Source organism: Rhizobium sp. CB3090, from assembly GCF_029714285.1.
Classification (GTDB): Bacteria; Pseudomonadota; Alphaproteobacteria; order Rhizobiales; family Rhizobiaceae; genus Rhizobium.
Window position 1 is genome coordinate 57,672 of record NZ_CP121662.1, and the last position, 452,044, is coordinate 509,715.

Genomic DNA, 452,044 nt, shown 5'->3' on the forward strand with positions numbered 1-452,044 from the left:
TGCGCGAGCGCTGCGCCTTCTGCACAATCGCTTCGAAATTCTCGTGGATTTCGGCAAAGATCGATTCGGAGGGAACGAAGAGGAAGGCCGTATCCTGGGTCTCCCCTTGAATGAGATATTTCTCGGCGACATCGCGAATATGCACTTCGAGGTCCCGGCGGAATTGCTGCGCGGCAATCCTGCCCTGTTCAGGGCTTGTTGCGGCCGCGTTGCGGATGGCGTTCCATGCCTCCAGCGGAAATTTGGCATCGATCACCAGCGGCGGCGAGCCGTTCGGCATGCGCACGGTGCAGTCCGGCCGCGATCCGTTGGAGAGCGTTGGCTGGAAGGCATAGGCGCCCATCGGCAATCCGTCGGCGATGATCGTCTCCATCCGGGCCTGGCCGAAGGCGCCCCGCGTCTGCTTGTTGGAGAGGATTGCCTGTAAGCCGACGACATCCTTGGCAAGGGACTGAATATTGCTCTGCGCGGCGTCGATAACGGCAAGCCGCTCCTGCAAGCGGCGCAGGTTCTCATGCGTCGAGCGAGTCTGCTCGCCAATCGTCGCAGTCACCCGCTGCGACATGCCGTCGAGTCGTTGATTGATGGCGTGGTTGAACTCCGCCTGCCGCGAGCCGAATACTTCGGCCATGGTCGCAAGCCGTCCTTGCATTTCCGCCTGGGCTCTCAGCAGCGCCGCCATATTGTGCTCGGCATCCTCGGCCCGCAGCATATCTTCTTCGGTCAGTCGCCCTCTATTGTTGATGACAAGGACGATGACGGCGATCAGCAGCAGGATGACCAGGCCGATGAGTAACGGCACTGCGGGAATGTCTTGGCCGAAAAATGAAAAGGACATGATATCGAATACTCGTGGAACTCGTGCCGGCACCATAACAAAATCGTGGAGAATATCCAGATCAAAACGTGAACAAAATTTTAGAGAGCTATGATCGACCTGACGTCGCAAACGTTGAAAAAACACCCGTCAACCGCCATCTAAATAATTCCATCGCACAGCAAGATGCGTTATGGGAAACTTCATGACGATCAAGCCACTCATCATTTTGCCCGACCCGTTGCTCCGCCAGGCCTCTGCGCCCATTGAGCGCGTCGATACCGAAGTTCAACGCCTTGCCGACGATATGCTGGCAACCATGTATGACGCGCCAGGCATCGGCCTTGCGGCCATCCAGGTCGGCGTTCCCCGCCGCATGCTGGTAATCGACGTGTCGCGTGAAGGGGAGGATAAGCAGCCGCTGGTCTTCATCAATCCCGAAATCGTCAGCTCTTCCGACGAACGCTCGGTTTATGAGGAAGGCTGTCTCTCCATTCCGGATTATTACGCCGAAGTCGAGCGTCCGGCCCGCGTCACCGTCAAGCATCTCGACCGCGACGGCAAGGAACAGATCGTCGAAGCCGACGGCCTGCTCGCCACCTGTCTCCAACACGAGATCGACCATCTGAACGGCGTGCTGTTCATCGACTACATCTCGCGCCTGAAGCGCGACATGGTGATCAAGAAGTTCACCAAGGCAGCGAAGTCGAAGGCGCTCTGAGCAGCGACTGTTGAAAGATGAGCTTGAAGCGCCTATGATATCATTGATATCAATTTGGAGGCGCGAATGGGCGATCTTTTGCTGCGTGGCGTGGACGAAGCGTTAAAGAAGCAATTGCAAGCGAATGCCAGCCGGCATGGCCGAAGCCTTTCAGAAGAGGCGATCGCTCTGCTGCGTCAGTCGCTTGGACGGCAGCAGGATTTGAACAGTTCAGCAGGTCTGCGGTTAAGAGCGGTTCTTGGTGCAGAGAAGCTGAGCGAAGAAGAAATCGAGGCAATCAATGCTTTTCGGCATGCGCCGGACCGCGAGCCGCCGCATTTCGAATAGTTTGTGCCGGTATAATCCCAGATGATTGTTCTGGACACAAATGTCATCTCCGAGCTGCAAGGGCGACTGCACAGCGATCGCATATTGTCTTGGCTTGATGGCTTTGCCGTCGAATCGGTTTTCGTAACCGCCATCACCATTGGAGAGATTCGCTTCGGACTGGAGCTCCTGGCTGATGGCAAGCGCAAAGCGACACTGATCGCGGAGCTGGATGCGATAGAGGCAGAGTTTTCCGGCCGCGTTCTGGGCTTTTCAAGCAATGCGGCCCATCAATATGGAATAATTTCTGCTCGACGCCACAAGATAGGCCGAAGAATGGAAACCAAGGACGCTATGATCGCAGCCATCTGCCTGGCCAATGGTGCGACATTGGCGACGCGGAACACAAAAGATTTCGAGGGGCTTGATCTGAAGCTCGTAAACCCGTTTGAAGGCGGCTGATGCATGATCTCAAAAAGTGCGAAGCGGTTTTTGGGCACGATCATGCCAAACTAGATATCTCTTAGTCGGACGGATCGAATGTCGCTCAGCATCATCTTTATGGGTACGCCCGAATTTTCCGTGCCGACTTTGCGGCTGCTGGTCGATGTGGGGCACCGCGTTCGTGCCGTTTATACACAGCCGCCACGTCCGGGCGGGCGTCGTGGGCTCGACCTGCAGAAGTCGCCGGTGCATCAGGCGGCGGAATTGCTGGGCCTGCCGGTGTTCACACCCGTCAATTTCAAGGACCCGGAAGAGCGCCAGCGTTTCCGCGAACTCGATGCCCAAGTCGCCGTGGTTGTCGCCTATGGCCTGCTGCTGCCGGAGGCGATCCTCACGGGCACGCGGTTTGGCTGCTATAACGGCCACGCCTCGCTGCTGCCGCGCTGGCGCGGTGCCGCACCCATCCAGCGGGCGATCATGGCCGGTGACAAGAAGACCGGCATGATGGTGATGAAGATGGACAAGGGCCTCGATACCGGTCCGGTCGCTCTCACGCGCGAAGTCGAGATTGGCGACACGATGACTGCGGGCGAGCTGCACGACAAGCTGATGTTGGTCGGCGCCAAGGCCATGGTCGTGGCGATGAACAAGCTCGAGCACGATGAACTGCCGCTGACCGACCAGCCCGCCGAGGGCGTCGTCTACGCTGCCAAGATCGATAAGGGTGAGACGCGCATCGATTTCAGTAAGCCGGCTGCGGATGTTCACAATCACATTCGCGGCCTCTCGCCCTTTCCGGGCGCCTGGTTCGAGGCCGAAATCGCCGGCCGGGCAGAGCGCATCAAGGTTCTTGGTTCCGAACTTGCCGAAGGTGAGGGCGCAGCCGGTGAAGTGCTGACCGGTGATCTCGTCATTGCCTGTGGTTCCGGCGCCGTCCGGCTGACGAAGCTGCAGAAGGCCGGCGGCAAGCTTCTGACTGCAGCCGATTTCCTGCGCGGCACGCCGATTGCGCCGGGCACGATATTGGCGACGGGATCAGCCTGATGCCGCGCTACCGCATGACCGTCGAATATGACGGCCTCCCCTATGTTGGCTGGCAGCGCCAGGATAACGGTCCTTCCGTGCAGGGCGCGATAGAAGGCGCCATCCTGTCTTTGACGGGCGAGACGGTTTCGATCCGCGGCGCGGGACGCACCGATTCCGGTGTGCATGCCATGGGTCAGGTCATGCATGCCGACCTCTCCAAGGAATGGAAGACCTATACGCTCCGCAACGCACTCAATGCGCATCTGAGGCTCGCCAAAGAGCGGGTCGCCATTCTCGACATCGTCGAAGTTGATGCGCATTTCGACGCCCGCTTTTCGGCCATCCGCCGCCATTATCTCTATCGCATCATCGCCCGCCGCGCGCCCTTGGCACTGGAGGCAGGGCGTGCCTGGTGGGTGCCGAAGGATATGGATCATGAGGTCATGCACGCAGCAGCGCAGACGCTGGTCGGCCGGCATGATTTCACCACCTTCCGTTCGGCACATTGCCAGGCGAACAGCCCGGTGCGCACGCTCGACCGGCTGGATGTGACCCGCAATGGCGAGCTGATCGAAATCCGCGCCACGGCGCAAAGCTTTCTGCACAATCAAATCCGCTCCTTCGCCGGCACGCTGAAGCTTGCGGGCGAGGGAAAGTGGACTGTGGACGACGTGCGCGCTGCGCTCAACGCGCGAGACCGCAAGGCCTGCGGTCCGGTCGCTCCGCCGGACGGGCTCTATTTCATGCAGGTGGATTATCGCGACAGCGTTGGGCCTGTTGATGCCGATGACGAACAGGACGATTCCTAGAGCCGGATGATTTCAGGTCGAATCGACCTGAAATCATCCGGCTCTAAATCAAAAAGTTAGAGCGGGATGTCGCCCGAAAACCGCACACACTTTTCGGCACCCCGCTCTAGCCGCCGTTGAACGGCTCGGGATGCCTGTCAGCGACACTATCTTTCGACAACATTTCCGCGTCGGTTCCACCCTCTACAATAGCAATGCCCTCGGGACGAATGCCGTAACAGCCCCAGCCCCGAGAGCGGCATCCAGCCCATCAGGCATCGACACACGCAGCGTCGGGGCTGCGCCACCGAAATTGAACATGAACGCGCCATTGCCACGAATTGCGTCAACATAAAAAGTGTAGCCGCACGCGTCGCGGTCTGGCGAAGCGCCATGCCAATATTTGGGAGGGACTCGATTGGGTAGCAGACTGCTGAGAGCAGGTTATCGCGGTACTGAGATCCTCAGGTGCAACTGATTGTCACCTGTTCATGTCCTCAACCACCCACCGGAAAAATAAGATAATCAAAGCTGCAAACAATAGTAATTGCATCATCTTTGTCAGATCAAGCATATCATAGCTCTCTAATTTATTGCTGCATCATGCAGGCCAGCTATGATAAACAGGAATGTGTTAATGCCCATCTATTGTAGAAATACATTAATATTGCGGTTAATATATGGTTTATATTTTAGATATTCATCGTGACTGAAAATATTGGGCTGTAGCCTATCAATTTCTTACCGCGAAGAGAGGTAAATGACCCTTGCACCCAGCAGGCTACCGGTTCAGAAGACCTTGCGAAAAAAGATGCGCGCCCGCCCTTTCGGATAGTCTTCCAAAGTCCCAAACCGCTCATAACCGTTCTTTTCGTAAAACCCGGGAGCTTGGAAGCTGAATGTGTCCAGCCAGATACCGACGCAGGTCTTTTGTCGCGCGATCTGCTCTGCCTGCGCGAGAAGCCTTGTCAGAGGTGCCTGACCGCTCAACCCGGCGGATAGATGCCAAGGAAACGCTGCAGGAAATCCGTCAAAAGCATGGTCGGGATCAGTAGTATCAGCGTCAGCGCGCCGACGAAAAGCGGATGCGTGCCGCAGATCATCCGGAGGATACGTGCCAGCGAAAAGATGATCGCCATCATCAGCGCCAGCCACAGGATGGCCGCCAGTCCGCTGGAGCCCGGCACGTAGGCGAGCAGCGCAATCAGCAGGGAGTTGAGATAGGAGGTCGGCAAGCCGAGCCAATTGACCACCACGACGATGGGCGCGAATTTGTCGCCGAAACGAAAGATCATCAGCAGCACGCCGGCGAATATCAACGGTGCCAGCCAGCTTGCCGCCTCGACCAGCGCCAGGCGGAAGAAGAAGGCCATGCCGGTCGAGGTTTCCGGCGGCATGGCGGTGAGATAGGCCTGTTGCCACCAGAGCCATGAAATGCCGATGGACGGCAGGCTCCAGAGGATCGCCCAGAACGACCGCAACATGCCGCGGTCTGATATGTCGAGATATTGGAAGCCGCGCGCGTCCATGCGGATCAATAGCCACAGGCCCGCCAGGTAGTATTGGACTTCCCTAAAGGTCGGCATTCGCAAACCAGCGTTGAAGGAAGGTCTCATAGATCTCGGTGAGTGTTTCGAGATCCGATAGCGCGACCCGTTCATCGACCATGTGCATGGTCTGGCCGACGAGGCCGAATTCCACAACAGGGCAGTAGTCCTTGATGAAGCGGGCATCGGAAGTGCCGCCTGTGGTCGAAAGCGCCGGCCTTAGACCGGTAATGTTTTCGACGGCGGAAGAAAGCGAGGCGATCAGCGCATTGTTGCGCGTCAGGAACACATGGCTCGGACGCTCCGACCAGGTGATGTCGTATTTCGCCGGCGAGCGTCCGGGACGCAGCGTCTCGTCGGCCGCCGCGGCGTCCAGGCGTGCAAGGATCTCGGCCTTCAGCGTCTCGACCGTCCAGGTGTCGTTGAAGCGGATGTTGAAGGCGGCGGTCGCCTTGGCGGGTATGACATTGGTGGCGGCATTGCCGACATCGATCGTCGTCACTTCGAGGTTGGACGGCTGGAAATTGTCCGTGCCGGCATCGAAAGGCGGGTCGAGCAGCGCTTCCGTCAACTTGATGATGCTGCGCACGGGATTGTCGGCAAGGTGCGGATAGGCGGCATGGCCCTGAACGCCGTGGACGGTGATGAAGCCGGAGATCGAGCCGCGGCGGCCGATCTTGATCATATCGCCAAGCTGGTCGGGATTGGTCGGCTCGCCGACGAGCGACGCATCCCATGTCTCGCCGCGCTCCGCTGCCCATTGCAGCAGCTTGACCGTACCATTGATGGACGGACCTTCTTCGTCGCCGGTGATCAGGAAGGAGACGGAGCCGGCCGGCTTGCCATGCTTCGCGATATGACGCGCCACAGCGGCCACGAAGCAGGCAATGCCGCCCTTCATGTCCACCGCGCCGCGGCCGAAAAGCTCGCCATCGGCGATTTCGGCGGCAAAGGGCGGATGGCTCCACGAAGCAGCGTCGCCGACCGGCACGACATCCGTATGGCCGGCAAACATCAGATGCGGACCCTCCGTTCCGAGGCGGGCATAGAGATTCTCGATATCGGGCGTTCCCGGCTCGCTCGCCGTCATGCGCTCGACCTTGAAGCCGAGCGGCAGCAGCATATCGGTGAGCGCAGTCAGCGCACCGCCTTCGGCAGGCGTGACGGAGGCACAGCGAATGAGAGTTTGCAGGTTTGTGACGGGATCGGTAACGGTCATCGGAGGCAACTTATCCGGCGAGAAATGGCAAAGCGATGGCAAAGGATCGGCGATAGGCCGAAAATCTTTGCCGCGATTCCAGCAATCGCACAGGCATGCCCACCCGGCAAGCATGAGGGAAGCGCGATATGACGACCGCGCTTCCAAAAAATTGCGTAATCAGTCGCGCAGCAGCTCGTTGATGCCGGTCTTCGAGCGGGTCTTTTCATCGACGCGCTTCACGATCACGGCGCAGTAGAGGCTGGGAGCCGGCTGGCCGTTCGCCATGGTGTTGCCGCTCGGCAGTGCGCCGGCGACGACGACGGAGTAGGGCGGGACTTCGCCATATGTGATCTCGCCGGTAGCGCGATCGACAATCTTGGTCGATTTGCCAATGAAGACACCCATGCCGAGCACCGAGCCTTCACGAACGATGCAGCCTTCGACCACTTCCGAGCGCGCGCCGATAAAGCAATTATCTTCGATGATCGTCGGGCCGGCTTGCATCGGCTCCAGCACGCCGCCGATGCCGACGCCACCCGAGAGATGCACATGCTTGCCGATCTGTGCGCAGGAACCGACGGTCGCCCAGGTGTCGACCATGGTGCCTTCGCCGACATAGGCGCCGAGATTGACGAAGGAGGGCATCAGGATGGCATTCGGCGCGATATAGGCGGAGCGGCGGACGACTGCGTTCGGCACGGCGCGGAAGCCAGCTTCACGGAAGCGGTTCTCACCCCAGCCTTCGAACTTCGAGGGCACCTTGTCCCACCAGGTCGAACCACCTGGGCCGCCTTCGACGATCTGCATGTCGTTCAGACGGAAGGAAAGCAGCACGGCTTTCTTGAGCCACTGATTAACTGTCCAATTTCCGTCCGAGCCACGCTCGGCCACGCGGACCTTGCCGCTGTCGAGGAGATTGAGCGCCGTCTCGACGGCGTCGCGGATTTCGCCGCGTGTCGACGCGTTCACATTGTCGCGATTGTCGAAGGCAGCCTCGATGGAGTTCTCGAGGGAGGCGAGATCGTTAGCGCTCATGGGAATTCCTTAAAACGTCAGTGCCTATCGTAATTTCCGGAAATGGTCCGGAAGCGGTCGATTGGTCCTATAGCATGGACATCGAGAATGGAATGTCTTTTCCGCGCCGATTGAGCTTGGATTCGAGGCGTTGTAGGGCATATGCAAGAGCTTGGCCATTCCTCTCTGTGAGCGGGAGCGGCCCGTGATGATCGGTTTGAAAGGCATGAGTATATGAGCAAGGCGAAGAACGGCAGACTGAGGCGCAAGGATGGGGTATGGGACCCCCTGAAGTCGAGCTCGACCGACAAGAAGCGCGCCGAATCCGTGCCGAAGACGCCGCAATCCATGTCGCCGTCCTACCGGCTCGCCTATGACGACGAAGATTTCCTCTGCCGCGAGGAACTGCGACCGATCCGGCTGCAGCTCGAACTGTTGAAGACCGAGATGTATCTCACCGAACGCGGCATCAAATCGACGGTGGTCATGTTCGGCGGCGCACGTATTCCCGCGCCCGGCACCAGCGCCTGGGCAGCGCGCAACGACGTGCAGCGGGCCAATCTTGAGGCGGCATCGGTTTATTACGAGGAAGCCCGCAAATTTGCGAGGCTTTGCGCGCGCTATTCCGCCGGTTTCGATTTCCATGAATATGTGGTGGTCACAGGCGGCGGCCCCGGCGTCATGGAGGCCGGCAATCGCGGTGCTTCGGAAGAGGGCGCGCCTTCCATCGGTCTCAACATCGTGCTGCCGCACGAACAGGCGCCGAATGTCTATGTGACGCCGGAACTCAGCTTCAACTTCCATTATTTCGCAATCCGCAAGATGCATTTCATGGTGCGCGCCAAGGCGATTGCGGTGTTTCCGGGCGGTTTCGGCACGCTGGACGAGCTGTTCGAATGCCTGACGCTCATTCAGACCGGCCGCATGGAGCGCCTGCCGCTGATCCTCTTCGGTGAAAAATTCTGGCGCGACATCATCAACTTCGATGCGCTCGCCGAATTCGGCACGATCGCGCCTGACGACGTCAAGCTGATCAGCTTCGTCGACACGGCCGATGAGGCTTGGAAGATCGTCGCGGATTTCTACGAGCACGATAACGGACATTGAAACGAAAGGCCCGCCATCGCATCTGCGAGGCGGGCCTTTGTGGATGATGCCCAATTAAATATTCAGAGCAGCGGACGGTCGGGCATGTCGTCCAGCGAGATCACGCCGTCATGGTTGCGGTCCATGCGGTCGAAGAGCTTGTTGGCGGCGTCTTCTGCCTCCTGCTTGCTGATCTGACCGTTTTCATCCGTATCGATGCGTTGGAACAGCATGGTGGTGCGCATCATAGCGGCTTCGTGCATGAAGCGGCCGTGCGGGTGGTGATCACGATGCATGCCGCTATCCTGGTTGTCGCCGTTCTGGGCTTGATCGCTTTTGGTCTGATCGCTCTTGCCCTGATCGCCTCTGCCCTGATCGCTTTGAGCTTGATCGTCGCCGCTCTTGGCATGTTCAGCCTTCCACTGCTTGACGCGTTCCTTGCGATAGGCGCGCAGTTCGCCGGGGGTGATCTGGCCGTCCTTGTTGGTGTCGATCTCATCGAAGATCTTGTCGACACCGGCTTTCACCTCGTCCTTGGAAATTTTCATGTCGCCATTGGTGTCGAATTGCTTGAGCATGCGCACATAGGCAACTTCCGGCGAAAATCCCGGCCGATGCCAACGGCCGCCCATGCCGTCGTTGTCCCGCGGAGCGGCAAAACTTGCCTGAACGGCGGCGCCGACCAGAAGAGTTGCGGAAAGTCCTGCCAGAAGAAGTTTTTTCCCGTTCATCGTTTTTCCTTTCGAGCCGAGGAATGGTCAAACGATATGGCGGAGGGCAAAAAACGGCCAATTAAACATCGGTAAGGCGGATGAAACTTTCGTAACCCGATCCTAAAAAACCGTTAAACGAGTGTTTTGAGAAAAGCGGTGAGATCGTTGGTCACATAGTCGATATGATCGTCCGCGCCGCTCGTCTTCTCCCACCATTCGACCACGGTGCCTTCGAGATTCTGCGGTACGAGCAGCACGGTCTTCATGCCGAGCGCTTTCGGCACGGTGAGATTGCGGGGCAGGTCCTCGAACATGGCGGCGCGCTTCGTGTCCACCCGGTTGAGGCTCATGAACTTGTCATAGGTGCTACCGGCCGGCTTCGGCACGTAATCGGCAGCAACGATGTCGAAAATGTCGTCGAAGTTATCGAGGATGCCGAGCGCACCGGCGGTCGCCTGCGCATGCTTGACGCTACCGTTGGTGAAGATGAATTTACGCCCCGGCAGCGCCTTGATGGCGGCGGCGAGTTCCGGCTGGGGCATCAGCGCCGAGTAATCGATCGCATGCGCCTTCTCCAGGAAATCATTGGGGTCGATGCCATGATGGATCATCAGCCCCTGCAATGTCGTGCCATGGTCGCGATAATATTGCTTCTGCAGCTTTCGCGCCTCGTCTCGCTCCATCTGCAGGAGTGCCGAAACATAGGCCGTCATGTTCTTGTCGATCTGCGAGAAGAGATCGACATGGTGCGGATAGAGCGTGTTGTCGAGATCGAATACCCAGTCGCGGATATCCAAGAAATCGGCGGGTTTAGGCAGCGTTCTCGTTTGGGTCATGGCGGCCTTATGACACGCGCTGTTGCCTGAGGAAAAGGAAAATATGCGGCGTATATGAGAAATGCCGCAGACATTGCCCGCTATTCCAATGCAGGCTATGGTTTTACCGATTGATTTCTAAGCTTTTGCGCTATTTGCCGGAGGGGAGAGGAGTCTGTGCCTCTTCGGTTACGAAGGACATGATGCGCCCGGTCGGGCTTTTGAGGAGGGGGACAAGATGAGTCAGGTAGAAAAGGCAGCGGAGTTCGCCCGGCTGCATCGAAAGGGCGATCCGCTGATCCTCTTCAATATCTGGGATGCCGGCTCGGCCAAGGTGGTCACCGAGGCGGGAGCCAAGGCGCTGGCCACGGGGAGTTGGTCGGTCGCCGCCGCCAATGGATTCAGCGACGGCGAGGCGATACCGCTGTCGTTGCTCGCGGTCATCACCCGCCTGATTTCCGTGACGAGCCCGCTGCCGGTCTCCATCGATTTCGAAGGCGGCTATGCCATAGAGCCGGATGCCGTTGCCGCCAATGTGGAAAAGATCATGGATCACGGCGCAATCGGCATCAATTTCGAGGATCAGGTGGTCGGCGGCCGCGGCGTTCATCCGATAGAGATGCAGGCCGCCCGCATCCGCGCCATCCGGGAGATGGCCGATCGGCGGGAAATACCGCTGTTCATCAATGCCCGCACCGATCTTTTCCTGCAGGAAAGCGATACCGCCCATCATCAGATCCTGCTGGACGAGGCTTATAGGCGCGCCGAAGCTTTTGCCGAGGCCGGCGCCAGCGGCTTTTTCACGCCGGGGCTTGTGGACGCGGAGCTGATCGAAGCCGTCTGTGACCGCTCCCCTCTGCCCGTCAACATCATGGTGCGTCCGACAACGCCCGATAACATCACCATGGCGAGGCTCGGCGTCAGCCGTATCAGCTACGGCCCCGCGCCCTACCGGACGGTGATGGGAATGTTGAAGAGCGAGGCCGAGGCGCTTTATCAGCAGAGCTGATCACCGTGCCTGACGCGTTCGACCGATTTCGGTGGAATGCGCAATTGCCGACAATGCGGAATCCGCGCCCTTTCCTGACATGGAGAGGGCGTGTTTTTCTTAAGGGACGATCAGCGTGCCGGCGCCGTGTTCGGTGAAGATTTCGAGCAGCACGGAATGCGCGGTCTTGCCGTTGAGGATGACGACGCCCTGAACACCCGCCTTGATGGCGTCGATGCAGGTCTCGACCTTCGGGATCATGCCGCCGGAAATCGTGCCGTCGGCAATCAGCGCGTGGGCCTGCGCGACGGAGAGCTCCTTGATCAACTGTCCCTGCTTGTCGAGCACGCCCGGAACGTCCGTGAGGAAGAGCAGGCGGGTGGCGCTGAGCGCACCGGCGATGGCGCCGGCGAAGGTGTCGGCATTGATGTTATAGGTGGCGCCGTCACGGCCAGGCGCGACCGGCGCGATGACCGGGATCATTTCCGACTTTGCCAAGAGGTCGAGCAGCGTGCGATCGACTTCGACCACCTCGCCGACGAAGCCGAGATCGAGCACGCGCTCGATGTTGGAATCCGGATCCTTGATGGTCTTGTGCGCCTTCTCGGCGAAGACCATGTTGCCGTCCTTGCCGCAAAGGCCGATCGCCCATTCGCCGGTCTGGTTGATCAGCGCGACGATTTCCTTGTTGATCGAACCGGCGAGTACCATTTCGACGATCTCGACGGTCTTGGCGTCGGTCACACGCAGGCCGCCTTCGAATTTCGATTCGATGCCCATCTTCGTCAGCATGGAGCCGATCTGCGGGCCGCCGCCATGAACGACGATCGGGTTGACGCCCGATTGTTTGAGAAGCGCGATATCGGCCGCAAAAGCCTTGCCGAGCTCGGCATTGCCCATGGCATGGCCACCGTATTTCACCACGATGGTCTTGTTTTCATAGCGCTGCATGTAGGGCAGGGCCTGCGCCAGCAGGCTGGCCTGGAGTTCGCTTTGGGATTCGGACATGGGGCACCCCGTAGAATTGTTCGCGGCCTTTTATCTCAAGTTTTTGACAGAGGGAATAATGATGACGGGATTAGTTTTTCCTGCGTCATATCGCGCGTCCCGCGCGGTCTCATCCTTTGAATGAGCCTGTCGTCCTTTGAGTGAGCTTGTCGCCGGATAGTTTTCGCTTAAGTTAATATGAAGAAGCTGCGATCGGGGGCGGATGGCGAGCGAGGAGATAGAGGCGCTTATCGGGCGGGTCGCGATGCGCGACCAGAAAGCTTTTGCCGTGCTCTACAAAAAGACCAGTCCGAAACCCTATGCCGTCTGCCAGCCTATCCTCGGCAACAGGACGGATGCCGAGGAGAGTTTGCAGGAAATCTTCGTGAAAATCTGGCAGCGGGCCGAGCGTTTTGTCGCCTTGGAAGGGTCGGCGATGCCGTGGCTGACCACGATCGCGCGCAATCGATCAATCGATGTTGTCCGCGCCCGAAAACCTGTCGCAGATGAAATTGATACGGCCTATGATCTTGCCGATACCGAACCTGGCCCCGAAGAGCGGGCAATGGTGAAGGGAGAGGGAAGGCGGATTGACAGGTGCATGGAAGAGTTGGAAGCTGATCGAGCCCAGGCCGTTCGCAGCGCCTATGTGGATGGCTTGAGCTACCAGGAACTCGCCGAACAATATGCGGTGCCTTTGAATACAATGCGTACCTGGCTGCGCCGAAGCCTGATTAGACTGAGAGAGTGCATGGACAGATGAGTACGCCCGATCAAAGCAAGGGAGGCCGCTCCCGAGATGAAGTCCTGGCCGGAGAATATGTGCTCGGCGTACTGTCCTTGGAGGACCGACAGAAGGTAGAGCGGCGCATGCGCAGCGATCGGCAGTTCGCCGCCATCGTCAGCCGTTGGGAGCAGAATCTTTCGGGCTTCAACGACGATTACGATGTGATCGCACCGGCGACCTCGGTATTTCCCAAGATCGAGAGGCGCATTTTCGGAGAAGGCGCTTTTGGCGCCCATCTCTGGAATTCGCTGCTGCTCTGGCGGTCCGTCGCCTTCGGCTCGTTGTTTATCGCCGCCGGTGTCCTGGTTTTCACGGTGACCAACAATGTCTCGAAACCGACACCGGGCAGGCAGCTCACCGCATCGCTTGCAGGACAGAACAGCGCCATCAATTTGCTGGCTGATTATGATGCCGCAAGCGGGCGATTGAAGGTGACGCCGGTCGCCGCCGGCCAGCCTCAGGAAAAATCATTGGAACTCTGGCTGATCCGTGGCAGCGAGCCGGCCGAAGCGCTCGGCGTCTTGCCGCAGACCGGCGAGGGCGAGATCGTTCTGCCGCAGGAAGTCCACAGCAAGCTGACGGAAGGCGCGATCATCGCCGTCAGCGTCGAACCTTTCGGCGGTTCGCCGACGGGCAAGCCCACGGGCGATGTCATCGCCTCCGGCACGATCCATCTGCCCTGAAAACATCTTTTCGGAAAAAAGAACTGCTGCGGCCTCTTGCAGTCAGATGGCAATGCCGACGGTGAGACCGATCGCCTGACGCAGCTCCTGCAACCCCTCGCTCTTTTCCGAGGAGGTAGCGAGAATGCCGGGATAGGCGGCGGGGCGCTTGCGGATCTTTTCGGCCGTATCGGCAATCAGTTTCGGCAGACCAGCAGGCTTGATCTTGTCGGTCTTGGTCAGCACGATCTGGTAGGAAACGGCTGCCTTGTCGAGCAGCGACAGAACCTCGTCGTCGTTTTTCTTGATGCCGTGGCGGCTGTCGATCAGCACATAGACACGCTTCAGTGTCGACCTTCCGCGCAGATAGTCGAAAACCAGCTTCGTCCAGGCATCCACCTGTTCCTTCGGCGCTTCGGCATAGCCGTAGCCAGGCATATCCACCAAGGCCATCGGCGGCAGGTCGGTGCCTTCGCCGGAAAAGCCGTCGGGAACGAAATAGTTGAGTTCCTGTGTGCGGCCCGGCGTGTTCGAGGTGCGCGCCAAACCTTTCTGGCCGACCAGCGCATTGATCAGCGACGACTTGCCGACGTTCGAGCGTCCGGCAAAAGCCACTTCCAAAGGTCCCTCCGGCGGCAGGAACTTCATCGACGGCACACCGCGGATGAAGATCCACGGGCGCCCGAAAAGCGGCTTATCGTCTTTTGTCGTCTGTTCTGCCATAGGCTCGCGGTCTTCCGGTTCAATTGGCTGACTGGCTTCGGGGTTTTACCTGCGAAAGTCAAGTTTTGATCGCCAACGACTTCAAAAGTCGGCCGCGGCCTAAGGCGGTCTTCAGGACGGAATCAGCGATCTTTTTGCCACGTCGATGACGGTTTGGGTCAGTAGCGCAAGCCGGTCTGCGGCGAGGCGGCTGATCTGCCAGTAGAGGGTGACATCCAACGGCGTGTCCGGCACCAATTCGATCAACCGCCCGGCCCGAAGATGGTCTTGAACGAGATGAACCGGGTTCATTCCCCATCCCATCCCTCGCAAGCTTGCTTCCACGAAACCCTGTGTGGAGGGCAGCCAGTGTGTTGGCACGTTGCTGTCAATTCCTCCGAACACACGTTGGAGCCAATCGATTTGAAGGCGATCCTTCTGACTGAAGATCAATGAAGGTGCTGAGGCTATGGCATCCGGCGTCACGCCGTCCGGAAAGTACCGCCGAACAAAGTCGGGGCTCGCCGTTGCATGGTAGCGCATGGCGCCCAAGGAATACCGGCGGCATCCGGAAATCGGTTGCTCCATGCTGGTGACGGCAGCAATGACCCTTCCGCGCTGAAGCCATTCCGCCGTGTAATCCTGATCGTCAACCGAAACGTTGAGAAGATAGTCGGACGTTTTGGCGAAGCGAGCCGCTGCTTCCAGAAACCAGGTTCCAAGACTATCGGCATTCGTCGCGACCTGAAGCGTGACCCGCTGCTGAAGTTTTCCACGCTCGCCGAGAGAGGGGAGATGTTCGAGCAATTCGCTTTCCAGAATGCCGACGTTTTCCATGTGCCGGCAAAGCCAGTCGCCTTGTTCCGTGGCGATGCAGGGCGTTCCTCTGATGACAAGTGCGGTGCCGACCCGCTCTTCAAGTTGCTTGATCCGTTGAGAAACGGCCGAGGGCGTGACGTTCAGTACCGCTGCCGCTTTTTCGAAGCTGCCGGTTTGAACGACGGCGAAGAGAACGCGAAGAGCCGGATAGTCGATCATGAATAAGCTATGCTTAATTGGTGTTAGCAAGTTTAAGTACCCTAAATCGACGCTCCGGTCTATGGAGCCGAGAGGTTTCAGGCGGACGATTTGGGCATGGCCTTTTCGACATATTTTACCGGAATGACGATGGGGCTCAGTCTCATTGTCGCGATCGGCGCGCAGAATGCGTTCATTCTTCGCCAAGGTCTGCGCCACGAATATGTCTTCGCGGTCTGCCTTGCTTGCGCCCTGTCGGACGCCATTCTCATCGTCATAGGGGTCACAAGTTTAAAGCAGGTCGTCGAGGTGCTGCCGTGGCTCGATCCTGCCATGCGTTATGGCGGAACGGCATTCCTCGTCTGGTATGGGGCCAAAAGCCTGTTATCGGCGATACGATCCACGGGCGCTCTGTCGGTGACGAACAGCAGTTCGGCGAGCTTCCGCAGGACCATGGCCATGTGCCTCGCGCTGACCTGGCTCAATCCTCACGTCTATCTCGACACCATCGTGCTTCTCGGGACGGTCGCGACACGCTTTCCTGGGCATCAGGCGGCGTTTGCCGCAGGGGCTATGACGGGCTCGCTCCTGTTCTTCTTTTCACTGGGATACGGCGCGACCCGACTTAAACCTATCTTTTCACGGCCAGCCTCCTGGCGCATTCTCGAGGCCATCATCGCCTGCATCATGTGGCTGATCGCTTTCAAACTTCTCGGCGGAATGTGACCTCGCCGGGGTGAACAGGAATGCTATGCGGTGGGTATGAAAGCTCTTATTTCGTGGTGTTGGAAGGAAACTGGGTATGGCGCTTTTTCACGGTCTTTCGGCTTTTCCGATCACGCCAACCGACGAGCACGGCGTCATCGATACCGCTGCGCTGGCCAGGCTTTTGACACGCATCGCCGCAGCGAAGGCTGACTCGATCGGCCTGCTCGGGAGCACGGGCGGGTACATGTTTCTGTCTCGCGATCAACGACGTCGCGCCGTCGATGCGGCGATGTCGGCTGTCGGAGGAAAGATACCGGTCATCGTTGGTGTCGGGGCGATGCGTACGGATGAGGCTCAAGCCTTGGCACGCGATGCCATGCAGGCAGGAGCGGATGCGCTCCTCCTCGCACCGGTTTCATACACGCCGCTCACCGATGATGAGGTCTATGAACACTTCGCAGCCGTCGCCGACGCCGGTCAGCTTCCCTTGTGCATCTACAATAATCCCGGCACCACGAAGTTCACATTCAGCAACAAGCTGATCGCCAGGCTGGCAAAGGTCGCGAACATCGAGGCCGTGAAGATGCCATTGCCATCCGGCGGGGATCTCAGGTCAGAGCTTGAGAGCCTGAGATCGGAAACGCAATCCGGCTTCGCGATAGGCTATAGCGGCGATTGGGGCGCTGCCGACGCTCTGTTGGCAGGAGCAGACGCCTGGTACAGCGTCGTTGCCGGGCTTTTGCCCGCCGAAGCGCTCGCTTTGACGAGAGCGGCACAAAGCGGTGATATCGAGAAGGCGCGAACCATCAACGGAGCATTCGAGCCGCTGTGGTCGCTGTTCAAGGAATTCGGCAGCTTCCGCGTCATGTTCGCGATTGCAGACGCCCTCGATCTTGGCAGGTTCGAGCCGCCTCGTCCCGTTCTCAGGCTCACGGCGTCAGCACGGCAGCGCGTTACAGAGGCGTTGAATATGCTGGGTTCGGTGTCGGGCCTATAGTTCTAACAATCAACCCATCAGCCTCTTCGATGCCGGAATCTCGTTGATGCACTTACCGCCGAACAAAGAAAAGCCCCGCCGGAGCGGGGCTTGGAGGGTCATTTCGAGGGCGCCGGTTTTCGTTTGAAGAGGCCCTTGAGATTGTCGAAGAGTTCCACCTTCACACCATGGCGCTTCATGATGATCGACTGCTGGATGACCGACAGCGTGTTGTTCCAGGCCCAGTAGATCACGAGGCCCGCCGGGAAGCTGGAGAGCATGAACATGAACACCAGCGGCATCCAGTTGAAGATCATCGCCTGGGTCGGATCCGGCGGCGTCGGGTTCATGCGCATCTGCAGGAACATGGTGACGCCCATGATCAGCGGCCAGACGCCAAGATGCAGGATGGCCGGAGCGGCAAACGGCAACAGGCCGAACAGGTTGACGATCGAGGTCGGATCCGGAGCGGAAAGATCCTGGATCCAGCCGAAGAACGGGGCGTGGCGCATCTCGATGGTGATATAGATCACCTTGTAGAGCGAAAAGAAGATCGGAATCTGCAGCAGCACCGGCCAGCAGCCCGCGATCGGGTTGATCTTCTCTTCCTTGTAGAGCTGCATCGTCGCCTGCTGCAGGCCCATGCGATCGTCGCCGAACTTGGCCTTCAACTCTTCCATTTTCGGCTGCATGCGCTTCATGTTTGCCATCGAGGCATATTGCTTGCTGGCGAGCGGGAAGAACAACGCCTTGACGACGATGGTCGTGCAGAGGATGGCGACGCCGAAATTGCCGAAGAAATGGAAGAAGAAATCCATCAGCTTGAACATCGGCTTGGTGATGAAATAGAACCAGCCCCAGTCGATCAGGCGGTCGAAGCGCGGGATCGAATAGCTCGTCTCGTAGCGATCGATGACCGGCACTTCCTTGGCGCCGGCGAAGACCAGGCTCTTAAGCTCCTGCGACTGGCCGGGCGCGATGGTGACGGCGTCTTGCTTATAGTCGGCCTGGTAGCGCGGCTGGCCATCGGTAAAATGCGAGAAATGGGCGTCGTAGGCCGTCGACTGCGGCGGCACGATCGTCGCGGCCCAGTACTTGTCCGTGATGCCGAGCCAGCCGCCGGTTGCCTTCGCCGGATTGACGGCTTCCTTTTCGGCGGCGGTATATTTGGTCTCGATCAGGCCGTCGTCGCCGATGACGCCGATGAAGCCTTCATGCAGGACATAGGCCGTCGGCGTGGTCGGCTTGTTATAACGGGTCACCCGGCCATAGCTCGACAGCGACACGGGCGCCTGACCTGCATTGGCGATCTTGTCGGTGATCGTGAACATGTAATGATCGTCGACGGAAATGGTGCGGGTAAAGGTGATGCCCTTGTCGTTCGTGTAGGAGAGCGTCACCGGCGTCTTCTCGGTCAGCTTGTCGCCGCTCGCAAGGGTCCAGACGGTGGATGGGCCGGGAACCGCCCCGGTCGCATCGCTGCCGATATAACCGAGCTCAGTGAAATAGCCGTCCTTGGTGTCGGCCGGGCTGAAGAGCGTGATGATCGGGCTGCTCTTGTCGACCGTCTCGTGATAGGTCTTGAGCTGCAGATCGTCGAGGCGGGCGCCTTCCAGGTTGATGGAACCGGCAAGCGCGGGCGTGTCGATGACGACGCGCGAGGACGACGTTTTGGCAACCGATTGAGCGCGGTCGAGTGTCGTCGGTGCGGTCTGGCCGTTTGCCGGCAGCGAGCCGTTTACGGCGGTGCCTGCGGCAGTGGTCTGCGTCTGCGTTTGCGTCGTCTGAGCCTGCTGCGTCTGCTGCTGCAGCTTGGCGGCCTGTTCGGCCTGGCGCTGCGCTTCGAGGCGCGGGTTCATGTAGAAAAACTGCCAGGCGAGGACGATCAGCACAGACAGGGCAATTGCTATGAAGTAATTGCGGTTATTTTCCATCATACTTTCCTGGAGCGGTCCGTTTCCGGCCGCCGGTGTTTCGGCCTGGTTTCGATGCGGCTGACGAGCTCGCCCGTCAATTTCTCGAAAGATGCGGTCAGCACATCGCGCCGCGCGACAACCACATAGTCGTGTCCGGGCTGCATTGCAAATCCCGCATGAAGTCGCACGGCTTCTTTCAGCCTGCGCCGCATGCGGTTTCGTTCCACCGCGTTGCCATGTTTTTTGGTGACGGTAAAACCAACGCGAGGTTCGGCGTCGGGAAGCTTGCGGTCCAGCACTTCGATGAGGAAGAGGCTTCCCCTACGTTTTTCGCCTTCACGGACTGCAAGAAACTGCGGCCGGCTTTTCAGCCGCCCGACAGTCTTTTTGGGTCGTTCATTCGTCAATTCGCCCGCCATCTTATCGGGCATTCCGGCCCTTAGGCCGAAAGACGCTTGCGGCCGCGGTTACGGCGAGCGGCAAGAACCGCGCGGCCGCCCTTGGTAGCCATGCGCGCACGGAAACCGTGACGACGCTTGCGGACAAGCTTGGATGGTTGATAGGTACGCTTCATTTATTTAAACACCGCGGAGTGCGGCCCTTCTTGAGCTTTGCTTTAAAAGCAAGGAGCGTTGTTGATTATGGCGAACGGGCTTGGCCGGCAAATGCAGGCTCCATAGACCGGACGTGCGCGGGCTTATACGGATCAAGGCCCCGGAAGTCAATTATACCGGCGCAGATTCCTGGAACCCGGCTTTTCCTGCCAAAAATGCTTTGCGCAGCCGACGCGTCCCGGTGATGCAACCGCAGGCAGGCGGCTTACATACTAAGCCTCGCTTTTTATAATATTAGATACAGTCATTTTATAGTGTTAGATGCAGTCATTGCTGCAAACTCGCCAGATGATAGAAAGTGTTTCGGAAATTTATATTCGAAATATCCGCAAGATAACTTTAATGATTTTGGTCGATATCTAACAATGTGCAGGGAAACCCGGGCCTTTTGGGGGCCTCCGCATGTGGAGGGGCATGTCGTTGAAGATTCGTGGTAAAATCAATCTGCTTGTATCCGTGATGGCTGGTGCCGCGCTTTTGATCGGCGCAACAGCTCTTTACGCGGTCAATCAATATGACCGGCAGCTCCAGGCCTACGAGCTCGCATCGAGCCGTGCCTATATGGGCGAGCGCCTGAACCGCTATGTCACTGCGGTCGTGATGGAATCGCGCGGTATCTATGCGGCCAATTCCAGCAAGGACGCCAAGGGCTTCGCCGATGGATTGATGAAAGACCTTGACGAGATCGACAAGGTGCTTGCCGCCTGGTCGCCTTTGGTCCCCGAGGAGCAGAAAGCCGAATTCGCCAAATTGCAGGATGGCGCCCGGGAATTCCGTACATTCCGCACCGAGACCGTTCGGCTGGGCCTGACGGACAGTCCGGAAGCTGCCAACAAGCAGGGCAACAACGACGCTAATCGGGCCAATCGCAAGGCATTCCAGGCCGAGATCGATGCGGTCGTTCAGACCGATAAGGCGGCGCTTGCCGATGTCGATGCCGAAGTCACGGAATTCCGACAAACGGTCCTGTGGGCCGTGCTTGGCATGATGATGGCAGGAATCGGCGCCGGTGCCGGCCTCGGCATGTATATCGGCACTGCGCACCTGAGCCGGCCGATCCGCAAGGTGACCGAGACCATCAAGCAGGTGGCCGACGGAAATTTCGATATCGAGATCCCCTTTGCCGGACGCGCCGACGAAATCGGCGAGATGGCTGCCGCCGTCGATATTTTCAAGCAGAACGGCAATGCCGTGCGCCGCATGAATGCCGAGGAAACGGCAATGCGCGCCAAGAGCGACGATCTGCAATCCAGCATGTCGCTCGTCGTTTCCGCCGCTGCCGCCGGCGATTTCAGCCGCCGCATCGAAAAGGATTACGGCGACGTCAACCTCAATCGCTTTGCCGGCAACATCAACGAACTCCTGACGAGCGTCGACACCGGTGTCGGCGAGGTCCGTCGCGTCCTTGCAAGCCTTGCCGAAGGCGATCTGACCCAGACCATGCATGGCGAGTTCCACGGCGCCTTCGCCGAACTGCAGCAGAACGTCAACAGCACCTTTGCGACCCTTAAGAGCACCATGCGCGAAGTGCGCGAGACGACTGGCTCCATCAATACCAATACCAACGAACTGCGCGCCGCCAGCGATGACCTCTCGAAGCGCACCGAACAGCAGGCCGCCGCCCTGGAAGAGACCTCGGCGGCGCTCGACCAGATCACCGCCGTCGTGCAAAGCTCGACCGAGCGGGCGCAGGAGGCGAGTGTCATGGTGACGGAAGCCAAGGAGAACGCCGCTCATTCCGGCACTGTGGTTCGCAACGCTGTCGATGCCATGGGCCGCATCGAACAGGCATCCGGAGAGATCAGCCAGATCATCGGCGTCATCGACGAGATTGCCTTCCAGACCAATCTGCTGGCGTTGAATGCCGGCGTGGAGGCCGCCCGTGCCGGCGAGGCAGGCAAGGGCTTCGCCGTCGTCGCCCAGGAAGTGCGTGAACTGGCGCAGCGCTCCGCTACCGCTGCAAAGGACATCAAGGCGCTGATCAGCAAGTCCGGTGATGAGGTGCAGGTCGGCGTCAAGCTGGTGCAGGCAACCGGCGAGGCGCTGGCGGCGATCGAGGCGCGGGTTTTGAAGATCAACGATCATATCCATTCGATCGCGACAGCCGCCCGCGAACAGTCGACCGGTCTGACCGAGGTGAATAAGGCCGTTAACCAGATGGACGAGGTGACGCAGCGCAACGCCGCAATGGTCGAAGAAACCTCAGCCGCCACCCATCGCCTCTCGACCGAGGCCGATGGCCTCGTCCGCCTTGTCACCCGCTTCAAGGTCGATAGCGGCGCTGCCCCAGCACCTGTATCTGCACGCACCGAAACGCATCGTCCCGTTGCATCGCCGGCACGCCGCATGATGGGCAAGGTCGCGAGTGCCTTTACGGGCGGCGGTGCAGCGGCTCCGGCAGCGCAGGGTTGGGAAGAATTCTGATCCCGCCTGGGCTCAGACGGAAAGGCGCGCCGGCGCGCCTTTCCCGCCTTTGACATGAGCTGACAGCGGGGCTGTCACAGATGCGATTGGAAAAACTGTCACAATCTCTTATTATCTGCTTCGATATGTCGTCATCAGATCGCTTTGAAATAAAGCGGGACAGCCGAAATGGATAGTGAGCAGGACAGAAACGCCGGCGAAGGCGGCAAGGCCGAGGCTCGGAGTCGCTCTCGTTTCTACCGTCCCACCGGCATTTTCGGCGGCCTTTCCGGCAAGCTTCTGATGCTCACCGTCATTTTCATCCTGCTTGCCGAAGTGCTGATCTTCGTTCCCTCCGTTGCCAATATGCGTTTGCGCTGGCTGGAGGATAGGCTGAACACGGCTGCCGCCGCCGCCATCGTCATCGATGGTCTGCAGCCGGTCGAATTGCCCCGCGCGCTCCAGAAGGAGACGCTGATGGCAACCGGCACACGCGCCATCGTACTGCGCAAGGATGGAGCTTCGCGGCTGTTGGCGACCGCCGAGATGCCGTCTTCCGTCGATGAGCAATATGATTTGAGCGACGTCTCCCTGCCGACCGCGATGCGCGATGCCCTGGATACGCTGCTATTCGGCGGCAACCGCGTCATCCGCGTCTTCGGCCCCGTCGGCGGCGACGCCAGCACCGGCATCGAAGTGGTGTTGAAGGATACAAGGCTGCGCAACGCCATGCTCGCCTATTCCGGCAGCGTCCTTTTCGTTTCGATCCTGATTTCGCTGTTCACAGCGACCCTGATCTTCTTCGCCATCAATCGCATGATGATCCGCCCGATCCGCCGGCTGACCGACAGCATGCAGACCTTTTCGGATGATCCGGAAGACCCCGGCCGCGTTCTGGTGGCGGACGGGGGCCGCGATGAACTGGCGGTGGCCGGCCGCCATCTTGCTTCCATGCAGTCGCAGTTGCAAAAGACGTTGAAACAGCAGAAGAACCTCGCCGCTCTCGGTCTCGCCGTGTCGAAGATCAACCACGACATGCGCAACATCCTGTCGGCTGCGCAACTGATGTCCGACCGCCTGGTCGACGTCGACGACCCGATGGTCAAGCGCTTTGCACCAAAGCTCCTGCGCACCATCGACCGCGCCGTCGGCTATACGACCGAGGTGCTGTCCTTCGGCCAGACCTCCGAATCCGCCCCGCGCCGCCGCCGTGTGCACCTTCTCGAACTCATCGACGAGGTGCGCGATATCCTGGCGATCGATCCCGATAGCGGCATCGACTTCGTTGCGCAGATGAGTCCGGATCTGGAAGTCGACGCCGACAGCGAGCAACTGTTTCGAATCATCCACAATCTCTGCCGCAACGCCCACCAGGCCCTGGTCGCCTTCGCCGAGACTGCGCCCGACAGCATCCGCCGCATCACGGTATCGGCGCGCCGCATCGGCAGCGTCGTCAGCATCACCGTCGACGATACCGGTCCAGGCATGCCGCAAAAGGCGCGGGAAAATCTTTTCACCGCCTTTCGCGGCTCCGCCCGCTCCGGCGGCACTGGCCTGGGGCTGGCAATCGCCCGCGAACTGGTGCTCGCCCATGGCGGTACCATCGCGCTGGTAGAAAAACCCGTCGCCGGCACGCAGTTCCGCATCGAAATCCCCGACCGCCCCGTCTCGCTCGACGACTACCGCAGCCGCAGCCTCCACGAAAACTGAGTGTTTTCAGCCCCTTCGCGAGATCGCTTGCGAAAATCGCGATCTTTTTCACAAATCCACTTGCATTCCCCGAAAGGACCCTTTAGAGAACCGCCCACGCCAACGGTTTCTTCCGTTTCGGCCACGCACCCGTAGCTCAGCTGGATAGAGCACCAGACTACGAATCTGGGGGTCAGGAGTTCGAATCTCTTCGGGTGCGCCATTTTTCATCACTCCAAAGCAATGATGGTCACAACGAACCTACCCGGGTTCGCCGAACCAACGCGCGGCAGCCTGAATAGCTTCCTCAAGAATGGGGGCGGTGTCGGCAGCCCAAGCGACGAAGCCATCGGGGCGTACCAATACAGCGCTCAAGCCCAGCCGATCCTTGACGTCACTTGCGACATAAGCGATCCGCCCGCTCCAGCGGCGCGCAAGTCCATGAAGCGGTGCGCGAACGTCAAAGTCTAAAAGTAGGCCCCTTCCTGTCCTGAGAAGATCGCCAATCTTCGTACCGTCGACCAATTCGAAGTCGGGAACGCTGCGGCCCACGAGCGGTTGGCTGCTGCCAAGATCATAGCGGAGGGAAACGCCCCACGCACGTTCGGCGAAATAGGTCGCGCCATCGCGCGTTCCAATCAGCTCGCGGAGGATGGCTTCGAGCGCGCGCGAGCTCCGACTTGGCCGCATGATCGCGACCTGCGCGCGCGACCAGTCGAGTATCTGCGCTCCGACCGGATGTCGCTCGCTCGTATAGGTATCGAGCAGATCGACCGGCGCATCGCCGCGAAGGGTGGCGGCCAGCTTCCAGCCGAGATTCATTGCATCACCGAGCCCCAGATTGAGGCCCTGGCCGCCCAGCGGGGAGTGCACGTGTGCGGCGTCGCCGGCAAGCAGCACTCGCCCGTTGCGATAAGACACCGCTTGGTACGCGCGATCCGTCCAAGTCGTGGCGAGCCGGAGAGCCGCCAACGTAACGTCCGTGCCAGAGACGCTGCGTAACACTGCTTGTGTATGGTCGAGGGTGATTGGCTGGGTCCGGTGGAACGCGCCGCCGTCGAAGTCGACCATCGCGATCGTCCCAGGCCGCGCATAGGTGTACATGCCCGTGGAGGTGTAGCTGCGGCCCACGCGGAGGCTGTCCGGATCGGCCATCTCGACTTCGATCGAATAGCCAGTGAATTCGGGATCAGTGCCGACGAAATCGAAGCCGCCGGCCTTGCGCACCGCGCTGCGCCCGCCATCGCAACCGACGAGCCAGCGACAGCGAAAAGCCTCGCCGCCGGCACGGATGGTCACCTCGTCATCCGACTTGTCGAACGTCTCGACGCCGAGGCCGCGCCTGATCTCGGCCCCTGTGGCGGTTGCGCGAGCGGTCAGGACGGCTTCGAGGGTCTCCATGTCGACCGCCATGTTGACGCCGGCCGGACTTGGCAGGCGATACGGCCACTTGGAGCTATCGATTTTGTCGTGGAAGAATTGGATACCGGCGAAATGGCCGGCCGGGCGGCGCGGCTGCTGCAGCCAGTGCGCGGCGGCCGCGGTGCTGCCCGAGGCATCGTTTGCACGCTGCGCCGCGGCGATGTCGTCCAGCAATCCGCGACGGTAAAGGGCTTCGAGAGTGGGCGCGGAGAGGCCGCGCATTCCGAACGGAAATTGCTTCAAGGGTGAGCGCGGGTCTTCGGCTTGCTCCAGCACCAGCACCGAGAGATCGGCAAGGCGCAACTCGCAGGCGAGAAACAGGCCGACGGGACCAGCTCCAGCTATCAAGACGTCATAAAGAGCTAAGGGACGGTTGGGCATGAACGAACTCCTGTGTCGATAATGTTCGACCGGAGCGTTCCTCAGCTTTGAGAACCACACGGACGAACGATGGGGCGCTGGCGTAGCACCCGATGTTCGTCGTGGGGGTCTCATGCGCGAGGCCAAAGACCAGAGCTTTCGTTACCAAAAGGACTTGGGCTTACCAAACCAAGTCTGCCTTTTCCGACGTCGGGTAAATAGCGGTGTTGCGATTGATCTGCAAGGGTTCGGCGTTACCGCAGGCTGTGGCCGATCACATAAACCCCGGATTTCGGGGCAGATACTGCATCCAATCGCCATAGCCGGGCGATGCCATCAGCAGCATTGGAAAGGTGATTCGCATGCCTTGCTTGAGCGCAAGGCTGAGGACGCCGTCGCACGTGCCCGGCAGAAACGCCGATACGTTCTCGGCAGAACGCTCTGACGCCAGTCTCAGCGCGGTCGCAAAGGCATCCTTGAGAATGTCAGGCTCCATGACCGCGAGAGGCCCGATGTGGCCATTGGGGCCGACATAGCTGTAGCCGACGCAGTCGCTGCCGGCGTAAAGCAGCACCCCTGTCGTTGCCGGGTCATCGAGCAGGTAGCGGTGATGCTTTTCACGCGTGGCGCCTATGGCGCACAAGTCGATCTCGGCAAGCTTTCCCATGGTCGCGGCGTTGCCGTCGATCGCGATGGCGCGTAACGGCGGCTCGGGCAACGTCTGCATCACCATTTTGCGCGCGGCACTGAAAAGATAAATCGGCATCTTGGGAAAGAGGCCATGCCGCATGTAGAGGCCCTGGGAGACACGATTGAAGGTGAACGTAATAAGTGCCTTGTGAGCTGCACCTGATTTCCGGGCGTGCTCCATGGTTCGCGCCAATAGCTCATTCCCGATGCCCTGGCCTTGCCGGGCGGGATCGACGAACAACTGGGCGAGGAACCAGACATCCCCGCAAACCCAACTCCAGGCAAAGCCGAGAATCGCTCCGTCGTCCTCGGCAATCCATAGGCCGCCAGGGTCGTCCTTGAGCGAAAAGAGCTGAAAGCTGGGAGGGCTCGCTGTCGCCATCGGGCCGAAGCCATGCCGAACGGTAAGATCGTTGATGGCGGCAACCACCAGAGCATCGGTTGCAGCCAAATCGTCTGCTTGAGCGGGTCTGTAAACAAGCGACATTGGATAACTCCGGCAAAGGTTCCGAAACAGCGTGCGAGCTGCCGCCGCAATTATACCAATTCGGATGATCGTGGTCTCAGGTACCGCCATCCCGTGAGGCATCTCGCAATGCCGTGGGAGGTATCAGCCGGCCCCTCCGCCACTATTTCAGAAAGAGGCGCAACGGCGCTGTCATTTTCCTGAAGCCGGAACGCAGCATGTCGTGCTTGGTCTTCGGATGCTTGTCGGCAAACATTCCGAGGATCGATGTCTTCAGCTTGTCGCGCCATGCGGATTTTCCAGGCGCCGTCGGTTTCAGGCCGCAGCGCCGCAACAGATAGTTCATCTGGTAGACGGTCGCCTGCCGGTCGCAATCGCGCACGCAGAAATGAATGCCGAGAGCGATCGAATAGATATCGCCGTTCTTGAATGCATGCGGCGCTTTCGACGGGTGATGGACGCCGGTCCCCTGGTTCAAGGCGTAGACCGTCGCCTTGCTTTGTTTTTCGACGGTATATTTGGCGGCGTTGAGATCGCCGATGTAATATTTTTCGATTTCCTTGTCGGACAGGACGGAACGATCGTTTGCGTCCCATATGTTGGCGGTCCGGTTGCCGTGAATCTGGAACAGGAATGTTGCCTCATGGTCGATGTGATAGGGCGTTACGGCATTGGGCGAGGCGAGGAATATATAGGCATCTTCCCAGGTGACTTCGTCCCGCGAGCAGCCGGTATCGGCAAGGATTTCGGTCATGAGCTGATCGAGCAGTGCGCGATATTCGGGATCGCGCTGAACGCTGTAGAGCAGCACCCACGATCCTGATTCCGCCAGATTGGAGATCGCTTCGTTGACGCTCTCCACCTTGTCGTTCAGCGGCACGGCCCAGCCGGCATCTAGCGGTGCTCCACCCGCCTGCCAGCGCACGCTTCTCGTGCTTGTGTCCGCAAGCAGCGATTTCGCAAGTTCGGCGAGGCGCGGAAGCGAGAATAGCCGATGTCCAACCAAGTTGTGACTGAATTGAAACGACCTCTTATTGAAGTCGTCTCTGAAAGCATTCGGTCCCACCGCGATACTTTGCGTATCCAGGGAGGCTGGCTTGGTCACGGTGGCTGTAAGCATGATCGGAATCCCCCAGTTGATAGAGACGTTGGAAATCTCACGAAACTGTGATTGCCGTTCACATTTTTGTCATCTAATCCAATGGTGGAGAGACATCCTACGATTGGATCAACATACTCCCAAAAGGGGTGTAGCTGTACGCCGGCACAATCAATTCGATTTTGCTAAACAATATCAGGAAGATGGTCGGACAGGGTGGTTCCGTCGACGTGGCGAGCAGATCGGGTTGCTCTCTCCCGACGCCGCTGCCATCCGCTGGCGTGCTGGATCGTGCTGATGGAGAGGACAAGCTTCACCCGAGTTTGTCCTGAAGAAGCTTAGGTGCTCGTCTTCTCGGACGCAGACACACCCGAACTCTCCGCACTTGTGTCGGAAGCGACCGACGGCCAGGTGATGTAGTAATACTGCGAGCCGACCTGGCCGAAATAGGCCTCGTTGCCTGTGGTCTTGTCGACGAAACTGCCGTCGGAATTCTTGACGAAGGTTCCGTCGGAACCGCGTTCGAGGTGAGCCTTCAGGAAGTCGTTCCAATCGCTGGTGGGGATCGTGTCGCCGGTCTTGCTGGTCGTGCCCTGTTCGGTGTCGGCATCGACATCCCATGCCTGGATCGAAACGCCCTTGGTGGGATCGGAAACTGTCAATGTACCGTTGTCGAGCGCGTCGAGCATGGCCTGGGCCTGGCCTCCCTTGCCCTCGCTTTTGACCGCGTCCTGCAGGTTCTGTTTCAGGAGATCCATGAACGAGCTGCTGGTCATGTCCGGATCGGATTGCGATGTGCTGGAACTGTCGGTTTGATTTGCCGACAGGCCGTTCAGCATGCTGGTGAGCGATGCCTGCGACTGCGACGGCAGGCTCGAAAGATCGCTGCTGCTGCTATCGCCCAGCAGGGGCGCGCTGCTCGAATCCTGCGAAGCGTCTGGGCTCTGCAGCAACTGCAGTGCCATTTGCGATGAGAGCAATCGGGTCGTGGTCAATGCGGAGACCATAGGTCGTTCCTTCCCAATATGGCAGCCATCACGCCGGAAGCCGCCTTTGACGGTCGATCGACGCGCGCCTGCTGGGGCGGCGCATCGCAGATGCCGTCGACTGTAGGAAGATGGACTTACCCGGGGCTTGTGCGATGGTCTCAGCGCGGCGGCTGGGGACCTTCGCCGTGATGCATCTTCAGCGGTATTTCCGGCAGGAACAGCAGCGCGATCAGCGCCAGCCCCACGATGACGGTTCCGGTGGCGAAGGTCATGGCGATGGCGTGGCGGTAAAGTGCTATTGCCGCGGCATGCTCTTCCGGCGACGCAGCGGCAAGTTGCTTGAGGCCGCCTTCGGTCAGCGACGACAGGTCGAGGCTGCCGGACGAGCCCGTCGCCTGCCGCACGCGATAGGCCAGGATCGCCCCGGAACCGGTGACGCCGATCAGGCCGCCGAGCGAACGGAAGAAGGCGAGCGTTGCCGTGCCGACGCCGCGATGCGCAAGGGGCAGGGCATTCTGCACCGCGACCGTCATGGTTGGCATCACCAGCCCGAGCCCCAGGCCGAGCGCGAAGATCGGCGGCTCGATGATCGCGAACCCCTTGCTGATCGCTATAGCCCAGGCGAGCGTGGCAAAGGCGGCCGTCGCAAGGCCGAGGCCGCAAAGCTGAGCCGGCTTGTAGCGACCGGACCGCTGCAGCAGCACCCGGCCGTTGAACATGGATGAGATGACGAAGCCGATCATCAGCGGTCCCGTCAGGAAGCCGGAATGCGAGGGTGTGACGCCCATTACCATCTGAAAGAACAGCGGGAAGAACAGCGTCGCGCCAAGCATGCCCATGAAGGTCAGGGCCAGCACGAGGCAGGCGATGACGAACAGTCGGTTGCGGAAGAGATCGGGTGGCAATACCGGCTCGGGCTCATGCCTGATGTGGAGGACGAAGAAAATTCCGAGCACAAGCGCCGCGCCGGAAAGGCCGAGAATTTGCGGCGAGTTCCAGGCCCATTCATTGCCGCCGAGCGCGAGCGCCAGCAGGAAGCTGGTGGTGCAACCGGTCAGTAGCACGGCGCCGAGATAATCGATGCGGCGGCTGCGTACCTGATGTCGCCGCTTCAAGGCGCGGCCGATCATGATGAGTGCCACCGCGCCGATCGGCAGGTTGACGTAGAAGATCCAGTGCCAGGAGAGCAGATCGGTAATGACGCCGCCGAAGATCGGGCCGATGACGCTGCAGACGGCGAAGACGGCAGCGATCGAGCCTTGATTGCGGCCGCGCCTCGCCGGCGGCACCAGATCGCCGATGATGATTTGCGCGAGCGGCAGCAGCCCGCCGGCGCCGAGGCCCTGAATGGCGCGGAAGATGATGAGCTGCAGCAGCGTTTGCGCCATGCCGCTGAGCGCCGAGCCGAGAAGGAAAATCAGGATCGCCGCATAGATCATCGGCTTGCGGCCGTACTGATCGCTGAGCTTGCCGTAGAGCGGCATGGTGCTGGTCGAGGCCAGAACATAAGCGCTAACCACCCACGATAGATGCGTGACGCCCCCGAGATCGCTGACGATGCGCGGCAGGGCGGTTGCGACAATGCTCTGGTCGATGGCCCCGAGGCCGAGCACGATCATCAGGCCAAGGATGACGGCACGAATTTCGCGGCGGTCGGGCGCGTCGTCTTCGCTCGCCGCCGGCTGCAGAGCGGCCGGTCGAACTTGTGATGTCATTGTCCGATGTCTCCGAGCGGGCCGATGGCGGCGCGAATGGCCGCGCGTGCCTCGGGTGACAATTTGGCGAGTTCGAAGGCGAGCCAATCGGTCCGCCTCTGCTTTATGCCTTGAATCAGAGCCCGCCCCTTGTCCGTGGCGATCAGGCCGCTGCGTCGCCGGTCCTCCGGATCGGGAGCGGAGCGGGCAACGAGCCCCCCGCGTTCCATCGCCTTGATGTGCCCCGATATGGTCGGGCCACGCAGGTTCTCCAGCCGTGCCAGCTCCGCAACCCCCATGCCCGGCTGCTGGAGGATGGCGACGAGAAGAAGCGCCTGCAGCGGCGAGATGCCGGGCGCATCGTTTTCACGTCGCAATTGCCGATAAAGGCGATGCAGGGCGGGACGCAATGCCTCGGCGAGCGCTATCGCCTCTTCAAGTTCCTGACGATGTTCGGTTTCACCCATGGCGATCCAAAAAAGATAGATAGGCTTCCTATCTATCTTCATAAACCACGCTTCCCACTTGCACAAGCGGTCGAATCCTCCGGAACTTTTTTCAATCTGTGCGCGTTCCTCAAGCTCCCTGGGATTTGAGAGGAGATTGACCGTGAGCCGATTTTTGACGGCGGTGAGCGCCACTACCCTGAGTGCCCTGCTCGCCGTTTCATCCATCGATCCGGCCGCCGCCGGGCCGATACAGCCCATGACGCAGCCGCAGCTCTTGCAGACGACCGGCCAGGCCAATGGCGTGACCGAGGTGCAATATCGCTACCGCCATCGCCCATACTACCGCCCGTATTATCGCCATTATCGCCCCGGCCCCCGCCCTGGCTACTGGCGCGGTTATCATGGTTATCGCTATGCGCGCCCGGGCTATCGCCGCTACAGCGACGGCTGGTGGTATCCTGCAGCAGCCTTCGCGGCGGGTGCGATCATCGGTGGTGCCATCGCGCGCCCGGCCTATGGAAGCGCGCATGTCCGCTGGTGCGCCAACCGGTATCGGTCGTATCGCGTTTCCGACAACACCTACCAGCCGACCAACGGTCCGCGCCGGCAGTGCGTCGGGCCGTGATGTTGCTTTTTGCAAAGCTCTCTCCGCTTGAGGGCGGGGAGGGCGTCGATTAAGCCGTAACAGGCACCGGCATTCTCAGTCCGGTCACACCGGCGGTCCCTTCAATTCACAAAGCCATCCAGACCGTACATGAAGCCTCCTTCGGCCTCGGGAGGTGTCGCAGCGAGAAGCGTCGGCAAGGTGCGGCCGGCCTGCGAGGGAATGTCTTTCGCGGTCCAATTCAGCACGATGATCTTCAAGGGAATGGTTTCAATATTTGTATTCGGTTTATTATTGCATTAAATGCAAAAATACAACAATTTAAAAAATGCATTGCCCTGAGATCGCAATTGTGGTTTGCGTATCGGCAATATTGGCCGCGCTATTGCCTGCGGTGCCTTCGAATTGCCACGCTGCTCGGACCTTGATCGCGTCGTATTCGGTATTTCCGTTGAAGATTGGATCCGGGATGACGACAAAGACGACATGCGCTGAATTCGTGCAGTTCTTCCGCTCCTGGGTCAGCGATCCCATGCGTGTCGCAGCGATCGCGCCGTCCGGCGAGCGGTTGGCTCGTCTGATGACGCAGGAGATTGAGGCGCTCGACGGTCCGATCCTCGAACTCGGCCCCGGCACCGGTGTCTTCACGCGCGCGCTGAAGGAGCGCGGCGTTCCGGAAAGTGACTTGACGTTGATCGAGTTCGGCGAAGAATTTGCCGCTCGATTGCGCGGCCGCTTTCCCGAGGCGCGTGTGGTGCAAATGGATGCGGCGCAGCTCGCCCAATGCGGCCTGTTTGCCGATGCGCCTTTCGGCGCCGTCGTCAGCGGCCTGCCATTGCTCTCCATGTCTCCCGACAAGATCGCCGCGATCGTCGGCGGCGCCTTTGCGACAATGAGGTCCGGCGGCGCTTTCTATCAGTTCACCTACGGCCCGCGCTGCCCGGTGTCACGGTCGATTCTCAATCGTCTCGGCCTGAAAGCGGAGCGCATCGGCGGCACGATGCGCAACATTCCGCCGGCCGGCGTCTACCGGATATCGCGCAGAAAACCGTTGGAGATATCGATCGATCGCTCCAGATATCATGACAGGAAAGAGGATGCCGGGATCGCAGCCTACGCTGCCGAAACCGGCGCGGCCGATGTGAACCGGCGGGAAGCGGGCGCATAGCGGGGGCAGTTCATGGCGGATGCGAAAGAGATCGACGGCGAGGTGAAGGAAGGCCGGCGCGAACGCAAGCGCCGTCAGACGCGAGAGCGCATCGAATCGGTGGCACTCTCTCTGTTCCTCGAACGCGGCTTCGACGGGACGACGATCGAGGATATCACCGAGGCCGCCGATGTCTCCAAGCGTAGCTTCTTCGATTATTTCCCAAGTAAGGAAGAGGTAGTTTTCGCCTGGCAGGACAGTTTTTCCGACGAGCTGGCCGATGCCATCGCTGCGCAGCCCAAAGATGCGTCGATCGCCGAGGTCATTGAGGGTGCTCTGACGTCAGCACTGCTTGCGGCGTCGTCAGATCCGCAGCACCTCGCTATAGCCGTCTTGATCCGCGACACGCCGGCGCTTTGCGCCCGCAACCAGTTGAAATATGCCAAACTCGAAGAGAAGCTGACGGAAGCACTCTACGCCCGCTCCGGCAGCGGCGCCGAAGAGGAGCGGTTTCGCCTGCGTCTGTTGTCGGCAATTGTCGTCAGCACGCTGCGCATCGGTGGCGAGCGCTGGAATGAAGGCCGGGGGGAGCTGTCACTGCAGGATTTCGCCCGTCACGTGTTCGAAGAGCTCTGGGCCGCGCTCGCCGATATCGGAACGCTGTTGCGGCAACGCAATCCCAATCGCTGATTTCACGTCAAGGCGCCCGCCGTTTGCGGAGGTTCGACCTGCCGCCGATGGCGTAGGAAGTCGATCAACACCCGAAGCTTTGCCGGCACGCGACGGCGGTCGGCATAGTAGAGCGTCAGGCCGGCAAGCGCCGGGCTCCAGTCGGACAGGATACGCACCAGCCGCCCGTCGTCGAGAAACCGGTCGATATAGCCATTGATCATATAAGCGATGCCGATGCCGTCCAGTGCTGCCTGCGTCAGCGCAGCGGAATCGTTGAGGATCAGCCGGCCGTTGACGGCAAGTTCGATCTTCTCGCCGTTTTTTTCGAATTCCCAGCGCTCGACCTGCCCGTTGGAGGAATGGCGAAAGCCGATGCAATTGTGGTTGAGCAGATCGTGCGGATGTTTCGGCATGCCGTATCGGCCGAGATAGCTGGGCGCGGCAATGATATGGGCTGATATCGCCGGCCCGATCTTTACTGCCACCATGTCGCGCTGCACCAGATCACCGAAGCGGATGCCGGCGTCGAACCCTTGGCCGACGATATCGACCAAGGAACCCTCGATGCGCACCTCCAGCTCGATTTCCGGATAGGCATCGAGGAAATCGCGCAGGATCGGTTGGAGCGCAATCATATAGCCGGCGCGTGCCACATTGATGCGCAGCAGTCCGGCGGGCCTGTCTACCGACTCGCCAAGCTCTTGGGCGGCCGCCGTCAGATCGTGCACGGCGGGCACGACGCGTTCGAGATAGCGCAGACCCGCCTCAGTCAAGCTAACGCTTCGTGTGGTGCGATTGAAGAGCGCGAGCCGCATCCGGCCTTCCAGTTTGCTGATCGACTGGCTCACCGCCGAGGGTGATACGCCGAGCCGCACGGCTGCCGCTGAAAAGCTCTTTTCCTCCGCGACGATGACGAAGGTCACCAACCCGTCCAACACGTCCTGACGCATAAGCGCTCTCCGAACGATTTTAATTTTGTCTGAGATTAATCAGTTTTTCTAAAAGGGACATCTCCGATTGATGAGAGTATCGAAAATGTCGCTTTGACCTATCTTCTCCTCGTCCAACAAGGCGACACGTCTGCGATAAGATCGCCTGCGAACGCAGCGGCAAACAGCCCGGCGATCCGAAGAAGGTGGCACAAGTTATGCTGCAGCTCATTGCCTCGGAAAACCCGCCGACCCATCTTCTGTTAGGTCGCGACACCTTTAGTCTCGTTCGCGAAAAGCTCGGTCTGCTGAAGACCGAGTTCGACGCCTGGGAACAAGTCTCGGCTTCTACGGATTTCGAATAACCTCAACCAGACTATAGGGACGAAAACCATGTCAGATTTAAACGCAGCCAAGTCCGGTAAATTCAAGATCGGCGGGGACCTTACCGTCAATCGCCTCGGTTTCGGCGCCATGCGCATCACTGGCTCGGGCATCTGGGGCGAGCCTGCGGATCACGCCGAATCCGTCCGTACGCTCAAGCGCCTGCCGGAGCTTGGTATCAACTTCATCGATACGGCCGATTCCTATGGCCCCGATGTTTCCGAACGTCTGATCAAGGAGGCACTGCACCCCTATTATGATGACAAGCTTGTTGTCGCCACCAAGGGAGGTTTGACCCGCACCGGTCCCGACGTCTGGGTTCCTCTGGGCCGCCCGGAATATCTGATCCAGCAGGCGCATAAGAGCCTGCGCAATCTCGGCGTAGAACAGATCGATCTCTGGCAGCTTCATCGCATCGATCCCAAGGTGCCGGCCGCCGAACAATTCGGTGCCGTCAAATCGTTGCTCGATGCCAAGATCATCCGCCACGCAGGCCTCAGTGAAGTCTCGATCGCCGACATCGAGGCCGCCTCGAAGCATTTCAAGGTGGCGACGGTCCAGAACCGCTACAACCTTGTCGACCGCACCAGTGAGGACGTGCTCGATTATTGCGCCAAGCACAATATCGGCTTCATCCCCTGGTATCCGCTCGCTGCCGGCGACCTCGCCAAGGATGGTTCGTTACTGGACATCATCGCCAAGAAGCATGGCGCTGCTCCGAGCCAGATCGCGCTCGCCTGGGTCCTGAAACGCAGCCCCGTCATGCTGCCGATCCCCGGCACCAGTAAGGTCAAGCATCTGGAAGAAAACACGGCGGCGGTGAACATCACGCTGTCCGATGAGGAGTTCTCAGCGCTGGATGCTGAGGGCAAGAGGGCGTTTGCGGCTGCTTGACGAGCGTCTTGGACAAATAAAGACTGAATGGGCGGTCGCTGATGAAGCGGCCGCTTTTTTATGGTTTGCGCGTCCTTCCGATAACCGCGACAAACGCCTTGAACTCAGCCTGTCGGTTCGCCAGAGCGTGCTGTGAAAGGCTAGATCACGACGATGTGAATCTTCTGCCTTGGCATTTTGCGGCTGGAAAATAGGCGCAAAAATGCTTTGACTGAGCGTGCTATGCGGCTTTTCCGGTATATCCGGATAAAAGCCTTGCGTTGAGCGCATTGCTGCATTGCGAAAGCCGATCTGTTAATGCCTGCGCGGCGGTTATATCTACTCCCTCGAAGGCAGCGCACTCCTCCTCCCAGCGCTCCTTCATAGATTGGCAACACTCCTCCTCCTCCCAGTTGCCAATCCGGATCAAGAGCCCGATGCATCCTCCTCCCGCATCGGGCTCTTTTTATTTCTCCAGTTCCCAAGATTCCCGTCGACAGTTTCCTCCAACCCACCGTTGCGCGTTTGCCTCGCTCCGATGAATTAGCACTACATCACGTTGCGAAGACGACGAACGTTGCTTGCGCTGTGACCCTCCATAGGTATGTTGGCGGCGACATTGGAACTGCGATGAAGAGGGGCGCGATGCAGCGCATGGCAGATGCTGGCCGATGGGGGAAGGCCCTCTTCCAGGCTATCGCCGTTATCGCGGCGCTGTCGCTGACCGCCTGTGGCGGCCGTCCGATCGGCGTCATGCAGCCCGTCGCCGAAAATGTTCCTGGTACCTCCAACGTCGATCTGCTCGTCGCCACCACCCGCCTGCCGGATAAAGATCCGGCCGTTCTGTTCTCGGGAGAGCGCGGCCCCGGTTTGAAGGTGGATGCCGTTAGCGTCTCGATCCCACCGGAGGCCAATCGCAAGGTCGGCCAAGTGCAGTGGCCGAGCCGGCTGCCCGGCGATCCCATGAAGAATTTCGTCACCACCTCCGTCCGCCCGCTGATCGAAGTGGCCGACATTCAGGCCTGGCTGCGCACGCATCTGTCGAAGAACAAGCGCGTGCTGATTTTCGTGCACGGCTTCAACAATCGCTATGAGGATTCAGTCTATCGCTTCGCGCAGATCGTCCATGATTCCCATGCCGATGTTACGCCGGTCGTTTTCACCTGGCCGTCGCGCGCCAGCATCTTCGACTATGCCTATGACAAGGAAAGCGCCAACTATTCCCGTGATGCGCTGGAGGAAATGCTGCGCCGCGCCGCCTCCAATCCTTCCGTTGGCGATATCACCGTCATGGCTCACTCCATGGGCACCTGGCTCGCCGTCGAGGCCTTGAGGCAGATGGCAATCCGCGACGGCCGTGTTGCACCGAAGATCAAGAACGTCATCCTTGCGTCTCCCGATCTCGACGTCGATGTCTTCGGCCAGCAATTTGCAGCGCTCGGCAAGGACAAGCCGCATTTCACCCTGTTCGTCTCGCGAGACGACCGGGCGCTATCGCTGTCGCGCCGCATCTCCGGCAATGTCGACCGCCTTGGCCAGATCGATCCGAGCGCCGAGCCCTATCGCAGCGAGCTGGAAAAGCAGGGCATCACCGTGCTCGATCTGACCAAGCTCAAGACCGGCGACCGGCTGAACCACGGCAAATTCGCCGAGAGCCCGGAAGTGGTCAAGCTGATTGGCGACCGGCTGATCGAGGGACAGACCATCACCGATTCCGATGTCGGTATCGGTGACGCCGTCGGTGCGGTCGCCATTGGCGCGGCCCAGACGGTCGGCAGTGCAGCCAGTGTCGCCGTCAGTGCGCCGATCGCTATCTTCGATCCGCGCACCCGCCAGAACTATGGCGAGCAGGTCCGTCGCCTCGGCGTATCCGCCAGCAATACCGTCGGTTCCGTTGGCGACAGCGTCCAGACGACAGGCAGCAACGTCGGCGCGGCCATCGGTCAATAATTAATTTCGCTCTGCCGCAGCGAAGGATTTGCCTAGCATTTTGCTCTTCCGCAAAAACCTCATAGCCACATCTCTTGATCTGATATATCACAGCATCAAATCGAGCTGGCGCTCTGCGGGTGGACTTCAGGAATGAACGAAAATAAGCGGACGGTCATCGTTGTCGGCGCCGGCATTGTTGGTGTGGCAATCGCCTTCGAATTGCAGCGGCGTGGCCGGCAGGTGACGCTCGTGGACAAAGGCGAGCCGGGTAAGGGCGCCTCCTTCGGCAATATGGCAAGCATCGCGCTCGATTTCGCCGCCAGTTCCGGCCCGTCCACCTGGCGCAAGATTCCCGGCTGGCTGCTGGACCCGGAAGGTCCGGTTTGGCTGAGACCCTCCTATGCGCCGAAAATGCTGCCCTGGTTCCTGCGCTTCCTCGCCGCCGGCCGGCCCTCCCGATTGAGGGAGATCGAAGATGCCGGAATGGGCCTGTCCCGCCACGCACTCGGCGATTTCAGATCGATGCTCGACGCCATCGGTGCGCCGGATCTGATGACGAAAGAGGGCTGTCTTGCCATCTACGAGACTGAGACGGAGTTTACCGGCGATCGCAGCCATATCGAGTTGATGCGGCGCTATGGCTTCGAGCATAAGGTTCTTTCCGGAGCGGAAATCCGCGACTACGAGCCGGCGTTGTCCCCGAAAATTGCGAAGGCGGTGCTGCTGCCGGACAACAAGTCGATCCGCGACCCCTATCAACTCGTGCTCAGGCTGATGGACGCCGCCAAGGCTCTCGGCGCCACCTTCACCTCCGGCACGGTCCGAACCCTCGAGCGCCACGCAAACGGCGACATGGCCGTGCTTCTCGAAGGCGGAAGGCGACTGGAGGCCAATGATGTCGTGCTCGCCGCCGGCGTCCGGACGCGCTTTATAGCCTCTGCGCTCGGGGAGCCGATTCCTCTCGAGACCGAGCGCGGTTATCACACGCAGATCATGAAACCCGGCATCGCCATGCGCTATTCGATCATCTGGCCGCATCGCGCCTTCATGGTGACCCCGACGGCCGGCGGCATTCGCGTTGGTGGGAATGTCGAATTGGCAGGCCTCGATGCGCCCCCGGATTTTCGTCGCCCGCGCATCCTCGTCCGTCACGCTCAGCGGGCGCTGCCCGGCCTGAAGGTGGAGAACGCCAAGGACTGGATGGGCCATCGCCCGGCGCTGCCCGACACGATCCCGATCATCTCGCCCTCTTCACGCATTCCCGGCGTCTGGTACGCCACCGGCCATGGCCATCTGGGGCTGACGTTTTCGGCGACGACAGCAAGGTTGATGGCGGATATGATGACCGGTGCCACGCCCGAGGTCGATATGAGCCTGTTCCGCATCAATCGCTACTAGGAGGAAACGGATGTCCGAAACCGAAAAGCCTGCTCTCCGACGGCACCCGCTACATTACCGGCCAGAATATACGCGTTGATGGCGGCATCACTCGTCACGTCTGATTGGAGTTATCGACATGAGATGGAAGCGCACGATTCAGTTGCTGGATGTCCATTGCGAAGGCGAAATCGGCAAGGTCGCGATCGGCGGCGTGCCGAAAATCCCCGGCAATACGATCGCCGAGCAACTGCAATGGCTGAACACCGATCCGAAGGGGCAGGAGCTGCGCCGCCTCCTGGTGCTTGAGCCGCGCGGTGCGCCGATCGGTTCCGTCAACCTGCTGCTGCCGGCCAAGCATCCCGAAGCCGATGCCGGCTTCGTTGTCCTGCAGCCGGATCAAGCGCATGCGAGCTCCGGCTCCAATTCCATTTGCGTGACGACGGCGCTGCTCGAATGCGGCATTGTCGAGATGAAGGAGCCGGAAACGGTCGTCACGCTCGACACGGCCGCCGGCCTCGTGCGGGCGACCGCCACCTGCCGCGACGGCCGTTGCGAGAAGGTCCGGCTCACCATGGTTCCGTCCTTCGTGCATGAACTGGATGTGCAGATCGACACGCCGCATTGGGGCAAGATCAAGCTCGATCTCTGCTATGGCGGCATATTCTACGCGCTGGTCGATGTCGGCCAGATCAATCTGACGATCGAAAAGGGCAACGCCGCATCGCTCGTGCAGGCCGGCATGATCCTGAAGGAGCTGATCAATCGTGCGATCCCCGTAGTGCATCCGGAAATTCCGGCGATCTCCGGTGTCGCCTATGTGATGTTCCGGGATATCGACCCCGACGGCGCGATCCGCACTTGCACGACCATGTGGCCCGGCCGCGCCGACCGCTCGCCCTGCGGCACTGGCAATTCCGCCAACCTCGCCACCCTGCATGCCCGCGGCAAGGCCAAGGTCGGCGATGTCTTCAAATCCCGCTCGATCATCGGCTCGGAATTCGAGGTCGGTTTGCAGGCGGTGACGGAAGTTGCCGGCAAACCGGCCATCATCCCCACCATCACCGGCCGCGGCTTCACCTTCGGCTTAAGCCAGGTAGCGCTCGATCCCTTCGATCCGATGGCGGAAGGTTTTGCCATGACGGACGTCTGGGGACCTTCGGCGGGGGATATTTGAGGGGTAAGATACTGGTGATCCGAAGCGGTGCGCTTTGGATCACCTCACGCGGCCACATCGCCCACAAGCGCGCCCACTGGAATATGCCAGGCACGGCTAATCTTCTTGATCTGATCGAGGTTGATTTCCCGGCGGCCGTTCAGGAGGTCGGCAACCCTGGCCTTTGAGCCGATGATTTCGACGAGATCCGCGCGGGTGTAGTTGTTTGTCATCATTACGGATTTGATCACATCGACCGGCGAGGCGCGTGGGATTGGATAGTGCTTTGCCTCGTATTCCTCGATAAACAGCACGAGCGCATCGAAATGTGCGGCTTCAGGCGTATCGGCTTCGGGTTCATTTTCGAAATATGGCCGCACCGCCTTCAGCGCGGCTTCATATTCCTCTTCAGTCTGCAAGGTGCGCAGGGCACCGAGATCCATCATAGCGGCCTCCCTTACAGTTTTGCTACATCTATAGCGTCATATTCAGCGTGTGTTCCCACGAACAGGATGAACACGCGCTTTGTGCGAAATCCGACAAGACCAACGATCCGATACTTATTGCCGCCCACATCGAAAACGATCTTGCCATTCGCTACATAGTCGGCGGAATTGAATGTCGCCTTCAACTCGGAAAAATTGTTCCAGTCGGCATCCGATGTCGTCGTATGCCAATCCGCCATTGCCGCCTCCGCGGTCGCTTGCTGCCCTTTCGGCAGCCGAGCGCAAAATTTGATCAGGGCGGACTTGGCAATGACTCGCATTGTTCATCTATAGAACGTTCCCAAAATGGAAACAAGGGAAGTTTCAATTTTGGGAATCATGACTATTTAAGGAATTTAGTGGGGATAGATCACACCTTTGCGCAGAATGATATTTCCGTAAAGCCGCGGCTCGCTGGTTTGCACCAGCGCATGCGCTTGCTTCACCCGCTCGTAGAATTCCGTCGGCAGCAGCGGCACGACCTTGATGTCGGGGACATGCCGCGCGCAAACGTCGACCATTTCCGCATGCACTGGATCGAGGGCATCGCGGTTCTGCTTAACCGTGGCGCGGAAAATAGCCTGCGGCACGAAGTCGTCGATCGGTAATACGCTGAGCACCGCATCGAGCACCCGGACGACGCCGTGGCCATCGAGGCGGATGAGGCGGCGGGCATGTTCGAGACCCGGATAATTGCCGTCGACGAGGGCGATTTCATCGCCATGTCCCATGGCGCGCAGCGTCGCCAAGAGGTCGGGGCTCAACAGCGGGTCAATGCCCTTCAGCATGGTCTATCTCCTTGAAAAGTATGTTTTGGTCGATGAGGTAGCGCGCGAAGATCGGCAGGCTGGCGCCGCCGATGGCACGGGCCTGCGGACCTACCGCACCTTCGATGATCTCGGGCAGGACGACGCCTTGCAGGTCGAGATCCGAGGCCGCTTTGATGGTGGCGCGCACGACTCGTTCGCGCACCCAGTCGGGAAAGCCGCCGTCGATGATGGCGGCGCTGAAATCGATGATGGAGGCGGCGGCGACGATCGCCTGCGCCAGCGCCTTGGCCGTATCCTGGATCCAGGTTTCCAACGGCTCGCCGAAATCGATCCAGTTGTCTGCCGAATACCAGAGCGGCCGTGGGTCGAAGCCACGATCCCGCAGCAGGTTTTCGAGCACGAAGATCGAAGCGATGTCGAGCAACTGCCGGGTTTCACCATTGCGTCCGCGCACGGGCAGGGGGCCGAGTGCGCCTGCTGTGCCGGTCCGCCCTACGAAGATCGAGGAGTTCAGGACGATGCCGCCGCCGAGGAAGGAGCCGATGAACAGATAGACGAAGTCCGGATAGCGCGGACCGACGCCGAAAACGAGCTCGGCCCCGCAGGCACTGGTGGCGTCGTTCTGCAGATAGACGAGGTAGGGCACGCGGGCGGCGACCTCCGCCTGCAGATCAAAACCGCGCCAGGCTTCCATCGCTCCATCGGGCGCGCCGACTTCTTCCGCCCAGTTCCAGAGTTCGAAAGGGGCGGCGATTCCGACCCCGGCAAGCCGCCGCCGCTCTTCGCTGCTCAGGCGTGCTTCAAGTTCCTGAATACCGGATGTGACGAAGGACATGATGTCCTGCGGCAGCGGGTAGGGATAGATTTGATGGAGCTGCATGCGAATGCGCCCCACGAAATCCATCAGCACCAGATCGGCGCTTCGCCGGCCGATCTTGACGCCAAAGGAGAGCACCGCATCCGGATTGAGCCGCATTGGAATGGAAGGCTGCCCCACGCGCCCGCGCACGGGCTCGCCACGCGACAGCAGCCCTTCTTTCTCCAGCGCACGCATGATGACGGAGACCGTCTGCGCCGACAGCCCGCTGCGCCTTGCAATCTCTGCCTTCGACAGCGCGCCGTGACGGCGCACGAGCGACAGAACCAGCCGTTCATTATGCGCGCGCACGCGCACCTGATTCGCACCGCCGCTGGGGTCGAGAATCATGGGTGATGATGGCGTATCTGCCGGGTCGTGTAAGGGAGACATTGGCCCGCTCCTTCCATCATGGCCATGCCGCATTGTCAGCAACATGCCACATCCGATTAATAATTCAATCCGATTTATTTATTGACAGGAGGAAATCTTTAGGATCAGATATGCGCGTTGGAGGACGTGAGCATGGCCTTGGAGGCGGCCGATCCGGAAGAAATCCAAGCATACATGACACGTCTTAGATCCGGTCTCACTGCGAGCCGAGACCGCCGGAAGGTTCCGGTCTATTCAAATTTTTGGGAGGATTGAATGAAGAAATCTGTTGTTTCCGCAGCACTCGCCGCTCTGGCGATCGGTGTCGTCTTTGCCGCGCCGGCCAATGCTGCCAACGTTTCCGCCTGCCTGATCACCAAAACGGACACGAACCCCTTCTTCGTCAAGATGAAGGAAGGTGCTACCGCAAAGGCCAAGGAACTCGGTGTGACGCTGAAGTCCTATGCCGGCAAGATCGACGGCGACAGCGAAAGCCAGGTGGCTGCGGTCGAAAGCTGCATCGCCGAAGGCGCCAAGGGCATTCTGATCGCCGCTTCTGATACCAAGGGCATCGTTCCGACGATCAAGAAGGCGCGTGACGCGGGCCTCCTGGTCATCGCGCTCGACACGCCGCTGGATCCGGCTGATGCCGCCGATGCGACGTTCGCCACCGACAATCTTCTCGCCGGCAAGCTGATCGGGGAGTGGGCCAACAAGACGCTTGGCGACAAGGCCAAGACTGCCAAAATCGGCTTCCTCGATCTGACGCCGTCGCAGCCGACCGTCGACGTCCTGCGTGACCAGGGCTTCATGATTGGCTTCGGCATCGACCCGAAGGATCCGAACAAGATCGGCGACGAGACCGATCCGCGCATCGTCGGTCATGACGTCACCAACGGTAACGAGGAAGGTGGCCGCAAGGCCATGGAAAACCTTCTGCAGAAGGACTCCAGCATCAACGTCATCCACACGATCAACGAGCCGGCTGCTATCGGTGCCTATCAGGCGTTGAAGGCTGTCGGGCTGGAAAAGCAGGTCCTGATCGTCTCGGTTGACGGCGGTTGCCCCGGCGTCAAGTCGGTCAAGGACGGCGTGATCGGCGCGACCTCGCAGCAATATCCGTTGATGATGGCTGCGCTCGGCGTCGAGGCGATCAAGAAGTTCGCCGACACCGGTGAAAAGCCGAAGCCGACCGAAGGCAAGTCCTTCTTCGACACCGGTGTTTCGCTGGTGACGGACAAGCCGGTTTCCGGCCTGAAGTCGATCGATACCAAGGAAGGCACGGCGAAGTGCTGGGGTTGATCCCCATCCTGGGTTTGGCATGATCCTATCCGAAGACCGTTTCACTTATTGCTGATGCGGTTCTTCGGGTCGGGATTGCGCCGTCGTGATACAAATGCCGGCCGGATTTGAGCCCCGGCCGGCTTCAACCCCGGCGGTTCCGCGTAGTTCGGCGCGGTTGCGGAGGAAAACAATGACCGGAGCACAGGAATTCGAGCGTGTTCTCGATGGCAGCGACAAGAACGTCGCCTCGTTCGAACACCAGGATGTCACTCTTCTCAAACGCACACAGCATTTCTTGCATTCGACTCCGGCCGCGGTGCCGTTGATCGTCTTGGTGGTGGCAATCATCATCTTCGGCATTGCCATTGGCGGCCGTTTCTTTTCCGCCTATACGCTGACCCTCGTTCTGCAGCAGATCGCCATCGTCGGCATTCTCGGTGCGGCGCAGACGCTGGTCATTCTGACCGCCGGCATCGATCTTTCGATCGGCGTGATCATGGTCATTTCCGCCGTCATCATGGGCAATTGCGCCATAACCTACGGCATGCCGACGCCCATCGCCGTTCTTGCCGGAATGGTCGCGGGCGGCGCCTTCGGATTGCTCAATGGTTTCCTCGTCGCCAACATGAAGCTGCCGCCGTTCATCGTGACGCTCGGCACCTGGAACATCGTCATGGCGACGAATTTCATCTATTCCGCCAACGAGACCATTCGCGATACCGATGTCGACGAACAAGCGCCGCTCTTGCACTTCTTCGCGATCAGCTTCCGGCTTGGCGGAGCAGTGCTGACGCTCGGCGTCATCGCCATGGTGCTGCTGGTGGTCGGCCTTTGGTACGTTCTCAACCACACGGCTTGGGGCCGGCATGTCTATGCTGTCGGCGATGATCCGGAAGCGGCGAAATTGTCTGGTATCCAGACCAAAAAGGTGCTGCTCGCCGTGTACGGTGTTTCGGGTCTGATCGCGGCCTTTGCCGCATGGGTCTCGATCGGCCGCAACGGGTCGATCTCGCCATCCTCGGCCGTGACGGATTTCAATCTTCAGGCGATCACCGCGACCGTGATCGGCGGTATCTCGCTCTTTGGTGGCCGCGGCTCGATCCTCGGCACGCTGTTCGGCGCAATGATCGTCGGCGTGGTGTCCATGGGCCTCAACATGCTCGGAGCCGACCCGCAGTGGAAGGTTCTTCTGACAGGCGTGCTGATCATCGGCGCCGTCGCGATCGATCAATGGATCAGAAAGGTGTCGGCATGACCACGACTGGCGAACCCCTTCTCACAGCCCGCGGCCTCGTCAAGCGTTACGGACGTGTGACCGCCCTCGACAACGCCGATTTCGACCTCTATCCCGGCGAAATCCTCGCCGTCATCGGCGACAACGGCGCCGGAAAATCCTCGCTGATCAAGGCGATTTCCGGCGCGACCACGCCCGACGAAGGCGAGATCAAGCTGGAGGGGAAACCCGTCCACTTCCGATCGCCGATGGAAGCGCGCGAGGCTGGCATTGAGACGGTCTATCAGAACCTGGCATTGTCGCCGGCGCTCTCGATCGCTGACAATATGTTCCTTGGCCGCGAGATCCGGAAGCCCGGTATCCTCGGCTCCTTGTTCCGCATGCTGGATCGGCCGGCGATGGAAAAGCGCGCCCGCGACAAACTCAGCGAACTCGGCCTGATGACGATCCAGAACATCAACCAGGCGGTGGAAACGCTCTCGGGCGGTCAGCGCCAGGGCGTGGCGGTGGCACGTGCCGCCGCCTTCGGTTCCAAGGTCGTCATCATGGACGAGCCGACGGCCGCCCTTGGCGTCAAGGAAAGCCGTAAGGTGCTGGAGCTTATCCTGGACGTCCGCGCCCGCGGCTTGCCGATCGTGTTGATCTCGCACAACATGCCGCATGTCTTCGAGGTGGCGGATCGCATCCATATCCATCGCCTCGGGCGTCGTCTGACCGTGATCAACCCCAAGGAATATTCGATGTCGGATGCCGTTGCCTTCATGACCGGCGCCAAGACGCCGCCGGCGGAGACAGTCGCTGCATGAGTTCGGTGCTGGACGGAATCGCCGACGAGATCATCGGGCGCGCCGGTGGCGCAAAACGGTTTCTTGTCGCGATTGCCGGCCCGCCCGGCGCCGGCAAATCGACGCTGGCGGACAATATGGCCAAGGCGCTCATAGCCAAGGGCGAGAGCGCCGAGGTCCTGCCGATGGACGGCTTCCATATGGACAATGCCGTCCTGATCGAAAAGGGTCTGCTGAAGCGCAAGGGGGTTCCCGAAAGCTTCGATGTCCGTGCCTTTCTCGATATCGTCAAGGCGGTGCGCGCGGCCGATCAGGAGGTGCTGGTGCCGGTCTTCGACCGCTCGCGCGAGATCGCCATCGCGTCGGCCCGCATCGTCTCCCCCGATCACCGTTTCATCATCATCGAGGGCAACTACCTGCTCTTCAATCAGGGCAAGTGGGCGGAGCTGGAAGGCATGTTCGACTATTCGATCATGCTGGCGCCGCCGATCGAGATCTTGGAAGAGCGGCTCTGGGAGCGTTGGCGGGGCTATGACCTCGACGAGGACGCGGCCAGCGCCAAGGTCTATGGCAACGACCTGCCGAACGGCCGATTGATCCTCGACAACCGCCGCCCGGCCGATTTCACCATCGATATCGTGCAGGGCTGAGCTCAAACTGGCATTTACACGTCGCCATCGATTGTTTTGCGGTGGCGTATGGTGCTATTCGAAGCGCGACAAACCGAGACCATCTAGAGGTTCGCGCTCATGCAAAAGCTCACTATCCGCCGCCCTGACGATTGGCATCTGCATCTGCGTGACGGTGCTGTGTTGGCAGGCGTGATCGGCGACACCTCCAGGCATTTCGCCCGTGCCATCATCATGCCGAACCTGGTTCCGCCGGTCGTCACCACTGCGGATGCGGCCGCTTATCGGGAGCGCATTCTGAAGGCATTGCCGGCAGGTGATCGCTTCCAGCCGCTGATGACGCTTTATCTCACCGAGCACACCGATCCCGACGATGTCGAGGAGGGAAAAAAAAGCGGCCTCATCACCGCCGTCAAACTCTATCCGGCTGGTGCGACGACCAATTCCCATGGTGGTGTGCGGAATATGGATAGGGCGATGCCGGTGCTGGAACGCATGGCCAAGATCGGCCTACCGCTCTGCGTGCATGGCGAGGTGACGGCGCCGGATGTGGATATTTTCGACCGCGAGGCCGTCTTCATCGAAACCGTGCTTGATCCGCTGCGTCAGCGCCTGCCGGAACTGAAAGTCACCATGGAGCATGTGACGACATCGGATGGCATCGACTACATCAAGTCGGCGAAGGCCAATCTCGCCGGCTCGATCACCACGCATCACCTGATCATCAACCGCAACGCCATCCTCGTCGGCGGCATCCGGCCGCATTATTACTGCCTGCCGGTCGCCAAGCGCGAAAGCCACCGCCTGGCGCTCCGCGCGGCCGCCACGAGCGGCGACGCCAGGTTCTTCCTCGGCACCGATTCCGCCCCGCATGTCGATCCGCTGAAGGAATGCGCCTGCGGCTGCGCCGGTATCTATACATCAGTCAACACCATGAGCTGCCTGGCGCATGTTTTCGAACAGGAAGGCGCACTCGACAAACTCGAGGCCTTCGCTTCGCTGAACGGCCCCGCCTGGTATGGGCTTGCGGCGAATGAGGATCGCATCACGCTGATCCGCCGCGCGGAATCGGTGGCCTTTCCCGACAAGATCGAAACCGGGGCTGGCCCTATTACCGTGTTCGATCCGATGTTCCCCTTGCACTGGGATGTCGAGAGCAATCACTAATATTTTTGTTCAGAAACTCTTTTCGTAATACCAAAGGCATATTTCATTGAAATACATGATCTTTATCGGATCGCGTAACCAATTTGATACCCCTTGAAGGATAGCGTTATGCCGATCCCCCAACGGTGCGGAACGAAACCGTCGAAGGAAGAGCATGGAGCTTGATTATAATTCTCTTCTGCTGGCCCTTGGCGTTTCCGCGTCCTGTCTTGCCGTGACGCTGGTTGGAAGCTGGTTTTCCCGCCGGCCGGAAACATTCCTGCTGACTTGTTCCGCTGGCCTCGTACCGATCGTTGCCGGGATTTTCACCTATGGCGCTTATGTCGACAAGCCGCGACTGACACTCGCCATTCTCACCTTCGTGCTGTTTTTCATCGGATTTTCGATCATCTGGGCAGCGGGATATCAGTTCCGCATGCGCCGGTTTTCCAAGGCCCGCGCTTTGCTGGGAAGCTTGACCGGCATTGCCGCTTCCGTGCCGGCCATGCTCGCCGGTTACGATGGCCTCGCCTTCATGGGCGACAATATCGTTGTCGCAGTGCTCCTTCTACTAACGGCACGCGAATATTGGTTGAGCCGTCAGGAGGCGCCGGCGCCGCTTTACGGCATCACCGCGCTTTACATGTTGACCGCTATTTCCTTTGCGCTGTGTGCCGGGGTTCTGATCTGGGATGGCAAACTCGTCCTTGGCCATGCGCCGGACAATTGGGCCGAAGATGTCAGCCTTGCGATCTGCATTGCCGGCATGACCGGTATCGGCGCCCTGTCGCTGGCCCTGCATCAATGGCGTCTGGCGGCGCATCATCGTCTGCAGGCCATCACCGATCCTCTGACCGGACTGCTCAATCGCCGCGCTCTGTTCGATCGCTATGGCCACCGCTCTTTCGGCCCGTCCATGGCCGTGATCGTCTTCGACATCGATCGCTTCAAGTCCGTCAACGACCAGTATGGCCATGCCGCCGGCGACATAGCGCTCAAGCTTTTTGCCAAGGAATTGTCGGAGGGACTGCGGGCATCCGACACGGTCGCTCGTCTCGGCGGCGAGGAATTCGCGCTGGTCCTCGACAACGCCTTGCCGGGGCGCGCAGAGCAGATCGCCGAGCGGGTCCGCGATGCCTTTGCTGCCCGCGAGATCACCGCGGACGGCAAATCGTTTACCTGCACAGTCAGCGCCGGCGTCGCGATCGGCACCGCCGAAGGCATCGGTTTCGACAGCGTGCTCAGCACCGCCGACAAGGCGCTGTATGCTGCCAAGCGCAATGGCCGCAACCGCGTCGAGGTTGCGGTCTATCTGCACGCCGTCTCGCCGGATGTTTCCCGCACGGCGTCTTGATGATCAATCAAAACAGAGCCCGTACGAAGGCGCAGGCGGCGAGCAGCGATGCCACCGTGCGCACATGGTTCCACCTCGTCCAATCGCTGAGATAGGCGTTCCATAGCTGAGCTGCCTCCGCCGTGCGGCCATCGACTTTATCGAGAGTGTCGTTCAAAGGGACATTGAATATCATGGTCGAAAGAAGGCTGGCGACGAGGTAGAGCGTCGCGCCCCCCAGCATCAGTACGCTGGTGCCGCCCCGCCAATAGAGGATTGCCATCACGGCGATGAACATCGAGAGCGCAGCCGTCAGCAGGAACAGTACGATAAAGGGGGAGCGCACGATCGTCGTGTTGATCGATTGCATCGCGGCGACGCCCTGATCGACGGTAAGACGGGCGAAGGCCTGCATGATGAACGTCGAGAAGGCAAAATAGACGCCGGCGAGAAGGCCACTGCCGAGTGCGGCGGCGATAAGAGCGATATTCGTGATCGGATAGGTCATTATTGGGCACTCCAGATACCGGTTGCGGCGGTTTCACGGGCATGGTCGGAAAAATCCGTGGGTGGTCTGCTGAGAACCTGTTGGGCGACAGGGCGGCCGGCTTTTTCCCAATCCGCCGATGATGGCGATCCTCGAGATCTGCATGTCGCCTTCTCATTCAAAATGTGATAAATTCTCTCATTTGCGAAATGTGATAAACTCTCTTATATCGGCTGTCAAGAATGACGGGCGGGTGATGGCATGACGCAGGAACCGATTGTGAAACGCAGGCGCAGCAAGGAAGAGGCGGGGACACCACGCCGAATCCCGAGCCAGCAGCGCGGCCGAGAGCGTGTCGAGCGTATATTGTCGGTTGCGATGGAGCTGATCGAAAAGAACGGCAGCGACGCGTTGCGCATGGGTGATATCGTCGAAAAGGCCGGAGTCTCCTTCGGTTCGCTCTATCAATATTTCCCCGACAAGACCGCCATTATCCGCGTGCTGGCCGAACGCTTCAACGAACAAGGGCGGCAATGTGTGGAGAGCGAGCTGGCGCGCGTGCAAAGCGCCGCCGATCTTCAGGGTGCGCTAGGCAGCATCATCGACGGTTACTACGCGATGTTCCGCGATGAGCCGGTCATGCGGGATATCTGGCATGCGACACAGGCGGACAAGCTTCTGCAGGAGATCGATGCCCAGGATATGGAATGGCACTCCCAGGCTTTTCTGGCCGTCCTTCATCGTCTCTGGCCGGCGCGCGATCCCGAGGAGCTGGCTCGGATCGCGCGACTAACCATGCAATTGGTCGCCGCCGCCGTTCGCTATGCGATTTCGATCGAGAAAGAGGAAGGCGACAGGGCAATCGCTCTGTTCAAGGCAATGCTGCCTGCCGATATCGGCGCTGTTTCGGAAACGCCGTCGCAATCGATGTAATAGTCTCGGGAAGAGGTGCGCACAGGACCGATCCGTCTGGAAACCTCGGCCACTTGCTGCTATTGCCGCAGGAATGTCTTAAATAGCGAAGGAGGCCCGCATGACCACCCAGATGACATTTTCCGATCGCGCCGTCATGGCCGAACTGGTGGCGAAGATGCTTTGGGAGATCAAGGCGGTGCATTTCAGCGCCGAGAAGCCTTACAAGTTGGCCTCCGGCATGGCGAGCCCAGTCTATATCGATTGCCGCAAGCTGATTTCCTACCCGCGCATCCGTTCGACTGTGATGGATTTCGCCGCCAGCGTCGTCATGCGCGATGCCGGTTTCGAGCAGTTCGATTGTGTTGCCGGCGGGGAAACGGCCGGCATTCCCTTTGCCGCTTTCCTGGCCGAACGCCTCGACCTGCCGATGATCTATGTCCGCAAGCAGCCGAAGGGCCATGGCCGCAATGCGCAGATCGAGGGTCATATGCCGGAAGGTGCCCGCGTACTGGTCATCGAGGATCTAACGACGGCGGGCGGCAGCATGTTCACCTTCATCGACGCCATCCGCGCCGCCGGCGGCATCGTCGACCACGGTATGGCGCTGTTTTATTACGGCATTTTCCTGGAAGCCGAGGAGCGGTTCGCCAACGCGAAGGTTCGGCTCCACCATATCGCCACCTGGCGAGACGCGCTTGCCGTCGCCAAGGCGCAAAAGCTGTTCGACGACAGAACGCTCGATGAAGTTGAAGCATTTCTCAACGCGCCGCTTACCTGGTCCGGCCGGAATGGCGGCGTATCGGAACTGGCAACAAAGTGACGCTTTGCTTTTGTCGCAAATTTATCTAATCGATTTATGGATTAGACTGACAGACATGCTCTCGAGGAGGCCGGAATGATATTGTGCTGTGGCGAAGCTTTGATCGACATGCTGCCGCGGGATACGACGCTGGGTGAAAAGGCCTTTGCGCCCTATGCCGGCGGCGCGATCTTCAACACCGCGATTGCGCTTGGCCGTCTCGGCGTTCCGACCGGTTTCTTCACCGGCATTGCCGACGATATGATGGGCGATATCCTGCGCGAGACGCTCGCGGCGGCCAAGGTGGATTACAGCTATTGCGCCATTGCGCCGCGACCGAGCACGATCGCTTTCGTCAAGCTCGTCAACGGCCAGGCAACCTACGCCTTCTACGACGAAGGCTCCGCCGGCCGCATGATCACCGAGGCCGATCTCCCCACTTTGGGGGACGATTGCGAAGCCCTGCATTTCGGTGCCATCAGCCTGATCCCGAACCCCTGCGGTGCGACCTACGAAGCGCTGATGAAGCGCGAACATCAAAGCCGGGTGATCTCGCTCGATCCGAACATTCGCCCCGGTTTCATCAAGGACAAGCCGGCGCATATGGGCCGCATCAGCCGCATGGCCGCCATGTCCGACATCCTGAAATTCTCGGATGAAGATATGGAATGGTTCGGTATCGCCGGTAACCATGATGAACTCGCGGCCCACTGGCTGAACCAGGGCGCCAAACTGGTCGTCGTCACCAAGGGCGCCGAGGGCGCGACGGGTTATACGAAGTCGCTGAAGGTCACGGTCCCGAGCGAACGCGTTACCGTGGTCGATACGGTTGGAGCGGGCGACACGTTCGACGCCGGCATCCTGGCATCGCTGAAGATGAACAATCTGCTGACCAAGGCGCAGGTTGCTTCTCTGGATGAGAAGGGCCTCCGCGACGCGCTGGCCTTGGGCGCCAAGGCCGCGGCCGTTACGGTGTCCCGCGCAGGCGCCAATCCGCCCTGGGCGCATGAGATTGGGCTGTAAGGCCTTTTCGTCTTTCATTCGCTGAAGACCACCCCTCCCCAACCCTCCCCACAAGGGGGAGGGGGTTAACATGTTGCGACCTCTCGGCAGAGAGCATCGCTCCCACGCCTGCTGAAGCTTGGTGCTTCTGCCTCGGAATATTTGGATCGGTCTGCGGAGATGCGGCGTCCAAGCCCCTTCCCCTCGTGGGGAGGGGTTGGGGAGGGGCTTTCTGAAAGCTACTTCGCCCGGCTCGCCAGCGCGGCCACCAGACCCTGCGTCGATGAATCGTGGCCGGCAGCACTTTCCTTGCCTTCGATGACCGGCAGCAGGCCGGTTGCCAGTTCCTTGCCGAGCTCCACGCCCCACTGGTCGAAGGAGTTGATGCGGAAGAGCACGCCTTCGACGAAGACCCTATGTTCATAGAGCGCGATCAGGCGGCCGAGTGCGTAGGGCGTCAGCTTGTCGTAGACGAAGGTGATCGACGGGCGGTTGCCGGTGAAGACGCGGTGTGGCGCGATGAAATCGGCCTTTTTGTCGTCCATGCCCTTGGCGGTGAGCTGGGCCTTGGCTTCCGCGAAGGTGCGGCCCTTCATCAGAGCTTCCGACTGGGCCACGCAGTTGGCCATCAGCAGCTGGTGTTGGTGACGCAGGTCCGGTTCGAAGGCATTGGCCGCGATCATGAATTCGGCCGGGATAATGCTCGTGCCCTGGTGGATCAATTGGTAGAAGGCGTGTTGGCCGTTGGTGCCGGGCTCGCCCCAGACGACCGGGCCGGAATTACCCTCGACCGGCGTGCCGTTTATGGTGACGCCCTTGCCGTTCGATTCCATGTCTAGCTGCTGCAGGTAGGCCGGAAAGCGCGACAGGCGCTGGTCATAGGGCAGGATGGCGCGGGTCGTGTAGCCCAGTACGTTGCGATGATAGAAGCCGATAAGGCCGAGCAGCATCGGCAGGTTTTCCTTGAACGGCGCCTTGCGGAAATGGTTGTCCATGGCATGGGCACCGTCGAGGAATTTGCCGAAATTCTCAGGTCCGACAGCAATCATCAGCGGCAGACCGATGGCCGACCAGATCGAGTAGCGGCCGCCAACCCAATCCCAGAAGCCGAAGACGCGTTCGCTGTCGATGCCGAAGGCGGCGACCTTATCGAGTGCCGTTGAAACGGCGGCGAAGTGATGCTGAACAGCAGCTTCACCAAGAGCCTTGGCGATGAAGTTGCGCGCCGTCTGGGCGTTCGTCATCGTCTCGATGGTGGTGAAGGTCTTGGATGCGATGATGAAGAGCGTCGTTTCCGGCGAAACGAGCTTCAGGGTGTCGGCGATATGGGCGCCGTCGATGTTGGAAACGAAATGCGCACGCGGGCCATCATGGAAGGGGGCGAGCGCCAGCGTGGCCATGACAGGGCCGAGGTCGGAGCCGCCGATGCCGATATTGACGACGTCGGTGATGGCCTTGCCGGTCGCGCCCTTCAGCGTGCCCGAGCGGATGCCGTCGGCAAATTTGCCCATGGCCGCCAGTACGCCGTTGACATCGGGCATTACATCCTTGCCATCGACGAGGACAGGCGTGTTGGAGCGATTGCGCAGCGCGGTATGCAGGACGGCGCGATTTTCGGTGAAGTTGATGGCAACGCCCGAGAACATCTCGTCGCGCTTGGCCGCGATGCCGCCTTCGGTTGCGAGTTTTTCGAGAAGCGCAAAGATCTCGTCGTTCACCGCAGTCTTGGAATAGTCCATCAGCAGGTCGTCAACCGAGGCGCTGAAGCGGGAGAAACGTTGGGAGTCGGCGGCGAAGGCGGCGCGGATATCGGTGGCCTTGGTGGCCGCTGCAGTGCTCTTCAGTTGTTCGACGAGGGCGTTCATGGGGGGCTCCTTGCGGTTCACGTCGCTAGCCATCTGGCGAGGGCGGGGCACTCTGAGTTGGTCGCGGAAACTATTCGCTTTGTAAGGGGTAAATCAAGTTCGCGCATGGGTAAAAGCGAAAAAAGCCGCCCGCGGACAAAGGCGGGCGGCTTTCCGAATGGCAGAGAACAATGCCATTGAATTATGTCAATTACGCAATTCCTTGCGCAGGATTTTGCCGACGTTCGATTTCGGCAGTTCATTGCGGAATTCGATGAAGCGCGGCCGTTTGTAATTGGTGAGATTTGCGATGCAGTGCGCCTTGACCTCCGCCTCGGTCAGCGCCTGGTCCTTCTTGACGATGAATAACTTGACCGCTTCGCCCGAATGTTCGTCCGGCACGCCGATGGCTGCGGCTTCGAGAATGCCGGGATGCATGGCGGCGACTTCCTCGATCTCGTTCGGATAGACGTTGAAGCCCGAGACCAGGATCATGTCCTTCTTGCGGTCGACGATCTTGGTGTAGCCGCGCTCGTCCATAAAGCCCATGTCGCCACTGCGGAAGAAGCCGTCCGCTGTCATCACGCGCGCGGTTTCGGCAGGTTGTTTCCAATAGCCTGCCATGACCTGCGGTCCGCGGATGCAGATTTCGCCGACTTCGCCGAGCGGCAGCGATTTGCCGTTCTCATCGCGAATGTCGAACTCGGTGCCTGTGATCGGCAGGCCGATCGTGCCGGAGAATTGCGAACTGTCGAAGCGGTTGGCGCTTGCGACGGGCGAGGTCTCGGAAAGGCCATAGCCTTCGGTGATCCAGGCTCCCGTCATCTTCTGCCAGCGCTCGGCGACCGGCCGCTGCACCGCCATGCCGCCGGCGAGGACGGCGGTATGGGACAGATCGAGCTTGCTGAATTCGGGATTGTTCATCAGCGCATTGAATAGCGTGTTCAGGCCGGGGAACATGTCGAATTTGTACTTTCCCAGCTCCTTGATGAAGGCCGGTATGTCGCGCGGGTTGGCAATCAGGACGTTATGGCCGCCGAGCGACATGCCCATCAGCGAATTCACCGTCAGCGCGAAGATGTGATAGAGCGGCAATGCGCAGACGAAGGTCAGCTGCTCGGGACGCGGCTTGTTGATATAGGCGGCTTGCAGCCAGAGCAGCAGTTGCTGCTGGTTGGCGAGCAGATTGGAGTGGGTGAGGATCGCACCCTTGGCAATGCCGGTCGTGCCGCCGGTATATTGCAGGAAGGCAATGTCCTTGCCGGTGAGTTCGGATGGTCTCAACGGCAGGCGCGCGCCTTCGGAGATCACGCCTTTGAAGCGGCGATGGCCGGCAATGGACCATGACGGTACGAGCTTCTTCACCTTGCGGACGATGAAGTTGACGATGTGACCCTTGATGCCAAGCATGTCGCCAAGTGCGGTGACCACGACATGGCGCACATCCGTATGCGTCAGAACCTGCTCCACCGTATGGGCGAAGTTTTCAAGAACGAAGATCGCCTTGGCACCGCAATCGCGAAGCTGATGCTCCAGCTCGCGCGGCGTATAGAGCGGGTTGACGTTGACGACCACGAGGCCGGCGCGAAGGATGCCGTACACGGTCACGGGGTTCTGCAGCACGTTCGGCATCATGACGGCGACGCGATCGCCCTTCTTAAGGCCGAGGCTCTGCAGCCAGGCGGCGATTTTGCGCGTTTGCGTATCGAGATCGCGATAGGTGATGGATTTGCCCATGCTGGTGAAGGCGAGCTTGTCGGCATAGCGCGCGCAGCTTTCCTCCAAAAGTTCGACGAGTGATGCGTGCTCCAGCGGCGGCAACTCGGCCGGTACGATGTCCGGATAGGATGCAAGCCATATTTTGTTGACCTGCGGTCTATCCGAAGGAGCAGAGACTGAATTCATGCGCACTTCCTCCTTTACGCATCTTCACGCCCCACCTTTGGCGAGCCGCGGCTTTGTAGCGTGGCACTGCTTTGCCGAAAAGTCTCCCGCTTTTCACAGTGCTGCCGCTTTTGCCCTCACCTAAAGACTTGGAGCGACAATGAAAGTTATACTGACTTTGACGTAAACGTCAATAATCTTCGAGCGTTAACCATTTTTTAATAACTTTGAAAAAAGTGCTGGAACTTTCGCCGAGACAGCGCGTTAATAGGGCCGTGGGCGAAGACCCCACAGGAGCATCGTACTGCCCCTAAACGCTCAAGGCGGATCGGACGCTCCAAAAGTTTATGTGAAGCGTATCCAAGAGGAGGTGCGCACATGCATAAAGAGAGTGCCGATACGATGAGCCGTGATCTTTATATCAAGGACATGTCGATGCTGGTCGCTTGCGATCGGGTCGAGGGATCGAAGGTCTTTGGGTCCGACGGCAAACAGATCGGTCACATAGAGCGCTTGATGATGGAAAAAAGCGATGGACGTATCGCTTTCATTATCCTGAGCTTCGGCGGCTTTTTCGGCATCGGCCAGGATCACTACCGGCTGCCGTGGGAGAAGCTGCGCTATGACGCCCGCATTGACGGCTACCGTATCAATATGACCAAGAACGATGTCGAAAAGGCCTGCCGTTTCGCCAGCAAGGACGATGCCCTCGTCCATAAGGACCGTGACCATAAGAGCCATGACTACTTCGGCGTGCCGCCCTACTGGATGTAGGCATGCAAATAGTCAGGCCAAATCGGCCCCGTTCGCGGGGCCTTGCTTTGCGTAGCCTTTATTGAAATCGCCCGTTCTTTTGCATCACCTCGATCCTGTAACCATCGGGATCGGTGACGAAGAAGAAGAGCGCGAAAAGTTTTCCATCGCGATTGAGTTCAACGATCTTGCCGGGGTTCAGGCCGAGTTGCGTGAAGCGCGCATGCTCGTCCCGAAGTTCGTCGACCGAAACAGCGAGATGGCCGTAGCCTTCCCCGAGCGCATAGGGCTGGGCGCGGCCCTGATTGACGGTCAATTCCAGTTCGAAACCGGTCTCGGCATTGCGGAGATAGATCAGCGTAAAGGTTGGGAAGGCGACGCGGTCGACGACCGCAAGCCTGAAAGCCTTGTCGTAGAAATCGACCGAGCGCGCTTCATCGAGGACCCGGATCATCGAATGGATCATTTTCGCCATGCGCACCTCTTCGTCCTTAAATGCAGCGATTTTTGAGCAGGATCATGCTTCGGAAGTTGCCGGAGCGAAATCAATCCGATTGCAAGCCGATTTTACGAGTGACGGCAGTTTCGATCAGCTCCATGCCGTCGTAGATCAGCACCGCCATCAGGCCGACGATCAGGCCGCCCTGCAAGATGAAAGCCGTGTTGTCATTGATCAGACCGGCGATGATGACTTCGCCGAGCCCTTTCGCCGCGACAGTCGAGCCGATGGTTGCGGTGCCGATATTGATGACGGTGGCGATCTTCAAGCCTTCGATGATCAGCGGCAGAGCGAGCGGCAGTTCGACCCGAAACAGCCGCTGCCAGCCATTCATGCCCATACCGTCGGCGGCGTCCAGCACGGAGGCAGGCACTTGCTGCAGGCCGGCGACGGTATTTTCGAAAATCGGCAGTAATGCGTAGAGGAAAAGCGCGATCAGCGTCGGCACCGCGCCGAAACCGGTGGTTGAGATGGCGAGCGCGAGCACGGCGACCGGGGGAAAGGTCTGGCCGGCGTTGGCGATCGCCCGCGACAGCGGCAGGAAATCGGCGCCGCTCTGGCGGGTGACAAAGATGCCGCCAAGCACGGCAAGAATGCCGCTGGCGGCGATCGAGATGAGGATCAGCTCCATATGGCTGATCGCGAGACCGACCAGGCTATTCTGCGTATAGATCGGCGATGCCCCGAATTTGGTGAGCGGCACCAGGATCGGCATTAGCCATTCCGGCCGGAACAGCAGCACCAGCAGCAATGCCAGCGCCAGGAACCGGAAGATATTGGCGGTCAGAAACTTCATGCTTTGCGGCCCAGCCCGATCAAATGCCGCATGGAGATCGAGCCGACCGGCACCTTGCTGTCGTCTTCCACGGCAGCCTCGTCGGCACCCTGCCAGATCATCTCGGCGAGCGCATCGCGAAGATTGAGCGTCTGCGGCAGGCTATGGCCGAGGCCCGGTCGCGGCGGCTGCATGCTCTCCTTCAGCGGCAGCAGCGACATCAGCTTCAGCGCGCGGTCGGACGTACCGGTCAATTGCTGCACGAAAGGATCGGCCGGCTCGGTCAGGATTTTCCCTGGTTCCGAACATTGCAGCAGCTTGCCTTCGCTCATGACCGCGATCTTGTCACCGAGATGGAAGGCTTCGTCCATGTCGTGGGTGACGAGGACGATGGTCGTTCCGAACTGCTTCTGGATTGCCAGAAGATCGTCCTGCGCCTTGCCGCGGATGACCGGATCGAGCGCGCCGAAGGGTTCGTCCATAAGCAGTAGTTCCGGTTCCGCCGCAAGCGCACGAGCGACGCCGACGCGCTGTTGCTGGCCGCCGGAAAGCTGGCTCGGATATTTCCCCGCGAAGGTGCCGGGATCGAGATGGAATAGATTGAGCAGTTCCTCGACGCGCCGATTAGTGCGAGCCTGGTCCCAGCCGAGCAGTTGCGGCACGGTGGCGATGTTCTGCGCCACAGTGCGATGCGGAAACAGGCCATGGCCCTGAATGGCATAGCCAATGCGACGGCGCAGCTCGGTCGCCGGCACGCTCATGACATCCTTGCCGCCGACCGAAATCTGCCCCGCCGAGATCGGCACCAGCCGGTTGATCATGCGCACCAGCGTCGACTTGCCGGACCCCGAGGTGCCGACGACGACGGTGATCGTGCCCTTTTCCATGCTCATGCTGACATTATCGACCACGGTGGCATTGCCGTAGCGCTTGGTCACGCCCTTCAGCTCGATCATGGTGGTCATGCGTGTTGTCCCCGGATGCTGTCGATGACCGCATCGAGGATGACGGCCGATGAGAATGCGAGAAAGACCGTCGGTACGGCGCCGAGCAGCACGAGGTCATTGGCCGTCTGGCCGATGCCTTGGAAAATGAAGAGACCGAAACCGCCGCCGCCGATCAGCGCCGCGACCGTGACGAGGCCAATCGCCTGCACCAGTACGATGCGGATGCCGGTCAGGATGACAGGGAAGGCGAGTGGCAGGTCGATGCCAGTCAGGATCTGCCGCCGCGTCAGGCCCATGCCGGCGGCGGCATCGCGCACGGAAGGGTCGACACCGGCAAGCCCGACGACGGTGTTGGCGACAATCGGCAGCAGCGAATAGATCACCAGCGCCACCAGCGCCGGCGCAGTGCCGATGCCTTGAACGCCGATCGCGGCGGCGAACGGGACATGGGTGGCGATATAGCCGAGCGGCAGCATCAGAATGCCGAACAGAGCCAGGCTCGGAATGGTCTGCACCAGGCTCAGGCTGCGCAGTACGACCGCACGAAGCCTCGGCTGCCAATAGCAAAGGATGCCGAGCGGCAGTGCTAGCAGGATAGCGATGGCGACCGAACCGAGCGATAGGAATATATGGCTAAACGTCTCGGTCCAGAACTTGTCGGCGTTGTTGGCGTATTCCTTCATGATCGACAGATTGTCGAGCAGGCCGGACCTGAGAATGATGCCGAGGATCGCGGCATAGAGCGCCAGCGAGGCAACGCGAAGCCATGGCGTGAGTTGCAGCTTCACCAGCGCATCGGAGATCACTAGGCCGATGACGGCGAGTAGCACCCAGAAGGAGCCGCCCGGCGTAATGCGGGCGACCGTACTGCCGGCAGGCGTGGCTGCGGTGGAGACGAAGCCGAGCGTGACGATCAGAAGAGCGATGGCGAGCGTGGCGATCCCGAGGCGGGCGAGTGGGTTGCGCAGGAAAAGAGCGGCGAGGGCGGTGGCGATAAGGAGGGTAAGAAGGGCCAGCGCGACGGGCTGGGCGAGGAGCTGCGCCAGCAATTGCGGCTTGCCGGCGGCAATACGATTTGCCTTGACGATGATGAACGGCATCGTCACCGCAGCGAGGCAGCCACCGGCCACCAGCACCACTCCGAGACGGTCCACCCTTCGGACCGCAAGCCCATCTTCCATCAAGCAAGCTCCATCAGCGAGTAATCCCAAAACCGGAAAAGCGGTCTTGGATAGGATCATGCCTCATCAAAAATCATGCGGCCCCACTGTATCAAAGCGGAGCCGCGGGGGTGATAGGTAAAGTCTTACTTCAGGAAGCCGTTTTCCTTGAGGTAGGATTCGGCAACCGACTTGGCCGGTTCGCCGTCCACCTGGATGCGGCCGTTCAGCTTGCGGAGCACGTCGGCGGTCAGGCCCTTGAAGATCGGGGCCAGAACCGTTTCGATCTTCGGATTGGCCTTCAGTACGGCTTCGCGGATGATCGGCGTCGGCGCATAGACCGGCTGCACATTCTTGTCGTCTTCCAGAACCGTCAGTTCGGCCGCTTCGATGGCGCCGTCGGTGCCATAGACCATGGCGGTGTTGACGCCGTTGGTCTGGTCGGCGGCAGCCTTGATGGTCGCTGCGGTGTCGCCGCCGGACAAGACGACTTCCTGATCGGGCTTGATCTGGAAGCCATAGGTCGTCTGGAAGGCCGGCAGTGCCGCCGGTGAGTTCACGAACTCGGAAGAAGCCGCAAGCTTGACCGGGCCGCCGCCGGCGACCCATTTGCCGAAATCGGACATGGTCTTGAGCTTGGCCGGACCGGCGACGTCGTTGCGAACGGCAATCGCCCAGGTGTTGTTTGCCGGCGACGGCGTCAGCCAGACGATCTTGTTGGCGTCATAATCGAGCTTCTTCGCCAGATCATACCCTTGCTGCAGGTTCTTCCAGGCCGGATCGTCGGATTTGTTGAAGAAGAAGCCGGCATTGCCGGTGTATTCGGGGTAGATGTCGATTTCGCCGGCCGTGATCGCCTTACGCACAACGGGCGTCGTGCCGAGCGCGATACGGTCCTTGGCCTTGATGCCGTTGGCATTGAGCGCGGCAAAGATGATATTGCCGAGCAACGTTCCTTCCGTGTCGATCTTCGAGGAGACCACGACGTCGGCAGCGCTGGCGCCACTGGCGACAAAAGCCGTCAGCGCGGCGGCAAGTGCGAACTTCTTGAACATGATGTTTCCCTTCCCGTTGAACCGTTTGTCTGGCGTATCCGTTCGGTTCAAATCCGGTCCCCGGATATGCCACATGTGATTGCGGGCCGAAGAAACCCGCATGCGAAGTCCTGTCTGCGTCTGGGAGATAGTGCTCGCCATCGAAAAATCGATGACACGCCAGTCCGCCACCTGCAGTCGCAGCGCGATTATGACGAGGGTACCCGGCATAAGCGCGAAAATGGATTTCTTTTTTCGGGGGTAAGTGCGTTTGTTTTTGTTCCCCTCACCCGTTTCGCTGCCGTTCCGATCTCCTGAAGGCAGAGTCAGTTAGGTAACGATCGAACGATAGTCTTGGCTTTTTTCGTTTGGGATATCTTTTTTCGAGAACACATCATATCGTGCTCGCATATTGGTTCGGCTGCTTGCGGGGAGGCATGCGGCAGGCTCGGAAAGGATGGCCGGCTTGTATCTCGGGGCACTATTCATCGCCGATACGGTGTTCTCGGTCGGTTCCGTCAGGGAAACGGCCCGCAGGCTGTCCTTTTCCGCCTCGACTGTATCGAGCGCGCTGCGGCGGTTGGAGACGGAGCTGGCGATGAAGCTCGTCGAGCGAGCGTCGGGCGAGCTTGCCACCCTGCTCGCCAGCTCGAAGGTGCAGAAGGGCCTGCAGCCGATCCTGTCCGCCATGCGGCAGCTCTCGGCGCTGACGAAGGAGCCTCCTGCAACGCAAGACTATCCCCAATGGGCAGCCCGCCTGCCGTTGAAGATCGCCACCATCGAACGTTTCCTGGAAGTTGCCGATCAGGGCAGCATCAATCGCGCCGCCCGCCGTCTGCGTCTCGGTCAGCCGCAGCTTTCGCTGCAGATCGCCAATCTGGAAGAATTGTTCGGCTGCCGCCTGTTCGAACGGCAGGCGCAGGGTTCAGTGCTGACCGACGCCGGCCGCGAGGTCTATACCATTTTCGCCGGTATCGCCGAGGCGTGGGATGAAATGAAGGCGACGGCGGACGAGCGATTTCAGCGGGCGGCGCGTGCCGTGCGCATCGGGTCGATCATCCCGACCGGCTCGGAAAGCTGGGTGGCCCGCTCGCTTGCGAGCCTCGTGGCGCGCTGGAACATCAGCGGCAACCGCAACACACTGTCCCTGATGCTGATGACCGCCGACGATCTGCGCGAGGCGCTGAGGTCCGGCCGCATCGACGTCGCCATCGTCGATTCCGTCTTCGGCCTCGATGCGTTCGAGCATATGGAGCTGGTGGCGACCGACATGGTGGCGATCGCGCCGCCCGACAGCACGGAGCAGACCTTGACGGCCCTGGTCGAAAACCATCCGATCTGCGTGCCGAGCCCGCGCACCGGCATCGGCAATGCGGCCACGGCTTTCGGCTACGACAGCGGCGACCGCCGTCGGTTTCGCGGTCGCGACATCACCTCGGCCGACTCGCTGCCCGTCATCGTCGACCTCGTCGCCAATCATGGCTATGTTTCGTTTCTCGGCCGCGTCAGCGCCGCACCGATCGCGGACAAGGTCCGGATCGTCGATCCGGATCAGATTTTGCCGCTTTCCTATCACCTCGCTCATAATGGCCGCCGCGCTTCGGTCGACGCTTGTCGGCTGATCCGCGAGGCGGTGCGGGAGCTGGTGGGCGAAACGGAAACAATCCCGGCTTACGGCAACAAGCAGCATGTCTCGCAAAGCTCATAGCCTGGGCTACGCGGAACCATGCCTTCCCCTTGAGCGTTAACTTTCATGCCCCGCCTTGTGTGGGGATGATGTCCCGGGCTGGCGGGCCTTGTGGGACGCGTTCAAGGAGAAGAGAAATGAGGATCATTGCAACGGCGTTAGTAGCGCTGGGCATCCTCGCTTTGCCAGTGACCAATGCTGATGCTCACCGCCGCTACTACTACCACCACCATCATCACTACGGCCCAAGCGTGATGATTTCGCCAGGCTTCTTCGGCCTCTATGTCGGTCCAAGCTATGGCTATCATCGCTATTACTATCGTGACCGCTATTGGGGTGGTCCGTATTATGGGCCGTACCGTTATTGGCATCGCCCCTATTGGCGCGATCGCTATTACGATCCGTGGTACTGAGCAGGCGAACCGCCAACCCAGGCAGGCGGGGTAAGACAAAGCGGCGCCGGAAGGGCGCCGTTGGGAAATGACTGTGCGCCTCAGACGGGGCTCAGCACATGGACCGCATGTGTGGCCATCAGATGCTTCACCTTCTCCCCGTAGGCCGCCATATGCGGCGAAGCGGCATGTGCCTTGAGCGCCGCCATGGTTTCCCATTTTTCGACCACCACGAATGTATCGGGACCGAACGCCGGATTGGCGCCTTCGACATCGACGACGGCAGTATACTCAATGCAGCCATCCTCGGCATGCACAGCCGGAACATTCGCCTGGAAAGCTTCGAGCACGGCGGCACGCTTGCCGGGCAGGGCGGTAAGGATGGCGAGAACATGGATCATGATGTTTCCTTCGAATGGACAGGATGAGGCGGATTTCGCGGGGGTGCGCGCCCGTTTCCTACGAATATCACAAATAGACCGGGATCGAATGCTTGACTTCATACTGGTGCGGTCGCAATTTCTATCTTGGCGTGAACTACTGCGCATCGATCTATTACGGCGCGAAGGATGGTTGCGCCTGAAAATCATTTGAGAGGAAAAATGGGGCTTTCTACGCAAGAGCAGATATTGATCGAACAACGCGTGACCAACGAAGCAAAATCGGTCGGCGCAGCCTACCTGCTTTGGTTCTTTCTCGGCACTCTGGGCGCTCACCGGTTTTATCTCGGCAGAACCGGCAGCGGGGCGGCACAGTTGATACTGTTGGTACTCGGCTGGCTTACGGCATATATCGTCATCGGCGCCGTCCTTCTGATTGCGCTCGGTATCTGGTGGATCATCGATGCCTTCCTCATCCCCGCGATGATTGCCGAGCAGAAGGAAGAGGTCCGGCGGCGTCTGACCGATCAGGCGCTCTGGATGAATCAGCCGGCGGAGCAGGTGAAACGCACCGTGATTTCAGCACATCAGGAAAACTCATAGTCGTGCAAGAAGACGCTTCGGTGGCGACAAGATGGCCGCGCAGTCGCATGGCAGCAGCGGGACTCATTCGGCGACCCGCCCCCGTTCCAAGGAATGTCTGTGAGGATACGCAATCAAAGTGATTACATGACAATCGACAAACATTAGTGCTTCCCTATGTTCATAAAAAAAGCAGGAGGAAGCCAATGTCAGCCGAATGGCCAATGTTCATATTGCAGTCGATCGTGGTTTTTGGCTTGGTTGGAGCCCTGTTCATCAGGGCCTAGCTGCTCAAACGGTCCACCGCCTCACCGGCGTTTCGAAAACAAGCAGCCCGACCGAACCGGCGGCCGAGCTGCTATACGATCCGATCAGGGGTCAAATCCAATCAGATCATAAATTCATATGTTAAACTTACTATAAGTCAACTACCAATTTGGGCGCGCTTTTCGCTTGGAGAAAAAGGCGTTAACGCCGAAGCAGGTCAGCGAAGCCGTACGCCCGCCGTCAGGCTTAATCAATCGTGCCCACGCCCACGATATGTCGTTGGAACGCCAGCCGCTTCATGGCATTGGGCGAGAGTTTCCAGCCATGCCGCAAGTCCATCCGGCACTTTGGCATTCCCCACCTCCATCGCCTCCACCCAGGACAAATCGCATTGCAGCGCGCTCGCCAAATTGATCGGCGTCCAACGGATATGCAGAAGGCATTCGGAAAAGCGTTCTGGGGTCATGAATATTCTCCGCGATAGCGTTCAAGGTGTCAGAAGGTGGTGCGAAGTCAGAGAAGCTTGCCCATGCCGATATATGACGCTTGATTGAACTGGTCGCAACACGAGGCGTCAGCACAGAAAAAGCTCAAGAACTTTTAGCGGTATGACTATCTTATTTTTGCGGGAGAAAAATGGTGCCGCTTACGTGACTCGAACACGTGACCCCATCATTACGAATGATGTGCTCTACCGACTGAGCTAAAGCGGCATTCCGGGGGTTCGGTATGGCCCCGCGATTTGCATGGCGCTGATACAGTCAATGCGACGAGATTTCAAGCGCTCAAATCGTTGAATGGTAAAAAAGCGAAGTGCTTGTGAAAAAGCAGGCTCGCTTCGAGCGTTCTCAGAGTGCCAAGCGGGCTCGTGCCCGCCGGTATTCAGCCTCCAGCCGATCGATGAGCGAGGCTACCGGTTCGACGGCCTTGACGGCGCCGATTCCCTGGCCGGAGCCCCAGATATCCTTCCAGGCCTTGGCACCCGTCGTTGCCGTTTCGAAATCCATCTTTGAAGGATCGGCTTCGGGCAGGTTGTCCGGGTCCATGCCGGCGGCGCGGATCGAGGGTTTCAGGTAGTTGCCGTGTACACCGGTAAAGAAATTGGAATAAACGATATCGGCCGCCACGCCGTCGACGATCGCCCGCTTGTAGGCTTCCGCCGCGCGCGCCTCCTCGGTGGCGATGAAGGGGGAGCCGATATAGGCCATGTCCGCGCCCATCGCCTGGGCGGCCAGGATCGCGCCGCCATTGGCAATCGCGCCGGCAAGCAGCAACGGCCCATCGAACCATTCACGGATTTCCTGAACGAGCGCGAAGGGCGAGAGCTGGCCGGCATGGCCGCCGGCGCCCGCAGCCACCGCAATCAGCCCGTCCGCCCCCTTGCGAATCGCCGAATTGGCATGACGGTTGTTAATGATATCGTGCAGCACGATGCCGCCATAGGAATGCACGGCGGCATTGACCTCCGGCACGGCACCGAGCGAGGAGATGACGATCGGCACCTTGTATTTGACGCAGAGCATCAGATCATGTTCCAGCCGCTTGTTCGATGCATGGACGATCTGATTGACGGCGAAGGGAGCCGATGGGCGCTCGGGATGCGCAGCGTCGTGCGCGGCAAGATCCTCCGTGATCATCGCCAGCCATTCATCCAACTGGCTCTCGGGCCGGGCATTCAGCGCCGGAAACGCACCGACGACACCGGCCTTGCATTGGGCCAGCGTCAACGCCGGATGCGAGATGATGAAGAGGGGCGAGGCCACGACCGGCAGCCGCAGGCGCTCAGTCAGGACAGAAGGAAGGGCCATGAACATCATCCGTTTGACGTTTACGAAAACGTCAAACGGATAGCAGATGTGCGCCGGGAGGGGAAGATGGGGGAGGAAGGCAGTGGGCAATAGGCAATAGGCAATAGGCAATAGTGATTGACGACGTCCGCGACCGGCGCTTTGTCTCCTCCTGCCTCGCCTCCTGCCTCCTGCCTCCTGCCTCAACCGCCACCCCATTTGTGTCGTCTTTGCCATTTATCCCCGCCGGAGTGTTCGCGGGTCATTTGGAGAGACTTGCACATTGCCGGTCAGGGCGTTACCGAGTTTGGTTAGCGAATGGTAAAGAAAATGGTCGTCTTGCCGGTAGAGTATGCGGGCGCATCGCGAGTGAGAGTAAAGGACCTGATGTGAGCGGATTAGAAACGGCTATCAGAAGCGCGTTGGAGCGATCCGAACGCGCCAATCCGGAAATCCGGGCTCGTATCTATCAATCGGCGCGACAGGCGCTCGAAGCCGGGCTTCGCAAGCAGGACATTACCGATATCGGCATTATTTCGGCTCAGCGCCAACGCCTTGAAGCGACCATCCGGGCGATCGAGGGCGAAGAGCGCGCTCGCCCGCCGGAGGTGTCAGTGACCCCCGAGGTGGAAGCGCCTCATGTGCCTTCCGTGGAGTCGCAACAGCAGGCCCCGCAACCGATGCAGCAGCGTCAGGAGCCTGTCATGAGCGTTCGCGGCGAGACGCGCGACCGTCCCGTTGCCGCTCAAGCCTCCGCTCCCGTCGAACCCGCCGCACCGGAAAGCGATTTTGGCGACATGCGCGCCGGCCCGGCAGATCATCTCGGCGCCGATAGCGATGAACGTCAGGCTGTCGCCGCGCCGACCGCAACCCGGTCGATGAATTTCAAGCCCGAGCGCGCCGCCGTTCGCCGCAAGCCGCGCAAGTTCTTCTCGCGCCTGCTGGTCTTCTGCATCCTGCTCGCCTTCCTCGGTGTCGGTGCCTGGTGGATCAAGACCTCGGGCGTGTTCATGACAGCGGCGCAGCGCGACACCAGCGTTCCCAATCCGCCGGCGCATGTCGATTCCCAGGATTTCAACGGTAACAATACTGCTGACGATACATCTGATGACGAGGACAACAGCGGGCCGCCCGCCAATCCGGGACTGGCGACGATCGACCCGCAGAATAACTTCTCGGCGGAGTGGATCGAGATTTTCAAACCAACCGACTTGGCCAAGGTCGTAAGTGGCTCGCAGGCCAAGACCGAGAGCGTCTCGGAAAACGAAGGTCCGGCGGTGCGCCTGACCTCTCAGGCCAGCGGTCCCGACGGCAACGCGGCGGTCGAAGTGCCGGCAAACGTGCTGCAGCAATTGGCCGGCAAATCGTCGACCATCGCGCTGACACTGCAGTCCACCTCCGATGCACCGACGCAGATCACCGTGGAATGCGATTTCGGCTCGCTCGGCAGTTGCGGACGTCATCGCTTCAACGTCACCCGCCAGAAGACGGATGCGCTGTTCCAGGTTCGTTATGATCGTTCCTTGGCGCCGAACGGGCCCGGCCATCTGATCATCAACAGTGATGTCGATGGCAAGGCGCGCGGCATCAATATCTACGCAATTCGCGTCCTGCCGGGACAATAAAGGTACGGTTGCATCCTGCCTATTTGAGGACGTGCAACCCCGTGCCGAGGATCTTGTCGTCGATCTCGCCGATCGCCTTCTCGTCCTTGCCGTCATAGTCGAGCGTCAGCAGAATGTGACGGATGAGGTTGAGGCGGGCGCGGCGCTTGTCGTTGGCGTGGATCACCGTCCATGGCGCGTAGTCCATATGCGTCTCCTTCAGCATACGGTCGCGCTTTTCGCTGTAGTCCGTCCATTTGCTCAGTGCCGCGATGTCCATGGAGGAAAGTTTCCACACGGCGCGCGGATCGTGGCGGCGATCGTGGAAGCGTTTGAGTTGCATTTCGCGGCCAATATCGAGATAGAATTTGAAGAAGAAAATGCCGTCCTGGACGATAAGCTTTTCCATGTGCGGGGTCTGCTTCAGGAATAGCTCGTATTGCTCCTGCGTGCAGAAGCCCATGACCGGCTCGACGCCGGCGCGGTTATACCAGGAACGGTCGAACAGCACGAATTCGCCCGCTGTCGGGAATTGGGCGACATAACGCTGGAAATACCATTGCCCGGCTTCGCGATCGGTCGGCTTTGTCAGCGCCACAGCACGCGCTAGGCGGGGGTTCATGTGGGCCGACGTTGCGGCGATCGAACCACCCTTGCCGGCGGCGTCGCGCCCTTCGAAGAGCGCCATGACCCGCTTGCCGGTCGCCTGCAGCCAGAACTGTACCTTGATGAGTTCGATCTGCAGCTTTTCCAGCTCTTCCAGATATTCCTCTTCCTTCAGCTTCTTCTTGTAAGGATAGCCTGCGGAAGCAAGCGCCTCGTCTTCGATCCAGTCCGGCAGCACAGGGTCATCGACATCGAAAATACGCGTCTTGCCATGGATATCCAATTCCACCGCCCGGCTTTTCACGTCCTCTGCCATGTCCTCCGCTCCTCCGAAATTTACGCCGTCTTAACGATATCTGCCTGTGCGGCAAAAAAGCCTCACGGGCAAGTTGGGTCATTTACCCTTTATTTTCAAGCCCTTTGCCGGCTCCGTCTTTCGCCGGCTACATTTATTGCTGTAAGCCGCCGGCTTCTGTGGATAGAGCCGAAAACTTCTGTCATGAATCCCCGCTAAGAGGCGGAGTCTTGGATTCCGCTATGACAAGCGAAGGGACGGGTGCACTTGGAAGACGAATGGTCATTCCTCAGGAGACTGGCTGCGCGGCTGCGGCAGGAGATCGTCATCCTGATTCTTGCGACGTTGATCGCCATTTTGGCGCTCGTCGAAGGTATCAATACTGCCATCGTCTTGTGGGTCTCGCTTGTCGTTATGATCGTCGCTCTGATCCGCCGGCCGCTTACCGCGCAGGTCGCACCGCCGCCGCCCGACGAGCCGGCGCCGGTCGATCCGGAAGCCTTGCTTCGCACGGTATTTTCCGGCCTCGCCGCGCTCGACATGCCGGTGCTGATCATCGACCGCGAGGCCTCCGTCCTTATGCAGAATGCCGCCGCTGAGAAGGCGTTCGGTGCCTTTCCGCTCAATGCTCATATCTCCGCCAAGCTGCGCTCCCCCGGTGTGCTCGACATGGTGCGCGAGACGATTACCACCAACACGCCGAACCAGATCGAACATTCCGAGCGTCTGCCGTCAGAGCGCGTCTATATCGTCCGCATCGCGCCGATCGAGCTGCCGGAGCCCGACATCGAGCCCGGCACCTTCTTCGTGCTGTCTTTCCGCGATATCTCCGAGCTCCGCCATATCGACCGCATGCGCTCCGATTTCGTCGCCAATGCCAGCCATGAGCTGCGCACGCCGCTCGCCTCGCTGCGCGGTTTCATTGAAACCATCCAGGGGCCGGCGAAGGCGGATCCGAAGGCGCAGCAGCGTTTCCTCGGCATCATGTTCGACCAGACGACGCGGATGAGCCGGCTTGTCGACGATCTCCTGTCGCTGTCGCGGCTGGAGCTGAAGTCGCACATCGCGCCAGATCAGAAGGTCGATCTCGTGCCGTTGCTCGGCCATGTCCGCGATGCGCTGCTGCCGCTTGCCGACGATCTCGACGTCACCATCAATCTGCATTTGCCTCCTGGCAAGGTGGAGGTGCTGGGCGATCGCGACGAACTGGTGCAGGTCTTCGAAAACCTGATCGAGAATGCCTGCAAATACGGTCAGGAAGGCAAGGTGGTCGAGGTTTCCCTGTTGAACGACTCGAGCCAGGCCGTCGAGGTCATCATTTCCGATAGGGGCCCGGGCATTCCGGCGGAACATGTGCCGCGCCTGACCGAGCGCTTCTATCGCGTCAATGTCGAGGACAGCCGCTCGAAAAAAGGCACCGGCCTCGGGCTTGCCATCGTCAAGCACATTCTCACCCGTCACCGCGCGCGGCTGATCGTCAAGTCGGAAGTCGGAAAGGGAACGGACTTTACCGTCCGCTTCTGAACGCCTCTGTGAATCGCCAGTTTTCGGCGCAACTTAATCCATAAATTTCAAGTGGTTGAACTGTCATAATTGTTTCACTCGCCTGACATAAAAGGGCGGTGCTTTGACCGCTAAAAAAGAGATGCCGAACAGGCGGATGTTCCGTTCGCCGTCGCGCTCTTCAAAGCCTGTCAGGGAGGGTTCACCATGAACACGTTGAAACTGTCTGTCATTGCGTTGGTCGCATCCGCCGCTCTCACTGGGGTCGCGACGGCCCGCGATCAAATTCAGATTTCCGGTTCCTCCACCGTGTTCCCTTATGCCAAGATTGTTGCCGAGACGTTCGGAGAAACCTTCACCGGGTTCAAAACGCCGGTCGTCGAATCCGGCGGCTCCGGTGCCGGTCTGAAGGAATTCTGCAAGGGCGTCGGCACCGATTCCATCGACATCGCCAATTCTTCTCGCCCCATCAAGGATAGCGAAGTCCAGGCCTGCAAGGCTGCCGGCGTTGCCGATATAGAGCAGATCAAGATCGGTTATGACGGCATCGTCTTCGCTTTCGACAAAAGCAATCCCGACATGAAATTCGTGCCCGCCGATCTCTATAAGGCGCTGGCCGCCGAGGTTGTGGTGAACGGCAAGCTGGTCCCCAATCCCTATAAGAAATGGTCCGAGATCAATCCGTCCCTGCCTGGCTTTGAGATCGCTGCCTATATTCCGGGCGAAAAGCATGGCACGCGCGAGGTCTTCGAAGAGAAGGTGCTCGCTGCCGGCTGCAAGGAGGCCGGTGCGCTTGATGTCATCAAGGCGACTGTTTCCGATCCCGATCAGCAGACCAAGAAATGCATTGCGGTGCGCAAGGACGGCGCGGCGGTTGATATCGACGGCGATTATCCTGAAACGCTGGCCCGCATCGACGCCAACAAGCACGGCGTCGGCGTCTTCGGTCTCTACTTCTATCAGAACAATGCCGACAAGCTGAAGGTCGCGACCGTGAGCGGCATCGTACCGTCGGGCGAGACCATCGCCAACGGCACCTATCCGGTGTCGCGGCCGCTGTTCTTCTACGTCAAGAAGGCGCATCTCGGCGTCATTCCCGGCCTGAAGGAATATGTCGATTTCTTCACGAGCGATCAGATGATCGGACCGGATGGCCCCCTGGCCGAGTACGGCCTGGTGCCGGCGCCCGATGCCGAGCGCGACCAGATCCGCAAGGATATCGCGGACGGCAAGATCATGTGATTGCGTAAGGACTGCCCGTCGGGGAATAGGAATGAGTTTGTCACTGTTGCTGTTGTGCCTGTCGATCATCGGCGCCCTTGCCTTCGTGCTGGGGCGGACGAGAGCGGCTGCGCTGTCGGGCAACAGGTTCTCGGCCATGCATTCGCGGCTCGGCTATCACGGCGCCTATGCCGCCATCTGGGCCGTGTTGCCGGCATTGGCGCTGATCTGCGCCTGGCTGGTAATCAGCCCCGAGGTTATCGATCGTTTCGTGGTCGGATCCTTTCCGGAGGAGGTGAAATCCCTCCCGGCGGCGGAACTCAAACTCAGCTACGGCATGGTGCGCAGCCTAGCCCATGGCATGCGCCAGCTTGACGACCAGGAACTTGCCGCCGTCGCCAACGGCTCCGCCGATCTTCAATTGGCCCTGGCGCAAAAAGGCATCCCGCTCGCCGCCCGGCCGACCGGCTACATGATCGACGCCGCCAATCGATATAACGGCATGCGGCATGCGAGCCATGTCGTCATGTCCGTCGTAGCGATCATTCTTTCGTTGCTCTGCACTGCCCATGGCCTGCACGCCATCGCTCCCCGCTTTCGCGCCCGCAACCAGGTAGAACAGGTCATCCTCGGCGGTCTGATCATTGCCTCCTCCATCGCCGTTCTGACGACGGTCGGCATCGCTGCTTCGATGCTGTCGGAGGCCGCCCGCTTCTTCAACATGGTTCCTGCCGCCGAATTCTTCTTCGGCACTGTCTGGGATCCACGCTTTGCCGGCGCCGGTGCGCAGACATCGGGTACCTTCGGCCTCATCCCGTTGCTGGCCGGTACGCTCTATATCGGCTTCGTCGCCATGCTGGTCGCGGTTCCCGTCGGATTGTTTGCCGCGATCTATATGGCCGAATATGCCTCCGCCCGCGTGCGCTCCGTCGCAAAGCCGATGCTCGAGGTGCTGGCGGGCATTCCGACCATCGTCTACGGCTTTTTCGCCCTGGTGACCGTCGGGCCGTTCCTGCGCGATATTTCCGCCGACATCAACGGCTTGCTGACGGGCAGCTACACGAGCTTCATCGAGGCGCAGAGCGTCTTGACCGCCGGCTTCGTCATGGGTGTCATGCTCATCCCTTACGTCTCCTCGCTTTCCGACGACATCATCATGGCCGTGCCGCGCTCGTTGCGCGACGGTTCGCTCGGCCTCGGCGCCACGCGGTCGGAGACGGTCAAGCGCGTCCTGCTGCCGGCCGCTTTGCCGGGCATCGTCGGCGCGCTGTTGATGACTGCGTCGCGGGCGGTCGGCGAGACCATGATCGTCGTATTGGCTGCCGGGGTTGCCGCCCGCATGCAGCTCGACCCCTTCGAGCCGATGACGACGGTCACCGTAAAGATCGTCAATCAGTTGACCGGCGACCTCGAATTCACCTCCCCGCAGACATTGGTCGCTTTCGCGCTTGGCATCACGCTCTTCGGCCTGACCCTCTGCCTGAACGTCTATGCACTCTACATCGTCCGCCGATTTAGGGAGCAATACGAATGAGCGAAGTCGTATCTTCCTCCCCGTCGCCTATTCCGCGCGGGCTCACGCCAGGGGCGCCGCTGCGGCGCGATATTGGCATCAGGCGTCGCTACGCCGCCGAACGCCGGTTCCGCGCCTATGGGCTTGCCGCCGTCATCTTCGGCCTGGTCTTCCTCATCGTCCTGGTCTCCACTGTTGTGCGCCACGGCTATACCGCCTTCGTGCAGACCTCGATCACCCTGCCGATCGAGTTCACCGAGAAGGTCATCGATCCCTCAGGCAAACGCGGAAGCGATCCGAAAGTGCTGATATCAGCCAATTATCCCGTTCTCATCCGTGACGCTCTGGTGAAGGCGCTGGGCATCGATCCCTCCAATCGGACGCTCATGCGCGAGGCGACGGAAATGGTCTCGGACGGCACGCGGATTGCGTTGCGCGACAAGGTCCTGGCCGACCCTTCTGTCATCGGGAAGACGGCAAAGGTCACTTTCCTCGCCAGTGCCAATATCGACTCCGCCAATAAGGGTGAGATCGACCTGACGGCAGACGAAAAGGATCGCAAGGTCTCCGACCGGCAACTTGCCTGGATGAAACAGCTCGCTGCGACCGGCGCCCTGCACGAGGCGTTCAATACCGGCCTGTTCCTGTCGGGCAATTCCAGCCGTCCGGAGGCCGCGGGTCTCGGCGTCGCACTGATCGGCTCGTTCTATCTCATGCTGACCGTATTGGTCCTGGCGCTGCCCATCGGCGTTGCCGCCTCGATCTATCTCGAGGAATTCGCGCCGAAGAACCGGCTGACGGATCTGATTGAGGTCAATATCAACAATCTCGCCGCGGTGCCGTCGATCGTTTACGGCCTGCTCGGCCTCTCGGTCTTCATCAACTTCATGGGCTTGCCGCGTTCCGCCTCGTTGGTTGGCGGACTGGTGCTGAGCCTGATGACGCTGCCGATGATCATCATCGCCACGCGCTCGGCCTTGCGTGCCGTGCCGCCGTCGATCCGCAGTGCTGCCCTCGGTCTCGGCGCCTCGCGCATGCAGGTGGTGTTCCATCATGTCCTGCCGCTCGCCATGCCCGGCATCCTGACGGGCACGATCCTCGGTCTGGCGCACGCGCTCGGTGAAACCGCGCCGCTACTCTTGATCGGCATGGTCGCCTTCGTCGCCAATTATCCGGCGGGACCGCTCGATCCTTCGACGGCCCTGCCGGTGCAAATCTACATGTGGGCGAGTGAAGCAGAGCGCGCCTTTGTCGAAAGAACCTCCGGAGCCATTATCGTCCTGCTCTTCTTCCTCGTTGCGATGAACATCGGCGCCATCCTGCTGCGCCGTCGCTTTGAGCGGCGCTGGTGACAGGAGACGATGGAATGAACATGATGACGGAAGTCGCGAGCGAAAAAGCACTGGCCAGGAAGATGACGACGATCCCCTACAAGATGATCGGTCAGGCCGTCTCGGTCTATTATGGCGACAAGCGCGCGCTGTTCGACGTGGACCTGAACATTCGTGCCAACACGGTCACCGCGCTGATCGGTCCTTCCGGCTGCGGCAAGTCCACCTTCCTGCGTTGCCTCAATCGTATGAACGATACGATCGACACCTGCCGCGTCACCGGCAAGATCACGCTCGACGATCAGGATGTCTATGATAACGCCATTGACGTCGTTGAGCTGCGCGCTCGCGTCGGCATGGTGTTCCAGAAGCCCAATCCGTTTCCGAAGTCGATATACGAGAACGTCGCCTATGGGCCGCGTATCCATGGGCTGCATCGATCCAAGACCGACCTCGACCATATCGTCGAAACCAGCCTGCAGAAGGCCGGGCTGTGGGGCGAGGTAAAGGACCGGCTCTTCGAGGCAGGCACCAGCCTCTCCGGCGGCCAGCAGCAACGCCTTTGCATCGCGCGCGCCGTCGCCGTCAGTCCGGAGGTCATTCTCATGGACGAGCCGTGCTCGGCGCTTGATCCGATCGCCACCGCCAAAGTCGAGGAACTCATTCATGAGCTGCGAGAGAACTTCACGATCGTCATCGTGACGCATTCCATGCAGCAGGCAGCCCGCGTTTCGCAACGTACCGCAATGTTTCATCACGGCCATCTGGTCGAGGAGAACGATACCGATAAGATGTTCACCAATCCCGATGATTACCGCACGCAGGATTACATCATGGGCCGTTTTGGCTGATGATGCTCCCCGCGCGGCTCCCTTCACACCTTTCACCTAGAGGATAGAAAAATGGTCTCTACACACATTCTCTCTGCTTACGACGAAGACCTGAAGTTCCTGACGCGCCGCATTTCCGAAATGGGCGGCCTGGCGGAGCAGATGGTCAGCGACAGCGTCCGCGCGCTGGTAAACGGCGATGCTGCCCTGGCGCAGAAGGTCATCTCCGATGACGTCATTCTCGACCACGCCGAGCGCGAAGTCGGCGACAAGGCGATCGTCACCATCGCCCGCCGCCAGCCGATGGCTGCCGACCTTCGTGAAATCATGGGCTCCATCCGCATCGCCGCGGATCTGGAGCGCGTCGGCGATCTCGGGAAGAACACTGCCAAGCGCGTCATCGCCGTGCAGGGCACCGGCGTTCCGCGTCGTCTCGCCCGCGGCATCGAGCATCTCTCCGAACTGGCGCTCGTCCAGCTCAAGGAAGTGCTCGACGTCTACACGACCCGTTCGCCTGATAAGGCTGTGTCGATCCGCGAGCGCGATGAGGAAATCGACGCCATGTACACCTCGCTCTTCCGCGAGATGCTGACTTACATGATGGAAGATCCGCGCAACATCACCACCTGCACGCATCTTCTCTTCTGCGCCAAGAACATCGAGCGTATCGGCGACCATGCCACCAACATCGCCGAGACGATCTATTACATGGCAACCGGCGCCCAGCCCGAAGGCGAGCGCCCGAAGGACGATACCGCCAATACCGTCGGTGCGGTGACGGAATAAAGTAGACGCCAAGAGAAGGAGACCACAGGCGCATGGTTCCGAGAGTAGCTGTTGTAGAAGACGAGGAAGCGCTAAGCGTTTTGCTGCGCTATAATCTCGAGGCCGAGGGCTTCGAGGTCGACACCATCCTGAGAGGCGACGAAGCCGAGCTGCGCCTCCAGGAGCGCATCCCCGATCTTCTGATCCTCGATTGGATGCTCCCTGGCGTGTCCGGCATCGAGCTCTGCCGTCGGCTGCGTATGCGGCCGGAGACAGAGCGCCTGCCGATCATCATGCTCACCGCTCGCGGCGAGGAAAGCGAGCGCGTACGCGGTCTTTCCACCGGCGCGGACGACTATGTCGTCAAGCCGTTCTCGACGCCGGAGCTGATGGCCCGCGTCAAGGCGATGCTGCGCCGAGCCCGCCCGGAGGTTCTGTCCACGGTGCTGCGCTGTGGCGATATCGAACTGGACCGCGAAACACATCGCGTCCACCGCAAGAGCCGTGAAGTGCGCCTGGGGCCGACGGAATTCCGCCTGCTGGAATTCCTGATGTCATCGCCCGGCCGCGTCTTCTCGCGCTCTCAGTTGCTCGACGGCGTATGGGGACACGATATCTATGTCGACGAACGCACCGTCGATGTGCATGTCGGCCGCCTGCGCAAAGCGCTGAATTTCTCCAATATGCAAGACGTCATCCGCACCGTTCGCGGCGCGGGTTATTCCATGGAGGCCTGATCGGGCAACCGACTGGCCGCCAATATAGCGGCGGAAACAGAAAACGGGCCTTTCGGCCCGTTCAGACTGCTGACAAACCCCTGGCGATGCTGGGGATTTTGTGATTCATTGGGATATGTTGAAGAAACCCGCTGCCGAACAGACGGCGATCGAGATGGTGACGCTCGATAGCCTGGTGCCGAAGGATCACCTGCTTCGCAAGATCGATCAGGTGATCGATTTTTCCTTCATCCATGATCGTGTTGCCGGACTTTACTGCGCCGACAACGGCCGGCCGGCGCTCGATCCGACCTTGATGTTCAAGGCGCTGTTTATCGGCTATCTGTTCGGCATCCGCTCGGAGCGTCAGTTGGTGCGCGAGATCGAGGTCAACGTCGCCTATCGCTGGTTCCTGCGGCTGAGGCTGACGGACGGAGTGTTCGACGCCTCGACCTTGTCGCAGAACCGCCGCCGGCGCTTCAACGATCCCTGCGTAGCCCAGGATATCTTCGATCATATCGTCGAACAGGCGATCGCCCACAAGCTGGTCGACGGCACGGTGCTTTATACCGACTCGACGCATCTGAAGGCCAATGCCAACAAGGGCAAATACGATCTTGCCATGATCGAAAAGTCGCGTGCCGACTATTGGGCCGATCTCGACCGGGCCATTGAGGCCGAGCGTGTCGTGCACGGCCAGAAGCCGTTGAAGGAGAAGGAGCGCGAGCCGCAGGTCAAGGAGACCAAGGTCAGCCGCACCGATCCGGAGGCGGGCTATATGGTGCGCGACGGCAAGCCCAAGGGCTTCTTCTATCTCGACCACCGCACGGTGGACGGCAAGCTTGCCATCATCACCGACACCCATGTCACACCGGCCAACGTGCATGACTCGATCGTCTATCTCGATCGGCTGGACCGGCAGCGCCGCCGCTTCGGCTTCGACGTCGGTGCCGTCGGACTGGATGCCGGCTATGCCACGGCCGGTATCGCCAAGGGGCTGGAAGACCGGCAGATCCTCGGCGTCACCGGCTATCGCAATCCGACGCCGCCCAAGGCCGGCATGATGCGCAAGTCGAAGTTCGTCCATGACATGCAAGCCGATGGTTATCGCTGCCCCGAGGGTCAGCTCTTGACCTATGCCACCACCGACCGCAACGGCTACAAGCACTACACATCCGATCCGGCCATCTGCCAAACCTGTCCGCTGCTGGCCTCCTGCACATCCAACGCCAAAGCGGTCCGCTCCATCACCCGCCATGTCTGGCAAGATGCTCGTGAACGCACCGATGCCCACCGTCTCACCCCCTGGGGAAGGGCTATCTACAAGCGCCGCAAGGAGACGGTCGAACGCTCCTTTGCCGATGCCAAGCAACTGCACGGGCACCGCTATGCCCGCTTCCGAAGTCTCACCCGCGTCGCCTGCCAGTGCCTGCTGGCGGCAGCAGCGCAGAACATCAAGAAGATCGCCATGGCGCTCACCAAAGCACCCAAACCGAGCCTGGCGTGAGGGCCAGAGGCCGCCAACTTCCCCTCGCCGCACAGCCCAACTTAAAACAACCCATGGTCATAAAACAAAACCCGCCGAAAATATCGACGGGTTTGTCAGCAGTCTGAACGGGCCTTTCGGCCCGTTTTTCATATGGTTGGCACCGGTTCAGTGTGCCGCCCGGCGCCGGTCATGCACCGGCTGGTAAGCCAGGCGCTGATGATAGGTGCAATAGGGCGAAGAGTCCGGGCTGTCGTTGCCGCAGAAGTGAAAATCATCCTTCAGCGGGTCGCCGACCGGCCACTTGCAGGTGCGTTCGGTGAGCTCCGTCAGGCCGAGGCGGCGCGAGATCGGAACGACCACATTGGCGGCCGGGCGATATTCGATCTCGTGGACCGTATCGATCTCGACCTCTTCCTTGAGCATCGTCGCACCCTGCTGGCGGGTAACCGTGCGGGTTGCAACGCGCGAGGCGTAGTTCGGCGCCCGCGGGGCCGAGGTATTGCGTTTCGGGGCTCGAGCTGCAGTTGCCACGCCACCGGCTTTCGCTCGGCCCGGCAGGCTCAAGCGATGCACTTTGCCGATGACGGCATTACGACTGACACCACCGAGCTGTGCCGCGATCTGGCTGGCGCTCAAACCTTCGGACCACAGCTTTTTCAGCTTCTCGACGCGTTCGTCTGTCCAATTCATGCCCTGTCTCCGCTGTCGCGTTTCCGATGGCAGAATCCCTCACCATTGCCTCGCATTGGATCGAGGCGTGAAACGCTTTAAAATTGTGGTGACTAGTTCCGCCGCATGCAGTCTAGTAATTGGTTTTTAACCTAGTGTGAGGCTGACTCCGTGACAAGAGTCGCGGGAATCTTGAGGAATCGATTTCGAGGTTTTCCCCAACTTGCTATACGTGAGTGGCATTTATGCAATATCAGTTGTGGAAGACATGCCCTCCATCCAGAGGCGCTCTGCCGCACCTGCTAAATCGCCAGTTTTGTTGACATCGCGGTGCAAAACATCAATAGTGCCCACGCCGCCGCAAGGCGGCATTTTTGATTTTCCAGGGCCCGTTTCACGTGAAGGGAACGATTGGCCCTAAAGGTTGTGATCGAGGAGAATGCGCCATGGCTGAAACCGCGCCGCTTTATGACACCTATATGCGTGCTCCGCTGCGGTTCGAGCGAGGCGAGGGCGTATGGCTGATCACCGAGACCGGCGAGCGCTATCTCGATTTCGCCGCGGGTGTCGCGGTGAATTCGCTTGGCCATGCCCATCCCCATCTGGTTGCAGAGCTGAAATCGCAGGCCGACAAGGTCTGGCACCTGTCCAATCTCTATGAGGTGCCGGGCCAGGAGAAATTGTCGAAGCGCCTGACGGATGCCACTTTCGCCGACAAGGTGTTCTTCACAAACTCCGGAGCCGAGGCACTGGAATGCGCCATCAAGACGGCGCGTCGCTACCAGTTCTCCAAGGGGCATCCCGAGAAATATCATATCATCACCTTCGAAGGCGCCTTCCATGGCCGCACGATCGCGACGATCGCTGCCGGCGGCCAGGATAAATATCTCGAAGGTTTCGGCCCGAAGGCCCCCGGCTTCGACCAAGTGCCGTTCGGCGATCTCGATGCGGTGCGCGCCGCCATCACCGATGCGACGGCCGCGATCCTGATCGAGCCGGTGCAGGGCGAGGGCGGTATCCGCCCGGCGACCAACGAGTTCCTGCGCGGCCTGCGTCAGATCTGTGACGAGCATGGCCTGCTTCTGGTCCTCGACGAGGTTCAGAGCGGCGTCGGCCGCACCGGCAAGCTCTTCGCCCATGAATGGGCCGGCATTACGCCGGATATCATGGCTGTCGCCAAGGGTATTGGCGGCGGCTTTCCGCTCGGTGCCTGCCTTGCGACCGCGGATGCGGCCTCCGGCATGAAGGCGGGCACACATGGCTCGACCTATGGTGGCAATCCGCTCGCCATGGCGGTCGGCAACGCTGTGCTCGATGTCGTGCTGGCAGACGGTTTCCTGCAGCATGTGCGCGATGTGGCCTTGGTCTTCCGCCAGGGTCTGGCCTCGCTCAAGGATCGTTTTCCGGATATTATCGAAGACGTCCGCGGCGAGGGGCTGCTGCTCGGGATGAAGGCCGCCATTCCCCAGGCTGAACTGCTGCAGGCGATCCGCGCCGAGCATCTGCTGGGCGTGCCGGCGGGAGACAATGTCATCCGTCTGCTGCCGCCGCTGGTGGTCACGGCCGAAGAGGCGCGCGAAGGCCTTGCCCGTATCGAACGCGCTGCAGAATCTCTGCGCGCCGCCCGCGTCAAGAAGTCGGCTTGAGTTCAACGCCTGCTAATCGGGGCGTTTTGCCCCATTAGCGGGCGTTATCATTTCTGGAGTACAGGTAGGAACATGGCTTCACCAAAACACTTTCTCGATCTCTCGGCCGTCGCGGGTGCCGATCTGCGCAGCATCATCGACGATGCCATCGTGCGAAAGCAGGCGCTGAAGGCCGGTGCGGCAGACAAGCCGCTGGCCGGCAAGATGCTGGCGATGATCTTCGAGAAGCCGTCCACCCGCACCCGCGTCTCCTTCGACGTCGGCATGCGCCAGCTCGGCGGTGAGACGCTGTTCCTGTCGGGTACGGAAATGCAGCTCGGCCGCGCCGAGACGATCGGCGATACGGCCAAGGTGCTGTCGCGCTATGTCGACGCGATCATGATCCGCACGACCGATCATTCGCGGCTGCTGGAACTTGCCGAACACGCGACCGTGCCGGTCATCAACGCGCTGACCGACGATACCCATCCCTGCCAGATCATGGCTGACATCATGACCTTCGAGGAGCATCGCGGGCCGATCAAGGGCAAGACCATCGCCTGGACCGGCGACGGCAACAACGTGCTGCATTCGCTGGTCGAAGGGGCTGCCCGTTTCGGCTATCGAATGAACATGGCCGTGCCCCTTGGTTCTGAGCCAAAGGATCACTATCTGAACTGGGCCCGCAACGAGGGCGCCGAAATCATGCTCTCGCATGATGCCGACCGTGCGGTCGCTGGCGCCGATTGTGTGGTAACCGATACCTGGGTATCCATGAATCAGGAACACCGGGCCCGTGGTCACAACGTCTTCCAGCCCTATCAGGTCAACGCGGCTTTGATGGCACAGGCCGGCAAGGATGCGTTGTTCATGCATTGCTTGCCCGCCCATCGCGGGGAGGAAGTGACGGACGAGGTGATCGACGGTCCGCAATCCGTTGTTTTCGATGAGGCGGAAAACCGCCTTCATGCGCAAAAATCGATTCTTGCTTGGTGCCTGGGCGCGATCTGAAGATATGGAGCAATTCCAGGAAAAGTGTGCAGCGGTTTTCCGTCCGGAATTGCGAAAAAACAAAAAGATAGAGCGGTTCTAATATTCCGTGAGAAGCTGAACCGCTCCCGAACCGCGTTTGATGTCGCGGGCGCAGTAGGAGTAGAGCAATGGCGGAAAGTGCAGCCTCGCTGGGTCAATTCGATTTTGCCGGCGACGATCATGTCGTTCCCTTCCAGGTAGAGGGTCTTGATGTCCGCGGTCGCGCCGTGCAGCTCGGGCCGCTGTTGGACGCAATTCTCGCCCGGCACAACTATCCGGCTCCTGTCGCCCGGCTGCTGGCCGAGGCCGTGGTGCTGACCGTATTGCTCGGCACCTCGCTGAAGTTTGAGGGCAAGTTCACCGTACAGACCAAGAGCGACGGCCCGGTCGACCTTCTGGTCGCCGATTTCTCGACGCCGGAGAACGTCCGCGCCTATGCTCGCTTCGATGACGAGGCGCTGGCCGATGCCGTTGCTGCCGGCAAGACCGAACCGGAACAGTTGCTCGGCAAGGGCGTCCTCGCCTTCACCATCGATCAGGGTCGCTTCAGCCAGCCCTATCAGGGGATCGTGGCGCTCGACGGTGCGTCGCTCGAAGAGATCGCCGGCACCTATTTCCGCCAGTCGGAGCAGATCCCGACGCGTGTCCGCCTCGGCGCTGCCGAATTGTTCGACCGCGATGAGGCCGGCAAGCCGCGCCATCGCTGGCGGGCCGGCGGTCTTGTCGCACAGTTCCTGCCGGAAGCGCCGGAACGCATGCGCCAGCCGGACCTCCATGGCGGCGACGGCGACACTAGCCTGCGCGAACACGTCGAGGACGACGCCTGGGCGGAAGCCCGCACCCTGGTCGAGACCATCGATGCCGACGAGTTGACCGATCCGCAGGTCGGAACCGAGCGCCTATTGTATCGCCTCTTTCATGAGCGCGGTGTGCGCGTCTATGAGCCCAAGGCGGTCTTCGACCGCTGCACCTGTTCGCGCGACAAGCTGAAGGGCGTGTTGCGGGGTTTCTCCGCCGAAGAGATCGAAGCGAGCCAGGACAATGGCGAGATCGCCGTCACCTGCGAATTCTGTTCGACGACCTATCGCTTCGAGGTGTCCGAGGTGACGGCCGCCTGAGCGATATCAGGAAAGGGGCTGAATAGTTTTCCGTGCGCAATTGCGAAGAACAAGAACATGGAGCGGCGTTGCTTTTTCACGAAAAGCTGAACCGCTCCAACCAGCTTCAGTTCAGCGTTCGTAGCAGGTTGGGCGTATCCAGCGAAAAGGCGGGGATTTTGACGTGAAACAGCTTCCCGTCATCCGTCTCCATCTGGTAGTGGCCGAACATCATGCCCGAGGGTGTGTCGAGCGGACAGCCTGAGGAATATTCATAGGTATCGCCGGGCCGCAGCCTCGGCTGCTCGCCCACGACGCCGGGTCCGGTCACCTCGTCCACCATGCCGTTCTGATCGGTGATGTGCCAATAGCGCGTCACCAGCCGCACGGAGACGGTCGAGTGGTTGGAAATCACGATGCGATAACCCCAGACGTAACGATCGTCATCCGGATCGGATTGCTCCTCCAGATAAAAGGGTTCGACAACAACTTCGATGTCGTGTGTTAGAGCGCGATACATGCCTGACACCTTGGTCACTACTCCGAAACGTCGCGCGCCCAAACGAACGCACAAAGGACGCTCCAGCATTTTAAATCTAGGGCACCTTATCCGCTTTCTATGATCCCACGGAAAGCGGGATACTTAGGGGTATCCTATAAAGCGACCTGTTCCGTCAAGGAATGGATTGGTGGAAACGCCTTTGACGGATTAAACCCTTCGGATTTCCAGATGTTAGGACTAACTCTAAAGGTTAATCGTCCGCGGTCGAAAGTATAGCCGCAAAGTCTGTTTTCAAGATGTGTAAGCCCGCCCGAACAATATTCGGGCGGGTTTGGGTAGAAAAGTCAGGCAGAGACCTGCGCCAGTGCGCGGGCGAAATCCTCGATCAGATCCTCGCCGTCCTCGATCCCCGCGGAAAAGCGCACCGTTCCCGGCGAAATGCCGAGTTCGGCACGGGCTTCGTCGGTGAGGTTCTTGTGGGTGGTGGTGGCCGGATGGGTGATCAGGCTCTTGGAGTCGCCGAGATTGTTGGAAATCTTGACGATCTCCAGCGCATTCTGCAGCTTGAAAGCCGCTTCCTTGCCGCCCTTCAGCTCAAATGCCACCAGCGTCGAGCCGCCGGTCATCTGCTTGGCGACGATATCGGCCTGCGGATGGTCCTTCCGGCCGGGATAGATCACGCGAGCGACCTTGTTGGTCTGCTCGGCGAGGAAATCGGCAATCTTTGCCGCATTTGCCGTCTGTTGCGTGACGCGCAGCGGCAGCGTCTCGATGCCCTTCAGCAGTGTCCAGGCGGTGAACGGCGACATGGCCGGGCCAGTATGGCGGAAATAGTCCTGCAAGTTCTCGTCGATCCACTGCTTGTCGGAGAGGATGACGCCGCCGAGCGAACGGCCCTGGCCGTCGATGTGCTTGGTGGCGGAATAGACGACGATGTGTGCGCCGAGTTCCAAAGGCTTCTGGAAGAGCGGCGTCGCAAAGACGTTGTCGACCACGACCTTGGCGCCGATCTGATTGGCGAGCTTGGCGACGGCAGCGATATCGACCACTTCCAGCGTCGGATTGGTCGGGCTTTCGAGGAAGAAGACCTTGGTATTCGGCTGGATCGCCTTTTCCCAATTTTCGGTGAAGCGGCCGTCGACCAGGGTGCATTGAATGCCGTATTTCGGCGCCAGCGTCTCAACGACCCAGCGGCAGGAGCCGAAGAGCGCGCGGGCTGCAACGATATGATCGCCGGCCTTCAACTGGCAGAGGATGGCGGCCGAAACGGCGGCCATGCCGGAAGCGGTGGCGCGGGCTTCTTCGGCGCCTTCCAGAGCGCACATGCGCTTTTCGAACATGTCGTTGGTGGGGCTGCCGTAGCGGGCGTAGATGAAGCCGTCGGTCTCGCCCTTGAAACGGGCTTCCGCGGCTTCCGACGTGTCGTAGACGAAGCCTTGCGTCAGATAGATTGCTTCGGAGGTCTCGCCGAATTGCGAACGGAGCGTTCCGCCGTGAACGAGCTGGGTTGCGGGGCGCCAAGTCTTGCTCATGCCATCACCACTTTCAAAACAAAAAAACCGGCCGCGAAAAGCAGACCGGTTTAACCCCGGTCCTTTTAGCCACTTGTTTAACGTGGCTGCAAGCCGACCGGCCAAATCACCACGGGATAAGTTGCAATACTGCCGTTGACCGCTTGCGTCAATTCCCCGAGTTTGGTTTTGTCTGCGGCAAATTACTGCCCGCGCCTTCGTCAGGATGCGCAAAGGTCACAGTAACATTTTGAACGGCGCGTAACCCGGTAAGTCTGTTCTCGACTAGCCGGGTCATGCGCTGGGAAAGAGGCATGATGGCTCGCACTACTGGAATTTTGGCCGATCGCGCCATTGCGGCGCTCTTCGAAGCGGGAAGGCTGACGAGCGAAAAAGAACTGGATGTCGATCAGATCCAGCCGGCGAGCCTCGACTTGAGGCTCAGTGCGCATGCTTTCCGCGTCCGCGCCAGCTTCATGCCCGGCCCATCGCATCTCGTCGCCGACAAGCTCGACCGGCTGAAGCTGCATGTCGTCGATCTCTCGGAAGGCGCGGTGCTGGAAACCGGCTGCGTCTACATCGTGCCGCTGATGGAGCGGCTCGACCTGCCGGCCGATATGTCCGCCTCCGCCAATCCGAAGAGCTCGACCGGCCGTCTGGATATCTTCACCCGCGTCATCACGGACCGGGCGCAGGAATTCGATAAGATCCCGGCCGGCTATTCCGGTCCGCTCTATCTTGAAATCAGCCCGCGCACCTTTCCGATCGTCGTGCGCCGCGGCTCGCGCCTGTCGCAAATCCGTTTCCGCGTCGGACAGGCCACACTCTCCGAGCCGGAACTGCTGGCGCTGCACGAGAGCGAGACGCTGGTCGCCAGCAAGAAGCCGAACGTTACCGGCGGCGGCATAGCGCTGTCGATCGATCTCGCCGGCGATAAGGAAGGCCTGATCGGCTATCGCGGTAAGCACCACACGGCGGTCGTCGACGTCGACAAGAAGGCCCAGCACGATATCTTCGATTTCTGGGAGCCGCTCTACAGCCGCGGCCGCACCGAACTGATCCTCGATCCGGACGAATTCTACATTCTGGTCTCGCGCGAAGCCGTTCATGTGCCGCCACACTATGCCGCCGAAATGACGCCCTTCGATCCGCTGGTCGGCGAATTCCGGGTGCACTACGCCGGCTTTTTCGATCCCGGCTTCGGCCACGCGCCAGCCGGCGGCCGCGGCAGCCGCGCCGTGCTGGAAGTGCGCAGCCACGAAGTCCCGTTCATCCTCGAAGACGGCCAGATCGTCGGCCGCCTGGTCTACGAGCACATGCTGGAACAGCCCTCAAGCCTCTACGGCTCCGGCCTCGGCTCCAACTATCAGGCGCAGGGGCTGAAGCTTTCGAAGCATTTCCGGCTGTGATCGTCTATTTGGCGGCCTTGACAGAGACCGCCAACTGTTGGACACCTCTGAATGTCAGGCGGGTGTAGCTCAATGGTAGAGCAGCAGCTTCCCAAGCTGAATACGAGGGTTCGATTCCCTTCACCCGCTCCAGGTTTCTTTTCAGCGTTGTAGATCTCTAGGATACGCCGAAGGTGATTGATCACATAACCATTGAAGTGAGCGATCTACAGAAAAGCAGGTCATTCTACGAGAAAGCCTTCGAACCTCTGGGATATCGCCTTTCCTTCGGAAAAGAGGGCGTATTCTGGGCATTCGACGTGGGGGATGGCAGCCTGTTCGAGATCCAGCACACGGGCAGCAAACCGCCTTTGACGCATCTGCATGTCGCCTTCCGCGTTCAGAGCAGGGCTGAGGTCGACTCGTTCTATCACGCCGCTCTTCAGGCCGGTGCCAAGGAAAACGGTGTGCCCGGTCCACGACCGGAATATTCTGCGAACTACTATGCCTGCTTCGTCCTTGATCCCGATGGCTACAACATCGAAGCGATGATCAACAAGCCTGCGACATGAGAGTAGACAGTCGAGGACGCGCCGGCGTTCTCGCATGTCCTCGTAAGCCTCTTTCAGAGCGTCGCTGAAGGCAGCGATTGGGCGAGCCGGGCGGCGGGCGATGCAGGATCGTGGCACGTCTGGCCGGACTTGCGAAGGATCAGACGCGTCCCGTGGTTCGCCGTTATCACCTCTATCCATCCCCATTCAGGTTAATGCCAGACATTCGTGGCAGAAGCTCATTCCTTAACCGGAACGGATGCCGATGCTCAATGTTGGGCTGCTTTACAGATTGAGGGCGATCTTCACGCGCGGCGTGTTGAAGATTTCCCGCCGCACGAAGGTACCGCCCAGCGCGACGATCATCTGGAGGGATGGCAGCGTCCGCATTGGGCCAAAGGCCTTTCTGCGGAAGGGGATCGTCATCGATGCGCAACGCGGCAGCATCGATATGGGTCGAAGCGTCTCCCTCAACGACTATACCATTCTGCTCGGACGCGGCGGCATCACGATCGGCAATGATGTGCGGATCGCCGCCCATGCCATGGTGGTTTCGTTCGACCATAATTTCGATGATCTCACACAGCCCATTCGCATGCAGGGCGTTACCAAGAAGCCGGTTGTCATCGAAGACGATGTCTGGATCGGCGCCGGGGCGAAAATCTTGGGCGGTTCCCACATATCCAAAGGGTGCGTCATCGGTGCCAATGCCGTCGTCAAGGGGAAGACCGAACCCTATGGCATCTACGTCGGCGCTCCCGCGCGGCTGGTCAGGCGGCGGGGCGAAACGGTCAGCGTCGGACACGCGAATGTCGAACGGCTTTCTCTCTCCAAAAGAAAAACGGACTGACGGGCTCGCTTAGAGCCGGATGATTTTAGGTCGAAACGACCTAAAATCTGAATCCGCTCTAGAATCAAAGAAGTAGAGCATGATGTCGTCCGAAAACCGCTCACACTTTTCGGCATCATGCTCTAGAGCGGTTCAGCTTTTCACGGAATCTTAGAACCGCTCTATCTTTTTGTTTTTTCGCAATTCCGGACGGAAAACCGCTGCACACTTTTCCTGGAATTGCTCTAAACAAACAGGCGGAACGCGATGAAGCGTCCCGCCCTTCCGTGTCGAATTATCGCGCCGAGCGGTGCTGGCGGTCTCAGAACTCCGTCCAGTCCGCGTCCTTCGCAGGAGTCGCGACGGTCTGGTTGCTGCCGCCGAAGGCGCTCATTAGCTTTTGACCGAGCGCGCGGGCGGGCGAGGGAGCCGGGCGTGCCTTCGTCCTTTCGACGGCACGGACCGGAGCAACCGTGGGCCGCGGGGCGGGGCGGGCGGAGACGCGCGGCGCCTGGCTCGACGGAGCTGCAGAAGCAACGTAACTGCCTTCTGTTCCCGTCAGGCGGAATTGGCTGAGCAGAGCCGTCAGCGCGGCGGCTTCCGTTGCCAGGTTATAGCTGGCGGCGGTGCTTTCCTCGACCATGGCGGCGTTCTGTTGCGTGCCGTGATCCATGGCGTTGACGGCGGTATTGATCTCCTGCAGGCCGGCCGATTGTTCGCGGGACGCTTCGGCGATGGCATGCACATGCCGGTTGATGTCCTGCACTTCCGAGACGATGGCGTCGAGCGCCTTGCCGGTCTCGTCGACCAAATTGACGCCGGTCTGCACATGCGTGCTGGACGCGGTGATCAGCGATTTGATCTCCTTGGCGGCATTGGCCGAGCGCTGCGCCAGTTCGCGCACTTCCTGGGCGACGACCGCAAAGCCCTTGCCGGCCTCACCGGCACGAGCGGCTTCGACACCGGCGTTCAAGGCGAGAAGGTTGGTCTGGAAAGCGATGTCGTCGATCACGCCGATGATGTTGCCGATCTCGGAGGAGGATTTCTCGATCTGCTGCATGGCGCTGACGGCGCTGCGGACGATCTCGCCGGACCGTTCGGCGCCGGCGCGGGTGTGGGCAACGAGCTGGCTTGCCTCTTCCGCCCGCTTGGCGGCGTCCTTGACCGTGGTGGTGATCTGCTCCAGGGCCGCGGCCGTTTCTTCGACGGCGGCCGCCTGTTGTTCGGTGCGCTTGGAAAGCTCGTCGGCTGAGCCGCGGATCTCATTGGCGCCGGCATTGATGGCGCGCGCATTGGCGCCGACCGCCTGCATTGCCTCGTTCAGTCTGATCAGCGAATTGTTGAAATCCTGCCGTAGCTGGTCGAGATGGGCGACGAACTGCGTGTTGATGTGGGTGACGAGATCGCCGTCCGCCAGACGCTTGAGGCCGTCGCCGAGCGCCTGGACTGCCTGCTGCAGATGCGCATCTTCCGCCACTCTTTGCGCTTCATGTTCGGCGCGCTCGCTCTCGCTGAGATTACGGTCGGCCTCGGCTTGCGCCTCCAGTCGGGCCTGTTCGATGGCGTTGTCGCGGAAAACGGAAACTGCCGAAGCCATTTGGCCGATTTCGTCGCGGCGGTCGAGACCTTCGATGTCGCTTGTGGTGTCGCCGCTGGCAAGCGTCACCATGCGCAGATGCAGGCGCGTCAATGGCGTCGCAATGCCGGTCTGCGCGACATAGACGCCAAGGGCCATGGCCAGAAGAGTCAGTGTACTGAGAATAACGAGCGTGTAGTCGATCGCTGTGCTGACGTCGGCGGACAAGGCATCGGCGCCGCCATTCATCCGGTCGGTCAAGGCGTTGTTATTGGCCTGCATTTTGGCGTCGAGCGCGGTCAACTTGCCGACAACCGCGATCATGCTCGCCGCTGCGCCTTTCGCGTCGCCGTTTTTGCGCTGATCGATCACCTTGTTCGTCAGCGCTTCCAGCTCATCTATGCCCGCGAGGATCTCATCCATCTGCGCCTTTTGCGCAGGAACCCGGCTTTCGGCCTGCTTCAACCGATCCTTGGCGTCTGCGAAACGGCTCTTGCCCGCTGCAATCGTCTTGAAGGCGTCGCTGTCGGGATCGAAATTCAACATTATGCTTGCCTGCAGCACCGAGGTCAGAACAGATGCGCTGGAACGCGTGCCCTGGGTCGCCGCAACGGCCTCGTTGTCGAGGAAGGCGCTGTAGGCCTGGTCTGCGTTGCGGAATTCGCTCACGATGTAGAGTGTGCCGGCGAAGCAGATGATCCCGAGAAACAGGATCACGGCGAGCATCTTGGTTTTGATTTTCAGGTTCCTGAACATGACGATCCGCCCGAAGCATATCGCGCCGCACCTGCGGTAGAGCGCCATGATCCGCTTTCCCTGGAGAAGTGATGGATGTCGCGCTTGCTGCCTGGTGTACGCAAGTGAAGCCGAATTTTTATGAGATACCTTGGCAGGCAAGGTTTGGACGACCTGCGTCATGCGATCAGCTTTCGGGGCCGACGTCGTCTATGCCAAATAGAATCGACAGAGCTTAATCGACCGCTAACGCCGATATGTTTCACACCCGATTCTGCCGGGTATCCACGCATTTTCCAGGTATTGCATTCTCCCTCCGGCACGACTCTGTTACACCAGTCTCGAAATCGGAAACCACGAACCGACCGGAGGCTGGATCATCGTCATGCGTGTTTGCCCTTCGTTGTTGGGACACTTGGCAAGGTGTATGGCATGCGCAGCGCTGATCTCTACATCTTGCGCCATGCCTCTGGCTGCCCAGGAGGCGCCCCCGTCGGGCCTGCCGATCCTGTTCGATTCGCGCGAGCGGCTGCCGAAGCCGGACTTGTCTTCGCTGGTCAGGCTGCGCTTCCTGACATCCGTCGACTTCCCGCCCTTCAATTTCGCCGATCAGAACGGCAAGCTCGCCGGTTTTCACGTCGATCTTGCCCGCGCGATCTGCGACGAGCTCGGCATAGCGGACAAATGTCAGATCCAGGCGCTGCCATTCGATGAATTGCAGGGGGCGCTTGCCGCTTCGCAGGGTGATGCGGTGATCGCCGGCGTCGCGGTGACATCCGAGCTGCGCAAGAGTTTTGCTTTTTCGCGTCCCTTCCTGATGTTGCCCGCCCGCTTCGTCCGCAATCTCAAGGCATCGATCGACGGCACGACGGCCGCTGCGCTTACCGGTCATCCGGTGGGTGTGGTCAAGGGCACGGCGCATGAGGCGATGCTGGCCGCCTTTTTCCCCGCCATCAAGCAGGTGCCCTTCGACGACAAGGATGCGCTGCTGGCGGCGGTGAAAGAGGGAAAGGTCGACGCTGCCTTTGCCGATGGGCTGCAACTGTCCTTCTGGGTATCGTCGTCATCGGCCGAAAAATGCTGCGCATTGTTCGACGGCCCCTATCTCTCCCAGCAATTCCTTGGCGAGGGCATGACCATCATGCTGCGCCAGCAGGATGCCGATCTGACGGCCGCGATCAATCATGCGCTGGCAACGTTGTCACGCGACGGCCGGCTGCAGGAAATCTATCTGCGCTATTTTCCCTACGGACTCTATTGATGAAACGTCTCAGCCCTTGCGATAGCGGGCAATAGCGCTGCGCTCGATGGCAGCACAGGTGAGCTTGTCCAGACCGAGACGGTCGCGCAGCAGGCTGAGCAGGCGCAGCTCCTCGGCTTTGACTGAGAAGTCGGCGGAAGCGACTTCGACGGCAAGCGCGTAGGCGGTGTCGTAGAGCCGCACCGGCAAGGTGTCGCGCACGGTTTCCAGCACGATATCGAGCCCTTCGCTGCCGGCGAGAAGCTTGGCGCAATCGCGCGAAACGGAGATCAGCCTCTCGTCGTCGAAACCGTCGAAAACCGGCAGTGCGTGGATCAGCTCGCCGATCCGTCCCAATTCCTTGTCGTTCATGGTCCGATCGACGGCGGATGCCATCACCATGACGTAGATCAGGGCCTCATGGGCGGAAAGCGGCTTGTTCATGACAGTGCAAAATCCTTTAATTTGGCAGCAGACTAGAAAGTCGCGGCTCTCATGACAAGAGCGCTTGTCGCAAGCGTGACGTCAGATTGGATTGAGCGGATTTTCCTTGGCTGGCGGCGGGCCCAGCGTCGATTTTCCGCGCGCTCGCGGATCGTCGCCGTAGATGCCGCGTTTCTGCTGCTTTGCCTGTTCGGCAAGAGCAACCAGCGGCGATCCGGGCTCGGGCTCGGCCCAGCCGAAACGCACCAGCCATTCGCTGAGATCGACACGAACATATCGGCAGGCGCCGGTCACCGTACCTTGCCAGGTCGGGCTCGGCAGATCGCAGTCGATGGTCCGGCCGCGCAGATACATGCGGAAGGCTGTACGCGCCGCCGCCCCGCAGGGCCAGCTCTTGCCGTTCGGCCCGGTGCACATCCGGTCGACATCGGTCGGAATGATGCCGGGAAGTTGCACGCTCTTGCCGGCGATGGTCAGTATGCCGGCGCGGTCCGAAAACGGTCGCACCAGTTCCACCGGCTTTGTCTGCTCGCTCGGCTTTTGATCGTTGCCAGACGACGCCTGCTGCGATGGCGGTTCGGCAGGTGCTGTCCGGCGCGCTGCGGCCGCCTGCTCCCTGTCCGCCTCATCGGCCGGCATTTGGTTCGCCGGTGTCTGGGACGCATTGGTTCGGTTTGATGGCGCCGACTCTGTCGGCGTTGCCTGCGCCACTTGCGTCTCGCCCGGATTTGCCGGTGTCGCCTTCGGCTGTGCCAACTCGGCGGACGTCTTGCTTTCGGGCAATATGGCCCGCTGTACGGCTGCGGTGGACTGATCTTTATCGATTTGATCTGCCGTGGCGGCGATAGCAGCTTTTGCTGTAACTTCCGGGGTCGACGTCGGCGTTGCGGCCGGGATCGTGCGCTCGGCAACGGCAACAGGTTTCACCGAGGCCTTGTTCTCGGGCTTCGTCTCGGCCACGGGCGCCGTCTCCTGCTTCGTCTTGGCAGGCTGTTGGATCGAACGGGGTGTTGCCGGGACGGCCGCCTTTGCCGTTTCCGTTGATATCGGCGCGCTTCCAGTCGGTTGGCTTTCGGCTGCGGCAGTGTTCGAAACACTGAAGCCATGCTCTTCGACTTGTACGGCGACCAGCGTCAGCCACGAACCGAGGACTACACCTGCCAAACTTGCCAGCCAGAAATCACGCCGCATAACGAGAAAACTTTCCTATTGGCTGGCCCAAATGATGCGTGCCATCCATTCCACATCCGCAAGATCGAAGCTTCGATTGGGATGTTCTGGGTTGAGCGACAGCAGTTCGATCGACCGCGCGCTCTGTCGGAGCAACACCTTGGCCATGACTTCACCCTCGCGGGTCTTGACCACTACACGATCATTGCGCCTGATCTGTGCCCCTGGTTCGACGATCAGCACATCGCCGTCGCGATAGAGCGGCAGCATGCTCTCGCCCTGCACCTCCAGCGCATAGACGCCGCCCTTTTGCCCGGGCGACACGGGAAATTCCACCATGTCCCATCCCTGACCAGCGGGAAAGCCGCCGTCATCGAAAAAGCCGCCGGCGCCAGCTTGGGCGAAGCCGAGCAGCGGGATGGAGCTTGCCGGCAGATGGAAAGTGCGATCGGATATGCTGTTGGCCGCGTCCACCGAGCGCATGAAACCGAGAAATTGCTCCATGCTGGCCCCGGTTGCATCCAGCACCTTGGCGATCGATTCCGTCGAGGGCCAGCGCAGACGTCCATCCTGGCTCAGCCGTTTCGATTTGTTGAACGATGTAGGATCGAGCCCGGCGCGCCGCGCAAGACCGGACGCCGTCAGGGCGTGCCGTTCGGCAAGCCTGTCGATCGCGCTCCATATCTGCTCATGTGACAGCATTGCGGTTCAGCATACTCGGAAGCCGGAATTTTCGGCGTTTAACCCTTAAAGAAAGGTTAATCGAGGCTCTTTTGCGAGTAAAGGGCGACGTAGGAATAAGGTCCTTTGTCCCCTTGCTTTCGCTTTTGATTCCAGTGGCTTCAGGTTTTCTGCGGCTGCGCCTGATTGTCGGGCGATTCCTTCTGGAACTCCTTCGCCATGCCCATGAAGCCGCGCATGAATTTCTCCATGATACCGAGAGTTCGATCGATGTCGGCGTCGCTCGGCAAGTTCGATCCGCCGTTCGCAGCAACCGTCTTTTCCAGCTTCGAGACACGCTCGGAGAGGCGGTCAAGCTCGTTTTCATAGGCCGCACGCTCATCGGCGGCCATGCGGCAGACGAGATTGCCGTTCTGATCCTGGCAGATCGACATGGCGCCCGTCTGCTTGTCCAGACGGACGAAATGATCGCCGCTGCGCTCAAGCTGGAAGCGCGCTGGGTCCGGCTCCGCGGCGCGGCCCGGCGTGGCGAGAAGAAGAGCGGCAGGCAGGATGAGGGCCGCAAAACCTGATACCATTTCCTTCGTCATGTCATCCTCCGGAATTTCTGCTGAATTGTGCATCCATCTGCACTTTTCCCCGTGGTCCCCGTGGACATCGGCAACGGTTTTCGTGCAAAGCCCTATCAAGGACCTAAGTCATGTAAGGATGATGACTGCGATGCCAGTGGTTTACAAGATCGTGCCGGATACGCTCTGGCAGCAAGCCAGACAAACCGGCGTTTTTAATGGCGCGTCGATCGATCTGACCGATAATTTCATCCATCTGTCGACGGCGAAGCAGGCAAAGGAAACTGCAGCCCGGTATTTTGTCGGCCAGACCGGCCTGCTGCTGGTGGCGATCGACGGCGATGCGCTCGGCGATAAGCTGGTGTTCGAGCCGTCACGCGGCGGCGACCTTTTCCCGCACCTTTACGCACCGCTGCCGCTTTCGACCGTACTTTGGGAAAAGCCGCTGCCGCTTGGCCCCGATGGCGCGCATATCTTTCCGGAGATGCCCGAATGATTGGCGCCTTCCGCGATCTCGGCCGGCGTGGTCTGTTCATGTTCGATCCGGAAACGGCGCATGGAATGTCGATCGCCGCCCTGAGATCCGGCCTTGTTCCTGCCTGCCGGATCACCAACGATCAGCGACTGCGTCAGACCATTGCCGGATTGGATTTTGCCAATCCGCTCGGCATGGCCGCCGGTTATGACAAGAACGCCGAGGTGCCGGAGGCGCTGTTGAAACTCGGCTTCGGCTTTACCGAAATCGGCACGGTGACGCCGAAGCCGCAATCCGGCAATCCGCGCCCGCGCATCTTCCGCCTAGTCGAGGACGAGGGCGTCATCAATCGCCTCGGCTTCAATAATGAAGGCCACGACGCGGCCTTCCGGCGTCTGCAGCCGATCCGCGGCAACGGCATCATCGGCGTCAACATCGGCGCCAACAAGGATAGTACCGACCGTATCGCCGACTATGTCGCTGGCATCCGCGGTTTCTACTCCGTGGCGCGCTATTTTACCGCCAACATCTCCTCGCCGAACACGCCGGGTCTGCGCGATCTGCAGGCGCGGGAAAGCCTTTCAGCACTGCTTTCGGCAGTGCTTGCCGCGCGCGACGAAGAGGCTGCGAAGGCAGGCAAAAAGATCCCGGTCTTCTTGAAGATCGCACCGGATCTGACGGAAGAGGGCATGGACGACATCGCCGCCGAAGTTTTGTCGCATGCGCTGGATGGATTGATCGTCTCCAACACCACGCTTTCGCGTGATGGCTTAAAGGATCAGGTCCAGGCGAAGGAAGCCGGCGGCCTCTCCGGCAAGCCGCTCTTCGAAAAGTCCACCGTCGTCCTTGCGAAAATGCGCCGCCGCGTCGGTGCAGCCCTGCCGATCATCGGCGTCGGCGGTGTCTCATCAGCAGAGACCGCGCTGGAGAAAATCAAGGCCGGTGCCGATCTCGTGCAGCTCTATTCGTGCATGGTTTATGAAGGCCCCGGCCTCCCGGGCCGTATCGTGGCGGGCCTGTCGAAGCTGCTCGACCGCGAGCGTGTCGGCTCTATCCGCGAGCTGCGCGACAGCAGGCTCGATCATTGGGCCGGCAGAAACGTCTGATCGGCTCGCTTTTTCAATCCCATGACCAGGAAAATGCCGCGGAACAGCAGGAAGGCGTTCATGGCGAGCCAAAGGCCGTGATTGCCGAGGGTCGGCACGAAGACTGTAAGTGCCAATAGATAGCCGGCAAACGACATCAGCATGCGGTTGCGCATGTCGCGCGACCATGTGGCGCCGATGAACACGCCATCCATCAGGAAAGCGAGTGCGCCGGTAAGCCCGGTGACGGCCGCCCAGGGCAGGTAAGTTCCGGCAGCGGCGCGCACTTCCCCCGAGGTCGTCAGCAGGCAGATCAGTGCCGGGCCGAGGGTGAAGAAGAACACCGCAGCGGCAAGCGCCAGCCCAAAGGACCAAAGTCCGGTCAGCTTCAGCCCGCGCTCGAACGCTGGGCGATAGTTGGCGCCGATCGACCGGCCGGTGATCTGCTCGGCGGCATTCGCCAGTCCGTCGAGGTAATAGCCGGAAAGCAGAAAGAAGTTCATCAGCACGGCGTTGGCAGCAAGCGTCACCGCGCCGAACGTATTGCCGATGCGGGTCATCAGCGTGAAAGCGCCGATCAGCACGAAGGTGCGGATGAGAATGTCACGGTTGAGTGCGAAAAGCTGTGTGAGCTTGGCGCGGGAGAGAAGCTCGGCCCGGACAGGCCGAGGTTCACCGCCAAAGCTGCGTAGCACGATGGCAAGGCCCGTGAGCGCGCCTGCCGCTTCGCCGATCAACGTGCCCCAGGCGACACCTGCGACGCCCCAGCCCAGCCAAAGGCCGAGCAGGACGGCGAGGATGATGTTGACGCCGTTGATCAAGCTCTGCAGCAGAAGCCCGATGCGGCCCTGGCCGCGCCCGAGCACGAACCCGAGGGTGGCGTAGTTCGCAAGTGCTGCCGGGCCGGACAACATGCGGATCGAAAAATAGGTGCGTGTCGCGTCGGCAATGCCGCCTTGGGGTCCCATCAGCTTGATGCCGAGCCAGAGCAATATGGGCGATAACAGCAAAAGCAGCAGACCGCATCCGAGTGCCGATAGCAGCGCCCGCCAAAAGACCGCCTGCTGCTCATGCTTGTCGCGGCGACCAAAGGCTTGCGCTGTCAGGCCGGTCGTCGACGCCCGCAGGAAATTGAAGCTTGCGAAGATGAGATCGAAGAGCACCGCACCGATCGCCAGCCCTGCCAGCGCATCCGGCTGGCCGAGATGCCCGACCACGGCGGTATCCACGAGGCCGAGCAACGGTGTCGTCATGAAGCCGAGCGTCATAGGAACGGCAATGGACAGCACCAGCCGATGCGTCACGTCGAAAGGCAGAACCCTTCCGCTATGCTCCCGATGATCCATGTCCAATCAGCCGCTCCTCAGTTCGAAGAGAGCACCATGGACCAATAGGGCTTGTCACTGGAAGAGGGAGCATAGGCAAGAGCGACACCGAGGCCGTTATATTTGCCGAGCATGTTGTGCAAATGCTTCGGCGAATTGATCCAGGCCGTCACCGCGGCGTTCACGTCGCGCTGACCCTCGGCAATGTTTTCGGCCGCCGGCAGCTTGACGCCGCTCGCTTTGACGCGCGTGCCGAAATTGTCGCCGATACCGATCAGATGCTCCATCTTATCGGCATCGGCCATGCGCTTGGCCTGGTAAATCGCCGCCGTGCTGGCAGCCGGATCGATCTTGAGCGGCGGCAGGCCGTTCTTCGCACGCAAGGAGTTGACGAGCGGCAGCGCGGAAGCGGTCTCGTCATTGGCCGGCGTGTTGGAAACATGGGTGGGCGGTGTGGCGCAGCTTGCGACGATGGCAGCGAGCGCAAGGCCGGTGAGACGCAGCGCATGGCGCCGCGTGGAAAGCGGAATGTTTAGGATCATATCAGCGGCGGTAATTGAAAAGACGGAGGATGATAAATAGCGGAATGACAATGGTGGCGCCGAGCAGCACATAATCGCCGAACTCGCCGAGCGCGGCAAAGCCGCTGTGCCATAGATCAAGGAGGAAGCGGCGGAAACCGTAGAGGAAGTCGAGCGGCCGCCAGCCGAAGAATTTCATCACGAAACCGACGATCAGCGACACGATAATAAGCTTCACGAGTGTACGACCGGGCGAGTCGCCGAGGAACCTGTTCACCTGATCGGACATGCGGCTGTCTCCATAATGCCTGTCGAGCGGTTTTGAGATAAGGCTGCTGCCCGCGACTCGCAAGCGCTTTTGCCTGATACGTACTGAAACAGGTGTTTGCCTGAAATAGGACTTGAGTTTTTTTGTGGCCGCGTCCAAAGGCGGGCACGAAACAGGACCAAGATCATGCTGCCGAGCCAGCTTTCCTCAGGCGACGTCATCGCCGACCGTCGCGCAGACTATGCGAAGATGCTCGCCGAAAGCGGCGAGCCGGCGAGCGCTGCCGAATTGATGGAGCAGGCGCTGGAGTTGACGCCGGGCTGGGCCGCCGGTTGGTTCACGCTCGCGACCTATCGTGAAAAAACCGGGAATAGAGAAGGTGCTATCGACGCGCTGAACAAAGTTCTAGCTCTCGATGCCAGCGACGTCTTCGGCGCCCGGCTGAAGCTTTCGGCTCTGGGAGCGGCCGATCTCCCCGATCAGCCGCCGAGCCGCTATGTCGAGCGCCTCTTCGACGACTATGCCGACCGCTTCGAGACAGCGCTGGTCGAAAAACTCGGCTATAGCGTGCCGCAGAAGCTCGCGGCGCTGATCGCCGATACGGCCGGCGTGCCCGGGCATTTCCGTCTTGCCGTCGATCTCGGCTGCGGCACGGGCCTGTTCGGTCCGGAAATCCGCGCACGCGTCGATCGGCTGGAAGGGTTTGATCTGTCCAAAGGCATGCTCGCCAAGGCAGCGGAGAAGGGTGTCTACGATCACTTGGGACAGGCCGACCTGTCGCTGCGTCCGTCTCAGTCCGGCGTCTTCGACGATGGGCTCGCGCCGGCACGGGTCGATCTGATCACCGCTGCCGACGTGCTGATGTATCTCGGCAATCTCCAGAGCGTCATGGCGATCGTCGGGGAACTGGCCGCCTCCGGGGCTGTGTTTGCCTTTTCCGTCGAGGATGCGGAAGTGGAGGAGGGTTATCTTCTGCGCGACTCCCTGCGTTTCGCCCACTCGGAAGCCTATGTCAGGACATTATTGGCCGCTCATGGCTTCGCTGTGCTCGGTCTCGCGCGCAGCATCATTCGCATGGATGCCGGAAGACCGGTCCACGGCATTTTGTTCGTTACACGGAAATCCGCCTGTTGATTTTCGCGAATTCGCGATAGCTTCGCATCCCTAACAAGCGAAAACATCGTGGGAAGTCGCAGCGCGCTCAGGGAGTAGTTGCGCTCAATCTCTCCACCGCATCAACCATTTCGGTCGGATCGCCATATCGCGCTGTTGGGGAGCGGCAATCTCTATTGTTTGCGGGTCTCGTCGGACTCGGAGATGGCGGCTTCGTGATACCAGCTATCGAAAGCAGCCGTCGCGATACGTGGACCGATATCGGGATTGAGGTTCACCTGATCGCGTTGGCCGGCAGGAATGGGCCGGGTCTTGATGGGAAACTTAAAAATCTTTGCCGTTTCGTGTTGAGGGCTGATCGCCATTGCAATGTCTCTCCCTTTTGGTGCTCAAGCGGGCGCGCTTCAAGAGACAACTTATATATAGCAGAGTTGGGAACCATTTTTGAGATATTTGCACAAAAAAAATGCAAAAGGTTGAATTTATAGGCAATTTCGAGCTTTTGCGCCGCTAGAATTTGGTTTTCGGACGCCTAATTGTTGCGCTGCTTCGAATCTGCCGCACTGCGACAAGTTGGCAGCACCTTTCGGCCAAGTTGCTCACGATTTTGAGAGAATCGGACGTGGAGCGAGGCAAAATCGGCAAAAATTGACTCCGATTTATGTATTTTTCTTCGAGCGGCAGCGCATCTCGTTCAATTTGGCATGTCAAATGCATGTCACATGCCGGCCGTTGGTGGCGAAGATTTCCGGGGCGGGCGCCTTCGAATTTTCTCTGCTTCGCGTAGTTAACTCTTATGAGGTGCGTAATGACGAAATATAAGCTCGAATATATCTGGCTCGACGGGTACACCCCGGTACCGAACCTGCGCGGTAAAACGCAGATCAAGGAATTCGCTGATTTTCCGAAGCTTGAAGAGCTTCCGCTTTGGGGCTTCGACGGTTCGTCGACGATGCAGGCCGAAGGCCGCAGCTCCGATTGCGTGCTGAAGCCCGTAGCGATCTATCCGGATCCGGCCCGCACCAACGGCGCCCTGGTCATGTGCGAAGTCATGATGCCGGACGGCGTAACGCCGCATCCGTCCAACAGCCGCGCCACCATCCTCGACGACGAAGACGCATGGTTCGGCTTCGAGCAGGAATACTTCTTCTACAAGGACGGCCGCCCGCTCGGCTTCCCGGAATCCGGCTATCCGGCTCCGCAGGGCCCGTACTACACCGGCGTCGGCTATAAGAACGTCGGCGATGTGGCTCGCGAAATCGTTGAAGAGCATCTCGACCTTTGCCTCGAAGCAGGCATCAACCACGAAGGCATCAACGCCGAAGTGGCCAAGGGTCAGTGGGAGTTCCAGATTTTCGGCAAGGGCTCCAAGAAGGCTGCCGACCAGATCTGGATGGCACGCTACCTGCTGCTGCGTCTTTGCGAAAAATACGGCATCGACATCGAGTTCCATTGCAAGCCGCTCGGTGACACCGATTGGAACGGCTCGGGCATGCATTGCAACTTCTCGACCAAGTTCATGCGCGAAGTTGGCGGCAAGGCCTATTTCGAAGCCCTCATGGCTCAGTTCGACAAGAACCTGCACGACCACATTGCGGTCTACGGCCCGGACAACCACATGCGCCTGACCGGCAAGCATGAAACGGCTCCGTGGAACAAGTTCAGCTACGGTGTTGCCGACCGCGGTGCTTCCATCCGCGTTCCGCACTCCTTCATCAAGAACGACTACAAGGGCTACCTCGAAGATCGTCGTCCGAACTCTCAGGGCTGCCCCTACCAGATCGCTTCCCAGGTTCTGAAGACTATCTCGGAAGTTCCGACGGCTGGCTTCGCTTCCGAAGCTGCTTGATGAAAAGATTACCTTCTCCCCACGGGGAAGGTGGCCCAACGGGCCGGTTGAGGGGGCGTTGCAAGCGCACTCGAGACCGGCCCTTTGTTTTTGAGATGAATGGCGGTGCGTGCGAACACCTCAAATGAGAGAGGGGGCATCCCTTCCCGGTAACGCCCCTTCAACCCGCTTGCGCGACCTTCTCCCCGCTGGGGAGAAGGTGTTTTCTCAGGCCGCCTTCGCGTCCTTATCAATCGGATGCTGCGAACGGAAACCGACCGCCAGCCGGTTCCAGACATTGATCGCGCCGATTGCCACGGTGATCTTGACGATCTCTTCTTCACTGAAGTGCTGCTTCAGCGGTTCGAAGTCGGCGTCCGGTATGCCGGTTTGGGCGATCTTGGTGACGGAGTCGACCCAGCGCAGCAGGGCGCGTTCGCGGTCGTCATAAATAGGCGATTCCCACCAGACGCACATCAGATTGATCCACTGTTCGCTGAGGCCGTCATGACGGGCTTCCTTGACATGCATGTCGACGCAATAGGCGCAGCCGTTGATCTGGGAGGCCCTGAGCTTGATCAGGTGAATGAAACGGCGCTCCAGCCCGGAGGTCTGGACGAAATTCTCCAGCGCCATGATGGCCTTATAGGAGTCCGGCGAAGCCTTGGCGAAGTTGAAACGAGGTTGCATAGGTCTCTCCTTTGGTTTCGGATCTATCGGGTGGTTCTGCGTTCATTGAGGGCAAGGAAGGCACAGCCCCTTGCCGCGATGCTGCCGTCATCGCCCGCCGCAACCTCGGCGAGGATATCGGCAATCGTGGTCTTGGCGAGCTCGGCGCGGTACACCCGCTCTGCCGCCAACATGGCCGCGCTGATGCCGCACGGCTTTGCGAAATATTTTCCAGGCAGCGGGTTTGGCCCGCGCTGGCGGATTTCGGCGCAGCGAAAGGCAGGCGCCGGCCCTTCGACAGCAAGCACGATATCGAGAAGGGTGATTTCCGCCGGCAGACGCGCCAGCCGATAGCCACCCTTGGGGCCGGGTACGGTGTCGAGAATGCCGGCGCCGGAGAGCGCCTGCAGATGCTTCAAGAGATAACTCACCGACACCCCATGAAACTCGGCAATTGCCGCTGCCGAAAGCACGCTGCCCTCGGAAAGCCCAGCCAGCATCGCGACGCTGTGTATGGCCTGCTCAACGCCTTCGCCGAGTTTCATCGGTTCGTCCTTTTCATATCGTGGATATTTTTTATCCGCGATTATGGGCGGTGTCAAATTCTTTTTTGAGGCCAGAATATGCCGTGCGCCCGATACCCCTCTGTCACTGTCGTGACATCTCCCCCACAAGGGGGGAGATCGTTGGGAGAATGCCGCAGCACTTCAATATGCATCACGTTTTGATCTCTGCGGATGCGATGTTTGTCTGAGGCGAGCGGGTGCCGCGGATTACCAATCTCCCCCTTGTGGGGGATGTCACGGCAGTGACAGAGGGGGGTATGCACTCTCCACGAACACTGAAGCCGATGGGAAGTAACCAACCCCACGCTTCCTATCCTCCGCATTTCGACTACATTTGCCTCCGTGGACCAGATCGATTCCGAGCGCCGCCTTGCCTTGCCTGCCCCTTTCATCCGCTGGTTTGCGGAAAAGGGGTGGCAGCCGCGTGCCCATCAGCTTGAGTTGTTGGCCCGAGCGGAAGCCGGCGAAAGCACGTTGCTGATCGCGCCGACTGGCGCCGGCAAGACCTTGGCCGGTTTTCTTCCCTCGCTCACCGATCTGACCCGGCGCGGCAAGATCCCGCCGGGCTCGGCCTTCACCGGCATCCACACGCTCTACATCTCGCCGCTGAAGGCGCTGGCCGTCGATATCGAGCGCAATCTGATGAAGCCGGTCACGGAAATGGGCCTGCCGGTCTCCGTCGAAAACCGCACCGGCGATACGCCTGCCGGCAAGCGGCAACGCCAGAAGCTCAATCCGCCCGACATTTTGCTGACGACGCCGGAGCAAGTGGCGTTGCTGCTCGCCAACCACGAAGCCCAACGCTTCTTCAAGGATTTGAAATACATCGTCCTCGATGAGTTGCATTCCCTTGTGACGTCGAAGCGCGGTCATATGCTCTCGCTCGGTCTCGCGCGCCTGCGCAGGCTCGCGCCTGATCTGCAAACCATCGGCCTGTCGGCGACCATCGCCGAGCCGATGGACCTGCAGAAATGGCTGGTGGCGCAGGAGGAGGGGACGGAGCGGCATGCCGGCCTGGTGATGGTCGACGGCGGCGCCAAGCCCGACATTTCGATCTTGAAGACCGACGAACATATCCCCTGGTCCGGCCACTCCGCCAAATACGCCATCCCCGATATCTATCGCGAGCTGAAAGAGCACCGGACGACGCTGCTCTTCGTCAACACGCGTTCGCAGGCGGAAATGCTGTTTCAGGAGCTGTGGTCGGCAAACGACGACAATCTGCCGATCGCGCTGCATCACGGCTCGCTCGATGTCGGACAGCGTCGCAGGGTCGAAGCCGCCATGGCCGCCAATAAGCTGCGCGCCGTCGTCGCCACCTCGACGCTCGATCTCGGCATAGACTGGGGCGATGTCGATCTCGTCATCCATGTCGGCGCCCCGAAAGGCGCATCGCGCCTTGCCCAACGTATCGGCCGCGCCAATCACCGCATGGACGAGCCGTCGAAGGCGATCCTCGTGCCGGCAAATCGTTTCGAGGTGATGGAATGCCAGGCGGCGCTCGACGCCAATTATGTCGGCGCACAGGATACGCCGCCGGTCGGCGCCGGCGCGCTCGACGTCCTGGCCCAACATATTCTCGGCATGGCCTGCGCCGAACCCTTCGACATGTTGGAGCTTTATGACGAGGTCCGCAGCGCTTCGCCCTATGCCGACCTGTCCTGGGAGACGTTCGAGCGCATCGTCGATTTCGTGGCTACCGGCGGCTATGCCCTGCGCACCTACGAGCGTTATGCCCGCATCCGCAAGACACCGGAGGGCCGCTGGCGTGTTTCTAATCCGCAGGTGGCACAGCAATATCGCCTGAACCTCGGCACCATCGTCGAGGAGGCGATGCTGAACATTCGCCTGGTCAAACGCAATGCGCTGGGCTCGCTTGGTCGCGGCGGAGCTCCCCTCGGCAAGGTCGAAGAATATTTTCTGGAACAGCTTTCGCCAGGCGACACCTTTCGCTTTTCCGGCAAGGTGCTGCGTTTCGAGGGCATCCGCGAGAATGAATGCCTTGCCTCGCAGACCTTTTCCCTGGATGCGAAAATCCCCTCCTATGCCGGCGGCAAGTTTCCGCTGTCGACCTATCTTGCCGATCAGGTGCGCATGATGATCGACGATCCCGATCGCCGTCATCGCTTGCCGGATCAGGTGCGCGACTGGCTCGAGCTGCAGAAGGACAGATCGCTGCTGCCGAAGCGCGATGAGTTTCTGATAGAGACCTTTCCGCGCGGCAGCCGCGCCTACATGGTCGCCTACCCTTTCGAAGGCCGGCTGGCGCACCAGACGCTCGGCATGCTGTTGACGCGGCGGCTGGAGCGGGCCGGTGCAAAGCCGATGGGCTTCATCGCCACGGATTATTCGCTCGGTATTTGGGGGCTGGAGGACATGAGCCTGATGATTGCCAATGGCCGTCTCGGCCTTGCCGATCTCTTCGACGAGGACATGCTCGGCGACGATCTCGAAGCCTGGCTCGATGAATCGTTCTTGCTGAAACGCACCTTCCGCAATTGCGCCATCATTGCCGGTTTGATCGAGCGCCGCCATCCCGGCAAGGAAAAGACGGGCCGGCAGATGACGGTATCCGCCGATCTGATCTATGACGTGCTGCGCAGCCACGAGCCGGACCATATCCTGCTGCAGGCGACGCGGCGGGACGCCGCCACCGGCCTTTTGGAGATTGGTCGCCTTGGGGATATGCTGAAGCGAATCAAAGGCCACATCACCCATCGGGCGCTGGATCATATCTCGCCGCTTGCCGTGCCGGTGATGCTGGAAATCGGCAAGGTGCCGGTGCCGGGCGAGGCGCATGATGTGGTGCTGGCGGAAGCGGCTGACGATCTGATCCGCGAGGCCATGGAATAAAGCATGCCAAACAATGAAGGCAGACCGAGTTGATGAACCGCCTGGCGCTTGCGCGAGAGATGAACGGCCAAGTGAGAAACGGATTGACGCCCGCATCGGGTGTCGAGACCGCCGTCCACGGCGTTGCCGCCGTCTGCGATCCACTTGGGGCGCTTTATCTGCCGGATGCCGGCATCCTCGTCGTGTCCGACCTACATCTGGAAAAGGGAGCGGCCTTCGCCCGGCGCGGCATGCTGCTGCCACCTTACGATACGCTGGCGACGCTCACCGTGCTTGCCGCGGTCATCTCGCGCTACGATCCGAAGCTCGTCGTCTCGCTCGGCGATAATTTCCATGACCGCGTGGGCTCCGCGCACCTGCCGGAGGAGTTCCGCAGCCTGATCGTCACCATGGCGCGCGGCCGCGAATGGATCTGGATCAACGGCAATCACGATCCGGATGGCACGGTCGATCTGCCCGGTTGCTCTGTCGATGAGATGCATTACGGCGGACTAACCTTCCGTCATGAGCCGAGGGGTGGCCAGCAGGCCGGCGAGATCGCCGGCCATCTGCATCCCTCCGCTACCGTCCGCCGCCGCGACAAATCCGTCCGCCGCCCGTGCTTCGCCAGCGATGGCGCCCGCCTGCTGATGCCCGCGTTCGGCATCATGACTGGCGGGCTCGACCTGCGCCACAAGGCCATGGCCGACCTGTTCGACCGGGAAAGCCTCATCGCCCATGTGCTCGGTCGCGACCGCATCTATTCGGTGCGGTTCGGCAATCTCTCGGCTTAAGCCGCTTTCGCAGGCTCGTAGCGCAGGATCACTGCGCCCGACTTCAGGGGCGTAGCTTCGAGCAGCTTCATCGGAACCCGATCCGCCGCAGCCTTGAAATGCGGGTTGCCGCCGCCGAGGACGACAGGAACGAGGCACAGGCGGATTTCGTCCACCAGCCCCGCCTTGAGAAGCGTATCCGTTACTTCGGCGCTGCCGAAGACGAACATGGTCTTGCCGGGCTCTTCCTTGAGTTTCTTGACCTCGGCGACGATATCGCGAACGATGCGGGTATTGTTCCACTCGGCCTTCTCCATCGTCCGCGAGGCGGCGATCTTGGCGATGCCGTTCATATAGGCGGCGATATCGGGTGTCTCCGGCGCGGTCGGCCAGTAGGCAGCCATGCCCTCATAGGTCTTGCGGCCGAAGATCAAGAGATCGCCCTCCTTGCCGAGCTCGGTCGCGTACTGCTCCAGCTCGTCACCCCAGGCGAGCATATGGAAATCGAGGTCCCAAGGTTTCGTTCCCTCGAAATAACCGTCAAGCGTCATAAGATTCCACACAACAAGCTTTCTCATCGGTCTTCTCCTTGGCGATAACCGTATCATAATCAAAACTGGTTGCTATAAGCAAGCGGTTGAAAATTAGCGTGACTGGTGGCAAAGTGCAAGCAGTTTTTGGAGATCCTTATGGACGCGCTCAATCGCTCCGGCTGCCCGATCAATCTCACCCTGGAAATCCTGGGTGACCGCTGGAGCCTGATCATCATCAGGGACATCATGTTCGGCAATCGCCGGCATTTTCGCGAGCTTCTGCAGAACTCAGAGGAGGGGATTGCTTCAAACATCCTCGCCGATCGCTTGAAGCGGCTGGTCGAGCGTGGGCTGTTGACCCGCGACGACGATCCGACCCACAAACAGAAAGCCGTCTACAGCTTGACCGAAATGGCAATCGACCTCGTGCCGCTCTTTGCCCATATGGGGGCGTGGGGCCGCAAGCATCTGCCGGTCTCGGAGGAGCTGTCGATCCGGGCGGAGCTGTTGGAAGATGGTGGGCCGAAGCTCTGGGAGGATTTCATGGATGAGCTAAGGGCGAAGCACCTGGGCAAGGTCTTGCCGCCGGGAACGCCGTCGGTACTCGGCCGGCTGACGGAAGCCTATCTGGAGGTGGTCGAGCGGAAGAGGAGTGCCTAAAGCCTTCTCTCCGTCGGAGAGAAGGTGGACGCGAAGCGTTGAACGAAGTGAAATGCAGAGCGGCCGGATGAGAGGGTGAGGAGCGGAGCGACGAACGTCCTGAGCGATAAGCGAAGGCAATTTCCCCGGTAACGCCCCTCACCCGCGCGTGCCGCGCGGCCCTCTCCCCGCCGGGGCGAGGGGCATTTCAGCTCTTCCGGAACACGAAGCTCGCCGTCCACCCCGTAATCACCGCCAGCAGCACCGAAAACGCACCATAGGCGATGGGGCGTTCATGGGCGGCATCGGTGATCGTTTGCTCGATGCCGGTCTTGATGACGCGCAACGGCAGGGATTTTTCGGTCAGGAATTTGCCGCTCTTGAAGAGATAGGCGCGCACGGTATGCACGCCGTTCGGCACGTCCGCGGGCAATCGCAGCGTTGCCTTGAACAGGCTGGAACTGACGAAGCGCACGCCAGCCGGATCGCTTTCGTAAAGGCCGCCGATCTGCTGCAGCCGCCGGAAAGCCTGTCGGAATTCCGGTACATCCACGCCGCTGCCGACGAAGCCGATCGGGGTCAGTTGAATATGGTCCACGCCAATGCCGCGATCGTTCAGCTCGAGCGGCGCGGTGATGTTGTCGACGGGGCGCGTGCTCGACAGCGAATAGGCCTGCGGCACATGCTCGAAGGTCATCGACCGGGTATTGACCCAGATACCGAAGACACGTTCCTTCTTGCGCACGGTGGCATTTTCGCGCGGCCCTTCGAGCACGACGACGATGTCGTACTGGCCGATTGCCAGGAGCAATTGGTCGGTGTTGGAAAGCGCGCCGAAGATCGTGAGATCCGCGCCGGTGAAATCGGAGGTGATGGCGATTTCGCTGGTCGAGGTGCCGATCTCCATCGTTTCGCGTGCCGTCGTGGAGGTTGTCGGCTGGTCGAGCAGCACCTGTGCCTTCGCACTCAATGGCGCAAGCAGGAGAGCGGCTGCGAGGATCGGGCCAAAACGTCTCATCGGCCCGCTCCTTCGAGAACGACGGAGTAGATATCGGCTGGCGTGACCACCAGCGCAATCGCCAGGCGCAGGCCGACGGCAAGGACGAGCAGGCCGAGCAGGGCGCGCAATTGCTCGCCGCGCAGCTTCTGACCGACGCGCACGCCGTATTGCGCGCCGACGACGCCCGCCACCATCAGCAGGAAGGCCAGCACGATATCGACGGAATAGTTGGTCGCGGCCTGGACGACGGTCGTATAGGCGGTGACGAAGATGATCTGGAACAGCGAGGTGCCGACCACGACATTGGTCGGGATGCGCAGCAGGTAGATCATCGCCGGCACCATGATGAAACCGCCGCCGACGCCCATGACCGACGTCAGAATGCCGATGCCGAAACCAAGGCCGATCACCGGAATGACGCTCAGATAGATCTTCGATTTCTTGAAACGCATCTTCAGCGGCAGGCGATGCACCCAACTGTGATGACCGGGTTTGCGCGGCCTGGTCGGCTCGTTGCGGGCAGCGCGGCGCATCGCATTCAGGCTCTCCCACAGCATCAACCCGCCGATCGTGCCGAGAAAGACGACGTAGAGCAGCGAGATGAAGAGATCGAGCTGGCCGATGCGTCTCAGCAGCGAGAAGATCCAGATGCCGACGGTGGCGCCGGTGAGACCGCCGATCAGCAGCACCGTGCCGAGCTTCATGTCCAGCGTTCCGCGGCGGAAATGCGTGATGGCGCCCGAAATCGACGAGGCGACGACCTGGTTGGCACCGGTGGCGACGGCGACCACGGGCGGGATGTTGTAGAAGATCAGGAGAGGCGTGATCAGAAAGCCGCCGCCGACGCCGAACATGCCGGAGAGAAACCCAACGGCTGCGCCCATGCCGAGAATAATGAAGATATTCACCGACAGTTCTGCGATCGGCAGATAGATCGTCACGGTCTGATCCCAGTTGCAGGTATCCGAACGCAAATGACCGGATGCCTATGAACAATTTCCCCTTTAAACAGACGATTCTAATCTGAAATGATTGCCAGAGCCTTAGGAAAAACCATGGCGTCTTCCAGCGATCGAATTCGTCATTCCACTCTAACGTGGCATTTTCCGCGATTGTGTGACGAATTTCGCCGCAAGGCAAAGCCGGCGTGAAACCGTGGGTTATCGCCAGCAATATGCTCAAATCCAATGATGGTCTGATCTGGCCGATGGGCGCCCGCAAGAGCAAAACAGGCTTTCACCGCTGCAGCTTGATATCGTGCATTGCGGCGGCGCATGCCCGAAGGCTTCATCGATCCGAAATGAAGCCTTCGATCTATTTGTTGCGTGCCAGAAGCTCCTTGACGACCTGATCGGTCACCCGGCCGTCCTGCGGCAGGCCGACCGATTTCTGGAAGTTCTTCAGCGCGGCGACGGTCTTTGCGCCCATATTGCCGTCCGGCGGGCCGGCATCGAAGCCGTTGTTGTTGAGGATCGCCTGGATGTTGCGGATCGCCTTCTTCATGTCGATCGAGGCGGTGTTGACGCCCTTGCCGGTTGTCCATTCCTCAGGAATGGTCGTGCCGTTCGCCTTGGCATCGAGCGGCTGCGCTTTCCAAAGGTCGACCTTGGCGCGGGCGCTTTCGAGTTCGTCCTGCTTCATGGCGTTCGCTACTTCGTCACGCTTCTGCGAGGCGTCCTTGTCGCCACCCTTGGCGGCGATTGCGAACCATTTGTAGGATTCCTGCAAATCCTGCTTCACGCCATTACCACGCGCATAGAGGATGGCGAGGTTGAACTGGCTGTCGGACACGCCGAGATTGGCCGCCTTGGTGAACCAGTCCGCCGCGGTCGGATAGTCCTGCGGACCGGCTGCACCCGAAGCGTAAAGGACGGCAAGGTTGTGCATGGCGCTGGCATTGCCCTGATTGGCGGCCTGCTCGTAATATTGTTTGGCCTTGGCGAGATCGCGCTCGAGGCCATTGCCCTTCTCGTACATGCTGGCGAGCCGGTACTGCGCCGGTGCGTAACCCTTGTCTGCGGAAAGCTGATACCAGTTTGCCGCCTGCTTGAGATCGGCCGCGACACCGCGGCCATCCGTATAGCGCACGCCGATTTCGAACAGAGCGACAGGGTCGCCGGACTTGGCGGCGGCAACGAGCGTCGGCGGCTGGATGCCGTCAGGAACGGTGATAGCGGCAGCCGGCGCAGATGCCTGCGCCGCAGCGGGTGCGGGGGCCGTCGTGGCATTGGCGGGCACGAAGGCAGCGGTTTGCTGAGCGGGCGTGGCGCTGCCGGCCGGCGTCAAGGTTTCGCTGGCCGGGTTGCCGTCGAGGGGGGCAGCGGCCGTCAGGTGATCACTCGTCGGCGCCATGGCCGTATTTGCCGGCGCTGCGGAGGGTTGGGCCGCGCCTCCAGCATCGGCGGCCTGGGCCTGTGTCGCTGCCTGCGTGGCAGGCGCATTCGCCGCCGCCTGAGCTCCCGATGCCGGCATTTGAGCCGCATTGGCGGCGCCGGTCGTCGCGGCACTTTCGGCAGCCGAGGTGAGCACAGAGACTTCAGCCGGCGGCGGCGCTTTCTGGCCGCGCGTCAGCGTGTTGACCAGCGGGAAGGCCATGATGGCGAGCAGGGCCGCGCCGACGGCGAGTAGGATCGGCCGGCGGAAGCGCGAGAATGCGCCGCGCTTCTTGTCGCCGCTCTTAGAAGCAGGAACCGAGCGCTGTGTCTGATCCACTTCCATCGCGGCCGCCTGCGCGGCGCGGCGGGCAGCGGCGATATAATCGGCGCGCTCGTTTTCGCTCGGCTGCTTGACAGTGCCGTTGCGCGCGGCATTCTGGCTGGCACGCACGCGTTCCAGGATCTTCTTGATATCGGGTGCGCCGGAGCCCGGCTCAAGCAGCTCATTCGCTTCCTCGGCTGGCATCATGTCTACCGGATCGATCGACGGCGCCTGCTCGATGACAGGCCGATCGGGCAGGAAGATGGGCTCGGCCTTCTCAGGCATGAAGAAACGTCTGCCGAGGGTGGCGAGCAGGCTGGATTTCGCCCCTTCCTTCTTCGCTGCGGCCTTGATCTCCGCCTTGGTAACGGCTTCCACCGCTTGCGCGACGGCGACTTCCGGCGATGCCTCAGATTCGGCAGGGGCAACGGTGCGGATGACCGGTCCGGCCTTGTGCGGTGCGGCCAAAGGCGGTTTCACCGCCGCCGTGTCGGCCGCGGCGAAAGCGTCGCTCTCGAATTTTGCGGCAGGCATGGCGGGTGCCGGCTGGCGATGTTCCATGTGGTCCAGCCGATCGGCGATCTGCAGCAATGTGCCGTGCAGTGCCTCGAAAGTGCGGTGCGTGCGCTCATCGCTGCTGCGGCTGAGGTCTTCGAGGTGGCGAAGGTCTTCCGCAAGCGCGGTCATTGCCGACATGTCGGCGGCGGTCCCGCCATGACCGAGCATGCCTTCGCGGGAATAGGCCTCGACAACCGCTTCCGCCGCATGGCGGGCAGCCTCGATGATATATTCGTCATTGGTCGCCATATAATCTTCGATCGCACTCATGCGGCGGTCGAGATCGGCAGGAATATGGTCGGCGACGGCGCGCGGCTCGTTCATCAGCAGCGTCGAGAGATGGGCGATTTGTTCTTCGAGATTGCGCAGCGACTGCGTATCGGTCGGCGGTGCTGCGGTGCTCGCCTCCAGCCGCATGGCGATATCGGAAAGACGGCCTTCCAGCCGGCGGACGGCGCCGTCGTCGAGGTTTGCGGCCGGATGCGGCGGATGGAAATCCATTTCGTCGATGCGCCGCGCCAGATAATCCAGCCGCTCGGCGAGCGCATGGTCGATCGAGCCCTGTTCCAGCGCATCGATCTTGCGGGAGATATCGGCGAGATGGTTGACGAGTTCCGGCTGCGGAGCCGCTTTTTGTGAGCGCTCCATCAGATAGGAGAGCTGATCCAGGCGTTCTTCCAGCCGCGCGGTCGCCTTGGCATTGCCGAGTTCGTCGATACGCATCGCCAGCGCTTCGAGACGCCCGGAAAGATCGTCCGCCGGCTGACGCCGCGCCGCATCGCGGCTCATCATGTCGATCTGGTCGGCGAGGCCGCTGATGCGGCCTTCGAGCCGCTGCATCGCTTGATCCTGCGGCTGTATCATGCCGCCGAAGCTTTCCACAGCGGTAGCGATCGACAGCAGCTTGTTTTCCAGCGCATGCACGGCGGGGCTGTCGCTCATGCCGCCCAGATGCTGCTTGATATCGTCCAGGCGGTAGGCGAGGGACACCAGCTCGTCCTGCAGACCGTTCGTATCGATCGCCTGCACCTGGCGTTCGACATGGTGCAGCGAATCCTCGCGCGCGAGCCCGTCCATCAGCGAGCGCAGCTCTTCGAACTCCGCCTTCAGGCCGGCAGTCTCTGGTTGGCCGGCAAGCTGACTGATGCTGTCGGCAAGCCGCGCCATGTCCTCGCGTACGTCGGCGGCGAAATGCTTGTCCTCGGCATTGTCGCGGATGTCGCGGATTTCGGCGCGCAACGCGCTGACTTCGCGGGTGATGCTCTCGGCGATATCGCGTTTCAGGTCTTGCCGCAGGTTGACCAGCGCCTGGGCGATATCGACCGAGCTTTCCGGAGCGGAGCGCAGCGCCGAAGGCAGAGGCTGCCGCGAAGCCGGATTTTCGCCAAGCCGTCCGCCAAGCGGCAGCCGCTCGGTAACCGGAGCTTCCTCCCGACGAGCGTGCAGGCGCTCGCGGCTTGCCTCGAGCGCGCGCTGGCGCTGGCGGATTTCGGCAAGCGGGTCGGGCCGCAAGTCAGTTTCCGCACGTTCGGCGCGGAGGGGACGTTCATAGGGGCGTCCAGCATAGGCATCGCGCTCGGTGCGTGGCGTGCGGTCGGAAAGAGGAGCGCGCTCCGGCACCGGCGTCCGCTCGGGGGCCGCGGCATAACCGTTTGCCACACGCTGGCGCGTGTCCCGGGCGGCAGCCGTGCCCATCAGGCCTTCGATGCGCGCTTCCAGCCCCTCGATGGTGCGGCTTAGCGCATCCAGCGACGTCCAGTCGCCCGTGCCGGTAGGATTTGATCGCGATCCGCTCATCTTCTTGCTCGCTTCGACATATGGACCACTCAAAGGCCATCTTCGCTTGTGGGAAGGCAGCTTCGCGGGTTCGCGCAGACCGCATCCCACCGTTCGGAAAGAAATAGTTTATTAGGCTTTCCTCAGGCTGAACCGCGAAACAGCGCTCCATCAAGCTAAAGATGAAAGAAACGCGAAGCATCGCTGCTCATCCCGCACAATTCACGAAACGTAGTAAACAACCCGTTAAGTTTTGCCGAAATCTTAACCTTTTATTTTGGTCTTGTTGTTGAATATGCTTATGTTCTTATGAATTTGGTGCGGCTGCCCCTGGTGAGGTCGGTGCTATTGACGTCAATGTTCAGCCGCCAGGCCCCCACGCAAACTTTCGCCTAATCGCTCTCGCCCCTTTGCCCGCTACCCTACCTAAAAATTCGCTTCGTCGCGCAAATTTGACGTTTACGCAAACGTCAATATTTTGTAAGGCTAGTGAAAGGCCGGAATGCGAGTCCGGTGGCGAATTGGAGGAATTCGAAAGATGCCAGTCTACAAGGCCCCGGTGAACGATACGCTTTTCGTCCTGAACGATGTGCTCGGACTGGAACGCTACAACTATCTGCCGGGTTTTGCCGAGGCCAGTCCCGACATGATCGAGGCGATCGTCGGCGAGGCGGCCAAGCTGTCGGAAGAAGTGCTTTTTCCGCTGAATTATTCCGGCGATCAAGAAGGCTGCGTGCGCCACGATGACGGCACGGTCTCGACGCCGAAGGGCTTCAAGGAGGCTTACCGTGCCTATTACGAGGGCAGTTGGCTGGGACTGGCGGTGCCGGAAGAATTCGGAGGGCAGGGGCTGCCCTACACGCTGCATTGCGCTGTCGGCGAATATACTTCCGCCGCCAATATGTCGCTGATGATGTATCCGGGCCTGACGCAGGGCGCGATCGCTGCCATTGTCGTGCATGGTTCCGAGGAGCAGAAGCGGACCTATCTGCCGAAAATGGTCGAAGGCACCTGGTCGGGCACCATGAACCTCACCGAGCCGCATTGCGGCACCGATCTCGGTCTGCTGCGCACCAAGGCGGTTCCGCAGGCCGATGGCAGCTACAAAATCTCCGGTCAGAAGATCTTCATCTCCGCCGGCGAACACGACATGACGGACAATATCGTGCATCTGGTGCTCGCCCGTATCGAGGGCGCGCCTGAGGGTACCAAGGGTATTTCGCTGTTCATCGTGCCGAAATTTATGGTTGGGCCGGATGGTTCGCCAGGTTCGCGCAACGCGGTCTCCTGCGGCGCGATCGAGCGCAAGATGGGCATTCACGGCAACGCCACCTGCGTCATGAACTACGACGAGGCGACCGGCTTCCTGATCGGCGCCGAGAACAAGGGCCTCAACGCCATGTTCGTGATGATGAACGAGGCGCGCCTCGGTGTCGGCCTGCAGGGTCTGTCGGTTGCCGAAATCGCCTATCAAAATGCCGTCGCCTATGCCCGCGAACGCATTCAGGGCCGCTCGCTTTCCGGCCCGAAGGCGCCGGACAAGAGGGCGGACCCGATCATCGTTCATCCCGATATCCGCCGCTCGCTGATGACCATCCGTGCCTTTAACGAGGCCGGCCGCGCCTTCCTGCTGTGGACGGCGCTGAAGTCCGATATTGCCCATCGCTCGCCGGACGAGAAGGAGCGTCAGGCGGCCGATGATATCCTTGGCCTGGCAACGCCGATCCTGAAGGGCGTCATGACCGACAAGGGCTTCGAGCATGCCGTCATGGCGCAGCAGGTTTTCGGCGGCCACGGCTATATCGAAGAGCATGGCATGAGCCAGTATGTTCGCGATGCCCGCATCACCATGATCTACGAAGGCGCCAACGGTATTCAGGCACTCGATCTGGTCGGGCGTAAATTGGCGCTGAACGGCGGCCGTGCTGTCATGGCGTTGTTCAAGGAGATCGGTGATTTCTGCGAAGAACATCGCAACGACGATGAGATGGCCTTCTTCACCAAGCATCTGAAGAAGGGCTTGAACGACGTGCAGGCCGCGACCATGTGGTTCATGCAGAACGCCATGGCGAAGCCCGACAATGCCGGCGCCGGCTCCACGGATTACATGCATCTCTTCGGCCTCGTCGTCCTCGGCTACATGTGGACGAAGATGGCGAAGGCCGCGCAAGCCGGTCTCGCCGGCGGCGACAGCGCCCGCGCGGATTATCTGAAGAGCAAGCTTGTCACGGCGCGGTTCTACATGGAGCGCATCATGCCGGAAACGGCACTGCGCAAGGCCCGCATCGAAACCGGCGCGGATACGATGATGGAACTGGCGGCGGAAGCGTTTTGACGAAAATCCCCTTCTCCCTAGCGGGGAGAAGGTGCCCGCCCTTCGATCAACTCAGGGGGCGGATGAGGGGGGCTTGAGCGACGAGCGAAAGGCAGCCTTACGGTGCAACGCCCCTCAACCTGCGCTAACGCGCATCCTTCTCCCCGCCGGGGAGAAGGTGGGTATGAATACAACGGCGGCTTGCCGCCGCAGGGAGATGAGACATGACCAAGGTTTTCATTTACGACCATGTGCGCACGCCGCGCGGGCGTGGCAAGAAGGACGGGGCGCTGCATGAAGTGCCCTCCGTCCGCCTTGCCGCCAAGACGCTGGAGGCGATCCGCGATCGCAACGGGCTCGATACGAAGACGGTCGACGACATCATCATGGGCTGCGTCGATCCGGTGATGGATGCCGGCGCAGTCATTCCGAAGGCTGCCGCCTTCGAAGCGGGTTATTCGACCACGGCACCCGGCATGCAGATCTCGCGCTTCTGCGCCTCGGGTCTCGATGCCGTGAATTTCGGCGCGGCCAAGATCGCGCAGGGAGCCGATGACATCGTCATCGCCGGTGGCGTCGAGAGCATGTCGCGCGTCGGGCTTGGCATGTCCGGCGGTGCCTGGTTCATGGATCCCTCGGTGAACTTTCCGGCCTATTTTATGCCGCAGGGGGTGTCGGCCGATCTGATCGCCACCAAATACGGCTTCTCCCGCGATGATGTAGATGCCTATGCCGTGGAGAGCCAGAAGCGGGCGGCCAACGCCTGGGAAAAGGGCTATTTCAAGAATTCCGTCGTGCCGGTGAAGGATATCAACGGCCTGACCATCCTCGACAGGGATGAGCATATGCGTCCCGGCACTGACATGCAGGCGCTGGCTTCGCTCAATCCATCCTTCCAGATGCCTGGCGAAATGGGCGGCTTCGAAGCCGTCGCCATTCAGGCCCATCCCGAAATCGAACGCATCAACTATGTGCATCACGCCGGCAATTCCTCCGGCATCGTCGATGGCGCCGCCGCCGTTCTGCTCGGCTCCAAGGCTGGCGGCGAGAGCATGGGGCTGAAGCCGCGTGGCCGTATCAAGGCTTTTGCCAATATCGGCTCCGACCCGGCGCTGATGCTGACCGGTCCGGTCGACGTGACCGAAAAGCTCCTGAAGCGCACCGGCATGAAGCTCGCCGACATCGATCTTTTCGAGCTCAACGAAGCCTTCGCCGCCGTTGTGCTGCGCTACATGCAGGCTTTCGATATCGGCCACGACAAGATCAACGTCAACGGCGGCGCGATCGCCATGGGCCATCCGCTTGGCGCCACCGGCGCGATGATCCTCGGCACGGTGCTGGACGAGCTGGAGCGGCGCGATCTCAGTACGGCACTGGTGACACTCTGCATCGGCGCCGGCATGGGTACGGCCACGATCGTCGAACGCGTCTGAGGGGAGCGGAAACAATGACTTATACGAATTTCACCGTCGAAACCGACGCGGACGGCATCGCACTTGTCACCTGGGACATGCCCGGAAAATCGATGAACGTGTTTACTGCCGAGGTGTTGGAGGAACTGAACGCCATCATCGATGCCACCGTTGCCGACAAGGCAGTCAAGGGCGTGGTCATTACCTCGGGAAAATTCTCGTTTTCTGGTGGGGCCGATCTGTCGATGATCAAATCGCTCTTCTCCGTCTATCAGGACGAGAAGGCGAGGGATCCGGCGACGGCTGTGCAAAAGCTTTTCGATCTCGTCGGCCGCATGACCGGCCTGTTCCGTAAGCTCGAGACCTGCGGCAAGCCCTGGGTTTCCGCCATCAACGGCACCTGCATGGGCGGTGCATTGGAGATGTCGCTCGCCTGTCATGGCCGCGTCGCATCCAATGCCAAGGGCGTCAAGATGGCGCTGCCCGAGGTCAAGGTCGGCATCTTCCCCGGCGCCGGCGGCACCCAGCGCGTGGCGCGGCTGACCGATGCGCAATCGGCGCTGCAGATGATGACGACGGGTCAATCGCTGACGGCGGCGCGCGCCAAGGCGATGAACCTCGTGCATCAGGTGGTCGAACCGGATCAGCTTATTCCGGCCGCCAAGCAGATGATCAAGGATGGGCTGAAGCCCGTCGCTCCCTGGGATGAAAAGGGTTTCAAAGCGCCCGGCGGCGGTATCTGGACGCCGGCTGCCGCGCAGCTTTGGCCGGCCGCGCCGGCTATCCTTCGTCGCGAGACATCGGGTAACTATCCGGCCGCGCTCGCCATCCTCAAATGCGTCTATGAAGGCCTGCAGGTTCCTTTCGATACCGGGCTCAAGATCGAGCAGCGCTATTTCACGCAGGTGTTGCAGACGACCGAAGCCTATTCGATGATCCGCTCGCTGTTCATCTCCATGCAGGAGCTCGGCAAGGGCGCTCGCCGCCCCGAGGGGCAGCCGAAGACGGAGCTCAAGAAGGTAGGCGTCGTCGGCGCCGGCTTCATGGGCGCCTCGATCGCCTATGTCACTGCAGCAGCGGGCATCGCCGTCACCCTCATCGACCGTGACATGGAAGCGGCCGGCAAGGGCAAAGCGGTTGCGGAAGGTCTGGTCAAGGAATCAGTCGGTAAGGGACGAGTTACGCAGGATGAAGGCATGGCACTGCTTGCCCGCATCACGCCTTCGGCCGACTATGCTGATCTCAGCGATGCCGATCTCGTGATCGAGGCGGTGTTCGAGGATCGTGATGTGAAAAAGGCGGTCATCGGGGCCGTTGAAGCCGTGCTGCCCGAGGGCGCCGTCTTTGCCACCAATACCTCGACCCTGCCGATCACCGGTCTTGCGAAGAGTTCCAAGCGCCCGGCTGATTTCATCGGCATCCATTTCTTCTCGCCGGTCGAGAAGATGCTGCTGACGGAGGTCATTCGCGGCAAGGAGACCGGCGACCGTGCTGTAGCCGTCGCGCTTGATTATGTCGCCGCCATCAAGAAGACGCCGATCGTCGTCAACGACACCCGCGGCTTCTTCGTCAATCGTTGTGTACTGCGCTACATGTCGGAAGCCTATGACATGCTGATCGAAGGCGTGCCGCCGGCAATGATCGAAAATGCCGCCAAGATGGCGGGCATGCCGGTCGGGCCATTGGCACTCAACGACGAAGTCGCCATCGACCTGTCGCTGAAGATCCTCAAGGCTGCCGTCGCCGATCTCGGCGACAAGGCTGTCGATATCAGGCACATGCAATTGGTCACGCGCCTGGTGGAAGGCGAAGGCCGCTTCGGCCGCAAGAATTCGAAGGGCTTTTACGATTATCCGCCGAAGCCGGGCAAGAAGTCGCTCTGGCCGGGCCTGAAGGACCTCTACCCGCAGAAGAAGGCCGAGGAGATCGATGTCAACGTCCTGAAGCAGCGCTTCCTCGCCACCATCGCGCTGGAGGCCGCGCGGACCATGGAAGAGGGCATCGTCACCGATCCGCGCGAGGCCGATGTCGGCTCCATCCTCGGCTTCGGTTTCGCCCCCTATACCGGCGGTGCGCTCTCCTACATCGATGGCATGGGCGTCAAAGCCTTCGTGGACCTCTGCGAAACGTTGGCAAAAACTTACGGAAGACAGTTCAAGCCCACGGCGCTGCTCAAGGATATGGCGGCGAAGGGCGAGACGTTTTACGGACGGTTTGACCCGTATGGCGTGAAAACGGCGGCGTAAAACCTGCGGAAAATAATGGGCCGCTCCTGTCGGGAGCGGCCCATTCCATCCGTCCTCTGTTCAGTTCCACAATACAGAGGAGACAAAAATGGCCGAAATTATCGGAAACCGAGAAGAGGCCGACGTCATCTTTGCCATGCTTGTCGCCTGGGCGACGGCGATCGGAGAAAAGAACACTGCTGGCGTCCTGTCCCATGTGACCGACGACATCGTGGAATTCACCCTGGCGCCGCCGCTGCAATATAAGGGCAAGGATCAGCCTGGCCTGCAAGGCTGGTTCGATACCTGGCAGGGACCGATCGAAGGCGATGTCGAAGATCAGAAGCTGACGGTCGGCGGCGATATCGCTTTCTGGAGCGGCCTGACGCACATGCTGGGGACCAAGACTGACGGCACCAAGGTCGACCTCTGGTTCCGCCAGACACTTGGCCTCAGAAAGGAAGCCGGTGTCTGGAAGATCGCGCACGATCACACATCGGTCCCCTTCGCCATGGACGGCAGCGGGTTGGCGGAGCTTGGGCTGAAGCCGTAACCGCAGATCTCAGGCTGACGCCGCAATCTTCTCCCGTCCTGCTTTCAACGCCACCACGCCGCTGACGATCAGGGCCAGAATGGCGGCCGCATAGATATCCGTCGTCGCCGTAAACCCGACCGCCTTCGACAGGAATCCGGCTAAAATGGCAGGGAGGCTGAAGGCGAGATAGCTTTGGATGTAGAAGGCGGAAAGCAGTCCGGCGCGTTCGTCGGACTTGGCCAATGGCATGATGTTTCTAACTGTGCCGAGGAAGGTCGCCCCGAAGCCGGCGCCGGCAATCAGCGTTCCCAGGGCAAGGATCGACACCTGCGCCGCATGCACGCCGGCGATGACGGTCAATATGCCGAGCGTCATGCTGGATATGCCGAACGTCATTGCCGTGGCGGCGGATCTCTTGCGCAGCAGGAACACGGCCGCCGCGCCGCTGATCGTCAAGGCTGCGACCACGGAGCCCCCGACTAGCGGCGCCTTGCTGCCAGTCGTCGCGCTGACCAGCGAGGGTACCAGCGACAGATAGAAGCCGCCCAGCGCCCAGACAGCGACGTTGATCGGTGTCAGCGCCAGCAGCGTCCGGCGCGCCTGTTGGGGAACGGCGACTTCCGGTTTCAGCGATGCGAGCAGCCCGCTCCGCCGGCGTGCCGTCTCCGGCACCCGCCATAGCAGCACCGCCTGCAGGGCCAGCAGGGCGAGCATAACGATATAGACGAGCAGGGTCGGCGCCGGGGCGAATTGGACCAGCAGGCTCGTCCCGAGGGCGCCGATCGCCATGCCGGTAAGCGGCGCAAGACTGTTGGTGATCGATCCCTTGATCGGATCGAGATCGACGAGCGCGGCGCCGATCGAGCTTGCTGCCGCACCCGTGGCAAAGCCTTGCACGGTGCGCGCGGCGATCAGCCAATTCGGGCCGTCGGCCATTAAAAACAGCGCCATCGCTACCATATTGAGGATAAGCGAGGCGAAGATCACCGGCCGCCGTCCGAGATGATCGGAAATCGAGCCGACGATCAGAAGCGAGATGAGGAGCGCGAAGGCATAGACGGCGAAGATCACCGTGATCAACACCGGCGAGAAGGCGAAAACCTGCTGATAAATTCGATAAAGTGGTGTCGGCGCAGAGGACGCGGCAAAGAAGGTGGCGCTGGTGGCGGCATGAAAGAGCGGTGCTAGTCGCCGGCCAGCCGCACGTGGCGAATTGGCGGTGGAATCCATCGTGGTCATCGACTATATCCTGGCTTAAAGCAAAAATGTTGCGTTAAGCATATGTAGTGTGCCGCGGAGCTAAAAGCAAATAATTTGCGTTAGCAAAGCGCCGTCGCTTCTTATGCGATATCAGCAACAAAGGGAAAGATTGGCATAATCAATGGTTCCAAAAGAAAATCCGCGTCCCGGCGGGCGCAGTGCTCGGGTGCAGGCCGCGGTGCATCATGCGGTGCGTGAGATGTTGGCCGGAATGGAGCGCGCCGATGTGACGATCCCGCTCATTGCGCAGCGCGCCAACGTGACGCCATCGACGATCTATCGCCGCTGGGGCGATTTGCAGGAGCTTTTGGCAGATGTCGCAGCTTCCCGCCTGCAGCCGGAAACGGAGCCGCTCAAAACCGGCAGCGCCAGAGCGGACCTGCAGGCCTGGGCCGAGCAATATGCCGACGAAATGTCCTCGGGCGCCGGCCGGCAGATGATCCGCGATATCCTGGCAGTATCCGACACGACGAATGCGGAGAAGTGCTCAGGTTACACGCAGCAGCAATTGCGCGTGATCGTCGCCCGGGCAGAAGAGCAGGGCGAGGTGTTCCCGACCCTCACCGAACTGATGGACTTCGTTATATCTCCGATCATGTACCGCATTCTCTTCGATCAGGTGCCGAGCAGCGATTATATTCATGGCCTGATCTCTCGGATCATGCCGAAAGCTGCGGCAAGTCCTGAAACCTGCGGAAACAACCACTGACGTGTCCGGCGGTTGAGGCTTCCTTGAAGGGGTTCGTTTCTTCCGCCGGTTTAGGATGCGTTGTTCGCAACCAGCCAACAAGTAAACGAGTATCACTCGCGAAAAATGCTGTGGTTAGTGATTCCCGTGGGATATGCAGCATCGATGTGTCTACGCGCTATTTCGCTATTGAAGAACAGAGATAAAGATGATGCTAATGGTTGCTGAACAGATTCAACGGCAACGCAAAGGGGACCTTCGATGCTCAATGAATTCAAAGCATTCATCGCCCGTGGCAACGTCATGGATCTCGCTGTCGGCGTGATCATTGGTGGCGCCTTTGGTGGTATCGTCAAGTCGCTGGTGGACGATATCATCATGCCGATCGTCGGTGCCATTTTTGGCGGCTTCGACTTTTCGAATTATTTCCTCCCGCTCTCAGCCAACGTCAATGCGCCGACGCTGGCTGCGGCGCGTGCGCAGGGCGCGGTTTTCGCCTACGGCAATTTCATCACCGTCCTCATCAATTTCCTCATTCTCGCCTGGATCATCTTCCTGATGGTGAAAGGCGTGAACACGCTGCGCAAGCAGGTCGAGCGCAAGCAAGCGAGGGGCGAGGAAACAGCGCCGCCGCCGGCCGATGTGCAGTTGCTCACCGAAATCCGTGATCTCTTGGCCAAGCGTCCCGCCGTCTGAGGCGCGTTTTCCGTCCTTGCCTTCAGCCCCGGCCCATCAAAGGCCGAGGCCAATTCATCACGAAAATCGATTGGTTGCTCAGTCAAAGTCATGGGATTTGCCCGCCGAATTGCTCTATCTCTTTGTTTTCCCGCATTCCGGACGGAAAACCGCTACGCACTTTTCCTGGAATTGCTCTAAGAAGGCGGAAACCGGAGACTTTGCATGTCGATATTGGATAGCCTCAGCCCGCGTGCTTTGACCGCGCCCGAAAGCGGGATCGTGGAAGTCGTGAACTATGCCCGTGGGCGCGATGGCCTGTTGCCGCTCTGGGTCGGCGAGGGCGATCTGCCGACGCCGGATTTCATCAACCGCGCTACCATGGCCTCGCTCAACGCCGGCGAAACCTTCTACACCTGGCAGCGCGGCATTCCGGAGCTGCGCCAAGCGCTCTCCGACTACTATACGCGGCATTTCGGCGTGTCCCTGCCGATGGAGCATTTTTACGTCACCGGTTCGGGCATGCAGGCGATCCAGCTCTCGGTGCAGGCGATCACCTCGCCCGGCGATGAGATGGTCTATCTGTCGCCGGCCTGGCCGAACATTGCGGCTGCGCTTGAGATCGCCGGCGCCCGCTCGGTCGCCGTGCCGCTGCAGTTCGAAAACGGCAAGTGGACGCTTGATCTTGAGCGTCTGAAAGCGGCGATTACGCCGAAGACCAAGGGTCTCTTCATCAATACGCCGTCGAACCCGACTGGCTGGACAGCGACGCATCAGGACCTGAGGAATATTCTGGCGCTCGCTCGGGAGCACGGCCTCTGGATCATGGCCGACGAGATCTACGCGCTCTATTATTATGCCGGCGGCCGGGCGCCCTCCTTCCTCGACATCAAGGAGGCGGATGACAAGATCCTGTTCGTCAATTCCTTCTCCAAGAACTGGTCGATGACCGGCTGGCGCGTCGGCTGGATCGTGGCGCCCCCCGAGCTGGGTCAGGTGATCGAAAACCTCGTGCAATACTCGACGTCGGGCGTCGCGCAGTTCATGCAGAAGGGCGCAGTCGCCGCGTTGAATGAAGGTGACGATTTCGTCCGCTCCAACATCGCCAAGGCCACCCGTTCGCGCGATATCCTCTGTGACGCGCTAATCGCCACCAATCGCGTCCACACGCTGAAGCCGGATGGCGCGCTTTATTCCTTCCTGAAGATCGACGGCGTCACCGACAGCCGCAAGGCCGCCCTCGATATCGTCGACAAGACCGGCGTCGGCCTGGCTCCCGGAACAGCCTTCGGCAAGGGCGGCGAACTTTTCATGCGCGCCTGTTTCCTGCGTGATCCCGCGCAAGTGGCGGATGCTGCGGAGCGCCTGAGCCGGTATATCCTGAGTTTGTGAGCTCTTATCTTCGCCCGAACGGGGGTCCGAAGGACGAGTTGAGACCTGTGGCTCAACCGCGGTACAGGCCGCGCTCTACCTACGCGCGGGCTTAGGGGGCATTGCACCGTGAGGCGGCGGCGAACAGTCCCTGAAACACTGAAATCTCTCGGTAACGCCCCCTCAACCGCCTGTGGCGCACCTTCTCCCCGTTGGGGCGAAGGTGTTGTCCGCCATTCGATAAAATTCGACCGATCCCCGAAAATCCTGCCTAACCATAGGAACAATCTTTCCTTGGCGGCAGCCTGTTCAACCCCTGCTTTTAATCAAATCCGTAAGAAACCCGGCCTCATATGGGGCCTCTACGACTTTGCAGGGGTGCGAAGAATGACGGTGTTGGTGACAGGCGGTGCCGGGTATATCGGCAGCCATATGGTCTGGAAATTGCTGGACGCCGGCGAGGATGTGGTCGTCATCGACCGTCTTTCCACCGGCTTTCGTTGGGCGGTTGCGCCGGCGGCACGCTTCTATCTCGGCGATGTCGCCGATGAAGTGTTGCTGCAGAAGATCTTTGCGGAAAACCATATCGACGCCATCATTCATTTCGCCGGCTCCGCGGTCGTGCCGGTGTCGATCGAAGATCCGCTGGCCTGTTATGACAACAACACCGGCAAAACCCGCGTCCTGATGAGTGCGGCGATCAAAGCCGGTATTCGCCACTTCGTCTTCTCCTCCACGGCCGCCGTCTATGGTCCGCAACCCTCCAACGAACCGGTGCGGGAAAACGCGCCGCTCAGGCCGGAAACACCCTATGGGCAATCCAAGCTGATGTCGGAATTGATGTTGCGCGATGCCGCCGCCGCTTACGATTTCAGCTACGTGGCCCTACGCTATTTCAACGTCGCCGGCGCCGATCCAAAGGGCCGGGCCGGCCAATCGACTGACGGCGCCACCCATCTTGTCAAGGTTGCCTGCGAAGCGGCCCTCGGCCGCCGCCGCCAGGTGGATATCTACGGCACCGATTATCCGACGCATGACGGAACGGGCGTGCGCGATTACATCCACGTCTCCGATCTCGTCGAGGCGCATATGATGGCGCTGCAGCATCTGAGAAACGGCGGCCGGCCGCTGGTCGCCAATTGCGGTTATGGCATGGGCTATTCGGTGCTCGATGTTCTGAACATGGTCGTGCGGGTCTATGGCCGCTCGTTCCGGATACATATGGCGCCGCGCCGGCCGGGCGATGCTGCCAGCGTCATCGCCGACGCCACGCTTGCCCATCGTGAACTCGGCTGGGCGCCGAAATACAATTGCATGGAGACGATCGTGCGCTCGTCGTTGGAATGGGAAATCTATCTTGCGCACAGATCCGGTTTCGATGTCAGCGGCTTGCGCAAGGTGTTCGCGGCGCCAAGCATCTAAGGCCTCTGACATGGAGACGCATACTATATTTCGATGCTTGGGTGGAAATGCAAAATATTAAGCAATCACTGGTAATATTTCCCAATAAAAATAACCGAAAATCAAGTTTTTTGTGGCTTTCTATGCGTGGGGGAATGAAGCCATGAGGAACTTGCTTTCAGGCCTGGGCCTGCAGAAAGAGCACCCGACGTTTATGGTGGCGCAATATAAGGCGCTGTCGTCGCAGATACCGGTCCTTTATATTCTTTTGATCATCAATGCGCTAGCCGTGGCGATCACCCATATTCACACTGCGCCGATGTGGCTGGCGCTTTATGTGCCGGTCGGCCTGAGCGTCCTCTGTGTTTTCCGTATCATTTGGTGGCATATGCATGGTCAGGATCCCGTCAGTGCGGATCGGGCTTACAGCGTGATGCGCCGAACGGTCGTGCTCGCCGGGGTGCTGACCCTCGCTTTCGGCACCTGGGCCGTCGCGCTCTATCAATATGGCAATGCCTATCAGCAGGGGCAAATCTCCTATTTCCTTGTCGTGACGGGCATCTCCTGCGTCTTCTGTCTGATGCATCTGCCGGCCGCCGCCCTGCTGACGACGGCGATCACCTTTTCCTTCATGGTGGTCACCTTCATGTTCTCCGGCAATTCCGTGTTCGTGGCGACGGCGACCAGCGTCATCTTCCTCTCGTTTCCCTTCGTTCGCGTCATCAATAGCTATTTTCGGAATTTCGCCGGTCTGGTGCAGCTCACGGAGGAACTTGGTGAGAAGCAGGCGGAAGCCGAGCGGCTGAATCTCATCAACAGCCGCAACGCGCTGCAGGATCAACTGACCGGTCTTGCCAATCGCCGCAGCTTCTTTCGCGAATTGCAGGATCTGCTGCAGCAACGGCCCGAGGAGCCGCCCATCGTCGGTCTTGTCGATCTTGACGGCTTCAAGCCGGTCAACGACGTCTTCGGCCATGCCGCCGGCGATCTCGTGTTGAAGGAGACGGCTGAACGTTTCGTCGCCTTGATGGGCGGCAGGGGCACCATTGCGCGTCTCGGCGGCGATGAATTCGGCGTGATTTTTCCAAGCGACCTCAACCGCAATTGTGTCTCCAAGATGGGGCAGGCTTTCTGTGCGGCACTGCGCGAGCCCTACGACGTGCCCGGTGGCTCCATCCGCATCTCCGGTTCCTGCGGCATCGTCGTTCCGGAAGGGAGCGGCCACACGGCGGAGCAACTGTATGAAAAGGCGGACTTTGCCCTCTATCAGGTCAAGAACCGCCGCAGCGGCAGTGTCGAGTTCTTCTCCCATGATCTCGAAGAAATCCTTCAGCAACGACATCTGATCGAGCTCGAATTGCAGGGCGACAATTTCGGCAAGGAATTGTCGCTGGAATACCAGCCGATCATCGATCTCGAGGACGGCCATGTCGTCGGCTTCGAGGCCTTAGCGCGCTGGAACAGCGCCCGCCTCGGACGTATCAGCCCCAGTGCTTTCATCCCTGCTGCCGAACGCACCGCGATGATCGGCAAGATGACCCGCATCCTTTTTGCCGAGGCGCTGCAGGCCCTGTCGATCATGCCGCCGCCGCTGCGAATGTCTTTCAACCTCTCGGCCCGCGATATCTGCGACCATGAGACTTCAATGGCTTTGCTCGGCATGATCCATGCCGCCAAGATTGATCCGCGCCGTATCGAATTCGAGATCACCGAGACGGCGTTGTTGTCGGATTTCGACACGGCCTACGAGGTCATAAGCCTCCTGCGTACCGCCGGCATTACCATCGCGCTCGATGATTTCGGCACCGGTTTTTCCAGCCTCAGCCATGTCCACCGGCTGGAATTCGACAAGATCAAGATCGACAAGAGCTTCGTCATGCAGTTCGAACGTGACGTCCGCTGCATGAATATCACCCGCTCGGTTGCCAATCTCTGTCGCAATCTCGGCATCGTCTCGGTCGCCGAAGGCGTCGAGAGCGCCGCGACCGCCGAGGCGCTGCATGCTTTCGGGGTGCGGCTGGCGCAGGGCTATCATTTTTCCAGACCGCTGCGCCTACACGACGCGATCGCCTTTGCCGAAGCGAGCGAGACCGGAATTGCGGCGCGACACGTGGCAAACGCCTAGCAATTCCAAGGAAGGTGCGCGGCGGTTCCGAACAACTCTAAGTCGGCGCGTGCCCAAGAAAGGCCGGCGCGTTGCGATGCACAGCGTTCACCAGGAAATCGATGACGGTGCGCACGCGCGGCGATTGCCTGAGGTCGCGGTGGCAGGTGATCCAATAATGGCGTTTCAGATCGACTTCATCGGGGAGCACCATCTGCAGGTCCTGGTGCCGGCTCGCGATGAAGAAAGGCAGGACACAGAGCCCGAGCCCGTTCTTTGTCGCCGTCAATTGCGCAAAGATGCTGGAGCTCTGGAATTGCGGTTTTATACGCGGATGGATGTCGCCGAGATAGTCGAGGCCGGGCGCAAAGATCATGTCTTCGATGTAGCCAATGAACGCATGCTCCGGCAGATCATCGCGGCTCTCCACCGGCGGGTGCCTGGCGAGGTAATCCCGTGATCCATAGACCTGCAGATGGTAGTCGGTCAGTTTCTCAGTGAAATAAGGGCCGGCCTTCGGCGGGTCGAGCACGATGACGATATCGGCCTCCTTGCGGGATAGCGACATGATCTGCTGGATCGTCACCAATTCCAGCGAGATGTTCGGATACCGCGCGGTGAACTCCGAAAGCATGGTGGTGAAGAAGAAATTGGAAAAACCCTCCGGTGCGCTGATGCGCACCACACCGCGCTGGGCGGCCGAGCCGGCCGTCAGGTCCGACCGCAGCCGCTCGGTTTCCTGCTCCATCCGCTCGGCCGTATCCACGAAGCGCTGGCCCATGCCCGTCAGCATGTAGCCGCGCGGATTGCGCTCGAAGAGCTTGACCTGCAGCGCAAATTCCAGCCGGTCGATGCGACGCGAGACGGTGGCGTGGCTGGTGCGCAATTGCCGGGCGGCGGTCGAAAGCTGACCGGTCCGGGCCACCGCCAGGAAAAACTGCAGATCATCCCAAGTGAAATGCGGCGCGGTCTTCATGCCTCCCTCTCTGTTCAAAAATGAACAGACGCTGTTTGGAATTAATTGTAAACTTCACTTGCGTCAACGCACGATTTCAATGATCTTGAGGAATGGGAAAGTCGTTTTGAGGAGAACGGCTGGCCAATTTTGAACAGATTCATTTTTGCCAAATCTCTGGGAGGAGAGGATATGCGAAAGAGTCTCATTGCATCCCTGGCACTTCTGCTTGCAACCGGCACCTCGGCGTTCGCCGCTGGCGCGTCCGACGGTGTTGTGAAGATCGGTATCCTGAATGACCAGTCGGGCGTCTATGCCGACTTCGGCGGCAAGTCCTCGGTGGAGGCGGCGAAGATGGCCGTCGAGGATTTCGGCGGCAAGGTGCTGGGCGTGCCGATCGAGATCGTCGATGCCGACCATCAGAACAAGCCCGATATCGCCTCCAACATCGCTCGCCAATGGTATGACACCGATAAGGTCGACGCCATCATGGAGCTGACGACCTCATCGGTGGCGCTGGCTGTGCAGGCGATCGCCAAGGAAAAGAAGAAGATCGATATCGTTACCGGCGCAGCGACGACCGATCTCACCGGCAAGCAATGCTCTCCCTATGGTTTCCATTGGGCCTATGACACGCATGCCTTGGCCGTCGGTACCGGCGGCGCGCTCGTCAAGCAGGGCGGCGATACTTGGTTCTTCCTGACGGCCGATTACGCCTTCGGCTATTCGCTGGAGCAGCAGACCAGTGACTTCGTCAAGGCAAACGGCGGCAAGGTTTTAGGCTCCGTGCGCCATCCGCTGTCGACCAACGACTTCTCGTCCTTCCTGCTTCAGGCGCAATCGTCCGGCGCCAAGGTCATCGGCCTTGCCAATGCCGGTCTCGATACTTCGAACGCCATCAAGCAGGCGTCGGAATTCGGCATCACCCAGGGCGGCCAACATCTGGCGGCGCTGCTCTTCACGCTCGCCGAGGTTCATGGCCTCGGCCTGCAGGCCGCCCAAGGTCTGACATTGACCGAAGGCTATTATTGGAACCGCGACGACGAAAGCCGCAAGTTCGGCAAACGCTTCTTCGATCGCACCGGCAAGATGCCGAACATGATCCACGCCGGTACCTATTCCGCCGTGCTGCAATATCTGAAGGCCGTGCAGAAGGCCGGCACCGACGATACCGAAGCGGTCGCCAAGGAACTGCACGAAATGCCGGTCGACGACGTCTTCGGCCGCGGTGGCACGGTCGGCCCCAACGGCCGCATGATCCACGACATGTACCTGCTCCAGGTCAAGAAGCCGGAGGAGAGCAAACAGCCATGGGACTACTATAACGTGCTGGCGACGATCCCCGGCAAGGAAGCCTATATCGATCCGGCCAAGAGCGGCTGCGATCTCGTCAAGCAGTAAATTTGCGATCAGCCGATGGCGATCTCTGCGACAGAGAAACAGGAAGAGCCACGGGTGGTTTTATCCGCCCGCGGCCTTAGGCGTGATTTCGGCGGCTTCACGGCCGTCAAGAATGTCGATCTCGATGTGCATCACGCCCGCGTGCACGCGCTGATCGGCCCGAACGGCGCCGGCAAGACGACCGTGTTCAATCTCTTGACCAAGTTCCTGCAGCCGACGCATGGCACGATCACGCTGCTCGGCACCGATATTACTAGAACGAAGCCGGATAAGGTCGCGCGTATGGGGCTGGTGCGCTCGTTCCAGATTTCGGCCGTCTTTCCGCATCTCTCCGTGCTCGACAATGTCCGTGTCGCCCTGCAGCGGCCGAACAATCTGGCGCATCAGTTCTGGCGGCCGATCTCGGCGCTGGATGGCCTTAACGATCGCGCCGAGCAATTGCTGGCAGCGGTCGGCCTGACGAAGGAGCGCAATGCCATCGCCGCGGATCTTTCCTACGGCCGCAAGCGGGTGCTGGAGATCGCGACGACCTTGGCGCTCGATCCCAAGGTGCTGCTGCTCGACGAGCCGATGGCCGGCATGGGGCTGGAGGATGTCAACACCGTCTCCGCCATAATTCGCGACGTGGCTCGCGACCGGGCGGTGCTGATGGTGGAGCACAATCTCTCCGTCGTCGCAGATATCTGCCATCACGTCACCGTGCTCCAGCGCGGCGAAATCCTCGCCGAAGGCGACTATGCCACGGTCAGCCAGGACCCGCGCGTCCGCGAGGCCTATATGGGCACGGAGGAGGCTTGAGCATGGCTGCGCTGCTCGAAGTCCAGGGTCTCAATGCCTGGTATGGCGAAAGCCACATATTGCATGGCGTCGACATGACCGTCGGCGACGGCGAAACCATCACCATTCTCGGCCGCAACGGCGTCGGCAAGACGACGACGCTGCGCACCATCGTCGGCATCGTCCGGGCGCGCAAGGGCAAGATCGCCTTTGCCGGTGCCGACATGATGCAGGTGCCGCTGCACAAGACGGCGCACAGAGGCATCGGTTTCGTGCCGGAAGAGCGTGGGATATTCTCGACGCTCAACGTTCATGAAAACCTGATGCTGCCGCCCGTGGTTGCGCCGGGTGGGATGACGGTCGACGAGATTTTCGAGCTGTTTCCCAATCTGTATGAGCGTCGCAACAGCCCCGGCACGAAACTCTCCGGCGGCGAACAGCAGATGCTCGCCATGGCCCGCATTCTGCGCACCGGCGTACGCATGCTGCTGCTGGACGAGCCGACCGAGGGACTGGCACCCGTCATCGTCCAGCGCATCGGCGAGGTGCTGAAGAAGCTGAAGGAGCGCGGCATGACCATTCTGCTGGTCGAGCAGAATTTCCGCTTTGCCAGCCGCATTGCCGATCGCTTCTATCTGATGGATCATGGCCAGATGGTCGCGGAATTTCCGGTCGGCGAATTGCCGGAGCGTATGGGCATGCTGCACAAGGTTCTGGGAGTCTGACGCCATGACCATGATATTCGGCATCCCGTTGCAGGCGCTTCTCGGACAATTGCTGATCGGGCTGATCAACGGCTCCTTCTATGCGCTCCTGAGCCTCGGACTGGCGATCATCTTCGGCATGCTGCGGGTGATCAATTTCGCCCATGGCGCGCTCTATATGCTCGGCGCCTTTACCGCCTATCTGCTGCTTGCCTACGCCGGCATCGGCTACTGGCCGTCCCTGGTGCTGGCGCCGTTGATCGTCGGCTTGTTCGGCGCGGTCGTCGAGCGCCTGTGCCTGCGCCGGCTCTACAAGGTGGATCCGCTCTATGGCCTGCTCTTCACCTTCGGCATGGCGCTGACTATCGAGGGGACCTTCCGCTATCTTTATGGCTCCTCAGGTCAGCCCTATGCCGTTCCGGCGGAGCTGGTGGGCGCGAGGAATATCGGCTTCATGTTCCTGCCCGTTTATCGCGGCTGGGTGGTCATCGCTTCACTGGTCGTCTGCATTGGCACATGGCTGTTGATCGAGAAGACCAAACTCGGCGCCTATCTGCGTGCCGCAACGGAAAATTCGGTGCTGGTACAGGTTTTCGGCGTCAACGTGCCGGTGCTTCTGACGCTGACCTATGCCTTCGGCGTTGCGCTTGCCGCCCTTGCCGGCGTGCTGGCCGCGCCGATCTATCAGGTCTCGCCATTGATGGGCTCGAACATGATCATCATCGTCTTCGCCGTGGTCGTCGTAGGCGGCATGGGTTCGATCATGGGCGCCATCATCACCGGCTATGTCCTCGGCGTGGCGGAAGGCCTGACGAAGGTCTTCTATCCGGAAGCTTCCAACATCGTCATCTTCGTGATCATGGCGATCGTGCTGCTCCTCAGGCCAGCGGGCCTCTTTGGCCGGGATGCGTGACATGGCAGATATGACCGATACGCTAAAATCCGAAAGCCGCCGCCCGTCGTCGGTCCAGAAGGGCTTCCTGATCGTCGGCCTGGTCCTGCTGATCTGGGCACCGTTTTTCATCTATCCCATCTTCGTCATGAAGGTGCTCTGCTTCGCGCTGTTCGCCTGCGCCTTCAATCTGCTGCTCGGCTACACCGGCCTTCTGTCCTTCGGTCACGCCACCTTCTTCGGCGGCGCGGCCTATTTCACGGCCTATAGTGTGAAGGCGTGGGGCGTGCCGCCGGAACTCGGCATTCTGATCGGCGTTGCGGGCGCTGCGCTGCTCGGCCTGATCATGGGCTTCGTCGCCATCCGCCGGCAGGGCATCTATTTCGCCATGATCACGCTGGCGCTGTCCTACATGTTCTATTTCTTCTGCCTGCAGGCGAAGTTCACCGAGGGCGAAGACGGCATTCAGTCGGTCCCGCGCGGCTATCTTTTCGGCGTCATCGACCTGAATAATTCGTTCAACATGTATTATTTCGTGCTGGCGGTGTTCATCATCGGCGTGCTGATCATCTGGCGCTTCATCAATTCACCCTTCGGCATGATCCTGAAGTCGATCCGGGAAAACGAGCAGCGGGCGATTTCGCTCGGCTATTCCGTGGCGCATTACAAGCTCGGCGCCTTCGTCATGTCGGCCGCTCTTGCTGGGCTTGCCGGCGCGGTCAAGGCGCTGGTTTTCCAGTTCGCGACGCTGACCGATGTCGCCTGGCAGATGTCGGGCGAAGTGATCCTGATGACCTTGCTCGGCGGCATCGGCACGTTGATCGGCCCGCTTTTCGGCGCCGGTTTCGTGGCGACGTTGGAAAACTATCTCGCCACGTCGGAATTCCCGGTCACCGTCATCACCGGCATCGTCTTCATGGTCTGCGTCCTGCTCTTCCGCCGCGGCATCATCGGCGAGTTCTACGCTTCGCGGCTGGGGCGGAAGCTGGGATTTGAATATCGGCGGTGAAGACGGATTCGTTGTGAAGACCCCTCCCGACAGGGGGGAGGGGTTAACTCGCAGCGCCTTTGCCGCATTTATTCGTTCACGAGGTTGCGGCAACCTAGCCCCCTCCCCTTGTGGGGAGGGTTGGGGAGGGTCTTCGCCGCAAAAAGAAATAGCAGGGCATGCAGATGGATCGCTTCGACTACATCATCATTGGTGCCGGCAGTGCCGGCTGCGTGCTTGCCAACCGGCTGTCGGCGGATCGCAACAACAGGGTCCTGCTTTTGGAGGCGGGCGGTAGCGACAATTACCACTGGATCCACATCCCGGTCGGCTATCTCTATTGCATCAACAATCCCCGCACCGACTGGTGCTTCACCACCGCGCCGGAAGCGGGGCTGAACGGCCGGTCGCTGAACTATCCGCGCGGCAAGGTGCTCGGCGGCTGCTCTTCGATCAACGGCATGATCTATATGCGCGGCCAGGCACGGGATTACGATCTCTGGCGGCAGCTCGGCTGCACCGGCTGGGGCTGGGACGATGTGCTGCCCTATTTCGTGAAATCCGAAGATCATTACAGGGGCAAGGACGAGATGCATGGCGCCGGCGGCGAATGGCGGGTCGAAAAGGCTCGGGTGCGCTGGGCCGTGCTCGATGCCTTCCAGGCGGCCGCCCGCGAAGCCGGCATTCCCGAGACGGCGGATTTCAATCGCGGCAACAATGAAGGTTCCGGCTATTTCGATGTCAACCAGCGCGCAGGCATCCGCTGGAACACTGCCAAGGCCTTCCTGCGGCCGGCGCTGAAGCAGGGCAATCTCACCGTGCTGACCAAGGCGCAGGTCCGTCGGTTGCTGGTCGAGGATGATGCCGTTACCGGTGTCGAGTTCCAGCATGACGGCATGACCAAGCGCGCCTATGCCGACAAAGAAACGATCCTGTCCGCCGGCGCGATCGGCTCGCCGCAGATCCTCGAACTATCCGGCCTCGGTCGCGGCGAGGTGTTGAGCGAGGCCGGCATCAAGGTGGTGCGGGAGGTCAAGGCGATTGGCGAGAACCTGCAGGATCATTTGCAACTGCGCATGGCCTACAAGGTGACCGGCGTGCCGACACTGAACGAGAAGGCGACGAAGTTCTTCGGTAAAGCGGCGATCGGGCTGGAATATCTCGTGCGCCGCTCCGGACCGATGGCGATGGCGCCGAGCCAGCTTGGCATATTCACCCGCTCCGGCCCGGACAAGGAAACGCCGGACCTGCAATATCATGTGCAGCCGGTCTCGCTCGACAAGTTCGGCGATCCCGTCCATCCCTTTCCGGCGATCACCGCCAGCGTCTGCAATCTGAGGCCCGAGAGCCGGGGTTCCGTGCATATCCGCAGCCCCGAATTCACGGCTCAGCCGGTGATCAGCCCCAACTATCTCTCCGCATCGCGCGACCGCGAAATCGCCGTGCGCTCCATCCGCCTGACACGGCGGATCGTGGAGCAGCCGTCTTTCGCCAAGTTCAAGCCGGAAGAATTCAAGCCCGGCCCGTCCTATCAGACCGATGCCGATCTCGAGCGCGCCGCCGGCGATATCGGCACGACGATCTTTCATCCGGTCGGCACCTGCCGCATGGGCGGCGATCCGCAAAGCGTAGTCGATCCGCGCTTGCGGTTGCGGGCACTGGCAAGACTTCGGATCGCCGACGCCTCCGTCATGCCGTCGATTACATCGGGTAACACCAATTCCCCAACCATCATGATTGCTGAGAAAGCGGCGGAGATGATCCTTGCCGACAACCGCTGAGTGCCTATTGATGGGTAGAGGCAGGATAGGGAGTTTCGAATGGGCAGCATAGACGAGGTCATCATCGGACGTCAGGGATCGGCGGGTTTCATCCGCCTTAATCGGCCACAGGCGCTGAACAGCTTGACGCTGCCGATGATCCGGGTGATTGCGTCGGCGCTTACCGATTTCGCCGCCGATCCTTCCATCACTAGCGTCATCATCAGGGGCGAAGGGGATCGCGCCTTCTGCGCCGGCGGCGATATCCGCCTGCTGCACGAAAGCGGCAAGCGAGGCTCCGCAGACGCCGAGACCTTCTGGCGAGAGGAATTCCGCCTGAACCACGCCATTGCCCGCTATCCCAAACCCTATGTGGCGCTGATGGACGGCATCACCATGGGCGGCGGTGTCGGGCTGTCCTCCCATGGCAGCCACCGCGTCGTCACTGAGCGTACCAAACTCGCCATGCCGGAAACCGGCATCGGCTATTTTCCCGATGTCGGCGCTACCTGGCTTTTGCCAAGAGCGCCTGGCGAAGCCGGCACATGGATGGGCCTGACGGGCCTTGCCATCCATGCCGCTGACGCGATCCACGCGCAGTTGGCCGATCATTTCGTTGCCTCTTCCGATCTCTCCGCATTGATCGAGGCGATCGGCGCTCTACCCGTTGCCGCGTCGCCGGCCGATGTGCATGGGGTGATTGCGGGCATGGCGACCGCTGCCGGCGAAAGCCGCCTGGCTATCCACCGGGATATGATCGATCGGGCGCTGGCATATGATACCGTCGAGGACATTCAGGAGGCGCTGGCGCGAGAGGCGGGTGATTTCGCCGCCGAGACTCTGCAGATCATCGGGACGCGTTCGCCGACCAGCCTGAAACTGACGTTGCGGCTGCTGCGCGCCGGGCGCAACAGCGCAAACCTCGCCGAATGCCTGGATCGTGAACTCGGCGCCTGCCTGCGGATATTGTATAATCCCGATTTTTACGAAGGCGTCCGTGCTGCTGTCATCGACAAGGACCGTAATCCGAAATGGTCGCCGGCAAGCCTTGCCGGGGTCGACGATGTCGCCATCGATCGCTTCTTCGTGCCGGCGCAACCGCCACTTTTCGCGATGTAAAGAGAATGGGAGGAAAGCATCATGACACGGATCGCATTCATCGGGCTTGGTAATATGGGTGGTCCAATGGCCGCCAATCTGGTCAAGGCCGGCCATGACGTCATAGGCTTCGATCTCTCCCATGATATGCTGAAGGCCGCCGAGGCGACGGGCGTGAAGGCCGCTAATGTGCTGACGGAGGCTTTGGCCGATACGGAAGCCGTCATCACCATGTTGCCGAAGGGGCAGCATGTGCTGACGGTCTGGACCGACATCTTGCGCTCCGTACCGAAGGGCACTCTGCTGATTGACAGCTCGACTATCGATGTGGACAGCGCTCGCAAAGCCCATGCTATGGCTGGCGATGCCGGCTGCCTGTCGCTCGATGCCCCGGTCTCGGGCGGCACCGGTGGCGCTGCCGCCGGTACGCTCACCTTTATGGCCGGCGGCTCATCGGAAAGTTTTGCAGGTGCCAAACCGCTGCTGGAAGTCATGGGCCGGAAGCTCGTCCACTGCGGCGACGCAGGCGCCGGGCAGGCGGCGAAGATCTGCAACAACATGATCCTCGGCATTTCCATGATCGGCGTCTGCGAGGCCTTCGTGCTCGGCGAAAAGCTCGGCCTCTCGCACCAAGCTCTCTTCGACGTCGCCTCGACCTCCTCTGGACAATGCTGGTCGATCAATACTTATTGCCCGGTGCCAGGCCCCGTGCCGACTTCGCCGGCTAACAACGACTACAAGCCCGGCTTCATGGCGGCACTGATGCTGAAGGACCTACGGCTTGCGCAGGAGGCGGCCTTGTCGAGCGGCGCATCCACGCCTCTAGGCGCGGAAGCGGCACAGCTTTATGCGCTCTTCGAAAAGCTCGGCAACGGCGGACGGGACTTTTCGGCGATCATCGAGATGTTTCGGGAAGCTGGCTGAGGATTGCTGGATTGTTAATCGGGTACAAGGCTGCCCCTCATCCGACTCCCCCCGGCGAGTGCAGGAATTGCACATGAGATGAGGTCGTTGCCGCGCAACTCCTTCTCCCCGAGGGGAGAAGGAAATCACGGTGCTGGCGTGCCCCATACGCAATTGCGCTGCACTCAAGGGGCTTTACCGAAACAGCGGGCCCCCAACGAATGTCCCAATTCACCGCCACATGCCGCGCATGCGCGCCCCGACATCGACGCGCACCTGCCTCGCCCTAATGGCGGCGGCGCTTTCGCCTCGGGCCTGTGGCCAGCCGCAGACTTCGAAAAACTGCAGCAATGTCGCGGGGATGAAGCGCGTGCGGGAAGCGAAGACGTGTTTGTCGCCTTGCGCATGCTGACCGTGCACGAAGAAGCGTTGCGGAATGACGAGATCGAGATTGTCCTTCGCCCGTGTCATAGCGACATAGAGCAGCCGCCGTTCCTCCTCGATCTCGGAGGATGAGCCGACCGCGAGATCCGCCGGAATGCAGCCATCGACGGCGTTGAGGACAAACACCTTCGTCCATTCCTGACCCTTGGCGGAATGGATGGTCGAGAGGATGAGATAGTCCTCGTCGAGCAGCGGCACGCCGGCCTGGTCGCTGGTGGCGTCGGGTGGGTCGAGCGTGAGCTCCGTGAGGAAGCGCTCCCGCGAGCCATAGCCGCCGGCGATCTGTTCGAGTTGGATCAAGTCCGCCTGGCGCGTCGCCGCATCCTCGTGCGCTCGCTCCAGATGCGGTTCGTACCATTGCCGCACGAGGTCGATTTCCGCCGGCCATCCCGCCTTGCCGCTCTTCAGCGCCTGCATGGTCGCAACGAAAGCCGTCCAGTCCTCGCCCGAGCGTGGCGGTGCCGGAAAATCGGCAAGGGCCGCCATCGGACTGGCCTGTTCCCCGATATGATCGAGCACGCGCTGGGCAGTCGAAGGGCCGACGCCCGGCAAAAGCTGCATCAGCCGGAAGCCCGCAACGCGATCGCGCGGGTTCTGGGCAAAGCGCAAGGCGGCGAGCATGTCTTTCACATGGGCGCTGTCGAGAAACTTCAGCCCGCCGAATTTGACAAAGGGAATGTTGCGGCGAGTAAGCTCGACTTCCAATGGCCCGCTATGATGCGAGGCGCGGAAAAGCACGGCCTGCTGCTTGAGCTTCGCGCCGCTCTCCCGATTTTCCAGCACCTGGTCGGCGACATAGCGCGCCTGATCGCTTTCGTCGCGCACGGTGACCAGCCGCGGACGCTCGGCGCTCTGGCGTTCGGTGCGCAGGTTCTTGGTGAAACGCTCGGAAGCAAGATCGATCACCGCATTGGCAGCAGCCAGGATCGGCTGTGTCGAGCGGTAATTGCGATCGAGCGTGACGATGTCGGCGGCGGGGGTAAAGGAGGTCGGGAAGTCGAGGATGTTGCGCACCGTGGCCGCGCGGAAGGAATAGATCGATTGCGCATCGTCGCCGACGACGGTCAGTCCCTGGCCGTCGGGCTTCAGCGCCAGCAGGATCGACGACTGCAGTCGGTTGGTATCCTGATATTCGTCGACCAGCACATGGTCGAAGCGGCCGCCGATATCTTCGGCGATCAGTGGCTCGTGCAGCATATGCGCCCAATAGAGCAGCAGATCGTCGTAATCGAGCACATTCTGCGCCTGCTTGGCCTCGACATAGGCCGCGAAGAGATCACGTAACTGCTTGTCCCAGGCGGCGCACCAGGGGAAGAAATCGCGTAGCATCTCTTCGAGCGGCGCTTCCGAATTGACAGCACGGGAATAGATGGAGAGGCAAGTCGCCTTGGTCGGAAAGCGATTTTCCAGCTTGGAGAAGCCGAGTTCGTGGCGCACGAGGTTCATCAGGTCGGCGCTGTCTTCGCGGTCGTGGATCGTGAAGGCCGGGTCGAGGCCGATCTGTTCGGCATAATCGCGCAGGAGCCGTGCGCCGATGCCATGAAATGTGCCGGTCCAGGCGAGCGCGTCGGCCATGATGCCTGCATTGGCACCAAGCACATCGCGGCAGATGCGCTCGACGCGGCGACCCATTTCGGCCGCCGCCCGCCGGGAAAATGTCATCAGCAGGATGCGGCGGGGATCGGCGCCTTTGACGATGAGGTGTGCGACGCGATGGGCGAGCGTATTGGTCTTGCCGGAGCCTGCGCCTGCGATCACCAGCAGCGGCCCGGCGATATGGCTGCCTTCGACTGTCGTGCCGTGCTCCACCGCCAGCCGCTGCTCCGGGTTCAGCTTTTCCAGATAGGCAGCAGTCATGGGCTCTCCTGAAGGCTTCGGACGGCAGGCGTGTGAACACGGAATCGGTGACGAATCATGTGCGCAATAATATCCGAATGTTCGATGAATGTTCCGAATTGGCTAAAACTGTCAAGCTCGGCCGGATCCGCACAGAGATGTGACCCTCCGGTCATGAATTTGGTTCAGATTTAACGAACATCGGCTCGAAAAAAGCCGTTGGGGTACTTATTTACCATTGTGACACATGATTTTGGGGTTTCGGCGCGCTGCGTGAGGGTTCCCGACCATGAACGAGACGATCGCCACCGGATTGCGCCAGCCTGAAGGGCCGGTAGCCCTGACGGATGGACGTATCGCGCTTGTGGAGACCGATGAGAGCCGCCGTTGCCTGGCAATGGTCGCGGCCGGTATTCGCCGCGAAGTCTGCCGGCCCGGCGGCCGGCCGACCGGGCTGGCGATCGACGGCGATCATTGTTTCTGGGTGGCGGGGGGTCCCGAAAACTCCCTTGTTCGGGTCTCCCCGGAAGGCCGCACGCTGCAGGTGATCGAAGGCGGCAAGGACGGCCCGTTTCTTTATCCAAACGACCTCGCTTTCGGCCCGGACGGTCTGCTCTACATGACCGATTCCGGCGTTCGTATCTCCGATTTGCTCGACGGCCCCGACATCAACCCCGATTTCTTCCAGGCACCGTATAACGGCCGTATCTACCAGATCGATCCGGCGGAAGGCCGGGTGCAGCGCGTGCTGGCGACCGGCTTGCTCTATGCCAACGGCATCGCGTTCGGGCCGGACGGATTGCTCTACTACAGCGAGACGCTGACCGGAAAAATCTTTCGTCAGATCGTCGGCGGACGGCAGGAATTGTTTGCACAGGTAATGCCGGCACCCGCCGTCAAGGTGCTGCGCGGACCGGCCGGCATGGCTTTCGATAGCAATGGCACGCTCTATTGCGCGGTCTACGGACAGGGCGAGATCTGCCTCATCGATCCCACCGGAAAGATCGCCGGCCGCATCCGCACCAATGGCACGCGGCCAGGCAATATCGCTTTCACCCTCGATGGCAAATATGCGCTGATCACAGAGCAGGAAAACGGTGTTTTGGAGAGAATAACGGCACCGCGTCCAGGGCTGCCGCTGTACATGCCGTCCATCTGATCTGGAGGCAGATGGACATGCCCGAGAGCCGGGCATGTCCTCATTGATATCAGCCGCTGCTTATTCGGCGGCGGGGATCTGCTTGTTGTCCTTGTTGTCCTTGTCGGACTTGTCGTCCGGCGTGGCGTCGTTGGCGACCGCCTTGGCATGGCGGCGGCGCCAATCGCCGAGGAACAGCAGGATCGGAGCGGCGATAAAGACCGACGAGGCGCCGGCGACGAGGATGCCGAACACCATCGGGATCGCGAAGCTAGAGACGGCGCTGCCGCCCCAGATCGCCATCGGCACCAGCGCCAGGAAGGCGGTGGCGTTGGTATAGAGGCTTCGCGCCAGGGTCTCGTTGATCGACTTGTCGATAATCTCGCGCAGCGGCATCGACTTATAGAGCCGCATGTTTTCACGCATACGGTCATAGACCACGACCTTGTCGTTCACCGAGTAACCGACCAGCGTCAGGATCGCGGCGATGGCCGTCAGGTTGAAATCGAGGCCGGTGATCGCGAAGAAGCCGATCGCCTTGGTGACGTCGAGTATCAGAGTGACGATGGCGCCGACCGCGAACGGCCATTCGAACCGCACCCAGATGTAGACGAGCATCGCCAGGCTGGCGATCACGACCGACAGGATGCCGGCCCAAGCAAGCTCGCCCGAGACCTTCGGACCGATGACATCCGTGCCTTCGATGGTCGCGGTTGGGTCGATCTTGATGATTTCTGCCTTAAGCTTGGTGACCGCGGCTGTCTGGGCCTCTTCGCCGCCGTCCTGGCGCTGGGCGCGGACAAGGAGGCTGCTGTTGTCGCCGAAGGACTGCAGTGCAATTTCGCCGAGGCCGAGCGTGTTCAGGCCCGCGCGGAACGTAGACAAATCGGCCGCGTCCTTGGTCCTGACCGACATCTGGATGCCGCCGCGGAAATCGACGCCGTAGTTGAGGCCCGGATGGATGAACAGGACCACCGAGGCGATAGACAGGATCGCCGAGACGGTGACGCCAAAGAAGCGGGCCTTCATGAACTGGATGTGCTTGTCATAGGGGCTGAAGGGGATCAACGGCCTGATGTTGAGCACCTTCAGCTTGCGGCGACGGGTGATGGCGATCATCACGACGCGCACGAAGGCGACGGAGGTGAACATCGAGATGATGAGGCCGAGACCCATGGTCACGGCAAAGCCGCGAACCGGGCCGGAGCCGAAGTAGAACAGGATGGCGGCGGCGATCAGGGCCGTCATGTTGCCGTCGATAATCGTCGAATAAGCCTTCTTGAAGCCGTTATCGATGGCGGCGAAGGCGCCGCGGCCCTTGCGCGTTTCTTCGCGGATGCGCTCGTTGATGAGAACGTTGGCATCAACCGCAAGGCCGATACCGAGGACGACGCCAGCGATGCCGGGCAGCGTCAGCGTGGCGCCGACAAGCGTCAGGGCCGAGAACGTCAGGATCGTGTGGATGAGCAGTGCGAAATTCGCGAGAATCCCCCAGGCGCCGTAGAGCACGAAGATGAAGCCGGCAACCAAGACGAAGCCGACCAGGCCGCTATAGATACCCTTCTGGATCGCGTCTGCACCGAGGTCGGCGCCAACAGTGCGTTCTTCGATGACGGTGAGCTTGGCCGGCAGGGCGCCGGCGCGCAGCAGCGCTGCTAGCGTCGTCGCGCTTTCAGCCGTGAAATTGCCGGAAATCTGGCCTGAACCGCCGGTAATCGGCTCGCGAATATTCGGCGCGCTCAGCACCTTGTTGTCGAGCACGATGGCGAAAGGCTTGCCGACATTCTCGCGGGTGATTTCCGCAAAGCGGTTGGCACCGGCGCTGTCGAAGCGGAAGGTGACGAGCGGCTCGTGCGTGTTCGGATCGAAGCTGACGCGGGCGTCGGTGAGACGGTCGCCGGCGAGCTCGATGCGATCGAGAACCGGATAGCTGTTGCCCTGATCGTCCTTCAGGATGGAAACGCCGGGGCCGGGATTCTTCGGATCGACATTCTCGGCGAGCAGATGGAAGGACATCTTCGCGGTCGAGCCGAGCAGTTCGCGCAGGCGCGAGGGATCCTGTGCGCCTGGAAGCTGCACGAGGACGCGATTGGGACCGACGCGCTGGATGGTCGGCTCGGCGACGCCCACCTGGTCAACGCGCTTGCGGATGACTTCCAGGCTCTGCTGGACGGCGGAATCGACGTTGGCGGCGATGCCGGCCGGCGAGAAGGACATGGCAATCGTGCCGCCATTCGGCGTGATCGTCAGATCGGACTGGCCGGCGGAAAGGCCTGACGAGATCGTGTTGGCGAGGGTGCGCAACTGCGTCACCGCATCGTTGCTCTGCGCCGGATCGGTCAGCGTCACGACGATCTGGTCACCATTGCGGACGATCGAACGGGTCGGGATGTTCTTGTCGCGCAGGACACGGCGCGAGTCCTGCAGCAGCGATTGCAGCCGGCCATTGGTCAGGTCCTTCTCATCGACTTCGAGGACGAGGTAGGAGCCGCCACGAAGGTCGAGGCCGAGGGCGACCTGGCTGTGCGGCAGCCAGGTCGGCATTTTGCTCAAGACCGACTGCGGCAGCACGTTCGGCAGGGCGATGAAAAGGCCAAGCACGATGATCACCGTATAGGTGAACACCAGCCATGGTGAGGTGCGCATGAGTATTATCCTTGGAAATACACTGATACCAGCGGAGCCTGCCGCTGGCGAATGTGAGGTCATGTCGAAAATGCGCCGTCAGGCGCGTGAACCGGTTAGACGAAAGCGGTCGGCGGAGCGCGGGCGAGATAGGCGCGGAAAGCAAGCGAGTCATGCCGCGCGAGTTCGCCGCGGTCGTGCGACTGCCCCGGATTGCTGAGCAGTCCAAGCGACGGAAGAGGCGTAAGCGTTGCCGGTCCGATATCGTGCCAGGTGGCTTTCGGCGTGACCGTACGGTCGGCGACGACTGTGCCGCGCACGGGATCGCGCAGGGCGAGATAGAGCGGTTGCGTGTCCTTGCCGGAGGAGAAAGCTTCCGCATCCGCCCGCGCGGCAAGATTGATGCCGCCGCCGAGCGCCAGTCCGAGGTAGGCGAAGAAGGCGACGAACAGCGAGGCGATCACGCGCGCTCCGGCGCGGTGCGTCATCCTGCTATCGTTCTCTTCGCTGTCGGCGGCGCCGAATTCGAAAGGGTTCAACGGTTAAAAGGGCCTTCATTCCTTTGCCGGAGCGGATTCCAGCGGTTCGGTCATGATATCAGGACGCTGCGCGTCTTCATAGTGCGGCCTGTCATGATGCACTTGCGCCAGCCGGTCAACCATCCCCAGTGCAATTTCCCGCTCTCCCATGATCACCGTATCGGCGCCATATTGCTTGAGCACGTCGACCTCGGCATCGGAATGGGCGCGGGCGACGATCAGGATCGATGGATTGACGGCGCGCGCCTGCTCGGCGGCGCTGCACGCTTCGAAGGTATTCGGAATGGCAATGATCAGGCTGCGCGCAGCGGAAATATTGGCATATGCCAGAACTTCCGGGGAGGCAGCGTTGCCGTAGATCGCCTCGATTCCTTGCCGCGCGAGGTCGCCGATTCGCTTGTCGGAATCTTCGATGACCACAAAGGGCGTATCGGAAGATCTAAGCTTCTCCCCGACGATGCTGCCGACGCGGCCATAGCCGATCAGCACCACATGGCCGGTCAGCGTAACGGCATGCAGTTCCTCGTCGGCATCATGGGCCACTGTCTGAACGGCGGAGGCAGACGCGGCTTCGCCCGGCGTCGGTTGCTCTGCCTGGGTGGCCGGCCCCGTGCCTTCACGCACTTCGCCGTGCGGCTTGGTTTCCTGAATCTTCCGCAGCCAGTCGCAAGCAATGAAGACAAGCGGGTTGAGAATGATCGAGATGATCGCGCCGCCGAGGATCAGGTCGCGGCCCTCGGCCGGCAGCAGACCGAGATCGGAGCCGAGCGCGGCGAGGATAAAGGAGAATTCGCCGATCTGCGCCAGGCTGGCGGAGATGGTCAGCGCCGTGCTCATCGGCTTGCGGAAGGCAAGTACGATGAAGAAGGCGGCGACGGACTTGCCGATGACGATGATGAAGATAGTCGCCAGCAGCGGCAGCGGATTGTCGATCAGGATGTTCGGGTCGAACAGCATGCCGACCGAGACGAAGAACAGTACGGAGAAGGCATCGCGCAGCGGCAGGCTTTCCTGCGCGGCCCGGTGGCTGAGTTCGCTTTCCGAGAGGATCATGCCGGCGAAGAAGGCACCGAGCGCCAACGACACGCCGAAGAGCTTCGCAGCCCCGAATGCGACGCCGAGCGCAATGGCGAGGACACCAAGGCGAAAGAGCTCACGCGAGCCGGTATGGGCGATGCGGTGCAGGATCCACGGAATGATCCGCCGGCCAAAGACCAGCATCAGGCCGACGAAGGCCGCGACCTTCGGCAGCGTCATGCCGATGATCCCGGTGAGCCCGAGATCGAGGCCAAGCAGCCTGTTGAGACCGGCCGATAGAGGCTCGGCAGCACCATGACCGTCGGCGGAGATGCTGGCGGCGGCCGGAATGAGCACGAGGGCCAGTACCATGGCCAGATCCCCGACGATCAGCCAGCCGACCGCGATCTTGCCGCGCTCGCTCTCGATCAGCCGCCGCTCCTGCATGGCTTTCAAGAGAACGACCGTCGAGGCGACGGAGAGCGCGAGGCCGAAGACCAGACTGCCGCCAAGCGGCCAGCCCATCAATGTGCCGAGCCCCCAGCCGAGCAGGGTGGCGAAGGCGATCTGGACGATCGCGCCGGGAACGGCAATGCCGCGGACCGACAGCAGGTCCTTCAGCGAAAAATGCAGGCCGACCCCGAACATCAACAGGATGACGCCGATTTCGGCAAGTTCCGGTGCAAGGCTCTGGTCGGCAACGAAGCCCGGCGTGTGCGGGCCTGCGAGCACGCCGGCGATGAGATAGCCGACGAGCGGCGGCAGTTTGAAGCGATTGGCGATGGCGCCGAAGATGAATGCCAGCACAAGGCCCATGACGATGGTCGAAATCAAGGGCGTGTCGTGTGGCATCGCTGTCTCCTTCGATACTGGAAATCCTGTGCGGTTTATGACATATTTGGCTTAAGTTGACCAATATGAGCAGTTTTCAATCATGAATCAAGGCGGCAACCCAACGATTCTGACTCCCGCACTCTGTCGCGCGGCGCGCGGGCTGCTCGACTGGACACAGTTGGATGCAGCCGAGAGAGCCGGCGTTTCACGGAGCACGATCCGCGACTACGAGGGCGGGCGCCACGACATTCACCGGGCGACCGAGGCGCAACTGCGTCTGGCATTCGAAGAGGGTGGAGTCATCTTCGCGAAAATACAGGAATTTGGTTGGGGCGTCTGCCTCCGCCCGGCTTCCGACCGCGGTTAGAGCGGTCCAGCGTTTTACGGGAACGCTTTCCCGCTCTAACTATTTGTTTTACGCAATTCCGGACGGAAAACCGCGCACTTTTCCTGAAATTGCTCTAAGATTTCGGCGCCAGGCAGCTCGGCGAGAGATGATACGCGTAGAGCGTTCTGCCTTTCATGTTGCCGAAGTCCGGCGACCAGCTTTTGATGAGTTCCGATTTGCCCGCAGTGCAATCGAACCGTTCGTCGTCGATATAAAGCACATCATCGGTCACTGCCGATGGCAGCGAGAAATTCTGCTCGTAATAGCTCTTCGGGAAACCGCCGGAGTTGCGGGCATAGATATGATAGGGCTTGCCCTTCAGCGTATAGAAGAGATCGGCGAGAATATCGCGGTTATCGGCAACGATGGTTGAGACATTCGCCTGGGCGGCGATGTCGGCGATCTCCAAGCTGATGGCGCTGCGGCCGACATAGCGCTTCATGACCAGATCGCCGTTCGGCTGCTTGATGTCATAGGCAAACACGGTCAGAACCGGCAGCAGGAACGCGACCACTGAGCCGATGATCAGCGAGACGGCAAGCCCCTTCTTCGTCAGGCGATAGAGCAGCCAGACGGCAAGGATGGTGCCGGCGGAATAGGCGGTAACTGCCCAATTGGCATAGGCCTTGGCAAACAGGGCCTGCAGCGTAATCAATGCTATGACCGGGATCGAGAGCCAAACAAGCAGCTTTTCCCTGTCGTCGCTTTGACCGCGGATCATCCGCCATGCGGCCCAGAGCATGCCGTAGAAAATGACAGGACCGACAACGCCGAATTGCGCGCCGAGGAATCCGAGCGCGCCGAGCAGATGCTTCATAAAACCGCCGCCGTTTCCTTCGCCGTTCCAGTGGGCAATGCTTTCGGTATGGCGCACCGTCGCCGCATCATGGGCGAAATTCCACCAGAGATTCGGGGAAACGACGATCGCGCCGGCGATGGCGGCGATAAGCACGTCCCGCCAGGCAATGCGTGCCGAACGCAGTGTCAGCATGGCAAGGCCGACGCCCGGCAGTAGGAAAAGCACCGAATATTTCGTCAGGAAGGCGATCCCGAGGCTGACGCCGAGGATCACCGCCTCGATGATCGAGGAGCGCTTGGTAAGGCCGAGAAAAGCCCAGATGGCAATGGTGACGAACAGGATTTGGATCGTGTCTGTCGACATCAGCACGGCCGAAAGCGAGGCTGCCGGCAGGGTGACGAAGATCACGCCGACCCAAGGCTCGATCTCCCGCCCGGCTTCCCCTTCGATCAGCCGCCGCGTCGTGCGCATCAGCATCAGGGCAGTGGCGAGATGGAAGAGAGGCGCGGAAACGCGGATCCAGAAGGTCGAGTCCGACCCCGATATCGCATTGAAGAAGCGAACGACCCAGGCGATGACCGGCGGCTTGGAATAATAACCGAAGTCGAGGTTCTGGCCCCAGAACCAATATTGCGCCTCGTCGACGAAGAGATCCGTCCTATTGAAGACCAGCATCACCACGCGCCAAAGCGTGACGCCGAAGATGATTGCAAGAGCAAGCCGCAGTGAAAGTGTCTGGTGGCTCGTTTCGGAATAGGTGGTGTCGGACATCAACAGGTCGATCTCGGTGCCGGGTCGTCAGGCTTCATACGGAACTATCGAGCCCGACGCTAGCTCTGGCAGAGAGACGATGGCAAAAACGCAGGCCCATGCCGCATGTAAAGCGTCTTTAGAAGAGATTTGTGTCGCCTATAGGCGGGATTCTCAGAGCACGCGCGGAGCGCTTTTGCTGCGTGCCTCTTCGATGAGGCTTAGGAACACGAAGGCAGCAAGCGTCATACCGGCCGTCAGCGAAGCAGTCAAACCAAGAACAATCATTGCTCTCTCCGTATCGACATCGAAGGTGTCTCTACTTAGCGGTTTAGAATATGGAGCTTGCCTGTGACTTGTGGTGACTGTGGTTTTTACTCAAAACGACCGCCGACAGAAATCGAACCGCAGATAGTTTAAATCAAAACGGGATAGCTGCCTGGACTTATTAACCTTCAAGCAAGGAATTAACCATAAACATTGGACTCGCACGTCGGAATGGGAAAACTGTCACTCGTTCTCACCAGGCATGAAGCCGCCCCGTCGTACCGGGTCAGATCCGGTATCCATGTCATCAAACGGTCCGAACAGGTTTTGATGAACGAGCGAGCTTCAGCGTCCCGGTCGATAAACCGGCGGCGACGTGCACCTGTCCTCGTCTCTTCATCGCGTCTGAGCCGGATCATTCAGTGGTTTCGCCGGCATTATTTACGCCCGGCAGCTCGGTGGGGACGATTTTGGCGCAGGATTCGCCGTCAGATCAGGCAGGACGGGCGCAGGCAGGCAGCCTTCGCGACCGCTTGCGTTTTGCTGGTCTCGATGCCGAGCAATGCGAAATCGTGCGCCGTAACCGGCCGATGCTGGACGCGCATCTGAAAGCCGGCCTGCGCGATCTCTTCCATCGCCTTCAGACTTTTCCGGACGCTGCCCGCAATTTTAACAGCGAAAGCCAGCTCGAACGGCTGCAGGACCTGCAATCCTCGCACTGGGGCGTGCTGACGGACGCCCGTTTCGACAGTCTCTATGCCGAGCGCGTCAAGGTTCTCTCCGATACCGAAAGCAAGATGGGGCTCGACCCGCGCTGGCACGTCGCCGGTCATGGCGTGGTGCTGGAGCATGTTCTCGCCGGTATCGTCGAGGAGATGGGCGGCCGCGCCATCCTGCCCGGCACCAAACGCCGCGCCCGTGAAATGGGCGAGCTGATCACGGCTGCCGTCCGCCTCGTCATGGTCGACGTCGAAATCGCCGTGTCCTTGCGCTTCAACGAGCTGCGGCTCAGCCATCAGCGGGCGCTTGCCGAACAGCGGAGCTCCGATCATGCCGAAGCTGTCGGTCTCTTTGCCGATGTCATTCGCAGCCTCGCGGAGCGTGATCTGACCGTCCGTCTACCCGCGAACGGCCCGGAGGCCTATGCCGACCTGGCCCAGGCGCTGAATGCTGCTCTGGATGACATCCAACAGCAATTTGCGGCGCTGTCCGGCAGGGTGCAGGCGGCCGACGCGGCGGCGGATGCGATCGCGCGCGATTCCCGCTCCCTTGCCCAGAATTCCCTGCAGCAATCCCATGGGCTTGCTGCATCGGCAAAGCAACTCGCCGAACTGGCGGATCAGGTTCGCAGCAATGCGGCGAGCACCCGGTCGGCCGAGCGCGCCGCCGCATCCACCCGTGTTGCGGCCGAGGACAGCGGCCGGGTCGTCGGTCAGGCAATTTCCGCGATGGCCGATATCGAAACGTCGGCGGAAAAGATCGGCCAGATCATCGGCGTCATCGACGAGATCGCTTTCCAGACCAATCTGCTGGCGCTCAATGCCGGTATCGAAGCCGCGCGCGCCGGCGACAGCGGCCGCGGCTTTGCCGTCGTCGCCCAGGAAGTCCGCGCGCTTGCCCAACGCTCCGCCGATGCCGCCCGCGAGATCAAGGTGCTGGTGACGGGCACCAAGGCACAGGTCGATGCCGGCGTGCAGATGGTCGGCCGCACACAGGAGGCGATCGGCGGCATCGTTCGCCAGGTAACCGATATCAACGATGCCATTTCCGGCATTGCAGCCGCCACCGATGAGCAGGCAGCCGGCCTGCGCACGGTGACGACAGACATCGGCGGCTTCGGCGAACGCGCCGCTGCCACCGAAAGCCTTGCCCGTCGCTCGAACGAAGGCGCGGATCATCTTCATACCGTCATCCTCGACCTCGGCCAGACGATCCGCGAATTCCGCCTTGAGCGCGAGCGTCGCCATGCGGCTGTGCAGCGCCCGGTGACTGCCGTGCAACGTTTGCCGGTCGCCCAGCGCGACGAAGGGTTTGCAGGGCGTGACGAGGACAGCGCCGCCGAATTCGATTTTCCGCTTCGCAGGGCCGGGTTTGGAGGCGAACGGAATGCTTACTGACATCTCTATTTTATGCGCATGCGGGCTGTGTGACCCGATTTCAGGCAACAAGGAATAAAGCGATGCCGAGCAGGAAGGGCGAAAAGACAATCAGTCTGGCTGCGGTGCTGGACCTCAATGAAGCCTCGACGCTTCGCGGCAAGTTGATGGGGCTGCGCGGCAGCAACGTCGTGATCGATGCATCCGGCGTCGAGAGGATCGGGGCCTTGTGCGTCCAGGTCATCATGGCCGCCGCCAAGACTTGGAATGAAGACAAGCTGTCCTTCACCTTTTCGAAGGTATCGGACGCATTTCAAAAAACGATGCAGTTGATCGGCGTGGACATCGATCACCTGCTTGCCAAGGAGATCCGGCAATGAAGAAAAAAGTACTGACCGTGGATGATTCACGGACGATTCGAAACATGCTTCTCGTCACCCTCAATAACGCTGGCTTCGAGACCATCCAGGCCGAAGACGGTGTCGAGGGTCTCGAGGTTTTGGAGGAAGCCAATCCCGACGTCATCGTCACCGACATCAACATGCCTCGCCTTGATGGCTTCGGCTTCATCGAGGGCGTGCGCCGCAACGACAAGTACCGGGCCATCCCGATCCTGGTGCTGACGACCGAAAGCGACGCTGAAAAGAAGAACCGTGCCCGCCAGGCTGGGGCGACGGGCTGGATCGTCAAACCCTTCGATCCCGCCAAACTGATCGATGCCATCGAGCGTGTAACCGCTTAAACAGGATCTGTTCCTATGGATATGAACGAAATCAAAGAGATTTTCTTCCAGGAGTGCGAGGAGCAGCTCGCCGAACTGGAATCCGGTCTCCTGAAAATGAATGATGGCGACCGGGATCCGGAAACCGTCAACGCTGTCTTCCGTGCCGTTCATTCCATCAAGGGTGGGGCAGGGGCTTTCGGTCTGGATGACCTTGTCGCCTTTGCCCACGTCTTCGAGACCACGCTCGATTGTGTTCGATCCAACAAACTGGAGCCGACCCAGGATGTCCTGAAGGTCATGCTCAAGGCCGCCGACGTTCTGGCTGACCTGACCAATGCCGCCCGTGACGGCGGCAGCGTCGATCAGGCCCGCAGCAAGGGCCTGGTCAAGGAACTGGAAGCGCTGGCCCACGGCGAATTGCCGTCTGCATCGGCTGCCGCCGAAGCCGCGCCGAAGCCCGCAGCACCGGCCCCGACCGCCGTCAAAGCCGCGCCCGCCCCAACGGATGACAGCGGCTTTCAGCCGATCCCCTTCAGCTTCGACGATGATTTCGGTGGCGACGAAGCGCCTGCGGGCATGCCGGAATACGAAGTCAGCTTCAAGCCGCGCTCCGATCTCTACGCCAAGGGCAACGATGCCACGCTGTTGCTGCGCGATCTCTCGCGCGTCGGCGAGATGAGCATCCATTGCAACATGGACGCCCTGCCGGGCCTCGATCAGCTCGACCCTGAGGGCGCCTATTTCAACTGGACGATTTCGATCAAGACGGACAAGGGTGAAGACGCCATCCGCACGGTCTTCGAATTCGCCGAATGGGATTGCGAGCTCGATATCCGGCGAATCGAAGACGCCACTGCCGGCAGCGATGAAGAACTGCCGATGGTCCCTGTGCCCTTCGATCTCTCCGTTCTCGACGGCGACGAACAGGCTGTCGAAACTCCCGCGGAAGCGCCGAAGCCGAAAAGCGATGCGGCTGTCGCCGTTGCCGCCGCTGAAACGGCAAGCAATGTCACGCAGCTTGCCGCTGCCGCCGCTCGTGTCGAGAAGAAGGAAGCCGCGGCAGCCGCCGCCGCCGCCAATGCCGCTGCGCAGAACAATGCCGCCGCCGGCGCCGGCCAGACCATCCGCGTCGATCTCGACCGTGTCGACCGGCTGATCAACCTCGTCGGCGAGCTCGTCATCAACCAGGCGATGCTGTCGCAGAGCGTCATCGAGAATGACAATAACGGCGCATCGTCGATCAATATGGGCCTCGAGGAGCTGCAGCAGCTCACCCGCGAGATCCAGGACAGCGTCATGGCGATCCGCGCGCAGCCGGTGAAGCCGGTCTTCCAGCGCATGTCGCGCATCGTCCGTGAAATCGCCGATATGACCGGCAAGTCGATCCGCCTGATCACCGAAGGCGAAAACACCGAAGTCGACAAGACGGTCATCGACAAGCTGGCTGAGCCGCTGACCCACATGATCCGCAACGCCGTCGACCACGGCGTCGAAACCCCGGAAAAGCGCACGGCGCTCGGCAAGAACCCGGAGGGCACGGTTCGCCTGACGGCAAAGCACCGCTCCGGCCGTATCCTGATCGAACTCGCCGACGACGGCGCCGGCATCAATCGCGAAAAGGTGCGCCAGAAGGCGATCGACAACGATCTGATCCCCGCCGATGCCAACCTCTCGGACGAGGAGATCGACAACCTGATCTTCCTGCCGGGCTTCTCGACGGCCGATAAGATCTCCGACATTTCCGGCCGCGGCGTCGGTATGGACGTCGTCAAGCGCTCGATCCAAGCACTCGGCGGCCGCATCAATATCAGCTCGAAGCCGGGACACGGCTCTGTGTTCACCATGAGCTTGCCGCTGACGCTTGCCGTCCTCGACGGCATGGTGGTGACGGTAGCCGGCCAGACGTTGGTCGTGCCGCTCACCGCAATCGTCGAGACCCTGCAGCCGGAAGCCTCCGCGATCCATTCCTTCGGCGCCAACCACCGCCTGATCTCGATCCGCAACAGCTTCTGCCCGCTGGTCGATGTCGGCCGCATCCTGAACTTCCGCGCCACACAGGCCAATCCGGTCGAAGGCGTCGCGCTGCTGGTGGAATCGGAAGGCGGCGGACAGCGCGCTCTGATGGTCGATGCCATCCAGGGCCAGCGCCAGGTCGTCATCAAGAGCCTCGAAGCGAACTATACGCATGTTCCCGGCATTGCCGCCGCGACCATCCTGGGTGATGGGCGCGTTGCTCTGATCCTCGACGTCGATGCCGTGGTCGGCGCCTCCCGAGGGCAGTCGCTGAAGGCTGAAATGTCATACGCAGCAGCAGGTTGAGCCTATGTCCTACGCCGTCAAGAACCTGACCCAGGGTGCCCGTGAGCTGATTGCCTTCCGCATCGGCGATCAGGAGTTCTGCGTCGATATCATGTCGGTTCGTGAAATCCGCGGCTGGACGCCGGCGACGGCCATGCCGCATGCGCCGGCCCATGTCCTTGGTATTATCAACCTGCGCGGCGCCGTCTTGCCGATCGTCGATCTCTCAGCCCGTCTCGGCATGAAGCGCGCCGAGCCGACCGCGCGCCATGTGATCATCGTGGCGCAGGTCAAGCGCAAGGTCGTCGGCCTGCTGGTCGACGCCGTGTCCGATATTCTGACGGTAACCGACGACAATATTCAGCCTACGCCGGAAGTGTCTTCCGACTATGAGCGGCAGTTCGCGCGCGGCATCCTGGCGATCGACCGGCGCATGATCTGCCTTATCGAACTCGAAACCCTGTTCCCGGACAGCGAAAGCGAAGCTGCATGAGCATGATGGGAGCGACAGATTTCAGGGCATCCCCGGACGAGGTGCTGGCCAGCGGCGAATATCCGCTGACCCGGCGCGATCTTTCCGAAATTGCCGCCATGATCTACTCGGACGCCGGAATTTCTCTCAACGAGACCAAAGCCTCGCTGGTCTATTCGCGGTTGTCGAAGCATATCCGCGCGCTGGGCTTGCCGGGCTTTCGCGATTATTGCCTGCTGGTCTCCTCGCCGGCGGGGGCGGCGGCGCGGCGCGAGATGCTGTCGCATCTGACGACGAATTTCACCCGCTTTTTCCGCGAGAACCATCATTTCGATCATCTGCGCGACGAGGTTCTCCCCGGCCTTCTGGCGCGCGCCAAGGGTGGTGGCCGTGTTCGCATCTGGTCGGCAGCCTGCTCCGACGGACAGGAGCCCTATTCCATAGCGCTCACGGTTCTGTCGCTGCTGCCGAATGCCGCCGATTTCGATTTCAAGATTCTGGCGACGGATATCGATCCGAAGATCCTCGGCCTTGCGCGCGCGGGCGCCTATGACGAGACTTCGCTCGAAACGGTGTCGCCTGCCATGCGCAAGCAATGGTTCCAGGAAGTCGATATCCAGGGACGCCGCAAGTTCCAGATCGACGATCGCGTCAAACGGTTGATCACCTTCAACGAGTTGAACCTGATGGCGCAATGGCCGTTCAAGGGCATGTTCGACGTCATCTTCTGCCGCAACGTCGTCATCTATTTCGACGAGCCGACGCAGACGAAGATCTGGTCTCGCTTCGCCGGCCTGCTGCCGGAGAGCGGCCATCTCTATATCGGTCATTCCGAGCGTGTCTCCGGCGAGGCCAAGCACATCTTCGACAATATTGGCATCACTACCTATCGCCGTCTTGCCAATGCGACCGGGAGGAAAGCATGAGCGCTCCCGCCCGTGTTCTTGTCGTCGATGACTCCGCCACCATGCGCGGCCTGATCACAGCCGTCCTGCGTTCCGATCCGGAGGTCGACGTCATCGGCCAGGCCGGCGACGCCATGGAAGCGCGCGCTGCGATCAAGGCGCTCAATCCCGACGTGGTCACGCTCGATATCGAGATGCCGAACATGAACGGTCTCGATTTCCTCGAAAAGATCATGACGCTCAGGCCCATGCCGGTCATCATGGTATCGACCATGACGCATCGCGGCGCCGAGGCGACCCTGGCAGCCCTTGAAATCGGCGCTTTCGATTGCGTCGGCAAGCCTGCTCCGGGCGAGCCGCGTCCTTTCGGCGATCTGGCGGAAAAGGTGAAGGCGGCCGCCCGTTCGCAGCGGCAATATACAAAGGCTGCCGCCGAGCATGCTCCGCCGCCCGCGGTCGCGGATTTCCGTGTCGGCCGCAAGATCGTCGCGATTGGTTCGTCCACCGGCGGCGTCGAAGCATTGATCGCGGTCCTGCAGAAATTCCCGGCCAATTGCCCGCCGACCGTCATTACTCAACACATGCCGCCAAGCTTTACCCGTAGTTTTGCTGAACGGCTCAATCGCCTCTGTGCGCCCATGGTGCAGGAGGCGACCGATGGCGCACGGCTGGAAATCGGCAAAATCTACCTGGCGCCCGGCGGCGATCGGCATTTACAGGTCGCCAATGCATCAGCGCCGCATTGCCGCCTGGTCGACCGCGGGCCTGTCAACGGCCACCGTCCTTCCGTGGATGTACTCTTCGATTCGGTTGCCGAGCTCGCCGGTCGCAACGCGGTCGGCGTCATCCTGACCGGCATGGGGCGCGACGGCGCCGCCGGCCTTCTCAAGATGCGCCACGCCGGCGCACGGACCATCGGCCAGAATGAAAAGACCTGCGTGGTCTATGGGATGCCGAGGGTCGCATTCGAACTTGGTGCAGTCGAACAGCAGTTTCCGCTGAACGCCATTGGCGAGGAAATATTGAAAGTAACAGCCGCCCGCAAGGAAGGGAGCGAATAATGTCTCTAGCGGAGAAAATCAAAGTTCTGATCGTCGACGATCAGGTCACCAGCCGTCTGTTGTTGAGCGACGCGCTGACGCAACTGGGTTTCAAGCAGATCACTGCTGCCGGTGACGGTGAGCAGGGCATGAAGATCATGGAGCAGCAGCCGCATCATCTGGTGATCTCCGACTTCAACATGCCGAAGATGGATGGTCTCGGCCTGCTACAGGCCGTGCGCACCAATCCGACGACGAAGAAAGCGGCCTTTATCATTCTCACGGCGCAGGGCGACCGTGCGCTGGTGCAGAAGGCCGCCCAGCTCGGTGCCAACAACGTTCTCGCAAAGCCCTTCACCATTGAAAAGATGAAAGCGGCAATCGAGGCCGTGTTCGGAGCATTGAAATGATCGTTGAGGGTGCTGCCCGTCGCGTGCACATCATTCAGGGCGAGTACAAGGTCATCAACGACCCGGACGTGGTTCTGTCGACCATTCTCGGCTCGTGTGTGGCGGCGTGCTTGCGCGATCCGATCGCGGGCGTCGGCGGCATGAACCATTTTCTGCTGCCGGGAACGGCCGCTTCGCCGACGAGCGGTGGCGACGCGACGCGTTATGGCGTGCATCTGATGGAGCTTCTGATCAACGGTCTCCTGAAGCAGGGTGCGCGCCGTGACCGGCTGGAGGCGAAGGTCTTTGGCGGTGCGAAGACGATTGCCACCTTCTCCAATGTCGGCGAACAGAATGCTGCCTTCGCCATGCAGTTCCTGAGGGATGAAGGCATTCCGGTCGTCGGCTCCAGCACCGGCGGCGAGCATGGACGCAAGATCGAATATTGGCCGATCTCCGGCCGTGCCCGGCAATACCCGTTGACCGGCGCCGAAACGCAGAAGACCGTGGCTCTGGAACAGCGCCCCGTTGCAGCCCCGAAGCCGGTCGACAACACGATCGAATTTTTCTGATCAATGAGGACTACCTGATGACCACCATCCCGCGTGCCGAAGCATCCGCCATGCAGGAGGCGCTTCCCGCGATCCTCATGCGCATCGTCTCGGAATTGCACGATGTTGCCTACCTGATCGAGCGCATTGAGCCGCAACTGCTCGATCTCGGTGGCATCAACATACTGGAATCCCCCGACTCCATGAAGGTCATGCAAGGTATCGATCTCGCTGTGCAGAAGACGCGGGGCATTGCCGAGTTCATCGACACCATCACCGGCGGCATGCCGGAAGGCTGGATGGTCGATGTTGCCACGGCGCTGAGCCTGGTCAAGCTGGCCGAAATGCAGAAAGCTCTCGGCGGCAGCGGTCGCCATGGACATTCTCAACCCTTGGCCAAGGCCGCAGGCGATTTCGATTTCTTCTGATGGGAAGCGCCGGCGCCTGATATTGTTTTTCCTATATTATCTCGGATAATTTTTTTGACTTATTGATTTTTCCTGCCCGGACGAAACGCTCGCACAAGTTTCGATTTCTATTTTCGCTGCAGGGCACAAAGCCATCAGGTCTTTGACGAATCGTGCGAGAACAGAATGAATCTGTTAAATCAATTAGTTCCCCTGTTCAGGAATCTGCAGAACCTGGGGAGGACACGCCTGCTGATCATGGCGGGCGTCGGCGTCGTTTCGATGGCGCTGATTCTGTTTGCAGCCCTCTACGTCAATAAGCCTGCCCAGGAAACGCTCTATGTAGGCCTGGATGCAACCGATCTGAACCAGATCAGCATAGCACTTGCCGAAGCCAATATCGGATTCCAGGTGGGCACGGACGGCACCAGCCTGACCGTCCCGGCCGGCATGACCGGAAAGGCGCGCCTGCTTCTCGCCGAGCGCGGCCTGCCGAACAGCACCAATGCCGGCTACGAGCTCTTCGACAATGTCGGATCCCTCGGCTTGACCTCCTTCATGCAGGAAGTGACCCGCGTGCGTGCGCTCGAAGGCGAAATCTCTCGTACGATTACGTCGATCGCGGGTATCAGCGCCGCACGGGTCCACATCGTCATGCAGGATGTCGGCAACTTCCGAAAAGCGGACCAGAAACCCACGGCGTCGGTCATGATCCGAGCGAATGCCGAAGCGGCGCGTAAATCAGCCCAGGCCATTCGTCATCTCGTCGCCTCTGCCGTTCCCGGCCTGGAGGTCGACGACGTCACGATTCTCGATTCCACCGGCCAGTTGCTGGCCTCGGGCGACGATCCGAGCAATGGCGCGCTGAACCGCAATCTCGGCATCGTGCAGAATGTTCAGGACGAGGTCGAATCGAATATCAATAAGGCGCTCGCCCCATTCCTCGGCATGGACAATTTCCGCTCCAGCGTGACGGCGCAGCTCAACACCGACAGCCAGCAGGTGCAGGAAACCACCTACGATCCGGATTCGAAGGTCGAGCGCTCGGTGCGCACCACGAAGGAAGCGCAGAAATCCCAGCAGCGCCAGTCGGATACGGCAGCGACCGTCGAGCAGAACATCCCGCAGGCTGCCCCGCAGTCCGGTGGCAACGGACCGACATCGAACGACCAGTCCGACAAGCGCGAAGAACAGACCAACTACGAAATCAATAGCAAGACGACTGCTACGACCCGCAACAGCTACCGCATCGAGAAGCTTTCGGTGGCCGTGGTGGTCAACAAGGGTCGCATTGCCCAGATGGTTGGCCAGCCGGCCGATCAGGCGAAGATCGACGCCTATATCGCCGAGATGCAGAAGATTGTCGCGACCGCCGCCGGGCTCGATACGAGCCGTGGTGACGTGGTGACCGTCAATGCGATGGACTTCCTCGACAATCAATTGCTCGACGACACCTCTTCAGGTTTCAGCATCATGGATATGCTGAGCCGCAACATGGCCGGCATCATCAATTCGGCTGCCTTCGTCGCTGTAGCCTTCCTTATCGTCTGGATGGGCTTCCGTCCGCTGATCCGCTCGCTCGGCGGCGGTGCGGCCGGTGGTGCGGCCCTGCCGGAGGCGGCGGGCCTGGAATTGCCGGATTTCGCTCCTGCCGTTGGCGGACCGGGTGCCGCGCTGATGGACGGCTTCGGCTCGGACTTCGGCTTCGACAGCACCGACGATCTGCTGACGATGGGCGAGGATGGCGGCACCTTCAATCGCCGCGTCAAGGAAGGGCCGGAACGCCGCCTCTCGCGCATGGTGGAAATCAGCGAGGAACGCGCCGCGAAGATCCTCAGAAAATGGGCCGTAGACAACGCCGCCTGATTGAAAAGACCGGGAGATGTTCCCGGTCTTTTCATATTGTCGCAAGGAGCGCGGCTTGATCATGCCAACTCTGGGTTACCGCAAAGATTTGATTCAATTCAATCTAGCGAAATCGAATGAGAGGACATGTTGGAAGGTACAGTCCGCCGGGAAATTTCATTGCTGGGTAGAAAGAATCGACCTACAATCATCATACCTATCCGGAATTGCGTCGAAGCGGCGCGAATCAGGTCATGAAATCCGCGTTTGGTAAATTCAGAGAATTTTGAGATGCCGATGCGCGGGCAAATCAGTCTATAGTCGGTGATTGGGATTTCGGCGATTCGCGCCAATGCGATTGTCGAAATTGAATTTATGTATAGCGCGCTTACCGCCTCCTACGTCCGTAAGGAGTCGTATAGGACGGAGTAGCGAGTTGAGTTGGCGCAGGCGCCTTTTGAAGATCGATGCCATCTTCGAGGCTTATGCGTCGAGTCCAGACCGAGCAATGCTCTCGTTGGTGTTCGAGCGCCTGACAGCAGCAGGAAATGCAAAAATGGACATGCAGATATTGCAGGGGAGCAAGGGCGAGAAGGATATGCGATTGGCCGCGTCCGCCAATGGCATGTCGCGCGACCAGCTCCTTCAGCAATTGAGCGCCATTGCCGGCCCGGCCTATCTCCAATCCGGCCTGCGTGTGCTGACGGACTATGTCGGTGCCTCACACTATCTCCTGGCCCGCTGCGACCTGATCCAGGAGAGCGGTCTCGATTTTGTGGTGTCCTCCAATTGGCCTTTCGATCTCGTCCGGCGTCTTGCTTCCGAAATCACCAGCGGCTACGGCCGCACCGGCGAGTTTGAGAAATGCATGTCGCTGTTCCAGCCGAATTTCGCATATCTGCCTAATGATGTTGAGTTGCCGGAGGGCGTCAGCCGCCAATATTGTTCGCTGACCTTTAATGTTGGGCGCACGCGCTTCTCGCTGATGCTGCTTGCCCGTGACGGCCTGTTGCTACCGCCCGAGCGGCTGCGTGACGCGGGGCTGCTGTCGGGTTACTTCGCGAGCTTCACGCGCTGCGTGGAGGGCAAGTCCGAGCGCGATTTCGATCTTACCGAGCGCGAACTTGAATGTTTGTTTTGGATCGCAGAGGGCAAGACGAGCGACGAGATCGCCATGATCCTCGGCATCTCGCGCAACACCATCAACAACTACATCACCAGCGTCATGCGGAAGACCGCGACCAAGACGCGATCGGAAGCGATCGCCTTTGCTGTCAGAAACAACCTCGTTTGAAAGCCCAATGGATGCGATATCAGCCGGTTAGGACGACGGACACGCCAAGCGAAGCGAGGCTCGGCCGTTCGCATCGGATATCGAGCCGGTCTGATCTCTTCCCGAAACTGGTGTCGATGCAGAAGCTGATCGACGCGCAGAATTTTGCCGTTTATCGCCTCAGCGGCTCCGGCCTGCCGAGCAAGCAGCGCCTGGTCTGCGAGCTGGAAAACTGGGGCTCGACCAATACCGTCGTCAACAAGGCTTTCGTCGAAGCCTATGGCGAGGCGATGATCGAGCATATCGAGAAGTCGCTGCTGCCGCTGATGTGGAACGGCCGTGACAGCGACAGCACGGCTGAGACGCCCGACTTTGCCTCCTTCACCCAGCGTCTGAAACCGCATCTCCTGCCGTTTGCCGGCGTCGCCTTTCCGGTGCGCCTGGGATCGGTCGGCAACGGCTATGTCGTGTTTGCCGCGAAGTTCATGGATCTGGCGAGCGATATGATCGTCGAGCTGCATGGCCGTAGCTGCCAGATCATGATGGATCTCCTGTCGCTCGACGAACGCCGGTCGCCCGCCGCTGAAGCGCTGAGCGAACGGGAGATCGCCTGTCTGCAGCTTGCCGGCGATGGCCGGATCAGTGAAGAAATAGCCGAAAAGCTGGGATTGTCGGTGCATACCGTCAACGCCTATCTCGGTTCGGCGACGATCAAACTCGACAGCGTCAACCGCATCCAGGCAATCGCGAAAGCGATCCGCTTCGGGTATATCAGCTAAAGCGCCATACGTTCACAGGAAGGCATGAAGTCCAGCTCCCGTCTCTTGAATTGGAGCATCCCATTCGTTGTACGGATAAGACCTTCCCTGGAATTGTAGGAAAGCAAAAGGATGGTGCGGTTCTGCGCCTTCCTGAAAGGCCGGACCGCACCGACGCCGAGATCCCTCAGCGGATATTTCATCATGAAATTTGAGATGGTTTGAGCCTTTTTCAGGCTGCGCGCATCGTTCCGCCGATCGCGTAGCGGGCATCCCGCAGGCTGCGGGCGAGGAGTGCGGTGTTCTCGTCCGGATCGGCCGAGGCCTTTTCGAAGGCGATATGGTTGATCTCGATGCCGGCATGATGTTCGGCGAGCGCTAGCTTGGCATAGACCGTGACGCCACGCGGTTTGATTTCGAGGTCGATGGTGACTTCCGCCGGCCCGCCCCATTCGAGTTTGTAGTCGCCCCCCAGGCCGAAATTGACCGTGCCCGGATGGAAATAAAGCTCAGCCGCCGAAGCCACGAGGTCGGCGAGATTGCCGTAACGCTCGAAGCGCAGCAGCGAAATCAGATCGGCCGCGTCGAGAAGCCGCAATTCACTGGCGACCGGACTGATGGCCTCAGCCAGAATTTGTTCACGTTGGGCAGAGTAGGGGGATTTTTTCATTCGATTTATCGTACCCGTTTTCTATTCGACTGCGCGGCATAGATCCTATGAATCAGTTCTGCGACGGCCTTGTAAAACACTGACGGGATGACACTATCTACCGAGACTTGCGCAAACATGGAGCGCGCGAGTGGCGGATCTTCGAAGACGGGGATGCCGTTTGCTTCGGCGATCTCCCTGATTTTGAGGGCGATAAGGTCCTGCCCCTTGGCAACGACGACGGGCGCGTCGTTTTCTTCCCGGACATAGCGCAGCGCTACGGCAAAGTGGGTCGGATTGGCGATGACCAGGGTGGCGCGCGGCACCTGCTTCATCATGCGCCGGCGGGCACGATCGCGGGCAATCGAGCGCTGGCGCGATTTGACGATCGGGTCGCCCTGGGATTGCTTGTGTTCTTCCTTGACCTCCTGCTTCGTCATTTTCAACTGATCGACCCAGTGATAGCGGGTCCAGAGCACGTCGCCGATGCCGACGACAGCGGTCGCCAGGAGCACGATGGTCAGAATTTTCTGAACGATGGTCGACAGCCGCACGAAGATCGTCTGCGGATCGGAGACCAGCGAATCGATCGCATGGAAGAATTGGCCGCGCAGCACAAAGAACATGATGATGCCGACCACGAAGATCTTGGCAAGCGACTTGCCGAATTCCACAAGGCCCGACGTGCTGAAAATGCGGTTCCAGCCGGCCACCGGCGATATGCGGGAAAACTGCGGCTGGATACGATCGAGAACGGGAGTCGGCAGGTTCTGGAACAGCGAGGAACCGATGCCGAAGACGAAGAATAGCACGACGGCGGGCAGCAAGAGGTTGCCGACTTCCCAGCCGATGCGGATGAACAGGGAAATGACATCCGGCCCTGTCTCGAGTTGCCACTGATCGGGCTTTTCGAAAAGGTCGCGCAGCACCTCGCCCATGCGCCCGATGCGCGCCGGCAGGAAGAAGGTGACGTAGATGACGGTCGCAAGCATCGACGCGAAGAGCGTCGCTTCCCTGGAGTGAGGCACATTGCCTTTCTCCATCGTGTCGCGGAGTTTTTTCTCCGTCGGTTTTTCTGTTTTACTGTCCTTGTCTTCGTCAGCCAAAGCAGCCGTCCTTCATGAAACGGAAAGAGGCCGTGCATCATGCACGGCCTTGTTCTGAACAGTCTAAGACGATTTAGGTGAGTCGCGCTGAGGTCACGCGGCTTCTTCCACAGGCGTCTTGTCTTTTGCCTTGAGTTCGATCTGGCCGGAATTGGAAAGCCGGATGGCTTCCTGGGCGATGGCGCGCCGCGCGATGGCGATTTCGCGCGGATTGATGCCGGCATTGCTCATCTGCAGGTCGGATTCGATCATGCGGCGCTGACGCGGGCTGATCGAACTGAGCACGATCTCGCGAATCTCGTTGGACGAGCCGCGCAGCGCCATGGTGAGAATGTCGGACGCGATGTCGTTGAGCAGCATGACACGGCTCTGCTGCGGCATGAGCGTGAGGTCGTCGAAGAGGAAGATCTTCGGGCGGACCTTGTCGACCGATTCCTTGTTGAGCGTTTCCAGCGATGTGAGCAGCGTGTCGACCTGTGGCTTGTCCAGTTCGTTCATCAGTTCCGCCACCTTCGTCGAGCCGGCAGCATTGCGTTCGGCATCGATTTCGGCCATCAGCCCCAGCACGCGGTTTTCGATGATCTGCGCCGCCTTCGGGCTGACATCCTTGAGGTTGACGGTGCGGTTCATGATGTCGGCGCGTTGCGCTTCCGGCAGTTGCAGCAGAACCTTGGCGCCGAAGGAGGATGGCATCATCGACAGTACATAGGCGATGGTTTGCGGGTGCTCGCGCAGGAAGAACTTGGCGACGAAGGTCGGCTCCGCCTCGCCGAGGCGATCCCAGATCGAAGTTTCGTAAGCCTGGAAGGCCGTGCGCCGGCCAAGAAGGCTGTCGACCTCGTCGGGTGTCAGACCTTCCTCGAGGATGCTTTCGATCGCCTTGGCGTTGTCCATCAGACCCGCGCCTTCGGTGAAGAGATCCTCGAATTCCGCAACAAGCTGCGCCAGTTCGTCCGGCGGAATAAGCCTCAGCGATTGCGCAGAGGCGATGATGAGCTGCAATTCATGCTGCGTGAAATACTTCAGCAGCCGTCCCGCCACTTGCTTTCCCATGGCAAGAAGAACGGCTGCGGCTTTTTCAGCCTGAGTTAACGGTTTCTCGGTGAGCGCACCGCTGAAATCGTCAAAGTCCATCATGGTCTTCGTCTCCGTCCCGAACAGGGAGTGGGATTATTCTGAACTGGGTTCAGGCTTTTTTCGTATTCGATACTTCGATGAGCTTGATACCGAAGCGGGTGTCGTCATGTTCCAGCACGGTAATTTCGCCCCGGCCGATTCTGCGGCCGTTGACGGTGATTTCGACAGGCTCGCCGATCTTCTTGTCGAGGGCGATGATCGCGCCTTCGGTCAGGTTCATCAGGCCGGAGACCTGCATGCGGCTGCTGCCGAGCACGATCTGAACGTCGATCGGGATGTCCATGATCAGGTCGAGATTGGCGGTCAGCGTGCTGCCGGGAGCGGCCGGTTCGGCGAAGGAGGAGCCGCCGAAATCATCGGCGCCGAAGGCGGAGCCCGCACTGTCATCCCCGAAATCGCCACCGAAGGCGGAAAGATCCGTGCCTGGCTCGGCTCCGAACGCATCGGCACCGAAATCCGGCATGCCGCCATCATTGTCTTTCTTCAACACGCCGCGCAGACCGTCGATGGCCTCATCCAATGCGGCGTCGCTGTTTTCAACTTCCAGCGAATCCTCGCTGCTTTTCTGTGTCGTCTTCCTAGCCATGAAATCACTATTCCAGTTGAAACTTGCCTCAAGCTGCCGTGGGTGCGCCAGGCACCCGCCAGCCGGTCAATTCATCAGGTGTCGAAGAAGCTCGTCGTCGGAATTCACATTGTCCTTGACGCGCACCGTGTAATTTTCGCCTGAGCGGCCGAACTCGCAGATGTAGAGGTCCTTGCTGTTGGCGCTGACCTCGACGCGGACATCGCCCGCGTCCATGAAGGGAATGACATCGCCGACGGCGAGCCTGGAAATCGTGTTCAGCGTCAGCGATTGCAGCCGGATGCGGGCTTCCAGCGTCACCTGCGAGCGACGCACCTGTTCGCTGAGCTGCTCCGTCCATGCCTGCGATGCCGCGGATGGATTCTTGGCCCGCGGCACACTGACCACGGTGCGCAGCAGAACCCGCTGTGGGATGATGACGACGATTTCCGAGACCGTCTTGCCGAGCGCGATCGTCATCGCGACGGCAGCGGCGAATTCATCGGCATGGTCGGCAGCCGGCTTCGGGCGGTTCTCGATATTGTACGGCGCGTCCAGATTGGGTTCGAAACCACCGGACGCGTTGACGGCCGAGCGCAGCACGTTGGCGATCTTGTCGAACACCATGACAGCGAGATCGAGCTCGATGATCGAAAGCGGCCGCGGAACGGGCACTTCGATGCTCTCGGGCAGCGCGCCCAGCATGTGCTCCATCAGCGTCATGATGAAGCCCGTGCCGCAGCCGAGAACGAACTTCGGTGCCCAGTTGCGCAGGGAACCGTTCACAAGCGCACAGTTTCCGCCGAGGCCGGCGATGAGATCGTTCATCAATCCTGCCTGACAGCCGGCATAGGCGACGGACACATCGAGACCGGTTTCGCTCTTGATGAAGTCGGGGAGGAATTCGCCATAGACCTGGCCGAAGGCGGCGGCGATCTTTCCAACGGTTGCCTGGTCGCCGAGTCCGCCGGTCAGCTTGGCGAAAAGGGCGCGATCCATCGTCTGTACCTTGGCTTGTGATTGCTGGCTCATGATCGTCAGGCCGCCTTGCTCTCACCGCCGGGATTCATCATTTCCTGTTCGACGGCATCGATCGACGGCCGTTCGTAGGAGGAGATGGTCTTGCGGCCATATTCGAGCGCCACCTGCGGTACGGAGCCGTTCATATAGGCAAGCAACGTCTGCTTCACGATCACGTAGAGGCGATGCTGCTTGTTGCGCACGATCTTGATCTGCGACACGAGGGGCGCGCAGACGGAGTAGGAAAGGATAATGCCGAGGAAGGTGCCAACCAGAGCCGAGCCGATGAGATGACCGAGCACTTCGGGCGAATCGTTGATGTGGCTCATGGCCTTGATGACGCCGAGAACGGCGGCGACGATACCGATGGCCGGGAAGGAATCGCCCATGATCGTGATGGCATGGTAGGGCTTCATCTTGTCGTGCAGGATGGTGTTGATTTCCTCGTCCATCAGCGCCTCGATCTCATGCGAGCGGGCGTTTCCGATGATGATGAGGCGGACATAATCGCAGATGAAAGCCGTCAGTTCCTTGTTCTTCAACACCGTCGGGGCGGCTTGAAAGATCACCGATTCGTCCGGGTTGTCGATATGCGCTTCGATTTCGTTGCGCGACTTCGTGCGCAGGTCCCGCATCAGCGCATAGAGCACGCCGAGCGTGTCGAGGTAGTTGCGTTCCTTCGGAACCGAGTGCTTGAAGGCTTCGCCCAGCGCCTTGCCGGAATCCTTCACGACCTTCATCGGATTGGCCATAATGAAGCCGCCGATGCCGGCGCCCGCGATGATGACAAACTCGAAGGGCTGGAACAGCGCGTCCACATGCCCGCCCATCGCCATGAAGCTGCCAATGATGCAGCCGCAGGTCACTACAAATCCGATAATAATATTCATCGCCAGTCCACACCTGAACGTTGCTTCCTCCGTTGAAGTAGGAGACCTGCCTTGCGTGAGGCTGTTCGGCACGCTCCGAAAACTGCCTTTCGTCGTGTCAGCTTCGCACAAGCCAATGCAGGCAGAGTATCGGGTAAGGGCATCCACGCCCGGCTAACGAAATGTTGGAGCGCCGCACTATTTGGCGTTTCCTTTCCCGTTATTCTCCAATGTCCGGAGGGCGTTGAAAATGCAGTCTGGTATCTATGTGGCGCTGTCATCGCAGATGGCGCTCGAGCGGCGTCTGACGACGATCGCCGATAACATGGCCAACGTGAACACCACGGGTTTTCGTGGCACCGAGGTCAAGTTCAATCAAGTGCTCAGCAATACCGAAAACAAGCTCAACGCCAAGGTCGCCTTCGTCTCGCAAGGCAACGACTATCTCTCCACCGACAACGGCGAACTGGAAAACACCGGCAATCTCTTCGATTTCGCGGTCAAGGGCGATGCCTGGTTCGGCATCAACACGCCGGCGGGTCTGGTTCTGACGCGCGACGGCCGCTTTACCATGACCGAGAGCGGTGCCCTGGTCTCCACCCGAGGCTATCCGGTGCTGGATCCCGGCGGTGCGCCGATCCAGCTCGACCCCGGCGGCGGTGCGCCCAGCGTCTCCTCGGATGGCACGATCGCGCAGAACGGCAAGCAAGTCGGCAAGATCGGGCTCTACAGCGCCGATATCAGCAAGGGCTTCCTGCGCTATGACAATAGTGGCGTGCTGCCGACGGAGACGCCGCAGTCCGTCGTCGACCGCTCCAATGTCGGTATCGCCCAGGGTTATCTCGAAAACTCCAACGTCAACGGCATGCGGGAAATGACCCAGCTCATCGAAGTCAGCCGCGCCTTCGACAATATCTCGACGCTCACGAACAGCAGTGAAGGCACGCTCTCGGACGCGATCAAGACTCTCGGCGGCAGCCAGTAAGAGGGTCGGGTGATGTTCGAGGATGGGCTGCCTGAAGGCGCGATGTCGCCGAGATTTTCGCGTATGGCCGCTTTGGCGGATCAATATCTGATGGCGGAAAATACGGTTGCCGATGGCGGCCATGTGCGCACCATCGCGGCCGGGCACTATACCGTTGCCGGCCTTTCCAGGCATGTGCGCCTCGGCGAGTTCGTCGCCCACCTATCCTCGACCGGCATCCATCTCGGCGAAGTCGTCCGCGTCGAACCGGAGCTGACCTATGTCTGTCCGATCGAGCCGGGTGAGCCGATCGGCATCCACGACACGGTCATCCGCAAAGGTGCTTTCCGTATCGCTCCATCCGATAGCTGGTGCGGACGCACGATCAACTCGCTGGGTGAGCCGATCGATGGCCTTGGGCCGCTGACGGCGGGCATGGAGTCGCGCTCGATCTCCAATACCGCGCCGCCCTCGATGACCCGCAAACGCGTCGAGACCGGGTTCAAGACCGGCGTGCGCGCGATCGACATCTTCTCGCCGCTCTGCCTCGGCCAGCGTCTCGGTATCTTCGCCGGTTCCGGCGTAGGCAAGTCGACGCTGCTGTCGATGCTGGCCCGGGCCAATGCTTTCGACAAGGTGGTGATCGCGCTGGTCGGCGAACGTGGCCGCGAAGTCCGCGAATTCATCGAGGACACGCTCGGTTCTCATATGCAGAAGTCGGTCGCTGTCGTCGCGACCAGCGACGAGAGTCCGATGCTGCGCAAGATGGCGCCGCTGTCGGCTATCACCATCGCCGAGCATTTCCGCGATCAGGGCGACAATGTGCTGTTGATCGTCGACAGCGTCACCCGCTTCGCCCATGCCATCCGCGAGGTTGCGACCGCCTCCGGCGAACCGCCGATCGCGCGCGGCTATCCGGCTTCCGTCTTCACCGAACTGCCGCGCCTTTTGGAGCGCGCAGGGCCGGGGCCGGAAGGAACCGGTACGATCACCGCGATCATCTCCATCCTCGTCGACGGCGACAATCATAACGACCCGATCGCCGATTCCACCCGCGGCATTCTCGACGGCCATATCGTCCTGCAGCGCAGCCTGGCGGAAGAGGGGCGTTATCCGCCGATCGATCCGTTGGCCTCGGTATCGCGCTTGGCGCGCAAAGCCTGGACGCCGGATCAGGAAAAGCTGGTTTCCCGACTGAAGGCACTCGTGCACCGCTATGAGGAAACCCGTGACCTGCGCCTGATCGGCGGCTATCGCCAGGGCAGCGACCCGGATCTCGACATGGCCGTCCGCCAGGTGCCGATCATCTACGACATTCTGAAGCAGACACCCGGCGAACGGCCTTCGGCCGACGCCTTCACCGATCTTGCGACCGCGTTGAAAAACGGTTCGGCCGCATCCATCCAACCGCAAAGAGCGAAATGACGTTTTCGCGAAATGTCGTTCGCCATTTGAGTTCGTATAATCCGGTCCGAATTCGCTTCATGCCTTTCAGACCATGCCGAGAGAGAGGCCAGACGTGAGAGAATCCGATGCAGACGAACCGGTCGCTCCGCTGAAGGCGGCGAAAAAGCGGACCTTCACCGACAAGGCTCTGGCGGGCACCGGTCTGTTGCTGGCCGGTATCTCGGCTTTCTTTCCCTGGTATGTGTTCCTGAATCCCGACAAGTTCGGCATTCACGTCGCCGAGGGCGATCGAACGCGCGACCTGCCGAACTGGCCGGGACGCGAGATCGTCAACGTGTCGCCGCTTGCCATGGTCAACAAGAATCCGAACGAGCCGAAGGCTATCGCTCCCGATCCGCTGACGACGGCGACGATCAGCAACGTCGGACGCGAGGACGACAAGGGACAGCCGGCCGAAGATCAGCCGTTTCCCGGCAAGTCGCCGTTTCATCTGCTGCACGTCGCAAACGGCCGGGCGCTGATCGAGGATGACACTGGCATGTACGTCGTGCGGGTCGGCTCGATCCTGCCCGATAACAGTCGCCTGGCAACGATCGAGCAGCGCGACGGAAAGTGGATCATCGTCACCTCCACCGGTGATGTCTACGGCCACGAGTGAGAACCCGCAATCGCCTGCGTATCAGGCTTAGTAAAGACTTTAGCAAGAACGCATTCCCCGCAAGTCCCACGCAAGATTATCCCTCTAGGGTCCCTGCTGTAAGAACGGAGAGAAGCCCATGCAACCGATTCAGCTCTTTGACCTGGCCTCGCGGCAAGCCGAGTGGCTCCAGGTTCGCCAGGAGGTCGTTGCCGGCAATATCGCCAATGCCAATACCCCGAAGTTCCACGCGAAGGATGTGACGCCGTTTCAAGCCGTTCTCGACAACGAGAATATCGCCATGGCGAAGACCAATCCGGCGCATTTTTCGGGCAATGAATTCAGTCAGAGCGGCGACGTCAACGTCGAGGAAGCGTCGCTCAATCAGGAAATCGGCGTCCAGGAGTCGGGTAACACCGTCGGCCTGGAAGATGAGCTCGCCAAATCCGGCGAAATCCAGCGCCAGTACGGTTTGAACACCGCGCTGGTCAGCTCCTTTCATCGCATGATGTTGATGACCGTAAAACAATAGATGAAGTGAAGATGTTATGGACCCTTTATCAGCCTCGTTGAAGATTGCGGGCTCCGGCCTGGAGGCTCAATCGACCCGCCTGCGTATTGTTTCCGAAAATATCGCCAATGCCCGTTCGACGGGCGATACCCCTGGTTCCGATCCCTATCGCCGCAAGACCGTGACGTTCGGCGCCGAGCTTGATCGCGCCAACGGCGTGACCACTGTGGGCGTGAAGAAGTTGGGCGAGGACACCGGCAAGTTCGTCGAGGAATACGACCCGGACAATCCGGCGGCGGACCAGAAGGGCTATGTCAAGATGCCCAACGTCAACATTCTCGTCGAAATGGCCGACATGCGTGAAGCCAATCGCTCCTACGAGGCCAATCTGCAAACGATCAAGCAGTCGCGCGATCTCATCAACTCCACCATCGATCTCTTGAAGAATGCACAATGATTGACGCTATCAAGAATGTTTCCTCCCTTTCGGCAGTCCGCGGTCTCGGCAGCATCGCCACGGACCAGAGCTCCTCTTCGTCCAATAACCTGGCATCGACACTTGGCTCGACGATCGGGAACGTGACCGGAACCAGTTTCGCCTCGGTGATGTCCAATGTGGCGAAAGACACGGTCAATACGTTGAAGGAAGCCGAGAATGCCTCGTTTGCCGGCATCAAGGGCACGATGAGCACCCGCGAAGTGGTCGACAAGGTCATGCAGGCGGATCAGACGCTGCAGACGGCGATCGCACTGCGCGACAAGGTCGTCTCGGCCTTTCTCGATATTACGAAAATGCAGATTTAGGGCGGGTGGCCCCGCTCCCATTATTTGATTTGGCGCGATCTTGTTCAAAGCCGCTTTGCGGCCTTCGGGATCACGCTCTAGCTCGAAGGACGAAGACATGAGAGCGCTCGCTATTGCCGCGACGGGCATGGACGCCCAGCAGACCAACCTCGAAGTGATTGCGAACAACATCGCGAACATCAATACGACGGGTTACAAGCGTTCCCGCGCCGAGTTCTCGGACCTTCTGTACCAGACCGAACGCGCCAAGGGCATTTCCAACCGGCCGAACCAGGCCGTGGTGCCGGAAGGCGCCAATATCGGCCTTGGCGTGCAGACGACGGCCGTGCGCAACATCCAGATCCAGGGCGAACTGTCGCAGACGCAGAACGATCTCGACGTCGCGCTGGTCGGCCGCGGCTGGTTCCAGATTCAGATGCCCGACGGCACGACGGCCTATACGCGCGCCGGCTCGTTCAACAAGAGCGATACCGGCCAGATGGTGACCGCCGACGGCAACGTGCTGGAGCCGGGGATCACGATCCCCAGCAACGCCAGCAACATCACCATCAACGAATCCGGTCAGGTTTCGGCAACCATCGGCACCGCGACGACGCCGACTGTTCTCGGCCAATTGCAGATCGCCAACTTTGTCAATGAAGCCGGCTTGCAGCCGATGGGCAGCAACCTTTTCACGCAGACGCCCGCCTCCGGCGATCCCGTCGTTTCCGATCCCAATACGAACGGCTTCGCCTACATGAAGCAGGGCTATCTGGAATCGTCGAACGTCGATGCGGTCAAGGAAATCACCGACCTGATCTCCGCGCAGCGCGCCTATGAGATGAATTCCAAGGTCATCACCACCGCCGACGACATGGCGCAGATCGTCAGTAAAGATCTGAAGTAACGAGAGGACGGGCCGAACATGAGGTTTCGCCGGATGAAAAGCTTAGCAATGGCCTGGTTCGCCGCGGCGAGCCTCTCCGTCATGTTCGTGTCGGCCGCTCCTGCCGGCGCAACCGGCAACGACGCCACCAGCCTGGGGACCGCCGTCGTGCCGACCGAGACGATCTATCCGGGCGATGTCATCAGCAGCGGTCAGCTCGAAGAGGTCGAGGTCACCAATCCCAATCTCACAGGCGACTATGCCAAGCGGCTCAGCGATGTCACGGGGTTGGTATCGAAGCGGACGCTTCTGCCGGGCCGCACGATTTCCATTTCCGCCCTGCGCCAGCCCTTCGCCGTGACGCGTGGCTCCAATATCCGTCTGGTGATGAACATGGGCAGCATGACGATCACCGCAGCCGGAACGCCGCTCGATGACGGCGCGGTCGGCGATAGCGTACGAGCCCGCAATCTGGATTCCGGCATTATCGTCAGCGGCACGGTTCTCGAAAACGGCACGATCCGAGTGGTCGCAAAATGAGAAGGCTTCGTAACTTCCTCAGGGTTTTGCTGGCATTGCCCAGCCTGATCATCGCCGATCCGGCCCTGGCGATGCAATCGCGCATCAAGGACATAGCCTCGCTGCAGGCTGGCCGTGACAACCAGTTGATCGGTTACGGTTTGATCGTCGGTCTGCAGGGAACCGGCGACGGCTTGCGTTCCTCGCCGTTTACCGAGCAGTCCATGCGCGCGATGCTGCAGAATCTCGGTATTTCGACGCAGGGCGGCCAATCCGCTGCCAAGAATACCGCCGCCGTCATGGTGACGACCAACCTGCCGCCCTTCGCCAGTCCCGGCAGCCGCATCGACGTCACGGTCAGCTCGCTCGGCGATGCGACCTCGCTTCGCGGCGGTACGCTGATCATGACCTCGCTCAGCGGTGCAGACGGGCAGATCTATGCCGTGGCACAAGGCTCAGTCATCGTCTCGGGCTTCCAGGCTCAGGGGGCCGCCGCCAGCGTCACCGAAGGCACTACCACCGCAGGCCGCGTGCCGGGCGGCGCCATCATCGAGCGCGAACTGCCCTCGCGCTTCAAGGATTCCGTCAATCTTGTCCTGCAATTGCGCAATCCGGATTTCTCCACCTCGATCCGCATCGCCGATACGGTCAATGCCTGGGCGACCTCGCATTTCGGCGGCCCGATCGCCGAGGCTAAGGATTCCCAGGAGGTCGCGATCGAAAAGCCGAAGATGGCCGATCTCACGCGGCTGATGGCGGATATCGAAAATCTCGACGTCCAGACCGATACGCCTGCCAAGGTTGTCATCAATGAACGTACCGGAACGATCGTCATCGGTGCCGATGTCCGCGTCTCGCCGGTCGCGGTCAGCTACGGAACCTTGACGGTCCAGGTCAGCGAAAATCCGCAAATCGTCCAGCCGGAGCCCTTCTCGAATGGGCAGACGGCCGTTCAGGATCAGACGGACATCACTGCCAGCAAGAGCGGCGGCCGCGTCGCCGTGCTCGAAGGACCCGATCTGAAGACGCTGGTCTCCGGATTGAACAACATCGGCGTCAAGCCGGACGGCATCATCGCCATCCTGCAAGGCATCAAATCGGCCGGCGCACTGCAAGCGGAGCTCGTGCTGCAATGAGATCGATCACCATCGCCAGGAAATTGCTGACCCCCGGCTGCGTCGCGGCGGCGTTACTGCTGTCGGTCTCTGCGGCGGCGCAGGAAGCGCCGAAGCCGGTTATGGACCCGGCATCGAGCCAGGACGAGATCAAGCAGTTCTGCACGAACATCGCCGATCCGGCCCGCGACCAGCGCTATCTGCTGCAGAAGCAGGAGCTTGAAAAGCTGCAGGCCGATGTCGACCAGCGCATCGCCACGATGGACAAGCGCAAGGCGGAATACGAAGACTGGCTGAAGCGGCGCGACGATTTCTTGAAGACCGCCGATTCAGGCCTGGTCGACATCTACAAGAATATGAAGCCCGACGCGGCGGCGGCAAGCCTTAATGACGTTAAGGTCACCGTGGCGGCCGCGATCATCATGAAACTCTCGCCGCGCCAGTCGAGCCTCATTCTGGCGGAGATGGACGCGCAGAAGGCGGCTGTTGTCACCAACATCATCTCCAGCGCGTCCGATCCGAATACATCGAAGTCGAAGGACCCCTCATGAACATGCGTCTTACGGCCACGTGCGCAGTCGTCGTTTTCCTCGCCGGTTGTCAGTCGCAGGCTCTCAAGGAAATCGGCAGGGCGCCCGCCATGAGCCCGATCGGCAGCGGCCTGCAATATGCGCAGACGCCTCAGATGCTGCAGTATCCAAAGCGGCCGCATCAGGTGGCGCAGGGTTACTCGCTCTGGAACGATTCGCAGGCGGCCCTTTTCAAGGACGCGCGCGCCCTCAATGTCGGCGATATCCTGACGGTCAATATCTCGATCAACGATAAGGCGAACTGGGACAACGAGACCAATCGCAGTCGCACGAACAAGAGCGACATGAACTGGAACATCACCGCCAAGATCTTTGGCTGGCAGCCGAGCACCAATGCCGACGCGACCTCCGGTTCCGACACCAGCACCGACGGTAAAGGCAAGATGCAGCGTTCCGAGCAGATCACCCTGCTTGTCGCCGCGGTTGTCACCGGTGTCCTCGAAAACGGCAACCTGATGATCAGCGGTTCGCAGGAAGTACGGATGAACCAGGAGATTCGTATCCTGAACGTCGCCGGCATCGTCCGGCCGCAGGACGTCACGTCGGACAACACGATCTCCTACGACAAGATCGCCGAAGCGCGTATTTCCTACGGCGGCCGCGGCCGTCTGACGGAAGTGCAGCAGCCGCCGCGCGGCCAGCAGGCGGTCGATCTGCTGTCACCGCTCTGACGGTCGGGCAGCACACAATATTAGATAACAGGCGGATAGAGACATGGCAGCGGCAGAGGCATCGGAAAAAAGCAAGGGATCGCCGCTGATCATGATGATTGTCGGACTGGTGGTCCTGACGGTTCTCGGCGCCGGCGGCGGCTGGTTCCTTGGCAACATGGTGGCACCGAAGATCAAGACGGCGACGGCCGTGGTACAGGCCGCCGCGCAGGCTCCCGCCGGTGAAAAGCAGGCTGCGGCTGCCGCTGAAGCGAACGGCATCGTTCAGCTCGATCCGATCACGACCAATCTCGCCTATCCCTCTCAAAACTGGATCCGGCTGGAAATCGCGCTGATGTTCAAGGGCAAGCCTGACCCGCAGCTTGCGGAAGCCATTCATCAGGATATCCTCGCCTATGTCCGTACCGTTTCGCTGCAGCAGGTCGAAGGCCCGCGCGGCTTCCAATATCTTCGGGATGACATTCAGGAACGTGTTGACCTGCGCTCGGAAGGGCGGGTATCGAAAGTTATGTTCAGAACTTTCGTGATCGAATGAGTCGATTATTACTTGCTTTACTTATATTGGTTTTTGCCGCGTTTTCGCCTGAAATGGCGATGGCGCAGCAATTGTCGCAACAGCTCCCGACGGATCTCTTGAATGTCCCGGTGAGTGGGTCGGTCGCGGCCTGGATCATTCGCACCTTCGGGCTGTTGACGATCCTGTCGATCGCGCCCGGCATCCTCATCATGGTGACGAGCTTTCCGCGCTTCATCATCGCGTTCTCGATCCTGCGTTCTGGCATGGGGCTTGCGACCACGCCCTCGAACATGATCCTGCTGAGCCTCGCGCTGTTTATGACCTTCTACGTCATGTCGCCGACCTTTGATCAGGCGTGGAGGGATGGGGCGCAGCCGCTGCTTGCCAATCAGATTTCGGAGGCCGATGCTGTTCAGCGCATCGCCGAGCCTTTCCGCACCTTCATGTCGAACAACACGCGCGACAAGGACATCAAGCTCTTCGTCGATCTGGCGCAGGAGCGTGGGCAGACGCCCGTGGTCGACAACAAGATCGATTACCGCGTGCTGATCCCGGCCTTCATGATTTCGGAAATCCGCCGTGGTTTTGAAATCGGCTTCCTGGTCGTTCTGCCATTTCTGGTCATCGACCTGATCGTCTCGACCATTGTCATGGCGATGGGCATGATGATGCTGCCGCCGACCTCGATCTCGCTGCCCTTCAAGATCCTGTTCTTCGTGCTGATCGACGGCTGGAACCTCTTGGTCGGCAGCCTTGTGCGGTCTTTCCACTAGAGCGCCGTGCATTCATATGAACGCACAAAGGTCGCTCTAGTCTTTTGAATTTAGAACATCTTATCCGCTGGGCAGACCGTCATCGGGAGCAGAACTTCCGATGACGCGAGGTCCTTACTCCGCGGCGATCGCTGCAGCACTCTGATCTTCGACCAGGAACGGCTCGGTGCGAACCGGCAGTGCCGGCACGTCCATATGATCCGGACCGAGGCCCTTCCTGGCGCGTTCGACCATCATTTCGTAGGCGGTTTCGAGGTGATGGGTCAGGCGTTCGGCGTCGAAGAGCGGCTTGATATAGCGATTGGCGACCAGTGTTTCCTTGAGTGCGGCAATGCGCTCCGGCTGCCCTGCAAGCTCCACGGCCATATCTTCATAAGCTTGGACATCGGCGGCCACCAACTCCGGTACGCCGATGGCGGTAAGCAGGCTTTCGCTGACGCGCGAGGCGAAGTTCGTGCCCTTCATCGTCAACACGGGCAAACCGCCCCAGAGCTGTTCCGAGGTCGTCGTGTGGCCGTTCACCGGGAAGGTATCGAGGCCGAGATCGGCCAATTGCTGGCGGTCGATATGATCCTCATAGCGGATGCGGGTGGTGAAGACGATGCGCTTGCGGTTGACGCCGCGCGCCTCCAGGCGAGCCCAGAGATTGGCCTCGGCGCGCGGACCGTTGCAAAGCAGCCAGAGCACGCTGTTCTCCGTGCGCTTCAATATGTTGCACCAGACATCGATTATTTGAGAGGTGATCTTGCGGTTGCCGTTGAACGAGGCGAAGACGAAGGCATCTTCCGGCAGACCATGCTGCGCGCGGGTCGTCGGCCGCGCCTTCGGGCGATACATCGGGTCGTTCGGCTGATAGCATTCGGGCAGCCGGCAGAACTTCTCGTGGAAATGCGGCTTGGAATAATCCGGCAGGACGTAGGGGTCGCCGATGATGTAGTCGAGATCGATGTTGACGGCAGAGCCCGGAAAGCCGAGCCATGCCGTCTGAATCGGCGCCGCCTTATGGTTGATGATGCGGACGCGGCTATCCTTGGTATGTCCCTTGAGATCGATCAGGATGTCGATCCCTCGGGCGCGGATCGCCTCTGCCGCCGCCTGATCGGAAAGGCTGCGGATATCGACCATGGTACCCCATCTCGAATAATCGAACTCTTCCTCGCGCTGAGATGACAGAGAGGAATGGTCGAAGAGGGTAATTTCGAACCGGTTCCTATCGTGCAGTTCAAATGTCCGCTGCAAGAGCTTCATTGTCGCATGGCCGGGCCAGAAGTCCGATGAGAGATAGCCGATGCGAATCTTGTCCGCCCATGTATGCGGCGCTTTGCGTCGCGACTCTGCGTGCCCGGCCGGCAGCGGTACCGTGTCGTGCGCGGCGAACTTGTTGATCGCTTCGTCGCCGCACCAGTGCAGATGGAAGAAGGGATTGTCCGGCCTGACATAGTCGAGGCTGCCCGCAGCGATCGACGTCAGGATTGGCGCCATGTGTTTGTCCACCGTCGCGAGATCGGACAATTCACGGGCAAAGATCAAATGGAGCGTGCGGAAAATGATATTGTCCGGATGCTTCTTGAACAGGGTGGCGACGATGTGCCGGTTGCCGTCATCGTGAAGGTCATCGGTCAACAGTTTTGAGGCCATCAGCCGATGCCTGAGCTCCGGTCCTTCAACGAGGACGGTCCTGAAGCCGGCCAGCAGGTCCCTTTGCTGACGGCTCAGAAAGATGCTGGTAAGGGCATAGGCCAGGTCGGGATCCTTGAGAGCCTGAGGCAGGATCAGGCTTCCGACCGATAGCGTCGCGTCTTCGTTGCCGGTGGCAAAATGCAACAGCAAAGCTTCCCGCAGATAGTCTTCGCGATATGGCTTTTGTCTACCCGCCAGTTCGTACGATCTCGCCGCGTCCGATCTGAAGCCGAGTTTCAGCAGCGTCTTTGCCAGCAGGGCGTAGGTTTTCGGCGATGTGTCGGTATTGAGCAGCTCGTTCAGTGTTTCGAGCGCGCGCGTATATTGTCCCTTTTGATAAAGGTTGGACGCTGTCACATAGGCGTTTTTCGTATTCACGAGCGAGAACTCCGAGCGAACTTTGGACAGTCTCCGGCAAAGGCCGAAGTCCGTCATCATGGATTCGTGGGATAATCGCGCGCGTAGCTTGCCTGAAACCGAAGCAATGGTGAGCCGCCCTTTACGTATCGTTAGCTACGTTATGGTCGACCGTCCCCCCGGGGTTCCGCGTTTAAGAAATTCGCAAGTAATGCATGCGAGTTTACCTGCGACATGACGGGTTTGGTCCTCTAGGAAATGGGACCGAGGAGCATGAAGCCGCTCCGTCATCGCCGGTATTTGAAGTCCGGTATGTCCTCCTTCTCGTATTCAGTTTCCAGGGGACACACTTATGACCAGCATTGTAACCAACAATTCCGCTATGGCCGCTCTGCAGACCTTGCGCGGCATCAGCAACAACCTGCAAGACACGCAGAATGCCGTTTCGTCTGGCCTGCGTATCTCCAAGGCTTCCGATAACGCCGCCTATTGGTCGATCGCCACCTCGATGAAGTCCGACGACAGCGCTATGGGCGCCGTCTCCGACGCCCTCGGCCTCGGTGCCGCCAAGGTCGACACGGCATCTACCGCTGTCACCAGCTCGATCGACATCGTCGGCCAGATCAAGGACAAGCTTGTCACCGCCATGGAAGGCTCGGTCGACAAGGGTCAGGTCCAGGAAGAAATCGGCCAGCTGCAGCAGCAGCTTAAGAGCGTCGCACAGTCCGCTTCGTTCAACGGCGAAAACTGGGTCATGGCTGCAAGCGGCGACTCCGCTTCGGTCGTTTCCTCCTTCATCCGCGGCACCAACGGCACCGTTTCGGTCAGCACCACGTCGTATGCATTCGACACCGGTGCGACGGGCAACGTTCTGTTCGGCTCGAACAGTGGTTCGATCGACACCACGTCCGGCATCCTCGGTACCAAGACGACGATCGGCAGCAACCAGTTCTCTGTCTTCAGCCTCGACATCACCGGTATGACCGGAGGCGAAATCTCCAGCGCCCTGAACATGGTTCAGACCGCCCTGAACTCCATGACCAGCATGGGTTCGAAGCTCGGCTCGATCTCCAGCCGTATCGATCTGCAGACGTCTTTCGCTTCGTCGCTGTCGGACTCGATCGAATCGGGCGTTGGCAAGCTCGTCGATGCCAACATGGAACAGGAATCGAGCAAGCTCTCCGCTCTGCAGACGCAGCAGCAGCTGGCTATCCAGTCGCTCTCGATCGCCAACTCCTCCTCGCAGTCGATCCTCTCGCTGTTCCGTTAAGAAGAAGGACTGGCGCTCGACGCCAGCCGAAATTTCTAAACACTAAGTTAACCGCGCCTTCCTAAGGCGCGGTTTTTTTTATATTTTTGGACCCGGCCTAGTTCAGGTTTTCTTAACTATATTGCTGTTTTCTAACACCATTGAAACGGCGAGTTAACCTTAACAGATTGGGTTAACAGGCATGATGCTGAGTGCCGTTACCGGTTTTTAGGTCCGGAATGTCCCTTATTTAACTGCTGCCAAAGGGGCAAATATTATGACGAGCATCCTTACCAACAACGCTGCAATGTCCGCTTTGCAGACTCTGCGCGGCATCAACAGCGACTTGCAGTCCACTCAGAATGCTGTTTCGTCCGGCCTGCGTATCTCCAAGGCTTCCGACAACGCCGCTTATTGGTCGATCGGCACCACCATGAAGTCCGACGACAGCGCTATCGGCGCCGTCTCTGACGCCCTCGGCCTCGGTGCCGCCAAGGTCGACACGGCAACCACCGCTGTCACGAGCGCCCTCGACATCGTCAGCCAGATCAAGTCCAAGCTTGTCACCGCCATGGAAGGCTCGGTCGACAAGGGTCAGGTCCAGGAAGAAATCGGCCAGCTGCAGCAGCAGCTGGAGAGCGTCGCTCAGTCCGCCTCATTCAACGGCGAAAACTGGGTCGTGGCTGCCGCCAACGACTCCGCCTCGGTCGTTTCCTCCTTCATCCGCGGTACCAACGGCACCGTTTCGGTCAGCACAACGTCGTATGCATTCAACACCGGTGCGACGGGCAACGTTCTGTTCGGCTCGAACAGCGGCACGATCGACACCACGTCCGGCATTCTCGGCACCGTGGACAGCACGGTTGGCGCTTCGGTCTTCAGCCTGGACATCACCGGCATGACCGGCGGCCAGATCTCCAGCGCCCTGAACATGGTTCAGACGGCCCTGAACTCCATGACCAGCATGGGTTCGCGTCTCGGCTCGATCTCGACCCGTATCGACCTGCAGACGAGCTTTGCTTCGTCGCTGAAGGACTCGATCGAATCGGGCGTCGGCAAGCTCGTCGATGCCGACATGGAACAGGAATCGAGCAAGCTCTCCGCTCTGCAGACGCAGCAGCAGCTTGCTGTCCAGTCGCTCTCGATCGCCAACTCTTCTTCGCAGAACATCCTGTCGCTGTTCCGTTAATAGGAAGAACCGGCGCCTGGCGCCGGAAGTTCGAAAACAGCAAATTCACCGCGCCTTCCCAAGAGGCGCGGTTTTGTTTTTCAAGATGGCGCTACCGCATTGTTGCTTTTACGAGCGTCACGGTTTGCTCAGGACGCGTTCGCCCCCGCACCGGTCTTCCTGCCGCGCACGGCATCGATAAAACCATCAAACAACTTGCGCATGGCAATCTGCTTGTAAGGATAGACGGTGGCGCTATCCATGTTGTGGACGACCATCGCCACGTCGAGTTCGAAAACCAACAGGCGTCCATCCGGAAGTTCCGCGCAATCGATGCCGAAATAATCAAGCCCTATGTGACGATAGAGAGCCTCGAAACTCTCCTTGTGGCGGATCGCGAAATCCGTATCGAAATTCTCCATCCAGGCCTGTTCGACAGCGCGCTTCGCCGGGCTTTCCGCCATGCCAGCGCTGAGATAATGCACGATCCAATGTTCGGAGAGCGCCATATGGCTGGCGAAGGCCTTGCCCTCGATAAATACGATGCGTTGCTTGTTGTAGAGGCCGTCAGGTCCGCGGAAATCGATGAAGGGCGCGACGTAGAGCTCCGGAGCCGGCTGTGTGTCAATCCATTCGGATAATTCCAAGATATCGGCGATGCGTTCCATCCCGTTGCCCGCATGGGTGCTGATCGGACGAACGACGAGCGGAAACGAAAGCCCCGGCGCGTATTCGTCCAGAGTCTTTGTGCCCGCGCCGATGGCGACAAGGTCTTCACGCAGCACGCGATACGTGCTCGGCGACAGAATGGAAGGCTCATTGGCCAGCATGCCGCTGACACCATCGCGCGTCAGCCGGCTGATCAGTTCCGGATTGTCGTTCATGATCGGGCCGTTAAAATCGGCCAGCAGCTTCTGCATCCGTTCGAGCACAGGGGCGTTTTCCGTCGATTCGCCGATCGCCATGAACGCAACGTCGTGGTCCGGCAAATCCGCGAGCGCGGTCGTTTCCGGATCCACGTAATGCAACCAAAGAACGCAGTTGCTATCCGCCAGCAGGAAATCCAGCGGCGTGTTCGCCATGAAGTTGCCCGGGGTCACGAAGGCGAGCAGCCGAGGTCCCTGTCCATTCCCATGGACGACGCAGAAGTTGCGGCTCAGATCCACCGCGCCCCGCAGAACCTGTTGAGCCTCTTCGGAGCGGTTTAGCGTCTGCAGGATTGTCGCGAGGTCGAAAATAGCCGCCGCATCGCTGCCGTCGGCTCCGACGCGCTGCATCAGCTCGTTCCATAGCGGCGTCACATCCGCACCAGCATAGATGAGCGACACGATCCTCTGCATGCCCAGAATTCGGCTGGTGCCGCCGATTTCGTCTAAGGCGCGGTCGGCCATGAGGCCGGGTGTCATCAGCATGAGTGCGTATCCTGTCGAGAATCGAGTTTCAGAACGCCGTCGATCAGCGCATCGATATCCGCCTGCCGCGTGCGGTGGTTTACGATTGCTGCGCGGATTGCCGGTTGTCCGTTGAAGTGGGTGAGGGACGGGGCAACGCGCCCCTCGGCGTGGAGATGTTCGATGATCCGAGCATTGACCTGCGGTGGCGCGTCACCACCGGGGCCGACATAGGCAAAGCAAACGATGTTGAGCGCAACCGGCGCAAGGAGCTGCAGGGCGGGTTCCTGTTCGATCCGGCTGGCCAAGCTGCGTGCCAGGGCACAGTTGGCGGCCATCGAATCCCCCAATGCCTTGACCCCATAGGTCTTGAGGGTGAACCAGGTTTTGAGCGCGCGGAAGCCCCGGGACAGGTCTGGACCATAGTCGCAAGGCCACCAGTCACCGCCGGCCAGACCTGAGGCCGCACGGCTGAGATATGCGGCTTTCGAAACAAATGTCTGGCGCTGCCATGTGCTGTCCCGCACGAGAAGGAAACCCGCGTCATATGGCACCTGACCCCATTTGTGAAAGTCGAACGCAAGCGAATCGCAGGATTCTATACCGGTGAACAGATGCGCCAGGTCTTCGCTCAGGATGCCCAACGCCCCCAGCGCGCCGTCGACGTGAAAATGCAGGTCGTGGGCGTCGGCGATACGGCGCAAGGAGGCAAGGTCGTCGATCGCTCCGGTGTTCACCGTCCCCGCGCTTCCGATGACCAGGAACGGCCTGTATCCTTCGTTTCTGTCGCGCACGATGGCACGTTCGAGAGCTGCGATGTCGATCTGCCCGGCCGCGTTGGCCGGGATACGCCTGAGCTGATCACTGCCGATGCCCGACATCTCGAATGCGCGCGGCACGCAACCATGCACCTCGCTCGATGCGTAGGCCACCAGCCTTGGTTCGTTCGACAAGCCTTTTGCGCGGACATCTGCACCGAGCTTTCTATTGAGCGCAAGCAGGACGGCGACAAAGTTGGCCTGCGAGGCGCCTGTCAGGAACAGGCCGCCTGCGGTATCCGGAAATGAGAATATCTGCCGCGTCCATCGGATGATCTGACGCTCGACCTCGATCGGCATATGGTCGCGCCCGCCGAGATTGGCGTTCAGACCGCCGGCCAGCATCTCCGCCAACATACCTGTGACCGTTCCGCCGCCCTGCACCCAGCCCATGAATCCCGGGTGGATATTGCCGCTGCCATAGGGAAGGATGTTATCGCGGAATATTGCATGGGCATCGGCCAGATCCGTCGGTTCGACCGGCAGCGGCGCGTCGAACAGCGCGCGCGCAGGCGACGGCGCCGGCTGCCAGACGGGCTTTTCGGAGAGCGTTTCCAGGTGGTCGAGCATATCGTCCAGCATTTGGTGACCCTGCTTGCGCAGGGTCTGCCAGTCGTCGGGGTCGAGGCTTGTCTGTTGACGAGGGCTGTCCCCCGTCAATTTGCCGTCCTGTAAACTTAACATGCCGATCCCGCATTGGCTGACTATATCGACGTCGCAATCGCGCCGTTTCTGGCCGGACAATTGTCCGATCGTGATAATCTTATGCCGCCCAAGGTGGCGCGAAGCTGACTTGATGAACGGGCAGGAGATATGATTTTGTTAACTTTCCGGTTTCGCCGTTAACTTTTTATTAAGCCTAATATTGTCATCTGCGGCTAACGCAACGGTTGGTTAACTTCTCCTAAGAGCCGGTTAACAGGCATGACGCTGACTGCCGTTCCCGGCCGAAGACCGGAATGTCCCTTCCAATTTCAGCCATAAGGGGCACCTCTCCATGACCAGCATTTTGACCAACGATGCGGCAATGTCTGCTCTCCAGACTCTGCGCTCGATCAACAACAATCTGGAAAATACTCAAAACCGCGTCTCCTCCGGCTATCGTGTCGCCAAGGCCTCCGACAACGCCGCCTACTGGTCGATCGCGACCACCATGCGTTCCGACAACAGCGCGCTTTCGGCCGTCTCCGACGCACTGGGTCTCGGCGCCGCTAAGGTCGACACCGCCTATACGGCAATGGACAATTCCATCAGTGTCGTCGAGCAGATCAAGGACAAGCTTGTCGCGGCAACGGAAAACAGCGTCGACAAGGCGGATGTCCAGGAAGAGATTTCGCAGCTTCAGCAACAGCTTGAGAGCATCGCACAGTCCGCTTCGTTCTCCGGGCAGAACTGGATGATCGGAGCCGACGGCGCCTCCGCGTCGGTCGTATCCTCCTTTGTCCGCAACAACGACGGCACGGTCGAAGTCAACAGCACCAGCTACACCTTCGATACGGGATCGCAAGGCAACGTGATGTTCGGCGCCAATGCTGACGGCACGATCAACACGAGCTCTGGTATCCTTGGCACCACACAGGATATCAATGGCACCGCCTATTCCGTCTTCAGTCTCGACATTACCAGCATGACGAGCGGCGACATATCCAAGGCGATGAACCTGGTGCAGTCGGCCCTCAACACGATGACGAGCACCGCATCGCAGCTCGGCTCGCTGTCGACCCGCATCGACCTGCAGACAAGCTTCGTTTCAACACTGAGCGACACGATCGACTCCGGCGTCGGCAAACTTGTCGATGCAAACATGGAAGAGGAATCGAGCAAGCTCTCGGCGCTGCAGACACAGCAGCAGTTGGCAATCCAGTCGCTGCAGATCGCCAACAATAGCGCGCAGAATGTTTTGGCGCTCTTCAAGTGAGCCTTGACTGGAGCTTACGCTAGGAAAGCGCGGCGGCATTTCTCTCTTGCCGTCGCGCTTAAGCTTTTGTTAGCCTTCCCGGGTACTGATTTGCAGTATCTGCGCAAAGCCCCGGTGTCCGATCGATTTCGTTGGCACCGTCAGGGCTTTATCTAGCGACGGGCCGCGTTGGGATCATTCCCGCTGGCGGGCATGAAGCCGTTCGTTGCTGCCGGATCCGGTCCGGTCTGCCGTTCCCAATAGAATTACGGATTTTCCGATGAGCAATGTGACGACGAACCCCGCCTCTTTGGCCGCGCTGACCGTATTGCGTGGCGTCACCAAAGATCTTGGTGTCGTGCAGGAACAGGTTTCGTCCGGCTATCGCGTCGAGAACGCGAGCGACGATCCGACCTATTGGTCGATGTCGAAGACCATGCAGTCGGACCAGAGCAGTCTTTCCACCATCAGCGACGCGCTCGGCCTTGGCGCCTCGAAGGTCGATACCGCCTCCACCGCCATGGATTCGGTCGTCGATCTAGTGACCCAGATTCAGGCCAAACTGGTTTCCGCCAAGGAACCGGGCACCGACAAGACTGCGGTCAATGCGGACATTCAGCAGCTCAAGAATCAGTTGCAGTCCGTCACCCAATCCGCGTCCTTCTCTGGTGAGAACTGGCTCTACAACACCGCTTCACAGCCGGATACCAAGCAATCCGTCATCAGCAATTTTACGCGTAGTTCCAGCGGCCAGGTCAATCTTGTGACGATCAATTACGACAGTTCGCAAACACTGATGATCGATAGCTCGGATGCGAGCCGCGGACTGCTGACGAAGGATATCGACGCCAGCACATTCGATACATCAGGTGGAGCGTCGACGTCCCGCAACTATTATCTCCTGGCTGCCGATTCCGGTACGGCTCCCTCCGACGGTACCGAAATTTCCATTTCCGACAGCACGACGGACGATCAAATCACCGATATGATCAATGTGACGAACTCGATCCTGCAATCGGCGACATCGGCGGATTCGACGCTGGGCTTGATGAAATCCCGTATCGACGATCAGTCCGACTACATTTCCAAGCTCAGCGATTCCATCAAGACCAGCGTCGGCAATCTTGTCGATACCAACATGGAAGAGGCATCCGCGCGCCAAAGTGCGTTGCAGACGGCGCAGCAGATGGGCGTTCAGTCGCTGTCAATCGCCAACACCATGGCGAGCAAGATGTTGATCCTGCTTCAGGCAAAGTGAATTCCGGGTCGGCATGGCCGAGAGGCTCGCGCCTGCCGCATTCATCCTCGCACAAGTTTGACCACCTACGGTCCATCGCAATGGCATGGCTGGGCTATTTTCGGGTGACATTCGGCGTCACGTCCGCAAAGCATGGCCGCAGGACGGAAACCGGAAGCGTGATGATCGACGTTTTGAGCATGGGAATTCTAGGGACCTGTCGAGAAATCAGCTCGCGGTCTTCTGCGAATGAAAAGGGGAGGATGTCAGCATGAGCGCGACACTATCCCGCTATCTCAAGGATTTCAGCGCCGAGCCACCGCCATCCCCCGGCATGGCGGATGTGCCGTTCGAAGAGATTTTGGACTTCCCGGAAACTCCGGCTGCGCCGCCCGTCGACATCGAGGCAGAACGTCGCGAGGCCTATGCGCAGGGGCACGAAGCGGCAACGCAGGAATTGACACAGAAGCATCAGGCCGAGCTGGAGACGATCGCCGAAACCCACCGAGGCGAGATGGAGGCTTTGCGTGCCCGATATGAGGAGCGCGCGGCGGAGAAAATCGTCAACGGATTGACACGGGTTGCCGCGATGCTCGGACAGGCGATCAGCGCGGAGGCAGCCGCCGCACTCGCGCCGATCATGACCGAGGAGCTGGCGGCCAGAGCCGTCGCCGATCTCGCCGAACGAGTGGAGGCAGCGATTCTCGATGGTGCGGCAGGCCCGATCACGGTCAGCGGCCCCCGTCATCTCTTCGAGAGCCTGCATGCCACTCTCGGCCAAAACGGCGTATTGCTACGCCACACCGAGGCGCGCGATGTCGATCTCACCGTAACGATCGGGGAGAGCGTTCTCGTGACCCGTATGTCTGCCTGGGCCGCTAGTCTGAAAGAGATTCTGAAATGAGCGACGGCGATCACAATCAGGGCAAACACGAAATCATCATCGTCAAGCGGCATGGCGGCGGTGACCATGAAGGTGGACATGGCGGCGCGTGGAAGATCGCCTATGCCGACTTCATGACGGCAATGATGGCCTTCTTTCTGGTGATGTGGCTGGTGAATGCCGCAAACGAAGAGACGAAGGCCTCCGTCGCCTCCTATTTCAATCCCATCAAGCTTGCCGACGAAAAACCGACGGAGAAGGGGCTGAAGAAACCCGTCGATAAGGCGGACGGGCAGCAGAACCAGGCCAAGTCGAAGAACAAGGAAGACAATCCGAACGACGGCAAGTCCGCCAAGACCGGCGAAGACCAGACCTCGACGTCGGGCGACCAGACCAATTATTCCGAAGCCGATTTCTTTGAGAATCCCTATTCGGTTCTGGCCGAGATCGCCCAGCAGGTCGGTCAGCAGGCCAATGTCAGCGCCAAGGGTGAGGGGGGTGCCGCACAGTCGGGTCCCGCCACGGGCGCGGATGGCGGCCAGGCCTATCGCGATCCCTTCGACCCCGATTTCTGGACCAAGCAGGTTCAGGTCTCTAGCGCCTCGAAGAAGGCAAACGAAGAACAATCCGCAAAATCCGACCAGTCGCCGAAGGGCGAGGTGATTGCCCTTTCCAAGGCGACTTCGGCCGATTCCGGTCAGCCGGCCACCCAGCCACAGATCCCGGAGGACCAGCCGACCCTGAGCGATCAGCAGGCGCCGACGGACCTGAAGACCCCCGTCAAGGAACAACAGAACAAGCAGGCTGCAAAGCAGACGCCGAACCAGCAGATGGCCAGCGCCGCCGCCGAGCAAAGTGATGCTTCGACAGCCGAAGACAGCACTGCGACGGCGCAGAACAGGGACGTCGCGCCGACGAAAGATCAGCAGCAGGACGCCAAGGACCTGCAGCAGGCGATCCAGAAAGAGCTCAGCGGCGTCGCCGGTCAACTCGCCGAGGGTCTTCAGGTCATGCCGGCGGAGGGCGGTCTTCTCGTGACGATTTCCGATCAGACCAATGATCCGATGTTCAATATCGGTTCGGCTGTTCCGCGCCAGGAGATGGTGCTGGCGATGGCGAAGATCGGCAAGATACTCGCGGAGCGCAAGGGGTCGATCCTGATCCGCGGCCATACCGACGGGCGTCCCTACATGGTCGACGGCCACAATGACAATTGGCGCCTCTCGCTCGACCGCGCCCAGAGTGCCTATTACATGCTCACCAACGGCGGGCTGGATGAGAAGCGGATCGCGCAGGTTTCGGGTTTTGCCGACCGTCGGCTGAAGCTGCCCGACGATCCCTTCAACGACGCCAATCGCCGTATCGAGATCCTGATCCAGGGCGCTTCGAACCAGGCCGCCAAGAGCCAGACCGATGGCGGCAATCAGGACCCGGCCAAGCCGGTCCAGGGCAAGCCGAACCAAGGCAAGCAAGGTCAGGGTAAACAGGGCCAAGGCAAGCCGGGCCAAGGCAAACAGGGATAGTCCATGGCGCGCATCCAGCATCGTCATCGCCTCGCGCTCGCTCTGACCCTCGGCATGGTCATGCCTGGGATCACTCGTGCTGAGGGTCAGGACAGCCTCCCGCTCTATAAGATGCTGCGCTCGCTCGAATTCATCCAGGACTCCGTCGTGGCGGGCGATAGCTCGGCCGGCGAGATGCAGCGTTTCATGCTGTCGACCATCGACGAACGCCTGCGCACCGCCGACAAATCGGTCTTCGAAGATAGCCGCAATGTCGATGCCGCGCTGATTTACGCGATGAGCGGCGGCAATCCCGCGACGCTGGAATATCTGATGTCGCGGGACGTCAACGGCAATTTCGACAATCGCGTCGCCGACCTTCTGAGGAAATATCTGAACGGCAAAGGGTTGTTGGTGGTCAACACGCTCGCCGATATTGCTCGGGAATATAGCGACAAGAAGATCGGTCCCTACATTTCGCTGGTTGCCGCCAACGTCATGTCCGCGAAGAACCCGAAGGCCGCACTCAAGCTTTATGACTGGGCGCGCTTGACGTCGCCGGGCACTATCGTCGAGGAATCGGCGCTGCGTCGTTCCCTTGCTCTGTGCACCGATACTGGGATGGTGCGTGAGGGGCTCGACTATGCGCAGCGCTATTCGAGGCGCTTCCTGCATTCGCCCTATGCCAGCCAGTTCGCCAACCTCTTCGTACAGCTCGTCGTCGATCATGACGCCGAGGTCAAGCAACAGGATATTGTCGATATCCTGTCCTTCATGGACCCGCCGAGGCAGCGGGAAATCTATCTGCGAATGGCGCGCCGCGCCGCAATCGCCGGCAAAGCCGATCTTGCCGCACTCGCTTCCGGTCGCGCCCAGGCGATCTCCAACGACGGCGGCGATGCATTCGGCGCGCTGGCGGGCTTCTATGGCGGCATTGCCGGCGTGTCGACGCCCGACTTAGGGGCGGCGGTGCGCAACATAGATCAGATGCCGGCCGGCGAGTTGAACGCCCGAGACCGCGCTCTGCGCGATGCGGCCAAGACGGTGGCGGACGAAATCCTGCGGGAGCCGGACCCGACAAGCCTGACGCAAGTCTCACCCCTTAATCTGCCTAATCAAGAAAATACTGAACACGATGCTGCTGTGACGAATCTACCTGGGGCCCAGTCCCCTGGCATGGCGGGTGTTGAGGAGGGAGTCACCGCAAAGGCGGCTCACGCACCGGAGGAAGGGAGGCAGGAGGCCGACTCTTCATTCAACGCATTCGTCACGACGAGCCGCTCGAAGCTTGATGCCATCGACGGTCTGTTGAAGCAGGAAAGTCATTGATCATGATGGATATCGGTATTGCCAGTGCCCCACCTGGGGCCGATCTGGTTGCTGTTGCCAAGGGCGGGCGTTCGGCCAAGCAGGATGACAGTGACGGCAAAGGTTTTCTGGATGCGCTGTCCAGTTCGCGCGGCAACGAGCGGAAACCCGACACGGCCGACAAAGGCGATCCGGGTGCGGCCGATACTACGGCCGGAACCGATGGCAATACCAACGCAGATGCGGATGCCGTGAAAACAGCGTCAGGCGATCCGACGGCGATCGCCGCGGCCACGGATGATAACAGCGCCGGAGCCGGCTTGATCGATCCGTCCACCGCCAATATCGCTGCCCTCGCTGAGCTGGCCAAGGGCTCCAAGCAGCCTGGCGGAGCGAAGTTCCCGCAGGGAGCAGACGCAGCAAATCTTTCGAAATCTCTGATGGGTCTTCAAAAGCCGGCGCAGGTGGATACCGCATCTGCCGATCAGGCTCAGGCGACCGATCCGGCCGGCAATGCGGATGCGGCGCAGGTTCTGGATCAGGCGCAGACCTCGGATCAGCTCGACGATATTGCGCAGCAACTGGCGGACGCGATTGCCGGCAATCAGCCGGCGCAAGGCACTGGCGATGGTAAGACGCAGGCGCCGGGCAAGATAGGCAAGACTGCGTCAGTCGATGACGACGGTAAGGCTTCGGCGACGCAAGGCACCCAGGCAAGCGGCGCGGCATCGGACGCGCTGTCGCTTTTGAATGTGCCGCAGGCGGCCAATGCGGTCGCGGCTGCACCGCAGAGCGTGGCGAATGTGTTTACTGGCGTCGACGCAAAGACGCAGGCGGAACCGGATCAGTCTCTGCCGAAACTTGGCGATGTGACGGCGCTGAAAGATGCATCGGCAAATGCCACGGATTCCGACACAACACCTTCTGTTGCCACCGACGCCACGGCGCAGACTTTCCGACTGGTGCGCGCCGACGGTCGCGGCGGCGCGCTCGACATGTCGATCAGCAAAGGCAGCGACGATACGGCACAGGTCGATGCCAAGCCATCATCGGGCAGCGGCAATGCGGAGACCGTTACGATACTGGATTCCCGCCGCTATCTCGGCCTCGCGGCCAACTCCAACGCGACGCTCGTCACAAGCGCTCTGGCAGGAGACGGGGAGTGGTCGGGCGCGATGCAGCCGGCCTCGGCACTTTCCAACGCGGCCAGCTGGACAAGCACCGGCAAGGTCGTCAATACGCTCAAAATCCAACTGCATCCCAACGATCTCGGCCAGGTCACCGCCACCATGCGGCTCTCCGGCGATCAGTTGAGTGTCGATCTCAAGGTGCAGACCAGTGAGGCCTATCGGCAGCTCCATGCCGATCAGAGCCACATGGTCGATGCGTTGCGCGCCCAAGGATATCAAGTCGACAACATCACGGTGTCCCTGGCCTCGAACGCGGATCAGCAGCAGTCGGATAGCGGCAGGCAATCCACCTCCCAAGGGCAGTCCCAACAGCAATCCCTATTGAACCAGGGGCAGGGCGGGGACGCGCGACCAAAGGGGCAGAGCTATTCGGGGCAGCAGGCAAATGGCAATGACGGCAATCGCAACACGGGCGAACGCGGCATGGAAGACAGCGCTGCTGGCAGTGCTCAGCGCCTGCGCTCTGGCGACGTTTACCTCTGACGCCTTTGCCTCCGCGAATGGTGCTCCGCCCGACAATGGCGCCGCCGGCCTCTGCGAGCGCGAAATCCAGTCGGCTGCGGCGAAATTCGGGATACCGGAAGGGATTCTCTATTCCGTCGGTTTGACGGAGACCGGACGCAAAGGCTCGCTTTACCCCTACGCCCTCAATATCGAAGGCAAGCCGGTTTTCCCGCCTTCCGAAGGCGCCGCTTTGCAGACTTTCGTTGCGGCGAGACAGAGCGGAGCCAAGCTGATCGATATTGGTTGCATGCAGATCAACCAGTATTTTCACGGCGAAAACTTCGCCTCCGTTGCCGATATGTTCGACCCGCATCGCAATGTCGAATATGCTGCCAAGTTCCTCCGCGATCTCCACGACAGGCATGAAACCTGGACGATGGCGGTAGCAAGATACCACGCTGGACCGAACAACGACCCTGCCCAGAAGGTCTATGTCTGCCGTGTCATCGCCAATCTGGTCGCCACCGGATATGGAAAATGGACGCCCAATGCGGCAGTCTTCTGTCAGAACTAAAATAACCAAAAGTTGTATGTCGCTTTTTGTGCGTCGCCGCTAACCTATTTGGCGTGGTTGACAATATGCGGATCGCGTGAATTACATATATTCATAATATACTAACTAACCAAATTTTTATCGGTGTAAAACGAAAGGTACCCACTACATATAGTGCAAATCGGACCCTAAATCTTAATCAATTATTAATTTCCGTCACTCATTTCCTTCAGTTGTTCGTGATTCACCTGATTCGTACCCATAGTCCATCGAAACACCACACTGATTCGGAGGCGGACGAATGATCGTAGTGGTTGATGAGCGAGAGCTCGTTAAGGATGGTTACACTTCTCTCTTTGGGCGCGAAGGCATCCCGTCGACGGGGTTCGATCCCCGGGAATTCGGCGAATGGGTCACGACCGCTGCGGACGGCGATATTGCCGCCGTCGAAGCATTTCTGATCGGACAGGGACAGCATGTGCACGAATTGCCCCGGGCAATTCGCGACCGGTCGGTCGCTCCCGTCATCGCCGTCAGCGATCAGCCCTCGTTGGAATCGACGCTGGCGCTCTTTGATTGCGGCGTCGACGATGTCGTCCGCAAGCCGGTGCATCCCCGCGAGATCCTGGCCCGTGCGGCTGCGATCCGCCGGCGGCTGAAGGCGATCACCAGCTACACTGACATCGGCCCGATTCGCGTCTTCGCCGATGGCCGTGATCCGGAGATCAACGGCGATGTCTTCGCCCTGCCGCGGCGCGAACGGCGCATCCTGGAATATTTGATCTCCAACCGCGGCCGTCGCGTGACCAAGACGCAGATCTTCAACGCGATCTACGGCATCTTCGATGAGGAAGTCGAGGAGAACGTCGTCGAAAGCCACATCTCCAAGCTGCGCAAGAAGTTGCGCAAGAAGCTCGGTTTCGATCCCGTCGATTCCAAGCGCTTCCTTGGCTACTGCATCGATTGGAATTAGTCCATCGATCGGGATTTGGCGTAGCAACGCTCGAACCCCGCGTGTAATTCCCTCCCAGAATTTCTCCCAATTCCCCAGAATTATACGTGGGCCTCGAACACCGATCGCGGTGTTCGAATGCGAAGGTGCGCCATCTCTTACCTTTACTGCGACCGTTGAGCGCTCCTGATGACGCGTCGCAGCAATCTTCGAAAAGCTGCTTCATGATGACCGGCTTTTCCTCTTTTCAGACAGCTTCACGCAAGGCCCGCCCCATACTCTCAGCCTTACGAGGAAAACGAGGATTCCAGATGAGCATTTTCGGCAGCATGAAAACCGCGGTTTCAGGGATGAACGCCCAGGCGAACCGTTTGGGCACTGTTTCTGACAACATCGCCAACGCCAATACCACCGCTTACAAAGAAGCAACGACGAGCTTTTCCTCCCTCGTCCTGCCTTCCACGGCCGGCAGCTACAGTTCCGGCGGCGTGCAGACGTCGGTACACCAGGCGATCTCGCAACAGGGCACCATATCCTACACGACCTCGGGCACTGACCTCGCAATCCAGGGCAACGGCTTCTTCGTCGTTCAGAGCTCGTCCGGACAGACGTTTCTGAGCCGCTCCGGCGACTTTTCGGCTGATGCCTCGGGCAACCTCGTCAATTCCGCCGGCTTCACGCTGATGGGCTATCCCGCCAGCTCGTCCGGGACGGCTTCTGTGGTCGTCAACGGCTTCAGCGGTCTGGAGCCGATCAATGTCAGCCAGAATGGCGTGACCGCCGTCGCCACGACGACGGGCGAGATGGAAGGCAACCTCAATTCCAATGCCACTATCGCGACCAGCACTTCCACGGGTTATCTGCCGTCCGATAATCAGGCGCCGGTAACCGATGATACGAATAAGGTCTCGATCACGGGTTACGACAGCCAGGGCAACGCCACCACCTTCGACGTCTACTATACCAAGACAGCCGACAACACGTGGGATGTAACCGTCTACAATCAGGCAGACCTGATCTCCAATCCGACGTCGGGCGGTAAACTCTATAGCAGCGATCCGGTCGGTAGCACGGAGCTCGATTTTGACGATACCGGTGCTTTGACGAGCGGCGGGACCTTCGATCTCAGCTTCACCAGCGGATCGACGACGCAAACCATCTCGATGGATATGACGGGCTTCACCCAGGTCGCCACCGACTTCAACGCAACGGGCAGCATGAACGGCCAGGCTCCGAACCCGGTGACGAGCGTCACGATCAGCAAGGATGGCACGGTCAATGCGGTCTATAAGGACAGCTCCACCAAGGCCCTCTATCGTATTCCGCTCGCCACGGTGGCAAGCCCGGACAATCTGACGCTCGAGAGCGGCAACGTCTATTCGGCTAATGGTGACTCCGGTGTTACGGTGACCGGTTTCCCGCAGAGCGGCAGCTTTGGCTATATTCAGTCCGGCGCGCTGGAAGAATCCAACGTCGACCTTGCGACCGAACTGACGACGATGATCGAGGCGCAGAAAAGCTACACCGCGAACTCCAAGGTGTTCCAAGCCGGTTCCGACCTTCTGGACGTTCTCGTCAACCTGCAACGTTAATCAGTACGATAGGGTACCGAGTCAGCCATGTCGCTCACCACAGCACTCAATAACGCGCAAGCGATATTCAACAATACCGGCACGCAGAGCAGTGTCGTATCGAACAATATCGCCAATGCCGGCAACGCGGATTATACCCGTCGCCAGGCGATGTTGACGACGGACATGACTGGCGCACAGGTCGTAAAGATCGCCCGCGCCGACGAGCCCTCCTTGCAGAAAGCTTTCCTGGGCAGCACGTCCGACGATGCTGCTCAGCAGCGCCTGCTGAAGGGTTATGAGGATATTCAATCCGGAACGATCGGCGGCAACGACAACGAGATCGCGCCGTCCACCTATCTTGCCGCTTTGCAGACGGCAATGCAGACCTATGCCGGTTCGCCGGCCAGCACTACCGCGGCGCAATCCGCCGTCAACGCCGCTCAGGATCTTGCAAATTCGCTGAACAACGCCACCACGGCCGTCAACGGAATCCGCGCCGATGCCGACAAGGAAATCAGCTCGGATGTCGATTCGCTGAACAGCTTGCTCGCGCAGTTCGAGCAGGCGAACGATGCTGTCAAGACGGCGACCGCGACCGCCGGTCCCACATCCTCTGCGCTGTCGGATGCGACGGACCAACGCGACGCGGTCCTGAAGCAGATTTCCAAGATCGTCGGTGTCACCACGGTAACGCGATCGAACGGCGACATGGCGCTCTATACCAGCGGCGGCACGACGCTGTTCGAGACGATACCGCGCCAGGTCACTTTCACGCCGACGAATTCCTACACGGACGGCACCGTCGGCAACAGTGTTTATATCGATGGTGTGGCAGTCGACCCCGGTGAAGGCGCGGACACGACCGCGCAGGGCAGCCTTCAGGCAGCCCTTCAGGTTCGCGACGATGTTGCTCCGACCTACCAGAAGCAACTCGACGAAATCGCCCGCGGCCTAGTGTCGATGTTTTCGGAAAAGAACCAGGCCGACTCCACTCAAGATGCGTTGCCCGGCCTTTTCACCTGGAGCGATGGTACCGTGCCGACCGATGCCACCGCCGTCGCCGGCATGGCAGGTACGATTGCGGTCAATCCCGCATTGATCACCTCGGAAGGCGGCGATCCAACCCTTTTGCGGGATGGCGGCATCAACGGCTCCGACTATGTCGTCAACACCAGTGGCGACAGCGGCTATTCTACTCTGCTCGACTCCTACGTCACCGGCTTTGACACGAAGATGGACTTCGACGCCGATGCCGGTTCCGACACGGCGGCCAGCATCATGAATTACGCGTCCGATTCTATCGGCTGGCTGGAAGATCAGCGGAGCTCCGCAAATTCTGCGGCGGAAAATACCTCCGCGGCGCTGTCGCGGTCATCCGAAGTCTATTCGAACGAGACCGGGGTCAACCTCGACGAAGAGCTGACGCTGATGATGGACATCGAGCAATCCTACAAGGCGGGAACGAAGATATTGAACGCCGTGAACGAGATGCTTCAATCGGTACTGGATATTGCGAGCTAAGCCATGAAACTTTCCTTCATTTCAAGCGCAGCCATTCAGAACGCTATGCGCCAGACGATCCGTCAGTCGCAGAATGAGATGACGGACGCTTCGACCGAAGCGACGACCGGTGTCTATGCCGATATCGGCGTCGCGCTGGGCAGCAACACCGCGCTCAGCGTCAATCTCACGCGGGAAGTGACGCGTATCGATTCCCTGCTTGGCAGCAACTCGATCGCCGATCAGCGCATGTCGTCCTCGCAGACGGCCCTGACCGATATGTCGTCCCAGGCCCAGAAGCTGATGGACCAACTGGTGGCGCTGCGCGGCAATACCGATGGCAGCAGCGTATCGCTGACGCAGCAGACGGCGAGCGCGACGCTTTCGAGCTTCCTTTCCGATGCCAACACCATGGTTAATGGCGAATATCTCTTCGCCGGCACCAATACTGACGTGCAGCCAATGACCGACAACACCGCCGATGCAACGACGTCTATCCAGGATGCGCTGACGCAATATGCCAGCGACAACGGCACGACGGTCGATCAACTCACCGGCGACCAGATGACGGATTTCATCACCACCCAGGTCGAGCCGATGTTCACCGACGACAGCAGTTGGTCGGACTGGTCAGCTGCTTCGGATCAGAACATGTCGAGCCGCATCAGCAACTCGGAAGTGATCGATTCCTCGACCAACGCCAATGAACCCGGCATGCGCTACCTGGCGCTCGCAACCACTGTCGTCAATTCGTTGATGGACTCGAGTTTGAATCTGAGCCAGGACGCGTTGAATGCGGTCAACGATCAGGCCACCAGCTATACGCGTCAGGCGATCGACGGAATCAACGACCAGTCGAGCCAGCTCGGCCTGTCGCAATCGCGTCTCTCAGATGCGAACACATCGCTGAATGCTCAGAAAGATATCATTAACACCAACATCGGTGACCTTACCGGAGTCGATCCTTATGAGGCTTCGACCAAGGTCAACAGCCTCGAAACTCAGCTTGAGACAGCCTATACTATCGTCTCCAAGATACAGCAGCTGAGCCTTGTAAATTACCTTTGATGATCAAAGGGATGTAATGACCAGGAAGGATGCATGAATGTATCAGTTCTCATATGCGGAAGTCATGCAGGATGCGGTGGCCGACGCCAAGGAACGAGAACGACAAGTTCTGGACCGGTCGATAGCTCTTCTCTCCGCGGCCCGTGACAAGGGGAAGTACGGCCGCGAAGCGATCGAGGCGCTGTTCTACACAAGACGCGTCTGGATCAGCTTTATCGAAGATCTGAAAAGTCCGGAGAACCAGCTCAACGTCGAACTGCGTGCCAATCTGATCTCCATCGCAATCTGGATTTTGAAGGAATGCGATCGGATCCGCAGGCGCCAGTCCGAAAATTATCAAGGCATCATCGATGTCACCACCATCATCAGGGATGGACTTAAATGAAAAGTACGCTTCGCATATCGCTTAAAGCCGGGGAAAGAATTTTTATCAACGGGGCCGTGCTGCGCGTTGACCGCAAGGTCGCCCTGGAATTCCTGAATGATGTGACCTTCCTGCTCGAGAACCACGTTCTCCAGCCGGAGGATGCGACGACGCCGCTGCGCCAGCTCTATTTCATCGCGCAGATGATCCTCATCAATCCGGAAGGCAAGGAGCAATCGACGGCGATGTTCCGCAAGTCGATCGTCATGCTGCTGTCGTGCTTCCGCAACGAGGAAGTGCTGGCCGAGCTGAAGCGTATCGACGGTCTCGTCGCCACGGGCCGCGCCTTCGACGCGTTGAAGGCGATCCGGGCTCTCTACCCGGTCGAAGACAACATTCTTCATAGCCAGGAGATGCCGGCGGCAACGATCGAGCACATCCGGCGGGAGATCGCGCCGTGGCGGTAGATCCGGTCAGTGTGCTCAGCAGCAGCAGTACCAGCAGTACCAGCAGTACCAGTTCGAGTAGCGCTGCAGCGGCGTCGACAAGCGCCACTCTGAACTATAACGACTTCCTCCAGCTGCTCATCGCCCAGATGAAGACGCAGGATCCGACCGATCCGATGGATGCCAGCCAGCAGATTTCGCAGCTCGCCAGCTTCTCTCAGGTCGAACAGCAGATCCAGACGAATTCGCACTTGGAAACAGTGCTGCAGAACCAATGGATTTCGAATGCGTCCGATTATATCGGCAAGGAAATCCTGAGTGCTGACGGCACCGTGACCGGGACGATCAAGGAAGTGACCGTCTATTCGGACGGTATCATCGCAGAAACAGAGGCGGGCGATAAAGTTCTGCTGCAGGCCGGTGTTACTGTTGCTCCCTCGGGCACGACTATTGATGCTCCGACGTCGACGACTGATACTAGCAGCAGCGATTCGTCTAGCAGCACCGACTAAACCAGCGGCTCATGAGGAGCCGGCTGAACTAAAGGATGAAGATATCATGAATGAAGCCGATGCATTGGATATCTTCCAGGCGGCGATCTGGACGGTGCTCGTTTCTTCGGGCCCGGCCGTTCTCGCCGCCATGCTTGTCGGCCTCGTCATCGCCTTGATCCAGGCGCTGACCCAGGTACAGGAGTCGACATTGACCTTCGTGCCGAAAATCGTCGCCGTGATGGTGACCATCGGCATTACGGCCCCTTTCGTCGGCTCGCAGATTTCGATCTTCACCAACCTCGTCTTTTCCCGAATTCAGTCGGGGTTTTAGGACAGCGGGCAATCTGCGCGAGGCCATTCTCGCGCAAGCTTCGCCTTTTAATGATCTGACCGAATAGGGCAAACGGGTCAGCCGCTTGCCCCCTCTCATGAAGAGACGGAACCGGTCGATGGCGCAACCACCCGCAATAGCACTTCCCAAAGCCAATCCCAGCATGCGTGATATCGGGTTTGCCCTCGGTATCATGGTCATCCTCTGCGTGCTGTTCCTGCCGATCCCGCCGTTCCTCATCGATATGGGCCTGGCCTTCTCGATCGCGCTTTCCGTACTGATCCTGATGGTGGCGCTGTGGATCAAGAAGCCGCTGGAATTCTCGTCCTTCCCGACCATCCTGCTGATCGCCACCATGACGCGTCTGTCGCTGAACATCGCGACGACGCGCGTCATTCTTTCGCACGGCTATGAGGGACATGATGCGGCCGGAGGCGTGATCGCAGGTTTCTCCAGCCTGGTGATGTCCGGCGATTTCGTCATCGGTCTGATCGTCTTCATGATCCTGATCACCATCAATTTCATCGTCATTACCAAAGGCGCAACGCGTATCGCCGAAGTCGGCGCGCGTTTCACCCTCGACGCCATCCCGGGCAAGCAGATGGCGATCGACGCCGATCTGTCGGCCGGCCTGATCGATGAAAAAGAGGCTCAGCGGCGCCGCCGCGAGCTGGAAGAGGAAAGTTCCTTCTTCGGCGCCATGGACGGTGCTTCGAAATTCGTGCGCGGCGATGCCGTCGCCGGCCTGCTCATCACCTGCATCAACGTCTTCGGCGGCATCATTATCGGCTATTTCCGCCACGGCATGCAGATCGGCCAGGCGGCTGACGTCTTCGTCAAGCTTTCGGTCGGTGACGGTCTGGTGTCGCAGATGCCGGCGCTCATCGTCTCGCTCGCTGCCGGCCTTCTCGTTTCGCGCGGCGGCACTGCCGGTTCCACCGACCAGGCCGTTATCAATCAGTTGAGCGGCTATCCGCGCGCGCTCGCCGTCGCCGCGATCCTCATGGGCATCCTCGCCATCATGCCGGGCTTGCCCTTCATTCCCTTCCTCATTCTCGGCGGTCTCATGGCGACCGGCGCCTGGTTCATCCCGCGGCAGATCGAAGCCGAAAACAAGCTTCGCCGCGATGCGGAAGAAAAGAAGGTGATGCAGACGAAGGAAATGGAGAAGGATTCGGTCAAGTCGGTTCTGACGACCTCGGAAATCGAATTGGCGCTCGGCAAGATCGTCTCCACCCGACTGCTCGGCGCGCATCAGGAGCTGGCCTTCCGCGTCGGTAAGATGCGCAAGAAATTCGCGACGCAATACGGCTTCGTCGTACCGGAAATCAAGGTGACCGACGACATCGCCATTGCCGACAAATCCTATCAGATCCGCATCCACGGCACGACGGTCGCCTCCAATATGCTGCGTGTCGGCGAAGTGCTCGTCGTCACCGGTGCCGGCCGCAAGCCGACGGTTCCGGGCGACGAGATCCGCGAACCCGCCTTCGGCATGCCCGCCGTCTCCGTCCTCGAGGCCTTCACCGAGGATTTGAAGCGCGAAGGCTTCCAGCCGATCGACAATGTTTCCGTCGTGCTGACGCATATGAGCGAAGTCATCCGCAACAACCTGCCGGCACTTCTCTCCTATAAGGACGTCAAGATCCTGATCGAGCGTCTCGATCCGGAATACAAGAAGCTCGCTGACGAGATCTGCTCGTCGCATATGTCCTATTCCGGCCTGCAGGCGGTGCTCAAGCTCCTGCTTGCCGAGCGTGTCTCGATCCGCAACCTGCACCTCATTCTCGAAGCCGTTGCCGAACTCGCGCCGCATGTACGCAAAACGGAGCAGATCGTCGAGCATGTGCGCGTGCGCATGGCGCAGCAGCTCTGCGGCGACCTCGCGGACAATGGCGTGCTGCGTGTTCTCCGCCTCGGCAGCAAATGGGATCTCATCTTCCATCAGGCGCTGAAGCGCGACCAGAAGGGCGAGATCGTCGAGTTCGACATCGATCCGCGCAATCTGGAGGAATTCAGCGAGCAGGCGGGCAAAGTTATCCGTGAATACATGGACCGCGGCTTGCCCTTCGTGCTTGTCACGTCACCGGAAACGCGCTCCTATGTGCGCATGATCATCGAACGCCTGTTCGCGACTCTGCCGGTCTTATCGCATGTGGAATTGGCCAAGGGGATCGAGATCAAGATTCTAGGTTCCATTTCATGATAACAGACCCTCAGGGCACCATTCTGGCGTTGTTTCTCGCCTTCTGCCGCATTGGCGGCTGTATCATGGTGCTACCGGGGTTTTCGTCGGGCCGTGTGCCGCAGCAGGTTCGTGTGCTGCTTGCGGCGGCATTGTCGATGGCGATCCTGCCGCTGCTCTGGAACACGATCTATCCGGAAGTGTCCAAAGGCGGTGCTACCTATATCAGCCTGATCTTCACCGAAACGGTGATTGGCCTCATGTATGGCATGATAGCGCGGCTCTATACGCTCGGGCTGCAATTTGCCGGCACGGCCATTTCGATGTTGATCGGTTTCAATGCGCCGGGCGGTATGGACATCATCGAAGAGTCGAACGAGACGTCGCTGACGAGCTTGATCAGCTTTTGCGGCTTGATGATGCTGTTCATCCTGGACTTTCACCATCACGTCCTGCAGGCGCTGGTCGATTCCTATTCGGTCGTGCCTTTCGGCGGCCATGTCGATGCGCGCGCCTCGCTGGTGTCGGTCGCGGATACGCTGGAGGCTACCTTTTTCATCATGCTGCGGCTGACGAGCCCCTTCCTGCTTTACGGCCTGATGTTCCAGATTTCGATCGGCTTCATCAACAAGCTGGCGCCGCAGATACCGATCTATTTCATCTCCACGCCCTATCTTTTGATGGGCGGGCTGTTCATGCTCTATCTCAGTATCGCAGCGATCGTCAGCCAGTTCTCCGGCGCCTTCCTCAGCGTCTTCAACGGGCATTAGCGAGGGTGGGTAGAAGCGATGGCGGAAAAAAGTCGGTCCGAAAAACTGAAGCGCCTTGTCGCCGTGCAGCGTCATCTCGAACGGATAGCGGAGAACGAATTGGCGGATACCACCCGCCAGCGCAACGAAGTCAGCCAGTCGATGGAAAAGCTGATCGATGCGATCAGTTCGGCCGATCCGGTCCATATGGCTTTTTCGGTGCACTATGCCGGACGCTATGGCCGCCTGACGCTCAAGGATCAGCAGCTTGATGGCATCCAGAAGCTGATCGAGACGAAAGTTCTGCAAGAGCGCACCAAGGCGGACCGGTTGGAAGAGCATATGAAGGACGCACGCGAGTTGGAAATACGCGAGGCTGACGACAATGCCGTCTACGACATCATCGATCAGCGTTTCGCCGGCGCAACGCCAGCCTCCAGCAAGGTTCAAAAACCATAATCATCGCGATCTTAGAACAAGATGGCACATCCCCGAATCGCCGCCTTGTTCCGGATTCAAAAGATTAGACGATCTTCATGCGTTCAAATGAACCATGACGCTCTAACCGCTCGATTTCGGCATGACCTTGCTCGATGGCTGCTTCACGCGTCGCAGGATCATGCTTTAGTGAAAGGAAACGTGACGTGGCTATCTCGCCTCCGAGTGATTTGGTCCTGGATGTCGTCAAGGCCGCCAATCCGGCCGACGTTCAGGCAGCCCAGGAAAAGCTCGCGGCCAACAGGGCTGCCTTTGCTGCCACAAGCCTGGCGGAAAACGGCAATGGTTTTGCCTCGACCGTGAGTGCGCTGGACAGCGCCGCAACGAAGGCCGGCCTCAGCAACGCCAACACGCATACGGCGTCGACAAAGGTGCCGCAGGCTTATCACAAGTTCGAAGCGATGGTGCTGCAGAATTTCGTGAAGAACATGCTGCCGAACAGCGAAACGCTCTACGGCAAGGGCTCGGCCGGCGAAATCTGGAAGGGCATGATGGCCGAACAGCTCGGCAACACGCTCGCCAAGAACGGCGGCGTCGGCATTGCCGAGCAAATGTACAAGGAACAGGTCGACAAGATGCGCAACACTGGCGCTGTCAACTCGGCGACCAACGAGAACGACAAGAAGATGGCGCTGAGCGCAATTACCGATTTCCAGCGAAAAACGCTTGCCGCAGCCGAAACCAATGGTGACAGCGATACCACCGTCACCAATCAAGATTCACTGACGTCCAAGAAAGTATGAGCGGGGGAATGGATATGGAAGTGATTTCGAACGACTACCGGATCAAGTCGGTCCTTGGCCGCCTGGAGATGATCATCGATAACGAGAACAACCGGATCGGCACCGATCCGGAATTCGATCTCAAGGTATCGAATGCGCATAAGAGCCGCTGCCTCTACGAATTGTCGATGCTGTTTCGCGATACCAATCCGGCCGAGCTCGCCGTCGCGCATATCGAGCAGTTACATGGGCTGAAGAAGAAGCTGACCTTGAACGCACGTCGCGTCGAAGCCCATCTCGAAGCAGTCCGTGCCGTCGCCGATATCTTGAAGAACGCGGTGCAGAACGCCGATGCCGACGGCACCTATTCGCAGGAGCAGTTCCGCGTTCGTGAGGCCGGATGATCAAGCTTGTCCTCACCGGCCTCTGGGTCTGCGCCGTAACGCTGGCTTCGGTCTATTTTTCGGTGCAGATGGCGACGGCGCCCGCGGTCAATCCAGATGACGCCAAAAAGGCGCAGCAGGAGTTCGTCAAAGGCGAATCGATCAACGTGCCCGTTATCGCCAACGGTCAGGTGGACGGCTATTTCATCACCCGCATCTCCTTCATGATGGAGAAGGGCAAGACGAACCAGCTACAGGTGCCGCTGACGGAATTGACGACGGATGAGCTCTATTCGCTGCTGGTGGGCAATAAGGCGATCGACATCGGCCATACCGCCAGCTTCGATGTCGCCAGTTTCCGCAGCGATATCAAGAAGAATATGAACGAACGTCTCGGCGGCGACTACGTCGCCGACGTTCTTGTCGAACAGCTCGATTACCTTTCGAAGGACGAGATCAACAGCGGCGATGGCGGCGGCAAGAGAACCGTCAAGCCGGTAAAGATCGTCCAGGGCGATGCCGCGCCGGACGCGGAGCCCAAACAGGCGCACTAAATCTATTGACCACGGTGATGGCCGCTCCCCTCATGGAGCGGCCTGTTGCATTTGGCGCCCGAAACAGCATTAACAAATCCCTGCTTCCCTGCCGCAATTCCGATCGATTTTCCTAACGGAAGCTTGACATGGCCTTGCTATAAGCATCCGCAACGATGCGTCCGATGCCACCGAACGGACAGACGGTGGAGGATTTGCGTCAAGAAATTGCCGACGCCGAGCGCTAGAAGCGTTCGCGGCAGGAGGTCTAGGGTGAATCTAGTCGCGAATTTTGCCGTGCTCACGTCGCGTCGAATGATTTTCGACTTGCCGGTCTGCGACCTCGACTGGGAAGACGCGCTGAACTTCATCAACGAGCTGGCGTCCCTTCCGGTCGGCCAGACCGCCATCTCCTTCGTCAATGCCCATAACCTGCTGCTGATGCTGCGCGACGGCGAGTATCGCGATGTGCTGGCGAAAAATCTTGTTCTGCCCGACGGCGTCGGCCTGGATATCGCGTCGCGGGCGGCCCATGGCGTTTCTTTTCCGGCCAATTTGAACGGTACCGATTTCGTGCCGGCTCTGCTGACCTTCATGGAGCGGCCGAAGCGTATCGGTCTGATCGGTGGACGCCCCGATGTCGTTGAAAAAGCCGCGGAAAATTTCCGCAAGCATGCGCCATGGCATGAATTCATCGTCATTGCGGACGGTTATTTCGACAAGGAAGATAGCAGCCCCATTACCGAAGAACTTAGCCGCCAGAACATCGACGTGCTGATTGTCGGCATGGGAACCCCGCTCCAGGAAAAATGGGTCGCCGACCATATCGAACCGCAGCACGCAAGGCTGGTCCTGACGGTCGGCGCGCTGTTCGATTTCGTCTCCGGCACGGTGCCGCGCGCGCCGGCTCTGGTGCGCGCAATGCGCTTCGAATGGATTTACCGACTGATCCAGGAGCCAAGCAGGCTGTGGCGCCGCTATATTCTTGGCGTGCCGCTCTTCTTCTACCAGGTCGTTCGGCACCAGTTCGGCCGTAAGGAGCGTATCCTGCGTGCCAGCGAATCACAGTCTGCGCCTCCGCTGCGGCTTCCTTCGCCCGACAAACTCGCCGGCTGATCTGATTGCGTCCCTGGTCGCGCCGTTGTTAACCTTTTCTTTGCCATGAAAATTTAGAGTGGGTTAACCATCGGCATCGGTCACTGACCTTGCGCGCGAGACAACCCGCCATGTTCGAAAGCAAGGCCAGGACCAGACACCTTCCTGACGATGCGGAAGCCTTCGGCGCCTCCCGCGGCGGCGGGCGGCATGCCCATTTCGATCGCGGTGTAGATGGCTATCTGATCGCCGCCAATCTCCAGCCTGCCGACCGCCAAGCCGCGAGCGATGCGGAACTGCTGGCCCTCATTCAAAAGATGCTGGATGGTGATCCCTATCCGGTCTCCGGGCGAAAAGGCCTTGCTAAGACGGAGGTCGCAGAGGCTCAGCCGCTGCCCAATCGTATCCGTGGTATCCTGGGAGACCGTCTCACCGCCGGCGAAACGATCATGGATCGGCAGCCGGAGCTGATCGCAGATCAGTCGTTGGCGCCATACCACGCCGAAGCCCCCGACATCGACCTTTCGCCTCAGGTGGAACCGCCCGCGGTCGCAGAGGCTGCGCCTCCCTTAAATCGTCGCTGGGTGTTCGGGTCCGGCTCCATTGCTTTTGTCATCGTCGCGGCGCTTGCAGGCGTTGGTCTTCCGACAATGCTGGCGGCTCCGCCGCGTTATACCTCTCATACCGTGTTGCAGCTAAAAGAGCAGGGGGCTGCGCGACAGGCGCTTCTGGATGTCACCGCCAAACGCGCTGCCGCGCCCTCCTTGCTTTCCGATCTCGTCGCCCGCCTGAAGCTCGACCGCGATCCCGAATTCACCGGCGATCGGGCCGGCGCCTTCGGTGTTGCCATGGAATTGCTGTCCGGCAATGGGAATGCCTCCGACGCGCCCTCGCGTGCCCAGTCAGCCCTTCGCAAAGATATTGCCGTCACCACCGATGCACAGAGCGGCACCTTGCATCTCGCCGTGACCACAAGCGATCCGGCAAGATCGGCCGAGATTGCCAACCGTCTCGCCGATGCGACGATCTATGACGCCACCGCTGCACAAGGCGCAGGACTTGCTGGCAGAAGCAACGCGCCTGCCGACAAAAGCCTCAGAGAGCTCGATCGGGCGAAGGCTGCACTGGCCGATTTCAAGGTGCAGTATGGCGACGACAGGATCCAAGCCGCGCTCGATCTTCAGCAGCAGCGCCAGCAGTTGGATGGCGAGATCAAGGCCGCCGAGGCTGCCGTGCAAAGCGCAAGGGCGCGTCTTTCGTCCGCCAAATCCGCGACGCCCGCCAGCGTCACGAGTGGCGCGCTGTCGGGTGCTTTGTCATCTGCCAGTCTCGATGATCTGCGCAGCCGCTATAGCGCCGCCAAAGTCGTCCTATCCCAGCTTTCCACGCAGCTTGGTCCGCGCCATCCCCGCCTGTTGGCACAGCAGGCGACGATCGATGGCCTGACCGCCGATATCCGCAATCAACTGCAGCGCCTGGTCGCAAGTAGCGATGCGGCCTTGAAGGCTGCACTTGAGAACCAAGCGGCGCTTTCCGCGCGGATGACCGCCCTCAGCCAGAAAAGCATCGATGTCGATATGGCCCGCCTGGGGCAGCTTCAGGGCGATGTTGCGGCGCGGCAGAATCGCTACGATGCCGATCTGCAAAACATCGATACGGTTCCGCCGAAAGTCGAGCTTCCGATCGCCGTCATTACCCCTGCCATAGCCGCCAAGGCGCCTCTCGACGACAATCTTGCGGGTCGTCAGACGGCGGGTTTCGTCATGGGCCTCGGTGCGGCGCTTTGCCTCGTCTTCCTGCGCAAATGGATGGGCGGCGGGGTGTTTGCGGAGGATCAGGCAGCCCCGCGCTTTGTTACGCCAGAGCCGGTTTTCAGCGCTGCCGTCGAGCCGGGCGCACTGCCGCCGCGACCAATGCCCGATCTGCCGCGACCGCACTTCGATCCCACCATCCCAGCCGCCAACGATCATCCCATGGTCTCGGAGGAACTGATGCAGATCCAGCGCGAATTGGCGTTGTTGCGCGCAAAAGTCCAGATCTACGCTTCGCGCCGGCAGACGGTGCGGGGCTGATTCCGCCGCCGCTTTTTGCTTGCAATTACCGCTTTCAGACACCATAGGGCGTTGGCAGGCAAATCCGCTGCGCCGATGGCCTGTAGATTGCCGCCGAAACCAAGTCGGGAGATATTCGTGACGACTGTGATCGATGGCAAGCAGGTGGCTGCTTCGGTAATTGATGCGGTGAAGACGGCGACCGCAGCATTGGAAAAGAACACGGGTGTGAAGACCGGCCTTGCAGTGGTCATCGTCGGTGATGATCCGGCGAGCCACACCTATGTCGGCGCCAAAGGCCGTATGGCCAAGGAATGCGGCTTTACCTCCATCCAGCACACGCTGCCGGCCGAGACGACTCAAGGTGAGCTCGCAAAGCTGGTTCAGTCCCTCAACGAGGATGCGTCCATCCATGGCATCCTGGTGCAACTGCCTTTGCCGAAGCACCTGAATGCTGAAGCGATCATCCAGTCGATCCGGCCGGACAAGGATGTCGATGGCCTGCATGTCGTCAATGCCGGCAAGCTGGCGACCGGCGATTTCGCCACCGGGCTGATCTCCTGCACGCCGGCCGGCGCCATGCTGTTGGTGCGCCGCATCCATGGCGAGGATCTGTCGGGTTTGAATGCCGTCGTCATCGGCCGCTCCAACCTGTTCGGCAAGCCGATGGCGCAACTGCTGCTTGCTGCCAATGCGACGGTGACGACGGCGCATTCGCGGACGAAGGACTTGGCCACGGTGGCCCGCGGTGCCGATATCCTGGTGGCGGCCGTCGGCCGGCCGGAAATGGTGAAGGCGGATTGGGTGAAACCGGGTGCAACGGTGATCGATGTCGGCATCAACCGCATCGCCGCACCGGAACGCGGCGAGGGCAGGAGCCGCCTGGTCGGCGATGTCGCCTTTGCCGAGGCGGCGGAAGTTGCGGCCGCCATCACTCCGGTTCCGGGCGGCGTCGGACCGATGACCATTGCCATGCTGATGGCCAATACCGCCATTGCCGCCCACCGTGCCGCCGGCCAGACGCCGCCGAAATTCTGAAGCCGTCGGCGCATAGTTCCGAAACCGATCAAGCGGTTTTCGGGCAGGTTGTGCCAATCAAACCATCTTACTCGGCCGGCGCCACGCCGGTCGAGGCACGCACGATCAGTTCGGCTTTCCAAAGCTCCTGCTCGGGAAATGTCTCGAGCTGCTTGATCTCGCCGATCAACCGTTCGGCAACGCGCACGCCCGCAGCGCGCAGCGACGATCGCGTGGTCGTCAGCGGTACGGTGAAATTCTCCGGTTTCAGCAGCGTCAGCACATCGTCGTGTGCGATCAGCGAAATGTCCTCGCCGAGCTTCAGATTCGCCTGGTTGATGGCGCGCACTGCGCCGAGCGCGAGTACAGTGCTGGAACAGAGGATGGCGGTTGGCCGCTCATTGAGCTGCAGGATGCGCTCCATGGCGAACAGCCCCTGTTCATCGGTCATCGCCGTATGGCTGACATAAGCCTCGTCCAGCGTCAGGCCGCGTTCGGCAAGTGCCGTCACCACTCCCTTTTTGCGCCGGATGGCGAAATCGAGATAGATCGGACCGTTCAGTAGCGCAAAACGCTTGTGGCCAAGCTGCAGCAGCAGCTTTGTGGCATCGTAGAAGGCCGCTTCGTTGTCGATGTCGAGATAGGGGTAGTCCGGCTCCGTCCCAAAGGACCGTCCGTGCACAAGGAAGGGTATGGACAATGATTTCAGCATTTCGAGGCGCGGATCGTGGCCGCGCATATAGGTGATGAACAGGGCGTCGACATTGCCGCTGGCCGCAAGCCGCTTCAGCGCACCGACCTCGTCGTTCGGATCGGCCGGCGTCAGGACGAAATGGAAATCATGCTTCAAGGCCTCCTCGCCGAGGCCGGTCAGGAATTCACTGAAATGCAGGTCGGACGGATGCCCGGCGGCCATCGGCATGACCAGGCCAATCGAGCCGGCCTTGCCGGTCGCCAGCCGTTGCGCGGCTTTGTTCGGGCGATAGCCGGTTTCCCGAACCGCCTTGAGCACTCGCTCGCGGGTTTCGCGGTTGACCTCCGGATATCCGTTCAAAGCACGGCTGACCGTGGTCTGCGACAGGCCTAACATTTGCGATAGCTGCTTCAGATTCACGTGTCTTTGCTCCTCCCTATGCCCATTTCCAGTGGCACAAAGGCCTCCTCCTGCCATGCGCCGGCTTCCAAAGCGCTTTTAACTATGTAGCAGGCGACGCATTCGAAACAAGACAATTTGCGAAATATTGATGTTATTCCATGCTGCATCGCGAGATTTGGGTGTATATTAGCCGAACTCACAAATTCGCTTGACTTTGCTCTACCCGCAATGGAATGAGTGAGTAGCCAAAGCGCTTTGAGAAATGGGCGCGCAACACGCGCAACGTGTTCGGGCTCGTGGATTTGTATTTGGGAGGACAATCACATGAAGAAATTGTTTTTGATGACCGTTGCCGTTGCGGCCCTGGCGGCTGGTACCGCACTGGCTGCAGATTTGAAGTTCCAACCCGGTCAGGATTCCAAGTTCAACTGGAAGAGCTATGACGACTTCAAGGCCGCCCATGCGGACTTGAAGGGTGAAACGATGACGATCTTCGGCCCATGGCGCGGCGAAGACGAGGCGCTATTCACCAGCGTTCTGAATTATTTCACCGAGGCGACAGGCGTCGATGCCAAGTATTCATCCTCGGAAAACTATGAGCAGCAGATCGTTATCGACACCCAAGCCGGCTCGCCTCCGAACGTCGCGATCCTGCCGCAGCCGGGCCTCCTCGCCAACCTTGCCAGCAAGGGCTACCTGACGCCGCTCGGCGATGATCTCTCCAATTGGGTGAAAACCAACTACGGCGCCGGCGATAGCTGGGTTGGCTATGGCACCTATAAGGGCAAGGACGGCAAGGACGCCTTCTACGCCTTCCCCTACAAGGCCGACCTGAAGTCGCTCGTCTGGTACGTACCGGAAAATTTCGAAGAAGCCGGCTATAAGGTCCCCACCACCATGGAAGACCTGTTCAAGCTTTCCGATCAGATCGTCAAGGACGGCGGCACTCCCTGGTGCATCGGTCTCGGTTCGGGCGGCGCCACCGGCTGGCCGGCGACCGACTGGGTCGAAGATCTGATGCTGCGCACCGTGTCGCCGAAGGACTATGACGACTGGGTCGACAACAGCTTGAAATTCAACGACGCCAAGGTCGTTAACGCCATCAATGAATTCGGCAAGTTCGCCAAGAACCCCAAATATGTCGACGGCGGTGTCGCAGCGGTTGCCTCGACCGATTTCCGTGATAGCCCTAAGGGCCTCTTTACGGTTCCGCCCAAGTGCTACATGCACAAGCAGGCATCCTTCATCCCGTCCTTCTTCCCGGAAGGCACGAAGCTCGGCCAGGACGCCGACTTTTTCTACTTCCCGCCCTACGCATCGCATCCGGAACTCGGCAAGCCGGTTCTCGGCGCCGGCACGCTGGCAGCGATCACCAAGGACTCGAAGGCCGCCCGTGCCTTCATCGCCTTCCTGCAGACACCGATCGCCCAGGAAATCTGGATGGCGCAATCGGGCTTCCTGACCCCATATAAGGCCGTCAACACGGCTGCCTATGCCAACGACACGCTGAGGAAGGAAGGCGAAATCCTGACGACCGCCACCACCTTCCGCTTCGACGGTTCCGACCTGATGCCGGGCAAGATCGGCGCAGGTGCATTCTGGACCGGCATGGTGGACTTCGTCGGCGGCAAGTCGGCTCAGGACTCCGCCGACGCAATCCAAAAGGCGTGGGACTCCATCAAGTAATCATAACATCGCAGAAGGGCGCCGCCGGTATTTGCCGGCGCCGCCATTTTCCCCTGTCGCAGCCGACGCCTGAGGGGGGCGGCGGCGCCGGACAGGTGGCTTTATGCAAGCAATTGTTCGGGAGGCAAGGATGATTTCGCAGATACTGACGGCGATCGGAGCCATGATATTCGGCGTTGCCGTTTGCGCCGCCTACTTTCTGTTTTCCAATAAGTTGCTGGAGATAATTTTCCCGGCGAAAGAGGGTGGCGATGTTCACCGCGCCGCAGTCAACCTGCGTCGCCGCGGCCTCATCCGTCCCTGGCTTTTCCTCGGACCGGCGCTTCTCCTCCTCGCCATCTATCTCATGTATCCGGTGGTTGCGACATTCATCCTGTCCTTCTACGGTCCTGACGGCAATCATTTCGTCGGTGGTGCCAATTATGTCTGGGCGTTCAACGACACCGAATTCCGCCAATCGATCTTCAACAACATTCTCTGGCTCGCTGTCGTGCCGGCGGCCTGCACCTTCTTCGGCCTCGTTATCGCCGTCATGACCGACCGCATCTGGTGGGGTAATATCGCCAAGGCGGTGATCTTCATGCCGATGGCGATCTCCTTTGTCGGCGCATCGGTCATCTGGAAATTCATCTACGAATATCGCGGCGGCAACGATGCGCAGATCGGTTTGCTGAATGCCGTCGTGCAGCTCTTCGGGGGCACACCCGAAGTCTGGATCACCATCCCCTTCTGGAACAATTTCTTCCTGATGGTCATGCTGATCTGGATTCAGACTGGCTTCGCGATGGTCATCCTGTCGGCCGCCCTTCGCGGTATTCCGGAGGAGACCATCGAAGCCGCGGTCATCGATGGCGCCAACGGCTGGCAGATATTTTGGAAGATCATGGTGCCGCAGGTCTGGGGCACGATCGCCACGGTCTGGACGACCATCACCATCCTCGTCCTCAAAGTGTTCGATATCGTGCTCACCATGACCAACGGTCAATGGAACACGATGGTCCTTGCAAATCTGATGTTCAATTGGCTGTTCCGTGGCGGCGGCGATTCCGGCCGAAGCGCTGTCATCGCGCTGGTCATCATGGTCGCCGTCACGCCGATCATGATCTGGAATATCCGTCGTGCAAACGCAGAAATGAAGGGTCGCTGACATGATTGGAAATCTCGGTCGCATCGGCCCCGCACGCCTCTTCGTCCATTTCGCGGTTATGCTCATCGTCGTCATCTGGCTGCTGCCGACACTCGGCATCTTCATCACGGCCCTGCGCGACAGGGACCAGATCGTCGTCTCCGGCTGGTGGACGGCCTTCGCCGGCTCGACGCGGACGACGGCCGTGCGCCTTGCCGGCACCGACAAGGCAACGCAGGACGGTCCCAACTACGTGATCGCCGGTAACGTATCCGGCGACGGCAACGACGGTAACGGCAAGATTCAATCCTTCGGCCTGCGCGTGCAGGACCCCGCCGCCTATAAGGCCGGTACGCCGGCGGATATCGGCAATGGCGAGACGCTCACCGTCAATGCCGATGGCAGCTACCGCTATCAGAAGAATGCCGCCTTCGACGCGGATACACGCGGCAAGCGCATCTATCTGACCATCACCACCCCGCCGGAGTTCACTCTGCAGAATTATCGCACCGTTCTGACGGGTGAAGGCATCGGCCAGTCCTTTATCAACTCGCTGACTGTTACCATTCCGGCAACGATCATCCCGATCCTGATCGCGGCTTTCGCGGCCTATGCGCTTGCCTGGATGGACTTCCCTGGCCGCGCACTCCTGATCGCGTTGGTCGTCGGCCTCATCGTCGTGCCGCTGCAGATGTCGCTCATCCCGCTATTGCGCATCTACAATGAGATCGGCCAGATGTTCGGCGTACCGTCGAAAACCTATCCTGGCATCTGGATGGCGCATACCGCCTTCGGCCTGCCGCTCGCCATCTACCTGCTGCGCAATTACATTGCCGGCCTGCCGAAGGAAATCATCGAGTCCGCCCGCGTCGACGGCGCAAGCGACTTCGATATTTTCGTCAAGATCATCCTGCCGCTGTCTTTCCCGGCGCTCGCTTCCTTCGCGATCTTCCAGTTCCTTTGGGTCTGGAACGACCTTCTGATCGCCATGGTGTTCCTCGGCACCGACAGGGATCATCTGGTGCTGACGGCAGCGCTGAACGCCCTGCTCGGCTCGCGCGGCGGCAACTGGGAAATCCTGACGGCTTCCGCCTTCGTCACCATTATTATTCCGCTCCTCGTCTTCTTCGGTCTGCAGCGCTATCTCGTGCGCGGTCTGCTCGCCGGGTCGGTGAAGGGGGGCTGACCGAAGACCTTTCTACTCATACGGGACCTACTCAGAATGAACATTGCCCCTCAATCGATTTCGACGGTTGATAAAGACTGGTGGCGCGGAGCGGTGATCTATCAGATCTATCCGCGCTCCTATCAGGACTCCAACGGCGATGGCATCGGCGACCTGAAGGGGATCGCCGTCCGCCTGCCGCATGTCGCCTCCCTGGGTGTCGACGCGATCTGGATTTCGCCGTTCTTCACCTCGCCCATGCGTGATTTCGGCTACGACGTCTCCAACTATGAGGATGTCGATCCCATCTTCGGTACGCTGGCCGATTTCGATGTGATGGTGGCTGAAGCGCATCGCTTGGGCATCAAGGTGATGATCGATCTGGTGCTGTCGCACAGTTCCGACCGCCATCCCTGGTTCGTCGAAAGTCGTTCGAGCAAGGACAATCCCAAGGCGGATTGGTATGTCTGGGCCGACGCTAAACCGGATGGCACACCGCCCAACAATTGGTTGTCGATCTTCGGCGGTTCCGCCTGGGCCTGGGATCCGACCCGCATGCAATATTACATGCACAACTTCCTGATCTCGCAACCCGACCTGAATCTGCACAATCCCGAGGTTCAGGACCGGCTGCTGGATGTCGTGCGTTTTTGGCTCGACCGCGGCGTCGACGGCTTCCGCCTCGACACCATCAACTTCTATTTCCATGACCAGAAACTGCGTGACAATCCCGCGCTGGAGCCGTCACGCCGCAATGCTTCCACCGCGCCGGCGGTCAATCCCTATAATTTCCAGGAGCATATCTACGACAAGAACCGTCCGGAGAATCTGAAGTTCCTGCAGCGTTTCCGAGCCGTGCTCGACGAATATCCGGCGATTGCCGCAGTCGGCGAAGTCGGCGATAGCCAGCGCGGCCTCGAGATCGTCGGCGAATATACCTCCGGCGGCGACAAGATGCACATGTGCTACGCCTTCGAGTTCCTGGCACCGGACCCGCTGTCGCCGGAGCGCGTCGAAGATGTCATGAAGGATTTTGCCGCTGCCGCGCCCGAAGGCTGGGCCTGCTGGGCATTTTCAAACCATGACGTGGCGCGCCATGTCAGCCGCTGGGGAAGCCTGGTTGCCGATCGGGACGCGCTTGCCAAGCAATATGCGGCCTTGCTGCTGACACTGCGCGGCTCGGTTTGCCTCTATCAGGGCGAAGAGCTTGGTCTGACGGAAGCCGATCTCGCCTACCAGGATCTGCAGGATCCCTACGGCATTCAGTTCTGGCCGGAATTCAAGGGCCGCGACGGCTGCCGCACGCCGATGGTCTGGGAGAGCCAGGTTACCCAGGGCGGTTTCTCGACGGTGAAGCCTTGGCTTCCGGTGCCCGTAGAGCATATCCTGCGCGCTGTCAGCGTGCAGAATGGAGATGAGCATTCCGTGCTGGAGCAATATCGCCGCTTCCTCGCCTTCCGCAAGCAGCACCCGGCCTTCGCCAAGGGCGAGATTGCGTTTGCGGAGCCGCAGGGCGACGTGCTGCTTTATACGCGTCACTATGGCAGCGAAACCATTCTCTGCATGTTCAACATGAGCGCGACGGAGGCGACGGCAAGCCTGCCCGAGGGGAGTTGGCAGGCCCTTGCCGGCCACGGTTTTGCAAGCAACAATTACGGCAACAAGATCGATATTCCGGCCTGGGGCGCTTACTTCGCGCGTCTCGCCTGAGTGTTTGGGAGGAGGAGAGCATAGATGACAGGGCTTGTTCTGAAGGACATCCGAAAATCATACGGGAATGTGCATGTTCTGCATGGCATCGATCTGGATATCCAAGAGGGCGAGTTCATCGTCTTCGTCGGTCCGTCCGGATGCGGCAAATCCACATTGCTGCGCATGATCGCCGGACTTGAGAGCATCACCTCCGGCGACATGCTCATCGCCGGGCAAAAGGTCAATGAAGTGCCACCGTCGCGGCGCGGCATTGCAATGGTTTTCCAGTCCTATGCTCTCTATCCGCACATGACGGTCTTCGACAACATGGCCTTCGGCATGCGAATCGCTGGGGAAAGCAAGCAGGAGATCGACCGCCGTGTTCGCGCCGCGGCGGCGAGCCTTCAGCTTACGCAATATCTCGAGCGTCTCCCAAAGGCCCTCTCGGGTGGTCAGCGCCAGCGTGTTGCAATCGGCCGCGCCATCTGCCGTAACCCGAAGGTCTTTCTGTTCGACGAGCCGCTATCGAACCTCGACGCCGCGCTGCGCGTGGCGACGCGTATCGAGATCGCCAAGCTCAGCGACTCCATGCCCGAGACGACGATGATCTACGTCACCCACGATCAGGTGGAAGCCATGACATTGGCGGACCGCATCGTCGTATTGTCGGCTGGTCGCGTGGAGCAGGTAGGCGCGCCGCTCGAGCTTTATGAGCATCCGGCCAACCTCTTCGTGGCGAAGTTTATCGGCTCGCCGGCCATGAACATCTTCCCGGCGACGGTCACCGGAACCGGCGCGACGACGACGGTGACGCTGACGGGCGGCAAGATGGTGACGCTCGACATTGCAACGGCGGCATCCGAGCAAGGCAAGACCGCAAGCTTCGGCGTTCGTCCGGAAGATTTGCGGATCGCGACCGACGAGAACTACCTCTTCGAAGGCGAGGTCTCCATCGTGGAAGCCCTCGGCGAAGTCACTCAACTTTATATCGAGGGCCTGGTGGACGGTGAGCCGATCATCGTCAAGATACCCGGCATCGCTGATGTTAAGCGCGGGCAGAAGATGCGCTTTGCGGCCGATAGGCAGAAGCTGCATCTCTTCGATGCTGAAGGCCACACCTATCGCAAGCAATAAGGCATCCTCCCAAGGGTGCGGGAGCGCTAGTCCAAGTGTAGAAATACAACAAAATGCAACTTGATCTAGCGCTTCCAAACCTTCTGTTAAATACCCGCTGGTAGCCTGAGCTTCGTAATATACTTCAGGGATTTACGACAATGGCAGCTTCCGGCACGGCTCACCCAGGCCAACATTTCCTCAACAAGGAAGAGTCCTTCATGTATGACCGCGAGGTGCGGTACAGGATGGAGGACACGATGAACGCCGCGCGGATCGAATATACCGAAAAAGGCGTCATGAACCTGGCCTCGCGCCGCTGCGATATCATCCGCATCTCGCAGAGCAGCGCGATCCTCGCGATCCTCACCCAGTACAATCTGCCGAAGCAGTTCTATCTCGATATCCCCGATGCCCGCATCACCAAGGTCGGTTGCATGCTGATGAAGGTTTTCCCCAACAACACCATCGAGGTACGTTTCCTGCGCCTGCTATCGGAGAAGGAAATGAACAAAATCTTCGTCTACAGCACCCATCCGTCGCATCGCGACCGCGTGCTCGACATCCGCGCTTAGAGCAGAAAAGCGTTTCGCGGAATCGCTTTCCTGCTCTATCCCTTCGTTTTGACGCATTCCGGACGGAAAACCGCGGCGCACTTTTCCTGGAAGTGCTCGAATTTCGACCGAAGCAAAGAAGAGCCCCGCGCGGCAGATGCTGCACGGGGCTCTTCTTTGGGCTGTTATCGTCTCAATGATGGAACAGGACGCTGGCGCCCTGATCGGCCGGGCCGGCGCCGTGGCGGAAGGTGGCAAAGAGCTCACGGCCCATGCCGAATTCATTCTCGGACAGGTCGATGACGACCGGATCGCGTTCGGCCATGTCGGCGGCGTCGACCAGCACCTCCAGCGTGCCGGCAATCGCGTCGATGCGGATGATGTCGCCATCCTTGATGCGAGCGATCGGGCCGCCGTCGACGGCCTCCGGTGTGACGTGGATCGCGGCCGGGACCTTGCCCGACGCGCCGGACATGCGCCCGTCGGTCAGAAGTGCCACGCGGAAGCCGCGGTCCTGCAGCACGCCGAGCGCAGGCGTCAGCTTGTGCAGCTCCGGCATGCCGTTCGCCTTCGGGCCTTGGAAGCGGACGACGGCCACGAAATCGCGGTTCAGCTTGCCGTCCTTGAAGGCTTGTTGCACTTCAAGCTGATCGTGGAAGATGATGGCGGGCGCCTCGATGACATGGCGCTCCGGCTTGACGGCGGAAATCTTGATCACCGCCTTGCCGATATTGCCGCGCAGCATCTTCAGGCCACCATTGGCGTGGAATGGCGCGTCGACCCCTGCCAGCACTTTGGGATCGCCGCTCTTTTCCGGCGCCGGCTCGCGGACGACACCACCATCGGCACCGATCTTCACCTCGACCGAATAGGCCGAAAGTCCCTGGCCGGCAACGGTGCGGACATCGTCGTGCAGCAGGCCCTTCTTCAAGAGCTCCTTGATCAGAAAGCCCATGCCGCCGGCGGCGTGGAAATGGTTCACGTCGGCAAGCCCGTTCGGATAGACGCGGGCAAGCAGCGGGATGATGTCCGAAAGCTCGGAAATGTCCTGCCAGGTGAGGACGATGCCGGCTGCGCGCGCCATGGCGACGAGGTGCATCGTATGATTGGTCGAGCCGCCGGTCGCATGCAGGCCGACGACGCCGTTGACGATCGAACGTTCGTCGATCATCTCGCCGGCAGGCGTGAATTCATTGCCCAAGGCGGTAATGGCGAGCGCGCGCTTGGTGGCCTCGCGCGTCAGCGCTTCACGCAGCGGCGTGCCTGGATTGATGAAGGAGGCGCCGGGCATATGGAAGCCCATGATCTCCATCAGCATCTGGTTGGAGTTCGCCGTGCCGTAGAAGGTGCAGGTGCCGGGGCCGTGATAGGACTTCGATTCCGCTTCCAGCAGCTCGGCGCGGCCGACCTTGCCCTCGGCATAGAGCTGGCGCACGCGCGACTTCTCGTCATTCGGCAGGCCCGAGGTCATCGGCCCGGCCGGAATGAACACGGCCGGCAGATGGCCGAAGGAGAGCGCGGCGATGACAAGGCCGGGCACGATCTTGTCGCAGACGCCGAGGAAGACGGCCGCGTCGAACATATTGTGCGACAGGCCGACGCCGGCCGACATGGCGATCAGATCGCGCGAGAAGAGCGACAGCTCCATGCCGGGCTGGCCCTGCGTGACGCCGTCGCACATGGCCGGCACGCCGCCGGCAACCTGAGCGATGCCGCCTGCCTCTGCAGCCGCCTCGCGAATGATCGCAGGATAGGTCTCGAACGGCTGATGTGCCGAGAGCATGTCGTTATAGGACGTGATGATCCCGAGATTGGGCACGCGGTCGCCCGCAAGCGCATCCTTCTCGGAGGGGGAACAGACGGCAAAGCCATGCGCGAGATTGGCGCAGCCGAGCACGGAGCGTTGCGCGCCCACTGTTGCGGCATTGCGCAGGCGGTCCAGATAGCGCTCGCGTGTCGGCTTCGAGCGCTCGATGATGCGTGTGGTGATCGCGGAAATGCGGGCGTCAGCGGCCATGGTCGATCTGCCTCCGTCTGTTCTGCGCGGTGCCCGGAAGATCACTTTGATCTGTCTTGGTAGAGGGCGTAGCGCGAGGTTCAAAAGTCAATGCTTTGCCGGTGCGCCCTTGCGGGCGCATGGCGCAGCACATGTTGCTGTGTCTCTCAGGGGTTCGATGACGAGGCCTGTCGGCCGTATCAGGGAGCCCAATAAATCTCGACCAGAGAAGCGGCCCGGCGCAGAACGGCGCGGATGGGCATCTCGGTCTCTTCGCCCGGCGCTTCCGCTTTGGCGAGAACGCCTTTCTTGCCTTCTCCCTCGATATGGAGCACCAGCAATCGGGCATCCTGAAGGCTGGAGAAGGTGAAGGTCAGCCGGGCTTCGCCGGCTCCTTCGGCTTCCATCGTAATGATGCCACGCGGGCTTTTCGCATCGAGCGCCGCTGTCAGATTGCTCCCGCCCGGAAAGAACGAGGCCGTGTGGCCGTCATTGCCCATGCCGAGGATGGCGACGTCAAAGGGAAAACCGATGCACTTGGTCTTTTCCGTGGCGATGACGGCGGCCTCGTCGACGGAAGGTACGTCCTGATAGAGCGGAAAGAACTGTGCCGATGCGGCCTTGTCCTTCAGCAGGTTTTCCTGGACGAGCAGGTGGTTCGAGCGCGGATTGTCAGCCGGCACGAACCGTTCGTCGACAAGGGTGATCGTCACCTTGCTCCAATCGAGCGAACGTGATGACAGCGTCTGGAAGAAGATCTTCGGCGTCGAACCGCCGGAGACCGCGATGCTTGCAGAGCCGCGAGCGGCGATGGCAGCCGAGAGAACCTCGACCACCTTATCCGCGAGCTTGCCGGCGAGTTCGGCGCCATTGGCGAAAGCATGCATGTTCGCTGTCATCGTTGTCGCCCCGCTTTAGATATCGTCGTGCCAGGTGCGGCCGTCACGCTCGATCAGCGCGATGGCCTGGCTCGGTCCCCAAGTGCCGGCGGTATAAGCCTGTACCGGCTGACTTGTGGCTTCCCAGCCCTTGAGGATCGGATCGACCCACTCCCATGCGGCTTCCACTTCGTCGCGGCGCATGAACAGCGTCTGGTTGGAACGGACGACGTCCATCAGCAGGCGTTCGTACGCATCCGGATTGCGGACGTTGAAGGCCGAAGCGAAGCTCATATCGAGCGAGACGTTGCGCAGGCGCATGCCGCCCGGACCCGGGTCCTTGATCATCAGCGACTGCTTGACGCCTTCGTCCGGCTGCAAGCGGATGATCAACTGATTGGCGACGATGCGGCCGGCGGCCTGATCGAAAATGTTGTGCGGGATCGGTTTGAAGGTGATGACGATCTCCGACATGCGACCGGCAAGGCGCTTGCCGGTGCGGATGTAGAAGGGAACGCCGGCCCAGCGCCAGTTGCCGATTTCGGCCTTGATGGCGACGAAAGTCTCGGTGTTGGAAACGCCGCCTTCCAGCTCGTCGAGATAGCCCTTGACCGGACCGCCTGCGGAAGCGCCGGCGCGATACTGGCCGCGAACGGTCGCCTGTTCGACATTGGAAGCATCGATCGGCTTCAGGGCGCGCAGAACTTTCAGCTTTTCATCGCGAACGGCTTCGGAGTCCATCGAGGACGGAATTTCCATCGCGGTCAAGCAGAGGAGCTGCAAGATGTGGTTCTGCACCATGTCGCGCAGCGCGCCGGCCGTGTCGTAATAGCCGGCGCGGCCTTCCAGACCGACCGATTCCGCAACTGTGATCTGCACATGATCGATGTGGTTGGCGTTCCATAGCGGCTCATAAAGCGCGTTGGCAAAGCGCAGCGCCATCAGGTTCTGCACCGTTTCCTTGCCGAGATAGTGGTCGATGCGGAAGATTTGCTCTTCCTTGAAGACCCTGCCGATCGAGTCGTTGAGCTGCAGGGCGGAGGCGAGATCGCGACCGATCGGCTTTTCGACGACGATACGGGTCTGCTTGGTAATCAGCTTGTGATCGTAGATCTTCTGCGAGATATCGCCGAAAATGCCGGGAGCGACCGCAAGATAGAAAGCGCGGACGCGATCCTTGCCTTCATCCAGGAGCTTCTTGAGGTGATCCCAGCCAGCATCGCTGCGCGCATCGACCGGCACGTAGAACAGGCGCGCGCAGAATTTCTTCACTTCCGCTTCGTCGTATTCGCCCTTTTTCAGGTGCTCTTTCAGCGCGGCTTCGGCGAATTTGCGGTATTCTTCATGCGACAGCGCGCTCCGCGATGCGCCGATGATACGAGTCGGCTCGGAAAATTGACCTTCGATTTGGCGGTGATAAAGGGCGGGCAGCAGTTTGCGCTCAGCAAGATCGCCGCTGCCGCCGAAAACGACATAGTCAAATGGTTCAACGGGAATGATTTGGCTGCTCATGAGGTATCTCTCAATCGGTCTTGGTTAAGGCCCCTTTTAATCTAATCGATTTAAAAAGGCCAGTGTGCATCGCAAAATTCAGAGTCGGCTTTTAGAGCGGATTGCCGGAAGAGGAAATCCGCTCCGTATCTAAAACCTGTCGCGCAACGCAAACCACGAGAGCGCCAGGAACAGCAGAGGTGCCCGCATTCGGGCGCCGCCGGGAAAAGGCGGGATGTTCAACGCCTTGAAAAGCGCAAGGTCGTCGGCGTTCCCGAGAACCGTTTTCGCATAGAGTTTACCGCAATAATTTGACAGCATGACCCCATGTCCGGAATAGCCGCCGATCGACGTGACCCCCGGCATGACTTCGCGCACGAAAGGCTGGCGCGGCATGGTGATGCCGACAGATCCACCCCAGGCATGGGTTATGTTGATATTGCCGAGATCAGGATAGATTTCGGCGATCTGACGGCGGATGTGCTGCGTTATGTCGCGCGGGTTATCGGCGGTATAGGCCTCACGTCCGCCGAACAGCAGGCGTCCATCCTTCGACTTGCGGAAATAACGAACTACGAATCGCGAATCCGCCACCGCTTCGCCGCCGGGCAGTATATTGGGAAATGCTTCGAGCGGTTCGGTAGCGCCGATGAAAGAGCGGATCGGCATCACATGGCTCGCGGTTGCCGGCTCCAGATTGCCGATATAGCCGTTGCAGGCAATCAACACGCGGTCGGCGGTGATGGTGCCACTGTCGGTTTCGATCAGGGTCTTGCCGCCGGATTGCCGGATTGCCTTGGCCGGCGTCATTTCGAAGAGCGAAGCACCGGCCGCCTGGGCTACTCGCGCGAGACCTATCAGCAGCTTCAGCGGATGGATGTGACCCGTGCCCATATCCCTGATGCCATAGAGATAGCGCTTGGAGCCGAGCCGCTCCTGCGTTTCCGCCTGATCCATGAAGCTCACATGCGGATAGCCGTAGCGCGTCGCGGCGATTTCGGCGTTCTCCATATAGGCGCGCTTGTAGCTGCCCTTGTGCGTGACATTCATCTGGCCGGGCATGAAATCGATGTCGATGCCATGCTCGGCGGCAAAATCGAGAAGATGGCGCTTGGCGTCCTCGGCAAGATCGAACAATGCCTTTGAGCGCTCGTAGCCGATCTTCTCTTCCAGTTCCTCCGGCCAGGAGCGTTGGCCGGTGCCGAGCTGGCCGCCATTGCGGCCGGATGCACCGTCGCCGAAGCGGTTGGCATCGATCAGCACCACGTCGACGCCACCCTTGGCAAGATTATAGGCCGCCTGCAGGCCGGTATAGCCGCCGCCGATAATCGCAACGTCGGCCCGGCGGGAACCGTCGAGCTTCGGATAGGCCGGGCGAGGGCCGACGGTTGCCTGATACCAGGAAAGCCCAGGTGCTATCGGGCTCTGCCATGCTTCCTGCAATGTCATCGGCGCCCCCTCACACGTTAAGCAGAAGGAATTCCCGCTCCCAGGGGCTGATCACCTGCATGAAGGTTTCGAATTCGCCGCGCTTGACGCCGACATAGAGGTCGATGAAGTCCTTGCCCAGGACCTCTTCGAAAGCCGGTTCGTCTTCCAGCAGCGCAATGGCTTCGAGAAGCCCGCGCGGCAGGTCGATCGAACCTTCATTGGCCGAATCCTCGGTCGGCGCGGTAGGCTCCACTTTCTTCATGATGCCGAGCAGGCCGGAGGCGAGGGAGGCCGCGAGCGCCAGGTAGGGATTGGCGTCCGAGCTCGGCAACCGGTTCTCGACGCGGCGAGCCTGCGGATCGGAGACCGGCACCCGGAAGGCCGTGGTGCGGTTGTCGTAGCCCCAGGCGTTATTGACCGGGCAGGACATGTTCGGCGCCAGGCGTCGGTAGGAGTTCACGTAGGGCGCAAGCATCGCCAGCGCATTCGGCACGTAACGCTGCATGCCGCCGATGAAGTGGAAGAATTCCAGCGAAGGACTGCCGTCCGGATTGGTGAAAACATTCTTGCCGGTGACGATATTGACCACCGACTGATGGATATGCATCGCCGAGCCCGGCTGGCTCTGGATCGGCTTGGCCATGAAGGTGGCGTAGATGCCGTGCTTCATCGCCGCTTCGCGAATGGTACGCTTGAACAGGAACACCTGGTCGGCAAGCTCGATCGGATCGCCATGGCGCAGGTTGATTTCGAGCTGCGCGGGACCCTCTTCATGGATCAGCGTGTCGATCTCCAGGCCCTGCTTCTCCGAGAAATGATAGATGTCATCGATCAGTTCGTCGAATTCGTTGATGCCGGCAATCGAATACCCCTGGCCGCCCAGGATCGAGCGCCCCGAACGGCCCTTCGGCGGATGCAGCGGATAGTCCGGATCGTCGTTCTTGGCGACGAGATAGAATTCGATCTCCGGCGCCACGACCGGCTTCCAGCCGCGGTCGCGATAAAGCCCCATGATGCGCTTCAATACGTTGCGCGGTGTGTAGGAGACTTCCTCGCCATCGGAATTGACGATGTCGCAGATCACTTGCGCGGTCGGATCGCTTTCCCAAGGTACGACGGAGAGTGTCGAAAGATCGGGCACCAGCTTCAGGTCGCTGTCGCGCGGCTCGTAGCGGAAGCTTTCGGTCTCTTCCGGATACTCGCCGGAAATCGTGTGACGATAGATCGCCGAGGGCAGGGCAAGCGAGGTATTGGAGGTGAATTTCGAGGTGGGCATCATCTTGCCTCGCGGCACGCCCGCAAGGTCGGGCGTGATGCATTCTATGTCTTCGATCCCGCGCGCCCGCAGCCATTGAGCCGCTTCCTTCCAATTTGCCACCCCACGGGCCGATCGTAAGCTTGGGGGAACTGTTGCGACTTTCGAGACCGGCAAGGAAGCTTTCAGCGGGGTCTTTTTCGCGGCCATAAAACACCGTATTTGCGTTGATCGGTGATTGCATCATAACGGCAGTTTGCCAATTGGCGAGGGGGAAAACCGCTAGGACTTTCGCCATATGATGGAAAAACGACGATGCGACGCAGCAATGGGTAAAGGAATGAAACGTGGCCGGCAGATATGATGTGATCGTTCTCGGCGCAGGTGCCGCAGGCATGATGTGCGCCATCCGCGCCGGCCAGCGCGGGCGCTCCGTCGCGGTGCTCGACCATGCCGCCGCGCCCGGCGAGAAGATCCGGATTTCCGGCGGCGGCCGCTGCAATTTCACCAACATTCATGCCGGCCCGAAGAACTTTCTCTCCGCCAATCCGCATTTCGCCAAGTCGGCACTAGCGCGCTTCACGCCAAGGGATTTCCTCACCATGGTCGAAAGCCATGGCATCGCCTGGCATGAAAAGACGCTCGGTCAGCTCTTCTGCGACAACAGCGCCAAAGACATCATCCGCATGCTGACCGACGAGATGCGGGCGGCCGGCGTGGAACTGCGGCTGCGTACCGAAATCGCCGCCATCGACCCGGTTGCCGGCGGGGGCTACCGGGTCGCCACGTCGGAGGGTGCCTTGGAGACCACTTCTCTGGTCGTCGCCACTGGCGGCAAGTCGATCCCGAAAATGGGAGCCACCGGCTTTGCCTATCGCATCGCCGAGCAATTCGGCCTGCCGCTCGTCGAGACCCGCCCCGGCCTCGTGCCGCTGACTCTCGATCCCCAGCTTCTTCAGCGCCTGGCGCCACTTGCCGGCATTGCCGCACCTGCCGAAATCCGCCATGGCAAGACAGCATTTCGCGAAGCCCTACTTTTCACTCATCGCGGCTTGAGCGGTCCGGCAATCCTGCAGATTTCCTCCTACTGGCGGGAGGGCGACGAGATCACCGTCGCGATCGAGCCCGATATCGACATTTTCATCACCTTGAAAACCGCTCGGCAAGCCAATGGCCGGCAATCGGCGCAGACGGCCCTGGCAGAAATATTGCCGAAGCGGCTGGCGCAGCATTTCGCCGAGGGAGAGGGCATGTCGGGCAATATGGCCGATCAGCCCGACAAACGCCTGCAGCAACTGGCCGCCGCGGTCCAAGCCTGGCCGGTCAAGCCGTCGGGTTCCGAAGGATATCGAACGGCGGAAGTCACGCTTGGCGGCCTCGATACCGCTTGCCTCGATTCGAAGACGATGCAGGTGAAAACCATCCCCGGCCTCTTTTTCATCGGCGAATGCGTCGACGTTACCGGCTGGCTCGGAGGCTATAATTTTCAGTGGGCCTGGGCCTCGGGTCATGTCGCGGGCGAAGCGGCTTGAAGCACCGATTTGGAAGCATCTCCCACAGTGATGCTCCCGAAGTAGAGCTGCCGGGCAAAGAATCTTACGCCTTTCGGACAAGTATTCGCAGGGTGCGACAATTGCGGTTAGGCTCTGGTTCCGGCGTTTTCCTTTCCTACATCTTTATTGTCCACATTGGCAGTTGCCGGAACGACCTTTTGCCGGTTATCGTGTCAGTGCGAAAATGGGATTTAGGCTCATGAACAGAAAACAAAGTCGCGCTCGCGCCATTGCAATTGCTCAAACCCGTGACAATGCCAAGTTGGTGGCCATCCGGCTGCTGATGCTGGCGACCGGCGCCACGGCTGCCTGCATTGCTTACCTCGCGGTGCGCAGCTTCTGATATCATCGGCCTGTTCGGCTTCGGTCGCCGTCTTCCCGGCGGCCGTCATGTGTGCATACGCCCTATATCCTCTCGGCTGAAGCCTCGCATCCCTGCATTTCAAGGCTTTCTCGGGCTATCAGAAGCCCTGCGGCTCCTTGCCGCCGCGCCTTATCCGAAAATTAATTAATCGAACTCACAATCCGCAAAGATTTTCTGGGGCGTGCTTCTACAACGTAGAGCCGAAGCAATGATTGCCTCCCGACATGGTTGGGACCCCGCCTGCGAAAAATTTTAGGATTGATGATTATGTATCCGGTCAGCGCCGTGGCGGCGTCGGCAGGGTGAGTGCGGTGTATGAGAGGCCAGAGCCACCATGTTCATTGACAAGATACTGTCCCGTTTCAAGATCAAGACGAAGGTTCTGATCTTCGTTCTGCCTTTCGTCATCAGCATTTCCGCCGTCGGCCTCACCGGGCTCTACGCTTCCGGCCTGCTGCAGGGACGCATGGAAATTTCCAACAGTGTGCTGCAATCGCTGACGGGCTTCAAGAATCTCTACGGTTCGATGGATGACTTCCTGCGCATTACCAACGAACAGCAACGCGACAAGCTCTATCAGGATATCAAATCGCAACAGGGCGTTCTGAACGCGACGCTGGCCCAGCTCGGCAAGGACGCGGAAGGCCGCGACAATCTGACGGATGCGACGGCCAAGACCGCCGACACGTCGAACGTGGTTGCCAAGCTCTGGACGCTGCACGAGCAGGAAGTTGCCCTTCGCAAGGTGATCGACGACGCGCAGAGAGCGCTGATCAGCGCCCGTTTCAATGTCGATTACGATGGCCAGCAGTTGGAAGATCAGATGCGCAAGGATCAGGCTGACGCGACCTCGACCTTGCGCGCCGCCGACCGCCTGCTGAAGGGTGGCGATACGCTCGTCTCCGTTGCCGAAGATTTCAACAAGGCCGCAACGCCTGCCGACAAGGTCAAGCTGCTCAAGGACCGGTTGCCTGACCTCAACAAGGCGCTGCGGGCGATCGATCTCGCCGTGCCGCAGAATCAGAAAAGCGTCGTGCAGTCGCTGGCCGGCACCATCAAGGATCTTACCCCTTTCACCGAAAGCACCGATGTTCCGACGGACGATACCGTCACCTCGATCGGTCGGCTGCTCTCCCGCTTCCGGCAGATGTCGACCTATACGCAGCTCACGGCAACGCAGATGATGCGCCAGGCGACCACGACCTTCGTTCAACTGGACGCCCGTGTCGTCCAGACCAATTCCGTTCTGCAGGACACGCGCCGTCTCGAAAGTTCGATCTATTCGCTGCAGCTCGTGCTTGCCGACTTCAATGCCAATACCAACAAGGACAATCTCGTTCGGCTGCGCCAGGAAGTCTCCAAGCTTGGTGGCGACATGGATACGCTGAACCAGAGTGCCAAGAGCATGGATTTCGCCGGCGATATCGACAAGGCCATCCGTCCGGCCATCAAGTCGATGGATGACGCCGGTGGTAAGCTGGTCGATACGATCGCCCAGCGCATCACCGAATATGCCAGCGCCCGCCAGCAGCTCGATCAGGTCTGGGGGCAGCTCACGGCCTTTGCCGAAACCCAGAAGCAAAGCGCGGGCACCGAGCGCGACCAGGCGAACTACATCTCGATCCTCGCCACAACGCTCGGCATCATCCTCTCGGTCGCCGGCGGCATCGCCCTGGTCCTGACGCTGCAGCGCCCGATCGGTCAGATCACTGCCGCCATGCGCCGCATTGCCGACGGGATGCTGGAAACCGCGATCTCCGGCGAGCAACGCCACGACGAAATCGGCGACATGGCCCGCGCGCTCGGCATCTTCAAGGAAAATGCGCTCTCGAAGATCCGCATCGAAGAGCAGAGTGACGAGGAGCGAGCCGCCGCCGAGCATGAGCGCCACCGCAACGATGCCGAAAAGCGCGAGCTCGACCGCCAGATCGACTTCGCCGTCAGCGAGCTTGCCGCCGGCCTCGAGCGGCTGGCCCAAGGCGATATCTCTTCGAGCATCGAGACGCCCTTCATCGGCCGCCTTGAGCAGCTCCGCCAGGATTTCAACAGCTCGCTGTCGCGCCTGCAGCAGACGCTCAGCCAGGTGCGCGACAACGTCGAGATGATCCAGAGCAATGGCAGCCAGATGGCAGCCTCCGCCGAGGACCTGTCGAAGCGCACCGAACAGCAGGCGGCCGCGTTGGAAGAAACCGCCGCCGCCGTGGATGAGATCACCGTCACCGTTCGCTCGTCCGCCGAGCGCGCCAAGGAAGCGGATGCGATCGTGCGCGAAGCCAAGCGTCGCGCCGACGACAGCTCCGTTGTCGTCGGTAACGCCATTGACGCGATGGGGCGTATCGAAGATGCTTCACGCCAGATCGAGCAGATCATTGGCGTGATCGACGAGATCGCCTTCCAGACCAACCTTCTGGCGTTGAATGCCGGTATCGAAGCTGCCCGCGCCGGCGAGGCCGGCAAGGGCTTTGCCGTCGTCGCCATGGAGGTGCGCGAGCTTGCGCAACGCTCCGCCGCCGCGGCACAGGAGATCAAGGGGCTGATCAACAAATCGACCCACGAGGTCAATTCCGGCTCGCAGTTCGTGCAAGAGGCCGGCTCCGTGCTCGCCCAGATCAGCGGTCAGATCGTCACCATCAGCCAGCATGTGGAAATGATCGCGCGCGCCAGCCACGATCAGGCAAGCGCGCTGCAGGGGGTCAACTCGTCCGTCAACCAGATGGACCAGATGACACAGAAGAATGCCGCCATGGTCGAAGAAACCACCGCCGCCAGCCGCGAACTGGCTACCGAAGCGGACGAGCTGCTCCATCTCATCCAGCAGTTCAAGATCGAGGGCGGGCAGGGCGTGAGCTATATGCGAGCAGAAGCGGCCTGACCGCAGCGATCGTCACCATCACGGGCGGAGCGGCCGATATCAGGCCGGTCCGCTTTTTTCGTTTTGAACCATGCATAGCCGGCGTCGAGAGCCTTCCCCAACCAGACAAACAGTGCCGGGGAATCACGGCCATATTCCTGATAGAAAGCGTCCTCGTTGCGCCGCCATAGCGCTTGGCGGGCTTCGTTTTCCAGTTGCATAATTCTGGCTAAAGCGATGCAGTCGATCATGGGAAGTCTCCATATTGAAAGGCATCCCTTCAATTACAGAGAGAATTTTTCTTTATAAACCGCCGTTTTCGCCCTATGTCTTTCAATTATGAAAAATGCGACCTGGGATTCCTACCAACTCTTTCTCGATGTCGCCCGCGGCGGCGGGCTGACGGGCGCTGCATCTTCAAGCGGGTTGAGCCCGGCAACGATCGGCCGGCGCATGCTGGAATTGGAGAGCCGGATCGGGCGCTTGCTCTTCCAGCGAAGCCAGACGGGCTATGTGCTGACCGGCGACGGCCAGGAATTGTTCGACCAACTGCTGGAGATGGAAGCGGCCGCGCGTAAGATCGAAAGCTGGCAGCGCGATGCCCAAGGCGCGGCAATCGTCCGGATCGCGGCCGGAACCTGGGTCGGCTGGCTGCTCAGCCAGAACATGCCGTCGATCTGTTCCGAGCGCGACGGCTTTCGCATTGATCTCCACCTTGCCGAACGCCGTGCCAGCCTCGCCCATCGCGAAAGCGACATCGGCATCCGTGCTTTCGAGCCGGAAGAGATCAATTTGGCTGCCGTCAAGACCGGCGATGTTGCGTATGCCGCCTATCAGGCGCGCAACATGCGCTTCGCCGGGCCGAGGCGCTGGATCGCCGTCACGGAAGAGGATGCGATCTCCGCCTATCTGCGCTGGCCGCATCAGAACCAGCGCGAGGCGATCGCGGTGACCGTCAATCGGCCGCGCTCCCTCTACGATCTCGTCCTTGCGGGAGCCGGCATCGCCGTTCTTCCTTGCTTTGTCGGGGATCTGGAGCCTCGGCTGGAACGGGTCGGCGAGGAGGTCGCATCGCTGCGTCATGGACAGTGGATCATCATGAATGACGCCGATCGCCACCGCCGAGAAATCCGCACGGTGGTCGATCGCATGACCCGCCTGCTGAAGAGCCATGCCGATCTCTTCGCCGGCAACCGCCCGACTTACGTATGAAAACGCCTACATGGCCTGCCCATGTTCGGTAAATCCGCCAAAGCTCATACTGCCTTGCTTTTCCCCCTTGTGGCCTTTGGAATTCCTTTCTAGTCTGACGGGAAAAACAGAGGGTTGGGTATCGCGGGGATGCCCTTGAACAAAACAGGAGAGATCATGAAGTCCATGTTCGCGCGGCTCGCAGCAACGGCTTTCGCAGCCGTTTCGCTGGTGACGGCAGCCCAGGCCGAAGACAAGGTCGTCAATATCTACAACTGGTCGGATTATATCGATGATTCGATCCTGGCCGATTTCACCAAGGAAACCGGCATCAAGGTCGTCTACGACACGTTCGATTCCAACGAGACGCTGGAGACCAAGCTCCTGGCCGGCAAGACCGGCTACGACATCGTCGTGCCGACGGCGGACTTCATGCAGCGCCAGATCAAGGCCGGCGTGTTCCAGAAGCTCGACAAATCGAAGCTGCCGAATATCTCCAACATGTGGGATATGGTGATGCAGCGCATCTCCACTTACGATCCCGGCAACCAATATGCTGTCGACTATATGTGGGGCACCAACGGCATCGGCTACAATGTCGACAAGGTGAAGCAGATCCTCGGCACCGACGACAAGCCGACGCTCGATGTGATCTTCGACCCGAAGGTTGCCGCCAAGTTCAAGGATTGCGGCATCTATATGCTCGATGCGCCGAAGGATGTCATCCCGACGGCGCTGGCCTATCTCGGCCTCGATCCGAACTCGACCAAGCCTGAGGATTTCAAGAAAGCGGAGGCTCTCCTGACGTCGATCCGCCCGTTCATCCGCAAGTTCCACTCGTCCGAATATATCAATGCGCTCGCCAACGGCGATATCTGCATCGCCTTCGGCTATTCCGGCGATGTGCTGCAGGCGCGCAACCGCGCTGAAGAAGCCAAGAACGGCGTGCATGTTGACTATTCGATGCCGAAGCAGGCGCAGATGTGGTTCGATGTCATGGCGATCCCGGCCGATGCGCCGCACGTGGCCGAGGCGCATGCATTCCTGAATTACATCATGAAGCCGGAAGTCATCGCCAAGGCCAGCAACTTCGTCGCCTATGCCAATGGCAACAAGGCTTCGCAGCAATTCGTGAACAAGGAAATCCTCGAGGATCCGGCAGTTTATCCGACCGACGAGATCATGAAGCACCTGTTCACGGTGAAGCCGTGGGATCCGAAAACGCAGCGCCTGGCGACGCGCTTGTGGACCAAGGTCGTGACCGGTCAATAAGCCAGACAAAGGCCCGGACGGAAACGCCCGGGCCTTTCCTTAGTACAGCAGTGATCCAGGGCGGCGGCGGTTCTGGATGGAATAAAAGAAATCTGAAGCGCTACCGGATGGGGGAAAAGCCGGAGCGGCATTCATTTCGGGGATAGATAATGAAGTCTCTTGGTAACATCCGGCGTTCCTTCGCGCCGTGGGCCGATCCTACGGCAAGGCCTTATATTTCCTTCAAGAACGTCACCAAGAAGTTCGGCGATTTCACCGCCGTCGCCAATCTTTCCCTGGATATCTACAACCGCGAATTCTTCGCCCTGCTCGGCGCATCTGGCTGCGGCAAATCCACGTTGCTGCGCATGTTGGCAGGCTTCGAACAGCCGACGACGGGCGAGATCGTCCTCGACGGCCAGAACCTTGCGGGCACGCCGCCCTATCGCCGTCCCGTCAACATGATGTTCCAATCCTATGCGCTTTTCCCGCACATGACGGTGGAAAAAAACATCGCCTTCGGGCTGCGCCAGGACGGCATGCCGAAAGCGGAGATCGCCGAGCGCGTCGCACAGATGTTGAAGCTCGTGAAGCTGGAGCAATTTGCCAAGCGCAAGCCGAACCAGCTCTCCGGCGGCCAGCGCCAGCGTGTGGCGCTCGCCCGCTCGATCGCCAAGCGGCCGAAGGTGCTGCTGCTCGACGAACCGCTCGGCGCGCTCGACAAGAAGCTGCGCGAGGAGACCCAGTTCGAGCTGATGGACCTGCAGCAGAGCCTCGGCCTTACCTTCGTCGTTGTCACGCACGACCAGGAGGAGGCGATGACCATGGCCGACCGCATCGCCGTCATGAGCCATGGCAGGGTCGTGCAGGTGGCGACGCCGGCGGAGATCTATGAAGCTCCGAACTCCCGCTTCGTCGCCGACTTCATCGGTGACGTGAACATTCTCGACGGCAATGTGACGCGTGCAAATGGCGGCACCGTCGAGATCGCTGTCGACAATGGTTTCACCCTGCGCACGGCAACCGGCGAAATGCCCATCGAAGGCAGCCGCGCCGGCTTCGCCATTCGGCCGGAGAAGCTGCGTGTCACGCCGCGCCCGCCGGCCAACGCCTCCGTCAACGCCGCCGAGGGCGAAATCTGGGATATCGCCTATCTCGGCGACATGACGGTCTTCCACGTCAAGCTGAAAAGCGGACAGGTCGTGAAGGCCTCGTCGCTGAATGCGGTGCGCGCCGTGGAGGAACCTTTCGCCTATGATCAGGACGTCTGGGTCTCCTTCGACGAAAATGCCGGCGTGCTGTTGAAGGATTGATCATGAGGACGCTCGGTTCTGCCATCTATCAGCGCCTCGTCATCATCATTCCCTATGCCTGGCTGCTGATTTTCTTTCTCGCGCCCTTCCTGATCGTCTTCCGCATTTCGCTGTCGACGAAGGCGCTCTCGGTTCCGCCCTATGATCCGGCTTTCAACTGGTCGGACAGTTTCAGCGATTGGTGGGACAAGCTGCAGAGCATGTCCTTCGACAACTACACCTGGCTGGCCGGCGATCCGCTCTATTTCAACGCATATGTGCAGAGCCTGAAGATTTCAGGCATATCGACGATCCTGACGCTGCTCATCGCCTATCCCATCGCCTACGGCATGGCGCAGGCGGCGCGCAGCATTCGCCCAACGCTGTTGATGCTGGTCATCCTGCCGTTCTGGACGAGCTTCCTGATCCGAGTCTATTCATGGATGTCGATCCTGAGCACCACGGGTTTGCTCAATCAACTGCTGATGACACTCGGCATCATTCATGAGCCGCTGGTGATCCTCAATACCAATACGGCTGTTTATATCGGCATGGTCTATTCCTATCTGCCCTTCATGGTGCTGCCGCTCTATTCCTCTCTGGAAAAGATGGACGGCACGCTGATCGAGGCGGCGCAGGACCTTGGCTGCACGCCGATCGGCGCTTTCTGGCGCGTGACCTTCCCCTTGTCGGTCCCCGGCGTCATCGCCGGCTGCATGCTCGTTTTCATCCCCGCGGTCGGCGAATTCGTCATCCCCGATCTGCTTGGCGGCTCCGAAACGCTGATGATCGGCAAGGTGTTGTGGAGCGAGTTCTACGGCAACACCGACTGGCCGCTGGCGTCCGCGGTGGCGACCATTCTGCTGCTCGTGCTGGTGGTGCCCATCGTCTTCTTCCAACATATGCAGGCGAAAGCCGATGAGAAGGGGAGATAAGACATGAGCCGCTGGTCTCGCTTCAATATCATTTCCGTGACACTCGGCCTTGCCTTCCTGTATTTGCCGATCCTGCTGCTGGTCATCTATTCGTTCAACGCGTCGCGGCTGGTCACGGTCTGGGGTGGCTTCTCGACGCAATGGTATAGCCATCTGCTTCGAAACAATGACATGCTCAACGCCGCCTGGCTGACCGTGCGCATCGCCGTGTTTTCGGCGACGATCGCCACCGTGCTCGGCACACTGGCGGCGCTGACGCTGGTGCGTTACACGCGCTTTCGCGGTCGCATCCTGTTTTCCGGCATGATCTATGCGCCGCTGGTCATGCCCGACGTCATCACCGGCCTGTCGCTGCTGCTGCTCTTCGTCACCGCCGGCCTCGATCGCGGTTTCTGGACGATCGTCATGGCGCATACGACGCTGACCATGTGCTTCGTCGCGGTCGTGGTGCAATCCAGGCTTTTGAGCTTCGATCGCTCGATCGAGGAGGCGGCGCTCGATCTTGGTGCGCCGCCGGTGCGTACCTTTTTCGAGATCACGCTGCCGATCATCGCGCCGGCCGTATTCTCCGGCTGGGTGCTGGCGCTGACGCTGTCGCTCGACGACCTGGTGATCGCCACATTTGCTTCGGGGGCAGGCGCCAAGACATTGCCGATGCTGATCTACAGCCAGGTGAAGCTCGGCGTGACGCCTGAGATCAACGCCATCTGCACCATCCTGATCGGCGTCGTCACCGTCGGCGTCATCTGCGCCTCGCTCGTGACCAAGCGCCGCGAAGTGCAGCGCCAGAGGGACGAGCAGGCGGCGGCTGCGGCGTAGCGCAAAGCACGCCGTTGGTCGCGCTCTATCCCTTTGTTTTTACGCATTCCGGACGGAAAACCGCTTCGCACTTTTCCTGGAACTGCTCTATTGTTGCTGCGACTGCTGGCCGGGCTTATGCAGCAGTGTCGTGACCGGCGAGATCACCGGGTCCGGCCATGTGCCGCCGATGAAGAAGGGCAGCATCGGCAGTTCCGTCGCATTGGCCGGATCGCTCGCCTGCATCGTGCCCGACAGCGCCAGCCCGTTGCTGCGGAAGGGGATGACGCCGTTCAGCATCACTGTTTCGTTGCGCCCCACGATCTTGGCATCGTGAACCTCGACCGATCCCTTGGCAAAGCTTGCATCCACGTCCAGGCTGTCGAAGTCGAAGGACGTGTCGGCGATGTCGCTCATCCGGAAAAAGGCCTTGTCGGACGCAAGCGCACGGAAGGCGGAGATGTTGAACTGCCGGAAGGAACCGGTGGCCGAGGTGAAATGCATCTTGCCGGCGACATCGCTGAGATTGGCGGCCCAGATCGGCTTGGAAGTACTGAGCGAAAGGTCCAGGGATCCTGTCGTCAGCGGCAGAGGCCCTGCAAGGTTGAGGCGGGTGAAAAGCCCGCCGAAATCGGCATTGTGGATGGATATCTGCAATTTGCCGCCACCACCGAAGTCGCCCTGCGTGACCTCCAGATGGGAGGTGAGTTCTCCACCTTCGAAGCCGCTGTCGCCGATATCGAATTTTGCCTTGCCGCCCGCAACCAGCAGGCTGGCACCGATATCATCGAACTGAAAGGGACCGAGCACGGCTTTGTTCGACGACAGGCGCATATCCAAGTCCAGGCGCTGCAGCGGATTGCCGTTGAGCAATGCGTCGATGGCGGTATCGGCGGCGAGTCGCATGGAGAAGGCGGCCAGGAACGGATTGAGGTTCATCTGGTCGAAGGCGAGCGTTCCGGAAATCTTCGGCTTGCCGCCCTTCGTATAGCTCAGATCCATGACGCCGGACGCGGCGGAATCGTTGACCTTGAAGTTCAGATTGTTGAAGCGAAGGCCGTTCGGGATCGCCGCGACGTCGGCATTGAGAGAGACGTTCTGCAGCGTATCGGCCGCCGGCAGATGTTCTCCGCTCCACGCCAGGAAAGAAGGCACATTCGGCACGCTCAGATTCAGATTTCCAGCGAGCGCGGAGAGATTGGAAATGCTGGTGGCCCCGGCATAAGTCCAGTTGATCAGCGGCGAGGAGAAGCTTGTCTTCGCATCGACGCTTTTGCCGGCAAAGAGCAGAAGAGGTTGGGTGGAATTGAAATCGATCTTGACATCCTGACCGTTGAGCCGCGCCAGGATGACGGCAGTCATCGCCCCGGACAGCCGCGGCCAGGAGATGTCCGCATTCACGCTGCTCATCTTGTAAAGGTTGCCGCTGCGATCGTCCGTCATCTCGACGCTGCCGTCTTCGATCGTCAGCATGCCGATGACGGCATCCTGATCCTTTCGCATCGGCATGCCCTGGTTGGAGGATGTCTCCACCCGTTCGATTGCCTTGGACAGCAGCCCCTCGTTCGTCCAGTCGATCAGACCGGTCTCGTCGCGCCGGATATAGATGATCGGCCGCAGAAAATGGAATTCATGAAAATGCGCGTGCCCGCGTAGCGCTGCAAACAGCGAGAAGTCCGCCGAGAGGCTGTCGACATGGCCGAGCACCTTGCCATTTTTCGTCGGTTCGCGGATGGTCACCTGATTGAGTGTCACGCGTGGCGTCGGCCAGAATTCCAGCGTCGGCGTGCCCTCGATCTGGGCTTGATATCCGGTCCAGTCCGACAGCGCATCCTCGATGCCCGCACGCACCAGGCCGCTGGAAATCAGAAAAGGAGCGGTTGCTCTGAAAACGGCGAAGACGATGATGATGGTGAGAAGGACGATACCCGTGGTGCGCGCAACGGCAGGTAGCCAGCGCGATGCCGATCGCATCGTCATCAGCCACTTCTTATTCCTCGACGCTCTCATGATCCAACTCAGACTTTCATACTGATAGCGCTGATATGCCTGCGTTTGCCGGATATAGGAAATGATCGGCGGATGCAAACATTGTACAGCGGGATTACGGATAACTCAGTGACTTTATAATGCGCTGCAGCATGGTATATAGGCCGAAAACGGGAGGAGATAACATGCGAGACAGTCAGCCGCTCTGGACCCCATCGGACGAATTTCGCCGGCAAAGCCCGATGTTTGTCTTCATGGAAGACTGCAGCCGGCGCTTCGGCCTGTCGCTCTCCGATTTTTCCAGCCTGCATGCCTGGTCGATCGCCGACCGCGAAACCTTCTGGACGGCAGTGTGGGATTTCTGTGGCATCAAGGGAAAACGCGGCGAAAGGGCGCTGATTAATGGCGACCTGATGCTGGAGGCGCATTTCTTTCCCGATGCCGAGCTGAATTTCGCCGAGAACCTGCTGTCGAAAAGCGGCGCGGAAGATGCGCTGATCTTCTGGGGCGAAGACAAGGTGCGCGACCGCTGGTCCTGGGACCGGCTCTCGGCCATGGTATCGCGCCTGCAGCAGGCCTATCTTGCGCTCGGTATCGGCAAGGGCGACCGCGTCGCCGCCATGATGCCGAATATGCCGGAAACCGTCGCCTGCATGCTGGCCGCCGCCTCGATCGGCGCCATCTGGTCTTCCTGTTCCCCGGATTTCGGCGAGCAGGGCGTCTTGGATCGTTTCGGCCAGATCGAGCCGAAACTCTTCATAGCCTGCAGCGGCTATTGGTACAGCGGCAAGCTGCAGGACGTGACTGCAAAGGTCAGCGCCATCGCGCAGCGCCTCGGCGCGCCCGCCGTCATCATCCCCTATGCCGGCGATGCCGATGCGGTCGCGGCCGCGACGCCGGATGCAAGGACGTTGGATGCGTTCATTGCGCCTTTCGAGGCGAAGTCCGTCGAATTCGTGCCGCTGCCGTTTTCGCATCCGCTGTTCATCCTGTTTTCCTCTGGTACGACGGGCGTGCCGAAATGCATTGTCCATTCGACCGGCGGCGCATTGCTGCAGCTCATCAAGGAGCACCGCCTGCATTGCGGTGTCGTCCCCGGCGAGAAGGTCTTCTACTTCACCACCTGCGGCTGGATGATGTGGAACTGGCTGGTGACCGGACTTGCCGCGGGCGCTACGCTCTGCCTCTATGATGGTTCGCCCTTCGCGCCGGATGGCAATATCCTTTTCGACTATGCGCAGGCGGAGAAGTTCGCCATGTTCGGCACTTCAGCCAAATATATCGACGCTGTGCGCAAGAGCGGCCTGACGCCGAAGACGTCGCATGATCTTTCCAGCCTGCGGCTGATGACGTCCACTGGCTCGCCGCTGTCGCCGGAAGGCTTCTCCTTCGTCTACGAGGGCATCAAGGACGACATTCAGCTCGCCTCCATTTCGGGAGGCACCGACATCGTCTCCTGCTTCGTGCTCGGCAATCCCCTGCAGCCGGTTTGGCGCGGTGAAATCCAGGGACCCGGCCTCGGCCTTGCCGTCGATGTCTGGAACGAGGAGGGTCAGCCGGTGCGTGGCGAAAAGGGTGAGCTTGTCTGCGCCAAGGCCTTTCCTTCGATGCCGGTGATGTTCTGGAACGATCCCGACCGCGTCAAATATCACGCCGCCTATTTCGAACGTTTCGACAATGTCTGGTGCCATGGCGATTTTGCCGAATGGACGGAGCATGGTGGCCTGATCATCCATGGCCGCTCGGACGCGACGCTTAATCCTGGTGGCGTGCGCATCGGCACGGCGGAGATCTACAATCAAGTCGAGCAGATGCCCGAGGTCCTCGAAGCGCTCTGCATTGGCCAGGATTGGGATGACGATGTGCGTGTCGTGCTTTTCGTTCGCCTGGCGGCCGGCGCGGCGCTTACCGAAGATCTGGTCAAGGCGATCAAGACCCGTATTCGCACCGGCGCTTCGCCGCGGCACGTACCCGCCAAGATCATCGCTGTCACCGATATCCCGCGCACCAAGTCCGGCAAAATCGTCGAGCTCGCGGTCCGCGATGTCGTGCATGGCCGACCGGTGAAGAACAAGGAAGCGCTCGCCAATCCCGAGGCGTTGGACCTCTTTGCCGAGCTGGAGGAGCTCAAGAGCTGACATCCCCTTAAAACTTATGGGCAAACGCTGACCTATGGCTGGTAACCCGGCGTTAAGAGAGATTGGTCAAAGGTAAAGTCCAACTTGGGGCTGTTCGTATGAGTTAGGACGGCTTGGAGCCGTGAGGTTCCCGAGACATGACGTTGATCGACTCGAGCTCTTGTTAGGCAGCATAGACCTTAAAGGCAGCGCTATTAGCTGCCTTTTTTTCGTGGTGCGTCGCACAAATACGCGCTTGCTCTGTACAATGGCTTGCCGACCAAGTATGTGCACGCCTGAAGAAGAGGCCTGCAACGTGCGGGCCACGACGATCCGCGCCGGCTGGCGCGTGAAGAATTCCGAAAGACAAGATATGACCGAATTCGAAGGCATCGTTCCTGCGATCGCCCAGGCTTTGGCAAAGCGCGGTTACGAAGCGCTGACGCCGGTACAGAAGGCCATGCTCGATCCTGGCCTGACCGGCAAGGACGCATTGGTTTCGGCCCAGACGGGCTCCGGCAAGACGGTTGCCTTCGGCCTGGCGCTGGCGCCCAGCTTGCTGGAGGGTGCCGAGCGCTTCGGCCTCGCCGGCACGCCGCTGGCATTGGCGATCGCGCCGACCCGCGAACTGGCGCTGCAGGTGCAGCGCGAATTGGAATGGCTGTATGAGCTGACGGGCGCGACCATCGCCTCCTGCGTCGGCGGCATGGATATGCGCACCGAAAAGCGCGCGCTCGAGCGCGGCGCGCATATCGTCGTCGGCACGCCGGGCCGCCTTTGCGATCATATCCGCCGCAATTCGCTTGACATCTCCGGGCTCAAGGCCGTGGTGCTGGACGAGGCCGACGAGATGCTCGATCTCGGCTTCCGCGAGGATCTCGAATTCATCTTGGAAACTGCGCCGGCGGAGCGGCGGACACTGATGTTTTCGGCAACCGTGCCGCGTTCGATCGCCAAGCTCGCTGAAAATTACCAGCGCGACGCCATGCGCATCGCCACCGCCTCGGAAGCCAAGCAGCATGTCGATATCGATTATCGCGCCCTGGCGGTCGTCCCGAGCGACAGGGAAAACGCCATCATCAACGTTCTTCGCTATTACGAAGCACAGAACGCCATCGTCTTTTGCTCGACGCGTGCCGCGGTCAACCATCTGACCGCGCGCTTCAACAACAGGGGCTTTGCCGTCGTTGCGCTCTCGGGCGAGCTCAGCCAGAGCGAACGGACCCACGCGCTTCAGGCTATGCGCGATGGCCGCGCCCGCGTCTGTATCGCGACCGACGTCGCCGCCCGCGGCATCGATCTGCCCGGTCTGGAACTGGTGGTTCATGCCGACCTGCCGACCAATCCGGAAACCCTGCTGCACCGTAGCGGCCGCACCGGACGCGCTGGCAACAAGGGCGTCAGCGCCCTGATCGTGCCACTTAGCGCCCGCCGCCGCACCGAGCGCCTGCTGGAAGCTGCCCGCATCCGCGCCACCTGGGCAAAGCCCCCATCGGCCGACGAAGTCAGCCAGCGAGACGATGAGCGTCTTCTCGCCGACCCGGTCTTTGCCGCACCGCTTGCCGAAGACGAGCAGTCGATCGTGCAGCAATTGCTGCAGCGCCACGGCGCGGAGCAGGTTGCCGCTGCATTCCTGCGGCAGTATCGTGCCGGCCATTCCGCGCCTGAGGAACTGCAGGACGTACCGGCCGAAGGCGACCGCAGAAAGCCGCGCCGGGACGATTTCCCCGTCACTCACCACGACGGACCATCCGCGGGACGAAACGATTTCACCGACGGCGTCTGGGTGTCGCTCTCGGTTGGCCGCAAGCAGAATGCCGAGCCGCGCTGGCTGATCCCGATGCTCTGCCGCAATGGCAACCTGACCAAGCGCGACATCGGCGCCATCAAGATGCAACCCGAGGAAACCTTCGTCGAATTTTCGCAAGAAGGCGCCGAACGCTTTCTGTCGGCGATCGGCCCGGGCAAGACTTTGGAAAGAGGCATCCGCGTCAAGCCCCTTGCCGGCATACCGGATTTTTCGCAGGCCAAGCGGGAAGGAACCTACGGCAAGAAGAAGCCCTTCGCCGACAGGGATGCCCGTCCCAAGGAGAGCGGCAAGCCGAAATGGAAGTCCGACCGCAAACCGGAACGGGCGCATGCAGGCGAGGGCAGTGTCTCCGAGCGTTCGGACAAGAAGCCTTGGGCAAAGAAACCGGGCAAGCCGAGTTTTGCCAAGAACGACGGCCCCCCTAAGGGCGGTAGGCCGAATTCAAGGGCCGCGCGCAAGGCCGCGAAGGTGCGAGGGGAGTAGTCCACGTTGCCGCGCTTCATAGAGGCGCGGCCCGCTCTCTATCGCAGTTATTTTGCCGCAACAGCCATGTTACGGTCACCGTATGAGTCGGCGACGGAAGTTGAGAAAATATCTGCTTAGCACGGCAGGCGGTTATTCGGCTTGACATTGGGATCACGTCGAGCAGAAGATTGTCCCATGGGGTTGCGATCACCCCACGAGGCTACGGCTGAAGAATCGCGTCCTAGAACCCGAGCCAACGGAGGACGCGCTATGCCGTCATTTCTGGAAATCACACCCGACAAGCTGAATCGTATTATCGGCACGCCCAACTTGCCGACGATCATAGACGTCCGCAACGACGAGGATTTCGCTGCCGATCCCCGGCTTATTCCCGGCTCGATCCGTCGTGACTACCGAACCGTAACCGACTGGGCGAACGAATTGGCTCGGCCAGCCATCATTCTCTGTCAGAAGGGACAAAAGCTCGGACATGGAGTTGCTGCCTATCTTCGTGTCTTCGGAAAGGAGGCGGAGGTTCTCGAAGGCGGCTTCGAGGCATGGCGGAGCGCGAAGGGCGTGCTGGTCCCCGAGGAGAAGTTGCCTGCCCGAGATGCCAAAGGGCGGACCGTTTGGGTAACAAGAGCTCGGCCGAAGATCGACCGCATCGCTTGCCCTTGGCTGATCCGGCGTTTCATCGATCCGTCAGCGATCTTCCTTTTCGTCCCGGCAGTCGAAGTCTTAGCCGTCGCTGATCGTTTCAACGCGATGCCCTTCGACATCGAGGATGTCTTCTGGAGCCATCGGGGCGAGCTGTGCACCTTTGATGTGATGATCGAGGAGTTCGGCCTCGGCACTGAGCCTCTCCTTCATCTTGCAACCATTGTTCGAGGCGCCGATACCGCCCGACCCGACCTGGCACCTGAAGTCTCCGGACTGCTCGCGGCCTCGCTTGGGCTTTCGCGGATGTTCAACGACGATTTGGAGCAATTGGAAGCCGGCATGACGCTCTATGATGCCTTCTATCGTTGGTGTCGTGACGCGACGGAAGAGACGCACAACTGGCCCAACCCGAGGAAGGTATGAGAGACGATGACCGACCTCGTAAAGAACGCGGCTGCACGACCAAGCGCGGCTGATCGGGATGTCGTTCCCCTCCGTGAGGCCATCAAGGTCTGGACCCGCGTTGCCGCCCTGAGCTTCGGCGGACCGGCCGGGCAGATCGCCGTCATGCACCGCATCGTCGTCGATGAAAAGAAGTGGGTAGGGGAGCACAGGTTCCTTCATGCTCTGAACTACTGCATGTTGCTGCCAGGTCCGGAAGCACATCAGCTTGCCATCTATATCGGCTGGCTGCTGAACAGGACCTTGGGCGGCATGATCGCGGGCGGTCTGTTCGTCCTGCCGGGCTTCCTTGCGATCCTCGTACTCAGTTACGTCTACGTCTTGTTCGGGAACTTAACTTTCATTGAAGGGATGTTCTTCGGGCTCAAATGCGCTGTGCTGGCGGTCGTAATCCAGGCCGTCTTCCGCATCGGTAGCCGAGCTCTCAAAAGCAGAGGTATGATTGCATTGGCAGCCGCTGCCTTCGCCGCGATCTTCTTCCTGCACGTTCGGTTTCCGCTCATCATCGTTGGGGCGGGACTTATCGGCTACCTTGCCTCCCGCGGAGGGGTAGCGGCCTTCAACGCGGGCGGTGGGCACAAGTCAGGCCCTGGGACAATCTTGGAAGATAAGGATTCTGTTCTTGGCGAGGAGATTCCTTTGCACGCTCGACCGAACCTCGCCTGGTCTCTGAAGACCTCAGGTGCGCTGGCGGCGGCGTGGCTTATTCCGGTTGCGGCCCTCCTGATCACGCTCGGTCCCGACAACGTCTTTTCCAAAATCGGGATATTCTTCAGTGAGATGGCAATCGTGACCTTTGGGGGAGCGTATGCCGTGCTGGCATATGTCGCACAGGAGGCGGTGCAGCAGTTGGGCTGGCTGCGGCCGGGCGAGATGCTGGACGGTTTGGGAATGGCGGAAACGACTCCTGGGCCGTTGATCATGGTCACGCAGTTCGTTGGGTTTCTGGCGGGCTATCGTAATCCCGGGACCCTCAGCCCTCTTACAGCAGCAACTTTCGCCGCCGTGCTGACAACTTGGGTCACGTTCCTGCCGAGCTTTCTTTGGATTTTCGCAGGCGCGCCATTCATCGAGAAGATGCGCGGCAATGTCGCTCTGACTGGTGCCATGTCAGCGATAACGGCGGCGGTCGTGGGCGTCATCCTGAACCTCGCGATTTGGTTCGGGCTCCATGTGCTGTTCCGTGAGACCATAAGTTTAATCTACGGCTCCTGGACGATGGATGTGCCCGTCCTGACCTCACTTTCATTACCCTCACTAGTGCTGACCCTATTGGCTGTAACGGCCATCTTCCGCCTGAGGATGTCGGTGATGATAACCTTATTGGCATCCGCCGCTTTGGGTGTTGGCTGGACTGTCTTTGCTTCTTAACGGAAGCGGCGCCTTCCACACCACCAGCAGAGGGAAGCCGGAAAGGGTGAGAGCAGCGTTTCCGAGTGCGCAGACAAGAAGCTTTGGCGAAGAAACCTGGCAAGTTGAATTCAAGGCCGAGCGCAAGGCTGCCCGGGCTAGGATGAATAATTTGGGGGAGCTTAAGGGGGCAACACCCCCTTGTCGCTATCTCCAGAGGCCGCTACTGGAAGAAGATCAAGCTCGCCGGCGATGGCGGTAGTGTTTTTACCCTCGCGTCTTGAAAGCCGGCGCGTCTAGCCATCTCGGCAAAATCCTTCTGCGTGTAAGCCTCGCCCTTCGGCGTGCCGGCCAGCATCTCCCATGAAAAGGCGGCAGGGAAGGGAGGCGAGACGAGATCGTCATTGGGCACGAAGTCCACCGCGACCACTTTGCCGTCTTGGCTCAGGCTCGCTCGGACCTTTCTGAGCAATCCGGCGCAGGTTTCCATGTCGAAGTGATGCAGGAAGTTCGGAAGCAGGATGAGATCGTAATCCGTGCCCCAATCGACCTCGAATGCGCTGCCGGGAATGACCGTGTAGCGCTCCGCGACGCCAAATTGCCGTGCATTATATTTGGCCAATTCCAGAACGGAGCTCCAATCGACCGCGACGATTTCGGCTGACGGAAAAGTCTTCGCCATCTCTATCCCGAAACGCCCGTGTCCTGCGGCGATATCCAAAATCTTCTTCGGCGCCACGAGCAAGCTGGCCATTTCGGCGGCAAGAGCGATTGCACTGCCACCCGTAAACGAACCCATCCCGCGAGCAAACTTCACCCATACCGGATTGTCCGGCGACATATTTGCCAGCCCGATGGACCCGCCATTGCGGACATAAGAAGTCGGATCGTCCAGAACCTGCTTCAGCATCTCCGGTGCGGCGATGAACTCGATGGCCGAGCCCATGTAGGACGGCGAATGCCGATCGAGGAACGCTCGGCTGGATGGGGTCAGGGCGTATTGATTGCCCGTCTTGGTCAGAAAGCCGTTTACGACTAGATAGTCGCACAGAATGCGCACGCCGCGTTCGGCAGCATTCGTCGCGGCTGCCAAAGATGCTGCGTTGCGGCCGTCACCGATCAAGGTAAAAAGATCGAGTTCTATGGCGGCCTTGATCGCGGCCGTCTTTCGGCACGCAAACATCGCATCAACCACTAAATTGGGCGAAATCTCGCCCGTGCCTGCTTCTGCTACCGTCGATGACATTGGAGCCCCCATGCGCCCAACGACCGACCGGAATAGCCGGTCCCAACGGCGAACTATCCCACAAAAGGCAACCGAAAGTAAGTTTTGGATCGCTAAAATACTGATGGGTGGGTCACACCTTTTGGCTGAGGGGAGGCATGGGCCTAAGCCTATAGGATATGGAAAACTACGCCATTTGAGAGATAACGGCGCTGGCGGCCATCAGCACAACGACGATCCATGGCGGCGACTTCCACACTACCAGCAGAAGGAAGCCGGAAAGGGCGAGGGCGAAATCTGCCGATGTGAGGACCGCGCTGGTCCATACCGGATTATAGAGAGCGGCGGCCAACACGCCGACCACGGCTGCATTTGCGCCCCGCATGGCCGCCTGAGCCAGCGGATAGGTGCTGAGCCTGTCCCAGAAAGGCAGGGTGCCGACGAGCAGCAGAAAGCCGGGCAGAAAAATAGCTAGCAGAGAGATGGCCGCGCCGGCAAGGCCATGAGGAGACGGTATCATCGCCGCTCCGAGATAGGCTGAAAAGGTAAAGAGCGGACCGGGCACGGCCTGCGCAACGCCGTAGCCGGCAAGGAAGGCGTTTTCCGATACCCAGCCCGGCCTCACGACCTCTGCCTGGAGCAGCGGCAGCACGACATGCCCGCCGCCGAACACGAGCGCGCCGGAACGATAGAAGGCATCGAAAAGACGCAGTCCCTGTGAATCCAGAGCAGAAACAAGGAGCGGCAGCCCGAACAACAAGAGCAGAAACACCAGCAAGCAGATGAGGCCCGCAGATCTGGATATTCCGAACGAAAAACTTGGCTTGTGCTCGACCACAACTCCGCGACAAAGGGCAAGTCCCGCTACAGCGCCCAGCACGATGGCTGCGAGCTGTCCGAGCGCCCCGCCAAACGTCACCATGAAAATCGCCGCGAGCGCGATACCGGCACGCGGCCTGTCTGGCGTCAGCGACTTTGCCATGCCCCAAACGGCTTGGGCGACAACAGCCACGGCAACGAGCTTCAACCCATGCAGCAAAGCCTGCCCGAGGGTATTGTCGAGGGCAGTGGCCGCGGTGGCGAAGATGAGCAGGATCAGCGCCGACGGAAGCGTAAACGCGCTCCATGCCGCAAGCGCCCCCAGCGGGCCGGCTCGCAACAGGCCCATGGCAAACCCGACTTGGCTCGAAGCAGGTCCAGGAAGGAACTGACAGAGGGCAATAAGATCGGCATAACCCTTTTCGTCGATCCACTTCCGCCGGGCGACGAGTTCGTCGCGGAAATATCCGAGATGCGCGATCGGCCCGCCGAACGAGGTGAGGCCAAGCTTGAGGAACGCGCCGAAGACCTCCCGAGGTGTGCCTGCAGGTGGAACTGCGGGTCGGTCTTCGGCTACCTCTTTTGCATTCACGACCGCATCTCCCAATTTTGCTCGCTCCATATCATCGTCATCAATGACGGCGCGATGACAGTAGACGACTGCGATCTTTCCTTGCAATGAGCCGCTTGCCGTTGATCGGTCAGCGGACACAGCAGAAATGCTCCGCTTCCGAGCAAAAGGATATGTCAGGCCTTTTCCGCTAACGGGCTGCGCGAGGTCAACCCGACACCCACCAGCGTCACCGCCAATCCTACGAACATCGCCGTCGTCAGCGGTTCGGAGAATAGGGCCCACGCCCACAGCATGGTAACGGGTGGGCTGAGATAAATGGCCGCGCTGACCTGCGCCACCGGGAAGAGGCGCAGGCTGGTGTAATAAACCGAATAGGCGGCAAAGGTTGCGATCAGCACCAGCCAAATCATGCCGATCGCGAAGCCGCGGGTCAGCGGCGGGGCAAGATCGCCCTGCATCGTGGCGCAGATGCCGAACAGCACGGAACCCGTAAGCGTGTGGATGCAAAGGCTCTGGTGAATGGGCATATGCTTGGTCCGCCGCTTTTTGTGCAGAACCGATGCGAAGGCAAAAACGAGCATCGAGCCGACCGTCAACCCATAGGCCCATATTGGAGCCGCGCCGAAGCTTAGGCTGTCTAGCGACACGATCAGCACGCCGGCCACCGCAATCGCCGTCCCCAACCATTGGCGTCCGCTCAGCCTTTCCCCCAAGACAGGTTGCGACAAGGCAGCAATAGCTAGCGGCAGGAGATCGGAGATCAGCGCCACCAACCCCGTCGGCACACGCTGTTCGATCGCCAGCGCAAAGCCGCCGAGATAGAGGAAGACCGACATCACGCCGAACAGCATCTGATCCGCTATCGCGCGCATCCGCATCCGCGGCCCGATCGCCAATGCAAAAGGCAGCAGCACCAATCCCGACAGCAGCGTGCGCCAGAACAGGAGCAGCATAACGCCGGCCTCCTGGCTTGCGTAGCGAATGCCGACGAAGCCGGAACTCCAGCTAAAGATCAGCAGCGTCGCCATCAACGGCCAAAGGAAGCGGCGGTTGTTTAACAAGGGTTGGGAGAGAGGTTGGTCGGTCATAAGGCTCTCAATTGGATGTCACCTACCACTCAGCCATAGGCCGGGGCCAATTCGATTACACATGACAAATATCGATCGCGGCATGACATTTCAGTCTTAGAACGAATGAATATTTGCCAGATGCCGCCGGAACATGCATTCTCTCTGCAAGACTATCTGACCTGAGTTTGCCATGACCGAGTTCACCAGCCGACGTTTGGAAATCGATGCGTTGCGCGCGCTATGGGCGATTCGTCATCACGGCGGCATCACCCGCGCAGCCGAGGCCCTGGGCCTGTCGCAATCCGCCGTCAGCCATAAGATCAAGCGGCTTGAGACGAGCCTCGATTGCGATCTGCTGAGCCGCAAGCCTGGAGCGTCGATGTTCACCGCGGCCGGAGAGGATCTGCTTGATTATGCCGGGCGCATCCTCGGCCTGCATGACGAGGCCCTGTTGAGCCTGTCGAAGACGCCGCTTGCCGGACGCGTTGCCCTCGGCTTGACCGAGGATACGACCTGCACCGACCTTGCCCGCATCTTGGGACGATTTCGCCGCCTGCACCCGAATGTATCCGTCCGCACCAAGGTCCGCATGAGCCTGGTCCTGCGGGGAATGCTGGAGCGGGGCGAGCTTGACGCGGCCATCATCCAGGTTTTCGCCCATGAGGTCCGCCCGACCGATGTCGTTCTCTTTCGGGAGCAGCTTCATTGGGTCAAGCATTCGGACCTCTCCTTGCCCCAAGATGGCCCGGTTCCTTTTCTGTCTTTCGACGATGAATGCTTCTATCGCCGATGGGCGCTCGACATCGGACAGGACGGCGGCGTGGTTCTTGAAACCGTGTTCGAATGCGCGAGTGCCGCGGGAATTATCGCAGCCGTCACTTCAGGCTTGGGCGTGGCGCTTCTGAACGGCCGTCATTTGCAACCCGATATGGAAATCATTACCCATGGCCTGCCGGCACCGCCTGCCTTGGCCTATGTGGTGCGCCGCGGTCGCAAGGTGAGAAATCCGGCGCTCGATACGCTCGTGGCAGAGATCGAGAGCGAAATCAGCCGTTACGGAGGGCTGGCTCTGGCGAGTTGAGCCAAGTGGAGGCAGAATGCCGCCTTCGAACGAACACCAAAATGGAGCGGCATGCCCATGCTGATCGGCTCATGTCATTGCGGCAAGGCGGGTTGGACGCTCGAAGGCGATCCAGGCTCGATCACGGCCTGTAATTGCACGCTCTGCCGGCGCTATGGCGCATTGTGGGCCTACGGTTACGAAGGGGAGCGGATTTCCGTCACCGGGCAGACCGCGTCCTATACGCGCGCCGGCAGGGAGAAGTCCTCCCTTGAAATATTGTTCTGCCCGTCTTGCGCCTGCGTATTGAGCTGGCGCGGCCTGAGGCTTCAAAAGGATGGCCGCCGACGCATTGCCGTCAATCTTCGGCTTGCACCACCGGATCTCGTCTCCGACCTGCCTATCGATCACTTCGATGGGCTGGACACGTTTGAAGACCTTCCTTCAAAAGGACGGTGCGTGCGCGATCTCTGGTTCTGATGGCGGGCCGACGATTTCTCAGTTAGCCAGCACGCGCGGCGATGGGAAGGTGATCTCCACCAATGTCCCCTCGTTCGGCGCCGAATTGATCGAGAAAGTCGCCCTGTTGGCGTCGACCATGGCCTTGGTCAGCGGCAGCCCGAGGCCGGTGCCGTCGCCGCGTTTGCGGGCATTGGTCGACACCTGGCGGAAGGGTTTCATTGCCTGTTCCAACTCGCTGCGAGTCATGCCCACACCGGTATCGCGGATGCGCATGACGACGCTGCCATTGCCTTCGTAAGATGTAGACACGACGATCTGGCCGCCTGATGGCGTGAAGCGGATGGCGTTCGACAGGATGTTCAGCGCGATCTGCTTGATCGAGCGTAGATCGGCGACGACGTTCGGCACGGCCTGCGACAGCGCCGTGCGGATGATGACGCGCTGGCTGTTGGCCTGCGGCTGCACCAGCGACACGGCTTCGGCAATGGCTTCGTTGAGGCCGACGGAGGCAAATTCCAGGTCCATCTCACCGGCTTCGATCTTGGAGATGTCCAGGAGATCGTTGACGATGTCGAGCACATGCCGCCCCGAGCGGCCGATATCAGTCGCATATTCGATATAGCGGGAGTGACCGATCGGCCCGAAGCGCTCGCCGGCCATCATGTCGGAAAAGCCGATGATGGCGTTGAGCGGCGTGCGGATCTCATGGCTGACGCGGGCGAGGAAATCGGTCTTGTGGGCATTGGCCGTCTCCGCCGCACGCTTGGCGTTGCGCAACTCTTCTTCGGTGCGCTTCCATTGCGTGATGTCGCGGATGACGGCGCAATAGCCGTTCGAGGAGTTCAGGCGACCCATGGTCATGAACAGGGGCACGAAGCCGCCCGATGCCTCGCGACCGATGACCTCGCGGCCGTCGTTCAGTACGCTCGCCACGCCATGGCCGGAGAGGCCGCTGAGATAGTCGAGCACGGCCTTCTGGCTCTCATGCGCAAAGAGCATCACGAAGGGTTTGCCGCGGGTTTCCTGGTCATCATAGTTGAAGAGCGCGCTTGCCGAGCGGTTCATCGAGCGGATCTCGCCCTCCTGCCCGATGATGACGACCCCATCCGTTGCCGTTTCCAGCGTCGAACGCAGCTCTTCGATTTCGACCTGCAGCTTGGCGAGCTTTTCGACCATGCGTTCCGGCCGCGCTTCTTCCGGCACGGGCTCCGGCGCAGGGGCTTCGCTCTTTTCGATCGGCATCAGCGCCAGCATCAAAGCGGTGCCGTCTTCCCAACGGATCGATTGCAGCCGCGCGGTAACGGGCACGAGCGTATCGTCGGCGCGCACCACCATCATCGTTCCCGGCTGTTCGGTCTTGCCTTCGAGGTCATGACGCTGCAGCAGCGCATCCAGGCCGCCGACATGTTCCAGGTCATTGAGACTTTCATAGCCCGTCAGCCGCAGGAATTCCGGAGTGCCGTGGATCAGCCGGTCGCCGGCGTGGACCAGAATGGCGAGGGGCAGTTGATCGACAATCTCCGCCGACAGCCCATCACGCATTTTCATGCGTGGCGGAATGGCGGTGCTCAAGACCTCCAGCGGATCGATGTTTTCTTCCGGCGTTTCTGTCTCAGTCGAAGGCGCCGGCATATCCGGTTCGGATTGTGTGGTCTCGACGCTTTCTGGCTGCTCTTCGGCATGCGGCGGCTCTTCGGCAGCATGGTCGTCGGCCGGCGCTTCGATGGCATCGGACAGAACCTCATCCGCAGCATTTGGCTGCGGGGAGATGTCCACCACCTCTTCTGACTGTTCCACCGTTTCAGGCTCGCCGCTCGGCGGCTCGGCGCGTTTGCCGAAGGGGTCGAGCTGCCGGGCGATCTCGCGGAAGGCCGCCTGTTCGCTGAGCGACAAGCCGCCTGAGGTCTGCATGCGGCGCTCGTGCAACCGGATGACCTTGTCGGATTCCCGGCGGTTCGGCGTCTCGGCAATCTTCAGGGCAGGCGGCTCGTCTTCCGTGGGAACGGGTTCGCCCGTTGCCTCGGATCCTGCATCGCGAGCAGTCTCCTCTTCCGCGGCAACATTTTCCTCCGCCGCCTCCTGCAGCACTTCTTCGGCGATTGCCGGCGCAACCGTCTCCGCGGCTGGCTCTTCAGCGATGCCCGGCGTCGGTGCTTCCTGCTCGTCCTCTCCATCCAGCCTCAAGCCAAGCTTCATCGGATCTTCGATGGCATCGGACAGGCGGACGACGCCGAAGCCTCTGAAGCCGTCGAATTCGCGGCTGCGCGTGTAGGTTGGCAATGCGGCCAGATCGACCGGCACCACCAGGCTGGTATTTTCCACCGGCCAATAGATCGTCCGGCCCGACCATGTGTCGCGTCGCGCCAAAAGCTCGGCGATCTTGCCGTCCGGATCGAGATTGAAATGCTTGGCAATATCGGCGAAGGCAACGCCGGTTACTTTCGTGGCATGCGGGCCGACGGCTTCGGCGAACTCGCGCGAGACTTCGCTGAAGCGACCTTCGGCATCGATCCTCCAGACGAAACGCGTGGCGCGGCCGCTGCGTTTGAAGGTGAAACCCTCCGACTGGTCGTTTTCGGGAATATCAGCCTCGGCTGCGACAGGCTCGGCGCCTGCTTCTGCATCCTCCGCCTGCCTTTCTCCGGCGCTCGGCCGGAGATCGTCATCGGCCTCCGGTACAAGCTCGTCGGCATGTGCGGCCGCCTCGATCTGTTCGGGTGTCGCGCCGTCCATCGTCACCAGCGTATCGATATCCTGACCCACGGCATCGGTATGTGCATGTATTTCTTCATGGTCTGCGCCAGACGTTTCCGCCGTATGCTCGACCTCCTCGATATTCGCCACAGCATCGATGACCTCAGGCGAGGGCACTTCCGCGGCAGGCGCGGCGTCAGCCGGTATTTCGTCAGCCGCCGCAGTCTCGAGTTCATTCCGCGCCTCTTCCGCCTCCGGCTCTATCGCGGTGCCCGCGGCCGAAGCGGTGGATGTGTTGGCCCCGAGGCTTGCCGTCGGATCGAGATTGCCGGCTGCGGTATCGACGACGAAGAGCAGATGCAGGGCAGGGATTTCCGACAGCTTGCCGACGGCGGCGGGCAGATAGCCGTGGCCGGTTGGGATCGGTCGCTTGATAAGCCGCTCCGCCTGCGCGCCCGCCATGGTCGTCAACATCCTTGCGGTCTGCGACGTCACGCCCAACGCGTCGAAGCGGGCGGAAGCGGCGATGATTTCGCCGTCGCGGCCGATCACGGCCATATGCGTATCGGGATCGTCGAATCCGTCGATCATCCGCTTCGCACTCTCGGTCGCGGCAAGCGGTTTGGATGAGATTGGGGAGGAGAACAGGACCGCCTCTTCGCCCGCCTGGACCTGGATGATTTCGACCGCGGCGTTGACGACGGCGCGCTGGAAGCCGGAGGCCATGCGGATCAGGAAGGTGCGCTGGTCGCCGACCGCACCAAGTCCGCGCGCCGTCGCTTCGATCTGGCGGAAAGAGACATCGCCGGCCTTCGGTCCCTGGTCGAGGAAATCGTAGATGATATCGTAGCCGAAGAGATTGGCGCCGGCGCCGTTGGCCCAGAGCACGCGATCCATGCCGGTCGAAAACAGCACCATGGCTTCGCCGCGCGCAAAACGCTCCCGAACGCGGGGGTGCACGGCAATATCAATGAATGGGTACTGAATTGCGGGCATGTTCCGACCTGTTTTGCGGGCGTGATCGCCTCTCTTACTTTAACGCTTTATTAATAACGGCGCCCCGGTTTCAGGTCCAGCGACGGGCCGGGTTTTTAACTGGCAGGGTTAACGTGTTGTGCATCGCAAAAAATATGTTGCAATGCACAATAGTTTATATTATATAAGGCTCAATCAATTCACCAAGGGCGCCTCTGAGGAGGGCCCATATAGGAGCGCTATCATGGCTACTGTAAAGAAAGACGACGTTTTTTCAACGGCTGCATTCGACCCGTCCAAGCTGTCTGAATCCTTCCGCGACTTCGCCGAAAAGGGCGCTGCACAGTCCAAGGAAGCCTTCGCCAAGATGAAGACGACCGCCGAAGACGCCGGCAAGACTCTCGAAGCCACCGTGCAGACTGCCCAGGCCGGCTCCGTGGAACTTGGCCTCAAGACCATCGACGTGCTGCGCGCCAATGCTGAAAGCTCGCTGGCGCACATGGAAGCTCTGCTTCGCGTCAAGTCTGTCGCCGAACTCTTCGAACTGCAGACCTCCTTCATCCGCAAGCAGGCTGAAGTAACCGTCGAGCAGGCCAAGTCCATCCAGGAAACCACCAAGAAGGTCGCCGAAAAGCTCGCAAAGCCGGCCAAGGACGCTGCCGAAAAGGCCATGTCCTCCTTCAAGGTCGCTTAATTCTCCAAAAACTTCCCAAGACCGGAACGTCCCGTTTTCAGTTGAACACTGGAAACGGGACGTTTTAGATTCGGGCCGACAGAACGCCTTTGGCTGTTTCGTCCGAATGCGATGCGTGTTTTGAAGGCGGGTCATACCCAGCTTTTTCATATTGCAGGGAGATAGGACTTGAAATAATTTCAAAGTCCTCGTATGTGACCCCCGTCCCCGCGGCAACGCGGCATGTGCGGTTGTAGCTCAGTTGGTTAGAGCGCAGGTTTGTGGCACCTGAGGTCGGTGGTTCGAGACCACCCAACCGTACCATTTCTCCCTTATCGATCGGACAGAAGCAGGCAGCCGGGCGTTAACCTCAGGCTATTTCTTATCCTCAGGCTTCTTCGCGACATGTCCCGGCGAGATTGGGTCGCTCGCAGGAAAGGTCTCCTCCAGCGCCTCCTCGAGATAGTCGTCCTGCTCCTTGCGTTCCTTCTCGGTCAGCTTCGGTTTCTTCTTCTCGCTCATGATCTTTGCTCCCTGAGATGTTCTTAGGATTCTAGGCCATGGCCGGCTCTTGTCCAGCGCGGTCGCACCTCCATGCTGTGCCGCGCATCTCTTGCGCTCATCTGGAGATTTCTGGAACGTGATGCATGAGACGATCTTGGCGCGGCCGCGAAAGCCGGCGTCACGCGCAAATGAAATGGGAACCATGCGTCTGGCCACGGTGTTCACCGATGGCGGTGGGATTTCCTTTGGAACCGTGCCAGCGCGCCGCCGTTCTGTTCATATCAACAACGAGACGGAAGGACCTCGCCATGTCCGTGCCACGCGAGCCGATTCCCGAAACGCCACCGATGCCCGGTCCCGGCTGGACGCCGGAGCCGCCAATAGAGGAGCCGGATCCCGACAGGCTGCCGGATGAAATTCCCGTTCCCAACCCCGATGAGAACGAAGAGCCGCCGAAGCATGCCGAAATAACATGCCTGAAGGCTGACGGGGCTTCAGAAAAATATCCGCCTTTCCTCGCTCACTAGCTCCTGCAGAAAATCCGCGACGGTGCGCACTCGCACCAGATCACGGGCGCTTTCGTGATAAATGGTCCAGTAGGCGCGTTTGATCGAGATATCGGGAAGGATGCGGATCAGCTCCGGATATTGCCTGGCGATGTAATCGTGCAAGATGCCGATGCCGGCGCCGGAGCGCACCGCTTCCGTCTGGCCGATGGAGGTGGAAATTTCGAACGATGCGTCCCAACTCCGCATGATCTCGCCGGAAAAATTCAGCGAGGCGGTAAAGATCAGGTCTTCGACATAGCCGATGCGCGGGTGCAGTTTCAGCGCCTCGACGCTGTCGGGCAAGCCCGCCTGATCGAGATAGGCCTTGGAGGCGTAGAGGCCGAGCGTATAGTCCGTCAGCTTGGACGAGATCAGGCGGCCTTGTTCCGGACGTTCCAGCGTGATGGCGATATCCGCCTCGCGCTGCGATAGCGAAAAGGAGCGGGGCACCGGCACCAATTGGATACGCAGTTCCGGATAGCGCGCAATCAGCCGACCCAAGCGGGGTGCGAGGAAGGAGACGCCGAAGCCGTCGGGCGCGCCGATGCGCACCGTGCCGGTAATGGCGCTGTCGAGATGGCCGACGCTCGCCTGCGCGCGCAGCATCTCGGTTTCCATGCGCTCGGCCGCATGCAGGAAGATTTCCCCCTCGGAGGTCAGGTCGCAGCCATTGGTGCGGCGCACCAGCAGCCGCGTCTTCAGCCGCTCCTCCAGCGTCGTCACTCGCCGGGAGAGCGTCGCATGGTTGACCCCAAGCCGTTTCGAGGCCGCAAGGATCTGTCCCGTGCGGGCAACAGCAAGAAACATGCGGACGTCATCCCAATCCATATGCACATCCAGGACTTTAATTTCTGCACAACGGTTGCTTATATCAGCTCATTGATTTGTGCAAATTGAAGTGCGATCCTGTCATCATTCCAGAAAACGAGGAGGCACATCCATGCAAGAGATCGGTCATTTCATTGGCGGCAAGCGCGTTGCCGGCACCAGCGGCCGCACGAGCAACGTCTATAATCCGGCAACCGGCGAAGTGCAGGCGACAGTCGCGCTCGCCAGCGTCGAAGAAATCCGCGCAGCCGTCGAAAATGCCAAGGCCGCGCAGCCGAAGTGGGCCGCCACCAATCCGCAGCGCCGCGCCCGCGTTTTCTTCAAGTTCGTTGAACTCCTGAACCAGCATATGGACGAGCTGGCGGTGATGCTCTCCAAGGAGCACGGCAAGACGGTCGACGACTCCAAGGGCGACGTTCTCCGTGGCCTGGAAGTCTGCGAATTCGTCTGCGGCATTCCGCATCTGCAGAAGAGCGAGTTCACCGAAGGCGCCGGCCCGGCGATCGACATGTATTCCATCCGCCAGCCGGTTGGTGTCGGCGCCGGCATTACGCCGTTCAATTTCCCGGCCATGATCCCGATGTGGATGTTTGCACCGGCAATCGCCTGCGGCAACGCCTTCATCCTGAAGCCGTCCGAGCGTGATCCGTCCGTGCCGCTCCGTCTCGCCGAGCTGATGATCGAAGCCGGTCTGCCGGCAGGCATCCTGAACGTCATCAACGGCGACAAGGCTGCGGTCGACGCCATTCTGACCGATCCGGATATCGCTGCCGTTTCCTTCGTCGGTTCCACGCCGATCGCCCGCTATGTCTATGGCACGGCCGCAATGAACGGCAAGCGCGCGCAGTGCTTCGGCGGCGCCAAGAACCATATGATCATCATGCCGGACGCCGATATGGATCAGGCTGTCAACGCCCTGATGGGCGCTGGCTACGGTTCGGCGGGCGAGCGCTGCATGGCGATCTCCGTTGCCGTTCCGGTGGGCGAAGACACCGCCAATCGTCTGGTCGAAAAGCTGGTGCCGAAGATCGAATCCCTGCGCATCGGCCCCTACACCGATGACAAGGCCGATATGGGCCCGCTCGTCACCAAGGATGCCTATAACCGCGTCAACGGCCTGATCGACCGCGGCGTCGAGGAAGGCGCCAAGCTTGTTGTCGACGGCCGCGGCTTCAAGCTGCAGGGTTACGAGGACGGCTATTTCGTCGGCGGCACGCTGTTCGACCACGTCAAGCCTGAGATGGATATCTACAAGACCGAGATCTTTGGACCGGTTCTGTCGGTCGTCCGCGCCAAGAACTACGAAGAAGCGCTCGACCTGCCGATGAAGCACGAATACGGCAATGGTGTCGCGATCTACACCCGTGACGGCGATGCCGCCCGCGATTTCGCCTCGCGCATCAACATCGGCATGATCGGCGTCAACGTGCCGATCCCGGTTCCGCTGGCTTACCACTCCTTCGGCGGCTGGAAGGCCTCGAGCTTCGGCGACCTCAACCAGCACGGCACGGACTCGATCAAGTTCTGGACCCGCACCAAGACGATCACCGCCCGCTGGCCGTCCGGCATCAAGGGTGGCGCTGAATTCGTCATGCCGACGATGAAGTAACATTCTTCGGTATCGTCTGATACGACCGCCGCCCAATGCCGATTGAGGCAGATTTGGGCGGCGGTTTTTTGTTGCGGTTATTTTCTGCTGAGTCATCTTGCTGGATGGTGTATTTTGTTTTAGAACAAAACAAGAACAACCGGAGGACGGTGCGATGCCCGTAACCTATCAGATCGACTATCTCGAATTCCCATCGACCGACGGGTTGAAGACCCGGCGCTTTTTCGAGGAAGCTTTCGACTGGAGCTTCGTCAGCTACGGACCGACCTATCACGCCATCGAAGCGGCGGGCATCGACGCCGGCATCCAGGGCGATGCGGCAGCGGCCACCGACGCACCACTCCCCGTCGTGCGCACGACGGATTTGGAAGCGGCGCAGCGCGCCGTCGAACTCGCCGGCGGTGTGGTCACACGGCCCGCCTTCGACTTTCCCGGCGGCCGGCGCTTTCACTTCCGCGAGCCGGGCGGCTGCGAGATGGCGGTCTGGGTTTCGGTGAGCTGAAGGCCCGACCTTTATCTGTTCAAAAATTCGCAGATCGCCATTGATCGAAATCGACGATTATTCCGGCACCGGCGTGCCTGCCGCCCCCGAACGCAAGTGGGCGCGGCCGGGCAGGGACGTTCCATATCCCATCAGAATAACGTGAATGTAAATTTCATCTTTTGGAATTGTTCAAAACTACGAAAGGCACTATATACCAGTCGAACCGTCCTATGCGGCCTTGATTCCAGGAGATTGGCATGCGCTTGACCAAGCAGACCAACTACGCAGTGCGCATGCTGATGTATTGCGCCGCCAACGAAGGCCACTTGAGCCGCATTCCGGAAATCGCAAAAGCTTACGGTGTTTCCGAGTTGTTTTTGTTCAAGATTTTGCAGCCGCTCACTAAGGCCGGTCTCGTAGAGACCGTGCGTGGGCGCAATGGCGGCGTGCGTCTCGGCAAGCCGGCGGCCAACATCAGCCTGTTCGATGTCGTCAAGGTGACGGAAGATAGTTTCGCGATGGCGGAATGCTTCGAGGAAGGTGTCGTCGAATGCCCGTTGGTCGATAGCTGCGGCCTGAATTCGGCGCTACGCAAGGCGCTCAACGCCTTCTTCGACGTGCTGACGGAATATTCCATCGACGATCTCGTCAAGGCTCGTCCGCAGATCAATTTCTTGCTCGGTCTGACCGAGGACGATCGCCGGGCGTTCGCCAAGAAGCCCGTGATCGCGGCGCCGGCCGCCTGATCCCCTAATTTGTGCCAGTTTTTCAGTCCGCGGACGCTTTGAAGTGTCCGCGGATTTTTGTTGCCTGGCCGGCAAACCCTGTGGCCGATCATTCGTATTTTTGAACAGGCAAGCGTAAAATTATCCAGATTGCGTCGAAAAGAGGCGCGATTTCGTCAGATTGTTACCAATCCAAGATCATTTTTAGCTTAAAATTTCCAAACTCCGCAATTTGGAAAAATTTTGGGCCGGGCGTGTTGCTTTCACACATTAAATAGCGTTCCATCGGCGCGATCCGGATAGGAACCTATGGGGATCCACGGCTTCAAAAGAATAACAAACCTGGGAAACGATATCATGAAAAAGATCTCTGTCCTGCTGGCAGTGACAGCCCTGACTTCGGTTATGGCGACGTCCGCCTGGTCCAAAACGCTCGTCTATTGCTCGGAAGGTTCACCGGAAGGTTTCGATCCGGGGATTTATACCGCCGGCACCACCTTCGACGCCTCTTCGCGCACGGTTTACAGCCGCCTCGTAGAGTTCAAGCACGGCAGCACCGAAGTTGAGCCCGGCCTTGCCGAAAGCTGGACCGTTTCCCCCGATGGCAAGGAATACACCTTCAAGCTCCGCAAGGGCGTGAAGTTCCAGACCACCGATTACTTCACCCCGACCCGTGACCTCAATGCCGACGACGTCGTCTTCTCGTTCGACCGCCAGCTCAAGGAAGACAGCCCGTGGGCCAAGTATGTCGCCGGCGGTTCCTATGAATATGCTGCGGGCATGGGCTTCCCGAAGCTGATCAAGTCGGTCGACAAGGTCGATGACCTCACCGTCAAGTTCGTCCTGAACCGCCCGGAAGCACCGTTCATCGCCGACCTCGCCATGGACTTCGCTTCGATCCTGTCGAAGGAATATGCAGACAAGCTGCAGGCCGACAAGAAGATGGAGCAGATGAACCAGCAGCCGCTCGGCACTGGCCCCTTCACCTTCGTCGCCTATCAGCCTGACGCTGTCATCCGCTACAAGGCGAATGAAACCTACTTCAAGGGTAAGGAAAAGATCGACGATCTCGTCTTCGCGATCACCCCGGACGCATCGGTTCGCGCGCAGAAGCTGAAGTCCGGCGAATGCCAGATCATGCCGTACCCGAACGCCGCCGACATCAAGGATCTCCAGACCGACAAGAGCCTGAAGGTTCTCGAACAGCCGGGCCTGAACGTCTCCTATCTCGCCTACAACACGCTGGTTGCTCCCTTCGACAAGGCCGAAGTGCGCAAGGCGCTGAACATGGCTGTCGACAAGCGCGCGATCGTCGACGCCGTCTTCCAGGGCTCCGGTTCAGTCGCCACCAACCCGATCCCGCCGACCATGTGGTCCTACAACAAGGACATCAAGGACGATCCGTATAACCCCGAAGAAGCCAAGAAGATGCTTGAAAAGGCTGGGGTCAAGAACCTCAGCATGAAGATCTGGGCGATGCCGGTTTCGCGTCCGTACATGCTGAATGCGCGTCGCGCTGCCGAGCTGATGCAGGCTGACCTCGCCAAGATCGGCGTCAAGGCCGAGATCGTCACCTATGACTGGGCTCAGTACCTGAAGCTCTCCTCCGCCAAGGACCGCGATGGCGCGGCTATCCTCGGCTGGACCGGCGACAACGGCGATCCGGACAACTTCCTGGACACGCTGCTCGGCTGCGACGCAGTCGGCGGTAACAACCGCGCCCAGTGGTGCAACAAGGAATTCGACGATCTCGTGAAGAAGGCCAAGCAGACGTCCGACATCAAGGAGCGCACCAAGCTCTATGAACAGGCGCAGGTCGTCTTCAAGCGCGAAGCTCCGTGGATGACCATCGACCATTCCGAGGAGTTCATTCCGATGAGCACCAAGGTTTCCGGCTACGTGCAGGATCCGGTCGGCGTTCACCGCTTCGACGGCGTCGATATCGCCGAATAACGGACACGCTCTGAAATACCCGGTCGAAAGCCGGGTGAAGCCGGCGGTCAGGCAATTTGCCTGACCGCCGGAAAACTTTGGACATCTGCCATGTTGCGATTTCTTTTCGGCCGCCTTGCGGTGCTGATCCCGACATTCCTCGGCGTATCGATCGTCGCTTTTTCCTTCATCCGCCTGCTTCCCGGCGATCCCGTCATGCTGTTGTCGGGTGAGCGCGTCATGTCGCCAGAGCGCCACGCCCAGATCTCCCATGATCTCGGCTACGACCAGCCGCTGATCGTACAATACGGCCATTATATCTGGAACGCGCTGCATGGCGATCTCGGCACTTCGATCACCACCAAGCGCGACGTCTTGACCGACTTCCTGACCTTCTTCCCGGCAACGCTGGAACTGTCGATCTGTGCCATGATCCTGGCGATCTGTCTCGGTATCCCGGCCGGCGTTTTCGCCGCCGTCAAGCGCGGCACCTGGTTCGATCAGAGCGTGATGGGCGTGGCCCTCGTCGGCTATTCCATGCCGATCTTCTGGTGGGGCCTGCTGCTGATCATCGTCTTTAACGGCTATCTGCATTGGACGCCGGTTTCCGGTCGCATCGGGCTCATCTATTTCTTCAAGCCCATCACCGGTTTCATGCTGATCGACAGCCTGCTGTCGGGTCAGAAGGGCGCCTTCGCCTCTGCGCTGAACTCGCTGATCCTGCCGACCATCGTGCTCGGCACCATTCCGCTCGCCGTCATCGCCCGGCAGACGCGTTCGGCCATGCTGGAAGTTCTGGGCGAGGACTATGTCCGCACCGCCCGCTCCAAGGGCCTCGCGCCGCTGCGCGTCGTTTCCGTGCACGCGCTCCGCAATGCCATGATCCCCGTCGTCACCACCATCGGCCTGCAGGTCGGCGTGCTGCTCGGCGGCGCGATCCTGACGGAAAGCATCTTTTCCTGGCCGGGCATCGGCAAGTGGATGATCGACGCTGTCTTCAAGCGCGATTATCCTGTGGTGCAGGGCGGTCTGCTGCTGATCGCGGGCATCGTCATGCTCGTCAATCTCGCCGTCGACCTGCTCTACGGCTTCATCAATCCACGCATTCGTCACTAGGAGCGGCCCATGAGTACGGTAAGTCTCAAATCCGACCGCCCCTCCGCTCTCGCGGAGTTCTGGTACTATTTCTCGCGTAACAAAGGCGCCGTCATCGGGCTGGCGATCTTCGTCTTCGTCCTGTTCCTGGCGATCTTCGCAGGCCTGGTCGCTCCGCATGATCCGGATACTGCCTATGGCAGCGCCATGCAGCGCTTGTCGCCGGCGTGGGCCCCAGGCGGCAATAGCGACTTTCTCCTCGGCACCGATGCCAATGGCCGCGATCTTCTCTCGCGCCTGATCTACGGCACGCGGTTTTCGCTGTTCATCGGCCTGGTGGTTGCCTCGCTGTCGGCGCTCGCCGGCATCCTGATCGGCCTCGTCGCCGGCTATGTCCGTGGCCGCACCGATACGATCATCATGCGCATCATGGATATCATCCTTGCCATCCCCTCGCTGCTGCTCGCCCTGGTGCTGGTGGCAATCCTGGGGCCCGGCCTGACCAATGCCATGATCGCGATCTCCATCGTCAACCAGCCGCACTTCGTCCGCCTGACGCGTGCCTCGGTAATGGCCGAGCGCGACAAGGAATATGTCATCGCCTCGCGTGTCTCCGGCGCCGGTCCGCTTCGCCTGATGTTCAAGACCATCCTGCCGAACTGCCTGGGTCCGCTGATCGTGCAGGCGACGCTTGCCTTCTCGGCCGCGATTCTCGACGCCGCAGCCCTCGGCTTTCTCGGCCAGGGCGCGCAGCCGCCGACGCCGGAATGGGGCACGATGCTTGCGGATTCGCGCGAATTCTTCCAGAGCAATCCCTGGCTCGTCACTTTCCCCGGTCTCTGCATCCTCATTACGGTTCTCGCCATCAATCTGATGGGCGATGGCCTGCGCGATGCCTTCGACCCGAAGCTGAAGAGGTCGTGATGCCGCTTCTCGATATTGAAAATCTCACCGTTGAATTCCAGACCGCGTCCGGCTTGTTCCGGGCGGTCGACGGTGTCTCTCTTACCTGCGACAAGGGAGAAATCCTCTCGATCGTCGGCGAATCCGGTTCTGGTAAATCCGTATCCATGCTTGCCATGATGGGGCTTCTGCCCTGGACGGCGAAGATCACCGCCGACCGCATGACCTTCGATGGCAAGGACCTGCGTGGCATCTCCTCGCGCCAGCGCCGCAAGATCATCGGCAAGGACATGGCGATGATCTTCCAGGAGCCGATGTCGAGCCTCAATCCGTGCTTCACAGTCGGCTTTCAGCTCGGCGAGACCCTGCGCATCCATATGGGCCTCGACCGCAAGGCGCGCCGTGAGCGCTCGATCGAGCTGTTGAATCTTGTCGGCATTCCGGCACCTGCGGATCGTTTGTCGAACTTCCCGCACCAGATGTCGGGCGGCATGAGCCAGCGCGTCATGATCGCGATGGCGCTTGCCTGCAATCCGAAGCTGCTGATTGCCGACGAGCCGACCACCGCGCTTGACGTGACCATCCAGGCGCAGATCCTCGATCTGCTCGTGCGTCTGCAGAAAGAGCAGGGCATGGCGCTGGTGCTGATCACCCACGACATGGGCGTGGTGGCCGAAACCGCCGAGCGCGTACAGGTGCAATATGCCGGCCAGAAGGTCGAGGAGCAGCCGGTGAAGTCCCTGTTCCGCGATCCCCATCATCCCTATACGGCAGCACTTCTTTCGGCCTTGCCGGAACGTGCCGTGGTCGGCGAGCGCCTGCCGTCGATCGCTGGTGTCGTGCCAGGCCAGCATGATCGCCCCACGGGCTGTCTCTTCGCGCCGCGCTGTTCGTTTGCGACGCCGGCATGCGATCGCGGCGTCAAGCGCCAAGGCGTGGAGCTCGGCGTGGCACTCTGTAACTATCCACTGGAACACGGCAAGCCGCTCGGCCATCCCGGCCTTGCCGCCACGCAAGCAGCAGGAGGCCGTTGATGTCGGGTGCTGTTCTCGAAGGGCGCGATCTCGCCCGTTTCTACACCGTCAAGCGCGGCGCCTTCAAACCGGAAGCGACCGTCAAGGCATTGAACGGCGTCAGCTTCAGCCTGCAGTCCGGCCGCACGCTCGCTGTCGTTGGTGAATCCGGTTGTGGCAAGTCGACGCTCGCTCGCCTGGTGACGATGATCGAGGATCCGACGGCGGGCGAATTGCTGATCGACGGCAAGCCGGCGAAGCTCGGCGACCGCAGCCTGCGCAGCGCCGTGCAGATCGTCTTCCAGAATCCTTATGGCTCGCTCAATCCGCGCCAGAAAGTCGGCTCCATCCTCGAGGAGCCGTTGAAGATCAATACTGATGATGATGCCGCCACCCGCCGCCGCAAGGCCGAGGAGATGATGGCGCGCGTCGGCCTGCGCCCAGAACATTACGACCGCTATCCGCACATGTTCTCCGGCGGCCAGCGCCAGCGCATCGCCATCGCCCGCGCATTGATGCTGCGGCCGAAGGTGCTGGTGCTCGATGAGCCGGTCTCCGCACTCGACCTTTCGATCCAGGCTCAGGTGCTGAACCTGCTGATGGACCTGCAGAAGGAGATGGGGCTCGCCTATCTTTTCATCTCGCACGGTCTTTCGGTCGTCCATCACATCGCCGACGATGTGATGGTGATGTATCTCGGCCGCCCGGTCGAGATCGGTACGGCGGAAGAAGTCTTTACCCGCCCGCGCCATCCCTATACCGCCGCGCTATTGTCGGCGACGCCGATCGCCGATCCCGAACGCGAGAAGAACCGCATCCGCCTGCAGGGCGAACTGCCGTCTCCGCTCAACCCGCCGACCGGCTGTCACTTCAATCCGCGTTGCTGGCGTGCGCAGGATAAATGCCGCCAGGTGACGCCGGAATTGTTCGGCGAAGGAACGCAAAAATTCGCCTGTTTCTTTCCGTTGGATTGATTCGGCAATGGGGAGATGATTGCGGTTTTCACACCGGGAACAACGAATGACCAAAACATCGACCACCCCCCTCGCTATCATCATCATGGGCGTCAGCGGCAGCGGCAAGTCGTCCATCGGCGAAAAGATGGCGGCGCTGCTGGGTCTGCATTTTGTCGAGGGTGACGCACTGCATCCCGCGGCCAACGTCGAAAAGATGAGCAAGGGCATTCCGTTGACGGACGAAGATCGTTGGCCCTGGCTCGACCTCATCGGTCAGCAGATCGCCGCGAGCCTAGCGAAAGGCGAAGCGATTGCCGTGTCCTGCTCCGCTTTGAAGCGTATTTATCGCGAGCGTCTGCGAACCGCCGCCGGCGGACATCTCTATTTCGTCTATCTCAATGGCTCGAAGGAACTGCTGACCAAACGCATGGGCGAGCGCAAGGGCCACTTCATGCCGGCGTCACTGCTGGAAAGCCAACTGCAAACGCTGGAAGTGCCGACCGGCGAACCCGGCGTCGTCACGGTCGGCATCGATGACACGGTCGACGGCATCGTCGAGGCCGCACTCAAGGGCCTCGACGCAATTCGGTAAAGTCCGATGTCTCAGGGCGCGAAGCGGTCCGGTGCGTAAGCCGAGATGTCGATGAACGGCTTTTCACCGGTAATCAGCTCGGCAAGCACGCGTCCCGTCACGGGTCCTAGCGTTAGGCCATGATGTGCGTGGCCAAAGGCGAACCACAGGCCTTCGTGGCGCGGCGCCTTGCCGATGATCGGCATCATATCCGGGGTGCAGGGGCGGGCGCCCATCCAGGGCTCTGGGTCGAGTCTCTCGCCGAGCGGAAAGACGGTGCGGGCGACGGCTTCGGCACGGTCAAGCTGGATCGGTGTTTTCGGCGCATCGCGCAGTGCAAACTCCGCCCCAGTCGTCAGCCTGATGCCGCGGCTCATCGGCGCCAGAAGATAGCCGCGCTCGGCATCCAGCGTCCAATTGTTGAGGATTGCGTTGTCCTCGGTGGCGTAATGCATGTGATAGCCGCGCTTGACGCCCAGCGGAAAGGCATAGCCGAAACGCTTCGTCACGAGATCGGCCCAGGGGCCGAGAGCGACGACGGCATCCTCCGCCTCGATCGAGCCTTCCGACGTCGCCATCTTCCAATGGGAGCCGGACCGGCCAAGTGAGACGGCGTCGCCGACCGTAAAGCGCCCGCCGATGCTCTCGAAATAAGCACGGTAAGCAGCGATCAGCCCATGCGGATCGAGCACGGACCAGGGGTCGCGCCAGCGCAGGCCGCCGGAAAAGCTGCCCTTGATGTGCGGCTCCAGCGTCGCGATATCGGCACCGGTCAGTGCGTCATAAGCGATGCCGAATTCGCGGTTGAGGCGCTCGGCCTCGGCGAATTCCGCATCGCGTTTTTCGTTCGTGCGGAAAATCTCCATCCAACCATTTTTGCGGATCAATTCCTCGGCGTGGGACGCTTCTATCAAGTCATTGTGCTCGCTGATCGAATGCTCGATCAGCGGCGCATAGGCGCGCGAGATCATCTCATGCCGTTTGGTATTGGAATTCCACCAGTAGCGGGCCAGAAAGGCAATCTGCCCGGGCAGCGCGCGCAGGTGATAATGTGCATCGATGCGGTTGTTGAAGGCGTAGCGCAGCAGCAGGCCGAACTGCTGCGGAAAGCCGTAGGGCACGACGCCTTCGCGCTGGATCAGTCCGGCATTGCCGAAGGAGGTCTCTTTACCGGGAGCTTTGCGGTCGACAAGAGTGACCTGGCGCCCGCGCCGCTGGAGATGGATGGCCGTCGATATGCCGACGATGCCTGCACCGAGCACGATTGCGTCTTTTGCCATGTTCCCTGCTATCCGCGTGCTTCTTTTTATTTGAGCATGGTCCTATCCCAAAACCATGCTCCAAGCAGCGAAAATGCCTGCCAAAATGCTGCGGCGCAAATGAAAAATGCAATCAAGCCCCGACCTGTCTTAAGGCCGCATTTTCAGCGCGAATGCGAATGGTAAGAATGGCTGCGTTGAGCAGCGAGAAGATCAAGGCGTAAAGCGGCAGGCCGAACGCAAGCGGCAGCACGGCGATCTCGCCGATGACCACGGCGTAGTTCGGATGGCTGAGGAAACGATAGGGTCCGTTTGTCACCAAAGCTGCGCCGGGCAACACGATGATCCGCGTCGTCCAGCGTCCTTTCAGAGTCGCGAGCACCCAAACGCGGAGGCCCTGCAGCACCATGAAAACGATGAACCAGATCAGGCTGACTGGTCGGTCTGCGGCCAGAAGCCACAGACCGACGAGCCAGGCCGCATGCATCGCGACCATGTAGGGATAGTGTTCCGGTGCGATCTCCCGGGCGCCGCGAGCAAGGAGAGCGGCGGTGTTGCGCCGGGCGTGCAGCAGTTCGGCCAGCCTCTGCAGCGTAACAAAGGTCAAAAGTGCGATCGATGGCCAAACCATCAGGCGGCCTTCTTCAGCGTGACGCAACTCGCCGCAAAGCCGGGACCCATGGCGACCAGGGCCGAACGCCGCGGCAGGCCGGCGCTGATGGCGCGCTCCAGCACGAAGAGCACGGTCGGCGACGACATATTGCCGTAATCGCTGACCACTTCACGTTCGATATCCAGCGAGCCGGGTTCCAGACCGAAGGCGGTCTCCAGCGCCGCCAGCACCTTGGTGCCGCCGGGATGGCAGATGAAGCGGTCGACATCGGATATAGCCAGGCCGGCGCGGCCGAGAATGCCGGCGACGGCGGGTTTGATATTCGCTTCGGCAAAGGGCGGCAGCGACTGGTCCAGGATGATGCCGAAGCCCGTATCGTCGATCTTCCAGCCCATGATGCCAAGCGAATCGGGAAAGAGATGCTCGCCCGTCGATTCGATCTCTGCGAGACCATCCTTGCCGGTGCGCAGGATACAGGCGGCTGCGCCATCGCCGAACAGCGCCGTCGCGACAATGTTCGGCCGCGTCAACTCGTCCAGCCGGAAGGCGAGCGAGCAGAGCTCGAGGGCAATGAACAGCACGACAGCGCCAGGCCGGCTCTTTGCCATGCGCGAGGCGATACCAAGGCCGGAAACGCCGGCCGCGCAGCCGAGGCCGAAGACCGGCACGCGCTCGATATCGGAGCGGAAGCCCAACTCGCGCGAGAGCCGCGCCTCCAGGCTAGGTGTCGTAACGCCCGTCGACGACACCGTTACGATGCAATCGACCTCTTCCGCCTTCAGGCCGGCGCGTTCCAGCGCGTCGGTCGCGGTCTTCGTAAAGAGCTGGCTTGCGACCTCGGCATAGGCTTCCATCCGGTCCTGCCACCCATGCGATTGCTCGAACCAGGAGAGCGGCCGGGCAACATATCGTTTGCGTATGCCGGCGCTGTCGAACACGCGGGCGAGATGCTTAAAATCGCGAAACCGATCGGAAAACAGGCGGCCAGCGGTCTCGGCGGCCTCCGATTGGTAGAGGATGTTGTCGGGCGTGGCGACAGCCAGACTGACAAGCTTGACGGTATCGGTCACGTGTTTCTCCTTGCGACCCGCGGCGGGTACTGAGGTGAAACACGCCAGCAGCAGGAATTATTCAGTAGCGTCGGTCACAAAAGAGTGAGGGCAGGTCGCGATAGAAGCGCGAGAAAAATATTGGATGGCTGCGAATAAAATGAACGGATCGCGTGTTCTCCCACCGCAACATTCATTTTGCCAAGGAGCAATCCCATGACGACTACCGCTTTCCGCCTGGCTTCCGTCGGTCTCGGCGCCTGCCTCACTCTCGGCGTTCTCACGGTTCCGGTTTTCGCGGCTGGCGACAACAGCAGCACGACACCTACCTGCAAGAAAGGCGAGATCTACGACACGAAGACGAAGAAGTGCGTGAAGCAGCAGGGCGCCAATATCACCGACGAGAACCGCGCCGACTATGCTTATTCGCTCGCCAAGAAGGACCACCGCTATGAAGAAGCGCTGGCAGTTCTGGATACGATGCAAAACCCGAACACGGCCGAAGCGCTGAACTATCGCGGCTATGCCACCCGCAAGCTCGGCCGCACGGATGAAGGCATTTCCTACTACCTGAAGTCCGTCGCAATGGACCCGAAATACTCGTTGGTTCGCGAATATCTCGGCGAAGCCTACGTCATCAAAGGGCAGATCGACCTCGCCAAGGATCAGTTGAGCACGATCAAGACGCTCTGCGGCAACACCTCCTGCGAGGAATACCAGGACCTGAACAACGCCATCCAGAATCCGTCGAGCCTCTGATTTCGGGCGTCGGACCTGAGGCGACCGGCATAAGCAGTCAGTATTCAGAGGGATATCCGAGTGTCAGTCGCTCATTCCACAATTTCTGCTTATAGTCGGGTAAAATCGGAACCGCCGGCAAGGCCGGCGATTCCCAAAAACGCGAACCTCGCGGAGGGTGCCATAGCCAGCGAAGAGGATATCAGGGCGGGTCTGTCGCAGCATCTGACGCGGCTCTGGCGCTATGCGGTGGTGCTGTCTCGCCAACGCGACGTCGCGGATGATCTGGTGCAGGCGACCTGCGTCAGAGCACTGGAGCGGGCTGGGCAGTTCGCGGCCGGGACACGGCTCGATCGATGGTTGTTTTCGATCCTGCACTCGATCTGGCTGAATGAGATACGAGCGCGCCGGGTGCGCATGGGCCAGGGATTTGTCGATGCCGACGAGACATTGGTCTTCGACGGTGCGCGCGAGACGGAGACGCATATCCTCGCCGGCCAGGTGCTGAAACAGGTGCAGGCGCTGCCGGAAGCGCAACGTACCGCCGTGTTCCTCGCCTATGTTGAAGGACTTTCCTATCGCGAAGTGGGGGAGGTTTTGGATGTGCCGATCGGAACGGTGATGAGCCGGCTGGCGGCGGCGCGGGCGAAGCTCGCCGATGGTGCGGGACCCGCGGATGGCGCGGCTTTCCGGGGCCGGGCGACTGGGGAACGGGAATGAGTGAACTAGACAACAAAAAAATGCCCTCGGACGAGCTGCTGACTGCCTTCATCGACGGCGAGTTGAACGCCGCCGAGAGTGACAGAATAGAAAAGCTGATCGCCAGCGACGCCCAAGTGGCGGAGCGCTTCGACTTCTTGTCGCGCAGCGATCTGCCCTTCCGTGAGGCATTCGAACCCGTGCTTGCCGCCGCCCCGAGCGCCAAGCTTACCGCCATGCTTGCTGCCATCCCTTCCGCAAGCGAGCAAAGGAAGGCTACTTCCGGCGTCAGTCGCCGTGGCTTCCTGTCCGCGATCGCCGCCTGCCTTGTCGTGGGCGTCGCCATCGACCGCGCCGCGATCGGCATCAGCCGCAGCCTCAGAAAACCGGATGAGGCAAGCGAGTGGCGCGCCGTCGTCGCCGAATATCTTTCCCTTTATACGCCGGATACGCTGAGCGCGCCGGCTGGCAATCGGGCCCAACAGGTCGTGCAATTGAGCGAAGTCGGCTCCAAGCTCGGCCTCACGCTGACGCCCGAAGCCGTTGCCCTGCCGGGCATTGATTTCAAGCGCGCCCAGCTATTGAATTATGATAACAAGCCTCTGGCGCAGATCGCCTATCTCGATCCCGAAAGCGGTCCGATGGCACTCTGCATCACCCCATCGACCAAAGGCGCCTCCGCACCGGACATGGAAAACCGTCGCGGCATGAATGTCGTCTACTGGTCGAACGCGACCCTCGCCTTCATGCTGATCGGCCATTTGCCGATCGACCGGATGAAGGCGCTGGCGGATGGCGTTCGGGGGAGCTTGGCGGCTTGAGATTGAGCCTTTCCCCAACGCGTGAGAAGGGTTAGCTCCCGCAAATCGCACGATTCAAAAAGAATTTGGCGAAAACTCATCCTGCTGATATTCTCCGCCCAACGAAAATCGAATGAGCGCCTGCAGCATGCCCTGGGGCCTTGCGCGGCGCGGTGGAAAAGATACGTGAGTGACCCCGACAGCGGCAGAGCGCCGCAGGCAAACGGGGCGTCGGTAGCAGAGCGCAGGAAGGGTAAATCCTCCCGGCGCGGTAAGCGTAAGCGTGGCAGTCCCGCCCGTCCGAACGCTTTTTCTGCGGAGGCCAACCAGACCGGCACGTCCGGCCCGGTGGCGACACGCCCGATAGACAACGATACCGGTTCTCCGGGCAAAAAGCGCAAGCGTCGCCGCCGTTCCCGTGGCGGAGCGCAGGATGGCGCGCAACATGCTTCCACAAATCAGCAGCAGGCATCCACGGCGCCGGAACAGCGCCCTGCGGCCGGGCCATCGCATAAGAATGGCAAGAACAGGCGCAAGCATCGCAGCAAGCGCGGTTTGCAAGGCCGCCCGCTGGTGCATGAAAAGACGGCGCAGATCGTAGCTCCCGTCGCTCCCGTCACCGCTGAACAGGCGCCTGTCCGGAATGATCATCATAATGACCGGCATCCGCCGGCGCAGCGCCGTGATGGCCACGCACTGCATCAGCATGCCGATGGAGAGTACCGTCCCGTCGATCTCTACGCGGCGCTCGATCTCGGTACCAACAATTGCCGTCTGCTGATCGCGCAGCCGACGAGGCCGGGCCAGTTCCGCGTTGTCGACGCCTTTTCCCGCATCGTTCGTCTCGGCGAGGGACTTGGCGCCAGCGGCCGGCTGTCGAGCGATGCCATGGACCGGGCTGTCGAGGCGTTGCGCGTCTGCGCCGGCAAGCTGAAGACGCGTGAGATCCGCCGCATGCGGCTGATTGCCACCGAAGCCTGCCGCGCGGCGGAGAACGGCGAAACTTTCCTCACCCGCGTTACGGAAGAAACCGGCCTACGGCTGGAAATCATCGATCGCGAGACCGAGGCGCGGCTTGCCGTCTCCGGCTGCTCGTCGCTGGTCGGTCCCGAGGCGCGCTCGGTCGTGTTGTTCGATATCGGCGGCGGCTCTTCGGAAATCGCCGTCATCCGCATTGGCGAAAACCGCTCCAGCCGGCTCGCCAATCACATCACCCACTGGACTTCGCTGCCGGTCGGCGTCGTGACGCTCTCGGAACGCCACGGTGGCCGCGATGTCACGCCGGAACTGTTCGAGACCATGGTGCGCGAAGTCGAGGGCATGCTCGAACGCTTCGATTGCCCGCCGGTTCAGGGTGCTGCCCGCGACAGCGGCGATTTTCATCTGATCGGCACATCCGGCACCGTGACGACGCTTGCCGGCGTCCATCTCGATCTGCCGCGTTACGACCGGCGCCGGGTCGATGGTGTCTGGCTGTCCGATGATGAGGTGACGGCCATGCAAGCGAAGCTGCTTTCCTGGGATTTCGCCGGGCGCGCCGCCAACCCCTGCATCGGGCCGGACCGCGCCGATCTCGTTTTGGCGGGCTGCGCCATTCTCGAGGCGATCCGCCGCCGCTGGCCGAGCCCGCGCATGCGCGTTGCCGATCGCGGCCTGCGCGAAGGATTGCTGACCGATATGATGGCGGATGACGGCGTGTGGCGGCGGGGCCGTTCGCGCCGCGGCCATCGACCGAGGGATATGAAGGGGCCGCAGACGTGACCAAGCCAACCATCGCCGGCAATCGTACGGGCCGCAAACTCGGCCAGCGCGTCAAGAAAAAGAAGCTGAAGGCCTCCTCGCGGCAATGGCTGGAACGGCACATCAACGACCCCTATGTGCAGCGCGCCCAGCTTGAGGGCTACCGCGCCCGTGCCGCCTTCAAGCTGCTGGAGATCGACGAGAAGCACCACATCCTCAAAGGTGCACGTCGCATCATCGATCTTGGCGCTGCGCCGGGGAGCTGGTCGCAGATCGCCGCCAAGGTCACGGGATCGACGGAAGAGGATATCCGCGTTGCGGCGATCGACTTCCTGGAAATGGCGCCGCTTCCGGGCGTCACCATCCTGCAGCTCGACTTCCTGGATCCGGACGCACCGCAGCGGCTGATCGACGCCGTCGGCGGTACGCCCGATCTGGTGATTTCGGATATGGCCGCACCGACGACCGGCCATCACCGTACCGACCACCTGCGGACCATGCATCTCTGCGAAGTCGCGGCGCATTTCGCTGTCGAAGTCCTGGCCGAAGGCGGGCACTTCCTTGCCAAGACCTTCCAGGGCGGTACGGAACGTGACCTGCTGACCTTCCTGAAGCAGAATTTTCGCCAGGTCATTCATGTGAAGCCGGGCGCGTCGAGGTCCGAATCGGTGGAGATGTTCCTGTTGGCGAAGGGCTTCAAAGGCCGCAGCATGGACGACGAAGCAACGAGTGCTTGATTTAGCCATCGCTTTTGTCCGATGATGCATTCCCATCGGCATCGCAGGCAGCGCATTCTTACCATGCTTCTCTACGTCACTCTCGGCTCTAACGATATTCCGCGTGCACGCAGCTTCTATGACGCGGTCCTGCCGATCCTCGGCTACCGGCGCCAACGCGAATCGGATGAGGAAATCGGCTATGCCGCCGATGGTGACACGCGATGCCGGTTCTGGGTCGTGGTTCCCTATAATCACCGCAAGGCGACCATCGGCAATGGTTCGATGGTGGCTCTTCACGCGGAAAGCCGCGCTGATGTCGACGCCTTCTACGCCGCGGCCCTTGCCCATGGCGGCACCGATGAGGGCAAACCCGGCTTGCGCTCCTTCCATGCCAATTTCTATGCGGCTTACGTGCGCGATCCCGACGGCAACAAACTCAGCGCCGTCTGCGAGCGGCCCGCATAGCGTTTACCTTCGCCCCAACGGGTGAGATCGCATCATTTCACCAACGGCACCTGCGGCTGCGTCGCGGCCACACGCTTCAAGCCGGCCTTGTGGCCGGAGACCGCTGCGCCGGCGCTGCGGTCCATGCGGATGAAGGGAATGATGGCGACTACGGTCAGGATCGAGATCGAGAAGAAGGCGATATGGAAATCGTGGACCTGCAGCTCCGTGCCGCTGAAGTAGGTCGACGTTTCCAGGATCAGGGCGGCGACGGCAACGCCGAGCGCAAGACTGATCTGCTGCATGACCGAGCTCATCGATGTGGCGTGGCTTGCCTGCTTGTCGCTGATGTCGGCGAAGGCGAGTGCATTGATCCCTGTGAAGAAGAAGGAGCGTGAGAAGCCGCCGATCAGCAGCACGCCGACGATGATGAGATGCGGCGTCCACGGCTGGAACAGACCGGTGCCGATCGTCGTCACCGTCGTGATCCCCGCTGCCGACAGCAGCGCCGTCTTGAAGCCGACCGCGTTGAATACGCGGCGGGCGATGAACTTGGTGCTGATGGCACCGATAGCGCCGGCGAAGGTAATGAGGCCCGATTGGAACGGATTGAGGCCGAAGCCGAGCTGCAGCATCAGCGGCGTCAGGAAGGGCATGGCGCCGATGCAGATGCGAAACAGCGTGCCGCCCGTAACGGAAGCGCGGAAGGTGGCATTCCTTAGAAGCGACAGGTCAAGGATCGGTGCCGGATGGCGGCGGGCATGGCCGACGTAAAGGAATCCGCAGATGAAGCCGATGACGATGGCCAAGATGCCGATGAACGGCGGCAGGGCCGGCAGGCTGATGACCGACATGCCGAAGACGACGCCGGCCGCCGCGAAGGACGTCAGCAGGAAGCCGACGAAATCAAGCTTCGGCGGCATGGTCGCCTCGATATCCGGCAGGAAGATCGTCGACAAAATGACGCCAAGAATGCCGACGGGAACGTTGATCAGGAAGATCCAATGCCAGGAGGCGTAAGTGGTGATGAAGCCGCCGAGCGGCGGTCCGGCAAGCGGGCCGACGAGGGCGGGAATGGAAAGCAGCGCCATGGCCGATACCAGATCGCTCTTCTGCGTCGTGCGCACCAGCACAAGCCGCCCGATCGGCGTCATCATCGAGCCGCCGAGACCTTGCAGGAAGCGAGCGGCGACGAATTCCAGGAGGTCGCTCGAGAAGGCGCACATGATCGAACCGATGACGAAGACGCAGATCGCAAGCCGAAAGACGTTCTTTGCCCCAAAGCGATCCGCCATCCAGCCGCTGATCGGAATGAACACCGCCAGCGATACCATATAGGATGTCAGCGCCAGTTTCAGCGTGATCGGACCAACATGGAGATCCGCTGCGATGGCCGGCAGAGCGGTCGCAATCACGGTGGAATCCATCTGCTCCATGAAAAGAGCAACGGCAAGGATCAGGGGAACGATGCGATTCATAGGCATATGCCTTGGGTGAGTCGTGTCTTCGGGGAAGGGGTCCGCCTGAGACGGGCACCCGCTCTCTAATGCATGTCGCGCAAAAATGTGCGGCGGTTTTGCGAAAACGACATGCAAAAACAACGAGCTAAAGCGTGGGAGCGAATCTGAAAGATCGCGACGAGCTTTAGTCCTATGTGCGGCCTCTGCCAATCCTCGATTCTGCCCTGTGGCTTCCTGCAGATCACGTCTTGGTGATGCTGTTTGCCGCACGGCAAGGCTACCAAGTTTGACATATGCTAAACGCATAGAAATGCTAAACGCATAAAATGTCGTTCGGTGTATTAGCGGATTTGGTTGAGTATGTCATGACGAAATTATCGATCATGAAAGGTCGTATTCCAGCTTGCCTCTGCCGACGACGGTGTGACAGGCACAGCTTACGCTGCTGCCATCGGAGAAAATGCGATCATGGCTGCCGATGTTCCTGCCGGCCGAAGGCGGTCGCAAGGCGGCGCTCGCCAATGTCTTGGGGCAAGATTTAGGCCAATCTCGAAGTCCGGTTGCGCACAGGACGCTTTTCCCTATTCCCTTCCTGTCATAGACGTGTTACCAGCCCTCGCCAACTTCCAAGCAATACTTGCAAGATCGCCCGGCGGACGATTCGTTCCGGAGCCATCCTGCTTTTCACAGACGAAGGAAATTGGCCATGGCACGCATCATTGAAACGTCAACCGGGTTGGATGCTCTGACATTCGACGATGTGCTCCTGCAGCCGGGGCACTCCGAGGTCATGCCCGGCCAGACGAATATCGCCACTCGCATCGCCCAGGATATCGAACTCAACCTGCCGATCCTTTCGGCGGCCATGGACACGGTGACGGAAAGCCGTCTCGCCATCGCGATGGCACAGGCCGGCGGCATGGGCGTCATCCACCGCAATCTGACGCCGATCGAACAGGCAGAAGAGGTCCGGCAGGTCAAGAAATTCGAAAGCGGCATGGTGGTCAATCCAGTCACCATCGGTCCGGACGCAACGCTCGCCGAAGCGCTCGCTTTGATGAAGGCGCACGGCATTTCCGGCATCCCAGTCGTCGAGAAGTCGCATCGCCTCGTCGGCATCCTCACCAACCGCGACGTCCGCTTCGCCTCCGATCCCTCGCAGAAGATCTACGAGCTGATGACCCGCGAAAACCTGGTCACGGTCAAGGACGGCGTTCAGCAGCAGGAGGCCAAGCGCCTGCTGCACAAGCATCGCATCGAAAAGCTGCTGGTCATCGATGGCGATAGCCGCCTCGTCGGCCTGATCACGGTCAAGGATATCGAGAAATCGCAGCTTAATCCGAACGCCTCCAAGGATGCGCAGGGCCGTCTGCGTGCCGCCGCCGCCATCAGCGTCGGCGATGATGGCTTCGAGCGCGCCGAGCGCCTGATCGAGGCCGGCGTCGATCTTCTGGTCGTCGATACCGCCCACGGCCACTCGCAGCGCGTTCTGGATGCCGTCACCCGCGTCAAGAAGCTCTCCAATTCGGTCCGCGTCATGGCCGGCAATGTCGCCACCTATGACGGCACGCGGGCGCTGATCGATGCCGGTGCCGATGCCGTCAAGGTCGGTATCGGCCCTGGTTCCATCTGCACGACCCGTATCGTCGCCGGCGTGGGCGTGCCGCAGCTCGCTGCCATCATGTCGGCAGTCCAGGCCGCGCAGGATCAGAATATCCCCGTCATCGCCGATGGCGGTATCAAGTTCTCTGGCGATCTCGCCAAGGCGATCGCCGCCGGCGCATCGGCCGCCATGGTCGGCTCGCTTCTCGCCGGCACGGACGAAAGCCCGGGCGAGGTCTATCTCTACCAGGGTCGCTCCTTCAAGGCCTATCGCGGCATGGGCTCCGTTGGCGCCATGGCGCGCGGTTCGGCCGATCGTTATTTCCAGGCGGAGGTACGCGACACCCTGAAGCTGGTGCCGGAAGGCATCGAAGGCCAGGTGCCTTACAAGGGTTCCGTCTCGGGCGTGCTGCACCAGCTCGCCGGCGGCCTGAAGGCGGCCATGGGCTATGTCGGAGGCGCCGATCTCAAGGAATTCCAGGAGCGCGCCACCTTCGTGCGCATCTCCGGCGCGGGTCTGCGCGAAAGCCATGCCCATGACGTCACGATCACCCGCGAAAGCCCGAACTATCCGGGTGCCGGCGGCTGATCGATGGCTGATCGCGCTCAAGGCAACGTCAGGTCCTTGCAGGGCCTGACGGCGATCCTTGCGGCTCTTTCCCTGGCGCTTTTTGCCTGGATCTATGCCGGCTTCGTGAGAGCATTCAGCGATGCGGCGGCTGGCGAGCAGATGCTCGATGCGCGCATCGGCGGCTATGAGCGCGGCGACGTCATCGCCATGCTGCGCTACCTCAAGGATCATCCCGATCCGGCTGCCATCCTGCATTCCATGTATCTTGGGCCGGAGCTCATCTTTCCGCTGGTGCTGGCCGGTCTGCTCTTTTGCCTGCTGCGGCTTGTCGGTCCCGGCGGCACCTTCTTCGGCAAGCCGATCCCGCCTGCTGTAATTGCCCTGATCACTGCCGGTCTTCTACGGCGTGATGGATTATGCCGAAAATATTGCCGGCCTGTTGCTTTATCCGCCCGCCACGCCATCGGATGCCACAGTAACGCTGCTCGCGAGTCTGCTGCCGATTATCGTGCGGATAAAGTTCCTCACGCTGGTCATCACTATCATTCTACTGGCCCGTTTCGCGATTCTTCGCTACCTGTCTGCAGACGGTTCCAAGCCGTCCTGAGCCGGCGTTCTGCCGTTCAGCAATCCCTAGAGCGGTTTCAGCGTTTCACGGAATCGCTTTCCCGCTCTATCCCTTTGTTTTTACGCAATTCCGGACGGAAAGCCGCTTCGCACTTTTCCTGGAATTGCTCTAAGGAGTTGGCGGCGTGACCGGCTACGAAATGTTCTGGCCCATGGTGGCCCATGCGGTGCTTGTCTATATTCTCTATGCGCTGTTGGGCTTGCGTCGCCAAAGCGCGGTGAAGGCGGGCAAGATCAAACGATCGCAGTTTCGCGAGAACTATGCCGCCGATGAGCCGGCCGAAAGCCTGGTTGTGCGCAACAGCATCGCCAATCAGTTCGAGCTTCCAATTCTGTTTTATGCCTGCTCCATCGCGCTGTTCGTCGCCCAGGCGGATAATCTGCCTGCCGTCATCCTGGCCTGGATCTTCGTCGCCTCGCGTTATGCCCATGCCTATGTGCATGTCACCAGCAACGATCTGCGCTACCGCAGCCCGCTTTTCGCGGTCGGCTATGCCGTCCTTGCCGGCATGTGGGTCTGGCTTGCTGTCTGGATGGCGTTCTCCTGATCGAACTTGCATTCTCGCGGAAAGCAACCTGCAATAACGTATTTGTGTTCTTCCTTTACCCTCGCACCGCGCTCCACTGACCTATCTTGTCACCGGACGGCTTGGCTTTGGGATGCTGGCTGCCGGGGAAAGATAAGGAGGAACACAGTATGAGCATGGATAAGCCCGTCGTGACGCAGGCGATGATCAATGCCTATGATGAATATACGCATCTGACGCTCGATCGCCGCGGTTTCATGGAGAAGCTGACGAAGCTCGCAGGGTCGGCGGGGGCCGCGGCCGTGATCGCGCCTTTGCTGGCGGCCAACAAGGCAAGCGCCGAGATCATTGCCGCCGATGACAGTCGTCTGGAGACGAAGGACGTCCCTTATCCCGGCCGCACCGGTGAGATGAAAGCCTATCTCGCTCGGCCCAAGGGCGAGGGCGAAAAGCTCGGTGGCGTGATCGTCATTCACGAAAATCGTGGCCTCAACCCGCATATCCGCGATGTCGCCCGCCGCATCGCGCTGGAAGGTTTCATCGCCCTGGCGCCGGATTTCCTGTCGCCGCTCGGCGGCACGCCGGAAGATGAGGACAAGGCTCGCGGGATGTTCACCAAGCTCGATGCGGCACTGACGGTTGCCAATGCCGAAGCGAGCCTGACCTATCTTTCCAAGCTCGACGGGTCCAACGGCAAGATCGGCGCGGTCGGCTTCTGCTGGGGCGGCGGCGTCATCAACCGCTTCGCCACCAAATCGCTGGAGCTGAAGGCTGGCGTTGCCTACTACGGCATGCAGCCCGCCGCTGCCGATGTACCCGACATCAAAGCCGCGCTGATGCTGCACTATGCCGGCCTCGACGACCGCACCAATGCCGGTATCGATGCTTATCGGAAAGAGCTGCAGGCCGGCGGCAAGACATTCGAAATCTTCGTCTATGACGGCGCCAACCACGCCTTCAACAATGACACCTCGGCTGCCCGCTACGACAAGAAGGCGGCCGATCTCGCCTGGGGCCGGACGGTCGATTTCTTGAAAAAATATCTGGCCTAAGCGTGGGCGGTGATGGACTGAGCGACAGCGGCAGAAGCTATTTTCTGATCGCTGTCGTCTGTCGCGATCTTAAAAATACTTAACACTTAAAATTGAACTTTTCTCATTTACGCGCATTGAACATGCCTGTGGCATAAGCTGCCACACGCCCCGGCGCCGCTCCGAGTGAACAATAAAATGGGAAATGCATGAGCCCGGACAAACCCGCCCGCATCAGATTCCGCAAAGAGCCTCAGCAGGAACGCAGCATCCACCGCGTCGATGTCATCTTGTCGGCCGCCGCCCACCTGATTGCGGAAAAAGGCGTCAGCGCCATGAAGATGACGGAACTTGCCACCGTAGCTGGTGTGCCGATCGGTTCCGTGTACCAATATTTTCCCGAAAAAGCTGCGATTGTCACCGCGCTGTTCGACCGCCACGCCGTTCTCATCCAGCAAAAGACGGCGGAAGTCTTCGTCGCCGTAAAATCCCTTGATCATGCCCTCGATCTCGTCTGCGGCATGGTCGACTGGTACTATCGCGAGTTCCGCGGCGATCCGACCTATATGGGCGTGTGGCTGGGGACGGAGATGGATCAGGATCTTCTGAGGCTGAACATTCAGCACAGCAACCGTGTCGCCGAGATATTCCTGCGGGGCATCGAAGCCCACATTCCGGCCGGCAGTCAAATCGACCTGCAGGCTCGCGCTCAACTTTTCAGCCATCTCATCGGCGCCTCCGTCCGCCTCGCGATCATGAGCGAAAGGAGCCTTGCCATCCGCATGCTCAACGAGTGGAAACAGGTGATCCGCGCGACGCTGTTTGCCGAGCCGGGTGCGGGTGAGGCAATAGCAGTAGGCAAGCTATTTTGAGGAGGGGGCTTAGCCTGGTCTTGCGCCCGCCCGCATCTGCGGAATAAAATGCCTGCATGGTCAAGCAGGTCCTTTTCGTTCAAGGAGCCGGCGAAGGCGCTCATGCCCACTGGGACAGCAAACTGGTGGCGAGCCTTGAGCGCGAACTCGCCGAAGGCTATTCCGTCCGCTATCCGCAGATGCCTGGCGAGGACGATGCTAAATACTCGGCCTGGAAGGCTGCGCTGATAGGAGAGTTCGGCTCGCTGGAGGATGGGGCAATTCTCGTCGGCCACTCGATTGGCGGCACGATCTTGCTTCATGTGCTCGCCGAGCAGCCGCCGAAACCCAGGCTCGATGGCCTGTTTATCATCGCTGCCCCCTTCATAGGTGAAGGTGGGTGGCCGAGCGATGACATCAATGATCGCAAGGATTTTTCAGAATGGCTTCCGCCCGGCGTTCCTGTCCATCTCTATCATGGCGCTGATGACGATGTGGTGCCAACAGCTCATGTTCATCTCTATGCGAAAGCAATTCCGCAAGCAGTGGTCCGCGTGATCGAACGCAGGGATCACCAGTTCAACAACGACATGAGTGACGTCGCGCGAGACATCCGTTCAGTAGGTTGAGCTGAGCGCAAGGCTTGCGCCCGGCTTCTAAAATCACCAACCCGGCAGAATATGTCCTGAACGCACGCGCGGATAGTAGCGCGTAAAGGTCTTCACGTCGCCGTCGAGATCGTCGTCGACTACTGCCGGCGTGATGTTGTCGAGGCAGGCGGAGATATGGGCGGTGATGGCGTTCATCAGCGACACAGAGAGGCCCGGCCGTTTCATGATGCCGATCTGCACCGGCGGCAATGGCGGGAATCCGTCCGCCTGGCTCAGCACCTTCATGCCGGTGCGAAGCGCCGACTCCGGCATGACCGATACCGCCATGCCGGCAAGCACGGCAGCGGCAACCACCGTGCAGGACCAACTGGTGAACAGGATCTGATAGTCGCGGCCGCCGGCGTCGAGCGCTGCGCAGGCAAGCTGCCGCCATTGACAGTCGCGTCGCCCGACGGCGAGCGGAATTGGCGCATCGTCGCGCAGCGGATGGTTGGCCGAGCCGACCCAGCAGAGCGGCTCGGTGCGCACGACATCGGACATTCTCTCGCGCGGATTGTGGGTGACCAGCGCAATATCGAGCTCGCCGCGATGCATGCGCTCGGCAAGATCGACGGAAGGTTCGCAGACGATATAGAGCTCGACGTTCGGATGCGTCTTGGCGAAGCGTCCGATGATCTCGGGCATATAGCGGTCGGCATAATCATCCGGCGTGCCGATGCGCAGCGTGCCTTCCAGCCTGTTGTCGTCGAATGCGGCGATCGCCTCATTGTTCAGGCGGATGATGCGGCGCGCATAATTGAGCAGCTTTTCGCCTTCCGCCGTCAGCCGGTTGCCGCGGCCATCCTTGATGAAAAGCTGCTTGCCGACGCGTTCTTCCAGCCGGCGCATCTGCATGGAGACCGCCGACTGCGTCTTGAAGACCCGGTCGGCTGCCTTGGTGAAGCTGCCCGAATCCACGATGGCGATGAAGGTCTGCAACTGATCGATATCAAGCGGCGCGGCCATGATCTCACCTATAAAGGAGTTTGATAATTATCATTAGAAACATTCGTTGGACTGATCAATAGGGCTTTGGCATCTTCCTAATGCAAATCAGCATACCAATCGACAGACCTCCTGCCGAATTCCTCCCAAACCACGCTCCTTCTCCGGACCTCCGGGAAGGGGCTTGGCCAGCGTGTGCCTGAAAGAAAGGACCACTGAAATGCGCACGACAGATCGGACATTACATCTCGGCCACGCAAGGCCGTCGCTGCCTTTGACGGCACGTCTGACGCTTGCTTTCGATAAGATGGCATCCGTCTGGCGCGCTCTCCGCAACCGCCGCGAGATCAATTATCTGAATGAGCTGAACGACAGCCAATTGAAGGACATCGGCTTGACACGCCTTGACGTCACATCGGCGCTCAACACGTCGACCTTCTTCGAGGACCCGTCCAGCCACCTGACCAACTCCGCGCGTCGCCGTACGCGCCTCGGCCTTACCAGCTTCCATCGTTGAGGCCGATTATCCGTTTCCCCGCAGGGTGATAGCCAATAAGCCCTGCCTCTTCCCGGTGTTCGGTTTCCCGACCGACACCGGGTTTTTTCTTTTCGGAGAATGGTTTCGCCCTTTGAAAGATGATCGGGCAAATTGCCATGTCTTTCAAATGTCTTATGTTAGGCTCTGGTCGAAATGCGAGGGCTGACAATGGCGACGGTGATCCTCTTCCATTCCGTTTATGGGTTGCGCCCTCTCGAACTCGACGCCGTCGAGCGCTTGCAGGCGGCAGGTCACAGGGCGTTCGCGCCGGACCTCTATGACGGTTGGGTGGCCAGTTCAAGCGATGAAGGCTTCGAACTGAAGGATGAGATCGGCTGGCCGACCATCTGCGAGCGAGCGGAATGGGCGATGGCTGGCCTGCCGCCCTCAACGGTCCTGGGTGGATTCTCCATGGGTGCGGCGGTTGCTGCAAGTCTTTGGCCGAAGCGGCCCCAGACCGCCGGTGTGCTCTTCCTCCACAGCATCGCTCAAATTCCGGAGAGCCCTCGCGAGGGCTTGCCCGTGCAGGTCCATCTTGCCGATCCCGATCCGTTCGAGCCTGCGGAAGACGTCGCCGCATGGCGATCCGCGGCCGCACGATCAAAGATCGCAGCCGATCTCTTCACCTATCCAGGCGCCGGCCACCTCTATACCGATGCCAGCCTGCCCGATTACGATGCCAAGGCGGCCGATCTCACATGGAGCCGCATCATCCGTTTCCTCGACGCTCTCTAAGGTTGGATGCCGCATCCGAGACCTGCCTCGGAGCGCTGTCGAGATGCGGGAAGCATCAAATGCCGACGCTCATCTTCGGTTGCCATCGCGAATTCCTTTTGTTTGGGCTGGACGATGCACGGGATTGTAGAGCAGGCAAAGCCGCCACTAATCCTTTTGCTGAGGGTGACGGCAAATTTCATTCTACTTTAGGCGGAATTGTTCTGTGGGTAGTGAACCATTAGCGTGCTGCGCTAGGTCTGCGCCTCCACCTTAAATTTTCTGGCGATCGCGCCGAGACCGATCCGCAGTGTCCGCGAGGGGATGCAAGGGTGACTGCGGCTTTGCTACAGGAAAGGACATTAGCTCGAAAACCGGGGGGCGAAGATGTTTGCGAGTTCAGAGGTCTTTCAGCAAGGATTTGACGTGTGTGTTGCAGGCGCAGGACCGGTCGGTATTGCCGCTGCGCTGGAATTGAGCAGGCGCGGCATGCGAACGCTGCTTATCGAAGCCGGGCCGAAACAATCGAAGCGACCCGAACGAAACGAAACAGGCTTCGACATAGAAGACGATATCCATCACGCTGCCGACCGAGTGACTTCGGCCACCGGACTGGGCGGCACGTCCGAACGATGGGGTGGGCAATGCGTTGAGCTGGATGATATAGACTTCGAAGCAAGAGATTACGTCGCGCACTCCGGCTGGCCTATTGCTCACGACAAGATTTCGCCTTTCTATCAGCGGGCGCGCGCTCTTTTGAGCAGCGATGTCAACCGCGAGAGGTCGGAGCCGGAACCGGAGACCGATTTTCCGACATCCCGGGAAAGCTGGACACGAATACGCAACACAGCGAGAGCCAACAGGACTGAGCTCGCTACCTCGAAGAACCTGTTCGTCGTCCTGGACTCGAGGGTCAAAGCTCTGGCGTTCGACCCGGTGGAGGGACGACTACATTCCATGTCAGTTGCCTGGCGCGGTCGTTCGTTCTGGGCGCACGCTGACCATTATGTGCTGGCCTGTGGCGGTAGAGGCAATACCCGGCTGCTGCTGAACCTCCAGGTTGCGTTTCCGCAATTGTTCGGCGGAACTGACGGGCCGCTCGGGCGCTTCTACATGGGACACATCGCCGGGCAGATCGCGCAGATCGAATTCACCACCAAAGAGCATGCCGAACGGTATCTTTTTAAGCTCACATCCACCGGAACCTTCGTGTGCAACCGGTTTCAACCCGGCCCCAAGTTGCAACGAGCACTTGAACTGCCGAATATCGCTTTTTGGCCGACGAACCGGAGGGCCGCTATCGGTGAGGCCGACCCGGCGCTCTCGCTGCTCTACCTCTGGAACAGTCGGAAGGCCGTCGTCCACAAGGCGACATGGAGCGAAGCCGACCGATCCCGCTACCATAATGTGCTGCATAATGTACTGCGCAATCCGCTTGGCGCGACCTTTTCCGCGTTGGATCTGCTTCGCCAAAAATACAGCATAGCTGAACCATATCTTCTGCTGCGCAGGCCTGACATGAGATACGGCCTCCGCTACCATGGGGAGCAAATTCCAAGCAGCTCGAACCGCGCTTTCCTCAAGCCCGAGCAAGACGCGGACGGCCAGTTCAAGCTTGAGGTCTCATTCCGATATTTGGATCAGGATATCCGCGGCACGCTCCAGGCGCATCTCGCTCTCGATCGGTGGCTCAAGGAGCGCAAAATGGGTAAGCTGATATTCGACACAGCCCCCGAACATCTTGAAGAGCATATCGATGCGCAAGCCAAAGACGGCTACCATCAGATCGGGTTGACCAAGATGGGTGTGGACCGCAAGCACGCCGTCGTCAATCAAAACTGCCGCGTCTTCGACATCGCCAACCTCTATATCGCCGGTAGCTGCGTTTTCCCGACATCCGGACAAGCCAACCCCACGCTTCCCGCCGTCGCCTTCGCCGTCAGGCTCGCTGAACATCTCGTTACTGAGATCCGCCGTCAAAGCACGCTGCTGGGTTTGTCGATGAGCAGCCGCTTGGAGCCCCAAATGGCATTGCCTCTGAGTGTCCCGCGCAGCATTTGCTGATGTCTTGCAATGTTATTGCTGTGACGGACGCGCTGGAGTGTCCTGCTGGGTTGTCATCCCTGTTTCGGCGCTGGCCTATTGTCCGCCGGCATATAACTATCGAAGATCGCTTCCATGTTCTTCTGATAGTTCTTCTGCACTTCCAGGCCACTGTCGAACATGGCGTTGAACATTTCGGTATAGGCGGCCATGTCGACGCCGGGTGCGGCGGGTTTGGCTTTCGGTGCTTCCTTCGGCGGCTCGGCGGGCATAGGGAAATTGCGCATCATATCCTGGAATGCCTTGGCGAAGGGATTGTCGAGGAAAGGATTGGCGGCAGCGGGCTTTTTGTGCTCGACCGGCTGTGTGCCGAACATCAGTTCCATCGCCTGGGTGAACGGATTGTCGAAGATGCTCGCCTGTGGCGTCGGCTGCTGCTTCGGTGCGAAGCCGATGGTCTGCAGCCAGTTCTGCATCATCTCGCCCATCGCCGTGTTGAGGAAAGGATTGGCCATCTGAGGCATCTGGCCGCTGGTTTCCTTGAACAGGCCGCCCATCAGCGTATCGGCCATAATAGGCAGCATGCGCTGGTAAATCTCCTGGCCGATGCCGGTCATCTGCGCCGCCTGCGCGGCAATCGCGCGGGACACATCCTTGGAGCCGAACAGCCGCGCCAGCACTGTATTGCCGTCGGCAATGCCCTCAGGCGTGAAGGCCTTGCTCATGTCCTCGAAATATTTGGCGTAGTTGCCGGAGGTGATGTCCTGCATCACGCCCATAAAATTATAGGGGTTGGTCGCGCTGCGCTTGAATCCTGAAGAAAAGGCGGGCATCAGCGCCGCCATGGCTTTCGCCGCCTGCTCCTGCGCGAGGTTGAACTGCTTGGCCATCGCCTCCGTGGCGGCGCCGTTTTGTGCCTGCATCATCATGTCGAAGAGTGGCAGCATCGAAGTTCCTTTCCGCGCAATCATGCCGCTTCGGAATCAGAAAGCGTGCAATTCTGGTAGTATAGCGGGAAAAAAGTCGGCGCATACCGGTTTCTGCCGGTGTGCGCCGCAACAATCCAGGCTCTAGCCGACTCTCAGTATTGATATTCCTCGAAGACCGGTTCGACCGATCCGTTCCAACGGCCGTGATAGAGCATCAGCAGATCGTCGGCGAGCGTGCCCCTCTTGGCGAGCACTTCGTCGAGCGGCGCCAGGAAGACACTTTCGTCCTGGCCTTCGCCGTTCAGACGGGCGCGGTTCTTCAGGCCGTTGCGGGAAATACCGACGACCTCGCGCGCCACGTCGAGCAGCTTATGACCCTTGATGTCGGCCTTCAGGCCCTGCACCGGCACGACATCGCGTAGGGCATTGACCTCATTGAAGCTCCAATCTTTGGTCAGCTCGTCAGCGGCCGTCAGTGCAGCGTCGTCATAGAGCAGGCCGACCCAGAAGGCCGGCAACGCACAGATGCGCCGCCAGGGGCCGCCGTCTGCGCCGCGCATCTCCAGAAAGCGCTTGAGGCGCACATCGGGGAAGAGGGTGGAGAGATGGTTCGTCCAATCGCCCATCGTCGGCTCCCAATCGGCGATCTCGCCCTTCAGCGCGCCGTTCATGAACTGGCGGAAGGTGACGTGGGTGCAGTCGTGATAATGGCCGTCGCGGACGACGAAATACATGGGAACGTCGAGTGCCCACTTCACATAGTCTTCAAAGCCGAAATCGTCGCGGAAAGTAAAGTCGAGCAGGCCGCTGCGGCGGTTGTCGGTATCGCGCCAGATGTCGCCGCGCCAGGAGGAGAGGCCGTTCGGCTTGCCTTCAGTGAAGGGCGAGGAGGCAAACAATGCGGTCGCCAGCGATTGCAGCTTCATCGACACGCGCATCTTTCGGCGCATGTCCTCTTCGGAGGAGAAGTCGAGGTTCACCTGGATCGTGCAGGTGCGGTACATCATGTCGAGGCCCTTGGTGCCGACCTTCGGCATGTAGCGGCTCATGATGTCGTAACGCGATTTCGGCATGCGCGGCGTTTCAGCCAACGTCCATTTTGGGCTGCCGCCGATGCCGAGGAAGCGAATGCCCATCGGCTCGGCGATTTCGCGCAATGTCGCCAGATGCTGGTTCGATTCCTTGCAGGTCTGATGGAGGGTTTCGAGTGGCGCGCCCGACAGTTCGAACTGGCCGCCGGGTTCGATCGAGATCGCGCCCATACCGGTCGGCTCGCCCAGCCCGATGATGTTCTCGCCATCCATGATCGGCTCCCAGCCGGATCTTTCCTGCAAGCCCTTCAAAAGCGCGGAAATGCTGGCATCGCCGAAATAAGGCACAGGGCTGTTATCGGCCCGGAAGAACACGAATTTTTCGTGTTCCGTGCCGATGCGAAATTGCTCCTTCGGCTTGCTGCCGGCCGCCAGATAGGCCGTCATGTCCGAGACCGAAGAGAGCGGAGTCTGGTCGGTGGTATCGCGCGCCATGGTATTACCTTGATCTCGGAAGGAGGCCCGCGCAAGCCGCAGGCCAATAGGAAAGGGTGATTGACGCGGAATGAGGTACGGTGCAAGTGAATTTCTTTCAAGGGTCGTTCAAAAAAATAGGATTTTGTGTCTGGAAAACCGGGCTGTGGTCGCATGCTTGCACAAGCGTTCAAGACACCCAACCGACGTTCGAAATAGTCTTGCCTTTCCATTGACGACGGAGGGGCTTATCGATGTTCGAGCAGACCGGGTTCTACCCGATCCTGACGCTGCTTCTGGCCTCTCTGGTCATCATGGGCAGCCCGGGTCCGTCCACCATCAGCGCCACGGCGGTCGGCGCTGTCTTTGGTTTCCGCCGGTCGATCGGTTACGTCTGCGGTCTCATTGCCGGTACGGTCGTCGTGCTGTTGGCCGTCGCGGTCGGCGTCGTGGCAATCCTGTTGTCGGTGCCGTATGGGGCATCGGCGCTTACCGTAGTCTCCACCGTCTATATTGCTTACTTGGCCTTAAGGATCGCCACCGCTCCGCCGCTCGCACGCCGCAGTGATCAAATTGCCACGCCCGCCTTCGCCGGCGGTTTTCTGCTGGCGATCACCAATCCCAAGGCCTATCTGGCGATCGCCGCCGTTTTCGCCGGGGTCAGTCTCTTCAAGGATCAGCGCACGCTCGATGCACTGATCAAGATAACGCTGCTCAGCGGAATGATTGTCATCATTCACCTATGCTGGCTTCTGGTGGGGACCTCACTGTCCCGCTTCCTTCAGAACCCCACCATTTCGCGCATCGTAAACGTTGCCCTGGCGGTTATGTTGGTTGTTACGACCGCGCTTGCGTTAGCGGGTTGAAAAGCGTCCGGCGAGCAAGCTAATTCCAGTCCCCGATCGCCGCCTGAATGACCGCCATGGCCGCCACCGCGGCCGTATCGGCCCGCAATATCCGTGGGCCCAAGGGAATGGCGGTGACGAAATCGAGGCTGTGCAGCAGGGCGCGCTCCTCTTCCGAAAATCCACCTTCCGGGCCGACCAGCAGTGCCAGATGTTTCTCCCTGACCTCTGAGAGGATCGGCAGCGGGTTCTGTCCGGCATCGCCTTCATCGCAATAGATGATACGGCGCTCCCTGGGCCATCGTGCCAGCAGATCGGCAAGCTTTATAGGCTCTGCTACCTCGGGAACCCCGAGAATGCCGCATTGTTCGGCCGCTTCGATGACGTTGGCCTTGAGCTTGTCGAGATTGGTGATCTTGCCCTGCACATGCTGCGTCATTACCGGTTGTAACAGGCCGGCGCCCATCTCCACCGCCTTCTGTACGAGATAGTCGAGCCGTCCGACCTTCAGCGGGGCGAAAAGATAGTGCAGGTCGGAGGGGGCGGGCTGCGGCCGCGTCTCCTCGATGGGCGTCAGCAGGATGCGCTTGCGCGAGGGAAAGGAGACGCGGGCCTTCCATTCGCCGTCACGGCCGTTGAAGATCAACAGCTCGGCGCCGTCCTCCATGCGCAACACATTGGCGAGATAGTTGAATTGATCGTGATCGGCTTCGATGCCGGCATTTGCTTTGATATCCGAAATCACGAACAGCCGCTGCATGCGGAAATTGGCGCGCATGGGTAATCCCTTAAATGAAGAGCGCGACCATAGCCCAATATACCGCGGCTGCAAGCATGGCCGAGACCGGCACGGTGATGGCCCAGGCGGCGATGATGGTCATGAAATGCGAGCGGCGCACGAGGCGTCGGCGGTGGATTTCATCCGGATTGTGCTCGTCGGCTTCTTCGATCTCGCCCCATGGGATGCTCGAAGCCTCGGCTTTCATCCGCATATAGGCCAGGCGTCGCTTTGAGTGGCTGGTGTACCATTCGCGGAAGAAGCCGACGCCGAAGACCGATCCGATGGCGATATGGGTGGAGCTGACGGGGAGGCCGAACCAGGAGGCGACGATGACGGTGAGCGCCGCCGACAGGGCGACGCAATAGGCCCGCATCGGATTGAGCTTGGTGATCTGCTCGCCGACGAGGCGGATCAGGCGCGGACCGTAAAGCAGCACCCCAACGGAAATGCCGCAGCCGCCGATCAGCACGACCCAATAGGGTGCGGTATTTCCCGCTGCACTCCCAACGACACTGAGGCTGCTCCCCAGGCCGACGCTGCGTATGATCGCCGCCAGCGGCCCGATGGCGTTGGCGACGTCGTTCGCGCCGTGTGCAAAGGACATCAGCGCCGCCGAACAGATCAGCGGCAGGCGGAACAGTTTGCGCAGCGAGCTATTCTTGTTTTCGCAACCAACAGACTGCGCCGCCACCAGCGGCCTTGCGGCCAACCAGACCGCCAAACCGACAATGATCCCGATCGCCATGGTGGAGACACCCGCAACAGTATCTTTAGGCGCGAGCTGCACCACTAGATAGGCGGTGAAGGCGCCGGCCATCAGGCCGATCAGAATGGGAATCCAGTATTTGGCGGCCGCGATCTTGTCGTCGCGATAGATGATGAAGGTCTTGATGAAAAACAGGATGCCGGCGGCGATCGTGCCGCCGAGGAAAGGCGTGACCACCCAGCCGGCGGAGATGGCTCCCATCATGCGCCAATTGACCATCTCCGGCCCGACGGCCGCAGCACCTGCTCCCATGACGGCGCCGACGATCGTATGGGTAGTCGAAACCGGTGCTTTCAGCCAGGTGGCGAAGTTGATCCAGAGTGCGGCGGCCAGCAGCGCCCCCATCATCAGCCAGGCGAGCTTGCCGCTGGTGATGATGCGGTCGGTATCGATGATATGCGAGGAGATGGTCTTGATGACCGGTCCGCCCGCGATCATGGCGCCGAGAACTTCGAAGATCGCCGCCATGACCAAGGCCTGCGTCATGGTGATGGCGCGCGCGCCCACCGCCGCGCCGACGTTGTTGGCGACATCCTTGGCGCCGATATTCATGGCCATGTAGCCGGCGAGCGCCACGGCGGCGATGGCCAGCGTCGCGCCTGGTTGGTTCAGCAGGTTAATGCCGGCGAAGATCATCGCAAGGCCGAGGAAGATCAGGCCGATACTGGGAGCGACCAACCGTTTCGTGACATGATTGGCGGCATCCTCGACATAGGTGAATTTGTCGAGATCCTTGTCCAGCGTCCTTTTTGTCAATTTTGCCGGTCGGTCGGGCATGCCATTCTCTGAGTCGAAATATATAGTCTTACGCCGTCCAGCAGGCCGCGCAATGCCTGCCGGTTATTTCGGTGTGCTAAGTTGGGAGTACGATGCGGCTTATTTTGTCTCTGCCGCGGCAAATCCTGCGGTCATCCGCCGCTCGAAGGCGAGGATGATGTTGCGTAACTCCGGCTCGCGGACGCGTTTGATCGCTTCGTTGCAGGAAACCCACTCGACCGTGCGCTCGCCCTTTTCCTTGAAATTCTTGGCGAGATCGCTGACGTCGAGCGCATAGACTTGAACCCGGCAGGGCACCTGGATACCGTCCTTCAGAACTTTGTCATAGTTGAATGCGCCAAGCGGTTCGGTTTCCACCGTACCGCGTACGCCGGCCTCTTCGAAGGCTTCCCTGGCCGCGACTTCATGCGACAGCTTGCCCGGCATCGGCCAGCCCTTGGGAATGACCCAGCGGCCGGTATCGCGGCTGGTCAGCAGCAGCACTTCCAATTCGGCCGTCTTCTTTCTCGCTCGATAGCAAAGCGCGGCATATTGCTGTCGCGGCGGGCGCCGAAACATGAGCTGCACATCACTTGCGATACGGGCGAGAATGGCCAAGGGTCGGGTCACCTTTAAGAGTTCGAGTTTAGAATCAGGTGCATATTAGCATTACATGGAAAAATTGTGCATTCCATATGACTTTATATGGTATTTCCACACACTTTCGTTGAGTGCTCAATAGTTAAAAATGTGAGGACTCGGTCTTTGATATTCGCCAGCGACTATGCTGTCAGCGACATCGAATGCTATTGATATGCCGCAGATGGCGCATCGCTCTATAACTCTTCCTGTCATACCGGCAAAAAAGCTAAATCTCCGTTATATCCGAACGCTCCCTGTTGCTATGTCTCCTGCCGATGAACGCGCTACGCGTCCACGATGCCGATGCTCGTTGTGGTGGCATATTGAAGCGGCTGACGAACTCGGTATCGTGCGCGGCGCCGTATGCCGGCAACTTGCCGCATTCGAAACATTTTTCGGTATTGTTTTGTTCCAGCGCCATGGTCGCCGCCACGCCCTGACAGGGAAGGGAACTGTTGGATTTGGTGATTGAACGCTTGGCTAACTGACTAAGCCTTTGCCAGCGCCTCCGGCAGCAGCCGGTCGTAGAGGTCAGCCATTTCGTCGCCAAAGCAGCAGAAGATAACCTCATTGAAATCGCCGCCCATGCTCTCGGCAACAGCAGTGCGTGTCGCGATTTTGGCTGCGGCCTCGGCAGGAAAACGATAGACGCCGGTGGAGATGGCCGGAAAGGCGATGGTCTTGAGACCATGATCCCTGGCTAGGCCGAGGCTGTTGCGATAGCAGCTCGCGAGCAAATCGTCCTCCCCACGCCCGCCGCCATTCCAGACAGGTCCGACGGTATGGATCACATGTTTCGCCGGCAGGCGATATCCCCCGGTGATTTTGGCCTGTCCCGTCTTGCAGCCGTTGAGCGTCCGGCATTCCGCAACGAGTTCCGGTCCGGCGGCACGATGGATGGCGCCATCCACACCGCCGCCGCCGAGCAGGCTGCTGTTTGCTGCGTTGACGATGGCATCGACGCTAAGCTTGGTGATGTCGCCAAGGATGACGGTGAAGCGTGTGTTCGAGACCCCGGAGAGATTGGAACGGATGGTTTCAAAAGAGGGCATGATGACGCTCTCCAGTCTTTGAGATGTGGTGGTCGTCTATCGTTCCCAATAGGGGACCGGCCCATAAAGTTCCGCCAGGAAATCGATAAAGACGCGTACCTTTGCCGGCAGGAACTGGCGGCTGGGATAGACGGCCGAGAGCGTGACGCTGTGCGAGCCTTCATAGGCCGGCAGCACCTGCACCAGATGGCCGTCCTTGAGTTCGGGGCCGACATCCCAGGTGGAGCGCAGCGCAATGCCGAGGCCGGCAATGACGGCTTCGCGGATCACTTCGCTGGAATTGGTGATCAGCTTGCCTTCGGGCCGGAAGGTCAGCGGGCCTTTCGGTCCGTCCAGTCGCCAGGGATCGTTGTTGTGTGGCGGCAGACAGGTGTGGCAACGCAAATCATCAATATCCTCCGGCATGCCATGAGCAGCGATATAGGCTGGCGAGGCGCAGAGCACGCGGCGGACCAGCGCCAGGCGCCGGGCAACGAGACTGGAATCGGTAAGCTCCGCAATGCGGATGGCGAGATCATAGCCGCCGCCGACGATATCGGTGAATTCGTCTGTTAGCGTCAGATTGATTGCCAGATCCGGATGCGCCTGCATGAACGTCTTGAGATGCGGGGCGATGTGCAGCCGGCCGAACGATGTGGGGGCGGAAATCTTCAGCGTGCCCTGCATCTGCGCGGACCGGCCGGCAATATAGGCCTCCGCCTCCTCCAATCCCGCGAGGATGGCGAGCACCCGGTCATAAAATCCCTGGCCAGCCTCCGTAAGCGAAATCTGGCGTGTCGTGCGCTGCAAAAGTCGTGTGCCGAGCCGATCTTCCAACCGTTTGATCCGCTTGGAAATCACGGCTGGCGAAAAGCCGAGTATGCGGCCGGCGAGCGACATGCTGCCGGTCGTGACGACGCTGGCAAAGATTTCGAGATCCCCAAGATTGGTCATGCGCAATTTATTCCTATTTCGACATAAATGCTTGTCATTTACGCCAATTTCGGGAAAGTGGTAAGCATGATATGGCGTTAAAAAGAGGGGCGTCCATATTCGGGTGCAAGAGGAGAACGCCATGGCAGAGGCCATTTCATTTCTGGCGCCGCGCGCCGATGTCCTTGCCCGCCGCCGTGAGATCGTCGCAGACCTTGTTGATCTCTTGCCACCGGAATGTCTGGTTCATGAGCCGCGCGAACTCATGCCCTTCGAGACGGACGCTTTCATTTCCTATCGCCGCATGCCACTCGCCGTCGCCTTGCCGCGTTCGACGGCCGAAGTGGCGGCTGTGATGAAATATTGCCATCGCTACGGTATCCCGGTCGTGCCGCGTGGCGCCGGCACGTCGCTCTCCGGCGGCGCTATTCCGCAGGAAGATGCCGTCGTGCTCGGTCTTTCCAAGATGAACCGCATTCTCGACATCGATCTCGCCAACCGCACGGCGACCGTGCAGGCCGGCGTCACCAATCTGCATATCTCCGAAAGCGTCTCAGCGGACGGATTTTTCTACGCGCCCGACCCGAGCTCGCAGCTCGCCTGCACCATCGGCGGCAATATCGGCATGAATTCCGGCGGCGCGCACTGCCTGAAATACGGCGTCACCACCAACAATCTGTTGGGCGTCAAGCTTGTATTGATCGATGGCACGGTCATCGATCTCGGTGGCAAGGCCCTGGATGCGGCAGGTTATGATCTGTTGGGGCTCGTGTGTGGCTCGGAGGGACAACTCGGCATCGTCACCGAGGCAACGGTTCGGCTGATCGCCAAGCCGGAAGGCGCGCGGCCGGTTCTCTTCGGTTTCGACACGTCGGAGCAGGCGGGTGCCTGTGTTGCCGATGTCATCGCCGCCGGCATCATCCCCGTCGCCATCGAGTTCATGGATAAGCCGGCGATCGAAATTTGCGAGGCTTTCGCCCATGCCGGCTATCCGCTGGATGTCGGCGCGCTGCTGATCGTCGAGGTCGAGGGCTCGGAGGCGGAGATGGACGACATGCTGAAAAGCATCGTCGAGATCGCCCGTACTCACCACGTCAAGACGGTGCGCGAGTGCCAGTCGGCGACCGAGGCGGCGCTGATCTGGAAGGGGCGCAAATCCGCATTCGGCGCCACCGGCCGCATTGCCGACTATATCTGCATGGACGGCACGGTGCCGCTCAGCCAGCTCTCCTATGTCCTAAAGAAGACGTCTGAAATCGTCGACCGTTACGGCCTGCGTGTCGCTAATGTCTTCCATGCCGGTGACGGCAATATGCACCCGCTGATCCTGTTCAATGCCAATGATCCCGAGGATGCCGCCAAGGCGGAGGCGGCGGGCAACGACATTCTCCGGCTCTGCGTCGATGCCGGCGGCTGCCTGACGGGCGAACATGGCGTCGGCATCGAAAAGCGCGACCTGATGCGGCACCAATATGCGCAGACCGATCTCGCCCAGATGATGTCGGTGCGCGCCGCCTTCGATCCCGGCTGGATCCTCAATCCCTCTAAAGTCTTCCCGCTGGATGGGCGCAACGCCGTATGAGAGAATTTTTGCCGAAGACGGAAGGCGAGGCGGCAGCGATCATCCGCGATCACGCTGCGCGCGCCGCGGCATTGGCCATAGTCGGCGGTAACACCCGTGCCGGTTTTGGCAATGCCGTTGCCGCAGAGGCTACGCTATGTTCGTGTGCGCTTACCGGTATCGTTACCTATAATCCGGGCGAGATGGTGATGACCGCGCTGGCGGGGACGCCTGTTGCCGATATCGAAGCGGTGCTGGCTGAAAACGGCCAGATGATGGCCTTTGAACCGATGGACCACCGGCCGTTGATGGCGACCGATGGCGAGCCGACGATTGGCGGCGTCTTTGCTGCAAATGTCTCCGGCCCGCGGCGTTTCGTAAGCGGCGCCGCACGCGACAGCCTCCTCGGCGTCCGCTTCGTCAATGGCAAGGGCGAAATCGTCAAGGCCGGCGGGCGGGTGATGAAGAATGTCACCGGCCTTGATCTCGTCAAGCTGATGGCCGGTTCGCACGGTACGCTCGGCCTCCTGACGGAAGTCACCTTCCGGGTGCCGCCGCGACCGAAGACGGAGGAGACGATCGTCGTTTCCGGCCTCAACGATGCCGAGGCGGCAAACGTCATGGCGGCGGCCATGGCACTCCCCGTCGATGTCTCCGGCGCAGCGCATCTGCCGCTGACCGTCGCCTGGACCTTTTTGGACGGCGAGTTGCCGGAAGGAGAGGCGACGGTGCTGCGCATCGAAGGTTTACCGGGCTCAGTCTCTGTGAGGGCGGAGAAGCTGGCCTCCGCCATGCGTCGACTGGGCGCTGTGACGCGACTTGCCGAAGCCGAAAGCCACCGTCTCTGGCGTGAAATCCGCAATGTGAAGCCTTACGCCGACGGCACGATGCGTCCTGTCTGGCGCGTTTCCGTCGCCCCCAGCATCGGTCACCAGCTCGTTGCAGCGCTGCGCCTCGAAGCCGGCGTCGACGCCTATTACGATTGGCAGGGCGGCCTTGTCTGGATGCGCATGGAGGCAGAGCCGGAGGGTGAATTGGTGCGCCGCTATATCCATGTGCTCGGCGGAGGCCACGCCACTTTGCTGCGCGCGGCGCCTGCCCACCGCGCGATGACACCAGCCTTCCAGCAGCAGCCCGAGGCCGTGGCCTTGTTGTCGGCGCGCGTGAAGGAGAAGTTCGATCCTGCGGGGATTTTCAATCCGGGGAAGATGGGATGATGTGGATGGACCCTTTTGTTTGGCACCCACTCACCCTAGCCCTCTCCCCGCGGGGGAGAGGAGACGATCTCATTTGCGGCAGACCCTCGATTCTCTCCTTTCCCCTTCTCCCCCCGGGAAGAAGGTGCCCGATAGGGCGGACGAGGGGGCTCGGCGCGAAGCGACGAGCATCATTCTCCCCGCTGGGACGAAGGTAGGGAGAGCCTGATGCAAACCAACTTCACCCCCGCCCAGCTTGCCGATCCGCATGTCGCCGAATCCGAGGCGATTTTGCGCAAATGCGTCCATTGCGGCTTTTGCACCGCCACCTGTCCGACCTATGTGACGCTCGGCAATGAGCTCGACAGTCCGCGAGGCCGGATCTATCTGATCAAGGATATGCTGGAAAACGGCAGGCCTGCGGATGCCGAGGTGGTGACGCATATCGACCGCTGCCTTTCCTGTCTTGCCTGCGTGACCACCTGTCCCTCCGGCGTCGACTATATGCATCTGGTCGATCACGCCCGCATCCATATCGAAAAGACCTATAAACGACCCCTGATGAACCGGTTGACGCGCAGCCTGTTGGCTGCGGTGCTGCCTTATCCTGGCCGGTTCCGCCTTGCGCTCAACCTCGCTCGCTGGGGCCGGCCCTTCAACGGGTTGATGAAGCGCATCCCGGCGCTGAACCCCTTTGTTGCCATGCTCGATCTGGCACCACGCTCTATCCTGGCGCCGTCGCCTTTCGCCAAGCCCGGTCGGCATCAGCCGCAGGCGGAACGGCGTGGGCGGGTGGCGATCCTGACCGGTTGCGCCCAGCCGGTGCTCGATCCAGCCATCAACGAGGCAACCATCCGGCTTCTCGCCCGTCTCGGTGTCGAAGTGGTGGTGCCGGAAGGTGAGGTTTGCTGCGGTTCGCTGGTGCATCATATGGGCCGGGAAGAGCAGGCGCTGGCCAGCGCCCGCGCCAATATCGATGTCTGGATGCGCGAGATCGAACCCGGCGGGCTCGACGCGATCATCATCACGGCATCCGGTTGCGGCACGACGATCAAGGACTATGGTCATATGCTGCGGCTCGATCCGGCCTATGCGGACAAAGCGGCAAGGATCTCGGCGCTCGCGAAGGACATTACCGAATATCTCGCAGGCCTAGATCTGCCCTCGCATATGCCGCGCGGCATCACCGTCGCCTATCATTCCGCCTGTTCGATGCAGCATGGCCAAAGGATCACCATGGCGCCCAAGCTGTTGCTGAAGGCGGCAGGCTTCACCGTGCGCGATCCGGCGGAAGGCCATCTCTGCTGCGGCTCGGCCGGCACCTACAACATCATGCAGCCGGAAATCTCCGGCGAGCTCAAGGCGCGCAAGGTGAGGAATCTCGAGGCGACGAAGGCCGATATCATCGCGACCGGCAATATCGGTTGCATCACGCAGATCGCGACCGGAACCGACATGCCTATCCTGCACACAGTCGAATTGCTGGATTGGGCCTATGGCGGCGAGATGCCGGCGAAGCTTCGGCGGCTTAAGGTGGCAGCCTCTTAAAGCTATCCCGGGAAAAATGGGAAACGGTGTTTGTCGGCCGGTGAAAAGCTTGACTGTTAGAACGTCAAGCTTGCCAAAACCCCTAAATCGGACAGATTTAGGGGTTTTGGCAACAATAATGGCTGTGTCTCTTAGAGCGGCTCAGCGTTTCACGGAATCGCTTCTCCACTCTATCCCTTTGTTTTTACGCATTCCGGACGGAAAACCGCTTCGCACTTTTCCTGGAACTGCTCTAGAAGTTGAACGAGACGCCGAAATCGATGGCGTGGGTAAAGACATCGGTCTTCAGGTTGGCGCCGCTATCGATCGGGACGTTCACGAAGTTGTAGTTGCCCTTGTATTCGACGAAAGTCGACCAGTGCTGGCTGAACTGATAGCTGATGCCAGCCTGTGCCTGCAGCGATGCCCCGCCAAATTCGTAATCGAAGGTGCGGCCGGAGGCGCGGGTCACTTCGACATGCGGCACGTTGATGCCGGCGCCGAGGCCGACATAGGGTGTCCACTTGCGGCTCGGATCCTGGAAACGATAGAGCGCATTGAGCGTCAGCATGTTGAGGCCGTCGGTGAACTCGAAATGCGACCAGCCGGGAGTATTGCCAAGATCGCCATAGACCTTGGCATGGGTGTAGTCGAGCGAAATACCCCAGTTCGACTTGTCGAACTCGTCCAGCCACCAGATGCCGCGGACGCCGAAATAGGGCGGCATCTTAAAGGATTTACCTGACCAGTTGGGATCGAAGTCAGCGCCGTCAGATGTCTTGACGTTGTTGCCGGTTGCGCCCTGGAAACCGCCGTAAGCCGAAAACTGCATTTCTGCCGAAGCCGAACCGGCGGCAAAGACAAAAGCTGAGATCGCAAGCGCGGCGACGGCCGGCTGCGTGATGCGAAATGCCCGATGCATGTAAAATCCCCGAATGGCCCCAAGTGGCAAGGTGTTGCTATCTAAGCGTGCTTCTATGACAGTTCTATTGCAGCATATCCTAATCTGGGATGGATTAGGAAGGATAGCTGACACGAAACTGAATAAATGGCACTGTTTGCAGGGCGCGCGACGCGATAAGTTTGAGGATGTTACACCTGCGCCACAGTAAATATGCTGGGACGGATATGCCGCCGCTATAAAAGAGCGGCATGGATTGCCCGTCTCTCCCAGGATAGGGAAGAATCAGATGTTCGGCATGCCGAAACGTCATATTCGGGAAAGCGTGCGGCTGCTCAGCCGCCGAATATCGTCCGCAACACGTCGATACCGCGATCCTGATAGCTGACCTCGCCCTGCTTGTTGCCGGGGCCGACGACGATGACCTTGGTGCCAACGGGCACGCGATCATAGAGGTCCACCACATCCTTGTTCATCATGCGGATGCAGCCGGAAGACATGTTCAAGCCGATGCTCCACGGCTGGTTGGTGCCATGGATGCGGAAAGCCGTGTCGTTGCCGTTGCGATAGAGATACATGGCGCGTGCGCCGAGCGGATTGTCCTCGCCGCCTTCCTGATAGGCCGGAAGCTTATGACCCTTCTTGGCTTCGCGAACGATCATTTCCGGCGGCGGCGTCCAGCCCGGCCATTCCGCCTTGCGGCCGACCTTGACGACGCCGGACCAGCCGTAGCCTTCGCGGCCGACACCGATGCCGTAGCGCCGCGCCCGGTTATCGCCTTCGACGAGGTAGAGATATTTGTTGTTGGTATCGATGATGATGGTGCCCGGTGCTTCATTGGTCACCAGCCGCACGACCCGCCGCTGAAACTGCGGCTTGACCTGTCCCTGCGGCTGCATCGCCGCGCGGACCACATCGGTGCGCGTCGCTTGCGCGGCCTGAGGTGCGGAGGCGCTGAAGGCCGCCGCATCCGATGCCGCCAAAAGGCACGACATCACCATGCCCGCCGCCGCCACGACCGGTAGTATTGATTTCATCCGTCATTCCCCTCTCGAATTACCCGGCAAGAAACTAACGAAACTTGCGAGAGGATCAAGATGAAATCGCTAAAAGACAAAGATCGAGCCGGTGGAGCTGCTATCTGTTCTGGGTCCAAAGAGCGTTATTGTCGATTTATATCAATGCTTAGAACGGGGTTGCTGCGCCCGATCAGGCCGTGCGCAGCAATCTTGGTAGCAATCACATCACTATAACGCGTGTCCCGACTTTCACGCGATTGTAGAGATCGATCACGTCTTCATTGCGCAGACGGATGCAGCCGGAGGACACGGCGTTGCCGATCGTCCAGGGCGCATTGGTGCCGTGGATGCGGTAGAGCGTCGAGCCGAGATACATGGCGCGGGCGCCGAGCGGATTGCCTTCGCCGCCTTCCATATGGGCCGGCAGATAGTGCCCCTTCGCGGCTTCGCGCGCCAACATTTCCGATGGTGGCGTCCAGTCGGGCCATTCCTGCTTGCGGGTGATGGTATGGGCACCGGCCCATTCGAAGCCGGGCTTGCCGACGCCGACGCCGTAGCGCCGCGCCTTGCCGCCGTCCATCACCAGGTAGAGGAAGCGATCATTGGTGTCGATGACGATGGTGCCCGGCCGTTCCTTTGTCTGGTAGTCGACAATCTGCGGCAGGAACTGCGGATCGATTTGGCCGTGAACCGCGGGATATTGCGGCCGGACGACGGCGACTTGCTGCACGACGGGACGTGAAAACAGTCCGCGCGGCTGGATCACCCGCCGGACCTGCGGATTGACAGCCTGGCGGTCCGCCGGATCGTTCATTGGGTTGACGGCCTGGCGCGCCATGGGGCGGACGGGATAGACCGCCGGCTGTACGTCAGCGCCGCCGAGCTGCATCACCCAGGGGGCGGTCAGATCGGGACTGACGATGACAGGCGGGCGCGACTGGTAGCGATCGCCGGCGAAAGCGCTGGAAGCGAGCAGGCTCAAAGCGCCCGCAGCAAATAAAATGCATTGTTTCATCATCGGACAGACTCTCTACAAACGGGCCGAGGATGGGCGTAATTGCGCCCGGTCCGGAACATGGTGCCACTTGCGCGCCAGCGAATGGTAAACATCTATTCATCAAAATGCCGCGAAGCCGATAAACCTTTGTCAGGGTTACCACTTGGTTTGGAAAGACGGTTTGCAAGTGGTAAACCTTGAATCGGGATAACTTGCCTTCGAATCGTTCTCCCGATCTTAAGTATTTGATTGGCATGATCTTATTCGAGAGCTGCCCATCAGTTTTCGGGATCGGGTTCTAAAAACAGGGGATGAACTGCAACAATGGCCGGAACAGGCATCATCACCGGTGAGGATGGCAAGGACCGCTGCTTCTGGCACGGCAATCTGCCGGAATATCAGCGCTATCATGACCATGAATGGGGCCGGCCTGTCATCGACGATATCAGGCTTTTCGAAAAGATCTGCCTGGAGGGATTTCAATCCGGCCTGTCCTGGCTGACCATCCTACGCAAGCGCGAGAATTTCCGTGCCGCCTTTGCCGGTTTCGATTTCGAGAAAGTGGCGGAGTTCGGCGAGGCTGACATCGAGCGCTGCCTCGGCGATGCCGGCATCATCCGCCATCGCGGCAAGATCGTCTCCACCATCAACAATGCCCGCCGCGCCATCGAGCTGCGCCAGGAATTCGGCTCGCTCGCCCGTTATTTCTGGAGCCACGAGCCGTCAGCCGAGGAGCGGCCTGCCTTCGTCGATTATCCGACTCTCGTCGCCAATCCGACGACGCCGGTCTCGGTGCGGATCTCGAAGGATCTGAAGAAGCGCGGCTGGACCTTCGTCGGCCCTACCACGGTCTATGCCTTCATGCAGGCCATGGGCCTCGTCAACGATCACATCGAAGGCTGCTATTGCCGGAAAGAGGTGGAGGCGATGCGCAATGCATTGGTACGGCCATGAGGCGCCTGATGCTTGCTTTTTCGCTGCTGGCTTTCGTCGTGCTCGGCGGTCAGGCCACCCATGCCCAGGACACTCAGGACGATGACAGCGCGCAGGGTGCCCAGCAGACGCCGCTTCCGCAACTCGATCGCGGCGAGACCGTCGAAAAGCTTGGTTTTCCCGCCGTCCTGGAGAAATTGAAGGGTTGGACGAAGTTCGGCAAGGGTAAGGTCTATACGCTACCGCTCAAGAAGGGCCAGCATGTCCGGATCACCTTCAGCTCGAAGAGCAAATACGCCTATATGGCAATCTTCGATCTCTCCTCGAATGAGGACGAATCCTTCTTCGGCACCGACGAGGACGGCATGGTCGCCGATGTCACTGTCAATGAAGACACGACATGGCTGATCAAGCCCTATTACTCCCGCGTCACCCGCCGCCGCGGCCGCGGTGCGCCCTACGAAATCCTCATCGACCCCAATCCGCCGGCCACACAGCAATCGAACCAGCCAACCGATCAGGCGCCGTCCTTGTTTCCGCCGAAGGCAAAGCAGGGGCAGTGAGGGATATTTAGGATAGTTCTGCAATCACCCCTCGCAGCTCCCCCAGATGCTCGATCTTCCGAAATCTCGGTGCCTCGGTCGGTTCAGCGACATGTTCGAAAGCCCATGTGAGCTCGTGCGGCACGAAGACGCCGTAGCTGCCGGCCGCGAGCGCGGGGACAATGTCTGATTTCAGCGAGTTGCCGACCATCATCGCCCGTTCCGGCCCATCGCCGACCTTGGAGAAGATGCGGCGATAGGTGGAGGCATTCTTGTCGGAGACGATTTCGATGGCGTCGAAGAGATCGCCGAGGCCGGATTGCGCAAGCTTGCGCTCCTGGTCGAAAAGATCGCCTTTAGTGATCAGGACCAGCAGGTAGCTGCCCGTCAGAGCTTCCAATGTCTGCCGCACATTGGGAAGCGTTTCAACGGGATGGGCGAGCAGATCGCGGCCGATGTCGAGAATTTCCGCAATCACGGTGGTCGGCACTTCGCCCTTGGTGATCTCGATCGCCGTCTCGATCATTGACAACGTGAAACCTTTGATGCCGAAGCCGTAATGGTGCAAGTTACGCTTCTCGGCTTCCAGCAGCCCTCGGGAAATGGTCTCGCTCTCGGCATAGTCGGCCAGCAGTTCGATGAACTGCCGTTCCGTCAGACGATAGAATTGTTCGTTCTGCCAGAGCGTATCGTCGGCATCGAAGCCGATTGTGGTCAATGGACGTTGCGTCATGGACATTCGTGCTTTTACGGATTGCATGGATACGAGAGTCTATCGCGCGCCGAAACGGAGGCAAGGGTGAAGCTCCGGTAACTGCATCGTGATCGGTGCCGGGTATCGCGTTGAAATCGGATTCCGGTGCATTATGTCGGTGTTGTCTCGATCGCCGCGGAGCCAGAGCCGCGCCTCGACGACTGTCTCATGACCTCGCCACGGCAGCGCCGATAGCGACTGTTATGCCGAGGCCAATCTATAGCGAAAAGATATGCATTCACCGGCCGGAAGCGTCTTCCGACTGATCACAAGGGAATTTTCCTATGCATTACAATCAACTCGGCAATACCGGCATGTTCGTCTCGGAACTTTGCCTGGGCACGATGACCTTCGGCGAAGCCAATCCCAACAGCGCCTGGGGCTCGATAGCAGACGTCGACCAGGCATTGGCCGACAAGATCGTAGAAGGTTCGCTCGCTGCCGGCGTCAACTTCATCGACACCGCCGACGTTTACTCTTTCGGCAACTCCGAAACGTTGCTCGGCCAAGCCCTGAAGAACCTCGGCGTGCCACGCAAGGATGTCGTCATCGCCACCAAGGTCTATGGCGTCATGGGCGACAAGCCGAACGACCGTGGCGCCTCGCGCGGCCATATCATGGATTCGGTTCAAGCCAGCTTGGAGCGGCTGCAAACCGATCACATCGACCTTTATCAGATCCATGCCACGGACACGGTGACGCCGCTCGACGAGACGTTGCGTGCGCTTGACGATCTCGTCTCTCGCGGACTGGTGCGCTATGCCGGCGTGTCCAATTGGCAGGCCTGGCGCATCGCCAAGGCGCTTGGTATTTCCGAACGCCGCGGTTTTGCCCGCTTCGAAACGGTACAGGCTTATTATTCCATCGCCGGCCGCGATCTGGAGCGCGAAATCGTGCCGCTGATGGCGGAAGAAAAGCTCGGCCTGATGGTCTGGTCGCCGCTCGCCGGCGGTCTTCTTTCCGGCAAGTACGGCCCGGGTGCTCCCGGCAATGGCGAGGGACGCCGCGCCAGCTTCGATTTTCCGCCCGTCGACAAGGACCGCGCCTGGGCCTGCGTCGCCGCGATGCGCGAGGTGGCGGAGAAGCACGGCGCCAGCGTCGCCACGGTGGCACTTGCCTGGATCCTGGCGAAGCCTTTCGTCACCAGCATCATCATCGGCGCCAAGCGTCTCGACCAACTCGACCAGAACCTGGCCGCCGTCAAGCTGAAGCTCGATGCGGACGATCTCGCCAAACTCGACGAGGTCAGCGCGCTGGCTCCGGAATATCCCGGTTGGATGCTCACCCGTCAGGGCGCGCTGCGCGTGCCGCAGCCCTTCGAACCGAAGGCTTGAGCCTTCGGGCCAGAAATGAAGCGCGCCGTCTCGGATGGGCGAGGCGGCGCCTGCCGTTCATCCATCAGCCCAGTCCGCGGTGGCTTGATCGCGACGAGAGGCGACAGAGGTGCCGCCTCTCGCTTTGTCTGGCGAATTATTTACCGTGCTTCTTCAGCCAGGCGTTCATCTCCTTGATTTCAGCCTCCTGCGCCTTGATGACACCTTCCGCCAATTTGCGCAGTTCCGGGTCCTTGCCGTATTTGAGTTCGATCTTGGCCATGTCGATGGCACCCTGATGATGCGGGATCATACCGCGCACGAAATCCGCATCGGCATCGCCGCTATAGGTGATCGTCATATCCTTATGCATCTTAGCCATGGCATCGTTGAACGCCTTGCTGGATGCGCCCTGGTTGCCCATTGGCTTGCTCATATCCATGCCGGACATGTCGTCGGCGAGGGCGGGGAGGGCAAGAGCGAGAGCAAAAGTGCCGGCGAGAATGATGGATTTTGAAACAGGCATGAGAATTCCTTTCCGTTTTGAACGGCATCTGAAGTCTTGTGCGGAAAAGTCCGCTTCGTTGATGAATGGAAATCAGCAATGTCAGGCGAAACGGGGAGGCGGCGCGGTTGGAGCTGGACGGGAGTCGTGCAGCCGTTGGCCATGCGCGGGTGCCGGATAAGAGAATGCCAGAGCCTTGCCATCGTCCAGCATAAGCGATGGCGCCATCGCCAGGCAGGCGGCGCAGGAAAGCACATGCGCCATACCGCCGGCACAGGGATTGTCCGGTTTCTTGTCGCTGTGCATGGCCATGGAAGCGTTATCCTTCATGCCGGGCATATCAGCCATGGTGGCATGCATGCTCACGCTGGATACCGCCGGCATCGCCATCGCGGAATGGCAGATGGGGCAATTCGCCAGCGCCGGCATGGCGCCGTAGAATAGCCAGGCAATGAGCATTGTCAGGATCGCGAAGAAGCGCATGCGCAAAAATCTAAATTTGTGGTCGCAAAAGGCAAGCGGAAATCGCGTTCACCGACGGTTGGCAGCATATCGTGGCGCCAGTTTGACCTCGCTCAGGATTTCGACGGGAGGGAATCTCACGCAATCGGCGACATCGAAAGTCACGGTAAATTTTGCCGGCGTTTCCGCCGCCCAGGTCAGTGCCGATTCGGCCGATGTCATCGGGATTTTCATCGCGACCGTGCAATGAGGCTGCCAGTGGTCTGGGCGGTAATGCTCATGAGATAGGATGGGATCGATTTCCCGATGAATGGCATGGTGGGCGTGCCGCAAGGCGCTGTCGTCGACCGGACGCGCCCAAAGCACCAGCACATCGTTCCTGAAGTGTCGGATGCCCGAGAACTCCACCGAAATCGCCGGAATGTCATGAAAAGCCTTGCCGGCGGCCTCACAGAGGTACTCGGGCGATATATCCTCGTAAATGGCAAAGGTCAGATGCGGAGGGTAGCTCAGCCCTTGCATTGATGGCACGGTTTCGAAGGCGCTGGCTTGCCGCCAGAGATCGAGGACGGGGAGCGCCGTGTTGTTGGTGCATTTCAGGCTGATCGCGTAGGACATGGCTTCTACGTCCCGGTTATCTGCTTCTGTCGCTTTTGTCGGTTTTGACGGACAGCAACATACAACAATCCTTGCCGCATCCCGCGCTATCCGCTAGTTAACCGCCACTGTTCCCGTACCCGGATTATCCTGCAAATGAGCGATAAACAAAAGAAACCGCAAAAGCTCAAAGCCCGCCTGCCGCGTGGCTTTGTCGATCGTTCGGCGAGCGATATTCGCGCCGTCAACGAAATGACCGCCAAGATCCGGGCCGTGTACGAGCATTATGGTTTCGATCCCGTCGAAACGCCGCTGTTCGAATATACCGATGCGCTCGGCAAATTCCTGCCCGACAGCGACCGGCCGAACGAGGGCGTGTTTTCGCTGCAGGACGATGACGAACAGTGGATGTCGCTGCGCTACGATCTGACGGCGCCGCTTGCCCGTCATGTCGCAGAGAATTTCAACGAGATTCAGCTCCCCTACCGCACCTATCGGGCGGGCTATGTTTTCCGCAACGAGAAGCCAGGCCCGGGCCGCTTCCGCCAGTTCATGCAGTTCGATGCCGATACGGTCGGTGCGCCGGGCGTACAGGCCGATGCTGAAATGTGCATGATGATGGCCGACACGCTGGAGGCGCTCGGCATCAAGCGCGGCGATTATGTGATCCGTGTCAACAACCGCAAGGTTCTGGACGGCGTGCTGGAGGCGATCGGCCTCGGTGGCGACGACAAGGCCGCCCAGCGGCTGAACGTTCTGCGTGCCATCGACAAGCTCGACAAGTTCGGCCCGCAAGGCGTGGCGCTGCTGCTTGGGCCGGGTCGCAAGGACGAGTCCGGCGACTTCACCAAGGGCGCGGGGCTGGATGCGGATCAGATCGAAAAAGTGCTCTTCTTCGTCGGCATCAAGGATTATGCCGAAAGTGCTGTCCGGCTGGCAGAGCTTGTCGCCGGCACGTCCAAGGGCAGCGAAGGCGTCGAGGAACTTAATCTGATCGGTTCGCTGGTCACCAGTGCCGGCTATCATTCCGATCGCATCAAGATCGATCCTTCCGTCGTGCGCGGCCTCGAATATTATACCGGTCCGGTCTATGAGGCCGAGCTGCTGTTCGACGTCACCAACGAAAAGGACGAAAAGGTCGTCTTTGGTTCGGTCGGCGGTGGCGGTCGTTATGACGGGCTCGTCTCGCGCTTCATGGGCCAGCCCGTGCCGGCAACGGGCTTTTCCATCGGCGTGTCGCGCCTGATGACGGCCTTGAAGAATCTCGGCAAGCTCGGGACGGAAGAAGTGATCGAGCCCGTGCTCGTCACCGTTATGGATGGCGATATCGAGGCCATGGGCCGCTACCAGCGCTTCACGCAGCAACTGCGCGCCGCCGGCATCCGCGCCGAGATGTTCCAGGGTAATTGGAAGAAGTTCGGCAATCAGCTCAAATACGCCGATCGCCGCGGCTGCCCGATCGCCATCATCCAGGGTGGCGACGAACGCGCTCAGGGCGTGGTGCAGCTCAAGGACCTGATTGAAGGCAAGCGCCTCTCCGGCGAGATCGAGGATAATGCAAGCTGGCGCGAGGCCCGCGTTGCGCAGGAGACAGTGCCGGAGGCCGATCTGGTGGCCAAGGTGCAGGAGATTTTGGCGGCGCAGGCGGAAGATAAGAAGAGGGCACTTGGCAATGTCTGAGTGGATCGGGCAACCTCGCTTTCTCCTTCTCCCCTTGGGGAGAAGGTGGCCCGAAGGGTCGGATGAGGGGGGCTCGCGGCTCGGAAGAGCTATCCTTCGCTTACCGTTCGGGATTCTCGTCACTTCGTTCCTCGGCCCCCTCATCCGCGCCCTGAGTTCGTCGAAGGGCGGGCACCTTCTCCCCAGCGGGGAGAAGGGAGAGGCAATCCCATGCCCCTGATCAACCTTCCCGATTTTTCCAACGACCTTCTTGCTGAGTTTGCCGCCCGCCGAACGGAACGGGTCGATACGCCCATCATCCAGCCGGCCGAGCCATTCCTCGATATGGCGGGCGAAGACCTACGCCGTCGTATCTTCATGACCGAGAACGAGACCGGCGCCAGCCTCTGCCTGCGGCCGGAATTCACCATTCCCGTCTGTCTGCGCCATATCGAAACCGCGACGGGCACCCCGAAGCGCTATTCCTATCTCGGCGAGATCTTTCGCCAGCGCCGCGAAGGCGGCAATGAATTCTATCAGGCGGGGATAGAGGACCTTGGCGATCGCGATATCGCCGGCGCCGATGCCCGCCTCATTGGCGATGCCATCGGCATTCTCAAGCGGCTGGTGCCGGGCAAGTCGCTCTCCGTGACACTCGGCGATCAAGCCGTGTTCGAGGCGGTCGTGCAAGCGCTCGGACTGCCATCCGGCTGGCAGAAGCGGCTGATTCATGCTTTCGGCAATATGACGCATCTCAAAGCGCTGTTGGCGCGGCTTGCAAGTCCGCAGCCGGTGACAGGCCTTGATCCGCATGTGCTGGATTTTCTGACGCGCGGCGACGAGCAGGGGCTGGTCACGCATATCGACAGCACCATGAAGGCGACCGGCTACTCTACCAATGCCAGCCGCTCGCCATTGGAGATTTCCCGTCGTCTCCGCGAAAAGCTGGTCCTCTCGGAAACCCATCTCGACGATGCGGCTTTCCGTGTTCTGGAGGAGTTCCTGTCGCTCAGCCTGCCGCTCGCCGACGCATCTTCAGCGCTGGTCGGGTTTGCCGATGCGGCCGGGCTGAAGCTGGGCACTGCGCTTGAGCGTTTCGACGCCCGCGTTACGGCTCTTGCCAATGCCGGGGTCGATGCCGCCCGAATCGAATATCGCGCCGCCTTCGGCCGCCCGCTGGACTATTACACTGGCCTCGTCTTTGAGGTGATGGTGGAAGGATCGCCGGCGGTGCTCGCCGGTGGCGGACGCTTCGATCGATTGCTGACGCTGCTCGGCGCGAAGGACCACATCCCAGCCGTCGGCTTCGCGATCTGGCTCGACCGGATCGAAACTGCGAGGGCCGCCTGATGACGATCACCATTGCGCTTCCCTCCAAGGGCCGCATGAAGGACGACTGCTCCGATATCTTCGCGCGCGCCGGCATGCCCATCATTGCCGTCGGCAATGACCGTTCGTATCGCGGCCGTGTCGAAGGCTGGGACGATGTCGAGGTCGCTTTCCTTTCCGCTTCGGAAATCTCGCGCGAGATCGGCAATGGCAGCGTCGATTTCGGCGTCACCGGCGAAGATCTGGTGCGCGAGGGATTGGCCGATGCTGATCGGCGCGTCGAATTCTGCGCTCGCCTAGGTTTTGGTCATGCGGATGTGGTGGTTGCCGTTCCGGATATCTGGCTCGATGTCGATACCATGGCCGATCTTGGCGATGTCGCCGCCGATTTCCGCGCGCGGCGCGGCCGCAGGCTGACGATCGCCACCAAATATTGGCGGTTGACGCAGCAGTTCTTCTCCAGCCAGCACGGCATTCAGCTCTACCGCATCGTCGAAAGCCTCGGCGCCACGGAAGGAGCACCTGCCGCCGGCTCTGCAGATATCATCGTCGACATCACCTCGACCGGCTCGACGCTGAAGGCGAACCATCTGAAGGTGCTTTCCGACGGCACCATCCTGCGCTCAGAAGCCTGCCTCGTCCGCGCGCGCAAGGAGAGCCACGAGAGCGATCCTTTGGTTCAGCGCATCATCGATGCCGTGCGCTCTGCGCTCTGATATTTCCTGCACCGTGCAATGATACGAAAAAAGCCCGCCGGGAAACCGGCGAGCTTTGAATGCTTGGGAGGTCTTGGACAATCAGGCGGCTGCGTAGGCGCCGCGGCGTGCGTCGAGCGAATAGACGCCCGGGCCGTTGGTGGCGAGCATGACGTAGGCGCCGGCGAGCGTGACGTTCTTCAGGAAGTTGACGAAGTTCAGGCCGTTGATCCAGCCGTTCGCAGCGGCCGGGAAATCGGGAACGTTGACCGGCGGCAGATGGAAGACGACGCCGGTGAAGACGCAGAACAGAGCGAGCAGCCAGCCGACGATGCGGATTTGGAAGCCGACGAGAACGCAGACGCCGGTGACGAATTCGAAGGCGCCAGCGAGATAGGTGAGAAGCGTAGCCGCCGGCATGCCGGCGCCGGCGATCATGCCTGCGGTGCCAGCCGGATCGGTCAGCTTGCCGAAGCCGGCGAAGATGAACATGAAGGCGAGCAGGATGCGCGCCACGAGGATGATGATGTTATTGGTGTTGGACATGACGGTCTCCAGTAAAGGTGTCGGTGCCGGGTGACGATTTCTGGAATCCTTATTCGCGATTTCGGTGAAATTGGAAAGATAAACAAAAGCGCACGATTAGTTCACAATTATTAAACAATCTCTTCGTCGCGGCACTCTTCCCATATGCTCCATATTGGCTATGTTGACGCGAATTTATTCGTCGTTGGCGCGAATTCATTCGTCAAATCATGATCTTGCGAAGGAGGCCCGATGGCCGATCTGTCTTCATTTCCAATCACCAAGCGGTGGCCTGCCAGCAATCCGGATATCGTCCAGCTCTATTCGCTGCCGACACCGAACGGCGTCAAGGTATCGATTGCGCTCGAAGAACTCGGCCTTGCCTATGAGCCGCATCTGATTTCCTTCAGCACCAACGATCAGAAATCGCCGGAATTCATGTCGTTGAATCCGAACGGCCGTATTCCGGCAATCATCGATCCCAACGGCCCTGACGGTAAGCCGATCGGCCTCTTCGAATCCGGTGCCATCCTCGTTTATCTCGCCGAAAAGACCGGCAAGCTGATGCCCAGGGACGCTGCCGGACGTTATGAAACGCTGCAGTGGGTGTTCTTCCAGATGGCCGGAATAGGCCCGATGTTCGGACAGTTCGGCCACTTCTTCAAATTCGCCGCCGACAAGGTTGCCAACAACCCCTATCCGGTAGAGCGCTACCGCGATGAGTCCAAGCGCCTGTTGAGCGTCCTGGAAGGCCGCCTGAAGGGCCGGCAGTGGATCATGGGCGACGAATACACCATCGCCGATATTGCCACGTTCCCGTGGGTCCGGGGCGTCGACGTCTTTTATGGTGGCCGCGAGGTTCTCGAATTCGCTAGTTTCCCCACGGTCATGGATTGGCTTGAACGCGCCATCGCCCGCCCGGCGAGCCAGCGCGGATTGAATATTCCGAAGCGGGATTGATAGCGAGTGTTCGCGTTCAGGGTACTACTGCCGGGTCGCCAACTGGCTGCCCGGCTCGAGTTTGAAGCGCGGAAAAAGGAAGACGCCCACCATGCTGCCGGCGTGTTTTCCCTCGGTGCCGATCGATTCGCCGACGCAGAAGATCGGCTGCCGATGCCCGCTGACACCGAGCGCTGTGGTGGAGTAGCAGAAACTGGAGGATGTGGTCGCCGCCTGCTCGAACAGGTCGAGGATGCGGGCGCGGTCATGGGCTTCGTAGCAATACATCAGGCTCAACAGGCCGCATTCGGACGAGGTCAATCCGTGCAGCATGGTGCCCCATTGACCAAGCTTGATGATGCCGCTCGATAAATCGCCGGTCCAGCCCTCTGAGACGCAGAACTGCGCCAGAAGATCAGGGTCATGTCCATTAAACTCCAACGACCCCGGAGCGAAAGGTGCAGCAAGATTGGCTTTGGCGATCTTGAACAAGGTATTCCCCACCCTGAGGCGCGGGTTCCCCTGCGCGCGCTTCAATCGAATTTCATGCATTATGGGACGGAGCGCCGCTCCGCATATTGCACAGCTAAGGACCGGCGAAGCCCCTTCTTCGCCGAACCCATTCACGCCAGGCGTGCTTCCGGATCGTCAATTCAATTTATCAAGTCACTTCAAGTAATGATTCTACGCGCGCAATCTATATAAAAGGTTATGACTATGCTCGCCCGCGGGTAGCGCGTGTCGAAAACAAGTAAAATTTACGTGCTCTGCAACAATCCCCCGAACATCATTGCGCTGCGCTTTATAGGGGCTTTTATAAAAACGGCAATGGGGCAATTTGCACAAATTTGCATAGTTGCAAAGTCTCTTGAATCTTGCGCGGCAGCCGGTTCAACATAAATAAAAAGGGCGGCCCGAGAGCCGCCCTTCGTCAATTCCGGATGCCGGAATAGATCATGAGATGAGGCGTGAGCCTATCACATCATGTCCATGCCGCCACTTCAGGCCGCTTGTCGGCCTGAAGCATCAAAGATGCATGGGCGAAGCTTTATGGACATTCCTGTGATTGGCCGATGGCCTATCACATCATGTCCATGCCGCCACTTCAGGCCGCTTGTCGGCCTGAAGCATCAAAGATGCATGGGCGAAGCTTTATGGACATTCCTGTGATTGGCCGATGGCCTATCACATCATGTCCATGCCGCCCATGCCGCCCATGCCGCCCGGCATGCCAGCAGGGGCATCCTTCTTCGGCAGCTCGGCAATCATGGCTTCGGTGGTGATCAGCAGCGAAGCAACCGAAGCTGCATCCTGCAGAGCCGTGCGAACGACCTTGACCGGGTCGACGATGCCCATGGTGATCATGTCGCCGTAGACGCCCGTCTGAGCGTTGTAGCCGAAGTTGTCTTCGTTCTTGTCGAGGATCTTGCCGACAACGATGGAGGCTTCATCACCAGCGTTTTCAGCGATCTGGCGGCAAGGAGCCTGCAGAGCGCGACGGATGATGTTGATGCCGGCTTCCTGATCGTCGTTTTCACCCTTTGCAGAGATCTTGACGGAAGAACGCAGCAGAGCGGTGCCGCCGCCCGGTACGATGCCTTCCTGAACGGCAGCACGCGTCGCGTTGAGGGCGTCGTCGATGCGGTCCTTCTTTTCCTTCACTTCGACTTCCGTCGAGCCGCCGACGCGGATGACGGCAACGCCGCCAGCGAGCTTGGCAAGACGTTCCTGCAGCTTTTCGCGGTCGTAGTCGGAGGTGGTTTCTTCGATCTGAGCCTTGATCTGGGCAACGCGGCCTTCGATGTCGGACTTGGCGCCCGAACCGTCGACGATCGTGGTGTTTTCCTTGGAGATCGAGACCTTCTTGGCGCGGCCGAGCATGTCGAGGGTGACAGACTCAAGCTTGATGCCGAGATCTTCGGAGATGACAGTGCCGCCCGTCAGGATGGCGATGTCTTCCAGCATGGCCTTGCGGCGATCGCCGAAGCCCGGAGCCTTGACGGCAGCGATCTTGAGGCCACCGCGCAGCTTGTTGACGACGAGCGTTGCGAGAGCTTCGCCTTCGACGTCTTCAGCGATGATGAGGAGCGGCTTGCCGGTCTGAACGACAGCTTCGAGAACCGGGAGCATGGCCTGCAGGTTCGAGAGCTTCTTCTCGTGCAGGAGGATGAACGCGTCTTCGAGATCGGCGATCATCTTTTCCGGGTTGGTTACGAAGTAGGGGCTGAGGTAGCCACGGTCGAACTGCATGCCTTCGACGACTTCGAGTTCGGTTTCAGCCGTCTTGGCTTCTTCAACCGTGATGACGCCTTCGTTGCCGACCTTCTGCATGGCTTCAGCAATATCGAGACCGATCTGCTTTTCGCCGTTTGCCGAGATCGTGCCGACCTGTGCGACTTCTTCCGAGGTGTTGATCTTCTTGGCCTTGGCCTGGAGATCCTTGACGACTTCAGCAACGGCGAGATCGATGCCGCGCTTCAGGTCCATCGGGTTCATGCCGGCAGCAACGGCCTTGGCGCCTTCGCGAACGATGGCCTGGGCAAGAACGGTTGCGGTCGTGGTGCCGTCGCCGGCGATGTCGTTGGTCTTCGAAGCAACTTCGCGGACCATCTGGGCGCCCATGTTTTCGAACTTGTCTTCGAGTTCGATTTCCTTGGCGACGGTGACGCCGTCCTTGGTGATGCGCGGAGCGCCGAAGGATTTGTCGATAACGACGTTACGACCCTTCGGGCCAAGCGTTACCTTCACTGCGTCAGCGAGGATATCGACGCCACGAAGCATCTTTTCGCGGGCGCTGCGGCCGAATTTTACTTCTTTAGCTGCCATGTTTGAAACTCCTGAATTCGCGTTGTCCGGGTTTATGGCCCGTCAGCTTTATCGGAAAAGGGAAACCGGCCGGATTAGCCGATGATGCCCATGATGTCGGCTTCCTTCATGATCAGAAGGTCTTCGCCATTGAGCTTGACTTCGGTGCCGGACCACTTGCCGAACAGCACGCGATCGCCAACCTTGACGTCGAGTGCTACGACCTTGCCGGATTCATCGCGGGCGCCAGAGCCGACGGCGACGATTTCGCCTTCCTGCGGCTTTTCCTTAGCGGTGTCCGGAATGATGATGCCACCCTTGGTCTTTTCTTCCGACTCGACGCGACGAACGACGACACGGTCATGAAGGGGGCGGAAATTGGTGCTTGCCATTGTCTAATCCCTCGATCAAATGACATTCACGGATCAGCGGGGGATCCGTATGGGCTCTTGTTAGCACTCTGCTTCAGCGAGTGCTAGCGGACGGTGATTTAGGGGTGGCTTCTGGGCGAGTCAAGAACAGCACTGTGAATTTTTTGCAGCGCTGCCCGGCTTGTTTGCGGATGATTAACGGCGCAAGCCAATTCTGTTTCATATCTCATTGTGAAAACGCCGTTCTTTTTTTGGTCCGCTGAGCCGAAAATCTGCCTTTTGCCCCAGCTTGCCGTCTGGGCCGTGTGCAATGCAAAAACCTGCGCACCGCTCTTGTAATTTGCTGGCCGGTTTGCAATGTCAGCCCGTGATTTCTTTGACCACGAGGACTGCATGGGCAAGCGTATCGAAAGCTTCCGCGAGATCGGCAAACTTTATGACGTTGCGCTCTGTGACGTCTGGGGTGTGCTGCACAACGGCGTCTCCGTTTACAAGGACGCGCCGGTTGCGCTGGAAGCTGCACGCGCAGAAGGACTGACGGTCGTCCTTATCACCAATTCTCCCCGCGTGGCGCCGAAGGTTGTCCAGCAGCTCCGGGAGATCGGCGTCCCCGACAGCGCCTATGACCGCATCGTCACCTCTGGCGATGTTACCCGCCGCCTGATTGCCGAGGGCCCGAAAAAGGTATTTCTGCTCGGTCCCGAGCGCGACATCGCCATCATCGAAGGGCTGGATGTCGTGCGCGTCGAGGCCGAAGAAGCCGAAAGCATCGTCTGCACCGGCTTTTTCGATGATGAAACCGAGACACCCGACGATTACACCGACATGCTGAAGGCCTGGGCGGCCCGTAATGTGCCGCTGATCTGCGCCAATCCCGATCTCGTCGTCGAGCGTGGCCACCGTATGATCCCCTGCGCCGGCGCCATGGCCGCTTATTACGATCGGCTCGGCGGCGAGACGCGGATCGCCGGCAAGCCGCACCAGCCGATCTACGATGCCTCGATTGCTGCTGCCCGCGAAGCGCGCGGCGAATTCCCTTTGTCGCGCGTTGTCGCGATCGGTGACGGCATACCGACCGATGTGCGCGGCGCGCTCGATTACGGCCTCGATCTTCTTTATATAAGCCATGGCATTCATGCTCGCGAATATGCCGTCGACGGTCACACCGACGAGGCAGCGCTTGGCGCCTTTCTGGCGCGCGAACAGGCGTCGCCAAAGTGGTGGATGCCGCGCCTTGTCTGAGGGGAGTGGTACCGATGACCGTTTTCCATCGCAATGAAACCCGTGAACCGCTGCCGGACAATCTCAAAGGCGGCGTCATTGCCATCGGTAATTTCGACGGCGTGCATCGCGGCCATCAATCCGTGCTCGATCGCGCGCTGGAGATCGCAAGGGAGCGCGGCGTGCCGGCACTGGTGCTGACCTTCGAGCCGCATCCGCGAACCGTCTTCAAGCCCGATCAGCCGGTTTTCCGTCTGACACCGGCCCCGCTGAAGGCGCGCCTGCTGGAGGCGATCGGCTTCAATGCCGTCATCGAATATCCCTTCGACCGGGCCTTTTCGCAGCGTTCCGCCGACGAATTCGTCCATTCGATTCTGATCGACTGGCTGCATGCGTCGGAAGTCGTCACCGGCTTCAATTTCCATTTCGGTCATGATCGCCAGGGCGGTCCGGCCTTCCTGATGAATGCCGGCAGTAAAAACGGTTTCGGCGTCACGCTGATCGATGCTTACCGCGATGAAAATGCCGAGGTGGTCTCGTCAAGCCGTATCCGGGAGCTGCTTGCGGAAGGCGAGGTGGCGGAGGTCGCTGGTCTGCTCGGCTATCGCTACACGGTAGAGGCAGAAGTCATCGGTGGCGAAAAACTCGGCCGCTCGCTCGGTTTCCCGACAGCCAATATGCGCTTGCCACCTGAGGCGCAGTTAAAGGCCGGCATCTACGCCGTGCGCTTCCGCGCCGCCGACGGTGTCATTCGCGATGCCGTCGCCAGCTATGGCCGGCGCCCGACGGTGACCGACAATGGGGTGCCTCTGCTCGAAACCTTCGTTTTCGACTTCAGCGGCGACCTCTATGGCCAGATCTGCTCCGTCTCCTTCTTCGGCTATCTCCGGCCCGAACTGAAGTTCGACGGCCTGGATCCGCTGGTCGCCCAGATCAGGAAGGACGAAGAGGAGGCGAGGGCGCTGCTCGCCGGCGTCCGCCCCCTCGGGGATATCGATCGCTTCATCGCCTTTTCTTGATGTTGCTCAAAGGATTGCAGGCCGAAAACCTGCCGCACCGCAACATCTTTGTGCCTTGAGCCGACCACCGGCTGCGCTAGTTCCTATGGGGAACGAGGTGCGGATTGCCGCGCCAAATCTCCGAAAGGCGCTCAAAATGGATAAAGGTTTTGGAACAGTGGCCTGCTGGCTGCTCGTCATTCCCTATATCGGCTTGCTCTGGGTCCCCTTCTACAACAGCCATGACCCGGTCGTCCTGGGTTTTCCCTTCTTTTATTGGTATCAGCTCGCCTGGGTGCCGATCACCGCTTTCCTGACCTGGATCGCCTATCGGAGCATGCGCCATGACGACTGAGACCGACACGTCCGCACTCGCGGTCTTCATCTTCTTTTTCGCGCTCGTCACCGTCATGGGTTTTGTCGCCGCGCGCTGGCGCCGGCCGAAGACTCTAGCCCGTATCGATGAATGGGGCCTCGGAGGACGTACTTTCGGGACCTGGATCACCTGGTTCCTGGTCGGCGGCGACTTTTACACCGCCTATACGGTGATCGCCGTTCCCGCACTTGTCTACACAGTCGGCGCCTACGGCTTCTTCGCTCTTCCTTATACGATTATCGTCTATCCCTTCGTCTTCATCGTGATGCCGGTTCTCTGGAAGCGAGCCAAGGACAATGGCTATGTCACGGCGGGCGATGTCGTGCATGGTCAATATGGTTCGCGCGCACTCGAATTGGCGGTGGCGATCACCGGCGTCATTGCCACCATGCCCTATATCGCGCTGCAGCTCGTCGGTATGACCACGGTCTTCAAAGCCCTAGGGCTTCATGGCGAGGTCCCGCTCGCCGTTGCTTTCATCATCCTGGCGCTCTACACCTATTCGGCTGGCTTGCGCGCGCCAGCCTTGATCGCCTTCGTCAAGGACATCATGATCTACATCGTCGTGATTGCTGCCGTCGCCCTCATCCCAGCGAAGCTGGGTGGCTATGCCAATGTGTTCGCCGCAGCCGATGCCGCCTTCCAGGCCAAGGGGTCAGGTGGTCTGCTGCTCGCCGGCAACCAGTATGTCGCCTATGCGACCCTGGCGCTCGGCTCGGCGCTTGCCGCCTTCATGTACCCGCATACGCTGACCGGCATTTTCGCCTCCAACAGCGGCCAGACGATCCGCAAGAATGCCGTCTTGCTGCCCGCCTATACGCTGCTGCTCGGCCTTCTCGCCCTGCTCGGTTATATGGGCCATGCCGCCGGCCTGAAACTCGATAGCCCTAATGATGTCGTGCCGGCCTTGTTCAAGACGCTGTTTGCGGGCTGGTTTGCCGGCTTCGCCTATGCAGCCATCGCGATCGGCGCGCTGGTCCCCGCCGCCGTGATGAGTATCGGTGCCTCCAATCTCTTCACACGCAATTTCTGGAGGGCCTATGTCAACACTGAGGTCAGCGAAGAAGGTGAGGCCAAGGTCGCAAAGGTAACGTCGCTCATCGTCAAGATCGGCGCGTTGCTGGTTATCATCTTCCTGCCGACGCAGTTTGCACTCGACCTGCAATTGCTGGGCGGCATCTGGATTATGCAAACGCTGCCGGCTCTGGTCTTCGGTCTCTATTCCAACTGGTTCCGCACGCCGGGCCTGCTCGCCGGCTGGTTCGTCGGCTTCTTTGGCGGCACTTATCTCGTCTGGATCAACGGGCTGAAGCCGCTGCAGGCGCTCAGCCTCGGCGGAGCGCCGTTTACGGTTTACATCGGCCTTTTGGCGCTCATCGCCAACATCGTCGTGGCGGTGATCGTGAACGCCGTCACGCCGGCACGGGCAGCCACAGAGGTCTGATTGGGCCGGCGCCGATTGGCCGCAGGCGGAAACGTCGGCGGCTTTTCTATGCCTTGCGGCGGCTGATCCCTCTTTCTTTCCACACAAAAAGCGCCTATGAACCGCCAACCATGACCCAATTTCGGCTGAGCCCATCGATACGAATTATTGGCCCGGCCTTCCGCGCGCTGTAAGCTGCCGGAAGGTCCGGGTTTTGGGCGCCTGTTCCCGAGGCGCTTTCCGCCGCCGAAAAATCCCCATATGGCTGCGCCTTTCCGGCGCAAAACGCCCGAAACGCCGAGGCAATTGTCAGAACAATGACCGATACCGCTGAAAAGATCGACTATTCGAAAACCCTTTACCTGCCCGAGACCGACTTCCCGATGCGCGCCGGCTTGCCGCAGAAGGAGCCGGAGCTGGTCAAACGCTGGCAGGAAATGGACCTTTATAAGAAGCTGCGCGCTTCGGCCGCCGGGCGCGAAAAATTCGTACTGCACGACGGCCCGCCCTATGCCAACGGCAACATCCATATCGGCCACGCGCTCAACAAGATCCTGAAGGACGTCATCACCCGCTCGTTCCAGATGCGCGGCTATGACAGCAATTACGTTCCGGGCTGGGACTGCCACGGTCTGCCGATCGAGTGGAAGATCGAGGAAAAGTACCGCGAGAAGGGCAAGAACAAGGACGAGGTTCCGGTCAACGAATTCCGCCAGGAATGCCGTGACTTCGCCGCCGGCTGGATCAAGATCCAGTCCGAGGAGTTCAGGCGCCTCGGTATCACGGGCGATTTCGACAATCCCTATCTGACGATGAACTTCCATGCGGAATCTCGCATTGCCGGCGAACTCCTGAAGATCGCTCGCAGCGGCCAGCTCTATCGCGGCTCCAAGCCGATCATGTGGTCGGTGGTCGAACGCACGGCGCTCGCGGAAGCCGAAGTCGAATACGCCGATGTCGAGAGCGACACGATTTGGGTGAAGTTCCCCGTCGTCGAAGGTCCCGCTGCACTTGCCGGTGCTTTCGTCGTCATCTGGACCACGACACCCTGGACGATCCCCGGCAACCGGGCGATCTCCTATTCTTCCCGGGTGTCCTACGGCCTTTATGAAGTGACGGAAGCTGCCAATGATTTCGGCCCGCGTCCGGGCGAAAAGCTGATCTTTGCCGACAATCTTGCCGAGGAATCCTTCGCCAAGGCGAAGCTGCAGTTCAAGCGCCTGCGCGACGTCGCCGCCGACGAACTCGGCGCAAGCATCTGCGCCCATCCGTTGGCTTCGCTCGGCTACGACTTCAAAGTTCCGCTGCTCGACGGCGATCACGTGACCGACGATGCTGGCACTGGCTTCGTGCACACCGCTCCCAGCCATGGCCGTGAGGACTTTGACGCCTGGACGAGCCATGCCCGCCAGATTGAAGCGCGTGGGATCTCCACGCGCATCCCGTTCCCGGTCGATGATGCTGGCTTCTACACCGCCGATGCCCCCGGCTTCGAGGGCGGTCGCGTCATGGACGACAACGGCAAAAAGGGCAATGCCAACGAGCTGGTCACCAAGGCCCTGATTGAGACGAACACGCTTTTCGCGCGCGGACGGCTGAAGCATTCCTATCCGCATTCCTGGCGCTCGAAGAAGCCGGTCATCTTCCGCAACACGCCGCAATGGTTCGTCTATATGGACAAGGACCTTGCCGACGGCACGACGCTGCGCTCGCGCGCCCTGAAGGCGATCGACGACACGCGCTTCGTGCCATCAGCCGGCCAGAACCGCCTGCGCGCCATGATCGAGCAGCGCCCGGATTGGGTTCTGTCGCGCCAACGCGCCTGGGGCGTGCCGATCTGCATCTTCGTGGACGAGGAAGGTCAGATCCTGCAGGATGACGGCGTCGATGCCCGTATCCTCGAAGCGTTCGAACAGGAAGGTGCTGATGCCTGGTTCGCCGAAGGTGCGCGCGAGCGCTTCCTTCGTGAAAAGGCCAACGAGCCTTGGACGCAGGTCATGGACATCCTTGACGTCTGGTTCGACTCGGGCTCGACCCACACCTTCACGCTGGAAGACCGTCCGGACCTGAAATGGCCGGCTGACCTTTATCTCGAGGGCTCGGACCAGCATCGCGGCTGGTTCCATTCGTCGCTGCTCGAAAGCGCCGCAACGCGCGGCCGCGCGCCTTACGACACCGTTCTCACGCATGGTTTCACCATGGACGAGAAGGGCGAGAAGATGTCGAAGTCCAAGGGCAATGTCACCTCACCGCAGGAGGTGATGAAGGATGCAGGCGCCGACATCCTGCGCTTGTGGGTCATGACGTCGGATTATGCCGAGGACCTGCGCGTCGGCAAGACGATCATCCAGACCAACATCGATGCCTATCGCAAGCTGCGCAACACGATCCGCTGGATGCTCGGCACGCTTGCGCATGACAAGGGCGAAGTCATCGCCCCTGCCGATATGCCGGAGCTGGAGCAGCTCATGCTGCATCGTCTTGCAGAGCTCGATGAGCTGGTGCGCGAAAGCTACGACGCTTTCGACTTCAAGCGCATCGCCCGCGCCCTCATCGATTTTTCGAATGTCGAGCTTTCGGCTTTCTATTTCGATGTCCGCAAGGATGCTCTTTATTGCGACGCACCGTCGAGCCTGCGCCGCCGTGCAGCACTTGCCGTCATCCGCACGATCTTCGATTGCATGGTGACATGGCTGGCGCCAATGCTGCCGTTCACGACGGAAGAAGCGTGGCTGTCGCGCAACCCACAGGCGGTCTCGGTGCATCTCGAACAGTTCGTCACCGTTCCCGGCGAATGGAAGAACGAGGCGCTGGCTGAGAAGTGGAGAAAGATCCGCGCAGTGCGCAGCGTCGTCACCGGCGCGCTGGAAATCGAGCGCAAGGACAAGCGCATCGGATCCTCGCTGGAGGCCGCGCCCGTCGTCTATATCGCCGATCCGGAGCTGCTGAAGGTGCTGGAAGGTCAGGATTTCGCGGAGATCTGCATCACCTCCGATATCACCATCAATGGCGGCGAAGGCCCCGCGGATGCGTTCCGCCTGGATGACGCCGCCAAGGTCAGCGTCGTGCCGAAGCTGGCCGAAGGCCGCAAGTGTGCCCGCTCCTGGCGCATCACCACCGACGTTGGTTCCGACCCGGAATATCCCGATGTTTCGGCGCGCGATGCGGCCGCATTGCGCGAGTTGATGGCTGTCAACTGAAGAAAATTACCGGATGAATTGCCTTCGAGGCATTCATCCGGTAAAAGCTGCCTGAAAATGGCCCGATTTTTGCGGCAGTTGCCGTGCAATGGGGTTCTGCGATAGTTGTACCGGCTTGGCTGGGAAGGGTATTCATGAGAGCGATGCATAGGGTTCGTGTCGGCGTCAGCTTGGCGGCACTCGTGATTGGCTGCGGTCTGATGTCCGGCTGCATGAGCAGCCCGCGCTACGGCACGGACAAGACCGCCGGCGAGCAGCTCTTCGACGACATCAGCGACATCGCATCCGTTTCGGCCGCCACGCCGAAGGACAAGGGTGTGAAATATCCGAACCGCCCGGGCCTGGTGCTTCCTGCCGAAAAGGACAGGGACAACCTGACGGCACCGCAGCAGTCGCTCGCCAGCAAGGATAATCCGGCCTGGCTGGAATCGCCGGAAGATTCGCGCAAGCGCCTGGCGGAGGAAGCCGATCAGAACAAAAACAATGTCAACTATCGCTCGCCGCTCGCTCAGGCCGACAGCGGCCGTAACCGCGTGAGCGAGGCGCAGCAGACCGCCGCCTATCGCGCCGCGCGCCAGGATCAGGCCGGCACCTATGTCGATCAGCGCCGCTACCTGATCGACCCGCCGCAGCAATACCGTCAGGTCTCCGATGAGGCTGCATTGAATGATCTCGGCACGCCCGAGAGCAAGAAGGAAAAGCAGCGCAAGAAGGATGCCGAGGCCGCGCAGCAGTCCAACAGCAGTTGGTGGAAGCCCTTCCAGTAAGATTTTTCTAGAGCAGCTCCAGGAAAAGTGCGAAGCGGTTTTTCGTCCGGAATGCGTAAAAACAAAGAGATAGAGCGGCCGCAAAAACCGCCGCTTTTTAGTCTTCCACACGCTTTTGCTGGAAAAATTCCCTGAGAATGTCGGCAGCATTCCGTTCGGCCATGCCCGAATAGACGTCCGGCGCATGGTGGCAGGTTGGCTGGCGATAGAAGCGCACGCCGTTATCTACCCCGCCGCCCTTCGGATCCTCCGCGCCGTAATAAAGCCGGCGGATGCGGGCAAACGAGATGGCGGCCGCGCACATGGTACACGGCTCCAGCGTCACGTAGAGATCGGCACCCGTCAGCCGCTCCCGGCCGAGTGCCTCGCAAGCCATGCGGATTACGGCGATTTCGGCATGTGCGGTGACGTCGTTGAGTTCACGGGTGCGGTTGCCGGCCATGGCGACAACGGCATTGTCGAGCACGAGGACGGCTCCGATCGGCACTTCACCGCGCGCGCCGGCGCTTCGCGCTTCGGCAAGCGCCAGCTCCATGAAGTGATTTGTATTCACCATTTAAGATTTTCCACTTAACCGCGGAGGCGTGACCTGATAGGAACACGCCTTAAAAATTCAGGCAAACAACAAATGACAATGAATGACAAGCCCAAGCGGCCTGGGTCCAAACCCTTTACCCGCGATGCCAAGACGAAGCCGGCGAAAACACGCGACGACGCCAAGCCGATGAAGGCCGCGCCTGCCAAAGTGGCGGCAGAGGCCGAAGGCGGCGATGGAAAGGCTGAGCGCATTTCCAAGGTGATGGCGCGCGCAGGCGTGGCGTCGCGCCGCGACATCGAGCGCATGATCATGGACGGCCGCGTGACGCTGAACGGCGTTCTGCTGGATACGCCGGTCGTCAACGTGACGCTCGCCGACAAAATCGAAGTGGATGGCGTGCCGATCCGCGGCATCGAGCGCACGCGCCTGTGGCTCTACCACAAGCCGGCCGGCCTGGTGACCACCAACGCCGATCCGGAAGGCCGCCCGACCGTTTTCGATAATCTGCCGGAAGAGCTGCCGCGCGTCATGTCGATTGGTCGTCTCGACATCAACACCGAAGGCTTGCTGCTGCTGACCAATGACGGTGGTCTTGCCCGCGTGCTGGAACTGCCGACCACCGGCTGGCTGCGCCGCTATCGCGTGCGTGCCCACGGCGAGATCGATCAGGAAGCGCTCGACAAGCTGAAGGAAGGCATTGCCGTCGACGGCGTGCTCTACGGCTCGATTGAGGCGACGCTCGACCGCACGCAGGGGGCCAACGTCTGGATCACCATGGGCCTGCGCGAAGGCAAGAACCGCGAAATCAAGAACGTGCTCGGCGCGCTCGGCCTCGAAGTCAACCGCCTGATCCGTATTTCCTACGGCCCGTTCCAGCTCGGCGAACTGCCGGAGGGCCGGGTGCTGGAAGTGCGCGGCCGCACATTGCGCGATCAGCTCGGCCCCCGTCTGGTGGAGGACGCCAAGGCGAATTTCGATGCGCCGCTTTACAATATTTCGGCTGCTGCCGAGGATGAGGCAGACGCCAAGCCGGCCCGCGCTGCGAAAGAGGAACGTCCGCGCCGCGAGCGGCCTGAGGATAAGCGTGAGCGCGCTTTAAGCCGTCTCGACACCAAGCGGGAGGACCGCCGTGAAGGTGGCCGCCGTGCGGATGATCGTCGCGAAGGCTCGCGTCATGGGGAGGATGACCGTCCGAAGCGGCAGCCGCTCGCCCCGCGCCGCAGCGCCAATGTCTGGATGGCGCCCGGCGCCCGTCCGCTTGGCGAAAAGGCAGCGCTGAAGGCCGCCAAGAATGCGAAAACCGCCGCCAAACGCGGCGAGATCGAGCGCCCGCAACGCAGCGGTTTCGACCGCCCGGACGAAGGCCCGCGCGTTCGGATCAACCGCGTCGACGAGGGTGACGGCGAATGGATCCGCTCGAGCGAAGTCGCGCCGCGCAAATCGCGTGGTGATGATGAAGGTTTTGACCGCAAGCGCTCCCGTGATGATCGTCCGCGTGGCGAACGACCTTTTGGCGATAAACCCAGCGGCGACCGTCCGCGCGGCGAGCGTGGTTCGCGGTCGGAGGGCGGTGACCGTCCCCGTACGAAATCCTTCCATGGCGAAGCCCGCTCCGAGCGTCCTCGCGGTGATCGCCCCTTCGGCGATCGTCCGCCGCGTGGTGACCGGCCTTTCAGAGACAAGCCCCGTGGCGATCGTCGGCCGCGCGCCGAGGGAGACGAGCGTCCGCGCACCAGATCCTTCGATGGCGAGCAGCGTTCCGAACGCCCTCGCAATGATCGTCCGCAAGGCGAACGTTCTTACGGTGACCGTCCGGCGGGCAAGCCTTTCGGCAAGAAGTCGGGTGGAGGAAAGTCCTTTGGCGGCAAGCCAGGCGGAAAGCCCGGCGGTGCACGCGGCTTCTCAGGTAAGCCCGGTGGCGCAGGTCGTCCCTCTGGCGGCCCTGGTCGTGGCGGTCCCAGCCGAGGCGGCCCGAATCGTGGCGGCTCCGGCAGGGGCGGCCCCAAGGGCGGAAAGGGTTGACGCGCGGTGCGGATCGTCGGCGGTGAATTTCGCGGTCGGCCGCTTGCGGTGCCGAAGTCGAACGACATTCGTCCGACGGCGGACCGCACGCGCGAGAGCCTGTTCAACATATTGAGCCATGCCTATCCGGAGGCCATCGACGGCACGCGGATGATGGATGTCTTTGCCGGCACCGGCGCGGTCGGGCTCGAAGCTGCTTCGCGCGGCTGCCGCCATGTGCTTTTCGTCGAAAGCAGCGTCGAGGGCCGTGGCCTGCTCTGGGAAAACATCGATGCGCTTGGCCTGCACGGCCGCACGCGCATGCTAAGGCGCGACGCCACCGATCTCGGCAGCGTCGGCAATCTGGAGCCTTTCGATTTTCTCTTCGCCGATCCGCCCTATGGCAAGGGTCTGGGCGAGAAGGCCTTTGCGGCTGCCGCTGCCGGCGGCTGGCTGGTGCCGGGAGCCTTGGCCATCCTCGAGGAACGCGCTGACGTCACAGTTGCAGTCGCGCCGGATTTTCTCTTCCTCGAGCAGCGGACTTTCGGCGACAGCAAAATGCATTTCTTCCGTTATCAGCCGCAGCAAGCCTAGCGGCGGAGGGCGAGAGACATGGGCGACTACGCCGATTTTGTTGGGAGCGATTATCCGCTCGCGACATCCAGCACGCCGAGCGTCGCAGTCGCAGTCGCCTTCGGCTGCGGCGGTGCCCGTGGACTTGCCCATATCCATATCATCGAAGCATTGGATGAGCTCGGCATTCGGCCGGTGGCGATCGCCGGCGCTTCCATCGGCTCGATCATGGGCGCCGCGATGGCTGCCGGCATGAGCGGCGCGGAGATCCGCGACTATACGCTTGCCACGGTCGGCAACCGCCCGGCTGTGCTCAACAAGATCTGGAGCCTGCGGCCCCCGAACATGCGCAGCTTTCGGATTGGTCAGTTCAATCTCGAACGCATTCTGCGCGCTTTCTTGCCCTCCACCTTTCCGGAGGATTTCTCCGAACTGCATATTCCGTTGAAGGTGGTGACGACGGATTATTACGATCAGGCTGAGGTCGTCACCGAAAAAGGCGAGCTGTTTCCGGTGCTGGCCGCCTCCGCCGCGATCCCCGCCGTCTTTATGCCGGTCAAGGTCGGTGAACGCGTCATGATCGATGGCGGCATTATGAATCCGGTTCCCTATGAACATCTGGCCGGTCTCGCCGATATCATCATCGGTATTGATGTCGTAGGCGGACCGGAAGGCGACGGCACCCATATCCCGAACCGCATCGAGAGCCTGTTCGGAGCCGGCCAACTGACGATGCAGTCCAACATCGCGTTGAAGCTGCGGCTGCTTGCGCCGCAGATCTTCCTGCGGCCGTCAATCGGCCGCACCGGCGTACTCGATTTCCTGAAGGCTCGCGACATTCTTGCGATGTCGGCCGGCGTCAAGGACGAACTCAAATTTGCGCTCGACCGGGTGATGACCGCGAAGAATTAAACCCGCTCCGGCTCCTCCGCAGGCATGGAGAGATCATCGTCGTCGCTGAAAACATCGGCGCTGCGCTTCGGTTTGACCAGCGGTTCCGGCTTGACAGGCCGTGAATAGAGCATGTCGCGTCCAGCCTGCAATCCTTCGCTCACCTGCAGCACCAGCCGCTGCTCGTCGCGCTTGCGGATATCCTCGCCGATCTCGAAGGCTTCCGACTCGCTGACACCGAGCGCTTCCAGCGTGCGGCGGCCGAAGAGCAGGCCGGATTCCAGCGTTTCGCGCAGCTCGTAATCGACACCCTTGTTGCGCAGCGCGATCGAGTGAACACGGTCGTAGGAGCGGACGAAGATGCGGGCGTGCGGATAGTCCGTCTGTACCAGCTCGACGATCCGGTCTGTGATTTCGCGCTGATGCGTGCTGACCACGACGAGCTTGGCCCTGTCGATGCCCGCCGAACGCAATACGTCCTTGCGGGTGCCGTCGCCGAAATAGATGCGGAAGCCGAAGTTGGAGGCTTGGCGGATGCGGTCGGCGGAAAAGTCGATGACAGTGACGTCGCGGCCGCCGGCAAGCAGGATCTGTGCGGCGATCTGGCCGAAACGCGAGAAGCCGATCATCAGAACGTCGGACCCGGCGCCCTCGAAATCCTCGTCCAACTCCTCATGCGCATCGCCGGTCAGCATGCGCTTCGAAAGCGCCGCACCCAGCGGCGTCAGCGCCATGGAGAGCGTCACGATCGCGATCAGCAGCGAGGCCGTGCTGGCGGAGAAGAGCCCGCCGCCGGCGCTGGCAGCGCTGAACAGCACGAAGCCGAATTCACCGCCCTGGGGAAGCAGGCAGGCGATGCGAATGGCGTCGTTGTGCGAGGAGCCGGTCACGCGGCAAAGCGCATAGATGATGACGCCCTTGATGACCATCACAACGGGTACGGCGAGCACGATCAGCAGCCAATTGTCGGCAATGACATCCAATTTCAGCGACAGGCCGACAGCGATGAAGAAAATGGCGAGCAGCACGCCGCGGAATGGCTCGATATCCGCCTCAAGCTCATGGCGATAGGAGGATTCAGCGAGCATCACGCCGGAGAGAAAGGCGCCCATTGCCATCGAGAGGCCGGCGAGCTGCATTAGCGTTGCCGATCCCATGACGACGAACAGAGCGGCCGCAATCATCGCCTCGCGCGCGCCGGTTCGGGCGATGACTTGGAATAGCGGCGTCAACAGGTAACGTCCGGCAATGATCATCGCGGCGACCGCGCCCACTGCAATGGCAAGATCCAGGATAGGATTGGAAGCTTGCGTCGGTCCGCCAAGGACGGTGACGAGCGCAAGCAGCGGCACGATCGCCAGATCCTGCAGCAGCAGCATGGAGAAGGAACGCTGACCATATTTCGTGTTAACATCACCCTCCTGCTCGAGGATCTGCATGGCAAAGGCGGTGGAGGACAGCGCCAGGCCGAAGCCGACGATGATGCTGCCGCGCCAGCCGGTAATGTTTGCAAGATAAGCGGCAAGTGTCAGTGCCAGTCCGCTCAGGATCACCTGCGCCGTGCCGAGGCCGAAAATATCGCGTCGCATCTGCCACAGACGCGATGGTTTCAGCTCCAGGCCGATGATGAACAGCAGGAAGACGACGCCGAGTTCGGCGACGGCAAACACGGATTCACCGTCACCAATGCCGTGCAGCACAGGACCGATGACGACGCCGGCGGCAAGGTAGCCCAGCACGGTGCCGAGCCCCAGTTTCTTGAAGATCGGCGCCGTGACGACAGCGCCTCCGAGCAGCATCAGGGTTTCGGTAAAGAGGGCATTTGGCGCGGACATCGTCTGTTTCTTTCTGTGCGCAGGCGGTGTTGCAGCGCATAGTCATCGGAAACAACCATGCGTGAAGACATTCGGACAAGAATCGGCGTGGCCGCCCTTGATGCTTTATGTAGTGCACAATAAATGGAACGCGAAGGAAAGGCCAAATCATGTCTTCAGAAATCGATTCCGCCACTCTGCTTTCCCGCGCCAGCCAATTGATAGACCTCGCCCGGAAAGCCGGTGCGGATGCGGCCGATGCCGTCGTCGTGCGCTCGCGGGCGCAATCCGTCAGCGTCCGCCTCGGCAAGGTCGAAGGCACCGAATCCTCCGAAAGCGATGATTTTTCGCTGAGGGTGTTTGTCGGCAAGCGTGTCGCCAGCGTCTCGGCCAATCCCGGCTTCGACCTGCAGGCGCTGGCCGAACGCGCCGTCGCGATGGCAAGGGTTTCGCCGGAAGATCCATTCGCCTGCCTTGCAGATGAAGCGGATCTCGCCAAGACCTATCCCGATCTCGAACTCTTCGATCCGACCGAGGTCTCGTCGGTTCAACTGCGCGAGGCAGCCCTTGCGATGGAAGAGGCAGCACTCGCCGTCCCTGGTGTCAACAACTCCTCGGGCGCGGGCGCATCCGCCGGCATGGGTGGCATGGTGCTTGTGACGTCGCACGGTTTTGCCGGTCACTATATGGGCTCCCGCTTCAGCCGCTCCGTCAGCGTCATCGCCGGTGAAGGCACCGGCATGGAGCGTGATTACGATTTCGACAGCCGCCTTTATTTCGCCGATTTGGATGCCGCTGAGGATATCGGCCGCCGTGCCGGCGAGCGGGTGGTCAAGCGCGTCAATCCGCGCCAGGTTCCGACCGGCAAGGATGTGACAGTCGTTTTCGATCCGCGCGTGGCGCGTGGCTTCGTCGGTCATATTGCCGGTGCGATCAACGGCGCGTCCGTCGCGCGCAAGACCAGTTTCCTGCGCGACAAGATGGGCGAGCAGGTGCTCAAGGCCGGCCTGTCGATCACCGACGATCCCTTGATCGTGCGCGGTCCGGCCTCGCGTCCCTTTGACGGCGAAGGTGTTTCGGGCAAGCGTCTGGTGATGATCGAAGACGGTGTATTGAAGCATTGGTTCCTGTCCACGTCGACGGCGCGCGAGATCGGCGGCCTCAAGACCAACGGCCGCGGATCTCGCGGCGGCACCGCCGTTTCGCCGTCTTCCACCAATCTGGCGCTGGAGCCGGGCGACATTTCCCCGGAAGAGCTGATCCGCAATGTCGGCAACGGCTTCTACGTCACCGAGCTGATCGGCCAAGGCGTCAATATGATTACCGGCGAATACAGCCGCGGCGCTACCGGCTTCTGGATCGAAAACGGCGAACTGACGTTCCCGGTGTCGGAGGTGACGATCGCCTCCAACCTCAAGGATATGTTCATGCGTCTGACGCCGGCAAACGATATCGACCGCGATTTCGGCGTCGCGGCTCCGACGCTCGCCATCGAAGGCATGACGCTGGCCGGGCGCTGAGACGGAGATTGGAATTTCGGAAATGAGCGATAGAGACGCAGTCGGCCAATTGAGCGATCTCGATCTGATCGTTGAAGCGGCACGCCAGGCGGGCGATATCGCTCTCAGCTTTTTCCGTCAATCGCCGGAGGTCTGGTGGAAGAACGAGGGCCGTTCTCCCGTCAGCGCCGCCGATTTCGCAGCCAACGAAAAGCTCGCCTCCATTCTGCGTCCCGCACGGCCCGATTATGGGTGGCTTTCGGAAGAGACCGACGATGATGCCGAGCGGCTGTTACATCCGACCCTCTTCGTCGTCGATCCGATCGATGGCACGCGCGGGTTCCTGTCGGGACTCGAGCTTTGGTGCGTCAGCGTCGCAGTGGTGAGCAATGGGCGTCCGACCGCGGGCGTACTCTACGCGCCGGCATTGGAGGAATTGTTCGTTGCAACGGCTGACGGCCCGGCCCTGAAGAATGGCGAGCCGATCGCGGTTTCCGACAGGCTAGAGCACGCTATACACAGGCTTGCCGCCGGTGAGGATATGTTGAGCGGCTTCGATCCGGACTTCCGCAAGACGATCGAGCGGGCAAAGCACGTACCTTCGCTCGCCTATCGCCTGGCCATGGTTGCCGACGGCCGGCTGGATGGGACGATCGTCAAACGCAATTCCCATGACTGGGATGTCGCAGCCGCCGATCTCATTTTGGAGCGGGCAGGCGGAGCGCTGGTCGATCTCTTCGGCCAGCCGCTCAACTACAATCGCGCCGATGTCTCGCATGGCGAACTCTGCGGCGCGTCGGCGGTGCGGCTGCCGGAATTCCTGCGCCAGCTTTCCCACAGACGAAGCGGTTGACCTTTTGGTCAAAATCCCTCAGATGAAGAGCGGAGGGGGACGACAGCAGAAAGAGACGAAAATGACCGTTACCAGCGACAAAAAGCAGCTCTTGCACCTCGTATTCGGCGGGGAACTGGAAAACCTCGAAGAAGTACAGTTCCGCAATCTGAACGAACTCGACATTGTCGGCATGTATCCCGATTATGCGAGTGCGTTGACCGCTTGGAAGTCGAAGGCGCAACAGACTGTCGACAACGCCCACATGCGTTATTTCATCGTCCATCTGCATCGTTTGCTCGACCCGCAGGACAAAGCTTCCTCCTGAGGTCGCGTTTTGCCCAACTAATATTTGATATTCCGGTCCGGACGGGTGTTCTCGTTTTTAATCCGGCAATGGCGCAGTATTTTTGACGCAATCAGAACGAAAAATCGGCCGAACTTTCGGCCGTGGAATAATTGGGATTTGGCATTGATGACGATCAGCTTGGATCGGAGGCAATCGAGATGAGCAGCCTTAGGGCGCGCCTCGCTTTGGGTGCCTACCGCTTTGGCGGGATTGCAGTCTATCCCCTCGTCGGGACCTACCTTACCGTCCGTGCTGCCAAGGGCAAGGAAGACCGCTCCCGGCGGCTGGAGCGTTTCGGCTACGCCAGCGCCAATCGTCCTCAAGGGCCGCTCGTCTGGTTTCATGCCGCAAGCGTCGGCGAGACCTCGGCGGTCGTGCCGCTGATCCGCGAAATCCGCCGCCGCGACATCCACGTCATTCTGACCACGGGAACCATCACCTCGGCCAAGGTGACGCAGGAGCGTCTCGGCGACGAGGTCATTCACCAATATGTGCCGCTCGACCTGAAACCGGCCATCAGCCGTTTCCTCGAATATTGGCAACCCGATTGCACCATCATCGCCGAATCCGAGATCTGGCCGATGACCATCATGGAACTCGGCCGCCGGCGCATTCCACAGATCCTCGTCAATGCCCGCCTGTCGGATCGCTCTTTTGCGCGCTGGAGCGGGCATCCTGAGCTCTCGGAGGCGCTGTTCGAAAACCTTGCGCTGGTCGTCGCACAATCCGATCTCGATGCCGAGCGCTATCGCGACCTCGGTGCGCGGCAGGTGATCAAGTCCGGCAATCTCAAAGTGGATACCGACGCGCCGCCCTATGATGCGCCGACCCTTGCCCGCTACATGAAGCAGATCGGCACCCGCAAGACCTGGGCTGCCGTCTCGACCTTCGAAGGCGAGGAGGGTGCTGCCGCCATCGTCCACAAGACGCTGAAAGAGCATAACGGTCAGTTGACCATGATCGTGCCGCGCCATCCTGAGCGCTGCGACGCGATCGAAGCGATGCTCGTCGAGCAGGGACTGAAAGTGGCGCGCCGCACCCGCAACGATGTATTGTCGCCTGACGTCGATGTCTTCCTCGGTGATACGATCGGCGAAATGGGCCTCTATCTGCGCATGACCGAAGTCGCGTTCATGGGCAAATCACTATTCAACGAGGGCGGACAAAACCCCCTGGAGCCGGCCATGCTCGGCTGCGCCATCCTGACGGGCGGCCAGGTCCAGAATTTCCGCGACGCCTATCAACTGCTTGCCCGTCGCGGCAGCGCCCGCATGGTGCGCGACACCGAGATGCTGGCGAGGGGCGTGCACTACCTGCTGACCAACGATGCGGCCCGGCGCGGCATGATCGATGCCGGCTACATCGCGGTGCACGAGATGCGCGGGGCGCTGGCGGCGACCATCAAGGGATTGGAACCCTACATCAACCCGCTGACTGTGAAGGCGCGATTGCTGCCGAAGACGATGGCGCAGGGATAAGGGGCTCTATATGACATCGATCAAGCTGGGTGGGATCGCGGGTATTCTCTTCGACAAGGACGGCACGCTGCTCGACTATGATGCAAGCTGGCTGCCGGTCAATCGCGAACTTGCGAGCATAGCCGCCCAGGGTGACGCCGTGCTTGCCGATCATTTGCTTTCGGCCTGCGGCATGGACCCGGTCACCGGTCATATCGTGCCGGACAGCCTGCTCGCTGCCGGCAATACCCGCCAGATTTCCGACGGCCTTGTCGCCGCTGGCTCCATGATGGACGTGCTGGAGCTGACGGAAAAGCTCGATGCGCTATTTTCCCATGCCGCCGACTTCTCTGCACCAGTCACCGATCTCGCCGATTTCTTTCGCCGCCTGCACGAGCGTGGCTACAAGCTGGGCGTTGCCTCCAGCGACAATGAGCGCTCCATCCGCCAGACGGCGCGCCGCTTCGGCTTTCTCGATTATCTCGACTATATTGCCGGTTATGACAGCGGTTTTGGAACGAAGCCGGAGCCCGGCATGGTGCTCGGCTTCTGCGCGGCGACGGGCCTTTCCCCCGCACAAATCGCCGTCGTCGGCGACAACAATCACGATTTGCATATGGGGCACAATGCCGGCGCGGGCCTGACGGTCGGCGTGCTGACTGGTACTGGATCGCGTGAATCGCTTGCGGCCGCTGATTATTGCCTGAATGACATTACCGAGCTGGAAGGCCTGCTGCCCGTCGCCCAGCCGGTGTGACCAACCGCAAAGGCTTGCTTTTTCGTCCGATCTGCCTTTTCTTGCCGCCTTGGTGAGATGTAGGCAAGAGCGGGCGCGAGGCGGGATTAGATTATGGTATCGGAAGCACCGCCTTTCTGGTGGCGGAAGCCGGATTGGCGCGCTTGGGGGCTCTCTCCCTTTTCCTTTTTGTACGGTCGCATTGCCGGCCACCGCATGGCGCATGGTCGTCGTGCTTCCGTTCCGATGCCGGTGATTTGCATCGGCAATTTCACTGTGGGCGGCGCCGGCAAGACGCCGACGGCGCTGACGATCGCCCGTGCCGCCAAGGCGAAGGGATTGAAGCCGGGCTTCCTCAGTCGCGGTTATGGCGGTTCACTGGACGTTACGACCGTCGTCGATCCCGACCACCATCACGCTACCGCAGTCGGCGACGAGCCGCTGCTACTTGCCCGTGAGGCATTGACGGTGATCTCGCGCCGCCGTTTGGAAGGGGCGCAGCGGCTGGTGCGCGAGGGCGCCGATCTCATCATCATGGATGACGGCTTCCAGAGTGCGCAACTTTCCATCGACTATGCCTTGGTCGTCATCGATGCGACCAGAGGCATCGGCAACGGCCATCTCGTTCCTGGCGGACCGGTACGGGCGCCGCTACGCACACAATTGCGCTACGCCTCGGCTCTGCTGAAAGTCGGTGAAGGCAACGCCGCCGACCGGCTGGTGCGCATGGCGGCGCGGGCCGGAAAACCGTTCTTCGCGGCATCGGTCAAGGTGCGCGGCCAGGAGGATTTGCGAGGGTGCAATGTCCTCGCCTTCGCCGGCATTGCCGATCCCACCAAATTCTTTCGCACGGTGGAGTCATTGGGGGGCAGCATCGCCGTCAGCCGTACTTTCGGCGATCATGAACATCTGGGCGAAGACGATATAGCCGACATTCTCGATATCGCCGCACGGGATGGCCTGGAGATCGTCACTACTTCCAAGGATTATGTCCGCCTGATCGGCCATCACGGCCGGGCCGACGAGCTGTTACGGGCCTGCCGCGTCATCGAGATCGACATGGTCTTCGATGATCACCGCGCGCCGGCTTTGATCATCGACCGGGCAATCGCCGCCGCCCGCGAGCGGCGGTTACGGGAGAAGCAGAAGGCAAAATAGGGATCGTAGCGATCAGCGCTTCTGGTTCGGAAGCGCGCCGGCGCGTTTTTCGGCTTCGAGCGAGGATATCACGTCGGCATAGGGTTCCTGCCGGGCGACGCTCCAGTAGCGCAGCTCGTCGAGCGCGATGTGCTTGCCGGTCATGGCGCAGACCACATAGGAGCCGGGCATGAGGATTTGGAAATCACCGTCGAGATAGCGGATCTTCGCCTCGCGGTTTCCATGTCCCTCGAAAAGATTCATCTGATGCCGTCCCCGATCTCTGTCTTCTGTTTGCCATACCCCGGCAAGCCGGACTTTTCCAGTTCTTTCGGTGGTATCTGTTCTCAGCTCCGTCCGAACAGCCGTTCGATGTCCGAGAGCTTCAGCTCTATATAGGTCGGCCGGCCGTGATTGCACTGGCCCGAGCCGGGCGTTGCCTCCATTTGACGCAACAGCGCGTTCATTTCCTCCGGCCTCAGCCTTCGGCCGGAGCGCACCGAGCCATGGCAAGCCATGGTGGCGGCAACATATTCCAGTTTGGCGGCAAGACCCGAGGCGGTTTCCCATTCGGCGATCTCATCGGCCAACTGCCGGATCAATCCCTGCGCATCCACTTCGCCAAGCATCGCCGGCGTTTCACGCACCGCAATGGCTCCGGGGCCGAAACGCTCGATGGCAAGGCCGAGTTTGCCAAGCTCGTCGGCAAACACCATCAGCCGATCGCAATCCTCCTCGGGCAGGTCGACGATCTCCGGGATCAATAGGACCTGCGAGGACAATTGCTTCGAATGCAGCGCTTTGCGCATCTCCTCGAACACCAGCCGCTCATGTGCCGCATGCTGATCGACGATGACGAGGCCGTCGTCGGTCTGGGCGACGATGTAGTTCTCATGCAGTTGGGCGCGCGCCGCACCCAGGGGGAATCGGGCCGGCTCCTCCGTGCGTGCAAGCTCTACAGCCGGGGCCGTCTCGGCCCGGGCGGTCGGCATGGCAAGGCCATCGAAGGCGGCCTGAGGCCGTTCGCCGAAACCATATCCGTTCGTGGCCGAGGACTGATAGGGCCGCGATGGTGAAGCCTCTGGTGTCCATGGTGCTGATGGTGTCGACGGCCGCCAGGCCGGCTGGAAGCCGGAACGGCCTGGGCTGAAGGCGCGCAGCATGCCGTCGGCGCCTGTCGTCGCGGCGCGATCGCCTTCGCGCGCCAAAGCCTCGCGGATGGCGCCGACGATCAGGCCGCGCACCAGGCCCGGATCGCGGAAGCGGACATCGGACTTCGCCGGATGCACGTTGACATCGACGAGGGCCGGGTCGAGCCTGATGGAAAGAACGGCGACGGGATAGCGCCCGGAGGGTATGGTCTCGGCATAGGCACCGCGGATCGCCGACAGGATCAGCTTGTCCTGCACCGGCCTGCCGTTGACGAAGGCATATTGATGCGCCGAGTTGCCGCGATTGAAGGTGGGCACGCCGATGAAACCGGTCAGGCTCACATCCTCCCGCACGGCATCGAGCTCGATGGCATTGTCCTTGAATTCATGGCCGAGCACCTGCGCCATGCGGGCGAGGTGATCGTCGCCGGTAGCGGGAAATTCCAGTGTCGAGCGGTCGCTGCCGGAAAGCACGAAACGCACCCGCGGAAAGGCGATCGCCATACGTTTGACGACTTCGCTAATCGCCGCAGCCTCGGCCTTCTCCGTCTTCAGGAATTTCAATCGCGCCGGCGTGGCGAAGAACAGATCGCGCACCTCGACGATCGTGCCGGGATTGGCCGCTGCCGGACGCAGGTGCAGCACCCTGCCGCCGGCGACCGCAATCTCGGCGCCGCCATCGCTGCCGGGCTTCCGGCTGGCGATCGACAGCTTCGCCACCGAGCCGATCGAGGGCAGGGCCTCGCCGCGGAAACCGAGCGTGCGGATATCCTCCAGCGTGTCCGATATCTTCGAGGTACAGTGCCGCCTGACCGCCAGTTCCAGATCCGCCTGTTCCATACCGGCACCGTTGTCGCTGACCCGCAGCAGCGCCTTGCCGCCGCCGACCGTGGCGATCTCGATGCGCGTCGCGCCAGCATCCAGAGCATTTTCGATCAGCTCCTTGGCAGCGCTCGCCGGCCGCTCGATAACTTCGCCGGCGGCGATCTGGTTGATCAAGGTTTCGGAGAGTTGCTTGATGGCCATATCTGCATTTTCATGGATTCGTGGCGAGGTGGAAAGAGAAAACGCAGCCCATCCTTCGTCATCCACCCGATTCAGTGGGGAGCTTTGTTTAAAAATTTAATCAAAGCTTAAGGGAATGATGGCAGGTTGCATTCATAAGAACTTGAAATGATTGCAGGTGGCGCGCTCGCGCACGTTTCGGCTTTTGGCGGCAGGTTGGCGGCCGTCATGCAGCAGCCGGCTTCCGCCTGTTTCGAGTGTTCAGGCCAGCATGATATTTCCATAAATTTTCTCGAGAGCTGTCGTCGCTCTCAAGCCCAATATGCCGTAGTAGCGGATAGATGTAGGAATCGGACGAATGACTGCCGAGATCGACAAGGCAGCTTTTGCAGCAATGACCGAAGATGCGCCGCCTGACGGCAATCTGCAGGCGGCGCTGTTCGATGCCGTCTGCGACGGGCTCTCCAGCGCCTTCCTTATCTATGACAAGAACGATCTGCTGTTGTTCGCCAGCCGCCAGATCTTGAATTTTTTTCCGATCCCGCCGCAATTCCTGCAGCCATCGACACGGCTCCGCGATTTCCTCGGCGCCATGTTCGACAGCGGCGTCCTGCATCACGATGCTCGCACGAAATCGGCAGCCACGCGCGACGATTGGATTTCACAGCGGATTGCCTCGCATTGGCGCGAGCGTTTTGATGCGACGGAACATTTCGGCGCGGATCGTTGGGTTCGTTTCGTCAAGCGCCGGCTGCCGTCGGGTCTCGGCGTCTGCATCCTCTCGGATATTTCGGAAGTGAAGAAGCGCGAGGAGCAATGGCGCCTCGACATGGAGCGTGTGCAGCTCACCGAGGATATTCTCGACAACCTGCCGTTTCCACTCTTCGTCAAAGACCGCAACATGGCCTATGTCGCGGTCAATAAGGCGTTCTGCGACAAATACCAGACCTCCGCGGATGCGGTGCTGGGCCGCAGGGGCATCGATCTCTTCTCCACGGATATTGCCAATCGCTTCGAGGAGAGCGATCGGCATGTGATAGAAACAGGCGAAATGTCGATCTCGCGCCAACGGCAGATCGCCCGCGACGGCATCGAGCGCGACGTGGTCACCAGGAAACAGCGCATCGGCAAGCCCGGGCGCTATTTCCTGGTCGCCACCATGCAGGACCTCCCCAAGGACGGCGCGGATTTCGACGAATTCGCTCTTGCCTCTCAGATCAAGGAGAGCAGCGACCGGTCCTATCGACGCGCCTATGTGCCGATGGCAGCACTTCAGACTGCCGTGCGCCGTCCGCCGGCGATGGAGACCTTCGTTCCCGAGAACTTCTCCGGCCGCAAGATCCTCGTGGTCACCGCGGATCTTGCCGCGGAATCGGCGGCGTTGAAGATGCTCGCCAAATACGGCTTCGAGGCATGTTCGGTCCATAATGAAAACGAGGAGGCGGCATTTCTGGATGTCGCAAGCTCTCTCGGCATCAGGATCGATCTCGTCATCGTCGACAATCAGCTCGGCAATCGCGGCCTGGAATTGGCCGAGCGGCAGAGTGTGCCGGCTCTATCGCTGGACGGCTCGCAGCTTGCCACCGAACTCACCTTCCTGATCGCACGGCATTTCAACCGCAATATCCGCGGCAAGGCGGGCGAGCCTGTCGAGGGCAGGGCGGAGGATTGGCAGATCGCGGCGGGCGGCGACGATCGTGGCTTCCAGATCCTCGTTGCGGAAGACAACGATATCAATCAGATCGTCTTCTCGCAGATACTGGAAGGGCTCGGTTATCGCTACATGATCGCCGCCAGCGGCGACGAGGCGGTGCGGCTGTGGAGCGAACACCGCCCGCAACTGATCCTGATGGATATTTCCCTGCCGGGCCTCAACGGTTTCGAAGCCGCGAGATTGATCCGCCGCACGGAGAAAGGTAGCGGATCGCACACCCCCATCATCGGCGTGCTCACCCAGGCTTTCGAGCGGGACCGCAACGAATGCATCGATGCCGGTATGGACGATATCATCATGAAGCCTGTCAGCCCGGATATTCTTGAGACTGTGTTTCAGAAATACATGCGCAGCAGCCGCAAAGCTCAAATCAGATGAATTTCATAATTGTATAACAGCTAATGAATAGATTTTCCTCTCATCGAATGACTGTCGCCCCGCTATCCTTTGTTAAGACTTCGCCGTCATGCTCTTTCGCGGGTGGAGGAAAGTGTCGGGACTGAATATGAAATCGGCTGAAATACCGCTTGCGCCAGTCAGTCAGAATGAATTGCAGGCGATGGCTTATACCGATCCGCTGACCGGCTTGGGGAACCGCTATCGTATGCGTGACCGCGCGCGCGTACTTTCCGTCGAGCGCGCGAGCGATCCTGCACCCTTCACCATCGGCATCGCCAATCTGGATTCCTTCAAGCCGATCAACGATCTCTTCGGTGTCGAAGCCGGTGACGAGATCCTTTGCCAGGTCGCACATCGCTTGAAAGCCTGCATTCCCGACGGCGCCACCGTCACCCGCCATGACGGCGACGAATTTGCTTTCGTGCTGCCGCTGGTCTTCGAGCGTGTCGGCGCGGAGAAGTTCGGGCAGATGATCCGCGAGGTATTGTCGGCGCCCTATGATCTCGGCGACCGCAACGTCCGCCTTTCCGCCTCCTTCGGCTTCGCCATCTATCCTTTCGCCGGCGAGCAATTCGAAGATCTGCTGAAAAGCGCCGAGACGGCGCTTTATCGTTCCAAACGGCGCGGACGCGGCCAGATCACTGTCTATTCTAAAGAGATCGCCCAGGAGATGAAGCGCGCGACGCAGCTTGAACAGGCGCTGCGCAATGCCATCATTTCCAATGCTATCGATGTGCATTTCCAGCCGATCGTCTCGCTCGCAAACAATCTCATCGTCGGTTTCGAGGCGCTGGCTCGCTGGAACGACGCCGATCTCGGCTTCGTTTCGCCCGCCGTCTTCGTGCCGCTTGCCGAAGAGCGCGGTTTTATCGATGCTCTTTCCGAGACCTTGCTGCGTAAGGCGGCGGAGGCAGCACTTTCCTGGCCGCGCGAGCTTTTCCTCTCCTTCAATCTGTCATCCGCGCAATTGATGGATCCCGGCACGAGCAGCAGCATTCTTGCCATTCTCGGCCGCGTCGGCCTCGATCCGCATCGCCTGGAGCTGGAAATCACCGAGACCGCGGTCATGAGTTCGGCTGACACGGCACACCGCATCATCGCCGATCTCAGGGCGGCCGGCGTGCGCATCTCGCTGGATGATTTCGGCACCGGGCAATCCAGCCTCGGCCGCCTGCGCGATTTCATCTTCGACAAGGTGAAGATCGATCGCGCCTTCGTGTCGCGCATCAATTCCGACCGGGCCTCCGAACACATCATCAAGGCGATCCTGGCGATGTGCGAAGGGCTTGACCTGCAAGTGGTTGCAGAAGGGATCGAGGATTATGCCGAGGCGGCGACGCTCCGGTCGCTCGGCTGCGCCATGGGGCAGGGCTACTATTACGGCAAACCCGCCGATAGCGTCGCGACGCTGCGATATCTCCACGAGAACCACTTCGAACTGGGCGGTGAGCGCGAAAACGCCTGAACGTGAGGGCGGCGGCAGATACGAAAACGGCGGCCTGTAAAGCCGCCGTTTTCACTGGTGCCGCGACAGCCTTCGTTATTTGTTGGTCGACGAGGTCGTCGTGGTGTCGGTTCCAGGCACCGCAGCCGTTGCCGGGGTCTTTGCAGCCTTTTCGGAGGCCTGCATGGAAAGCGTCTTGAACTCCGGTGCGGCCTTCAGCGACTCAGCCGTTTCGGTGGTCGTCAGCTTGATGCTGCCGTCCTGGGCGTTCTGGGTAGCGGTGATCTTGTCGAAGGGAACAGCAACATTCTTCTGGCCGAGGCCCAAAAAGCCGCCGACGCCGACGATCGCGGCAACGATACCGCCCTGCTTCTGCAGGATAAGGTCGTCGATGCTACCGATGCTTTTGTTCTGACCATTATAGACCGATTGGCCTATATAGGTCTTGGCACTCATCTGATCTGCCGACTGCTCAGTCAGATAGCCCGCACCCTGCGCCGTGGTTGTCGTCGGCGCCGGAGCCGGAGCCTTGGCATCATTTTGCATCTTGGCAGCCGGCTTGGTGGTGTCCGGCGTTGCCGGGGCGGTTTTTGTCATCGGCGCAGTATTATTGTCGGTTGACGGCTGCTGCTGCGCCAAAGCCATCGGGGAAAGAACCGATGCTGTAGCAAAGATTGCGCCAGCAGCGGCGGAAGTGAACAATTTGCCGGTCATCGTGAACCTACCTTTCATTCAGATGGGCATGTTCACCAGCTCGGGCGGGGCCACTCCATTGGCTGACCATCACCGTGCCGGTTCGTTAAGGAAAAATGGTCGAACGAGGGTTTAGTTCCGGCAAGAGTTGCTGGAAACGGCCGCATATCGCCGCGGTCGGACCGAAATAACGCGAAAAATCAACGGACGGTGTGTCGCTTTGTACAACCGAGGCAATTGATCCTTCAGATCGGTTGCGGCGGCGAGCGGGCTGGGTTCGGCGTCCGAGACTGCTTTGTTTTATCAGCACAGGCCGGCAAAACTTTGCCGGCCGCATGTCCCCCGCGGAGCGAGAAGACGATAAAATACAATCAAAGTTTGTAAACTGGGTCAAAAACGCCCTTGACTGTGGGGCCAAGTTCGAGAAGCGCGCCGGCTTGCGGCTGCATCGAGCGAGCGTCTTCATCGAGACCTTCCCAGGCCGTGGTCACCGCGAGGCGATCAGCGTTCTGGCCGATGAAGGCCGGGCAGGAGGGCTGCATGGCGGGCACACGATAGCGCTCGATGCGCAGGCCGTCAGGGCTGTAGCGATCGACGAAACCGGAGCCCCAGCGGGCGTTCCAGATATAGCCGTCGCCATCGCAGACGGAACCGTCGAGGCCGCCGGGATCCTCCATGCTATCGACCATGACGATCGGTTCACCGACGGGAAGCCCGGTCAGCGGGTCGACCAGCACCCGCATCAACTGACTGATGCGGGTATCGGTGAAATAACCGATGGTCCCGTCAGGTGAAAAGCAGATGGAGTTTGGAATGCTGAGCTGATCGAAGATTTTCGTTACCTTGCCGGCAGCGACATGATAGATCGCGCCGGCCTGCAATTCGGCCCGCTTGCCCATGGTGCTGATCCACAGCGAACCGGAAATATGCGTGCGCCCGTCATTGGAGCGGTTCTCCGGTTTGTCCGCCTCGATCGCAGCATAAAAGGTCAATTCGCCGGATTTGATATCGCGAAGAAACAGCCCCTCTTCGGTGGCGATCAATTGCCGTTCGGCGTCGACGCGGGCAAGCACGCTCGCCATCATGGGCAGAGCATGAACTTCCTTCTTTCCCGTCGCCAAATGCAGTTCATGCAGCTCCTTGCCGAGAATGTTGAACCACCAGACTGTATCCGTATTGGGGTCATAGGTCGGTCCTTCACCCAGGACGGATGCGGTGTTGCAGAGAATATTGCCCTGGAAATCATGAATGTCGGTCATATGGATCAGGCTCCTACTGCAGCATCATAGGCTAAAATGGTCACCTTGGCGCGTTCGGCAACCTCTGCCACCGTCATTCCCGGCTTGTAGAGGCTGGTGCCGAGACCGAAGGCCAGGATCCCGGCTTTGGTGTAATCGGCGAAATTCTTATCCGAAACGCCGCCCACTGCCGCGATGACGAGCTCAGGCGGCAACACAGCGCGGATGGCGGTGATACCGGAGGCGCCAAGCACGCCTGCCGGGAAAAATTTAAGCCCCGTCGCGCCGGCGCGGGCGGCCGAAAGCGCTTCCGTCGCGGTGAACACGCCGGGCATCGTCACCATGCCCTTGTCGCGGGCGCGGCTGATGACGGCGGGCTCGACATTCGGCGTCACCAGCAGCTTGCCGCCGGCCGCGTCCAGTCGGTCGACATCGTCTACCGTCAGCACCGTGCCAGCGCCGATCAGGCAGTCTGCGGGCGCCATCTTGGCGGCGATCTCGATGGAGCGGAAGGGTTCCGGCGAGTTCAGCGGGATTTCAATCGCCGTCAAGCCGGCGTCGATCAGCGCGCCGACGATGTCAGCCGTCTCCTCGGGCTTGATGCCGCGGAGAATGGCGATGAGCGGGCGCTTCATGGCAGGGAAGGGGATGCGGGTCGTCATCAGCTTTTTCTTTCGTCAATTCGGCCAGATCGCCTTCGCAGCGGCAGAGAGCCCGCGGCGGACGGCGGCATCGGCATCAACAGTCGTATAGGTGAGAGAGAGGATGCGGAACGCATCTTCATAGAGTGCCTGCAGGCGTCCGGAGGCGACCAGAGTGATCGAAGCCCCTTGTCCGGCAGATGACAACGCGCCGGCGATTTCGGCGCCGATCAGCGTGCCCGAGATCAACGCTTGTGCGCCTGCCGCTGTCAGGCCGTGCAGAAGTTGGCCGGCGCGAGCGGTAAAGAGCAAGTTCGTTGCGAGGGCCGGTTTGTTGAAGCCGGCTTTGATCGCGGAAGCGAAGGCGTTGCTGTCCGCAGGCATCTCGGCCGCGCCGGCAACGGCGTGCGATAGGATACTGTGCTTGGTGATGACATCGAAGAGCTCGCCGGTCATGAAGGTCGAAAAGCCGGTGACCTGGCCGTCGACGACACGCACCCATTTTGAATGGGTGCCCGGCATGCAGATGAGCTGCTCGCCTTTGGCGTCGGCAGCGATCGCGCCGAGCAATTGCGTCTCCTCGCCGCGCATGACGTCTGGCACTTCCTGGGCGCGCTGCGCAAGGCCCGGCAAAATGCGGACATCGCGTGATTGAGCCGGGACGGAGACAGCGGCGGTAAGGATGGCGGAGAGCGACGTTGGCGTGTCGATATAGCCGGCTTCCACCCAGCCCTGACGTGCTCCGGCCATGCCGCAGACGATGACGGGAAGGTCTTCCGGCGCGGCAAGGGCATCGAGATTCGACTGCAGCACTTTGGCGAAACCTGTCTGTGCCGCCGAAGTCATGCCTTCGCCGCTGCGGCGCTCGCCGAGAATACTGTCATCTTCGCCGATCAGCCACAGCCGGAAACTGCTAGTGCCCCAATCGACCGCTATATATGCGGGCCGTGCCATTTAAAAATACCTCTGATTTTCCACTAGAAAATACCTCCGTCGACAATGACGGACTGCGCCGTGATACTGCCGGAGCAGTTGGACGCGAGAAAAAGCGTTGGGCCGACCAGATCGGCGGCCTTTAGAACATGTTTGAGGCACTGGCGCTCGACCGTCTTGGCTATGGCTTCTTCCGTCAGCCAAAGTTCCATCTGCCGCTCGGTGACCACCATGCCCGGCAAGACCGCGTTGACGCGGATATTTTCCGGTCCGAAGCGGCCGGCAAGGCTCTTGGTCAGGCCGATGACGCCCGCCTTTGCGGTTGCGTAGGCGGAAAGATGCGGCGGGTTCATCTTGAAGACGATCGACGAGAAATTGATGATCGCCCCGCCGCCGGCGCCACGCATGCCCGGCGCTGCCGCCTGCGAGACGAAAAAAACCTGCTTGAGGTTGATCGCCTGGTTGTTGTCCCAATACTCCTCGGTCGTCGTGTCGATCTCGTGCCGGTCGTCCCAGGCTGCATTGTTGACGAGGACGCGAATCGCGCCAAGATCGGTTTCGACGGCGGCGACGGTGCTTTTAATGGCACCGACATCGCGCAGGTCGGCATGATAGAAGGCGACGGGATGCGCCGATCGCGGAGAAAGCCGGGCGACAAGCGCCTTGCTCGGCTCCTCTGCTATGTCAATGAAGGCGACCTTGGCACCCTGTTGGGCAAAAGCTTCGACAAGTGCGGCGCCGATACCGGAACCTCCGCCGGTGATCAGAACGGTGCGATCCCTGAGATCGGGAAATTGTGCCACTGCCTCGGTCAAGTTCGTTTCCTCCCGGAATTGAAAGCACCTTCTTGTTCCATTATATGGAACTGAATTTGACTATATGGAATTATCCGATTACCCTTCCATCGTGTCAAGGACATGAGGGTATGTCAGCGGCGCGCGGAGGCAATCGTGAATTCGAAGCAGGGCGACGACATGCGGGAAAACCGTCGCGGCCGGGAAACCGGTACGCTCGGCAAGCTCATGGCGCTCGTCGATCTCGTTGCGCTGGCCGATCGCCCGATGCGTTTCACCGACATCCTGTCTCTCTCCGACCAGCCGCGGGGCACGCTGCATAGGCAATTGTCGCACCTCGTCGAAGAAGGGCTGCTGGAGACCGATCGCGACGGATGTTATCTGCCCGGCATCAGGCTCTTGAGCCTTGCCTCCCGCAGTTGGGCGCGCAATGAATTCCGCACCGTCGCCGAGCCGCATCTGCGCCTATTGCAGGCGCAGACCGGTGAAACCGTGCACCTCGGAGTCCTGCGCGGCATGGAGGTCATCTATCTCGACAAGGTCGAAGGCCGGCAGTCCGTGCGGATGTATTCGCAGATCGGCAATGCCTCGCCGGCCTATTGCACCGGCGTCGGCAAAGCCGCTTTGTCCGCGCTCGACGATATCAGCTTCGAAGCGCGTGTCGCCGGGCTCGAGTTTCACGCCTACACCGAGCATACCCATCGTAGCGTGGCGGATCTCCGGGCCGACATCAATGACATCAGGCTGCGCGGCTGCGCTTTTGATCGCGAAGAGCACGAGAACGGCATATGCTGTGTCGCCGCGCCGATTCACTCGGATGACAACGAAATGCTGGCCGGCGTCTCGGTGACTGGCCCCGCCTACCGCGTTACGTCGGAAAAATTGCAGGAATGGGCGCCTTTGGTAAGAGCAGCGGCGGCCGCGATCATGCAGGATATGCGCAGTCGGCTCGGTCCCAGGCGCTAAATTCGCCTGTTTTTCTCGGCTGTCATGTGAAATTCACCAATTTGGCCTTTCGTGCGCTGGACCTTGGCCAATTTGCACGTTTAATCTGACTTGCTTGTGAGAATCGCGGGTGAACCTGCCGTTCTCCTTAATGCCTGCTGCTGCACTCGGAGGAGGTTGGCGACCGGTTATTCGGCGCTGCAGTAAATAGTGTCGCAGCAGGAGAAATTTTTAAAAATTTATAATTGATCAAACGTCGGCTTATCGGCGTTCACGTAATGACCCGGAGGCTTGGAGGCGGCGGTTTCGCGTTTGTGCCCCTCCTTTATATACAAAGAAGACTAATGATGGCAGCATTGGTGCAGGCGGGAAAACCCCCTCGGGGCGAAGATTACATTGATGAAATTAGCGGTCTGAAAACACAGTTCGATGTTTTTCGTTTCATGAAGCGGCTGACCGAAGCCTATCGCTGCCGGGCTTTCATGGTTCTGAACCTGCCGCCGGTGACATCCTTCGATCTGCAGAGCAATTCGGTCATCAACAACTGGCCCGCCGAACTCCTGGCTACTTACGATCAGGAGGGGCTGATGGCGAATAGCCCTGTGCTGCGGCGCCTGCGCAGCTCCACACTGCCTTTCGTCCACGAGACGACGGCGAATACCGATCGCGACGATAGCAGGAGCCAACTCATCACAGCCCTGTTCGAACGTTTTCGCATGACGCGATGCCTCTATCTGCCGACTCATGATGCATCCGGTCTTCGCGGCGCGATATCGCTTGCCGGCGATCGCGAGCCATTCACCCCTGAAGAGATCAAGGATCTCTGCTATGTCGCAATCTATGTTTTCGACCGGCTCGCCGAAATCCGCAATATGGACATCCGGGTCACCGACGCGCTGACGGACCGGGAGATCGATTGCCTGAACTGGACGGCCGCCGGCAAGACCAGCGCGGAAATCGCCGAGATCCTGACCCTCTCCGAACATACGGTCAATCACTACCTGAACCGGGCCACCAAGAAGCTGGACACCGTCAATCGTACCCAGGCAGTTGCCAAGGCGCTGCGGGTTGGATTGATTAAATAATACGTCACCCGCCGGGACAGAACGACCGAAATCCTGGCAAATTTGTGCGTGAATTTTGTGCGTTGCACATTAAATTTGCCGACATAGTTGCGTCGAGTTGCGAGCTGGGTTGCCGTCGAATTTGTAATTGATTGAAAAAGCATCGCTTTTTTGATTTCGCGAAATTGGCACGCTTTCTGCATTTCAATCGTCAGAAGTCCAGAGGGGACTTTGACAACAGCGCCGACAAACGCGCGCGGATCCGGCGGCCGTTGCCGATACCACAGCTATTGCTTCCCAGAGCGGCAGGTATCGGCGGCGGCTGTTGCTTATTTGGCACGTCCTCAAAATCAACCGGATTTCCGATGCAATTTTTCGCGCTCGCACCCTACTTCTTTCAAAGCTTTGCTTTATGTCCGCCGCTGACATTTCAGTCTCCAAGGGAGCGTTGCGGCTGGTAGGGCTATATGCCCGGCGGACCTGCCGGCCGCAACGGACTGAGTTCTGTGTCGATATTCCCTTAATTTCGTTTGGCGAAGTTCCTTCACTCTACTATCTAAGGCTCAAGAGATCTGGAGCGCTTGCCACGTGGGCGTCCGTGCGACGATCCGAATGGAAATCGTGCAGTGAGGATGGAATGACCGACATCACCAAGGAACAGGTTCTGGAAACGCTGAGGACCGTTCGTGGCCCCGACCTGGAGCACAATATCGTTGAGCTCGGCATGGTCTCGGATGTCTTCATTTCCGATGCCAAAGTCTATTTCTCGATCACGGTTCCGGCAGACCGCGCCAAGGAACTGGAGCCGATGCGACTTGCCGCCGAACGCGTGATCAAGGAATTGCCCGGCGTCAAAGGCGCCTTGGTGGCGCTGACCGCGGACAAGAAGGCCAGCGCCGCTGGTGCGCCTGCCGCTCAGCCGGCTCCTGCCCAGCCGCATTCCCATCCCCATAGCCATGCGCCGCAACATCAGCCGCGCGCCGGCAAGATCGGCGTGCCCGGCATCGGCGCAATCATCGCGGTTGCCTCCGGCAAGGGTGGCGTCGGTAAATCGACCACGGCCGTCAACCTCGCGCTCGGCCTGCTCGCCAACGGCCTGCGTGTCGGCATTCTGGATGCTGATATCTACGGGCCTTCCATGCCGCGCCTCCTGAAGATTTCCGGCCGGCCCACGCAGATCGACGGCCGCATCATCAACCCGATGCAGAATTACGGCCTCAAGGTCATGTCCATGGGTTTCCTGGTCGAGGAAGAGACGGCAATGATCTGGCGCGGGCCGATGGTGCAATCGGCACTCCTGCAAATGCTGCGGGAAGTCGCCTGGGGCGAGCTCGACGTGCTCGTCGTCGACATGCCGCCAGGCACCGGCGACGCGCAGCTTACCATGGCGCAGCAGGTGCCGCTCGCAGGCGCGGTCATCGTTTCGACGCCGCAGGATCTGGCGCTGATCGACGCCCGCAAGGGCATCAACATGTTCCGGAAGGTGGAGGTGCCTGTCCTCGGCATTGTCGAGAACATGAGCTATTTCATCGCTCCGGATACAGGTGCCCGCTATGATATCTTCGGTCACGGCGGCGCGCGGAAGGAGGCCGAGCGCATCGGCATACCCTTCCTCGGCGAAGTGCCGCTGACCATGGGTATCCGCGAGACTTCCGATGCCGGAACGCCGCTGGTCGCTTCCGATCCAAACGGTACCGTCGCTGCCATCTATCGCGACATCGCCGCCAAAGTGTGGGCGCAGGTCAGCAACACGCCTCAGCGCGCCGCACCCTCCATCGTCTTCGAATAATTCACAACGGCGTGTGCTGAGCAGCGATTGCCTTGCCCGCGCCGTGTGCTATGACTTCGCACGATTTGAATCTGCGGTTAAAGCGCGCATCGAAGGGGTTGCGACTTGATTCTTTGCGAGCTTTGCTGCATATGCGCCGCCGGCGTGAATTTGGTCGGGCATATCCGATGACGGCCATCCGCCAATTGGTGACTTCGTCTCGCCTGAGCAATCGGCTTTGTCATGACGGACGAAGGATTGATACAGCGGCGCAATGGAGCATGGACACGGATTCCCAGCCGAACCGGCGGGATACGCCCGGAGTTTTATGATTTTTTCTCACTGTCCATTGGCAGAATCGCGGCGGGAGCGCACAAAGCGCCGTGGTTATAGCTTTGCCTCCGCCGTGCCGAGGACGATCCGTTGATCACGGCCTATTGCTCCGATTGCAAGCCGCTCGAATTGGCGGATCTGTCGACTATTGCCCAATTGCCGGACAACGCCATCTGGATCGATATGGTCGAGCCATCGCGTGAAGAAGAGACGAACATCGAGCGCCTGCTTGGGCTGGAGGTGCCGACGCGTGAGGATATGAAGGATATAGAGCCTTCGAGCCGGCTCTATGTCGAAGATGGCGCGGTCTTCCTGACGGCGTCGCTGCTTTGGAAGGCCGAGACCAACCTGCCGACATTGACAGATGTCGCCTTCATCCTGACGGGCCATCGCCTGATCACCATCCGCTACGCGCGACCGAAATCCTTTGCGCTGTTCATCGCAGCGCTGCAGCGCATTCCGCTGGAACGGCGCACGGGTGTCTCGCTTCTGGCGAAACTTCTGGAGACAATCGTCGACCGCACGGCTGAGATCCTTGAACAGACGGTCTCCAGCATCGATATATTGTCGGTGCATGTGTTCGGCGACCGCATGAAGAAAATCCGTCGTCCGTCGAACTATCTGGAAGAGAAACTCAAGGACGTTGCAGGCTATCACCGCACGGTCAGCAAGGTGCGCGATAGCCTGAGCTCATTGTCGCGGGTTTTGACCTTCCTTCAAACCATCCCCGCCATGCAGCAGGATCGTGAGGCCAAGGAATTGTGCCGCAATGTCTCGCGGGATGTGCAATCTTTATCTGAACATGCGTCCTTCGTCGCCGGTAACATTACCTTCCTGCTGGATGCATCGCTCGGCCTGATCAATATCGAGCAGAACGCTATCATCAAGATTTTCTCGATCGCCTCCGTGGTCTTCCTGCCGCCGACGCTTGTCGCCTCGGTCTACGGTATGAACTTCGAGTTTATACCGGAGTTGCATTTCGCCTACGGATACCCGGCATCGTTGCTTTTGATGGTGGTTTCCGCCGTTGTTCCGTTTCTCTTTTTTCGCTGGAAAGGCTGGCTCTGAGAGTCTAGTGATCCTGAATGTCTGACGAAACCCATCATTCTCCCGACGGGAAAATGAACGCTCGTAAGCTCGCATACCTCGCCCTCGGCTCGATCGGGGTCGTGTATGGCGATATCGGCACGAGCCCGCTCTATGCTTTTCGCGAGGCGCTGAAGCCGGTGGCTGCCGACGGTCTGACGCGCGGCGAGGTCATCAGCGTCGTCTCGCTGATGTTCTGGACGCTGACGATCATCGTCACCATCAAATATGTCCTTTTTCTGCTTCGGGCAGACAACGACGGCGAAGGCGGCACGCTGTCGCTGCTGGCGTTGTTGATGAAGACGGCGAACGGCCATACGGCCATCCTGATGCTCTTGGGACTGATGGGTGCCGCACTCTTCCTCGGCGACGCCATGATCACCCCGGCGCTTTCGGTTCTCTCCGCCGTCGAAGGTCTGAAGCTCGTCACACCGACACTGTCGGACTATATCGTGCCCATATCGGTCGCGATCTTGGCGCTGCTTTTCGCGATCCAGTCGCATGGCACCGGAGCGGTCGCCCGTTTCTTCGGCCCGATTACCGCACTCTGGTTCATCGTCATGGGCCTTGCCGGCATCATGCACATCTCCGATGATTTCAGCATTCTGGCCGCACTCAATCCCTGGTACGCGGTCAGCTTTCTCGTACGGGAAGGCTTCCTCGGTGTCGTCGTCCTGGGCGCGGTGTTCCTGACCGTGACGGGTGCGGAAGCGCTTTATGCCGACCTCGGCCATTTTGGCCGCCGCCCGATCCAGTGGGCCTGGTTTGTGATTGTGTTTCCGTCGCTGACGTTGAATTACTTCGGTCAGGGCGCCCTGGTGCTGCGCAACCCCATGGCAATGTCCGATCCGTTCTTCCTGATGTATCCGCATTGGGCCATCCTGCCGGTGGTCATTCTCGCCACGCTGGCGACGATCATCGCCAGTCAGGCGGTTATCACCGGCGCCTTCTCGCTCACGCGCCAGGCAATCCATCTCGGCTTCCTGCCGCGCATGGAAATCCTCTTCACCTCCGAGACCAATACCGGTCAGATTTTCCTGCCGTCGGTTAACACCGTGCTGTTCTTCGGCGTCATCTTCCTCGTGTTGAGTTTCAAGACCTCGGATGCGCTGGCAACGGCCTATGGCATCTCGGTGACCGGTGCGATGGTCGTCACGTCGATCATGGCCTTCGAATTCGTACGTGTGCGCTGGAACTGGACGCTGCCGATGGCGGTGGGCGTGCTCGCGCCGCTGCTGTTGCTGGAGTTCGTCTTCCTTGGCGCCAACCTCTTGAAGATCCACGACGGCGGCTACGTTCCGGTGCTGATCGCGACGGCTTTCACCGTGATCATGTGGACCTGGCGGCGCGGCACAGCGATCCTGATGGAGAAAACGCGGCACACCGATATTCCGTTGTCGTCCTTCGTCAGTTCGATCGAGCGCAAGAGCGACCACTCGCCGGCGCATGTCCCCGGCACGGCAATATTCCTCACCAGCGATCCGGAATCGGCACCCGCGGCGCTGTTGCACAATCTGAAGCATAATCACGTCCTGCACGACAAGAACGTCATCCTGACGATCCGCACCATCAACAAGCCGCGCGTCGTGCAGGAGGATCGCTACTCGGTCGAGAAAGTCTCCGATCGCTTCTCGCGTGTCGAGTTGCGCTTCGGCTTCATGGAATCGCAGAACGTTTCGCAGGCGTTGGCGACCTTGCGCAAGACGGGCCTGAAGTTCGACATCATGTCGACCTCCTTCTATCTCGGCCGCCGCAAGCTGGTTCCGGACGCCAAGTCGGGCATGCCGCATTGGCAGGATCGGCTCTACATCGCGCTCGCCAACGCCGCGACCGACCCTTCCGACTACTTCCGCCTGCCGGCCAACCGCGTGGTGGAACTGGGATCGCACGTCATCATCTGACGCCGATCGATCAGCTTGCTTGCATCGGAGGCCCGGTGGAAATCCGCCGGGCCTTTTGCTTGCGGCTTCCCGGATAGATGCATGGCGGCCGAAATTAACCATCCATCAAGGTTAATCAGAGATTATTCCGGCTCCTAGTCCAGAGTGCCGTTTGGAGTCCGGTAGTGCCTTGTCCGCGTCGTGTCCCTCGCAAATTTGGTCTTTTGCCGAAAAACTGGACTTCGCCAGCCGTCTTCGGGCTTTGCGCATGGCTGATCTTTCCTTCGGCGGTGGCCTATGCCGATCTTGCCGGTCTACTGGCGGGCATCGATAGGGGGAGTAGCAACTGGCGCATGGTCATCACCAATTCGCCGGCGGGTTCGACACATCAGGCCGAGCTTGCCTTCGGCGACGCGTCGACCGCTACTGCCATTGGCGACGGCGGTCTCGTCCTGCCTGATGGCCGCCGCGTTGCCTTCCTGTCGCAGCAAAAGGGCAGCGATCCCAAGCCGGACGAAGAGCGCATCAATCGCCAGGACAAGAAGGGCAGGGTGGTCGCCGTTGCGCCGATGCAGCCGCCCAAGGACTTTTCCGCCGGCTCTGTGCTGCAACGCGACAGCCTGTTGCTCCGCCCCGAACTGGATACCAAGGACAAGACGGCTTTCCTGAAGCCGAAGATCGGCGGCAAGGAAATTCAGATTGCCACGGCCTTCTATCGGAAGGAGCCGCCGAAACCCGACAACAGCGTGCCGTCTTATCTTGCGAGCCTGGTAACAAGCCAGGATGCCGATGTCCTCGCCGCCGCCTATGCATCGCCGCCGCCGGACTATGCCCGCGTCTCGCCCTTCGATTCGATCCTCGCCAAGGATCAGGACAATCAGGGCCGCTTCGTGCCGCAGATCGGTCCTGAGGATCATGCCTGGGCCGCGAATGTCCTGCCGCCTTCGGTCTTTTCCTCCGACGAACAGCAATGCCTCGCCACGGGTATCTATTTTGAAGCGCGCGGGGAATCGGTAAAGGGGCAGGCGGCCGTCGCACAGGTCATCCTCAACCGCGTTCGCAATCCGGCCTATCCGAAAACCATCTGCGGCGTCGTCTATCAGAACGACGACTGGCATAATGCATGCCAGTTTTCCTTTGCCTGCGACAACGTCAAGGATCGGGTCAACTCGCCTGAACATTGGAAGATCGCCCGCCAGGTCGCCATGGCCGTGACCGCCGGCAAGATCTGGCTGCCGGAAGTCGGTTCGGCCACGCATTATCATGCCGTCTACGTCCGGCCGAAATGGGCGGCCGAGATGGTAAAGGTCGGCCGTATCGGCATGCATATCTTCTATCGTACCTATGGCGGCGGTTGGAGCTGACGGTCTGTTGCGATCCGATTCCGCGAGCGCCGGGCGAGCGGCAAAAAGGCCACAGAAAAACCCGGCCTGAAGAGGATTCTTCGGCCCAGTTTTCCGCCCGCATCGCATATTCGCCCTAAGTTTATGATTTAATTCGGCTAATTTATGGCTGGACAGTTGGCGTCTACGCCTTGACTATGCTTTTTCCTAAAACTATGTTGCGCGCGACTTCAAAACGGGCCGAAAAGGTGGCGAAACCTGCCGTTCGTTTACGCGTTGACCGGGGTAAAGGGGTTGCGCGCAGCGAAAATGGAAGGACATCACCATGGTGGATGACCGCGACGAAGGTCTGGAAAAGCGACGGGAGCAATTGGGAGCCGATCTGGCGAGCAAGCGTTCTGCGTTGGGAGAGGATGAACGAGGGGAGGTTCGCGCCGAGGAGAGCCGCAAAGGCTATGCCGAGGCGATGAAGCTTTCTAGCGAATTCATTGCTGCCATCATCGTCGGCGCTGTTCTGGGCTATATGTTCGACCGTTTTGTCGGCACGACGCCGTGGGGCATGATTATTTTTCTGCTTCTGGGATTTTGTGCCGGCGTTCTGAATGTTCTGCGCTCTGCGGGCAAGGTGGCGACACCTATGCTCGAGAAGCACGGGCTTGATAAGAAGTGAGGCGGAAGCGGCGCTGCGGTGCTGTTTCCTGGTGAGAGGCATCCGCTCTGACGAGCGGGAAAATGAAAGAGAACAAGCGGTGGCAAACGGACCTACCCATCAGTTCCTGATCTTCAAGATTATCCCGATCGATATCGGCGGAATTGATTTTTCGTTCACCAACGCATCCTTGTTCATGGTTGCCTCTGCAGTGATCTCTGCCGGATTCCTTTATTTTGCCACCTCGCCCCGCAGCGTCATTCCGAGCCGCGCCCAATCGGTGGCGGAGATGGCTTACGAGTTCATCGCCTCGATGCTGAAAGAAGGGGCGGGAACCAAGGGGATGCAGTTCTTCCCGCTGGTCTTCTCGCTCTTCATGTTCGTGCTGACGGCCAACCTGCTCGGCTTGGTCCCCTATTTCTTCACCGTCACTGCTCAGATCATCGTTACTTTCGCGCTGGCGCTTCTGGTTATTCTGACGGTCATTATCTACGGCGCCATCAAGCATGGCTTCGGCTTCTTGAAGCTCTTCGTGCCGCAAGGTGTGCCCGGCATTCTGTTGCCGCTGGTGGTGGGGATCGAAATCATATCCTTCCTGTCCCGGCCGGTTTCACTCTCCGTTCGTCTTTTCGCCAACATGCTGGCAGGCCATATCACGCTCAAGGTGTTCGCAGGCTTCGTTGCCTCGCTCGGAGCCCTTGGCGCCCTTGGCATCGGCGGCGCTATTCTTCCCTTGGCTATGACGGTCGCCCTGACCGCTCTCGAGCTACTCGTCGCCTTCCTTCAGGCTTACGTCTTTGCGGTGCTGACTTGCATGTACATCAATGACGCAATCCACCCGGGTGGCCACTAAGGATTACCGACATTGACGTCTGCAGGGCGTCAGTCATTCGCCGCAACAACCATTTCAAAGGAGTTCAACATGGAAGCGGAAGCAGCAAAGTTCATCGGCGCAGGTCTGGCTTGCTTTGGTATGGCCGGTACGGCTCTCGGCCTCGGCAACATCTTCGGCAGCTACCTGTCCGGCGCACTTCGCAATCCGTCTGCCGCTGACAGCCAGTTCGGCCGTCTGGTATTCGGTTTCGCCGTTACGGAAGCTCTGGGCATCTTCTCGCTGCTCATCGCTCTCCTTCTGCTCTTCGCCGTCTGATATCAACGGCATGATAGATCACGGTTCGCGAGACGGCGGACCGTGATTCTTTGTATTTGCAGACCACCTGGAGGTGAGCATGTTTGTGACCCCGGCTTATGCTGAAGAAGCACCGCCGGCAGCCGGCGCGGTGCATACGGAGACGGGTGCGCCCGATCAGGGCCATCACGCAGGCGTATTCCCGCCGTTTGACCATACGACGTATCCGTCACAGCTCCTTTGGCTGGTGATCACCTTTGTCATCTTCTACGTGACCATGCAGAAGATCGTCATTCCACGTGTCGGCGGCATTCTGGAAAGCCGGCACGATCGCATCGCTCAGGATATCGATGAAGCCTCGCGTCTGAAGGCCGAAGCCGATGCTGCTGTTGCGACCTATGAAAGCGAATTGGCCGCGGCGCGCGCCAAGGCGAATTCGATCGGTGCAACCGCCCGCGATGCCGCCAAGGCAAAGGCTGAGGAAGATCGCAAGACGATTGAAGCAAGCCTTTCCGAGAAGCTGAAGGCCGCTGAGGTGCGTATCGCCGAGATCAAGGCGAAAGCCTTTGGCGATGTCGGTGCCATTGCCGAAGAAACCGCCGCTGCCGTTGTCGAGCAGCTCGTTGGCAATGTTGCGGGCCAGGCAGACGTCGTTTCGGCTGTTGCCGAAGCATCCGCCAAGCGGGAGGGTTGATCCATGGAATTCGGTCTCGACGAAACTTTCTTTGCCTTCGTCGCTCTCATCATTTTCCTCGGCCTTGTCGTCTATCTGAAGGTGCCGGGCATGATGGCCAAGTCGCTGGACGACCGCGCCGATCAGATCCGCAACGATCTGGCGGAAGCCAAGCGCCTGCGTGAAGAGGCCCAGCATCTTCTGGCCGAATACCAGCGCAAGCGGAAGGAAGCCGAAGCGGAAGCGGCCCATATCGTTGCGGCAGCCGAGCGCGAAGCAGAAATGCTGACGACGGAAGCCCGCAAGAAGACGGAGGAATTCGTCGCCAATCGTACGGCGCTTTCCGAGCAGAAGATCAAGCAGGCGGAAGCCGATGCGATGAAGGCCGTGCGTTCCGCCGCTGTCGATCTGGCTATCGCTGCCGCCGAATCCGTGCTCGCCAAGAAGGCCGACGGCCGCGTTCAATCCGAACTCTTCAGCAACGCCGTTGGCGAAGTGAAGGCACGGCTGAACTGAGCGCATAAAGAATCGATCTTTGGAAAAGCCCGGCTTCGGCTGGGCTTTTTGCATTTGAAGGCTACAACTCAACCGCGGCAACATTTGACGGCGGCTCTGGAGTCAAACTAAATTTCGGCCTCGTTTTAAGGAGGGAGATGGTGATGCCGAGTGGGGACGGGGGCGCAGGACCATTTCGCCATGATGATCTCGTCCACCGGCGCACCCGTCCTTGGACAGGAAGCGTTCACGCCCTGCTCTCTGCTCTTCAATCACATGACTTTACGAACGCGCCATTGTCCGCCGGGTATGACGCGACATGGGAGAGGGTGAGCTTTCTTCCTGGCGAGACCGGCGATCTGGATGAGAATGCGGCTATGAGGTCCATGACAGCCCTGCGGTCGGCGGCGCGACTGCTGCGGCGCTATCATGACTGCACTGCACTGTTCATGCGGCCATTGCTGGAGGACCAGACATGGCAATTGCCGCCGCGGCTACCATTCGAGGTGATCTGCCATGGCGATTTCGCGCCGTATAATGTTGTTCTCAATCGCGACGAGGTGACAGATATCATCGACTTTGAGACCGCCCATCCTGGCCCGCGTTGCTGGGATCTCGCCTACGCCATCTATCGCTGGGCGCCTCTGTCCGCCGGCGTCGCGATCAAAGATCTCGGCGAGCTCGACACACAAATTCACCGCACTCGCATCTTTCTTGATGCCTACGGCCTACCCGCAAAAGAACGAACTGCATTGCCGGGCATGATCATCGACCGTCTGAATGCTCTGGTCGGGTTTATGGAAAGCGAGGCGGCCAATGGTGTGGAACGATATCGCCGCAATATCGAAGAAGGCCACGATCACGTCTACCGGCGCGATGTCGCCTATATCGGCGAACACAGGGAAGAGATTACAGCAGGCCTTGTTAAATGAAGGATGGGAAGGCGGCTGTCAGGCCTCTTCTCTTCGAAGGGGCCGGAAGCTCATGCGATGCAGCGAGCAGGGGCCGTGCTTCTCGATGCCGGCGCGATGCTCGGGCGTAGCGTAGCCGACATGGGAGGCAAAGCCGTAAGCGGGAAAGACGAGGCCTGCGCGAGCCATCATCCGGTCGCGCGTCACTTTGGCAACGATCGAGGCCGCGGCGATGGAAAAGGAGCGGGCATCGCCTTTGACCACGGCTTTCCCCGGACAGGCAAGACCAGAAGGCACATCCAGCCCATCCGTCAGCACATAGCTTGCCGGTACGGCAAGGCTGCAGATGGCACGGCGCATGGCATCCAGGCTCGCCTTGCGGATATCGGTGATGTCGATGCGGGCCGCACTCGAAGAAGCAATGGCGACGGTGGCGGTTGCGAGGATTTCGACAAACAGCGCCTCGCGCCTTATGGCCGAAAGCTGCTTGGAATCATTCAATCCCTCGGGAATGCGCTCCGGGTCGAGAATAACAGCGGCCGCGACGACCGGACCTGCCAGAGGCCCGCGTCCCGCCTCATCGGCACCGGCAACCGGCCAGTGCCCGGCGCGACGGGCAATCAGTTCCAACTCGAAGGTCGGAACGATCGGCTCCTCTTCGAAAAGCATGGGAGAATCGGATGGTGTGCTGCGTGGCATGCGGCAAGCTCGCACACCACCCGATCTCCTGCAAGCCCCCGGTGGATCAAGGCGGCGAAACCGAGGACTTTTCCGGCGGGCAGGGAAACCCGCGGGGAAAGGGTGAAGCAATTCCAGGAAAAGTGCTTGAGCGGCTTTCCGTCCGGAATTGCAAAAAAAACAAAAGAGAGAGCGGTTCTAAGATTCCGTGAAAAGCTGAACCGCTTAGAGCAGCGAAAGCTGCACGCCGCTGCCATCCGGCGGCACAAACAGGTCATCGCGCAGCGCGATACTGCGACGGGTGAGCTCCAGCCGCTTGATCGCCATTTCGAAACGGCGGCTGATTTGCCAGGCATAGGGGCCTGCACCCTTCATGCGTTTGTCGAACTCGGCATCATAATCCTTGCCGCCGCGCATCGAGCGGATCAGCGACATGACATGGCGGTAGCGATCCGGATAATTCTGCAGCAGCCAATCGCGGAAGAGCGGGCTGACCTCCAGCGGAAGGCGCAGGATGACGTAGCTCGCCTCTATAGCGCCGGCGGCCTTGCTGGCATCGAGGATACGTTCGATTTCATGGTCGTTGAGCGCTGGAATGATCGGCGCCACCATGACGGCGGTCTGGATGCCGGCCTCGCTGAGCGCCCGGATCGCTTCCAGCCGCCGCTGTGGCGTCGCCGCGCGCGGTTCCATGGTGCGCGCCAGTTTGCGATCAAGGGTGGTCACAGAAATACCAACCCGAACCAGGTTCTTGGCGGCCATCTCCTTGAGGATGTCGATATCGCGCATGACGAGCGCCGACTTGGTGACGATCGCAACAGGATGGTTCGCCTTGTTCAGGACTTCGAGAATCTGGCGCATGATGCGCCATTCCTTCTCGATCGGCTGATAAGGATCGGTATTGGTGCCGATGGCGATGACGCGCGGCTTATAGCCCGGCTTTGCCAGTTCTCGTTCCAGAAGCCGCGCTGCGTCCGGTTTGGCGAATAGTTTCGATTCGAAATCGAGCCCCGCCGACAGGCCCATATAGGCATGCGTCGGCCGCGCGAAACAATAGATGCAGCCATGCTCGCAGCCGCGATAGGGATTGATAGAGCGATCGAAGGAGATATCGGGAGAATCGTTGCGCGTGATTGCCGTGCGCGGCTTCTCCACCTGCACTTCGGTTTTGAAGGGCGGCAGTTCTTCCAGCGTCTGCCAGCCATCATCGAATATCTCGCGCTTCAGCGGCTCGAACCGGCCGCTCGGGTTCAGTCCGGCACCACGACCGCGCCTGCGGTCGATCTCTACTCTGAGACCGGTGTCGGCGATCAAAGCATTGGCAACGTCTGCCGTATTGGCAGGCGCAAATGCGGCCTGCCCTGCAAGGGACTGCTCGTTCATCGGTAACTCCTGGGGCGGTTCATGCCATCGCATGCCGCGTCTAAGGTGATTAAATTCCTATCCGACAAATGAGAACAATGCAAGAACAAAATGCGCAATCACCCGTCGCTTCGGGCTGCATAGGCGGAAACATCCGGAGATCGGAGCGGCATTTTGACTTGCCGTGCAAGCCCTACTTTAGACCTTCCGGATTTCACTGATATGCGCTGGCAATAAATTGTGCGGCGCTCTATAAATGGGCAATGTTGACGGTAATCATTGAATGCCAGGATCAGGAATCTGAACTGGCGCAGACATTGGCGGCATTGGTGGCGGGCGCGATCGAAGGGCTCGTGTGCGACGTCGTCATACTTGATAACGGCTCGCGTGACGGCACCTCGCACGTTGCCGACGCTGCGGGCTGTCGTTTCTATTCGCAATGGGATATCAAGGACATATTGAGTTCGGCGCGCGGCGAATGGCTGCTTTTCGTCGAGCCCGGCGCCCGCCCGCAGGCCGGCTGGATCGATGAGATCGCCGAATATATCTCGCTCAACAAGGTGCCGGCGCGCTTCACCGCGTCGCGCGGCTATCGCCGGCCTTTGCTGCAGCGCATCGGCCGCAGCCTGCCGCCTCTGGAGCTGGGCTTGCTCCTCTCTAAACGACAGGCCATTGCGGCCGCCAAAACGGGTATGCGGCTTGCCGAATTCGCCAAGGGGCAGGAAAGCCGCCAACTGTCGAGCGAACTGATTCCTTCCTGGGTCGCACGCGCAGCGCGGTGACCTGGCTTTGTGATCATTCAGATTCCATTTGAAAATAAAGGAATTGCTGTCATAATTTTCATGTGGCGGCACCTATCGCGTGTCGCGTCAAGTGGCCGACCATGAAGATGCCGGTATGTGGCAGAGCAGGTCAGCGGAACTCTCCTCTTCTGCCGGATTTCCGGCGAAAGGAGGTGCGTGATGGGACGCACGATGCTCTGCCGCCTCATCGGAACGGCCCTTGTGGCAATGGCAATCCTTCATCCGAGCTCAGCAGCTTCGCAGGCGACGTTCGCATGCGCACAGCGCGTCGATATGGTCGCTTTTCTGAATGCACATTATTCCGAAAAGCTTTCCGCCGTCGGTCAGCTTGATCCGAAGAATATCATCGAGATATTCACCGCCGAAAGCGGCAGTTGGACGATGATGATCACCAGTGTTTCGGGTCGAAGCTGCGTGATCCTAACGGGCCAGAGTTGGGAATCAATTCCTGCATTGCCCGGATCGAAGGCATAGGGATTGGGAAAGCCCGGATATCCCCGGCAAAGGGGGCGCTCATTTTGAGCCGGCGCCACGCTTTAGATGTTCATCGAGCCGCGGCATGATCTCCACGAAATTGCAGGGCATATGCCGATAGTCGAGCTGCGCTTTCAAAATGCCGTCCCAGGCATCTTTGCAGGCGCCCGGAGAGCCCGGCAGCACGAAGATGAAAGTGGCGTTGGCGACGCCGCCGGTTGCCCGCGACTGGATCGTCGCCGTACCGATCTTGTCATAGGAGATACGATGGAACACCTCGGAAAAACCATCCATCCGCTTCTCGAACAAGGGCTCCAGCGCTTCAGGCGTGACATCGCGGCCGGTAAAACCGGTGCCGCCGGTGGTGATGACAACGTCGATCGTGTCGTCGCGCGTCCAGACTTCCACCTGGCTTCGGATACGCTCCTTGTCATCCGGAACAATGGCCCGGGCCGCCAATCTGTGACCGGCTTCCGCAATGCGGGCAACCAGCGTATCGCCGGATTTATCGTCGGCCAGCGTGCGTGTATCGGAAACGGTCAGCACCGCGATGCCGACGGGGATGAAGGATCGTGCATCGTTTGGACCGGCCATCATGTCCCTCCCGCTATCGTTTCCGTCGCCTGAAAATACCAATCCGGCCTCAAGCTGTGAAGCGAGACCGCCGCCACCGTCGCCTGCTCAATATTATCGAAAAGGCCGAAGCAGGTGGCGCCGGAGCCGGACATGCGCGTGGTGAGCGCGCCTTGGCTTTCGATCAACTGCGAGAGCGTGGCGATCTCGGTGCAGAGCGCGCGCGCCGGTGGCTCCAGATCGTTGCGCAATCCGTTGATGGTCTCGATCCATTGCATGCGCCCGCTTTTTGCCTGCAAGGAGAGCGTGAGCGGCGGATTGTCCTTCCGGGCGAGCGAACGAAACACCTCCGGCGTCGAAACGCCGACGAGGGGATTGCCGAGCACCATGGCGAAGGACGGAAAGTCCGGCAGCAACTCGATCGCCTCGCCGATGCCGCGTGCGATCAGCGGCCGGCTGACGAGGCACATCGGCACATCGGCTCCGAGCCTCAGCGCAATCGCCGTCACCGTGTCGGCGGGCAGGGCGAGCCCCCAGAGCCGCGCTAGCCCCCGCAGTGTCGCCGCGGCGTCCGCCGAACCGCCGCCGATACCGGAGGCGACGGGCAGGTTCTTTTCGAGATGGATGTGGACGGGTGGCGCCTCGAAACCCGCGTCATGAGCCGCCTGTCGCAGAAGATCGCGCGCCTTCAGCACCAGATTGCCGCCCGGACCCTCTTCGGCAAGAAGAGGAGAGAAGCGTCCGGACAGGCTGAATTCGTCACGCGCACTGGCGCGAAATCCGAGACGGTCGCCATGCCGCGCGAAAGTCACGAGCATGTCGAGCAAATGATACCCGTCGGCCCGCTGGCCCGTGACATGCAGGGCCAGATTGATCTTGGCGGGTGCTTCCTCCCAGACGTCGAAATCGTCAGCCGCTAAGATCACGGTCATCGAAAGTCTTAGGACTTCTTATCGGCCGGTGGCGGCGTTGTCGTATTGGGCGATGGAGTGACCGCCGGAGCCGGATCAGGCTGCTTGGTCTTGTCGACCGTCCTTGGATCGTTGTCGAGCGCCGGCAGACCGTTGGCGATCTTTTCCTTGATCTTCGGAATATCCGCGTCCTCAGGCTTGGAGGCCAGTGCGCGGTTCCACTGGTAAACGGCCTCTAGCTTGCGGTTGACACGCCAATAGGCATCGCCCAGGTGGTCGTTGATGGTGGGGTCGCCGGCCTTCAACTGTGCGGCACGCTCGAGTTCGTTCACTGCATCGTCGAAGCGGTTGAGGCGGAAATAGGCCCAGCCGAGCGAATCGACGATGTAGCCGTCATCCGGCTTCAGATCGACGGCCTTCTTGATCATGTCCAGGCCTTGGTCGAGATTCATGTTCATGTCGACCCAGGAATAGCCGAGATAGTTCAGGACCTGCGGCTGGTCGGGATTGAGTTCCAAGGCCTTCTTGAAATTCGGCTCGGCCTTGTCCCACATCTTCAGCCGCTCATAGGCGATGCCGCGCTGGAAGAACACGGCCCAATCGCCGCGGTTCGGCACGGCGCCGATAACCTGCACGGCCTTGTCGTAATTGTCCGCCATGCCCTGGAAATCCTTGGCATCCGAGAGGACGCTGCCATAGGCGAGATAGCTGCGGATATCGTTCGGGTCCGAATCGATCAGCGCCTTCAGATGCTTGCGCGCGTCATCGACCTTGCCGGACTGGGCGAGCGCAAGACCGAGCTGCAGTTCGGAGATGCGGGCCATGGGCGAGTTGTTGGGCACCTTCTTGTAGAAGGCGATGGCGCGGTCCATCTGCTCCTGCTTTTCCGCAAGTCCCCCAAGCAGAACCAGCGTGTCGGCGCTCTTGGGATCGAGCGTGTTGGCGATCTGCAGGTAAAGCGAGACGACATCTTCGGCGCCGTCGCGGTTGAGCGCCGCGCCGACGGTAAAGAGCACCGAGGCTGCCCCCTGCGTACTGTCGGTCACCTGCTGTTCCGGCGTTTCGCCCTTGTTGATGCTGTCGCGCAGCGCGTTCAGCGGCGCGTAATTATTGATCAGGTTGTCGCCGACTGAAACGGCATCCAACGCCTTCTGCTTGTCGCCGGCCTTGGATTCAAGCTCCGCAAGCGCCATGACCGCGCGCATGAATGTGTCGGGGGCCGTTGCGCCGCCCGCCTTGTCCAGGATGGCGTCGTTCAGATGCGAGCGGGCGGACTTCGTATCGCCGATCATGATGGCAATGGCGCCGGCATGGTAGTTCTTGAAGATGTTGAACCAGTCCGGCCCCTTCATCTTGTCGATCATGGCGATCGCTTCCTTGCCATGATTGGAGCCGGCGCGCGCCCAGGCGAGCAGAAGACCGGCCATCATCCGGTCGAGATCGTTCGGGCCATCATATTTCAGGATCTCCTGCGCGGCCTTGTAGTCATGCCGGCGGATGGCATCCATGCCGCGTACGATCGTGGTGACACGTTCGACCGAGGGATCGTTCTTCAGCTCGTTGGCGTATTTCACGCCCTCTTCAAGATTGCCGTTGAGAAGCAGCGAGATCATCAGGCGCTGGCGGATCTCCGGGTTGCCCGGCTCGATCATCAGCGCCTTTTTATAAAGCGAAATCGCAGTTTCATAGTCATGGTCGACATCGGCGGTACGGGCAGCAAGGAAAGCGCCTGCGAAGGTATCGACGTTTTCAGCATCGAAGGTCACCCGGGCGCTGGCCTCCGGCGCTGCCGGGGCATCCACGGCGCGCGCGCTGTTCAGCGCTGCCATCGAAAGGATCGCCGCCAGGGCTGCGCCCGAGAGGAAACGAATGGCAAGTCTCTGCCGCATTAGAAAGCCTTTCATCAAGGGATTTGCCGGTGAGAGCGCCGGCGGCATAAAGCGTTCGTGTCAATTGATTCACAACAGGATGGCTTTTTTGAAGCGCTCCTGCAAGAAATTCGGGCGGCTTTGATCAGTTCACACGTTCGATGCAGAAATCGATCACTTCCATGAGCGCGGATTTCCACGGCGTTTCCGGTAGCGGCGCCAGTGCGTCGCGGGCGATGGTGCCGTAGTGAACGGCACGGGCGATGGTGTCGGTAAGCGCACCATATTTGGTGATGAGGCCCAGTGCTTTTTCCAGGTTCTCGTCACTGTTGTTGCCTGTCTCGATGGCGTCGCGCCAGAAAGCGCGCTCCTTCTCGGTGCCGCGACGATAGGCGAGAATGACGGGAAGGGTGATCTTGCCCTCGCGGAAATCGTCGCCGACATTCTTGCCGAGATCGGCGGCCTTGCCGCCGTAATCCAGCGCATCGTCCACCAGTTGGAAGGCGAGACCGAGATTGGTGCCGTAGGACTTCAGCGCATTGCGCTCGGCCTTACCCGCATTGGCGACGATGGGGCCGACTTCGGCGGCGGCAGCAAACAGCGCTGCCGTTTTGGCGCGGATGACCGAGAGATAATCGTCTTCGGTGGTCTCCATGTTCTTGGAGACGGAAAGCTGCAGCACCTCGCCTTCTGCGATAACGCAGGCTGCCGACGACAATACGTCGAGCGCCTCCAGCGAACCGACCTCGACCATCATCCGGAAAGCCTGGCCAAGCAGGAAGTCGCCGACGAGAACGCTCGCCTGATTGCCCCAGATCATACGGGCCGTGGATTTGCCGCGGCGCAGATCGCTTTCGTCCACCACGTCATCGTGCAACAATGTCGCCGTATGCAGGAATTCGACCGAGGTCGCGAGCTTGATGTGATTGTCGCCCTGATAGCCATAGAGCGCGGCGGAGGCGATGGTCAGCATCGGTCGCAGGCGCTTGCCGCCGGAAGAGATCAGATGCTCGGCAACTTCCGGGATCATCTGCACATCGGAGCCGGCTTTCGACAGGATGAGCTGATTGACGCGTTCCATATCCGCCTTGGTCAGGTCCACCAATGGCTTGATGGAGGCCAGTTTATTCTTGCTTTCTTCAAGCGGTATCACGACGCCCAACGATCCGGACTCCTGTTCATTTTCTGCAAAGCACAATAAGAAGGGGCGAAAGAGGCGGCAAGAGGCGATTTGTCTCGTCTCGTAAATTTGACAGGAAACACAAGGCTTATGCACGAGTTGATCCGCACCAATGATCCCGTTTTACTCTCCTTCGCCGAGAGCCTGATGAAGGACGCCGGGATTCATTGCCTCGTCGCGGATCAGGCGATGAGCATTCTCGAGGGCTCGCTCGGCATGTTGCCGCGCCGCTTCTTGGTCGAGGACGAGCGTGCCGATCAGGCCCGGCGCATTCTCATCGATGCCGGCCTGGGCAACGAGCTGCGCCCGGCGCGCGGCTGAGTTCCGCCATGACCGGTACCCCTTCCGAAACCATCGACGCCTTTCATCGCGGTGCGTTCCATATCGTCCAGCCGAAGGGCAGGGGCCATCGCTCCGGCATGGACGCGATGTTGCTCGCGGCGCTGGTGGCCGATGATCGCAAGATCAGGGTGGCCGATCTCGGTGCGGGTGCGGGTGCCGCCGGCATGGCAGTGGCGTCACGACTGGAGCAGGCGGAGGTGATGTTGTTCGAGCGCTCGCCGGAAATGGCCGAGTTCGCCCGCAAGAGCCTGGCGCTTCCGGAAAATGCCCGCTTCGCCAGCCGTGTCGCAGTCGTCGAGGCCGATGTGACCCTGACTGCGAAGGCTCGCAACGATGCCGGTCTGATCGATGATAGTTTTCATCATGTCATCATGAACCCGCCTTTTAATGATGCCAGCGACAGGCTGACGCCGGATGCATTGAAAGCGCAGGCGCATGCGATGACCGATGGCCTGTTCGAAAGCTGGGTGCGAACGGCAGGCGCGATCATGATCCCCGGCGGGCAACTGTCGCTGATCGCCCGGCCGCAATCGATCGCTGAGATCATTGCCGCCTGCGGCCGCCGCTTCGGTGGCGTCGAGATCACGCCCATCCATCCGCGGGAGGGTGAAAATGCCGTTCGTATCCTTGTGACGGCGATCAAGGGCTCGCGCGCGCGGCTGGCGCTGCGGGCGCCGCTGATCATGCATGGCGAGGGGACCCACAAATTCTCCGTCTTCGTCGACGACCTCAACAATGGCCGCGCCGCCTATTCCCGAAAATAGCGCATCATCGCGAAAGCATGACGCGGTTTTCAGCCAAGATCATCCGAATTCAGGGCGTGCCTTGGAACGCATCCACGATGAGCTTGACGTTCAGAACGGCGATGGCAAAGGCGATGATATAGGCGACGGTGCTCAGCCAGCGCGGTGCGACGAGCTCGCCCATCTTGGTCTTGTCGGCGGTAAACATGACCAGCGGGAAGACGGCGAAGGAAAGTTGCAAGCTGAGCACGACCTGGGTCAGGATCAGCAGATCCGCCGTGCCGGAATCGCCGTACCATATGGTGACGATCCCGGCGGGAGTGATTGCCAGTCCGCGCGTCACGATGCGGCGCAGCCACGGTTTCACCTTGAGCCGCAGAAAACCCTCCATGACGATCTGCCCGGCAAGCGTCGCCGTCACGGTGGAGTTGAGGCCGCAACAGAGAAGCGCGATCCCGAACAATGTCGGCGCGATCGCCAGGCCGAGAAGCGGCGCCAGCAGCGATTCCGCCTGGGCGAGTTCCACGACATCGGTGTGGCCATGCGCATGAAACGCCGCGCCGGCAAGAATGAGAATGGAGGCGTTGATGAGCAGAGCAAAGGTCAGTGCGACGGTCGAATCGATCGTGGCATAGGTCAGCGCCTCCTTCTTTTCCGAGAGCGTCTGGCCGAAGGCGCGCGTCTGCACGATGCCGGAATGCAGATAGAGATTGTGCGGCATGACCGTCGCGCCGAGGATGCCAAGCGCCAGGTAGAGCATGTTCGGATCCCGGACGATCTCGCTCGTCGGGAAAAAGCCTTTGATGACCTCACCCCAATTGGGATCGGCAAGGAAGACCTGGATGCCGAAACAGAAGGCGATGACACCGAGCAGGGTGATGATCAACGCCTCTACCCAGCGAAAGCCCAGCCGTTGCAGGAAAAGAATGAGAAACACGTCGAAGGCGGTGACCAGCACGCCGAGTTCGAGCGGCAGGCCGAAAACGAGATTTAAGCCGATGGCAGTGCCGACGACTTCTGCAATATCCGTCGCTATTATGGCGATCTCCGCCATCGCCCACAGCGGTACGGAGACGAAGCCCGGAAAGGCATCCCGGCAGGCCTGGGCCAGATCGCGGCCGGTGGCGATTGCAAGGCGCGCGCAAAGCGCCTGCAACACCACAGCCATGATATTGGACAACAATGCGACGGTGAGCAGCGCATAGCCGAATTTGGATCCGCCTGCGAGCGAGGTTGCCCAATTGCCCGGGTCCATATAGCCGACCGCGACAAGATAGCCCGGACCTGCGAAGGCGGCGGCGCGACGAAGCACCGAACCGCCCTTGGCGGTTTCGACCGAGCGATAGACATCGGAAAGAGTGGCCTCTTCTCGGTCATGGCGCCAGCCGGCATCGGGCTTGGGTTTCATAAGATCCATGGGGCTTCCGCAGGCTTCGATACCGCGAGAAGTTAGCGGTTTAGAATGATAATGCAATTCATTCGCAACAAGAGATGTTATTCCCCTTCTCTTTCATTGACGAAAACGTGCTGCCCACGAGGGGAACCGTGCGCGAAATGCAATGATGGATGTTGCGTTTGCCGTTTCCATGCATACATCACCTGCAGCACACATCATGAATCAGGGACGACGAATGGCTGGATTTTTTAGGCGCATGCTTCCGAAGCGGTTTCGCAAGGAAAGGGCGGTCATTCCCGTCGTCCGGCTGAGCGGTGTCATCGCCGCCGGCGGCGGTCCTCTCCGGCAGTCGCTCAATCTTGCAGGCGCCTCGCAGGCGCTGGAAAAGGCCTTCAGCATGAAGGCTGCCCCGGCAGTCGCGATCGTCATCAATTCGCCCGGCGGATCGCCGGTGCAATCGCGGATGATCTATAACCGCATCCGCGATCTTGCCCGCGAGAAAGAGAAGAAAGTGCTGGTTTTCGTCGAGGATGTGGCGGCCTCCGGCGGCTATATGATCGCGCTCGCGGGCGATGAGATCATTGCCGACGCCACTTCCATCGTCGGCTCCATCGGCGTCGTCTCCGGCGGCTTCGGTTTTCCGGAGCTCTTGAAGAAGCTCGGGGTCGAGCGGCGAGTCTATACTGCCGGCGAAAACAAGGTGATCCTCGATCCGTTCCAGCCGGAGAAGGAAAAGGACATCGAATATCTGAAGAGCCTGCAGGTCGAGATCCACAAGGTCTTCATCGACATGGTGCGCGAGCGTCGGGCAGGTAAGCTGGCAGCGGACGAAGTCGTGTTCTCCGGCCTCTTCTGGACCGGCGGGCGCGGTCTGGAACTCGGCCTGATCGACGGGATCGGCGATATGCGCCAGGAGCTGAAGAAGCGTTTCGGCGACAAGATCAAGCTGGAGTTGGTCACCACGCCGCGTACGCTCTTCGGCCGCCGCACACCCGGCATCTCCCTTTCGGGCATGGACGGCATCGGCGCCGGCCTTGCCTCCGGGCTTGCAGAGGTGGCAGAGGAAAAGGCATTGTGGGGGCGGTACGGATTGTAATCGGGAGTGCTGCGTGATGCCGCAGATCATCTTCTTCATCGTTGCTATCGGCGGTATTTGGTTTCTTTACCGCCGCTTCCTGCGCGACGCCCGGAAACTCACCGAGAAATCACGCCGCGCCGAAAGCGAACGGCGCACAGGCGCCATCGGCACGCTGGTGAAGGACCCGAAGACAGGGGAGTATCGGGTGAAGCGGGAGGATGAGTAGTCTTCGATTGCTGTGCATTCACATGCATGATATACGTTTCTATTGTATATCCCGGAGTGTCCTATGCAAGTTGCAAAATGGGGAAACAGCTTAGCTATCCGTATTCCTTCGGCAGTCGCGGAAGCCCTCGATTTGAAAGAAGGTGATGACGTCGTCGTTCGTATCGGCGCGGATAGTGCTTTTGAGATCGAGCGGGATGACAGACGGCAGAAAGCGTTGGAAAAAGTGAAATCGTTCAAGATCACGCTTCCTACTGATTGGAAATTTGATCGCGACGAGGCCAATTCCCGTTGATGCGCGCGCTGCCTCCTTTTCTCGACACGAATGTTCTTCTCTATGCGTTTACAGACGATCAACGGGCACAAAAGGCGCAGTTGCTGTTGGCGGAGCCGTTTACGATCAGCGTGCAGGCATTGAATGAATTCGCCAACGTCGCGCGTAAAAAACTCCATCTGCCATGGAAGCGCATTCACGAAGCTATCCGGACGATAGTGGAATTGTCCACATCGGTTGTCGCGATTGATGAGAAAACAACCCTATCGGCGCTTAACTTGGCAGAGCGCTACAATTTTTCTTTTTATGATGCAGCCATGGTTGCCGCTGCTCTTCAGGCCAATTGCGAGCGATACTATTCGGAGGACCTGCATGACTGCTTAATCGTCGAAACGAGGCTGACGATTATAAATCCGTTTAGTTAAGCCGGTTACTGTTCTGAGGATTGTGCCATCCAACCGAAAGATTTTCGGCCAAGAAGTGGTCATCCAACCCATTCTAAGCTCCTTCTCTTGCGTGTAACTCGCGGCATCGGCGCATGCGTGCAAAGTACATCCGTTCTCAAGAGTCTTGACCCCTGTCTTCCATCGTGGCACCTGTCGCGCCAACGTACATCAAGCAGATAGTAGCTGATCTCCATGACCGCGACCCCGCCCGACAACATGAATCCGAAGCGCTCGTTTCAGGCGCTGATCCTGACGCTGCACAATTACTGGGCCGATAAGGGTTGTGCGGTTCTGCAGCCCTACGACATGGAAGTCGGCGCCGGCACGTTCCATCCGGCGACAACTCTGCGCGCGCTGGGACCGAAGCCGTGGAAGGCTGCCTATGTGCAGCCCTCGCGACGTCCGTCCGACGGTCGTTACGGCGAAAACCCGAACCGCATGCAGCATTATTATCAGTATCAGGTCATCCTGAAGCCCAATCCGCCGAACCTGCAGGAACTCTACCTCGGCTCGCTCGCGGCGATCGGCCTCGATCCACTGGTGCATGACATCCGCTTCGTCGAGGACGATTGGGAAAGCCCGACGCTTGGCGCCTGGGGTCTTGGCTGGGAATGCTGGTGCGACGGCATGGAAGTGTCGCAGTTCACCTATTTTCAGCAGGTTTGCGGCATCGAATGCGCGCCGGTCGCCGGCGAATTGACCTACGGTCTCGAACGTCTGGCAACCTATGTCCAGGGCGTCGACAGTGTTTACGATCTGAATTTCAACGGCCTCGAAGGCGACGAGAAGATCACCTATGGCGATGTCTTCCTGCAGGCCGAGCAGGAATATTCCCGGCATAATTTCGAATATGCCAACACGGAAATGCTGCATCGCCATTTCATCGATGCTGAACGGGAATGCCAGGCGCTGCTCGCCGCCGGTGCGCCCGGCGACAATGCCAACCAATTGCTGCACAAGTGCGTTTTCCCCGCCTACGACCAATGCATCAAGGCCAGCCACGTCTTCAATCTGCTTGATGCGCGCGGTGTGATCTCGGTCACCGAACGCCAGAGCTATATCCTGCGCGTCCGCACGCTGGCGAAGGCCTGCGGTGAGGCATTTCTGCTGACGGATGCCGGCGGTGCGAACTGGGACAAGCGGACGGCCTGAGCTACATTTCGCATCTCTAAGGTATTGGCCTGACGATGAAAAGCGGATGACAACATCCGCGAAGCCGCATAGTCTCCCCCGCGGTTACATTCGCCACGGGGGTTCGCGATGTATATTGTGCTGGCGATCATAGTTCTGGCCGCGCTTTATGCCATTTTCATCTACAACGGTCTCGTTCGCGCCAGACAAGTGGCGGAGGAGGCATGGTCCGGCATCGACGTGCAGTTGAAGCGCCGCGCCGATCTGATCCCCAATCTGATCGAAACCGTAAAGGGCTATGCCGCCCATGAGCGGCAGACTTTGGAAGAGGTCGTGGAACTGCGCAACAAGGCGCAGGCCGTGCCTTCAGGCGATGTCGCCGCTCGCGGCCAGGTGGAAGGCTTGCTTTCCCAAGCGCTCGGTCGCGTGATCGCGCTTGCCGAAGCCTACCCTGATCTGAAGGCCAACACGAATTTCCTCGAATTGCAGCGTTCTCTCGAAGGTATTGAGGGCGAAATCCAGATGTCGCGGCGCTATTACAACGGCGCCACCCGTGATCTCAACGTCAAGGTCGAGAGCTTTCCCAACAATCTGCTCGCTGGCACCTTCGGTTTCACCAAGCGCGCCTTCTTTGAAATCACCAACGAGGCCGATCGCGCCGTTCCGTCCGTCAAGTTCTAAGATTCCTTCTATCGGTTTTGCATTCCAGGCGGTAAAGGAAGCCGACCGCAGGCCATTGGCCGCTTTCTGGACTGACCAAAGAGATTGATGATGGGTAGAGCCAAACTCACGATTATCCCCCCCGGCAAGCCGCTTATCGGACGCGCCATGCCGCCGGGATCGAAGTCGATCACCAACCGCGCGCTGCTGCTCGCCGGCCTCGCCAAGGGAACCAGCAGGCTGACGGGTGCGCTGAAGAGCGACGATACGCGCTATATGGCCGAAGCGCTGCGCGCCATGGGCGTTGCGATCGACGAGCCGGACGACACCACTTTCATCGTCACCGGCGACGGCAAACTCAAGTCGCCGGCTGCACCGCTGTTTCTTGGCAATGCCGGCACCGCGACCCGCTTCCTGACCGCCGCCGCCGCTCTGGTCGACGGCAAAGTGGTTGTCGATGGCGATGCGCATATGCGCAAGCGGCCGATCGGTCCGCTGGTCGACGCCCTGCGTTCCCTGGGCATCGATGCCTCGGCCGAGACCGGTTGCCCGCCCGTGACCATCAACGGCACCGGCCGCTTTGAGGCGAGCCGGGTTGAGATCGATGGCGGCCTCTCCAGCCAATATGTTTCAGCCTTGCTGATGATGGCGGCCGGCGGCGATCGCCCGGTCGATGTCGTGCTGCTCGGCGAACATATCGGCGCTCTCGGCTATATCGATCTGACGGTTGCCGCTATGCGTGCCTTCGGCGCCAAGGTGGAGCGCGTCAGCGCCGTCGCCTGGCGGGTTCAGCCGACAGGCTATTACGCGGCTGATTTCCACATCGAGCCGGATGCGTCGGCCGCGACCTATCTCTGGGCCGCCGAGGTTTTGTCCGGCGGCAAGATCGATCTCGGCACACCGGCGAGCGAATTCTCGCAGCCGGACGCCCGCGCCTATGACATGATCTCGCAGTTTCCGCATCTCCCCGCCGTCATCGACGGATCGCAGATGCAGGACGCCATTCCGACGCTCGCAGTGCTGGCCGCCTTCAACGAAACGCCGGTGCGCTTCGTCGGTATCGCCAATCTCCGCGTCAAGGAGTGCGATCGCGTCCGCGCGCTGTCGAGCGGCCTGTCGCGCATCGCTCCCGGCCTCGGCACCGAGGAAGGCGACGACCTGATCGTCGCCTCCGACCCAAGCCTTGCCGGCAAGATGCTGCCGGCCGAGATCGACAGCTTCGCCGATCACCGCATCGCCATGAGCTTTGCGCTCGCCGGCCTGAAGATCAGCGGCATCACCATTCTCGACCCTGACTGCGTTGCCAAGACCTTCCCGGCCTATTGGGATGTCCTGGCGTCACTGGGGGTTGCCTACGGCGACTGATACCGCCGCCCCATGGGAGTCGCATAAATATTTCGCCACATGCGGCACTCTGAATGGGGTGCCGTCGGATCGCAGGAGGTGTGATGACGCGTTGGCTTTCAGGGCTCTCCATCGCCCTGCTCCTGCTGTTCTCCGTATCGGTCGCTTCGGCCGCCGAAGTCATCAACGCTTTCGATCAGGCGATTCTCCTCAGTCGCGACGGCTCCATGCAAGTCACCGAGACGATTACGGTGAATGCGGAAGGCCGCGCTATCCGTCGCGGCATATTCCGGGATTTCCCGCTGACTTTTGTCGATTCTGCAGGCCGCCAGGCGCAGGTGGATTTTGACGTCGTCTCTGTCGAACGCGATGGACAGCCGGAAGATTGGCGCAAGGAGCAGATCGAGGGCGGGGAACGCATTTATATCGGTAATGCCGATCGGATCATAAACCGTGGTCAGCATGTCTACCGCATCGTGTACACCACCGATCGCCAGATCCGCTATTTTGACGATCACGACGAACTGTATTGGAATGTCACCGGCAATGGCTGGCAATTTCCGATCCTTCGCGCCTCGGCCATCGTCACCCTGCCGGACGGCGTGAAGCCGCAACAGCTTGCTTATTATACCGGGCCGATCGGCGCGACGGGCCAGGACGCGAGCGCCAGCGCGCAAGAGAGCAAGGTTACCTTTGTCACGACACGGCCGCTGGCTCAGGCTGAGGGCCTGACGATCGCCATCAAGCTGTCGAAAGGCGCGATTGCGGCACCGAGCCGCCGCCAACAATGGCACTGGTTCATAACCGATCATCTCGACGCGATCATCGCCATTGGCGGCTTGATTTTGGTGTTCGCCTACTATCTCCGCAGTTGGGTCGCCGTCGGCCGCGATCCCCCGCGTGGCGTGATGGTCCCGCGCTGGGACCCGCCTGACGGTATTTCGCCGGCATTGGTCAACTATATCGACAATAGGGGTTTTTCCGGTGCGGGGTGGACGGCGCTGTCGGCGACTTTGATCGATCTCGCGGTGCGCGGCTATGTCATTCTCGGCGGCCTGAAGGAAAAGGTGGTCATCCGCCCGACCGGCAAGGCAGGCAGCGATCTCAGCGGCGGCGACAAGGTGCTCATGCAGGCCGTCGGGCCATTTTCCCCGCTAGTCATCGACAAGGCGAATGGCGAGGTCGTGCAGCAGCTTGGCTCGACATTCCGCCGCGCGATCGAGCGCGATCATCGCGGCGAATATTACAAGGCCAATGCGCTCTACACTATCGCTGGCATCGCCCTGTCGGTGCTCATCCTGGCAGCGATCGTCATTTTCGGTCGCTTGCACGAGAATGCGCTGCCTCTCATCATCGTGCCCGGCTTCCTGTCGATTGTAATGACGATCTTTGCCGGCACGATCGGCCGCAGGTTCCGCCGCCATGATGCCAGTCTTGGACGGCGAATTCTTTCCGTTCTGATCGCCGCTTTCTTCGGCTTTCTGTTCGTTTCGGCTGCGGTCGGCGGCTTGGCTGCCGCCGTCGTCCCATTGTGGAAGGCGGGTGAACTGCCTCTGCTCGCCGGTATCGTCGGCATTTTCGCGCTCAACGTCGTCTTCTTTTTCCTGATGGGGGCGCCGACGCCGCTCGGGCGCAAGATGATGGATGGTATCGCGGGGCTGCGGCAATATCTGACGCTCGCCGAACGCGACCGGATGAACATGCAGGGCGCCCCGCAGATGTCGCCGCAGCATTTCGAAAAGCTGCTGCCCTATGCGGTCGCACTCGGCGTCGAAAAACCCTGGTCCAGCGCCTTCGAGACTTGGCTCGCCACCGCTGCGGGTGCAGCCGCGGCGGCGGCCTATGCGCCGGCCTGGTATTCCGGCGATTTTCACCCAGGTAACATCGGCGGAACGATCGGCGACTTTTCCTCCTCCATGGCATCCACCATCGCCTCGACGATCCCAGCGCCTGAGTCCAGTTCTTCGTCAGCCTTTTCCGGCGGTGGGGATGGCGGCTCCTCCGGTGGTGGTGGAGGCGGCGGAGGCGGCGGCGGATGGTAATTTCGCCGTTTGCCTTGGTGACTTTTGCTGCCGGGCTTGCTAAGTCCGCCCGGACCCTTTTTGCCTCAACATAAAAGACAGTTCTCATGCCCGATCTCCTTCTCGAACTCCGCTCCGAGGAAATTCCCGCCCGTATGCAGCGCAAGGCTGCCGGCGACCTGAAAAAGCTCGTCACTGACGCGCTGGTCGAAGCGGGTTTGTCCTATGAGGGAGCGCGCGAATATTGGACGCCGCGGCGGCTGGCACTCGATATCCGCGGCCTGACGGCGCGATCGGCCGACGTGCGCGAGGAGCGCAAGGGGCCGCGCACCGACGCCAATGAGAAGGCGATCGAAGGTTTCTTGCGCGGCGCCGGTCTCTCTTCCATTTCCGAAGCGCAGGTAAGTAGCGATCCTAAGAAGGGTGATTTCTACGTTGCGGTCATTTCCAAGCCCGGCCGCGCCGCCGAGGAGATCATTGCCGACGTCATGCCCAGTATCATCAAGGATTTCCCCTGGCAAAAGTCGATGCGCTGGGGCAAGGCGTCAGCCAAGCCTGGCTCGCTGCGCTGGGTGCGTCCGCTGCAGTCGATTGTCTGTCTCTTCGGCACCGAGCATGAGGAGACCGCCGTCATCCCCTTCGAGATCGACGGTATCGTTGCCTCGAACGTGACGTATGGCCACCGCTTCCATGCGCCTCAGGCGATCACCGTCAAGCGCTTCGATGATTACATTTCCAGCCTGGAGAAGGCGAAGGTCATTCTCGATGCCGAGCGCCGCAAGGACGTCATCCTGCACGATGCCCGCGACGTCGCATTTGCCAATGGCCTGGAACTTGTCGAGGATGAGGGCCTGCTGGAAGAGGTTTCCGGCCTCGTGGAATGGCCGCAGGTGTTGATGGGCTCTTTCGAGGAGGATTACCTGTCGATCCCCTCGGAGATCATCCGTCTGACGATCAAGACCAACCAGAAGTGCTTCGTCACCCGCCCGCAGGTCGGCGAGACGCTCTCCAACCGTTTCATCCTCGTCTCCAATATCCAGGCGACGGATGGTGGCAAGGAGATCATCCACGGCAATGGCAAGGTCGTGCGCGCCCGCCTTTCCGACGCGCTGCATTTCTGGAAGCGCGACCAAGGTGACATGCCGGACCTCGAAACGTTGGATGCCTCCGCCCAAAAATTCGGCCTTGATCTGAAAAAGCCGCTCGACCAGCGCATGGCGAAGCTTGATGCGCTCAACGTCACCTTCCATGCCAAACTCGGTAGCCAGGGCGAACGCGTCGCCCGCATCCGCGCGTTGGCGGCTGAACTCGCCAAAATCACCGGCGCCGATCCGGCCAAGGTCGATCGCGCCGCGGTCCTCGCCAAGGCTGACTTGCGCACCGAAGCCGTCGGCGAATTCCCGGAACTTCAGGGCCTCATGGGTCGCAAATATGCTAACCTCCAGGGCGAAGATGCTTCGGTGGCCGCTGCGATCGAGGATCACTACAAGCCGCAAGGCCCATCCGACCGCGTGCCGGAGGACAAGGTGGCGATCACGGTCGCGCTCGCCGACAAGCTGGACACGCTGATCGGCTTCTGGACGATCGATGAAAAGCCGACGGGTTCGAAGGACCCGTTTGCGCTGCGCCGCGCGGCTTTGGGTGTGGTCAGGATTCTGCTGGAATGCAAAGTGCGGCTGCCACTGCTGGCGACAACAAAGGATGTCGATCTCCTCGCATTCTTCCATGACCGCCTCAAGGTCTATCTCCGCGATCAGGGCGCTCGTTACGATCTCATCGACTCAGTGCTGACGCCGGAAGCCGATGATCTCCTGATGGTCGCTCGCCGTGTCGAGGCGCTGACCGCTTTCATCACCTCGGAAGACGGCAAGAACCTGCTTGCAGGCACCAAGCGCGCCACCCAGCTCCTCGCCGCCGAGGAGAAGAAGAGCACCGTCATAGCCGATGGCGTTTCCGAAAACCTGCTGAAGCTCGATGCGGAAAAGGACCTCTTCGCCGCTATCACCGCAGCCTCCGCCGAGGCTTCCGATGCGATCGCCAAGGAAGATTTCCGCTCGGCTATGGCCGCACTTTCCAAGCTGCGCGCACCCGTTGACCGCTTCTTCGAAGATGTTCTCGTCAATGACGAGGACGCTGCCATCCGCGCCAACCGCCTGGCACTGTTGCGGCTGATCCGCGAGGCAACCGGCACGGTCGCGGACTTCTCGAAGATCGCGGGGTAAGGCGTGGAGGCGCGATGACCGGAAAAATCCTCGTCAGCGCCTGCCTCATGGGCCATGCCGTTCGCTATGACGGCCGCTCCAAGCCGCTCATCCATCCGGCCATCGGGCGTTGGCGCGAGGAGGGCAGGCTGGTGACGATCTGCCCGGAAATGTCCGCGGGCATGGTGATACCGCGACCGCCGGCCGAAATTGCCGCTGGTGCGGTCGGCGAGGACGTGCTTGCCGGCCGTGCACGCGTGATCGAGGGAACTGGCGGCGATGTCACGACAGCGTTTCGTCAGGCGGCCGAAAATGCGCTGACGCTCGCTCAGGAAACCGGCTGCCGCTATGCCCTGCTGATCGACGGAAGCCCGTCCTGCGGCTCAGGCTTCATCTATGACGGCACATTCTCCGGCGGCCGGCATGCGGGTCATGGTGTCACGGCGGCTCTGCTGAAGCAGGCGGGCATTGAGGTCTATTCCAACCGCGAGATCGACAGGTTGGTTGAGCGGCTGTCGACGGCCGACTGAGGCAACCATTCAAACCCAAAAAAAGAAAAACCGCCGGGTTTGCGCCCGGCGGTTCGTTATAGCTGTTGCGTTGCCGCTTTAGGCGGCGCGGCGGCTCTGGGCGAGCGGACGGCCGTCGTTGACGCGGAAGCCGCGGATGAGCCCGAGCAGATCCTCGGTGTCGGCGGCGAGCGTTTCGGCCGATGCCGTCGTCTCCTCGGCCATGGCGGCGTTCTGCTGCGTGGCCGCATCGAGCTGGTTCATCGAAGACGAGATCGAGCGCAGCGTCGTGTCCTGCTCGGAGGCGCTGTGGGCGATCTTCGAGACGATCTCGTTGGCCGCTTTGATCTGGTCGGAGATGCGCTTCAGCGCCTCGCCTGCCTCGCCGACCAGGCGAACACCCTCGTCAACCTGCCCGGAGGAGCGGGCGATCTGGTCCTTGATCTCCTTGGCGGCAGCGGCCGAGCGCTGCGCCAGTTCGCGCACTTCCTGGGCGACGACGGCAAAGCCCTTGCCGGATTCGCCGGCACGCGCCGCCTCGACGCCGGCATTAAGCGCCAGAAGGTTGGTCTGGAAGGCGATCTCGTCGATGACGCCGATGATCTTGCCGATCTCCTCGGACGATTTCTCGATGCCGCTCATTGCGTCGATCGCCTGGGCAACGACGGCGTCGCTGCGCGATGCCTCGGTGCTGACGGCATGCACGCGTTTGCTGGCCTCATGGGCGCCTTCGGCGGTCTGGCGCACGGCGACAGTGAGTTCGTCGAGGGCGGCTGACGTTTCCTCCAGGCTGGCGGCCTGGCGCTCGGTGCGCTGCGACAGCTCGTTGGAGGCGCGGCGGATCTCTTCCTTGCTGACGCCGATGTCGTTGCCCTTGGCATTGACCCGGCCCATGGCGGCTTCGAGATGTGACAGCGCCTCGTTGAAATTGTTGCGCAGGCCGGCATAGCCGACGCCGATATCGCCGCAGCGTACGGTCAGGTCGCCCTGGGCCAGTGCTTCGAGCGCCCTTCCGATGATGGAGACGACACGCGCCTGCTCATGCGCTTCGTCCTGCTGCTGGCGCAGGTTCTGTTCGCGCTCACTGCTGATTTCCAGCTCTTGCGCGGCCTGACGATCCGCCAGGATATGGCGTTCGCGGACCTTCTCCTGCAGCGCCAGGGTGGCCTGGGCCATAAGCCCGATCTCGTTGCGCATCTCGGCATGCGGAATGACCATCTTCACGTCATCATCGGCCACGGCCTTGAGGGCGGTATGGACGTCGGCAAGCGGCTTGGTAATGCCACGGATGAAATAGAGGGCAGAACCGATGCCGACCAGAAAGACGATGCCGCAGATCAGCAGCGCGCGCCACATTGCCGCGTGAATCTGGCCTTCGAGGTCGTCCATATAGACGCCGCAGCCAAGAACGATCTGCCATGGCGCAAAGGCGGCGGAATAGCTGCCCTTGAGGAAAAGCTCGCTGTCGGGATGACCGGGCTTGCCCCAGTAATAGACTGTACGGCCACCGCCCTTGACGCCCTTTTCGACCATTTCCTTGCTGAAATAGGTGCCGCTCTTGTCGGTCTGGCCGGACATGTCCTTGCCGACATTGGCCGGATTGGGATGAAAGCGCATAATGGCGCTGTAGTCCAAGCCGAAGAGATAGCCGGCGGGCTGGAAGCTGACATGCGAGAGGATTTTGAAGGCTTCGGCCTGGGCGGCCTCATGCGTCATCTCACCGGATTTTTCGCGCTGATAATATTGGTTCAGAACCGAAATGCCGGATTCGACCTGCGTGCGGAGCATGTCGAAACGGTCGTCATAGATGGAGTCCGCCTGCGACCGGATCTGGAAATAGGTCGCCACGGCAAAAGCGGCCATAAGCACGCCTAGAAGAGCGAAAAGTTGATGGGCGATCTTGAGATTCTTCATAATGCCTCGCAACAGGGTAGGGTAGAATACCGGCGCGGTTTTCTACCGCCTGTGCGATCGCCTGGGATAATCCCAATACGCTTGCCGCTGCTGGAAATGACATGCTGCTGTCCGGTGCAAGCAAAATCGCGCTTTATATCTAAGAAAGTTTTAATCAAAACCGCGCGATCAGATTTTAAGCGGATTTAATCAAGCGCCTTGTTGCATCGCAATAAACAATACTGAATCGCTTTCAATATTGTCTGGAATTGGCAGGGAAATTCTGTGCTTTGCTATGCAAAACGAAAGCGCCCCTGCTTCTCTTCAGGGGCGCATTGGTCTGCCTTACGGCAGACCCCGTCGACCGAAACCTTGGCCGGGCGGGGCAGGGAACGGGATCGAATGGTGTGGTTATTGGCGAAGCTGGAAGCCGGCGAGATCGAGCGGCGCGGGCGCCTTCGCCTTGGCGGCCTCGGGCAGGGCTGCGGTTTTCGCGGCGAAATCGATGCCGTCGCTCGGAGCGCGGGCCGCTGCAAGGGCTTCAGGTGTCGGCTTGGAGATGAAGACGACTGGAGAGCCGCCCATCCAGGCCTCGGTGCGAACCACCTTCCGCTGGCCATCGATGTCACGCACGACGATGGACTGTGTGCCGGGCGTGAGCTCCGGTACCACATAATCCTTCTTGACGGCTTCCGGCTTGAGCGCCGGGCAATCGGTGCAAACCTTGTCGATGATGCTGCCGCCGCCGGTTTCCGTCTTACTATCGATGGGCTGGATCGATGAAGCCATGGCCGAGCCAGCGGCCAGCACACATGCCAAAGTAAGAAAAAGGGGACGCATAACAAAACCACTCCGTCTTATATGGCGGAGAGATTAGCGCCGCTTTGTTTCCATCCCGTCAGGAGATTGGCTAAAAGTTTAGCGGAACCGCAGAAATCGGCACAAGCTGGCGTTTTTCGGTTCAAGCCTTTTCCCGTTCGATTGCGCGCCAGCCGATATCGCTTCGATTGAAACCATTCGGCCATTGCACCTCGGCGGCAAGCGCATAAGCGCGCTTTTGCGCGTCGCTGACGGTCTTGCCGGTCGCTGTGATGTTCAGTACCCGCCCGCCGGTTGCGACCAATGCACCATCCTTCACCGCTGTGCCGGCATGAAACACCTTCGCGCCGTCGCTGTCGGCGGGCAGAGCCGCTATCGGCGTGTTCTTAGCATAGGAGCCGGGATAGCCTTTCGAGGCCATGACCACAGTCAATGCCACGTCGTCGCTCCACTCGGCGCCCACTTGATCCAGCGTGCCGTTGGCGCAGGCAAGAAGCAACGGCAGCAGATCGCTCTTCAGCCGCATCATCAGCACCTGGCACTCCGGATCGCCGAAGCGGACATTGTATTCGATCAGTTCCGGCCCCTTGGCGGTGATCATCAGCCCGGCGAAGAAGACGCCGGAGAAGGGATGGCCGCTTTCCGCCATGCCGCGGATCGTCGGTTCGATGATTTCCTTCATCGTGCGCTCGACCATGTCAGCCGTCATGACCGGGGCGGGGGAATAGGCGCCCATGCCGCCAGTGTTCGGGCCGGTATCGCCGTCGCCGACGCGCTTGTGATCCTGGGCGGTGGCAAGAGCCAGCGCGTGCTTGCCGTCGCAAAGGCAGAAGAAGCTTGCCTCCTCGCCATCGAGATAGGCTTCGATCACCACTTCGGCGCCGGCCGCGCCAAATGCGCCTTCGAAGCAATCATCGACGGCGGCAAGCGCCTCCTCGACCGTCATGGCGACGGTGACGCCCTTGCCGGCGGCGAGCCCATCGGCCTTGACGACGATCGGGGCGCCCTGCGCACGAATATAGGCTTTCGCTTTCGGCGCATTGTTGAAACGCTGATAGGCGCCGGTCGGGATATCGTAGCGGGCGCAGATATCCTTGGTGAACCCTTTGGAGCCTTCCAACTGCGCGGCCGCGGCGGAAGGCCCGAACACGGCGATGCCCTCGGCGCGCAAACGGTCGGCAAGCCCGGCGACCAGCGGCGCTTCCGGACCGACGACAACGAAGTCGATGGCCTTTTCCTTGCAGAAGGAGACGATCGCGCCATGGTCTTCGACGTCGATGGCGGTAAGCGTCGCATGTTCGGCAATGCCTGGATTGCCGGGCGCGGCGTAGAATTCCGTCATCAGCGGCGATTGTGCCAGCTTCCAAGCCAGTGCATGCTCGCGTCCGCCCGATCCGATCAACAGAACTTTCATGGCTTGCCCTTCTCTAGAGCGATTCAGCGTTTCACGGAATCGCTTTCCCGCTCTATCCCTTTGTTTTACGCATTCCGGACGGAAAACCGCTTCGCACTTTTCCTGGAACGCTCTAACGTCTACTTGCGCGGTTAAGGGCCGTTGGACCAAAGGTCAAGCGGCAAATCCTGTGGAGGCCCAGGCTACAACATTGCCACGCCTTTTTGTGGCACTATGGTCCCCGCACTTTTATCAAGTTCAGAGAATCATATGGCCGCCGATATTCGCTCCCTTGCCGCTACCATCGCCACTGAGATCAATTCGCGTGCGGATCAGGCCAAGGCCGCGATCGAGCTTCTCGACGAAGGCGCAACGGTGCCGTTCATCGCCCGATACCGGAAAGAGGTGACCGGCGGTCTCGATGACGGTCAGTTGCGCACGCTTGCGGAACGCCTCGTCTATCTGCGTGAACTGGAAGCCCGCCGCGCGGCGATCGTCGAGTCGATTACCGGCCAGGGCAAGATGACCGACGAGCTGATGCGCAAGATCGCCGTGGTCGCCACCAAGGCCGAGCTGGAAGATCTTTATCTGCCCTACAAGCCGAAGCGTCGCACCCGTGCTGAAATTGCCAGGGAGCGCGGCCTCGGCCCGCTTGCCGATACCATTCTTGCCGATCGCTCGAAGGAGCCGGCGGCCCTTGCCGAGGGCTTCATCACCGCTGACGTACCCGACGTGAAGACGGCGCTCGAAGGCGCGCGCGACATCATCGCCGAAGGCATTGCCGAAAATGCCGATCTGCTCGGCAAGCTGCGCACCTATATGAAGACGAATGCTATGTTGAAGGCCAAGGTCGTCGACGGCAAGCAGGAGGCGGGGGCGAAATTCGCCGATTATTTCGACCATCAGGAACGTTGGGCCACCGCTCCCGGCCATCGTGCGCTCGCCATGCTGCGCGGCTGGAATGAGGAGATGCTGACGCTGACCATCGAGGTCGACGCCGATGCCGTCTCGCCGAACAAGCCGGTCGAGCGGATGATCGCAACGGCTTACGAAATCGGCACGAGTAAACCCGGTGACCGCTGGTTGACAGAGGTGGCAAGCTGGACCTGGCGGGTAAAGCTCTCCATGTCGCTGTCGCTCGACCTGATGCGAGAGCTGCGCGAACGCGCCGAAGAGGAGGCCATCCACGTCTTCGCCCGTAATCTCAAGGATCTTTTGCTCGCGGCACCGGCCGGATCGCGCGCGACCATGGGCCTCGATCCGGGCATCCGCACCGGGGTCAAGGTGGCCGTGGTCGACGGCACCGGCAAGTTGCTGGAGACGACGACCGTCTATCCCTTCCCGCCGAAGAACGACGTGCGTGGTACGCAGGCGACTTTGGCCGCACTCGTGCGCAAGCACAAGGTCGAGCTGATCTCCATCGGCAATGGCACGGGCAGCCGCGAGACTGAAAAGCTGGTGGCCGATATGCTGGCCGACCTGCCGGCACCGAAACCGACCAAGGTGATTGTTTCGGAGGCAGGCGCATCCGTCTATTCCGCTTCGGAAACGGCGGCGCTGGAATTCCCGGGTCTCGACGTGTCGCTCCGCGGCGCCGTCTCCATTGCTCGTCGCCTGCAGGATCCGCTGGCGGAACTCGTGAAGATCGAGCCAAAGTCGATCGGCGTTGGCCAATATCAGCACGACGTCGACCAGCAGAAGTTGTCGCGCTCTCTCGATGCCGTCGTAGAAGATGCGGTGAACGCGGTCGGTGTCGATCTCAACACGGCGTCCGCGCCGCTGCTTGCCCGCGTCTCCGGTTTAGGCCCGTCGATTGCCGACGCGATCGTCAAGCATCGCGACGGGGAGGGACGCTTCGAGACCCGCCGCGACCTCCTGAAGGTTGCCCGCCTCGGCCAGCGCACCTTCGAGCAATGCGCCGGCTTCCTGCGTATTCCCGATGGCAAGGAGCCGCTCGACGCCTCATCGGTGCATCCGGAAGCCTACGGCGTGGCCAAGCGGATCGTGGCCGCCTGCGGCCGTGATCTGCGCAGCCTGATGGGGGATGCCGCCGCGCTGAAAGCGGTCGATCCGCGCCAGTTCATCGATGAAAAATTCGGCCTGCCGACGGTGCGCGATATCCTCGCCGAACTGGAAAAGCCCGGCCGCGATCCACGCCCGAGCTTCAAGACCGCGACCTTCGCCGAAGGGGTCAACGAGATCGGCGATCTCAAGCCCGGCATGTTGCTGGAGGGCACGGTGACGAATGTCGCTGCCTTCGGCGCCTTCGTCGATATCGGCGTCCATCAGGACGGCCTTGTCCACGTCTCGCAGCTCGCCGACCGCTTCGTGAAGGACCCGCATGAAGTGGTCAAAGCCGGCGATGTCGTGAAAGTGAAAGTTGTGGAGGTAGACGTCAAGCGCAAGCGAATCGGTCTCTCCATGCGTAAGGACGGCAGCGCCGTGGCGGCGACGCCTGCGAATCAAACGCGCGAAAAAAGTGGTGGGCACAACGCTGGCGGTAGGCGTGACAGCGGTCCGAAACCGGAGCAGCGGGGTAGCTTCGGTGCCGCTCTGGCGGATGCACTCAAGCGAAAATAAGTACTTAGCGAGACTCAGTGCAAGAATGCCACACTCCGGCGAGTTGTTGCCGGAGCGCCAACGAGTGCGAAAAGGTGCGCTTGCCACAATGATGTGACGCGCTAAAGTCAGAGTCGATATCATGTCATCATAGGCGAGGCGTCCATGGCGTCGGCACTCTTCTCGATTGTCAAAAAAATCGTCCGTAAAGGCTCTCTGAAACTTACACTGGCGTCCGGCGAGACGCACATGATCGGCGATGGGTCCGGCGAAACGGTTGCCGTCCGCGTCGCCGACCAACAGGCGGAGGACGCGATTGCCCGCGATCCGACCCTGAAGCTCGGCGAAATGTACATGGAAGGTCGGTTCATTCTGGAGCAGGGGGATATCTATGAATTCCTCTCGCTCGTGAAGCAGAATACCACCAACGAGATTTTTGACCTGCGCATGGCCGCACTCTTGGTCGGCCGCATCGCCTGGCAGCAGATCAAGAGCCGCGTGCCGATCAACCGCAACAGATACAATGTTGCGCATCACTACGATCTGTCGGCCAAGCTGTTCGATCTCTTCCTCGATGAGGACTGGCAATATTCCTGCGCTTATTTCGTCCCGCCTGGCATCAGTCTGGACGAAGCGCAACTGGCCAAGAAGCGCCATATCGCCGCCAAGCTCCTCGTCGAGCCGGGCCAACGCGTTCTCGAGATCGGCTCCGGCTGGGGCGGCATGGGCATGTATCTTGCCGAAGCCAATCCCGGCCTCGATTTTACCGGCATTACGCTCAGCGAGGAGCAGCTCAAAGTCTCGCGCGATCGCGCCGCCAAGCGTGGGTTGTCCGATCGCATGCGCTTCGAGCTTCAGGACTATCGCTATATGACCGGCAGGAAGTTCGACCGCATCGTCTCGGTCGGCATGTTCGAGCATGTCGGCATCGGCAACTATGGCAAGTTCTTCGGCAAGGTCTTCGAATTGCTCGATGATAACGGCGTCATGGTGCTGCACTCCATCGCCCGTCCGAAGCCGAGCTTCGCCACCAATGCCTTCATCGAGAAGTATATTTTTCCGGGCGGCTACATTCCATCGGTCGGGGAGGCCTTGGCGCCGCTGGAAAAGGCGGGGCTCATGGTCAAGGATGTCGAAATCCTGCCGATGCATTATGCCCATACGTTGCGGCACTGGCGCAATCGTTTCGTGGCACGCAAGGCCGAGGCTGTCGCGCTCTACGACGAGAAGTTTTTCCGCATGTGGGAGTTCTATCTGGCCGGCTCGGAAATGGGTTTCCGCTGGGATGAACTCTTCATCATGCAGATCCAGATTGCCAAGAATCAATTCGCTGTTCCCGACAACCGCAATTACATTGCCGAGCGAGAAGCAAAACTCAGGTTATTCGAATCGACCAGAGCGCCGCTGGAAAAGGTGACGTTCTAAAACGTTCGCCGCTGTTACACCGGGCATGGGTTTCCATGGCCCGGCGTTTTGATTTTTGCCTGCCGGATAGGACGGTGCCCATGTTATTTGACCATTTGAATGGTCAGATTCTCGCAATACCCATGATTGAATAGCCTGTGTCGGAATTAAATCACCGCGACACATCGGCGCAAGCTCGGATCCGATGAAATCGCGCCGAAAGTTTCGCCGTTAATCCCCTAAATCGGTCGCGTTTGGTTAAGAGAGCGGTAACGCGATCGGGATAGTTTGCGGCAACTCTGAGGGCGTGTTTGGCCCTTTGTATTGCGTATCATGGAGTTGCATTGTGTTTGGGAAATCGCGTCTGTTTTTCACTCTCGGCCTGTTCGTCGCCTCTTCGGGCGCCGCTTTCGCCGGGGACGGCCAGCACTTCTGGTCGGGTGACTGGTATCTAAGCGTCGGCGCAGCCGGTTTCACGGCGCCAAAATTCGAAGGTAGCAAACACAACAAGCTGCAATGGTCGCCGCTGATCTCCGTCGGCAAGCAAGGCCCAGGTCCGCGTTTCTCTTCGCGCAACGACAATCCCTCTTTTGCGCTGATCGATAATGATGGCATCCGGGCCGGTATCGTCGGCAAATTCGTGCCGAGCCGAGATTCCAGCGACGGTCATGAGCTGAAGGGCCTGAAGAAGGTCAAGTGGGGCGCCGAAGCCGGCGGTTTCGTCGAAGCCTATCCGACCGATTGGCTGCGTGCCCGTGTCGAAGTCCGTCAGGGCATCCGCGCCCATAGCGGCGTTGTCGCCGATGCCGCCATCGACGCCTTCACGGATATCACGCCGGAACTTCGCCTTTCCGGCGGCCCGCGCATGACGCTCGCTTCCCCCGACTATTTTGACACCTATTACGGCGTTAACGCCAAGGAGTCGGCGGCATCCGGTCTCAGCCGTTACAATCCGGGCGGGGGTATAAAGTCCGTCGGCGCCGGCGGTGCGCTGACCTGGAAGGCGACGCAGAACTGGACCACAAGCGCCTTTGTCGAATACAGCCGTTTGACCGGCCCGGCTGCCGACAGCAGCCTCGTACGCGAGCGGGGTGACCGCAACCAGTTGCTGGTGGGCGTCTCCGCCAGCTACAAGTTCAACTTCACGCTGAACTGAAAAGAGCGGGGTGGCAGCCCCGCCGCTTGACCGCGGGCGCCAGATATCACTACTAGTCGTCTATGCAAAAGACAGGCGACATCAATGGGCGCGTTGCAGACGCGCCCTCCGGCAACTGGGTTTACCGCATCCTGCCCCCAGCGCTTTGGCCCTATGCGCAGCTTGCGCGCTGGGACAGGCCGATCGGCTGGGAGCTTTTGATGTGGCCGTGCTTTTGGTCGGCCACGTTGGCGGCCAATGCAGCCCTGGCAACGGGTAAGGCGTCGCCCGGCTTTCTGCTGATCTACCACCTCTTTCTCTATTTCATAGGCGCCGTCGCCATGCGCGGTGCCGGCTGCACCTATAATGATCTGGTCGATCACGAGATCGACATGGAAGTGGCCCGCACGCGTTCGCGCCCGCTGCCCTCCGGCCGCGTCACACGCTGGCAGGCGAAGGTTTTCATAGCGCTGCAGGCATTGGTCGGCCTTCTGGTCCTGTTGCAGTTCAATTGGTTCAGCGTCGTTCTCGGCGTGCTGTCACTTGCCATCGTCGCGCTCTATCCCTTTGCCAAGCGCTTTACCGATTGGCCGCAATTCTTCCTGGGGCTGGCTTTTTCCTGGGGTGCGCTGATGGGCTGGGCCGGGCTGTTCGGCAGTCTGTCGTTTGCTCCCATCGTACTCTATGGCGCCGCCATCCTGTGGACGATCGGTTATGATACGATCTATGCCCATCAGGACAAGGAGGATGACGAGCTGATCGGCGTCCGCTCCACCGCCCGGCTCTTCGGCGACAAGACGCGCCTGTGGCTGGTTGGCCTTTACGGTGCGACGTTGGTTCTGATGCTGTTGTCCTTTGCGCTGGCGGGAGCAGGCTGGCTCTCCTATGTCGGCCTTATCGTCGCCGGCGGCATGTTCGCCTATCAGATCGCCGTGCTCGACATCAACGATGCGCAACAATGCATGATCCTGTTCAGATCCAACGGCAAGGTCGGCCTCATCATCTTCGCGGGCCTCTTCCTGTCGTTTCTATTTCTCGTTCCGTGATGAAAACGGGCCGCACAGCGGCCTTGCTGGCAGCGATGGGTGCTTAGCGTGGGATATGCATCCGGTTGGCTCAAGAGGCGGATATAGAGGCCATCAGCGCCGTGATATTGTCCGCTCTTCGCGAAACCAATTCGAAGGATTATTCGCCGGACATAATCTCCCGCGTTGCAGAGAATTTCACTCCTGCCGCTGTGCGAAAACTCTTGGACAGCCGGATTGTTTGCGTGGCGACGAAAGACGAAAATGTCGTTGGCACAGCCAGTCTCGATGGCGCGGTGATCCGCACTGTGTTCGTGTCCCCCTCGATGCAGGGACAGGGAGTGGGGACCCAACTGATGGCCGAAATAGAGTTGATAGCGCGTAATAATGGAATCGCGACTCTTGCCGTTCCCTCGTCCGTTACTGCGCAGGCTTTCTATGCCAAGTTGGGCTACAAGGCTATAAGAGATAACTTCCACGGGAATGAACGGACGATCGTTATGGAGCGTTCGCTAGAGCAATAGCTATATCGGTCGCAAGGCTGAACGTCCTGCGGCCGATCATAGGCAATATGCCGAGATTTCGATTCGGGTACTTTAGCTCCGCGCGATGATCTCGCGGCCTTCGATCTTCATCTTGACACCGAGCTTGCCTGTCGTGCGGCGCACGAGGAAGCGCGGCCGGCGATTGGCGAAATAGGAGTGACGGCGACGGGGCTGGAGGTCGCGGGTGGAGACGCCGCCGAGATGCTCTTCCAGCGGACGGGCCACACCGTCGGCTTCGATCATCATCATCGGAATGCGGAAGGCTTCCGACCATGAGCGCCAGTCGGCGGCGATGTCGCTCAAATCATGGGCGACGAGGAGGGGGATGCAGAGGTCGGGATCCTCATGATGCAATTCGAGCGTCACAGTGACTTCGCCGTCGCCATGGTCGATGGCGCGGGCGGCGACGCCCTTGAAGGCACGCTTCGGTAATGCGACCGACAGCGGCAGGCCGCTGGACGGCAATATTTTGCGCAGCACCGCGCCGCGCTCGTCGATCGTGATGGTGACATCACCCGCGGTACCGCGCATGGCGTAGCTGACCTGTTGCGGAAAGCGCGTCGGATCAAGCCGCAGTGTGGTTCCAGCCCAATCGGGCTTCAGGACGGTATTTGTCATCTAATCTCTACCCTTGCTTTACCTGAGAGCCGGTTTTCCGGTCTTCTTACGGAGAACTTCATGTCCTCTCGTTGGGTGCAGATTAGGCGGCCCCCCTTCCAGACAGCTTAAAAATCGCGGTTAAGAAAACTTTGCATCCTCAAATGGTTAGCAAAATCGAATGTGGCAGGGTTTCCATAAAGTGAATGCTCGACTGGCCGTCCCTGTCCCGATCTGACGCAGGCGGCGGAGGAAGTATTGTAAGTCTCGGGTAAGGTTTATCTGCGATACTGTCGGTAGATTCGTCTGCATATATTAGAGATTTATTGGGGTTCACGCTGATGATATCCACCTATCTTGGCTATTCGATCGCGACCCGGAGCATGGCGACGACGCTCAAACAGGTGGCAACGCAGCCTGAGAGCAAGCGTGAGATCGATTATTACAATGCCAATATTGGCAAGGTCACCAGCGTCGACGACTTCATGAATGACTATCAGCTCTATAGCTACGCTATGGAAGCCTACGGCCTTTCGGACATGACCTATGCCAAGGCCTTTATGAAACAGGTGCTGACCAGCGACCTCAGCGATTCCAGCAGTTTCGCAAACAAGCTGACGGATACGCGCTACAAGGAATTCGCCGCAGCGTTCAATTTCGGCACGAGCAGCTCCTCTTCGGCGCAAACCAGTGCGCAGGAAGACGATATGGTCGGCCTTTATAAGCAGTCGTTTACGACTGAAGAGACCAACGCCCAGACTGAAACAAGTTATTACAGCCAGCACATCAGCGACGTTAAGACCGTGGATGATCTCCTCGGTAACACGCGCTTGAGAAACTATGTGCTGCAGGCCTACGGCATCGACCCGACGAATGTGTCGAATACATTCCTCAAGAAGATGCTGACGAGCGACCTTAGCGATTCCAGCAGCTTCGTAAACCAGAACGGCAGCGCCGCCGACAAAGCGATCGTCGCCGAGTTCAATTTCAATGCCGACGGAACCGTGAAGACGACGACGGCGGACGCCGATACGACCTACTATCAAAACCAGATCGGCTCGATCACCTCCGTCGATGAGCTTACCTCCAATCCGAAGCTGTTCGACTATGTCAAAACCGCTTTCGACATCCCATCCTATATCACCGCCGCGCAATTCAATGCCTCGGCCGAGGATGCGAGTGTTGCGAAATCGAACGGCCTGACCAGTGTGCTGGCGCAGTTCAATTTCCAGTCCGACGGCACGGTTGCCAGCGGCGGGCAGGCGCAGACCGCCACTCAGCTCAGCACGACGACGTCAGCCTACGCGACCAATTATCCCGGCGGCCCGCAGACGCTCGGCCAGACGGCCGACGTCATGAGCGCTTACAATTCGACCGTTCCTTCATTCACGACCGATGTCGGCGCCACGGATAACGATCTTTATTATAAGGATCATATCGGCTCCATCACCTCGGTCGATGAGCTGACCTCGGACACCCGGCTCTTCAATTACGTCAAGACGGCCTATGGGATCGATGCGAGCACCCCCGCCATTGTATTCAAAAACGCGTTCGCCGACTCCACCACTGCCTCCATTTTCGGTCTCACCGATGTTGTTGCGGCCTTCAATTTTCAGTCCGATGGTACGCTGGCGTCAGGCGACGTGGCGCAATCTCAGGCTGAGATCGCCGCGGCGTCGACCGCCTATATGAAAAATTACACGACGTCGCAGTCGTCGCTGACGACCGACGCGGTCAACAACTACAAGACCCGCATCGCCAACGTGAAGACGATCGACGATTTCTTCAAAACCAACGCTGCCGCTGACAGCGATACGTCCAATGACGATCTTCCCGAACTCTACCAAATGGCGCTGCGCGCCTATGGTATCAGCCCGGATGAGATGTCGAAGACGCAGATGAAGAAGGTTCTCGAAAGCGATCCTTACGATTCGAAAAGCTATGTCAGCTCGCTCAAGGACGCCCGTTTCACCAATCTCGCCAAGGCCTTCAATTTCGATAGCAAAGGCAACTTGAAACAGCCTGTTCAGTCTTTGTCGCAGACTGAGATCAACAGCTACATCTCCAAATATTCCAGCAGCGTCACTACAGGGCTGACCGGTGCTCAGGAAACGAGGGCTTCGGATGACGCAAAGACTGCAGCTACCTATTTTGCGACCAATATTGTCAAGGTCACCAGTGTCACCGACCTTCTGGCCGACAGCAAGCTCACCGATTTCATCCTGACGGCCAACGGTATCGACCCGAAGAGCGTCACCACTGCGACGCTGAAGAAGGCCTTCGCCTCCGATCCGAGCGATTCCAAGAGCTTCATCAACACCGATGATGGCGCGCAGTTCAAGAGTATCGTCGAGGCGTTCAACTTCGACACGGACGGAAATCTGACGGATTCGAAACTGGGGACTGCGCAAAACCAGGGCGCGATCGACCAGACCAACGACCTCTTCCTGCACCAGACCCTCGAGGATCAGCAGGGAGAGAGCAACCCGGGCGTACGTTTGGCGCTTTATTTCCAGCGCAAGGCGCCGGACATCAATTCCATTTACGATATCATGAGCGACACCGCGCTCTATCAGGTCGTTACGACGACCTTCAACCTGCCGAGTTCGATCTCGTCGATGGATGTCGATCAGCAGGCCAAGCTGTTGGACAAAGTTCTCGATGTCAGCGATCTGAAGGACCCCGATAAGGTCACCAAGCTTCTGCAGCGGTTCTCCGCCATGTACGACATGGAGAACAATACGACCTCGTCGACATCGCCTGCCCTGTCGATCTTGACGGGTTCCTCGACCGTCGGCATCAGCGCCGATACGCTGCTGTCGATCGCTCAGCTTTCCAATAAATAGCGAGCCGTTCCGAAAAAATGATGGTTGCTTCGCGCCGCTTCGATGTGCGGCGCGAAGTCGTTGACGCGTCCGTTACGGAGGTGCCGGTGGGTCGCTTCGCAGGTTCTACCCCCGCCGAATAAGAGTGCATTCGACGCCGATAAGAAGGAACTTATTAACCGTCTTTGCCCTATTCGATTTGGGAAGCCATCGGCAATATCAATGACTGGGTTGCAGGTCTCATGCGTCTTTCTCGAACGAACATTTCGAATGCGGCAACCGGCTTCCTGCAGGAGGGAGAGCCGGACCCGGAGCAGGTTGCGGAAGAGGCCCGCCGGGCCGAGCAGATCGCCGCTCGCCGCGCTTTCCTGGAAGAAAAGATCCGCAACGCCCGCGAGGCAAAGCAGCGCGCGGAAGAACAGCGCCGCAAGGAAGAATTGCGGCTCGCCGAAGAGGCACGGCTGCGGATAGCCGCTGCGCCAAAGCCCGTCGTCGAAGCCTTGCAAACCAGCACGGCAGCGGGCGGCCCTATCATGCCCGTCACGCCGCATGGGATCTCGGCCGAGGAGCTTGCCTCACCCGGCTGGCAAAACGCCTTCCTGATGGGACCGAACGTCCGTTTCACCCGCACGCGAGAAGCCGAGATCATCAGCCGACGCCCGCCGGCGGAGCCTGCGCCCGCCCCGGCACCCGCGCCTGTCAACCAAGCCGCCATGCGCGTCATTGAGACGCCGGTCATCGAATCACAGGTCTCGATCGATAGTTCACAGATGGAACAGGCGGCCGATTTCCAACTGCCGCCTTGGGAAGACATGCCGTTCGCGGCTGAGACCTACAAGCCTACCGTAATTCAGAAATCTCCGGCGATGGAGCCGGACGCATTGGAGATGACCGTCATCGCTACCGCATTTCATAAAGCTCCAGCGATCGCGCTGGATGCCTCGCCGTCATTGCCGAAAATTGCAGAATCCGTTGCCGCGCCCATGGTCGAGTCGCGGCTCGTCAATCTCTCCGATTTCGCCTTCTGGGATGCCATGCCCTTCGAAAGCGAATTTCTTGCCGCCGTCAGAGGCACGCCGGTTCAGCCGGTAGTCGTTCCGGAGATCCAGTCTCGGGTCGAATCGATCATCGCGAAATTCCGCGTCGTCGAATGCCGCCGCCCTTCACCCGCCATGGCCTCATCGCCAGAAGCCGAGGTTTCGCCTGTTATAGCGGCCGGTGTCTCCGCCGAGCCTGCTCCGGCTGTTGAGCCGGCCCCCGTCGGCACATTCGTAATGGACGAGCTTGCCGCGCTGGAAGCCTTGGCACTGGCGCCGGCCGCGATCGAGGCTGTCGCGCCGACGATCACGGAATCAAAGGTGGCCGAACCCGCTGCGTTCGTTCCGCCCGCATTCGTCACCGCAGTATTCGCGAGCGAATCCCAGACCATCGTCGAAGCCAAACCGGTGCCGGCCGCGAGCTTGCCTTCTCCGGCTCCGGTCATGGTCGTCGCCCCGATGCCGGTTCGGAAGTCGGTGCCAGCCGCTGCCGCTCCCGTGGTCGAAGCAAAGCCGGTCATTCCCGCCGTCGAAGCCGCCAAGCAGCGATTGATCGATCCGCCGCCGTCGCAGATTACACCGCGCAGGCCTAACGCCTTGGCTCTCCCGGAGTGGCGGCCGATCGCCCCCCACGGTGAAGGTGAATATGAGCTGCCGCCCCGCGAACTGCTGCAGGAACCGGTCGCCCGGACCGGCGTGATCATGACGCAGGAAACGCTGGAGCAGAATGCCGGCCTTCTTGAAAGCGTGCTCGAGGACTTCGGCGTCAAGGGCGAGATCATCCATGTTCGTCCAGGCCCGGTCGTCACCCTCTATGAATTCGAGCCGGCCCCCGGTGTCAAATCCTCGCGCGTCATCAATCTCGCCGACGATATCGCCCGTTCCATGTCGGCGCTGTCAGCCCGCGTCGCCGTCGTTCCCGGCCGCAACGTCATCGGTATCGAACTGCCGAATGTCACCCGCGAGACCGTCTATTTCCGCGAGATGATCGATTCGCCCGACTTCGAGAAGAGCGGCTACAAGCTCGCCCTCGGCCTCGGCAAGACCATCGGCGGCGAGCCTGTCATTGCCGAACTCGCCAAGATGCCGCATCTGCTCGTTGCCGGCACCACCGGTTCAGGTAAATCCGTCGCCATCAACACCATGATCCTGTCGCTGCTCTATCGCATGACGCCGGAACAATGCCGTCTGATCATGGTCGATCCGAAGATGCTGGAACTTTCCGTCTACGACGGCATCCCGCACCTCCTCACCCCCGTCGTCACCGATCCCAAGAAGGCCGTGATGGCGCTGAAATGGGCCGTGCGCGAGATGGAGGATCGCTATAAGAAGATGTCGCGCCTCGGCGTCCGCAATATCGATGGCTATAACAGCCGCGTTGCTTCCGCCAAAGAAAAGGGCGAGACGATCCACGTCATGGTTCAGACCGGCTTCGACAAGGGCACCGGTGCCCCGATCGAAGAACAACAGGAAATGGACCTGACGCCGATGCCCTATATCGTTGTCATCGTCGACGAAATGGCCGATCTGATGATGGTCGCTGGCAAGGAGATCGAAGGCGCGATCCAGCGTCTGGCGCAGATGGCGCGTGCCGCCGGTATTCACTTGATTATGGCGACGCAGCGTCCCTCGGTCGATGTCATCACCGGCACGATCAAGGCGAACTTCCCGACCCGCATCTCCTTCCAGGTGACCTCGAAGATCGACAGCCGCACCATTCTGGGTGAGCAGGGCGCCGAACAACTCCTTGGCCAAGGCGATATGCTGCACATGGCCGGCGGCGGCCGCATCTCCCGTGTTCACGGCCCCTTCGTCTCGGATGAGGAAGTCGAAAAGGTCGTCGCGCATCTGAAGCTGCAGGGCCGCCCGGAATATCTCGATACGGTCACCGCCGACGAGGACGAAGAAGACGAGGAAGAAGATACGGCTGTCTTCGACAAGGGCGCGATTGCCTCCGAAGACGGTGACGACCTCTACGAACAGGCGATCAAGGTCGTCATGCGCGACAAGAAGTGCTCGACCTCCTACATCCAGCGCCGCCTGGGCATCGGCTACAACCGCGCCGCGTCCCTGGTCGAACGCATGGAAAAGGACGGCCTTGTCGGCCCGGCGAACCATGTCGGCAAGCGCGAGATCATCTCGGGCAACCGCAATGGTGGCGGAGCGCAGCCGAGCCATGAGGATTTTGATTGAGAAAATACCTTCTCCCCTCGGGGAGAAGGTGCCCAACAGGGCGGATGAGGGGGCCGAGGGATGAAATCCCGAGGGCCTTGAGCGACAAGCGAAAGGCAGCCTTACGGTGCAACGCCCCCTCAACCTGCGCTAACGCGCATCCTTCTCCCCGCCGGGGAGAAGGTGATTAAACCCGCAAAACCTTCCCCGGATTCATCACACCCGCCGGATCGAACGCCATCTTGATCCGGCGCATCAGGTCGATCTCGATTTCGGGGCGGATCGAGCCCAGTTCGTCGCGTTTCAATTGGCCGATGCCGTGTTCGGCGGAGATCGAGCCGCCATGTTCCAGCACCAGCCCGTGCACGATCTTGTTCATCTCGCGCCAGCGGCCGATGAATTCCGCCTTGTCGGCTCCCACGGGCTGCGAGATGTTGTAATGAATATTGCCGTCGCCCATGTGGCCGAAGGCGCAGATGCGGGCGCCGGGCATGGCTGCCATCACGGCTATCGCCGTCTCGTGCATGAATTTCGGGATTTGCGCGACCGGCACGGAGACATCGTGCTTGATCGAGCCGCCCTCCGGCTTCTGCGCGTCCGACATGCTCTCGCGCATGTGCCACAACGCCTTCTGCTGCGCCTCGGAGCTGGCGATGGTCGCGTCCTGAACTAGGCCAGCCTCGTAACCCTGTTCCAGCAGCGTCGTCGTCATCCGCTCGGCGGTTTCAGCCGAATCCGACGTGGAGATATCGATCAGCACATACCAGGGATGCACCGTTTCCAATGGATCGCGTACGCCCGGGATATTGCGGACAGTGAATTCGACGCCGATGCGCGGCATCAGCTCGAAACCGGTCAGGGCCGGGCCGCAGAGGCTGGAGGCATTCTTGAACAGCGTCAGCGCATCCTCGACTGACTGAATGCCGGCAAAGGCCACCTGATGGCCGAGCGGTTGCGGGAAAAGCTTCAGTACCGCGCCGGTGATGATCCCGAGCGTTCCTTCGGCGCCGATGAAGAGGTCGCGCAGATCGTAACCGGTATTGTCCTTTTTCAGCCGTCGGAGGCCGTTCCAGATTTCGCCGGTCGGCAGCACCACTTCCAGGCCGAGGCAAAGCTGGCGCATGTTGCCATAGGCGAGGACGGCCGTGCCGCCGGCATTGGTGGAGAGATTGCCGGCGATACGGCAGGAGCCCTCGGAGCCGAGCGACAGCGGAAACATGCGGCCATGCTCTTCCGCCGCCTTCTGCACATCGGCCAGGATGCAGCCGCCATCGACGATCATGGTATTGCCGACCGGATCGATATCGCGGATGCGGTTCATCCGCTCCAGCGAGAGGATGATGTCGGAGCCGCCCTCGCGCGGCGTCTGGCCGCCGACAAGGCCGGTATTGCCGGTCTGCGGCACGATCGGCGTACCGGTCTCGCTCGCAAGCTTCATGATGGCCGAAACCTCTTCCACCGAGCCGGGCTTCAAAAGCAGCGGCGATGCGCCATGATAGAGCCCGCGATTTTCGATGAGATGCGGCGCCATATCGGCCGCCTCCCGCAACACATGCTTTTCGCCGACGATCGCGGCAAAGCGATCGAGAAGGGCGGAGGAGGGGGCGGAGCTGCTCATGGCGTGTCCTTTGCCGATTTGTCTTTGACCGGATTTACTCTCTGGGCGCGGCCGCACGGCGCAGCCGGTCGTTGATGGCCTCGCCGAGACCTTCGTCGGGAATGCTGGAAAAGGCGATTGTTGTCGCGCCGGTGGCATCGGCGCGTTTCATGAAGTCGAAGAGATTGGCGGCGGCTTCCGAGAGATCGCCCGACGGGCTGAGATCAAGCACCATGGCCGCCTTCTCCACCCCGGCAATGTCTGGCCGGCCGAAACGGATCAGCGCCTCGCCCGGTAAAACAGCCGTCGCGTCGAGCCGCACCGCGGCGCCCGGCGCATAATGAGAAGCAAGCATGCCCGGGGCCTCGATGGCCGGCGAGGCACCGTTCTTTCGCTTGAGCGGCTGGCCTGCGACCCGCTCGATCTCTTCCGCCGCCAGTCCGCCCGGCCGGAGCAGCCGCATCTCTCCGTCCTCGACCTTGACAATAGTCGATTCGACGCCGACGACCGAAGCGCCGGCATCGAGGATGAGCGTAATCCTTTCGCCGAGATCGTCATGGACATGATCGGCGCTGGTGGCGCTGATCTTGCCGGACGTATTGGCGCTGGGGGCGGCGAGCGGCCGGCCGAAGGCTCGGATCAGTTCGCCGGCAAAACCCTGCGGCACGCGGATGCCGATCGTATCGAGCCCTGCCGTCGCCAGCGGATGAATATCGCTTTCCGGCCGCAGCGGCAGCACCAGGGTCAACGGACCGGGCCAAAAGGCTTCCGCCAGCTTCCGCGAGATCGGGTCGAAGATCGCATATCGTTCCGCCATGGCGAGATCGCTCATGTGGCAAATCAGCGGATTGAAACGTGGCCGCCCCTTCGTCTCGTAGATGCGGGTGATGGCGGCGGGATTGGTGGCGTCGGCGGCAAGCCCATAGACCGTCTCGGTCGGCAACCCGATCGGCAGCCCTTCGGCGAGCGTTGCCGACGCCTCGACTATCGCAGTTTCAGGGTGTTGGAGAATGTCTATGTGTCGTGCCATGGCCTGACCGGTTGCAGTTCAGGCAGTCATCATGCCTTTCGATCCATTTAGGCTTTTCAAGTTTGGGGATCAATGATCAAAGCTGGCGAATGATGTCGCGGAGCTGTTCATTGCGCGCGCCAAGCAGCAGCACATTGCGAATGGCGATCTGCGGATCATGCGTGTGGAAGAGCACGCCGTTGCCTCGGATCTCGCGATTGATCGTCAGTTTCTTTTCCGGCGATTCCTGATCCGGGTGGACGGCGACGGCAAAATACATCCGTGAATATTTCAGACTGATATTCTCGAAGAAATTGTCGTTCTGGCCGATACGGGCAAAGAAGTTGGCAATGTAGAAGGCCCAGCTCACCTCTTCATACTGCGCGAATTGCGTTCGCGCCGCTGTGACATGGCAATAGCCGAGATGCGGCGTGTCCTTCAGCGTGTGATGGAAGATCAGCTTCGGAAAGCGAATCGATTTGTGAAAGCTGTTCAGCCGGTCATGGGTTTTTTCGCCGGCGTTCCGCAACTTGTTCGCCGTGCGCTCGGCCACTTCCTCATACGAGAGATAGCGCCGCTCTTCGGCCAGCCAATGCGCCCTGTCGCGCGTGATACGGCCTGTGCGCAGGAATTCGCTGTGCGAGGCTGCCGGCAATTCCGGTTCCGGCTCTGCCGGCTTCTTGGCGTCGAAATATCTGAGCTTGGCCATGCGGCACTCACGTCTGGATATGGATACCAGTTGATAGATCGCCTAGCTTGAGCCGGGCTTAAGCGTGCCCAGCGCTCACGGTTTGAAGAGGATCAGAACCATGTCGGGTATCACCGATCTCAACCTGCTGATTTCCAGCATGAAGCCAAATCTGATCGAAGGCGAATTCGTCTTTTGCAGCCTGCCGCCTTCAGCGCTGACGGACTACGTCCATTTAAAACCGATCGGAATGTTTCAGGAAAAGGAAGGGATGACGTTGATCCTTCCGATCGAGGCAGCCCGGCAGGCGGGGCTTCCGGCTGACCCGGCGATGCGCATGATCTCACTCGACGTCCACTCCTCGCTGGAAGTGGTCGGCCTGACCGCCGCTTTCGCCACGGCACTTGGAAACGAGGGCGTCAGCGCCAATGTCGTTGCGGCCTATTATCATGACCATATTTTCGTGCCGACCGCCGATGCCGAGCGTGCCGTGGCGGCGCTGAAGGCGCTCTCCTGCCGCTCTAAAAATCCTGATAATTCAGCTCGTTGATCTCGACCGGCTTAGACTGGGTGGTTGCGGCGGTGACGATGGGATCGATCATCAGCGAGACGAGTTTCTGCAGCGGTGCGGTGCAACTCGGCCCCTTGGCAATGATCATGGGTGCGGGCTCCGGTTTGGCGGGCAACAGATCGCCCTGCGGCCATATCTTGGCGAGCTGCACCTTCGTCATCTGCACGACGTTGACATCGATATCGGTAAGCGTCCCCGGCACCCGGTAAGGACAGGTCTTCTCCGAGCAATTGTCGGATGAGGAGAATTGCCAGAGCGCATAATTGTCCCAATTGCCGAGCGGGAAAGTGCCCGTCACATCCGGCTTGTAGCGGGCATACCAGAGCGGCAGCCGCGACAGGATTGGATAGTCCTCCCGATGATCGGCGATATACTTGGCGGTGTTGTGATTGGTGTAGAGGATGGGATAGCGGCCGGTTCTGACCTTGATATGACCGACGAAGATCTGTGCATCGTCTAGCGACATGAACTGCGTCGCGTCGAGGCCATCGATATCGAGCACCATCAATTCGTCCGGTTTCGGATCGGCATAATCCAGAAAATGATTGGCCTGGTCGATCGGGTTGCCGGGCCGTCCGAGGTGGTAGGCGCCCCAGAGCAGGCCGTTCATTTTTGCGAGCACGCGGCGGGTCTGATATAGCTCGCGGCTGACAGCATATTTGCGCCACATGGTCTTGCAGTGCGCGAAGGTGTCGCCCGCATGATCGCCCGTGCAGCTAAAGCTCTCGGGCAGGCCGTCGGAAGCTTTCGAGATGAAGGCGGCGATGCGCTTGTCCTGCAGAAGCTGATCCCAATCGATGGTATTCAACTCGTAGGCATCGACGATAAGGGCGTTCTGGGGATCGTTCCAGGGTTGGTTTTCAGCGGCCGCGAGGCGGGAAGCCAGTCCCAGCAGCGCCAGAACCATCAGGAAACTGCAAATCAGAGGGTGAGTCTGCCGGTATCCCTTCATGAAATAATGGTAAGGATTGGTGGTTAATCCTTGGTTAAGAGTGAAATCGCTATAAATTGAGCTTGGGGTCCGCGCATAACTCCTTAAATTGGTAGGGATTTAAGGAATGACTACCGCGTCTTTGCGCGTTCGCATGGAGGCGCTACGCGGCAGGTAACTCGAGCCTGTCTTGGGGAACTTCCCCAATACGGAACGTTATTTGCGTCAGCACAAGATAAGCCAGGGAATGGAGATATAAATGCTTGGTTTCCGTGCAAAAATTGCGACCATTGCTGTTTCGGCCGCTGTGGCTCTGACGAGCTTCACCCCGTCCTTCGCAATGCAGATGCCCGCCGCACCCGCTGCGGCAGTAGATAAGGCTGCCCCTACCGATATTCAGCAGGTTCAATGGCGCCGCTATGGCGGTTATCACCGCGGGTACTATCCCTACTATCGCCGTGGCTGGTATGGCGGCTATCGCGGTTATCCGCGCTACCGTTATGGCTATCGCTATTATGATGGCTATTGGTACCCGCTGGCGGCCTTCGGCGCCGGAGCCATCATCGGCGGTGCGATTGCCAGCCAGCCGCGGTATGTCGCCCCGGCTGGAGGGATCAACCCACGCCATGTCGAATGGTGCGAGGCGCGCTATCGGTCCTATAGGGCTTACGACAATACGTTCCAGCCCAATCGTGGTCCTCGGCAGCAGTGCTACTCGCCCTACTATTAGGCGAGAGTTTTAGTTCCTCAATGCAAGCCGCCCGGTTGTCCGCCGGGCGGCTTTTTACTGATGGATATGTTGCCATCAGAGAATGTTGACCCGCTTCAGCAGCCACCAGGATAATACCATCGAAGCGATGATGAGCCCGACGGCATACTCCGTGCCGCCGCCACCGGTTGAAAACGGCAAATTTGATGTGTTCATGCCGAAAAAGCCGGTGACCAGAGTCGGCGGCAGCAGGAAAGCCGTCATGATCGACAGAATGTAGAGATGGCGGTTGATCTCGGAGGAAAGCTTCGAGTCGATTTCTTCGTGCAGCAGCCTGGCGCGCTCCTGCAACGCATAGACGTCGTGATCGACCGCCTCTAGCCGGCCGGTCAAGCGGCCAGCGACATCCTCGAAGCCGAGCGGCATCTCTTCGTCATCTGATGCTGCAGCGCGCCGCATCAGCGTCAAAACGGTACGCAAATGCCGGTGCAGGCGCACGATCGTCCGGCGCACCGGCGCCAGCCGTCGGCGTTCATCCCGTGGCGCGTTGTCGTAGACGAAATCCTCGATGAGGTTGAGCTCTTCGGTCATCTCCATGACCAGCGAGATCAGGGTACGCTGGAACTCGACGACCAGCAGTTCGAAAATATCGAGCGGCCACGTAAATTTGGCAGCGTTCTTTTCGATCATCATGCGCGCCCGCTCGACGCTGCGTAGCGGTTGCAGCCGGGTGGTGATAAGCATGCGGTCGGTGACCACAAAATGCAGCCAGCCGATGTCGCGCGTGTCCTGATCGAATTCGCGCTGGAAATCGACGAGCGTACCGAACAGCATCTGCTCGTCGACGGTGAGGGTCGCATGCGTCTCATGCGTGGTGAGCGCCATACGGGCCGCTTCGTTCAACCCCGGCACATCCTCCAACAAGGCAGGCACCCGAGCATCGACAAGGTTGAGATGCAGCCACAGGAAACCGTCCCCGGCAAACAGCACGGCGCGATCGGTATCATCGGACAGCCGCTCCGGCTTACTCGCGCCGGGGCGCAGACGATAAGCCCAGACAAGGCCGGGTATCGTGGTGACTGACGTGATCGTGTTCATGGCCGGGTCGTTCGTGTCCATAAGGGAATTGCCATAGTCATTGTTCATGACAATCGTTTATGCAAGTCCCGGCTGCGGCGCGACAATCAGACGAGAAGGCGGATATGCCGCAATTTTGCTCTCGAAGGAAATCTCAAAATTGACGTTTACGTAAAAATCAAATAGCTATAAACATCATGTGGCCGATAGCCTGGGTGAGGTAGACTGTCGGCATCGTCACTGCGGAGGAAGACTAATGTACAAGGCGCCGGTCGAGGAAATCGCGTTTACGCTGAAGCATGTCGCTGGCATGGGGCAGGCGATGGAGGAGGGGCGTCTCGGCGATCTCAGCGGCGATGTCGTTGACGCTATCCTGACGGAGGCCGGCCGTTTTGCAAGTGACGTGATGGAGCCGCTGGCCGAAATTGGCGATCGGCACGGCGCGAAGCTGGTTGATGGCAAGGTGGTGCTGCCCGCTGGCTGGGAGCAGCTCTATCGCGACTGGGTTGCCGGCGGCTGGAATGGGCTGACGGCGCCAGAGGAATTTGGCGGTCAGGGCCTGCCACATATGCTGAATATCGCGACGCTGGAAATGTGGAATTCCGCTTCTATGGCCTTTGGCCTCGCGCCGACCTTGACCATGGGTGCAGTCGAGGCGCTGCTCGCCCACGGTAGCGAAGACCTTAAGCGCAAGTATCTGGCAAAACTGGTCTCCGGCGAATGGGCCGGCACGATGAACCTGACCGAGCCGCATGCCGGCTCCGATGTCGGCGCGCTGCGCACTCGCGCCGAACGCCGCGACGACGGTACCTATCGCCTGTTCGGCCAGAAGATTTTTATTACCTGGGGCGATCATGAGGCGGCGGAGAATATCGTCCATTTCGTGCTCGCCCGCCTTCCGGACGCGCCGGCGGGCACCCGCGGCATTTCCCTGTTCCTCGTGCCGAAATTCCTTGTCGGCGACGATGGCGCACTCGGCGCTCGCAATGATTATTTCGCCCATTCGCTGGAGCATAAGCTCGGCATCCAAGGCTCGCCGACCTGCACGATGATCTATGGCGACGGCAAATACGGAACCGAAAAGGGTGCCGTTGCCTGGCTGATCGGCGAGGAGAACAAGGGGCTGGCCTGCATGTTCACGATGATGAACAATGCCCGTCTCGCCGTCGGTATCCAAGGTGTGGCGATCGCCGAGGCTGCGACGCAGAAGGCCATCGCTTACGCAAAAGAGCGCACGCAAGGCCGGGCGCCGGGTACGACGACCGCAGGCATGAGCCCGATCATCGAACATCCTGATGTCGCCCGCATGCTGCTGACGATGAAAGCGCTGACGCAGGGTTCGCGCGCCATCTGCTATGCCTGCGCCGAGGCGATCGACATGTCGCATCGCGATGAGAGAAGGGCACAGTATTGGCAGGAGCGGGCGGCCCTGCTGACACCGATCGCCAAATCCTTCTCCACCGACGCCGGCGTCGATGTCGCCTCGCTCGGCATTCAGGTGCATGGCGGCATGGGTTTCATCGAGGAGACGGGCGCGGCCCGCCTGCTGCGCGACGCCCGCATCGCGCCGATCTACGAAGGCACCAACGGCATCCAGGCGATCGACCTTGTGACGCGTAAGCTGACAATTACCAATGGGGACCATGTGCGTGGCTTCACCCACGAGCTGCGCGAGATCGCCGATGCCGTTGCAAGATCCAATCTGGACGGCTTCGGCGAGACGGCTGAACGGCTCTACGCTGCCATCACCGATCTCGAAGCGGCAAGCGAATGGCTGCTGGTACGCCAGGCGGAGGGCCGTATCACTGAGGCCCTGGCAGGTGCCACATCCTATCAACGGCTCTTCGGCCTCGTACTGACGGGCTGCTATCTCGCCAAAGGCGGTTTGGCCGATGTTGCAGACGGCGAGGAGGAAAAGCGCATCGCTCTTTGCCGCTTTGCTGCGGAAAACATGCTGGCCGAAACCACCGCACTCACCGATCGCATCGTCGCCGGCGCTTCCAGCCTGGAAGCCGCGCGCATCGCTCTTGCCTAAGGACATTCACTTGACCGACCACATCCTGATCGAACGCCCTGAGACCGCGCCGCATGTGCAAGTGATCCGCTTCAGCCGGCCGGAAAAGAAAAATGCCTTCACCCGCGCCATGTATCAGACAATGACCGACGCGCTGCGGGCAGCGGATGAGATCTCGGATGTCCGCGCCATCGCCTTTCTCGGCAGCGAAGGTTGTTTTTCCGCCGGCAATGATCTTGCCGATTTCCTGGCATTCGCCATGAGCGGCACCATGGGCCGCGAGGTGCTGGACTTTCTGGCCGCACTGGCAACGGCGAAAAAACCCGTCGTCTCCGGCGTCGACGGCCTGGCGATCGGCATCGGCACCACGATCCATCTCCATTGCGACCTGACGATCGCCTCCGACCGCAGCCTGTTCAAGACCCCTTTCGTCGATCTCGCCCTCGTCCCCGAAGCCGCCTCCAGCCTGCTCGCCCCCCGTGTCATGGGCCACCAGCGCGCCTTCGCTCTGCTCGCTCTCGGCGAGGGCTTTTCCGCCGCGGAAGCAAAAGACGCCGGCCTGATCTGGAAAATCACCGCGCCGGAAGCGCTGGAAGCCGAAACCCTCTCGGTCGCCGCCAAACTCGCCGCCAAGCCACCCGAGGCTCTGCGGATCGCCCGCGACCTGATGCGGGGCTCCACTGAGGATGTGCTCGCCCGCATCGAGGAAGAGGCTAGGCACTTTGCGGCGCAGTTGAAGAGCGCAGAGGCTCGGGCGGCATTCGAGGCTTTCATGAAGCGGTGAGGGGTTCTTTTCCCTCATCCGCCCTCGTGGTTCGAGACGGCCCTGCTTCGACAGGCTCAGCAGGGAAGGCCTATTTCTCCAGCGCCGCCACCACCTCGACATGCGAGCTCCAGAGGAACTGGTCGATCGGCGTTACCCTTGTGATGCGGTAGCCGCTTTCGACAAGCAGGGCCAGATCGCGGGCGAGCGTCAGGGGGTTGCAGGAGACGGCGACGATTTTTTTGACGGTAGAGCGAGCCAGTTCCTTGCTCTGGAACTCCGCACCGGCTCGGGGTGGATCGAAGACAACGGCGTCGTAGGCTTTCAGCTCCTGCGCCATCAACGGTCGGCGGAAAAGGTCGCGGCGTTCGATGGTCACCGGTTTCAGCCCCTGCGTGTTGCGCGCTGCATGGTCGAGCGCTGCCAGCGGCTTGTCTTCGCCTTCGACGGCATGCACACGGCCGATGCGCGCAAGGCGCAGCGAGAATGTGCCGCTGCCCGCGAAGAGATCGGCGATGCGCTTCGCCTTGCCGACATGGGCGGCGACCAGATCCGCCATGGCCTCTTCCGCCGGCTTCGTCGCCTGAGTAAAAGCGCCCGGCGGCGGCGACACCTGTACGCCGCCGAACTCGACCATCGGCTTCATCGGCTCGACCAGGATTTCGCCGTTCAAAGAGACGCGGGCAATGCCGCGAAGGGTGAGAACGGTCTCGATGGCACTGCGGCGCTGCTTGTCGGAGAGCTTCTTGATATCGTCGACAGCGATATCGAGACCGGAGAGCGTCTCCAGAACGGAGATGCGAAACGCCTCCGCGCTGACGGCGAGTGCAGCGCCCACAGCCCTGATCGCCGGCAGCCGCGACATGATCCCGGCCGACGCGATCGGACATTCCTGAATGGCGACGATGTGATGACTTTCGGCCTGATTGAAGCCGATCAGCATCTCCTTCTCGGTCTTGCGCGCGGCGAAGACGACACGCCGGCGCTCGCCGGGATGGGCAGCGATAATGTCGTCGACCTCGGGTGCCAGCCCCTTGGAGCGCAGCGCATCGACCACCAGCTGGCGCTTGAAGGCGCGATAGGGCTGATCCGCATAATGCTGCAGCGTGCAACCGCCGCAGGTGCCGTTGACGCCCTCCGGGCCGAAATGCCGACAGGGTGGCTCCTGCCGGTCCGGCGAGGCCGATGTGATCGACATCAATGTGCCATGGCTCTTCACTCGGGCGATGGCAACCGTCTCGCCGGGTAGCGTGAAGGGCACATAGATCGGCCCGTCAGTGCCTTGCGCAATACCGTCGCCCTGGGCGCCGAGCTTCTGGATAGTTACGGTTTCGGTGCTCATGGCTTGATCCCTGCGAGAAGAAATTCCTGATTGCCGTCGCCACCCGCGATCGGCGAGGGGATGAGACCGAGGCTCCGCCAGCCCACATCCTCGACGAACCAGCGTTCCAGCTCTGCCGCGACCGTCGGAGCGGAGGAGGGGTCCTTCAACAGGCCGCCCTTGCCGATCGCCTCGCGTCCGGCCTCGAATTGCGGCTTCACGAGCAGCGCGCAGTGCGAGCCCGGCTCTGCGAGTGCCAGGGCAGGTGCCAGCGCCAGCTTCAGCGAGATGAAGGAGACGTCCGAGGCGACGAAGGTTATGGGCTCGCCAACATCTGCGGCCGTAAGGTTGCGGGCGTTCAGGCCCTCTATGTTGGTGACGCGCGGATCGGCTGAAATGCGCGGATGCATCTGCCCGTGGCCGACATCGATGGCGGTGACATGCGCGGCACCCCGCTGCAGCAGCACTTCGGTGAAGCCGCCGGTCGAGGCGCCGACATCCAGACAGTGCTGCCCTTTTGGGTCGAGCTGAAAATGATCGAGCGCCGCCACCAATTTCAGCGCGGCCCGCGACACATAGTCCTGAGCCGGATCGTCGATCGCGATCTCAGCATCTTCGGTAAATAACGCCCCCGGCTTGCTCACCACCTTGCCGTCAACCGTTACCGTGCCGCGCTGAATGGCGTCGCGCGCCCGCGAACGGCTGGCGAAAAGCGAAAGGGAGACGAGAAGCTGGTCGAGGCGTTGCGGTTCGGACATGGGCTGTCCATGCCGGGCAATGGTCTGCGTTGCAAGCATTTTGTGTTGATGGCGGCCGATCTCGGCGTTGACGCTATGCGGCATCTGACCATAATCGCTACAAACCGGCGGTTGATGGGGGCTCGAATGCGCGGAATTTGCGGTTATGCGACGGCTATGGCGATGATTGCTATGCCGGCCTTGGCGAATGATAGCATGGCTGAGCTCAAGACCGGCGGCCTCGCCTATGTCCGAAGTGGCGATATCAGCATGGAGGACGAAAAGCTCTTCATTTCTCCGACCGAGGTGAAGGTCGATTACATCTTCGAGAACACCTCGGATAAGGATGTCGAAAGCGTCGTTGCCTTTCCCATGCCGGATATCGAGGGCGTCCTCGATAGCACGGTCGCCATCGAGGACGCCGATGCCGACAACTTCCTCGATTTCACCGTCATGCAGGACGGCAAACCGATCACGCCGACTCTCCAGCAGAACGTGACAGTCGCCGGTATCGATATGACGGCGGAGCTGAAGGCGCACAATATTCCACTGCGACCGCTCGGCTCAGCCGCGTTCAACGCGGTTGCGAAGCTGCCGCCTGATGTGCTCGAGGACTGGACGGCGCGGGGCCTCATTACCGATGACGAATATGATGATGACGGCCAGGGCATGAAGCATCATCCGACGCCGATCTGGACCTTACACACGACCTATTGGTGGCGCACCAAGTTTCCGGCCGGCGCCAAGATCAGCGTCCAGCATCGCTACAAGCCGAGCGTTGGCGGCACGGTCGCCATCACCTTTGCTGGCGACGATGACTACAAAAAAGAGCAGCTCAAAACCTATCAGACCAAATATTGCGTGGACAACGCTTTTCTTAAAACTGCCGCTAAACTATCCGACGCCGCCGACAAGGGTGGCCGCGGCTATACCGAAAGCTGGATTTCCTATGTTTTGAGCACAGGCGCCAACTGGTCCGGACCGATCAAACATTTCCAGCTAACCGTCGATAAGGGCGGCCCGGACAACTACGTCAGTTTCTGCGGCAGCGGCGTCAAAAAGACCGGCCCCACGACCTTCCAGATGACAGCGGAGAATTTTTCTCCTGAGCATGACCTCGATATTCTGATCCTCAACGCAGTACCTCGGAATTAGGCTTTTACTGCGCCGCAGGGAGTTAAATGATTTTAAAGCGGTAGCATCTACTTATGCAGAGGATTGCGATTGTCTTCTTCAGGGATAATCGCCTGCCATGACGGCTTCGCGCGTTTTGCGCCCAATCATGCCTCTTCCCTAAATTTTCGAGCATCCGGCCGCGCTCTCCCAGCGGGTTCGTCGATGTGCTCTAGGACCAGCGCTCAGGAGGCGCTCGCCCATGTTTGCGAAGAATCTTTCTTTGAATGGCAAACTCGCCATCACCTTTGCCGCACTCATCGCTCTCTTCGCCTGCGTTTCCGCATTCGTTTACGCCAAGGAAGAAGTATCCACAGGGGCCGCCGCCGAACAGCTCAAGTCACAGCAGCTCGTCAATTTGATCGACGATTCCCTGCAGGCCATGCTGGAACAGGCCGTCAACTTGCGCGGCTTCCTGCTGTTGCGCAGCAATAGCACCTACGGCGACGTCGGCACCAATCGCGATCGCATGCTGAAGAGCATGGCGGCCGCCAAGGCGGTTGCCGCCAATGAGCCTGATCTGCTTTCGGCGATCGACGCCATGCAGAAGGCCGCAGACCTCTATTTCCACCAGCTCGCCGAGCCGCAGATGAAGGCGCGCAAGGAAACGGAGATGCCACTCGATCAGATCGTCAAGATCGGCCAGAACGAAACCAAGGGCCAGCTCGACGGCTTCCGTGAGGCGGCAGCCAAGATCAAGCAAGCTGCCCGCGCCAAGGCTGATGCCTTGTCCGCCATCCAGGACGAAGCCAACAGCGATCTTCGCATCACGCTGATTGTCGGCGGCATCGTCGCCTCGCTGGCCGCTGCCGTGCTTGCCTGGCTCCTCGCGCGCACCATCGTTCGCCCGATCGTCGGCATGACCGCCGCCATGGGCCGGCTTGCCAGCGGCGAGCATAATATCGATGTGCCCGCCATTGGCCGCGGCGATGAAGTCGGCCGCATGGCCGACGCCGTCCTCGTATTCAAGGATGCAGCGATCGAGAAGCTGCGTCTTGCGGGCGAAACCGACCGCATGCGCGGCGATGCCGAGCGTCAACGTCGGATGAGCGACGAGCAGAAGGCCCGCGAAGAGGGCGAGATCCGCTTCGCCATGGAAGGATTGGCCGGCGGACTTGCCGCCCTTGCCTCTGGCAATATCACCGCGCGCCTCGACCGCGCCTTTGCGCCGCAGTTCGACGGTGTCCGCGCCGACTTCAACAATGCCGCCGAAAAGCTGGAGGCCGCCCTGCAGTCGGTCGGCCGCAATGCTTCGGCGATCAATGCCGGTGCAGGCGAAATTCGCTCGGCTGCCGACGATCTTGCCCGCCGCACCGAGCAGCAGGCCGCCGCTGTCGAAGAGACAGCAGCAGCCCTTGAGCAGGTGACGACGACGGTTCGCGATTCGGCCAAGCGCGCCGAAGATGTCGGCCATCTCGTCGAACGTGCTCGCGAGGGTGCTGAGAAGTCCGGCGAAGTGGTGCGCAAGGCGGTCTCCGCCATGCAGCAGATCGAAAAGTCCTCGGGTGAGATCAGCAACATCATCAGCGTCATCGACGATATCGCTTTCCAGACCAACCTTCTGGCCCTGAATGCCGGCGTCGAAGCCGCCCGCGCCGGCGATGCCGGTAAGGGTTTTGCAGTCGTCGCCCAGGAAGTCCGCGAGCTCGCACAGCGTTCCGCCAACGCCGCCAAGGAGATCAAGGCGCTGATCACCACGTCGAGCGATCATGTCAACACCGGCGTCTCCCTGGTCGGAGAGACCGGCAAGGCGCTGGAGCTGATCGTTTCCGAAGTGCAGGAGATCAACCGCCACGTCGGCGCCATCGTCATCGCGACCCGCGAACAGTCGACGGGCCTGCAGGAGATCAACACCGCCGTCAACAACATGGACCAGGGCACGCAGCAGAATGCCGCCATGGTCGAGGAACAGACGGCGGCGAGCCACGCACTCGCCCGCGAGGCAGCCTCCCTCAACGAACTCCTGCACCAGTTCCGCCTGAATGACATGCCGCGTGAATCCAAGCGTCCAGCGGTCGTCACCGCCCAGTCGCGCCCGGCTGCTTCGCCTGCGAGGGCATTGGGCCGCACGGTGGCCAAGGCATTTGGCGGCAAGGCTGCTGCGGCTGTTGCCCAGGATGAGTGGCAGGAATTCTGAGCAATTCCAGGAAAAGTGCGTAGCGGTTTTTCGTCCGGAATTGCGTGAAAACAAAGAGATTGAGCAGTTCAGCGATTCCGTGAAGTGCTGAACTGCTCTGAGCCGGGCGTCTTGATGACGCCGATCTCCTGACGCTTTTTTCCGAGCACCGGAGGCTCGGACGGAAAGACCATTTTGATCGGTGAACTGTCTCGCTCATTTCGGGGCGAGACAGATACCAATGAGTAGCAATGGCCGAGGGTGGTTATGACCCTTGGCCAATGCACTTTAGTACTTCGACGGAACATAAAGCTCTGGCGGTAGCACCTTGCGCTCATAGTCGGGGTTGAAGACGCGCTCCGGTAGGGTGATGTCCTCGTGAGGCACGTCCTCATAGGGAATTTGCCTGAGCAGATGGTCCATGCAGTTCAGGCGGGTGCGCTTCTTGTCATTGCCTTCGACGATGTGCCAAGGCGCTTCCGGAATGTTCGTGCGAGCAAAGGTTTCTTCCTTGGCCTTCGTATAGGCTTCCCACCGCACGCGGGACTGTAGATCCATCGGCGATAGCTTCCACTGCTTCAGGGGATCATGGATGCGCACCAGAAAGCGAAGCTGCTGTTCTTCGTCGGTGATCGAAAACCAATATTTGACAAGCCGGATCCCGGAGCGAACCAGCATGCGTTCGAACTCGGGCACGTCGTTGAAGAACTGCTGGACCTGATCTTCCGTCGCGAAGCCCATCACACGCTCGACACCGGAGCGATTGTACCAAGACCGGTCGAAGAGAACGATCTCACCGCCCGCCGGCAGATGGGGCACGTAGCGCTGGAAATACCATTGGGTCTTTTCGCGATCGGATGGCGCTGGCAGCGCGACGACCCTCGCAACGCGCGGGTTGAGCCTTTGGGTGATTCGCTTGATTGCTCCGCCTTTGCCCGCCGAATCTCGACCCTCGAAGATCACGACGACCTTTTCCTTGTGATAGGTCACCCAATCCTGCAGCTTGATTAGTTCGGCTTGCAATGACAGCAGGGCGCGGAAGTAGTCGATGCGCGGCATCGCAGCCGGATGCGCTTTCTGGTAGATTTTTCGGATCTCTTCGGAGAGAGCAGGTTCCGAGAGTTCCAACTCATAGTCTTCATCCAGCGTATCGGCCAATTCCGCTTCGAGCCAGTCGGAATACTCATGTTCTTTGTCTGGATTGCTCAAGGTTCTCTCCGCTTCTCTATGACAGCTAATGTGATAGCAGTCGAATGCATGATCGCTATCAAAGGCGCGACCATGCCTGCCCCTGCATTGCTGCAAGTTCCGCTTTGTTCATGACAGTTGGATGACTGATTGCGGCGAGACGGAGAGTAAGGGCGCCCGGAAAACCCAGGCCGACCCCAATAGGAATGCCAGATGAGTGCCGGAAGCTTGATGCCCGGACAAACGATATAGCGATAGCGAGGGAGCCGAGCTTACCCGGCGACCTCGATCATTCGGCTGCGGCCCAGCGCCTTGAACACCGTCTGCACGATGCCGGCGCGGTCGAGGCCGGCTTTGGCGTTCATGACTTCGGGCTTGGCCTGCTCCATCCAGATATCGGGCATGACCAGCGTGCGGATCTTAAGGCCATTGTCGAGCAGGCCTTCGGTGGCGAGGAACTGCATGACCTGGCTGCCGAAGCCGCCAACCGAGCCTTCCTCGACGGTGATCAGCACCTCATGATGGCTGGCAAGCTGGCGGATGAGATCGTGGTCCAGCGGCTTAGCGAAGCGGGCATCGGCAACCGTTGTCGATAGGCCGGCAGCGTCGAGATCTTCGGCAGCGGCTAGACTGTCGGCGAGTCGCGTGCCGAAGGATAGCAGCGCCACCTTCGACCCCTGCTTGACGATACGGCCCTTGCCGATCTGAAGAATTTCGCCGCGTTCCGGCAGTTCGATGCCGACACCTTCGCCACGGGGATAGCGGAAGGAGATAGGGCCGAGATCGTAGGCGGCTGCCGTGCGCACCATATGCTTCAGCTCCGCCTCGTCGGCAGCGGCCATGACCACGAAGCCGGGCAGGGTGGCGAGGAAGGCGGTATCGAAGGAACCGGCATGCGTCGGCCCGTCGGCGCCTACGAAACCGGCGCGGTCGATCGGGAAGCGCACTGGCAGGCCCTGGATCGCGACATCATGCACCACCTGGTCATAGGCGCGCTGCAGGAAGGTCGAATAAAGTGCCGCGAACGGCTTGAAACCCTCGGCGGCGAGGCCGGCCGCGAAAGTGACGGCGTGCTGCTCGGCAATACCGACATCGAAACAGCGGGCCGGGAAAAATTCCTGCAGCTTATCGAGTCCGGTGCCATTCGGCATGGCGGCGGTAATGCCGACGATCTTGTCGTCCAGCATCGCTTCCTGCACCAGTGCATCGGCGAAGACGCTGGTATAGCTCGGTGCGTTCGGCTTCACCTTGGCCTGCGCACCGGTGATGACGTCAAACTTGTTGACGCCGTGATATTTGTCCGCTGCCGCTTCGGCGGGGGCATAGCCCTTGCCCTTTTGCGTCACCACATGGATCAGCACCGGCCCCTGCGCATGGTCCCGCACATTCCGTAGGACCGGAAGCAGATGGTCGAAGGAATGACCGTCGATCGGGCCGATGTGGTAGAACCCCATCTCCTCGAACATCGTCCCGCCGGTGACATAGCCTCGTGCATGCTCCACGGCGCGGGTAATGGCACGGTCGACATTCTTGCCGAGATAGGCGGTCAGCTTCTTGCCGAAATCGCGGAAGCCCATATAGGTGCGGCCGGAGGCAAGGCGGGCCAGATAGGCGCTCATGGCCCCCGTCGGCGGGGCGATCGACATGTCGTTGTCATTGAGGATGACGATCAGCCGGGCGTCGAGCGCGCCGGCATTGTTCAGCGCCTCATAGGCCATGCCGGCCGACATCGCGCCGTCGCCGATGACCGCAATGACGCGGCGGTCGGTCTTGTCGAGTTCGGCAGCAACCGCCATGCCGAGGCCGGCGGAGATCGACGTCGAGGAATGCGCGGCGCCGAAGGGATCGTATTCGCTCTCTGCCCGGCGGGTGAAGCCGGAAAGTCCGTCCTCCTGGCGCAGCGTGCGGATACGGTCGCGGCGGCCGGTCAGGATCTTGTGCGGATAACACTGATGGCCGACGTCGAAGATCAGGCGGTCGTTCGGCGTATCGAAGACATTGTGGATGGCGATGGTGAGTTCGACAACGCCGAGGCCGGCGCCCAGATGCCCACCCGTGCGCGATACCGCGTCGATCATCTCTTCGCGGAGCTCGCTGGCGAGTTGCGGCAAATCCCGGTCCTCCAGCTTTCGCAGGTCGGAAGGATAGTGGACCTGGTCCAGCAGGGGCGTCTCTGGCATATGTGTCAAGGCTGAAGCCTCTTTCTTGCTATTCTTGGGCGGCGGCCCGCCTTTATGTCAAAACAGATTGCGTCAGAAGGCGACGAATTCAAGGACTGCCAGAACAAGAAACATTTGGCATTGTTATGAACCCGTTAGCTTTCCGGCAAAGGAATAAACTCTTCCTCGTCTCCCGGCACGATGTCGAAACGGCCGGTGCGCCATTCTTCCTTGGCCTTTTCGATGCGTTCCTTGGAAGAAGACACGAAATTCCACCAGATATAGCGCTTCGAATTGAGCGCCGCACCCCCAAAAAGCATAAGATGACAGCCTTTCTCAGCCGCCTCTAAGGCAATAGCATCGCCGGGGCGGAAGACAAGGAGCTGATCCTGCTCGAAACGGTCGCCGGCAACGATCAATGAGCCGGAGAGAATATAGACCGCACGTTCCTCATGTTCGGCGCCGAATGGGAACTTCACGCCGGGCTGAAGCTGAAGATCGACATAGAGCGTGTCGGAGAAGACTTTGACCGGCGAGGTTACGCCCTCGAAGCTTCCGATAACCACGCGGCCCGTCGCACCGCCGTCGTTGATCGGCGGTAGATCGCTCTTTTCGGTATGGGTAAAGTCCGGATCGATCTCTTCCTTGTCGTCCGGCAGCGCGAGCCAGGTCTGCAGGCCGGACATCGCCAGCGGATGGCCGCGCAGATTGTCCGGCGTGCGTTCGGAATGCACGATGCCGCGCCCGGCCGTCATCAGGTTGATATCGCCGGGGCGAATGATCTTTTCCGTACCCAGGCTGTCCATGTGACGGATTTCGCCGTCGAAAAGATAGGTGACGGTCGAAAGGCCGATATGCGGATGCGGCCTGACATCCACTGCTTCGTCGGGTCTCAGCACCGCCGGACCCATACGGTCAAAGAAGATAAACGGCCCCACAAGCCGCCGTCGGCTGCTCGGGAGCGCGCGACGGACGGAAAAGCCGCCAAGATCCGTCGTGCGCGGAATGATGAGATGCTCGATCGCGTCGCAGGCGAAGGCATCGCCGGGCAGTGGATCTTTGCCAGGAAAGAAGGACATGGCGAGCGCTCCATTGAGTTGCCGATTAACTTAGCTGGAAAGAGCAACAAGTGATAGCAGAAGCTGCGGGGATGTTGCAGCCTCACCTATCGAAGAGGGCATGAGCCGATGACTGCATCATCGCCTGCTTTGCTCCCCAAAGTCAGGCATTCGCCGTCATGGCAGAGCGTCCAGCCGCTGGCGGTCTTGCCTGATGCGGCAAGCGACAGCCTTGCGATCGGCATCCGCTTTGGTTTCCAATTCCACCATCCATCTTTCAGGACAGCGTCATCTCCCGGTTCCATACCCGCACCGGAACCTTTGATCCAGGCCTCGGTCAGCACCAAACCGGCCGGTCGGACGCTCCAAGCCTCCCGCCATTCAGTTTTCTCGATCGAATGCGTCCATTGCAAGGTGAAGGCCGTCGCTGCGACCGTGATCAGCTTGCCGCCGGTGAGGATGCACAGGCTCATGGCGTAACCGGTTCCTGCGGTGGATGACGGTTGCGCCACCAATGAACGGCGATTACCGCTGCGCCGACGGCAAACCCCGCCTCATCCGTCAAGGGCAGCGCAACAATAAGGCTGACACCGGCGGCGAAGGCGAGCAGGCGTTCCGCCAGCGTCAGGCGCGCCAGCAGAAAGCCGACCGATGCTGCGCCCCAGAGCGCGATGCCGAAACAGGCTTTGAAGACGATGTAGGCGACTTCGACGGGATAACCCCACGCGGCCGCCAGCGGGCCTGCATCCTGCAGCATGAGCGCCGGTGTGTACACCGCCATGAACGGCACGGCGAAGCCGGCCGTGGCGAGTTTCGTCGCCTGCACCGCAATGCGCAGGCCCGATGCCTTCGCCATGGGGGCCGCGGCGAAGGCAGCGAGGGCAACCGGCGGCGTGAGGTCTGCCATAATGCCGAAATAGAATACGAACATGTGGCTGACGAGCAGCGGCACACCGAGTTGCAGCAGCGCCGGTCCCGCCAGCGATGACGTGATGATGTAGTTCGGAATGGTTGGAATGCCCATGCCGAGCACGAGACAGGTCAGCATCGTCAATACCAGCGAAAGGAAGAGATTGTCCTTGCCGATGCTGATGATCGCCCCGATGAAGGTGGAGGCGATGCCGGTCAATGTCAGCGTGCCGATAACGATGCCGACGATGGCACAGGCAATGCCCACCGGAAGCGCATTCTTGGCGCCTTCGGCCAGCGAATCGCGGCAGATGCCGAGCGTCTCGCGCCCTCCCTTGAAGAGGACGCAGGCAAGCACGAGGGCACCGATCACCAAGGCAAGGATGTTCACGCCGAATTTGGTGAAGGAAGCAGCCGCAAGGCCAAGGATGATCCAGAACACGCTCCGCAGAACCTTCGGACCGATGAGAGCCGAGAGCGAGGTTCCAAGAATGAGGACGACGACCAGTGCCAGCCCCATCGTCCCGGCATAGATCGGCGTATAGCCGGCAAAGAGGAGATAGACGAGCGCCGCGAGCGGCAGCACCAGCGGCCAGTGCTGCCGCACCGCCTGCCAGGGATTTGGCAGTTCGGATTTTTTCATGCCGCTCAGGCCGGCCTTGCCGGCCTCCAGGTAGACGATCCAGAAACAGACGCCGAAGTAGAGGAAGGCAGGGATCAACGCTGCCTTGACGATTTCCGCATAGGGGACATTGAGGGTCTCGGCCATGATGAAGGCGACGGCGCCCATGACTGGCGGCATGATCTGACCGCCCATGGACGACGTCGCCTCGACACCACCGGCAAAGGCGGAGCGGAAGCCGAAGCGCTTCATCAGCGGAATGGTGAATTGCCCGCTGGCGACGACGTTCGCCACACCCGATCCCGAGATTGTCCCCATCAGCGCCGAGGAGAGCACGCAGACCTGCGCCGGCCCGCCGCGCCAGGTGCCAACCAGACCAAGAGCGAAATCGTTGAAAAGGGCGAGCATTCCGGCGCGTTCGAGAAAGGCGGCAAAGACCACGAAGATGAAGATGTAGCTGGCCGAGACGTAGATCGGCGTGCCGTAGATGCCTTCGGTGCCGTAGCTGAATTGCTCGATGATCTGCGCGAAATCATAGCCCCGGTGATTGAAAGGCGAAGGCAAATGATTGCCCACGAAACAATAGAGGAAGAAGATCGCCGCAATGATGGTCAGCGGCAGGCCCATCAGCCGGCGCGCACTCTCGAAGACGAGAGCGATCAGGATCACGCCGACCGTAAGGTCGATCTCCGTCAGGAAACCGGCGCGCTCGATCAGCGCGGCATAGAATATCCAGTTATAGACACCTGTCAGGAAACCGATGATGCCGAGCGCCCAGAGCACCATTTTGCCAAACGGGGTTTTGGCGACGAGATTTCCGAGCAGCGCGAAGCCGAGCAGCAGCAGAAAACCGACATGCATCGCGCGTACGATCTGGCTGGGCAAGGTGCCATAGGCCGCCGTCCAGAGCTGGAATAGCGAAAAGCTGAATGCGATCCAGAATGCGACGCGGCCGGATAGCCCATCGCCGAATCCCTGCGGAAGGCCTTCGATCGGCTCTTCGGCAGAATGCGGTGCGAGATATTGCTGCCCGGACTCGATATCGGTCATTGCTGCCCCCGGCTTCGATGGGTTGGAATTTCCGCGATTGCGACGGTGTTGGCGGGTGCGCTTCGTCTGATTGAGATTCGACGCACCCAAACCGGCGTTATTTCAGAAGGCCTACTTCGCGGTAATAGCGCTCCGCGCCGGGATGCAGCGGCACAGGCATGCTCTCGAGTGCTTTGGAGCGATCAATCGCTTTTGCAGCGGCATGAGCGGCAGATAGCGGTCCGAGATTTTCGAAGAGCAGCTTCGTCATCTGATAGACGGTCTCATCGGGGACACCCTCATGCGTGATGAGAAAATTACCGACGGCTGCCGTTTCCACATCTTCGGTCTGACCCTGATAGGTGCCTGCCGGGATTTTCACCGAAATATACGGCGCTCCGATCTTGGCAACATCGGCGGCAGGCACGGCCACAACATTGATCGGTAGTGAGCTTGCCAGGTCGCGAATCGATGCGACGCCCAATCCGGCCGATTGCAGGGTCGCATCGAGCTGGCGATTCTTCATAAGTTCGACTGATTCCGCAAAGGGCAGGTATTCGGTCTTGCCAAGCTCTTTGTAGCTCATGCCGGCGGCCTGCAGGATGGCGCGGGCGTTCAGCTCCGTACCCGATTTCGGCGCTCCGACGGAAAGGCTCTTGCCCTTCAGATCGGCCAGCGTCTTGATGCCCGATTCTTTGGAGGCGACGATCTGGATGTAATTCGGATAGATCGCGGCTATGCCGCGAAGCTTGGTGAGCTTACCGGGAAAACCGGCCTCCTTGTTGCCTTCCCAGGCCATTTGCACGGAATCGCCGAGCGAAAATCCGATTTCGCCCTTGCCCTGCTGCAGAAGATTGAGATTCTCCACCGAAGCCTTGGTGGCCTGCACCTGCGTTCTGGCGCCAGGAATATTGTCGCCGTAGATTTTAGCCAACGCCACGCCGAGCGGATAGTAAACGCCCGATGTCCCCCCGGTCAGCACATTGATGAATTCTTCGGTCTTGGCGGTAGTTGCCGTAAGGATGCAGGTAAGAGCCAGTGTGCTGGCGGCAATGAAATTGGCTGCAGTACGTTTCACGATTGTCCTCCCCAATCAATCCCTCAACGGCGCTATCATGGGCGGAGAGCCGGATGGCGTCAATGAGAGGTTGAAGATCTGAGGATGCAAACCGGAGAACCGCTCTTCTGGCGAGCGCTATGCCTTATTGTCCATCCAGCGGTTCCGTTCCCTGCGGCTTGCCGGCCCGGTCGAGCCTGATTTTCTCGATGCGGTTCTCGGCTGCCGTGAGCAGGGCTTCGCAATGTTTCTTCAGCGCTTCGCCACGCTCATAGATGGCAATGGATTCGTCGAGCGCCACGTCGCCGCGTTCCAGCCGCGCGACGATGCTTTCGAGCTCCGCCACGGCCTTTTCGAAGGAATAGCCGGACACATCCACTTTGGCGTTTTCGCTCATCATCAACCCTTCATCATGCGCAAAATATGCAAGCCCGCCGATTCGGCGAGGCCTTCGAGATCATAGCCGCCTTCGAGCAGGCTGACGACCCGGTTCTTGGCGCTGCGGTCGGCGGCTTCCAGGATTCGCCCGGTCGCCCAGTCGAAATCCTCGCCGGTGAGATTGAGTTGGGCCAGGGGATCGCGATGATGGGCGTCGAAGCCGGCCGAGATGAGGATGAGGTCAGGGCGGAAATCATCGAGCGCCGGCAGCACGCGAGATTTGAAAGCCTCGCGGAAATGGTCGCCGCCGGTATTGGGCGAAAGCGGCGCGTTGACGATGGTATTATGCGCGCCTCGCTCGTCCTTTTTGCCAGTGCCCGGGTAAAGCGGCATTTGGTGCGTGGAGCAGAAGAGCACCGAGGGATCGTCCCAGAAGATGTCCTGCGTGCCATTGCCGTGATGCACATCCCAATCGACGATGGCAATGCGCTCGGCTCCATGGGCTTTCTGCGCATGGCGGGCGGCGATTGCCACATTGTTGAAGAAGCAGAAGCCCATGGCCTTGTTCTTCTCGGCGTGATGACCGGGCGGACGGGCCGCGACGAAGACATTGTCGGCCGCGCCCGAGAACACGTCGTCGACTGCGGCCATCGCGCCGCCGACGCCATGCATGATGGCCTGCAAGGTCTTCGGGCTGGCATAGGTGTCGGCTTCGAGCTGGTTGATCTCATCGTCGTCACCCCCGTCGGGGATCGAGCGCAGGACGAAGGTCAGGTGCTCTTCCGGATGGGCCAGCAGCACCGCGTCCTCGCTGGCGAGCGGCGCTTTGCGACGGTCCAACCTTTCGAAGTTCGGATGCTCCAGCGCGATATTCAGCGACCGCAGCCGGTCCGGCCTCTCCGGATGACCCGGCGGGGTAAGGTGTTCCAGAAAAATCGGGTGCTCGTAAAGACGTGTGCTCATGAAACCAATCTACAGACGAGATATGACATCTGCTACCGGACATGGGCAGTATCATCATAATGTCAACAATCCATCTTAACCACGTTGAGCTACCAACCGTTTACTTCTTGAGGCGCGATGTTAAGCTTTCATTAAGGTGCGAGCCGCGCCGGCTGAGGTTTTGCGTTATGATGGGTATCGAACGATCTGATGTCATCGAGATGCGGATACCGCCTCGCGATGTCGACAGGCAGGGGCAGATGTTCATCGCCTCCTACATCTCCCAGGCGGAAACGGCATTGTCGAATTTTTGGCGCGCGCGGCCGCTGGTGAACGACGAGCCGGCATACATCGCCACAAAGGCCTCGTGTGCGCTGCACCGGGCGTTGCGCTATGACGAACTGGCCCGTTTTTCGGTCAGCGTCAACAAAATCGGCGGCAAGTCGGTCGGCTTCCTGGTCATGGTCGAAACCGGCAATGAGCTCGCGGCGGAGGTGGAAATCCTCTGGCTCGCCGTGCGCGGCGAGGAACACGATCCCGTGCCGCTGCCCGAAGACACCCGCGACTGGCTCTACAAGTACTTGGATTGACCTTTTGGCTCAGCTCCGCTGCGGCAAAAGGGGATAGCCGACCATGACGGCGCGGCCGACGAGGGCGGCGACAACAGCCTTGACGAGATCGCCGGGAACGAAGCCCATCGACCCTTTGAACGCGTTGGTGAAGCCAAGATTGGCCGCGATCGCGAGCCAGGCAATGCCGAAGGCGTAGAGAACCACGACGCCGCCGATCACCGAAGCGATGAAGAAGCCGATGCCCTGGGCAAGTCCCGCCTGCTCGGCCTTCACCAGCCGCTCGGAGAGATAACCGGTGACGTAGGCGGCGAAGATCCAGCCGATGAAGAAGCCGGCCGTCGGGCCGGCGAAGACGGCAAGTCCGCCGCGGCCGCCCGATAGCACCGGCAGGCCGATTGCCACCAGCACGACGACGATCAATACCGCAACCGCGCCGCGCTTTGCGCCAAGTACCACGCCCGCAAGCATCACGCCGAGCGACTGCGCAGTGATCGGCACCGGAATGATGCCGATCGGGATCGGCGGCAGCAGGCCGAGCGCCACGATGATGGCGGCAAAGAGCGCAGAGAGGACGAGGTCGCGGGTGGTCATGACGGCTCCATTCGAAAACAGTGTCTTTTCAATGCCGCCGAATGCCCCGGGCGTCAATCGCAGCCGCGATATTGTCGGCATCCCGCAGGGTCAGGATGATCAGCGGCCCCAGCGTCGTCGTGAGGCGGATTTTAATCCCCCGCGCCTCATGCGCCTCTCGTATGGCGCGGTAACGGTCGAGGATTTCCGGGACGAAGCGCACGACAAGGCCGACCGCAAGACCGATATCGGCGGCCTTGAGCAGATCGGCCTTTTCCAATGGCGCGGCAAGCGCTGTAATCTCGTCGATGAAAGCGGCAATCGACGTCGTCGCCGTCACCACAGCCGCGAAAAACACCAGTGCGGTCAGCCGCAACACGGTGACGGCGGCGACATGGACGGGATTGAAGATCAGGCTGAACAGCGCCACGACGACAATGGTGAGAATGACCGGCCGCAGCCGCTTCAACGACTCGCTCACGGGTAACCCACTCTTGAAATAGAGCAGGGTGCCGATGGCGACGGCCAGGCCGAGCAGCGCGAGATTATCCGTCAGGAACAATAGGATACCGAGAGCCGCCAGCGTGTCGAGCTTGAGACGCGGCCCGATCCGGTGCATCCAGGTGTTGGCGTCGACGTGCAGCGTCTGCATCAGGCAGCCAACTCCTTGTAGCGGGCGATAGCTTCGGCCGGTGGCGCGTCGGCGATCAAGCGACCTTGATCAAACAGCAGCACGCGGTCGAAATCCTCTATCAGCGGCAGGTCATGGCTGATGACGATAACATGTTCCGGCAGGCCGGCAATGGTGGTCTGCACCAGAGCCCTGTTCTTGAGATCGAGCTGATTGGTTGGCTCGTCGAGGATGAGGATGTCAGGGCCAGTGACGAGCACGGAGCAGAGAGCTGCCATCTGCAGCTCGCCGCCGGAAAGTTCATGCGCCCGCCGTTCTGCCAGGTGGGAGACACCGAACCGGTCAAGAATGCCGTCCACCGCTGCCTCGATGTCGCTCTTGCCGAGCCCGCGAGCCTTGAGACCGAAGGCGATATCGTCACGAATGATCGGCAGGATGATCTGGTTCTGCGGCGACTGGAAGATATAGCCGACCTTTCCGAGCACGGATTTGGCGTCGGTAACGGTGTCGAGCCCGTCGACGGTGACCCGGCCGGTCGTCGGTTTGGCGAGCCCGTTGATCAGCCGTGCAAATGTCGTCTTGCCGGAACCATTGAGCCCGATCACGCCGATGCGCCGCTCGCTCAGCGCTAGGCTGAGCGGCGCAAGCGCAGGCCGCGGGCCGAAATTGACGCCGGCATTGTCGAAGCGGATATCCAAGCTGTTGCTCTGCTCCATCGTGATATCGCGGTCCTATAGCCCATCGCGAAGAATTATCAAATCAACGCCCGTTTGAAAGCATGGGAATTTATGCCTATGATCCATGCATGACGAATCTGCTTTCAAACCGAGATGCCCGCCGTGTCTTCCTCGCCAAGCAGGGGCTTTCCAATCCGCCGAACCGGGCCTTGACCAAGGCCGGGCTGCTGCAGTTGATCCACGATATCGGCTTCGTGCAGGTCGACAGCATCGCAACCGTCGAGCGGGCACACCACCAGATTCTGTTTTCCCGCAATCAGACCTATCGGCGCGAGCATCTGACGGAACTGCTGGAAAAGGATGGCGCGCTGTTCGAAAACTGGACGCACGACGCGTCCATCCTGCCGAGCGCCTTCTTCGTCTATTGGAAGCACCGATTCCGCCGCGAGGAAGTAGCAATCGTCGAGCGCTGGCGCAAATGGCGGGGCGAGGGGTTCGAAGCCGCTTTCGACGAAACCTATGAACGCGTCCTGAAAAACGGCGCCATCACGGCTCGCGAGATCAAGGACGACAATCACACCTCCGGCGGCTGGTGGAACTGGCATCCGAACAAGACTGCGCTCGAATATTTCTGGCGCACCGGCAAATTCGCGATTGCCGGCCGCACCAATTTCCAAAAGGTCTACGATCTCGTCGAGCGCGTCTTGCCAGAAAGATTCCACACGCCCGAAGTCGGCCATGACGAATTCGTCGACTGGGCCTGCCGCAGCGCCCTGCAGCGTCTGGGATTCGCCACGTCAGGCGAAATCGCCGCCTTCTGGGATTTGGTGACGCCGCAGGAGTCCAAAACCTGGGTCGAGACGCACCGCGACGAACTGACGGAAATATTGATCGAGCCCGCCGTGGACGGCAAGCCACGCCCTTCCTTCGCCTTCGCCGATTTCTCGGCAACGCTTGACAGCTTCCCCGAAGCGCCAGCCCGGATGCGCGTTCTCAGCCCCTTCGATCCGACGATACGCGACCGCAACCGCACCGAACGCCTCTTCGGCTTTTTCTACCGCATCGAGGTTTTCGTGCCGGAGCCGAAACGTGAATATGGCTACTATGTCTTTCCACTTTTGGAAGGAGACCGGCTGATCGGCCGGATCGATATGAAAGCCGACCGCAAAGCGGGCACGCTGGACGTTAAACGGTTATGGTTAGAGCCCGGTGTCCGGGCATCCGCCGGACGGCTGGGAAAATTGGAAGCCGAATTGGACCGGGTGGCGCGCTTTACCGGGGTGGAGAAGGTGGCATTTCTGGACGGGTGGCGCGGCTAGGACCTTCTCCCCGGGGGGAGAAGGAAGAATCAGCAAATCTCCGTCTTGGCGATCTTGATCCCGAAACCTTCCAGGCCGACATAGTGCCGCTCGCGGCTGGTGAGCAGTTTGATCGAACTGACGCCGAGGTCTTTCAGGATCTGCGCGCCGAGGCCGATTTCCAGCCATTCGCTGTCGCGTGCCTGTGCCTCGGCATGCGTCTCGTGGCCGGCCTGGCGGGATTTGCGGCCATTGTCGAAATGGCCGACACCCACCGAGCCTTCCCGCAGATAGACGATGATGCCGCGGCCCTCGTCGGCGATCTTCTTCATGTAGAAATCGACCGGACGGCGCTTGCCGAACAGGTCTTCGGCCACGCTTTCCGGATGCAAACGAACCGGAATGTCGATGCCGTCGCGGATATCGCCGAAGACGACGGCGAGATGCTGCATCGGGTCCCAAGGCAGCGAATAGGTATGTGCACGCGCCTTGCCGAACGGTGTTTCGATATCGAAGCTGGCGCCGAGTTCGATCAGCGTTTCCTTGCGCTGGCGATAGGCGATGAGGTCGGCGACGGAGATGAGCTTCAGCCCATTCCGTCCGGCAAATTCCACCACCTGCTGGCCGCGCGTCACCGTGCCGTCGTCATTGACGAGCTCGCTGATGACGCCGATCGGCGGAAGGCCGGCGAGCCGGCAGAGGTCGACGGCGGCTTCCGTATGGCCCGAGCGCATCAGCACGCCGCCTTCGCGAGAGACGAGCGGGAAGATATGGCCTGGGCGAACGAAATCGGTCGGGCCAACATTCGGATTGGCGAGATTGCGCACCGTCAGCGTGCGGTCATCAGCGGAAATGCCAGTGGTCGTGCCGTGCTTGAAGTCGACCGAGACGGTAAATGCGGTTGTATGGGCCGAATCGTTTTCCGCCACCATGGCGTTGAGATTGAGGCGCTTGGCCTCCTCGCGCGGCATCGGCGTGCAGACGATTCCCGACGTATGACGGACGATGAAGGCCATCTTCTCGGGCGTGCAATGGACGGCGGCAACGATCAGGTCGCCTTCATTCTCGCGGTCGTTATCATCCATGACTACGACGATCTCGCCGGCCTCGAAGGCTCGGATGGCTTCCACGACGCGCTTCTGATCATAGGGCATGAAAACGTCCTTATTTCAGCCGGCCGGTCTGGCCGCGGTCCCTGAGGTAATGATCGGCGATGGCGCAGGCAACCATCGCCTCGCCGATCGGGACGGCACGAATGCCGACACAAGGATCGTGGCGGCCCTTGGTGCGTACATCGACATTGTTGCCGTCGGCATCGATCGACTGGCGTTCCGTCAGGATCGAAGAGGTCGGCTTGATGGCAAAGCGCGCGACGATGGGCTCGCCGGTGGAAATGCCGCCGAGTATGCCGCCTGCATGGTTGGACAGGAAAATGCGGTTGCCGTCATTGCCCATGCGCATTTCGTCGGCATTTTCCTCGCCGGTCAGTTCCGCGGAGGCGAAGCCTTCACCGATTTCGACGCCCTTGACAGCATTGATCGACATCAGCAGCGAGGCGATATCCTGATCGAGTTTGCCGTAGATCGGTGCGCCGAGACCGGTGGGCACGCCTTCGGCAACGACCTCGACGACGGCGCCGATCGAAGAGCCGGCCTTGCGGATGCCGTCGAGATATTCCTCCCAGACCGGTACAATCTCCGGATCGGGAGCAAAGAAGGGGTTCTGATCGACCTCAGCCCAGTCCCAATTGGCACGGTTGATCTTATGCTTGCCGATCTGCACCAGCGCGCCGCGCACGGTGACGCCAGGTACCACGAGACGGGCAATGCCGCCGGCCGCGACGCGCGCTGCCGTCTCGCGGGCAGACGAACGGCCGCCGCCGCGATAGTCGCGGATGCCATATTTGACGTCATAGGTATAATCGGCATGGCCGGGGCGGTACCGACGCGCGATCTCGCCGTAATCCTTGGAGCGCTGGTCGGTGTTTTCGATCAGCATCGAGATCGGCGTGCCCGTCGAGATCATCGTCTCGCCGTCTTCATCCAGCATCACGCCGGACAGCACCTTGACGAGATCGTCTTCGCGGCGCTGCGTGACGAAGCGCGACTGACCGGGCTTGCGCTTGTCGAGCCAGACCTGAATGTCCTGAAGCTTGAAACGCAGCCCTGGAGGGCAGCCGTCGATGACGCAGCCGAGTGCCGGCCCGTGGCTTTCGCCCCAGGTGGTGACGCGGAAGAGATGACCGAATGTATTGTGCGACATGGGAAACGACCGGATTGCTGCGGCCCGGCGGCAGCCGCGCCTTTATCTCTTGGAATTGCGGCACACTCATAGGCCAAAAAGCTGCCGAGGCAAATCTTTCTTTCCATTGTGGCCGCGCAGGCCGGCACCTGCCGGCGCCTGTTATGGTAAACGAAGATTAATCCATGCTGTGGATTGTGAAAACACATTCATCAATTGGGCGACGAACGCCATTGTTGCGGGCAACTTCCGCCATATTCAAAGCGTTACCTGTGATCAATCAAATTTAGCACCGATATTGAGATTAAAGGGTACTCCCGATGCGCTTCTTTGTTGCGACCCTTCTGGCCACGGCAAGTCTTCTCGCTCCCGTCGCCGGTTTTGCCGAAAGCGCTGACGTCGAGGCGACGATCAAGAAGGTCGACGAGAAGAATTTCAGCATTACGCTGGACGATGGCAAAAGTTATCAAGCACCGCAGGACTTCGATTTCACCGGCCTGAAAGCCGGCGTGAAGGTCGTCGTCTTCTATACCGAGGTCGATGGCAAGCGCGTCATCAACGATCTCGACATTGTGCAGTAGGGATCGAAAAATATCAGCTTGGTGGCGGCTTTCAGATCCAGCCAATGATGTTTATCTCAGGATCGACCTTCAAGATACGATCCTGCGGAATTTCCGCGTCAGCGGCATCCTCTTTCGAGATATCGGCGATTAATCGGAACAGTGAGCGGATAACGCCGCCATGGGTGACGCAGACGGTCGGCCGATCGACCGAAGTCAGCCAGGATCCAACGCGCCAGGAGAGGATTTCGTAGCTTTCCGCATCCTCGCCGGGCGGGATGAAGTCCCACTTGCCCGCGTTGCGCTCGGCGAGGCGTTCGGCCTCGGTCGCCTTCAATTCCTTGAGGGTGAAGCCTTCCCAGGCGCCGAAGGAGACTTCTACAAGCCGCTCGTCGGTGCGGTAATCCCTGGGCGGCAGGCCCATGGCTTCGCGCGCGATCTCCATGGTTTCGCGCGTCCGCCTGAGCGGGCTCGCGACAAAGTCGAAAGGCTGGTTTTCGAAAGCGAGGATTTCAGCGAGCTCGATACCGTTCTGCCGCGCCTGCGCGCGGCCGATGGCATTGAGATCGATATCTTTCTGTCCCTGCAGCCGGCGCTCGGCATTCCAGTCCGTCTGACCGTGGCGTATCACATAGAGAGGCGGCACGGTCAGGCTTCCTGTTGATCAATCCTTGACGACGGCGATATCGGGCGCATCCACGGCCTTCATGCCGATGGCATGATAACCCGAATCGACGTGATGCACTTCGCCGGTGACGGCCGTGGAAAGATCGGAGAGGAGATAAAGCGCGGAGTTGCCGACTTCGTCGATCGAAACTGTCCGCTTCAGCGGTGCGTTATATTCGTTCCACTTCAAGATGTAGCGGAAGTCACCGATGCCGGCGGCGGCGAGCGTCTTGATCGGGCCGGCCGAAATGGCGTTGACGCGAATGCCGCGGCCGCCGAGGTCAACCGCAAGGTAGCGCACGCTCGCTTCGAGAGCAGCCTTGGCAACGCCCATGACGTTGTAGTTCGGCATGACCTTCTCGGCACCGTAATAGGTCAGCGTGATGATCGAGCCACCGTCGTTCATGATGCGCTCGGCGCGCTGGGCAACAGCGATCAGCGAATAAACGGAGATATCCATCGTGCGCGCGAAATTATCGCGGCTGGTATCGACGTAGCGGCCGGTCAGCTCATCCTTGTCGGAGAAGGCGATGGCATGCACGACGAAATCGATCTTGCCCCATTTCGCTTCCAGCGTGTCCATGACGGCGTCGATCGTCGCGGGTTCCGTAACGTCGCAATGGCCGGCCATGAAGGCGCCAAGTTCCTGGGCGAGCGGCTCGACGCGCTTCTTCAAAGCATCGCCCTGCCACGTCAACGCGATTTCGGCACCGGCTTCCGAACAGGCCTTGGCAATACCCCACGCTATGGAACGGTTGTTTGCAACGCCGAGGATGACGCCGCGCTTGCCTGCCATGAGGCCAGTGGCTTGAGCCATATTCTGCTCCCTTGAACTTTCGATTGATCCTGCCTATGGCATAGGCCGATCCCCTGTTCAAGCATCGGAAAGATCATCAACTGTTAGGGATCGTAACAAAGGGTGCGGTTGTCACTGAAATTTCACAAAAAAAGCCCCTCGCGCATGCTGCGCATCAAATCAGTAACTTTATCGTCCGGTTTTTCCCACAGCATCAAGCGCAATTCCACCACGAGATTGCCTTTTCCGCCGTGCCCGTCCGGCAGTCCCTGATCGGAGATTCGGATGACCTGATCCGAACCGGACCAAGGAGGGACTGTAAGCTTGACCGGACCGTTCAACCCCTCGACCATTGTCTCATAACCGAGCACCGCATTTTCGATGGTCACCGGAAGCGTCGTATGGACGTCGAGGCCATTGAGAGTGAAGCGGCTGTCGGCGGAGAGATGGATGGTGATCGCGACATCGCCGCGCTGCATACCCTGCAATTTCAGCCCCTGGCCCTTCAGATGTACGACCTGGCCGTTGGTGATATCCGTCGTCGCCTGAAAGCGCGCCTCCCGTCCGTCGGAAAGCGGTACGGTGATCCAGTTGCCCTTCAGCATATCTTCGAGTGTCACGGTCGCTTCCGCGGCGATCTCCGGCGCCTTCTCCGGCACCTTATCCTGGGTGCCGCCCGTAATACGGCGCACGAGTGAGCCGAGAATACCGAAGCGCGAGCGGAAGGCGGCTGGGCCAGTGCCTGTCGCAAGCTGCTCTTCCTCGGCAAAGGTCTCTTCAGCCTCGCCGTTGGTCGGTTCGCGCTGCTTTTCCGTCTCCGCGGCGCCGGCGGCAGTCTCCGACTGGTTCGGTGCAGCGCGGGCGGCCTTGGCACCGAAAATGCGCTCGACCATATCCTCGGGTGACTCGGACCCGGCGGCCTGCGGGTTGGCGGCTGCGGCAGCCTTCTGCGCCTTCTGAGCAGTGGCACGTGCGAGCTCTTCCATGATCTTTTCAGCGTTAGCGCGCGCAGCCTTGGCGCGCTCCGCGGCTTCGCGGGCTGCCTGTCGCTGCTGCATGATGGTCTGCTCTTTGCTTTGGCCTGTCGCCTCGGCCATACGCGCAACCTGATCGTAGCGGCTGCGCTTCTGCGGGTCCTTCAGCGTTTCATAGGCACGGCCGATCTCGGCAAAGCGCTCCGTTGCCGTGGGATCGCCAACATTATGGTCGGGATGCACGGCCTTGGCCAGGTTGCGCCATGCCGCCTTGATTTCATCCGCCCCAGCATCCCTCTTTACGCCAAGCACCTTGTAAGGATCGCGCATCATCGTAACCACCATTTTTGAAAGGTGTGCCCGGCCTCGTTGTGGCACCCCGAAAGAAAGAAAACACATGCATCGCGCCGCATCTTTCGCTCCCCCGGAAGCAAGAAGGTTGACGCGCATATGGTGTGATCCTGCGCGAGCAGTTGCTAATCAGTTGTTACGCCGGTCAGGCCGCGCCGATTCGATCTGCCGTAATGGTTAGCCGTTCGCTAAGTTTTGATATGAGATGTCGTCTGGGAAGCCACGCCGCCAAAAGCTGACGGCACCCGCTTGCAGATGGCATTGCGGCGGGCACGCTTATCGAGCTGCTTTTCACCATGAAATGAGAAACGGGACGGCGATCAGCCGGCCTGCTGGAAACTCAGCAATTGCCATTCGCCATCATTGAGAAGGCAGGTCTTGCCGAAGAAATTGGCAATACCCTCATAGGAGTGGCGGGTGGTGCGGAACTGGCGGCAGACCTGTCCCGAGGCGTTGTTTTCAACGATGGTGTCGATGACGCCGGCGCTGCCTGTCGAGGCGTTCGCCCAGGGCACGGGTTGTCCGTTCAGCTTGTTGAGGTCTGCCGAAGTCACGGCGTTACGCACCGTAGTCTCGTCGGAAACACTGTCGGTTGTCACGGGGGCGGTCGGGACGGTGCCAGTTGAAAGGCTCCGATCCACCTTCGCCGAACTCAGCGTGTCCATGCCGCTGCCGACGCAGCCGCCAAGAGAGAAAAGGGAGAGAATGGCAATCGCCATCGTCGCGCCTTTTGCAAGCTTGCGCTTTGTATGAACCGTCGACTTTGCTATGACTTCCACCCGAGTATCTTGGCCAGTATTGGGGCTGGCTGTTTTTAGGAAATGCGGAGAATTTGAGCTAATATGTCGGAAAACGAGTTAACAAGCGGTGACTTCACCGAACAGAACGAACCCTTCGCGCTTTTCGCTTCCTGGCTGCGCGACGCTGAAGCCAATGAACCGAATGACCCGAATGCGGTTGCCTTGGCAACGGTCGATAAGGATGGATTGCCAAATGTCCGCATGGTTCTTCTGAAAGGTTTCGATAGTCAGGGATTCGTATTCTATACAAATTTCGAAAGCCAGAAAGGCCAAGAAATTCTTTCCCAAAAGAAAGCGGCCATGTGCTTCCACTGGAAGTCATTGCGCCGGCAGGTCAGGCTGCGCGGCCTGGTTGAAGTTGTTAGCGACAACGAGGCCGACGACTATTTCAGGACCCGCGCCCGCGGCAGCCGCATCGGCGCCTGGGCGTCGAAGCAGTCGCGTCCGCTGGAGGGCCGCTTCGCGCTGGAAAAGGCGGTCGCCGAATATACTGCCCGCTACGCCATTGGCGATATTCCACGCCCGCCTTATTGGTCCGGCTTCCGCATCCGACCGCTCTCGATCGAATTCTGGCACGATCGGCAGTTCCGCCTGCATGATCGCGTCGAGTTTCGCCGTGATGTGCCGGAGGGCGCCTGGGAAAAGGTGCGGATGTATCCGTAACGGGATTTATGCCGACACCTAACAGGCTGTTGAAAATGGTGCTGCGCCAGCGCACAGGCCCAAGAGAATCATGTCCAACCCAAAAGCGCTCCGGCGGGTTTTTCAGCAGCCTTAGGGAAAAGTTTATAGTTGCATCGGTATCTGTCGATACATAGTGCGATGCAGCACATGATGGGCGCAGGAAGCGCCGACGTGCCGTCGGTTGAAGCTGCGATCCCCATCCAGGCGGCGGAATCGGACCCTGTCTGAGAGACACGATGAAGAACCTGAGAATTTCCACGCAACTGATGCTGTTGATCGGCGGGCTGATGTTCGCCTTCGCGATCGCCACCTTCTTCCAGATCCGCGCATCTACAACGAGCGCTATGAGATGCTGCGCGCCCAGACGCAGGCTGCCGTGTCGGTTCTCAAGCGCTACCACGACCTCGAAGTGAAGGGCGAGCTGACGACCGAAGAGGCGAAGGGCCAGGCTTACGACGTAGTCGCCAAGATCCGGTTCGAGCCAAACGGCTATATCTTCGGCTACGACTACGACGTCAACCGCGTGTTCTATCTGGACGGCAAGGACATCGGCAAGAATTTCGCCAATGCAACCGACAAGTCCGGCAACAAATTTCTGGCCGAGATGGTCCGGAAGGCCCGGCAGGGCGGCGGCTGGACGACCTATGAATGGCCGAAGCCAGGCATGGCCGAGAACCAGCTCTCCCCGAAGGCCGCCTATTCTGCCACCTTCGAACCCTGGGGCCTGATGATCGGCACCGGCGCCTATCTCGATGACCTCGACGCCACGATCAGGGAGAGCGTACAGGACGCCCTGTTCGTCGGGTTCGTCTTCGGCCTCGGCAGCATCGCTGCCTTCGTCGTCGTTCGCGGCGTCACCCGTCCGCTCACCGCGATCCATGGCGCGCTGGAAGCGGTCGCCGACGAGAATGTCACCATCGCGATCCCGCATACCGACATGCGCAACGAGGTCGGCATGATGGCCAAGGCCACCCATGCGCTGCAGGACAAGGTGCGCGAGCGCCACGCCATGGCCGAGCGCCAGCAGGTGCAGGATCTGGAACTCGATACCGAGCGGCAGCAGAACGCCGCTCTGCAGCGGCAGGAAAGCGAACAGCAGGCGCACGTGGTTTCGACGATCGGTGCGGCACTCGAAGAGCTCGCCGGCGGCGACCTGACCATTCGCTGCGGGGACCTCGGCCCGAAATACACAACTCTTCGCGACAACTTCAACGATGCGCTGTCGCATCTCGAAGCGGCGATGGCCAAGGTGAATGCGAAGGGTGTCGACATCGGCGGCTCGAAGGAAGAGATTCGTCGCGCCTCCAACGAACTCTCCCAGCGCGCCGAACAGCAGGCCGCCAACCTCGAAGAGACGTCCGCCGCGCTCGACGAGCTCACCGTCGCCGTCCGCCAGACGGCGGAAGGCGCGCAGGAGGCCGCCAAACGCGTCAATACGGTCTCGAACGAGGCATCTCGTTCGGATGCCGTCGTCGCCGAGGCGATCAACGCCATGAGCGGCATCGAGAAATCGTCGATCGAGATCAGCAAGATCATCGGTGTCATCGACGAGATCGCCTTCCAGACCAATCTCCTGGCGCTCAACGCCGGGGTGGAGGCCGCCCGCGCCGGCGAGAGCGGCAAGGGCTTTGCCGTCGTTGCCCAGGAGGTGCGAGAGCTTGCGCAGCGTTCGGCCGCTGCCGCCAAGGAGATCAAGGACCAGATCTCGCATTCGACCGGCCAGGTACAGAATGGCGTCCAGCTCGTCGGCCAGGCCGGCGAGGCGCTGAAGCGGATCTCCGACCAGATCAAGAAGGCAAGCGACATCGTCTCGAAGATCGCCCACTCGGCGGGCGAGCAGGATACCACCCTGCGCTCGATCTCGTCGGCGATGAACCAGCTCGACGCGGCGACCCAGCACAATGCTGCGATGGCCGAGGAAACCACGGCCTCGGCCGAGGCGCTCGCCAACGATACCGAGGAGCTGCTGAACCTCATCCGCAGCTTCAAGGTCTCCGGCAGCCAGGGCTACGGCCTGCAGCGCGTCGCACAGCAGATGCGCATGGCGAGCTGACGACCGCCGCCGTGATGTGATGCGGCCGCCGGAGCGATCCGGCGGCTTTTTCCTGTTTGGATGCCCGGGTTCGCCTCGTCGTTTTCTTCCCCTGCTAACGCATGTCTCGCAAAAGCGCGGTTTTGTGGGAACGACAGGTGCAAATTCAAGAGCGCAAGGAGCCCAGAGATCGCGAAGCGCTTTAGCGCCCCATCAGCCGCATGGGTATGCCGGAGGCAAGCGCCGATGCATATCGAGCCTTCTGGTAGTGCCCGTTCAGCGATAGCCGCGGCAGATGGGTGAGGGCAGCAGCACTTGCCGCTCCGATCGTCCCAGGCCGGGTCGTGACACCGACGGAAAAGCCGAGTTCCGCTGTTAGCCGGGCTTCGCGAGGAGAGACTGCGTCGGCCGTGCCGTAGGGATAGGCAATCGCCGCCGGCCGCCGGCCGATGATGTCAGCAACATAATCCGCTGACAGCGCCATTTCCGCTGCCGCTTCCGCTTCCGGCAGGCGAGAGAGCGCCCGGTGGCTCACCGTATGGGCCCCGAGCGAGGCGAGGGGATGACCGAGAAGCTGCTTCAATTCCTCTCGATCCATGATCGCTGAGCGCACGAGATCGAGCGGCTCCAGGCCGTTCGTTCGTGCAAGCTCGTCGATGCGGGCGACAGCTTCCATCTCGTTGTGAGCATGAACATAGGCGGCAAAGCGGGCAAACACGGCTTGGCGCTGGCCGGCCTTGCCAAGATCGAAACTCTCCATGCCAATGCCGAAATCGAAGATCAGGCGATCCAATCGACCGAGCAGGTCGGCCAGCGTTTCCCACCATATGCTGTGCGTCCGCTCCGACAGGCCTTGGGTGACGAAGATCGTGAAGGGGGTGCCGTGGCGGGCAAAGACCGGCAGTGCATAATCGAGATTGTCGCGATTGCCGTCATCGAGTGTGAAAGCAGCAAAGGGTGGCTTGTTGCGATCACTTGCGATACGGTCCGGCAACGCATCGAGGGCGATGAAATCATAACCGTCCCGTTTCAGCCGGGTGAGTGCGCGGTCGAGGAATTCTGGCGAAATTTCCAGATGTGCATTCGGCGCGAAGGTTCGGGGCAAGGGAGGACGGACATGATGCAGGGTGAAGATGGCGCCGAGGCCGGCGACGTCGCGCATCAAGCCGAGGTTTTTCAGAATTGCGGCGGTTTCCAGCCCGCCGGAGATGACCGCGCGCTTGAGACGGACTCTGGTACCCTGTTCCATGGGGATTGACTCGTTGACGAATGCCCATGCTGTAGCCCATCCGTCGTTAAATCTTGCTGAATCCACATCATCTTTTCAATGCGTTAACCGATATTTTACCAGCAAAGGCAAAATTGGAATTCTGTCGAGGATGTTGCCTCAATATCGCACCGAAATCAGGCTTTTGTCGCAAACGCGCACGATAGGTTGATGCGGTGTATCGGCATTTGTTTCAGTTGGGGACGAATATGAAGAAATTTTTGATGGCCCTTTCTGCGGCCGTCTTGCTGTTGAGCGCACCTGTGGCGAGCTTTGCGGGCAGCGCCTATTTCATTATGGATGCGAAATCCGGCAGGGTCTTGGCTTCGGACAATGCCGACGATCTCAATCATCCCGCATCGCTGACGAAGATGATGACGCTGTACCTGACCTTCGAAGCGATCCATCGCGGCAAACTCGGTTGGAACACGGCGATTCCAGTCTCGCGCAACGCCGCCGGCAAGAGCCCGACCAAGCTCGGCCTGAAGCCGGGCAGCACCATCACCGTTCGCGATGCCGTCAACGGCATGATCATCAAGTCCGCAAACGATGCTGCCACCGCAATGGGCGAAGCGCTGGGCGGCAGCGAAAGCGGCTTTGCCCGCATCATGACGCAGAAGGCGCACGAACTCGGCATGCGCCGTACCGTCTTCACCAATCCGTCCGGCTTGCCGAGCATGGAGCAGGTGACGACCGCGCGCGATATGTCGACGCTCGCCGTCGCGCTCATCAACAACTACCCTCAGGAATATCGGCTGTTCTCGCAATCGAGCTTCAGCTATCGCGGCAGGAACATTCGTGGCCATAACAATCTGATGTATCGCTATGAAGGCATGGATGGCATCAAGACCGGCTACACCAATGCCTCCGGTTTCAACATCGTCAGCGCCGTGCGCCAGGGCAACCGTCGCGTTATCGGCGTGGTGATGGGCGGAGCGACTGCTCGCGGCCGCGATGCTTTCATGGCTTCGCTTCTCAATCGCTATGTACCGAAAGCGACCTCCGTCGGGTCGTCGCGACTCGTTGCAAGCGTCGGCGGCGCCAAGCAGGTTGAGGTTGCTTCGGCGACGGATGACGTTGCTGTCGATGTCGATACCCAAACCACGGCCACGACGCGCAAACGTGCCGAGTTCACCCCTACTCCGACCCCGCTCGCCTATGCCGCCACGACGAATGTGACCGTGCCGGTGGATCGCCCGGTGGCGATGGATGAAATTCAGAATGCCGGCAAGCCGGCAGCCGGCCGCTGGCAGGTACAGATCGCGGCCACTCCGAATGCGCAGGCCGCCAAGGATTTGCTGTCCGAAGCTCAATCCAAGGCCGGCAATGCGCTTGCCAACGCTTCGCCCTATACCGAAGCCGTCGGCAAGGGCAGCAACACAGTCTATCGCGCCCGTTTCGTCGGTTTCGGCAGTCGCGATGATGCGAATTCCGCCTGTGCTGCGCTGAAGCGCAAAGACTTCAATTGCATGCTGCTGCCGAACAAGGGCTGAGTGGAAGTCAAGATTTGGAACTATCGAGACGGCGGGGCATAAGCTCCGCCGTCTTGCTATTTCCGGCAGAATCGTTCACTTCTGTTAAGAACATAAAGGGAACGATGTCGATGTTGTCAGGTCTGATCCAGCAGTTCGAAAAGGCTTCCGCCACTTATGCCGCCGCCAATGGATTGGAGCGCGATGCCGACTGGTTTGTTCTGAAATTGCAGGAAGAGATGGGCGAACTCACCCAGATCTGGAACAAGACGACCGGCCGGGGACGACGCAAGGGCATGACCGACGAGGAGTTGGCGACGGCGCTGGCCGACGAGACCGCCGATGTGCTCGGCCATATACTGCTGTTTGCCCACCGCAACGGCCTCGATCTCGCCGCCGCCGTCGAACGGAAATGGCGGTTCCGGCCGGAGGAGAGGGGATAAGCTGCGCCGTCTGAGCCGCTATGCTTTCGTTCCGCCGACCGTCACCTGATCCATCCTCAGATGCGGCTGGCCGACGCCGACGGGCACCCATTGGCCGCCCTTGCCGCAATTACCGATGCCGGTATCGAGCTTCATGTCGTTGCCGACCATGGAGACGCGCTTCATCGCGTCCGGGCCGTTGCCGATCAGCATGGCGCCCTTGATCGGCGCGCCGACCTTGCCGTTTTCGATCAAGTAGGCTTCGGTGCAGCCGAACACGAATTTGCCGGAGGTGATGTCCACCTGGCCGCCACCGAAGGAAACGGCATAAATGCCCTTCTTCACCGAGGCGATGATTTCCTCCGGTGTCTTGTCTCCGCCGAGCATATAGGTGTTGGTCATGCGCGGCATCGGCGTGTGGGCATAGCCCTGGCGGCGGCCGTTGCCGGTTGCCTTCATGCCCATCAAGCGGGCATTCTGCCGGTCCTGCATGTAGCCGACCAGCTTGCCGTTTTCGATGAGGACATTGTAGGCCGACGGCGTGCCTTCGTCGTCGACCGTAATCGAGCCGCGGCGGTTTTCGATCGTGCCGTCATCGACGACGGTCACGCCGGGAGCGGCGACCATCTGGCCCAGAAGCCCGGCGAAAGCCGAGGTCTTCTTGCGGTTGAAATCGCCCTCCAGCCCATGGCCGACAGCCTCGTGCAGCATGACGCCCGGCCAACCGGAGCCAAGAACGACGTCCATCGTGCCGGCTGGCGCATCGATCGCCTCGAGATTGACCAGTGCCTGGCGCAAGGCTTCGTCGGCGCCGCGGCGCCAGCTTTCCTGCGTGACGAAATCGCCGAAGCCGACGCGACCGCCGGTGCCGAAGGATCCTGATTCCTGCCGGTCGCCGTCTCCGACCATCACCGAGATATTGATGCGCGTCATCGGCCTGATGTCACGGACACGATGGCCGTCGGCGCGCAGGATATCGACCACCTGCCAGCTCGCGGCGATGGAGACCGTCACCTGACGCACCTTGCCGTCCTTGTCGCGCAGATAACTGTCGATCTCCTGGAGCAGCTTCGCCTTGTCCTCGAAGCTTGGGCTGCCGATCGGGTTCTCGTCGCTATAGAGTATCTTATTGGTGCGTTGAGGCGCGGCGGCGTAGGAGCCGGCATAGCCGCTGGTGACGGCGCGCACCGCATCGGCGGCGCGCTTCAGCGCCGCTTCCGAGAGATCGCCCGCATGGGCATAGCCCACCGCTTCGCCTGCGACCGCGCGTAGGCCAAAACCCTGCTCGGTGTTGAAGCTGCCACCCTTCATGCGCCCGTTGTCGAAGGTGAGAGATTCCGCCTGGGCATGCTCGACGAAAAGCTCGCCGTCGTCGGCGCTGGAAAGCGCTTCGGCGACGATGCCGCGCAGCTTGGTTTCATCCGTATCGAACAAGGTGAGGAGATCGGTATTCATTGTCAGGTGCTCCGTTCAGAGCCGATGTAGGTTTCGGATGACGAGAGAGCAAGCCCTGTCGACTTACGGAAGCGCGTCGTAGCCTTCGGCAAAGCCCTTGAGGTCGACGGGAATGCCGATGCCTTCCTCGGGCGACTGGAAGACGATGAAGGTGGCGGTCGCGCCGCTGCGCAGCGTTTTCAGCAGCTCGTCCTCAAGCACCACTTCGGCATAGCAGCCGTCCGAGAAGCAGCGCACGAAATAGGCACGGCCGATATCCTTACCGTCGACATTGAGGCCGAGCCCATTCGGCAGCAGCACGCCGAGCGGCGCCAGCACGCGAAGGATCTTCGACTTGCGGTCGGCGGTTTTCAGCACGACCACCGAGAGACCGACTTCCGGCCGGTCCTCGGCGATGACGTTCTGCATCAGCGCACATTGTTCGGTCGACGCGCCGGCCGGCTTGTCGCAGACCACGGACCACGCGCCATGGCTCGAGCGCACCGTACCCGGCGGTTGTGGAACCTGGTTGGTCGGAAGCTGCTGCGTATGCGCCGGCGGCTGCTGGCCCGGCTGCTGCGGTTGCTGGGTTTGCAGTTGCTGAGCCTGCGGCGCCGGCTGTGTTTGCTGTGCCTGCTGCGCCAGGACGGGTGCTGCGGCCGCGGCAGCTATGCTGACGCTGACAAACCAAAGCCGGGCGAGGGAACGAAAACCCATGGAAACCTCTAGATTCGAATCAGTGCCGCTATTGTTGAAGCTCAGGCAGGCAAATGAAAAGCCCCGCGTGCTGAATTCCAATCGACTGCGGCGGAAATACGACCTCTATCCCATTTTGCCCGGGCAATGCGATGGACCGGCGTGCAATTTTTCGTATGATGATGAAATGCTTGCCATGTTTCGGCGGGCGAGGGGAACATACTTCGCGCAAAATGCCGCACGGACAACTGTTGTGAGTTGTTGCGGAGTGCTCCAAACTGTGGTTTGAAGCGCAATGGACTGTAGGGATACTGCGTTTGAGATTGATCTGGGATCAAACGCTGGAGGGAGAGACATCGTGATTAAGAGGGCTTACGCAGCTCTGGCGGCTATCGCCTGTCTGCTTTTTGCGACCGGCAGCTATGCCGATCAGCCAAGACCATGGGAAACCGGCCTGCAAGAGGCAGCAACCGGCAACATGCATCAAATACGTTGGTTCGAAGCATACACGCTTTGGTTTATCGTTCCCATCACGCTTTTGGTGCTCGTCCTTTTGATCGTCGTCGTGGTCAAGTTCCGGGCATCGCGGAATCCGGTGCCTTCCAGAACGAGCCATAATACGCTGATCGAGGTCATCTGGACCGTGGGGCCGGTTCTCGTTCTTCTGTTCCTGGCCGTTCCGTCTTTCGATCTTCTGACCACGCAGCTTACGTTCCCGCAAAATCCTGACGTTACGGTCAAGGCGACGGCTACGCAGTGGCAGTGGAACTATGAATACGAAAACAGCGGCAATACGCCGCTGGACTTCGATTCCTTCCTGCTGAAGGATCAGGACCGTGCAGCCGCCGGCAAGGAAGACAAGTCGAAATATCCGCGGCTTCTCGCCGTCGACAACGAGCTGGTGCTGCCCGTCGGCAAGGTCGTCCGCGTCCTTGTCACCGCCGCACCGACGGATGTCATCCATTCCTTCGCGATGCCGTCTTTCGGCATCAAGATCGACGCCATTCCGGGCCGTTTGAACGAAACCTGGTTCAAGGCCGACAGTGAAGGCTTGTATTACGGCCAGTGTTCCGAGCTCTGCGGCAAGGACCATGCGTTCATGCCGATCGCCATTCGCGTCGTCTCTCAGGATCAATACCAGCAGTGGCTGACCACCGCTGCCGGCGACCTGAGCAAGGCCAACAAGGCCCTGATGGCCGCCGTCGATCGGCCCGCTACCGTCAACGTCGCTGAAAACACGGCCGAGTAAGAGGGATAGGGACAATGGCTACGGCACACGACGATCATTCGCACGCTCTTCATGACGCTCACGCGCATGAAGACCATCACGCTCACAAGCCCAGTTTCGCGGACCGCTGGCTCTTCTCGACGAACCACAAGGATATCGGCACCCTCTATCTGATCTTTGCGATCTTTGCCGGTATCATCGGCTTCCTGCTGTCGGTCGCGATCCGCATGGAATTGCAGGAGCCGGGTATCCAGATCTTCAGCGGTCTGGCCTCCATGGTCTATGGCTATTCTGGCGATGCCTCCATCGATGGCGGCAAGCAGATGTACAACGTCTTCGTCACCGCCCATGCGCTGATCATGATCTTCTTCATGGTCATGCCGGCGATGATCGGCGGCTTTGCCAACTGGATGGTGCCGATCATGATCGGCGCGCCGGACATGGCTTTCCCGCGCCTGAACAACATTTCCTTCTGGCTGATCGTTCCTGCCTTCCTGCTGCTGATCCTGTCGATGTTCGTCGAAGGACCGGCCGGCGCCTATGGCGCGGGTGGCGGCTGGACGCTGTATCCGCCGTTATCGGGCCTCGTCGGCCATCCCGGTCCGGCGGTCGACCTGGTGATCTTCGCACTGCATATCGCCGGTGCCTCGTCGATCCTCGGTGCGATCAACTTCATCACCACCATTCTCAACATGCGCGCCCCGGGCATGACGCTGCACAAGATGCCGCTGTTTGCCTGGTCTGTGCTGATCACGGCCTTCCTGCTGCTTCTGTCGCTGCCGGTTCTCGCCGGTGCCATCACCATGGTGCTGACCGACCGCAACTTCGGCACGACCTTCTTCGCGCCGGAAGGCGGCGGTGACCCGATCCTTTACCAGCATCTGTTCTGGTTCTTCGGTCACCCGGAAGTCTACATCCTGATCCTGCCGGGCTTCGGCATGATCAGCCACATCATCTCGACCTTCTCGCGCAAGCCGATCTTCGGCTATCTCGGCATGGCCTATGCCATGGTCGCGATCGGCGCCGTCGGTTTCGTCGTCTGGGCCCACCATATGTACACGGTCGGCCTGTCGCTCGACACGCAGCGCTATTTCGTCTTCGCGACGATGGTCATCGCGGTTCCGACCGGCGTGAAGGTCTTTTCCTGGATTGCGACGATGTGGGGCGGCTCGATCCAATTCCGCACGCCGATGATCTGGGCGATCGGCTTCATCTTCCTGTTCACGGTGGGCGGCGTTACCGGCGTGCAGCTCGCCAATGCCGGTCTCGACCGCGTGTGGCAGGACACCTATTACGTTGTCGCGCATTTCCATTACGTGCTGTCGCTCGGTGCCGTCTTCGCCATCTTCGCCGGCTGGTACTACTGGTTCCCGAAGATGACCGGCTATATGTACAACGAGAAGATCGGCAACTGGCATTTCTGGATCACCTTCATCGGCGTCAACATGGTGTTCTTCCCGCAGCACTTCCTCGGTCGTGCCGGCATGCCGCGCCGCTATATCGACTATCCGGACGCTTTTGCCGGCTGGAATTTCGTCTCCTCCATCGGCTCCTATGTTGCAGCCGTCGGCCTCTGCTTCTTCTTCTGGGGTGTCATCGACGCTTTCGTGAAGAAGCGCGTTGCCGGCAACAATCCCTGGGGCGAGGGTGCGACCACTTTGGAATGGCAGCTCCCTTCGCCGCCGCCGTACCACCAGTGGGAAGAGCTGCCGCGTATCAAGTAGCTTATTTCCGGACGCCGTGATAAGCGGCGTCCGGCTTAACGGAAATTGGATGAAAGAATGACGGTCATCGACAATCACGAAGCGCTCGCGAAGAAAGGCGAAACCGGCCTGTCGGAAGCGAGCGCGCGCGATTATTTCGAGCTTTTGAAGCCGCGCGTCATGTCGCTGGTCGTCTTCACTGCCTTTGCCGGTCTGGTGCTGGCGCCAGGTCACATCAATCCGGTTCTCGGCCTGATCGCCATTCTTTGCATCGCCGTCGGTGCCGGTGCGTCCGGCGCGCTGAATATGTGGTACGACGCCGATATCGACGCAGTCATGAGCCGCACGGCACGCCGTCCGATCCCCGCCGGCCGCGTAACGCCTTCCGAGGCGCTTACTTTCGGCTTGGTGCTATCGGGTTTCTCGGTGACGATCCTTGGTCTGGCCGTCAACTGGCTTTCAGCCGGAATCCTTGCCTTCACCATTTTCTTCTACGCCGTCATCTATACGATGTGGCTGAAGCGTTCGACGCCACAGAACATCGTTATCGGCGGCGCTGCCGGCGCTTTCCCGCCGGTCATCGGCTGGGCCTGTGTCACTAACAGCGTGACGATGGAGAGCATTGTGCTCTTCCTGATCATCTTCCTCTGGACGCCGGCCCATTTCTGGGCGCTGGCGCTGTTCAAGATGCGCGACTATGAATCCGTTGGCGTGCCCATGCTGCCGAACGTCGCCGGCGTGCCGGCCACCAAGAACCAGATCGTCGCCTATGCCGTGTTGACGGCTATCATCGGCGTCGTGCCGGCATTCACGGGCTTGGCGAGCTTCGGCTACGGTGTTGTCGCCGCCTTGCTCGGCGTGGTCTTCATATACTGTTCCATCGCCGTCCGGCGCATGCCGGATGGCGATGTCAAGATGATCCCGGCGAAGAAACTCTTCGGCTTCTCGATCTTCTATCTCTTTGCAATCTTTTCAGCATTGCTAATTGACCGGCTTGTTGCGGTGCTGGTGTCGGGCGGTGCGGGAGGCTGGCTGTGATCGAACTCGTCAAGCTCACGGAAGCGCAAAAGAAATCGCGGCGAGGGCGCAATATTGCGCTTGGTTTGGTGCTTGCCGGCCTGGTGATCCTGTTCTACGCGATCACCATCATCAAGGTCGGCACCGGACACGTTTGAGGAGGCGTGATGGAGGAGGAGACAACGAGCAAGACAGGAAGCGCCGGGCGAAACAACGGCCTGGTGGTCGCCATGTGTCTGAGCTTCGTGATCGGCATGAGCGCCATGTGTGCCGCAGCCGTGCCGCTCTATCGCATCTTCTGCCAGGTGACCGGCTTCAACGGCACGACGCAACGCGTCGATCAGGCCTCCAGCGTCATTCTCGACAAATCGATCAAGGTTTCCTTTGACGCCAATGTTGCCCCAGGCGTGCCCTGGGATTTCAAGCCGATGCAGAAGGAAGTCGACCCCAAGATCGGTGAAACGATCGAGGTAAAGTTCCTAGTCGAGAACAAGTCCGACCAACCGACGCACGGGCAGGCTATTTTCAATGTCTCGCCGGTGGAAGCGGGCGCCTATTTCAATAAGGTGCAATGCTTCTGCTTCAACGAGACCGATCTGGCACCGGGGGAAAAGCGCGAGATGCCGGTGGTTTTCTACGTCGATCCTGAGATCACAAAGGCAGAGGAAACCAAGACGATCACGGCGCTGACACTGTCCTACACCTTCTATCCGCGCGACGGCGCGAAGCCTGTAGCTTCCAACGACGGCGCAGCGAAGGTGGCGGAAAAGAAACTTTGATGGAGAGTGCTTTCGGCTCAGCCGAAGGCGATATGGGAAAAGTCATTCGGGGATTGCTGACATGGCAGAGGCGCATACGAAGAAACACGATTACCACATCATCGACCCCAGCCCGTGGCCGATCACAGCGGCCTTCGGAGCCTTTGTCATCACCTTTGGCGGCGTCTGCTTCATGCGCTACCTGAGCGGTGGCGCCGTGCATTTGTTCGGCCTGAACTGGGCGCAGCCATGGCTGTTCTTCATCGGTTTGGCCGTAATCCTCTATGTCATGTACGGTTGGTGGTCGGATACGGTAAAGGAAGCGCATGAGGGTGCGCATACCCGCGTCGTCTCGCTGCACCTGCGCTACGGCATGATCATGTTCATCGCCTCCGAGGTAATGTTCTTCGTCGCCTGGTTCTGGGCCTATTTCGACGTCAGCCTTTTCCCAAACGAAGCGATCCAGGCCTCGCGAACGGCCTTCCTCGGCGGCCAGTTCCCGCCAAAGGGCGTTGAGGTCCTCGATCCCTGGCATCTGCCGATTTACAATACCATCATCCTGCTGCTCTCGGGCACGACGGTTACCTGGGCGCACCACGCGCTGCTGCACAATGATCGCAAGGGGCTGATCCAGGGGCTCGTTCTGACCGTGCTGCTTGGCGCATTGTTCTCCTGCGTCCAGGCCTATGAATATGCGCATGCGCCCTTCGAATTCAGAAACACCATCTATGGCGCGACCTTCTTCATGGCGACCGGCTTCCATGGTTTCCACGTGTTGATCGGCACGATCTTCCTGCTGGTCTGCCTCCTCCGCGCGATTCGCGGCGATTTCACCCCGAAGCAGCATTTCGGTTTCGAAGCGGCAGCCTGGTACTGGCATTTCGTTGACGTCGTCTGGCTGTTCCTGTTCTTCTGCATCTATATCTGGGGAAGCTGGGGCGCGCCGGTCGCGGCTGGCTAATTTAAACGGCCGATGCAAATGATCAAAGGCGGGTGCTTCGGACCCGCCTTTTTCATTGCGAGAAGGGATCTCTCAAGCGCCCGCCGCCAGGCGCTCGAATGCCGTCGGATACGGAACGCCGCGATCCAAGAACTGCCTGATCTCATCAGCACAGGCTTGCGCAGTTTTGACCGAGGTGTCGACCTCGAGATCGTAGATGCCGGGCCGATGCACCTGCGCCTGCCAGGCTGATATCGGCGCTGGAATGGGTGCATCGGCGGAAACGCTGACGTAATCATTGCGCCGTTCAGCGCCTTCCGCCAAACGTCGCTGCATGATGGTCTCGATCGGACAACGAACTCCGACGAAAAGAACGGGCAGGCCGGCAAGTTGGCGAGCGCAATTCGCCAGAATTCCGAGCGGTCTTGAATAGGCGTCATGATGGCCGAATTCGGCAACGACATTGAGCCCAAGACGGCTGTGGGCGGCAATCGAGGCATAGAGCGCCGAATAGAATATCAGAACCAGCGGCTCCAGACCGGGCCGTTCGCCGCCGGGCCGCATGCCGATCCCCGGCCGGTAGCGCTGCGGCGTGACATGCCGCACATAGGCATCGACACCGAGATTCATCCATGGACCGTCGAAACTTGCCTGGATAGCCTCGACAATGCTCGATTTTCCGGATCGCGGCGCGCCGTTCAGAATGATGATCTGACCGGCCTTCGTGTCTTGATGATTGTCCATACCCTCTTTCTATGGCCGTGCCGACGCTTTTCAAGTGATCCGGAGAAGGTGGCCGCGACATCATGATGCGGGATGGGAGCCTTGTTTGCTTGGGATACAGCGGTCATCATGCTTTTGGATTGGACGGATGCCTGCATCGCGGCTACTGAAAGATAGGACGAGATTTGTATGCTCGTCGTGATTGGCAATCGATCGAGATCAAACTTTGAGCCCAGAGCAAGACACTCCCCCGGTTCACGGGATAGGCCCGAATCAAGGGACAAATAGCGACAGCGCCCTCTTTCCACCTGTCGATCCGTTCAAGGTCGGCATCCAGGGATGCTGTCCGCGTTGCGGCAACGGCAAGCTCTTCGATGGACTATTGTCGCTGAAGCCGCGCTGCTCCGCCTGTGGTCTCGATTACGCCTTTGCCGATGCCGGCGATGGGCCTGCGGTCTTTGTCATCCTCATTGTCGGCTTCATCGTCATTGGCTCGGTGCTGTGGTTGCAGGTCAATTATGCGCCGCCGATCTGGGTGCATATCCTGCTGTTCGGTCCCCTGACCATCATCCTGTCGCTTCTGTCGCTACGTTGGTGCAAAGGCATCCTGATCGCGCTGCAATACCGCAACAATGCCAGCGAAGGGCGCATTCACCGTGACTGAGGCCGTCATGCCCGCTCGCCGCGCCAATCCTTTCTGGCAGGCCGGCAAAGCGCTGATCCTGCTTGCGGCGCTCGGCATCTTGCTGGCTCTCGGCACCTGGCAGGTCGAACGGCTGCATTGGAAGGAAGGCTTGCTGGCCGACATTGCCGAGCGTCAGGCCGCTGCTCCCGTGCCGCTATCGACGATCGAGACCATGGCAGCATCCGGCGGCGATATCGAATATCGCGTCGTCACCGCGACGGGTCGCTACCTCAACAACAAGGAACGGCATTTCTTCGCGACCTTCGACGGCGCTTCCGGCTTCGATATTTACACGCCGCTGCAGCTTGCAGATGGGCGTTATCTCTTCGTCAACAGAGGCTTCGTGCCCTACGACGCCAAAGAGCCGGAAATGCGCGTGCAGGGGCAGTTGACGGACGAACAGACCGTCACCGGCCTTGCCCGCGCCAAACTCGCCGGCCAGCCCTCAGGGATGCCGGACAATGATCTGGCGAAGAACATATTCTATTGGAAAGACCTGAACGCCATGGCCGACAGCGACGGGCTTCCAAGGGATAAGGTGCTGCCCTTCTTCGTCGACGCCGACAAGACCCCCAATCCTGCCGGCTTGCCGATCGGCGGCGTCACCATCGTCGACCTGCCGAATAACCATCTGCAATATGCCGTGACCTGGTATGGCCTGGCAGTGGCGCTGGTTGCCATCGTTGCCATCTCCTGGTGGCGCAAACGTCACCCGGACGCACCGCGGCAATAGAATAGCTTCATTTCAAGGGAATATTCGGCTAGAGCATGGTCCCAAAAGTTCGCAGCAGTTTTTGGGACCATGCGGACTAAATGGAGCAAGCGGCGGGGCGAACTTATATCTGTAGCCTTGCCAGCATCCCGAATTTCGGAAGAGACATGAATATAGCGGTTTCCAAACCTGACCTGACCATCCGGCTCTGCGGCCCGCGCGGCTTCTGTGCCGGCGTTGATCGCGCCATCCAGATCGTCGTGCTGGCGCTGAAGGCCTATGGCGCGCCGGTCTATGTCCGCCATGAGATCGTGCATAATCGCTATGTGGTGGAAGGGCTGGAGGCCAAGGGCGCCGTTTTCGTCGAGGAACTCAACGAGATCCCTGCGGAACATCGCGCCCAGCCCGTCGTCTTTTCCGCCCATGGCGTTCCGAAATCCGTGCCGGCGGATGCCGACGCGCGCAATCTCTTCTATCTCGACGCCACCTGTCCGCTGGTGTCCAAGGTGCATAAGCAGGCCATGCGGCATAACCGCCTCGGCCGCCACGTCATCCTGATCGGCCATGCCGGACACCCGGAAGTGATCGGCACCATGGGCCAGCTTCCGGAGGGCTCGGTGTCGTTGATCGAGACGGTGGAGGATGTCGACGCCTATCAGCCTGCCGATCCGGATAATCTCGGTTTCGTCACGCAGACGACGCTTTCGGTCGACGATACCGCCGGCGTCATCGCGCGGCTGCAGCAGCGTTTCCCGAACCTCACTGCGCCGGCCGCCGATTCGATCTGCTACGCCACGACCAACCGCCAGGAAGTGGTGAAGGAAGCCGCTCCGGGCTGCGATCTCTTCATCGTCGTCGGCGCACCGAATTCGTCCAATTCCAAGCGTCTCGTCGAAGTGGCGCTGAGAGCCGGGGCCAGGAAATCCGTGCTTGTCCAGCGCGCCTCCGAAATCGATTGGGACGATGTCGGCGATATCAAAACCGTCGGTCTCTCCGCTGGCGCATCGGCACCGGAGGTCATCGTCAACGAGATCATCGAGGCTTTCCGCGCCCGCTATAATGCCGTGGTGGAGCTCGCTGAAACAGTCAAGGAGACCGAGAATTTCCTCGTCAATCGCGAGCTGCGTAACATTGAACTGACGGTGGCCGATATGGCCTTCGTCAATGGCGAATAATATCCAGGAATAATTCGTGGCTGTTTATACCGATATTACTGAAGACGATCTCAAGTGGTTCCTGACGGAATATGATGTCGGAGAATTGCTCTCCTACAAGGGCATCGCCGAAGGCGTCGAAAACTCCAACTTCCTGCTGCATACGTCGCGCGAGCCGCTGATCCTGACGCTCTATGAGAAGCGCGTCGAGAAGGGCGACCTGCCGTTTTTCCTCGGCCTGATGCAGCATCTGGCAAGCCGCGGCCTTTCCTGCCCACTGCCCCTGCCGCGCAAAGACGGCGCGCTGCTCGGCCATCTCTCGGGTCGCCCGGCCGCGCTGATCTCCTTTCTCGAAGGGATGTGGCTGCGCAAGCCCGAGGCAAAACATTGCCGTGAAGTCGGCAAGGCGCTGGCCGCGATGCACGTCGCCGGCGAAGACTTCGCCATCAAGCGGCCGAATGCGCTGTCGCTCGAAGGCTGGCAAGGGCTGTGGGAAAAATCCGAAGCGCGCGCCGACGAGGTCGAACCCGGCCTGCAGGACGAGATCCGCGGCGAACTCGATTTTTTGGCGGCGCATTGGCCGAAGGATCTGCCGGATGGCGTCATCCATGCGGATCTGTTTCCGGACAACGTTTTCTTCCTCGGCGACACGCTTTCCGGCCTGATCGACTTTTATTTCGCCTGCAACGATCTGCTCGCTTACGACGTGTCGATCTGCCTCAACGCCTGGTGCTTCGAGAAGGACGGCGCCTACAACATCACCAAGGGCATGGCGCTTTTGGAAGGCTACCAGAGCGTTCGGCCGCTGGAGGCCGCCGAAATCGCCGCGCTCCCAACGCTGTCGCGTGGTTCGGCGCTGCGCTTCTTTTTGACCCGCCTCTATGATTGGCTGACGACGCCGGCCGGCGCCTTGGTCACCAAGAAAGACCCGCTCGAATATCTGCGCAAGCTGCGCTTCCATCGCCAGATCGCCTCCAGTGCCGAATATGGGCTGAAGGCATGAAACACGTCGATATCTTTACCGACGGCGCTTGCTCCGGCAATCCCGGTCCCGGCGGCTGGGGCGCGGTGCTGCGTTATGGCGATGTCGAAAAGGAACTTTTCGGCGGCGAACAGGAGACGACCAACAACCGCATGGAACTAATGGCGGCGATCTCGGCGCTTGGCGCGCTGAAGACCCCCTGCGAAGTCGATCTCTACACCGACAGCGTCTACGTCAAGGACGGCATCTCCAAGTGGATTTTTGGCTGGAAGAAAAACGGCTGGAAAACCGCCGACAAGAAGCCGGTCAAAAACGCCGAACTCTGGCAAGCCCTGGAAGAGGCCCGCAACCGGCATCAGGTGACGTTGCATTGGGTCAAGGGCCATGCCGGACACCCGGAAAACGAGCGCGCCGATGAGCTGGCGCGCAAGGGCATGGAGCCGTTTAAGCGGAAGTAGGGTGGCGCGGTGGGCCAATGTTTGGATGGTCGCCTTGCGGCATTAGCGGACTTCGGTTTGGCTTGCATGGACGACCGATTTGGGGCCGGAAGCCGACTGGCAACTTCAGGCTGCGGGTCTTCAAAAGCGGACATTCGGGTGGGCGCGGACATCGTCGTGACCCGACCCTGAGTGGGCTTTCGGAACGACCGCGTCAAACGGCCAGGAGCCTGATGGAACCGTCATTGCGTGGGGCTACAACGTCGGCAGCGTCCACACGAGCCATCGCCACTCGATCTCAACAAAGATCGCTCCGAGCGGCGGCTCAAAGTTCTTTCTTGCCCTCTGTCTCCCTGCTATCGTGGAAGTGAGGAGACGGCGCCATGAGCGAGAACCGAAAGCTGGCTGCAATCCTGGCCGCAGACGTGGTTGGATACAGTCGGCTTGCTGGCGCCGATGAGGACCGCACCCTGGCGAGGTTGCGAGCACTGCGCAGCGATCTCATCGATCCGACGATCGCCGTACACCATGGCAGGGTGGTAAAGCGCACCGGCGATGGTGCGCTGGTCGAGTTCCGCAGCGTGGTGGACGCCGTGCGCTGCGCCATCGAGGTGCAGAATGGTATGGTGGAGCGCAACGACGGCGTGCCGCAGGACCGTCGCATCGAGTTCCGGATCGGTATCCATTTGGGCGACGTGGTGGAGGAAAGCGACGGCGATCTGATGGGCGACGGCGTCAACATAGCCTCGCGATTGGAGGGCGTCGCCGCGGCGGGCGCGATCTGCCTGTCCGAGGATGCCTATCGCCAAGTCAAGGCGAGGATCGACCTCTCGGTCTGCGATCTCGGCAGCACGCAGCTCAAGAACATCGCCGAGCCGATCCGGGTCTATTCGCTGCAAGTCGGCAGCGCCGGGACCAAGGCAGCTTCGGCCTCGCAAACCACGACGAGCCAACCGGCAACGGCAGCGTCGCCGAAGCTGTCGATCGCTGTCCTGCCCTTCGTCAATATGAGCGGTGACGCCGAACAGGACTACTTTGCCGACGGCATCTCGGAAGACATCATCACGGCGCTATCGAAGCTGTCGCAGCTCTTCGTCATAGCCCGCAATTCGTCGTTCACTTTCAAAGGCAAGAACGTCCATGTGCAGGAGGTGGGCGCGAAGCTCGGCGTGCGGCATGTACTTGAGGGCAGCGTTCGTAAATCGGGGAACAGGGTACGCGTCACCGCGCAGCTCATCGACGCGACGACCGGCGGGCATCTATGGGCGGAGCGGTTCGATCGCGACCTGACCGACATATTCGCGGTTCAGGACGATGTCACGCAGCAGATCGTCGATGCGCTGGCGGTCAACCTGACAGAGGGCGATCGGCAAAGACTGGCGCCGGGGCAGACCCGGCACCCCGAGGCGTATGACTGCTTCTTGCGTGGCCGGGAGCTGTGGCACCGGCTGACGAAGCAAACGAACAGCGATGCCCGCGACCTTTTGCAACGTGCCGTCGAACTGGACCCGAACTTCGCCTCGGCACACGCCTTTCTCGCCCTTACCCATGGGCTCGACTACCTGAACCAGTGGAGGGCGTCGCCACAGCGCTCGATAAAGCAAGCCGAAGAGGCTGCGACGCTGGCGGTAGCGCGGGGTGATAGCGATCCTCTGGCGCACTGGGCGCTGAGTCTGGTCAACCTTTACTCGCGACAGCACGATGGAGCCATCAGCGAGGCCGAGCGTGCGATAGCCCTCAATCCGAACTTCGCCGAAGGGCAGGTCAGCCTCGGTGAGGCACTTATCTACTCAGGCAGATCCGAGGAGGCACTCGCCTATTTCGATCGGGCGAGGGTCCTGAACCCGTACTTTCCGGATATCGTTCTCCACTTTCAGGCCTGGGCCTTGTTTCAACTGGGAAGGTACGAAGAGGCCATCGAACTGTTGCTGCAGCGCGTGAGTCGCAACCCCGTCACTGATGTCTCGCGCGCGCTTCTGGCCGCCTGTTACGGGCACCTCGGCCGTTTCGAAGAGGCTCGCGCGATGTGGCAAGAGGTGCTGCGCGTCAATCCCGGCTATTCCTTGGAATACCGTCGCAAAGTCTTGCCCTTCAAGAACCCCGCCGATTTCGAGCTCGTCATAGAGGGGCTGCGCAAAGCCGGTGTCGTACAAGACGGGTGATTAAAGTCCGATCTTGAACCTGTTGCCGCCATTTGCTCATAGGATGAGCAATAACCAGTGCCGGCGCAACCGCGACCTCCAGCGGGATCGCCAACACGGTCTGCTTACAGGAAGCTGCGAAGCCCCTCTACGGCCTCAGGGCGCGAAGCCGTCCTTCTGCGACCGGGCCATCTATGTCTGAGCTAAAAGCCGTGATGGTAGGCACTCACCAAAAACCCTAAACATCGCAACCCCGCATCTTGCCCCTCAGCCCTTTCCCTCTATGCTGCGCGAAAACAGCTAGGGAGATGAAGATGATCCTGCATTGCGTTTTCATGCGGCTCAAATCCGCCATGACACAGGATGAGAAGAAAGCGCTTTTCGAATCCATCGCCGCCTTGCAGCAGGTCATCCCCGGCATACTCGATATCAAATACGGGCCGAATGTCTCGCCGGAGGGGTTGCATGGCGGATTCGTCGATGGCTTCGTGGTGACGTTCGAGAGCCCTGAAGCGCGCGATGCCTATCTCGTGCATCCAGAACACGTTGCCGTCGGGGAGCGCATCGTCTCCTCGACGGATGGCGGACTTGCAGGCCTGCTGGTTTTTGATCTCAATCTTTAAAGAAGCGCAGACATAGACCCGCAGGCCTCGTCATGCTGGTCGCCTGCGCGTGACGATGCGGAGATTCATCTCCGAGCGCAAGCGGAACCCCATCGCTTTGTAAAGCGAGATGGCCAGTGTGTTCGCGGCGCGAGCATGCAGGTAGACGGTTTCGTCCCTCGCCGAGATCTCGCTGGCAACGAAGCGGAAGAGCAGGCGGCCTAAGCCGCGTCCCTGAAAATCGGGATGGGTGCAAAGGCCGCTGAGTTCGGTAAAGCCGGGCTGGCGCATGCGCTGGCCGGCCATGGCGACGAGGCGGCCGTCGATCTTCATTCCCCAAAAGGTGCCGAGGCTCTGGGCGCGCAGCGTGAAGGGACCAGGTTTCGTCAGCGTGGCCAAGGCGAGCATCTCCGGTGCATCGGCTTCCGTCAGCGGCTCGATCCGGCTGTCCGAAATCCGCTCATAGGGCTGTTCGGCGATCATCTGCACCAACTTGTCTTCGGAGATGATCGTCAATCCCTTAGGGATCGGCATGGGATTGGCTTCGACAAGCGCCATGATCTCGTCGGCGGCCGGCAGGCTCGCCAGAGCCTCGAGGCTCTCTGCGGTATCGTCGGCGGGGGCTGCGAAGGGCACGATAGAGGGCGGATAGCGGCGGGCACGCTCGCTGCCTTCGGCCAATGTCGCATGGGCTGTTCGAAGGGCGTTCCAGGCCGGACGGTCGAGAATATGGCTCATGGTTTGTGCTCCTTGCCGAGATGGCCCCGACGGGCAAGCGGCGCTTCGGCAAGTCCATCCTCGATTGCAGCGAGCTGTTCGAGGATCGGCCCGGAGATCTCGCCGCAAAGTTCGGTCACCGCCCGTTCGATGCGTGGCCAGACCGATCGTTTCGAATAATCGACCAGCTTCTGTCCTTCCGCCGTCAGCGAGACCAGTCTTCGCCGCTGATCCTCCGGTGAGGCTTGCATGTCGACGTAACCGAGTTCCAGAAGCTGCGAGACGGTGCGCGTGGCGCCTGGCTGGGTAATGCCGACGGCCTGGGCAAGTTCGCCTATGGTCAGCGGGCCGGCGCGATCGATCGCCGCTAGGAAGGGATACTGCGCGGACTGGAGGGTGACGCCAAGCTCTCCCATTATCTGCTGGGTGTCGGCCTGAAGGCGTTCGCCGATACGGCGGAAGCGGCTGCCGAGGCAGAGGAAACCCAATGATTTCACAACATCTTCAACCACAGCGCTTACCAGTCTTCATTTGTATAATGTGTTATATAAACTGTTATAGAAATTCCGTCAATTCTGCTCCTTTGACTTAGCTTTTGATCTTCGAATGGAAAGAGGCCGCAGGCACATGCCCGCGGCCATGCAGTTCGGCTTTCTCAGCTCGACTTCGCTATCGCGGCGGCGAGCTGATCAACGTTATAACGGAACATTTTTTCATATGTCGGGGCCGGGCCGTTGGTCTTGGAGAGGGCTTCGACATAAAGCTCGCCGCCGGGCTCTGCGCCGGTCGCCTTGGCGACCTGCTTGACCAGGCGCGGATCGTTCGAATTTTCGAAGAAATAGGTCTTCACATGCTCGGTCTTGATCTGCTCGATCAGCTTGGCGACGCCGGCGGCCGAAGCTTCCGTTTCGGTCGAAACGCCGAGCGGCGACAGGAAGGTGACGTTGTATTCGCGGCCGAAATAGCCGAAGGCGTCATGGCTGGTCAGGATCTTGCGGCGATCTTCGGCGATCTTGTCAAACTTGCTGTGCGCATAGGCGTCGAGGTCGGTCAGCGTCTTGGTGTAGCGCTCGGCATTGGCCTTGAAATCGGCAGCGTCGGCCGGATCGGCGGCGGAAAGCGCCTTTTCGATGTTGGCGACCCAGACCTTCACATTGACCGGACTGTTCCAGACATGCGGATCGGTGACGGTCTTGCCGTCGTCGACCATGGTGCGGGTATTGATGCCTTCGGAGACGACGACCGGCGTGCCCTTGTAGCCGGAAGCGCTGATCAATCGATCCATCCAGCCTTCCAGACCTTCGCCGCTGACGAAGGTGACCTTGGCGGCTTTGAGCTTCTTCGCGTCCGCCGGTGAAGGCTCGAATTCATGGGGGTCGCCGTTCGGGCCGACAAGGCTCGATACCTTCACATGCTCACCGCCGACCTGCTTGACGACATCGGCCAGCACGGTGAAGGAGGCGACGACATCCAAGGTTTCGGCCGAAGCAGGCGCCGCAACGCCGAAGGCAATGAAGGCCGGCAGCGCCGCGGAGAGAAGCAGTCTGCGTCTGATCATAAAAATCTCCTTGATCAAGTTAGCCCCTGAGATGGGGACGGGGAATAAACCGTCGAGCCAAGCCCGAAGGCGCGAAAAGAATGGAAAAGCCGTAGATCAGGCTCGCCGTGATGATGATGGTGGGGCCTGAGGCGAATTCGAGATGATAGGAGGCGATGAGCCCGATATAGCCGGACGTAGTCGCGGTTACCGCCGCGATCGCCATCATCGCGGGCAGGCTGCGCGACCAGAGCTGCGCGATCGCCGCCGGCAGCATCATCAGCCCGACCGCCATCAGCGTCCCGAGCGCCTGGAAGCTGGCGACGAGATTGAGCACCACCAGCAGCAGGAAGAGGAAATGATAGACCGGGCCTCGACCGCCAACAGCGCGCAGGAAACCGGGATCGAAGCACTCCATCACCAATGGCCGGTAGATGACGGCGAGCGCCAGGAGCGTCACCGTAGTGATCGCGCCGATCTGGTAAAGGGCAGGGGCGTCGATCGCCAGGATGGTGCCGAAGAGCACATGCAGGAGATCGATATTAGAGCCGCGCAGCGATACGATGAGCACGCCGAGCGCAAGTGACGTCAGATAGAAACTGGCGAAACTCGCATCCTCCTGCAGCACCGTCATGCGGCTGACGAGCCCGGAGAGCAGCGCCACCGACAGGCCGGCCACAAGTCCCCCAAGTCCCATGGCCGTCAGCGACAGCGAGCCGGCGATCAGATAGCCGATGGCCGCTCCCGGCAGCACGGCATGGCTCATGGCGTCGCCCATCAGGCTCATCCGCCTCAGCATCAGAAAGACGCCGATGGGTCCGGAGCCGAGCCCGAGGCAGAGGCAGGCGATGAGCGCGCGCCGCATGAAGCCGTAGTCGGCAAAGGGCGCGAGGAGGATATCATAAGCCGTCATTCGGCCGGCTCCCGCTTCGCCAATTCCCGGTGGGCGTGCTCTAGCTCCGGCAGGCAGTCTTCGGCTTCCTCGTCCCAACGCTCGGCCATGGCTCGCGCCTTGATGAGATTGTCGGGGCTCATGACGTCCTCTGTCCGGCCCCAACTGACGAGTTCGCGGGCGATCAGCAGCGTCTCGGGAAAATGCGCGCGCACCTGTTCGAAATCATGCAGCACGGCAATCACCGTGCGCCCGTCGCCATGCCACCGCAGGACAAGGTCGAGCAGGTCGCGCGTCGTGCGCTGGTCGATGGCGGTAAAAGGCTCGTCGAGAAGGATGACGCGGGCGTCCTGCAGCAGCAACCGCGCGAAGAGTACGCGCTGGAACTGCCCGGCCGAAAGCGAGCCGATATGCCGGCGCTCGAAACCGGCAAGACCCACAGCCGCGAGCGCATCCTTGGCGCGCTCCGCATCTGCGCGTGAGAAACGGTCGAAGGCGCCGGAATTTTTCCAGGCACCGAGCATGACGGTATCGGCCACCGAGATCGGAAAACGCCTGACGATGTCAGCCGCCTGCGGCAGATAGCCGAAATCGTTGCGCGTCAGCCCGCCGCGATCGATAGACCCTTCCGCCGGCCTCAATTCGCCGATGATAGTCTTCAAGAGCGTCGACTTGCCGGCCCCGTTCGGCCCAGCAATCGCCGTTAGGCTGCCGGCCTGGAAGGCGCCGGAAACGTGATGCACGGCGGGATGGCGCTCATAGGTGACAGTGAGATTGTCGAGACGGATCGAAGCACTCATGCCAGCGCCACCGCCCAGCCGATCGTCGCCCAGAGGATCGCGATGCCGATCGCAACGAAGGCGAGACGAGTCAATGCGGAACGACCAATTAAGGAGGAGGCAAAGGGATCATCGCTGAAAGGCATATGGCAGCTTCCATTATGTAATAACATTACGTCTTGTTGCGAAGGGAATACGGCAAAAAAGTGGCGGGATGCGGAGCTTTATATCTTTGAGTGCCAGGAAAAATTATGGGAGCGATTGGCGCTAATCGATGCAGATGCTATATATTGCGCATTAAATGTTACGCGCGTTCAGTGCGAAGCGGCACGAAAGGATAACCATGAACGTCTCGATTGGTGAGCGCTGGGAAAAATTCGTTGAAAAAACGGTTGAAGAAGGACGCTACAGCTCTGCCAGCGAAGTCGTGCGCGAAGGTCTCCGGCTCGTAGAGGAGCGTGAGGCGAAAATAGCATCGTTGCGGCGCACTCTGGAGGCATCGATCGCTCGTGGCGGCGATGTGTCGGAAGAAGAGCTCGATGCATCGCTGGACGCGGTGGAAGCCGAGCTGAAGAAAGAAGGTTATTGATGTGCCGCGCATTCGTTATCTAGCGAGTGCCAGAGCCGATTTCGATAATATCTATCGATATATCAGGCAAGAAGGTGGGAACGCGGAAAGCGCCCGAAATTTTATTGGCAGACTTCGTGGCAAATGTCGTCATTTGGCGGCACTGCCCGGTCAGATGGGGCGTGCAAGACCGGAATTGCTGACCGACGCTCGCAGCTTTGCGTTTTGCGGCTACGTGATCTTCTTCCGCTACGTCGATGATGTTTTTGAAGTTGTGAATATCCTCGAAGGTCACCAAGATCTTGAGAGCCATTTCGACAAGGATCGTCAGTAGAACAAAGGGCTCCGGGCCGGATGCCCTTTGTCCGTTCATTATCTAAAAGCCTAAAGCTGCTCGATCATCGCTGCCGCGCCCGAAACCGTTGCCTGGCCGGGGCTTTCCTCGATATTGAGCGTCCTCACCACGCCATCTTCCACCAGCATGGAATAACGCTTGGAGCGGATGCCGAGGCCGCCGGCGGAGAGGTCGATATCGAGGCCGAGGGCTTTGGCGAAGGAGGCGTCCCAGTCCGCAAGGAAGTGGATCTTGCCCATACCGCCGGAGGATTGCGCCCAGGCGCCCATGACGTGCCAATCGTTGACGGCAACCACAGCGATGTCGTCGACGCCCTTGGCGAGGATGGCATCACGGTTTTCCAGATAGCCCGGCAGGTGGTTCAGCGAGCAGGTCGGCGTAAAGGCGCCGGGAACGGCGAAAAGCACGACGCGCTTGCCGGCAAAAAGCTGGTCGGTGGTGAGTTCCACCGGGCCTTCTGCGGTCTTTTCCTTGAAGGTGGCGGCAGGCAGTTTGTCGCCGATAGCGATGGTCATGGCACTCTCCTTGGGGCGTGATTCCGGGCGGCTAAACCGCCGCCCTTTGAGGGTAAATGGTTGGGCGAAACTATAGATCCGCGTTATTCGAACGCAAGCGTCGTTTCCATGGCGCGTTCACCGTCGATGGCGAGGATGCCCCAGCTTTTGCCCTTGATATCGTAATTCTTCGGAAGCTTGCCGATGGCGATGTCGGTCGTAAAGGTCTTGCCGTCGCGAGTACCGTTGGCCTGTTTGAAAAAGACATAGCCAGCCGGGCCGGTCACGTAGATCGCGGGAGCGCTTCCCGTTGCCTCCGGCAGCGTCAGGCGCAGCGAAAGGGACTTCGCATCGGGCGAAAGTCGGTGATTTTCGACGGCAAAATCCGCAGAAGGAGCCTGCGGCAGCGAGGCATTGGCGGCGTCCAGCAGGGCTTGTTCATGCGGCGTCGATTGGCCGGCAGCCGAAAGCGGCAGCGAAAATTCGGTCTGGAAAGGAATGCAGATGTCCTTGCAGAGCCCGATGAAGGCGGTGAGGTGGAGTGTCGCCGGCTGTTTGCCGGTGACACGGAAATCGAGCAGCAGTGTCACCGGCGCATCATAGCCGATTTCCTGGATCGCGCCGACGGTGATCGGCTTGGGCGTGGGGTAACTGGTCTTTTCCAGCGTAACGCCACTATCGGGCGCCGGGCTCACCTGCGGGGGAATTCCGCTTTCGCCGGGCTCGCGCCAATAGGTGATCCAGCCGGGTGCAGGCTCGATCTGCAGCCCGGCGCGGATATGGCCCTGCGCATCGGGCGCCAGCGCCACCAAGCGCATGCGGCCGCCCTCATTGTTGGCCCAGTCACTCATGGCTGCATGGGCGGTGCTATCAGTCAGTGCTGCGGCGGCCAGCATTGTCAACAGCGGGATGAACGAGAGTTTTCCAATCATGGAACAAGGATTTACCGGATGGCGCGGTGCCGTGCCAGAACGGCGCGAAAAAGAAATGATCATTTTCAGTTGATTGATTTATGACATTGCCCCATCTTCTTTTCGAGGGGCGCAGTTACAGACTGCAGTCAGGAGGTACGATGTCCCTATCGACTCTGAAGAATAGAAGCGAAAGAGGTTTTCTCGACGGCCAATTCCTGATTGCCATGCCGGGTATGGAAGACCGGAATTTCAATCGCACAGTGATCTATATCTGTGCTCATTCCGCTGCCGGCGCCATGGGCTTCGTCATCAACCGCGCGCAAAACCTGACCTTTACCGACGTGCTGCTGCATCTCGAAATGATCAAGGATGACGATGCTATTCTTCTGCCGCCGGTCGCCCGCGATTTCCCGATCCAGACCGGGGGGCCGGTCGAAAGCGGCCGCGGCTTCGTCCTGCATTCCGACGATTATATCAGTGACAGTAGTATTCCGGTGAGCGACGATATCAGCCTGACGGCGACACTGGATATCGTGCGCGCCATTTCCAAGGGCGGCGGCCCGAAGCGCGCCACTATGCTGCTCGGCTATGCCGGCTGGGGCGCAGGTCAATTGGAGGCGGAAATCAGCAGCAACGGCTGGCTCAATTGCCCGGCCAATGAGGAGTTGATCTTCGATCGCAGCCTTGACGATAAGTATGAACGAGCCCTGGCGCTGATGGGTATCAATGCCGCCATGCTGTCGCCGCATGCGGGGCATGCCTGAGCCGTCCACGCCCTTGTGGAACGAAATATTGTGAATGACGTTTTCCTGTCACCGCACCGGCAACTCCGCCGGTGCTGAACGAGGAGGCGTTCGTCATGGGCAGCATGAGTGACAAGGTATCCGGCAAAGCCAACGAGGCGGCTGGCAAGGCCAAACAGGTTGCGGGCAAGGCCACGAAGAGCAAGAGCATGCACGCCGAAGGCACGGCCCAGAAGGCTAAAGGTAAGGCTCAAGTGGCCGTGGGCAAGGCCAAGGATAAAGCCAAGGGTGCGGTAGACCGGATGTAATCCGGCAATTCGCTACACCAAGCTAAGTGCTGCGTCCTTTCGCGTGCTGTCGCACGCGCGGCGCAGTGAAGGAGCCTGTCACGAATTCGCGACGGGCTCTTTTCATACCCATCATTGCCAAGTTTTGGAGCGCTTTGCATGAGGCTTTTCGCCTGCGACCATTGTGGCCAGCCGGTACATTTCGATAACAGGCAATGCGTGCGCTGCGGCTACCAGCTCGGTTTCGTTCCAGAGCGTCTCGCGATGTATGCACTGGAGGCTGATGGGCCGAATTGGCGTCTGGTTGGCGAGCCGACCCGTATCGTCCGCTTCTGCGCCAATGCCACCCTCGATATCTGCAATTGGATAGTTGAGGTCGCCGATCCCGAACCTTTTTGCATTGCCTGTC

431 protein-coding genes, 4 tRNA genes, 2 pseudogenes and 1 riboswitch (2 of these 438 only partly in view) are annotated in these 452,044 nt (G+C 60.3%); of the genes and pseudogenes, 272 read left to right on the plus strand and 165 right to left on the minus strand.

Annotated features, from left to right (window positions below; all coding sequences use genetic code 11):
- Positions 1–838, minus strand: partial view of a DNA recombination protein RmuC gene (locus tag QA646_RS00285; protein WP_283056939.1) — the 5' portion only. 359 nt of this gene lie to the left of the window's left edge; 838 of the gene's 1,197 nt are visible here — the first part of the coding sequence; it begins with the start codon at positions 836–838; its stop codon lies off the left edge, out of view.
- A gap of 184 nt (positions 839–1,022) precedes the next feature.
- Here QA646_RS00285 and def point away from each other — a divergent pair, with 184 nt between their 5' ends.
- The 5 genes from def to truA all read left to right on the plus strand — a co-directional run bounded on the left by def (position 1,023) and on the right by truA (position 4,123).
- Positions 1,023–1,538 (plus strand): peptide deformylase, encoded by a 516-nt coding sequence (def, locus tag QA646_RS00290; RefSeq protein ID WP_283056940.1) that lies wholly within the window; start codon positions 1,023–1,025, stop codon positions 1,536–1,538.
- Positions 1,539–1,604: 66 nt separating this feature from the next.
- The gene (locus tag QA646_RS00295) at positions 1,605–1,865 is read left to right on the plus strand and encodes a plasmid stabilization protein (protein WP_283056941.1); all 261 of its coding nucleotides are present in this window, start codon (positions 1,605–1,607) and stop codon (positions 1,863–1,865) included.
- 21 nt (positions 1,866–1,886) lie between these two features.
- On the plus strand, positions 1,887–2,306 hold the full coding sequence (locus QA646_RS00300) for a type II toxin-antitoxin system VapC family toxin (protein ID WP_283056942.1): 420 nt from the start codon (positions 1,887–1,889) through the stop codon (positions 2,304–2,306).
- Between the two features lie 78 nt (positions 2,307–2,384).
- Positions 2,385–3,332: a methionyl-tRNA formyltransferase gene (fmt, locus tag QA646_RS00305; protein ID WP_283056943.1), complete on the plus strand. Its 948-nt coding sequence runs from the start codon at positions 2,385–2,387 to the stop codon at positions 3,330–3,332.
- Complete coding sequence (gene truA / locus QA646_RS00310) at positions 3,332–4,123, plus strand: tRNA pseudouridine(38-40) synthase TruA (protein WP_283056944.1); 792 nt, start codon at positions 3,332–3,334, stop codon at positions 4,121–4,123. Before fmt ends, truA begins: the two co-directional genes overlap by 1 nt.
- Positions 4,124–5,088: 965 nt before the next feature.
- On the opposite strand, the gene QA646_RS00315 is transcribed toward truA, so the two are convergent.
- The 3 genes from QA646_RS00315 to dapD all read right to left on the minus strand — a co-directional run bounded on the left by QA646_RS00315 (position 5,089) and on the right by dapD (position 7,885).
- A complete protein-coding gene (locus QA646_RS00315) occupies positions 5,089–5,688 on the minus strand; it encodes a hypothetical protein (protein WP_283056945.1) in 600 nt (199 codons plus the stop codon).
- Positions 5,675–6,868 (minus strand): succinyl-diaminopimelate desuccinylase, encoded by a 1,194-nt coding sequence (dapE, locus tag QA646_RS00320; RefSeq protein ID WP_283056946.1) that lies wholly within the window; start codon positions 6,866–6,868, stop codon positions 5,675–5,677. Before dapE ends, QA646_RS00315 begins: the two co-directional genes overlap by 14 nt.
- Before the next feature lie 159 nt (positions 6,869–7,027).
- Positions 7,028–7,885 (minus strand): 2,3,4,5-tetrahydropyridine-2,6-dicarboxylate N-succinyltransferase, encoded by an 858-nt coding sequence (gene dapD, locus QA646_RS00325; RefSeq protein WP_283056947.1) that lies wholly within the window; start codon positions 7,883–7,885, stop codon positions 7,028–7,030.
- A gap of 213 nt (positions 7,886–8,098) precedes the next feature.
- On the opposite strand from dapD, the gene QA646_RS00330 reads away from it, so the two are divergent.
- Positions 8,099–8,971 carry an LOG family protein gene (locus tag QA646_RS00330; protein WP_283056948.1) on the plus strand — a complete coding sequence of 291 codons (873 nt, stop codon included), beginning with the start codon at positions 8,099–8,101 and terminating at the stop codon, positions 8,969–8,971.
- Positions 8,972–9,033: 62 nt separating this feature from the next.
- Here the strand turns inward: QA646_RS00330 and QA646_RS00335 are convergent, their stop codons facing one another.
- Entirely contained in the window at positions 9,034–9,681 is a 648-nt protein-coding gene (locus QA646_RS00335; RefSeq protein WP_283056949.1) for an EF-hand domain-containing protein, read from the minus strand.
- A 113-nt stretch (positions 9,682–9,794) separates the two neighbouring features.
- Positions 9,795–10,499 (minus strand): pyrimidine 5'-nucleotidase, encoded by a 705-nt coding sequence (locus tag QA646_RS00340; RefSeq protein WP_283056950.1) that lies wholly within the window; start codon positions 10,497–10,499, stop codon positions 9,795–9,797.
- 217 nt (positions 10,500–10,716) lie between these two features.
- Between QA646_RS00340 and QA646_RS00345 the strand changes: the two genes are divergently transcribed.
- On the plus strand, positions 10,717–11,487 hold the full coding sequence (locus tag QA646_RS00345) for an isocitrate lyase/phosphoenolpyruvate mutase family protein (protein WP_283056951.1): 771 nt from the start codon (positions 10,717–10,719) through the stop codon (positions 11,485–11,487).
- Positions 11,488–11,586: 99 nt separating this feature from the next.
- Here the strand turns inward: QA646_RS00345 and argB are convergent, their stop codons facing one another.
- Positions 11,587–12,474, minus strand: coding sequence for an acetylglutamate kinase (gene argB, locus QA646_RS00350; RefSeq protein WP_028751062.1), 888 nt, complete (start codon positions 12,472–12,474; stop codon positions 11,587–11,589).
- A gap of 202 nt (positions 12,475–12,676) precedes the next feature.
- Between argB and QA646_RS00355 the strand changes: the two genes are divergently transcribed.
- Positions 12,677–13,216, plus strand: coding sequence for a sigma-70 family RNA polymerase sigma factor (locus QA646_RS00355; RefSeq protein ID WP_283056953.1), 540 nt, complete (start codon positions 12,677–12,679; stop codon positions 13,214–13,216).
- Positions 13,213–13,923 (plus strand): anti-sigma factor, encoded by a 711-nt coding sequence (locus tag QA646_RS00360; protein ID WP_283056954.1) that lies wholly within the window; start codon positions 13,213–13,215, stop codon positions 13,921–13,923. The genes QA646_RS00355 and QA646_RS00360 overlap by 4 nt, the downstream gene beginning before the upstream one ends.
- Positions 13,924–13,965: 42 nt before the next feature.
- On the opposite strand, the gene yihA is transcribed toward QA646_RS00360, so the two are convergent.
- Together yihA and QA646_RS00370 are read right to left on the minus strand one after the other, a co-directional pair.
- Positions 13,966–14,625, minus strand: a complete 660-nt coding sequence (gene yihA, locus QA646_RS00365) for a ribosome biogenesis GTP-binding protein YihA/YsxC (RefSeq protein ID WP_283056955.1) — start codon at positions 14,623–14,625, stop codon at positions 13,966–13,968.
- Positions 14,626–14,736: 111 nt separating this feature from the next.
- Positions 14,737–15,642: a LysR family transcriptional regulator ArgP gene (locus tag QA646_RS00370; RefSeq protein WP_283058925.1), complete on the minus strand. Its 906-nt coding sequence runs from the start codon at positions 15,640–15,642 to the stop codon at positions 14,737–14,739.
- A gap of 96 nt (positions 15,643–15,738) precedes the next feature.
- Between QA646_RS00370 and QA646_RS00375 the strand changes: the two genes are divergently transcribed.
- Together QA646_RS00375 and QA646_RS00380 are read left to right on the plus strand one after the other, a co-directional pair.
- Complete coding sequence (locus tag QA646_RS00375) at positions 15,739–16,347, plus strand: LysE/ArgO family amino acid transporter (RefSeq protein ID WP_283056956.1); 609 nt, start codon at positions 15,739–15,741, stop codon at positions 16,345–16,347.
- A 76-nt stretch (positions 16,348–16,423) separates the two neighbouring features.
- Positions 16,424–17,326 carry a dihydrodipicolinate synthase family protein gene (locus QA646_RS00380; RefSeq protein WP_283056958.1) on the plus strand — a complete coding sequence of 301 codons (903 nt, stop codon included), beginning with the start codon at positions 16,424–16,426 and terminating at the stop codon, positions 17,324–17,326.
- Positions 17,327–17,424: 98 nt separating this feature from the next.
- On the opposite strand, the gene yidC is transcribed toward QA646_RS00380, so the two are convergent.
- Genes yidC through rpmH form a run of 3 tightly spaced genes read right to left on the minus strand, consistent with a single transcriptional unit; the run spans position 17,425 to position 19,795 of the window.
- Positions 17,425–19,239, minus strand: coding sequence for a membrane protein insertase YidC (yidC, locus tag QA646_RS00385; protein ID WP_283056959.1), 1,815 nt, complete (start codon positions 19,237–19,239; stop codon positions 17,425–17,427).
- Positions 19,239–19,640, minus strand: coding sequence for a ribonuclease P protein component (gene rnpA, locus QA646_RS00390; RefSeq protein WP_283056960.1), 402 nt, complete (start codon positions 19,638–19,640; stop codon positions 19,239–19,241). The genes yidC and rnpA overlap by 1 nt, the downstream gene beginning before the upstream one ends.
- Positions 19,641–19,660: 20 nt before the next feature.
- Positions 19,661–19,795, minus strand: a complete 135-nt coding sequence (gene rpmH / locus QA646_RS00395) for a 50S ribosomal protein L34 (protein WP_283056961.1) — start codon at positions 19,793–19,795, stop codon at positions 19,661–19,663.
- A 454-nt stretch (positions 19,796–20,249) separates the two neighbouring features.
- On the opposite strand from rpmH, the gene QA646_RS00400 reads away from it, so the two are divergent.
- The 3 genes from QA646_RS00400 (at position 20,250) to QA646_RS00410 (ending at position 24,150) form a co-directional block, all read left to right on the plus strand.
- Entirely contained in the window at positions 20,250–22,259 is a 2,010-nt protein-coding gene (locus tag QA646_RS00400) for a methyl-accepting chemotaxis protein (RefSeq protein ID WP_283056962.1), read from the plus strand.
- 168 nt (positions 22,260–22,427) lie between these two features.
- Entirely contained in the window at positions 22,428–23,948 is a 1,521-nt protein-coding gene (locus QA646_RS00405; protein ID WP_283056964.1) for a HAMP domain-containing sensor histidine kinase, read from the plus strand.
- Between the two features lie 125 nt (positions 23,949–24,073).
- Positions 24,074–24,150: transfer RNA gene (locus tag QA646_RS00410), tRNA-Arg, on the plus strand.
- 38 nt (positions 24,151–24,188) lie between these two features.
- On the opposite strand, the gene QA646_RS00415 is transcribed toward QA646_RS00410, so the two are convergent.
- The 6 genes from QA646_RS00415 to QA646_RS00440 form a co-directional block, all read right to left on the minus strand.
- Positions 24,189–25,730, minus strand: a complete 1,542-nt coding sequence (locus QA646_RS00415) for an FAD-dependent monooxygenase (RefSeq protein WP_283056966.1) — start codon at positions 25,728–25,730, stop codon at positions 24,189–24,191.
- 253 nt (positions 25,731–25,983) lie between these two features.
- Entirely contained in the window at positions 25,984–26,886 is a 903-nt protein-coding gene (locus tag QA646_RS00420; protein ID WP_283056967.1) for a GNAT family N-acetyltransferase, read from the minus strand.
- Between the two features lie 142 nt (positions 26,887–27,028).
- Complete coding sequence (locus tag QA646_RS00425; RefSeq protein WP_283056969.1) at positions 27,029–27,985, minus strand: hypothetical protein; 957 nt, start codon at positions 27,983–27,985, stop codon at positions 27,029–27,031.
- A 317-nt stretch (positions 27,986–28,302) separates the two neighbouring features.
- Complete coding sequence (locus QA646_RS00430; protein ID WP_283056970.1) at positions 28,303–28,971, minus strand: hypothetical protein; 669 nt, start codon at positions 28,969–28,971, stop codon at positions 28,303–28,305.
- A gap of 140 nt (positions 28,972–29,111) precedes the next feature.
- On the minus strand, positions 29,112–30,668 hold the full coding sequence (locus tag QA646_RS00435) for an MDR family MFS transporter (RefSeq protein ID WP_283056971.1): 1,557 nt from the start codon (positions 30,666–30,668) through the stop codon (positions 29,112–29,114).
- The gene (locus QA646_RS00440; RefSeq protein ID WP_283056972.1) at positions 30,665–31,156 is read right to left on the minus strand and encodes a MarR family transcriptional regulator; all 492 of its coding nucleotides are present in this window, start codon (positions 31,154–31,156) and stop codon (positions 30,665–30,667) included. The genes QA646_RS00435 and QA646_RS00440 overlap by 4 nt, the downstream gene beginning before the upstream one ends.
- A 100-nt stretch (positions 31,157–31,256) precedes the next feature.
- Here QA646_RS00440 and QA646_RS00445 point away from each other — a divergent pair, with 100 nt between their 5' ends.
- Complete coding sequence (locus QA646_RS00445) at positions 31,257–31,721, plus strand: BA14K family protein (protein WP_283056973.1); 465 nt, start codon at positions 31,257–31,259, stop codon at positions 31,719–31,721.
- 101 nt (positions 31,722–31,822) lie between these two features.
- Here QA646_RS00445 and QA646_RS00450 read toward each other — a convergent pair whose 3' ends face one another.
- Complete coding sequence (locus tag QA646_RS00450; protein ID WP_283056974.1) at positions 31,823–31,948, minus strand: hypothetical protein; 126 nt, start codon at positions 31,946–31,948, stop codon at positions 31,823–31,825.
- A gap of 221 nt (positions 31,949–32,169) precedes the next feature.
- Here QA646_RS00450 and QA646_RS00455 point away from each other — a divergent pair, with 221 nt between their 5' ends.
- Together QA646_RS00455 and QA646_RS00460 are read left to right on the plus strand one after the other, a co-directional pair.
- A complete protein-coding gene (locus QA646_RS00455) occupies positions 32,170–32,868 on the plus strand; it encodes a methyltransferase domain-containing protein (RefSeq protein ID WP_283056976.1) in 699 nt (232 codons plus the stop codon).
- 12 nt (positions 32,869–32,880) lie between these two features.
- Entirely contained in the window at positions 32,881–33,537 is a 657-nt protein-coding gene (locus QA646_RS00460) for a TetR family transcriptional regulator (RefSeq protein ID WP_283056977.1), read from the plus strand.
- A gap of 2 nt (positions 33,538–33,539) precedes the next feature.
- Here QA646_RS00460 and QA646_RS00465 read toward each other — a convergent pair whose 3' ends face one another.
- On the minus strand, positions 33,540–34,469 hold the full coding sequence (locus QA646_RS00465) for a LysR family transcriptional regulator (RefSeq protein ID WP_283056978.1): 930 nt from the start codon (positions 34,467–34,469) through the stop codon (positions 33,540–33,542).
- Between the two features lie 197 nt (positions 34,470–34,666).
- On the opposite strand from QA646_RS00465, the gene QA646_RS00470 reads away from it, so the two are divergent.
- The 7 genes and pseudogenes from QA646_RS00470 to QA646_RS00500 all read left to right on the plus strand — a co-directional run bounded on the left by QA646_RS00470 (position 34,667) and on the right by QA646_RS00500 (position 40,191).
- Positions 34,667–34,813: a hypothetical protein gene (locus QA646_RS00470; protein WP_283056980.1), complete on the plus strand. Its 147-nt coding sequence runs from the start codon at positions 34,667–34,669 to the stop codon at positions 34,811–34,813.
- A gap of 28 nt (positions 34,814–34,841) precedes the next feature.
- Positions 34,842–35,726 carry an aldo/keto reductase gene (locus QA646_RS00475; RefSeq protein WP_283056981.1) on the plus strand — a complete coding sequence of 295 codons (885 nt, stop codon included), beginning with the start codon at positions 34,842–34,844 and terminating at the stop codon, positions 35,724–35,726.
- Positions 35,713–35,862: a hypothetical protein gene (locus QA646_RS00480; RefSeq protein WP_283056982.1), complete on the plus strand. Its 150-nt coding sequence runs from the start codon at positions 35,713–35,715 to the stop codon at positions 35,860–35,862. Before QA646_RS00475 ends, QA646_RS00480 begins: the two co-directional genes overlap by 14 nt.
- A gap of 497 nt (positions 35,863–36,359) precedes the next feature.
- Complete coding sequence (locus QA646_RS00485) at positions 36,360–37,655, plus strand: alpha/beta hydrolase (RefSeq protein WP_283058926.1); 1,296 nt, start codon at positions 36,360–36,362, stop codon at positions 37,653–37,655.
- A gap of 132 nt (positions 37,656–37,787) precedes the next feature.
- A complete protein-coding gene (locus QA646_RS00490; RefSeq protein ID WP_283056983.1) occupies positions 37,788–39,035 on the plus strand; it encodes an FAD-dependent oxidoreductase in 1,248 nt (415 codons plus the stop codon).
- Positions 39,036–39,061: 26 nt separating this feature from the next.
- Positions 39,062–39,139 (plus strand): annotated as a pseudogene (locus QA646_RS00495) (3-oxoacyl-ACP reductase); the annotation flags it as partial.
- 14 nt (positions 39,140–39,153) lie between these two features.
- Positions 39,154–40,191 (plus strand): 4-hydroxyproline epimerase, encoded by a 1,038-nt coding sequence (locus QA646_RS00500; RefSeq protein WP_283056984.1) that lies wholly within the window; start codon positions 39,154–39,156, stop codon positions 40,189–40,191.
- Positions 40,192–40,235: 44 nt separating this feature from the next.
- On the opposite strand, the gene QA646_RS00505 is transcribed toward QA646_RS00500, so the two are convergent.
- From QA646_RS00505 to QA646_RS00520, 4 genes are all read right to left on the minus strand, one after another.
- Entirely contained in the window at positions 40,236–40,616 is a 381-nt protein-coding gene (locus QA646_RS00505; RefSeq protein WP_283056985.1) for a transcriptional regulator, read from the minus strand.
- Between the two features lie 11 nt (positions 40,617–40,627).
- Positions 40,628–40,855 (minus strand): type II toxin-antitoxin system HigB family toxin, encoded by a 228-nt coding sequence (locus QA646_RS00510; RefSeq protein ID WP_283056986.1) that lies wholly within the window; start codon positions 40,853–40,855, stop codon positions 40,628–40,630.
- A 156-nt stretch (positions 40,856–41,011) separates the two neighbouring features.
- On the minus strand, positions 41,012–41,443 hold the full coding sequence (locus QA646_RS00515) for an RbsD/FucU family protein (RefSeq protein ID WP_283056987.1): 432 nt from the start codon (positions 41,441–41,443) through the stop codon (positions 41,012–41,014).
- Positions 41,427–42,674, minus strand: coding sequence for an ROK family transcriptional regulator (locus tag QA646_RS00520; RefSeq protein WP_283056989.1), 1,248 nt, complete (start codon positions 42,672–42,674; stop codon positions 41,427–41,429). The genes QA646_RS00515 and QA646_RS00520 overlap by 17 nt, the downstream gene beginning before the upstream one ends.
- A gap of 255 nt (positions 42,675–42,929) precedes the next feature.
- On the opposite strand from QA646_RS00520, the gene QA646_RS00525 reads away from it, so the two are divergent.
- From QA646_RS00525 to QA646_RS00550, 6 genes are all read left to right on the plus strand, one after another.
- Positions 42,930–43,955 carry a sugar ABC transporter substrate-binding protein gene (locus QA646_RS00525; RefSeq protein ID WP_283056990.1) on the plus strand — a complete coding sequence of 342 codons (1,026 nt, stop codon included), beginning with the start codon at positions 42,930–42,932 and terminating at the stop codon, positions 43,953–43,955.
- Between the two features lie 172 nt (positions 43,956–44,127).
- Positions 44,128–45,192, plus strand: a complete 1,065-nt coding sequence (locus QA646_RS00530) for an ABC transporter permease (RefSeq protein WP_283056991.1) — start codon at positions 44,128–44,130, stop codon at positions 45,190–45,192.
- Positions 45,168–45,977 (plus strand): ATP-binding cassette domain-containing protein, encoded by an 810-nt coding sequence (locus QA646_RS00535; protein ID WP_283056992.1) that lies wholly within the window; start codon positions 45,168–45,170, stop codon positions 45,975–45,977. Before QA646_RS00530 ends, QA646_RS00535 begins: the two co-directional genes overlap by 25 nt.
- Positions 45,974–46,606 carry a nucleoside triphosphate hydrolase gene (locus QA646_RS00540; protein ID WP_283056993.1) on the plus strand — a complete coding sequence of 211 codons (633 nt, stop codon included), beginning with the start codon at positions 45,974–45,976 and terminating at the stop codon, positions 46,604–46,606. Before QA646_RS00535 ends, QA646_RS00540 begins: the two co-directional genes overlap by 4 nt.
- 99 nt (positions 46,607–46,705) lie before the next feature.
- Complete coding sequence (gene pyrC / locus QA646_RS00545) at positions 46,706–47,752, plus strand: dihydroorotase (protein ID WP_283056994.1); 1,047 nt, start codon at positions 46,706–46,708, stop codon at positions 47,750–47,752.
- 154 nt (positions 47,753–47,906) lie between these two features.
- A complete protein-coding gene (locus QA646_RS00550; protein ID WP_283056995.1) occupies positions 47,907–49,085 on the plus strand; it encodes a GGDEF domain-containing protein in 1,179 nt (392 codons plus the stop codon).
- Between the two features lie 7 nt (positions 49,086–49,092).
- On the opposite strand, the gene QA646_RS00555 is transcribed toward QA646_RS00550, so the two are convergent.
- The gene (locus QA646_RS00555) at positions 49,093–49,572 is read right to left on the minus strand and encodes an anthrone oxygenase family protein (protein ID WP_283056996.1); all 480 of its coding nucleotides are present in this window, start codon (positions 49,570–49,572) and stop codon (positions 49,093–49,095) included.
- 240 nt (positions 49,573–49,812) lie between these two features.
- On the opposite strand from QA646_RS00555, the gene QA646_RS00560 reads away from it, so the two are divergent.
- From QA646_RS00560 to QA646_RS00570, 3 genes are all read left to right on the plus strand, one after another.
- Positions 49,813–50,484: a TetR family transcriptional regulator gene (locus tag QA646_RS00560; protein ID WP_283056997.1), complete on the plus strand. Its 672-nt coding sequence runs from the start codon at positions 49,813–49,815 to the stop codon at positions 50,482–50,484.
- Between the two features lie 100 nt (positions 50,485–50,584).
- On the plus strand, positions 50,585–51,286 hold the full coding sequence (locus QA646_RS00565; protein WP_283056998.1) for an orotate phosphoribosyltransferase: 702 nt from the start codon (positions 50,585–50,587) through the stop codon (positions 51,284–51,286).
- Positions 51,287–51,361: 75 nt separating this feature from the next.
- On the plus strand, positions 51,362–52,288 hold the full coding sequence (locus QA646_RS00570; protein WP_283056999.1) for a carbohydrate kinase: 927 nt from the start codon (positions 51,362–51,364) through the stop codon (positions 52,286–52,288).
- A gap of 218 nt (positions 52,289–52,506) precedes the next feature.
- On the opposite strand, the gene pgi is transcribed toward QA646_RS00570, so the two are convergent.
- Together pgi and QA646_RS00580 are read right to left on the minus strand one after the other, a co-directional pair.
- Positions 52,507–54,132 (minus strand): glucose-6-phosphate isomerase, encoded by a 1,626-nt coding sequence (pgi, locus tag QA646_RS00575; RefSeq protein WP_283057000.1) that lies wholly within the window; start codon positions 54,130–54,132, stop codon positions 52,507–52,509.
- A 186-nt stretch (positions 54,133–54,318) separates the two neighbouring features.
- Positions 54,319–56,016 (minus strand): long-chain-fatty-acid--CoA ligase, encoded by a 1,698-nt coding sequence (locus QA646_RS00580; protein WP_283057001.1) that lies wholly within the window; start codon positions 56,014–56,016, stop codon positions 54,319–54,321.
- A gap of 357 nt (positions 56,017–56,373) precedes the next feature.
- Between QA646_RS00580 and QA646_RS00585 the strand changes: the two genes are divergently transcribed.
- Positions 56,374–56,769, plus strand: coding sequence for a PRC-barrel domain-containing protein (locus tag QA646_RS00585; RefSeq protein WP_283057002.1), 396 nt, complete (start codon positions 56,374–56,376; stop codon positions 56,767–56,769).
- 58 nt (positions 56,770–56,827) lie between these two features.
- On the opposite strand, the gene QA646_RS00590 is transcribed toward QA646_RS00585, so the two are convergent.
- The 5 genes from QA646_RS00590 to QA646_RS00610 all read right to left on the minus strand — a co-directional run bounded on the left by QA646_RS00590 (position 56,828) and on the right by QA646_RS00610 (position 61,184).
- The gene (locus tag QA646_RS00590; protein ID WP_283057003.1) at positions 56,828–57,223 is read right to left on the minus strand and encodes a VOC family protein; all 396 of its coding nucleotides are present in this window, start codon (positions 57,221–57,223) and stop codon (positions 56,828–56,830) included.
- 70 nt (positions 57,224–57,293) lie between these two features.
- A complete protein-coding gene (locus tag QA646_RS00595; protein ID WP_283057004.1) occupies positions 57,294–58,043 on the minus strand; it encodes an ABC transporter permease in 750 nt (249 codons plus the stop codon).
- Complete coding sequence (locus tag QA646_RS00600) at positions 58,040–58,987, minus strand: ABC transporter ATP-binding protein (protein WP_283057005.1); 948 nt, start codon at positions 58,985–58,987, stop codon at positions 58,040–58,042. The genes QA646_RS00595 and QA646_RS00600 overlap by 4 nt, the downstream gene beginning before the upstream one ends.
- Positions 58,984–60,150, minus strand: a complete 1,167-nt coding sequence (locus QA646_RS00605; RefSeq protein WP_283057006.1) for an ABC transporter permease — start codon at positions 60,148–60,150, stop codon at positions 58,984–58,986. Before QA646_RS00605 ends, QA646_RS00600 begins: the two co-directional genes overlap by 4 nt.
- 125 nt (positions 60,151–60,275) lie before the next feature.
- Complete coding sequence (locus QA646_RS00610; RefSeq protein ID WP_283057007.1) at positions 60,276–61,184, minus strand: ABC transporter substrate-binding protein; 909 nt, start codon at positions 61,182–61,184, stop codon at positions 60,276–60,278.
- 445 nt (positions 61,185–61,629) lie between these two features.
- Between QA646_RS00610 and QA646_RS00615 the strand changes: the two genes are divergently transcribed.
- A complete protein-coding gene (locus QA646_RS00615; RefSeq protein WP_283057008.1) occupies positions 61,630–62,871 on the plus strand; it encodes a LysR family transcriptional regulator in 1,242 nt (413 codons plus the stop codon).
- A gap of 116 nt (positions 62,872–62,987) precedes the next feature.
- Positions 62,988–63,263, plus strand: a complete 276-nt coding sequence (locus QA646_RS00620; protein WP_283057009.1) for a hypothetical protein — start codon at positions 62,988–62,990, stop codon at positions 63,261–63,263.
- An 80-nt stretch (positions 63,264–63,343) separates the two neighbouring features.
- Here QA646_RS00620 and QA646_RS00625 read toward each other — a convergent pair whose 3' ends face one another.
- Positions 63,344–63,643: a putative quinol monooxygenase gene (locus QA646_RS00625; RefSeq protein ID WP_283057010.1), complete on the minus strand. Its 300-nt coding sequence runs from the start codon at positions 63,641–63,643 to the stop codon at positions 63,344–63,346.
- 201 nt (positions 63,644–63,844) lie between these two features.
- Between QA646_RS00625 and QA646_RS00630 the strand changes: the two genes are divergently transcribed.
- The gene (locus QA646_RS00630; protein ID WP_283057011.1) at positions 63,845–64,225 is read left to right on the plus strand and encodes a TM2 domain-containing protein; all 381 of its coding nucleotides are present in this window, start codon (positions 63,845–63,847) and stop codon (positions 64,223–64,225) included.
- A gap of 496 nt (positions 64,226–64,721) precedes the next feature.
- Here the strand turns inward: QA646_RS00630 and QA646_RS00635 are convergent, their stop codons facing one another.
- From QA646_RS00635 to QA646_RS00645, 3 genes are all read right to left on the minus strand, one after another.
- Entirely contained in the window at positions 64,722–64,937 is a 216-nt protein-coding gene (locus QA646_RS00635) for a hypothetical protein (RefSeq protein WP_107106902.1), read from the minus strand.
- Between the two features lie 171 nt (positions 64,938–65,108).
- Positions 65,109–65,184 (minus strand) — tRNA-Thr (locus QA646_RS00640).
- Between the two features lie 135 nt (positions 65,185–65,319).
- The gene (locus QA646_RS00645; protein ID WP_283057012.1) at positions 65,320–66,279 is read right to left on the minus strand and encodes a nitronate monooxygenase family protein; all 960 of its coding nucleotides are present in this window, start codon (positions 66,277–66,279) and stop codon (positions 65,320–65,322) included.
- Positions 66,280–66,647: 368 nt separating this feature from the next.
- Between QA646_RS00645 and QA646_RS00650 the strand changes: the two genes are divergently transcribed.
- Complete coding sequence (locus QA646_RS00650) at positions 66,648–67,883, plus strand: hypothetical protein (protein WP_283057013.1); 1,236 nt, start codon at positions 66,648–66,650, stop codon at positions 67,881–67,883.
- Positions 67,884–67,902: 19 nt separating this feature from the next.
- Here the strand turns inward: QA646_RS00650 and ppk2 (QA646_RS00655) are convergent, their stop codons facing one another.
- A complete protein-coding gene (ppk2, locus tag QA646_RS00655; RefSeq protein ID WP_283057014.1) occupies positions 67,903–68,784 on the minus strand; it encodes a polyphosphate kinase 2 in 882 nt (293 codons plus the stop codon).
- 246 nt (positions 68,785–69,030) lie between these two features.
- Here ppk2 (QA646_RS00655) and phoR point away from each other — a divergent pair, with 246 nt between their 5' ends.
- The 8 genes from phoR (at position 69,031) to QA646_RS00695 (ending at position 78,149) form a co-directional block, all read left to right on the plus strand.
- Positions 69,031–70,287: a phosphate regulon sensor histidine kinase PhoR gene (gene phoR / locus QA646_RS00660; RefSeq protein ID WP_283057015.1), complete on the plus strand. Its 1,257-nt coding sequence runs from the start codon at positions 69,031–69,033 to the stop codon at positions 70,285–70,287.
- 186 nt (positions 70,288–70,473) lie between these two features.
- Positions 70,474–71,508 (plus strand): substrate-binding domain-containing protein, encoded by a 1,035-nt coding sequence (locus QA646_RS00665; protein ID WP_283057016.1) that lies wholly within the window; start codon positions 70,474–70,476, stop codon positions 71,506–71,508.
- A gap of 31 nt (positions 71,509–71,539) precedes the next feature.
- Positions 71,540–73,021 carry a phosphate ABC transporter permease subunit PstC gene (gene pstC, locus QA646_RS00670; RefSeq protein ID WP_283057017.1) on the plus strand — a complete coding sequence of 494 codons (1,482 nt, stop codon included), beginning with the start codon at positions 71,540–71,542 and terminating at the stop codon, positions 73,019–73,021.
- The gene (pstA, locus tag QA646_RS00675) at positions 73,018–74,352 is read left to right on the plus strand and encodes a phosphate ABC transporter permease PstA (protein WP_283057018.1); all 1,335 of its coding nucleotides are present in this window, start codon (positions 73,018–73,020) and stop codon (positions 74,350–74,352) included. The genes pstC and pstA overlap by 4 nt, the downstream gene beginning before the upstream one ends.
- Before the next feature lie 14 nt (positions 74,353–74,366).
- Positions 74,367–75,182: a phosphate ABC transporter ATP-binding protein PstB gene (gene pstB / locus QA646_RS00680; RefSeq protein ID WP_283057019.1), complete on the plus strand. Its 816-nt coding sequence runs from the start codon at positions 74,367–74,369 to the stop codon at positions 75,180–75,182.
- A gap of 51 nt (positions 75,183–75,233) precedes the next feature.
- A complete protein-coding gene (gene phoU / locus QA646_RS00685) occupies positions 75,234–75,947 on the plus strand; it encodes a phosphate signaling complex protein PhoU (protein WP_283057020.1) in 714 nt (237 codons plus the stop codon).
- 32 nt (positions 75,948–75,979) lie between these two features.
- Entirely contained in the window at positions 75,980–76,663 is a 684-nt protein-coding gene (phoB, locus tag QA646_RS00690) for a phosphate regulon transcriptional regulator PhoB (protein WP_004128368.1), read from the plus strand.
- 115 nt (positions 76,664–76,778) lie between these two features.
- On the plus strand, positions 76,779–78,149 hold the full coding sequence (locus QA646_RS00695; protein WP_283055236.1) for an IS1182 family transposase: 1,371 nt from the start codon (positions 76,779–76,781) through the stop codon (positions 78,147–78,149).
- A 147-nt stretch (positions 78,150–78,296) separates the two neighbouring features.
- On the opposite strand, the gene QA646_RS00700 is transcribed toward QA646_RS00695, so the two are convergent.
- Complete coding sequence (locus tag QA646_RS00700; RefSeq protein ID WP_283057021.1) at positions 78,297–78,821, minus strand: GcrA family cell cycle regulator; 525 nt, start codon at positions 78,819–78,821, stop codon at positions 78,297–78,299.
- Between the two features lie 425 nt (positions 78,822–79,246).
- Here QA646_RS00700 and QA646_RS00705 point away from each other — a divergent pair, with 425 nt between their 5' ends.
- From QA646_RS00705 to QA646_RS00715, 3 genes are all read left to right on the plus strand, one after another.
- Positions 79,247–80,446, plus strand: coding sequence for an aspartate aminotransferase family protein (locus tag QA646_RS00705; RefSeq protein ID WP_283057022.1), 1,200 nt, complete (start codon positions 79,247–79,249; stop codon positions 80,444–80,446).
- Between the two features lie 72 nt (positions 80,447–80,518).
- Positions 80,519–81,436 carry an ornithine carbamoyltransferase gene (argF, locus tag QA646_RS00710; RefSeq protein WP_283057023.1) on the plus strand — a complete coding sequence of 306 codons (918 nt, stop codon included), beginning with the start codon at positions 80,519–80,521 and terminating at the stop codon, positions 81,434–81,436.
- A gap of 149 nt (positions 81,437–81,585) precedes the next feature.
- Positions 81,586–82,575, plus strand: a complete 990-nt coding sequence (locus QA646_RS00715; protein ID WP_283057024.1) for an Hsp33 family molecular chaperone — start codon at positions 81,586–81,588, stop codon at positions 82,573–82,575.
- Between the two features lie 106 nt (positions 82,576–82,681).
- Here the strand turns inward: QA646_RS00715 and apaG are convergent, their stop codons facing one another.
- Entirely contained in the window at positions 82,682–83,074 is a 393-nt protein-coding gene (gene apaG / locus QA646_RS00720) for a Co2+/Mg2+ efflux protein ApaG (RefSeq protein WP_107106914.1), read from the minus strand.
- Positions 83,075–83,400: 326 nt separating this feature from the next.
- On the minus strand, positions 83,401–84,588 hold the full coding sequence (locus tag QA646_RS00725; RefSeq protein WP_283057025.1) for an O-succinylhomoserine sulfhydrylase: 1,188 nt from the start codon (positions 84,586–84,588) through the stop codon (positions 83,401–83,403).
- A 44-nt stretch (positions 84,589–84,632) separates the two neighbouring features.
- Positions 84,633–84,711, minus strand: a riboswitch (SAM riboswitch).
- Positions 84,712–84,881: 170 nt separating this feature from the next.
- On the opposite strand from QA646_RS00725, the gene QA646_RS00730 reads away from it, so the two are divergent.
- The 4 genes from QA646_RS00730 (at position 84,882) to QA646_RS00745 (ending at position 87,356) form a co-directional block, all read left to right on the plus strand.
- A complete protein-coding gene (locus QA646_RS00730; RefSeq protein ID WP_283057026.1) occupies positions 84,882–85,976 on the plus strand; it encodes a 2'-deoxycytidine 5'-triphosphate deaminase in 1,095 nt (364 codons plus the stop codon).
- A gap of 58 nt (positions 85,977–86,034) precedes the next feature.
- Positions 86,035–86,108, plus strand: a tRNA-Gly gene (locus QA646_RS00735).
- 41 nt (positions 86,109–86,149) lie between these two features.
- Positions 86,150–86,527: a VOC family protein gene (locus tag QA646_RS00740; protein ID WP_283057027.1), complete on the plus strand. Its 378-nt coding sequence runs from the start codon at positions 86,150–86,152 to the stop codon at positions 86,525–86,527.
- Between the two features lie 244 nt (positions 86,528–86,771).
- On the plus strand, positions 86,772–87,356 hold the full coding sequence (locus QA646_RS00745; RefSeq protein ID WP_283057028.1) for an acyltransferase: 585 nt from the start codon (positions 86,772–86,774) through the stop codon (positions 87,354–87,356).
- Between the two features lie 301 nt (positions 87,357–87,657).
- Here QA646_RS00745 and QA646_RS00750 read toward each other — a convergent pair whose 3' ends face one another.
- On the minus strand, positions 87,658–89,667 hold the full coding sequence (locus tag QA646_RS00750; RefSeq protein WP_283058927.1) for a methyl-accepting chemotaxis protein: 2,010 nt from the start codon (positions 89,665–89,667) through the stop codon (positions 87,658–87,660).
- Positions 89,668–90,073: 406 nt separating this feature from the next.
- Here QA646_RS00750 and QA646_RS00755 point away from each other — a divergent pair, with 406 nt between their 5' ends.
- The gene (locus QA646_RS00755; protein ID WP_283057030.1) at positions 90,074–90,907 is read left to right on the plus strand and encodes a transporter substrate-binding domain-containing protein; all 834 of its coding nucleotides are present in this window, start codon (positions 90,074–90,076) and stop codon (positions 90,905–90,907) included.
- Between the two features lie 9 nt (positions 90,908–90,916).
- On the opposite strand, the gene QA646_RS00760 is transcribed toward QA646_RS00755, so the two are convergent.
- The 4 genes from QA646_RS00760 to QA646_RS00775 form a co-directional block, all read right to left on the minus strand.
- Positions 90,917–91,330 carry a tellurite resistance TerB family protein gene (locus QA646_RS00760; protein ID WP_028751127.1) on the minus strand — a complete coding sequence of 138 codons (414 nt, stop codon included), beginning with the start codon at positions 91,328–91,330 and terminating at the stop codon, positions 90,917–90,919.
- Between the two features lie 81 nt (positions 91,331–91,411).
- On the minus strand, positions 91,412–92,521 hold the full coding sequence (locus QA646_RS00765; RefSeq protein WP_283057031.1) for a hypothetical protein: 1,110 nt from the start codon (positions 92,519–92,521) through the stop codon (positions 91,412–91,414).
- A 15-nt stretch (positions 92,522–92,536) separates the two neighbouring features.
- Entirely contained in the window at positions 92,537–93,202 is a 666-nt protein-coding gene (locus QA646_RS00770; protein ID WP_283057032.1) for a helix-turn-helix transcriptional regulator, read from the minus strand.
- A gap of 140 nt (positions 93,203–93,342) precedes the next feature.
- The gene (locus tag QA646_RS00775; protein ID WP_283057033.1) at positions 93,343–93,771 is read right to left on the minus strand and encodes a hypothetical protein; all 429 of its coding nucleotides are present in this window, start codon (positions 93,769–93,771) and stop codon (positions 93,343–93,345) included.
- A gap of 118 nt (positions 93,772–93,889) precedes the next feature.
- On the opposite strand from QA646_RS00775, the gene QA646_RS00780 reads away from it, so the two are divergent.
- Positions 93,890–94,246, plus strand: coding sequence for a DUF952 domain-containing protein (locus QA646_RS00780; RefSeq protein WP_283057034.1), 357 nt, complete (start codon positions 93,890–93,892; stop codon positions 94,244–94,246).
- The gene (locus QA646_RS00785; protein WP_283057035.1) at positions 94,243–95,331 is read left to right on the plus strand and encodes a quinone-dependent dihydroorotate dehydrogenase; all 1,089 of its coding nucleotides are present in this window, start codon (positions 94,243–94,245) and stop codon (positions 95,329–95,331) included. Before QA646_RS00780 ends, QA646_RS00785 begins: the two co-directional genes overlap by 4 nt.
- Here QA646_RS00785 and QA646_RS00790 read toward each other — a convergent pair.
- From QA646_RS00790 to QA646_RS00800, 3 genes are read right to left on the minus strand one after another with little or no spacing between them, the layout of a single operon-like run.
- On the minus strand, positions 95,307–96,656 hold the full coding sequence (locus QA646_RS00790; protein ID WP_283058928.1) for an MATE family efflux transporter: 1,350 nt from the start codon (positions 96,654–96,656) through the stop codon (positions 95,307–95,309). The genes QA646_RS00785 and QA646_RS00790 overlap by 25 nt on opposite strands.
- A gap of 17 nt (positions 96,657–96,673) precedes the next feature.
- Positions 96,674–97,174 (minus strand): CAP domain-containing protein, encoded by a 501-nt coding sequence (locus tag QA646_RS00795; RefSeq protein ID WP_283058929.1) that lies wholly within the window; start codon positions 97,172–97,174, stop codon positions 96,674–96,676.
- A gap of 4 nt (positions 97,175–97,178) precedes the next feature.
- On the minus strand, positions 97,179–97,445 hold the full coding sequence (locus QA646_RS00800) for a DUF6460 domain-containing protein (protein WP_283057036.1): 267 nt from the start codon (positions 97,443–97,445) through the stop codon (positions 97,179–97,181).
- Positions 97,446–97,610: 165 nt separating this feature from the next.
- Between QA646_RS00800 and QA646_RS00805 the strand changes: the two genes are divergently transcribed.
- Positions 97,611–98,558 (plus strand): methyltransferase, encoded by a 948-nt coding sequence (locus QA646_RS00805; RefSeq protein WP_283057037.1) that lies wholly within the window; start codon positions 97,611–97,613, stop codon positions 98,556–98,558.
- Between the two features lie 152 nt (positions 98,559–98,710).
- On the opposite strand, the gene QA646_RS00810 is transcribed toward QA646_RS00805, so the two are convergent.
- Positions 98,711–98,902 carry a DUF2735 domain-containing protein gene (locus tag QA646_RS00810; protein ID WP_283057039.1) on the minus strand — a complete coding sequence of 64 codons (192 nt, stop codon included), beginning with the start codon at positions 98,900–98,902 and terminating at the stop codon, positions 98,711–98,713.
- Positions 98,903–99,345: 443 nt separating this feature from the next.
- On the opposite strand from QA646_RS00810, the gene QA646_RS00815 reads away from it, so the two are divergent.
- Positions 99,346–100,386 carry a glutamine synthetase beta-grasp domain-containing protein gene (locus QA646_RS00815; protein ID WP_283057040.1) on the plus strand — a complete coding sequence of 347 codons (1,041 nt, stop codon included), beginning with the start codon at positions 99,346–99,348 and terminating at the stop codon, positions 100,384–100,386.
- A 207-nt stretch (positions 100,387–100,593) separates the two neighbouring features.
- Here the strand turns inward: QA646_RS00815 and QA646_RS00820 are convergent, their stop codons facing one another.
- Both QA646_RS00820 and QA646_RS00825 read right to left on the minus strand, forming a co-directional pair.
- Positions 100,594–101,055, minus strand: coding sequence for a carboxymuconolactone decarboxylase family protein (locus QA646_RS00820; RefSeq protein ID WP_283057041.1), 462 nt, complete (start codon positions 101,053–101,055; stop codon positions 100,594–100,596).
- A gap of 23 nt (positions 101,056–101,078) precedes the next feature.
- The gene (locus QA646_RS00825) at positions 101,079–101,579 is read right to left on the minus strand and encodes an Rrf2 family transcriptional regulator (protein ID WP_283057042.1); all 501 of its coding nucleotides are present in this window, start codon (positions 101,577–101,579) and stop codon (positions 101,079–101,081) included.
- Between the two features lie 363 nt (positions 101,580–101,942).
- Between QA646_RS00825 and QA646_RS00830 the strand changes: the two genes are divergently transcribed.
- The gene (locus tag QA646_RS00830) at positions 101,943–104,453 is read left to right on the plus strand and encodes a ligase-associated DNA damage response DEXH box helicase (RefSeq protein WP_283057043.1); all 2,511 of its coding nucleotides are present in this window, start codon (positions 101,943–101,945) and stop codon (positions 104,451–104,453) included.
- A 32-nt stretch (positions 104,454–104,485) separates the two neighbouring features.
- Positions 104,486–105,226: a ligase-associated DNA damage response endonuclease PdeM gene (pdeM, locus tag QA646_RS00835; RefSeq protein WP_283057044.1), complete on the plus strand. Its 741-nt coding sequence runs from the start codon at positions 104,486–104,488 to the stop codon at positions 105,224–105,226.
- Here the strand turns inward: pdeM and QA646_RS00840 are convergent.
- Positions 105,223–105,783, minus strand: coding sequence for a dihydrofolate reductase family protein (locus QA646_RS00840; protein ID WP_283057045.1), 561 nt, complete (start codon positions 105,781–105,783; stop codon positions 105,223–105,225). The two genes, pdeM and QA646_RS00840, sit on opposite strands and share 4 nt — an antisense overlap.
- Before the next feature lie 111 nt (positions 105,784–105,894).
- On the opposite strand from QA646_RS00840, the gene QA646_RS00845 reads away from it, so the two are divergent.
- Positions 105,895–106,398, plus strand: a complete 504-nt coding sequence (locus QA646_RS00845; RefSeq protein WP_283057046.1) for a helix-turn-helix domain-containing protein — start codon at positions 105,895–105,897, stop codon at positions 106,396–106,398.
- 187 nt (positions 106,399–106,585) lie between these two features.
- On the opposite strand, the gene QA646_RS00850 is transcribed toward QA646_RS00845, so the two are convergent.
- The 3 genes from QA646_RS00850 to QA646_RS00860 form a co-directional block, all read right to left on the minus strand.
- On the minus strand, positions 106,586–107,395 hold the full coding sequence (locus tag QA646_RS00850) for a TIGR02186 family protein (protein ID WP_283057047.1): 810 nt from the start codon (positions 107,393–107,395) through the stop codon (positions 106,586–106,588).
- Positions 107,392–108,318 (minus strand): sulfite exporter TauE/SafE family protein, encoded by a 927-nt coding sequence (locus QA646_RS00855; RefSeq protein ID WP_283058930.1) that lies wholly within the window; start codon positions 108,316–108,318, stop codon positions 107,392–107,394. The genes QA646_RS00850 and QA646_RS00855 overlap by 4 nt, the downstream gene beginning before the upstream one ends.
- 373 nt (positions 108,319–108,691) lie before the next feature.
- A complete protein-coding gene (locus QA646_RS00860; protein WP_283057048.1) occupies positions 108,692–112,429 on the minus strand; it encodes a peptidoglycan-binding protein in 3,738 nt (1,245 codons plus the stop codon).
- A 517-nt stretch (positions 112,430–112,946) separates the two neighbouring features.
- Between QA646_RS00860 and QA646_RS00865 the strand changes: the two genes are divergently transcribed.
- The 4 genes from QA646_RS00865 to QA646_RS00880 all read left to right on the plus strand — a co-directional run bounded on the left by QA646_RS00865 (position 112,947) and on the right by QA646_RS00880 (position 118,912).
- Complete coding sequence (locus QA646_RS00865; protein WP_283057049.1) at positions 112,947–114,743, plus strand: acyl-CoA dehydrogenase C-terminal domain-containing protein; 1,797 nt, start codon at positions 112,947–112,949, stop codon at positions 114,741–114,743.
- A 203-nt stretch (positions 114,744–114,946) separates the two neighbouring features.
- Positions 114,947–116,155, plus strand: coding sequence for an acetyl-CoA C-acetyltransferase (locus tag QA646_RS00870; RefSeq protein ID WP_283057050.1), 1,209 nt, complete (start codon positions 114,947–114,949; stop codon positions 116,153–116,155).
- 14 nt (positions 116,156–116,169) lie between these two features.
- Positions 116,170–118,380: a 3-hydroxyacyl-CoA dehydrogenase NAD-binding domain-containing protein gene (locus tag QA646_RS00875; protein ID WP_283057051.1), complete on the plus strand. Its 2,211-nt coding sequence runs from the start codon at positions 116,170–116,172 to the stop codon at positions 118,378–118,380.
- 88 nt (positions 118,381–118,468) lie between these two features.
- On the plus strand, positions 118,469–118,912 hold the full coding sequence (locus tag QA646_RS00880) for a nuclear transport factor 2 family protein (RefSeq protein WP_283057052.1): 444 nt from the start codon (positions 118,469–118,471) through the stop codon (positions 118,910–118,912).
- A 9-nt stretch (positions 118,913–118,921) separates the two neighbouring features.
- Here QA646_RS00880 and QA646_RS00885 read toward each other — a convergent pair whose 3' ends face one another.
- Entirely contained in the window at positions 118,922–120,133 is a 1,212-nt protein-coding gene (locus QA646_RS00885; protein ID WP_283057054.1) for an MFS transporter, read from the minus strand.
- A gap of 142 nt (positions 120,134–120,275) precedes the next feature.
- Between QA646_RS00885 and QA646_RS00890 the strand changes: the two genes are divergently transcribed.
- From QA646_RS00890 to QA646_RS00910, 5 genes are all read left to right on the plus strand, one after another.
- The gene (locus tag QA646_RS00890; RefSeq protein WP_283057055.1) at positions 120,276–120,863 is read left to right on the plus strand and encodes a TetR/AcrR family transcriptional regulator; all 588 of its coding nucleotides are present in this window, start codon (positions 120,276–120,278) and stop codon (positions 120,861–120,863) included.
- A 240-nt stretch (positions 120,864–121,103) separates the two neighbouring features.
- Positions 121,104–121,538, plus strand: coding sequence for a large conductance mechanosensitive channel protein MscL (gene mscL, locus QA646_RS00895; RefSeq protein WP_283057057.1), 435 nt, complete (start codon positions 121,104–121,106; stop codon positions 121,536–121,538).
- A gap of 204 nt (positions 121,539–121,742) precedes the next feature.
- On the plus strand, positions 121,743–122,909 hold the full coding sequence (locus QA646_RS00900; protein WP_283057058.1) for a pyridoxal phosphate-dependent aminotransferase: 1,167 nt from the start codon (positions 121,743–121,745) through the stop codon (positions 122,907–122,909).
- Between the two features lie 366 nt (positions 122,910–123,275).
- The gene (galE, locus tag QA646_RS00905; RefSeq protein ID WP_283057060.1) at positions 123,276–124,310 is read left to right on the plus strand and encodes a UDP-glucose 4-epimerase GalE; all 1,035 of its coding nucleotides are present in this window, start codon (positions 123,276–123,278) and stop codon (positions 124,308–124,310) included.
- Between the two features lie 142 nt (positions 124,311–124,452).
- A complete protein-coding gene (locus QA646_RS00910) occupies positions 124,453–126,414 on the plus strand; it encodes an EAL domain-containing protein (RefSeq protein WP_283057061.1) in 1,962 nt (653 codons plus the stop codon).
- Between the two features lie 37 nt (positions 126,415–126,451).
- Here QA646_RS00910 and QA646_RS00915 read toward each other — a convergent pair whose 3' ends face one another.
- Positions 126,452–127,369, minus strand: a complete 918-nt coding sequence (locus QA646_RS00915; protein ID WP_283057062.1) for a LysR family transcriptional regulator — start codon at positions 127,367–127,369, stop codon at positions 126,452–126,454.
- A 171-nt stretch (positions 127,370–127,540) separates the two neighbouring features.
- On the opposite strand from QA646_RS00915, the gene QA646_RS00920 reads away from it, so the two are divergent.
- The 8 genes from QA646_RS00920 (at position 127,541) to mmsB (ending at position 135,892) form a co-directional block, all read left to right on the plus strand.
- On the plus strand, positions 127,541–128,749 hold the full coding sequence (locus QA646_RS00920; protein ID WP_283057063.1) for an ABC transporter substrate-binding protein: 1,209 nt from the start codon (positions 127,541–127,543) through the stop codon (positions 128,747–128,749).
- 15 nt (positions 128,750–128,764) lie between these two features.
- Complete coding sequence (locus QA646_RS00925) at positions 128,765–129,547, plus strand: ABC transporter ATP-binding protein (RefSeq protein ID WP_283057064.1); 783 nt, start codon at positions 128,765–128,767, stop codon at positions 129,545–129,547.
- 2 nt (positions 129,548–129,549) lie between these two features.
- Positions 129,550–130,251, plus strand: coding sequence for an ABC transporter ATP-binding protein (locus QA646_RS00930; RefSeq protein WP_283057065.1), 702 nt, complete (start codon positions 129,550–129,552; stop codon positions 130,249–130,251).
- 4 nt (positions 130,252–130,255) lie between these two features.
- The gene (locus QA646_RS00935) at positions 130,256–131,143 is read left to right on the plus strand and encodes a branched-chain amino acid ABC transporter permease (protein WP_283057067.1); all 888 of its coding nucleotides are present in this window, start codon (positions 130,256–130,258) and stop codon (positions 131,141–131,143) included.
- A 1-nt stretch (position 131,144) separates the two neighbouring features.
- On the plus strand, positions 131,145–132,131 hold the full coding sequence (locus tag QA646_RS00940; protein WP_283057069.1) for a branched-chain amino acid ABC transporter permease: 987 nt from the start codon (positions 131,145–131,147) through the stop codon (positions 132,129–132,131).
- Between the two features lie 164 nt (positions 132,132–132,295).
- Positions 132,296–133,891, plus strand: a complete 1,596-nt coding sequence (locus QA646_RS00945; protein ID WP_283058931.1) for a GMC family oxidoreductase — start codon at positions 132,296–132,298, stop codon at positions 133,889–133,891.
- Positions 133,892–133,930: 39 nt separating this feature from the next.
- Positions 133,931–134,989: an enoyl-CoA hydratase/isomerase family protein gene (locus tag QA646_RS00950; protein WP_283057071.1), complete on the plus strand. Its 1,059-nt coding sequence runs from the start codon at positions 133,931–133,933 to the stop codon at positions 134,987–134,989.
- 21 nt (positions 134,990–135,010) lie between these two features.
- Complete coding sequence (gene mmsB / locus QA646_RS00955; protein ID WP_283057072.1) at positions 135,011–135,892, plus strand: 3-hydroxyisobutyrate dehydrogenase; 882 nt, start codon at positions 135,011–135,013, stop codon at positions 135,890–135,892.
- Between the two features lie 210 nt (positions 135,893–136,102).
- Here mmsB and QA646_RS00960 read toward each other — a convergent pair whose 3' ends face one another.
- Positions 136,103–138,172, minus strand: coding sequence for an ATP-dependent helicase (locus QA646_RS00960; RefSeq protein ID WP_283057073.1), 2,070 nt, complete (start codon positions 138,170–138,172; stop codon positions 136,103–136,105).
- A gap of 268 nt (positions 138,173–138,440) precedes the next feature.
- On the opposite strand from QA646_RS00960, the gene QA646_RS00965 reads away from it, so the two are divergent.
- Positions 138,441–139,310: an SMP-30/gluconolactonase/LRE family protein gene (locus tag QA646_RS00965; protein ID WP_283057074.1), complete on the plus strand. Its 870-nt coding sequence runs from the start codon at positions 138,441–138,443 to the stop codon at positions 139,308–139,310.
- A 60-nt stretch (positions 139,311–139,370) separates the two neighbouring features.
- On the opposite strand, the gene secD is transcribed toward QA646_RS00965, so the two are convergent.
- The 3 genes from secD to QA646_RS00980 form a co-directional block, all read right to left on the minus strand.
- Complete coding sequence (gene secD / locus QA646_RS00970) at positions 139,371–141,935, minus strand: protein translocase subunit SecD (protein WP_283057075.1); 2,565 nt, start codon at positions 141,933–141,935, stop codon at positions 139,371–139,373.
- Between the two features lie 95 nt (positions 141,936–142,030).
- The gene (locus QA646_RS00975) at positions 142,031–142,402 is read right to left on the minus strand and encodes a hypothetical protein (RefSeq protein ID WP_283057077.1); all 372 of its coding nucleotides are present in this window, start codon (positions 142,400–142,402) and stop codon (positions 142,031–142,033) included.
- A gap of 66 nt (positions 142,403–142,468) precedes the next feature.
- The gene (locus tag QA646_RS00980) at positions 142,469–144,322 is read right to left on the minus strand and encodes a cation:proton antiporter (RefSeq protein WP_283057078.1); all 1,854 of its coding nucleotides are present in this window, start codon (positions 144,320–144,322) and stop codon (positions 142,469–142,471) included.
- Positions 144,323–144,404: 82 nt separating this feature from the next.
- Here QA646_RS00980 and QA646_RS00985 point away from each other — a divergent pair, with 82 nt between their 5' ends.
- Positions 144,405–144,671, plus strand: a complete 267-nt coding sequence (locus tag QA646_RS00985; RefSeq protein ID WP_283057079.1) for a helix-turn-helix transcriptional regulator — start codon at positions 144,405–144,407, stop codon at positions 144,669–144,671.
- A 94-nt stretch (positions 144,672–144,765) separates the two neighbouring features.
- Here QA646_RS00985 and QA646_RS00990 read toward each other — a convergent pair whose 3' ends face one another.
- Positions 144,766–146,262 carry a glycosyltransferase family 39 protein gene (locus QA646_RS00990; protein WP_283057080.1) on the minus strand — a complete coding sequence of 499 codons (1,497 nt, stop codon included), beginning with the start codon at positions 146,260–146,262 and terminating at the stop codon, positions 144,766–144,768.
- A 716-nt stretch (positions 146,263–146,978) separates the two neighbouring features.
- Between QA646_RS00990 and QA646_RS00995 the strand changes: the two genes are divergently transcribed.
- From QA646_RS00995 to QA646_RS01055, 13 genes are all read left to right on the plus strand, one after another.
- Positions 146,979–148,625, plus strand: coding sequence for a methyl-accepting chemotaxis protein (locus QA646_RS00995; protein WP_283057081.1), 1,647 nt, complete (start codon positions 146,979–146,981; stop codon positions 148,623–148,625).
- A 62-nt stretch (positions 148,626–148,687) separates the two neighbouring features.
- Positions 148,688–148,984: an STAS domain-containing protein gene (locus tag QA646_RS01000; protein WP_283057083.1), complete on the plus strand. Its 297-nt coding sequence runs from the start codon at positions 148,688–148,690 to the stop codon at positions 148,982–148,984.
- A complete protein-coding gene (gene cheY1, locus QA646_RS01005) occupies positions 148,981–149,346 on the plus strand; it encodes a chemotaxis response regulator CheY1 (protein ID WP_028751177.1) in 366 nt (121 codons plus the stop codon). The genes QA646_RS01000 and cheY1 overlap by 4 nt, the downstream gene beginning before the upstream one ends.
- Before the next feature lie 15 nt (positions 149,347–149,361).
- A complete protein-coding gene (locus QA646_RS01010; protein WP_283057085.1) occupies positions 149,362–151,647 on the plus strand; it encodes a chemotaxis protein CheA in 2,286 nt (761 codons plus the stop codon).
- 4 nt (positions 151,648–151,651) lie between these two features.
- Complete coding sequence (locus QA646_RS01015; protein WP_283057086.1) at positions 151,652–152,119, plus strand: chemotaxis protein CheW; 468 nt, start codon at positions 151,652–151,654, stop codon at positions 152,117–152,119.
- A complete protein-coding gene (cheR, locus tag QA646_RS01020) occupies positions 152,116–153,024 on the plus strand; it encodes a protein-glutamate O-methyltransferase CheR (protein WP_283057087.1) in 909 nt (302 codons plus the stop codon). Before QA646_RS01015 ends, cheR begins: the two co-directional genes overlap by 4 nt.
- Positions 153,021–154,064, plus strand: coding sequence for a protein-glutamate O-methylesterase CheB (gene cheB, locus QA646_RS01025; protein WP_283057088.1), 1,044 nt, complete (start codon positions 153,021–153,023; stop codon positions 154,062–154,064). Before cheR ends, cheB begins: the two co-directional genes overlap by 4 nt.
- Positions 154,064–154,453 carry a response regulator gene (locus tag QA646_RS01030; protein ID WP_004128537.1) on the plus strand — a complete coding sequence of 130 codons (390 nt, stop codon included), beginning with the start codon at positions 154,064–154,066 and terminating at the stop codon, positions 154,451–154,453. The genes cheB and QA646_RS01030 overlap by 1 nt, the downstream gene beginning before the upstream one ends.
- Positions 154,450–155,004 (plus strand): chemoreceptor glutamine deamidase CheD, encoded by a 555-nt coding sequence (cheD, locus tag QA646_RS01035; protein WP_028751183.1) that lies wholly within the window; start codon positions 154,450–154,452, stop codon positions 155,002–155,004. The genes QA646_RS01030 and cheD overlap by 4 nt, the downstream gene beginning before the upstream one ends.
- A 17-nt stretch (positions 155,005–155,021) precedes the next feature.
- Complete coding sequence (locus QA646_RS01040) at positions 155,022–155,411, plus strand: hypothetical protein (protein ID WP_283057089.1); 390 nt, start codon at positions 155,022–155,024, stop codon at positions 155,409–155,411.
- A gap of 165 nt (positions 155,412–155,576) precedes the next feature.
- Positions 155,577–157,256: a flagellar basal-body MS-ring/collar protein FliF gene (fliF, locus tag QA646_RS01045; RefSeq protein WP_283057090.1), complete on the plus strand. Its 1,680-nt coding sequence runs from the start codon at positions 155,577–155,579 to the stop codon at positions 157,254–157,256.
- A gap of 535 nt (positions 157,257–157,791) precedes the next feature.
- Positions 157,792–158,529 carry a LuxR C-terminal-related transcriptional regulator gene (locus QA646_RS01050; RefSeq protein ID WP_283057091.1) on the plus strand — a complete coding sequence of 246 codons (738 nt, stop codon included), beginning with the start codon at positions 157,792–157,794 and terminating at the stop codon, positions 158,527–158,529.
- A gap of 11 nt (positions 158,530–158,540) precedes the next feature.
- Positions 158,541–159,287 (plus strand): helix-turn-helix transcriptional regulator, encoded by a 747-nt coding sequence (locus tag QA646_RS01055; protein ID WP_283057092.1) that lies wholly within the window; start codon positions 158,541–158,543, stop codon positions 159,285–159,287.
- A gap of 211 nt (positions 159,288–159,498) precedes the next feature.
- Here the strand turns inward: QA646_RS01055 and QA646_RS01060 are convergent, their stop codons facing one another.
- The 6 genes from QA646_RS01060 to motA form a co-directional block, all read right to left on the minus strand.
- A complete protein-coding gene (locus tag QA646_RS01060; RefSeq protein WP_283057093.1) occupies positions 159,499–159,936 on the minus strand; it encodes a hypothetical protein in 438 nt (145 codons plus the stop codon).
- Positions 159,937–159,941: 5 nt separating this feature from the next.
- Complete coding sequence (flhB, locus tag QA646_RS01065; RefSeq protein WP_283057094.1) at positions 159,942–161,021, minus strand: flagellar biosynthesis protein FlhB; 1,080 nt, start codon at positions 161,019–161,021, stop codon at positions 159,942–159,944.
- A gap of 93 nt (positions 161,022–161,114) precedes the next feature.
- Positions 161,115–162,158: a flagellar motor switch protein FliG gene (fliG, locus tag QA646_RS01070; RefSeq protein ID WP_283057096.1), complete on the minus strand. Its 1,044-nt coding sequence runs from the start codon at positions 162,156–162,158 to the stop codon at positions 161,115–161,117.
- A gap of 49 nt (positions 162,159–162,207) precedes the next feature.
- On the minus strand, positions 162,208–162,744 hold the full coding sequence (gene fliN / locus QA646_RS01075; RefSeq protein WP_283057097.1) for a flagellar motor switch protein FliN: 537 nt from the start codon (positions 162,742–162,744) through the stop codon (positions 162,208–162,210).
- 66 nt (positions 162,745–162,810) lie between these two features.
- Positions 162,811–163,755 (minus strand): FliM/FliN family flagellar motor switch protein, encoded by a 945-nt coding sequence (locus tag QA646_RS01080; RefSeq protein WP_283057098.1) that lies wholly within the window; start codon positions 163,753–163,755, stop codon positions 162,811–162,813.
- 5 nt (positions 163,756–163,760) lie between these two features.
- Positions 163,761–164,633: a flagellar motor stator protein MotA gene (motA, locus tag QA646_RS01085; RefSeq protein ID WP_283057099.1), complete on the minus strand. Its 873-nt coding sequence runs from the start codon at positions 164,631–164,633 to the stop codon at positions 163,761–163,763.
- A gap of 229 nt (positions 164,634–164,862) precedes the next feature.
- Here motA and flgF point away from each other — a divergent pair, with 229 nt between their 5' ends.
- From flgF to fliP, 13 genes are all read left to right on the plus strand, one after another.
- Complete coding sequence (gene flgF, locus QA646_RS01090; protein WP_283057101.1) at positions 164,863–165,597, plus strand: flagellar basal-body rod protein FlgF; 735 nt, start codon at positions 164,863–164,865, stop codon at positions 165,595–165,597.
- Between the two features lie 12 nt (positions 165,598–165,609).
- Positions 165,610–167,001, plus strand: a complete 1,392-nt coding sequence (gene fliI, locus QA646_RS01095) for a flagellar protein export ATPase FliI (RefSeq protein ID WP_283057103.1) — start codon at positions 165,610–165,612, stop codon at positions 166,999–167,001.
- Positions 167,002–167,095: 94 nt separating this feature from the next.
- Positions 167,096–167,641, plus strand: coding sequence for a flagellar protein (locus QA646_RS01100; protein WP_283057104.1), 546 nt, complete (start codon positions 167,096–167,098; stop codon positions 167,639–167,641).
- Between the two features lie 118 nt (positions 167,642–167,759).
- On the plus strand, positions 167,760–168,152 hold the full coding sequence (gene flgB, locus QA646_RS01105; RefSeq protein ID WP_283057105.1) for a flagellar basal body rod protein FlgB: 393 nt from the start codon (positions 167,760–167,762) through the stop codon (positions 168,150–168,152).
- A 16-nt stretch (positions 168,153–168,168) separates the two neighbouring features.
- Positions 168,169–168,588 (plus strand): flagellar basal body rod protein FlgC, encoded by a 420-nt coding sequence (gene flgC / locus QA646_RS01110; protein ID WP_283057106.1) that lies wholly within the window; start codon positions 168,169–168,171, stop codon positions 168,586–168,588.
- Complete coding sequence (locus QA646_RS01115) at positions 168,585–168,935, plus strand: flagellar hook-basal body complex protein FliE (protein WP_283057107.1); 351 nt, start codon at positions 168,585–168,587, stop codon at positions 168,933–168,935. Before flgC ends, QA646_RS01115 begins: the two co-directional genes overlap by 4 nt.
- A 97-nt stretch (positions 168,936–169,032) precedes the next feature.
- Positions 169,033–169,821, plus strand: coding sequence for a flagellar basal-body rod protein FlgG (gene flgG / locus QA646_RS01120; RefSeq protein ID WP_283057108.1), 789 nt, complete (start codon positions 169,033–169,035; stop codon positions 169,819–169,821).
- An 18-nt stretch (positions 169,822–169,839) separates the two neighbouring features.
- Positions 169,840–170,340, plus strand: a complete 501-nt coding sequence (gene flgA / locus QA646_RS01125; RefSeq protein ID WP_283057109.1) for a flagellar basal body P-ring formation chaperone FlgA — start codon at positions 169,840–169,842, stop codon at positions 170,338–170,340.
- Positions 170,337–171,455 carry a flagellar basal body P-ring protein FlgI gene (locus QA646_RS01130; protein WP_283057110.1) on the plus strand — a complete coding sequence of 373 codons (1,119 nt, stop codon included), beginning with the start codon at positions 170,337–170,339 and terminating at the stop codon, positions 171,453–171,455. Before flgA ends, QA646_RS01130 begins: the two co-directional genes overlap by 4 nt.
- Positions 171,452–171,985, plus strand: coding sequence for a MotE family protein (locus QA646_RS01135; protein WP_283057111.1), 534 nt, complete (start codon positions 171,452–171,454; stop codon positions 171,983–171,985). Before QA646_RS01130 ends, QA646_RS01135 begins: the two co-directional genes overlap by 4 nt.
- Positions 171,982–172,695 carry a flagellar basal body L-ring protein FlgH gene (flgH, locus tag QA646_RS01140; protein WP_028751204.1) on the plus strand — a complete coding sequence of 238 codons (714 nt, stop codon included), beginning with the start codon at positions 171,982–171,984 and terminating at the stop codon, positions 172,693–172,695. The genes QA646_RS01135 and flgH overlap by 4 nt, the downstream gene beginning before the upstream one ends.
- 43 nt (positions 172,696–172,738) lie before the next feature.
- Positions 172,739–173,230 (plus strand): flagellar basal body-associated FliL family protein, encoded by a 492-nt coding sequence (locus QA646_RS01145; protein WP_283057112.1) that lies wholly within the window; start codon positions 172,739–172,741, stop codon positions 173,228–173,230.
- Entirely contained in the window at positions 173,227–173,985 is a 759-nt protein-coding gene (gene fliP, locus QA646_RS01150; protein WP_283057114.1) for a flagellar type III secretion system pore protein FliP, read from the plus strand. Before QA646_RS01145 ends, fliP begins: the two co-directional genes overlap by 4 nt.
- Before the next feature lie 114 nt (positions 173,986–174,099).
- On the opposite strand, the gene QA646_RS01155 is transcribed toward fliP, so the two are convergent.
- Complete coding sequence (locus QA646_RS01155; protein WP_283057115.1) at positions 174,100–176,043, minus strand: glycosyl transferase; 1,944 nt, start codon at positions 176,041–176,043, stop codon at positions 174,100–174,102.
- 331 nt (positions 176,044–176,374) lie between these two features.
- Here QA646_RS01155 and QA646_RS01160 point away from each other — a divergent pair, with 331 nt between their 5' ends.
- Complete coding sequence (locus QA646_RS01160) at positions 176,375–177,292, plus strand: flagellin (protein ID WP_283057116.1); 918 nt, start codon at positions 176,375–176,377, stop codon at positions 177,290–177,292.
- Between the two features lie 256 nt (positions 177,293–177,548).
- Positions 177,549–178,460, plus strand: a complete 912-nt coding sequence (locus QA646_RS01165; protein WP_283057117.1) for a flagellin — start codon at positions 177,549–177,551, stop codon at positions 178,458–178,460.
- A gap of 128 nt (positions 178,461–178,588) precedes the next feature.
- On the opposite strand, the gene QA646_RS01170 is transcribed toward QA646_RS01165, so the two are convergent.
- Both QA646_RS01170 and QA646_RS01175 read right to left on the minus strand, forming a co-directional pair.
- Positions 178,589–179,851, minus strand: a complete 1,263-nt coding sequence (locus tag QA646_RS01170; RefSeq protein WP_283057118.1) for a tetratricopeptide repeat-containing protein — start codon at positions 179,849–179,851, stop codon at positions 178,589–178,591.
- Positions 179,845–181,332 (minus strand): pyridoxal-dependent decarboxylase, encoded by a 1,488-nt coding sequence (locus tag QA646_RS01175; protein WP_283057120.1) that lies wholly within the window; start codon positions 181,330–181,332, stop codon positions 179,845–179,847. The genes QA646_RS01170 and QA646_RS01175 overlap by 7 nt, the downstream gene beginning before the upstream one ends.
- Positions 181,333–181,645: 313 nt before the next feature.
- Here QA646_RS01175 and QA646_RS01180 point away from each other — a divergent pair, with 313 nt between their 5' ends.
- The 24 genes from QA646_RS01180 to folD all read left to right on the plus strand — a co-directional run bounded on the left by QA646_RS01180 (position 181,646) and on the right by folD (position 205,645).
- A complete protein-coding gene (locus QA646_RS01180) occupies positions 181,646–182,566 on the plus strand; it encodes a flagellin (protein WP_283057121.1) in 921 nt (306 codons plus the stop codon).
- Positions 182,567–182,825: 259 nt separating this feature from the next.
- The gene (locus tag QA646_RS01185; protein ID WP_283057122.1) at positions 182,826–183,803 is read left to right on the plus strand and encodes a flagellin; all 978 of its coding nucleotides are present in this window, start codon (positions 182,826–182,828) and stop codon (positions 183,801–183,803) included.
- A gap of 250 nt (positions 183,804–184,053) precedes the next feature.
- The gene (locus QA646_RS01190; RefSeq protein ID WP_283057123.1) at positions 184,054–184,686 is read left to right on the plus strand and encodes a hypothetical protein; all 633 of its coding nucleotides are present in this window, start codon (positions 184,054–184,056) and stop codon (positions 184,684–184,686) included.
- The gene (locus QA646_RS01195) at positions 184,683–186,188 is read left to right on the plus strand and encodes a MotB family protein (protein ID WP_283057124.1); all 1,506 of its coding nucleotides are present in this window, start codon (positions 184,683–184,685) and stop codon (positions 186,186–186,188) included. Before QA646_RS01190 ends, QA646_RS01195 begins: the two co-directional genes overlap by 4 nt.
- 3 nt (positions 186,189–186,191) lie before the next feature.
- Complete coding sequence (gene motC, locus QA646_RS01200; protein WP_283057125.1) at positions 186,192–187,496, plus strand: chemotaxis protein MotC; 1,305 nt, start codon at positions 186,192–186,194, stop codon at positions 187,494–187,496.
- Positions 187,497–187,498: 2 nt separating this feature from the next.
- Positions 187,499–189,148, plus strand: coding sequence for a flagellar hook-length control protein FliK (locus QA646_RS01205; protein WP_283057126.1), 1,650 nt, complete (start codon positions 187,499–187,501; stop codon positions 189,146–189,148).
- On the plus strand, positions 189,057–189,683 hold the full coding sequence (locus QA646_RS01210) for a transglycosylase SLT domain-containing protein (protein WP_283057127.1): 627 nt from the start codon (positions 189,057–189,059) through the stop codon (positions 189,681–189,683). Before QA646_RS01205 ends, QA646_RS01210 begins: the two co-directional genes overlap by 92 nt.
- 280 nt (positions 189,684–189,963) lie before the next feature.
- A complete protein-coding gene (locus tag QA646_RS01215; protein WP_104822015.1) occupies positions 189,964–190,635 on the plus strand; it encodes a winged helix-turn-helix domain-containing protein in 672 nt (223 codons plus the stop codon).
- 290 nt (positions 190,636–190,925) lie between these two features.
- Entirely contained in the window at positions 190,926–192,206 is a 1,281-nt protein-coding gene (locus tag QA646_RS01220; protein WP_283057128.1) for a flagellar hook protein FlgE, read from the plus strand.
- 27 nt (positions 192,207–192,233) lie between these two features.
- Positions 192,234–193,709: a flagellar hook-associated protein FlgK gene (flgK, locus tag QA646_RS01225; RefSeq protein WP_283057129.1), complete on the plus strand. Its 1,476-nt coding sequence runs from the start codon at positions 192,234–192,236 to the stop codon at positions 193,707–193,709.
- Between the two features lie 3 nt (positions 193,710–193,712).
- On the plus strand, positions 193,713–194,756 hold the full coding sequence (locus tag QA646_RS01230) for a flagellar hook-associated family protein (protein ID WP_283057130.1): 1,044 nt from the start codon (positions 193,713–193,715) through the stop codon (positions 194,754–194,756).
- Positions 194,757–194,793: 37 nt separating this feature from the next.
- Positions 194,794–195,141, plus strand: coding sequence for a flagellar biosynthesis regulator FlaF (gene flaF, locus QA646_RS01235; RefSeq protein WP_028751223.1), 348 nt, complete (start codon positions 194,794–194,796; stop codon positions 195,139–195,141).
- On the plus strand, positions 195,138–195,587 hold the full coding sequence (gene flbT, locus QA646_RS01240; protein WP_028751224.1) for a flagellar biosynthesis repressor FlbT: 450 nt from the start codon (positions 195,138–195,140) through the stop codon (positions 195,585–195,587). Before flaF ends, flbT begins: the two co-directional genes overlap by 4 nt.
- Positions 195,578–196,078, plus strand: coding sequence for a flagellar hook assembly protein FlgD (gene flgD, locus QA646_RS01245; protein WP_283057132.1), 501 nt, complete (start codon positions 195,578–195,580; stop codon positions 196,076–196,078). The genes flbT and flgD overlap by 10 nt, the downstream gene beginning before the upstream one ends.
- Before the next feature lie 46 nt (positions 196,079–196,124).
- On the plus strand, positions 196,125–196,391 hold the full coding sequence (gene fliQ, locus QA646_RS01250; RefSeq protein ID WP_283057133.1) for a flagellar biosynthesis protein FliQ: 267 nt from the start codon (positions 196,125–196,127) through the stop codon (positions 196,389–196,391).
- A 118-nt stretch (positions 196,392–196,509) separates the two neighbouring features.
- Positions 196,510–198,597, plus strand: coding sequence for a flagellar biosynthesis protein FlhA (gene flhA / locus QA646_RS01255; RefSeq protein ID WP_283057134.1), 2,088 nt, complete (start codon positions 196,510–196,512; stop codon positions 198,595–198,597).
- Positions 198,594–199,346 carry a flagellar biosynthetic protein FliR gene (gene fliR / locus QA646_RS01260; protein ID WP_283057135.1) on the plus strand — a complete coding sequence of 251 codons (753 nt, stop codon included), beginning with the start codon at positions 198,594–198,596 and terminating at the stop codon, positions 199,344–199,346. Before flhA ends, fliR begins: the two co-directional genes overlap by 4 nt.
- Before the next feature lie 18 nt (positions 199,347–199,364).
- Entirely contained in the window at positions 199,365–199,784 is a 420-nt protein-coding gene (locus tag QA646_RS01265; RefSeq protein WP_283057136.1) for a hypothetical protein, read from the plus strand.
- Between the two features lie 185 nt (positions 199,785–199,969).
- Positions 199,970–200,566 carry a rod-binding protein gene (locus QA646_RS01270; protein ID WP_283057137.1) on the plus strand — a complete coding sequence of 199 codons (597 nt, stop codon included), beginning with the start codon at positions 199,970–199,972 and terminating at the stop codon, positions 200,564–200,566.
- A gap of 14 nt (positions 200,567–200,580) precedes the next feature.
- Positions 200,581–200,949 carry a hypothetical protein gene (locus tag QA646_RS01275; RefSeq protein WP_283057138.1) on the plus strand — a complete coding sequence of 123 codons (369 nt, stop codon included), beginning with the start codon at positions 200,581–200,583 and terminating at the stop codon, positions 200,947–200,949.
- Positions 200,946–201,482 (plus strand): hypothetical protein, encoded by a 537-nt coding sequence (locus QA646_RS01280; protein WP_283057139.1) that lies wholly within the window; start codon positions 200,946–200,948, stop codon positions 201,480–201,482. Before QA646_RS01275 ends, QA646_RS01280 begins: the two co-directional genes overlap by 4 nt.
- A gap of 252 nt (positions 201,483–201,734) precedes the next feature.
- A complete protein-coding gene (locus tag QA646_RS01285; RefSeq protein ID WP_283057140.1) occupies positions 201,735–202,577 on the plus strand; it encodes a WecB/TagA/CpsF family glycosyltransferase in 843 nt (280 codons plus the stop codon).
- 110 nt (positions 202,578–202,687) lie between these two features.
- Positions 202,688–204,628: a succinoglycan biosynthesis protein exop gene (locus QA646_RS01290; RefSeq protein ID WP_283057141.1), complete on the plus strand. Its 1,941-nt coding sequence runs from the start codon at positions 202,688–202,690 to the stop codon at positions 204,626–204,628.
- Between the two features lie 117 nt (positions 204,629–204,745).
- Entirely contained in the window at positions 204,746–205,645 is a 900-nt protein-coding gene (gene folD / locus QA646_RS01295; protein WP_283057142.1) for a bifunctional methylenetetrahydrofolate dehydrogenase/methenyltetrahydrofolate cyclohydrolase FolD, read from the plus strand.
- Positions 205,646–205,712: 67 nt separating this feature from the next.
- Here folD and QA646_RS01300 read toward each other — a convergent pair whose 3' ends face one another.
- On the minus strand, positions 205,713–206,738 hold the full coding sequence (locus tag QA646_RS01300) for a substrate-binding domain-containing protein (protein ID WP_283057143.1): 1,026 nt from the start codon (positions 206,736–206,738) through the stop codon (positions 205,713–205,715).
- Positions 206,739–207,044: 306 nt separating this feature from the next.
- On the opposite strand from QA646_RS01300, the gene QA646_RS01305 reads away from it, so the two are divergent.
- The 6 genes from QA646_RS01305 (at position 207,045) to QA646_RS01330 (ending at position 214,077) form a co-directional block, all read left to right on the plus strand.
- Complete coding sequence (locus QA646_RS01305; RefSeq protein WP_283057144.1) at positions 207,045–208,406, plus strand: ABC transporter substrate-binding protein; 1,362 nt, start codon at positions 207,045–207,047, stop codon at positions 208,404–208,406.
- A gap of 130 nt (positions 208,407–208,536) precedes the next feature.
- Positions 208,537–209,553, plus strand: a complete 1,017-nt coding sequence (locus tag QA646_RS01310; RefSeq protein WP_283057145.1) for a sugar ABC transporter permease — start codon at positions 208,537–208,539, stop codon at positions 209,551–209,553.
- Position 209,554: 1 nt separating this feature from the next.
- A complete protein-coding gene (locus QA646_RS01315; protein ID WP_283057146.1) occupies positions 209,555–210,718 on the plus strand; it encodes an ABC transporter permease subunit in 1,164 nt (387 codons plus the stop codon).
- Between the two features lie 36 nt (positions 210,719–210,754).
- Positions 210,755–212,407, plus strand: a complete 1,653-nt coding sequence (locus QA646_RS01320; RefSeq protein ID WP_283057147.1) for an alpha-glucosidase — start codon at positions 210,755–210,757, stop codon at positions 212,405–212,407.
- Positions 212,408–212,431: 24 nt separating this feature from the next.
- Entirely contained in the window at positions 212,432–213,523 is a 1,092-nt protein-coding gene (gene ugpC / locus QA646_RS01325; protein ID WP_283057148.1) for a sn-glycerol-3-phosphate ABC transporter ATP-binding protein UgpC, read from the plus strand.
- Positions 213,524–213,663: 140 nt separating this feature from the next.
- On the plus strand, positions 213,664–214,077 hold the full coding sequence (locus QA646_RS01330) for a hypothetical protein (protein ID WP_283057149.1): 414 nt from the start codon (positions 213,664–213,666) through the stop codon (positions 214,075–214,077).
- A 172-nt stretch (positions 214,078–214,249) separates the two neighbouring features.
- Here the strand turns inward: QA646_RS01330 and edd are convergent, their stop codons facing one another.
- From edd to QA646_RS01355, 5 genes are all read right to left on the minus strand, one after another.
- The gene (gene edd / locus QA646_RS01335; protein ID WP_283057150.1) at positions 214,250–216,073 is read right to left on the minus strand and encodes a phosphogluconate dehydratase; all 1,824 of its coding nucleotides are present in this window, start codon (positions 216,071–216,073) and stop codon (positions 214,250–214,252) included.
- A 179-nt stretch (positions 216,074–216,252) separates the two neighbouring features.
- Positions 216,253–216,951: a 6-phosphogluconolactonase gene (gene pgl, locus QA646_RS01340; protein WP_283057151.1), complete on the minus strand. Its 699-nt coding sequence runs from the start codon at positions 216,949–216,951 to the stop codon at positions 216,253–216,255.
- Between the two features lie 15 nt (positions 216,952–216,966).
- Positions 216,967–218,442, minus strand: a complete 1,476-nt coding sequence (gene zwf / locus QA646_RS01345) for a glucose-6-phosphate dehydrogenase (protein WP_283057152.1) — start codon at positions 218,440–218,442, stop codon at positions 216,967–216,969.
- Between the two features lie 129 nt (positions 218,443–218,571).
- A complete protein-coding gene (locus QA646_RS01350; RefSeq protein WP_283057153.1) occupies positions 218,572–219,870 on the minus strand; it encodes an FAD-binding oxidoreductase in 1,299 nt (432 codons plus the stop codon).
- 10 nt (positions 219,871–219,880) lie between these two features.
- On the minus strand, positions 219,881–221,317 hold the full coding sequence (locus QA646_RS01355; RefSeq protein WP_283057154.1) for a glutamine synthetase family protein: 1,437 nt from the start codon (positions 221,315–221,317) through the stop codon (positions 219,881–219,883).
- Between the two features lie 185 nt (positions 221,318–221,502).
- Between QA646_RS01355 and QA646_RS01360 the strand changes: the two genes are divergently transcribed.
- The 3 genes from QA646_RS01360 to QA646_RS01370 all read left to right on the plus strand — a co-directional run bounded on the left by QA646_RS01360 (position 221,503) and on the right by QA646_RS01370 (position 225,896).
- A complete protein-coding gene (locus QA646_RS01360) occupies positions 221,503–222,639 on the plus strand; it encodes an NAD(P)/FAD-dependent oxidoreductase (RefSeq protein ID WP_283058932.1) in 1,137 nt (378 codons plus the stop codon).
- A gap of 220 nt (positions 222,640–222,859) precedes the next feature.
- Complete coding sequence (locus QA646_RS01365; RefSeq protein WP_283057155.1) at positions 222,860–223,003, plus strand: hypothetical protein; 144 nt, start codon at positions 222,860–222,862, stop codon at positions 223,001–223,003.
- Between the two features lie 355 nt (positions 223,004–223,358).
- Positions 223,359–225,896, plus strand: a complete 2,538-nt coding sequence (locus tag QA646_RS01370; protein WP_283057156.1) for a methyl-accepting chemotaxis protein — start codon at positions 223,359–223,361, stop codon at positions 225,894–225,896.
- Here QA646_RS01370 and QA646_RS01375 read toward each other — a convergent pair.
- Positions 225,872–226,126 carry a hypothetical protein gene (locus QA646_RS01375; protein ID WP_283057157.1) on the minus strand — a complete coding sequence of 85 codons (255 nt, stop codon included), beginning with the start codon at positions 226,124–226,126 and terminating at the stop codon, positions 225,872–225,874. The genes QA646_RS01370 and QA646_RS01375 overlap by 25 nt on opposite strands.
- 88 nt (positions 226,127–226,214) lie before the next feature.
- Between QA646_RS01375 and QA646_RS01380 the strand changes: the two genes are divergently transcribed.
- The 5 genes from QA646_RS01380 to QA646_RS01400 all read left to right on the plus strand — a co-directional run bounded on the left by QA646_RS01380 (position 226,215) and on the right by QA646_RS01400 (position 231,363).
- Positions 226,215–227,087, plus strand: coding sequence for a LysR family transcriptional regulator (locus QA646_RS01380; RefSeq protein WP_283057158.1), 873 nt, complete (start codon positions 226,215–226,217; stop codon positions 227,085–227,087).
- Positions 227,088–227,252: 165 nt separating this feature from the next.
- Positions 227,253–228,338 (plus strand): polyamine ABC transporter substrate-binding protein, encoded by a 1,086-nt coding sequence (locus tag QA646_RS01385; RefSeq protein WP_283058933.1) that lies wholly within the window; start codon positions 227,253–227,255, stop codon positions 228,336–228,338.
- Between the two features lie 149 nt (positions 228,339–228,487).
- Positions 228,488–229,630 carry an ABC transporter ATP-binding protein gene (locus QA646_RS01390; RefSeq protein ID WP_283057160.1) on the plus strand — a complete coding sequence of 381 codons (1,143 nt, stop codon included), beginning with the start codon at positions 228,488–228,490 and terminating at the stop codon, positions 229,628–229,630.
- Positions 229,631–229,632: 2 nt separating this feature from the next.
- Positions 229,633–230,544 (plus strand): ABC transporter permease subunit, encoded by a 912-nt coding sequence (locus QA646_RS01395; RefSeq protein WP_283057161.1) that lies wholly within the window; start codon positions 229,633–229,635, stop codon positions 230,542–230,544.
- Positions 230,545–230,547: 3 nt separating this feature from the next.
- Positions 230,548–231,363 carry an ABC transporter permease subunit gene (locus QA646_RS01400; protein ID WP_283057162.1) on the plus strand — a complete coding sequence of 272 codons (816 nt, stop codon included), beginning with the start codon at positions 230,548–230,550 and terminating at the stop codon, positions 231,361–231,363.
- 87 nt (positions 231,364–231,450) lie between these two features.
- On the opposite strand, the gene QA646_RS01405 is transcribed toward QA646_RS01400, so the two are convergent.
- Positions 231,451–233,352, minus strand: a complete 1,902-nt coding sequence (locus QA646_RS01405; RefSeq protein ID WP_283057163.1) for an AsmA-like C-terminal region-containing protein — start codon at positions 233,350–233,352, stop codon at positions 231,451–231,453.
- Between the two features lie 164 nt (positions 233,353–233,516).
- Here QA646_RS01405 and QA646_RS01410 point away from each other — a divergent pair, with 164 nt between their 5' ends.
- The 4 genes from QA646_RS01410 (at position 233,517) to chrA (QA646_RS01425) (ending at position 240,216) form a co-directional block, all read left to right on the plus strand.
- Positions 233,517–235,469, plus strand: a complete 1,953-nt coding sequence (locus QA646_RS01410) for an acetoacetate--CoA ligase (protein WP_283057164.1) — start codon at positions 233,517–233,519, stop codon at positions 235,467–235,469.
- A gap of 352 nt (positions 235,470–235,821) precedes the next feature.
- Positions 235,822–237,741, plus strand: coding sequence for a DEAD/DEAH box helicase (locus QA646_RS01415; protein ID WP_283057165.1), 1,920 nt, complete (start codon positions 235,822–235,824; stop codon positions 237,739–237,741).
- A 252-nt stretch (positions 237,742–237,993) separates the two neighbouring features.
- On the plus strand, positions 237,994–238,806 hold the full coding sequence (locus tag QA646_RS01420; protein ID WP_283057166.1) for a sulfurtransferase/chromate resistance protein: 813 nt from the start codon (positions 237,994–237,996) through the stop codon (positions 238,804–238,806).
- Positions 238,807–238,812: 6 nt separating this feature from the next.
- The gene (chrA, locus tag QA646_RS01425; RefSeq protein ID WP_283057167.1) at positions 238,813–240,216 is read left to right on the plus strand and encodes a chromate efflux transporter; all 1,404 of its coding nucleotides are present in this window, start codon (positions 238,813–238,815) and stop codon (positions 240,214–240,216) included.
- Positions 240,217–240,418: 202 nt separating this feature from the next.
- Here chrA (QA646_RS01425) and QA646_RS01430 read toward each other — a convergent pair whose 3' ends face one another.
- The 3 genes from QA646_RS01430 to QA646_RS01440 form a co-directional block, all read right to left on the minus strand.
- The gene (locus tag QA646_RS01430) at positions 240,419–241,441 is read right to left on the minus strand and encodes a class I SAM-dependent methyltransferase (protein WP_283057168.1); all 1,023 of its coding nucleotides are present in this window, start codon (positions 241,439–241,441) and stop codon (positions 240,419–240,421) included.
- Positions 241,442–241,607: 166 nt separating this feature from the next.
- The gene (chrA, locus tag QA646_RS01435; RefSeq protein ID WP_283057169.1) at positions 241,608–242,846 is read right to left on the minus strand and encodes a chromate efflux transporter; all 1,239 of its coding nucleotides are present in this window, start codon (positions 242,844–242,846) and stop codon (positions 241,608–241,610) included.
- 140 nt (positions 242,847–242,986) lie between these two features.
- Entirely contained in the window at positions 242,987–243,901 is a 915-nt protein-coding gene (locus tag QA646_RS01440; RefSeq protein WP_283057170.1) for a DMT family transporter, read from the minus strand.
- A gap of 172 nt (positions 243,902–244,073) precedes the next feature.
- Here QA646_RS01440 and QA646_RS01445 point away from each other — a divergent pair, with 172 nt between their 5' ends.
- On the plus strand, positions 244,074–244,964 hold the full coding sequence (locus QA646_RS01445) for a LysR family transcriptional regulator (protein ID WP_283057171.1): 891 nt from the start codon (positions 244,074–244,076) through the stop codon (positions 244,962–244,964).
- Positions 244,965–245,021: 57 nt separating this feature from the next.
- Positions 245,022–245,423: a GFA family protein gene (locus QA646_RS01450; protein ID WP_283057172.1), complete on the plus strand. Its 402-nt coding sequence runs from the start codon at positions 245,022–245,024 to the stop codon at positions 245,421–245,423.
- Positions 245,424–245,441: 18 nt separating this feature from the next.
- Here the strand turns inward: QA646_RS01450 and QA646_RS01455 are convergent, their stop codons facing one another.
- On the minus strand, positions 245,442–249,095 hold the full coding sequence (locus QA646_RS01455; RefSeq protein WP_283057173.1) for an ATP-binding protein: 3,654 nt from the start codon (positions 249,093–249,095) through the stop codon (positions 245,442–245,444).
- A gap of 223 nt (positions 249,096–249,318) precedes the next feature.
- Here QA646_RS01455 and QA646_RS01460 point away from each other — a divergent pair, with 223 nt between their 5' ends.
- Together QA646_RS01460 and QA646_RS01465 are read left to right on the plus strand one after the other, a co-directional pair.
- The gene (locus QA646_RS01460) at positions 249,319–249,768 is read left to right on the plus strand and encodes a phasin (RefSeq protein WP_283057174.1); all 450 of its coding nucleotides are present in this window, start codon (positions 249,319–249,321) and stop codon (positions 249,766–249,768) included.
- A gap of 226 nt (positions 249,769–249,994) precedes the next feature.
- Positions 249,995–250,071: transfer RNA gene (locus QA646_RS01465), tRNA-His, on the plus strand.
- Between the two features lie 51 nt (positions 250,072–250,122).
- Here QA646_RS01465 and QA646_RS01470 read toward each other — a convergent pair.
- Entirely contained in the window at positions 250,123–250,269 is a 147-nt protein-coding gene (locus tag QA646_RS01470; protein ID WP_181316005.1) for a hypothetical protein, read from the minus strand.
- A gap of 290 nt (positions 250,270–250,559) precedes the next feature.
- On the opposite strand from QA646_RS01470, the gene QA646_RS01475 reads away from it, so the two are divergent.
- Positions 250,560–250,778: a hypothetical protein gene (locus QA646_RS01475; protein WP_283057175.1), complete on the plus strand. Its 219-nt coding sequence runs from the start codon at positions 250,560–250,562 to the stop codon at positions 250,776–250,778.
- Here the strand turns inward: QA646_RS01475 and QA646_RS01480 are convergent.
- The gene (locus QA646_RS01480) at positions 250,746–251,627 is read right to left on the minus strand and encodes a LysR family transcriptional regulator (RefSeq protein ID WP_283057176.1); all 882 of its coding nucleotides are present in this window, start codon (positions 251,625–251,627) and stop codon (positions 250,746–250,748) included. The genes QA646_RS01475 and QA646_RS01480 overlap by 33 nt on opposite strands.
- Before the next feature lie 112 nt (positions 251,628–251,739).
- Here QA646_RS01480 and QA646_RS01485 point away from each other — a divergent pair, with 112 nt between their 5' ends.
- From QA646_RS01485 to QA646_RS01525, 9 genes are all read left to right on the plus strand, one after another.
- Positions 251,740–253,236: a CoA-acylating methylmalonate-semialdehyde dehydrogenase gene (locus QA646_RS01485; protein WP_283057177.1), complete on the plus strand. Its 1,497-nt coding sequence runs from the start codon at positions 251,740–251,742 to the stop codon at positions 253,234–253,236.
- Between the two features lie 154 nt (positions 253,237–253,390).
- Positions 253,391–253,738 (plus strand): VOC family protein, encoded by a 348-nt coding sequence (locus tag QA646_RS01490; protein WP_283057179.1) that lies wholly within the window; start codon positions 253,391–253,393, stop codon positions 253,736–253,738.
- A 239-nt stretch (positions 253,739–253,977) separates the two neighbouring features.
- Complete coding sequence (rirA, locus tag QA646_RS01495) at positions 253,978–254,466, plus strand: iron-responsive transcriptional regulator RirA (RefSeq protein ID WP_283057180.1); 489 nt, start codon at positions 253,978–253,980, stop codon at positions 254,464–254,466.
- A 336-nt stretch (positions 254,467–254,802) separates the two neighbouring features.
- Positions 254,803–256,398 carry an ABC transporter substrate-binding protein gene (locus QA646_RS01500; RefSeq protein ID WP_283057181.1) on the plus strand — a complete coding sequence of 532 codons (1,596 nt, stop codon included), beginning with the start codon at positions 254,803–254,805 and terminating at the stop codon, positions 256,396–256,398.
- 90 nt (positions 256,399–256,488) lie between these two features.
- Positions 256,489–257,493 carry an ABC transporter permease subunit gene (locus QA646_RS01505; RefSeq protein WP_283057182.1) on the plus strand — a complete coding sequence of 335 codons (1,005 nt, stop codon included), beginning with the start codon at positions 256,489–256,491 and terminating at the stop codon, positions 257,491–257,493.
- Positions 257,494–257,502: 9 nt separating this feature from the next.
- On the plus strand, positions 257,503–258,396 hold the full coding sequence (locus QA646_RS01510; RefSeq protein WP_283057183.1) for an ABC transporter permease subunit: 894 nt from the start codon (positions 257,503–257,505) through the stop codon (positions 258,394–258,396).
- Positions 258,396–259,409 carry an ABC transporter ATP-binding protein gene (locus QA646_RS01515; RefSeq protein ID WP_283057184.1) on the plus strand — a complete coding sequence of 338 codons (1,014 nt, stop codon included), beginning with the start codon at positions 258,396–258,398 and terminating at the stop codon, positions 259,407–259,409. Before QA646_RS01510 ends, QA646_RS01515 begins: the two co-directional genes overlap by 1 nt.
- The gene (locus QA646_RS01520; RefSeq protein WP_283057186.1) at positions 259,409–260,362 is read left to right on the plus strand and encodes a peptide ABC transporter ATP-binding protein; all 954 of its coding nucleotides are present in this window, start codon (positions 259,409–259,411) and stop codon (positions 260,360–260,362) included. The genes QA646_RS01515 and QA646_RS01520 overlap by 1 nt, the downstream gene beginning before the upstream one ends.
- 46 nt (positions 260,363–260,408) lie before the next feature.
- Positions 260,409–260,936, plus strand: a complete 528-nt coding sequence (locus QA646_RS01525) for a gluconokinase (protein ID WP_283057187.1) — start codon at positions 260,409–260,411, stop codon at positions 260,934–260,936.
- Positions 260,937–260,947: 11 nt separating this feature from the next.
- Here the strand turns inward: QA646_RS01525 and QA646_RS01530 are convergent, their stop codons facing one another.
- The 3 genes from QA646_RS01530 to QA646_RS01540 all read right to left on the minus strand — a co-directional run bounded on the left by QA646_RS01530 (position 260,948) and on the right by QA646_RS01540 (position 263,857).
- On the minus strand, positions 260,948–262,195 hold the full coding sequence (locus tag QA646_RS01530) for an FAD-binding oxidoreductase (RefSeq protein WP_283057188.1): 1,248 nt from the start codon (positions 262,193–262,195) through the stop codon (positions 260,948–260,950).
- 112 nt (positions 262,196–262,307) lie between these two features.
- Positions 262,308–262,805, minus strand: a complete 498-nt coding sequence (locus tag QA646_RS01535; RefSeq protein WP_283057189.1) for an isoprenylcysteine carboxylmethyltransferase family protein — start codon at positions 262,803–262,805, stop codon at positions 262,308–262,310.
- Positions 262,805–263,857, minus strand: a complete 1,053-nt coding sequence (locus tag QA646_RS01540) for a type III polyketide synthase (RefSeq protein WP_283057191.1) — start codon at positions 263,855–263,857, stop codon at positions 262,805–262,807. Before QA646_RS01540 ends, QA646_RS01535 begins: the two co-directional genes overlap by 1 nt.
- A gap of 195 nt (positions 263,858–264,052) precedes the next feature.
- Between QA646_RS01540 and QA646_RS01545 the strand changes: the two genes are divergently transcribed.
- The 6 genes from QA646_RS01545 (at position 264,053) to QA646_RS01570 (ending at position 268,997) form a co-directional block, all read left to right on the plus strand.
- Positions 264,053–264,595, plus strand: a complete 543-nt coding sequence (locus tag QA646_RS01545; RefSeq protein WP_283057193.1) for a tetratricopeptide repeat protein — start codon at positions 264,053–264,055, stop codon at positions 264,593–264,595.
- Between the two features lie 60 nt (positions 264,596–264,655).
- Positions 264,656–265,294 carry an RNA polymerase sigma factor gene (locus QA646_RS01550; RefSeq protein ID WP_283057195.1) on the plus strand — a complete coding sequence of 213 codons (639 nt, stop codon included), beginning with the start codon at positions 264,656–264,658 and terminating at the stop codon, positions 265,292–265,294.
- Positions 265,295–265,314: 20 nt separating this feature from the next.
- Positions 265,315–266,094, plus strand: coding sequence for an anti-sigma factor (locus QA646_RS01555; RefSeq protein WP_283058935.1), 780 nt, complete (start codon positions 265,315–265,317; stop codon positions 266,092–266,094).
- A 165-nt stretch (positions 266,095–266,259) separates the two neighbouring features.
- Positions 266,260–267,834, plus strand: a complete 1,575-nt coding sequence (locus QA646_RS01560) for a Ppx/GppA phosphatase family protein (RefSeq protein WP_283057196.1) — start codon at positions 266,260–266,262, stop codon at positions 267,832–267,834.
- Positions 267,831–268,550, plus strand: coding sequence for an RlmE family RNA methyltransferase (locus QA646_RS01565; protein ID WP_283057198.1), 720 nt, complete (start codon positions 267,831–267,833; stop codon positions 268,548–268,550). Before QA646_RS01560 ends, QA646_RS01565 begins: the two co-directional genes overlap by 4 nt.
- Positions 268,551–268,613: 63 nt before the next feature.
- Positions 268,614–268,997, plus strand: coding sequence for a VOC family protein (locus tag QA646_RS01570; protein WP_283057199.1), 384 nt, complete (start codon positions 268,614–268,616; stop codon positions 268,995–268,997).
- Between the two features lie 32 nt (positions 268,998–269,029).
- Here QA646_RS01570 and QA646_RS01575 read toward each other — a convergent pair whose 3' ends face one another.
- Positions 269,030–270,454, minus strand: a complete 1,425-nt coding sequence (locus QA646_RS01575) for an MFS transporter (RefSeq protein ID WP_283057200.1) — start codon at positions 270,452–270,454, stop codon at positions 269,030–269,032.
- A 688-nt stretch (positions 270,455–271,142) separates the two neighbouring features.
- On the opposite strand from QA646_RS01575, the gene guaB reads away from it, so the two are divergent.
- From guaB to QA646_RS01605, 6 genes are all read left to right on the plus strand, one after another.
- A complete protein-coding gene (gene guaB / locus QA646_RS01580; RefSeq protein ID WP_283057202.1) occupies positions 271,143–272,627 on the plus strand; it encodes an IMP dehydrogenase in 1,485 nt (494 codons plus the stop codon).
- 3 nt (positions 272,628–272,630) lie between these two features.
- The gene (locus QA646_RS01585) at positions 272,631–273,365 is read left to right on the plus strand and encodes a hypothetical protein (protein ID WP_283057203.1); all 735 of its coding nucleotides are present in this window, start codon (positions 272,631–272,633) and stop codon (positions 273,363–273,365) included.
- Positions 273,362–273,784 (plus strand): MAPEG family protein, encoded by a 423-nt coding sequence (locus QA646_RS01590; RefSeq protein WP_283057204.1) that lies wholly within the window; start codon positions 273,362–273,364, stop codon positions 273,782–273,784. Before QA646_RS01585 ends, QA646_RS01590 begins: the two co-directional genes overlap by 4 nt.
- A gap of 155 nt (positions 273,785–273,939) precedes the next feature.
- The gene (locus QA646_RS01595; RefSeq protein WP_283058936.1) at positions 273,940–274,815 is read left to right on the plus strand and encodes a dienelactone hydrolase family protein; all 876 of its coding nucleotides are present in this window, start codon (positions 273,940–273,942) and stop codon (positions 274,813–274,815) included.
- A gap of 188 nt (positions 274,816–275,003) precedes the next feature.
- The gene (locus QA646_RS01600) at positions 275,004–275,666 is read left to right on the plus strand and encodes a TetR/AcrR family transcriptional regulator (RefSeq protein ID WP_283057206.1); all 663 of its coding nucleotides are present in this window, start codon (positions 275,004–275,006) and stop codon (positions 275,664–275,666) included.
- 56 nt (positions 275,667–275,722) lie between these two features.
- Entirely contained in the window at positions 275,723–276,274 is a 552-nt protein-coding gene (locus QA646_RS01605) for an alpha/beta fold hydrolase (protein ID WP_283057207.1), read from the plus strand.
- 33 nt (positions 276,275–276,307) lie between these two features.
- On the opposite strand, the gene QA646_RS01610 is transcribed toward QA646_RS01605, so the two are convergent.
- Entirely contained in the window at positions 276,308–277,261 is a 954-nt protein-coding gene (locus QA646_RS01610) for a LysR substrate-binding domain-containing protein (protein ID WP_283057208.1), read from the minus strand.
- A 199-nt stretch (positions 277,262–277,460) separates the two neighbouring features.
- Between QA646_RS01610 and QA646_RS01615 the strand changes: the two genes are divergently transcribed.
- Positions 277,461–277,757 carry a DUF1127 domain-containing protein gene (locus tag QA646_RS01615; RefSeq protein WP_283057209.1) on the plus strand — a complete coding sequence of 99 codons (297 nt, stop codon included), beginning with the start codon at positions 277,461–277,463 and terminating at the stop codon, positions 277,755–277,757.
- 189 nt (positions 277,758–277,946) lie between these two features.
- Entirely contained in the window at positions 277,947–278,513 is a 567-nt protein-coding gene (locus QA646_RS01620; protein WP_283057211.1) for a dienelactone hydrolase family protein, read from the plus strand.
- Between the two features lie 378 nt (positions 278,514–278,891).
- On the opposite strand, the gene QA646_RS01625 is transcribed toward QA646_RS01620, so the two are convergent.
- The gene (locus tag QA646_RS01625) at positions 278,892–279,188 is read right to left on the minus strand and encodes a hypothetical protein (protein ID WP_283057212.1); all 297 of its coding nucleotides are present in this window, start codon (positions 279,186–279,188) and stop codon (positions 278,892–278,894) included.
- Between the two features lie 60 nt (positions 279,189–279,248).
- Here QA646_RS01625 and QA646_RS01630 point away from each other — a divergent pair, with 60 nt between their 5' ends.
- Positions 279,249–280,556 carry a GMC family oxidoreductase gene (locus tag QA646_RS01630; RefSeq protein WP_283057214.1) on the plus strand — a complete coding sequence of 436 codons (1,308 nt, stop codon included), beginning with the start codon at positions 279,249–279,251 and terminating at the stop codon, positions 280,554–280,556.
- Positions 280,557–280,609: 53 nt separating this feature from the next.
- Here QA646_RS01630 and QA646_RS01635 read toward each other — a convergent pair whose 3' ends face one another.
- Both QA646_RS01635 and QA646_RS01640 read right to left on the minus strand, forming a co-directional pair.
- A complete protein-coding gene (locus tag QA646_RS01635) occupies positions 280,610–281,482 on the minus strand; it encodes a DUF937 domain-containing protein (protein WP_283057215.1) in 873 nt (290 codons plus the stop codon).
- A 134-nt stretch (positions 281,483–281,616) separates the two neighbouring features.
- Positions 281,617–282,990, minus strand: coding sequence for a glutamate--cysteine ligase (locus QA646_RS01640; protein WP_283057216.1), 1,374 nt, complete (start codon positions 282,988–282,990; stop codon positions 281,617–281,619).
- A gap of 233 nt (positions 282,991–283,223) precedes the next feature.
- Between QA646_RS01640 and QA646_RS01645 the strand changes: the two genes are divergently transcribed.
- Positions 283,224–283,835: a LysE family transporter gene (locus tag QA646_RS01645; RefSeq protein WP_283057217.1), complete on the plus strand. Its 612-nt coding sequence runs from the start codon at positions 283,224–283,226 to the stop codon at positions 283,833–283,835.
- A 19-nt stretch (positions 283,836–283,854) separates the two neighbouring features.
- On the opposite strand, the gene QA646_RS01650 is transcribed toward QA646_RS01645, so the two are convergent.
- The 3 genes from QA646_RS01650 to QA646_RS01660 all read right to left on the minus strand — a co-directional run bounded on the left by QA646_RS01650 (position 283,855) and on the right by QA646_RS01660 (position 286,735).
- Complete coding sequence (locus tag QA646_RS01650; protein ID WP_283057218.1) at positions 283,855–284,592, minus strand: 16S rRNA (uracil(1498)-N(3))-methyltransferase; 738 nt, start codon at positions 284,590–284,592, stop codon at positions 283,855–283,857.
- 10 nt (positions 284,593–284,602) lie between these two features.
- Positions 284,603–286,138 (minus strand): inorganic phosphate transporter, encoded by a 1,536-nt coding sequence (locus tag QA646_RS01655; RefSeq protein ID WP_283057219.1) that lies wholly within the window; start codon positions 286,136–286,138, stop codon positions 284,603–284,605.
- Between the two features lie 99 nt (positions 286,139–286,237).
- Positions 286,238–286,735 (minus strand): NUDIX hydrolase, encoded by a 498-nt coding sequence (locus QA646_RS01660; protein ID WP_283058937.1) that lies wholly within the window; start codon positions 286,733–286,735, stop codon positions 286,238–286,240.
- A 286-nt stretch (positions 286,736–287,021) separates the two neighbouring features.
- On the opposite strand from QA646_RS01660, the gene QA646_RS01665 reads away from it, so the two are divergent.
- Entirely contained in the window at positions 287,022–287,231 is a 210-nt protein-coding gene (locus QA646_RS01665; protein ID WP_283058938.1) for a LysR family transcriptional regulator, read from the plus strand.
- Positions 287,232–287,247: 16 nt separating this feature from the next.
- Here the strand turns inward: QA646_RS01665 and QA646_RS01670 are convergent, their stop codons facing one another.
- Both QA646_RS01670 and QA646_RS01675 read right to left on the minus strand, forming a co-directional pair.
- Positions 287,248–287,811, minus strand: a complete 564-nt coding sequence (locus tag QA646_RS01670) for an O-acetyl-ADP-ribose deacetylase (RefSeq protein WP_283057220.1) — start codon at positions 287,809–287,811, stop codon at positions 287,248–287,250.
- A gap of 36 nt (positions 287,812–287,847) precedes the next feature.
- Complete coding sequence (locus tag QA646_RS01675; protein WP_283057221.1) at positions 287,848–288,744, minus strand: LysR family transcriptional regulator; 897 nt, start codon at positions 288,742–288,744, stop codon at positions 287,848–287,850.
- A 121-nt stretch (positions 288,745–288,865) separates the two neighbouring features.
- Here QA646_RS01675 and QA646_RS01680 point away from each other — a divergent pair, with 121 nt between their 5' ends.
- The 3 genes from QA646_RS01680 (at position 288,866) to glcF (ending at position 293,028) form a co-directional block, all read left to right on the plus strand.
- Positions 288,866–290,305, plus strand: coding sequence for an FAD-linked oxidase C-terminal domain-containing protein (locus QA646_RS01680; protein WP_283057222.1), 1,440 nt, complete (start codon positions 288,866–288,868; stop codon positions 290,303–290,305).
- Positions 290,302–291,501 carry an FAD-binding protein gene (locus QA646_RS01685; protein WP_283057223.1) on the plus strand — a complete coding sequence of 400 codons (1,200 nt, stop codon included), beginning with the start codon at positions 290,302–290,304 and terminating at the stop codon, positions 291,499–291,501. Before QA646_RS01680 ends, QA646_RS01685 begins: the two co-directional genes overlap by 4 nt.
- Positions 291,502–291,708: 207 nt before the next feature.
- The gene (gene glcF / locus QA646_RS01690; RefSeq protein ID WP_283057224.1) at positions 291,709–293,028 is read left to right on the plus strand and encodes a glycolate oxidase subunit GlcF; all 1,320 of its coding nucleotides are present in this window, start codon (positions 291,709–291,711) and stop codon (positions 293,026–293,028) included.
- Between the two features lie 232 nt (positions 293,029–293,260).
- Here the strand turns inward: glcF and QA646_RS01695 are convergent, their stop codons facing one another.
- The 3 genes from QA646_RS01695 to QA646_RS01705 all read right to left on the minus strand — a co-directional run bounded on the left by QA646_RS01695 (position 293,261) and on the right by QA646_RS01705 (position 295,945).
- Positions 293,261–293,929 carry a porin family protein gene (locus QA646_RS01695; RefSeq protein ID WP_283057225.1) on the minus strand — a complete coding sequence of 223 codons (669 nt, stop codon included), beginning with the start codon at positions 293,927–293,929 and terminating at the stop codon, positions 293,261–293,263.
- Positions 293,930–294,243: 314 nt separating this feature from the next.
- Complete coding sequence (locus QA646_RS01700) at positions 294,244–294,945, minus strand: L,D-transpeptidase (protein WP_283057226.1); 702 nt, start codon at positions 294,943–294,945, stop codon at positions 294,244–294,246.
- A 202-nt stretch (positions 294,946–295,147) separates the two neighbouring features.
- Entirely contained in the window at positions 295,148–295,945 is a 798-nt protein-coding gene (locus QA646_RS01705) for a L,D-transpeptidase (protein ID WP_283057227.1), read from the minus strand.
- A gap of 303 nt (positions 295,946–296,248) precedes the next feature.
- Here QA646_RS01705 and QA646_RS01710 point away from each other — a divergent pair, with 303 nt between their 5' ends.
- Both QA646_RS01710 and QA646_RS01715 read left to right on the plus strand, forming a co-directional pair.
- A complete protein-coding gene (locus QA646_RS01710) occupies positions 296,249–296,878 on the plus strand; it encodes a DNA-3-methyladenine glycosylase I (RefSeq protein ID WP_283057229.1) in 630 nt (209 codons plus the stop codon).
- Entirely contained in the window at positions 296,875–297,420 is a 546-nt protein-coding gene (locus tag QA646_RS01715; protein WP_283057230.1) for a hypothetical protein, read from the plus strand. The genes QA646_RS01710 and QA646_RS01715 overlap by 4 nt, the downstream gene beginning before the upstream one ends.
- A gap of 7 nt (positions 297,421–297,427) precedes the next feature.
- Here QA646_RS01715 and QA646_RS01720 read toward each other — a convergent pair whose 3' ends face one another.
- Positions 297,428–298,132: an HAD family hydrolase gene (locus QA646_RS01720; RefSeq protein ID WP_283057231.1), complete on the minus strand. Its 705-nt coding sequence runs from the start codon at positions 298,130–298,132 to the stop codon at positions 297,428–297,430.
- Between the two features lie 305 nt (positions 298,133–298,437).
- Between QA646_RS01720 and QA646_RS01725 the strand changes: the two genes are divergently transcribed.
- On the plus strand, positions 298,438–299,487 hold the full coding sequence (locus tag QA646_RS01725) for an aldo/keto reductase (RefSeq protein WP_283057232.1): 1,050 nt from the start codon (positions 298,438–298,440) through the stop codon (positions 299,485–299,487).
- A 136-nt stretch (positions 299,488–299,623) separates the two neighbouring features.
- Here the strand turns inward: QA646_RS01725 and QA646_RS01730 are convergent, their stop codons facing one another.
- The 3 genes from QA646_RS01730 to QA646_RS01740 all read right to left on the minus strand — a co-directional run bounded on the left by QA646_RS01730 (position 299,624) and on the right by QA646_RS01740 (position 301,051).
- The gene (locus QA646_RS01730) at positions 299,624–299,992 is read right to left on the minus strand and encodes a DUF305 domain-containing protein (RefSeq protein WP_283057233.1); all 369 of its coding nucleotides are present in this window, start codon (positions 299,990–299,992) and stop codon (positions 299,624–299,626) included.
- Positions 299,993–300,073: 81 nt separating this feature from the next.
- Positions 300,074–300,454 carry a hypothetical protein gene (locus QA646_RS01735; RefSeq protein ID WP_283057234.1) on the minus strand — a complete coding sequence of 127 codons (381 nt, stop codon included), beginning with the start codon at positions 300,452–300,454 and terminating at the stop codon, positions 300,074–300,076.
- A 48-nt stretch (positions 300,455–300,502) separates the two neighbouring features.
- Complete coding sequence (locus QA646_RS01740; RefSeq protein ID WP_283057235.1) at positions 300,503–301,051, minus strand: 2'-5' RNA ligase family protein; 549 nt, start codon at positions 301,049–301,051, stop codon at positions 300,503–300,505.
- Positions 301,052–301,186: 135 nt separating this feature from the next.
- Here QA646_RS01740 and hisS point away from each other — a divergent pair, with 135 nt between their 5' ends.
- The 3 genes from hisS to hisG all read left to right on the plus strand — a co-directional run bounded on the left by hisS (position 301,187) and on the right by hisG (position 304,734).
- On the plus strand, positions 301,187–302,710 hold the full coding sequence (gene hisS / locus QA646_RS01745) for a histidine--tRNA ligase (RefSeq protein WP_283057236.1): 1,524 nt from the start codon (positions 301,187–301,189) through the stop codon (positions 302,708–302,710).
- 210 nt (positions 302,711–302,920) lie between these two features.
- Positions 302,921–304,039, plus strand: a complete 1,119-nt coding sequence (locus QA646_RS01750; protein ID WP_283057237.1) for an ATP phosphoribosyltransferase regulatory subunit — start codon at positions 302,921–302,923, stop codon at positions 304,037–304,039.
- Positions 304,039–304,734, plus strand: coding sequence for an ATP phosphoribosyltransferase (gene hisG / locus QA646_RS01755; protein WP_283057238.1), 696 nt, complete (start codon positions 304,039–304,041; stop codon positions 304,732–304,734). The genes QA646_RS01750 and hisG overlap by 1 nt, the downstream gene beginning before the upstream one ends.
- Positions 304,735–304,815: 81 nt before the next feature.
- Here hisG and QA646_RS01760 read toward each other — a convergent pair whose 3' ends face one another.
- On the minus strand, positions 304,816–305,259 hold the full coding sequence (locus QA646_RS01760) for a DoxX family protein (protein WP_283057239.1): 444 nt from the start codon (positions 305,257–305,259) through the stop codon (positions 304,816–304,818).
- A 231-nt stretch (positions 305,260–305,490) separates the two neighbouring features.
- Here QA646_RS01760 and QA646_RS01765 point away from each other — a divergent pair, with 231 nt between their 5' ends.
- A complete protein-coding gene (locus tag QA646_RS01765; protein WP_283057241.1) occupies positions 305,491–306,198 on the plus strand; it encodes a glutathione binding-like protein in 708 nt (235 codons plus the stop codon).
- Positions 306,199–306,222: 24 nt separating this feature from the next.
- On the opposite strand, the gene QA646_RS01770 is transcribed toward QA646_RS01765, so the two are convergent.
- The 3 genes from QA646_RS01770 to groES all read right to left on the minus strand — a co-directional run bounded on the left by QA646_RS01770 (position 306,223) and on the right by groES (position 309,374).
- Positions 306,223–306,729 carry a hypothetical protein gene (locus QA646_RS01770; RefSeq protein WP_283057242.1) on the minus strand — a complete coding sequence of 169 codons (507 nt, stop codon included), beginning with the start codon at positions 306,727–306,729 and terminating at the stop codon, positions 306,223–306,225.
- A gap of 633 nt (positions 306,730–307,362) precedes the next feature.
- Positions 307,363–309,003, minus strand: coding sequence for a chaperonin GroEL (gene groL, locus QA646_RS01775; protein ID WP_283057243.1), 1,641 nt, complete (start codon positions 309,001–309,003; stop codon positions 307,363–307,365).
- A gap of 74 nt (positions 309,004–309,077) precedes the next feature.
- The gene (groES, locus tag QA646_RS01780; protein ID WP_004109735.1) at positions 309,078–309,374 is read right to left on the minus strand and encodes a co-chaperone GroES; all 297 of its coding nucleotides are present in this window, start codon (positions 309,372–309,374) and stop codon (positions 309,078–309,080) included.
- A 372-nt stretch (positions 309,375–309,746) separates the two neighbouring features.
- Between groES and QA646_RS01785 the strand changes: the two genes are divergently transcribed.
- The 6 genes from QA646_RS01785 (at position 309,747) to QA646_RS01810 (ending at position 317,338) form a co-directional block, all read left to right on the plus strand.
- Positions 309,747–310,595, plus strand: coding sequence for a TIGR01459 family HAD-type hydrolase (locus tag QA646_RS01785; protein WP_283057244.1), 849 nt, complete (start codon positions 309,747–309,749; stop codon positions 310,593–310,595).
- Between the two features lie 14 nt (positions 310,596–310,609).
- Positions 310,610–311,593: a bifunctional riboflavin kinase/FAD synthetase gene (locus QA646_RS01790; protein WP_283057245.1), complete on the plus strand. Its 984-nt coding sequence runs from the start codon at positions 310,610–310,612 to the stop codon at positions 311,591–311,593.
- A 136-nt stretch (positions 311,594–311,729) separates the two neighbouring features.
- Complete coding sequence (locus QA646_RS01795; protein WP_283057246.1) at positions 311,730–311,927, plus strand: DUF3311 domain-containing protein; 198 nt, start codon at positions 311,730–311,732, stop codon at positions 311,925–311,927.
- On the plus strand, positions 311,917–313,392 hold the full coding sequence (locus QA646_RS01800) for a sodium:solute symporter family protein (RefSeq protein WP_283057247.1): 1,476 nt from the start codon (positions 311,917–311,919) through the stop codon (positions 313,390–313,392). Before QA646_RS01795 ends, QA646_RS01800 begins: the two co-directional genes overlap by 11 nt.
- A gap of 296 nt (positions 313,393–313,688) precedes the next feature.
- Positions 313,689–316,571 (plus strand): isoleucine--tRNA ligase, encoded by a 2,883-nt coding sequence (gene ileS / locus QA646_RS01805; RefSeq protein ID WP_283057248.1) that lies wholly within the window; start codon positions 313,689–313,691, stop codon positions 316,569–316,571.
- Positions 316,572–316,705: 134 nt separating this feature from the next.
- Entirely contained in the window at positions 316,706–317,338 is a 633-nt protein-coding gene (locus tag QA646_RS01810; RefSeq protein WP_283057249.1) for a hypothetical protein, read from the plus strand.
- 97 nt (positions 317,339–317,435) lie between these two features.
- Here QA646_RS01810 and QA646_RS01815 read toward each other — a convergent pair whose 3' ends face one another.
- A complete protein-coding gene (locus QA646_RS01815) occupies positions 317,436–317,894 on the minus strand; it encodes a nucleoside deaminase (RefSeq protein WP_283057250.1) in 459 nt (152 codons plus the stop codon).
- 72 nt (positions 317,895–317,966) lie between these two features.
- On the opposite strand from QA646_RS01815, the gene QA646_RS01820 reads away from it, so the two are divergent.
- Genes QA646_RS01820 through QA646_RS01830 form a run of 3 tightly spaced genes read left to right on the plus strand, consistent with a single transcriptional unit; the run spans position 317,967 to position 321,362 of the window.
- Positions 317,967–319,898, plus strand: a complete 1,932-nt coding sequence (locus QA646_RS01820) for a pseudouridine synthase (RefSeq protein ID WP_283057251.1) — start codon at positions 317,967–317,969, stop codon at positions 319,896–319,898.
- A gap of 6 nt (positions 319,899–319,904) precedes the next feature.
- Entirely contained in the window at positions 319,905–320,471 is a 567-nt protein-coding gene (rsmD, locus tag QA646_RS01825; RefSeq protein ID WP_283057252.1) for a 16S rRNA (guanine(966)-N(2))-methyltransferase RsmD, read from the plus strand.
- A gap of 18 nt (positions 320,472–320,489) precedes the next feature.
- Positions 320,490–321,362: a patatin-like phospholipase family protein gene (locus QA646_RS01830; protein ID WP_283057253.1), complete on the plus strand. Its 873-nt coding sequence runs from the start codon at positions 320,490–320,492 to the stop codon at positions 321,360–321,362.
- On the opposite strand, the gene QA646_RS01835 is transcribed toward QA646_RS01830, so the two are convergent.
- Complete coding sequence (locus QA646_RS01835; protein WP_283057255.1) at positions 321,359–323,176, minus strand: monovalent cation:proton antiporter-2 (CPA2) family protein; 1,818 nt, start codon at positions 323,174–323,176, stop codon at positions 321,359–321,361. The two genes, QA646_RS01830 and QA646_RS01835, sit on opposite strands and share 4 nt — an antisense overlap.
- Before the next feature lie 149 nt (positions 323,177–323,325).
- Between QA646_RS01835 and QA646_RS01840 the strand changes: the two genes are divergently transcribed.
- From QA646_RS01840 to lpxK, 6 genes are all read left to right on the plus strand, one after another.
- On the plus strand, positions 323,326–324,675 hold the full coding sequence (locus tag QA646_RS01840) for a TldD/PmbA family protein (protein ID WP_283057256.1): 1,350 nt from the start codon (positions 323,326–323,328) through the stop codon (positions 324,673–324,675).
- Between the two features lie 22 nt (positions 324,676–324,697).
- Positions 324,698–325,507 carry a 3'(2'),5'-bisphosphate nucleotidase CysQ gene (locus QA646_RS01845; RefSeq protein WP_283057258.1) on the plus strand — a complete coding sequence of 270 codons (810 nt, stop codon included), beginning with the start codon at positions 324,698–324,700 and terminating at the stop codon, positions 325,505–325,507.
- Positions 325,508–325,568: 61 nt separating this feature from the next.
- Entirely contained in the window at positions 325,569–325,814 is a 246-nt protein-coding gene (locus QA646_RS01850; protein WP_283057259.1) for a DUF4170 domain-containing protein, read from the plus strand.
- Positions 325,815–325,993: 179 nt separating this feature from the next.
- Positions 325,994–327,313, plus strand: coding sequence for a lipid IV(A) 3-deoxy-D-manno-octulosonic acid transferase (waaA, locus tag QA646_RS01855; RefSeq protein ID WP_283057260.1), 1,320 nt, complete (start codon positions 325,994–325,996; stop codon positions 327,311–327,313).
- A 10-nt stretch (positions 327,314–327,323) separates the two neighbouring features.
- The gene (locus tag QA646_RS01860) at positions 327,324–328,049 is read left to right on the plus strand and encodes an HAD family hydrolase (RefSeq protein WP_283057261.1); all 726 of its coding nucleotides are present in this window, start codon (positions 327,324–327,326) and stop codon (positions 328,047–328,049) included.
- A gap of 93 nt (positions 328,050–328,142) precedes the next feature.
- Positions 328,143–329,186 carry a tetraacyldisaccharide 4'-kinase gene (gene lpxK, locus QA646_RS01865; protein ID WP_283057262.1) on the plus strand — a complete coding sequence of 348 codons (1,044 nt, stop codon included), beginning with the start codon at positions 328,143–328,145 and terminating at the stop codon, positions 329,184–329,186.
- A gap of 12 nt (positions 329,187–329,198) precedes the next feature.
- Here lpxK and QA646_RS01870 read toward each other — a convergent pair whose 3' ends face one another.
- Both QA646_RS01870 and mutL read right to left on the minus strand, forming a co-directional pair.
- Positions 329,199–329,429 carry a DUF2093 domain-containing protein gene (locus tag QA646_RS01870; RefSeq protein ID WP_104822141.1) on the minus strand — a complete coding sequence of 77 codons (231 nt, stop codon included), beginning with the start codon at positions 329,427–329,429 and terminating at the stop codon, positions 329,199–329,201.
- Between the two features lie 83 nt (positions 329,430–329,512).
- Positions 329,513–331,342 (minus strand): DNA mismatch repair endonuclease MutL, encoded by a 1,830-nt coding sequence (gene mutL, locus QA646_RS01875; RefSeq protein ID WP_283057263.1) that lies wholly within the window; start codon positions 331,340–331,342, stop codon positions 329,513–329,515.
- A gap of 337 nt (positions 331,343–331,679) precedes the next feature.
- On the opposite strand from mutL, the gene QA646_RS01880 reads away from it, so the two are divergent.
- Positions 331,680–333,413 carry a response regulator gene (locus QA646_RS01880; RefSeq protein WP_283057264.1) on the plus strand — a complete coding sequence of 578 codons (1,734 nt, stop codon included), beginning with the start codon at positions 331,680–331,682 and terminating at the stop codon, positions 333,411–333,413.
- A gap of 127 nt (positions 333,414–333,540) precedes the next feature.
- Positions 333,541–334,899: an EAL domain-containing protein gene (locus QA646_RS01885; RefSeq protein WP_283057265.1), complete on the plus strand. Its 1,359-nt coding sequence runs from the start codon at positions 333,541–333,543 to the stop codon at positions 334,897–334,899.
- 75 nt (positions 334,900–334,974) lie between these two features.
- On the opposite strand, the gene QA646_RS01890 is transcribed toward QA646_RS01885, so the two are convergent.
- The 5 genes from QA646_RS01890 to QA646_RS01910 form a co-directional block, all read right to left on the minus strand.
- Positions 334,975–335,592: a PRC-barrel domain-containing protein gene (locus QA646_RS01890; protein WP_283057266.1), complete on the minus strand. Its 618-nt coding sequence runs from the start codon at positions 335,590–335,592 to the stop codon at positions 334,975–334,977.
- 350 nt (positions 335,593–335,942) lie between these two features.
- A complete protein-coding gene (locus tag QA646_RS01895; RefSeq protein ID WP_283057267.1) occupies positions 335,943–336,830 on the minus strand; it encodes an SMP-30/gluconolactonase/LRE family protein in 888 nt (295 codons plus the stop codon).
- Positions 336,831–336,835: 5 nt separating this feature from the next.
- Positions 336,836–337,471 (minus strand): 2-dehydro-3-deoxy-6-phosphogalactonate aldolase, encoded by a 636-nt coding sequence (locus QA646_RS01900; protein WP_283057268.1) that lies wholly within the window; start codon positions 337,469–337,471, stop codon positions 336,836–336,838.
- A gap of 15 nt (positions 337,472–337,486) precedes the next feature.
- Entirely contained in the window at positions 337,487–338,404 is a 918-nt protein-coding gene (locus QA646_RS01905; RefSeq protein ID WP_283057269.1) for a 2-dehydro-3-deoxygalactonokinase, read from the minus strand.
- Positions 338,405–338,427: 23 nt separating this feature from the next.
- Complete coding sequence (locus QA646_RS01910) at positions 338,428–339,198, minus strand: SDR family oxidoreductase (RefSeq protein ID WP_283057270.1); 771 nt, start codon at positions 339,196–339,198, stop codon at positions 338,428–338,430.
- 159 nt (positions 339,199–339,357) lie between these two features.
- On the opposite strand from QA646_RS01910, the gene QA646_RS01915 reads away from it, so the two are divergent.
- From QA646_RS01915 to QA646_RS01970, 12 genes are all read left to right on the plus strand, one after another.
- Positions 339,358–340,143 carry an IclR family transcriptional regulator gene (locus tag QA646_RS01915; protein WP_283058939.1) on the plus strand — a complete coding sequence of 262 codons (786 nt, stop codon included), beginning with the start codon at positions 339,358–339,360 and terminating at the stop codon, positions 340,141–340,143.
- 326 nt (positions 340,144–340,469) lie between these two features.
- Positions 340,470–341,207, plus strand: coding sequence for an autoinducer binding domain-containing protein (locus tag QA646_RS01920; protein WP_283057272.1), 738 nt, complete (start codon positions 340,470–340,472; stop codon positions 341,205–341,207).
- Between the two features lie 616 nt (positions 341,208–341,823).
- Complete coding sequence (gene apbC, locus QA646_RS01925) at positions 341,824–342,975, plus strand: iron-sulfur cluster carrier protein ApbC (protein ID WP_283057274.1); 1,152 nt, start codon at positions 341,824–341,826, stop codon at positions 342,973–342,975.
- 402 nt (positions 342,976–343,377) lie between these two features.
- Positions 343,378–344,355 (plus strand): magnesium transporter CorA family protein, encoded by a 978-nt coding sequence (locus QA646_RS01930; protein ID WP_283057275.1) that lies wholly within the window; start codon positions 343,378–343,380, stop codon positions 344,353–344,355.
- 17 nt (positions 344,356–344,372) lie between these two features.
- Positions 344,373–346,274 (plus strand): potassium transporter Kup, encoded by a 1,902-nt coding sequence (locus tag QA646_RS01935; RefSeq protein WP_283057277.1) that lies wholly within the window; start codon positions 344,373–344,375, stop codon positions 346,272–346,274.
- A 164-nt stretch (positions 346,275–346,438) separates the two neighbouring features.
- On the plus strand, positions 346,439–347,617 hold the full coding sequence (locus tag QA646_RS01940; protein WP_283057278.1) for a cell wall hydrolase: 1,179 nt from the start codon (positions 346,439–346,441) through the stop codon (positions 347,615–347,617).
- A gap of 304 nt (positions 347,618–347,921) precedes the next feature.
- Complete coding sequence (locus QA646_RS01945) at positions 347,922–348,266, plus strand: AtpZ/AtpI family protein (RefSeq protein ID WP_283057279.1); 345 nt, start codon at positions 347,922–347,924, stop codon at positions 348,264–348,266.
- A gap of 79 nt (positions 348,267–348,345) precedes the next feature.
- Complete coding sequence (locus QA646_RS01950) at positions 348,346–349,098, plus strand: F0F1 ATP synthase subunit A (protein ID WP_283057280.1); 753 nt, start codon at positions 348,346–348,348, stop codon at positions 349,096–349,098.
- Between the two features lie 69 nt (positions 349,099–349,167).
- Positions 349,168–349,395, plus strand: a complete 228-nt coding sequence (locus tag QA646_RS01955; protein WP_028750571.1) for a F0F1 ATP synthase subunit C — start codon at positions 349,168–349,170, stop codon at positions 349,393–349,395.
- 79 nt (positions 349,396–349,474) lie between these two features.
- Positions 349,475–350,068, plus strand: coding sequence for a F0F1 ATP synthase subunit B (locus QA646_RS01960; RefSeq protein WP_283057281.1), 594 nt, complete (start codon positions 349,475–349,477; stop codon positions 350,066–350,068).
- Positions 350,069–350,071: 3 nt separating this feature from the next.
- Entirely contained in the window at positions 350,072–350,563 is a 492-nt protein-coding gene (locus QA646_RS01965) for a F0F1 ATP synthase subunit B (RefSeq protein ID WP_283057282.1), read from the plus strand.
- A 143-nt stretch (positions 350,564–350,706) separates the two neighbouring features.
- Positions 350,707–351,474 carry a phosphotransferase gene (locus QA646_RS01970; protein WP_283057283.1) on the plus strand — a complete coding sequence of 256 codons (768 nt, stop codon included), beginning with the start codon at positions 350,707–350,709 and terminating at the stop codon, positions 351,472–351,474.
- A gap of 18 nt (positions 351,475–351,492) precedes the next feature.
- Here the strand turns inward: QA646_RS01970 and QA646_RS01975 are convergent, their stop codons facing one another.
- Both QA646_RS01975 and QA646_RS01980 read right to left on the minus strand, forming a co-directional pair.
- Positions 351,493–352,152, minus strand: a complete 660-nt coding sequence (locus QA646_RS01975) for a ribonuclease HII (protein ID WP_283057284.1) — start codon at positions 352,150–352,152, stop codon at positions 351,493–351,495.
- A 204-nt stretch (positions 352,153–352,356) separates the two neighbouring features.
- A complete protein-coding gene (locus QA646_RS01980) occupies positions 352,357–353,514 on the minus strand; it encodes a PA0069 family radical SAM protein (protein ID WP_283057285.1) in 1,158 nt (385 codons plus the stop codon).
- Positions 353,515–353,756: 242 nt separating this feature from the next.
- On the opposite strand from QA646_RS01980, the gene QA646_RS01985 reads away from it, so the two are divergent.
- Positions 353,757–354,275: a glycosyl transferase gene (locus QA646_RS01985; protein ID WP_283057286.1), complete on the plus strand. Its 519-nt coding sequence runs from the start codon at positions 353,757–353,759 to the stop codon at positions 354,273–354,275.
- A 180-nt stretch (positions 354,276–354,455) separates the two neighbouring features.
- The gene (locus QA646_RS01990) at positions 354,456–354,770 is read left to right on the plus strand and encodes a hypothetical protein (protein WP_283057287.1); all 315 of its coding nucleotides are present in this window, start codon (positions 354,456–354,458) and stop codon (positions 354,768–354,770) included.
- A 39-nt stretch (positions 354,771–354,809) separates the two neighbouring features.
- Here the strand turns inward: QA646_RS01990 and moaB are convergent, their stop codons facing one another.
- The 4 genes from moaB to QA646_RS02010 form a co-directional block, all read right to left on the minus strand.
- Entirely contained in the window at positions 354,810–355,364 is a 555-nt protein-coding gene (moaB, locus tag QA646_RS01995) for a molybdenum cofactor biosynthesis protein B (RefSeq protein ID WP_283057288.1), read from the minus strand.
- Positions 355,364–356,275 carry a 4-(cytidine 5'-diphospho)-2-C-methyl-D-erythritol kinase gene (locus tag QA646_RS02000; protein ID WP_283057289.1) on the minus strand — a complete coding sequence of 304 codons (912 nt, stop codon included), beginning with the start codon at positions 356,273–356,275 and terminating at the stop codon, positions 355,364–355,366. The genes moaB and QA646_RS02000 overlap by 1 nt, the downstream gene beginning before the upstream one ends.
- Before the next feature lie 8 nt (positions 356,276–356,283).
- A complete protein-coding gene (locus QA646_RS02005; protein ID WP_283057290.1) occupies positions 356,284–358,143 on the minus strand; it encodes a tetratricopeptide repeat protein in 1,860 nt (619 codons plus the stop codon).
- Between the two features lie 124 nt (positions 358,144–358,267).
- Positions 358,268–359,284 (minus strand): polyprenyl synthetase family protein, encoded by a 1,017-nt coding sequence (locus QA646_RS02010; RefSeq protein ID WP_283057291.1) that lies wholly within the window; start codon positions 359,282–359,284, stop codon positions 358,268–358,270.
- 108 nt (positions 359,285–359,392) lie between these two features.
- On the opposite strand from QA646_RS02010, the gene QA646_RS02015 reads away from it, so the two are divergent.
- Positions 359,393–359,623: a DUF2007 domain-containing protein gene (locus QA646_RS02015; RefSeq protein WP_283057292.1), complete on the plus strand. Its 231-nt coding sequence runs from the start codon at positions 359,393–359,395 to the stop codon at positions 359,621–359,623.
- Between the two features lie 8 nt (positions 359,624–359,631).
- Positions 359,632–360,408, plus strand: a complete 777-nt coding sequence (locus tag QA646_RS02020; protein WP_283057293.1) for a methyltransferase — start codon at positions 359,632–359,634, stop codon at positions 360,406–360,408.
- Between the two features lie 49 nt (positions 360,409–360,457).
- On the opposite strand, the gene QA646_RS02025 is transcribed toward QA646_RS02020, so the two are convergent.
- On the minus strand, positions 360,458–361,804 hold the full coding sequence (locus QA646_RS02025) for an Nramp family divalent metal transporter (RefSeq protein WP_283057294.1): 1,347 nt from the start codon (positions 361,802–361,804) through the stop codon (positions 360,458–360,460).
- Positions 361,805–362,018: 214 nt separating this feature from the next.
- Between QA646_RS02025 and QA646_RS02030 the strand changes: the two genes are divergently transcribed.
- From QA646_RS02030 to QA646_RS02075, 10 genes are all read left to right on the plus strand, one after another.
- On the plus strand, positions 362,019–362,879 hold the full coding sequence (locus tag QA646_RS02030; RefSeq protein ID WP_283057295.1) for a S49 family peptidase: 861 nt from the start codon (positions 362,019–362,021) through the stop codon (positions 362,877–362,879).
- Between the two features lie 16 nt (positions 362,880–362,895).
- Positions 362,896–363,087, plus strand: coding sequence for a hypothetical protein (locus QA646_RS02035; protein WP_283057296.1), 192 nt, complete (start codon positions 362,896–362,898; stop codon positions 363,085–363,087).
- 63 nt (positions 363,088–363,150) lie between these two features.
- Positions 363,151–363,381, plus strand: coding sequence for an AbrB/MazE/SpoVT family DNA-binding domain-containing protein (locus QA646_RS02040; protein WP_283057297.1), 231 nt, complete (start codon positions 363,151–363,153; stop codon positions 363,379–363,381).
- Positions 363,381–363,785, plus strand: coding sequence for a PIN domain-containing protein (locus QA646_RS02045; RefSeq protein WP_283057298.1), 405 nt, complete (start codon positions 363,381–363,383; stop codon positions 363,783–363,785). Before QA646_RS02040 ends, QA646_RS02045 begins: the two co-directional genes overlap by 1 nt.
- Before the next feature lie 213 nt (positions 363,786–363,998).
- Positions 363,999–364,958: a glycine--tRNA ligase subunit alpha gene (locus QA646_RS02050; protein WP_283057299.1), complete on the plus strand. Its 960-nt coding sequence runs from the start codon at positions 363,999–364,001 to the stop codon at positions 364,956–364,958.
- 108 nt (positions 364,959–365,066) lie between these two features.
- Positions 365,067–365,618: a LemA family protein gene (locus QA646_RS02055; protein WP_283057300.1), complete on the plus strand. Its 552-nt coding sequence runs from the start codon at positions 365,067–365,069 to the stop codon at positions 365,616–365,618.
- A gap of 87 nt (positions 365,619–365,705) precedes the next feature.
- Positions 365,706–366,962, plus strand: a complete 1,257-nt coding sequence (locus QA646_RS02060; RefSeq protein WP_283057301.1) for a 3-phosphoshikimate 1-carboxyvinyltransferase — start codon at positions 365,706–365,708, stop codon at positions 366,960–366,962.
- Positions 366,963–367,045: 83 nt separating this feature from the next.
- Positions 367,046–368,983 carry a DUF2207 domain-containing protein gene (locus QA646_RS02065; RefSeq protein WP_283057303.1) on the plus strand — a complete coding sequence of 646 codons (1,938 nt, stop codon included), beginning with the start codon at positions 367,046–367,048 and terminating at the stop codon, positions 368,981–368,983.
- An 86-nt stretch (positions 368,984–369,069) separates the two neighbouring features.
- A complete protein-coding gene (gene glyS / locus QA646_RS02070; protein ID WP_283057304.1) occupies positions 369,070–371,184 on the plus strand; it encodes a glycine--tRNA ligase subunit beta in 2,115 nt (704 codons plus the stop codon).
- Positions 371,185–371,198: 14 nt separating this feature from the next.
- The gene (locus tag QA646_RS02075; protein ID WP_283057305.1) at positions 371,199–371,693 is read left to right on the plus strand and encodes a DUF523 domain-containing protein; all 495 of its coding nucleotides are present in this window, start codon (positions 371,199–371,201) and stop codon (positions 371,691–371,693) included.
- A 78-nt stretch (positions 371,694–371,771) separates the two neighbouring features.
- Here QA646_RS02075 and QA646_RS02080 read toward each other — a convergent pair whose 3' ends face one another.
- From QA646_RS02080 to purD, 3 genes are all read right to left on the minus strand, one after another.
- Entirely contained in the window at positions 371,772–373,586 is a 1,815-nt protein-coding gene (locus QA646_RS02080; RefSeq protein ID WP_283057306.1) for a methyl-accepting chemotaxis protein, read from the minus strand.
- 390 nt (positions 373,587–373,976) lie between these two features.
- Positions 373,977–374,405: a plant virulence effector HPE1-like domain-containing protein gene (locus tag QA646_RS02085; RefSeq protein ID WP_283057307.1), complete on the minus strand. Its 429-nt coding sequence runs from the start codon at positions 374,403–374,405 to the stop codon at positions 373,977–373,979.
- 121 nt (positions 374,406–374,526) lie between these two features.
- Positions 374,527–375,798 (minus strand): phosphoribosylamine--glycine ligase, encoded by a 1,272-nt coding sequence (purD, locus tag QA646_RS02090; RefSeq protein WP_283057308.1) that lies wholly within the window; start codon positions 375,796–375,798, stop codon positions 374,527–374,529.
- A gap of 249 nt (positions 375,799–376,047) precedes the next feature.
- Here purD and QA646_RS02095 point away from each other — a divergent pair, with 249 nt between their 5' ends.
- The 5 genes from QA646_RS02095 to QA646_RS02115 all read left to right on the plus strand — a co-directional run bounded on the left by QA646_RS02095 (position 376,048) and on the right by QA646_RS02115 (position 382,424).
- Positions 376,048–378,357, plus strand: a complete 2,310-nt coding sequence (locus QA646_RS02095) for a Tex family protein (RefSeq protein WP_283057309.1) — start codon at positions 376,048–376,050, stop codon at positions 378,355–378,357.
- Positions 378,358–378,501: 144 nt separating this feature from the next.
- Complete coding sequence (locus QA646_RS02100) at positions 378,502–379,761, plus strand: cyclopropane-fatty-acyl-phospholipid synthase family protein (RefSeq protein WP_283057310.1); 1,260 nt, start codon at positions 378,502–378,504, stop codon at positions 379,759–379,761.
- Between the two features lie 325 nt (positions 379,762–380,086).
- Positions 380,087–380,896, plus strand: coding sequence for a MipA/OmpV family protein (locus tag QA646_RS02105; protein WP_283057311.1), 810 nt, complete (start codon positions 380,087–380,089; stop codon positions 380,894–380,896).
- Between the two features lie 62 nt (positions 380,897–380,958).
- On the plus strand, positions 380,959–381,921 hold the full coding sequence (ubiA, locus tag QA646_RS02110) for a 4-hydroxybenzoate octaprenyltransferase (protein ID WP_283057312.1): 963 nt from the start codon (positions 380,959–380,961) through the stop codon (positions 381,919–381,921).
- Positions 381,922–381,986: 65 nt separating this feature from the next.
- Positions 381,987–382,424 carry a GNAT family N-acetyltransferase gene (locus tag QA646_RS02115; RefSeq protein ID WP_349254254.1) on the plus strand — a complete coding sequence of 146 codons (438 nt, stop codon included), beginning with the start codon at positions 381,987–381,989 and terminating at the stop codon, positions 382,422–382,424.
- A gap of 72 nt (positions 382,425–382,496) precedes the next feature.
- On the opposite strand, the gene QA646_RS02120 is transcribed toward QA646_RS02115, so the two are convergent.
- The gene (locus QA646_RS02120) at positions 382,497–383,063 is read right to left on the minus strand and encodes a DUF6101 family protein (RefSeq protein WP_283057313.1); all 567 of its coding nucleotides are present in this window, start codon (positions 383,061–383,063) and stop codon (positions 382,497–382,499) included.
- A 320-nt stretch (positions 383,064–383,383) separates the two neighbouring features.
- Here QA646_RS02120 and QA646_RS02125 point away from each other — a divergent pair, with 320 nt between their 5' ends.
- On the plus strand, positions 383,384–385,888 hold the full coding sequence (locus QA646_RS02125) for a DUF1217 domain-containing protein (protein ID WP_283057314.1): 2,505 nt from the start codon (positions 383,384–383,386) through the stop codon (positions 385,886–385,888).
- A gap of 221 nt (positions 385,889–386,109) precedes the next feature.
- Positions 386,110–389,097 carry a DNA translocase FtsK gene (locus tag QA646_RS02130; protein ID WP_283057315.1) on the plus strand — a complete coding sequence of 996 codons (2,988 nt, stop codon included), beginning with the start codon at positions 386,110–386,112 and terminating at the stop codon, positions 389,095–389,097.
- Between the two features lie 166 nt (positions 389,098–389,263).
- On the opposite strand, the gene QA646_RS02135 is transcribed toward QA646_RS02130, so the two are convergent.
- The 3 genes from QA646_RS02135 to QA646_RS02145 form a co-directional block, all read right to left on the minus strand.
- Positions 389,264–390,694 (minus strand): FAD-binding oxidoreductase, encoded by a 1,431-nt coding sequence (locus QA646_RS02135; protein WP_283057316.1) that lies wholly within the window; start codon positions 390,692–390,694, stop codon positions 389,264–389,266.
- 34 nt (positions 390,695–390,728) lie between these two features.
- Positions 390,729–391,703 (minus strand): L-threonylcarbamoyladenylate synthase, encoded by a 975-nt coding sequence (locus QA646_RS02140; protein WP_283057317.1) that lies wholly within the window; start codon positions 391,701–391,703, stop codon positions 390,729–390,731.
- A 76-nt stretch (positions 391,704–391,779) separates the two neighbouring features.
- Positions 391,780–392,391, minus strand: a complete 612-nt coding sequence (locus tag QA646_RS02145; RefSeq protein WP_283057318.1) for a DUF6656 family protein — start codon at positions 392,389–392,391, stop codon at positions 391,780–391,782.
- A 100-nt stretch (positions 392,392–392,491) separates the two neighbouring features.
- Here QA646_RS02145 and QA646_RS02150 point away from each other — a divergent pair, with 100 nt between their 5' ends.
- On the plus strand, positions 392,492–392,920 hold the full coding sequence (locus QA646_RS02150) for an ACT domain-containing protein (RefSeq protein ID WP_283057319.1): 429 nt from the start codon (positions 392,492–392,494) through the stop codon (positions 392,918–392,920).
- Here QA646_RS02150 and QA646_RS02155 read toward each other — a convergent pair.
- On the minus strand, positions 392,892–393,848 hold the full coding sequence (locus QA646_RS02155) for a GH25 family lysozyme (RefSeq protein WP_283057320.1): 957 nt from the start codon (positions 393,846–393,848) through the stop codon (positions 392,892–392,894). The two genes, QA646_RS02150 and QA646_RS02155, sit on opposite strands and share 29 nt — an antisense overlap.
- 283 nt (positions 393,849–394,131) lie before the next feature.
- On the opposite strand from QA646_RS02155, the gene QA646_RS02160 reads away from it, so the two are divergent.
- Positions 394,132–394,602, plus strand: coding sequence for a BA14K family protein (locus QA646_RS02160; RefSeq protein ID WP_283057321.1), 471 nt, complete (start codon positions 394,132–394,134; stop codon positions 394,600–394,602).
- 75 nt (positions 394,603–394,677) lie between these two features.
- On the opposite strand, the gene QA646_RS02165 is transcribed toward QA646_RS02160, so the two are convergent.
- Complete coding sequence (locus tag QA646_RS02165; protein WP_283058941.1) at positions 394,678–395,679, minus strand: transporter; 1,002 nt, start codon at positions 395,677–395,679, stop codon at positions 394,678–394,680.
- A 235-nt stretch (positions 395,680–395,914) separates the two neighbouring features.
- On the opposite strand from QA646_RS02165, the gene QA646_RS02170 reads away from it, so the two are divergent.
- Positions 395,915–397,693 carry an acyl-CoA dehydrogenase gene (locus tag QA646_RS02170; protein ID WP_283057323.1) on the plus strand — a complete coding sequence of 593 codons (1,779 nt, stop codon included), beginning with the start codon at positions 395,915–395,917 and terminating at the stop codon, positions 397,691–397,693.
- 10 nt (positions 397,694–397,703) lie between these two features.
- Positions 397,704–398,456 carry a crotonase/enoyl-CoA hydratase family protein gene (locus QA646_RS02175; protein ID WP_283057324.1) on the plus strand — a complete coding sequence of 251 codons (753 nt, stop codon included), beginning with the start codon at positions 397,704–397,706 and terminating at the stop codon, positions 398,454–398,456.
- Between the two features lie 70 nt (positions 398,457–398,526).
- On the opposite strand, the gene QA646_RS02180 is transcribed toward QA646_RS02175, so the two are convergent.
- Both QA646_RS02180 and QA646_RS02185 read right to left on the minus strand, forming a co-directional pair.
- Positions 398,527–399,777: a class I SAM-dependent RNA methyltransferase gene (locus tag QA646_RS02180; protein ID WP_283057325.1), complete on the minus strand. Its 1,251-nt coding sequence runs from the start codon at positions 399,775–399,777 to the stop codon at positions 398,527–398,529.
- The gene (locus QA646_RS02185; RefSeq protein ID WP_283057326.1) at positions 399,774–400,514 is read right to left on the minus strand and encodes a TlyA family RNA methyltransferase; all 741 of its coding nucleotides are present in this window, start codon (positions 400,512–400,514) and stop codon (positions 399,774–399,776) included. Before QA646_RS02185 ends, QA646_RS02180 begins: the two co-directional genes overlap by 4 nt.
- A 126-nt stretch (positions 400,515–400,640) precedes the next feature.
- Here QA646_RS02185 and QA646_RS02190 point away from each other — a divergent pair, with 126 nt between their 5' ends.
- The gene (locus QA646_RS02190; RefSeq protein ID WP_283057327.1) at positions 400,641–401,648 is read left to right on the plus strand and encodes a DUF4424 domain-containing protein; all 1,008 of its coding nucleotides are present in this window, start codon (positions 400,641–400,643) and stop codon (positions 401,646–401,648) included.
- Between the two features lie 220 nt (positions 401,649–401,868).
- On the plus strand, positions 401,869–403,803 hold the full coding sequence (locus QA646_RS02195) for a methyl-accepting chemotaxis protein (RefSeq protein WP_283057328.1): 1,935 nt from the start codon (positions 401,869–401,871) through the stop codon (positions 403,801–403,803).
- A 267-nt stretch (positions 403,804–404,070) separates the two neighbouring features.
- Here QA646_RS02195 and ppk2 (QA646_RS02200) read toward each other — a convergent pair whose 3' ends face one another.
- The 8 genes from ppk2 (QA646_RS02200) to QA646_RS02235 all read right to left on the minus strand — a co-directional run bounded on the left by ppk2 (QA646_RS02200) (position 404,071) and on the right by QA646_RS02235 (position 413,145).
- A complete protein-coding gene (gene ppk2, locus QA646_RS02200) occupies positions 404,071–404,991 on the minus strand; it encodes a polyphosphate kinase 2 (protein ID WP_283057329.1) in 921 nt (306 codons plus the stop codon).
- A 251-nt stretch (positions 404,992–405,242) separates the two neighbouring features.
- Positions 405,243–407,159 carry a 1-deoxy-D-xylulose-5-phosphate synthase gene (gene dxs / locus QA646_RS02205; protein WP_283057330.1) on the minus strand — a complete coding sequence of 639 codons (1,917 nt, stop codon included), beginning with the start codon at positions 407,157–407,159 and terminating at the stop codon, positions 405,243–405,245.
- A gap of 125 nt (positions 407,160–407,284) precedes the next feature.
- The gene (locus QA646_RS02210; RefSeq protein WP_283057331.1) at positions 407,285–408,208 is read right to left on the minus strand and encodes a pirin family protein; all 924 of its coding nucleotides are present in this window, start codon (positions 408,206–408,208) and stop codon (positions 407,285–407,287) included.
- Between the two features lie 86 nt (positions 408,209–408,294).
- Positions 408,295–408,660 (minus strand): DUF1850 domain-containing protein, encoded by a 366-nt coding sequence (locus tag QA646_RS02215; protein WP_283057332.1) that lies wholly within the window; start codon positions 408,658–408,660, stop codon positions 408,295–408,297.
- Positions 408,657–410,768: a TRAP transporter permease gene (locus tag QA646_RS02220; RefSeq protein ID WP_283057333.1), complete on the minus strand. Its 2,112-nt coding sequence runs from the start codon at positions 410,766–410,768 to the stop codon at positions 408,657–408,659. The genes QA646_RS02215 and QA646_RS02220 overlap by 4 nt, the downstream gene beginning before the upstream one ends.
- A gap of 97 nt (positions 410,769–410,865) precedes the next feature.
- Positions 410,866–411,825, minus strand: coding sequence for a TAXI family TRAP transporter solute-binding subunit (locus QA646_RS02225; protein WP_283057334.1), 960 nt, complete (start codon positions 411,823–411,825; stop codon positions 410,866–410,868).
- Between the two features lie 124 nt (positions 411,826–411,949).
- Positions 411,950–412,201, minus strand: coding sequence for an exodeoxyribonuclease VII small subunit (locus QA646_RS02230; protein ID WP_283057335.1), 252 nt, complete (start codon positions 412,199–412,201; stop codon positions 411,950–411,952).
- Between the two features lie 2 nt (positions 412,202–412,203).
- Entirely contained in the window at positions 412,204–413,145 is a 942-nt protein-coding gene (locus QA646_RS02235) for a histone deacetylase family protein (RefSeq protein ID WP_283057336.1), read from the minus strand.
- Positions 413,146–413,312: 167 nt separating this feature from the next.
- Here QA646_RS02235 and QA646_RS02240 point away from each other — a divergent pair, with 167 nt between their 5' ends.
- Positions 413,313–413,714: a thioesterase family protein gene (locus QA646_RS02240; protein ID WP_283057337.1), complete on the plus strand. Its 402-nt coding sequence runs from the start codon at positions 413,313–413,315 to the stop codon at positions 413,712–413,714.
- Between the two features lie 9 nt (positions 413,715–413,723).
- On the opposite strand, the gene QA646_RS02245 is transcribed toward QA646_RS02240, so the two are convergent.
- The 3 genes from QA646_RS02245 to QA646_RS02255 are packed head-to-tail and all read right to left on the minus strand — an operon-like array spanning position 413,724 to position 415,595.
- On the minus strand, positions 413,724–414,287 hold the full coding sequence (locus tag QA646_RS02245) for a biotin transporter BioY (RefSeq protein WP_283057339.1): 564 nt from the start codon (positions 414,285–414,287) through the stop codon (positions 413,724–413,726).
- Between the two features lie 28 nt (positions 414,288–414,315).
- Positions 414,316–414,918, minus strand: a complete 603-nt coding sequence (locus QA646_RS02250; RefSeq protein ID WP_283057340.1) for an energy-coupling factor transporter transmembrane protein EcfT — start codon at positions 414,916–414,918, stop codon at positions 414,316–414,318.
- Positions 414,918–415,595, minus strand: a complete 678-nt coding sequence (locus QA646_RS02255) for an energy-coupling factor ABC transporter ATP-binding protein (protein WP_283058942.1) — start codon at positions 415,593–415,595, stop codon at positions 414,918–414,920. Before QA646_RS02255 ends, QA646_RS02250 begins: the two co-directional genes overlap by 1 nt.
- A 107-nt stretch (positions 415,596–415,702) precedes the next feature.
- On the opposite strand from QA646_RS02255, the gene QA646_RS02260 reads away from it, so the two are divergent.
- A complete protein-coding gene (locus tag QA646_RS02260) occupies positions 415,703–416,893 on the plus strand; it encodes a winged helix-turn-helix domain-containing protein (RefSeq protein WP_283057341.1) in 1,191 nt (396 codons plus the stop codon).
- 29 nt (positions 416,894–416,922) lie between these two features.
- Here the strand turns inward: QA646_RS02260 and ribB are convergent, their stop codons facing one another.
- On the minus strand, positions 416,923–418,026 hold the full coding sequence (gene ribB / locus QA646_RS02265) for a 3,4-dihydroxy-2-butanone-4-phosphate synthase (RefSeq protein WP_283057343.1): 1,104 nt from the start codon (positions 418,024–418,026) through the stop codon (positions 416,923–416,925).
- Positions 418,027–418,036: 10 nt separating this feature from the next.
- Positions 418,037–419,134, minus strand: a complete 1,098-nt coding sequence (gene aroC, locus QA646_RS02270) for a chorismate synthase (protein WP_283057345.1) — start codon at positions 419,132–419,134, stop codon at positions 418,037–418,039.
- 299 nt (positions 419,135–419,433) lie between these two features.
- On the opposite strand from aroC, the gene QA646_RS02275 reads away from it, so the two are divergent.
- Positions 419,434–419,694, plus strand: a complete 261-nt coding sequence (locus QA646_RS02275) for a DUF1344 domain-containing protein (RefSeq protein ID WP_283057347.1) — start codon at positions 419,434–419,436, stop codon at positions 419,692–419,694.
- A 31-nt stretch (positions 419,695–419,725) separates the two neighbouring features.
- On the opposite strand, the gene QA646_RS02280 is transcribed toward QA646_RS02275, so the two are convergent.
- The 4 genes from QA646_RS02280 to QA646_RS02295 form a co-directional block, all read right to left on the minus strand.
- Positions 419,726–420,319, minus strand: coding sequence for a histidine phosphatase family protein (locus QA646_RS02280; protein ID WP_283057348.1), 594 nt, complete (start codon positions 420,317–420,319; stop codon positions 419,726–419,728).
- An 18-nt stretch (positions 420,320–420,337) separates the two neighbouring features.
- Complete coding sequence (gene fabI / locus QA646_RS02285; protein ID WP_283057349.1) at positions 420,338–421,156, minus strand: enoyl-ACP reductase FabI; 819 nt, start codon at positions 421,154–421,156, stop codon at positions 420,338–420,340.
- Between the two features lie 122 nt (positions 421,157–421,278).
- Positions 421,279–422,439 (minus strand): DnaJ domain-containing protein, encoded by a 1,161-nt coding sequence (locus tag QA646_RS02290; protein ID WP_283058943.1) that lies wholly within the window; start codon positions 422,437–422,439, stop codon positions 421,279–421,281.
- Positions 422,440–422,780: 341 nt separating this feature from the next.
- Positions 422,781–423,239 carry an RT0821/Lpp0805 family surface protein gene (locus QA646_RS02295; RefSeq protein WP_283057350.1) on the minus strand — a complete coding sequence of 153 codons (459 nt, stop codon included), beginning with the start codon at positions 423,237–423,239 and terminating at the stop codon, positions 422,781–422,783.
- A gap of 63 nt (positions 423,240–423,302) precedes the next feature.
- Here QA646_RS02295 and pdxH point away from each other — a divergent pair, with 63 nt between their 5' ends.
- Both pdxH and QA646_RS02305 read left to right on the plus strand, forming a co-directional pair.
- Positions 423,303–423,923, plus strand: a complete 621-nt coding sequence (gene pdxH / locus QA646_RS02300; protein WP_283057351.1) for a pyridoxamine 5'-phosphate oxidase — start codon at positions 423,303–423,305, stop codon at positions 423,921–423,923.
- 257 nt (positions 423,924–424,180) lie between these two features.
- Positions 424,181–425,997, plus strand: a pseudogene (locus QA646_RS02305) (methyl-accepting chemotaxis protein).
- Positions 425,998–426,178: 181 nt separating this feature from the next.
- Here the strand turns inward: QA646_RS02305 and QA646_RS02310 are convergent.
- A complete protein-coding gene (locus QA646_RS02310) occupies positions 426,179–427,225 on the minus strand; it encodes a polysaccharide deacetylase family protein (RefSeq protein WP_283057353.1) in 1,047 nt (348 codons plus the stop codon).
- A 227-nt stretch (positions 427,226–427,452) separates the two neighbouring features.
- Here QA646_RS02310 and QA646_RS02315 point away from each other — a divergent pair, with 227 nt between their 5' ends.
- Positions 427,453–428,736, plus strand: coding sequence for a D-alanyl-D-alanine carboxypeptidase family protein (locus QA646_RS02315; protein WP_283057354.1), 1,284 nt, complete (start codon positions 427,453–427,455; stop codon positions 428,734–428,736).
- Positions 428,737–428,846: 110 nt separating this feature from the next.
- Positions 428,847–429,158, plus strand: coding sequence for a pyrophosphatase (locus tag QA646_RS02320; protein ID WP_283057355.1), 312 nt, complete (start codon positions 428,847–428,849; stop codon positions 429,156–429,158).
- A gap of 18 nt (positions 429,159–429,176) precedes the next feature.
- Here QA646_RS02320 and tldD read toward each other — a convergent pair whose 3' ends face one another.
- Together tldD and QA646_RS02330 are read right to left on the minus strand one after the other, a co-directional pair.
- Entirely contained in the window at positions 429,177–430,592 is a 1,416-nt protein-coding gene (gene tldD, locus QA646_RS02325; RefSeq protein WP_283057356.1) for a metalloprotease TldD, read from the minus strand.
- 63 nt (positions 430,593–430,655) lie between these two features.
- On the minus strand, positions 430,656–431,288 hold the full coding sequence (locus tag QA646_RS02330; RefSeq protein WP_283057357.1) for an invasion associated locus B family protein: 633 nt from the start codon (positions 431,286–431,288) through the stop codon (positions 430,656–430,658).
- Between the two features lie 337 nt (positions 431,289–431,625).
- On the opposite strand from QA646_RS02330, the gene coxB reads away from it, so the two are divergent.
- The 6 genes from coxB to QA646_RS02360 all read left to right on the plus strand — a co-directional run bounded on the left by coxB (position 431,626) and on the right by QA646_RS02360 (position 436,934).
- Positions 431,626–432,516, plus strand: coding sequence for a cytochrome c oxidase subunit II (gene coxB, locus QA646_RS02335; RefSeq protein ID WP_283057358.1), 891 nt, complete (start codon positions 431,626–431,628; stop codon positions 432,514–432,516).
- Between the two features lie 14 nt (positions 432,517–432,530).
- The gene (ctaD, locus tag QA646_RS02340; RefSeq protein ID WP_283057360.1) at positions 432,531–434,219 is read left to right on the plus strand and encodes a cytochrome c oxidase subunit I; all 1,689 of its coding nucleotides are present in this window, start codon (positions 432,531–432,533) and stop codon (positions 434,217–434,219) included.
- Between the two features lie 57 nt (positions 434,220–434,276).
- On the plus strand, positions 434,277–435,236 hold the full coding sequence (locus tag QA646_RS02345) for a heme o synthase (RefSeq protein WP_283057361.1): 960 nt from the start codon (positions 434,277–434,279) through the stop codon (positions 435,234–435,236).
- A complete protein-coding gene (locus tag QA646_RS02350) occupies positions 435,233–435,373 on the plus strand; it encodes a hypothetical protein (RefSeq protein WP_034488087.1) in 141 nt (46 codons plus the stop codon). The genes QA646_RS02345 and QA646_RS02350 overlap by 4 nt, the downstream gene beginning before the upstream one ends.
- Positions 435,374–435,382: 9 nt before the next feature.
- The gene (locus QA646_RS02355) at positions 435,383–435,994 is read left to right on the plus strand and encodes a cytochrome c oxidase assembly protein (protein WP_283057362.1); all 612 of its coding nucleotides are present in this window, start codon (positions 435,383–435,385) and stop codon (positions 435,992–435,994) included.
- 61 nt (positions 435,995–436,055) lie between these two features.
- A complete protein-coding gene (locus tag QA646_RS02360; protein WP_283057364.1) occupies positions 436,056–436,934 on the plus strand; it encodes a cytochrome c oxidase subunit 3 in 879 nt (292 codons plus the stop codon).
- Positions 436,935–437,006: 72 nt separating this feature from the next.
- On the opposite strand, the gene QA646_RS02365 is transcribed toward QA646_RS02360, so the two are convergent.
- Positions 437,007–437,657, minus strand: a complete 651-nt coding sequence (locus tag QA646_RS02365) for a chloramphenicol phosphotransferase (RefSeq protein ID WP_283057365.1) — start codon at positions 437,655–437,657, stop codon at positions 437,007–437,009.
- A gap of 241 nt (positions 437,658–437,898) precedes the next feature.
- Here QA646_RS02365 and QA646_RS02370 point away from each other — a divergent pair, with 241 nt between their 5' ends.
- From QA646_RS02370 to QA646_RS02400, 7 genes are all read left to right on the plus strand, one after another.
- The gene (locus tag QA646_RS02370; RefSeq protein ID WP_283058944.1) at positions 437,899–438,300 is read left to right on the plus strand and encodes a DUF983 domain-containing protein; all 402 of its coding nucleotides are present in this window, start codon (positions 437,899–437,901) and stop codon (positions 438,298–438,300) included.
- Positions 438,301–438,307: 7 nt separating this feature from the next.
- Positions 438,308–439,054: an SURF1 family protein gene (locus QA646_RS02375; RefSeq protein WP_283058945.1), complete on the plus strand. Its 747-nt coding sequence runs from the start codon at positions 438,308–438,310 to the stop codon at positions 439,052–439,054.
- Between the two features lie 146 nt (positions 439,055–439,200).
- On the plus strand, positions 439,201–440,208 hold the full coding sequence (gene ispH / locus QA646_RS02380) for a 4-hydroxy-3-methylbut-2-enyl diphosphate reductase (protein ID WP_283057366.1): 1,008 nt from the start codon (positions 439,201–439,203) through the stop codon (positions 440,206–440,208).
- Positions 440,209–440,224: 16 nt separating this feature from the next.
- Positions 440,225–441,190 carry a homoserine kinase gene (locus tag QA646_RS02385; protein ID WP_283057367.1) on the plus strand — a complete coding sequence of 322 codons (966 nt, stop codon included), beginning with the start codon at positions 440,225–440,227 and terminating at the stop codon, positions 441,188–441,190.
- Positions 441,187–441,627, plus strand: coding sequence for a ribonuclease HI (rnhA, locus tag QA646_RS02390; protein ID WP_283049473.1), 441 nt, complete (start codon positions 441,187–441,189; stop codon positions 441,625–441,627). Before QA646_RS02385 ends, rnhA begins: the two co-directional genes overlap by 4 nt.
- A gap of 362 nt (positions 441,628–441,989) precedes the next feature.
- Positions 441,990–443,768: an adenylate/guanylate cyclase domain-containing protein gene (locus tag QA646_RS02395; protein ID WP_283057368.1), complete on the plus strand. Its 1,779-nt coding sequence runs from the start codon at positions 441,990–441,992 to the stop codon at positions 443,766–443,768.
- A 293-nt stretch (positions 443,769–444,061) separates the two neighbouring features.
- Positions 444,062–444,370 carry a Dabb family protein gene (locus tag QA646_RS02400; RefSeq protein ID WP_283057369.1) on the plus strand — a complete coding sequence of 103 codons (309 nt, stop codon included), beginning with the start codon at positions 444,062–444,064 and terminating at the stop codon, positions 444,368–444,370.
- 30 nt (positions 444,371–444,400) lie between these two features.
- Here the strand turns inward: QA646_RS02400 and QA646_RS02405 are convergent, their stop codons facing one another.
- From QA646_RS02405 to QA646_RS02430, 6 genes are all read right to left on the minus strand, one after another.
- Positions 444,401–445,087 (minus strand): GNAT family N-acetyltransferase, encoded by a 687-nt coding sequence (locus QA646_RS02405; RefSeq protein WP_283057370.1) that lies wholly within the window; start codon positions 445,085–445,087, stop codon positions 444,401–444,403.
- On the minus strand, positions 445,084–445,578 hold the full coding sequence (locus tag QA646_RS02410; RefSeq protein ID WP_283057371.1) for a MarR family transcriptional regulator: 495 nt from the start codon (positions 445,576–445,578) through the stop codon (positions 445,084–445,086). Before QA646_RS02410 ends, QA646_RS02405 begins: the two co-directional genes overlap by 4 nt.
- A gap of 143 nt (positions 445,579–445,721) precedes the next feature.
- On the minus strand, positions 445,722–446,624 hold the full coding sequence (locus QA646_RS02415) for a zinc ABC transporter substrate-binding protein (RefSeq protein ID WP_283057372.1): 903 nt from the start codon (positions 446,622–446,624) through the stop codon (positions 445,722–445,724).
- 19 nt (positions 446,625–446,643) lie between these two features.
- Entirely contained in the window at positions 446,644–447,516 is an 873-nt protein-coding gene (locus QA646_RS02420; protein WP_283057373.1) for a metal ABC transporter permease, read from the minus strand.
- Positions 447,513–448,295 (minus strand): ABC transporter ATP-binding protein, encoded by a 783-nt coding sequence (locus tag QA646_RS02425; RefSeq protein WP_283057374.1) that lies wholly within the window; start codon positions 448,293–448,295, stop codon positions 447,513–447,515. Before QA646_RS02425 ends, QA646_RS02420 begins: the two co-directional genes overlap by 4 nt.
- The gene (locus QA646_RS02430) at positions 448,292–448,420 is read right to left on the minus strand and encodes a hypothetical protein (RefSeq protein ID WP_283057375.1); all 129 of its coding nucleotides are present in this window, start codon (positions 448,418–448,420) and stop codon (positions 448,292–448,294) included. The genes QA646_RS02425 and QA646_RS02430 overlap by 4 nt, the downstream gene beginning before the upstream one ends.
- Positions 448,421–448,617: 197 nt before the next feature.
- Here QA646_RS02430 and QA646_RS02435 point away from each other — a divergent pair, with 197 nt between their 5' ends.
- Together QA646_RS02435 and QA646_RS02440 are read left to right on the plus strand one after the other, a co-directional pair.
- Positions 448,618–448,863 (plus strand): type II toxin-antitoxin system ParD family antitoxin, encoded by a 246-nt coding sequence (locus QA646_RS02435; protein ID WP_283057376.1) that lies wholly within the window; start codon positions 448,618–448,620, stop codon positions 448,861–448,863.
- Position 448,864: 1 nt separating this feature from the next.
- Positions 448,865–449,176, plus strand: a complete 312-nt coding sequence (locus QA646_RS02440) for a type II toxin-antitoxin system RelE/ParE family toxin (protein ID WP_283057377.1) — start codon at positions 448,865–448,867, stop codon at positions 449,174–449,176.
- Positions 449,177–449,226: 50 nt separating this feature from the next.
- On the opposite strand, the gene QA646_RS02445 is transcribed toward QA646_RS02440, so the two are convergent.
- Together QA646_RS02445 and QA646_RS02450 are read right to left on the minus strand one after the other, a co-directional pair.
- Entirely contained in the window at positions 449,227–449,712 is a 486-nt protein-coding gene (locus tag QA646_RS02445) for a peroxiredoxin (RefSeq protein WP_283057378.1), read from the minus strand.
- Positions 449,713–449,795: 83 nt separating this feature from the next.
- On the minus strand, positions 449,796–450,623 hold the full coding sequence (locus tag QA646_RS02450; RefSeq protein ID WP_283057379.1) for a protein-disulfide reductase DsbD domain-containing protein: 828 nt from the start codon (positions 450,621–450,623) through the stop codon (positions 449,796–449,798).
- 140 nt (positions 450,624–450,763) lie between these two features.
- Between QA646_RS02450 and QA646_RS02455 the strand changes: the two genes are divergently transcribed.
- The 3 genes from QA646_RS02455 to QA646_RS02465 form a co-directional block, all read left to right on the plus strand.
- The gene (locus QA646_RS02455; RefSeq protein WP_283057380.1) at positions 450,764–451,369 is read left to right on the plus strand and encodes a YqgE/AlgH family protein; all 606 of its coding nucleotides are present in this window, start codon (positions 450,764–450,766) and stop codon (positions 451,367–451,369) included.
- Between the two features lie 95 nt (positions 451,370–451,464).
- Entirely contained in the window at positions 451,465–451,656 is a 192-nt protein-coding gene (locus QA646_RS02460; RefSeq protein ID WP_283057381.1) for a CsbD family protein, read from the plus strand.
- Between the two features lie 138 nt (positions 451,657–451,794).
- Positions 451,795–452,044: the 5' portion of a putative zinc-binding metallopeptidase gene (locus tag QA646_RS02465; RefSeq protein WP_283057382.1), read on the plus strand. 803 nt of this gene lie beyond the right edge of the window; the window shows 250 of its 1,053 coding nt (coding positions 1–250); it begins with the start codon at positions 451,795–451,797; its stop codon lies off the right edge, out of view.

Excerpts from the sequence above, each read along its gene's own strand:
- def (WP_283056940.1), top strand. The coding sequence starts at position 1,023 with ATGACGATCAAGCCACTCATCATTTTGCCCGACCCGTTGCTCCGCCAG.
- QA646_RS00295 (WP_283056941.1), top strand. The coding sequence starts at position 1,605 with ATGGGCGATCTTTTGCTGCGTGGCGTGGACGAAGCGTTAAAGAAGCAA.
- QA646_RS00300 (WP_283056942.1), top strand. The coding sequence starts at position 1,887 with ATGATTGTTCTGGACACAAATGTCATCTCCGAGCTGCAAGGGCGACTG.
- fmt (WP_283056943.1), top strand. The coding sequence starts at position 2,385 with ATGTCGCTCAGCATCATCTTTATGGGTACGCCCGAATTTTCCGTGCCG.
- truA (WP_283056944.1), top strand. The coding sequence starts at position 3,332 with ATGCCGCGCTACCGCATGACCGTCGAATATGACGGCCTCCCCTATGTT.
- QA646_RS00315 (WP_283056945.1), bottom strand. The coding sequence starts at position 5,688 with ATGCCGACCTTTAGGGAAGTCCAATACTACCTGGCGGGCCTGTGGCTA.
- dapE (WP_283056946.1), bottom strand. The coding sequence starts at position 6,868 with ATGACCGTTACCGATCCCGTCACAAACCTGCAAACTCTCATTCGCTGT.
- dapD (WP_283056947.1), bottom strand. The coding sequence starts at position 7,885 with ATGAGCGCTAACGATCTCGCCTCCCTCGAGAACTCCATCGAGGCTGCC.
- QA646_RS00330 (WP_283056948.1), top strand. The coding sequence starts at position 8,099 with ATGAGCAAGGCGAAGAACGGCAGACTGAGGCGCAAGGATGGGGTATGG.
- QA646_RS00335 (WP_283056949.1), bottom strand. The coding sequence starts at position 9,681 with ATGAACGGGAAAAAACTTCTTCTGGCAGGACTTTCCGCAACTCTTCTG.
- QA646_RS00340 (WP_283056950.1), bottom strand. The coding sequence starts at position 10,499 with ATGACCCAAACGAGAACGCTGCCTAAACCCGCCGATTTCTTGGATATC.
- QA646_RS00345 (WP_283056951.1), top strand. The coding sequence starts at position 10,717 with ATGAGTCAGGTAGAAAAGGCAGCGGAGTTCGCCCGGCTGCATCGAAAG.
- argB (WP_028751062.1), bottom strand. The coding sequence starts at position 12,474 with ATGTCCGAATCCCAAAGCGAACTCCAGGCCAGCCTGCTGGCGCAGGCC.
- QA646_RS00355 (WP_283056953.1), top strand. The coding sequence starts at position 12,677 with ATGGCGAGCGAGGAGATAGAGGCGCTTATCGGGCGGGTCGCGATGCGC.
- QA646_RS00360 (WP_283056954.1), top strand. The coding sequence starts at position 13,213 with ATGAGTACGCCCGATCAAAGCAAGGGAGGCCGCTCCCGAGATGAAGTC.
- yihA (WP_283056955.1), bottom strand. The coding sequence starts at position 14,625 with ATGGCAGAACAGACGACAAAAGACGATAAGCCGCTTTTCGGGCGCCCG.
- QA646_RS00370 (WP_283058925.1), bottom strand. The coding sequence starts at position 15,642 with ATGATCGACTATCCGGCTCTTCGCGTTCTCTTCGCCGTCGTTCAAACC.
- QA646_RS00375 (WP_283056956.1), top strand. The coding sequence starts at position 15,739 with ATGGCCTTTTCGACATATTTTACCGGAATGACGATGGGGCTCAGTCTC.
- QA646_RS00380 (WP_283056958.1), top strand. The coding sequence starts at position 16,424 with ATGGCGCTTTTTCACGGTCTTTCGGCTTTTCCGATCACGCCAACCGAC.
- yidC (WP_283056959.1), bottom strand. The coding sequence starts at position 19,239 with ATGGAAAATAACCGCAATTACTTCATAGCAATTGCCCTGTCTGTGCTG.
- rnpA (WP_283056960.1), bottom strand. The coding sequence starts at position 19,640 with ATGGCGGGCGAATTGACGAATGAACGACCCAAAAAGACTGTCGGGCGG.
- rpmH (WP_283056961.1), bottom strand. The coding sequence starts at position 19,795 with ATGAAGCGTACCTATCAACCATCCAAGCTTGTCCGCAAGCGTCGTCAC.
- QA646_RS00400 (WP_283056962.1), top strand. The coding sequence starts at position 20,250 with ATGTCGTTGAAGATTCGTGGTAAAATCAATCTGCTTGTATCCGTGATG.
- QA646_RS00405 (WP_283056964.1), top strand. The coding sequence starts at position 22,428 with ATGGATAGTGAGCAGGACAGAAACGCCGGCGAAGGCGGCAAGGCCGAG.
- QA646_RS00415 (WP_283056966.1), bottom strand. The coding sequence starts at position 25,730 with ATGCCCAACCGTCCCTTAGCTCTTTATGACGTCTTGATAGCTGGAGCT.
- QA646_RS00420 (WP_283056967.1), bottom strand. The coding sequence starts at position 26,886 with ATGTCGCTTGTTTACAGACCCGCTCAAGCAGACGATTTGGCTGCAACC.
- QA646_RS00425 (WP_283056969.1), bottom strand. The coding sequence starts at position 27,985 with ATGCTTACAGCCACCGTGACCAAGCCAGCCTCCCTGGATACGCAAAGT.
- QA646_RS00430 (WP_283056970.1), bottom strand. The coding sequence starts at position 28,971 with ATGGTCTCCGCATTGACCACGACCCGATTGCTCTCATCGCAAATGGCA.
- QA646_RS00435 (WP_283056971.1), bottom strand. The coding sequence starts at position 30,668 with ATGACATCACAAGTTCGACCGGCCGCTCTGCAGCCGGCGGCGAGCGAA.
- QA646_RS00440 (WP_283056972.1), bottom strand. The coding sequence starts at position 31,156 with ATGAAGATAGATAGGAAGCCTATCTATCTTTTTTGGATCGCCATGGGT.
- QA646_RS00455 (WP_283056976.1), top strand. The coding sequence starts at position 32,170 with ATGACGACAAAGACGACATGCGCTGAATTCGTGCAGTTCTTCCGCTCC.
- QA646_RS00460 (WP_283056977.1), top strand. The coding sequence starts at position 32,881 with ATGGCGGATGCGAAAGAGATCGACGGCGAGGTGAAGGAAGGCCGGCGC.
- QA646_RS00465 (WP_283056978.1), bottom strand. The coding sequence starts at position 34,469 with ATGCGTCAGGACGTGTTGGACGGGTTGGTGACCTTCGTCATCGTCGCG.
- QA646_RS00470 (WP_283056980.1), top strand. The coding sequence starts at position 34,667 with ATGCTGCAGCTCATTGCCTCGGAAAACCCGCCGACCCATCTTCTGTTA.
- QA646_RS00475 (WP_283056981.1), top strand. The coding sequence starts at position 34,842 with ATGTCAGATTTAAACGCAGCCAAGTCCGGTAAATTCAAGATCGGCGGG.
- QA646_RS00485 (WP_283058926.1), top strand. The coding sequence starts at position 36,360 with ATGGCAGATGCTGGCCGATGGGGGAAGGCCCTCTTCCAGGCTATCGCC.
- QA646_RS00490 (WP_283056983.1), top strand. The coding sequence starts at position 37,788 with ATGAACGAAAATAAGCGGACGGTCATCGTTGTCGGCGCCGGCATTGTT.
- QA646_RS00500 (WP_283056984.1), top strand. The coding sequence starts at position 39,154 with ATGAGATGGAAGCGCACGATTCAGTTGCTGGATGTCCATTGCGAAGGC.
- QA646_RS00505 (WP_283056985.1), bottom strand. The coding sequence starts at position 40,616 with ATGATGGATCTCGGTGCCCTGCGCACCTTGCAGACTGAAGAGGAATAT.
- QA646_RS00510 (WP_283056986.1), bottom strand. The coding sequence starts at position 40,855 with ATGGCGGATTGGCATACGACGACATCGGATGCCGACTGGAACAATTTT.
- QA646_RS00515 (WP_283056987.1), bottom strand. The coding sequence starts at position 41,443 with ATGCTGAAGGGCATTGACCCGCTGTTGAGCCCCGACCTCTTGGCGACG.
- QA646_RS00520 (WP_283056989.1), bottom strand. The coding sequence starts at position 42,674 with ATGTCTCCCTTACACGACCCGGCAGATACGCCATCATCACCCATGATT.
- QA646_RS00525 (WP_283056990.1), top strand. The coding sequence starts at position 42,930 with ATGAAGAAATCTGTTGTTTCCGCAGCACTCGCCGCTCTGGCGATCGGT.
- QA646_RS00530 (WP_283056991.1), top strand. The coding sequence starts at position 44,128 with ATGACCGGAGCACAGGAATTCGAGCGTGTTCTCGATGGCAGCGACAAG.
- QA646_RS00535 (WP_283056992.1), top strand. The coding sequence starts at position 45,168 with ATGGATCAGAAAGGTGTCGGCATGACCACGACTGGCGAACCCCTTCTC.
- QA646_RS00540 (WP_283056993.1), top strand. The coding sequence starts at position 45,974 with ATGAGTTCGGTGCTGGACGGAATCGCCGACGAGATCATCGGGCGCGCC.
- pyrC (WP_283056994.1), top strand. The coding sequence starts at position 46,706 with ATGCAAAAGCTCACTATCCGCCGCCCTGACGATTGGCATCTGCATCTG.
- QA646_RS00550 (WP_283056995.1), top strand. The coding sequence starts at position 47,907 with ATGGAGCTTGATTATAATTCTCTTCTGCTGGCCCTTGGCGTTTCCGCG.
- QA646_RS00555 (WP_283056996.1), bottom strand. The coding sequence starts at position 49,572 with ATGACCTATCCGATCACGAATATCGCTCTTATCGCCGCCGCACTCGGC.
- QA646_RS00560 (WP_283056997.1), top strand. The coding sequence starts at position 49,813 with ATGACGCAGGAACCGATTGTGAAACGCAGGCGCAGCAAGGAAGAGGCG.
- QA646_RS00565 (WP_283056998.1), top strand. The coding sequence starts at position 50,585 with ATGACCACCCAGATGACATTTTCCGATCGCGCCGTCATGGCCGAACTG.
- QA646_RS00570 (WP_283056999.1), top strand. The coding sequence starts at position 51,362 with ATGATATTGTGCTGTGGCGAAGCTTTGATCGACATGCTGCCGCGGGAT.
- pgi (WP_283057000.1), bottom strand. The coding sequence starts at position 54,132 with ATGAACGCCCTCGTCGAACAACTGAAGAGCACTGCAGCGGCCACCAAG.
- QA646_RS00580 (WP_283057001.1), bottom strand. The coding sequence starts at position 56,016 with ATGAATTCAGTCTCTGCTCCTTCGGATAGACCGCAGGTCAACAAAATA.
- QA646_RS00585 (WP_283057002.1), top strand. The coding sequence starts at position 56,374 with ATGCATAAAGAGAGTGCCGATACGATGAGCCGTGATCTTTATATCAAG.
- QA646_RS00590 (WP_283057003.1), bottom strand. The coding sequence starts at position 57,223 with ATGGCGAAAATGATCCATTCGATGATCCGGGTCCTCGATGAAGCGCGC.
- QA646_RS00595 (WP_283057004.1), bottom strand. The coding sequence starts at position 58,043 with ATGAAGTTTCTGACCGCCAATATCTTCCGGTTCCTGGCGCTGGCATTG.
- QA646_RS00600 (WP_283057005.1), bottom strand. The coding sequence starts at position 58,987 with ATGACCACCATGATCGAGCTGAAGGGCGTGACCAAGCGCTACGGCAAT.
- QA646_RS00605 (WP_283057006.1), bottom strand. The coding sequence starts at position 60,150 with ATGGAAGATGGGCTTGCGGTCCGAAGGGTGGACCGTCTCGGAGTGGTG.
- QA646_RS00610 (WP_283057007.1), bottom strand. The coding sequence starts at position 61,184 with ATGTTCAAGAAGTTCGCACTTGCCGCCGCGCTGACGGCTTTTGTCGCC.
- QA646_RS00620 (WP_283057009.1), top strand. The coding sequence starts at position 62,988 with ATGAGGATCATTGCAACGGCGTTAGTAGCGCTGGGCATCCTCGCTTTG.
- QA646_RS00625 (WP_283057010.1), bottom strand. The coding sequence starts at position 63,643 with ATGATCCATGTTCTCGCCATCCTTACCGCCCTGCCCGGCAAGCGTGCC.
- QA646_RS00630 (WP_283057011.1), top strand. The coding sequence starts at position 63,845 with ATGGGGCTTTCTACGCAAGAGCAGATATTGATCGAACAACGCGTGACC.
- QA646_RS00635 (WP_107106902.1), bottom strand. The coding sequence starts at position 64,937 with ATGACCCCAGAACGCTTTTCCGAATGCCTTCTGCATATCCGTTGGACG.
- QA646_RS00645 (WP_283057012.1), bottom strand. The coding sequence starts at position 66,279 with ATGGCCCTTCCTTCTGTCCTGACTGAGCGCCTGCGGCTGCCGGTCGTG.
- ppk2 (WP_283057014.1), bottom strand. The coding sequence starts at position 68,784 with ATGGCAGAGGACGTGAAAAGCCGGGCGGTGGAATTGGATATCCATGGC.
- QA646_RS00665 (WP_283057016.1), top strand. The coding sequence starts at position 70,474 with ATGAACACGTTGAAACTGTCTGTCATTGCGTTGGTCGCATCCGCCGCT.
- pstC (WP_283057017.1), top strand. The coding sequence starts at position 71,540 with ATGAGTTTGTCACTGTTGCTGTTGTGCCTGTCGATCATCGGCGCCCTT.
- pstA (WP_283057018.1), top strand. The coding sequence starts at position 73,018 with ATGAGCGAAGTCGTATCTTCCTCCCCGTCGCCTATTCCGCGCGGGCTC.
- pstB (WP_283057019.1), top strand. The coding sequence starts at position 74,367 with ATGAACATGATGACGGAAGTCGCGAGCGAAAAAGCACTGGCCAGGAAG.
- phoU (WP_283057020.1), top strand. The coding sequence starts at position 75,234 with ATGGTCTCTACACACATTCTCTCTGCTTACGACGAAGACCTGAAGTTC.
- phoB (WP_004128368.1), top strand. The coding sequence starts at position 75,980 with ATGGTTCCGAGAGTAGCTGTTGTAGAAGACGAGGAAGCGCTAAGCGTT.
- QA646_RS00695 (WP_283055236.1), top strand. The coding sequence starts at position 76,779 with ATGTTGAAGAAACCCGCTGCCGAACAGACGGCGATCGAGATGGTGACG.
- QA646_RS00700 (WP_283057021.1), bottom strand. The coding sequence starts at position 78,821 with ATGAATTGGACAGACGAACGCGTCGAGAAGCTGAAAAAGCTGTGGTCC.
- QA646_RS00705 (WP_283057022.1), top strand. The coding sequence starts at position 79,247 with ATGGCTGAAACCGCGCCGCTTTATGACACCTATATGCGTGCTCCGCTG.
- argF (WP_283057023.1), top strand. The coding sequence starts at position 80,519 with ATGGCTTCACCAAAACACTTTCTCGATCTCTCGGCCGTCGCGGGTGCC.
- QA646_RS00715 (WP_283057024.1), top strand. The coding sequence starts at position 81,586 with ATGGCGGAAAGTGCAGCCTCGCTGGGTCAATTCGATTTTGCCGGCGAC.
- apaG (WP_107106914.1), bottom strand. The coding sequence starts at position 83,074 with ATGTATCGCGCTCTAACACACGACATCGAAGTTGTTGTCGAACCCTTT.
- QA646_RS00725 (WP_283057025.1), bottom strand. The coding sequence starts at position 84,588 with ATGAGCAAGACTTGGCGCCCCGCAACCCAGCTCGTTCACGGCGGAACG.
- QA646_RS00730 (WP_283057026.1), top strand. The coding sequence starts at position 84,882 with ATGATGGCTCGCACTACTGGAATTTTGGCCGATCGCGCCATTGCGGCG.
- QA646_RS00745 (WP_283057028.1), top strand. The coding sequence starts at position 86,772 with ATGCTCAATGTTGGGCTGCTTTACAGATTGAGGGCGATCTTCACGCGC.
- QA646_RS00750 (WP_283058927.1), bottom strand. The coding sequence starts at position 89,667 with ATGTTCAGGAACCTGAAAATCAAAACCAAGATGCTCGCCGTGATCCTG.
- QA646_RS00755 (WP_283057030.1), top strand. The coding sequence starts at position 90,074 with ATGGCATGCGCAGCGCTGATCTCTACATCTTGCGCCATGCCTCTGGCT.
- QA646_RS00760 (WP_028751127.1), bottom strand. The coding sequence starts at position 91,330 with ATGAACAAGCCGCTTTCCGCCCATGAGGCCCTGATCTACGTCATGGTG.
- QA646_RS00765 (WP_283057031.1), bottom strand. The coding sequence starts at position 92,521 with ATGCGGCGTGATTTCTGGCTGGCAAGTTTGGCAGGTGTAGTCCTCGGT.
- QA646_RS00770 (WP_283057032.1), bottom strand. The coding sequence starts at position 93,202 with ATGCTGTCACATGAGCAGATATGGAGCGCGATCGACAGGCTTGCCGAA.
- QA646_RS00775 (WP_283057033.1), bottom strand. The coding sequence starts at position 93,771 with ATGACGAAGGAAATGGTATCAGGTTTTGCGGCCCTCATCCTGCCTGCC.
- QA646_RS00780 (WP_283057034.1), top strand. The coding sequence starts at position 93,890 with ATGATGACTGCGATGCCAGTGGTTTACAAGATCGTGCCGGATACGCTC.
- QA646_RS00785 (WP_283057035.1), top strand. The coding sequence starts at position 94,243 with ATGATTGGCGCCTTCCGCGATCTCGGCCGGCGTGGTCTGTTCATGTTC.
- QA646_RS00790 (WP_283058928.1), bottom strand. The coding sequence starts at position 96,656 with ATGGATCATCGGGAGCATAGCGGAAGGGTTCTGCCTTTCGACGTGACG.
- QA646_RS00800 (WP_283057036.1), bottom strand. The coding sequence starts at position 97,445 with ATGTCCGATCAGGTGAACAGGTTCCTCGGCGACTCGCCCGGTCGTACA.
- QA646_RS00805 (WP_283057037.1), top strand. The coding sequence starts at position 97,611 with ATGCTGCCGAGCCAGCTTTCCTCAGGCGACGTCATCGCCGACCGTCGC.
- QA646_RS00810 (WP_283057039.1), bottom strand. The coding sequence starts at position 98,902 with ATGGCGATCAGCCCTCAACACGAAACGGCAAAGATTTTTAAGTTTCCC.
- QA646_RS00815 (WP_283057040.1), top strand. The coding sequence starts at position 99,346 with ATGACGAAATATAAGCTCGAATATATCTGGCTCGACGGGTACACCCCG.
- QA646_RS00820 (WP_283057041.1), bottom strand. The coding sequence starts at position 101,055 with ATGCAACCTCGTTTCAACTTCGCCAAGGCTTCGCCGGACTCCTATAAG.
- QA646_RS00825 (WP_283057042.1), bottom strand. The coding sequence starts at position 101,579 with ATGAAACTCGGCGAAGGCGTTGAGCAGGCCATACACAGCGTCGCGATG.
- pdeM (WP_283057044.1), top strand. The coding sequence starts at position 104,486 with ATGAACCGCCTGGCGCTTGCGCGAGAGATGAACGGCCAAGTGAGAAAC.
- QA646_RS00840 (WP_283057045.1), bottom strand. The coding sequence starts at position 105,783 with ATGAGAAAGCTTGTTGTGTGGAATCTTATGACGCTTGACGGTTATTTC.
- QA646_RS00845 (WP_283057046.1), top strand. The coding sequence starts at position 105,895 with ATGGACGCGCTCAATCGCTCCGGCTGCCCGATCAATCTCACCCTGGAA.
- QA646_RS00850 (WP_283057047.1), bottom strand. The coding sequence starts at position 107,395 with ATGAGACGTTTTGGCCCGATCCTCGCAGCCGCTCTCCTGCTTGCGCCA.
- QA646_RS00860 (WP_283057048.1), bottom strand. The coding sequence starts at position 112,429 with ATGAGCGGATCGCGATCAAATCCTACCGGCACGGGCGACTGGACGTCG.
- QA646_RS00865 (WP_283057049.1), top strand. The coding sequence starts at position 112,947 with ATGCCAGTCTACAAGGCCCCGGTGAACGATACGCTTTTCGTCCTGAAC.
- QA646_RS00870 (WP_283057050.1), top strand. The coding sequence starts at position 114,947 with ATGACCAAGGTTTTCATTTACGACCATGTGCGCACGCCGCGCGGGCGT.
- QA646_RS00875 (WP_283057051.1), top strand. The coding sequence starts at position 116,170 with ATGACTTATACGAATTTCACCGTCGAAACCGACGCGGACGGCATCGCA.
- QA646_RS00880 (WP_283057052.1), top strand. The coding sequence starts at position 118,469 with ATGGCCGAAATTATCGGAAACCGAGAAGAGGCCGACGTCATCTTTGCC.
- QA646_RS00885 (WP_283057054.1), bottom strand. The coding sequence starts at position 120,133 with ATGACCACGATGGATTCCACCGCCAATTCGCCACGTGCGGCTGGCCGG.
- QA646_RS00890 (WP_283057055.1), top strand. The coding sequence starts at position 120,276 with ATGGTTCCAAAAGAAAATCCGCGTCCCGGCGGGCGCAGTGCTCGGGTG.
- mscL (WP_283057057.1), top strand. The coding sequence starts at position 121,104 with ATGCTCAATGAATTCAAAGCATTCATCGCCCGTGGCAACGTCATGGAT.
- QA646_RS00900 (WP_283057058.1), top strand. The coding sequence starts at position 121,743 with ATGTCGATATTGGATAGCCTCAGCCCGCGTGCTTTGACCGCGCCCGAA.
- galE (WP_283057060.1), top strand. The coding sequence starts at position 123,276 with ATGACGGTGTTGGTGACAGGCGGTGCCGGGTATATCGGCAGCCATATG.
- QA646_RS00910 (WP_283057061.1), top strand. The coding sequence starts at position 124,453 with ATGAGGAACTTGCTTTCAGGCCTGGGCCTGCAGAAAGAGCACCCGACG.
- QA646_RS00915 (WP_283057062.1), bottom strand. The coding sequence starts at position 127,369 with ATGAAGACCGCGCCGCATTTCACTTGGGATGATCTGCAGTTTTTCCTG.
- QA646_RS00920 (WP_283057063.1), top strand. The coding sequence starts at position 127,541 with ATGCGAAAGAGTCTCATTGCATCCCTGGCACTTCTGCTTGCAACCGGC.
- QA646_RS00925 (WP_283057064.1), top strand. The coding sequence starts at position 128,765 with ATGGCGATCTCTGCGACAGAGAAACAGGAAGAGCCACGGGTGGTTTTA.
- QA646_RS00930 (WP_283057065.1), top strand. The coding sequence starts at position 129,550 with ATGGCTGCGCTGCTCGAAGTCCAGGGTCTCAATGCCTGGTATGGCGAA.
- QA646_RS00935 (WP_283057067.1), top strand. The coding sequence starts at position 130,256 with ATGACCATGATATTCGGCATCCCGTTGCAGGCGCTTCTCGGACAATTG.
- QA646_RS00940 (WP_283057069.1), top strand. The coding sequence starts at position 131,145 with ATGGCAGATATGACCGATACGCTAAAATCCGAAAGCCGCCGCCCGTCG.
- QA646_RS00945 (WP_283058931.1), top strand. The coding sequence starts at position 132,296 with ATGGATCGCTTCGACTACATCATCATTGGTGCCGGCAGTGCCGGCTGC.
- QA646_RS00950 (WP_283057071.1), top strand. The coding sequence starts at position 133,931 with ATGGGCAGCATAGACGAGGTCATCATCGGACGTCAGGGATCGGCGGGT.
- mmsB (WP_283057072.1), top strand. The coding sequence starts at position 135,011 with ATGACACGGATCGCATTCATCGGGCTTGGTAATATGGGTGGTCCAATG.
- QA646_RS00960 (WP_283057073.1), bottom strand. The coding sequence starts at position 138,172 with ATGACTGCTGCCTATCTGGAAAAGCTGAACCCGGAGCAGCGGCTGGCG.
- QA646_RS00965 (WP_283057074.1), top strand. The coding sequence starts at position 138,441 with ATGAACGAGACGATCGCCACCGGATTGCGCCAGCCTGAAGGGCCGGTA.
- secD (WP_283057075.1), bottom strand. The coding sequence starts at position 141,935 with ATGCGCACCTCACCATGGCTGGTGTTCACCTATACGGTGATCATCGTG.
- QA646_RS00975 (WP_283057077.1), bottom strand. The coding sequence starts at position 142,402 with ATGACGCACCGCGCCGGAGCGCGCGTGATCGCCTCGCTGTTCGTCGCC.
- QA646_RS00980 (WP_283057078.1), bottom strand. The coding sequence starts at position 144,322 with ATGCCACACGACACGCCCTTGATTTCGACCATCGTCATGGGCCTTGTG.
- QA646_RS00985 (WP_283057079.1), top strand. The coding sequence starts at position 144,405 with ATGAATCAAGGCGGCAACCCAACGATTCTGACTCCCGCACTCTGTCGC.
- QA646_RS00990 (WP_283057080.1), bottom strand. The coding sequence starts at position 146,262 with ATGTCCGACACCACCTATTCCGAAACGAGCCACCAGACACTTTCACTG.
- QA646_RS01000 (WP_283057083.1), top strand. The coding sequence starts at position 148,688 with ATGCCGAGCAGGAAGGGCGAAAAGACAATCAGTCTGGCTGCGGTGCTG.
- cheY1 (WP_028751177.1), top strand. The coding sequence starts at position 148,981 with ATGAAGAAAAAAGTACTGACCGTGGATGATTCACGGACGATTCGAAAC.
- QA646_RS01010 (WP_283057085.1), top strand. The coding sequence starts at position 149,362 with ATGGATATGAACGAAATCAAAGAGATTTTCTTCCAGGAGTGCGAGGAG.
- QA646_RS01015 (WP_283057086.1), top strand. The coding sequence starts at position 151,652 with ATGTCCTACGCCGTCAAGAACCTGACCCAGGGTGCCCGTGAGCTGATT.
- cheR (WP_283057087.1), top strand. The coding sequence starts at position 152,116 with ATGAGCATGATGGGAGCGACAGATTTCAGGGCATCCCCGGACGAGGTG.
- cheB (WP_283057088.1), top strand. The coding sequence starts at position 153,021 with ATGAGCGCTCCCGCCCGTGTTCTTGTCGTCGATGACTCCGCCACCATG.
- QA646_RS01030 (WP_004128537.1), top strand. The coding sequence starts at position 154,064 with ATGTCTCTAGCGGAGAAAATCAAAGTTCTGATCGTCGACGATCAGGTC.
- cheD (WP_028751183.1), top strand. The coding sequence starts at position 154,450 with ATGATCGTTGAGGGTGCTGCCCGTCGCGTGCACATCATTCAGGGCGAG.
- QA646_RS01040 (WP_283057089.1), top strand. The coding sequence starts at position 155,022 with ATGACCACCATCCCGCGTGCCGAAGCATCCGCCATGCAGGAGGCGCTT.
- fliF (WP_283057090.1), top strand. The coding sequence starts at position 155,577 with ATGAATCTGTTAAATCAATTAGTTCCCCTGTTCAGGAATCTGCAGAAC.
- QA646_RS01050 (WP_283057091.1), top strand. The coding sequence starts at position 157,792 with ATGGACATGCAGATATTGCAGGGGAGCAAGGGCGAGAAGGATATGCGA.
- QA646_RS01055 (WP_283057092.1), top strand. The coding sequence starts at position 158,541 with ATGCGATATCAGCCGGTTAGGACGACGGACACGCCAAGCGAAGCGAGG.
- QA646_RS01060 (WP_283057093.1), bottom strand. The coding sequence starts at position 159,936 with ATGAAAAAATCCCCCTACTCTGCCCAACGTGAACAAATTCTGGCTGAG.
- fliG (WP_283057096.1), bottom strand. The coding sequence starts at position 162,158 with ATGATGGACTTTGACGATTTCAGCGGTGCGCTCACCGAGAAACCGTTA.
- fliN (WP_283057097.1), bottom strand. The coding sequence starts at position 162,744 with ATGGCTAGGAAGACGACACAGAAAAGCAGCGAGGATTCGCTGGAAGTT.
- QA646_RS01080 (WP_283057098.1), bottom strand. The coding sequence starts at position 163,755 with ATGAGCCAGCAATCACAAGCCAAGGTACAGACGATGGATCGCGCCCTT.
- motA (WP_283057099.1), bottom strand. The coding sequence starts at position 164,633 with ATGAATATTATTATCGGATTTGTAGTGACCTGCGGCTGCATCATTGGC.
- flgF (WP_283057101.1), top strand. The coding sequence starts at position 164,863 with ATGCAGTCTGGTATCTATGTGGCGCTGTCATCGCAGATGGCGCTCGAG.
- fliI (WP_283057103.1), top strand. The coding sequence starts at position 165,610 with ATGTTCGAGGATGGGCTGCCTGAAGGCGCGATGTCGCCGAGATTTTCG.
- flgB (WP_283057105.1), top strand. The coding sequence starts at position 167,760 with ATGCAACCGATTCAGCTCTTTGACCTGGCCTCGCGGCAAGCCGAGTGG.
- flgC (WP_283057106.1), top strand. The coding sequence starts at position 168,169 with ATGGACCCTTTATCAGCCTCGTTGAAGATTGCGGGCTCCGGCCTGGAG.
- QA646_RS01115 (WP_283057107.1), top strand. The coding sequence starts at position 168,585 with ATGATTGACGCTATCAAGAATGTTTCCTCCCTTTCGGCAGTCCGCGGT.
- flgG (WP_283057108.1), top strand. The coding sequence starts at position 169,033 with ATGAGAGCGCTCGCTATTGCCGCGACGGGCATGGACGCCCAGCAGACC.
- flgA (WP_283057109.1), top strand. The coding sequence starts at position 169,840 with ATGAGGTTTCGCCGGATGAAAAGCTTAGCAATGGCCTGGTTCGCCGCG.
- QA646_RS01130 (WP_283057110.1), top strand. The coding sequence starts at position 170,337 with ATGAGAAGGCTTCGTAACTTCCTCAGGGTTTTGCTGGCATTGCCCAGC.
- QA646_RS01135 (WP_283057111.1), top strand. The coding sequence starts at position 171,452 with ATGAGATCGATCACCATCGCCAGGAAATTGCTGACCCCCGGCTGCGTC.
- flgH (WP_028751204.1), top strand. The coding sequence starts at position 171,982 with ATGAACATGCGTCTTACGGCCACGTGCGCAGTCGTCGTTTTCCTCGCC.
- QA646_RS01145 (WP_283057112.1), top strand. The coding sequence starts at position 172,739 with ATGGCAGCGGCAGAGGCATCGGAAAAAAGCAAGGGATCGCCGCTGATC.
- fliP (WP_283057114.1), top strand. The coding sequence starts at position 173,227 with ATGAGTCGATTATTACTTGCTTTACTTATATTGGTTTTTGCCGCGTTT.
- QA646_RS01160 (WP_283057116.1), top strand. The coding sequence starts at position 176,375 with ATGACCAGCATTGTAACCAACAATTCCGCTATGGCCGCTCTGCAGACC.
- QA646_RS01165 (WP_283057117.1), top strand. The coding sequence starts at position 177,549 with ATGACGAGCATCCTTACCAACAACGCTGCAATGTCCGCTTTGCAGACT.
- QA646_RS01170 (WP_283057118.1), bottom strand. The coding sequence starts at position 179,851 with ATGCTGATGACACCCGGCCTCATGGCCGACCGCGCCTTAGACGAAATC.
- QA646_RS01175 (WP_283057120.1), bottom strand. The coding sequence starts at position 181,332 with ATGTTAAGTTTACAGGACGGCAAATTGACGGGGGACAGCCCTCGTCAA.
- QA646_RS01180 (WP_283057121.1), top strand. The coding sequence starts at position 181,646 with ATGACCAGCATTTTGACCAACGATGCGGCAATGTCTGCTCTCCAGACT.
- QA646_RS01185 (WP_283057122.1), top strand. The coding sequence starts at position 182,826 with ATGAGCAATGTGACGACGAACCCCGCCTCTTTGGCCGCGCTGACCGTA.
- QA646_RS01190 (WP_283057123.1), top strand. The coding sequence starts at position 184,054 with ATGAGCGCGACACTATCCCGCTATCTCAAGGATTTCAGCGCCGAGCCA.
- QA646_RS01195 (WP_283057124.1), top strand. The coding sequence starts at position 184,683 with ATGAGCGACGGCGATCACAATCAGGGCAAACACGAAATCATCATCGTC.
- motC (WP_283057125.1), top strand. The coding sequence starts at position 186,192 with ATGGCGCGCATCCAGCATCGTCATCGCCTCGCGCTCGCTCTGACCCTC.
- QA646_RS01205 (WP_283057126.1), top strand. The coding sequence starts at position 187,499 with ATGATGGATATCGGTATTGCCAGTGCCCCACCTGGGGCCGATCTGGTT.
- QA646_RS01210 (WP_283057127.1), top strand. The coding sequence starts at position 189,057 with ATGACGGCAATCGCAACACGGGCGAACGCGGCATGGAAGACAGCGCTG.
- QA646_RS01215 (WP_104822015.1), top strand. The coding sequence starts at position 189,964 with ATGATCGTAGTGGTTGATGAGCGAGAGCTCGTTAAGGATGGTTACACT.
- QA646_RS01220 (WP_283057128.1), top strand. The coding sequence starts at position 190,926 with ATGAGCATTTTCGGCAGCATGAAAACCGCGGTTTCAGGGATGAACGCC.
- flgK (WP_283057129.1), top strand. The coding sequence starts at position 192,234 with ATGTCGCTCACCACAGCACTCAATAACGCGCAAGCGATATTCAACAAT.
- QA646_RS01230 (WP_283057130.1), top strand. The coding sequence starts at position 193,713 with ATGAAACTTTCCTTCATTTCAAGCGCAGCCATTCAGAACGCTATGCGC.
- flaF (WP_028751223.1), top strand. The coding sequence starts at position 194,794 with ATGTATCAGTTCTCATATGCGGAAGTCATGCAGGATGCGGTGGCCGAC.
- flbT (WP_028751224.1), top strand. The coding sequence starts at position 195,138 with ATGAAAAGTACGCTTCGCATATCGCTTAAAGCCGGGGAAAGAATTTTT.
- fliQ (WP_283057133.1), top strand. The coding sequence starts at position 196,125 with ATGAATGAAGCCGATGCATTGGATATCTTCCAGGCGGCGATCTGGACG.
- flhA (WP_283057134.1), top strand. The coding sequence starts at position 196,510 with ATGGCGCAACCACCCGCAATAGCACTTCCCAAAGCCAATCCCAGCATG.
- fliR (WP_283057135.1), top strand. The coding sequence starts at position 198,594 with ATGATAACAGACCCTCAGGGCACCATTCTGGCGTTGTTTCTCGCCTTC.
- QA646_RS01265 (WP_283057136.1), top strand. The coding sequence starts at position 199,365 with ATGGCGGAAAAAAGTCGGTCCGAAAAACTGAAGCGCCTTGTCGCCGTG.
- QA646_RS01275 (WP_283057138.1), top strand. The coding sequence starts at position 200,581 with ATGGAAGTGATTTCGAACGACTACCGGATCAAGTCGGTCCTTGGCCGC.
- QA646_RS01280 (WP_283057139.1), top strand. The coding sequence starts at position 200,946 with ATGATCAAGCTTGTCCTCACCGGCCTCTGGGTCTGCGCCGTAACGCTG.
- QA646_RS01290 (WP_283057141.1), top strand. The coding sequence starts at position 202,688 with ATGTTCGAAAGCAAGGCCAGGACCAGACACCTTCCTGACGATGCGGAA.
- QA646_RS01305 (WP_283057144.1), top strand. The coding sequence starts at position 207,045 with ATGAAGAAATTGTTTTTGATGACCGTTGCCGTTGCGGCCCTGGCGGCT.
- QA646_RS01310 (WP_283057145.1), top strand. The coding sequence starts at position 208,537 with ATGATTTCGCAGATACTGACGGCGATCGGAGCCATGATATTCGGCGTT.
- QA646_RS01315 (WP_283057146.1), top strand. The coding sequence starts at position 209,555 with ATGATTGGAAATCTCGGTCGCATCGGCCCCGCACGCCTCTTCGTCCAT.
- QA646_RS01320 (WP_283057147.1), top strand. The coding sequence starts at position 210,755 with ATGAACATTGCCCCTCAATCGATTTCGACGGTTGATAAAGACTGGTGG.
- ugpC (WP_283057148.1), top strand. The coding sequence starts at position 212,432 with ATGACAGGGCTTGTTCTGAAGGACATCCGAAAATCATACGGGAATGTG.
- QA646_RS01330 (WP_283057149.1), top strand. The coding sequence starts at position 213,664 with ATGGCAGCTTCCGGCACGGCTCACCCAGGCCAACATTTCCTCAACAAG.
- edd (WP_283057150.1), bottom strand. The coding sequence starts at position 216,073 with ATGGCCGCTGACGCCCGCATTTCCGCGATCACCACACGCATCATCGAG.
- pgl (WP_283057151.1), bottom strand. The coding sequence starts at position 216,951 with ATGACAGCGAACATGCATGCTTTCGCCAATGGCGCCGAACTCGCCGGC.
- zwf (WP_283057152.1), bottom strand. The coding sequence starts at position 218,442 with ATGAGCAGCCAAATCATTCCCGTTGAACCATTTGACTATGTCGTTTTC.
- QA646_RS01350 (WP_283057153.1), bottom strand. The coding sequence starts at position 219,870 with ATGACATTGCAGGAAGCATGGCAGAGCCCGATAGCACCTGGGCTTTCC.
- QA646_RS01355 (WP_283057154.1), bottom strand. The coding sequence starts at position 221,317 with ATGGCCGCGAAAAAGACCCCGCTGAAAGCTTCCTTGCCGGTCTCGAAA.
- QA646_RS01360 (WP_283058932.1), top strand. The coding sequence starts at position 221,503 with ATGATGTGCGCCATCCGCGCCGGCCAGCGCGGGCGCTCCGTCGCGGTG.
- QA646_RS01365 (WP_283057155.1), top strand. The coding sequence starts at position 222,860 with ATGAACAGAAAACAAAGTCGCGCTCGCGCCATTGCAATTGCTCAAACC.
- QA646_RS01370 (WP_283057156.1), top strand. The coding sequence starts at position 223,359 with ATGTTCATTGACAAGATACTGTCCCGTTTCAAGATCAAGACGAAGGTT.
- QA646_RS01375 (WP_283057157.1), bottom strand. The coding sequence starts at position 226,126 with ATGATCGACTGCATCGCTTTAGCCAGAATTATGCAACTGGAAAACGAA.
- QA646_RS01380 (WP_283057158.1), top strand. The coding sequence starts at position 226,215 with ATGAAAAATGCGACCTGGGATTCCTACCAACTCTTTCTCGATGTCGCC.
- QA646_RS01385 (WP_283058933.1), top strand. The coding sequence starts at position 227,253 with ATGTTCGCGCGGCTCGCAGCAACGGCTTTCGCAGCCGTTTCGCTGGTG.
- QA646_RS01390 (WP_283057160.1), top strand. The coding sequence starts at position 228,488 with ATGAAGTCTCTTGGTAACATCCGGCGTTCCTTCGCGCCGTGGGCCGAT.
- QA646_RS01395 (WP_283057161.1), top strand. The coding sequence starts at position 229,633 with ATGAGGACGCTCGGTTCTGCCATCTATCAGCGCCTCGTCATCATCATT.
- QA646_RS01400 (WP_283057162.1), top strand. The coding sequence starts at position 230,548 with ATGAGCCGCTGGTCTCGCTTCAATATCATTTCCGTGACACTCGGCCTT.
- QA646_RS01405 (WP_283057163.1), bottom strand. The coding sequence starts at position 233,352 with ATGAGAGCGTCGAGGAATAAGAAGTGGCTGATGACGATGCGATCGGCA.
- QA646_RS01410 (WP_283057164.1), top strand. The coding sequence starts at position 233,517 with ATGCGAGACAGTCAGCCGCTCTGGACCCCATCGGACGAATTTCGCCGG.
- QA646_RS01415 (WP_283057165.1), top strand. The coding sequence starts at position 235,822 with ATGACCGAATTCGAAGGCATCGTTCCTGCGATCGCCCAGGCTTTGGCA.
- QA646_RS01420 (WP_283057166.1), top strand. The coding sequence starts at position 237,994 with ATGCCGTCATTTCTGGAAATCACACCCGACAAGCTGAATCGTATTATC.
- chrA (WP_283057167.1), top strand. The coding sequence starts at position 238,813 with ATGACCGACCTCGTAAAGAACGCGGCTGCACGACCAAGCGCGGCTGAT.
- QA646_RS01430 (WP_283057168.1), bottom strand. The coding sequence starts at position 241,441 with ATGTCATCGACGGTAGCAGAAGCAGGCACGGGCGAGATTTCGCCCAAT.
- QA646_RS01440 (WP_283057170.1), bottom strand. The coding sequence starts at position 243,901 with ATGACCGACCAACCTCTCTCCCAACCCTTGTTAAACAACCGCCGCTTC.
- QA646_RS01445 (WP_283057171.1), top strand. The coding sequence starts at position 244,074 with ATGACCGAGTTCACCAGCCGACGTTTGGAAATCGATGCGTTGCGCGCG.
- QA646_RS01450 (WP_283057172.1), top strand. The coding sequence starts at position 245,022 with ATGCTGATCGGCTCATGTCATTGCGGCAAGGCGGGTTGGACGCTCGAA.
- QA646_RS01455 (WP_283057173.1), bottom strand. The coding sequence starts at position 249,095 with ATGCCCGCAATTCAGTACCCATTCATTGATATTGCCGTGCACCCCCGC.
- QA646_RS01460 (WP_283057174.1), top strand. The coding sequence starts at position 249,319 with ATGGCTACTGTAAAGAAAGACGACGTTTTTTCAACGGCTGCATTCGAC.
- QA646_RS01470 (WP_181316005.1), bottom strand. The coding sequence starts at position 250,269 with ATGAGCGAGAAGAAGAAACCGAAGCTGACCGAGAAGGAACGCAAGGAG.
- QA646_RS01475 (WP_283057175.1), top strand. The coding sequence starts at position 250,560 with ATGTCCGTGCCACGCGAGCCGATTCCCGAAACGCCACCGATGCCCGGT.
- QA646_RS01480 (WP_283057176.1), bottom strand. The coding sequence starts at position 251,627 with ATGGATTGGGATGACGTCCGCATGTTTCTTGCTGTTGCCCGCACGGGA.
- QA646_RS01485 (WP_283057177.1), top strand. The coding sequence starts at position 251,740 with ATGCAAGAGATCGGTCATTTCATTGGCGGCAAGCGCGTTGCCGGCACC.
- QA646_RS01490 (WP_283057179.1), top strand. The coding sequence starts at position 253,391 with ATGCCCGTAACCTATCAGATCGACTATCTCGAATTCCCATCGACCGAC.
- rirA (WP_283057180.1), top strand. The coding sequence starts at position 253,978 with ATGCGCTTGACCAAGCAGACCAACTACGCAGTGCGCATGCTGATGTAT.
- QA646_RS01500 (WP_283057181.1), top strand. The coding sequence starts at position 254,803 with ATGAAAAAGATCTCTGTCCTGCTGGCAGTGACAGCCCTGACTTCGGTT.
- QA646_RS01505 (WP_283057182.1), top strand. The coding sequence starts at position 256,489 with ATGTTGCGATTTCTTTTCGGCCGCCTTGCGGTGCTGATCCCGACATTC.
- QA646_RS01510 (WP_283057183.1), top strand. The coding sequence starts at position 257,503 with ATGAGTACGGTAAGTCTCAAATCCGACCGCCCCTCCGCTCTCGCGGAG.
- QA646_RS01515 (WP_283057184.1), top strand. The coding sequence starts at position 258,396 with ATGCCGCTTCTCGATATTGAAAATCTCACCGTTGAATTCCAGACCGCG.
- QA646_RS01520 (WP_283057186.1), top strand. The coding sequence starts at position 259,409 with ATGTCGGGTGCTGTTCTCGAAGGGCGCGATCTCGCCCGTTTCTACACC.
- QA646_RS01525 (WP_283057187.1), top strand. The coding sequence starts at position 260,409 with ATGACCAAAACATCGACCACCCCCCTCGCTATCATCATCATGGGCGTC.
- QA646_RS01530 (WP_283057188.1), bottom strand. The coding sequence starts at position 262,195 with ATGGCAAAAGACGCAATCGTGCTCGGTGCAGGCATCGTCGGCATATCG.
- QA646_RS01535 (WP_283057189.1), bottom strand. The coding sequence starts at position 262,805 with ATGGTTTGGCCATCGATCGCACTTTTGACCTTTGTTACGCTGCAGAGG.
- QA646_RS01545 (WP_283057193.1), top strand. The coding sequence starts at position 264,053 with ATGACGACTACCGCTTTCCGCCTGGCTTCCGTCGGTCTCGGCGCCTGC.
- QA646_RS01555 (WP_283058935.1), top strand. The coding sequence starts at position 265,315 with ATGCCCTCGGACGAGCTGCTGACTGCCTTCATCGACGGCGAGTTGAAC.
- QA646_RS01570 (WP_283057199.1), top strand. The coding sequence starts at position 268,614 with ATGCTTCTCTACGTCACTCTCGGCTCTAACGATATTCCGCGTGCACGC.
- QA646_RS01575 (WP_283057200.1), bottom strand. The coding sequence starts at position 270,454 with ATGAATCGCATCGTTCCCCTGATCCTTGCCGTTGCTCTTTTCATGGAG.
- guaB (WP_283057202.1), top strand. The coding sequence starts at position 271,143 with ATGGCACGCATCATTGAAACGTCAACCGGGTTGGATGCTCTGACATTC.
- QA646_RS01585 (WP_283057203.1), top strand. The coding sequence starts at position 272,631 with ATGGCTGATCGCGCTCAAGGCAACGTCAGGTCCTTGCAGGGCCTGACG.
- QA646_RS01595 (WP_283058936.1), top strand. The coding sequence starts at position 273,940 with ATGGATAAGCCCGTCGTGACGCAGGCGATGATCAATGCCTATGATGAA.
- QA646_RS01600 (WP_283057206.1), top strand. The coding sequence starts at position 275,004 with ATGAGCCCGGACAAACCCGCCCGCATCAGATTCCGCAAAGAGCCTCAG.
- QA646_RS01605 (WP_283057207.1), top strand. The coding sequence starts at position 275,723 with ATGGTCAAGCAGGTCCTTTTCGTTCAAGGAGCCGGCGAAGGCGCTCAT.
- QA646_RS01610 (WP_283057208.1), bottom strand. The coding sequence starts at position 277,261 with ATGGCCGCGCCGCTTGATATCGATCAGTTGCAGACCTTCATCGCCATC.
- QA646_RS01615 (WP_283057209.1), top strand. The coding sequence starts at position 277,461 with ATGCGCACGACAGATCGGACATTACATCTCGGCCACGCAAGGCCGTCG.
- QA646_RS01620 (WP_283057211.1), top strand. The coding sequence starts at position 277,947 with ATGGCGACGGTGATCCTCTTCCATTCCGTTTATGGGTTGCGCCCTCTC.
- QA646_RS01635 (WP_283057215.1), bottom strand. The coding sequence starts at position 281,482 with ATGCTGCCACTCTTCGACATGATGATGCAGGCACAAAACGGCGCCGCC.
- QA646_RS01640 (WP_283057216.1), bottom strand. The coding sequence starts at position 282,990 with ATGGCGCGCGATACCACCGACCAGACTCCGCTCTCTTCGGTCTCGGAC.
- QA646_RS01645 (WP_283057217.1), top strand. The coding sequence starts at position 283,224 with ATGTTCGAGCAGACCGGGTTCTACCCGATCCTGACGCTGCTTCTGGCC.
- QA646_RS01650 (WP_283057218.1), bottom strand. The coding sequence starts at position 284,592 with ATGCGCGCCAATTTCCGCATGCAGCGGCTGTTCGTGATTTCGGATATC.
- QA646_RS01655 (WP_283057219.1), bottom strand. The coding sequence starts at position 286,138 with ATGCCCGACCGACCGGCAAAATTGACAAAAAGGACGCTGGACAAGGAT.
- QA646_RS01665 (WP_283058938.1), top strand. The coding sequence starts at position 287,022 with ATGTCTCCTGCCGATGAACGCGCTACGCGTCCACGATGCCGATGCTCG.
- QA646_RS01670 (WP_283057220.1), bottom strand. The coding sequence starts at position 287,811 with ATGCCCTCTTTTGAAACCATCCGTTCCAATCTCTCCGGGGTCTCGAAC.
- QA646_RS01675 (WP_283057221.1), bottom strand. The coding sequence starts at position 288,744 with ATGACCAATCTTGGGGATCTCGAAATCTTTGCCAGCGTCGTCACGACC.
- QA646_RS01680 (WP_283057222.1), top strand. The coding sequence starts at position 288,866 with ATGGCAGAGGCCATTTCATTTCTGGCGCCGCGCGCCGATGTCCTTGCC.
- QA646_RS01685 (WP_283057223.1), top strand. The coding sequence starts at position 290,302 with ATGAGAGAATTTTTGCCGAAGACGGAAGGCGAGGCGGCAGCGATCATC.
- glcF (WP_283057224.1), top strand. The coding sequence starts at position 291,709 with ATGCAAACCAACTTCACCCCCGCCCAGCTTGCCGATCCGCATGTCGCC.
- QA646_RS01695 (WP_283057225.1), bottom strand. The coding sequence starts at position 293,929 with ATGCATCGGGCATTTCGCATCACGCAGCCGGCCGTCGCCGCGCTTGCG.
- QA646_RS01700 (WP_283057226.1), bottom strand. The coding sequence starts at position 294,945 with ATGAAATCAATACTACCGGTCGTGGCGGCGGCGGGCATGGTGATGTCG.
- QA646_RS01705 (WP_283057227.1), bottom strand. The coding sequence starts at position 295,945 with ATGATGAAACAATGCATTTTATTTGCTGCGGGCGCTTTGAGCCTGCTC.
- QA646_RS01710 (WP_283057229.1), top strand. The coding sequence starts at position 296,249 with ATGGCCGGAACAGGCATCATCACCGGTGAGGATGGCAAGGACCGCTGC.
- QA646_RS01715 (WP_283057230.1), top strand. The coding sequence starts at position 296,875 with ATGAGGCGCCTGATGCTTGCTTTTTCGCTGCTGGCTTTCGTCGTGCTC.
- QA646_RS01720 (WP_283057231.1), bottom strand. The coding sequence starts at position 298,132 with ATGACGCAACGTCCATTGACCACAATCGGCTTCGATGCCGACGATACG.
- QA646_RS01725 (WP_283057232.1), top strand. The coding sequence starts at position 298,438 with ATGCATTACAATCAACTCGGCAATACCGGCATGTTCGTCTCGGAACTT.
- QA646_RS01730 (WP_283057233.1), bottom strand. The coding sequence starts at position 299,992 with ATGCCTGTTTCAAAATCCATCATTCTCGCCGGCACTTTTGCTCTCGCT.
- QA646_RS01735 (WP_283057234.1), bottom strand. The coding sequence starts at position 300,454 with ATGCGCTTCTTCGCGATCCTGACAATGCTCATTGCCTGGCTATTCTAC.
- QA646_RS01740 (WP_283057235.1), bottom strand. The coding sequence starts at position 301,051 with ATGTCCTACGCGATCAGCCTGAAATGCACCAACAACACGGCGCTCCCC.
- hisS (WP_283057236.1), top strand. The coding sequence starts at position 301,187 with ATGAGCGATAAACAAAAGAAACCGCAAAAGCTCAAAGCCCGCCTGCCG.
- QA646_RS01750 (WP_283057237.1), top strand. The coding sequence starts at position 302,921 with ATGCCCCTGATCAACCTTCCCGATTTTTCCAACGACCTTCTTGCTGAG.
- hisG (WP_283057238.1), top strand. The coding sequence starts at position 304,039 with ATGACGATCACCATTGCGCTTCCCTCCAAGGGCCGCATGAAGGACGAC.
- QA646_RS01760 (WP_283057239.1), bottom strand. The coding sequence starts at position 305,259 with ATGTCCAACACCAATAACATCATCATCCTCGTGGCGCGCATCCTGCTC.
- QA646_RS01765 (WP_283057241.1), top strand. The coding sequence starts at position 305,491 with ATGGCCGATCTGTCTTCATTTCCAATCACCAAGCGGTGGCCTGCCAGC.
- QA646_RS01770 (WP_283057242.1), bottom strand. The coding sequence starts at position 306,729 with ATGCATGAAATTCGATTGAAGCGCGCGCAGGGGAACCCGCGCCTCAGG.
- groL (WP_283057243.1), bottom strand. The coding sequence starts at position 309,003 with ATGGCAGCTAAAGAAGTAAAATTCGGCCGCAGCGCCCGCGAAAAGATG.
- groES (WP_004109735.1), bottom strand. The coding sequence starts at position 309,374 with ATGGCAAGCACCAATTTCCGCCCCCTTCATGACCGTGTCGTCGTTCGT.
- QA646_RS01785 (WP_283057244.1), top strand. The coding sequence starts at position 309,747 with ATGGGCAAGCGTATCGAAAGCTTCCGCGAGATCGGCAAACTTTATGAC.
- QA646_RS01790 (WP_283057245.1), top strand. The coding sequence starts at position 310,610 with ATGACCGTTTTCCATCGCAATGAAACCCGTGAACCGCTGCCGGACAAT.
- QA646_RS01795 (WP_283057246.1), top strand. The coding sequence starts at position 311,730 with ATGGATAAAGGTTTTGGAACAGTGGCCTGCTGGCTGCTCGTCATTCCC.
- QA646_RS01800 (WP_283057247.1), top strand. The coding sequence starts at position 311,917 with ATGACGACTGAGACCGACACGTCCGCACTCGCGGTCTTCATCTTCTTT.
- ileS (WP_283057248.1), top strand. The coding sequence starts at position 313,689 with ATGACCGATACCGCTGAAAAGATCGACTATTCGAAAACCCTTTACCTG.
- QA646_RS01810 (WP_283057249.1), top strand. The coding sequence starts at position 316,706 with ATGAGAGCGATGCATAGGGTTCGTGTCGGCGTCAGCTTGGCGGCACTC.
- QA646_RS01815 (WP_283057250.1), bottom strand. The coding sequence starts at position 317,894 with ATGGTGAATACAAATCACTTCATGGAGCTGGCGCTTGCCGAAGCGCGA.
- QA646_RS01820 (WP_283057251.1), top strand. The coding sequence starts at position 317,967 with ATGACAATGAATGACAAGCCCAAGCGGCCTGGGTCCAAACCCTTTACC.
- QA646_RS01830 (WP_283057253.1), top strand. The coding sequence starts at position 320,490 with ATGGGCGACTACGCCGATTTTGTTGGGAGCGATTATCCGCTCGCGACA.
- QA646_RS01835 (WP_283057255.1), bottom strand. The coding sequence starts at position 323,176 with ATGTCCGCGCCAAATGCCCTCTTTACCGAAACCCTGATGCTGCTCGGA.
- QA646_RS01840 (WP_283057256.1), top strand. The coding sequence starts at position 323,326 with ATGTCTTCAGAAATCGATTCCGCCACTCTGCTTTCCCGCGCCAGCCAA.
- QA646_RS01845 (WP_283057258.1), top strand. The coding sequence starts at position 324,698 with ATGAGCGATAGAGACGCAGTCGGCCAATTGAGCGATCTCGATCTGATC.
- QA646_RS01850 (WP_283057259.1), top strand. The coding sequence starts at position 325,569 with ATGACCGTTACCAGCGACAAAAAGCAGCTCTTGCACCTCGTATTCGGC.
- waaA (WP_283057260.1), top strand. The coding sequence starts at position 325,994 with ATGAGCAGCCTTAGGGCGCGCCTCGCTTTGGGTGCCTACCGCTTTGGC.
- QA646_RS01860 (WP_283057261.1), top strand. The coding sequence starts at position 327,324 with ATGACATCGATCAAGCTGGGTGGGATCGCGGGTATTCTCTTCGACAAG.
- lpxK (WP_283057262.1), top strand. The coding sequence starts at position 328,143 with ATGGTATCGGAAGCACCGCCTTTCTGGTGGCGGAAGCCGGATTGGCGC.
- QA646_RS01870 (WP_104822141.1), bottom strand. The coding sequence starts at position 329,429 with ATGAATCTTTTCGAGGGACATGGAAACCGCGAGGCGAAGATCCGCTAT.
- mutL (WP_283057263.1), bottom strand. The coding sequence starts at position 331,342 with ATGGCCATCAAGCAACTCTCCGAAACCTTGATCAACCAGATCGCCGCC.
- QA646_RS01880 (WP_283057264.1), top strand. The coding sequence starts at position 331,680 with ATGACTGCCGAGATCGACAAGGCAGCTTTTGCAGCAATGACCGAAGAT.
- QA646_RS01885 (WP_283057265.1), top strand. The coding sequence starts at position 333,541 with ATGAAATCGGCTGAAATACCGCTTGCGCCAGTCAGTCAGAATGAATTG.
- QA646_RS01890 (WP_283057266.1), bottom strand. The coding sequence starts at position 335,592 with ATGACCGGCAAATTGTTCACTTCCGCCGCTGCTGGCGCAATCTTTGCT.
- QA646_RS01895 (WP_283057267.1), bottom strand. The coding sequence starts at position 336,830 with ATGACCGACATTCATGATTTCCAGGGCAATATTCTCTGCAACACCGCA.
- QA646_RS01900 (WP_283057268.1), bottom strand. The coding sequence starts at position 337,471 with ATGACGACCCGCATCCCCTTCCCTGCCATGAAGCGCCCGCTCATCGCC.
- QA646_RS01905 (WP_283057269.1), bottom strand. The coding sequence starts at position 338,404 with ATGGCACGGCCCGCATATATAGCGGTCGATTGGGGCACTAGCAGTTTC.
- QA646_RS01915 (WP_283058939.1), top strand. The coding sequence starts at position 339,358 with ATGCGGGAAAACCGTCGCGGCCGGGAAACCGGTACGCTCGGCAAGCTC.
- QA646_RS01920 (WP_283057272.1), top strand. The coding sequence starts at position 340,470 with ATGGCAGCATTGGTGCAGGCGGGAAAACCCCCTCGGGGCGAAGATTAC.
- apbC (WP_283057274.1), top strand. The coding sequence starts at position 341,824 with ATGACCGACATCACCAAGGAACAGGTTCTGGAAACGCTGAGGACCGTT.
- QA646_RS01935 (WP_283057277.1), top strand. The coding sequence starts at position 344,373 with ATGTCTGACGAAACCCATCATTCTCCCGACGGGAAAATGAACGCTCGT.
- QA646_RS01945 (WP_283057279.1), top strand. The coding sequence starts at position 347,922 with ATGGTGGATGACCGCGACGAAGGTCTGGAAAAGCGACGGGAGCAATTG.
- QA646_RS01955 (WP_028750571.1), top strand. The coding sequence starts at position 349,168 with ATGGAAGCGGAAGCAGCAAAGTTCATCGGCGCAGGTCTGGCTTGCTTT.
- QA646_RS01960 (WP_283057281.1), top strand. The coding sequence starts at position 349,475 with ATGTTTGTGACCCCGGCTTATGCTGAAGAAGCACCGCCGGCAGCCGGC.
- QA646_RS01965 (WP_283057282.1), top strand. The coding sequence starts at position 350,072 with ATGGAATTCGGTCTCGACGAAACTTTCTTTGCCTTCGTCGCTCTCATC.
- QA646_RS01970 (WP_283057283.1), top strand. The coding sequence starts at position 350,707 with ATGCCGAGTGGGGACGGGGGCGCAGGACCATTTCGCCATGATGATCTC.
- QA646_RS01975 (WP_283057284.1), bottom strand. The coding sequence starts at position 352,152 with ATGCCACGCAGCACACCATCCGATTCTCCCATGCTTTTCGAAGAGGAG.
- QA646_RS01980 (WP_283057285.1), bottom strand. The coding sequence starts at position 353,514 with ATGAACGAGCAGTCCCTTGCAGGGCAGGCCGCATTTGCGCCTGCCAAT.
- QA646_RS01985 (WP_283057286.1), top strand. The coding sequence starts at position 353,757 with ATGTTGACGGTAATCATTGAATGCCAGGATCAGGAATCTGAACTGGCG.
- QA646_RS01990 (WP_283057287.1), top strand. The coding sequence starts at position 354,456 with ATGGGACGCACGATGCTCTGCCGCCTCATCGGAACGGCCCTTGTGGCA.
- moaB (WP_283057288.1), bottom strand. The coding sequence starts at position 355,364 with ATGGCCGGTCCAAACGATGCACGATCCTTCATCCCCGTCGGCATCGCG.
- QA646_RS02000 (WP_283057289.1), bottom strand. The coding sequence starts at position 356,275 with ATGACCGTGATCTTAGCGGCTGACGATTTCGACGTCTGGGAGGAAGCA.
- QA646_RS02005 (WP_283057290.1), bottom strand. The coding sequence starts at position 358,143 with ATGCGGCAGAGACTTGCCATTCGTTTCCTCTCGGGCGCAGCCCTGGCG.
- QA646_RS02015 (WP_283057292.1), top strand. The coding sequence starts at position 359,393 with ATGCACGAGTTGATCCGCACCAATGATCCCGTTTTACTCTCCTTCGCC.
- QA646_RS02020 (WP_283057293.1), top strand. The coding sequence starts at position 359,632 with ATGACCGGTACCCCTTCCGAAACCATCGACGCCTTTCATCGCGGTGCG.
- QA646_RS02025 (WP_283057294.1), bottom strand. The coding sequence starts at position 361,804 with ATGGATCTTATGAAACCCAAGCCCGATGCCGGCTGGCGCCATGACCGA.
- QA646_RS02030 (WP_283057295.1), top strand. The coding sequence starts at position 362,019 with ATGGCTGGATTTTTTAGGCGCATGCTTCCGAAGCGGTTTCGCAAGGAA.
- QA646_RS02035 (WP_283057296.1), top strand. The coding sequence starts at position 362,896 with ATGCCGCAGATCATCTTCTTCATCGTTGCTATCGGCGGTATTTGGTTT.
- QA646_RS02040 (WP_283057297.1), top strand. The coding sequence starts at position 363,151 with ATGCAAGTTGCAAAATGGGGAAACAGCTTAGCTATCCGTATTCCTTCG.
- QA646_RS02045 (WP_283057298.1), top strand. The coding sequence starts at position 363,381 with ATGCGCGCGCTGCCTCCTTTTCTCGACACGAATGTTCTTCTCTATGCG.
- QA646_RS02050 (WP_283057299.1), top strand. The coding sequence starts at position 363,999 with ATGACCGCGACCCCGCCCGACAACATGAATCCGAAGCGCTCGTTTCAG.
- QA646_RS02055 (WP_283057300.1), top strand. The coding sequence starts at position 365,067 with ATGTATATTGTGCTGGCGATCATAGTTCTGGCCGCGCTTTATGCCATT.
- QA646_RS02060 (WP_283057301.1), top strand. The coding sequence starts at position 365,706 with ATGATGGGTAGAGCCAAACTCACGATTATCCCCCCCGGCAAGCCGCTT.
- QA646_RS02065 (WP_283057303.1), top strand. The coding sequence starts at position 367,046 with ATGACGCGTTGGCTTTCAGGGCTCTCCATCGCCCTGCTCCTGCTGTTC.
- glyS (WP_283057304.1), top strand. The coding sequence starts at position 369,070 with ATGCCCGATCTCCTTCTCGAACTCCGCTCCGAGGAAATTCCCGCCCGT.
- QA646_RS02075 (WP_283057305.1), top strand. The coding sequence starts at position 371,199 with ATGACCGGAAAAATCCTCGTCAGCGCCTGCCTCATGGGCCATGCCGTT.
- QA646_RS02080 (WP_283057306.1), bottom strand. The coding sequence starts at position 373,586 with ATGAAGAATCTCAAGATCGCCCATCAACTTTTCGCTCTTCTAGGCGTG.
- QA646_RS02085 (WP_283057307.1), bottom strand. The coding sequence starts at position 374,405 with ATGCGTCCCCTTTTTCTTACTTTGGCATGTGTGCTGGCCGCTGGCTCG.
- purD (WP_283057308.1), bottom strand. The coding sequence starts at position 375,798 with ATGAAAGTTCTGTTGATCGGATCGGGCGGACGCGAGCATGCACTGGCT.
- QA646_RS02095 (WP_283057309.1), top strand. The coding sequence starts at position 376,048 with ATGGCCGCCGATATTCGCTCCCTTGCCGCTACCATCGCCACTGAGATC.
- QA646_RS02100 (WP_283057310.1), top strand. The coding sequence starts at position 378,502 with ATGGCGTCGGCACTCTTCTCGATTGTCAAAAAAATCGTCCGTAAAGGC.
- ubiA (WP_283057312.1), top strand. The coding sequence starts at position 380,959 with ATGCAAAAGACAGGCGACATCAATGGGCGCGTTGCAGACGCGCCCTCC.
- QA646_RS02120 (WP_283057313.1), bottom strand. The coding sequence starts at position 383,063 with ATGACAAATACCGTCCTGAAGCCCGATTGGGCTGGAACCACACTGCGG.
- QA646_RS02125 (WP_283057314.1), top strand. The coding sequence starts at position 383,384 with ATGATATCCACCTATCTTGGCTATTCGATCGCGACCCGGAGCATGGCG.
- QA646_RS02130 (WP_283057315.1), top strand. The coding sequence starts at position 386,110 with ATGCGTCTTTCTCGAACGAACATTTCGAATGCGGCAACCGGCTTCCTG.
- QA646_RS02135 (WP_283057316.1), bottom strand. The coding sequence starts at position 390,694 with ATGAGCAGCTCCGCCCCCTCCTCCGCCCTTCTCGATCGCTTTGCCGCG.
- QA646_RS02140 (WP_283057317.1), bottom strand. The coding sequence starts at position 391,703 with ATGGCACGACACATAGACATTCTCCAACACCCTGAAACTGCGATAGTC.
- QA646_RS02145 (WP_283057318.1), bottom strand. The coding sequence starts at position 392,391 with ATGGCCAAGCTCAGATATTTCGACGCCAAGAAGCCGGCAGAGCCGGAA.
- QA646_RS02150 (WP_283057319.1), top strand. The coding sequence starts at position 392,492 with ATGTCGGGTATCACCGATCTCAACCTGCTGATTTCCAGCATGAAGCCA.
- QA646_RS02155 (WP_283057320.1), bottom strand. The coding sequence starts at position 393,848 with ATGGTTCTGGCGCTGCTGGGACTGGCTTCCCGCCTCGCGGCCGCTGAA.
- QA646_RS02160 (WP_283057321.1), top strand. The coding sequence starts at position 394,132 with ATGCTTGGTTTCCGTGCAAAAATTGCGACCATTGCTGTTTCGGCCGCT.
- QA646_RS02165 (WP_283058941.1), bottom strand. The coding sequence starts at position 395,679 with ATGAACACGATCACGTCAGTCACCACGATACCCGGCCTTGTCTGGGCT.
- QA646_RS02170 (WP_283057323.1), top strand. The coding sequence starts at position 395,915 with ATGTACAAGGCGCCGGTCGAGGAAATCGCGTTTACGCTGAAGCATGTC.
- QA646_RS02180 (WP_283057325.1), bottom strand. The coding sequence starts at position 399,777 with ATGAGCACCGAAACCGTAACTATCCAGAAGCTCGGCGCCCAGGGCGAC.
- QA646_RS02185 (WP_283057326.1), bottom strand. The coding sequence starts at position 400,514 with ATGTCCGAACCGCAACGCCTCGACCAGCTTCTCGTCTCCCTTTCGCTT.
- QA646_RS02190 (WP_283057327.1), top strand. The coding sequence starts at position 400,641 with ATGCGCGGAATTTGCGGTTATGCGACGGCTATGGCGATGATTGCTATG.
- QA646_RS02195 (WP_283057328.1), top strand. The coding sequence starts at position 401,869 with ATGTTTGCGAAGAATCTTTCTTTGAATGGCAAACTCGCCATCACCTTT.
- QA646_RS02210 (WP_283057331.1), bottom strand. The coding sequence starts at position 408,208 with ATGTCCTTCTTTCCTGGCAAAGATCCACTGCCCGGCGATGCCTTCGCC.
- QA646_RS02215 (WP_283057332.1), bottom strand. The coding sequence starts at position 408,660 with ATGAGCCTGTGCATCCTCACCGGCGGCAAGCTGATCACGGTCGCAGCG.
- QA646_RS02220 (WP_283057333.1), bottom strand. The coding sequence starts at position 410,768 with ATGACCGATATCGAGTCCGGGCAGCAATATCTCGCACCGCATTCTGCC.
- QA646_RS02230 (WP_283057335.1), bottom strand. The coding sequence starts at position 412,201 with ATGAGCGAAAACGCCAAAGTGGATGTGTCCGGCTATTCCTTCGAAAAG.
- QA646_RS02235 (WP_283057336.1), bottom strand. The coding sequence starts at position 413,145 with ATGAGCACACGTCTTTACGAGCACCCGATTTTTCTGGAACACCTTACC.
- QA646_RS02240 (WP_283057337.1), top strand. The coding sequence starts at position 413,313 with ATGATGGGTATCGAACGATCTGATGTCATCGAGATGCGGATACCGCCT.
- QA646_RS02245 (WP_283057339.1), bottom strand. The coding sequence starts at position 414,287 with ATGACCACCCGCGACCTCGTCCTCTCTGCGCTCTTTGCCGCCATCATC.
- QA646_RS02250 (WP_283057340.1), bottom strand. The coding sequence starts at position 414,918 with ATGCAGACGCTGCACGTCGACGCCAACACCTGGATGCACCGGATCGGG.
- QA646_RS02260 (WP_283057341.1), top strand. The coding sequence starts at position 415,703 with ATGACGAATCTGCTTTCAAACCGAGATGCCCGCCGTGTCTTCCTCGCC.
- ribB (WP_283057343.1), bottom strand. The coding sequence starts at position 418,026 with ATGCCCTATGATCAGAAGCGCGTCGTGGAAGCCATCCGAGCCTTCGAG.
- aroC (WP_283057345.1), bottom strand. The coding sequence starts at position 419,134 with ATGTCGCACAATACATTCGGTCATCTCTTCCGCGTCACCACCTGGGGC.
- QA646_RS02275 (WP_283057347.1), top strand. The coding sequence starts at position 419,434 with ATGCGCTTCTTTGTTGCGACCCTTCTGGCCACGGCAAGTCTTCTCGCT.
- fabI (WP_283057349.1), bottom strand. The coding sequence starts at position 421,156 with ATGGCTCAAGCCACTGGCCTCATGGCAGGCAAGCGCGGCGTCATCCTC.
- QA646_RS02290 (WP_283058943.1), bottom strand. The coding sequence starts at position 422,439 with ATGCGCGATCCTTACAAGGTGCTTGGCGTAAAGAGGGATGCTGGGGCG.
- pdxH (WP_283057351.1), top strand. The coding sequence starts at position 423,303 with ATGTCGGAAAACGAGTTAACAAGCGGTGACTTCACCGAACAGAACGAA.
- QA646_RS02310 (WP_283057353.1), bottom strand. The coding sequence starts at position 427,225 with ATGGAACAGGGTACCAGAGTCCGTCTCAAGCGCGCGGTCATCTCCGGC.
- QA646_RS02315 (WP_283057354.1), top strand. The coding sequence starts at position 427,453 with ATGAAGAAATTTTTGATGGCCCTTTCTGCGGCCGTCTTGCTGTTGAGC.
- QA646_RS02320 (WP_283057355.1), top strand. The coding sequence starts at position 428,847 with ATGTTGTCAGGTCTGATCCAGCAGTTCGAAAAGGCTTCCGCCACTTAT.
- tldD (WP_283057356.1), bottom strand. The coding sequence starts at position 430,592 with ATGAATACCGATCTCCTCACCTTGTTCGATACGGATGAAACCAAGCTG.
- QA646_RS02330 (WP_283057357.1), bottom strand. The coding sequence starts at position 431,288 with ATGGGTTTTCGTTCCCTCGCCCGGCTTTGGTTTGTCAGCGTCAGCATA.
- ctaD (WP_283057360.1), top strand. The coding sequence starts at position 432,531 with ATGGCTACGGCACACGACGATCATTCGCACGCTCTTCATGACGCTCAC.
- QA646_RS02345 (WP_283057361.1), top strand. The coding sequence starts at position 434,277 with ATGACGGTCATCGACAATCACGAAGCGCTCGCGAAGAAAGGCGAAACC.
- QA646_RS02355 (WP_283057362.1), top strand. The coding sequence starts at position 435,383 with ATGGAGGAGGAGACAACGAGCAAGACAGGAAGCGCCGGGCGAAACAAC.
- QA646_RS02360 (WP_283057364.1), top strand. The coding sequence starts at position 436,056 with ATGGCAGAGGCGCATACGAAGAAACACGATTACCACATCATCGACCCC.
- QA646_RS02365 (WP_283057365.1), bottom strand. The coding sequence starts at position 437,657 with ATGGACAATCATCAAGACACGAAGGCCGGTCAGATCATCATTCTGAAC.
- QA646_RS02375 (WP_283058945.1), top strand. The coding sequence starts at position 438,308 with ATGCCCGCTCGCCGCGCCAATCCTTTCTGGCAGGCCGGCAAAGCGCTG.
- ispH (WP_283057366.1), top strand. The coding sequence starts at position 439,201 with ATGAATATAGCGGTTTCCAAACCTGACCTGACCATCCGGCTCTGCGGC.
- rnhA (WP_283049473.1), top strand. The coding sequence starts at position 441,187 with ATGAAACACGTCGATATCTTTACCGACGGCGCTTGCTCCGGCAATCCC.
- QA646_RS02395 (WP_283057368.1), top strand. The coding sequence starts at position 441,990 with ATGAGCGAGAACCGAAAGCTGGCTGCAATCCTGGCCGCAGACGTGGTT.
- QA646_RS02400 (WP_283057369.1), top strand. The coding sequence starts at position 444,062 with ATGATCCTGCATTGCGTTTTCATGCGGCTCAAATCCGCCATGACACAG.
- QA646_RS02405 (WP_283057370.1), bottom strand. The coding sequence starts at position 445,087 with ATGAGCCATATTCTCGACCGTCCGGCCTGGAACGCCCTTCGAACAGCC.
- QA646_RS02415 (WP_283057372.1), bottom strand. The coding sequence starts at position 446,624 with ATGATCAGACGCAGACTGCTTCTCTCCGCGGCGCTGCCGGCCTTCATT.
- QA646_RS02420 (WP_283057373.1), bottom strand. The coding sequence starts at position 447,516 with ATGACGGCTTATGATATCCTCCTCGCGCCCTTTGCCGACTACGGCTTC.
- QA646_RS02425 (WP_283057374.1), bottom strand. The coding sequence starts at position 448,295 with ATGAGTGCTTCGATCCGTCTCGACAATCTCACTGTCACCTATGAGCGC.
- QA646_RS02430 (WP_283057375.1), bottom strand. The coding sequence starts at position 448,420 with ATGCCTTTCAGCGATGATCCCTTTGCCTCCTCCTTAATTGGTCGTTCC.
- QA646_RS02435 (WP_283057376.1), top strand. The coding sequence starts at position 448,618 with ATGAACGTCTCGATTGGTGAGCGCTGGGAAAAATTCGTTGAAAAAACG.
- QA646_RS02445 (WP_283057378.1), bottom strand. The coding sequence starts at position 449,712 with ATGACCATCGCTATCGGCGACAAACTGCCTGCCGCCACCTTCAAGGAA.
- QA646_RS02450 (WP_283057379.1), bottom strand. The coding sequence starts at position 450,623 with ATGATTGGAAAACTCTCGTTCATCCCGCTGTTGACAATGCTGGCCGCC.
- QA646_RS02455 (WP_283057380.1), top strand. The coding sequence starts at position 450,764 with ATGTCCCTATCGACTCTGAAGAATAGAAGCGAAAGAGGTTTTCTCGAC.
- QA646_RS02460 (WP_283057381.1), top strand. The coding sequence starts at position 451,465 with ATGGGCAGCATGAGTGACAAGGTATCCGGCAAAGCCAACGAGGCGGCT.